The sequence below is a fragment of the Limnospira indica PCC 8005 genome, from assembly GCF_000973065.1.
GTDB classification, from domain to species: Bacteria; Cyanobacteriota; Cyanobacteriia; order Cyanobacteriales; family Microcoleaceae; genus Limnospira; species Limnospira fusiformis.
Genome location: NZ_FO818640.1, coordinates 457,537 through 918,909 on the forward strand (window position 1 = coordinate 457,537; position 461,373 = coordinate 918,909).

A 461,373-nucleotide genomic window follows, 5' to 3' on the forward strand; every position below is an offset into this window, starting at 1 on the left:
CTATCTCTCGGTTTCAACAATATCGATTATTGACGATCTGCCGTAAGATTGCCGTGACGACTATCCGCCGATACCGTGATAATCCTGAAAAAGTCTCGTGATCGGCTAGTTTGAATGATTGTGATCATTTGACCAAATTTATGTGACTGTGATCACAATGGGCTAAAAACCTGTCTGAGGGTAGATACGGAGAAATTCCCACCCAAAATGGCGAAGCAGGTTAATATTGTGGTAGATACTCACGAGGCAATCAATCTATGTCACCTTGGCCAAGCCTAATCACTGCATCTGCGCTTATCCTATACCTGGTTGTCACCATCAACGTAGGTAGAGCTAGAATGAAATATAAGGTTATGCCTCCTGACATGACAGGCGATCCCAACTTTGAAAGAGTTTTGCGGGTACAGCAAAATACCCTAGAACAGTTAATTATGTTCCTTCCAGCGTTGTGGCTGTTTTCTGAGTTTGTCAGTCCCTTAGTGGCTGCGGGTTTGGGGGCAGTATGGATAGTTGGGCGCATTCTCTATGCGTGGGGATACTATCAGGCGGCGGAAAAGCGGATGATTGGCTTTGGGGTCAGTATCTTATGCTTATTTTCCCTATTGGGGGGGTCTCTAATCGGAATTATCATCCCCTTGGTTAAACAACTGATCTAAATTCGTGGAGTCAAGGACATGGCAGAGAATCAGCCAGAAGATCCGATCATGTTTAGGATCAGCGATCGCCTCTTTCAACAATTAACCGAATTTACCGAAACCCTAGAATCCGAGGATATGAACCCGCGTCCCAATTCCGAGGGTGATCGGACAGTCAACCCGCCAACGGACTTAACCAATTCACCGCTACCCTCGGAGTCCCCCAATTCCCCATCTGAATAACTTAATTAACGAATGGCTGATCTCGAACAATTAAAATCTGCCTTGGTCAGGACTAAAAATCCTAACCAAATATCTGCCCTAATTGTTGATTTCACCCACCAAGAGATACTTAGTGTCTACCATCAACTACCGTCCCAAAAGCAGCAACGAATTTGTCAAATTTGGGCGATCGAATTTGAATCAGGGTGACAATTAGTAAGGGTAAAGTGCATCCATGTCAGAACCCAACAATCATCCTTCATCATTACAGTATCAAAATGAATCTCCCCCTCATTCCTCCGCTTTCACAGAGGAAGAAAACGAGATACCTACAGTCACCGACTCCGAATCTTTATTTAATCACACATCAGGCTTAGTTCCCTATCTGGGTTGGGTGAGTGTTTTCTCATTAATTGTCGCTATGGTCATGTTTGGAAATGACCTAGGGGCGATCGCGATTATTTATGTAATTATCACCATTTTCTGTGCGGCTTTATCCTACCGATATCCCCGCCAAGGATTATGGGGTTTACTGATTTATTTACCTTTGGCGGGGACGATCGCCTATTGGGTAGGGGATGATCGACCTATTTTTCACTTACTGAAAAATATATTATTTTACATTCCCGCACTCTTAGGAATGCTGGTTGTTCTAATTCGTGAAGGCAAAGAAATTCTGATTAATAAAAATCTCAAAATCCCCCTATTAATCTTTGTGGGGATTGCTTTAATTAACCTAATTATCGTCAATGGAGGGCAACATTTTAGTGATGACCCTAGGGGAATTCCCATAGTTATGGGGATTTTCGGATTAGCCATCTTAATCGGATATATCCCCCTAATCACCTGTGGATATTACCTGATCCGTAAAAGTAAAGATGTCTATTTCCTCAATCGTTTACAGGTAGTTTTAGCCATAGTATGTTGTCTGCTAGGTATCGCTCAATTTTGGTTAGTCATCACAGGCGTTTGTCCAGACAATAGCGGCTTAGAACCCCATCTTTTACTAACAGCCAACCTACAGCGCAAGTGTCTAGTTGGGGGTTCTTTGGGCTACCTACCAGAAGCCAATTTTATCCGACTTCCCGGAACCTTTGTCTCCCCATGGCATTGGACATGGTTTTTAATTTCCAGTGCCTTTTTTGCTTTTCTAACTGCCCTCAATGACCCGAAAATCACTTGGCAGATAACTGGCGGATTTTCCCTATTCTTAATCATGATAAATGCCGTCATCTCAGGTCAGAGAACCGCTTTTTTGGCCGTACCTGTGGTGCTGATATTATTAATGGTTGCCACCAGTCATATATCTCGTTGGAAGCGATTATTAATTAGCTTTTTAGCCATCGGACTATTTTTGTTAACTACCCTCGTCATATTTCCCAATCTAGCCGAGGGACGAATTGAAAGTTTTACCGGACGCTGGATAGCATCCCCCCCTCCCGAATTTGTCATAGATCAAACTCAGTGGACTCTCAGAAATAGCGGAGGCTTATTAGGTAATGGACTCGGACGAGGGACTAATGCCACCCGCAGTCTAGGTAGCACACGGCTACTAGAAACCTATTATTCTAAACTCATCTACGAATTAGGCATCATAGGAGCGATCGCCTTTTTAATATTGGTAACCACCCTGATGATCGAAGGTTTCAAATCTTATCATCAAGTCCGCAATTCTCATCTGAGAAATGATGGTATTGTCTTCTGGATTTTTATTATCATCATCGGTTACAACCCCTACTGGTATCCTCTCGATACCGACCCCGTTGCCGTTTATTACTGGTTGATTGCTGGGGTGATGTTGAAAATCCCCAGCCTAACCGAATAACCGTTGTTGCTTGTTTAAATCAGCTTCTCCCAGATAAATTTGGCGCTGACCTTTGGGAATAGTAATCCAACCCAAATCTTGTAGGCGGTTAGTCAGATTAGAAATACTCACCCCCAACTCATCCCTAATACTGTAGAGATGAGACCACTTACTGAGATCGCGACCCGATCGCTTTTCCTCCAAAATATGACGAGGCATCAGCAGACAACTGGCAAAATATTGAGCCTGCCATTCAATGGAAGCAATTTGAGAGGAAACCGCACCACTGCGACAGACAAATGGTTCCTGGGCTGTTGAGGATGACCAACCGTAATTTCCCAGATTCAATTCTAACTGTCGAGCTACCCCGTCCACCTCATCCTGATTAATATGAAGGACCCAGTGTCCGATTTCATGGGCGATCGTAGACTCGATAAACCCTTGGGGTTTTTCTAAAATCTCTTCGTTAATCTCAATTTGTCTAGAGGCGGGAATAATGCGGGCGGCGATCGCCCCTTGTTCGTCCGCTGGTATGTAATCCCATACTACCCCCAAATCCAAAAAGTCCGCCACCAAACTCGACTCAAAAGGCCACTGAGGAGCAAAATTAGGGGTAGCCGCCATGCGCTGAAGAATCTGATCAGCGCGACGTTCAATAGATTCTTTCGCATAAAAGCGATAGGGTTTGAGAATACTCACTTATCTTTCCCCGAAGCTGCATCAAATACCTGTTTAGCAAAATTAGGGTTTTCCTGAAGTCGTCGAAATAGCGCTGTGATCTCCCGGTTATTCTGTTTGAGGAAATTCTCGTAATGGTGGGGAATGCGTCCCGCCAAAAAGATTAACTCCTCCTCATCTATGCCCAAATTTCGCGCTAAACCCCGGATTACCTCCTCTTTGGGAGCATAATCAGCGCGATCGTTCTCTAGCTTTGATAGATAGGTAAAGTCCACACCAAGCAACCCCGCCAGTTCTCGCTGGGAGTAGCCCCTATCCTTGCGAGCCTGACGGATCAATTTACCAAAAGTTTGTGTTTCGTCCACGGCATTGTCCTCCTGGTCTCTATTATAAGACACCTTGAACAAAATTTCAACTGATAACTTGACGAAACCATCAACACTTGTTAGTATAGATGTAGTTGAACAAAGCATCAACTGCCAAGGCTCTACTGATAGCGCTCAACTGTCAATAAAACCACATCATGCCATAGATGTAGAGTCTAAGGCTTCCAGATGTTGGGTGAAATGGCGAACCGGAGGACAGATCCCATGCTCAGGACTTGGACTGATACCCATTACCAACTAAATGATCACGACTGGCTCTATATTGCCACCCATGAGGAACTAGGTTCAGCGTCCCTAGTCTGTCCGGGTTATACGCGCGACGGTACAGGATTTAGCATTCATTTTACTGCCGCTCACACGGACACTTTAGAGAAACTGATCGCCGCCTTAAAGATTTTGAAAGCACAACCCCAACCATTATCTACTTATCCCGAACCAGAAAAAACAGTTTCTGTGATTCGCTAAACGCTGATTTTGTCCACATTTTCACGAGTTGTAGAAACCATGAATAAAACTAACGAAAAACCCACAATTTCTGTATTTGGAAGTAAGCACAAAGAAGCGATGCTAGTGCCGGAAATGCCGATCGCTGTCCGTAATAATTGCCAATCGGGAAAATGGATGATTGGAGATGAAGAATATGGCTCTAAATGCTCGATGACGATTATCAAATTTAGCAAATTTTTTGGCAGTTTAGGGCAAACTAACAACACATTATGGGGACAAATTTGGTTTGTAGCTGAATCGGGAGAACTCCCCCAAGGTGTTGTATTGGTCACTTATATTAAAAGTCGCTCTCTCAGTGATTTTAACCGGTTGGTGGCTTCTGTACAAAGCCAAGGTGTAGAACCTGCTATGGGGATTTTTGTGCCGGAATTTGTCCGCCATTCTGGTCAGAAACCGGATGAAAATGGAGTGGTAAAACCGATTAATTACTATAGTTTAAAGTGGTCTTGGGTAGAACGTAGTGATTGGTCGATTTTAGAACAGGCGGCGGCGGTTTTAGCTGATCCGGCTAACCTGTCCCGTATGATTGATTTGGAAGGAACCCGACAAATGATCTGTTTGGATAATTTGTCACCCCATGAAGTGGCTTGTTTAATGGCGGCTCATTCTCCCTCAGATCGCGACAATGAGATGATGTTACCTCCGGTTAATGATCAACAAGTTCCGGTAGCAGTGTCTTAGGGATTGAATCGGATGGATAGCTTAACTCTCCTCTTACCGAGGGGAGGGTTAGCCAGTTGAAATTTAGAGGGTATCTGATGAAAAATGTAGTCCGGTTAACGCGAAAGGATTTGTGGGAACGTCAACTGCTGGAAAACTTGAGTTTAAGCGATCGCCTCCGAAATCATACCCTAGAAGATATTTCCAGTCTATCTGATGATTTGCAACATATTAGTTTTGTGGTAAAATCAATTCAGACAAACTATCAGGCTGTTCTCGAAGAAAATCAACGTTTGAAGTCTTTGCTAATCGGATTAATGGATGGTTGCTATTGCTGGGAAGGTAATCGCTGCCCCAATTTCCGCGCCATTTTAGCAACTTTAAACCCGGATAAACCCGCTAGAAGTGAGCATCAAAACAACTCAGATATAAGTATCGCTAAAATCCGGAGATTTGTCGATACCCAAGAGAGTTAAGTTAGCCATTTTTGGGGTATTTTCTGACTCTAAAATTAGCATTTGAGGTGAAATAATGAGCAAATTAGCATCTTTAGAAACCCAGTCTCAAATTATGGCGGCGTTCTCTAAAATTATTAGCGATCGCCAAAATATAGTTTCCAAGGTAGCCACGAAAGAAGAACAAGCCGAACGGGAGAAACGGAAACAGGTTCTGGAACAGGCGGCGACTTATACGGTTGATAGCCTGGTGAAAGGATTAGCAGATTTACAGCTAGATTTTAGTGGTGTAATCACGGAACTCTCGGAAAAACTGGAAACCGAATCTGCGAAATTAGATGCGATCAAACGGGGTATTAGTATTCAATCTCAGCAACTGGAGGAACTCCAGAAAATTCGGGTTGTGGCTGATGTTCTGCATCTTTTAACCCAAGAACATCAAGAAAAGATGAACTTGTTAGAGGAACAAGCCAGCCAACGCCAAGAAAGCCTGGAAAAAGAGATAGCTAGGGAACGTAAGTTATGGGAAAAAGAGGAACAGGACTTTGAAGCGGCTGTGGCTGAATATCAAGAAAATACTGCTAAACATCGTCAGCAGGAAGCGGAGGATTATAGCTATAATTTACAGCGCCAGCGACAAATTGAAACTGATCAATATGAGGAAGCGAAACGTCGCATAGAACGTGGGATTCAAGAAACCACTAAAGAGAAGCAGAAAAATTGGCAGGAAAGGGAAAAAGTGTTGAATGCGGAACAGGCTAAATTTGAGAGCGATCGCCAACGGGTGGCGACCTTTGAGGAAGAGTTAAAACAGACTTTAAATAAAGCTAAAGAAGAGGCGATTCAAGAAGCTACTCGCGAGGCGAAAGTGAAGGCGGATCTGTTGGCTAAGGAATGGGAATCTAATCAACAGGGATATGAATTGCAAGTGGCATCTTTAGAAGCAACTATTGAGCGACAAAATGAACAAATCACGAATTTGTCGGCACAGTTACAGGAAACCATGAAACAGGCTCAAGATTTGGCAATGAGAGCGTTTTCTGGGAATCGTAACAATCAATAATTTCGGAAATATTAAACTCGCAAAAATCGGAGATAAATGATCATGGCAAAAATTAGCGATCGCAACACAAAAGCCGAAATTTTAGCAGCCTATCATGAACTGCAAAAAGAACAGGAAGCTCTGAAAGCAGAGATTAGTAAATCCCCCGCCGCCGCGCCACCACCGCCGCCTACACCCCCAGCAACTACACCCGTGAAGACGGTTACACCACCCGCACAACCTCCTAAGTTTAATAAGTCAAAATTGCAATCTACCCTAGATAACTTAACTATACTTCAGTCAAGTTTTGGGGGGGTAATTAGTGAATTATCAGACCAGTTAACCTCAGAAGCTACCCGACTGCAAGAATTACGAAATGGGGTAGCAGAGGCGGAACAGCATTTGCTAGAACTGCATAATATTGAGTCAATAAGTGATGATACTTTAGATGTTTTAATTGAGCAGTATCATCAGAGTTTTAAAGAATTTGAGGAGGAATTAAGCGATCGCCAGGAGACTTTAGAACAGGAATGGCAAGGACAACAAGCCACCTGGAAGAAGGAAAAAGAAGAACATCAACAGTTAGTTAAAGAACGCAATCAGACGGAGACTAAAAACCGGGAGCGTGACCAGGAAAGTTATCAATATAACCTCCAGCTTGAGCGAGACTTAGACGAAGAACAATATCAACAAAATCAGGCGGAACTCTACCAACAGCTTGAGGAATTGCAACAGCAAAAGCAGCAAGAATGGTTAGAAAAAGAAACGGCGATCGCTCAACGAGAACAAGAACACTTAGAAGTTAAAACTAAGGTGGCAGAATTTGAGCAAAACCTGGAAGATGCCATTAAAAAAGGTAAAGACATGGGGCGGAATATCGGCAATTATCAAGCTAAAATTAAGGCAGATTTATGGGGTAAAGAAGTGGAAGGGCAAAAACAGTTCTACGAACTGCGAGTTAAATCCCTCAGCGAAACCATTAGCAATCAAGAAAATCGCATTCAAAGCATCTCCAAACAACTAGACTCCGCTCTAAAACAAGTTCAAGATTTGGCGGTGAAAGCGATCGAAGGTTCCTCTAATTCTAATTCATTCCAAGCCATGAAAGAAATCGCCTTAGAACAGGCGAAAAATCAACAAAAGGGTAAATAGTCCCATAGGGGCGGGTTAACTAACATGAATCAACCCGCCCTAATTACTGTAGGCAGATATAATTATGAATTATGAATTAATCAAGGCAGTTTGATTATCTATTGTTGAATATCAGATATAGTTTGTGTTCCCTGACTGGAAGTTACATAACCCAAAAATGCCTGGACTGGTGGACTTGCTGGATTTTTGTAAACATAAGATAATGGTCGCTGATAGGGATAGTTAGTAGCTTCTGGTGTCACCCCATCAATAGCGACCACCCGCACAGTTTGCTGATTTACCACCTGAGAGTAAGTAGCATAACCAATACCATCATTATTAAGCTGTCTTAGCATTCCAGTAGTTTCGTCACGGGGAAGAGTAGTGATATTAGATGTAGTGCCAAAATTCTGACCTTGGAGAGCAATTTCTTGGAACATTTGATGAGTTCCACTAATGGGAGGTCGGTTAATAACTCGGATAGTTGCATCAGGACCACCAACTGCTGACCAATTAGTTATTTTTCCGGTAAAAATCTGCTGAATTTGGTCTGAGGTTAACCCCAGTCGGAAAGGGTTATTAATAGACACTACTACAGCAATTTGATCTGTAGCAATGGGAACCTCAACTAACCCTTGATTTTTCTCTTCAGAAGTCAGGGGACGAGAAACCGCAGCCAGGTCAATTTGTCCGGCCATCAATGCTTGTATACCTTTCTCAGTTCCGGTAGCTTGGGTATTAACTATGCTTCCGGGAAACTGTCTTTCAAAACTTGATTTTAAGCCTTGATTAAAAGCGACCATTGCGGTAGAACCATCTATGCTGATAGTTGTACCATTAGGAACTGATGTCGGTAGGCTAAAGGTGGTATTATTAGAGGTTGGTGGAGGGGATACGGTGGAAGGTGGGGACACTGTGACTGTAGTTAAATTATCAGGTTGTGGAGAGGAGTTTTGGCTCAAATACCAATAACCTACACCCCCAATGATGATAAAAATGACAATGTAAACAACGGGAGGCGTACCAGTTCGTTTAGCCATGATTTTGGGTAATAGTTAATTATGATTAATGGTGGTTAACTGTCTAATCTTTTCCAACTTTCGGAAATAGTTGTTTCCCCAGAGTCTTGGTTGTTGCTAGTGGCTAGTTTCCCAGCCTTTGACTCTGAGGATAGTTCACTCTCGGCCGATGGTTATAGCGATCGCCATTGTACCGGACTACTGATAATCCCCCAACATAACCGCCATCCTGATTTTGTCTTAGGTTGTTTAAATCATGGTTAAAAGCAGGTTAATTTTCGCTGGTGGCTTGAGTGGCCATGGTCTGGCTGTAATTGTAGTTATTGTAATAGAGAACAGCCCGATCTTGAGCAGTTAGATAATTAGGGTCATCAAAGGAGACTTCCTGCATGAGTTGGCTGGCGAGCTGCCAATTTCGCGCTATGGTTTCCCAGTCCTGTTTTGATTGAGCAGTTTGGGTTAAATTGGCTGCTTCTATGGCTTTGCGGACGGCTTCACCAAAAGGATCTGAATTAACTAGGGGTTCTGTGGGTGGGTCTATCTCTGCTGCTGGTGCGGGTTCTGTGGGTGGGTCTATCTCTGCTTGTGGTGCGGGTTCTGTGGGTGGGTCTATCTCTACTTGTGGTGCGGGTTCCGTGGGTGGGTCTATCTCTACTTGTGGTGCGGGTTCGGAATTAATTAGGGGTTCTGTTGTTTGTTGGGTTGTGGTAGCGATTAGACTTTGGGAATTGGCGACAATATTGGTCACTATAACTTTGATGTATTCTAAGTTCCTATAACCTATGGGCAAGCTAATCATAATGATACATGAAACGGCGGCAATGGAGGCAAATTTTAAGATTTGTTGGCGAGAAATGTGCTTTCTGATTAAGAATTCCGCCTGATATAAATACAGGGTTGAAATAAAGGAAACTAACATACCTGAACTAACTACCAATTCGGCTGATTCCCAATATCTTACATGACAATAAGAGCTGTATATGGAACAGCTTTCAGGATAAAAAGGCACAACAACTATCAGAAAGATTAATGTAGCTATAAATAAGAAAATTACAGCTAGTATGCCTTCCCAAATACTCTGTGAACCGGGATATTTGGAGAATTTTCGAGGTGTTTTAAAAGCGGATGTTATGAAATGATGGCTATAGGAAAAAACGGCAATTGCTGCAATTAAGCTAATAGCTAAAATCAACAATGCTAGGTGATGATTATTTGATATATCATAGATAAAAGAACTCCAAAACCCCCCCCATCGCGCGAAAATAGTCAAGACAATAAAAGCCCATAAAAATAAGCAAGTTGCCCTTAACCAGGAACTAGGATAAGGGAACCATCGCGGCCATTGAAAGCGATATGCTGATAGCTTGGGTGGTTTATGAGTGGGGGTTTGAGTGATGTCAAGAGATTGAGTCCAGGCGGGGTTAAATTGCCCTAATTCTCGACCTTGAACGACAATGTTGGTAATATGCTGAGGCTGAATTTGACTAATAATTTGTTTAACTAAATCAACGGAATAATCCTGATGAGGAAGTTCTGGAGATTCTAGGGTGATTTCGAGATAATCATTTTTGAGCTGGGTGTAAACAGTGGTATCCTCAAGGGGGAGGATGTGTTGAATGACGGATGCGATCGCCTCCGGATCACCCAGCCTAGCTTGTTTAATGGAAGGTTGATTTTGCATAGCCCCTGATTGCCTGCTCGATCATCCAATTATAACAAGGTCAGCACCCCCGGCTGAAGCACGGGGGCTTCGTGCCCCCCTTTCAGGTAGCTGACCAGCTATAGCCTTAACTGGCTCCGTTCAGAGCAAGAGTTAAAGTTCCTACCCTGGAATGCGTGCTAGTTCCAGGCTCATGAACCGAATTGTTAAACATCTCTAAGGGGTTAAGGACGTGCGATTTGGATAGTACCGACTCTGAACATTGGCGAAGCAAACATTACCCCGCAAGGGAGTCGGAGCCAACCATAGCTCCATGGAGGGGCAACCATACCCCTCCACCCCGCAAGGGGGTGCTGGCGGCTTTAGCCGCTTGAGTCGGTTTTCCTCTCCGTGATCAATCACGGAGCTTCCAACCCTCCCAGGAGTTTTACGTGATGATGCGGGGTGATCATGGAAGTGGGAAAAAGTGGCTAGAGTAGGCTGTGCATTGTATCCCAAGTCAATCCTCGTTGAATATATTTAGGGTTGGCGGGGTCATAGGGACTGACGAGGCGATCTATCTCCAAAATTTCGGCATGGTCAGGTAAAACGGGAATATCCGGGTCAAAAGCAGTAGGTCGCATGAGAGAACTAGAAAAACCCTTAAAAATGGCAATCTCATCTAATTCGCCGTCAACTGAGACCCGCACGAGCAAAACTTCCCCAGGATGTTTTTTGGTGTAATTTTCCAAGGTATCTTGCATCAGATTAATTTCCGGTAGCAGAACGTCCCTGTCTTCCGAGACGAATGACAACAAAATAGGCAAAACATCCGACATAAATTAAGAGGCCGACAATTGCCAAAAAGCCCAAAAATGGGGGATTCCAACCGGGATGAAAAATCTCTTTATACATCCAAGGGGGGTCAAGCCAAATTCTACAGCCGGGGTCAGCCAATAAATCCTCAGCGCCTAAAAAAGCACATCGGAGGGAAGGGAGAAAAATCAAGGCCCCGATCGCATTATAAACAGTAATAGCCCATCGCCAACTGGTGAGGGTCAATTTTAAGGGGGAAGGCTGCATATCCTCGATTTCCTCATTGAGATCGACCCAAAACCATAAACTAATTGGAATGAGGATACGAGAAGCGATCGCACAAATAAAACCTATGGGGATAGCGGCGATCATCAGATAAAGGGTAATCATCAACAGACTAGCGACCCGCCAATAGATAATCAACAGGTGAGTAATAGCTTCCAGCTTTTTGACGAGAGCCCAAATCAGTAAAATTAGGGGAAGGATAATCGTAAATATAACCGCGAGTCTGTAATCCATCCAAACCCAAGTCTCCAGACTTGACGGAGTAGCAGCTATGGATATGGGGTTTAACATTATATTTTGATAGAGAGTGCTGAGACAGTGCAGGAGCGACCCAAGACAATTTCGGTCAGTTTTCCCAAAACCGAAAAAATATGACCCATTATGGGTCAAGGATGCCCCCTAGCATGGCGATTTAGCCAAGGCTAGGGGAGTTAGGTAAACCAGGGGCAGTTAATCGTCGTAAAGCCGGCACTCTGCGGCTTCTGGGTTATTGTCACAATAAACCTCAAAAGAGCTTTTCTTGGGTTTTTGCTTTTTATGAGCCGACTCCGCCTGAACTTCTTCTACAGCATCCCAAGCCGCGGCACACTCTGGGGAGGTTCCGCCTTTGATATCACAGATGATACGGGCTTCTTCCCGTTCTTTTTCGATGATTTCGTCAATGTTGTTGTTCATATAACCTCTTGTCCAATCTTACAAATTTTACCAAAAGCCTGACCCAATCAACTATCATAGCAGGCAATCATTGAGATAGTTCCCTACATCAGATCGATTTAGGCTGCCCATAGTTTGTAATAGATCACTCGAAAGCGTCAACCCAAAATCGGAAGTAATCTTTTAATATTTCTCGTAACCCACCATAAATCAAGTCAGCACCCCCGGCTGAAGCACGGGGGCTTCGTGCCCCCCTTTCAGGTAGCTGACCAGCTATAGCCTTAACTGGCTCCGTTCAGAGCAAGAGTTAAAGTTCCTACCCTGGAATGCGTGCTAGTTCCAGGCCCTAGAACCGAATCGTTAAACATCTCTAAGGGGTTAAGGACGTGCGATTTGGATAGTACCGACTCTGAACATTGGCGTTCGCGCAGCGTGCGCGTTAGCGCAAGCGCAAACATTACCCCGCAAGGGAGTCGGAGCCAACCATAGCTCCATGGAGGGGCAACCATACCCCTCCACCCCGCAAGGGGGTGCTGGCGGCGGTCAGCCGCTTGAGTCGGTTTTCCTCTCCGTGATCAATCACGGAGCTTCCAACCCTCCCAGGAGTTTTACGTGATAGCAACTTTAGGATAATGATAAATACAACAGGACCCATGGAGTGGGTCAGCGCGATTTCCACTCGTCCATCGTTAGAAGCAGCAGTGACGGAGGTAGTTAAACAATGTCAAGAATCGCTGAAATCTTCGCCAGATCTAGGTTTGGTGTTTATCTCTTCGGCGTTTAGCAGTGATTATCCCAGACTCATGCCATTATTAGCGGAACAGCTTTCGGTGCGGGTGCTAATTGGCTGTACAGGTGGCGGTATAGTTGGTATGCAGACGGAAACACAGGTAAAAGAAATCGAGGGTAAACCCGCATTATGCTTATGTTTAGCCCATCTTCCGGGGGTTGATATTTGTCCGTTTCATCTAAATACCAATGATCTACCTGATTTAGATAACCCCCCAGAGGACTGGGTAGAATTAATTGGGGTTCATCCCCAAAATGACCCTCAATTTATTTTGTTGATTGACCCGTTTTATGGGAAGATTAATGATCTACTCCAAGGGTTAGATTATGCCTATCCAGAATCGCCGAAAGTGGGAGGATTAGCTAGTTCTGGGATGATGGGTCGGGCGACGGCTGTATTTTGTAACGGCGAGATGTACTCTGCTGAAGCTGTGGGAGTGGCCTTAACGGGAAATATTGTCTTGGAAACTATTGTCGCCCAGGGATGTCGTCCCATTGGGGAGCCTTATCGGGTGAGTGAAGGGGAAAGAAATATTATCTTGACGGTGGAGAAATGTTCGGAAACTGATGGTCTGAATATTAACGATCGCCGTGAAGTTGCGCCTTTAGAAGCACTACAGGAATTGATAGCGGAATTGGGGGAAGATGACCGCAAACTGGCTCAAAATTCGTTATTTGTGGGTGTGGCGCGCGATGAGTTTAAAGCTAAATTAGAATCGGGGGATTTTTTAATTCGTAATTTGATGGGAGTTGACCCCAGAGTGGGGGCTATGGCTATAGGCGATCGCGTTAGACCAGGACAACGCATTCAGTTTCATTTGCGCGATAGTCGCACTTCTGCGGAAGACTTGAAAGGCTTGCTAAGTGGTCACCAGAAGCTGACAGAAACGACGGCACCAGTGGCCACGGAAGGGGCGCTGATATTTTCCTGTTTGGGACGGGGAGAAAATCTTTATGGTCAGCCAGATTTTGACTCGAATCTGTTTCGGGAGTATTTTAAAATACCCCTAACGGGATTTTTCTGTAATGGTGAAATCGGACCCGTGGGAAATGCTACATTTTTGCATGGGTATACTTGTGTGTTTGGCATTCTGCGTCAACGGTAATATTTGAAGATCACATCATGCAAATCCAAAAAGCGTTAGTAACAGGGGCTTCATTCGGTATTGGTGAAACCTTTGCTAGACAAATAGCAGCCCAAAAGGGCGATCTGGTTTTGGTAGCCCGATCGCAAGATAAACTGGAAAAGTTAGCCGGGGAGTTACAATCCCAATATGGGGTAAAAGTCCAGGTAATCAGCCAAGACCTCACCGAAGCCAACGCCGGACAGGTAATCTTTGACCAGGTGGCGGGGGGACCTGAGACGGTGGATCTGCTGGTGAATAATGCCGGGTTTGGGGACTATGGACCTTTGGATGAGCGATCGCTCACTAAACAATTGGCAATGGTGCAACTCAATGTTACCGTCCTGGTAGAGTTGACCTATCTATTCCTGGGGGTGATGAAAGCCCGCCGCTTTGGGGCGATCGTCAATGTATCATCGATCGCCGGATATCAAGCCCTACCCTATATGTCTGTATACTCTGCCACTAAAGCCTTTGTGGTCAACTTTAGTCAGGCTATATGGGCAGAAAATCAGGATACAGGGGTGCGGATTTTATGCCTTTGTCCTGGCCCGACAGAATCGAATTTTTTTGAAAATGCCGAATTTCCCCAGTCCATGAAAAGCTCTGGTAACAATTATGCCAGCGCCGCCGAAGTGGTGAAGGAAACCCTCTCTAGCTTAGACAAAAAAGACTCTACCCTGGTGACCGGAGGCATCTCTAATCAGATTATTGTCAACTTACCTCGGTTAATGCCCAGAGATATCATAGCCAGTTTGGTAGAAAAGCAATTCCGACCCAAAGGGTAGCTTGACCCTGTGTTTAGCCTAATTTATCAATTCAATAAGCTGTGGTAGATGTTTTCTGCCACAATGGTTTGTTAAACCGTTTGTGCTTTGTGCAAATCGGAGCAGATTTCAAAAAAACAATTTTGGTTATGAAGCGTTATCGTTCAATTTTGGCTTGTGTTTTGGCATTTGTAACCGCCTTCGTGGTGGGTTGCAGTTCTCCTGTGGCGGTGGAACCTCCCAGCTATAGCAGTATTCAGCTTGAAAAAATCCAGGAGTATAAGTCTAATATCGCGGCTATACGCGATCGCTCCACCACAGAACTGGCAGGTTATATCCAAAAGGGTGACTGGATCAATATCGATAATTTTGCTCACGGTCCCTTTGGTACTGTACTTCAGGAAATGAACTATGTAGTTCGCAACCTACTTCCCAATGAACAACCAGAAGCCCGCAAGTTGTCCCGCGAGGTGTTTGAGCATTTACAGGATATGAGTGAGGCGGCGGCTAAAGCCGATCGCCAACAGGCTGCTATCAGCTATCAGGAAGCCCTGAAAGACCTGGATTTGTTTTTGAGCAAATTTCCCCAAGTTTAGGGAATAGGTAGTTAGGGAAGGCGGTATAGTGGCTTATGACTAGGGTTGTGATTGTCGGGTGTGGCATTATCGGGGCGGCGATCGCCTATGAACTTAGTCTGGTGTCGGGGTTAACCGTCACCGTGGTAGATCGTCATCCACCCGCTACCCAGTCAACCGCCGCCGCTTTGGGGGTATTAATGGGGGTCATCAGTCACAAAACCAAGGGGCGGGCTTGGGCTTTACGGCGCGACAGTATGGCTCGCTATGAAACCCTAATTCCTGAATTGGAAGCCTGTAATGGGTATGCCATTCCTTTTAACCGCCAAGGGATTTTGATGTTAGGGTTTGAGGGGGAAAATTGGCATCGTTGGCAGGAATTAGCTACTATCCGCCGTGAACAAGGTTTTCATCTGGAGTTAATGGATCAGCCAACTGTGCGATCGCATTATCCCCAGATTGATTGTTCGCGAGTCACAGGGGCTATATATTCCCCAAGCGATCGTCAAGTTAACCCCACAACCATAACTAAGGCTTTGGTCGAAGCCGCCCAAAAAAATGGGGCTACATTTAACTTTGGTGTTAATGTCGAGGGCTGGGAAATTACCCAGTTGGGTCATGGTCAGAAACTCTGTCAGCGCCTAAATACTGACTCTGGAAGCCTTCCGGCTGACTGGGTGGTGGTGGCGGCGGGTTTGGGGACTACACCCCTACTTCAGAGCCAATCTTTGCCCTCTGGGTTAACCATTAAACCCGTCCTCGGACAAGCCCTCAAGTTCCGCTTTCGTGAACCTTTGGGGGGTAATCATCCCCAACCTGTGATTACAGGAGATGATGTGCATATTGTACCTTTGGGGGGTTCTGAATATTGGGTGGGTGCAACCGTGGAATTTCCAGACCCCAGCGGGGAAGTCCAACCGCAACTACAACAAGTTGATTTTCTTCTGGAAAGGGCGATCGCTATTTGTCCCGCCCTCGCCCAAGGGGAAATTATCCACCAATGGCATGGGCTAAGGCCCCGTCCCGAAGGTAGACCCGCCCCCGTTATCGGTCCTTTGGCGGGTTTTGGTAATGTCCTACTCGCTACGGGACACTACCGCAACGGCGTGTTATTAGCCCCAGCAACTGCTTTAGAAATACGTCAGATGATTAATGGTGGCATTTAGACCGCCAAAAACTCTTTAATTAGTTCCGCGCTGAGATCTTCGGTTAAGCCAGAGGCAACTATTCCGCCTTTTTGCATGGCATAATAGCGATCGGCTTGGCGGACAAAGTGTAAATGCTGTTCCACCAATAGCACAGAAATTCCCCTAGTTTCAATAATCCGCCGCACCGCTGCTTCAATTTCTAGGATAATTGAAGGTTGAATGCCCTCTGTGGGTTCATCTAAGACTAATAGACGTGGCTTTCCCATTAACGCCCTGGCGATCGCTAACTGTTGCTGCTGACCACCGCTAAGGTCTCCCCCCATACGAGACAGCATAGTTTTTAACACTGGGAATAAATCAAAAATATCCTCTGGTATTTCTCTTTTACCTCTCCCGACTTCCCCAGAGGCTTCTAAGCCTAACAGGAGATTTTCCTGCACCGTGACGCGGGGGATAATTTCTCGCCCTTGGGGAACATAACCAATGCCTAATTTAGCCCGTTTGTGGGTGGGAATTTGGGTAATGGGAACATCGGCAAATTTTACCTGTCCGGTGCGGGGTTTGAGTAGTCCCATGATGGTTTTTAATAAGGTAGTTTTTCCCACACCATTACGACCAATTAGACAAACCATCTCCCCGACCGGAACACTTAAATCAACATCGCGTAAAATGTGGCTTTCTCCGTAATAAACATTCACACCAGAAACCTGTAACATTAGGTTTGATGGGATAATATGGGGTTGGATATCCGCTTGAGTTGATGTCATTTTACTTACTCCTCTTTTCCTAAATAAACCTCAATCACTCTGGGGTCATTTTGCACCTGTTCCATATTTCCCTCACACAAAACCGAACCTTGATGTAATACTGTCACCTGACGCGCTATTTGTCGGACAAATTCCATATCATGTTCAATCACAATAATTGAGTGGCTTTCCGCTAAGGCTAACAATAAATTACCGACGTTTTCCGTTTCCTCATCAGTTAGTCCCGCCACCGGTTCATCAACTAATAATAAATCGGGGGACTGGGCGACTAGCATACCAATTTCTAGGCGCTGCTTTTCACCGTGGGCTAAAAATTCCGCTTTTAAATCTCCTTTGGCTGCTAAACCCACCGTTTCCAACAGTCCCGCCACCGTTCGTTTTTCCCCAGAAATAGGGCGACGAAATAGGGTGGGAAACACATTTTTATTTTGATTAACCACCAGAACCAAATTTTCGGCTACGGTCAAATTTAGATAAACTCTGGGAGTCTGAAACTTGCGACCAATTCCTAGCCGGGCGATTTTATATTCCGGGATATTTCGTAAATTCCGCCCCTTAAATTTAACTTGTCCTTCGGTGGGTTGAACTTTTCCGGTGATGGTATCTAAAAAGGTGGTTTTTCCCGCACCATTAGGACCGATAATTACCCGCAATTCCCCAGCTTTCATGCTAAAGTTAAGGTTATTGAGAGCTTTAAATCCATCAAAATTGACGGTAACATTTTCGATTTCTAAGATGTTCATTGCCAGTCCATTAATCCACTCAATATTAACTCTCAAGTTCTTCGCGTTCTAGTTGCAATTCTGGGTCTTCTTCTAGTTGAGGGTAGGTCATTATGGGCTGTCGGAAACCTAATAGCGATCGCATATATTCCCAACCATCTGTCCGTAACCATCCCACTATACCACTAGGGAGAACTGTCACCACAATTAAGAATAATGCGCCTTGAAAAAACAGCCAAACTTGGGGGAATTGTTCACTGAGGAAGGTTTGACCGAGGCGAACTAAGACAGTTCCCAAAATCGCCCCCACCAGAGTCGCCCTACCACCAACGGCGACCCAAATCACCATTTCAATAGAAAAGGCTACCTCCATAAAACTAGGGGTGATAATACCACTTTGAACAGTATATAATGCCCCAGCAATTCCGGCGATCGCCCCAGAAATAGCAAAGACCAAAACCTTAAACCCGGTGGGGTCATAGCCGGAAAATCTCACCCGATTTTCATCATCTCGAATGGCTACCAATAAACGCCCAAACCTCCCACTGGTCAGCCACCGACACAGTAAATAAATTAAAATCATCAACAGAATAGACAATTCATAAAATACCAGTTGGGCGGCGGGGGAACCCGCCTGAGTCCCAAAAATCATAGTGGTATCTGTTTTGAGTCCATTGCTTCCGTTGATATATTTTTGTTGACCGTTAAACAGATGAAAAAATACCAGCAAAGCCGCCTGGGTGAGGATGGAAAAGTAAACCCCTTTAATGCGGTTACGAAATACCAAATATCCCAATATTGCCGCCACTATACCCGGAATCAAAAAGATGGCAACTAGGGTAAACGGAAAGGAATAAAAGGGTTCCCAAAACCAGGGGAGTTGTTCAACTCCATACAGCATAAAAAAGTCAGGTATTTGACCTTCTGGAAGCTGTAACTGTAAATACATAGCCAGGGCGTATCCTCCCAGGCTAAAAAAGATGCCATGTCCTAAACTTAGCAGCCCTGTATATCCCCAGATTAAATCAATACCGAGGGCGACAATAGATAGAGATAAGAAACGCCCCAATAGCTTTAATCTAAAGGGTTGCAAAGCTAAAGGCATTATCACACCCAAAATAATAGCGATCGCTATAATTACCCCAATTTCAATGAGTCGCTGTTGTTGCTTCTGTTTTTGTTGGGCGACCCTACCGATTTCCTGATTCATATATATGACCAAATTAACCTTAATTAACCATGGATAAGATGTTGATTTTTCAAGTGTTCGCAAATTCCCATCTACAACTCAGCAGTTCTGCCTTTCGGCGGGAAAATTCCAGCAGGTTTAATTTGCAAAAAGGCAATAATTAGCGCAAAGACTAACACCTTAGACATACTGGTTGTCGCAAAGAAACTCAAGAAATCGACCACAGGCTGTAGAACATCCACAGAGGATAATAAGAACGCCAATGTTCCCGAACCAATCAAATAAATTAAGCTACCAATAACTAAAGCGGCTAACACCGTCCCCAGCAAATTTCCCACCCCACCAACTACCACCACCATAAAGGTATCAACGATATAATTTTGTCCGGTATTCGGTCCAACTGAACCCAATAAAGTAATCGCACAACCTGCTACCCCAGCCAGTCCCGAACCCATGGCAAATGTCAAAGCATCAACCTGGTCTGTAGGGATACCCAGACAAGCACTCATTTGGCGATTTTGAGTTACTGACCTAATCCTTAAACCCCAATTAGAGCGATTAAGAAATAGGTAAATCAACCCCAAACATACCAACCCCAGAATAATAATAAATACCCGCGCATAAGGAACTTGAAAATTCCCTAGGGCGAACCCTCCTCGTAACCAAGCGGGGGCGGTAACATCGACATTTCGGGCGCTAAACCAGGGTCGAGTCAAAACTTGTCCAGCCGCGTTACCAATCAGAATACTAGCGGTTGTAGAAATTCCGATAGATAAGACTAACAAAACCCCCATAGCCCAATTGCGAATTTTCTCCCAGTCCTGGCGACGCTTAACCCAGAATAACCCCCCAAAAAACAAGAGGCAAAATAAGCCCAAACCAATTACCATTTGCCAGTTGACACTACGGACAAATTGGCGTAGAATTAGACTAACCCCCCAAGTGGCTAATAAGGTTTCTAAAGGTCTGCCATATAGGTATCGAATCACGCCTCTTTCTAAGAAGAACCCGACTAAAGCGGCGACAATGAAGGCGACGGGAATAGCCAGGATTATATAGAAATTAAACAGGGGTTCTCCCAGGGGTCTAAAGATATTCTGCACAACAAATGTGGCATAAGCACCCAGCATCATTAACTCTCCGTGGGCGAGATTAATTACCCCCATTAATCCAAAGGTGATTGAGAGTCCTAAAGCCGCTAGGAGTAAGACGGAACCGATACTGATGCCATTAAAAAAAGCGATCGCAAGTTCTTGCATTTTTCAAGATTTAAACAACATAGATTCAGGCTATTTAGGAAAGGGCAACCCTTCCGAGTTGCCCTTAATTTAGGAACCTTTAAACCCCTTCCATTCGGAATCTTTCGCCACGGGCGGGGTCAGTCCAATCGCAGGCATAACCCCTGGTGCTAGGAACATACTGATTCCAGGGTAATGGTTCAACCGGACCATCGGAAGACCAGATAATATCAAATAAACCATCATCACGGATTTGACCAATTCTCACAGTCTTAGATAAGTGATGATTAGGATTAAGAGTTACTAACCCATGGGGGGCTTGTAATTGCTGACCTATTGCCGCCGCCCTAACGGCTTCTAAATCGTCCGCTGTCCCGGCTTGTTCAACTGCTTGTTTCCACAGATAAACCATAGTATAAGCAGCCTCCATGGGGTCATTAGTAACCCGGTCTTGACCATGTTTAGCCTTAAATGCCTCCACCCAAGTCTGATTTTCTGGGGTCTCTACAGTTTGAAAATAGTTCCAAGAGGCATAGTGTCCAATGAGGAACTCTCGGCCGATTTGTCGCACTTCTTCCTCAGCGATACTCACGGACATAACCGGGTATAAATCCGGTGTTAATCCTGAACCCTGTAGCTGTTTAAAGAAAGCGACATTACTATCACCATTTAGGCTATTAAAAATAACTCCACCGTTGGGCAATGCCTGCCTAATCTTGGTAATGATTCCGGTAACTTCTGTATTTCCTAAAGGTAGATAATCTTCCCCGACGGTAGTGCCACCTTTAGCCATAAGCTGTTCTTTAATAATGGTGTTGGCTGTGCGGGGGAACACATAGTCAGACCCGACCAAAAAGAACTCTCGACCTTTATTTTCTAATAGCCAATCGACCGCTGGTTCAATTTGTTGATTGGGTGCAGCCCCAGTATAAAAAATATTCCGAGAACATTCCTGACCTTCATATTGCACGGGATACCATAACATATGGTTCCGGGATTCAAACACATCTTTAACTGCTTTACGACTGGCAGAAGTCCAGCAACCAAAAACGGTAACCACTTGGTCTTGGTCAATGAGTTTTTCGGCTTTTTCGGCAAAGGTCGGCCAGTCAGAAGCGCCATCTTCAACTACTGCTTCAATCTGTTTTCCTAACACACCTCCGGCTGCATTTATTTCAGCGATCGCCATTTTTTCCGCTTCCACAACCGTGGTTTCACTAATTGCCATAGTTCCACTTAAAGAGTGGAGAATACCCACCTTAATCGTATCGCCTGTAGTTTGAGTTGTGGCATCTTCCGAGGGAGTACCACAGGCTTTTAAGAGTACACTAGCACCCAAGGTAGCCGATCCATACAATAAAAACTTGCGTCGCCCTAATCTTCTGTTTATCATATCAATTTTACCAGTTGTAACGGGAACTAATCGAAGCCGGAAATTCTCACAAGTTTGACAATTTATTTTTAATTACTAGCCAATTTCCGAGAGTTGATGCTACTTGAGTAAATTTAAGACCGATTACATACCACCAAGCTTAGTTTTACCATGGATAAATCTACTCAAGCCCATAGACTTAATTAAGCATTTACCCTTAGCTAACTTGGTGACAGAGAAATGGTCTTAACTTTTACTTAACTTTAAGGCTAGTCGTGTATCCTAGGCTAAGTCAACCGCAAAAAATGTAGCTATTAATACAGTTTTCCGGTCAAAAGTGAGCATTGGGGGCTAATCATCAGTTATGGAGGTTAACAAGTATGTGTTACCGGAATATGATACTATACAAAAGTTTTGTTTCTGGTTGTGGACATTTTCAGCTAAATAGCGATCGCATGAATGTTGAATGGTTGAGTATTGCCATGTTTATCGTGGCTTTAATAGTGTTAGCATTAGGCTATCCGGTGGCTTTTTCCCTGGGTGGTGTCGCCTTAATTTTCACCCTAATTGGCATAATTTTCGGAGTATTTGACCCCATTTTATGGTCAGCCATGCCACAGCAGATATTTGGGATTATGAACAATTTTACACTGCTGGCAATTCCCTATTTTATTTTCCTAGGTTCAATGCTAGAAAAAACAGGCATAGCGGAAAACCTGTTAGAAACCATGGGAATATTATTCGGAAGAATGCGGGGAGGATTAGCGATCGCAGTAATTATAGTAGGAGGACTCCTAGCCGCCACCACCGGAGTAGTCGCCGCCACCGTCATAGCTATGGGCTTAATTTCCCTCCCCACCATGGTACGCTACAGCTATAATCCCAGACTCGCCGCCGGAGTAATTGTAGCATCAGGAACCCTAGGGCAAATCATCCCCCCCAGTGTAGTCTTAGTAGTCCTAGGAGATCAATTAGGAATTTCCGTTGGCAACCTATTTATTGGCTCAGTAATTCCCGGATTATTAATGACCACCGCCTTTATTATTCATGTAGCGATCGCCTCCTGGTTACGCCCGGATCTCGCCCCCGCCTTACCCACAGAAGTCATCACAGCACCCGGTCTCAAACAGCGAATCATCAAAGTATTAATTCCGCCCATATTACTGATTTTGTTAATCTTGGGAAGTATATTTTTTGGCATAGCCACACCCACAGAAGCCGGAGCCGTGGGATGTGTCGGAGCAATTATCCTAGCCGCTTTTAACCGTCAACTGACCAGAGACAACCTATATCGCGCTTGTGATGCCACCCTACGAACCACCAGTATGGTAATATTTATCCTGATAGGTTCACGAGCTTTTAGTTTAGTATTTCGGGGACTAGGGGGAGACAACGTAGTTAAAGATATGTTCCTCAATCTTCCTGGGGGTCAAATCGGCTTTTTGCTCATCTCCATGTTAATCGTATTCCTGTTGGGATTCTTTATCGATTTTTTCGAGATCGTCTTTATCGTAGTTCCCCTTTTACTTCCCATTGCTCAAAGCTATAATATGGATTTAGTCTGGTTCGGGGTATTATTAGGCGCTAATTTACAAACCTCCTTCCTCACCCCTCCCTTTGGCTTTGCCCTATTTTACCTACGGGGTGTGGCTCCTGCGTCTATCAGCACCGAAGACATTTATCACGGTGTGATTCCATTCATCACCCTACAGCTTATCGTTTTAGGGTTGATAGTCGTCTTTCCCTCCCTGGTCAACTTTTTGCCAGATCTGGCTCAGAACATCGGCCGTTAGAATACATATAGTTAGCAAAATTCCTTATTTGTGCAATTAGATAATCATTATGGCGAAACCCACTCAGGAACAGTTACAACAAGAACTCGAGCAAACTAAATCCGAATTGCGTGATGTTTGGGAGGAATTAGAACGAGTCCAGTCTCAGTTTGAACAGGTATCCGGGGAACTCCAACAGGCTCAGACCCAAATTCCACAGCAGGAAACAGCCTATGATACTGACTGTCAACAGGAATTAGAAGCGGTCCGGTCTCAGTTAAATCAGGTTTTGGCGGAATTGGAGCAGGCTAAGGCTCAAATTCACCAGCAGGAAGCGGAAAAAGCACAACTGGAGTCCCTACAACAAGAGCTACAGACTACTCAAGATAGTTTGAACACCACTCGCACCCAGTTAGACCAGGTTCAGGCTCAAATTCAGCAGGGGGAAACGGACAAGGCGGAACTGGAGTCGGTCCAACAGCAGTTACAGGAAACTCAAGCCAAGCTAACTAGCACTACTGAGGAGTTAGAAAAGGCTAAGACTCAAATTCAGGAGGCGCAAGGGTCAAAAGCACAACTGGAGTCGGTCAAACAGCAGTTACAGGAAACTCAAGCCAAGCTAACTAGCACTACTGAGGAGTTAGAAAAGGTCAACTGTCAGTTTGATGAGGTATTGGGGGAACTGGAGGAAACCCATTTTAAGTTACATCAAATTCAGCAGGAAACAGCCTCGGATACGGAGAGCAAGCAAGAATTGGAACGGGTCAATTCTCAGTTAAATCAGGTTTTGGGGGAATTGGAACAGGCTAAGACTCAAATTCAGGAGGCGCAAGGGTCAAAAGCGGAACTGGAGTCGGTCAAACAGCAGTTACAGGAAACTCAAGCCAAGCTAACTAGGACTACTGAGGAGCTAGAAAAGGCTAAGACTCAAATTCAGGAGGCGCAAGGGTCAAAAGCGGAACTGGAGTCCCTACAAAAAGAGTTACAGACTATTCAAGGTCAGCTAACCAGCACTACTGAACAGTTAGACCTGGCTCAGTGTCAGTTTGATGAGGTATTGGGGGAACTGGAACAGGCTCATATTCAGGCTCAAGAGGCGCAACGGTCAAAAGCACAACTGGAGTCTGTCCAACAGGAGTTGCAGGAAACTAAAGAGAAATTTACTAGCATTCAGCAGGAGTTACAGCAGGGTCAGTTGAAGTTTGATGAGGTATTAGAGGAACTAGAACAGGCTCATATTCAGGTTCAAGAGGCGCAAGGGTCAAAAGCACAACTGGGGTCTGTCCAACAGGAGTTACAGGAAACTAAAGACAAGCTGAATAATAAGACTGAGGAGTTGAAACAGGCTCAGTTTATGCAAAAAGAAGCGGCTGAGGAAGTTGATAAGACTAAGGCTGAGTTACAGGAGGCGCGACAAAATCTGCAAACACTGCGATCGCAAAAAGAGGAGACGGAGGGACTTTTACGGAAGTGTCACGCTCAACTTCAGGAAACTATGGAGGTATTAGAGTCCTCCCACAGTCAACACAAACAGACTCAAGGGGAATTGGAACAATTGCGATCGCAAAAAGAGGAGACGGAGGGACTTTTAGAGAAGTGTCACGCTCAACTTCAGGAAACCATGCAGGTATTAGAGTCCTCCCACAGTAAACAACAACAGACTCAAGAGGAATTGGAGCAATTGCGATCGCAAAAAGAGGAGACGGAGGGACTTTTAGAGAAGTGTCACGCTCAACTTCAGGAAACCATGCAGGTATTAGAGTCCTCCCACAGTAAACAACAACAGACTCAAGAGGAATTGGAGCAATTGCGATCGCAACTACAAGAAAAGCCACAGGAATTGACAAATCATGCGGTTCAAGTCTCACCAGTTCCAGCTTCCCCCCCAGCACCTGTAGCAGTAGCAGCAATCGACTGGGAAACCTTTTAACCCATCATCTGATTGTAGCATCCGCCAGGACTATATGGAGGGTGACCAAATATCCTGGCGGCGGTTTTCCAGTTAATTTAAGTCATCAGAAATCAGTGATTTTTATTCCTGTACCCAAACAGATACAGAACCCCCGTCACAGGAAAAGTGACCCCATCCCCATTCATTGGTATAAACAGGTTCTTTGATGTGTTCTGTCAGGTCAATAAACTTAGCATTAGGTTTACCAACTTCCATCCATTTTTGACCAGGAATGTTATCACTCATAATCACAGCCATACCTTGGGGGTGTTCTTCATCACCTAAACGAGTCCAACCGATGACATTGTAGTTGTCGAAGTAATCGTATTGTTCCCCGTAGGAGTAATGATGTCGCGCATATAATAACTTATCAATTATCCAACGGTGGGAGGGTAAAACAATTTTATAACTGTTACCATCTTTGCCATAATCTTCGTATTCTGCGCCATAATAGTCAGCATAGAAAATACAGGGATAACCTTCTCGTCGCAGCAGAATAATCGCATAAGCCAACGGTTTAAACCAAGGTTCAACGGGTGCTTCTAAGGCTTGTAAAGGTTGAGAATCATGATTTTCTACAAAGGTGACCGCATTAATGGGGCGTTCCTGTATAAAAGTGCGATCGAGAATAGTTCTCATGTCGAAGTTACCCCCCGACTTACTGGCATAATAAAACTTATAGTGTAGGGGAACATCAAACACAGACATTCGACCCCCCACCGTATCTACATACCAATGTAGAGTATCAATGTCATTATACCAATATTTCCCTACCATAAACAAGTCTTTACCGACGTGATTTTCTAGGGTTTCTATCCATTCTGGGAAGAACCAAGCCGAAATATGTTTAATGGCATCAAGGCGGAAACCATTAACCCCCGTAGTATCAAGATACCATTTAGCCCAGTTAGTGATTTCGTCCCTAACTTCTCGACTTTGGAAATCGAGATCACAACCCATTAAATAGTTAAAATTCCCCTTTTCCAACGACACATAATCATCAAAAACCTTACCTTCCAAAAGATAAATATTCGAGGAATCTTTAGTAAAATCATCATAATCAACCGCATCAAAATGCCACCAATGCCATTGAAAATCAGAATGTTTGCCTTGACGACCGGGAAAAGTAAAATGAGTATAGGCTTTAATCTCTCGCATTTCCCCAATCGGATGAATCCGATTATTCATAGCAAAAGGAGTAGCTTTAACCACCTCAGTTTCATCAGCCCCCATGCGATGATTAACCACCACATCAGCGTAAACCTGAATCCCGGCACTTTGGGCGGCATGAATAGCATCTAAATACTGTTGATGATTGCCATATTTGGTTCTGACAGTTCCCTGTTGATCAAACTCCCCCAGATCATACAAATCATAAACACCATAGCCCACATCAGATTTACCTTTCTTCCCTTTATAAGCTGGGGGAAGCCAGAGGGCGGTAATACCAGCATCGACTAATTCTTGGGCGTTTTCTTTAAGTTGATTCCATAAAATCAAATCGGGATCGATGTACCAATGGAAGTATTGCATGATTACGCCATTAATCATCTAAATTTCTCCTGTCTGAGTCCCAAAAAATATATTTCAATTATAGGATGGTTTTCCGAAACCGATAAGAATACCAGACAAAGCCCCAAGTTGCCGGCTGGTGTGAGGACAGGGGAGAGAACAACCTCCAACCCGATGACTTTCCCCCTAATCATGGCTGAGGTGGGGGGCAGCTAACATAATCTCAGGCTAAACTATACAGTAATGGTTAGATTCAAAGATACAGCAACAGCAAAGGTAAATGTGAATATGAAAAGTTCCTGGATCAACAGATTGGGACAACCAGTTAAATCATCAGCCATGTCCAAAAAGCATTTGTGGCGGATTTTGGGAGGTTGGGTGATTTCCCAAAGTATCCTTTTGGGGACTCCAGCTTTGGCTAATCGTGATTCTGGGTCGATGAGTTATACAGACTTGTTGCAGAAAATCGAAGCGGGACAGGTCATCAGAATTCAAGAAGACCCATCACGACAACTTGCTAAAGTCACATTCACAGACGAAGCCAACGGACAACAGATTAGGTATGTGGCACTATTTGACCATAACCCGGAACTGATGGCCGCGCTGCGGGCAAACCCGGTAGACTATGAGGTAAGACCTTCGGCAGACAATAGCGTGGCTATGGGTTTAGTGGTCAATGTTTTGGTGATTGTGGCGGTCTTAGCATTTCTGCTGATGATTCTGCGGCGGTCTTCCCAGTCTTCGGGAAATGCGATGAATTTTGGTAAATCTAAGGCTAGGTTCCAAATGGAAGCGAAAACCGGGATTCTGTTTGATGATGTGGCTGGTATTGAAGAAGCTAAGGAAGAATTGCAAGAGGTGGTCACATTCCTAAAATCCCCGGAAAAGTTTACCGCCATTGGTGCGAAAATTCCTAGGGGGGTGCTATTGGTGGGACCTCCGGGAACTGGGAAAACCCTGTTAGCTAAGGCTGTAGCGGGGGAAGCGGGGGTTCCGTTTTTCAGCATTTCTGGTTCGGAATTTGTGGAGATGTTTGTGGGGGTCGGTGCATCCCGGGTGCGGGATCTTTTTAAAAAGGCTAAGGATAATTCCCCCTGTCTGATTTTTATTGATGAAATTGATGCTGTCGGTCGCCAACGGGGGGCGGGAATTGGCGGCGGTAATGATGAACGGGAACAGACCCTTAACCAATTACTGACGGAAATGGATGGATTTGAGGGTAATCCGGGAATTATTGTGATTGCAGCCACTAATCGCCCTGATGTGTTGGATACAGCCCTATTGCGTCCGGGACGGTTTGACCGACAGGTGATTGTTGATTTACCTGGTTACAATGGCCGTTTAGGGATTTTACAGGTTCATGCGCGCAATAAAAAGCTGGCTGATGATGTTTCCCTAGAGGCGATCGCCCGCAGAACACCAGGATTAGCAGGGGCGGATCTGGCTAATTTACTTAATGAAGCGGCGATTTTAACGGCTAGACGACGCAAGGAAGCGATTACCCTCTTAGAAATTGATGATGCTATTGACCGCATTACTATTGGTTTGGCTTTAACTCCCCTTCTCGACAGCAAGAAAAAGCGACTGATTGCTTATCATGAGGTGGGACACGCTTTGCTGATGACTCTGTTGAAAAATTCTGATCCTCTTAATAAGGTGACAATTATTCCCCGGTCTGGAGGAATTGGCGGTTTTGCTCAACAGATGTTTAATGAGGATATGGTTGATAGTGGTCTGTATACCCGCGCTTGGTTGATTGATCAAATTACTATTGCTTTGGGGGGAAGGGCTGCTGAACAGGAAGTATTTGGTGAAGCAGAGGTGACTATTGGCGCTAGTAATGATATTCAGATGGTCAGTAATTTGGCGCGGGAAATGGTGACTCGTTACGGGATGTCTGATTTGGGATTGGTGGCTTTGGAAAGTCCCGGAGAACAGGTATTCTTGGGGCGAGGCTTTCCTAGTCAATCGGAATATTCTGAGGAAGTGGCGACTAAGATTGATCATCAAATTAGAGCGATCGCCTTTCGCTGTTATGATCAAGCCTGCCGCCTTATCCGTCAACACCGAGTTTTGCTAGACCAGTTGGTAGAAGTTCTCCTAGAAAAGGAAACCATTGAGGGGGACGAGTTCCGCCGCCTAGTCTCGGAATATACTCCTCTTCCTGAAAAGCAAATGGCGATTATTCTAAACAAATAAGCTACATACAGCTTGTTCACCAGTCGCTGAATACATTGCCCTCACCCTGAATCTGGATCCCAGAGATGGAGAGGGACTTTGAGAGGTGATCAGATGATTTCTGAACAGGCTGTATCAACTACCAAACAGTTGTTAGGGGGCGGTAGGGGGGGAGTCTATCCCCTTCCCCACCAGCCCTTAATCATTTTTTGTGCTGATTCTATGCTGGTTGTGGAACACCCCGCAGAATCCGCAAAAACTGTCCGGCTTGCTGGCGACCATTACTCATCAATTTCTGAATGAAAGCATCATCCCGGTTGAGTTTAGAAGAATAATCAAGTTCTTCGGCTAGGTCATGACTCATACTGATCCAGCGAATATCAATGGGTTTAATTTCATCAGCTAATGGTGTCCCCTCAAAAATTCCCGCCCGAATCCACTTGTTAACTAACTCAATGAAATTAACTTCTTGATACAGGGACAGATTCCCGGCTAATTCATTGCGTCGGTCTAGGATATCTTGGGCGGTTTTGGGTTCAGAACCACGGGTTTTAGGGTTAATTTGAATAATCCAAATCTCGTCAGGTCTTCTGACCATATTTTCTGTCAAAAATTCGGTAACTGGGGGATTTTTAGAAAATAGACCATCCCAGTAAGCATCTTGACCAATATGAACGGCTGGGAATACATTAGGAATAGCAGCAGAAGCCATCACGGCTTCTACGATAATTTCCCCTTTGCGAGAATCAAAGGCTTTAAAATCACCAGATAGAATATTGACTGCACCTAACAATAGGGTGGGACTCGATGAATTCACTAGGGTTTTAATTTCATCAAAATCAATGTGATTTTCTAGGAGTTCTCGCAGGTTAATATACTCTTTGCGGGGAGATATCATGGTGAGAAAATCCACAATCCATTGATTAGCATAAGGATTGGGGGGATAGCTGGGAATTATGCCAGAATCCTGCAAGTGGACTGTGTTAATGACAAAGTTATTTAAACTTTTTTCCCAGACACTTTGAGTAGAGTTATCTTCCCAAATTTTGACTAACCATTTATAGGGGGGTTCTTTTGAACCGGCTGCATATTTGAGTAAACCATACCAAACTGCGGTAGCGCAGATCGCGCCGCCAGAAGTGCCGCTTAATTCGGTAATATTGTATTCTTCGTGAACTCCCTCTAGTAGTAAGTCATGGAGAACACCAGCAGTAAAAGCTGTATGACTACCGCCACCTTGACAAGCGATCGCAATATTTTTTTTGCTCATAATACACCTTACAATTAATTACAAAAAGCTGGTCGATTTTACACTACAATTTTTTCCTGTTTGTTGACTGAAAATTCAGCGGAATAACTGTAGTCAATATTTAGCCAAAACTCCCCACTTATAGAGCCTCTGGTTTCAATCTGAATAGGGCGAATAGTGGTGGTGGGGACAGGTTCAATATCTGGGTTATAGGGGTTGATATCGCCAAAATAAATCGGGGGATTTGGCTGTAATAGAATGGGGGGAATTTCGTCAGGTAAATTGGGTACAGGAGTCCGTTCATCAATGGTGACGGCGGACAAGAACACGGTCACATCCCGAAAGGTGATGTTACTGTACTTATTGGTAACAGCGATCGCCGCAGTTTCCACCTGATTTGCACCTAGGCTAGGTTGAGAACAAATCAACTCAAAAGAGGGAGCATACTTATCTATTTCTAGGTAAGATTCTGGCGTAAAACTCGCCGCTACGACCGATAATAAAGCCGACGACCAACCCTGATTATCTAGGGGATGACTAAATGATAATCCCCCCGTTTGTGTGCTGATGGCTACATCATCTCCCGAAGATTGTCGATAACTATGAACTGTCACCACGGCAGACTTAGCGGCGGCGATCGCTTTTTCCCACTGGTCTAAATTTAGTGATTCATTATCCGATGAAATCCCCAATTCTCCCAGATAAAAAATCGCCCTATTTGCGCCTAAACGCCAGTCAAAGTGATTACATACATCGGCGATCGCTCCCGCGCCATCCCGCCGCGCCGGGTCATTCCTTCCATTACTACGGGTAACCTTTAACCCAGTCAATTCGGACTCATTTACCCCACCATTAATTAAATAATTACGCAGGGTACGACTAAAGGGGGTTCCGTGCCAAATTCCCTCTATTCCCAACCAGGTAATCTGCAAATCACAGGGATAGCTTTCCCTGACATTTTCGATCACATCTTCCGCCACCTTACTGATAGTATCAGCATCATCACGCAGTGGGGAACTGGTATCGATAATTACCACCAGGTCAACTTTATTGATTGTATTTTTCTGACTCATATCGCCATCCTCTTCGAGGTATTTTACCAGGTATTTTAGGGTTAATGAGCTCCCTTATTTACCATCAACTTTAAGCGATCACGACCTCGACCACTCACCGAAACCCGACCAGAGTATTGTATTTTCACCGTTTCTATTTTAGCCGGTTCATCTTCAGCATCTAGGATAATTTCTCCCGTCAGCTTAGATGGTTCACTATCCTTAGCGGGTAGGTTTCCCAGAGAGAGAAATTCTCCCTCTTCCAAAACTTGCACACTTTCACCTGGCGAACTAATTACCTCCGCTGCAACTACCCGAAAATCCAGAACATCTGCATTCAGATAACTATTGGTTACTTCCAGGCACAATTTTGACCTATCCTCGGAAGTAGTGACGGCAAAATTTAAACCATCTAAACTGTCGGGAAGTTCCGCCAGCAATGGCTGACTGGTTACCGTCTTCTGGGAAGTTTCACCCCCCAAAGATACAGGAGTTTCTGACACAGTTGCCGATGAGACACCCGCCGCCAATTTGAACTCATAAATACGATGCTTACCCTTACCTTTAGCGGTAGTTAAAGTTATCGTATGTTCACCTTCACTCAGGCTTCCCAGTTGTAGTTCAGTTTGACGTTTCTGATTTTCTCCTGCACCCCAAATGCGGATTAATAGGATACCATCTAGGAATAACCAATCCTCTCCCAAACCATCGCGGTGGTAAGATAAAGTTAATTCCCCTTCCTGATAATCCCTATACAGGCGGAAGTGAATATTCAGGCAATCTGTTGATGCCACTCCCGGCGGTTTTTCCGCATCAGGAGCAGTTATAATTGTCGGTAAGCTAGGGTATTTAATCGGGTCAGCATCACTACCGATATAATAGTTATATTCGGGAGTCCAGACACCTTGGGGAGAAACCTTTAGCCGTTTGGAAGATGTGCCAATTTGCCATAAAATCGCTGGGTAAGATTCGGGAATATCTGAATTGATATTAACCTGACTTTCTGGGTAAAGTATATCCTCTAAATCTCTGGCATTTAACAGGGGTTCTACGAAAGAATCAGCCTGTGCAAATCCCACCGATATCAGGTGGTTAATTAAACTAGGATGCCGGTCAAATTTAGAGGCATAGTCTAATCCTTCTAAATGCGATCGCTTAATTTCTAACTGGCGAACTTGCACCGGACTAATTCCCGCTAGATCTCCATTTAAAAACCCCTTTTGTAACCAGCGATTAGTTTTTTCGATCAACTCTAAACTTTGATACAGAGAAAGATTCCCTGATAGTTGATTTCGCCGATCTAAAATCTCTGGCGTAGTCCTAGGTATACTGTCACAGGCGCGAGGGTTGACCTGTATAACCCATAATTCATCCGGCCATTGTTCCGGGGGAATAATTTGTTCATCTACTAGGGATAAAATTGGCGGATTTTCTGCAAATAAACTATCCCAATAAGCAGCATCCCCAATTTCCACAGCTTTGAATAGGGTGGGAATAGCCGCCGAGGCGAGAATGGCATCAATTTCAATTTCGTTTTGGCGAGAGTCAAAGATTTTTGATTCCCCAGATATCACATTAACCGCACCTAGAAATAATCGGGGACTGCTACTATTAATCAGCCTAGGAAGTTGCGAAAAATTGATGTGCTTTTCCAGCAGTTTCTTCAGGTCTAAATATTCTCGTCTCGGCGTGACAGATTGCCAAAATTCCTGAACTCCTCCCCAGGTATAGGGATTAGAAATGTAGCTAGGAATAATCCCCTTATCGTAAAATCTACAGGATTGAACCGTTAAATAATTTAGGTATTGTTCCCAAAGATGGTTGGCTGAGTTATCTTCCCAAAAATCAATTAATTGGTGATAGGGTTCTCTCGCCGTTTCCTGTTGATTTTTGACTAAACCATACCAAGCTAGTAGACTACATAAACCGCCGCCAGAGGTGCCGCTTAAACTCACAATTTCATAGCGATCGCATACATCACTTTGCAGAAATCTCTTTAAAACTCCCGCCGTAAATGCCGCGTGGCTTCCCCCTCCTTGACAGGCGATCGCAATTTTACCTTTTTTCCGCTTCTTCATTTTTTCGCTTCCTAGTAATGGGTGAATAATTCTTTAGTCAACCTCCAGTTTGAATTGGTTTCGGTCACATCAACTCTCTTTTCTCATCATGATGATCACTTCACCACAATACAGCCCAAAGCTAACGTTTGCGGTTGTTTGAACGCCAACGCCCGTATTTTTTGAATCCTTTGTATCGCGCTATGTAGTTGATGCTAAACGGGTAAACCTCCCAATTTTATAGGTGAATTTTTTTGGGGCTGTACCTTATTATTTTATAGAATTTCTCCAAAGGACTCAACCCCCTGACAAAACCTTTATAAAATTTTAACATTTCCCCCAAACGAATGACCCATAAAATTAATCGGTTTTGTTGTGGATAAAAAGCCCAGTTCGATTTACAATTACCAAAGAAGAAGCTAAAATCTGGGTAGCCTTTTTTGTTCTCAGTTTCATGTTTGAGGGAACGCCAGAACAGGAGAAGCCAAAATTACAGCTTCACACGAAGAGCATGATTTAATCTCAAATTAGGTTAACATTTTACGGCAATACGGTATAATAAGCGAGAAGGGTTGAGGATAAACCTATTGCCAGATATGTCAAACCCAAGGAAGCGGCCCAAATCCTTGGAGTCCATGAAAGAACACTCCGCAGATGGGACGAAAATGGCTCAATCGAGACCATCAGAACCCCCGCTGGGCAACGACGATACAACGTTGAGTGATATACTGCTGCCATATCAGGCAGTGACAAACGCAAAGTCGTTATCTATGCCAGAGTTAGTAGCCGCGCCCAGCAGTCCGACCTCAACCGACAGGTGGCCGCACTATCCACCCTCTACCCCGAAGCAGAAGTCGTCTCAGAAATCGGAGGCGGGCTCAACTTCAAGGGAAAGAAAATGCTGGCCTTACTGGGACATCATTGGTCAGGAGATGTCGGCATAGTTAAGGTCGATGGTTTGCGATTTTCCCTGAACCAGTTGCCGTTACCCCAACTGAAGCGAATGGCGTAATTGCATTAGACCCGGGTGTGCGAACTTTCATAACTGGGTTTCTGGAATTTGGCTCCGGGGATATAGGACGCATTACTAGGCTATGTCAACATTTGGATGATTTGATGAGCAGAATCGCCAAGGAACCCTGTCGTTCAAGGAGGCGACGGATGAGGCAAGTGGCTCAACGAATGAGAACCAAAATCCGCAATCTAGTTGATGAAGCCCACAAACAAATTGCTCACTACTTGACTCACAACTACAGCCTAATTTTTTTGCCCACCTTCGAGACTTCCGATATGGCCAGTCAGGTGAAGCGTCTAATCAGGTCTAAGACTGCCCGCGCCATGCTGACATGGGCGCATTATCGATTCAAACTGACCCTGAGACATCAAGGGGAAATAACTGGAACCACAGTTGTAGATGTGACGGAAGAATACACCAGCAAAACCTGTACTTACTGTGGTCATGTGCATTCCCAGCTAGGTGGCTCAAAAGTGTTCCGATGTCCTGAGTGCGGGTTCACTCTACCCAGGGACTGGAACGGTGCTTTGGGAATCTTTCTAAAAGCTTTGCGGGATACCGCCTCTGTTACCTTAACGGGTAATAGTGCTATCGTCGCATTGTCAGGCAATAGCCGGATAAATGTCGCGTAAATGTATCAGGTATAGACAATGGAAAACGAAACAAATCCGTGGAACGAAATGGCCAATCAATGGGTAAACACCTGGACTCAGACCGGAAATGACATCTGGAAAAACTGGTTTGATCTGATGAGTGGGTCAGGAGTATCTGACACCGATAAAAATGGCCAGTCCCACTCCGGGGGAATAACCGAACAAATGGCAAAAAATCAGGCCTCATTGATGCGTTTTCTACAATTTTCCTTTGAAGCCTGGAAAGATATATTACCAAAAGTTGAATCTGGTGCGAATTGGGAACAAACCCTAGAAAACTACTCCCAGCAAATTCGCCAGCAAATGGAACAATATATGAGTGTTCCCACTAAGATGACCGGAAGCGGCACGACCCTGGGGAAACTCTACATGGAACAAATGCAGAAGTTTAACCAAATGTGGATGAACTACAGCGGCGCGGCTATGGTTCCCATGGGTGAAGCCATGATGGGTAAAAGTGAAGCATTAATCGAGTTAAATAACCTCTACTGGGAACAACTGTATCAACCCAGCCTAGGAACCCTGCTACAAAGTCCGATGTTTGGTATTAGTCGCGAGTTGAATAGTACCATGATGAGTCATTTTCAGGCTTGGATAAATTTTTATCGCGCTAGTAATGATTATCAGGTAGTTTTAGCAGATATCCAAGTCCGCGCCTTTGAGAAGTTAATCGAAAAATTAGCGGCGGGAGTTAGCAAAGGCGAAAAAGTCGAAACTTGGCGGCAGTTTCAGCAGTTATGGAGTGTGGCTATAGATGATGTATTTGAGGAAACTTTCTGTTCCGAAGATAAACTCAAAATTAGGGGAAGGTTTATTAACTCCCTCAACGCCTATCGACTAGAACAACAAAAGTTGATGGAGATTTCTATGCGATCGCTCAATCTCCCCCTCCGCAGCGAAATTGACGAAATGCACAAAATCATTTACGAACTCCGCAAAGAGGTTAAATCTCTCAAAAAACAGATATCCACCATGACAGCATCTTCACCCAAACCCGAGTCAATTCAAGAAGTAAGTTGAGAGAAAGTTACTCCTAATATTTGTCTCAACAGTCTGACTCAATTCGTGATCCAATTTAATATGTCTTTGCTTGGAGGACATCAAGCTATGTTACCTTTCGCCTTACAAATGGGTTTAGAAGACTTAACCCAGGAATATGCAGACCTCACCGAAAAAATTGTTCATGGTATGGACAACCTTAGCAGTTTACGGGAGGAAGAAATTATCGTTGGGGTCACACCCAAAGAAGCAGTTTATCAGGAAGATAAAGTCACCCTTTATCGTTTTGAACCCAAAGTCAAAAAAACCCTTTCTGTACCCCTGCTAATTGTTTATGCTTTAGTCAATCGTCCCTTTATGGTAGATTTGCAAGAGGGTCGTTCCTTAGTTGCTAATTTACTCAGTTTGGGATTAGATGTCTATTTGATTGACTGGGGATATCCTACCCGTAGCGATCGCTGGTTAACCTTAGATGATTACATCAACGGTTATATTAATAACTGTGTTGATTTTCTGCGCGATCACTATGAACTCGATAAAATCAACCTCCTAGGAGTTTGTCAGGGAGGAACCTTTAGCCTCTGCTACAGTTCCCTATATCCCGAAAAAGTGCAAAACCTCATCACCATGGTTGCGCCAGTCAACTTTGATATGCCAAATACCCTGTTAAATGCGCGGGGAGGCTGTACATTGGGACCGGAAGCCATAGATGTTGACCTCATGGTTGAGGCTTTAGGTAACATTCCCGGCGACTATTTAAACATCGAGTTTCTGATGTTAAAACCCCTACAATTAGGATATCAAAAATATCTCGATTTACCCGAAATCATGGGAAGTCGCGACAAACTGCTAAACTTCCTCCGCATGGAAAAATGGATTTTTGATAGTCCCGACCAAGCCGGAGAAACCTATCGCCAATTCCTGAAAGATTTTTATCAGGAAAACAAACTAATCAAAGGCGAAGTAATGATTGGTGATTCTCGGGTAGATTTAAGCAATATTACCATGCCAGTTCTCAACCTCTACGCCGAGAAAGATCACCTAGTCCCCCCTTCCTCTTCCCTAGCCTTAGAGGAATACATCAGCAGTGAGGACTACACCGCCAAATCCTTCCCTGTAGGTCATATCGGTATGTATGTCAGTGGTAAAGTACAGCGAGACCTACCCCCAACCATTGTTGATTGGTTAAAAGTGCGAGAGTAATTTGATTAGCGGCTAATTAGGGGGGGTTGACAAAAACAATCTACCCCCTTCCGCTTTTTTGATGCCTTACTTCACACTCTCGGCAGTTTTACGCATAGTATTAAAATACTCTGTCCAGAGTTGTTTTTGAGCATCCAGCATCATTTGGGTGGTCTGCTTTTGTGTCTCCAGATAAGACTTAACCATTTCCTCCTGCAATTTCAGAGTCTGTTCAAAACCCTCTGATAAATTAGAGGGAGGCTTCCAACCCGGAAAACCCTCCATCCAAGTGTCAAACCATTTTTTCTGCAAGTCTACCATTTGCTTTTGGTAATCTTCAAAAAGCTTAGTATCCATATTGCATAAACCAGTAAATTACTTCTCGCCAATCAAATCTGACTCTGATTGACTCCATAGCGATTCCCGGCCAGTCGTTTCCTAAAGCCTGGGAAACACTACCCTAAATTATAAGATAATTTGCTCAAAATTGATGCTTTTTAGCTAATCTATAGATTTGTAACAAAATCTCATTTTTCCCATCAATTGACCCCAGGTATTCTCAAAAAGCCGCCGACCTAAGCGCTAGGGAGGATCTTAGTTTACGGAATATTAACCGAATTTTAATCTTTAGAAGCGATCGCCAACAACAATCTATCCCCAGACATAAATTGTAGTTTGAGATACCACTGCTGAGGGATTTTAGCCACATCAGTTCACCAAGAACTTTTTTATTAAGTTTTATTATGTTAAGCTGTGTTACAGTAGATTGCTAAAACACTACCATCCAGGTAAAGACCACTGCCAACTTAGGAGAGCAGCATCCCATGATACAAGCAGTTGCAACAACCAAGTTTGCGCCCACCCATACGAAACAGACCCCCCTAAGAATTATCGCTTTGGGGGACAGTCTGATTTATGGATTCGGAGATCCAGTCGGCGGAGGTTGGGTAGAACAATTGCGACGCGAGTGGATGTCTCCAGAGAAGGGCGGTCATGCGCTTTACAACCTAGGGATTCGTGGTAATACCGTCGCCCAAGTTACCCAGCGTCTCGAGCAGGAATTTCGGCAACGGGGAGAATTAAGAAACCGCCTACCAGACCTAATTATTTTATCAGTAGGACTCAATGACACCCCCCGCTTAGGAAGACCCAACGGCCGATCGCTCACAGATTTCGACGCATTTCGCATCCATGTCGCCACCCTTCTGGAAAGGGCCCAAAGCCTCTGTCCAGTCATCTTCGTAGGAATGCCTCCCGTTGACGAAAGCAAAATGCCCTTTTTAGGCTGTATGTACTACAACCACGCGGACCAATACGCCTACAAAGAAGCCACACGGCGAGGCTGCGAAGTCCGGGATATCCCCTATTTAGATATATTCGACCTGTGGCTGTCTCGTGGGGAAGATTGGGTGCGATCGCAACTGAGTTCCGACGGTTTACATCCCAATGTTCAAGGCTACCAAAGTTTACTGAAAGACGTTCAGAATTGGGAGCCCATCGCCAACCTAGGTTAAACCCAACCCCCCCAACTTCTGGTTATTTATTGGTAACCAGAGGTATCTGTTTAGCCCAATCAAAATAACTATCCCACCACTGTTTTTGAGCAGTGGCGATAGTTTCCAGGGCTTCCTGCTGTATTTTCAGAGTCCCATTGACAGTTTCTTGTTGAAAATCTAACGCCTTCGTCATAGCCTCAGAAGTATTAGATAGATCCTTGATACTGTCCCAACTATTTTTCCAGGTATCCAGCCATTGTTGCTGATAGTCTTCAAACCAATTTTTGCTCATGATTCCCTCAACGGTGAAAACAACAAAATAACCACAACTCGCAGCGGGTAAGCACCTACTGCTTATGATCAGTCTCAGCAACCACCACCCCACCAGTCGCCGTCCCAGGTAGTGGCGATCGCTACTCTCAAAATCTATAAACGTCAATTCTGTTTCGTCTGGTGAGTAATTATACCATCATTATCTGAGATTGAATACCTGATTCTACCAATTTCAGGTGTTGAAACCCGATCTTTGGCTGACATTGTGATCCAGCCTTCCCCGTCCGTCATCACAACCCCCACCATAGCTCTGGCTAAACTGTCAAGATATCATGACATTATCAATTCCCAGTAAAATTAAGTAGATATCAAAAAGTTCTATTTAATGTGCAACACTTCCCTTTCGGCAAAAAAGTTATACCATGACAGGTCTAGCCACTTCAGCATTTTACCAATCCCTGACAATCCCGGTTTATCCTCAGTAAATTTACGGAAACAGACCCCACAAACAACCCCGGAAATTTCAGTGAAAATACATATTGGCAAAATGTAGTCAAAAATGTAATCTGGAATCAGAGTATAAATTTTCCATGCTAATAACTCAGCCGAGATTCTCTAATTCATTGACACAACCGCGAAAATATGGCGCTGGTATCGGCAAATTGTCAGTGTAATTATGACTGTGGAACCCCCAGAGAGTGTTAATCCCAGGGAAAATGGCAGATTTCCCCCTTGTGGTCTAGTCCTGTGGCGGCGCACGGCTCCAATCAGAAGCTATGGGAGAAGCGGGAGATGATGTACTTCAAGCTAACTTGGCGGGTGATTGTTTGAGTGATGGCGGAAGTTATCTAAATTCTGAGAGTATTTATTAATGCTAGGAATTAGGGAACTTTAAGTATAGCGATCGCCTGTGGAGTTAGTCATTAATAACCAAGAAGATTTGGGAGTGACATCTCATGGATGAAATCGTAAGAAAATTAGCAGGTGTGGGTTTACCAGCGGTGGTTCTGTTAATTACCATGGCGACTACAGGACTGACGGGAGCCGCCGCGATCACAGCGGCTTTAGCAATGCTAGGACCTGGTGGGATGCTGGGCGGAATTGTATTATTAGGAATCATTGGACTAGCATCGGACGCATTGACTAAATATGGTTTAAAAACGCTTCTAGTGGAAGTTTATTGGCAACGGCTCCAAGATGGTGAAAGTCCGTCGAAGTTATGCCGTGAAATTGATTGGCTGCCAATTACCAAGGAATTGAAATTGGTACTTAAAGATTCCCTGGGTCAGTTGTGACGGAAAAAGCGATCGCCCTTTGTGGCTCGGGTTTCACCCAACACTTGTGGCTCGGGTTTCACCCAACACTTGTTGCTGGGGTGAAACCGGAACGCGATCGCCCTTATCAAGGGTAACACAATTTACCATGTTCGATGTAGCTTGGTAGGTTGGGTGAAACTCCGTGAAACCCAACAGGGAGAGAGATGGTGGCGTTGGGTTTCGTAGCGACCCCCAACCTACTTAACTGGGTAGCGGAGCCATCGGGTTACATCGAAGGTGGTTCCCGTCAACTTGATCGCCCGACCAGAGCGATCGAAAACCGGACCGCCTCGGGCGTTGATATGGCGAATTTCCCCATCGTTGGCTCGAATGATGCGTAAGTTCACTTCAAAGGCTTTTCTTTGCAGTGCCGGAATCCGAATCGCCTCCTCGTGGAGTGGGAGATCGTCGGGGTGAATCAGGGCCGAAACTTCTTCGGGTTTGGGAGCCGGCAGATTCGGATCGAGGCCATGGATGAGAAAAAGTTCCTCCGTCCAATAGGTTTCGCGAGTTTCGACATCGAACTCCCAACACCCGACATGAGCCATTCGTTGAGCATTTCGCAACATCATTTCCGATCGCCGCAGTCGAGCTTCAATATGTTTGCGATGCTCAATTTCTCCGTGCAGGCGGGCATTCGCCACCATCAATTCTTGCCAGATGTTGGCGGCCATGGAATCGAGCATCTCTTTCGGGGGATCGGATAATCCCTTGGCGGACTGGGTTTCAATGTTGTAAACCGGATCGAGACAGTATCCCCGACCGTAGTGGGTTTGAATCAAATTGTTAATTCCCGCCTGTTCGAGTTTACGGCGAATGCTGCGGATGTGGCTGTTGATGGTGGCATCGGTGGGCAATTCATCGTCCAATGTCCAGAGGCGATCGCCAATTTTGTCGCGAGAAAACATTTGCCGGGGATGCTTCAAAAATAGCTCCAGAATTTGATATTCCTTGCGGTTGACTTTCAAAATTTGACCGCAGCAGGTGATCTGCCCGGAGGCGGGATTGAGAGACATGGGCCCCCAGGTGAGCAGGGGACTAGCCCGACGCAGGCTCCGCCGCGCCAGAGCCCGGAGATGAGCCAGCAGTTCTGGGATGCGAATGGGTTTCACCAAACAAGTATCCGCGCCGCTATCTAAACCCTCGATACAAGTCTCCGCATCGGAAGGCTCCAACATCAGCAAAACGATCACCGGGTTGCCCACATCCCGCAACCGACTACAGAAGGCAATTCCATCCAACTTGGGTAACAGCAACTCCAGCAAAACCGCATCGTACATAAATGCCTGGATCAATTCCCAAGCCTCCTCGCCATCGGTGGCCACATCGACGACAAAGTTTTGGCGAGATAAGTCTTGATGCAGTTGGTTCTGTAGGGTTGTGTCCGGGGAGGTGAGCAGAATTCTCATGGTTTGGTGTCCGGCTCGGGTAAATCGGCGGGAGCATACCTCCCACATTACACAAACTTTTCAGATTTCGATCATATATTATTCGGGTGTAGTTAAATCGGTCAGAGTGACTCTATGGTTCCCGCCTCACATCAGGCCAATGATTTCATTCAAAAGAATGCCGTAACGAGCGGTGTAATCAACGCCATCATCAACGGCGTGATCGGCTGGCTTATGTTTCGAGGAAAAGAGACGATACCTCTGACCGTTGACACGATATCAGCCCATGAAAAAACGGTCTTCTCGACGGGGGTGATGACGGCATTCATGCTGTCGCTCATCTTAGGAACGATCGCCTTTTTTACATTCGGCAAAAAAGCCAAAGATTTCTCAGTTCCATTCCCCGAACTTTTAAACCGACCCTTTTTATTTTTTGGGGTGAGAACTATCCTATTTTATTCTCTGTTTGCCTTCGGTACGGTGACATTGTTTGCCCTCTTTTTACAAAAGTTTTTGGGAACGATTCCCGTGACACCATTAGTCGGTGCCATCATCTTGGGTATCATTGCCGGGATTGCCTCTTGGTTTATCAATGCGGCGGTCATGAAAGCCATGCTGCGGCACGAGTAGTAGAGCCGTTTCATTAGCCCTCGAAAACTAGCGAGCAGGAGAGGGATATTTGGCGGGAGAAAGGGTTAATTTTGATTATTTTTACGCCCGATTGAAGACTCTCTCCCCCATGTTTTCAGGTTGATAATTCGGATGGGATATGACGAGTATTTAATATTGTGGAGATTTTGCAAGTATGACAGTTTTGGAAACCTTCGGACTCCAGGATCAAGTCGCCATTGTCACGGGGGGCGGTGCCGGTATCGGTCGGGGCATTGCCGAATTATTTGCCCAGGCTGGGGCGGCGGTGGTCGTCAGTGATTTAAAAGAAGAAACGGCCACAGCAGTAGCCGACGGCATCAAGGAAAAAGGCGGTCGCTCTATAGCCGTGCCTTGCGATGTCACCAAGGATTCCGACTTGGAAAATTTGGTCCAGTCTACCCTCGACGCTTTTGGCAAAATTACCCTGCTAATCAACAATGCCGGGGGGGGCGGTCCTCAACCTTTCGATATGCCGATGGATACGTTTATTTGGGCTTACAAAATCAATGTATTTTCCGTGTTTCATCTGTGCCAATTGTGCGCCCCCCACATGGAAGCAGCCGGACAGGGGGCGATTTTAAATATCTCTTCGATGTCGGCGGAAAATAAGAATATCAACATGGCATCTTACAGTTCTTCCAAAGCCGCCGTCAGCCACCTGACCAGGAATATCGCCTTCGATTTGGGACCCAAGGGAATTCGGGTGAATGCGATCGCCCCCGGTGCCATCAAAACCGACGCGCTGGCGAAGGTGCTGACCCCCGAAGTCGAAAAAGTCATGCTCAAACATACCCCCTTGGCGCGGTTGGGAGAACCCAAGGATATCGCCTATGCGGCATTGTTTCTCTGTTCCCCCGCAGCCAGTTGGATCAGCGGGCAAGTGCTGACCGTCAGCGGCGGCGGCGTTCAGGAATTGGATTAATTTTTCGCCTGAGAAACTGACTGTATTTCAAAGTATTTAAACCCCAAAAGGAGACCACCATGAGCAATTTTGATTCCTTCGCCGACTTTCGGATGAATAACCATGTGGCGATCGTCACTGGCGGCGCTCAAAACATCGGGGAAGCGATCGCCAAAACCTTTTCCGGTGCCGGGGCGAAGGTGATGATTGCCGACTTGAACGGAGAAAAAGCCCAGGCTACCGCAGCCGCTATTCAAGCCGAAACTGGCAATGAAGCATTGGGCATCGGCTGCAACGTCACCGTCGAGGCAGACATCCAAGCCTGCGTCGCCAAAACCGTCGAAGCCTTCGGTGGCATTTCAACCCTGGTCAATAACGTCGGTTGGGGCAAAGCCTACGACGACCCCCTCGACGTTCCCTTGGAAGAGATGGTCGAAAGCTACAAACTCAATACCCTGTCAGCCATGCGGATGACCTCCGCCTGCCGCCCCTATCTCCTGCAAGCCGAAAATGCCACCATCACCAACTCCGGTTCCCTGGTGGGGGTCTTGCCCGCTTTTGACTTCATCGCCTACTCCGCCGCCAAAGCCGCACTCAACCACATGATGCTGGGTTTAGCCCACTATTTTGCCAAGCAGGTCCGCATCAACACGGTGCTGATCGGTACAGTCATCACCCCGGGCTACGCGGAGGCGGGTTTAGATGAACAGGCTCAGTACGCCCTGGCTCACCCCGACAACCTGACCGGGCGGGCTGGCAAACCCCAGGATATTGCCAACGCCTTCCTGTGGCTGGCTTCACCGGCGGGGTCCTGGGTGAGCGGCCAGACCTTGCAAGTCTCCGGCGGTGGCAAGCGGGTCCGCCTAAAGCCCGAATAAATCCGAGGGGGCGATTCCAGATGAAAATTTGGACCCTTTTTCACCCCCGGCAAACAACCAAAACATGGGCTGAGTCCCGCCGTTCCCACGGTTGCAGAAGTCGGGGGAGATGCCGTCCGCCCAGGGGGGTTATGTGTGGCTAGGTTATACGAACAGCACTGGAGCATGAAAACCTTGTCTCTTTAGCTCTTGGTAGGTTGGGTTTCACCCAACATTTGTAGGTTGGGTGAAACGAGGGTGAAACCCAATATAACGGAGAGATGGTGGTGTTGGGTTCCGTACCTCCACCCAACCTACTTAAATAAGCGATCGCTCTTGGTAGGTTGGGTTTCACCCAACATTTGTAGGTTGGGTGAAACGAGGGTGAAACCCAATATACAGCCTTTATCTCAATCATTAAGCACAGTAATAAAACTTGGTAAACCAGTTATTCAAACACTGTAAATCCACAAGGATTACCGCCACTTCTACCAATCTCACTAATAATTCCATTGTCTCCGTCCTGAACTTGCACACTCAACTTTTGAGCTGTGACCACATCATCTCTATCGGGTTAAACTCAGGGGAATACACCGGCAGATATTCTACCCTGGCTCCCACTGACTCTATCATTTCTTTGACTTCTTCTCGATGATGAGAATTGAAGTTATCCATTACCACTACATCTCCTTTTTTAATTTTGGCAATAAATCTAACTTGATGAATTGGAGAAAATCCTCTTTTTTCATTGACCCTTATAATGTTTGAGTCGCCACCACTCCGGAGAGCTTAATTGCACCAATTATTGTCATTTTTTGCCTCGATAGGATTTCCGCATTTCATATACTTTTTTCCCTTTCGTAGCTCTGGCTAACGGTCTCCTCATCCCTACCCATAACCCCATCAATCAACACAATCTTTTCAGTATCCACATCTCTAATTCTTTCCCAATAATCTACTCGCGCTTTCTGTACTTCTTCTGTTACTACTTTTTCGCTCCTGTATGTTTTTTTTGAGGCTTATATCGTGCTGCTTTAAAAATCTATCTATCATGCTCGTACTGACATTTATGCCCAGCTTTTCTCTGACCTTCTCACTATATTGCCATAAGGTCAGGTCGGGGTGGGCTTCTACAATATCTATCACGGCTTCCTCATGCTTAGATCAAATGCTTTTCTTTTTAGTGCCGCACTTACGAGGAGATAAGTCTCCCGTTAATCGATACTGTTTGACCAGTCGCCTTACCGTGTCTGGACTCACCAAAAAGCGTTTCGCTAATTTTCGGATATAAGTGTCCCCTTTTTCATAGGCTTCTACTATCTTTTTCCGAAAATCTAAAGAGTAACGGCTCATGGTAGTTGGTTGTGATCACTTATACAATAGCCATACATTATACTGTACTTTGTGTTTTGGGTAAAGGCTGTATTATTTGAGTTTTTGAAAAATTCGTTAGATCAGATAGTTTGTAAAAAACAGTTAGAAGATAAAAAGCAATCACCCCATCTCCCAATCAACAGAGATGATATTGATGATGATGGTTGGCGTAAGCCCTAACAGCTAACAGATAACCCCTAACTCAATAACTTAATAGCCCCCTATGGTTTCTGACTGTAGGGGGTGTCTATGTATTTTTTGAATACAAGCCCGTTACAACACGCCTGTAACGGGTTTATATGAATGCTCACCCTATCATGTCCAGATATTACCCAGAACTACTTTACCCCTAACAGATAGCTTTACCTACAACCTACGACTAAGATTTTGGGGGTGAACTGATTATGTTGGTATCGGTTTCCGCACGGGGTGATTGCCAACAAAGATTGGAGACTTGCTGAGAATTATGTGGGTATCGATTCCCATCTCGGTAATTGTCACCAGTTGAAAAGTTGTTTAGGGGTATCGGGTTGGAGCCGGTAGATGATAGCTCATAGTTTCCCCTCACCGGAGATGATGAATCAGACCCATAGATAACCGGATAGGCGATCGCTCATAGGTTTACCTATAGGTCTAGTCCACGGAAAGGCGGTCTGATATCTTTGTACATTGATTACTTAGCGGGTTCCCCCCTACGGCTACCTACGGCTATCGTGTTGGCTTTGAAACATACCCTCCCCCCATAACCGGAATAAGCACTATTGGGGAAGTGACCGATGTGATAGCGGTCAAGGGTGAGGTACGAACCGATAGGCTTGCCATTGACGGGTATCACAAGGGAACTACCCTATCAGCGTCCGGTTATGGGGGTGATATGGATATTTGACAGATTGATTAAGTTGTGCTTATTGATTAACCCGTCAATAATTAAGATTTGCTGCTAAGGGATATGCACCAATTGTCCCGTGTGCTAAGACTGAATGGAGTGCATTTTGAATGTAACGGTGCGGTGCGACTATCGGGTTAAGTGAATTCCGATAATCGCAGTCAGGATAAGAGATTGCTTCAAAAGCCGATGGCGGGATTTGAACCCGCGACCGCTCGATTACGAATCGAGTCGGTATCAATACCCATTACCCTTATCCGTAAATGATTGTGGCGGTTTCTTGTGTCTGTAGGCTAAAATTTTATAGCCAAATTATAGCCAAAATGTCCTAAAGTTTGGGAATAGAAAGCCCCCGGTTTCGGCCTGCATAGTTTTGGTAAATAACTTGGGGTGAGTTGCCGACCCAAGCCGCAACGTCTTTAGCATCAATCCCGACATCAAGACAGAGAGTGATAAAAGTGTGTCTCATTTGGTAGGGTTTCCGTTGCTTTATCCGCGTTTTTTTGAGGACTGGGTGCCAGTGTCTTTTACCAAAATTACAGTCTTGGATCGGCTTGCCCGTTTTGCTGGGGAAAACTATTTCTGAATGTTTTTGCGATCGCGCCTCTCTGAGAATAGTTTGGACTTGTTCATTGCAGGGAAAATCGCGGCGCGTTTGACTCTTGAGGCCGTCGCAGCGCTTGCGCCCCCCTTCCCCGCGAACAATCACACTACTAAAAGTGATTTGACTTAGATCGGCAGCAACGTCTGACCATCGTAGAGCGATCGCCTCCGATGGGCGACACCCAGTAAAGAAACAGAAACGGACATACAAACTATAATGGCTGTGAAGTGGATCCGAATCAAAAACCTGGATAATGCGATCGCGTTCGTTAGCCGTAAAAGGGTTAATCTCGTCAGAATCACTTGCTTTTTTTAACCGATCAGCCTTAGCGCTTAAATCTTTAAATGGTGAGGGTTCGCTCACTAGCCTTTTTTCGATCGCCCACTTAAAACAAGCATTAAGTTGCGTCATCAACCGGGATGTGGTGTCAATTGTCAGGTTCTGAATAGCCCAATCAAATACATCCTGACCAATTATCATTGATATGTCCCCATTGCAGAACGGCGACCTTTGTATGTGCCTCAACGCCACCATATAGTTATTATTCCAAGTCCCCGGTCTGACTGTTTTTTTGCGCGTATTAATATATTCATAATACAGGTATTGAAGGGTTGTGATTTTCACTTCATCCTGATTTGGTGGTGGCTGCTGTTTGTATTTTTTCAGCGTGTAATCAAAGCGCTCATAAACGATATCACTTTCAATTTCTTTGGCTTTGGCTTCGGCCAATTCTCTGTTATCGGGAGTGTCTTGCAACCCCAGGTAAATATATTTCCGTTGTCCTGGAAATAAATGCCGGGGCAGTCCAATTCTGAGTACACCATTACAGTCATGAACATTTACCTTGCCCTTGTGACGTTTAGATGATTGATTTTTCATGTTTTGATTATTTTTCTAACTGTATTAGTGGCTTAACCTTGTTTAGGTTTTAAATGCTTGATTTCATACATCCCAGGTTTGTTGCCAGCCATTACTATAACTGTATTTTTTGTATTAACCTGAGTGATTACAGCATAATAAGAGTCAAGTGGATCATCTTCTTTGTTAATCACAACTGTCTTACCTACTGAAAACCAAGCATTTCTTTGGGTTGGGGATATAGCCGAAATATACCCTTTGTCTTCCTGGAGTCGCCAATTTTCTTTTAACCTAGTTATGGTTGATTCAGCCAAAGCTGGGTTATCAAATTTTGCTATAAGCTGATTTTTGCCAATCCGACACTTGTTGTTATTGTGTAAGTCTTTGAAAATCTGCCTGATAGATTCCTCACATTCCTCTGTAGTGTCACAGTGAAAAGTGTCTGGGATTTCACCGACATCAAACCCACTACTATGGGACTGACTACCGGAATCTGGAGGGTAAGATCCGTTTTGGCTAGGGCGATCGCTATCTGTTTTTGGGTTCAGATCGTTTTTTACAAAATTTGCCTGTCTGCCTGTCCTGCCTGTCCGCTCAGTCTGAAACCCTTGCTCTGTCTGGTTTTCAGGGTGGACACCCTGCCTGTCTCCTGCCTGTCCGCTACCTGTCTGCCTGTCCACTATCTGGACAAGCTGATCTCTTTTGTACCCACTTTTCTTAGACTTGTCACGCCAACATCGTTTGGGAGAAAATCCTAGGCTTGTCATTATTTTCTTGATTTCTCGCTCAATGCGACAAAAATCAATATATTTTGTTGCTTGTTGATCTAAACTGTCAAGATATACTTTTATCTCTTCAGTTGTTACCTCATTTCTATTAGCTACAAATCTTTCTATCAAATCGTGTAGATAGCTGTGTTCTGTGAACTCTTTATTAAGTAAATTAGCTTGTTGCTGTTCCTCACGGGTCAGATAAAAAGAATGGCCTTGTTGATATAGTTCTACTACCTCACCCCAAAGCTGATCGCGTTCATCCTCTACCAAATGTATAGGGATATTTTGAGAGACTGGGATAACCATAAAACGCCGCGCCCCAGTCTCGTCATGGTTAAAATCGGTGCGGTTGGTTGAACCGACTAACACATTCGCGCGCGGGTACGCTGTTGAACGTTGTGCGTAAGGGGGGCGGATATTGTCTGTTTGAGTTGTGATAAATGCCTTGATTTTACCTGATGTACTTCTGTTGATATTGTTTTCTACTTCTGCCCATTCTGTCCAGACAGATTGGTGCATTTTTAGGCGTTCATCTTTATCCTTGAAATCCCCCATGTCGTCACAGAAAAAGTTATCACCCACCATTGTTCTAAACCAGGTTGATTTCCCTATCCCTTGCTGACCGTGTAATATTAACAGCGTGTCAAATTTACGCCCTGGTATTTTAGTCCTAGCCACAGTTCCGACCAACAAACACTCTAAATAACGTTGATGTAATGGATTATCTGTCCCAAAATAACGTTTGGCAGCCCCATAGATACGACTCTTTCTATCCCATTTTTTATGGCAATCCTCAAGATAATCATTAAATGGGTCAAAGCTATGATTTTTGGCTACATCAAGAATGATTTGATTTTTGACTCGTAAACTTCCTTTAATCTCAATCCCACCTTTTTTCGCTAAATCAATTTCGGGAGCGTCAGGATTAATAGGCTCCCCGTCAATTTCAATCGTTTTGAATCGGGTATTGTAGCGAATTCTCTTACCAAAAGCCCCTTGGATTTTTTCTATGTCTTTGAGAATTTGTAAATCATATTTAGCTACCGTGTTTTTAGCATCTTTTTCTGTCCAGTGTGTGGGTGTGTGTATGGGCTGTTTCCGGTAAGACTTAACACAGTTCATCAAATAATCATCCGACAATGTTGGTGTGGGATTACTTTTTTCTGCGGACTTCCATATTGTTTCTCTTTCCCGTGATGATATTGGCGGGTTGCAGCGATCGCAAAAATCATCAAACAAAGTCCGTGAGTTATCCCGACACACTTCCCCTAAGAAGTGTAGCCTGTTGTAGGTTCCGATTAAATTCCTAGCAAGTTTAGCCGCACTCTCGTTCCGGCTTCCTTGTGATGCTCCGGTTTCTAATAGTTGGCGATCGTCTTTGGTTAAGCAGGCTTCTAACGGTACAGGCTCCGATGATTCAACTAACGGGAGTGATTGGGATGTGTCTTTTGACATTTTGTCTATTACCCATAATGGGGCTTGGGTAATATCAATTTCCTTGGGAGAATTAAGCCATTTATACTGTCCGGTTTCTGGGTGTACTGATGGGGGTAAAACTGACTGACAACCATCCCAGCGTAACTCTAGTAACTCATCTTTACCGTCAGATGATTTGTGACCTGTTGATAATTTCTTGGTGGCAATTTTTTCCCAGTATTTTTCGGGGATTAGATACAAATATTGGGCGCGCCCTTCTTTGCCACTGGTAAAGCTAACAGTGCTTGGTAATCCCCCCAATGATTCGGCTAATTTATGTGCTTCCCGACCGTCCGCGTCAATGGCTACAATACCACCACTAATCTGCCCCGTTCTCAGACCATAGCCTTTTGCACGTCCAGACTTTATCTCGTTAAGCAATACATCCCTGGATATAGCTGATTCTTTCTGCCAACCATTTCTGTAGGGGGCTTTATTCCCGTTAACTGGCGTTAATACCCAATTACTAGGGATATCAGAAATTTCCGCAATTAGCTTGCTAATTGTGTCTTTTTGTTGTATAGTGTTCATAATTCTGAAAATGATTTTTTAGCGATTGAGCCACAGTGACTTGAGAGCTAATAATCCGTTAGGGTCTGGAAAAAGGGCATTCCAGACTCTAATTATTTTTTTGTGTAGTATAACCGCAATAGCGGACGGTCATCAGTCAGTCACTGATTGACTGAACAGCTACACCCCATAACCGTGTTTTTTTTGATGGTTGCCCTATTTAGTCTCCTGTCCTGTTAACGAATTATTAGGCTTTCTCTCCCAACTGTCATCTTCTCAATAAGAAAGTTAGACCGTCTGTTGATGGTTTTACTTTCTTGTTAAAACCGATCAGATTCCCCCTCCCAATGCCTTAACCTCATACAATCGCGCTTTCACGGCCTGCTACTCTCCCCAAAGGGGTATCAGAAAAGTGGTTTTTAGAGTAGTCGCGAAACGGGTTAGGGGTGATGAAGTATTTTACCCAAAATGGGTAAAGGGTTTAATCGGCTAACCGCCACTATTCCTTTTAAATAGACCATGATACAACCTCCTACTGGGAAAATCAAGCAAGCCATTAGGGAAAATAATCAGACAGTGGCAGTATGAAAGCGTACAAGAAAGCCAATCGGTAAGTCCTGTGTTTATTCAGGCAATTACTTGGGATTCGGTTAGATGAGGTATGCGAACATATACGGAAACCCTATAGGTTTCCGGATATGCAAGCAGTCTAGGCTAGGGCCGCGACTATCCTGGGGATGGCTTTCTGATGGGTGCGGGACATTACGGAAACTGAACTGCAATGAATTCGCTTTCCGCTACCCCGACTCACCTGGGGGGATGAACGTTAAATAAACCCGGCCATCATTGTTGTTTGGCGGACGGCAGGGGTAGATTTTGGAAACATCGGATAGCACATAGCCATCTAATTCAAATCGTTCGGCAAGTTCATTGGCAGCCTTGGCAACCAGCGTGTTAGCAGTCATGACCCGGACGCGAATCACGCTACTGGGTGGATGTGAATCCTCTGGCTCAACAAACACCCAAGACTGATCTCTACTATTCCACCAATACCCCATACCACTTAGGTGACTGTAAAGGGATTCATGATCAGAATGGGAAAACTCCGGGGCGATTTCAAGCGCTAAACTATATTTTTTCGTCATCTTAGCCATAACAACTCCTATCAAAACCAATCCCAAAAAGGAAAATAGGGGCGTAACCATTCGTGGGCTTCACACAACCAAACTATATGTTCGTTTGGGTAGAGAAACCTAATCGGTGATAACTGTATGTTGACCACATACCACCGAATACTATAGACATCAATTCTGAGGTAGAAAATATATTTAAACCTCGGATTAGTTGGAATTTTTATCACAATATGATTAGCCATCTTAAAACACTCCACGCCAAAAAGGAAAATAGGGGCGTAACCATTCGTGGGCTTCACACAACCATTTAATATGGTCTGGGTCTTCCTCAAACCGAGGTATTACAATCTCAAGGTTGATTAAGATAGTCCCATCCAGCAATTTGGTTACAGCTAAATAGTTTTTGTAGTGCGGTTTAGTCGTCATATTCTGCATCCTGTTTAATTAACTCAAGTACAGCACGCCCCTTGGAATATTTAGCACCGCCTAACCCTATTATGTCTTTGATAATCTTGGATTCTATTACTCCTTTATCCAAGGCATCTAATACGGCTTGGCGGTAGCGTTCGGCAAGTTTAGAAAGTTCGGTAAGTTCAAACTGACTAGCTAACTCAGAACTTTCTAACTTTTCTGGTAACTCGCTTAACTCCCCATATACTGCGGACTCTAGCAGTTCTGGTTGGGCATAAAGGGAGTCATGTCTTTGAAAATTTAGGAACTCGGCAATTGCCTGGTTAGTCTGCTGAGTTAAATACAGTGAACTGGCGACCGAATGCTTAAAGTCTGCCTCCTCTTGTTTATTTAATGCGGTAATTTTTGGTTTGAGTTTGGCTAATTCATTACTGGTTAAGAGTAATCCGGCACCGCCCCCCATACCATAGCCAATAGATAACCATCTTAGGGTATTTTGATGGATGAGGAAGGGCGTAAAAAACCAAACTGGTGTAGCAGTAACTGCTATTAAGACTGATATGCCGTTTAACAATCTCCAATTGCTCCGAATGGCTTGATTATTGGCGCTGGGATTAATTACGTCCACTGGATTGCACCCCCAATAATTAGAACGGCAGCCACAGCGATCGCAAAAACTAACCACTGCCACCATTCCTCAGATTTACCTTTGTGATAGTAAGCGATCGCCCCCATTGCACCCAAGATGCTGGCGGCAATTAAGGCAAGCCAGAAAGCCGGGAGGCGGAAACTTTGGTAGCTAACAGCCAACAGTGATACAGTGGAAGCACTAGCACCAAATAACAAAATCAATCCAAGAATTCTGTACAATTGAATCATTCTGCTCACTTTCCTTTAGCATTTTTGCCCCCAATGATGGGGGCATTTTTATGGGATTACAGAGTAGACATCAGGGCGTTAATTTTCTGGTCAGCCAGTTGTGCAGACTTTTCCAGACCCTGCCCTAAACGTGCATATTTAGGTCGCAATCCATGCAGGTATTTGGCAGAATCGTGTTTAGCCGATTGAATCTTGTGTTCATTTCCAGCCTGATGGCGACGGAGTTTCTCATAAGATTCGTTGACCTTACGGCTATTGTTATCTAGTCGCTTTAAGGCTCGGTATCCTTTGCGGGTACTGACAACGTGCTTATCGGATTCATCAGCCAGGTCGGTGAGGGCATCGGCTTCGGCCGGATCAAGGACACGGGGACGGTCAAGCACGGGAGCGAAACGGAAATGTTCCCAACTACCGGGGTTGTCGGGAGTGATGCCGTTCGGGCTGGTGACAAAAACCGACCCTTTGTCAAGGTTGCTATGCTGACCCTCTACGGGTGCGATCGCTCCACCTTTTACATCGTCGCCTCTGAGAAATCCAATCATGGTTTATTGTTCCTAACTAATGGTTAACAGGCTTGGTGATAACGGGCAGCCACCCTCACTCGCGTGGCAATCGCATTTTTTATCAAGTGTTAATTGCCGGATTTTTCTGAGGATTCTTGTTCCTCAATCCACTGGTCTTGGACTGCCAAGAAATCGGCGGCGGCATCAAAACAGAGTGCTGCAATATGGCGGCGCACCGACTCGGATTTAAGTGGTATCGTCTCAGGATGGGAAAGCATGAAACAATACAATTTCATGGCTAACTGTTTGATTTGCCCATATTTAGGGTTCATTTCTGTTGCTCTGTGTTGGGGTTGGCAATATCTACAGTGAGGGTAAAGGGGGGGATTCTCAGATCACCAGTCCCTAGCCAGAATCCTAGCCACAGGAGAGCGATCGCCATGGCAGTTAGGGAAGCCTTGAACCCCACCCATCCGGCATCCCTCACCCCAGGGCGAAAAAACTCAACACCAAACCAACAACTACACCAGTGGCAGGGATTGGCTCAAGTAAGCCTTCCAGAAAACCCAAAACGACTGCGGCTCCGGTAACGCAAAGGGGCGCGGCGTTCAATTCAGCAATATCGGCATCGGATACCCCGGCTTGGCGGAATTTTTCAATAATTTCGTCACGGGTATCATCGTCAGCTTCTGGGGTGTACTGAATCAGATGACTAAGCCGAAAGGTTTGGGTTTCCTCATCCCCATCGGCGATCGCGTGACAGTTCCCCCACTTGTCAAAACCAACAATGGTAAAGCGGTTTCCCCGGGGTGTAGTAAATTTAGCGCCTACTTTCATCCATGGGCTCCAACAATCAAAGCGATCGTCTTTATCCTTGAGTTCGGGCAGGATGTCGGGGTCAACCTCATCATCGTGGCGACGGTAGAATATCTGACCACTACCATCAAACTCTCGGATTATGATTTGCTGCCCAAAAGTTAACTTAACTTGATCGGCAATGTGTTTCGCCTCTTTAATGTCAGCACCAGAGCTAATAACTTCCTCAATACCATCACAGGCCCCTGTAACCAAAATTACATCTTGTTGGTAGCGGCAATGATTCTCCGATTCTTTCAATGTACATTGATTTTCTGGCTGTTGGGTGGGGTCGGATTCAACCTGATGTAAGGGGTTGACCATAGCCTGGTTTGGCAAAAATTCGGGGATAGGCTCGGCCTCTGGTACGGCTTCGGATTCGGCTTGGGCAATAGCGGCTTCCCAAGTGGATTTTGACCGCAGGTCGCCAAACTGGCGGATATCATCTTTTGACAATCCTAGGGCGATCGCATTAGCTTTAAGTTCTGCTAAAGTCATAGTTACTCCTGTAAAGGGGTTTTCAGACCCACTGGTGGCGGCCGGCAAAGCGAGCCACCAGTGGGTATTTTGTTGGAAATTGCCAACACAGGCTATATATATCACGCACAGACTAATCTAGTTGTGTATAGGCTGTGTTAGCATAAAACCATAATAGCACGTTGTGGTATAATTGCAAGGAAATTATGTTTAGCGGACTAAAAACTGTGGGCGGGCCAACCAAATTAGCCAGAATTGCTTTTTATGTTGACCCCGAAATTAAGGAGAAACTAGAAAAATTGGCTGGGATTCAACGACGCACACTGTCAAATTTGATGGCTGTGATAGCGGAAAAGGCTGTAGAGGAAGCGGAAAAGGAAGAATTAACAGACAATTCAAAGTAACAACTTATTTGTTGTTGCGTTTACTCACCCCCGATCGCACCAGGTCGGGTATTTTTTTGTCCAACAGAAGTGGACAGGCAGACAGGCAGAGGACAGGCAGAATTTTTCCTGCCTGTCCACCTTGTAACTCCCTTGCTACAGCAGTTACAGCCACAGTGGACAGGCAGGACACCCAAAAATAAAAATTTGTGATTTTTTTTCAATCCATTACTGACTGTATACAAAAATGGCCCGTTTTATGTTTTGGGCCTACTCTTGACGGGTTGATGGGGACAGGATGATTGTTGGCGATTGGTGGGTTTAGGGTTGAGGCGATCGCCTATCAGATTATCAATGTACATTGATACAGTAATCACCTAAGGCAAGGGGCTAATATATGGCCAGACTATTGGACAATAGGGCGCAAAGTGCGATCGCTTACTTGACTGCTATCAATGTACAATGATAGCATTATCAATGTACAATGATAGATGTATAGGATAATTATGGCCAACTACAATCCTGATACCAGTGGTTAAAAACAACCCAAATGGATCAACACCCCGACCCGCGCGATCCGAGTTCCTGATGTATTTGCAGATGAACTATTGGCGATCGCTCATCGTTTGGATCAGGGTGATGTGATTGAGAAACCAGCAAACAGTAATGGCAACCACCAGGCAGTCGGTGAGCTTCTGTCTGATCAGAGCCGCCAACAGATAATTGATATCCTCCTGGCTGCTACACAAATGAAAGCTGGTAATGGAGGCGCGATCAAATTGGAGATTGCCAAGGTTCTGACGCTGTTAGGAGTTGATGTCAAATTGAGGCGAAAAGGCTCCCGTTAATCTTCTCATGTATCAATGTACATTGATATTATGGCAGTTTTGGAGGCGACATGGTACAGACTGGCTGTGGCTTGTATCTAGCCCCAAAATCTAACCACTGTACAATAGCAATCCGTTTGGCTAACGCATATATAAGGAACGGATTATATTTTGTGGATGGGGGCGGGGGGGTGATTTTTTAAATTTTTGTTTTGGCTATAATCGCCTAAATTTATAGCCAAATTATAGCCAAATTATAGCCAAAAGTATTTGTTTAGGGGCTGAAACATCTGATTTGTGAAGCCGATGGCGGGATTTGAACCCGCGACCGCTCGATTACGAATCGAGTGCTCTACCACTGAGCTACATCGGCACAGTCGCCCATTATAACATATAATTGAGCGATCGCCAGCCAAAAACTTGTCAACGCTGATTATACAGGATCAGGAGTCGAGGCAGTTGCGCCCGAGTAAACCACACCCCGCTGCATATCCAAAGTAAGAATCACCCCATCACGAATCACCTGGGTAGCATTTTTCACCCCAACAATCACCGGAACCCCGAGGCGCAAACCAATAACCGCCGCATGGCTAGTCAAACTATCAGCTTCCGTCACCACACCAGCCGCCTTACGCATAACCTCCACAAAATCCGCATTAGTTTGGGAAACCACCAAAATTTCTCCAGGGTTAAAATCACCCACCTGAGAAGGCTGGTTAACCACACGAGCGCGACCAGTAAAAGTTCCCTGACCGATAGCAGTTCCCTTACCGAGGACCGCCGTCACCACTTCCACCTTAACCAAATCCGTAGAACCCGCGACCCCCTGCAAAGTCCCAGCAGTAGTCACCACCAAATCCCCATCAGCGACAAAATCATTTTCCCGCGCCACATTAACCGCCGATTGGAAAGTCTGATCCGTAGAAGGTAAATCCAAAACCAAAAGCGGTTTAACCCCCCAAACCAAACTCAACTGACGCGCCACCTCCACATGGGGAGTAATCGCCAAAATCGGAGTTTGGGGTCGAAACTTCGAGACATTGCGAGCCGTAGCGCCAGTTTTAGTCAAAGTCATAATCGCCGCCGCATCTAACTGAATCGCAATTTGACTAACAGCCTGACTAATCGCATTAGGAATAGATCGCCCCGTATCCTCCACCTTGAGAACATTACGAGTAATCCCATCTCGTTCAATCCTGTTAGCAATTCTAGCCATAGTCGCCACCGCTTCCACCGGAAACTGACCCACAGCCGTTTCATTAGACAGCATCACCGCATCAGTACCATCAAGAATAGCATTAGCCACATCAGAAATTTCCGCCCTAGTCGGACGAGGATTGCTCACCATACTATCAAGCATCTGAGTAGCAGTAATCACCGGAATTCCCATGCGGTTAGCCGTCACAATCAAGCGTTTTTGCAAAAGTGGCACATCTTCAGCAGGTAACTCCACCCCCAAATCACCCCGCGCCACCATCACACCATTACACAGAGCTAAAATCTCCTCCATTTGTTCGATCGCCTCATGTTTTTCTATTTTGGCGATCACGGGAACATCCTTACCCGCACTAGCAATCAATTCTTTAATTTCCAAGACATCCTGGGGATTGCGGACAAAACTGAGAGCCACCCAATCGACCCCCTGATCTAAGCCAAACATCAAATCGCGCCGGTCTTTGTCCGTCATAGCTTTAATGGAGAGATAGACCCCCGGAAAATTAACCCCTTTACTATTGGAGAGGACACCACCGACGACTACCCGACAGTGTAGATCTCCCTTGTCTCGGTCTACTTTTTCCACCAGCATCTCCACCTTACCATCATCCAAAAGGATCGTCGCGCCATCGGGGACCTCATCAGCGAGAGGTTCGTAGGTAACAGAGGAGATCTCATGAGTTCCAGGAAGGTGACGGCTGGTGAGGATAAAATGATCATCTCGGTTCAATCTGATCGACCCCTGCTCGAATTTTCCTAAGCGAATCTTGGGTCCTTGTAAATCCTGAAGAATACCTACAGGCTTATTCAATTCAAAGGATACCTGACGAATCAAACGAATGCTGCGCTGGTGGTCTTCATGGCTACCGTGGGAAAAATTCAAGCGCAAAGTCGTGGCTCCCGCTTCAATCAACGCCTTGAGTACATCAGGTTTTTGGGTCGCAGGTCCAATGGTGGCCACAATTTTGGTTCTATGTATTAAGTTTGGCGATCGCATAACGTTAACTCAGTCCCAGGCGTTGATAGTTGTTAGTTTGGCGCACAAAATAGGTGTGCGGCTAGAATAACTTTTAAGAAAATTTAACCATGATCGTGACATATTTATCGCAAAACCCCCCTAGAATCTGACTGCGAGAGTATATGAATCGGTCCTAGCGCCGGACAGGCTAGGTCTAGGTAGCGCCTGCTCTAGGCTCGTTATTTGCCCGCGCGAACCTCCCTTCTCCCCCTGTGGTGTCTATTGATAAAAATGACCGTTTCGCGCCTCTAGTGGTGCTTTCTGACCGGGATTCAACCCTTAACTATGGGGAACCCGTGAGTTACTGTAGGGGCCTCACCCAGAGATAAATCTTGTTTTGGGCATCTCTCCAAGTACAATTGTAGTATGTTTGTCCCTGTGAAACAGAACACCACCATCTCTGACGGAAAAAATCGGTTTCACCGTAGTTTCACCGAACGGACAAAGAAGATTAGCCCCGGAAACTTAATGATTGGTAAAATTCGAGACAATGAAGCTCAATTTAGGCATTTATGCAGTAATCTGGTTAATGAGTAGCTACGTCTTGTTAGCGACTCCGGCGCAGTCGCAGCGTCCATCACCCTGTTCTAATGATAACCAAGAACGACCCTCCCAACGTCGCCGCCAAATTATTAACCGTGAATATGGTTTGCGCTTTGATATTCCGGCTAATTATTACACGGAACTACGAAGTGAGACGGGACATAGACAACAGTTATCTATTGCGGTTCGTAACCCTACTGATGTCGAGTTTTTGGAATGTGCAAGAAGGGAAGGAATGAGAGGCTATGGACACCAAGTTTCCGACGTGAGAGTTACGATTGAACCACGTCCTAGCAATATCAGTAATGTTCGTGATATTTTACGCGATGCGGCTGGAGGCGGTTACAGCCAGATTTTAGAGTCTAATTTTGGGACTATTGCGGGACAGGATGCGGTAATTTATACAGTGCAAACGAGTTATCCTGAGCGTTATCGGTATGCGCGGCTAATCCATCCTAATGGACGATATATCATTAGTATTGCGGCGGGTGATTATGGGGAAAGAATAGATGTGATTGATTTACAGGTGATGAACCTGATCATGTCTACGATGAGGATAGATTAGCAACTATACAGTAGGTAAAACCCAACACGATGCTTTTAATGAGTAGGAGAAAATGAGAAAGGCGATCGCCCAATTTGAGTAGGTTGGGTGGAGGTACGAAACCCAACGCCAGTTTTGGGAAGTAGGTTGGGTGGAGGTACGAAACCCAACGCCAGCATCTCTCAGTGCCAAAAAATGAGGCGATCGCCCAATTTGAGTAGGTTGGGTGGAGGTACGAAACCCAACGCCAGCATCTGTAAATGATGTTGGGTTTCACTGCGTTTCACCCAACCTACATGGCTAAAATTATTAATTATTAATTATTAATTATTAATTATTATAGTAGGTTGGGTGGAGGTACGAAACCCAACGCCACCATCTCTCAGTGTGAAAAAATCAGGCGATCGCCCAATTTGAGTAGGTTGGGTGGAGGTCACGAAACCCAACGCCACCATCTCTTAGTATGGCCTTTTTCCCCAATTTGAGTAGGTTGGGTGGAGGTCACGAAACCCAACGCCACCATCTCTCAGTGTCAAAAAATCAGGCGATCGCCTTTTTCCCCAATTTAAGTAGGTTGGGTGGAGGTACGAAACCCAACGCCACCATCTCTCAGTTATGTTGGGTTTCACTACGTTTCACCCAACCTACATGGCTAAAATTATTAATTATCAATTATTAATTATTATAGGTTGGGTGGAGGTTACGAAACCCAACGCCACCATCTCTCAGTTATGTTGGGTTTCACTACGTTTCACCCAACCTACATGGCTAAAATTATTAATTATTAATTATTAATTGTTAATTATTATAGGTTGGGTGGAGGTACGAAACCCAACGCCACCATCTCTCAGTGTGAAAAAATCAGGCGATCGCCTTTTTCCCCAATTTAAGTAGGTTGGGTGGAGGTACGAAACCCAACGCCACCATCTCTCAGTTATGTTGGGTTTCACTACGTTTCACCCAACCTACATGGCTAAAATTATTAATTATCAATTATTAATTATTATAGGTTGGGTGGAGGTTACGAAACCCAACGCCACCATCTCTCAGTTATGTTGGGTTTCACTACGTTTCACCCAACCTACATGGCTAAAATTATTAATTATTAATTATTAATTGTTAATTATTATAGGTTGGGTGGAGGTACGAAACCCAACGCCAGCATCTGTAAATGATGTTGGGTTTCACTGCGTTTCACCCAACCTACATGGCTACTCCTCTGCGATTAGCCGGTAAGCCGCGATTACTGGGGGTAAAGCAGTAAGCATTGCCATCAATCTTATGAATGTTCTGACGTAAGAAGCGATCGCAATTTCCTTCAGGAACAATAATCGTTTGATAGAGTCTTCGTCCTGAGAGATTTTCATAATAGGGAATCCAGAGAACCCCTAAATTCCCAAATCCATGCTCAAAATGAAGAGCCTCACCTCTTTTTTGAGCCTCTGCCTCAGTTTGCCAAGCCGACTCCGCAATCACTCTTCGACCTTCAAAATCAGCACTGCGCCAGTTAAGACGGGGATAGGCGAAAGAAGTCTCTATTGTGGCTAAAGTGCCAAATATTAAGCATAGAAAAGACAGGGCAAGTTTCTGCATTAGAAAATAAATAAATTTAGATTTCATAGTGTAACTTACGGGGTTAAAGCCTACATTCCAAAAACCGAGAATTTTCCACAACTACACCCCCACAAAAGCCAGGTGCTCTCCCTGAGTCACAGGCTGTGTAACAATGATTTACTGAATTTCCCGAATAACAAGGTAAATGTCCTGGAGGTGCTTGCAAATCAAATATAAAGTTCTGGTAATTCCTCTTAGAAGAAGGAGTAATCAACCATCCCAAAGCTGCATATAACCGAAGAGATGCTTGAAAAACTTCACGATTTCGCTCCCCCTCCATCAACCCTTGAAGTTGAGTAGTATTGAATTGCTCTCTCCAAACTTTAAGTTGAACACTATAACCAAAGTTTCCATTTGAGTGCTTCTTCCAAACCTCATCAATTCTCCTCAAATCTGAACAAGAAATTTGAGCAATTTCTTCTGGATGGATTTGGCTTCCTAAATTGCCCCATCTATTACCAACTTGCTTTATTAATTCCCAGTTTTGCTCATCAGCCTTACGCCAGTCTCCCTCCTGTGCAAAGTTTTCTAAACGAGAATACATAGCCTCCACATCCTGTCCTCCTTGGCTCTTTAAAACAGGCAAACTAGACCTAGTTATAAGAACATGGTATTGGCTATCTATTTTTGAATTAGCAGGAAATTGAACCAAAATAAGCCATAAAACAATGATTGATAATCCCCAAAAATAAAAAAACTTTTTGTATTTTATTAACTTCGGCTTGTGCATAGTCATAAGCTGAATGAATAGTTTTCCAATAATTAAATCAAGGAAAAGTGGAAAATTGATCGATGTCAATTCTAACTTTATCTATTTCTGTACCGTCCGCAATCTGCTGAATGTTGCCAGTCCCTGCAAAAACCCAGTCAGATACCCAAAATAATATCAGAAATACACCCCAATGATTGGCCAATTTTAAAAAACTCATTATTTTCTTTACTCGAACATTCTTTCATAAACTAAGCGTGAAATAATTGGAAAAAATTCCCAATCCTCTCCATAAGCAGCCCCATCGCCAAAGACTGATATAATATAGGCTCTATTTTTAGACCTATGATGAATTAAAGCGACTTCGAGCCGAGAATCATTAGTCCACCCGACTTTTGAATAAAAATCAATCTTTTGTCGATTTTGATAAATTCCTTTTCCTAAAAAACCATCAACTGAATCATATTCCTCGGGCTTCCAAACTTGAGGATTTAAATCTATTTTAAGCAGTGACATTATTTGCATTGATGTGGTTTGAGAAACAGCTTGATAAGTAGCAATTTCATACATTAATCTAGACGCATGTCGAGCCGTCATTTGATTACGAATTGGAGGCTGATTATCACCACGCATACGCAGATCCCATCCTTGAGGATAATTCATTCCCAAATAGGGGATGGGAAAATTTTTCTGACTGATATTTATTCCTGAATATCCTGATTTTTGAAAGAAATAATTGACAGAATAGCGTTTATTTAGCCAAGTTTGGTAGTCTTCTGTATGGGAAATAGATGTGGTATCAGTGATAAAATCTACAATTCGGCTAGCTGCTTCATTATCAGATTTTTGGATGAGTTTACAAATAGTAGTAACACATCCCATTTTTGGTAAATCAATTGGTTGAGGAGGAATGTTGCGCTCTGCTTGTAAGGAATAATACGCGACTAACCAAAACAATTTCGGGATACTGGCAGGATAACGAAAAACATCAGCTTGATAAGTGCCTTCAGTTTGTTTATTTAAATCAATCAAGTGTATAGATAAAGAATTAGTTGGAAGACCTCGCATTCTGGCAGTATAAACAACTTCATTAACAATATTTTGTAAATTATCATTGGGCTTAAAGTGAGTAGGATTAGTGACATTATAAACCCAATTGGGGTTAATACCTTCTCTTGATTCCAGTCTAGAAGTTATATTTAAATCTACAGAATCTGGAGATAAATCTATACTATTAGGTGGCTCTCGAAAAATTGTATTATCTAAATAGCGATCATTATTTAATGAAGGTTTAGGAGGAAATACAAAGTACAAAATAGCTGCTCCACTTAGTCCTAAAACTAAACTCACTGACATAACAATTGTAGTCCAAGCTAACCTTGATAAATGCTTTTTATTCGGGTAATTATTAGTCGCTAAATAGGCACGTCTCAATCCTTGACGTTCACCCTGATTTTTATGATTATTTTTGAAAAAATATTTATGCACAGCCATGATGTATTTAATCAACTTTTTGATACCAGGATATTTTTAACTGATTATTTTCTTTTTTTATGGTATATCGATATCTGGATGTACTGAAATAAGCATTATTGGGATCGGGTCTGCCGTTGCGATATAATGTGCCATCTTCTGTAACTATCAGCTCTATTGTTGCATTGTTTTCATCTGATTCAAAACGCTCTACAGAATCAACGCGCTGAATTCCATACTGATAATAAGCATTATTATTTTGTAGCCAATTTATGGGGCCATCGGCTTTAACTAAATCAGTGAGTAATGCACCTGTGGTTAAATTACGGGCAGCATCTCGACTATAAGGAGGTGCAAAAATTTTGGATTTAGACTGAAGCCATTGTTTAACTAATGCAACAGCTTTTTCTTCTGTAATAGATGGTATTGCTTGTACAGCAGGCTTTGGTGGCTGAGATTCGGCTTCTGATTCCGATTGCGATGGTGTCTGGCTTGCAGAAGCTGTAGTTGTCGGCTGAACCTCAACGGCTATAGGATTGTCTATTGCATTATCAGCAACACTATTCCAAAATCTTGAGACAAAAAGTCCAACAATAATGCAACTGCCAATTATTCCACCCGTTAATACTGCTTTAGCCCATTCTGGCATTGTTGATGGATTTTGTAATGCTGTCGGACTCATAGACTGAGCTGGAGAAAGAATAGTAGCTGCTTGACTTACGGGAACAGAAGAAACAATTGTTGGAGGTTGCTGGTTGGGATTGCTAGAAATTATTGTAGCTGTAGGTTGCCCAGTCCGGGAAACAGAAGTACCTGTATGAGATGTGAAATTCAGCGCAGCTCGCATTTCGCCAGCCGTCGAAAAACGCTTGTCTGGATGAGATTGAATAGCTTGTTCAATGGCGTTAGCAAAACTTGGTGTAATTGTCGGAACTTCAGAGCGCCAAAGGAGATTTCCGCTGAGAGGATCTGTTGAAAATTCTTGCGGAACTTTTCCAGTTAGGCAGAAAATGGCAGTCAATCCTAAAGCGTATAAATCACTGCTGTATATAGGGCGACCTATAGCTTGTTCACTAGCCATGAACCCCGGTGTACCAACAACCACCGATCGCGTCGGATTTCCAGAGTGACTCAGTACAGTTCCCATCGTCTCTTTGACGGCACCGAAATCAAGCAATACAGGTTCTAAATTGCTCGATCGCAGCATAATATTGTCAGGTTTAATGTCGCGATGAACAATTTGCTTACTGTGAACATATTCCAGAACAGACAGTAAGCTGACTAGCATGGCTCGGACAGAGCTTTCACGCATTGAAGCGTGGCGATGAACGTAGTCCGTTAAGGTTTGACCTTCGATCCACTCTTGAACCAGATAAAATAAGTCATTTTCACGAAAATAGGCGTAGAGGGTTGGAATTTGTTGATGAGCCGTTCCCAGTTCCTCTAAAATAGCAGCTTCTCGTTGAAACCGATCTTGTACTAATTGATAAATATCAGGATTATCCGTAACAGGCTTTAGTTGTTTAATGACGCACCTTCGCCCGGATGGCATTTGAGTATCTTCAGCCAGAAATGTTTCTCCAAAACCGCCAGAACCTAAAGGCTGAATGATTTGATAGCGGTGGTTTAATAAAGAATGGTCAGCCATAGTAATTCCTCAACCAGTTCATTGGTAAGTACGAACTGTCTTTATTGCTTATACCTATTTATTCCAACAATAACACGCTTAACTCTGAAACTCAAGCCAAGAAATATAAATTTTCTTTTAAGTTTTAACGGATTGACCTTGAAAAAATTTAAGATAAAAAACTTAATAGCATAGTTTTCATAACCCATGAGCCATAGTCTACCTAAAACCCAGCTTGAAAAATCTTCCGATCCATATCTGGAACTGACAAACCAGACCCAAACCGTCACATTTGCACTGACAAAGGCTCAACTGATACTTGGTAGGGCTACTGATGCAGATTTAAAGATTCCCGAAGACTGGTTAGCAATTTCTCGTTACCAGGCTACTTTAACTCGCAACGGCGATGAATATGAGATTTACGACGGTATCACCAAAAATGGTACTCGCCAACCCAGTCGAAATGGACTGCTTGTTGATCAACGCCGGGTAGGGGTTGTGGAATATTATCAATTATTCGACGGGGCTGAGTTGCAAATTGGTCAAGATCCTATGACTCTCATTCGTCTGAAATACCATAATCCCCAAAACCCTAAATTCATTGTCTCTAGCACCACGAGAAATCAATCAATTAGTATCAAAAACCGTTCGATTGTGCTAGGTCGCGACCCATCTTGTAACTTGGTTCTTGATTCTCCTGTAGTTTCCAGAAAGCACGCTGTCATTGACAAGTTTGATGGTGGGTACTACCAGTTATTTGACTACAGTACAAATGGTGTTTTCGTCAACGAACAGAAAGTCAATCAATCTATGCGGCTTCCCGATGGTTGCACAATTCGCATCGGTTCATTTATTTTGGTGTTGAGTGGCGATCGCCTCACCCTTCAAGACCGGGGGGATAAATTGCGTCTTGATGCTTGGGAAGTTACCCGCATTGTTTCCAAACATTCCCGAAACAGCCAAACTTTGCTCAATTGTGTTTCAATTCCACTCGAACCCGGTCAACTGATTGCAATTGTTGGCGGAAGTGGAACGGGAAAATCAACTCTTTTGAAGACACTGCTAGGTATTCAACCTCTTTCTGGAGGATATGTTTATTTAAACGGCTCAGACCTGCAACAAAATTTTAATATCTACCGTACCCAAATTGGCTATGTACCTCAAGAAGATATCGTACATAGAAATCTGACGGTTGATCGGGTTCTCACTTTTGCTGCTCAATTACGCCTTCCCCCTGATACAAATATTGAGGCAGTTATTCAAAAAACTCTGACTGAAATTGAACTTTTAGATCGACGGCATACCCTAATTAGCCAACTAAGTGGTGGTCAATTGAAGCGAGTCAGCATTGGCGTTGAACTTTTAGCAGACCCCAAGTTATTTTTCCTCGACGAACCCACATCAGGACTCGATCCAGGATTAGACAAAAAAATGATGCAACTTCTGCGAAAGTTAGCTCACTCAGAAAATCGAACTGTAGCTCTTGTTACCCATGCTACTGCAAACATCACTTTGTGCGATCGCGTTGCCTTTATGGGAAGGGGAGGAAATCTCTGTTACTTCGGACCCCCTAGCGAAGCTCCTAGTTTTTTTAATGTAGGACGGGATGACTTTGCAGAAATTTATAATGAACTGGAAAAGTCTCCAGAAGAAAATCAAGGCTGCTCCATCGAAGATTATTGCCAACAGTGGAATACTCGATTTAAACAGCATACTGACTACCAAAAATATGTCCGAGATGCTCTGATTATTCCCGGTAAAATTAATGCCAATTCTCCTGGAATAAATCAAGCAAATCAAACGACGACAAAATTCAAAGATAAACCAAAACAGGTTAAGCCTTCTGCTCTGAGGCAAATAAGGGTACTTTTACAACGAGACATCCAATTGGTTTTAGCTGACCGATTTAACTTAGGACTATCATTGCTAACTGCTCCCATTGGAATTGCCTTGATTACTTTGGCTATCCGCGAGCAAGAACCCCTGATTCTTGGCGACGGTTCCGATCCGACCCTGGCTCCTTTAGCTCTGCGCGTTCTATTTGTATTTACCTGTGCGGCTATTTGGGTCGGGTTGTCAGGATCATTGCAAACGATTATCCGAGAATCAGCTATTTATGCCCGTGAACGTCTTGTGAACTTGGGTTTGTTTCCTTACCTGGGATCCAAAATTCTGGTTTTATGCTTTTTAGGATTAGCGCAAACATTGTTAATGGCTGCGGTTGTGATACTGGGTTTTAAATCTCCAGAACCAACATTAATACCTTGGCTTATTGGACTCAGTATAACCACCTTTCTAACCTTAGTTACGAGTGGTTGTTTGGGTTGGGCAGTTTCCTGTTTTGTTCATAATGAGACTCAAGCAAATACAGCCCTTCCTCTATTGTTACTTCCTCAAATTATTTTTTCGGGAGTGTTGTTCAAAATGGAAGGAATCGGAAAAATTATTTCTTGGTTGATGCTCAGTCGTTGGTCTGTGGGGGCTTATGGGGCTTTGCTTTAGTTGATGTGAATGCAATGGTGCCGGAACCGATGAAAACTCCCGACGGGAGCATTATTCCTCAACCTTTTGAAGTGACACCTGTTTACGATCCAACCTGGTCTAATTTGAGTTTAAACTGGTTTTTACTTGGATTGCACGCAATTGTTTATTTGACATTAGCATTGTGGAAACAAAAGCAGAAAGATATTTTTTAATCTCTCCACAGTCATTGCATGAATGCCACATCAAATGAAAGTATAGCGTTTTGAATCTATGAAACTCTACTCCCATCTGCTCTAGGAAAAAGGAGCCACGCAGATTATGAGATGCTTCCAATAGAAGTTGCAATTTGACTTAGACATATAATAATTTCACCCTGATACCGTATGGGAAAATAAATCCTCAAAAATTTTCAATTGTCTTCATAAAGCAGTAACTTCAACCGTTTCAGCAGTCCCTCAATTTCAGAACGTTTTTGAGGGGATAGCCTAGCCTTTGAACGTCGGAATTGTTTGGCTAGGTCGGAGATCTCAGTTTCCAATTGGTCTGGCAGTTCTGATACTTTCGTTTCCTTCACCAATTTCTGCACCTGTCTCAGGGTCAATTTTTGACCGATCGCCTTTTCTATAGCATTAGTCAAGGTGGTTAGGACGCAGCTTTGAGAACGGAATCCATGGCATCATGGAGAGAATCAAACTGCTCAATGCAGTGGCGAATACGGGCTTTCAGCCACGACCAACATTTCTCTATCTTGTTGAGGTCTGGCGAATAAGGTGGTAGATAGAGTAAACGGCATTGAGCTGAGCTGCCTCCACCCCACCAGTTCAGCAATCCGTCCCCCTTTATGAAACGTTGCATTGTCCAATACTAGAGTCTGACCTGGCTTCAATGTTGGAATTAAGATGAACTCCAACCACAACTCAAACACTGTCCGATTACAACAACCCTCAAAGCTAAAGGGAGCTAAGAGTTGTTGATGACACCATGCGGCTATCATACTTACCCTGCCCTGCCTCTTCCCTGATTTGAGTGCATGGAAGCGTTTTCCTTCCTCGCAGTAACCATAAGGGTAATCCGAGTCCTGACTATTCATGGCGGCTTCATCGAGGTAAGGTAGACCACTTCTTCCGGCTCCATCTGTTCAATCCAATCTGAGCCATAAACTCCTCTCGCTGTTGCTCATCACGTTCTTGGTAGCCGTAAGTTTTTTTTTCTGGTGAAGCCAATTTTCTTCAAGGCTCTGCTCTGGATATGGTGCGAGGAGAGATGTCGTCATCCCAAAGTTCAGCCATTTGAGCTGCTGTTTTGTCGCCATGCTCTTGGGCAAAAGCCTTGAATTTTTCCCAGTCGGTAATTTTGTGGTTATTGCCAGGTCGGTGATGAGGTTTAGGGAGGAAGTCTCCGGTCTGTGCTTTTCTTTGCAGCCAGAGATTAATGGTGTTCCTGCTGACATGGAAAACTTGACTGGCTTCTGTTTTGGGCATACCGTCTAGTTCAATGGCATCAATAACTTTTTGTCTGAGGTCGTAACTATAGGGGGCTGGCATTTTTGGTCTTCTTAGTCATCTCGTCCTCTCCATTATACGTCCTAAGTGTTCTGTCTTGTGCTATAGTAGCGCCAACCTTTCCTCCTCGGACTTTAACTTGGCTATTTCCTTCGCTTTGGTGTAATCAATATCGCCCTCACCCAGAGCTTTCAGAATTTCCGGTGGCAGTTTCAACAGTGGTAATTGATTGCTCACGAATCAATCCCACGACATTCGACCCAGAGAGTCAAATGTGGATTTGACAATTTCGGCTTCCGATGTACCCATAGCGCTATGGGTAGTTACTTTTTTCTTAGCGTCGTTTTTCATTCGGTGCAGTAGCGTAGCGATCGCACCTTTTCCACAGAGTCATTTAAGTTGATAGCCAACAGCCGCAAAATCGCCTCGGTTTCCTCAATCGGGTTCAAATCCTCCCGCTGGATATTCTCAGTCAGGTAGTGCCTAATATGTAATGATAGAGGTGTAGTGCGAAACGTTTAGGAGACAAAATAAGGCTGCAATGCCTGAAATAACCTCCTAGAGGGGCTTCAACCACCCCTTAACTGTTTATATGTCACAACGCTTAGGCGTTATGAATCTAAGCAAGGCAGGGGACTCAAGGTCAATCCCATTTGAAGAAATCGCAATATACCGTCCAAGTATACCTAGGAGGAGTATTAAACCCACTTGGGGCGATTATGGGAGAGTAACGGAACGGCGATAGCCACCCCCAGTTTTGGGAATCACAAACTCAGGATTGAAGCGGGGAACGGAAGGCGTGAGGGAAAACCTATCCCAATAAATCCGACCACTGCCAACCATCTATGACTAAGGAAATCTGAATGTTCCGACTTGAACCATCGTAACTACTAAGCCAGCGAAAAGGTTTGATACGCTGGGCCCAAAAGGGTACGGAGAAAAGTAGGGTACTTACACCAACACCTACACAGACCTTTAAAAGTAACCCGGTGGATAGGACAAGTCTAAAGATGGAATGCCCGTATAAACGGAACGTTTAAACCCCTCATTGGCTCTCTAATAAATAAGTGAGCAATATTACTCACAAGAGTAGTGAAAAGTGTAAGCGTATGGTGCGAGACGTTCGGGTATGAAATAGGGCTGAAATGCCCGAAATAACTACCCGGTGAGGATTCCAGCTCCGAATCTGGATATAAGGAGACCTCTCCTGACCATCCTCATAACTGGTTATATGTCCCGACGCTTAGGGAACTAAGCAAGGCAGGGAACTCAAGGTCATAAACGAACTGAGAAATCAGGGAGTAGAGAGTAACGGCGATAGCCACCCCCAGTTTTGGAAATCATAACTCCAGGATTGAAGCGGGGAACGGAAGGCGTAGGTCGGAACCCACCTCCTACTCGACCACTGCCAACCATCTATGATTAAGGAGACTGAATGTCCGGCTTGAACCATCGTAATACACTAGCAGCGAAATAGGTTGACACGCTGCGCCCAAAAGGGCAAGGGGAACAGTAGGGGGTTCGTCCGACTACCTACACAGACCTTTAAAAGTACCCCGGCGGAGAGGACAAATCTAACGATGGAATGCCCATATAATCGGAACGTTGTAACCTAACCCCTCTAATGCTCTGCTCTGCCTATAAACAAGTGAGTAATGCTATTCACAAGGCAGTAGTGAAAAATGTAAGCGCATGCTTAGAGGATGAAGGATGTGACCAGAAGCTAAAGCCCAATTGTAATGGTTGGGATATGCCCACAGGTCACGGTGGGGATATAGATACTGCGGTCAGTAAGAGTATAATGGCGAGGACGAGTGTAAAGACTACGTGGTGCATATAGCTCTGAACATCGAAGTAGAAAGCAGGTCTCTTGATTCTGCTCCTTTGACAAATAGGGTATCCACACCAGGAGCCGTGTGATGGGAAACTATCAAGCACGGTTCTGAATGGGAGTTCGGGAAGGTGACTTCACTCTCGACCCCTAACCCTTAAAGGTATACGCTTACACTTTTCACTACTCCGCAGGTACATCCTGCCACTTGAGAGCCTAAAAGGGGTTTAAACGTTCCGTTTATACGGGCATTCCATCTTTAGACTTGTCCTATCCACAGGGGTGCACTTTAAAGGTCTGTGTAGGTAGTGAGTTGAGACTCCTACTTTTCCCCTTACTCTTTTGAGCGCAGCGTGTCAACCTATTTCGCTACTTACTCATTACGGTGGTTCAAGTCGGAACATTCAGATTTCCTTAGTCATGGATGGTTGGCAGTGGTCGCATCTGGTAGTAGGTTCTACTTCACACCTTCCGTTCCCCGCTTCAATCTGACGGGTTATGATTCCTAAAACTGGGGGTGGCTACCGCCGTTACTCTCAACTTCGCGCTATAATAGGAGGCTCACAACACAACTTCCTCCGTTCTAACGTTCTGTCTTGTCTTGACCCAGAGTTCCCTGCCTTACTTAGATTTCTCCAAGCGTCGGGACATATAAACAGTTATGGGATGGTCTAGGGATAAGAATGAGAGTGCGTCTCCCTATATTTCACCAAGGGGTGAAAGTCCCACTCAGAGGTGATTTCGGGCATTGCAGCCCTATTTCACTCCTAAACGTTTCGCACGAACCCCTTGAGTATAACGTAAGGTTGAGAGTAACGGCGGTAGCCACCCCCAATTCAGCAATTCTCATTTTGGAAATTCAACTGCTATCGGGTGGGATGTCGTGCGAGACGTTCAGGCATCAAATAGGGCTGCAATGCCCGAAATAACTGCCTGGTGAGGACTCCAACCCCTTGGTTGAATATAAGGAGCGCACTCCTGACCATCCTCATAACTGTTTATATGTCCCAACGTTTAGTATAGAAATATACAAAACAAGGCAGGGAACTCAAGGTCAAAACGCAAAACTGGAAATCTTAATGATTCCTTAACAATTGCGGAGAGAGTAACGGCGATAGCCACCCCCAATTTCAGGATTCACAATTCTGGGATTGAAGCGGGGAACGGAAGGCGTGAGGGAAAACCTATTCCCAAAAATCCGACCACTGCTAACCATCCATGACTAAGGAAATCTGAATGTTCCGACTTGAACCATCGTAAACACGAAGTAGCGAAACAGGTTGATACGCTGCACTCAAAAGGGCAAGGGGAAAAGTAGGGTAATGACAACAACACCTACACAGACCTTTAAAGTACCCCGGTGGATAGGACAAGTCTAAAGATGGAATGCCCATATAAACGGAACGTTTTAACCCCTCTCAGGCTCTGATTATCTGGTCGAGGTAACCAGTAGTGATAAGTGTAAGCGCAAGCTGTCAGGGGGTGAGATGTGACCAGAAGCCAACGCCCGACTGTAATGGTAGGGATATGCTAACAGGTCACGGTTTGATTGTAAAGAATAGAGTCTAGTAGGAGTTACTATGACGAAAGCGAGTTCAAAGAAAGGATTTGAGAAATCAAAACCAATCAAGACGTGCGTTTGTATGGAAACAAATTCCCTGGGCGAAAGTTCAGAGAAAAGTTTTCAAGCTCCAAAAGAGGATATTTCAAGCAGCTAAATCGGGACAAGACGCAAAGGCACGAAGGTTGCAACGTCTACTGGTGAAGTCATATTATGCCCGACTCTTAGCAGTGCGGCGAGTAACTCAAGATAACCAAGGCAAGAAAACAGCCGGTGTTGATGGAATGAGAGCAATCTCTCCAAGGCAAAGGTTTGAAATTGTTAAGAGCATCAAAGGAAACCTCAAAGCAAAACCACTGCGACGGGTTTGGATTCCAAAACCTGGAAGGGATGAAAAACGCCCTCTGGGAATACCCACAATCCAAGACAGAGCGAGGCAAGCCTTGGTTAAATCGGCTCTCGAACCTGAATGGGAATCGAGATTTGAAAGCAACAGCTATGGGTTCCGACCCGGTCGGTCAGCCCATGATGCAATATCCAGAATCTTTCAAAGTATAAACAAAGGAAGTTATTACATACTGGATGCAGATATAGCGAAATGCTTTGACCGAATAAACCATGATTATCTACTGTCAAAAATTCATTGTCCAAGCAGCCTGAAAAGAGACCTAAAACAATGGCTCAAAGCAGGTGTGTTAGATAACGGTGTATTCGAGGATACAGAAACAGGGACACCCCAAGGAGGGGTAATAAGTCCACTCCTAGCCAACATCGCACTGGATGGAATGGTTAGGTTCATAGAAACAATGTATCCTAAAAAGAAAAACATGGTTCAAGCAACAATAATCAGATACGCCGATGATTTTTTAGTGATATCTCCATCACTTGAAATCATTGAACAGTGCAAAACTGCTATTTCCGAATGGTTAAAACCTGTAGGACTAGAAATAAAACCCGAAAAAACTCGAATCTGTCATACGCTCAAACTCATTGAGTACAACGGCAAAGTAGAGAAACCAGGGTTCGACTTTCTAGGATTTAATATCAGGCAATACCCGGTGGGAAAATATAAATCTGGGAAACATGGGGGAAGAAGAAAAGGAGGCTTCTTATTTAATAAAACCCCCCACAAAATGTTAGGATTCAAAACTCACATAAAACCCAGTAATAAAGCAGTTAAAGCCCACACTGAAGCGATTAAAGGTGTAATAAAACAACATAAAACAGCACCTCAATCAGCCCTGATTTGATTAGCAAACTAAACCCAATCATAAGGGGATGGTCAACTACTATTCTATTCAGCGGTAGTCTCATCAGAGACCTTCAAAAAGCTGGACAACAAAGTTTGGTTAATGTTACGGGCATGGACAATATCAAGATGCGGAAAGGCAAGTTACGAAAAGCTAGGAAACTATTTCAAACGTGGAACGGTTAAACTAAGCAACGGGAAAGAACGGCATGAAACCTGGTTATTCAAGACTAGGGATGGATTCCAACTATGGAAACACAACTGGACTCCGATTGTCAGACACACCCTAATACGCCCTGACGCAACACCATATGACGGAAATTGGACTTACTGGGCAACCAGGAAAGGACAAGCAATCGACACGCCAATCAGAGTAGCAAAACTACTCAAAAAGCAAAAAGGTAGATGTACTTGGTGTGGACAGTATTTCGCGCCATCGGATTTAGTTGAAGTAGACCACATTGTACCCCGAAGCCTAGGCGGAAAGGATGAATACAAAAATCTTCAGCTATTACATCGCCACTGTCACGATGATAAGACGGCACTAGATAGCGCCAATGCTGTATCCCTAACAATGGAGCAGTCAGACTAGGAGCCATGTGAAGGGAAACTTTCACGCACGGTTTTGAATGGGAGGGCGTGAAGGTGACTTCAATCTCGACCCCTACTTAACTCGAGACCCTCAAGCATAAAGGTCAGAAGGTGGTCCCAACTGTCTCAGCGTACAGTCTGGGTAAGCGCGCGCAAATCATTAAAGAAGGTTTGGCGGGTAGGTATAGCATTAGTCAAGGTGGTTAGGACGCAGCTTTGAGAACGGAATCCATGGCATCATGGAGAGAATCAAACTGCTCAATGCAGTGGCGAATACGGGCTTTCAGCCACGACCAACATTTCTCTATCTTGTTGAGGTCTGGCGAATAAGGTGGTAGATAGAGTAAACGGCATTGAGCTGCCTCCACCAGTTCAGCAATCCGTCCCCCTTTATGAAACGTTGCATTGTCCAATACTAGAGTCTGACCTGGCTTCAATGTTGGAATTAAGATGAACTCCAACCACAACTCAAACACTGTCCGATTACAACAACCCTCAAAGCTAAAGGGAGCTAAGAGTTGTTGATGACACCATGCGGCTATCATACTTACCCTGCCCTGCCTCTTCCCTGATTTGAGTGCATGGAAGCGTTTTCCTTCCTCGCAGTAACCATAAGGGTAATCCGAGTCCTGACTATTCATGCCGGCTTCATCGAGGTAGACCACTTCTTCCGGCTCCATCTGTTCAATCTGAGCCATAAACTCCTCTCGCTGTTGCTCATCACGTTCTTGGTAGCCGTAAGTTTTTTTTTCTGGTGAAGCCAATTTTCTTCAAGGCTCTGGATATGGTGCGAGGAGAGATGTCGTCATCCCAAAGTTCAGCCATTTGAGCTGCTGTTTTGTCGCCATGCTCTTGGGCAAAAGCCTTGAATTTTTCCCAGTCGGTAATTTTGTGGTTATTGCCAGGTCGGTGATGAGGTTTAGGGAGGAAGTCTCCGGTCTGTGCTTTTCTTTGCAGCCAGAGATTAATGGTGTTCCTGCTGACATGGAAAACTTGACTGGCTTCTGTTTTGGGCATACCGTCTAGTTCAATGGCATCAATAACTTTTTGTCTGAGGTCGTAACTATAGGGGGCTGGCATTTTTGGTCTTCTTAGTCATCTCGTCCTCTCCATTATACGTCCTAAGTGTTCTGTCTTGTGCTATAAGTGCGCTCGTAGCAACTGGTACTTGTTATCGAGCAACTCCAGCAGGGTGTGGAAGAGCAGCGAGAGGATGTTGAGGGTCGCCAGCAAGGAAGAAAGATGCTGCTTGCCATGGCCAAAATTGTGTTCGAGATGGTAGCCCTTGGTCTTGAGAGTGTTGTTGTTCTCATTCTCAACTTTCCAACGAGTCAGCCCGGCCCGAACCACCTCGGCTACATTCTCATCGCTGAGAGGATAATTCGTGGCAAAGGAGTTGTGATAGGTTACCTGGCCATCAGCGGTGGTGACAGTAAGTTCGCACCAGTTAACCAACAGGGCCTCATCGCTATCTTTGAGGGGGACTCCGTTGAGATAGCGGTAGGTATAGGTTTTCTCGACTTGACCAGTCCACTTCTTGGTCGTGAGGGTCGGGAGTTCGATGCCCTCTAGGTGTTCATAGAGGGTAGTATGAGACTCGGGGCGACAGACGACGATGAAGTTATAGCATTAGTCAAGGTGGTTAAAACGCAGCTTTGAGAACGGAATCCATGGCATCATGGAGAGAATCAAACTGCTCACGTGCAGTGGCGAATACGGGCTTTCAGCCACGACCAACATTTCTCTATCTTGTTGAGGTCTGGCGAATAAGGCGGAAGATAGAGTAAACGGCATTGAGCTGCCTCCACCAGTTCAGCAATCCGTCCCCCTTTATGAAACGTTGCATTGTCCAATACTAGAGTCTGACCTGGCTTCAATGTTGGAATTAAGATGAACTCCAACCACAACTCAAACACTGTCCGATGACAACAACCCTCAAAGCTAAAGGGAGCTAAGAGTTGTTGATGACACCATGCGGCTATCATACTTACCCTGCCCTGCCTCTTCCCTGATTTGAGTGCATGGAAGCGTTTTCCTTCCTCGCAGTAACCATAAGGGTAATCCGAGTCCTGACTATTCATGCCGGCTTCATCGAGGTAGACCACTTCTTGTGGCTCCATCTGTTCAATCTGAGCCATAAACTCCTCTCGCTGTTGCTCATCACGTTCTTGGTAGCCGTAAGTTTTTTTTTCTGGTGAAGCCAATTTTCTTCAAGGCTCTGGATATGGTGCGAGGAGAGATGTCGTCATCCCAAAGTTCAGCCATTTGAGCTGCTGTTTTGTCGCCATGCTCTTGGGCAAAAGCCTTGAATTTTTGCCAGTCGGTAATTTTGTGGTTATTGCCAGGTCGGTGATGAGGTTTAGGGAGGAAGTCTCCGGTCTGTGCTTTTCTTTGCAGCCAGAGATTAATGGTGTTCCGGCTGACATGGAAAACTTGACTGGCTTCTGTTTTGGGCATACCGTCTAGTTCAATGGCATCAATAACTTTTTGTCTGAGGTCGTAACTATAGGGGGCTGGCATTTTTGGTCTTCTTAGTCATCTCGTCCTCTCCATTATACGTCCTAAGTGTTCTGTCTTGTACTATATATCATGCTATATTTAAATATGTAGTGCGAGACGTTTAGGAGTCAAATAAGGCTGCAATGCCTGAAATAACCTCCTAGTGGGACTTTCACCCCTTGGTGGAATATAAGGAACTCGTATCCTGACCATCCCATAACTGTTTATATGTCCCAACGTTTGGTATAAAAAAATATACCAAACAAGGCAGGGAACTCAAGGTCAAAACGCAAAACCGGAAATCTTAATGATTCCTTAACAATTGCGTTGAGAGTAACGGCGATAGCCACCCCCAATTTTAGGATTCACAACCCTGGGATTGAAGCGGGGAACGGAAGGCATGAGGGAAACCTAGTTCCAATAATATGACCACTGCCAACCATCCATGACTAAGGAAATCTGAATGCTCCGACTTGAACCATCGTCATTAATAAGTAGCGAAATAGGTTGACACGCTGCGTTCAAAAGAATAAGGGGAAAAGTAGGGTAATTACAACAACACCTACACAGACCTTTAAAGTACCCCGGTGGACAGGACAAGTCTAAAGATGGAATGCCCATATAAACGGAACGTTTTAACCCCTTTTAGGCTAGGCTCTGAGTATCTGGTCGAGATAATCAGTAGTGAAAGTGTAAGCGCAAGCCTATTAGGGGGTGAGATGTGACCAAAAGCCAACGCCCAACTGTAATGGTAGGGATATGCTAACGGGTCACGGTTTGATTGTAAAGAATAGAGTCTAGTAGGAGTTACTATGGCGAATGCGAGTTTAAAGAAAGGTTTTGAGAAATCAAAGCTAATCAAGACTACGAATGCATGGAAACAAATTCCCTGGGCAAAAGCTCAGAGAAAAGTTTTCAAGCTCCAAAAGAGGATATATCAAGCAGCTAAATCGGGACAGAACGCAAAGGCACGAAGGTTGCAACGTCTACTGGTGAAATCATATTATGCCCGACTCTTAGCAGTGCGGCGAGTGACCCAAGATAATCAAGGCAAGAAAACAGCCGGTGTCGATGGAATGAGAGCAATCTCACCAAGGCAAAGGTTTGAAATTGTTGAGAACATCAAAGGAAATCTCAAAGCAAAACCACTGCGACGGGAGTGGATTCCAAAACCTGGAAGGGATGAAAAACGCCCTCTGGGAATACCCACCATCCAAGATAGAGCAAGGCAAGCCTTGGTTAAATCGGCTCTCGAACCTGAATGGGAATCGAGATTTGAAGACACTAGCTATGGATTCAGACCTGGAAGGTCTGCCCATGATGCAATATCCAGAATCTTTCAGAGTATCAACAAAGGAGGTTATTACGTTCTGGATGCAGATATAGCTAAATGTTTTGACCGAATAAACCATGATTACCTTCTGTCCAAAATTCATTGTCCAAGCAGTCTAAAAAGAGACCTGAAATCATGGCTCAAAGCAGGCGTGCTAGATAACGGTGTATTCGAGGATACAGAAGCAGGGACACCCCAAGGAGGGGTAATAAGTCCACTCCTAGCCAACATCGCACTGGATGGGATGGTTAGGTTCATAAAGACAATGTATCCAAATAAAGGAACAACCTTTCAGGTAAACCTCATAAGATACGCCGATGATTTTGTGGTCATATCCAAAGACCTAAGAATCATTGAACAGTGCAAAATTGCCATTTCCGAATGGCTAAAACCTGTAGGACTAGAAATAAAACCTGAAAAGACTCGAATTTGCCATACGCTCAATCCCATTGAGTATAACGGCAAAACAGAAGAACCAGGATTTGACTTTCTAGGATTCAATATCAGGCAATATCCAGTAGGAAAATATAAATCTGGAAAAAGTGGGGGAAGAAGAAAAGGAGGCTTCCTATTTAATAAAAACCCTCACAAAATGTTGGGACTCAAAACTCATATCAAACCCAACAAAAAGGCAATTAAAGCCCATACAGAAGTGATAAAAGGTGTAATTGAACAACATAAAACAGCACCTCAATCAGCCCTGATTAGCAGACTAAACCCAATCATAAGGGGATGGTCAAACTACTATTCAGGAGTCGTCTCATCTGAGACCTTCGTTAAACTAGACCACATAGTGCGAAACGTTTAGGAGTCAAATAAGGCTGCAATGCCGAAATAACCTCCTAGAGGGCAATTAGACCTTTACACGGTTACTCAGTATCGGTCTAACCACCCCTCAACTGTATATATGTCCCGACGCTTAGGGAGTTGTGAATCTAAGCAAGGCAGGGAACTCAGGGTCAATCCCATTTAAGAAATCACAGAATACACTTTTATCTTCCAAGTATACTACAAGGAGGAGTATTTCAACCCACTTGGGGTGATTTGGGAAAGAGTAAAGGCGGTAGCCACCCCCAGTTTCAGAAATCACAAATCTGGGATTGAAGCGGGGAACGGAAGGCGTGAAGTAGAACCTACTACCAGAGGCGACCACTGCCAACCATCCATGATTAGGGAAACCGAATGTCTGGCTTGAACCACCGTAACTAGTTAGCAGCGAAATAGGCTGATACGCTGCGTCCAAAAGGACAAGGGGAAAAGTAGGGTAATTATGTCATCACCTATAGCACAAGACAGAACACTTAGGACGTATAATGGCAAGGATATCTACAGAAGACCCAACATGCCAGCTCCCTACAGTTACGACCTTAGACAAAAAGTTATCAATGCAATTGAACTATACAGTATGTCCAAAACCAAAGCCAGTCAATTTTTCCATGTCAGCAGGAATACTATCCATCTCTGGCTGCAAAGAAAAGAACACACCGGCGACTTCCTCCCTAAACTTAATCGCCCACCTGGTCATAGCCACAAAATTACCGACTGGCATAAATTCAAGGCTTTTGCCCAAGAGCATGGCCACAAAACCTCCGCTCAAATGGCTGAACTTTGGGATGACGACATCTCTCCTCGCACCATATCCAGAGCCTTGAAGAAAATTGGCTTCACCAGAAAAAAAACTTACGGCTACCAAGAACGTTGGAAGCAACAGCGATAGGAGTTTATTGCTCAGATTGAACAGATGGAGCCGGAAGGGTTGGTTTACCTCGATGAAGCTGGCATGAATAGTCAAGACTCGGATTATCCTTATGGTTACTGCGAGGAAGGAAAACGCTTCCATGCCCTCAAATCAGGGAAGAGGCAGGGCAGGGTGAGCTATATGGCCCCATGGTGTCATCAACAACTCTTAGCCCCCTTTACCTTTGAGGGTTGTTGTAATCGGACAGTGTTTGAGTTGTGGTTGGAGTTCATCTTAATTCCAACATTGAAGCCAGGTCAAACTCTAGTACTGGACAATGCAACGTTTCATAAAGGGGGGCGGATTGCTGAACTGGTGGAGGCGGCTCAATGCCGTTTACTCTATCTTCCGCCTTATTCGCCAGACCTCAACAAGATAGAGAAATGTTGGTCGTGGTTGAAAGCCCGCATTCGCCATTGTATTGAGCAGTTTGATTCTCTCCATGATGCCATGGATTCTGTTCTCAAGGCTGCGTCCTAACCGTATTGACTAGTGCTATACAAAGCAGGGGGTCGTAACCCTGTTCCCATGACAAAGGGGTGTCCACATCAGGAGCCCTATGAGGTGAAAGTCTCAAGTACGGTTTGGAATGGGAGTTGGGGAGGGTGACTTCCCTTTCGACCCCTACCCTTTTGAGGGTGAAGGATGCGACCAGAAGCCAAAGCCCAATTGTCATGGTGGGGATATGCCCACAGGTCGCGGTGTGGATATAGATACTGCGATTAGTAGGAGTATTATGACGAGAGCGAGTTTAAGGACTACGTGGTTGTATACAGCTCTGAAAGTTGAAGTTACAAAGCAGGGGGTCGTAACCCTGTTCCCATGACAAGGGGTGTCCACATCAGGAGCCGTGTGAGGTGAAAGTCTCAAGTACGGTTTGGAATGGGAGTTGGGGAGGGTGACTTCCCTTTCGACCCCTACCGACAATACTTTACCACATCTGATCTAATTGAAATAGACCACATTGTACCTCGAAGCCTTGGTGGAAAGGATGAATACAAAAACCTTCAATTATTACACCGCCACTGTCATGATGATAAGACGGCGCTAGATAACGCCAACGCTGTATCCTTAACAATGGAACAATCAGATTAGGAGCCGTATGAGGTGAAAGTCTCAAGTACGGTTTTGTATGGGAGGGGGAGATGGCGACATCTCTCTCGACCCCTACTTGTCAATGTCCTTAGCAGGTAATGGCCAATTAGGACTTTGGGTTTGAGTCTTGCATACTCTCGATGTGCTATGCTATCATAAACCACTAAGTGCGAGATGTTTAGGAGACCAAATAAGGCTGAGATGCCTGAAATAAGCTCCTAGTGGGATTTCAACCCCTTGGTTGAATAAAAGAGGGCTGAAACTCTTTGAATATCCCATAACTATTTATGCGTCCCAACGTTTGGAGATGAGAATCCAAACTAGGCAGGGAACTCAGGGTCAATATACGGACTGTTTGAGGGAGTTATGACCCCAATATAGCAGAAAGTTGAGAGTAACGGCGGTAGCCACCCCCAATTTAAGGATTCACACCCTTAGGTTGAAGCGGGGAACGGAAGGCGTAATGGAAAAACCTATTTCCTACTCGACCACTGCCAACTATCTATGATTAGGAAAACCGAATGTCTGGCTTGAACCATCGTAATTATGAAGCAGCGAAATAGGTTGACACGCTGCGTCTAAAAGGACAAGGGGAAAAAGAAGAGGTTTTAACAAGCCATCTTCAAGATGTAGGATAATTTTGTGCTATACCTACACAGACCTTTAAAGTACCCCGGTGGAAAGGACGAATCTAAGGATAGAATGCCCACATAAATGGAACGTCGTAACCCCTCTTAGGCTCTCATATGGCAGGATTTACCTGCGGAGTAGTGATAAGTGTAAGCGCAAGGTGCGAGACGTTAGGGTATGAAATAGGGCTGAAATGCCATAAATCACTAGCCGGTGAAGATTCCAGCCCCGAGTTGGGATATAAGGAAACCTTTCCTGACCATCCTCATAACTGTTTATATGTCCCGACGCTTAGGGAACTAAGCAAGGCAGGGAACCCAAGGTCCTAAGCGAACTGAGAAATCACAGAGCAGAGGGTAACGGCGATAGCCACCCCTAGTTTTAGGACTCACAACCCTAGGACTAAAGCGGGGAACGGAAGGCTCCGAGGTGTAACCTAATACCGGAATCGAGACCACTGCCAACCATCCATGATTAAGGAAACTGAATGTCCGGCTTGAACCATCGTAATACACTAGCAGCGAAATAGGTGGACACGCTGCGCCCAAAAGGGCAAGGGGAAAAGTTGGGGGCTCTTACGACTACCTGCACAGACCTTTAAACTACCCCGGTTCTGAGGACAAATCTAACCATGGAATGCCCATATAAACGGAACGTTGTAACCCCTCTAATGCTCTGCCTATAAACAAGTGAGTAATGCTATTCACAAGGCAGTAGTGAAAAATGTAAGCGCATGGTTAGAGGGTGAAGGATGTGACCAGAAGCTAAAGCCCAATTGTCATGGTGGGGATATGCCCACAGGTCACGGTGTGGATATAGATACTGCGATTATTAGGAGTGTAGTGGCGAGAACGAGTTGAAAGACTACGTGCTGCATAAAGCTCTGAACATTGAAGTACGAAAGCAGGGGGTAGTAACCCTGTTCCGATGACAAAAGGGTATCCACATCAGGAGCCGTGTGATGGGAAACTATCAAGCAAGGTTTTGAATGGGAGGGGGTGAAGGTGACTTCACTCTCGACCCCTACCCCTGGAGGGTGAAGGATGCGACCAGAAGCCAATGCCCATCTGTAATGGCTGGGATATGCCCACAGGTCGCGGTGTGGATATAGATACTGCGATTAGTAGGAGTATAATGGCGAGAGCGAGTTGAAAGACTACGTGGTGCATAAAGCTCCAAAAGTTGAAGTACGAAAGCAGGGGGTAGTAACTCTGTTCCTATGAAAAAGGGTGTCCACATCAGGAGCCGTGTGATGCGAAAGTATCAAGCACGGTTTTTAATGGGAGTTCGGGAAGGTGACTTCCCGTTCGACCCCTACCGATTTGTGCGCCCTTGGCCGATTGGGGAGGCAGCGAACTCATAATTCGCCTTCAGACTGGTTCGATTCCAGTAGGGCGCATTCCTGACAATACTTTATCCTGACTACTATCGCGTGATATCGCTCAAACCGATATTCGTACCGTTACACTCAAAATGCACTCCATTCAGTCTTAGCACACGGGACAATTAGTGCATATCCCTTAGCAACAAATTTTAATTATTGACGGGTTAATCAATAAGCACAACTTAATCAATCTGTCAAATACCCATATCACCCCCCAGCAATTCTCATTTTGGCGAAAACCTGTTCAAGTCCCCGATTAGGGGTCGAGAATGGAGTCGCCTCCATCCCCTCCCATTCAGAACCGTGCGTGAAAGTTTCCCTTCACACGGCTCCTAGTTTGACTGCTCCATTGTTAAGGACACAGCGTTGGCCTTGTCAAGTGCCGTCTTATCGTCGCGGGTGTGGCGGTGTAATAGCTGAAGATTTTTGTATTCATCCTTTCCACCGAGGCTTCGAGGTACAATGTGGTCTACTTCAATTAGGTCTGATGGGGTAAAGTATTGCCCACACCAGGTACACTTGCCTTTTTGCTTTTTGAGTAGTTTTGCTACCCTAATTGGCGTGTCGATTGCTTGTCCTTTTCTGGTTGCCCAGTAAGTCCAGTTTCCGTCGTATGGTGTTGCATCAGGGCGTATTGTGGTATGTCTGACAATCGGAGTCTAATTATGTTTCCATAGTTGAAATCCATCTTTAGTCTTGAATAACCAAGATTCATGTCTTTCTTTCCCATTGCTAAGTTTAACCGTTCCTTGTTGGAAGTAGTTTCCTAGCTTCTCGTAGTTTACCTTTCTGCATCTTGATACTGTCCATGCCCGTAACATTAACCAGACTATGTTATCCAGTTTATTGAAGGTCTCAGATGAGACTACCCCTGAGTAGTAGTTTGACCATCCCTTTATACTTGGGTTTAGTTTGCTTATCAGAGCTGATTGGGGTGCTGTTTTATGTTGTTTTATTACACCCTTAATTACTTCTGTATGAGCTTTACAGCCTTTCACACAAAACACAAAGTACGGTATAATGTATGGCTATTGTATAAGTTATCACAACCAACTACCATGAGCCGTTACTCTTTAGATTTTCGGAAAAAGATAGTAGAAGCCTATGAAAAAGGAGACACTTCTATCCGAAAAGTAGCGAAACGCTTTTTGGTGAGTCCAGACACGGTAAGGCGACTGGTCAAACAGTATCGATTAACGGGAGACTTATCTCCTCGTAAGTGTGGCACTAAAAAGAAAAGCATTTGATCTCAGCATGAGGAAGCCGTGATAGATATTGTAGAAGCCCACCCCGACTTGACCTTATGGCAATATAGTGATAAGCTCAGAGACAAGCTGGGCATAAATGTCAGTACGACCATGATAGATAGATTTTTAAAGCAGCACGATATAAGTCTCAAAAAAAAACATACAGGAGCGAAAAAGTAGTAACAGAAGAAGTACAGAAAGCGCGAGTAGATTATTGGGAAAGAATTAGAGCCTACATTCCGCAGGTTGATAGGTAATTAACCGGATGCGTAGTAATAGCGCTCAACGGGTGGACCGAAGAGGTGAATAATCAATCGCCGTTCATCATTGAGATTGCTAATCTGCCTTTGCCCATCGAGATTAACCCAGTGGATTCCTTGAAACTTCTGCATAATCCAGCGAAAGGTCGGTTTAGCGGTGGGTTGTTGGCGTTGGTCGCGCACCGTTTGCTTCTGAGCATCTAGCGCCTGTCGCAGTTGGCGTTCGGCGAGGGTATACACACACCATAAGGGTTAGGGCCATGATGAGAGCTAAGGCCTCGACCCGCTGCGGCTTTTTGACAAAGACGCTACTGGCAAAGAAGAGGGGGTCTTTGAGGAAGCGAAAGCCTCTCTCGACGGTCTGTTGCCCTTTATAGCATTAGTCAAGGTGGTTAGGACGCAGCTTTGAGAACGGAATCCATGGCATCATGGAGAGAATCAAACTGCTCAATGCAGTGGCGAATACGGGCTTTCAGCCACGACCAACATTTCTCTATCTTGTTGAGGTCTGGCGAATAAGGTGGTAGATAGAGTAAACGGCATTGAGCTGCCTCCACCAGTTCAGCAATCCGCCCCCCTTTATGAAACGTTGCATTGTCCAATACTAGAGTCTGACCTGGCTTCAATGTTGGAATTAAGATGAACTCCAACCACAACTCAAACACTGTCCGATTACAACAACCCTCAAAGCTAAAGGGAGCTAAGAGTTATTGATGACACCATGCGGCTATCATACTTACCCTGCCCTGCCTCTTCCCTGATTTGAGTGCATGGAAGCGTTTTCCTTCCTCGCAGTAACCATAAGGGTAATCCGAGTCCTGACTATTCATGCCGGCTTCATCGAGGTAGACCACTTCTTCCGGCTCCATCTGTTCAATCTGAGCCATAAACTCCTCTCGCTGTTGCTTCCAACGTTCTTGGTAGCCGTAAGTTTTTTTTCTGGTGAAGCCAATTTTCTTCAAGGCTCTGGATATGGTGCGAGGAGAGATGTCGTCATCCCAAAGTTCAGCCATTTGAGCGGAGGTTTTGTGGCCATGCTCTTGGGCAAAAGCCTTGAATTTTTGCCAGTCGGTAATTTTGTGGTTATTGCCAGGTCGGTGATGAGGTTTAGGGAGGAAGTCTCCGGTCTGTGCTTTTCTTTGCAGCCAGAGATTAATGGTGTTCCTGCTGACATGGAAAACTTGACTGGCTTCTGTTTTGGGCATACCGTCTAGTTCAATGGCATCAATAACTTTTTGTCTGAGGTCGTAACTATAGGGGGCTGGCATTTTTGGTCTTCTTAGTCATCTCGTCCTCTCCATTATACGTCCTAAGTGTTCTGTCTTGTGCTATATATTCGCTCAAGCAGGTCTGAGCCGGCCAGAGGGATTGCTCCAGTTGATTGGTGGCTAGAATAAAGCGACTACGCTGACGGCTAAAGCGGTCTTCCGCCGTGGCGGTCTGCTGTAACGTGGCCTGGAGCCGATAGCCCTGAACTGGGGTGGGTTCGGCGGATTTGGCGGGACGACCGGGGGGTCGCTTGGCCCGCACCGTCTCCAGGGAGACCTGAGTGAGCTGATGCACCTCGAGTCCATCTTGAAACTGCATCAAGGCCTCGAGGGCATCGGGTTTGCAAGCAAAGACCCGCTGGGTCAGCTTTTTCAATTGGCGGTTGAGGCGGTGTTCGAGCTTCTCTAATTCGGGTTGCCAGAGGTCGGCATTGGCTTTGCGGGTTTGGCTTTCGACGAGGCGCCAGCGCTGGCGCACTCCGGCATAGGCCTGCTCAATCTCCCACATCCGGTAATCCTTGGAGTTGCAGGGGACTTCAGTCAGTCGGGTGACATCGCTGTGCACCAGCTCTTGAGCCGCTTTTAGGGTCAGCGGCACCCGTGATAGCCACCCCGTGGTCTCCATCTGCTGCAGATTGGCTGCTGTGTAAAAGGCGGCATCCATCACAACGATACCGTCGCTAGTCCATTGGTCACCAAACGCCTTGAGCACCTCTGCAAACTGCTGAGTGTCCTGTTCATTGCCACTGGCCAACTGCAACCATAGCGGCACGCCACCGTCGGCGGCACAGACTAGAGTCATCAAAAACTGTTTCAAATCTGGACGATGGTCTCGGGAATAGCCTCGACACAGCCGAATTGGGCTGGGTTCTGCTGATGTCTCACCGGGGGGAGCTGACTCAAGTCCTACCTCGGATTTCCCCTTCGAGCACCGCTGATACTTCCCTTCTACTGAGATCGAGGTGGCATCGAGATGACGCTGTTGAATATCAATTCCAAATCGTTCCACAGCCTGGAGCGCCACCTGGAGAAAAAATGATGTCGTCCCTTCTGCGTAGAGTTCATCCAACACTCCACTCGACCTAAGCGGTCGTCATTCAAGTGACGAGCCTCTACCCCTTCCCCGAGCAGATGAGACACCGCTTTACTCTCAAAAAACTCGCTGAATAAATACAACGGTGCACTGAGAAAGCCTAGGGCGTTCAAAATCATGGCTTTAACCACTTGTCCGGCACTCACATGCTCCAAGCTATGAGGTTCAATCCGCTTATCCGTCAACTCGACCAGGCCAAGTTCGTCAATCACTCCAGCCACTAAACCCAGATGGTCTAAATTTTTAATCTGCATCGCCAGAGCCTACCGCTCGAAGGAACCCTTTCTAGCCTAGACTAGCACCATATCTTTTATTCCCTGTCAACCTGCGGAATGTAGGTTAGAGATGTGGCTCCTGAAAAGCTTGTGTTTATTGATGAAAGTGGGTTATGGGTAGGGATGAGCAGACCGTTAGCCAGAGCGACGAAAGGGAAAAAAGTCTATGAACTGCGGAAATCCTATCGAGGTCAAAAAATGACAATAATTGGTGCAATTAAGCTCTCCGGAGTGGTGGCGACTCAAACATTAGAAGGGTCCATGAAAAAAGAGGATTTTCTCCAATTAATCAAGTTAGATTTATTGCCAAAATTAAAAAAAGGAGATGTAGTGGTAATGGATAACTGAAATTCTCATCATCGAGAAGAAGTCAAAGAAATGATAGAGTCAGTAGGAGCCAGGGTAGAATATCTGCCGGTGTATTCCCCTGAGTTTAACCCGATAGAGATGATGTGGTCACAGCTCAAAAGTTTAGTGTGCAATTTCAGGACGGAGACCATGGAATTATTAGTGAGATTGGTAGAAGTGGCGGTAAGCCTTGTGGATTTACAGTGTTTGAATAACTGGTTTACCAAGTGTTGTTAATGTGCTTAATGATTGAGATAAAGGCTGTATCGCCGCCAGCATTGAAGATTACGCCGAGAGGATTAATGTTCGCCTTGATGGTTTTTCGAGGGAAAAGCCAGAACATCTAGCCGAAGTGATTGGTTATCTACAACTAATCAAAGACCTAACCACTCAAGGATTAAAGGAGGCTAAAAAATTGTGACCAATGACCGCGACCATCTGGACGAACAATTGAGGCGACTGCCAGGGTTTAAGGAAGAAATCTTAGATATCAGCTACATGGTGAGGAAACTTTACTATGACATCGACCAGATTTTTAGCTACTGCTTTAGCGACAAACTCACTAAACCTTACGCCCAAAAGCAATTTCTCAACAAACTAGAGAAATTTGTTACCAACACCCAGGAAGCCGGAAAACTCATTCCCCAACTCATTGAAAAAATTGGAGGCTCTGATGATGAATAGCACAAACCAGCGAAACCCACAAACCCAATACACCAAACAGCTAAAAGAGGAAGTCTTAAAGTCCATTGAAAATATTAGCGTACAGGTTTCCTCTCTGTGGTTAAAAGCCCAAGTCCAGAATCCCAACGAACCCTTAACCAGGGAAAACATCAGCAACTACTTGGAACAGTTAGCACGGGCTGTGAAAGTAGAAGCCAACAACTACAGCGAGAATCTTACCGACAATGAGGATAAACATTCCCCTTCCTCATGGGTCCACTTAGTAGTCAATGTAAACTCGCTTATGGACTGTTTAGTTCACACTAAAGCAAAGATTGAGAACACCATTATCAATTTAACAGTTATCGATTTTGCGTCTAACACTTCCTTAATCAATGAGCCGGAGGCTTACGCAAAACACCTTGAATACTGCCATGGCCGAATTTATGTAGCTTTGGAGGATGCACTCGCTGAATTAGAAGATCTAGATTTCACCGCCTGATGAGTCCTGACCGGTAAAGGACGAAACTTCCTCCCGCCGCTGGGGGGAAGTCGCGGATAACCGGGTGATTCCCTCCGCATTGATGACTAGCCCCCCACCTGGAAACGGGAGGGAAACCTCCCCAAGTTTTTACTGGGGGCAGAAGTCAGCAATCATTTCTAGCTGGGTTCCAACCCCAGCAGTCGAAGCGAGTTTACTCCCCCGGATAGAATGGGCGAAAGCCGTAACAGCTTCTTGGGAGTGATTTTCCACCATACTTAACAGGAAAAATGAATAGTTTAATAGTAGGCCTTGACGTTAGTTCGTCGTGGTGCGATGCCGTGTGGCTGGAATCCATGCCAACCGGTGCCGTGCGGGATTTTTTCGACTCCCCAGCATTTGCTGAGTGTCACCGAAAACTGGAAGCGAACGCGAAGTCTATCCAGTTTCTGGTGTCTTTGGAGCCGTCTGTCGTGGTATTAGAGCCGACCGGAACTTATAGCAAATTCTGGATTGACTCTCTCCATCGGGAATGAATCCCAGTCTTGAAAGCGGATCAAACCATGATTAAAGACAGTCGGAAAAGCTATGGGGGAACTTCCAACAAATCTGACCCCTATGATGCCCTCATCATGGTGATTACTTACTTTCAGCACTACCAAACCAATTACGATCGCCGGTATTGGGTACGGGAGCGGCCGCCAGCGGTTGCCAAAATTGAGCAATGCCTGAGAGATATTCAGTCCTTTACCAAGCGCCGCACTCAAGTCATAAACCAAGCCAAGTCGCGGCTGGTCTATGAATTTCCCGCCAAGGCTAAAGTTAAACCACTGAAAGAAGCTGGGAGGCTAGATCCGGGCAAACTGCCAGCTTGGTGGGGTTGGGCTTGTGGCTGGACTTCCCAAGGTAGTTGGGAAATTCCCAAAGGGGTTAAAACCAAGTTTGACAATGAATATGCGAAAGCGATCGCGGCGGGTGAAGGAACTGGCATTAGTGTAGTGACTGCCCGACTAGCCCAACAGATTTGTATGTGGCATCAGTCGGAGGCGATGGTAGAGCAGGAGATGTTAGGCTACCTAAACCTTCCAGAGTTTGATTGTTACCACCGGGTGTTTGATAAGTTCGGTTTTGGTTCCCGCGAACGAGGCTGGCTGCTCACTCGGATCGTACCCTTTGATGAGATGTTTAAATGCCTTCCCAAGTCTAAAGCCATGCGACGATTCCGGCAGTTGTGCGGGTTGGGGGCTACTCAAGTGCAATCTGGGCAGGCTGACACTCGTAGCAGTTTTACCGGAAGTAAAGAGGCGTGATCGACCTGGCATCAGTTTGTTGTCCGGGCAATCGAGAGGGGGACCCATCGCGAACAGAAACCGGGTGGGGGTGCGATCGCGACAACCCCCTACGATTGCCTACCAAAATCCCCAGAGGCTCAGTCTGTTAGAGTGTACTGGGTTACTATAGCACCAGACAGGAAAGTTAGGACGTATAATGGAGAGGACGAGATGACTAAGAAGACCCAAAATGCCAGCCCCCTATAGTTACGACCTCAGACAAAAAGTTATTAATGCAATTGAACTAGACGGTATGCCCAAAACATAAGCCAGTCAACTTTTCCATGTCAGCCGGAACACCATTAATCTCTGGCTGCCAAGAAAAGCACAGACCGGAGACTTCCTCCCTCAACCTATAGCACCAGACAGGAAAGTTAGGACGTATAATGGAGAGGACGAGATGACTAAGAAGACCAAAAAGGCCAGCCCCCTATAGTTACGACCTCAGACAAAAAGTTATTGATGCAATTGAACTAGACGGTATGCCCAAAACAGAAGCCAGTCAAGTTTTCCATGTCAGCCGGAACACCATTAATCTCTGGCTGCCAAGAAAAGCACAGACCGGAGACTTCCTCCCTAAACCTCATCACCCACCTGGCAATAACCACAAAATTACCGACTGGCATAAATTCAAAGCTTTTGCCCAAGAGCATGGCGATCAAACCTCCGCTCAAATGGCTGAACTTTGGGATGACGACATCTCTCCTCGCACCATATCCAGAGCCTTGAAGAAAATTGGCTTCACCAGAAAAAAAACTTACGGCTACCAAGAACGTGATGAGCAACAGCGAGAGGAGTTTATTGCTCAGATTGAACAGATGGAGCCGGAAGGGTTGGTTTACCTCGATGAAGCTGGCATGAATAGTCAAGACTCCGATTATCCTTATGGTTACTGCCAGGAAGGACAACGCTTCCATGCCCTCAAATCAGGGAAGAGGCAGGGCAGGGTAAGTATGATAGCCGCATGGTGTCATCAACAACTCTTAGCTCCCTTTAGCTTTGAGGGTTGTTGTAATCGGACAGTGTTTGAGTTGTGGTTGGAGTTCATCTTAATTCCAACATTGAAGCCAGGTCAGACTCTAGTATTGGACAATGCAACGTTTCATAAAGGGGGGCGGATTGCTGAACTGGTGGAGGCAGCTCAATGCCGTTTACTCTATCTACCACCTTATTCGCCAGACCTCAAGAAGATAGAGAAATGTTGGTCGTGGCTGAAAGCCCGTATTCGCCACTGCATTGAGCAGTTTGATTCTCTCCATGATGCCATGGATTCCGTTCTCAAAGCTGCGTCCTAACCACCTTGACTAATGCTATAATATCACCATCACTAGAAATCATTGAACAGTGCAAAACTGCAATTTCCGAATGGCTAAAACCTGTAGGATTAGAGATTAAACCTGGAAAGACTCGAATCTGTCATACACTCAATTCCATTGAGTATAATGGCAAAACTGAAGAACCAGGGTTGGATTTTCTCGGATTCAATATCAGGCAATACCCAGCAGGAAAATATAAATCTGGAAAAATAGGTGGGACAACAAACCGATTAATCGGTCATAAAACTCACATCAAACCCAGTAACAAAGCAGTCAAAGCCCACACAGAACTGATAAAAGGTGTAATTAAACAACCTAAGTACAGGACAAAAGTTGTAGAGCCTGGTGAAACCGCCCTGAAAACAAAGGCAGATTAGAGAAAGTGCGGCGTAGAAAATCGAAGCCAGTGCGGAAAAGACTCTGGGAGCGTCGTCCGTGAGCCTTCAAAGGAATGGGTGAACCTTGGTGAATCCACAAACCCACCTTCATAGCCCAAGTAAAAGCCAGGCTAAGCAAAGCCAATAAACGGCTCAAGCGCTCAGGGTCCTTAAAGTGAGTCGATTCGAGACAGAAGCCCCGAGTCTTCAAGGCTCCGAAGAGGTTTTCAATACCCCAACGCCGAGCATAGTCGGGGAGGGCCGTTTCGGGGCAAGCGTTAGTGATGAGAATCAACAACTCCCCCGAATCAGCCAGACGAGAGCCAATGACGTAAACCTGCCGTCCCCAAACCCAACGGCGACCCGAAAGCTGGCGAAATTCTCCGGGTCGCAGAGAATCAAACATTCGTTCGCCGCTACGCCGAGTTCCTCCTAACTTAGGACTAATCAGCTCGCTGTGGCGGATGCGTAGGCGGAAAGGAACCTCGGGGTCGATGAGAAGATACGAGAGCCAATCTCGCCCCACAAATTCCCGGTCAGCGGTCAGACAAGCCACCTCCACGTCAGGAAATAGTGCCTCGAAGCGGTCGAATAAGTCCATGCGTTCGCCACTGTTGCTATTGCCCTTTTTGTCAAGCATCGTCCACAGCAGGGGAAAGGCAATCCCCTCGTGGACGACTGCCAACATCAAGATGTTGAAATGGGTTTGACCGAAAGACCAACAGGTGCGGTCGAGACTAAGAGTCCAAGGTTGGGGAATGTCAATGAGGCTAACGACGAAACGGGCAATCTCTGCCCGGTCAAATTTGAATTGCCGAAAAAAACGTTGTAATCGCTGGTAATTTGAGGAAATTTGCACAGGATTTGCGAATACAGTCGCTATTTCCATCAGATTAACCGTCTTTGTTTGGAATAGCGCCATCAGGAACAGGCAGACAAAGTTTAATCTCGCCCCGTGCCAGGGCAAGTGAGGGCGCAAAGTGTCTCGTAATCGGTTAAGCTCGTTCATGAGAGGGAAGTTTGGTTTGTGGTAATTCCGATGTAACCCTCTCACCCCAACTTGGCGCTACCCCCCACCCCTCGACTTTCACCTCAGCCCGGAGCGCCCCCTTCAGAATTTTCGGCTAGATTCCCTTTTGGCTAAGACTTTCAGCTTTTTTGTCCTGTACTGAGTTAAACAACATAAAACAGCACCTCAATCAGCCCTGATTAGTAAACTAAACCCGATTATTCGTGGATGGTCAAATTACTACTCAGGGGTCGTCTCAATGGAGACTTTCAGTAAGCTAGACAATATAATCTGGCAAATGTTGCGGGCATGGACAATCTCAAGATGCGGAAAGGCAAGCTATGAAAAGCTAGGAAACTACTTTCATAAAGGAACGGTTAAACTTAGCCATGGGAAAGAAAGACAGGAATCCTGGTTATTCAAGACTAAGGACGGACTTCAACTATGGAAACATAATTGGACACAGATTGTTAGACACACCCTAATACGCCCTGACGCAACACCATATGACGGAAATTGGACTTACTGGGCAACCAGGAAAGGACAAGCAATCGACACGCCAAATAGAGTAGCAAAGCTACTCAAAAAGCAAAAAGGCAGGTGTTCTTGGTGTGGGCAATATTTTGCACCATCGGATTTAGTTGAAGTAGACCACATTATACCTCGAAACCACGGTGGAAAGGACGAATATAAAAACCTTCAGCTATTACACCGCCACTGTCATGATGATAAAACGGCATTTGACAACGCCAACGCTGTATCCTTAACAATGGAACAATCAGACTAGGAGCCGTGTGAAGGGAAACTTTCATGCACGGTTCTGAATGGGAGGGGATGAAGGTGACTTCACTCTCGACCCCTAATCTTACAATCAAACCGTGACCTGTTAGCATTTCCCGTCCATTACAGCCGGGCGTTGGCTTCTGGTCACATCTCACATCCTCTAGGACTTGCGCTTACATTTGTCACTACTAACTACCTCGACCAGATAGTTAGAGTCCGGGAGGACTTAAAACGTTCCGTTTATACGGGCATTCCATCGTTAGATTTGTCCTTTCCACCGGGGTACTTTTAAAGGTCTGTGTAGGTAGTAATGGTAACCTCCTACTTTTTCTCCTTACTCTTTTGATCGCAGCGTGTCAACCTATTTCGCTACTCTGTATTTACGATGGTTCAAGCCGGACATTCGGTTTCCCTAATCATGGATGGTTGGCAGTGGTCTCGATTCCGGTGTTGGGTTACACCTCGGAGCCTTCCGTTCCCCGCTTCAATCCTGGGGTTATGATTCCCAAAACTGGGGGTGGCTTTCGCCGTTACTCTCTACTCCCTGATTTCTCAGTTGGTTTATGACCTTGAGTTCCCTGCCTTGCTATAATAGTTATCTACCATAGCGTCGGGACATATAAACAGTTATGAGGATGGTCAGGAGTGCGCTCCTTATATCCAACCGAGGGGTTGGAGTCCCCACCAGGCGGTTATTTTGGGTATTACAACCCTATTTCATGCCTGAACGTCTCGCACATAGTATATATAGTATCACAGGAGATCAGCTTGAATTCAACAGTAATCATGACAATTGTACTGCTGGTTATGATGTTTGGAGCGGGTATCTTCAGTTCTTCGACAGGATATAAACTCGGTCGTGATGCACTCAAGGAAATCACTCAGCCAGACGTGCGACCCAGCAACATTAGCGATCGCATTAATAACTCATCTTCCCGTCAAGAGGGAGTAAAACTCCTCAGAGAAGAAGATATTATCGCTCAAGTCAAAAAACGCATAGCAGCCGGGGGTGTTGATCCGGATACCCCACCTCCTCAACCCCAAACCCAGGAGAAACCCAAAGAAGAGGATCAGGCGCGATCGGAAACCACTAACCAAGTTACATTTCCTATTGTTAGCAGTGATGGGGGTGTCACTATGGAAATCACCTCCACCCAACGCCGCAGCAATTCTTTACAGCTAAATGTCAATCTCAAAAACGAAAGTGATCAATCAGTGCGGTTTCTTTATAGTTTCCTGAATGTAACTGATGACCAGGGACGTGCTTTAAGTGCTAGTGTAGATTCTCTACCTGGTCAACTACCACCAGGGACTCAAACTTATACTGGAACTATTGCTATCTCTACGGCTTTGCTAGATAATGTTCAGGAACTGGCTATCAGTTTAACGGACTATCCAGAACAAAATTTGCAATTACAAATGTCGGGTATTCCTGTGGCACAATAACAATGAACAATGAGCAATGAACAATGAACAATGAACAATGAACAATGAACAATGAACAATGAACAATTAATAATTAATAATGAACAATTAATAATTGTTATGCTGCCGATAAGCACATCCGATAAACACAACAATAAGCATGAAATATAGTGATAGTTTCTCCAGCATCATATCCCTAAATCCCTCACCCAGGGGGAGAGATGGACGAGTGAAAGCCTATGGCATGATTCCCCCAAAAGCTGTAATTAATAATTATTAATTGTTAATTATTAATTATTAATTGTATGGATACAAGTTCCTTGGGTGATTTATCAGGATTAACGCTGACGGCTCAGGATATTTTTGGGCGATTATTATCGGTGTTTTTGCTGATTGCTGTTAATGCCTTTTTTGTGACGGCTGAATTTTCGATGGTGTCGGTAAGGCGATCGCGAATTAGCCAGTTAGTGGATGAAGGAGATTTACCTGCTATCACGGTTCAGCAATTACAAAGACGCATAGATTTATTGCTGTCTACTACCCAATTTGGGATTACGCTGTCGAGTCTGGCTTTGGGTTGGATTGGTGAATCAACTATGGCGGTGGTGATTCGCCAGATACTTAATCAAATTCCTTTATACCAATTCCAAGGGTGGCTGGCTCATTCCCTGTCTATTTCCATTGTCACCTTTTTTATGCTGGCTTATCTGCAAATTGTGCTGGGGGAATTAGTCCCCAAATCTCTGGCGCTATTATATCCTGAACAGATAGCCAGAATGTGGGCCCCTTATTCTTTGGCGATCGCTCGAATTTTTAAGCCATTTGTCTGGTGTTTAAATCAGTCTACCCGGCTGTTATTGCGTCTGTTGGGAATTAACTACACCGGACAACCTTACACCCGCGTAACCCCAGAAGAATTGCAGCTAATTATCACTACATCTAGTGAATCCATGGGTTTAGAAGCTGAGGAAAGACAGATACTTAATAATGTGTTTGAATTTGGGGATGTACTCACTGAAGAGGTGATGATTCCTCGCACCAGTATTGTCTCGCTTCCTCATACCGCCACCTTTCAAAACCTCCTAGAAGAAATGGCAGTTTCTAACCATTCTCGTTACCCTATTACGGGGGAATCCTTAGATGATATTTTGGGGATTTTAGACTTTCGGGATTTAGCCAAACCTTTAGCGGAAAGACAGCTTGATGAGGAGACACCTATTTTAACCTGGGTTCGCGCGGCTCGGTTTGTTTCTGAGCAAATGTTACTCAGTGAATTATTACCCCTAATACAGCGATCGCAACAGGAAATGGCTATTGTGGTAGATGAGTTTGGCGGTACAGCCGGACTGGTAACCATTGACGATTTAATCTCCGAAATTATTGGGGATGGTTCGGAATTAGCCGAAGGGGAAGATGGGGATATTAAGTTTGTCGATGACCAGACTTTTTTAGTCCAGGCTCAGTTGGATGTTGAGGAAGTTAACGAACTGTTAAATTTGGATTTACCCTTAAATGAAGAGTATCAAACTTTGGGGGGTTTTCTCACCTATCAACTGCAAAAAATCCCAGCCGTTGGGGAAGTCTTGACCTACCACAACCTAGAATTTAAGGTGGTGTTAGTCGAGGGTCCCCGTTTGGAACAAATCCAAATCTCTCAGTTGCGACCTAAAACTACATCAGATGCTGAACTGACTATTGCGGAACTTTTGGAGTCGCCAGACTCTCAGGATAGGGAAGCCGATAGTTTAACGGCTATGGATGAAATCACCCCCCCACCCGATAATGATACCCCCAAAATATCGGATAATTCCCCATCAGAAAAAAGCGAGGTTGATTATACCATTGCGGAACTGTTGGAGTCGGGAGACTCTGAGGATAGGGAAGCCGATGAGGATAGGGAAGCCGATAGTTTAACGGCTATGGATGAAATCACCCCCCCACCCGATAATGATACCCCCAAAATATCCGATAATTCCCCCTTAGAAAATAGCCAGGTTGATGATGCGATCGCAGAACTTTGGGAGTCTTCGGACTCTGAGGATACAGAAGGAGAGGAGAGGGGGAGGTAACTGTTAACTCTCAGCCTTTTCTGAGGTTTCAGTGTTCTGGTCACTGGTTTGCGGAATAACGGACGGTGCGAGAATCTTTAACCCGTTGGGAATACATTGAATTTCTATGGGTGTAGTCCCGATAATTTCACCATCTAGGACAACTTTTTGAGGGGGTTCAGTTTTCACCTTAACGTTAGTGGCGCGTAACCCAATCATGTGATCGCGCTGGGTTCCGGTTTTCAGCAAAGCCGACCCAAACAATTCTACCATACCAGCGATCGCCCTAACTTTAGTAAATTTCTGATTTTCGTTTTGATTAGCAGCAAAAATCAACACCTCTAACTTCCCATCATTAGGGATAACCTCTCCCAAACCTTGAGCTAAAATTGAGGTAGCCGGAGCCGCATTAGCAATAGTGACAGCACCAGAACGAACTCGGCTGATAGTTCCATCAATCTCGATTTCCGTATCAAAAAGGACTTGCTCATCGAGTTGTTGTAATCCCGCCATTATATAAGCCAGAGCGCCCCAACGCTGCTTAGTTTCCCGATCAGCTTTATCAATGGTTTCGGCTTCATAACCAATTCCAGCCAATAGAATCATAGGGCGCGCGTTACAGGTAGCAATGTCAACTGTGCGAATTAACCCAGCGATAATATTATTACAAGCGCCGCGAATATTCCCAGGAATTCCCATAGCCATACAAAAAGCATTAGCCGTCCCGCGCGGAATGATACCCAGAGGGATATCTGTTCCCATCACCGCACCAGCGACCGCCGAGACGGTTCCATCCCCTCCAGAAGCAATAACGATATCCACCCCGGATTCAACGGCTTCCTTAGCCAACTGTTCGGCGCTAATGGTAGGAGTTGTGAAGGATACCTTGAGATATATATGGGGTTCTAACAATTGTCGAATCAAAACCAAGTCCTGTTGGGAGTTCCCCGTCCCGGAAACCGGGTTAAAAATTAAACAAGCCGACCGACTACGGGTGAGACCGCTTAACATAGCCCTAGCAGTAGCGCGGTTGGTGGCTAGGGGTACATTTTGCAGGTTACAAGCGCGAATCAATACTTGAATTTCGGGGGAGGATAAGTTAAAACCAGGATCGAGGAAGAAAATTACAGCGGCGATTTCTGTTTCCTGTAGGATGCGATAGGCTAGTTCAATATCTCCTCCGTGATGGAGAGATGATAACACCTGCACCTCTACTCCCGTTCCCTGTAGGAGATATTGGGCGGTCCTTTCTGGAGCGATTAGTTCGTAGAAGGACAAAGCCACAGTATTCTCTTCTACAAAGCTGACAAGTTCCTCTCGTTGGCTATCATGGGCGATTAGGGCGATGGTTGTAGACATGGGGGATTATAGTTGACAGTTAAAAGTAGACAGTCAACAATTATCAATTATTTGGGCATAAGTTTCACCAATTCCCGTGATGGTTTCGGGCTGTTTCTCCCCCAAAAACTCAAAATTAGCTGATATCTAGGGTATCCATATCTATGCAATTAAATCCCCAAACTACATCAGAGCAGCAGTTAACCTCGACTACCCTACCCACACAGACGATTATTTTGGATGTTGGGGGAATGAAATGCGCTGGTTGTGTGATGGCGGTAGAACGTCAACTAAACCAGCAGCAGGGGGTGATTGCTGTTCGGGTTAACTTAGCCACGGAAGTGGCGACGGTTGAATGTGAACCCGGTACAGTCGATCCACAAAAACTGGCCGATATTTTAACAGAAACGGGGTTTAATAGTCAACTGCGTTATGGGTCTGCGGCTCACCAAAAGCTGACTTTTGAGGAACGTCACCGCCAAGAAATGCGCGACCAAATTGGGCGGGTGATTATTTGTGGGGTGCTGATTTTTCTGTCGGGAATAGGTCACTTTCATCATATAGCTTGGGGAGGGCTTCCCCTAGTGAGTAGTATTTGGTTTCACTGGGGGTTAGCCACTTTGGCTTTACTATTCCCAGGCCGATCGCTTATAGTGGATGGCGTGCGTAGTCTGGCGCGAAATGCTCCTAATATGAATACCCTCGTGGGATTGGGGACTATTAGCGCCTATACTGCGAGTTTGGTGGCTCTGTTATTTCCTCGGTTGGGTTGGGAGTGTTTCTTTGATGAACCTGTGATGCTGTTGGGGTTTATTTTGCTGGGAAAAACCCTGGAACAACAAGCAAGAATTAGGGCGGCTAGGGCTTTTGAGGCTTTGTGGGGTTTGCAACCGACAACGGCTCAGGTGATTCTCTCGACACAACTACCTGAACTAACTCAGGAAAATTCGGCGATCGCCTGGTCATCTCCGACGGTGGAGGTTCCGGCGGAACAGGTGCGGGTGGGGGATTTGGTTAAGGTTTTTCCGGGTGAGAAAATCCCCGTTGATGGTAGGGTGATTATGGGGAGTAGTACGGTTGATGAGTCGATGCTCACGGGAGAGTCTTTCCCAGTGACTAAACAACGGGATTTAATGGTTTTTGCGGGAACTTTAAACCAGTCGGGAGGGCTGATAATTGCGGCAACTCGCACGGGAGAAGAAACTACTGTTGCCCAAATTATCAGTTTAGTAGAAACGGCTCAAACTCGCAAAGCACCGATTCAATTTTTGGCGGATAAGGTGGCGGGATATTTTACTTATCTGGTCATGGGTTTGGCGACGCTGACTCTCATTTTTTGGTACACAATTGGCACTAAAATTTGGCCGGAGGTGATGACCTCGGGAGGGGTGAATTTGGCGGTTGATGCACCTTTGCTATTGAGTCTCAAATTGGCGATCGCTGTTTTGGTGATTGCTTGTCCCTGTGCTTTGGGACTGGCTACCCCTACGGCTATTTTAGTGGGTTCTGCGATCGGTGCGGAACGAGGTATATTGATTAAAGGTGGTGATATCCTAGAGAGGGTTCACCAACTCCACACTGTGGTTTTTGATAAGACGGGAACTTTGACGACGGCTTCTCCCCAGGTGACTACCTGCGTTAGTTTGTCTCACGGCTTTAGTGATGACCGGATTTTGCAATTGGCGGCGGCGGTGGAACAGGGAACCCATCACCCTATCGCTACCGCCATCTGTAGAGCCTTAGAAGGGCGTAACCTGCCTATTATAGATGCCGAAGGTTTTGTGACTCAGACGGGGCTGGGTGCGGCTGCTATGGTCGATGGAGAGAGAGTTTGGGTGGGTAGTGCAGAAGGTTTGAGCGGCTGTGGGGTGATTTTGTCGGAGTCGGTGTTATCGATAATTCCACCAGGAGAAACGGTGGTATATGTGACTGTGGGTGATGAGTTGGTGGGGGTGATTGGTATTTGCGATCGCCTCAAGTCTGATGCTAAAATGACGGTGGAACGGCTCCAGAAAATGGGGTTAAATGTAGTTCTACTCACAGGCGATCGCTTTTCGGTAGCCGAGGCGATCGCTTCCGAGCTACAATTGTCTGAGGGGTCGGTGCTGGCAGAAGTGCGACCGGAAGATAAGGCTAAGGCGATCGCTGCTTACCAACAGCAAGGACACCGGGTAGCCATGGTGGGGGATGGGATTAATGATGCTCCGGCTTTAGCTCAGGCTGATGTAGCGATCGCTTTGGGAACCGGAACTGATGTGGCGATCGAAACTGCTGATATTGTACTCATGGGAGACGCACTCGGTGACGTAGTGGAGTCTATTCGGTTGAGTCAACAAACATTCAACAAAATTCGCCAAAATCTGTTCTGGGCTTTTGCTTATAATACCATCGGTTTACCCATGGCGGCGGGTGTCCTGCTACCAGGTTTTGGTATAGTTTTCAGTCCCTCCGTAGCAGCGGCATTTATGGCTTTTAGTTCCGTGAGTGTAGTCACCAATTCCCTACTATTACGTCGCCAGTTCACCCCCGCCGATTTTCCCCCATCAATAAAATCCCAGCCGGAATAGCTGGTTATATAACGGCTGAAATTATCGCCTCCACGGGAATAGTAATATCAGGAAAAGCCACGGGGGAAACCTCTCCATAAGTGAGGGTAATTTTAGAACCATATTCCCGTCCTCTCGGTTCCCGGTGAATAATCAACTCTCCCGTTTGTAAATTCACCAGCCAATATTCTGGAATACCAGCCTCAGCATAGATATGATATTTCACTGTTTTATCTTTGAGTAGGCTGCTGTCCGCATATTCAATCACCCAGAAAATATTTTCCGGGTAGGGGTGATGATTGAGATATTCCCGACCCAAAGGTGCAACAATAGCGATATCTGGTTCCGGTTCGGAGTTATTGGGGAGAGTAATGGGTTTGGCTGGACTGACTAAAGCGCGATCGGCTAAAATACGAGTAAGATAAGATCCAGCCGCGCGACTAAAAAAGGCATGAGATTCACCTTCTGGGGGCATTTCGACAATTTCTCCGGCTAGGAATTCTACGGGACGACCCACCAGCAACCCGGTTTTAATCATGTGATGATAATCGTCTAAACTCCATTTGATGGTTGACTGTAGCATATTTTTTCCCCTAACCCAAATAGGAATTTTATTGATAGGCTATATCTCAAAGCGTGACCGACCACACTCTCCCATGATAACATAATTTTACCCCTGGGGTGAAACCGGCTTAATTTACAGGTGAGGATTTCCGGGGTCGATTTCTCTTAAAGTGGCGATCGCTCTGCTACTGGGAAAAGAAACCCGGTTTCTGGGAGATACCGGGTTTCTAAAAGTCTCAACAAGCCACCGGGTTTCGGAAGTCCGGTGAAGGGTGAAAGCGGCTTGATTTACAGGTGAGGATTTCCGGGGTCGATTTCTCTTAAAGTGGCGATCGCTCTGCTACTGGGAAAAGAAACCCGGTTTCTTAGAGAAACCGGGTTTCTAAGAGTCTCAACAAGCCACCGGGTTTCGGAAGTCCGGTGAAGGGTGAAAGCGGCTTGATTTACAGATGAGGATTTCCGGTGTCGATTTTTCTTAAAGTGGCGATCGCTCTGCTACTACTGGGAAAAGAAACCCGGTTTCTTAGAGAAACCGGGTTTCTAAAAGTCTCAACAAGCCACCGGGTTTCGGAAGTCCGGTGAAGGGTGAAAGCGGCTTGATTTACAGATGAGGATTTCCGGTGTCGATTTTTCTTAAAGTGGCGATCGCTCTGCTACTGGGAAAAGAAATGGGAAAAGAAACCGGGTTTCTAAGAGTCTCAACAAGCCACCGGGTTTCGGAAGTCCGGTGAAGGGTGAAAGCGGCTTGATTTACAGGTGAGGATTTCCGGGGTCGATTTTTCTTAAAGTGGCGATCGCCTTCTTACGGGTATTTTGATTCCGAGTATTTTGAATAACTTGAACCAACGCAGCGATCGCTTCAGGATTTCCGACACCGATTTTCTCTAAACTCTCAATCGCCTGCCTACGGGTCTTTTCATCCTGAGTATTTTGAATCACTTGAACCAACCCGGCGATCGCTTCAGGATTTCCGACACCGATTTCTTCTAAACTCTCAGCCGCCCGCCTACGGGTATCTTCATCCTCAGTATTTTCAATAACTTGAACCAACCCCGCGATCGCTTCAGGATTTCCGACACCGATTTTCTCTAAACTCTCAATTGCACGCCTACGGGTATATTCATCCTGAGTATTTTCAATAACTTGAACCAACGCAGCGATCGCTTGAGGATTTCCGACACCAATTTCTCCTAAACTCTCAATCGCCTGCCTACGGGTATATTCATGCTGAGTATTTTCAATAACTTGAACCAACCCAGCAATAGCTTGTGGATTTCCGGGGTCGATTTTCGCTAAACTCTCAGCCACCTGCCTCCGGGTATTTTCATCCTTAGTATTTTGAATAACTTGAACCAACCCAGTAATAACTTGAGGATTTCCGGGGTCGATTTTTGCTAAACTCTTAGCCGCCAGCATACGGTTATATTCATCCTGAGTATTTTGAATAACTTGAACTAACCCAGAAATAGCTTCAGAATTTCCGACACTGATTTTCTCTAAACTCTCAGCCGCCTGCCAACGGGTATCTTCATTCTGAGTATTTTGAATCACTTGAACTAACCCGGCAATAACTTGAGGATTTCCAACACCGATTTTCTCTAAACTCTCAGCCGCCTGCCTCCGGGTATTTTCATGCTGAGTATTTTGAATAACTTGAACCAACCCAGAAATAGCTTGAGGATTTCCGGGGTCGATTTTTGCTAAACTCTCAGCCGCCTCCCTACGGGTAGATTCATTCTGAGTATTTTGAATAAGTTGAACCAACCCAGAAATAGCTTGAGGATTTCCGGGGTCGATTTTTGCTAAACTCTCAGCCGCCTCCCTACGGGTAGATTCATTCTGAGTATTTTGAATAAGTTGAACCAACCCAGTAATAGCTTGAGGATTTCCGGGGTCGATTTTTGCTAAACTCTCAGCCGCCTCTATACGGGTATATTCAGACTGAGTATTTTCAATAACTTGAACTAACCCAGAAATAGCTTCAGAATTTCCGACACCGATTTTCTCTAGACTCTCAGCCGCCAGCTTACGGATATTTTCATTCTGAGTATTTTCAATAAGTTGAACTAACCCAGAAATAGCTTCAGAATTTCCGACACCGATTTTCTCTAAACTCTCAGCCGCCAGCTTACGGATATTTTCATTCTGAGTATTTTCAATAAGTTGAACTAACCCAGAAATAGCTTCAGAATTTCCGACACCGATTTTTGCTAAACTCTTAGCCGCCAGCTTACGGATATTTTCATTCTGAGTATTTTCAATAAGTTGAACCAACCCAGTAATAGCTTCAGGATTTCCGGGGTCGATTTTTGCTAAACTCTTAGCCGCCAGCATACGGTTATATTCATCCTGAGTATTTTCAATAACTTGAACTAACCCAGAAATAGCTTCAGAATTTCCGACACCGATTTTCTCTAAACTCTCAGCCGCCCACCTCTGGGTATCTTTATTATGAGTATTTTGAATAACTTGAACCAACCCAACAATAGCTTCAGGATTTCCGACACCGATTTTGGCTAAACTCTTAGCCGCAAGCATACGGTTATATTCATCCTGAGTATTTTCAATAACTTGAACTAACCCAGAAATAGCTTCAGAATTTCCGACACCGATTTTCTCTAAACTCTCAGCCGCCCACCTCTGGGTATCTTTATTATGAGTATTTTGAATAACTTGAACCAACCCAACAATAGCTTCAGGATTTCCGACACCGATTTTCCCTAAACTTACGATCACCTTCCTCCGGGTATCTTCATCCTGAGTATTTTGCATAACTTGAACCAACCCAGCAATAGCTTGAGAATTTCCGACACCGATTTTCCCTAAACTCTCAATCACCCACCTACGGGTATTTTCATCCTGAGTATTTTCAATAACTCCAAGCAACTTAGCGATTTCTTCATCCTCAACCGTCTTAATAACAGGTAACAACTCGTGGGGAATGGGAATCTTAATCTTGTCACTCACAGAAACTACCCCGCCCTCATTCGGTAACTGGGCGATCCCTGCCTTTGCTTCTTCAAACTTCTTGCGTCGATAATGCCCCATTGCCCTGGCAAAAATTCGTAGGCCTTCAAACTCTTTGAGATTCGCTTGACCAATCATCTCCGTCAGCGTAGAAAGTCGCATCAAATCCCTAGGATTTTCTTGATATGCCCGCCGGAAAGCCGCCGCCAATAACTCCACTGATTTCTGAGGTTTAGCATAAGCCCAAGCCGCCCAACTTTGCGACTCGGCAAACTCCCGGTCATAACTATCTTGACTGTTTAAATCTTTCTGCACATACTGCAATAAAAAACACGCCACTTCCTTCAGGCGTTGCCCTGTAAATCGAGGATTAGCTTTCAACTGGTCTAACAATTCTTGGCGGACTGTCGCATCCATTTCATACAATTCATGCCCCACCTCATCACACAAACTCGAGAGAATTAAATCCGAAACCGCAATCCAAGGAATATCGAGCCATTTATCCTGAATATCCCGCCGAAAATTCGCCCAAATCTGATACAGCAAATCGGGAGTTATCGCCAACGGTAACGCGGCATGATAAGCAAAAAAAAGGTGAGGCTCCCCAAACCTTTTCTGAAAAGCATTAATCCGACGTTTAGCCGCTTCTAGTTCCATGATGACGATTCAATGTTAATAAATTTGTGATTCCCAAAATCTCTCAGCTATTTTTTCAATAGCTATTTCTAATTCCGGTAAATAATTTTCAACAATATCCCAGACAACATCTAAATCAACATCTAAGTATTCATGAGCTAATTTATTCCTAAAACCTACAATTTTATGCCAAGGTGTATTTGGTTCTGATGCTTTCCATTCATCGGGTAATTTTTTAATTGATTCACACATCACCTCAAGATTTCTCATCACTGCATCTTGAATTAAATTTTCTTCATAAAAACTCTCTTTCCCTTTACTGGTATAGTCTTTCACTCGCGTTAAACAATCTCGTATATGAATCAAATAAAGCCGATAATCCTTCATAATTCAATCGCCTCTGCTATAACTTTATCCCGAATAAAATAATGTAATGACTTGGTGGTAACCACATCAACTTTCCGATTTAAGAGTTGTTCTAAATCTTGAATTAGTCCCACCGGAAACCAAGACGAGATTTTGGCTAAATCATAATCAATCAAGAAATCAATATCACTATCCTCCCGTTCTTCCCCCCTCGCCACCGACCCAAATATCCGCACATTGAACGCCCCATGCTGTTGTGCAACCGCTAAAATTTCATCTCGTCTTTGTTGTAATTCATCCTTCAGTTTCATGATTGATTGCCGATAAAATTACTAATATTTTACGCTTCAAATCAGGCAGATTCTGTTCAACAACATTCCAAACTTCTTCTAAATTAATTTCCTCGTAGTCGTGAATCAGAACATCTCTCAATCCCGCCATTCTGCGCCAAGGAATATCTGAATAACTTTGCCTCAACTCCTGAGAAAGTCGCTTAACTGCTTCTCCAATCACTTCAAAACTACGAATCACCCCATCCTGAATCAAAAGAGATTGCATAAATTCTGTTTGTCCTCCCTCTGTATAAGTCTCAATCCGACAGATGCGTTCATAAATATCTTGTAAATATATTTCATCATCTGTCATAGCGGAATCGCCTGATTGATAATCCGTTCTCTAAAATAATCCCGTAAACCTTTAACCGTCGTGACATCAACTTTTCGGTTTAACAAGTCCTCTAAATCTTGGATTAAGGCAATTCTATCCAATAAACTGCAATTACTGTTCATTTCCACCAAGAAATCAATATCACTATCCTCCTGTTCTTCCCCCCTCGCCACCGACCCAAATATCCGCACATTGAACGCCCCATGCTGTTGTGCAACCGCTAAAATTTCATCTCGTCTTTGTTGTAATTCATCTTTGAGTTTCATACAATAATACCCTTGACAATTAGATGAAAAAATGCTAGGATTTATGACCAACTCACTGGATTTCCCCGTAACACCTTAACGGCATTTTGTAACCCAAGGCGATCGCATTCCAACATCGGGATTAACTTAGCGATTTCCCCAGCCGTGGACCTTGCCCACCGTTCTCTCGGCACAGGATTCACCCAAACCAGATAACGTAAGTGTTGCTGACACTGCCGCAGGAATCTCTCAGTCAATTGTAACCTATCTTCACTATATCCCCCCGTGCCGCGCCAGCATCGCTAAAAATGAGCATACAAGCGCGATTGGCAGATAATCCGCTCAACATATCCTCCACCCTCACCGCCTCAGAATATCCCGGCTTCCCATAAACATAATCCACCGGACAATTATGGAAATAATAAACCCGCGATGCACCCAACTTTCCCCCCCGCGTCGCAGTGTCTTTCAGTCTATCCCCCAAAGGATGAAAAGCCACCATTGAACCATCAATATCCAACAGCAAAACCAACTCAACCAGATTCCTGCGTCGGGGGACTAACACCGGTTCCAAGAAAAACCCATCCCGGATAATTTTTTCTATGGTTGCCGTCACATCTAATTCAACCAATGGCCCCTCGCGAATCGGAAGCCGTAAATAACGCCAAGTTTGTTTCATTTCCCTTTTGGTTAACGGCAAATAATCCGAATATAAAAAAAACTGTTCACTGGTTATGGTTTTCAGTAACTGTACCTCATCATCCATTTCTACCGCCACCTCTTGCGGCATAAATTCAGATTCATCAGGTTCTCTTATTTCCCCCTGATAAGGCTCTCTTATTTCCCCCTGATAAGGTGGCGGAATTTGCGACTTTTCTTGATTGTCTGGAATCTGTTGATTTTCTGATTTTGATTGTGAATGGTCTAAAGGTTTATTAGTCGGTTTAGTGATGATTTTTTTGATACGGTCTAACCCAGACCTCAGTAGAGACTTTAATGGGTTGAATGGGACTGGTGGCTGTGCTGTCGGAATTGGGGGCTGTTGGGCGATAGGTTTCTCGACTGTTACCAATGGATTCTCAAGGGGTTTAGACATCACCTCCTCAAAATAAGAATTGAAAATTTTTTCATCTTCAACGGACTTCACCCACAAAGTTTTACAGAGTCTTTTTAACGCGGCTTCATCCTCAATGCCAAACCCTTTCATCAAGGCTTCTAACAGCAGTTCATATTCATCAATCCCCAACACAAAACCCGCTTGACGCAGCTTGTCAAATAACTCTCGCAGGGGTAAATCATTAACTTTCATCCTTCCCCCTAGATTTGCTTAAATAAAGTCGGTGGTCATCCCAAGTTTTCAGTAAAACCCCTAAATAGGGAAGTGGACCCTGTAACTTTTTCAGCACCTCATCATGAGGATATTGACGCAGGACCTCAAACCAATCAATCAACTCACTGGTACTGATATTTTTACCCCTTTCTCCTTTTTCCTCCCGCAAAAATTCCCGCAACTCCTGGAACTTATCCACCGCTGCTTCAATCAACTCATTTTCATTTTCAGGAATCGTTGATTTATCTTGTGTCACCCCAAAAACCCGAGCCATAATAATCTCAATTAACCGTTCTTTTTTGGGAAACTCAATATAATGAAATAAACAGCGCCTTAAAAAAGCATCGGGTAAATCTCGTTCCTGATTACTGGTAATAAAGATAATCGGAGAATGTCTAGCCGTCTTTTCCTTTTTCGTTTCGGGTATAGAGAAGCGTTTTTCGTCTAACTCCAATAATAAATCATTGGGGAAATCAATATCCGCCTTGTCAATTTCATCAATCAATAAAACGGTAGGTTTATCGCTGAGAAAAGCCTCCCCAAGTTTACCCAATTCTACATAGGTTTTAGGGTCTTTAACCCGCCGTTTTTCTTGCGGGTCAGTAATTTGACCTAACCCCAGTAATTGAGAGTCCCGCAGTCTGGCTAAGTTATTATAGGTATAGAGGCCATCTTGTGCGCGACTGGTGGATTTAATCGTCCAGCAGAGATAGGGTAATTCCAACTCATAGGCGACAGCTTGGGCTAATTTAGTTTTACCACAACCGGGTTCACCTTGCAGCAGCAAAGGACGCTGTAAAGTAATGGCTAAATTAACGGCTTCCACAAGTTCATCACTGGGTAAATAGGGATAAACTCGCTGTCCATTCTCCTTATGGTCTTTAGGAGGATGCTTTTTTCCGGTATAGCGTAAGTTTTCTGTGGGTGTTGTTAATATTTCATCCATGTTGATACATAGTCCTCCCATTCAATTTGACAGAGACAGCATATTTTTTCCAAGATATATTGATGAAGTCCATTTTGACTTTCTCGGAAAACTTCATCAACTAAGCGATCGCTATATTGTAATAGGTTTCTCGCACAAATATCTAATTCTAGCCAACTCGATAATTGTCGGGGTTTGATTGGCTGTATTTCCATAAATTTAATCATGGTTTTGGGGATTAACTCTGAGGTTGGATCTTGAGTATAGGTAATATTCCAATCATTTGTATATCCATCTTCATCAAGCAAAAATAAAAGTAAACTTTTGTTTTTATCCGTGGTTCCCTTCTGACTTGCTAACTCCGCCAATGGTTGCCAAAACTCTTGCAAAAATGCCTCAAGATAAGATTCCTCTACCTCTTGAGTATTTTCAAAAATTAAAATCACTGTTTGAGATTGCCATACTTCCAAAATTTTCTCATAAATTGCGGCAACTGAACTTGTTTGAACTCTGCAAATTTTACGACTAATCTCTTGAAAAAGACGCTCTAATGAGCTAGTATTAATTCGGCGCGAAAACTTAATTTGTTTAACATAATTTGATGTATTTCCATTGGGTACGTTCCGAATTAGACGATTGAGCAGCCAACGCGGTGCGCTTTCACATGAACCGTGAACTAAACAAGCACCAATTTGATGATTCTCCACAAACTCTTTAAACAAATTCGCCTGTTTATCATAATCTAAATTCAGCAAGGCTTTAAGTAGTTTCTCCTCGGTAGTTTCCCTAGGGTGAGGTTGATTAAGGCTTTTAATATCCTGCCGTAGCTCACTAACTTCATCCTGCATAGATGCCAGAGATTCTTTGATTTCTGTAGTATTTTGTCGAATAACTGTTGTATCTTCTTTAATCTCAACCAGTGATTCTCGGATTGTTTGCAGGTTTTTGTTAATGTTGGTCTCAAGAAGTCCGAATTCGTGGCAAAGTTGCTCAAACCCGGTTTGCATCCGGTCAGAAATATCGATAAATAATTCCTGGATCTCCTGTTCGGTTCCGGTTAACTGCTGTTCTATCTGTTCGAGTTTTGCCAAGGAAATTAGGGCAATTTCACCCTGTTGGGCTACTTGTTGCCCAATTACTGTGATGAGTTGAATCATTAACCCAGCAAAGGCTTTACCATCGGCTTTAAAGTCCTGTTTTAATGCTTCTCGTAAGACTCGCGGAAATTCTTTCTGGAGTAATTCCGCAACATCTTGGCGGATATAACTTGGCAAATCAACGCCTTTGGCTGAGTCTACCGCCTTTAAATCTAATTTCGCTAAAATATTCCGCCACTCTTCAACTGTCAAAATTTTAGCTTGGGTTAACCCTTCTTCTGTGGGGGTAATAATTAAGGGGATTTCTCCCTCGGTTAACTGTTTATATTTAGATTGAGCAAATTCAAAACGCGCCAATTCTACCCAGTTTTCTGTGGCTTTGGCGGCTATCATTTTCAGATGCTTGGAATAGGGGTTATTAGAATTTTGGGCAGCCAAATGAATAATTTGCGCGATCGCCTTTCCACAAACGCGAATTAAATCCTCATTCTCTAGCCTAACGTAATCAGAACCTCTGCTTCGGTCAAAGTTATCAATTGCATTAGCCGTATTACCCGCCGTCACATCGCTAATCATTTCGCCCACTTTGGTCAAGATGTCTTGACCTTTCTCAGTCGATAAAAAAGCGACCGGGATGGCCAACTCGGGTAATAAGACGGAAGCCCCAAAACATATTCCCCCATAAATCGCTACGCGACAAAGCGATCGCCCAATGGTCATAAGTAACTACTGATTAGGAAGTATTCCGATGATACCACAATTGGGAAAAGACACTGGGAAAAGAAACCCGGTTTCTGGGAGAAACCGGGTTTCTGGGAGATACCGGGTTTCTGGAAGTCTCTTATTGATTAGCGATCGCATAATCAATTAACTGTGCAATGCGGCGGCGGAGAGTTTCCAAACCGAGGGCATTAGCAGCCGAAATAAATACAGCTTGGGGGTATTCTTCTTGGGCAAAACGGAGAGTTTCCCCATCCACAGAATCGATTTTATTAAAAGCCAATAAAGCCGGACCGGGAGTAATCGGCATTTGAGTTAAAATCTCCATCACCGATTGAATTTGTGCCTGCCACGCTGGGTGAGATAAATCTACCAAATGCAGCAGGGCATCAGCATCAGTCACCTCCTCTAAAGTAGCGCGAAAAGCATCAATTAAAGCTGGGGGTAATTCATGAATAAACCCCACCGTATCAGTAATTACAATATTTTGGGGTTCTTCCGTAATCGCATCGGGGATAGTTAGGCGGCGGCTAGTGGGGTCGAGAGTAGCAAATAATTGGTCAGCCGCGTAAATTTCCGAAGCGGTGAGAACATTAAGCAAAGTAGACTTACCCGCATTCGTATAACCCACAATAGCCAATGTAGGAACCTCCTGGCGTTGGCGACGTTGGCGGAGACGGGCGCGATGGGCCTGTAGTTGGTTAACCTCCTGCTGAAGGCGGGCGATGCGCCGCTGAATGGCCCGTCTTTCGGTTTCTAGTTTAGTTTCCCCAGGTCCACGAGTACCAATACCGCCACCTAACCGAGACATAGCCTGACCCCTTCCGGTGAGACGCGGTAGACTGTATTCTAGCTGCGCCAGTTCAACCTGTAATTTTCCCGCCCCAGACTGGGCGCGTTGGGCGAAAATATCTAGGATAACTTCGGTGCGATCGACTACTCGGACTCCAATGCGGGTTTCCAAATTACGGACTTGCGCCGGAGATAAACTGCGATCGAAAACAATTAAGGTCGCCCCCAGAGTTTGCGCCGCCAGGGCAATTTCCTGGGTTTTTCCCTCTCCGACTACCGTTTGGGGATGGGGACGCGATCGCTTTTGGCGAAGAGTTTGCAGGACAATACCCCCCGCCGTATCCACCAGGCGGGCTAATTCGGCTAACCCTTCTTCAAATCTCTGGGTGGAAATTTTGTCAGTTTGTACCCCCACCAATAGCACCCTATCTTGGTCAGAGTTGACATCAAGGGCGACAAATTCCCGCTGAAATTCGGCTTCTAGTCCATCTACCAAATCCAGGAAATCTTGGTTAGAGAGAACATCAAGACTCATGGGGGATGAAACATAATAGGGTACTGGAGCCAGAGGACTATCAAGTTGGGTCTGGTTTTCCCCTTCCCCTTGGGGTAACAAATGGGCGAGATAGGCTTCTTTCACATAACCTGTCCCACCCCCCCCACGACGTTCAAACCCGCTTCCGGTCAGGGTCAAAATCGCCAAAACATCTAACCGTTGCATAGCCATGGCGGTTAAGACTGACTCCCTAGGTACATCAGATTTTAACTGGGTGGCTATACACCGAATACCACTGAGGCGACCATTACCATAGCGGGGCAATTCTAGGGCAGGAATGCGGGTCTGACTGACCGTGCCTACTCCCACCCTAATCACCTGCCCACGACGGTTTATATAGGCGCAGACTGGCTCTTTGATGTCTGTACTTACCCCGGCGAGTCGCTGGGCAAATTCTGAAGTAGTAATGCGATCGCCTGGTAGTTTTTGATGGTACAGGCGTTGCAGTTGTTTAAGCTGACTCGGTTTGAGACCTTGCAGGTTTCCGTGTATGGTTTCGATAGGCGCTCCTTTTGGTTGCTTAACATTTCCCCAAAATATAACAAAAAAATGAGTTTTGAGAACCGATATGGGGTCGCTCAAAACTCAATCTGCTAATATCTGAATGGAACTGGGGTTAGAACTGGAATGTAGTTCTCAGGGTTCCTACGAAAATGGTGGCATTGCGATCGTTATGACCGGGATTGGTGATGAAGTATCCTCCGGGAGTAATGGAAATATACTCGCTGAAGGGGAAGTGATAGAAGGCTTCAATGTGCAGTGAAGTATCACTATTTTCTAGGCTTGGTCTGTCATGGGAGGTCACTTTAGGAGGCATTCCCACAATTAATGCGCCTGTGTCGCCTTCTCGCAGTAAATCGGGGAAACCAAGAGTTACCGCCCAGTTGAGAATGGTCGCGCTATCACTGCCATTATTCTGTTGGTTAGCCCAGGTAGCACCGAACCAACCTCCTAATTGGAAGCTGTTAGCCAGCCGCCAATTGAATTGGAAACCTAGGTTATCACTGGTGGTCGCATTATCACCAAAGGGGCGATCGGCAATCCAGCTACCAGTCCCGCCAGCTACCTCTACACCGCCGTTAGTGAAATACTTGCGGGCATATTCTACCGCAAATCCCAGTTTTTCCGTCGGTTCAAACACAAACTGAGCCGATGCTGTATTACTACCGTTGAATAAGCCATTCCCAGCAGTAGCATCCGATGCGTTACCAGCTAAATAACTCAGATTCAATCGGTAACGGTCTCGATCGCCAAAGGCGAAGTTAGCCCCTACCCCGGCTCCTTCTGGACCCCGGAAAATGGCAGGGTTGCGCTGACCAAACATGGAAATTGAGCCTGTACCTTCACTATTAAAGGGGGTCAGAATTTCCATGGTGTCATCTAAATCGAGGCTGTTAGCACCGATAAAGATTTGCGCCCTGCCATTGAAAGCTGGGAAACGATAGTATAAATCATCTAGCTCTACTCCGTTGGAAGTCCCATCAAAGGGAGTCCGAGACATCAGGCTATTGGTTAGGTCGAAGTCGCTCAGGTTGGGATTGTCGTAAACCTGTAAACGGGTTTTTAACAGATCCTGTCCGGTGAAGCTAGTATCGAAGTCTAAGCGAACTCGATAGCCAAGATAGGTTTGGGTCGGGTCACTATTGCGGCGGCTAAAGGGACCTCCTGCCACGTTATGTCTAGCGCGATCGCCAAAGCTATCACCCGGCCAAAAGATGACTTCCCCATGCAGCCTGGTAGTGGTGGAGAATTGGTTAGCTTCCAATTCCGCAGTACGAGCTTCTAACACGGTTACCCGTCCGCGAATGCTGGCTAGTTCCGCCGCGAACTCTTCCATCAGTCGCTGCATTTTCGCCAGGTCTTCCCGAGTCACTAGGTCGGCTGTGGCGGCGTTAATTAATTCGTTAACCCTTTCTAAACAGGCGTTAACCCCCGCCGCAAATTCAAAACGGGTTAAGGCACGGTTTCCTCGGAATGTCCCATCTGGATAACCTGCAATACAACCATAGCGCTCAACTAAAGACTGGAGTGCTTGGAATGCCCAATCTGTAGGCTGTACGTCGGACAACTGAGAAACGGAAGTCACCTGAGACTGTCTCCGGCTTTGTCCTTCTCTACCGTATTGATTGAGCTGATTTAGCGTATTCCCATCGGAACTGGGAGCATCTAGGTCAGCGAGGGGAATTTCTGTGCCACGGTCCGCGACTGAGTTACCTTGGGAAAATACACCGCCAGCATGGGGGTTAACCGGAACTTGAGCTAGTTGCTGGGGTAACTCGGCTGTGACATCCTCAATAGATGCGATCGTGATAGCGTTGTTTGTCGTTAATTCTGTTTCTCCTGTCTCAGTAGCCGAAATTTCCGCCACCGCAGGTAGAGAGGCTAATAGACTAGCTCCCAATACTGCTGGACTGAGCAGCCAAAGATTTAATGATCGTTTCGACACTCTCTCTCTCCTCACACGGATAACTTGGTTGATAAGGTTTCGCAACGAGGAGATCAAAACCTCCCCTCGCTATTTTATACACCCTAGATTCGCCTTCGCGAAGCCCAGGTCTATAATATAACCAATTTATTCTGACATCTTCCCGTCATCGAATCCAAGATTACGATGAGGGCTTCCTTACCTTGCGATAAGGCATTCCTGTTTCCTTGGTCTTCCCTAGCAGTTCGTTGGTACAAGTGGCCTAAGCCTCCCAACATTGTTGCCCCGTTCCGATACCTGATACATTTACGCGACATTTTTCCGGTTGTTCCCGGACAATGCGACGATAGCACTATTACCCGTTAAGGTAACAGAGGCGGTATCCCGCAAAGCTTTTAGAAAGATTCCAAAAGCACCGTTCCAGTCCCGTGGTAGAGTGAACCCGCACTCAGGACATCGGAACACTTTTGAGCCACCTAGCTGGGAATGGACATGACCACAGTGAGTACAGGTTTTGCTGGTGTATTCTTCGGTCATATCTACAACTGTTCAGTTATTTCCGCGCTTATGTCTCAGGGTTAGTTTGAATCGATAATGCGCCCATGTCAGCATGGCGCGGGCAGTCTTAGACCTGATTAGACGCTTCACCTTGGCAACCATATTGGAAGTCTCGAAGGGGGGCCAAAAAATCAGGCTGTGTTATGGGATGGCCAGGGATGCGACCCAATCAATCAAGGGGTTGAAGTCCTCACCGGGTAGTTATTTCGCCCATTTCAGCTCTATTTCATACCCGAAGGTCTCGCACCATACTTGGTATTATACCGTATTGCCGTCAAATGTTAACCTAATTTGAGATTAAATCATGCTCCACAGGCATTACCACCCAGAGTCCCTGGGCTATTCAAGCATCATAGCAGATACAAGACTTCCTTCTTACGGTTAGGTTTTTACCTCAGCACCGCAGCGGGAAATCTCTACCTAATTTCTAGCACAGAACACCATAACCTGAATTGTCAAGTGACACCTATTGTTAAGTTTGATCACGTCCCTGTCAACTTCGCAATATCTGCCACAGAGATGAGGATAAGGCACATTAAGCGATCGAAGATACTAAAGACCAGAACAGGTTCCGCGTCCCCATTGACCATCATAGGATACGGAAACTTTAGTTCCGGGTCTAGGTTGAAACTCTGCCAAATCAATTAAAGTGACACTAGCCATACCGCTGACATTGCCACGATAAACCCGTTGACCTTGATCATTTCTGCGATCGAATTGTAAACGGGAAGATTGAGCGATACCCGCACCCGTCCGAGCATTACGAAACTCTACTTCCTGTTCAAAGCCAGTATTAGGACTCCAGGGAACAGAAAAAGATAGGTTATCTGCGTCGGTCCGGAAAATAGTTCCCCGACAGACAATATCAGCCAAGGCTTTAGGAACAGCAACTCCTAAAACACTTATACCAATAATAGTTGGGGTAGCGACAATGAAATTCAACCTATTTGTCCACTGCATTGGAATTACTCCTCACCACAAATTAATTCAACCTTGTAGCATACTCTGTCGGGTTCACTCTAGCCACATTAACAAATATTAACATCAGCAATAGTTTCTCAAACCTCAATGGCAATTCACCCATATTGATCATGGTATAGAGCCGGATTTCCATCAGAACTTATGGAGCATAAATATATACAAATTTGAGACACTATGCTATAATTACCCAGTCGATAGTATAGAAACCCAATTTTCTCTAAGTTAGACTAATTAACCAAGGGTGAGTCAGAAGCACTAATTTTGATGTCCTGTAGCATAATTAACAATCATGAGCAATCCGCAACCAAAGCCCGAGATAGATCCGATCACAGTAACAGTGGTGTTAACAGCCCTGATATTAATTCCCCTAATTATTGCGGGATTCTCGCCCTAAAGGCTAATTAATCAGGTAAAATAGCGCCCCGCAAATCAGCATCACGCAAATTAGCGCGGTAGAGTACCGTGTCCAACATGACAGCCTCAATCAAATTAACGCCACTAAGATTAGACCAATTGAGTTTAGTGCGATAAAGTCGCGCGCGACTCATATTAGCCCCCCTTAAACTGGTCCAACTGACATTAGCCGCCCGTAGATTCGCCTCACTGAGGTTAGCATCAGTTAAATCAGCCCCCACCATAGTAACCCGACTCAAATCAGCTCGATGAAAATTAGCTCCCATCAGCATCGCGCCACTGAGGGTAGCATTAGATAAATTAGCACCCTCAAGGGTAGAATCGCGCATAATCACATTAGTGAGATTAGCTCCATCCAAGTTAGCACCACTCAAATTAGCTTTTAACAAATTAGTTCGGATCAAAGTGCTGTTAACTAGATGAGCGCCAATAAAATTAGCCTCTGTAAAATTAGCCTCAGCCAAATTAGCATCAGTAAGATTAGCCATATTTAGGGTGACATTTTTGGAGATAGACCCCCGCATACTAGCCCCGGTTAGATTAGCCCTAGAAAAATTAGCATCAGTTAAATTAGCGCTAATCAGGTTAGCATCAGCGAGTTGAGCATCAGTGAGATCCACGCCCATCAATTTAGACTCACGGAAATTAGAGCCACTCAGATTAGTATTAATGAAGCTAGTATTTTCGAGATTAGCCCGGATAAAGCTAACCTCCCGCAGATCCATATCACTGAGATTGACCCCAACCAGGTTAACAGACCGAAACATTCTCTCTCCGGCGGCATATTGTTTGAGTAGCTCCTCAACCTCCATGTTTAATTAACCTCATCATCAGTATTGCAGTATTAAACAACTGAGGGCTAAAATCCCTCAGAATTATGATTTCAACAAGTTTCCCTACTTTCCGCACTATATGTCCAACCGCGTAGTTATACCCTGTATGTAATAATCATCTCCTGAAAACGGCACATTGGTGGTGATAGTTCATAATTTGAGGGGTAACCCCCACATCCTGTCCCCAATTAGCGATCGCTTAGGCATCACTAACCTGGTAAATTATAGGATCGTTAGGGAAAGATACCAGAGAAAATAGGTCAACCCCCCAAGATTTACTAGAAACAGGAAACCAGGGATGTCAGATAATTTGAGAAGTAAAGCAATTACCCAGGGCAATCAGCGAACCCCTAACCGGGCTATGTTAAGGGCTGTAGGCTTTGGCGATGAGGATTTCAATAAACCCATTGTGGGCATTGCTAATGGTTATAGTACCATTACTCCCTGCAATATGGGCTTAAATGATTTAGCATTACGGGCAGAAGCGGCCCTGAGACAATCGGGAACTATGCCCCAACTGTTTGGAACCATTACTATCAGTGATGGTATCTCTATGGGTACGGAGGGGATGAAATATTCCCTAGTGTCGCGGGATGTAATTGCCGATTCCATAGAAACTGTCTGTAATGGTCAGAGTATGGATGGGGTGTTAGCTATTGGCGGATGTGATAAAAATATGCCTGGGGCGATGATTGCCATTGCTCGCATGAATATTCCGGCAATTTTCGTTTACGGGGGAACTATCAAACCGGGTCACTATAATGGCTGTGACCTCACTGTGGTTAGCGCCTTTGAAGCGGTGGGACAACATAGCGCGGGGAAAATCCCTGATGAGGAATTACTGGGGATTGAACGCAATGCTTGTCCTGGGGCGGGTTCCTGTGGTGGTATGTTTACGGCTAATACTATGTCGTCAGCTTTTGAGGCTATGGGGATGAGTTTGATGTACTCTTCGACTATGGCGGCTGAAGATGCGGAGAAAGCGGAAAGCACTGAACAATCGGCGTTTGTATTGGCTGAGGCGATTCGGAAACAGATTTTACCGAGCCAAATTCTCACCCGTGATGCTTTTGAAAATGGTATGGCGGTGATTATGGCTGTGGGGGGTTCTACTAATGCGGTGCTACATTTACTGGCGATCGCCAGTTCTATGGGGGTAGAACTAACTCTGGATGATTTTGAAACTATGCGACAACGGGTTCCGGTATTGTGCGACCTGAAACCTAGTGGTCGGTTTGTAACTACAGAATTTCACCAAGCTGGGGGAGTTCCCCAGGTGATGAAAATGTTGTTGGAACATGGCTTGTTACATGGCGATGCTTTGACGATTACTGGTAAAACTATTGCGGAACAGTTGACTGATATCCCGGCTGAACCTGACCCTAACCAGGAGGTGATTCGCCCTTGGGATAATCCTATGTATGCTCAAGGACATTTGGCTATTCTCAAGGGTAATTTGGCTTCGGAGGGGTCTGTGGCTAAAATTACTGGGGTCAAAAATCCTCAAATTACTGGACCGGCTAGGGTGTTTGAGTCGGAGGAGGAATGTCTTGAGGCAATTCTGGCGGGTTCAATTAATCCGGGAGATGTGATTATCGTCCGCTATGAAGGCCCGAAAGGGGGGCCGGGAATGCGGGAGATGCTGGCTCCTACTTCGGCGATTATTGGGGCTGGTTTAGGGGATTCTGTGGGGCTGATTACTGATGGTCGCTTCTCAGGGGGAACCTATGGTCTGGTTGTGGGTCATGTGGCTCCAGAGGCGGCGGTCGGAGGTGCGATCGCCTTAGTGAAGGAGGGCGATAGTATTACTATTGATGCTAAAGCCCGCCTATTACAAATTAATATCTCTGATGAGGAATTACAGGCGCGACGAGAGGTGTGGCAGCCTCGTCAACCTCGCTATACGAGGGGAGTCCTAGCTAAGTATGCTAAGTTGGTATCCACTAGCAGTCGCGGCGCGGTCACGGATGTAAATTTGTAACCTAGGTTCGACTTAATCATTTTCGTAGGGTGCGTCAGAAGCAGGCTATCTACATCCTCACCGAATCATTATCGGCGCTACGCACCTCAATCAATTATCCGGGCTTTGATGATAATTCTCGGTGTCCGGTGCGTCAGAAATCAATTATCGGGTGTTGATGATAATTCTCGGTGTCTGACGCACCCTACTGGACCGACACACCTTAAACGGTGGGTTACGGCGGATTGATATATGGCTTTCACAGCATGGGTTTCAGCCGCCTAACCCACCCTACGCGAAAGCACATTTTTAGCCGTGTCGGTCCACTACGGTATGATTACCTGGGAGTGTCAAAAAAAGGAGTCAACGGTTTGGTCGGCAGTAATGGTAGGGGAAAAGCCCTGCTGTGGTGTCCAATGTAGTGCGCCATCTCGCCCGGTCCAAAATAGTTGAATGTTAAGATTTTCGAGCATTTGAGATGTTTCAGGACTGAGGGTATCAGTGCTGGCGATCGCTACTTGAGGTTTGAGGGTGTCTAGTAGTTGATAATTCAAATCGTTACCCAACCACCACAGGACATCAACGGGGGATAAATCATGCTGTTGTAACAACTGTGATTGTTGTTCTTTGGGGATATTTCCCATGAGTAACCAGCGGCGATCGCTCATAATAAATTCCACCAGAGGAACCTCAGCATTAATCAGTGTAACCTGAGTTTCTCCTAAATCCAAATTTTGCTGAACTGGCAGAGTTAGATATTCTCCTTGGGCGGTAACAATTTTATTTTGAATAGCCTGGGCGCTAACTTGGTAAGCATTCTTAGAAGCGGGAGTATCATAGAATTTCTGAATTGGTAAAGTGTCTAAAATATGTGGGAAACCGATAGTCAAGCCTAGCTGAGGGTGAGTGAGAATAGCCCAATCAATCTGATTAATTCCCTGCCTTAGTAAAAAGGGCAAAACGGTAAATTTAACGGTGCGTTCATCCCCGGCATTTACTAACAAAACGCGATCGCGATCTTCCACGACCAGAATAGGTTTTTCGGCGGTAGCTAAAACGGTGACTCGAAATTGGGTAAATTGAGCATAAGCCATGGGTAAAGTGATGATGGCGATCGCCATTAATATACCAGCGATAACGGCATAAAATCGGCTATGGTTTCTGGTTTTCTTCTTCTGGTCAGTTTTACCAACTTTTTCCGGTAGGAGTATCGGCAATAAACAGAGCAATATATTAATGGTATATAAACCGATTAATTGTGCCATATATAAACTGCCTACAGCGATGGAATTGCCAGGTAAATCATTAAAAAATTCGACTATATAAATTAACCCTTCTAGGGGGTAATATAAAGCGGTGGCTAGAGCGGCAGCCGCCCAGGGCGAGATGATCGCGACCGATGCAGTTAGCATTCCTCCCAGGGTAATGACTGTAATAAAAGGCACCACCAAAATATTGACAAAAATACTGAATGGTGATACCAAATTAAACACATAAATTTGCAGGGGAAGAATCCAAACGGTGGCGGCGATAGGAACTGCTATACAACTAGCAATTACTGGGGGAAGCCATTGTAGCGATCGCATCAAAGGTGGTACAGTCACCAATAGCCCCAGAGTTGCCAAAAAGCTGAATTGAAATCCTAAGTCTTGAATCAATAGAGGATTCCATAACAATAAGAAAACGGCTACAGCTAATAACACAGCCAAGGGTCGCACCTGTCGTTTCATGACGACACCCACCAACGCAGCTAACCCCATTAAAGCCGCCCGCAGTACGGAAGCCGAACCCCCAGTTAATCCGACATATAACAATAGGATAGTTGCACCAAAAACCAATCTCAACTTAGGAGACCAGCGGGCTGTCAAAGCTAGGACTACGCCCAGAAGTAAAGAGACATGAAACCCAGAAGCGGCTAAAGTATGAGCTAAACCAACTCGCACAAAGCGATCGCTAATTTCTGGGGAGATATCCACAGCCCGCCGCCCCAAAACCATGGCTGATAATAGTGTGCCTTTGGTAACATCCAAACCCTGAACCTTAGCCCTGACAATTCGCTGTCGCACCCTAGACAGTCCCCACCTAGGGGTAGTGTTAATAGAGAGGTGGCGACCATACATTCCCGCAAACCCCCCTTGTCTGGCGAGATAGGCTTTAAAATCAAAGCTACCAGGATTTAAAGGGGATTTTGGTGCATATAAAGTTCCGGTCACAGAAACAGTTTCGTTGCCTTGTAATCCTGTGGCTTGTAGAATGGGTACGGTAACATAAAGTTTACCTGTAACTGTTTTGTTAACCTGAACCGGGCTGTTCTGATCATTACTGGTAATCTGGTTAACAAGGTTAGCCTGTAGCCAAAACTGGACATTTCCTGAACGAGTGACCCGTGGAGAACTAATCACCCTTCCCCAGACGGTGATTACCAGGTTTTCGGCATTACCACCGCTGACAATTAATCTGCTAATGTCATGAGGCCCTGGTTGTGGAGTTTGTAGTTGAAAATATAGGGTAGCGAGGAAACCTATTAATCCAGCTACTAGCCAAAGGCTTCTAGGGATAGGAGGTCGGGGGACTGTCAACCTATCTGGATCAGATGTCCTTTGTCTACGTTGCCTTTGACGGCGGTTTGTAGTAGTCGGAGAATTTGGCTTAATCAGACGGCCACGGAGTTTATATTGCCAAATGGTTGTCATAATTGCCATTCCGACTCCTAGGGCGAGGAGAGAATATCCTCCCCAGCTAAAGCTCGCCATTAGTAATCCGACAATATAGGCTAATCCTAGGGCGATCGCAGCGGTTTGGTTCATCTATCCGGGAAGTGATGGAGGACCGGTTAGGGTTGGGATTAGGAACCAACCCTGATTGTTTGCTAAATGGATAGTCCCAATTTTAGACCGAGTACGGTGTGAATGACCATCATTAATAGGGCGACACTGCCAATATAAGCATGAGCCTTGCGCCATTGGTCTTGGTTGCCGCCAAATTTGCTGAGGGAAATAGCGCCGTTAATTCCTAATAGGCCTAAAACTGCGGTACTGGTCCAAAAATGGGGACTTTCAAAAATTGGTTGTCCCTGCATAATTAAGGATAGTAGCCCGCCGCTAAACCCCAAAGCCATAAATAGGGTCATAAAAGGGGCAAGTTTTCGGTGACTAGACCGAGAAGCGATCGCCGCCTCTTGGTCTGTGGCTAAACGTCCCTGCCAGCCAGTATAACCGACAAAACTACCCATCACAAAAATTACAATTCCCATCATCAGGGGGTGTCCCCAATGAACAATAGGTTCGGGAACTCCTAAACTAGCAAAAAAATTGGCGATCGGTTCTAATAAGCCTCTGATGTCCATAACTGGCTCTGGTTCTCTTCTCTATGCGCTATCAATCCCGATATTATAAATGTTTGTTGAGCCGTTATCAATCTTTGATTAACTGAAAACCCGCCCCTACTATTCACTAATAAGAGCGGGTTCATAAGTATGGTATGAGCGAAACCTTGTCTAGAGTTAAACACTCACGTAAAACTCCTGGGAGGGTTGGAAGCTCCGTGATTGATCACGGAGAGGAAAACCGACTCAAGCGGCTGACCGCCGCCAGCACCCCCTTGCGGGGTGGAGGGGTATGGTTGCCCCTCCATGGAGCTATGGTTGGCTCCGACTCCCTTGCGGGGTAATGTTTGCGCTTGCGCTAACGCGCACGCTGCGCGAACGCCAATGTTCAGAGTCGGTACTATCCAAATCGCACGTCCTTAACCCCTTAGAGATGTTTAACGATTCGGTTCATGAGCCTGGAACTAGCACGCATTCCAGGGTAGGAACTTTAACTCTTGCTCTGAACGGAGCCAGTTAAGGCTATAGCTGGTCAGCTACCTGAAAGGGGGGCACGAAGCCCCCGTGCTTCAGCCGGGGGTGCTGACATCAAGCCAAGTTAAAAGTTATTCGACCACACCCGGCAAGATTACGGTGTCAACAGCATGAATCACCCCATTGCTGCCCAAAATGTCAGATTGAATGACACTGGCTTCATTCACCATTACAGTGCCGTCCATAACAGTAATAGTTAAGGGCATTCCGGCAACGGTTTCCACAGACCCATCAGTAATGTTAGCAGACAGAACTTGGGCGGGGACAACGTGATAGGTAAGAATTTGAACCAGTTGATCGCGATTTTCGGGTTTGAGAAGTTCTTCAACAGTGCCTTCCGGTAGGGCCGCAAATGCTTCGTCAGTGGGAGCAAAAACGGTGAAAGGTCCTTCACCAGAAAGGATTTCGGCTAATTCGGCTGCTTCTAAAGCAGCTACTAGAGTGCTGAATTGGTCGTCACCACTAGCAATACCAACAATGGTTTCTGTGGGGTCTGAGTCAACTACAGCAGTCATTTCTTCCCCGGCGGGTTCTGCTTGGGCTTCGATGGTTTCATCAGAAACGGTTTCAGTGGCTACAGGCTCACTGGTTTCGGCAATTTGTTCGGTGGGTTCGCCTTGGGTTTCGGTGGCAGTAGGTTCGCCACAAGCCGCCAAGAATGCTGTACCACCTAGGGTCACTAACAGGATCAAAAGCCGTTTAGCCATCAAAGTCATAGTTTTCCTTTAGAGAGTTTTCTACAGAACTGTTCAAATAATCTTGACTTAATTTAACTTATCTTAACACAAGTTTACTGGCCGTCAAGTCCCATGCTAATTCTTGCTTAACCATGCCCGCTATCCCCTGCCCTTTAGTATGGGGTGGTGAGGATTAACGACGGTCTTTGAGCCAGAATGTCATCATTTTGCCTCTTCCTTTTACATCAATTACACCCCTTTCCTCAAAAATAAAATTATCGTTGAGTAGCGCTTTGGTGGCGGCGGTGATCTGAATTCTTCCCACTTCGCCTTGAGACTCCATACGGGAGGCGACATTGACGGCATCCCCCCACAGGTCATAGATAAATTTACGAGTGCCAATTACCCCGGCTACCACAGGTCCGGTATTCATCCCAATGCGTAAATTGAAGGGTTCGCCGTCTTGGCGACGGAAACGGACAATTTCTCGCTGCATATCTAGAGCCATCTGAGCGATCGCTTCTGCATGGTTTTCTCTAGGGGTGGGTAAACCTCCGACTACCATATAGGAATCCCCAATAGTCTTAATTTTCTCGAGTTGGTGTTTTTGAGCGAGTTCATCAAAACAGGAAAATATATCATTGAGTAAATCCACCAATTCCGTGGGGGATATCTGTGCGGAAAACCCGGTAAAATTGACCAAATCTGCAAACATGACTGTTGCTTGCTCAAAGCGTTCCGCAATAGAATGGGGGCTCTGTTTTAAACGTTCCGCAATAGAGTGAGGCAAAATATTCAATAGCAGCCGCTCGGATTTTTGTTGTTCAACCCGCAAAGCATCTAAAACCCGGCGGCGCTCGGTAGTATTACGAGCCACCCAAATTACACTATTGTCTGGCATGGGGGAAACTGTGGCAGCAAACCACACCAGATCGGCATCAGCAGCAGAGGGTAAGATATTAACAGGGCCTTGCTGCCCGGGTTCTGGGGGTGCTAATTGCATACTGTATTCTAGGTTGATGGTTTGTCCGGTTTGAAGGACTTTCTGGATATTTTCGTAAAAAAGCTGTGCTTGGGGGGTCGGAAATATGTCAAATACTGTTTTTCCGAGTAAATCGCTACTAGGTGTATAGACTACTTCCGCGTTAGTGGTGACTATTTTCTTATAGCGTCCCTCTCCATCAAAAACCGCGATCACGTCGGTCATGGCTGCAAATAAGGCTCGCAATTCGGCTTCTGAGGCTCGTAAGGCTGCTTCTATCCTTCGTCTTTCGGCCACTTCTCTGATTAGGTGATGGTTGGCTTCTTGTAAGGCGGCGGTGCGTTCGACGACCCGCTTTTCTAGTTCCTCTTTGGCTTGTTGGAGGCCGATTTGTCCTAGTTTGCGATCGGTAATATCTTCGACAGTTCCTTCATAATAAAGAATTTCTCCCTGGGGACTACGGACGGCGGTGGCATTTTCCGAAATCCAACGAACTTGACCATCTATCCGTCGAATTTGGGACTCAAAATCTACTACGGAACCTTGGCTTTCTAAGAGATAAACAAATTCCTGGCGGCGCTTGGGGTCGATATACAGTTGGGATTGAATATCGGTTAAATTGGTCATTAATATGGTCGGGGATTCGTAGCCGTAAATCCTGGCTAAGGCGGGATTAGCGCTGATATAACGACCTTCTGGGGTAGTTTGAAATATTCCTTCTAGGGCATTTTCAAAAATGCTACGATAGTTGGATTCTGCCTGTTTTAAGGCTTCTTCTGCGCGCCGACGATCCGTAATATCAATACCTACAAAAAAGGCGGCACTACCGCTGTTGTATTTCCGGGCGGCAATTAGGTAATCTCTGGGTTCATTTTTAATATAAGATGTCACTTCTTTATAGGCTTCAAAACTACCGCTATTAAAGAAGTCTTCCACAAAGTCATTAAATTCCGGACTAGCTTTCAGAAAACCGATGTGCTGACCAATAAATGCCTCGGCGGGGAGGTCGAAGGTTTGGGCTAGATATTGATTAACCCCTAAATAACGTTGGTTAGAATCAATCCAAGATACTGTTCCTGGGACGACATTTAACACAGCTTCTAACTGGTCTTGAGTCGTTTTTAATGCGGCTTCTGCACGTTTGCGATCGCTAATATCAATTCCCACCACAAAAGCCGCTTGATTATTATTATACTTGTGGGCAGCAATCAGATAATAATATTCCTCATTTTCTAGGGAAGATGATATTTCTTGATATGCTTCTAATTCGGGACTTTCAAAGAAATATTGTATAAAATTCTGAAACTGAGAACCCCTACCCAGAAAACCAATATGTTGATTAGAAAAATCTTCTCTGGGTAAGCCATATAAATCAGCTAATTTTTGATTAACTTCGATATAGTGCAGGTCTGATGTCACCCAGGAAACCGTACCAGGAACCGCTGCTAAAACCGCTTGTAAACGCATATTAGCTTGGCGGAGTTCTTCCTCAGCTTGGCGACGTTGCGTAATATCAATTCCCACCACAAATACAGCTTGATTATTATCATATTTCTGAGCCACAATTAGATAATGGCGTTCTTGATTGTCCACATGAGTCCGCACCTCGCGATGGGCTTCTTTTTCCGGGCGATTAAATAGGTCAGTTACAAAGTCATTAAATTCGGAACTGGTTCCCAAAAAGCCAATATGTTGATTAGCAAAAGTTTCTCGTGGCAATTTAAATAAGTCTGCCAAAGATTGATTAACTTCCAAATAGCGTAAATCCCTACTAATCCAAGAAACCGTGCCAGGTACAGCTTCTAACACCGCTTGCAGTCTAGCATTAGCCATTCTTAGAGCCTCCGCAACTCTAGTGCGTTCGACAATTTCTTGCAGTAGTTGAGTGTTGGATTCTCGTAGGGCGGCGGTGCGTTCCGCGACGATATTTTCTAAGCCTTCATTAACCAATTGCAGTTGGGCTTCTACCTGTTTCCTGATTTCGATTTCTTGTTCAAGTTGCTTTCTGGTTTCTTCTAATTCGCGGGTTTTTTGTTTGAGTTTTTCGGCGCGTTCGGTACTTTGGCTAACTTCAGCAAGTAAGCCAATCACAATTTCGGAAGCATTAAAGTTATTGGCTTCAAACCCTAACCATGGCAAGGGTTTAATGCGATGGGGACTGGTGTAAATAATCTCAAACTGACCATCAGATTTAGCCCTACCAATGCGGCATAATTTCCTAATATGATGGTTGGGTTCCATGCGGATAATACCACTGGGGGCTGAGAAACTTTGACCATAGGTAGCAATTCGTACCCTTTCCGGGTCGAAAGATTCGGCTAACTCTACGGCTTGTTTCCATAGATAAACTTGACTATAGGCGGCTTCTATGGGGTCGCTAGTAACGCGATCGCTTCCATATCTCGCCTGAAAATGTTGAACAAACCGACGATTTTCGGGAGTATCTAAACTCTGAAAATAACTCCAACAACTCAGATGACCGGTCGCCGCATTCCCGATGCTTTTCAGTTCCGTTTCCGAAACAGAAATAGCCAAAATGGGGATTTGTTTCGCGTTTAAACCTGCCGCTTGAAATTGTTGGTAAAATGCTATATTGCTATCACCAGTAAGCGTATTAAACACCACATCAGGTTTCGCTCGCACAATACGCGCAATAATCGACCTAAAATCCTTAGCCCCCAAGGGTTGATATGCTTGACCCACCACATAGCCTTCATTTTGCTGAAGCTGAATTTTGATCAGTTTACTCACCGTATGGGGGAATGTATAATCAGAACCGAGCAAATAAAAGCGCTTGCCAATATTTTCCAACAACCAGGAAACGACAGGTTCAACCTGTTGATTAGCACAGGCTCCTGTGTGAAAAATGTTGGGGGAGTCTTCTAGTCCTTCGTATTGGACGGGATACCACAACCCCACCCCTAATTCTTCTAAAACGGGTTTGACAGCCTGACGACTGGCTGAAGTCCAACACCCAAAGAGGGTGACAACCTGTTTGTCCTGAATTAGATTTTTGGCTTTCTGAGCAAAGCAAGCCGGATCTGATTGACAATCTTCAATAACAGGTTCAATAAACTTTCCGAGAATTCCTCCACTTCGGTTAATTTCTCGAATGGCCATCAACTCGGCATCTCTGAGGGGCGCTTCGCTAATTGCCATTGTCCCACTCAAAGAATGCAGTATCCCGACTCGTACACCTGGCATAGCTACTGCTTAACGGTTTATAAAATTGATATCAAGGGAACCTCCGACCTGGCTGCACCCAATTTTCGGGCCGGGGTCTAGCTAGTCTCATATAACTATATTAACCAACTATGGCATAATATGCTCTAGTTCCACCCCTTGCTCCTCAAATATTGGCCAATCATGATCTTAAACAGATAGATGTAATTGTGATCCGGTAGCGGTTTTAGTGACTTCTATTTTGGCTTGAAATGCCTCTTTCAGGTGGGGAATGTGGGTGACAGCTAAAATGCAGGAAAAATCTGGGGCGATCGCATTGATCGCAGCAATTAGGCGATCGCATCCTTCCGCGTCTTGGGTACCAAACCCTTCATCAATAATCAGCATTTGTAGCGCACATCCCGCTCTTTGTGCTAATAATTTAGCTAGGGCTAATCGAATCGCAAAATTAATCCTAAACGCCTCGCCGCCAGAATAGGTTTCATAGGGTCTAGTTCCCCTGGCATCAGCAATTAATATATCCAGTGTATCAATTAACTTAGCCTTTTTCCGTTTCGCGCTGCCACTGCGTCCACTCCGTTGGGTAACAAACTGGACATGGAGTTGATTCGCCGACAGCCTCGCTAAAATTTGATTCGTTTCGGCTTCTAATTGCGGTAACACATTTTCAATCATCAGTGCTTGAATACCATTTTTCCCAAAGGCTTGGGCTAATTCCTTATAAATTAGGGCTTGGTGACGATATTCCGATAATTCCTGTTTTTGCTGGCTTTGCTGCTGGCTCAGATTTTCTAAATGGATTCGTTGTTGTTGCAGCTTTCCTAATTGACTTAAATATTGATCAAGTTGTTGTCGCTGCTGTTTTATTTTCCCTTCTAGGTTACTAATATATAACCTAGGATTTGGTGTATCTTCCAACTGTTTAGTTAAGAGTAGTATCTGTGATTTTACCCCCGATAAATCCTGCGATCGCACTTGATTTAATTGTCGTAATTCAGTCAGCCGTTGTTGAATTTGTGGATACTGACTTTCCGCCACTTTCAACTGTTCTGCTTTCCTCACCCATTGCTGTGCCTCACGCAACCGCACCCGGACTTGATTATGGTCTTCCAAATTATAACCGCTCTCATTTAACTGTTTTTTGAGCTGAATAATCCTCTGCTGTAATTCCGAGGCGGTTTGTAGATAAATTATCTGGTCTAATGCCGACTGTAATTGTGCCACCATTGGCGGTTTGTCGGCTTGTAGTTGCCCTAGTTTTTGTTGGGAATCCCGAATTTGTATTTGCTTCATTTCTGCCCATCTCCAGCGCTTTTCTTCATTCCTAGCCAGAGCGTGGCTTTGTTCATTATAATCTAGTTCTTGCAGTTGCAGATCTAGTTGTTGCAGTTGCTGATACAGCGTCGCGGAGTGACTACCATCAGATAGCGATCGCTCAATTTGACTAGCTTCATCTCTCCACTGTTGTAGCTGCAATTCATCACTACCGAAACCCTCTAAGCGTGCTTGTAGTTGACCTCGTTTTTCTCGCAATTCTTCATAATTAGAGATTTGCCTTTGTAAGGTTGTATATTCAACCCGTAACGCAGCTATTTCCTGTTCGGAACGCGCCAAATCTTCCCGAATTATCCACAGGCGATCGCGAATTTCCTGTTGTTGGTTTTGGTGTTTACCCATTACCAAATTCCAGTGATGTTCATCTAAAGGGCGATCGCATAGGGGACAAACAGGCGCAGAGTCCCCCCTATTTTCCTCACTAAAAGAACGCCCTAACATTTCCATCTTTTTGTCTAATTCCGCTAATTTCGACTCATACTCCTGCTGTTGATGAGCCAATTTTTCCAAGTGGTTATGGCGTGACTGACCCTTAGCTGTGACCCGATTTTGATAAGTGCGTTTCTTCTCAATTTCCTCAATAGTTTGATGGAGATTTTGTAACTCTTGTTCTAATTTAGGGCGGTTATTTTCCAGGCGGTTCTGCATTTTGTGCATCGACGTATATAGTTCATCAAAACGGGCGCTAAGACGCGCTTGAGCGCGGTCTATTTCCCCCTGTATACGTTGATGTTCTTGCAGGATAGGGGTAACTTCAATTTGTAGTTTATCTAACTCATTCAGGCGCAAACGAGCCTGAAACAGTTGAGCCATTCCTGCTTCGACTTCCGGCTGTTCAACCAGCACCTTTTGATATTCTTGTTCCTGTTTATGGAGAGATTCCAGGCGAGTTTCAATCGTATCTTTATCCCGTTGTAATTGGTGGATTTTATCCTGTTGTTGCTGCTGAAGTTCCCGGAGTTGCTGTTGAATTTTTTGGTGAGTTTGAAACTGTAAACTCATCGTTTCTTCTGTAGCCTGTAGGGTCTGAAATTCCACAATCCCAGCGTTTATTTCTTCCTGTTGTTGCCGAATAAAATCTAATTGTTGTAGTTGAGTTTGGGTGACGATAATTTCCTGTTGAAGGCGATCGCATTCTTGTTTAATCCCATGATATTGTTGTCGCTGTCCCTCTAATAGTTGTTCACAGGTTTGGCGATATTGTTGTTGTTCTCGGTAGGCTTGCAGTTGCTTTTGCTCAGACTCTTGTTGTTTCTGAAGTTTACCAAGGGTAGCTTCTAACTGAGTCATTTGAGCCACTATTTCCGGCAGTTTTTGTGTCTCCAACTCTCCGATAGTTAAAGTTTGTTCTAATTGCTCAATCTTGAATTTATATTCCTTCGAGATATCTTTAGCTTTCTCCACTAAAGTATCATATTCATCTAACTTGAGTAAGCTGCCTAACACTTCTTTGCGATCGCTGGGACGTTTTAACATAAACTCATCAGCTTTTCCCTGACGCAAATAGGCAGAATTAATAAAAGTATCGTAGTCTAGGCGCAGATGTTCTAAAATCTTTTGTTGTGTGCTACGGACTCCCCCTTGACTGAGGGCAGTAAACTTAATTTGCTCCGCTTTTTTGTCCGGTTCTAATGGTGCGATTTGAAAATCCAGAGTCCCCGACTGACCACGGCGACGAGTCCTAATTACCCGGTATAAGTTACCATGACTAATAAAGATAAAATCCACCCGCATTTGGGTTTCGCCAATTTGAATTAAATCATCTTCCGTCCCCGCCCGACTATGACCCCAAATCGACCAGGCGATCGCCTCTAACAGCGAAGACTTACCCGCCCCATTCGGTCCACAAATGCAGGCAGTGTGCAAGCCACTAAAATCTAGGCTGGCGTCGCGATAACTGAGAAAATTCTTCAGGGTGAGTTTCTGTGGGATCATATCGCGATATTCAGATGAAATTCCGTTTGATATCAGTTTGAGCGAAGCTCCCATAATTATAGCACCAATCAATCCTATTGGTTAACCTAGACCAATCTGCTCATATTAATTGTGTCACTAGCTTTTCTCCAACCATTGCTAAGGATGATATTAGCTCATAAAAAGTGTCGCTATGAGGTCAAACAAGCTGCTAAAATCGTAATATTGTTATTGTGGGCAGCGATTATGACAGGAGATTATCGATCGCCACAGGGAATAGTAGATCAGTTTCAAGCATTGCAACATCAACTCCGAGAGTCTTTCAGTCAAGGGGGAAACCTGGGATTTGATGATTTTGATGTATTAGTGATTCCATCCCTCACCTTAGATCAGCAGCAATTGCAGAAAATTCCCGGAGTTCATCAGTATGAGGAGAGATTTCTGTTTTCTCTGACTCGTTTACGAAATCCTAGAGTTAGATTAATTTATGTAACTTCCCAACCCCTTCACCCCAGCGTTATTGACTATTATCTGCATTTAATGCCTGGAATTCCCTTTTCTCACGCGCGCGATCGCCTACTATTATTTTCTACCTACGATTCCTCTAATCGCTCCCTCACCGAAAAAATCCTAGAACGTCCCCGGTTAGTCGAAAGAATACGCCAAGTCCTGCGACCTAACCGCACCTATATGGTCTGCTTTAACTCTACTCAATGGGAACGAAAATTATCAGTTAAATTACAAATTCCCCTCTGGGCTTCTGACCCCGATTTAGCCCATTGGGGAACCAAAAGCGGCAGTCGCCAGATTTTCGCAGAAGCCAATATTCCCCACCCAGACGGCAGTAAATTAGTCTGGAATGAAACAGCTTTAGCCGCAGAAGTTAACGCTTTATGGGAACGACAACCCCAGTTAAAACGAGCAGTAATTAAGCTAAATGAGGGCTTTTCTGGAGAAGGCAATGCTATCCTTAATCTCCAAGGAATTGGCGACATTCCCCCTCATCAAAGGGTCGCAAAAATTAGCGATCGCTTGGTGAATTTAAGTTTTCAAGCCAGCCATGAAACCTGGTCTAGTTTCCGTAGCAGAATCCCTGAATTAGGCGCAATTGTCGAAGCCTTTATCGAAGGAGACATTAAGCGATCGCCTAGTGTTCAATGTCAGATTTACCCTTCCGGGGAGGTCGAAGTTCTATCTACCCATGACCAAATTCTGGGGGGTCCAGATGGTCAAATTTTTGAGGGTTGTAGTTTCCCCGCTGACCAAGCCTATCGATTACAACTGCAAGAATTAGGCGAAAAAGTCGGTAAAATCTTAGCCCAAAAAGGAGCCCTAGAAAGATTTGGTTTAGATTGTATTGCCGTTCGTCAACCACAGCCACCAGAGGCACAATGGGAACTACAAGCCATTGAAATTAACCTGCGTCGGGGTGGCACAACTCATCCATTTATGACCCTCCAATTATTAACTAATGGCGAATATGATCGCCATACTGGCTTATTCTATAGCCAGCATAAACAACCCAAATATTATATTGCCTCAGATAATCTTCAGAGCCATCATTATCGCGGTCTTTTACCCAATGATTTAATGGATATTATCGCCCAATATCATCTGCATTTTAACAATAAAACAGAAACCGGAACCGTATTTCACTTAATCGGCTGTTTGTCTCAATTCGGGAAACTGGGTTTAACCTGTATTGGTGACTCTCCCACACAAGCACAGGAAATCTACGATCGCATTGTCGCCGTTTTAGATCGAGAAACTCAGGCGATCGAACAGTCAGAAGACACACTAGACCTATCCCCAAACCTGGGAAAAGTCTGTGAACATTTATCAGGATCTATTTATTAGTTAGCGTTATTTAGGCTGATAATGATCACAGCTAGAACAGCAACCTGTAGGATTAACAGCACATAACAAAAATGCCGAGTTAGCGTTAAATTTACAGGTCGCCTGTTTATTAACCGTCTTTGATAGCAGGTTATAACGCTGTTCGTGATGTTCTATAAATCGTTTGATTTGTTGATGGGACTGTAGCCGCATTCTTTCCATACCTAGGTTGTTCATCGCCCAGCTTTGCGTAAATGTTCATGATTATAGATTGTATCTATATCTTATCCTATCCGCTTGTGTTTTTGATCACAGAAGCGCCCAGGTATCTTAGAGTCTCAGCGAGAGGTTACGCCAAGCGGCGGGTTGAGAGATAGGTTTTTTGATTACCACCCCAACCCGCCGGATTCGAGTTAAGCTACTTTTACCAATTCTAACTCCTGTTTTTTCTTGACATATTCAGCCAGTTGTGATTCGATTTGCTGGCGCACTTCTTGGCGGTAGTCGTAGAAGTGTTCAAAGTGAGCGCACATGACTAGATACATTTCCACAACACCGGGGTTTTTGCGGATAATATCCAGTAGATAAATCCAAAAAGTCCAGCGAGTCTTACGGACTACTCCCTGTCGCCATATCAGAATTGACAAGGCTTTTATAGTTTTCCAGCTTAGGGTTCTTCCCCCAGCTTTTTTGCGACGAGGTGCGCCTAGTTTCAGATAATAGCGGTGAGTGCGATCGAGAAACACTTGCGGATCGTAGAGTTTCCAAAAACCGTCTATATATTCCTGTGCAATTTCCTCAATGGGACGAGTAGGAATAAAATTCATCAGAGTAGTCTGGTTAATATTGGCGGTTTCTGAGCCTTCCAGCAGCCTCCCTTCTTTCTTTAAACGATGCCATAATCCCGTATTAGGGAGAACCTGTAGCATACTAAACATAGCCACTGGAATAGCCGTAGTTTCTACAAATTGGATAATGCGATCGCCAGCCCCAGACTTTTCACCATCAAAGCCAATAATAAAACCAGCCATTACCCGCAGTCCAGACCTAGTAATATTATCCACAGCATCAACTAGGGAATTACGGGTATTTTGGAATTTTTTAGTCAGCGCGAGACTACCTTCGTCCGGGGTTTCAATTCCCAGGAAAACCGCATAGAAATTAGCCTCTACCATCATGTTCATTAATTCTTGGTCTTGGGCGAGATCAACTGATGCTTCTGTCATCATACGGAAGGGATAGTTATTTTTTTCCATCCATTCTTTCAACGCCGGAAGCAGCAATTTGACATTGCGTTTATTCCCAATGAAGTTATCATCAACCAAAAAGATAGTTTGAGTAAATCCTAGTTCTAGGAGGCGATCCAGTTCCGCCAGTAACTGTTCCGGTGCTTTGGTGCGAGGTTTGCGACCATATAACACAATAATATCACAGAATTCGCACTGAAACGGGCAGCCTCTGGAGAATTGCAAAGCCATCATATCATAGGCTTGTTTTTCCAACAAATCAAACCTAGGAATTGGGGTAGTAGTTACATCAGGTTTTTCGCCATTAGCGGCGCGTAATATCCCACTTGTTTCCCCTCTTTCCAGGGCTGCTACAAACATAGGGAGGGTAATTTCTCCCTCATCTAACACTAGAAAATCAGCCCCCATTTTTTCAGCTTCGTGGGGTAGTGCGGTCGGGAAAGGACCCCCAACTGCTACAATTTTGCCGCGTTTTTTGGCTTCCTGAATTTGGTCGAGGAAGTCATTTTTTTGAACAATCATGGCGGACAAAATCACTAATTCTGCCCATTCCCATTCTGCTTCCGTGACGGCTCGCACATTGCGATCGACCAGCTTAAATTCCCATTCTTGGGGGAGAATAGCCGCTACTGTGATTAAACCCAAAGGCGGTAATAGAGCCTTGCAATCGACTAAATCTAAGGTTTTTTCAAAAGACCAAAAACTTTTTGGGAAAATTGGATAAACCAGTAAGACTCTCATGGAATGCACCAGATTAAGGATAAACTAGAGATGGGAATTTCATGATATATGAGGGTTCTAAGAAACCGCCATTTGTGCAATTTCTTCGGTGAGAATTTCCACCGTTTGATAAATTTGTTCTTCCGTATGCTGACAGGTAACAAAAAAACGCAGACGGGCTGCATTTTGAGGAACGGAAGGATAGAACATAAATGGGACGTTAATACCCCGATGAAACAGATTTTGGGACAGTTGCACAGAAGCCAGGGAATCGCCCACAATAATCGGAATAATGGGCGAATCTTTGCTGGTTCCTGTGTTGAGATTATGTTGTTTAGCGAGATTCAGGAACAATTGACCACGATCGCGTAGTCTTTGCACCCGTTCTGGTTCTGATATTAACACATTAATTGAAGCCAGAACCGATGCCGCGTTAGGTGGCGAAATACCCACGCTGTAGACAAAACCGGGGGCCGTATATTTCAAGTATTCCACTAAAGCACTAGACCCCGCAATATATCCCCCACAACTGGCGAAAGATTTACTAAGGGTTCCCATCCACAAATCTACATCATTGGGGTCAACGCCAAAGTGTTCACTAAGCCCTCGGCCATGTTGACCTAATACCCCAATTGAATGGGCCTCATCCACCATCAGAAAGGCTTTATACTGTTGTTTTAACTCAATAAACCTGGGTAGATCGGGAATATCACCATCGGTGCTATAAATGCCTTCTATCAGGATTAAAGTGCGTCTATAACGGTGGCGGCGGTCTTTGAGAATTTGGTGCAGGCTTTCCCAATCATTATGGGGAAAAGCAATAGTAGTGGCTCCCGAAAGTAAACAGCCTTGTAATAGACTATTATGGCTGAGGACATCATGAAGGATCAGGTCATTTTGTCCAAACAGGTGGCCAACGGTGGTGACGTTGGTAGCATGACCGCCAACATAAACGATGCTGTCTTGGGTGCCGATAAAATTGGCGATCGCCTTTTCTAACTCCCGATGAATAGGTTTTTCCCCCGAAAGCAGGCGGCTGGCGGAAGCCGATGTACCATAGCGGTCTATAGCATCCTTCGTAGCTTGGGAAACTATCGGATCACCAGACATCCCCAAATAGTTATAGGTAGCATAGTTAATCAACTCACGACCGTCAATAATCGTGGTATTGCTGGCGATACCTTCTTGGGGGGCAAAGAAGGGGTTATTAATGCCCAAGGCTGCAATTTCCTGCTGTTGCTGTTTAATTTTCAGGTATTCTGGATACAGTTCAAACCGATAGTATTCCGGGGGAATATCTGGTAAGGTTTGGCTGGTGGCTCTTTGGCGCAACAATTCGGCAAGCAGATCCCGTTTTTGTTGTGGTGAAAGGTTAGCGGTGCGATCGGATATATTGGTCATTAATGATTTTCCTGTTCAGACAACATTGAATTCAGCAGGGACTCTACCTCGGCATCGGACATTTGATTGAGTCTTTCTAGCAGTTGTTGTGCCTGTTGTGGACTCACAGACTGACCACTGCTGTTGGTTGTCGCTTTAGGGGTGGTATCCTGGGCTAGATAATCAGCGATCGCCTTAATAGTCGGATAATCCCACAGTAACGTCGGGGGAAGTCTACGTCCAAATTGATTTTCCAGGTCTCCAGATAAATTAACCGCCTCAATAGAATTAAGGCCATAATTGGCAAAGTCTTCATCAATATCAATGTCATCTGGATTTAACCCCAATCTCTCAGCCATTTGGGTAATTAACCAGCCTTGGATCGCTTCCGCATCAGGGGATAAACCCACAGAATTTGGCGATTTAGGTTGGCTACCCAGTTGGTCAATATCTTTTCCATTCCAAGAGTGGTTCAACACTTGCACTATTCACTCCTCCATCACATTTTAGGCTGGCTATGCAAGATTCCGGGGCAGATTAGGCAGCCCGTCGGCGGTGAATCTTAAATCGCACCTAGACGGTTATTGTGCCACGAAGCCGATCTGATCAATCCTTTGCTGTTTCTGTTATTACCTCTAACGGGCAGAATAAGTTTAGTCTTCGACTACCTCCAAAGTCCCCGCTAGAAAACCAGCACGGCAAGCATGACGTTGGATCTTACCACTTGATGTTTTGGGAATGGTTCCAGGTTTGAGTAGCAGGGTACTATAAACTTGCAAATCATGATTTTGGGAAACCGCACGCCGGATTGATTGAATTAGGTCCTTAGTGCTGAAGGATTCCTCCCTGGAAACATTGGTTGAGGTTTCACGACGAGGACTAGATTGCCGTTTCCAATAGTAGCGTTCTACTTCTGCAATCACCACTAACCTTTCTTCCCCCCCCACATCTACGGAAAATCCCGCCGCACAACTAGGACGGATTAAGGGGTGACTTTGTTCAACCGTCCATTCTATGTCTTGGGGATAATGGTTGCGGCCGTTAATGATAATTACATCTTTCAGGCGACCAGTAATAAATAGTTCGCCGTTTTCGATGAAGCCTAAATCTCCAGTCCGCAAAAATGGTCCTTCTCCGGTGGTGGCTAGATATTGACTAAAGATGGACTCGGTTTCTGATGGTCGATTCCAGTAACCTTGGGCGATACTTGGTCCTGATACCCAAATTTCTCCTACCTGTCCGGGTTCACAGGGTATCCCCGTGGATGGGTCCACAATGGCGATCGCCTGATCTTCCAAACTTGAGCCACAGCCTACTACTGTGCGAGTATTCTCGGCGTGACCGTTGGTGGCGATCGCCTGATGTTGTTCTAGGGATGATGCTTGAATCGTTTTCAACGTCGGTAGTTGAGTTTTATCGCCGCCACTGACGATTAGGGTAGCCTCCGCCATACCATAGCAGGGATAGAAAGCCTGGGGATTAAATCCACAACTAGCAAACGTCCGCGCAAATTTTTCTAACACTTCATGGGATATCGGTTCCGCCCCATTAAATGCTAAATCCCAACTACTCAGGTCTAGGGTTTCTATTTGGTCTGGTGTGACTCGGCGCACGCACAAGTCATAAGCAAAGTTTGACCCGCCGCTGGTGGTCGCACCATGTCTTGATATTGCTTCTAGCCACCTGATAGGACGTTGGAGGAACATTAGCGGAGACATTAACACCACCGGAAATCCTCCATATAGGGGCTGGATAATCCCCCCAATTAACCCCATATCGTGATAGGGTGGTAGCCAGATCATCCCTATGCTGTCCTGGTTGTGACCGAATTTCTCATAAATCCAGCCCGAATTGTGCATCAGGTTCTGGTGGCTGATCATCACCCCTTTGGGGGTAGCCGTTGAACCTGATGTATATTGGAGAAACGCTAAACTTTCCGGGTTGATGCTTAGGTCCTCATAGCGATCGCTGCAACTTTCGGCTACCTTATCTGTGGCAACCCAGTTCAGTTTCTGTAGTTCCCAAACCTCCCCAAATTGCCGCTGTAGACTCGGTAGCACAGATTCTGTGGTTAGGGCTAGGTGAGAGTCCGCGTCTTCTAAGATACCCATAATCCTCGACAGCGAGCGGTTGGGGCGCGGCGGATAGGCCGGAATTGGTACTATACCTGCATACAAACAGCCAAAAAATGCCGTAATATAATCTATGCCCGGTTGATATAGTAGTAAGGCTCTCTCTCCCGGTTGGCTGAGGCTTTGGAGATGGGCGGCGATCGCTCGACATATTCTGTCTAACTTTTGGTAGGTTAAACTGATGGTTTCAGTTTCTCCATCCACTAAAAATTTATAAGCAACTTGATGGGGTTGATGGATGGCTCGACCCTTTAATATTTCCATTAACGTTGCTGCATCAAACGGATGTTGGAAAGCAGTCATTAAGTCTTAATAAGTGATTGAGTAAGCGAAAAAGTTTCCGGTCTCTTGGATAATATAACCTATTTTAATTTTTTGGCAACTTTTTTGTTGATTGGATGCTGACATCATCTTTTCCGGCTGACCCTAGGGACTATAATTACATCCCTAGAGTCTACAGGCTTATAGCCCGCTTCAAGTTTACGCCGTTTTTTGATTAATCATTATACTGGCTATAAATTACCCCGGGTTACTGTCGGGAATTTTGTGGATCTCTCTGCCATACTTGGTCTAGGCGATCGTTCCATTTTTTCTGATTCGCCGTCGCTTCCTGAATGTATGGAGAAGCCGCAATTAGTTTAATCAATAACTCATTAACTGCCGACAAAGGAAACTTTAAAGGTCGCACAATATCCAAGAATAACACTACCCTAATTCCATTCGTTTCATTCCACGCTTCATGGGGAAATGAATCGTCAAATAACATACATTTTCCCTCTTCCCAATGCCGGATTTCATCCCCCACTCGCAGACGGCACTTTTCCCGGGGTTCCGGCACTTTTAAACCTAACAAACACCGAATTACCCCCTTGTATGGTCCCCGATGTTCCGGGATATGTTTGCCCGGCAGTAATATAGAGAAAAATGCCGTTTTTAAACCTGGGATTTGTTGGATGATTTTGGTGGTTTCAGGACAGCGATCGCAACTTTCCGCAGATTTAACTCCATAGCCATATAAACAGTAGGTTTTCCATAAATTATCCGTACTCGTATTATAGGCTTGATCCGGCGAAATATCCTGAAAATTAGGCAAATTATCCCGATATTTTAACAGTTCGTCTACCTCCTGGCGGATTAAATGCCAATCCCTTTCTAACAGGTCAACCCATTGGAAATGTTCCGGGTATTTGGCAGCGTCAAAAAATGCCGTATCTCCAATTTTGGAATATTTACCAATCGATGTTTCTAAGCCTCTTAATATCGGTTCGCCAATGCCATAAATTAAGAAATTTCGCAGTTTATCTTTAAAATTGCTCTGTAACCCTACCTCAGTCATAAATAGCACTTTTCCTTATTTGATTAATCACCCATATAGTAATACAGGTATATTTAATTATACAAGACCAGGGGCAACCAAAGAGATCCGGTTGCGATGCCCTGGCCAAAGCTGCTTGATGTTTGTTGATTAACTGTTAACTTGTTCCCGGCGCACCAGGTCAGAAATATTGCTTTGTTGCAACTCCTGACATTGCCATTGTCCGACCACCTCCAGAGTTCCCGCGAGAAACTGACGGCCACAGACTTGGCGTTGGACCTTACCGCTGGTAGTTTTCGGGAGAGTTCCAGTTTTCAGTAATACTACCGCAAAAACATCCGCTAGATGCTGATCAGCGATCGCATGACGGATAGCGCCAATAACCTCCTCGACATTCAGCTTTCGCAGAAATTGCCGTTGTACCTCGTAGGCGATGACCAGACGTTCTTCCCCCTCCACTTCAATCGAAAAAGCCGCCCCACAGCCCGGACGTAACTGATCATGACAGGTTTCTAAAGTTTGTTCAATATGTTGGGGATAATGGTTGCGACCCCAGAGAATCATCATCTCCTTAATCCTACCCGTAATAAATAATTCCCCATTCTCCAAAAACCCCAGATCACCCGTCCTCAGAAACCCACCCTGATTACCTAATTTAGCCTTAAACGTGCGATCGCTTTCCTCTGGGTTATTCCAATAACCCAAACCAATACCCGCGCCGCGCAGCCAAATTTCCCCTACTTCTCCCTCAGCACAACGGGTTAGGGTTTCCGGGTTAGCAATGACAATTTCATCCCCTAGCCAACCATGACCACAGCCAACCACAGCTTTCGCCGACCGATGATCACTCTCCACAGCTACCACCTTATTTTCCTCCAAAGCCGTGCGATCGACATAGCGAATCACCGGAAGATCTGCTTTTCGACCCCCAGAAATAAATAAAGTCGTCTCCGCCATACCATAACAGGGATAAAAAGCCGATCGTCGAAAACCACACTCCGCGAACGTTTTGGCAAAATTCTCTAAAGTTTCGGCGCGGACAGGTTCAGCCCCAGAAAATGCCACCTCCCAGCTACTTAAATCCAATTTTTTGATCTCACTAGGGGTCGCCTGTCGCCACAGTAAATCATAGGCAAAATTCGGCCCGCCGCTGGTCGTCGCTTGGTACCGAGATATGGCTTTTAACCAGTTCATGGGTTTCTGTACTAGCGCCACCGGAGACATTAACGTTACCGGAAAACCACCATATAGCGGTTGAATGACTCCCCCAATAAGTCCCATATCGTGGAATAGGGGTAGCCAGATCAAGCCTTGACTTTCCCCCCTGTGTTCAAAGGCTTGATAAATCATTTCCGAGTTGTGTAGGACGTTTTGGTGAGTCACCATTACTCCTTTTGGTGTTCCCGTAGAACCCGAAGTATATTGCAGAAATGCTAGGGTTTCCGGGTTGATGTCTGGGGGAGACCAGGACTCTCCTAGCTTCGGGTTTAGACTGTCTGTAGTTATCCAGGGGAGTTGCTCGAATTTGGGCGCTAATTCCGGCACTTTTTTTAATAGTCCTTGTATATGGGATAACAAGGGTTTACTGGTTAGGGCTATTGTAGCGTTTGATAATTCGATGCGTTCTTGCAGTTTTCCTAATCCTTGGCTAGACCGGGGTGGGTTATCCGTTACCGCTACTACCCCCGCATACAGACACCCAAAAAAAGCCGCGATAAATTCTAGTCCGGTGGTGTAGGGATACACTACTAATACATGGGTTCCGGGGGGGACGTGGCGACGAATTTCTGTGGCGATCGCTTTCGCTTGTTCGTCTAGTTCCCTATAGGTTAAGCGCCCCGACTCCGTTTCTCCGTCCGCTAAAAATGTATAGGCGTTTTGGTCTCTTAATTTTTCGGCGCGATCGCGCAGTAGGTCTACTAACGTTTGATACTCAGTCATTTGGCTTGCATATCCCATCTTTTTGATCAAACCACATTTTGCCACTTCCTACCCCCCCTTTAACTTCCCTCACATTTTTACCCAAATTCTCCATTTTCTATTGACAAATATTAGGGCTTGACTTATTATATAAGCATGGGAATCTGTGGCCGCATATATATAGAAATTTGGCCGATATCTTCATATCCCAAGAATTAAAGACCCGAATTTTCATGGGTCTTTGCTAGTTTTTAACCCCCCCCTACAGAACTTGATGGCGATCGCTTAATGATCGCTACCGATAACGCTGGGGTTGGACGCGCCCCGCATTTAATTAACCTTTAAACAGTTGACAAACCTCGGCACTTGACATACAATTTTATTGTGGGAATCTGTGCCGACATATATATGGCTTTTGAGAGCCGGGACCCCTTCGATATCATTTAGAAATCGGAAAAATTGCCATAAAAGCCTCACCAGAACTTAATCTTATCGCCCTTATCCCAACACCATAGTTCATCTCAGGTCAGTATTAGCTTTTTTATTCCTGAATAGTCCCCAAAGTTACCGAAAAAGCCGACAATAGGGAAATCGTTGTCAATAAATGCGAGGCAATGAGAAACCCACTTGATTGACAGGGACTAAGGGAAGCTATTACTATTTGCTGGCTGACTTTGTGTTTCCCGCATCTGCCCATTTTTCGATAAATCAATAGACTATGCAAATCTTCTTGCGAATCTGGTTAGGACAAATTATCTCCGTAGTCGGCACATACATCACAGACTTCGCTTTAGGGGTGTGGGCTTATCAGACCACAGGTTCCCTAACCCTGTTTGCTCTGATCATGGTGTTAGCCTATCTACCCAATCTGCTAATTTCCCCTATAGCAGGGGTGCTAGTAGATCGGTGGAACCGACGTTGGGTGATGCTAATAGCTGATTCTACCACAGGTGTGACAGCAATAGGGATGATGATCCTGTTACAGTCCGGCAGCCTGGAAATTTGGCACATCTACATAGCCGTTAGCATCAGTTCCGTCGCTAACGCCTTCCATATTCCAGCTTACATGGCAGCGATCGCCCAAATTGTTCCCAAACAGCATTTAGGTCGAGCTAACGGCATGGTACAGATATCGCGGGCGCTGGCTAGAATTTTGGGTCCGACCATTGCCGGATTTTTAGTAGAAGCTGTCCAGTTGCAGGGGGTATTAGTCTTTGATTTTGCCACCTATGTACTAGCCACCATTGCTCTGCTGAGTGTGAGGCTTCCCGATCCGAAACCAGTCGCATCAAGCGATCGCAAAACCGTTAACTTTGAACGGATCTGGGGAGAAATTAGCTCCGGGTGGGATTATGTAGCCGCGCGTCCGGGACTGTTAGGGTTAATGCTATTTTTTGCAGTCATTTATCTAACAGAAGGAATGATCCAGGTTCTTTTCTGGCCGATTATTCTCAGTTTTGCATCTAGTTCCCAATTGGGGATAGTGTTATCTATTAGTGGTTGCGGGATGTTATTCGGTAGCCTAGTAGTCAGCGCCTGGGGAGGATTAAAACGCCAAGTTAATGGAATTCTGTTGTTTGTCGCCCTACAGGGACTCTGTTTATGTTTAGGAGGATTTCAACCTACCCTATTTTTAGCAGCTATTGGCGGATTTGGTTATCTATTCTCCCAGCCCATTGTCATCAGCAGCAACCAAACTATCTGGCAATGCAAAGTTCCCCAATATCTGCAAGGACGAGTTTTCGCTTTACAAGGGTTATTTGAAAAATCCTTGTTAGTCGTAACACAACTCAGCGTCGGACCTTTGGTTGATGGCATTTTTGAACCCATGATGCAGCCTGGGGGAATATTGGCAGATCGAGTCGGACATATTATCGGTATGGGACCCGGACGGGGAAGTGCTTTGCTTTTGTGTGGGGTCGGTATAATTAATATTGCTGCCGTCATTATTGCCTATCGCAGTCCTCGTCTCCGTCGTTTGGAAGCTGAGGTTCCTGATGCGATCGCTCATTCTGCTAATGTAGTTTCTAGTTAACCTTAAACTAGACCCCGTAATGCTGCCAACTCTTCCATAATTGAAGGGGGTTCATATCCTAAATCAAACGCTTGGGAACTGTCTAGGGATGTATCGGGAGAACGGGGTGCGATCGATTTAACATCCTGTTGCTTTCCTGGCGTAATTCTATCCGCTGGTAAATCTAGCACCTGCGCCATTAGCAAGCCAAACTCATAGCGAGATATCCTCTGTTTTCCCCCTAGGTGTAATATCCCATTAACCTTTTTTTCAATCGCTAACAGTAACCCCCTAGCCGCAGTCTTGCCACTAACTGGCGTGCGAAATTCATCCTCAAACAGGTTGAGGCAATTTCCCGATTTTAGCGTTTTGATAAATCCCTGGATAAAACTACCCCCATGAGGCGAGGCTATCCCATACATTAAAGGCATTCGACAGATAGCAGCTTTCGGATATCTGGCTAATATTTCCCCTTCCGCTTTCACTTTCTGTTCCCCATAAGTGTTAATCGGACAAACTAGATCAGTTTCTCGATACGGAGGGTTTAAACCATCAAATACTAGGTCAGTCGAAGTAAACACATAAGGAATTCCCGCCGCGCCGCACAAACTCGCAATATCCCCAGCCGCCACCACGTTAATTTTATGAGATATATCCGGGTTCTCTTCGCAAAAATTCGGTTTTGAAGCCGCCGCTGCATGAATGACCGCATCAGGTTTTATTTCTTCCCATACCTGCTTTAAGTCTCCTAATACCGTCAAATCAGTTTTGATAAATTTGACACCACTCTCTATCACCGGACTGGAATTATACGTTCCGTAAACCTCCCATTCAGATTTGGCTACCTGGCATATATTCCAACCCAAGAAACCGCTCGCACCTGTCACTAACAGTTTTTGAATCATCGCTTTTTATTGTATGGCTTTTGCTTCTGTTATCTTCCCGCCTAGTGGTCGATACTTTTGGGGATAATCCTATATATATGTCGCCACAGATTCCCATGCTTCTATAATAGGTCAAGTTCCAGGGTTTGTCAATACTAAATCATCATTTATTTTCCATTCATTGATATGGGGAAAATTACTTAGTTTTTTATGCCCCTAACCGCCAGATGAGCCATAACGCACAAAATGGCGTTTTTGTCAATAGCCAGATTTTGAGCCGTCCATTTTAGCCCCAAAACTCGTGCATCGTGATTTTAAGTTTTAGCCAGAGAATATTGATAATCCGCGATATAATAAGGGTTGTAGCCTCTTTTTTGGCGTAAAAACACAAGAAGCCCTTGGATGCGATTATTTATAGCATACCAAAACCCCTATAAATTCGTCAAGTGTTTGAGAGATATTCTCAATAAAATTTTAACAATTCTTAACATACTTTTAAAATTCAAAACCTTGGAAATTTATCTATCAGCAAAACTTAACTATGCTCGATGATATAAGGGGATAGGTGAGGGGGGCGGGTTTGTTAATATCGCAGTAAGTTTCATTAACTGTGGAACCCGCCATTAAAGTAGAATTGAGAATTGATAACTAAACCCTAGCCCTAACTACTTGTTGTAATACAGCTTCAAACATTTTAATGCCATCAGTATTACCCAACATAGGGTCAGCAGCTCTTTCGGGGTGAGGCATCATACCGACCACAGTACCGGATTGGTTACAAATTCCGGCAATATTATTGAGAGAACCGTTAGGGTTATCGCCTTCATAGCGGAACACGACCTGGTTATTATCTTCTAATTGTGCCAGAGTTTTTTCGTCGGCATAGTAACAACCCTCACCGTGAGCAATAGGAAGAGTAATCACCTCATTAGGTTGATATTTTCTAGTCCAGGGAGTTTTATTATTGACAACTCTGATGGGAACGCGATCGCAAATAAAATGCAGATCCCGATTGCGAACCAAAGCCCCAGGTAAAAGTCCGGCTTCGGTTAAAACTTGGAAACCATTACAGATACCGATCGCGAATTTACCAGCATTTACATGGTCAATAGTAGCGCGAATAATGGGAGAAAAACGGGCGATCGCACCACAGCGCAGATAATCACCATAACTAAACCCGCCGGGAATGACTACCACATCAATATCAGAAAGGTCTGTATCTTGGTGCCACACCATGCGGGTGGGTTTGTTTAAAAGTCCCTGTGTCACCCAGGCGACATCGCGATCGCAGTTAGAACCAGGGAAAACTAGGATACCAAATTTCATATCTAATGGGCTGTAGTGGTTGCAGTTTCCGATAGGGGGGTTAAATCAAAACGATAGGTTTCGATGACCGGGTTGGCTAAAATGCGATCGCAAATTTGATCAATTTGCTGGACTGCTTCCGCTTCGTCCGCCGCCTGGAGTGTCACCTCTATATATTTACCAATTCGGATTTGTTCGACATTTTGATATCCCATCTGCTGAACGCCGGAACGAACCGCCGTCCCGGCTGGGTCTAACACTGAAGGACGAAGGGTGACGTAAACTTTAGCTTGAAATGTTTGTGCCACAAAACTACCCATACTGCTTAACTAACAAATCTTATTATCCACCAAACCCGGATCACAAGAAACATCTACGAATTATCAACTGCAACAAGACTCTAGTTGGCTTCTGGCAGGTGTCACAAAATCTTCATACACATGACACAGGGCTGTAACAAGGCCTGACTATTCTTAACACTGTAAGCAAGCAAGTTTAGTAACTCGCTCCTCACACCATCATCCTTTGTAGTTCCACCGCCACCGCGTCGGTGGATTTTTTTTGGCTTTATGGTTGATTTTTTGTTCAATTTTTAAAAAAATGTACAGCCAGGGTGGCTGGGGGGGGTTGACAGGCGACGGGAACTCATGCTATATTATTGACATATTTTTATATAATTGGATATTTGCAAAAATAAAAAAATTGAATATATTTCCATTTTCTAAAATAATACCATAAGTCAACCCAAAAAGCAAGGTAACCCCCAAAACAGAAATTTTTTGTAACATTTATTAATTTTTTGTTACAAAACTTAACATAATTCGGTTCCCACTGGTAAGGGGATATACTATTGTGTGAGCGCATAAATGGAGGAAAAACAACGGTTTACACACGCCCCTTAGCCCGTCTAATCGAACAGTTCCAGAGGCTGCCCGGTATTGGCCCCAAAACTGCCCAAAGACTTGCCCTTCATATTATCAAACGGCCAGAGGAAGAAGTACAGGCTTTAGCGAGGGCGTTGTTGGAAGCGAAAAAACAGGTAGGTTTGTGTCAGGTATGTTTTCACCTGTCAGCGGAACCTGTTTGCGAAATTTGCCGTAATCCGCAACGCGATCGCGAAACGATATGTGTAGTTAGCGACTCACGGGATGTAATTGCGTTAGAGAAGACTCGTGAATATAGAGGATTGTATCATGTTTTGGGGGGAGTAATTTCCCCGATGGATGGAATTGGACCAGAACAACTAACAGTTCAACCCCTAGTGAGGCGGGTTAGTCAACAACAGGTTAAGGAAGTGATTATCGCGGTTAACCCAAGCGTGGAAGGGGAAACGACGACATTATATTTAGGCCAATTACTGAAGCCTTTTACGAGGGTAACTCGTATTGCTTTTGGTTTACCTGTGGGTGGAGATTTAGAATATGCTGATGAAGTGACCTTAGCGCGGGCGTTAGAAGGGAGACGGGAGTTAGATTAATTAAGGGTTTGAGATTTCTAGTGTTTAAAGATAAGTTGTGATTAGAGCAGCTATAAGTGAAACCTATTGGATGTAACTGTGACAGTTATCACCAGCTATAAGTGTTTTAACTCACCAAATTACATCTGTATAATCACTGATGGTGGGAGAGCAGATCACGGATCTAATCTGAGAAATGGAGGATGATAAAAGTGTCGAGTTCAAAACGCACTTATGTCTCCAGTCAAACTACTTCCCGGCGCACTCTCCGAAATCACTGCATCGGTAACTGAAACCAGAGCGCTGACTAAAGCCGATCGCTATGGTCTAATGGCAGCGGTACTAGATGAATCCTTAGAAAAAGAAGAACTACGATCCATAGATCGCCTATTGTACTCAATTCGGCGGGGACGGGTCCGGCTAGTAGACGAAATATAAGTAACGGTATGAATAAATCGAGTCGATCAACAGAATGAACTCGACAGCCTTCTGTTTATCCCAGGAGAGTCCGCATAGCGCGGACTCTTTTTGTTCTGCGAAATCAGTAGCGGGGTACGGTATCATCAACGATTACAGAGTAAGCATCAATGCCCCCGGTAATATTTTTAACATTAGTAAAACCCTGTTGAATGAGCCACTGACCCATTTGGGCTGAACGTCTGCCATGATGACACATTACCCAAGTTTCCTTATGGAGGTCAAGTTCAGAGAAAATGGACTCTGACCACTGCTGATGTTCACTCAAGGGGTAATTGACAAAACCATCAATACTAGCGATCGCCAATTCTTGAGGTTCTCGAACATCAATAAGCTGCACCTCTTGGGTAGGCTTTTGTAGGTAATCAGCAACGGTCTTGACATCAATTTCAGGTAAGTAAAAAAATTGAACCGACATATAACTAAGGTATTTTTAGTTCCTGTATCAATTTCAATAATTATGGCAGATTCTGGAGAAGGTTGCCGAAAAGTTGTAGAGGCGGGCCCTGTAGGGGCGGGTGCGCGATCAGCCACAGCACACAGGATAGGACTGCTACACCCGCCCCGGTGCTAAAGCCAGCCACAGCACACAGGATAGGACTACACCCGCCCCGGTGCTAAAGCCAGCCACAGCACACAGGATAAGACTGCTACACCCGCCCCGGTGCTAAAGCCAGCCACAGCACACAGGATAAGACTGCTGCACCCGCCCCAAGCCACCACAGCACACAGGATAGGACTGCTACACCCGCCCCGGTGCTAAAGCCAGCCACAGCACACAGGATAAGACTGCTACACCCGCCCCGGTGCTAAAGCCAGCCACAGCACACAGGATAAGACTGCTACACCCGCCCCGGTGCTAAAGCCAGCCACAGCACACAGGATAAGACTGCTGCACCCGCGTAGGGTGCTTCGCATCGGACAAGCTACGGGAAAAACTAGGATAGGGGCGGGTTATGAAGATTCTGGTGAAATAGAGGATGGATGGGAGAACCCGCCCCTACGGATGGTGATGGACGCGGAAAGATAACAGATTGCTAAAAAATAATAGTAATAGTATCAGGGTGATTGGGTAACTTTATAGGGGCGGGTTATGAAGACTCTGGTGAAATAGAGGATGGATGGGAGAACCCGCCCCTAGGGATGTGATGCACGCCCAAAGATAACAAATTGCTAAAAAACAATAGTATCAGGGTGATTGGGTAACTTTAGTTGAACCAATGGGGGACTCTGACGATAGATAATCGCGCCACTACAGCCAGTAACAGGACCTTGAAACAAAAGACGCTGACCATCATCCGCTTCGACAAACATATTGCCAATACAGACCCTACCGCCGCGACTATCAACCTCGATTTGTAGCAAATTGAGAGTATGCAGATCGGTAATTGTCGCCTTGAGGAGGTGATCGCGTTTAACGACCCGCACTTCAATGGAATCAATACGGAAACTATAAGCATGACCATCGGAAGAGGAAAGATTTAGCTGCACTCCAGGGGGCAACCCTTGGACAAGATTGATAGCGGCTTGCTGGGATTTATGGACTGTCAAACGGTCTATGGGTGGCAGATCGGTAGGTAAAGCGTCTAAATCAATCCTCCAATCAGAGGCTTTGCGGTTAATCTCCTCCTGAATAGCGACAGCCCGCCTAGTGTCAACGTTGGCCGCATAATTTTGCTGTTTAATTTTATTAACAATCCAACGTTGTCGAGCAAACACCTTTAAATGCAGGTTTTCGGCTTGAACAAACTGCTCATAAAATCGTAAAGTCCGCACCAAATCGCCAATTCTTTCGAGGACTATGCCGACTTCGGGAACTGCTAGATAGGTTTTCCAATCGGAATTAGATAATACTTGGTCTATGAGGGTCATATAGCGAGAGCGAGCAATGCGGACCTGTTGTGGGGTCAAATTAGAGCGAGCCAGTTGTCGGATTAACTCAAACTGTAAGCTCTTGATTTCGGATGGAGAACACTCTTCTAAGGCGGCGATCGCATCAGACCATTGTCGGGAGCGCATCAAATATTCTACCCAGTCACGGTAGCGATTTTGTGCAAGTAAAGCGCGTCTAACACATTCGCCATATTTTAACCACTGGGCGGTGACGGGACGACCGGCGCGTTCCCATTCAGCAATAATGCGATCGCTATTTCCGGCTCGTTCCAAATAAGCCAAACCTTCTGGGAAGCCTAATACATCAGCTAAAGCAATATTATATTCCCGTCGGTCAGTAGACCCACAACGCTGCCAACAGCGGACCGCCCGCCGCAAGTTTTTGGCTCGATAGAAGCATTCCCCAGCAATATCTAGGAGGCCATCATATTTGGCTTCATCTAAGGCTTCCAATACATCACCAAATCTTTGCCATTGGGGGAGAGATAATCGCTTTTCGGCCATCAAACGTTTGATTCTGCTGGCATATTCAGAAATGGCAGCTTTCCAGGGTTTGCGGTTGTGGTCCGGCGTGCGAGAACCGAGGTGGGGGCGCCCAGAACTATACTGGGTACTGGCATTTGATCCTACATAATTGGATAAACTGACTTTTCCCGGGTCGGTAGTAGATTTTTGGGCTAGGACTTCTTCTAAAAACAGGGTAAATGCAAAGACCACAGCTAAGGTTTTGGTGGGGGTTGCCATGAATTCTACTAGGGGACGTTCTGCTGGTCTTGATTCAGGGAATTGGTGATACCAGTTGAGTAGGGCTTGCCAACATAGACCATGCCAGAAACATTCCCAGGCTGCGTCATTTTCACCACGGCGATAGAACAATAGCCCGGCTTCTCGAAATCGGCGATCGAATCTCAGAGCCCAGGCTTCACATAGTAGGGCTTCTTGTTCCTTTCCGAGTTCGAGATAGAACTGTTTAGCCCGTCGCAGGGAAACTGGATCTTTCTGCATTCGGCCGTTTTCTTCAAATTCTTGGGCTTGTAATTCCCGGTGATCGAGATCGAGATTTTCGAGACTATCGCCCCAATTTAAACCGCCTATATAGCCGTACCAAATTTGGCGATCGTCTGATGCAGCTAAACATTGTTCTAGTTGGTATGCAGATTGGTGCAACGAGTCTGTGGTTGCATATTGCCAGAGGAGGCGGTCTCCAGCTTCTGTGTCAATGACTATTAGGTTAGTGATTCCTCGACTGGCTGCTACATATAATTTATTGAAAAAATACTCTAATTCTAAGGGATGTTCTTGGTCTAAATTGATATAATCCCAAAGCGATCGCCCAAATTCCTTGGCAAACTGTTCGCCAAATTTATATAAAATTACTAGGGGGAATTCTAAGCCTTTGGCTTGAATGGCACTTAACACATTTTTCGGGGGATTGGTTTCGCTGGCTCCCGGATATAACGAAGATAAAAAATCATCATTTCTGATATATGTTAATTCGCCGTTTGCTTCACATGGTACAATAAAAATGGGGGATTTTTCGATGTGGCTTTTGAGGTCATTTACGGAAAAATTACGCTGACCAAAGATGAATTTTTGGGGATGACGAGCATTGGCTATTGGTTGCCATGCTTCCTGGGGTTTGAGTTTGGGAATTTTAAAAACTAGATGCCGCCATAGGTGAATTAAATTGGTCATTTTGACTATGGCTGGGCTGGATCTGTAATTAGATTCTAGTTCATAAAATGACATTCCTAGATTGAGTTTTTGGTCAGGATCTAGGTGAGAAATTACCTGATCAAAAAATGTGGCTTTGACGCTTTGCCAACGAAATCCGGTGGGGTTAAGGGTCTGAAATGGGTCCCCCGCAAAGGCAAAGGGTAAACTGGGAATGGGGGGATACATAACTGAGTCGGAAAATAGAGAGAGTTTGACGATTAGCAATAGTTCTAACTTGGTGAAATCCTGGGCTTCATCACAAAAAATGGCTGTATATTTGGGGAGGTTATCACCTTGGACTTGCAGGACTCGCCGGATTAAGTCTTGGTCATCCCAATAGCCACCATCATGGGTTAGTTTATAGTACCATGGCCATACCTGTTTATAAATGGCATCAAAGACTTCTGAGGAAATGGTTTTTTCTCGGCGAGGAACATCATCATAATCCTCTGGGGTCATGTATTCATCGTTTTGAGTGACGAGGCTATAGCCTTTGATAAATGTGCGGATAATATGCCAGCATAATTCGGGAGAGTAGCGTTTTTGGCGATGGGTACAGTGTTGGCGGAAGTCGTAAAAGGAGATATAGCGATCGCGATCAAATTTGTCGCTTTCTTCTGGAGGAAGTAAATTAATTAGAAAATCTTGGAAGGATTGAAAGCAAGGTTCTAAGGGGGGTTTTTTCTTCAAATTACTGCTGTTGAGCATGAACTTATAGTTAGTTATTAGCAGCTTTTCTACCCCTTGTTTCGCGCGAGTTAGCAGACGTTCATTATAAGTCAAAAATAGTGGTTTAATGACTTTTTCTGGGAGTTTTTGAGCATAAATTTTCCGGTAGCGATCGCAGTATTCAGCAAACAAATAAACCAACATGGTTGATTTGCCACTCCCCGCGCGACCATTAATAAATAACGGTAGAGAATTTTCAGAATCCGGGCTAGAAAGTTCATGTAAAATTCTTTCTTCTTCCACAGAAAGGGCTAAATTAATACCATTATCTGCTTCAATTTCTAGCCAAATTTCCCGATCTAGGACTAAATAGTCTGGATAAGCGCGACGGGTATAACGCGAGAGAATATCAAATGTAATGGGTGTGGAAAAAATACCCTGGGGAAAGTCGAGAGTTAACAGACGGGTCTGTTGTAGCACCGCCTCAATATCGCCGGGCTGGGGTGGACTATCAAAACTGGCTACTAAGAACACTACCCGACGAGGTAAGCCGTCGGCTGTCTCTAAATGGCTATAGAGGACATAATTACTACTGTCTGGTTTACGGGTTAAGTATAAATTTGGCCAGGAAGTGTCCTGTTTTGCCTCCTGTCCTTCGACAATGGCTAGGACAATTTCACCATAACTCTGCCATTGGTCGCGAGTTTCCTGCTGCTGAAATTGTTTGACCCAGACCTCACCTTCACAAATAATACGATCGTCTGTGTTGCGAGTCCAGGTAGGTCGTTGTAGCCAACCGTGATAGATTTCTGGTAAAAATTTTGGACGTAAAGGCCCTTTTTGTCTTTCTTTTTGGCCTTTGATACTATTTTCCAGGTCAGTATAATAAACTAGAGGGTCTAAATGCTTTTTCCCGTAGTCTTCGGGGTTTTGCAGAAAAGACTCATATTCATTACCCCCCCTAGTCAAAACATCCAGTAAACACAATACTCGCTCATTCTTAAAAGGAAAGATTTTCCCTAGCAGTCTCAGATTACGGACAGGCCGCTTCAGATAGGGATAATTCCAGTTAAAATAGGCATGGACAGCAGAACTGCCCTGGGTCTGAATGGCTACCACTAATTCTGCAATCTGACCCTGAATACCAAATTGTTTGGCTTGTTGATCAAACCTGGGGGTAGTGTAAATATACATAGGTCTTGCGGATTTCCAATTAACCCAGGGAGTGCAAACGAATTACAGCAAATCTAACTAATTATACTTACAGATACCCACTAATTGTGTGATAATAACCGTATAAGTATCCGAAACATTCCGGCTCAGGTCTAAGGTGATAGGCTGAAACCTAAGCAGGGGTATGGTTTCAGAAACTGCTGTCGCTTGTCTCCCTTTAACATAAATTGGGCTGTGGCGGGTTCACTGAAATAATTGGGCCGACGCTTCCTGGCTGATGCACATAGTTGTTCAGGGGGACTTACAATATTCATAACTTGCTTTTTTGGGAACGGCTGTTTTAATTAGGTTTGAGAATGCAATCAACTTACAACCAAAATTCTTTGCGGGAACAACAACACCCGTTAATTCGTAGATTGGCGAACAGTATTGAACGCCTGTGGGGTCAGTATTTGGATCTGCAACCCTATCATCTGCCTGATGATTTAGGATATATTGAGGGGCGATTAGAAGGGGAAAGGTTGACTATTGAAAATCGCTGCTATCAAACTCCACAGTTTCGTAAGATGCACTTGGAATTGGCTAAGGTGGGTAGTGGTTTGGATATTCTCCATTGTGTGATGTTTCCCCGCAGTTCCTATGCTCTGCCTATGTTTGGTACGGATTTGGTGGGGGGACGTGGTAGAATTGGGGCGGCGATTGTGGATTTGTCGCCCATGAATGGCGATCGCACTTTACCCGAAAATTATCACCGAGTCCTGCAAGAATTACCCCAAAATCATTTTTCTCAACCCCGTGATATTCCCGCCTGGGGGGATATTTTTTCCGAGTTTTGTCTGTTTGTGCGTCCGGCAAATGAGCAAGAGGAAAACCTGTTTCTGAGTCGGGTTGAGACTTATATGGAACTACACTGTCAAAGTGCGATCGCTCAAACTCCAGTTTCCCCAGAGCAACAAATTCACATGATCAACGCTCAACGCCACTACTGTCAACAACAACAGCAAAACGATAAGACCAGGCGCGTCCTCGAAAAAGCCTTTGGCGAGGAATGGGCAGAACGCTATATGACCACAGTTTTATTTGATACTCCTGAAGACTGAGACCAGCCACAGTTAAGGGGTAAAATGAGTGTTACCACTCGAAGTAGTTTTACGGCGTTTAGACTTGTTGCGACCTGATGCTGGTAAGGGAGTTTTACCCTGACTTTCCGGGAGTTTCCTATTAGTACGGAACGTAACATTCATGCCTTCGTTAGATTGTTCTAACACTAATAGGGGAGTAGGTTTGGCTTTTTGGTCCCATTCAATATGGGCAATTCTCCCCTGAATTGTCGGTTGCCAATTATCATGGTCATCCGAGGGACTCAAATAGGTTTCCAAGCAGTCAATAATCTGATTAATAGTCGTTGAAGTTGCTTGCGTGGGTAATTTCATCAACCTAATTTGTATCCGAAATAATACCCGTTTTTTGCTATGTTCAGGGTCTCCTGTGTCGTATTCAACATCAAAAATTGAATCAACTTGGCGACCTTGACCAGCATTACTTTTTTCTCCCACAGCCGCCTGTGTAGGTCGCAGAGCCACAGCTATTTGCTGCTTGACCTTCATCTTAATTTGAACAATGATGGCATAATGGAAAACATCCTCAGACATTCTCATCCTGAGATAATCAAGGTTAAATTCCCTGGAGTGAATTAAGTCTGGGTTTTTCTCCATTTTAGAAATAGTCGCCAAGGCTAATTTATATTTTTTATGGAGTTCTTTATTTCTAAAGGTCTCCATTTTCAACTGCTTGGCAAGACCTTTGTTTTTAGAGTTATAAATGACTGAGACTACAATCAGTATTATTAGCATCAAACCTGTAGCCCCCATCCACAACATTTCTGAGGTGACTTTATTACTCAGATTAGTGGTAGGATTTTCGGAAGGAGTTTGTGCTAATATAGATTCAACGAAATTTGTACTATTATCCATCAGCAATCATCAATAAGGTTGACATACTTCCCCAGGGGAATTTTACATTTAAATATTGACTATTTAAGCCGGGGGACAGGGATTCCTCGAAGGTATTTCGGATCTAGCAGTTTCCTGGACTTGAGCGAATAAGTGACCAAACGCACCCCTTATATCTACTCGTGATAGGTGATTAGTTCTGTTGGTCAAGTGTATTTCTCTAATTATACAAGCAGAAAAGCCACTCGTGGTGGTGAGAAACGGGGCCATCAATATACAAGCCCACCTAGCCACAAGTGTCCAAAAAGATGAAGTTAAATTAATTTTTAGATATATAGCGCTGATTGCTATTGGCATATATACACCCGATCGCAATTGTAGCGAAATTGAGCGGGTGAACTAAACACGCCACACCGCCAAGGCGGTTGGCGTTTCCACTATGATCACAGCAGTCCTGTATTAGTTCCCGGCTTCCCAGTGGCTAATTCAACTTTGACAATTTTTCCACCCATTTTCATAATCCGTTGCTGTTCCCGGAACCAGTTGTCATAGGGAACCAGCTTAGTGAAATAGGTATTTTGTAACTCACGCTGAGTGCGAATCCGTGTTTGGCTGGGAACGCAAGCTGTTACTTTGAAAGATCTCATGATTATCTTGCTCCTGAGTTAAGTCAGCAATTTTGACAGTATTTGACAGTAATATTTATCAAATGACTAAAGGCCGGGAGTCATAAGCCAATACTAGCTCGCTAAAACTTATCAATGATACAGACAAGCCTTTGGCGGTCTAGCACTCACTTCAGACTTCCCTGGCCCTAAGTTTATAGGAATTGAAGAACCAAGACTGTAGTATTTCCAAAGGGGATGACTACATTCTAGCTTCCTCTGTGAGCAGTCTTAGCTCAAGCCAGAGCAGATGTAATCAAAGTAAATGCCCATTTCCTTACCAGCATCAGCACCAACTAAGCCAGCAGTAACTTCTTTCATAGCTTGGATAGCTTGAACGGTAGCGCCAATGGGTACACCCAAAGAGTTATAAGTTTCTTTCAGGCCATTGAGTACACGCTCATCCAGGATGGAAGGATCGCCAGCCAGCATAGCATAGGTAGCATAGCGGAGGTAGTAGTCCAGGTCACGGATGCAAGCAGCATAGCGACGAGTGGTGTACATATTACCACCGGGACGGGTGATATCGGAGTACAGCAGAGACTTAGCAACTGCTTCCTTAACGATGTTAGCTGCATTAGCGCTGATGGTGGTTGCTGCACGAACGCGCAGTTCACCAGTAGCGAAATAGGCTTTCAGTTTTTGGATAGCGCTAGCATCCAGGTATTTACCTTGAACGTCAGAGGAGTTGATTACGGAAGTGATTGCGTCTTGCATGATGGTTTCGTTTGCTAATGGTCGCTTGATCTAGGAATTGTTTAGATGAATCTTGGTCGATTAATAAGAGATAATCGCCAGTGCTTATGACATTGCACCAATTAGGTAGTCGAAGTAAGCACCTGCTTCGGCTGCGTCTTCTCCAGACAGCAGGGAAGTGGCTACACTCTTCATAGCCCGTACACCTTCAGCTACTGCTTCGATGGGAGTACCAAGAGATTTGTACATTTCGCGAACACCTACAACCCCGATTTCTTCAATGGGGGTAACATCGCCAGCAACAATTCCGTAGGTGATCAGACGCAGGTAGTAGTCTAGATCCCGCAGGCAGGTGGCAGTCATTTCCTCACCGTAGGCATTTCCACCGGGAGAGACTACATCAGGACGTTTTTGGAAAAGTTGGTTTCCTGCTTCCTTGATGATGCGCTCACGAGCACCTGTCATGGTTTCAGCAATCCGAACCCGGCGTTCGCCAGAGGTAACAAAGGATTTGATCCGATCTAATTCACCAGGGCTCAGATAACGCGCTTCAGCGTCTGCATTGACGATGGATTTGGTAACGATACTCATTTTCTACCACAGGGTTTAGCTAATGTGTTCATGATGAAGCCTACGACTTTCGGTCAGCCCGGTGTCGTGGCTCCTCAGCTTTGGGAAGTACCATTTAACCTGCCACAGGTGGCGGTTAGCAGGCAACTTCTCCTGAGCAGGCAACTTTTGGCTATTACCAAGATTGCCGAGTCATTTATCGATCGCGATCGGGCGTATTTGATTATACGCCGCCACGAGTTTCGGGTGTCCCTATTTGGTCCCCCAAATGAAACCTCATGACATGACTACCTCGAAATGTATTTTGAGGCATTATGTTCACATTATTAGTATATTTGTAATAGTTTTTAACATTTCATGGGGAAAAACTTAATAATTAGGGACGAGGGACTGAGGTAAATGGCCAAATCCGGCGGTGATTTTCCCGATACTGGCTGAATATTCGGGTCATAATCTTGGCGATCGCTGTTGTAAAATGTCGTTAAAAGATTGTAACAATTCCGAAAGCTAGGACTCTCAATTAACTGATGACAGTGCTGAACTCCAACCCAATAACATTCAACCTCCGACTCATACCCAGGGGCTTACTAATCATGGCCTTAGCTGCCTTGCTAACATTTCCCCTGGGAACTGGTCCAGCTTTAGCAAATATTGACGATGATAAGTTTGATGGCAACATTTTTGCTCTTTATGGCGGTAATGGGTCTCTGGTGCCGCCACGAGTTGAACTGTCCCAGTCTTTGAGACTCCATAAACCAGCATTGCTAGTTTTTTTCCTGGACGACAGCCGCGACTGCAAAGTATTTTCGACAACAGTATCGCAACTACAAGAGTATTACGGAAGGGCTGCGGACTTTATCCCAGTTAATATTGATTCAATCCCCATGGACTCGTCCCTACCTCCCACGGAACCGGGTCATTACTATCGAGGATATGTTCCCCAAACAGTGATAATTGACCAATCAGGAGATGTCGTGTTAGATGAGGTGGGGCTAGTCGCCTATGAAAAGGTAGATGATGTATTCCGGGAAGTATTCGACTTATTACCCCGTGAGAAATCTGTAGAACTGCGACGCAAACCCGTTAATGAGATTAATAGTGAAGCGTTCACCTTTGTCTTGGAATTGTAGAAGTCCAGATTGGTGTCAAGGGACTTAATGCGATCGCTTTTTTGTCCTAACTGGGAATTTGTACTTGTTTTGTCCATTTTCCCAGTAGGCTACCTTCCATTGGGTCAGTCTGATAACTTACTCCTTGCTTTCTCCCCTGGGACGGTTAATCCGGCTAGTGCGATCGCTTAATCCTGTTGGGTACTGCCTATATTGATTTAGGATTGTGTAAATCAGCTTCATTAATTCGTTGTCTCTGGAGTTAACCTCTGATATCAGTTTCTGGTTTTGCTTCATTAATTGCCAGACTAAAAAAACCGTAATGCCATCAGTCCCCAGCTTGACTATACAGCCTTTATCTCAATCATTAAGCACAGTAACAACACTTGGTAAACCAGTTATTCAAACACTGTAAATCCACAAGGCTTACCGCCACTTCTACCAATCTCACTAATAATTCCATGGTCTCCGTCCTGAACTTGCACACTAAACTTTTGAGCTGTGACCACATCATCTCTATCGGGTTAAACTCAGGGGAATACACCGGCAGATATTCTACCCTGGCTCCTACTGACTCTATCATTTCTTTGACTTCTTCTCGATGATGAGAATTTCAGTTATCCATTACCACTACATCTCCTTTTTTTAATTTTGGCAATAAATCTAACTTGATGAATTGGAGAAAATCCTCTTTTTTCATGGACCCTTCTAATGTTTGAGTCGCTACCACTCCGGAGAGCTTAATTGCACCAATTATTGTCATTTTTTGACCTCGATAGGATTTCCGCAGTTCATAGACTTTTTTCCCTTTCGTCGCTCTGGCTAACGGTCTGCTCATCCCTACCCATAACCCACTTTCATCAATAAACACAAGCTTTTCAGGAGCCACATCTCTAATTCTTTACCAATAATCTACTCGCGCTTTCTGTACTTCTTCAGTTACTACTTTTTCGCTCCTGTATGTTTTTTTTTGAGACTTATATCGTGCTGCTTTAAAAATCTATCTATCATGGTCGTACTGACATTTATGCCCAGCTTGTCTCTGAGCTTCTCACTATATTGCCATAAGGTCAGGTCGGGGTGGGCTTCCACAATATCTATCACGGCTTCCTCATGCTTAGATAAAATGCTTTTCTTTTTAGTGCCACACTTACGAGGAGATAAGTCTCCCGTTAATCGATACTGTTTGACCAGTCGCCTTACCGTGTCTGGACTCACCAAAAAGCGTTTCGCTACTTTTCGGATAGAAGTGTCTCCTTTTTCATAGGCTTCTACTATCTTTTTCCGAAAATCTAAAGAGTAACGGCTCATGGTAGTTGGTTGTGATAACTGATACAATAGCCATACATTATACTGTACTTTGTGTTTTGTGTAAAGGCTGTATCATCGGGTATAGCATTAGTCAAGCTGCGTCCTAACCACCTTGACTAATGCTATATCATCAAGATATACTTTTTTATAATTGTAATTTGTGTTAAATTATTAAAATTTCCAATATCTGAATTATTTAGCAGTATACCATAACTCCCCGCAAAAAGCAACCACTCCCCCCAAAAAAAAATTTTTGCAGCATTTGTTAATTTTTCGTTACAAAACTTAACATAACTTCCGTAACAAAAAAGTAGAGACAAGGTACGCTTTGTCTCTACTCTTGTTTATTGCCTAATTAGGCACGGTGTTAGAAATCGTCGTCATCAAGGATGTCATCAGTGATGATAGCAGACGAGAAAGGTTCTTCATCGTCGTCATCAATTAAAGGGAAATTATCAGAATCATCATTGATAGCAAACTCATTATCCTCATCATCCTCATTATCTACGAGGTCATCAGAGAACATAGCCTGGTCACTGTAGGCGCGAGCCGAGTGGTCATCAAGAATTACATCTTCCCGCAAATCATCATTATTAACATCATCTTCGAGGTAGCTGTAAGGTTCCTCATCCATAACCGACTCTTCCGCCAAAACCGGGTCTTCATAAGCATTAAAACCGCTACCAGCAGGAATTAGTCGTCCGATGATGACATTTTCCTTGAGACCTCGCAACCAGTCCGACTTACCCTCAATAGCAGCTTCAGTTAAGACGCGAGTAGTCTCTTGGAAACTAGCGGCGGAGATAAAGCTGTCAGTATTGAGAGAAGCCTTAGTAATCCCCAACAGAACAGGAGTATAGCGAGCGGGAGCGCCGCCAGTAATAAACATAGCCTCATTGACCTGTTCAACCTGACGAAGTTCCGTCAACTCTCCCGGAAGAGTAGTAGTATCACCGCCATCATCAATGCGAACCTTAGAGGTCATCTGACGGACAATCACCTCGATATGCTTGTCGGAAATATCAATACCCTGAGATTGATAAACCGATTGAACCTCATTAACCAGGAAAATCTGACACTTTTGGAAGCTCTTGAGAGCCGCCTCATAAACCATCCCATCCTGTTCCAGATAGTAGTTAAAGAACACCTCCAGAATTTCATGAGGATTAGCCGGACCATCAGTGAGAGGCTGTCCGACATCAACGGTTTGTCCATCAGAGACAATAACTGTCTGACCAGGAGTAAGGGGATACTCAGTCGCAGCGCCGCCAGACTCAATCACGCGCAACTGGACCAAATCATCAAAAACCTCCAGCTGAGCCGTACCGGGTTGTTTAGCCAAAATACAAGCCTCTTTAGGTTTACGAGCCTCCAGAAGTTCCTCAATACGAGGTAGACCCTGAATAATATCCCCAGTTTTGGGTCGCTCAAAAACCAAAAGCACCAAATTATCACCCCGTTGGACCAAATCGCCATCGCTCAAATGCAGAACCGCGCCGGAGGAAACGCGATAGGGTCTTCCAATACGGAGAACTATTGATGTTTCCGAGTCATCCTGGTTAATAGCCACAACTTGGCCAGACTGGGACAATTTAACTCCAGGTGCAATTTCGGAATCTTCTACTACCAGTTGACCGACTTTAACAGTAGGAGTGACACCATCGGGTAGTTGAATGGTCATCATATCGGTGTCACGAACAATGAGACAGCGGCGGAGAATTTCAGCACCGGAGCGAATACCGCCAACGACACCGCCATCTTTACCGAGAATTTCGGTGCGAGTGACGACTGCGCCTGGTTCAATTTCCTGACCATCATGGACTAGTAAGCGAGTCCGGGTGCTACCTTGGGTGGAATCAGCGATAATATCGCGCCGAATCACCAAAGACTCTAAAATCACCAATTGGAGGCGCATAATCTCAGGATTATCTTCATCGGGAATCAACTCGATATCAGCCGCCAACTGAGGCGCTTCGGTACCGATGTTAATTACCAACTGAGTACGCAACAGTTCGACTCCTTCGACAGACCGAACCCGCTCGCCGTCTTTATAAGATAGACGTTGTACTGCTTGGAGAGAGATAGACTGATTGAGGGATTCCTGGGAGGGAACTGGGGGAGTTTCTGGAACATGAAATTCCACGACGGGACGCAATAGCAAGGCGGGACCTTCGGGAGATTCCACATACTCAACATAATTAAGTTCTGTGGCTGTAACTCCTGGTATAACTTCTTCTCCGGCGTTTTTAATTTGACCATCGATCGCCATTACCATTTCGGGGTCATCGACCAGATGCAATTCCCCTGGTTTGACGACAATTTCGCGAAGGATATCGTTCTTTTGGGTAACTTCAATGACCCCTTTACTCTGACAGAAGATATCTTTAACTACCTCTGTTCCGGCTTCGACATATTGACCATCTTCAACGATTAACAGAGAGATGTCCTTATTCACTTCGTGACACTCTTCAGGAATCCATAATAAGGTTCCCCCAGAAGTCACCTCATAGCCTTGTTTACCTTTGGAGCGTTTAGCAACTTCCACGCCAGCGTATTTAATAATCCCGCCAGTAGTGGTGCGGTAGCTATCATCCATCAATTCCGCGATCACTTCATGATTTTCGACCTTGCTACCGGGTGTAACTTTGAGGGAGAAACGGTGATTGCTGTTAGTTTCAATCACATATTGTTCCCGTCCCAACTCTGATTGGAGACGTACCAAAGCCTGGTCTAAAAGTACAGAGGCGGTGATAATTTCAATTTCCCGTGGTAGAGCATTTTCCTCACCGGAGGAGGTGGTGATCATACCATCAGCGAGTGTTTCTGTGGCTACAGTGGCGGGGTCTATGTCATTATCATCGGTAATGCGGACAATACCGCCATGTTCGGTTTGCAGTTTAGTTTGAGCCAGGACGCTACCTGGTTCCACACGATCGCCATTTTTGACCACTGGTTCTGCGCCGGGGGGTAAGTTATAAACTTCTCCGGCTAAGACCCACAGCAAGCCACCCCGTTGAGCGATGCGGGTCATATTTCCTTGGCGATCGAGTTTTTCTTCTGGTACAACGTCAGCAAACTTAACCTCTCCGGCTAAATCTGTTGCTACGTCCTTAGTGGCTTTTTCAGTAGTTTTGCGAGCGGTTCGTCCCCCAGCCATAATTTCCACCAGGACTTGGTCGGCGTTAACCGCTTGTCCATCGTGAACCACCACCGTAGAGCCTTGGCTGATGTTAATGCGCTTGTTCCCGTCTTTCCCTTCCACCGTGAGATAACCGTTGCTTTCAGCCAGGAAGGAGTCATCCCCGTGTCGGGTACGGAAAGCACGCAGACGGAGAGTTTTCGGAAATTTAACAGTCCCATCAAAGGGAGCGCGGAGAAACCCAGCCGCTTCAGCGGTAAATACGCCTCCGGTGTGGAAGGTCCGCATAGTCAACTGAGTTCCCGGTTCCCCGATAGACTGAGCCGCGATAATACCGATCGCTTCTCCTAAGTCTACCATTTCCGCATGAGCCAAACTCCAGCCATAGCAGTGGCGACATACGGATCTGTTCGCCTCACAGGTTAGAGGCGATCGCACAAAAACTTTTTTCACCCCAGCATTACAGATAGCGGAGGCTAGGTCATCACAAACGACTTGATTGCGAACAGCGCGGATTTCTCCAAAGCTAATAATTTCCCCGGTCTCTGGGTTTTTTACGTCCTCACCCAAGACGCGACCCATAAGGCGGTCTTTGAGGGGAATCAAAATGCGATCGCCGTCCGTCATATCTCCCAGAGTGATTCCCCGTTCCGTACCGCAGTCAATTTCCCGCAGAATCACATCCTGAGACACATCCACCAACCGTCTGGTCAAGTATCCCGAATCTGCCGTCCGCAGCGCCGTATCTACCAATCCTTTCCGCGCCCCGTAAGACGAGATAATATATTCTGTTACCGTCAATCCTTCCCGGAAATTAGTTTTAATCGGCTGGTCAATAATTTCCCCTTGAGGGTCAGCCATCAAACCCCGCATTCCCACCAATTGACGGACTTGGGAGATATTACCCCGCGCACCAGAGAACGCCATCATATAGACCGAGTTCAGGGGATTTGTCGAGCGGAAATTCCGCACTACTTCATCCTTCAGAGCCTCCGACGTACCGTTCCAGGTATCAATTACTTTTTGAAAACGTTCTACTTCCGTGATTTCTCCCTTCGTGTATCGCCGTTCTGTGCGCCGAATTTCCTCTTCTGCCTCCTCTAATAAATCCTTTTTTGACTGCGGAATTTGCAGGTCATCAACACTAATTGAAACCCCCGCTCTCGTAGCATATTTAAATCCCAAATCCTTCAACTCATCAGCTACTTGAGCCGTGACCGCGCTCCCATGATTCATAAAAGCCCAGGTCATCAATTTTTTCAGTTGACCTTTATCGATAACTCGGTTGCGGAAGATTTTTTTATTGTCAGACATAGCAGTTCACATTCAAAGTGCAAAATTTTTAAAGCCGTAGTCCTGATTTTTTCCCCAGGAATTTCCCCTCGCGAGGCGTTTTTTGGGGAGAGGCGGGTTCACGGCATTAACCTTGGCTATGGCTCCGCGTAGTCCCCCGCCCTTACCCCTCTAGGCAGACATCATATCTGCCTTTAATCATTGTTAAACCAGAGCATCTAGCACGGTTTTATTGAAGATAATTCGACCAGCCGTTGTCCGCACATATTGGGAAATCATGTTACCGTCCTTATCTTCTCGAACTCTCCTGGTCAAATTGCCACTTTTTTGACCCCTGTATAATTTCGTCAGATTGCTTCCATCAGCCGACTTTTCCTCTCCGTCAATTTCTTCAGGTTCATCTAGGTCAACCTCCCCATCAAAACGCACCCAAATCTCAGCGTGTAAATCCAGCAAACCGTGAGTATAAGCCACGCAAGCATCTTCCAGGTTACTGAAATAGCGATCTTTTCCTCGCACCGCCTTCGGATTTTTGGCAGTCAGATAATAGCAACCCAAAACCATATCCTGAGAAGGAGTAACAATAGGTCTTCCCGTAGCCGGAGACAGAATATTATTACTAGCCAACATCAACAAACGCGCTTCCGCCTGAGCCTCAATAGACAAAGGAACGTGAACAGCCATTTGGTCACCGTCAAAGTCAGCGTTAAAAGCCGGACAGACCAGGGGATGCAATTTAATCGCCCTTCCTTCCACCAGCATAGGTTCAAAAGCCTGAATTCCCAGGCGGTGGAGAGTTGGCGCACGGTTAAGCATAACTGGGTGTCCAGAAATCACCTCTTCTAACACATCCCAAACACTCGGATCGCCGCGTTGAATCAACTTTTTCGCCGCCTTAATGTTATTAACCAAATTCTGACGAATCAGGCGATGAATCACAAAAGGCTGGAAAAGTTCGATCGCCATTTCCCGAGGTAGTCCGCACTGGTGCATTTTCAAATTCGGACCCACCACAATCACAGAACGCCCCGAATAATCAACCCGTTTTCCCAGCAAGTTTTGACGGAAGCGGCCTTGTTTACCCTCAATAATATCCGAGAGAGATTTCAAAGGTCGGTTATTAGCACCCACCACAGTCCGACCGCGGCGACCATTATCAATTAAGGCATCCACCGCTTCTTGTAGCATTCGCTTTTCATTGCGGATAATAATTTCCGGCGCTAAAATCTCCTGCAACCTAGCCAGGCGATTATTACGGTTAATCACCCGTCGATAGAGGTCGTTTAGGTCAGAAGTAGCAAAGCGACCCCCATCTAACTGAACCATCGGTCGCAAATCCGGGGGAATTACCGGAATCACATTTAAAACCATCCATTCCGTTTTAGAACTGGTGGCGATAAAGTTATCAATGATCCGCAGTCGCTTAATCAGCTTGGCGCGTTTTTGACCTTTAGCGTTAGCAATATCCGTTCGCAATTTTTCCGCTTCTTCTTCTAGGGGGATATCTTCCAATAAACGGGCGATCGCCTCAGCGCCAATACCCACTTCCACCCCAACCAGTTCGCCTTCTTCTGCGTAAATCTGCTCCTCAATTTCCAGCCATTGTTCTTCCAGCAGCAGTTGTTTATAGGATAGATTATCAGCATTCCCCGGATTCAATACCACATAGGCATTAAAATAAACCACCTGTTCCACATCTCGCAGAGGCATATCCAGCAAAATCGCCATATAGCTAGGAATACCCTTGAGATACCAAACATGAGTCACCGGAGCCGCCAGTTTAATAAAGCCCATGCGATGTCGTCGCACCCGCGATTCTGTAACTTCTACCCCGCAACGTTCGCAAACAATCCCCCGATGTCGAACTCGTTTATATTTACCACAGTGACATTCCCAGTCCTTAGCCGGTCCAAAAATACGCTCACAGAACAACCCATCCATTTCCGGCTTGAGGGTACGGTAGTTAATAGTTTCGGGCTTGGTAACTTCCCCTACCACTTGACCGTTGGGTAAAGTACGTTCTCCCCATTGTCGGATGCGTTCTGGAGACGCTAACCCAATTTTAACGTAATCAAAACGTTGCTCTATCTTAGGCATAATTCTTGTACATTGAATGCTAACACAAAAAACCGTTCCATCGTCGCGGGTGCGCGGAGAGGGGCAGGTGCTTGTAGGTGATGCTTTCCGAATCAGCCATCAAGTCCACCTACCCAATTTCTGAACCCGCCCCAGCAGATGAATTGACCTACAACCGGTTACCCTGATCGTCGTCATCAATGACGCTCAAATCGTATGTAGGCTTAGAAGGTGTTCTGACCCGGTGAGGCTCATCAGCCATCAGGTCTACCTCCAAATCTTTACTAGCACCATCCTTTTTGTTAGTTTCCACCTTATGAGCTGCAATATCCAAACACAAAGATTGCAACTCCCGCATCAGCACTTTAAACGATTCTGGCGTACCTGGTCGAGGGATAGCTTTGCCTTTAACGATCGCATTTAGAGCTTCATTACGGCCTGCCATATCATCAGACTTAACCGTTAGCAACTCTTGCAAAGTATAAGCTGCCCCAAACGCTTCCAATGCCCACACCTCCATTTCTCCGAACCGCTGACCGCCTTGTTGTGCCTTTCCACCCAACGGCTGTTGAGTCACCAAAGAATAAGGACCAGTAGACCGGGCGTGAATCTTATCATCCACCAAGTGAACCAACTTGAGGATATAAGCGATACCCACCGTTACCGGTTGGTCAAAGGCTTCTCCCGTGCGGCCGTCATAAACAATAGTTTTGCCTGGGTATTCCTCACTAAATAACCAATCCTTTTTGAGTTTTTCGCGGGCTTCTTTAAGTTTACTGTGGACTGTCTCACGGGACATTTCTTGACCAAACATTTCATCAAACGGGATCACCTTAAACCGCCGTTTCAGGTTTTCTCCCGCCCATCCCATCAAACACTCAAAGATTTGACCTACATTCATACGACTAGGCACACCCAGGGGATTCAGGACGATATCCATTGGCCGACCATCAGGGAGATAGGGCATATCTTCAATGGGAAGAATACGCGAGACAATCCCCTTATTACCGTGGCGGCCCGCCATTTTGTCTCCCACCTGAATTTTACGTTTTTGTGCCACATAGACCCGCACCACCATATTAGCTCCTGGGGGCAGTTCATCGCCTTGTTCTCGGGTAAACACCCGCACATCGACCACCCGCCCTTTTTCACCATTAGGAACCCGCAGCGAGTTATCCCGCACATCCCTGGCTTTTTCTCCAAAGATAGCCCGCAGCAGTTTTTCTTCTGGGGGTTGGTCCGACTCTCCTTTCGGGGTAACTTTTCCTACCAGAATATCTCCCGACTCTACCCAAGCGCCAATGCGAATAATCCCGGAAGCGTCCAGTTGTCGCAGGGAGTCTTCCCCGACGTTGGGTATTTCGCGGGTAATTTCTTCGGGTCCTAGTTTGGTTTGTCGCGCCTCAATCTCAAATTTTTCGATATGGATTGACGTATAAACATCGTCATAAACCAGACGTTCACTAATTAGGATTGCGTCTTCATAGTTGTAGCCTTCCCAGGGCATATAGGCCACTAAAACGTTATGACCCAGAGCCAATTCTGCCCCTTCCGTCGAGGAACCATCAGCTAACACCTGACCTGCCACTACTTGGTCGCCTTCATAGACTAAGGGGCGCTGGTTTAAGCAGGTATCTTGGTTAGACCGTTGGTATTTTTGCAGTTCATATTCGATTTCCCAACCTTCCGGGTCAATCACCCGAATTTTCGCGCCATCCACATAACTGACTTCTCCATCAGTACGAGATACAATCACCATACCTGAGTCCCGCGCCGCCTGGGCTTCTAGTCCCGTTCCTACAAACGGACGTTCAGGACGCAGCAGCGGAACTGCTTGGCGCTGCATATTGGAACCCATCAGCGCACGGTTAGCGTCATCGTGTTCTAGGAAGGGAATTAGGGAGGTAGCTACCGAGACAATTTGCACCGGGGAAACCGCTACATAGTCCACTTGGTCGGGGCTGGTTTTGGTGAAGTCCTGACGATAACGCACCGGAACTAGGTCGCCGAGGATATATCCCTCGGAGTCATAGCTAATGTCTCCTGGTGCTACCCGTAAATCGTCTTCCTCGTCAGCCGTCATATACACCGGAGACAAATCTCGGCGCACTCGTCCATTTTCTACGGGATAGTAAGGGGTTTCGATGAAGCCGTAGGGGTTAACCCGGGCGTGGGTAGCCAGGGAGCCAATTAGACCCGCGTTCGGTCCTTCTGGGGTTTCGATGGGACAGATACGACCATAGTGGCTTGGGTGAATATCACGCACAGCAAAGCCAGCCCGTTCTCGTGTTAAGCCACCGGGACCTAGGGCAGATAAACGCCGTTTATGGGTTAATTCCGCTAGGGGGTTGGTTTGGTCCATAAATTGGGACAGTTGGCTAGACCCGAAAAATTCTTTGATGGCTGCTACCAAAGGTTTCGGGTTCACTAGGGAGGCGGGGGTTAGGGTTTCGGCATCGCCAACGGTCATCCGTTCCCGAATAATTCTTTCTAAACGGTTTAAACCTACTCGGATTTGGTTTTGCAATAGTTCCCCTACTGAACGCACCCGACGATTACCCAGGTGGTCAATGTCATCGGTTTCGCCGATGTCGTATTCTAGGTTAATCAGGTAGTCGATCGCCGATAGAATATCAGTGGGAGTTAGGACTCTGGTGCTATCTGGCACACTTAGCCTTAGTTTCCGGTTCAGTTTATGCCGTCCTACCCGACCCAAATCATAGCGTTTCGGGTCAAAGAAGCGATTCTGCAAAAGTTGTTCTCCCCCGGTGATGGTGGGAGGTTCCCCTGGTCGCAGTTTTCGATACAACTCCATCAGGGCATCTTCTTCGCTAAATTCCCCTTCTTTTTCGATGGTTTTTTGGAAGTAGTCTGGGTGCCGCAATGCGTCAAATATTTCGTTATTCGTCAATCCTAGGGCTTTCAGAAGTATCTGAGCCGACAGTTTGCGAGTTTTGTCAATTCTTACCCAAACTAGATCATTTTTATCGGTTTCAAATTTCAACCAAGCGCCTCGGTTCGGGATGAGGGAGGCGCTATAGGTACGTCGTTGATTTTTATCGATTTCCGATTTGTAGTATACCCCCGGACTCCGCACAATTTGGTTAACAATAACTCGCTCGGCTCCGTTAATAATAAACGTGCCACGTTCGGTCATTAAGGGCAGGTCTCCGATAAAAACTTCCTGCTCCTTAATCTCCCCGGTTTCTTTGTTAATTAGTCGGGTAGGGACGTACATCTGCACGGAGTATGTACTATCCCGCCGTTTGGCATCGTCTACGTCATATTTGGGCTGTTTCAGCTTGTAATCTCTGGCTAAGAAATGCAGTTCTAGTTTCCCTGTATAATCACTGATGGGCGAGAAACTTTCTAATTCTTCAATTAGCCCGGTTTCTAAAAACCAACGAAAACTCGATCGCTGAATTTCAATTAAATCAGGAAGTCCAAATGCCGATTCGGATTGGGTTGTGTTTGTCATGGTTTGTACAGGTCTGCTGGGATGTTCAAGGTCTGCTGGTATGTTAGGGTTAGGCGAAATCAGGGTTCCCCCTACCACATCATCGCCCCCATTGAGTATCGATATATCCCCACCTCTGGGCAATTGCTCAATGGCTCGTCGGGCTATTGGGGAAATTTGGGAGTTGATTTGTTTGATTAGGGGGTTAGTTTACTAGGAATGACGGACAAGCCAAATAATTCCGAGGCATTTTTAGTAGTCTGCTGACTCAGAGTTTCTAGGGATACACCCCGGAGTTCGGATACTTTTTCGGCAACGTATTTCACGAAGGCGGGTTCGTTCCGTTTACCTCGTCGAGGAACCGGAGCTAGAAAGGGGCAGTCAGTTTCAATCAATAGCCGATCGCTACTAACCCGACGAGCAGATTCCTGAATTTGGGTAGCATTTTTAAAGGTTACCGTTCCGCTGAAACTAATGTAAAACCCCAAGTCTAAAAACCATTGCATTTCTTCAGGACTTCCACCCCAACAGTGCATAACACCTCGCACGGGACCATGATCTTTATCATCGAAGAAATCCCGCAACAGTTCCACCATCGAGGCGGCTGCATCTCGACAGTGGATAATTACGGGTTTATTTAGTTGGCGAGCTATTTCCAGTTGGGCTTGGCAAATTTCCTTTTGACGGGCTTCATCCTTAGCCTTATAAAAGTCTAACCCCGTTTCCCCGATCGCTACTACCCTCGGATCAGATTCAGCTAGAGTCCTAATTTCACTGGCTGTGGTTTCTGTCCATTTCTCTGTATCCAGAGGGTGCAACCCTACGGCAAAGGATAGTTCTTCTACTTGGTCGGCGATCGCCCTGATTTCGGCAAATTCCCCTGGATGAACACAGGAGTGTACCAAAGACACCACTCCAGCAGACCGCCATCGCTGCCGGATACCTCCGAGGTCTGTAGCCAGACTCTTGAAGTTAATGTGAACGTGAGTATCAATTAGCTGCATCTGGTGCTATCTGTCCTTCAGCATAGTTCCCAGCCTTTCGGCTAATATTTTAGCCAACACTGTTGGATTTTTGGTGATCACCGTTTTCTGGGATATCCCATTTAGCATAGCCATCCACTGAAGTTATAGGTTTTTCAACCCCTCACTTCAGTGCGACTTGCTGACATACTCGCGGACGGCACGAGGTTTCCCCCTAGGAGGCTGTCGCTTCCTGGGCGCTAGAATTAGGCTGGTGTCGTTTCAAGAACCGAGCTAATCTCGATTTTTTCCGTGCCGCATTGTTCCGGTGCAGAACACCTACCTTAACGGCTTTATCGATTTTACTGGTGGTTGCTGACATCCGCTGCTGGACTTCCTGCAACGCTTCATCGCTGGGATTAGCCGCATATTGCTCAACAGCGGCAAAATATTTTCTCATGAGAGTCCTGACGGCTGAATTATAGGTTCTATTCCTCAGCCGATTGCGTTCAGCAATTTGGACTCGTTTAATGGCAGATTTGATGTTGGCCATGGCTTCCGGTGTAGGACTACGCGGATCTTTGATAATCAAGATTTCCAGAAATACCAATATAGCACGTCAATAGGGGAATTTGTGCATTAAATTTTTATTTTGCCAATACGGGGGCGCAAAAGTCCAGATGAGGGCTGAAGATCTCGGAGTCAGGCAGAGTCTGTGAATCCGCGTTACACTATATAACAAACGCGGGTTATACTGAAAGTTAGGCTGACCTGGTTCGGCTTAATTAGGTATAAAAGAAATTTAGCCCCATCCGGGTTGCTCAATTCCCTTGCGTTTTGGCTAGTAACTTCTACGGTTTGCACTCCTAATCACCATGCTGCGAATTATTACTCAGTGGGTTGAAGCACAATCAGAACTGCGACGCATCGCCAGTCGTACCCATGATGATACTGTTATCCATAAAGAAGCTACGGTGCGAGAAGTTCTGCAAACCGTGAAGCGACAAGGGGATAAAGCACTGCTGCACTACACCCAAGAATTTGACCACAAAACTCTGACCCTGGAACAGTTGCGGGTCAGTGCTTCGGAGTTGGATGTCGCTTATCAACAGGTTAATTGCGAACTTCTCGATGCAATTCGGTTAGCAAAAAAACAGATTGAGGCATTTCACCGCCAGCGTGTTCCTAAGTCTTGGGTTCAGTTTGGCGATGATAATGTGGTTTTAGGTAAACGATACACCCCTGTTGACCGGGCGGGTTTATATGTGCCGGGAGGCCAAGCGTGCTATCTCAGTACGGTTTTAATGAATGCTATTCCGGCTAATGTGGCTAAAGTGCCTCGCATTGTGATGGTAACTCCCCCAGGCATTGATAATAAGATTAGTCCGGCGATTTTGGTGGCGGCTCAGGAAGCTGGAGTCCAGGAAATTTATCGGGTAGGTGGCGCTCAGGCGATCGCTGCTTTGGCTTATGGTACGGAAACTGTGCCGAAAGTTGATGTGATCACAGGTCCGGGTAATATATATGTAACGCTGGCGAAAAAATTGGTTTATGGTACTGTCGGTATTGACTCGCTGGCGGGACCGTCTGAGGTGCTAATTATTGCCAATAGTATCGCCTCCCCTGTTCATGTGGCCGCGGATATGCTGGCTCAGGCAGAACATGATACAATGGCGGCGGCGATTTTGTTGACGACAGACTCGGCTTTGGCTCGTCAGGTGGTGGCTGAGGTGGAACGACAGCTTGAGCATCACCCGCGCCGAACTATGACGGAAAAGGCGATCGCTCACTATGGCTTAGTGGTGGTGGTGGACTCCCTAGAAGCAGCGGCTCAGTTATCTAATGAATTTGCTCCCGAACACCTAGAGCTAGAAGTTGAGGAGCCGTGGGAACTATTAGAACACATTCGCCATGCGGGGGCAATTTTCCTAGGTTGTTCGACCCCGGAAGCCGTGGGAGATTATTTAGCAGGTCCTAACCACACCCTACCCACTTCAGGTGCGGCTAGGTATGCTTCGGCTTTAGGGGTGGAAGTATTTATGAAACACTCCAGTTTGATTGAATATTCTCCGCAGGCGCTGCAAAAAGTCGCAAATGCTGTTAATATTTTGGCTACTGCAGAAGGGCTACCATCCCATGCAGATTCTGTTCGTCTGCGGACGAAAAATCAGGGAGATGGGGATTTTTAGCGGGTGTTGCTGATTTCTATGTCAGCTTAATGTGAGGAGAAGTTGCCAATGCTGAGGACAATTTTGGTTGCTATTGATGATTCCCCTTCTATGGAGATAATGATGAATGCCTTAAAGCAACTACAATTGGAACCCACAACCCATGTGATATTCTCCCATGTGGTTTCAACTACAGGGCCTGATGTAGATCCAATTGCCGATCGCCCCCATCCTAGCTCATCAGAAGAGTTAGCCTATTGGGATATCGAGAATTATCTACGCAGCTATCAGAAACAGTTAGCTGTTCCCAGTGATGTGGAAATTGTCCAGGGAGATCCAGCGGAAGAAATTATCCGGCTTTCTAATATCTATAAAACTGATTTGATTATTATTGGTAGTCGCGGATTAACTGGACTTAGCCGAGTATTACAAGGGTCCGTTAGTTCCCAAGTGGTAGCCGATGCTAATTGTTCAGTTTTGGTAGTGAAAGAAAAGGTGTAATAACCATGGTGTGAAATGCCGGACTAGCGGAGACTTTTTTGACTAGCTAACCGGTTTTTTTTGCCCATAAAAACAGGTCGAAAATATTTAGGGGATAGCGATTGACTGGATCGGTTGATGAGCGCGAAAGCTGCATACTTGAGGGCGGAACTAGAAAGCTATCATGATCATGATCGACAAATTCCGAACTTCGGGGTTATGCTGGGTTTAAACATCCCTAGATCCTTGCGCTGATGGTTGATTACAATCAGAGTCCGACGGAAACCACCATAGACCCCAAAACCGCGATCGCCCTTAATGTGTTAACTATTTCCCCCGAAGCGACAGTGGAAGAGGCGATCGCCTTGATGAGTAATCCCAGTCGTGAATCAGACAGCAGTTCAATTATAGTCGTCACAGAAAGCGATCGCATTGTCGGTATTGTCACCGAGCGGGATATTGTGCGTCTGGCAGCCCAACAGCAACCCCTGCAAAGTTTGTTGGTAGGCGAGGTAATGAGCCAACCGGTTATCACCCTACAGCAGTCGGAACTAACTGATATTTTTGCGATCATTGACTTTCTGCAAAAGCGTGGCTTGCGCCATTTACCCATTGTCGATGACCACGATCGCCTGCTCGGTTTGATTAGCCACGAAAGCCTACAAAGGCTGACCCGTCCGGTGGACTTGATGCGGTTGCGGTCAGTGGGGGAAGTAATGGCTCAGGACGTGGTGACATCACCCCCCGATCGCACCCTGCTAGATATTGCTCAGTTATTGACCCAAAACCGAGTCAGTTGCGTGATTATCACCGAGTTCGATCCGGCCGACAACCCACCCATAGAGCGTCCTGTGGGAATCATCACCGAGCGGGATATTGTGCAATTCCAGGCTGTCGGTGGTGCGATCAGGGAAACCAGCGCCCAAGAGGTGATGAGTTCTCCCCTGTTTACAGTGCGACCGGATGAGTTTCTGTGGGCAGCCCAGCAACAGATGGAGGAACGGCGGATTCGGCGGGTGGTGGTCACTGGAGAACGGGGGAACCTAGTGGGAATCGTCACCCAAACCACCCTTCTACGGGCGTTTAACCCCATTGAAATCTATAATTTGGCAGAAAACCTCAAACAAAAAGTCAACCGCCTAGAAGCCGAAAAACTGGCGTTGTGGGAACGTCGCAACCAGGAACTACAAGAGGAGGTGGCCGCACAAACTCAGCGGATTCAAACTCAGGCCCAGCGCGATCGCCTGCTGCTGAATATTTCCACAACCATTCGCAATTCCCTGGACTTAGCCACCATTCTCCAGACGGCGGTGGATGAAGTGCGGCAGGTGTTGAGCTGCGATCGCGTGATTATCTACAAGTTTGAAGACGATTTGAGCGGTTCCGTCATTGCCGAATCGATTATGGCCGGTGGTCGTTCGGTGCTGCACAGTCAAGCCAATGACCCCTGTGTGACTCGAGAGTGGCTCGAACCCTATCGCCAAGGTCGCGTGCGGGTGGTGCGAGACATTTATGATGACTCCATGACCCTGTGCCATCAGGAGCTATTATTGAGCTTTGATATCCGAGCCAAGCTGATGGTGCCGCTTGTGGTAGACGATCGCCTCTGGGGGTTGATGATCGCCAGTCACCGAGATCAGCCGCGAGATTGGCAAACCGGGGAAATCCAACTCTTGCAGGCGCTCTCGATTCAATTGGCGATCGCCCTCAAACAAGCCACCCAACATGAACAACTCCAGAACGAGATTAGGCAGCGCCAAAAGGCTCAACTCGCCCTAGCATCTTTAAATAGCGAACTTGAAAGCCGAGTCGAGCAACGCACCGCCGAGTTACAGGCTCGGGAAGCCCGCTATCGTGGCCTCATGGAAGGAGCCAGTGATGCCATTCTCCTAGCCACCCCTGAAGGCTACCTGATCGAAGCCAACCGCGCCGCCGAGGACTTATTCGGCTACTCCCGCGACGATTTCAGCGGACTGAGCCTAGAGCGATCGCCCCTACATATCAGCCAACTCCATCCCCTCGAGGAATTAGACCGCATTGTTAGCAGTTTGGAGCGGATTATTGAGGAAAAACAGCTTTGGGTGTTGGATACCCGGATTCTGAAGGCGGATGGCTCAGAAATTCCCGTTGATATCTCAGGAAGCCTAATTAAAGTGGGCCAGACCCATATAGTGCAAGGGATATTCCGGGATATTAGCGATCGCGCCGCCTTTGAGGAAAAACTACGCAGCAGTGAAACCGAGTTACGCAGCGTCTTTGAAGCCATGGGGGATTTGGTTTTAATCATTGCCCCCGATGCGCGCAAGGTGAATGTGATGCCCACCCGCCACCAAATACTCGAGCCCCAAGCCACCGAGATTCTCGATCAAACCCTCGATTGTCTATTTCAAGACGAGGCCGAATCCCGCACTCGACTGCCGATTCTGGAAGCCTTAACCACCGGAAAAACCGTGTCGTTTGAGTATCAAATCGACCTGGAGGATCGCCGCATATATTTTGAAGCGAGTATTTCTCCCATGAGCGATCGCCGGGTGATTTGGGTCGCCCGGGATATGACCAAACGCAAACAAGCCGAGGCGGAAATTTTCCAACTCTCCCAACGGCTCAAAATTGCCTTATCTTCGGGAAACATCGGCTTTTGGGATTGGGATCTTCGCCAAAATCAAATTACTTGGGATGAGCAGATGTATGCCCTCTATGGGGTTGATAATTCGTCATACTTTTCGTCGCCAGAATCTGTGGTAGCTTACGAGGTTTGGTCTCATGGCGTTCATCCCGACGATCGCCAAGCCGCCGCAGACCTCCTCCAGAAAGCCATTTTAGGAGAAGCTGACTATAACACCGAATTTCGCGTCCTGCATCCCGATGGCAGCCTCCACTATATTAAAGCCTCTGGGTTAGTTGTCCGGGATGAAGCGGGTCAGCCCATCAGCATGATTGGGGTGAATTTAGATATCACCGACATCCGCCAAGCTGAAGCCGCCTTACAAGCCAGTGAAACTCGTTTTCGGCGGGTGTTTGACTCCAACGTAGTGGGGATGATGTTTACCAATTTTGCCGGAGACATCATCGAGGCTAATGATCGCTTTTTAGAGATGTTGGGCTATAGCCGCGCCCAACGGCCTATGGGTTTAATCAACTGGGCAGAAATCACACCCCCTGAATATCGAGAGTTGGATTTGCAGGCGATCGAACATCTACGCCAATCTGGATTTATTCACCCCTTTGAAAAGGCTTATCGGCATCAAGATGGACATTTGGTGTTTGTGTTAATTGGGGTGGCGATGTTATCTCAAACTGATGAGAGTTCTGTTTGTGTAGTGGTGGATATTAGCGCCCAGAAAGCGGCACTTCAGGAACGCACCAAAGCAGAACAGGCTCTGCAAGAAAGTAAACTGCGCTTAGAACTGGGTCTGGCTTCGGCGAATACAGGACTCTGGGATTGGAAGATGCAGACGGGGGAACTTTGGTTCAATAAACAATGGAAATCCATGCTGGGTTATCAGGAGCATGAGATTGAGAACCGGTTGACGGAGTGGCAAAGTCGGGTTCATCCTGACGACTTAGCCCAAGTTTACCAGGACGTGGAGCGACATATTCAAGGAAAAACGGAGTTGTATCGCAATGAACATCGTCTGCGCTGTAAAGATGGCTCCTATCGCTGGATTTTAGCCCAAGGGCGCATGGTGGAACGGGATGCTGAGGGACGACCACTGCGGTTTATCGGCACTCATACGGATATTAGCGATCGCAAAAAAGCCGAACAAACCATTGAGCAGCAAGCGCAACGAGAACGGCTCTTGCGGGAGACGAATCAACGCATCAGTCAATCCCTGGATTTACCCACCATTTTTGACACCGCCTCTCGAGAGATTTGCAACTGTCTGCAAGGGAGCCGAGTGGGTATTTTCAAATTTTACCCCGACTCTGGCTATGACGACGGTGAGTTTGTGGCGGAGTCAGTGGTTAATGACTTCCCCTCGGTGCTGGCTATCCCCGTCCATGACCATTGTTTTGGGGAAAACTATGCCAGTCTCTACGCTCAAGGACGTTATTATGTGGCGGATGATATCCACCACGACGGTTTAGAAAACTGCCATGTAGATATTTTATCTCAGTTTCAGGTGCGGGCTAACTTAGTGATACCGATTATCTGTCAAGATGTCTTATGGGGACTGTTGTGCATTCATCAATGTGACGGCCCCCGCCATTGGGAACAGTCGGATATTGATTTGGCGCAGCAATTCTCGTTCCAGTTGGCGATCGCTATTCAACAGTCTAATCTGTTTGAGCAGTTGCAACAGGAACTCAGAGAACGTCAACAGACGCAACAACAGCTTACTCAACGCAATCAGGAACTAATCCGCGCTACCCGTCTCAAGGATGAGTTTCTGGCTAATATGAGCCATGAACTCCGCACCCCCCTCAATGCCATTTTAGGCATGACGGAAGGGCTACATGAGGAGGTGTTCGGTCCCGTGAATGACAGACAACTGAAAGCCCTGCAAACCGTGGAACGGAGCGCCTCTCACCTGCTGGCTTTGATTAATGATATCTTAGATGTGGCGAAGATAGAATCGGGTCAGGTAGAGTTAGAATGTTCCCCCACGGCGATCGCGCCTCTGTGTAAATCCAGTATCGCCTTCATCAAACAGCAAGCCCTGAAAAAACGGATTCAACTCTCGGTTAATCTGCCCTTAAATTTGCCTGATATTATACTCGATGAACGGCGCATCCGTCAAGTATTAATTAATCTGCTCAATAATGCGGTTAAATTTACCCCAGAAGGGGGAAGCATCACCTTAGAAGTGATATTGCCCCCACCAAGAGAAGCGGAGGGAGAAAGCCCATATCTCCGGTTTTCGGTGAGAGATACTGGCATTGGTATCAGCCCAGAAAATATCAAGAAGCTGTTTCAACCGTTTATGCAAATTGACAGCGCCTTGAATCGCCAATATCAAGGAACTGGCTTGGGTTTGGCCTTGACAAAACAAATTGTAGAATTGCATGGCGGTCGGGTGGGTTTAACCAGTGAAGTGGGGGTGGGTAGTTGTTTTAGTATCGATTTACCCTATCAGGCTTCTGTGATGATTCCCCAACGGATGGACTCGGAGGCGGATTTAAACCCTAATGATGTGGAAACGCCATCAACCCCAAATGCAGCGCCTTTGCTGCTTTTAGCGGAAGATAATGAAGCGAATATCAGCACGATTTCCAGCTATTTAACCGCGAAAGGCTACCGGATTGAGTTGGCGAAAAATGGTCAGGAGGCAATTAATCAGGCTGTGGCTTTATCTCCTGATTTGATATTGATGGATATTCAAATGCCGGGAATGGATGGACTAGAGGCGATGAAACGGATTCGGGAGATTCCAGAGTTAGCGACAACGCCCATCATTGCCTTAACGGCTTTGGCCATGGAAAGCGATCGGAAGGCCTGTTTACTAGCGGGGGCTAATGAATACTTGAGTAAACCAGTGAGATTAAAACAGTTAACCATGACGATTCAAGATCTCCTAAATTCTTCTGAAGATGCCCTGCATCAGAAAACTGATGCCGTCTAAGCATTATCATCAGGATCAGGGCCACCCTACTGGGTGGAAGTAGTTGTCCGGAAAATCTGTAGATCTATGTCGTCTCACAAAGCGAGCGGAAGACCCTGATGTTGGCTATTCCCCACGTCCAACGTCTAACCTAGGATTTACTATTAGGTAGGTGAACTTGACCACCCTAGGGCTGAAAAGCGATCGGCGAATTTCTCAGGAAAATCTTTAGTTAGCTACCATCTAAAGGTTATAATTATGGTAACAGTGCGAGACGTTCAGGCATCAAATAGGGCTGCAATGCCCGAAATAACTGCCTGGAGTGGATTTAAACCCCTTGTTTGAATATAAGGAGCGCACTCCTGACCATCCCTATAACTGTTTATATGTCCCAAAGCGAAAGCAAGGCAGGGAACTCAAGGTTAATTCCACAAAGAAAATCGCAATACTCAACTATATAACACGGAGGATTAAAACCACTTGGGCGATTGTGGGAAAGAGTAACGGCGATAGCCACCCCCAGTTTCAGGAATCACACCCCGTCAGATTGAAGCGGGGAACGGAAGGCGTGAAGTAGAACCTACTACCAGATGCGACCACTGCCAACCATCCATGATTAGGGAGACCGAATGTCCGGCTTGAACCATCAGAACTAATTAAGTAGCGAAATAGGTTGATACGCTGCGCTTAAAAGAGTAAGGGGAAAAGTAGGAGTCTTGTTGCACTACCTACATAGACCTTTAAAAGTACCCCGGTTCTGAGGACAAATCTAAAGATGGAATGCCCATATAAGAAGTGATTAAAGGTGTAATAAAACAACTTAAAACAGCACCTCAATCAGCCCTGATAAGCAAACTAAACCCAATTATTCGGGGATGGTCAAATTACTATTCAGGGGTCGTCTCATCAGAGACCTTCGTTAAGCTAGACCATATAACCTGGCTAATGTTACGGGCATGGACAGTATCAAGATGCGGAAAGGCAAACCACGAAAAGCTAACAAACTATTTCAGACATGGAACGGTTAGACTTAGTAATGGGAAAGAAAGGCATGAATCTTGGTTATTCCAAACTAAAGATGGATTCCAACTATGGAAACATAACTGGACTCCATTGGTCAGACACACCCCAATACGCCCCGATGCAACACCCTACGACGGAAACTGGACTTACTGGGCAACCAGAAAAGGACAAGCAATCGACACGCCTAACAGGGTAGCAAAACTACTCAAAAAGCAAAAAGGCAAGTGTAAATGGTGTGGATTGTATTTCGCACCAACAGATATAGTTGAAGTAGACCACATTGTACCTCGAAGCCAAGGCGGAAAGGATGAATACAAAAACCTTCAACTACTACACCGCCACACCCGCGATGATCAAACGGCACTTGACAATGCCAGAGCTGTTCCTTAACAATGGAGCAGTCAGACTAGGAGCCGTATGAGGTGAAAGTCTCATGTACGGTTCTGAATGGGAGGGAATGGAGGCGACTCCATTCTCGACCCCTAATGGTTTGCCAGGATATAGTCGGGGATTCCTGGGGGGTGATTAAGCGATCGTGAAACCAGACTCTTGCATAAAATCCGGTAATTTCTGGCTCCTGCCGGAAATTACTCCTCACAGAGTCTGCAAGATGCAGGTCCAGGATTAGACCTACGTTAAGGGGGTTATGACACCCACAGGTGAGCGCCAGCCTGTGGCTCTGTCGTCTATCTTTAAGGAACGAGATGAGTGGATTTGTAAGCTCGAGTGAGCTAGACGTAAAAAGCCCCTTTAACATGACCGAGGCAAACATTACCCCATCTGGAAGATAGCTTAAATGCCAAATTACCAAAATTACGTTTTTGTGGTTGACACACTGGGGCAACCGTTAAGTCCCACTCATCCGGCCAGAGCCAGAAAGCTTTTGAAGCAGGGTTTAGCCGCAGTGTTTAGGACTTATCCATTTACAATTATCCTCAAGAAAACCGTTGAGAACCCGGTCAATGAACCTAGTCGGATCAAGTTAGATCCAGGGGCATCAGTGACGGGTATTGCCTTAGTTAATCAGAGTCGGGACACAGTTATCTGGGGGGCTGAATTGGCTCATAGAGGAGATAGAATCCGAGCCAAGTTAACTGCACGTCGCGTGGTTCGTCGCCACCGTCGTTACCGAAAAACTCGCTACCGTCAAGCCAGATTCAATAACAGAAAGCGCGCAGATGGATGGTTGGCTCCCAGCCTCAAACATCGAGTTGAAACCACCTTGACCTCGGTCAATCGACTGATTTCCTCATGCCCGATAACGGACATATCAATGGAGTTAGTACGATTTGACACCCAAAAACTGCTCAACCCGGAAATATCTGGAGTTGAATACCAGCAAGGGGTTTTGTTTGGATACGAGTTGAGAGAATATCTCTTGACGAAATGGCAACACCAGTGTGCCTACTGTGGTGGCCAAAATATCCCTTTAGAAATCGAACACATTCAGCCAAAAAGCCAGGGTGGTTCCGACCGAGTTAGCAATCTGGCTATTGCTTGCCATAAATGCCATCAGAAAAAAGGTTCTCAGGCAGTCGAGCAGTTTCTGGAAAAAAAACCCGAAATCTTGAAGCGGTTGCTAGTTCAGGCCAAGGCCCCCCTGAAAAATGCGGCGGCCGTCAACTCTACCCGATGGGCATTGTTTAACAGCCTGAAGCTAACTGGATTACCCATTGAAATTGGCACTGGAGGTTTAACAAAATATAATCGGACGGTTCAAGGACTACCGAAAACCCATTGGCTAGATGACGCTGATTGTGTGGGAAAAAGCACCCCGACCCGGTTGAAAATCAAAACTCATCAGCCACTACTAATGACTTGTTTTGGGCGTGGTGGCCGTCAAAAAGCGGCTCCTAACAAGAGGCTTCCGATTCGCCATAACCCATTAAAACCAATTAAGGGATGGCTTACCGGGGATATAGCCAAGCATAAGACATAAGGAATTGGTAGAATAACCCCGTCGAGTCGCGGCAGTTTTGTTTTAACCAAACCTGACCAAACTCAGTTTTCAGTCAAGCCAATAGATTTGAAACCTGTTTTTAGGAGAGATGGCTATTTGTATAAATTTTCCAGAGTTTTCCGGTAATTACCAGGTTATAGATATACTGCCGGGTAGAGTAACTGATGAGTAAATGAGTATTGAGCAATATTTATAAACTCATGACTAAATGAACTAAGAAAAGTCATCAAATTTGGGATTTTAGACTTGCTAAGGACTATCGACAAATGTTATCTATTTTAGTTATTGATGATGAACCTGACAACTTTGATGTGATTGAAACCTTTTTGAGTAATCAAGACTATCAGCTACATTATGCTGCTAGTGGACAGGAGGGAATTTCCGCACTCAAATTAATCCAGCCAGATTTGATTTTGCTGGATGTGATGATGCCAGCTATTGATGGGATTGAAGTTTGTCGCCGCATTAAAGCTATGCCACTATGGCAATCTACACCTATTATTATGGTGACGGCATTATCTTCTAAAGAAAGTTTAGCTAAATGTATCGCAGCGGGAGCGGATGACTTTATCGGGAAACCCGTTAATGCTTTAGAATTACGGTCTCGTGTCCATTCAATGCTGAGAATTAAGCAACAATATGACCAAATTTCTCATTTGTCTAATGTGCAGAAGAATACAATTCAAGTACTCGAAAAAACTCTGGTCAGACTGCGGGGTAATTTAGCCTCTAGTCTCTCCCACGAACTAAATACCCCTCTAAATGGTGTTTTAGGAATGCTCGCCCTGGTGATGGAGGATCTGAAGGATATAGAAGATGTGGAGATGTCGGAAACAGTGGAGATGTTAAGGTTGGCGTATCAATCAGCCTGTCGCCTGGAAAATTTAGTCAAAAGATTCCTAATTTATTTGGAATTGGAACTGATAAGTAGCGAGGAAAAAGAAGTTCCGCCCGGGTCTACAATGTTATCTTTGTATTTTGTGGAACCTATCTGCAAAAAATATGCACCGGATAGCCAACGCTATGATGATTTTAAGTTGGATATAGAACCGGCTACCGTGGCGATATCAGAGCGGTATTTGTCGATTATTTTAAATGAGTTGATTGACAACGCTTTGAAATTCTCCAAGCCGGGGAAACCCATCTCGATTCGCTCTCAGATTATCACTGAAGGGGAAAAACTAGGGCTATGGATTCATGATTTGGGGCGTGGGATGACGGAAGAGCAAATCAATCAAATCGGTGCTTTTATGCAGTTTGAACGCAAAAGCTATGAGCAACAAGGCCTGGGTGTTGGTTTAAAAATCGTGGATAAAATTGTTGAATTGGTGGGAGGAACCATACAAATTAATAGCATATACAATCAAGAAACGATGATATATATTACTTTACCGATTGTTCATTAGCTATTAAATAATACAAATAACCCTATTGTCACGTTACAACGTATCATATTTATATTAAGATAGTGAAACTAGATGCCGTGGAACCATAGATAGTTGTTGAATTGCTAAGGAAAATCTACCGATGTTCTCAATTTTAATTGTGGATGATGATCCAGATAATTTTGATGTAGTTGAAACTTGTTTGATTGATGAAAACTATCATTTACACTATGCTTATAGTGGACAAGATGCACTTTCAGTAATTAATGTAATCAAACCGGATCTAATTTTACTGGATGTAATGATGCCAGTTATGGACGGTATTGAGGTTTGTCGCCGTATTAAAGCTATGGGTGAATGGAAAGGAACACCGATTATTATGGTGACGGCATTATCTTCTACAGAGAGTCTAGCTGAATGTCTGGGGGCGGGAGCAGATGACTTTATTGCGAAACCTGTTAATGGCTTAGAATTGCTGGCACGGATTCGCTCTATGCTCAGAATTAAGCAACAATATCAACTTTTAGCCGATTTTAACACGAAATTGGAACTGATGGTTGAAGAACGCACGGCTCAGTTACAAAGGCTAATAGATGAAGATACGCTAACGCAGCTACCAAGTCGAGCGCAGTTATTACACAAACTATCGGATAGCTACGTTGACAGCAGCGGGGAAAATTATGCGATCGCCTATCTCGACTGTGACCAATTCAAACTAGTTAATGGTGCTTTTGGTTACCAGGTGGGAAATCAACTACTGAGAGCGATCGCAGAACGTCTTAAAAAACATCTGCGCCCCGGAGATCTACTATGTAGAGTGGGAGAGTACGAGTTTTGCTTTGGGCTGAAAAACATTTCCGCAACCGGAGAATTAACAGATTGGATTAATGGAGTAATGGGGTCATTTATCCAGGCTTTTTAGGTAGAAAATTGCGATATTTTTATGTCTGTTTGTATGGGAATTCCCCTAGATACGGAAGTAAACTCTAATGCTGAAGCCCTATTACAAGCAGCGGATACGGCAATGTACAAAGCCAAACGACGGGGAAAAGGTTGCCATCAAATCTTTAACCGAGAAATGACGGCGGCTACACTTAAACGGCTGACTCTGGAAACGGATTTACAAAGGGCGATCGCACAACAAGAGTTGATCACTTATTACCAACCTATTGTGAGGCTGGCTACAGAGAAGGTGGTGGGTTTTGAAGCATTAGTGCGTTGGCAACACCCCCAGCGAGGTTTAGTGTCACCGGGAGAGTTTATCCCCTGTATGGAGGAAACGGGTTTAGTGGTGCAGGTGGGTTTATTGGTGCTACAACAAGCCTGTGAACAACTAAACAAGTGGCATCAACAGGGTTATCCATTCTTTGCATGATGAGTGTTAATATGTCGGTGCGTCAGTTTGCCAGTTCTACGCTGTTGGTAGATATAGATCGGGTTCTGGCTAATACGGGAGTGAACCCACAGGCCATCAAGTTGGAGATTACCGAAAGTGCATTAATGGATAATCCGGAAATGGCGATCGCCCTAACATCAAAATTGCGATACGTGCTACGCACACGCTACGCGAACGCGAAAAATTGGGATCAGTTTGGATGATTTTGGTACAGGTTACTCTTCTTTAGGCTACTTGCACCGTTTCCCCATTGACACTTTAAAGATAGATAGATCTTTTGTGAACCAAATGCAGCCAGGAAGTCGGAATCATCAGGTAGTGCAAACGATTGTAGCATTGAGTAATCAATTGGGTAATGGTGCGATCGCCGAAGGTATCGAAACAAGGGAGGTGTTAGAGTATCTTCAGGAGCTAGTAGCTCCTTTGGTCAGGGCTATCTATTTTCTAGGCCCCTACCTGCATCAGATATTGAGGCGAATATTTTAAAATTGTCCCAGGCGCGCTAATTAATGCTAAATGAATCTTGTATAAATACTGAAACCCCCACTGCGGCTTATGTACATATTCCCTTTTGTCGTCGCCGCTGTTACTACTGCGATTTTGCCGTGTCTGTGGTAGGCGATCGCCGCCATGGGGAAAATTCTGGGATGATGGAGGAGTATGTAGATTTTCTGCGATCGGAAATTCTCAATCAAAGGCATTTCGGACCGCCACTGAAAACGGTGTTTTTTGGCGGGGGGACTCCCTCTCTGTTATCGGTTCAGCAGTTCGATCGCCTCATCAAAACCATTAGCGATAACTTGGGAATTGCGAGTGATGCTGAGATCTCCGTGGAAATGGACCCTGGGACTTTTGATTTAGGGAAATTACAGGGATTTGTGGCGGCGGGGGCCAATCGGGTGAGTGTGGGTGTACAAGCGTTTCAGGATGATTTATTAAGGCTTTGTGGTCGATCGCATACTGTGGCGGATATTTGGAGGGCGATCGATTTAATTAATCAAGTGGGTGTTGTCAACTTCAGTATTGATCTGATTTCTGGTTTACCCCATCAAACCCCAGAAATGATGCAAGAGTCCCTAGATCAGGTTTTGAGCATTAATCCTGCTCATGTTTCCCATTATGATCTGATTGTGGAACCTCAAACGGCTTTTGGTCGCTACTATAAGCCGGGAGAGTTTCCCCTTCCTGATGATCAAACTACAGCCAACCTCTACCGACAGGCGCAAAAATGCCTGACTTCCCGGTTTAAACATTATGAGATTTCCAATTATGCGCGACCTGGGTTTGAATGTCGCCATAATTTGGTTTATTGGCACAATCAACCTTACTATGGCTTTGGTATGGGGGCGGCGAGTTATGTGGGGGGCTATCGACTGACCCGACCGAGAACCCGCGATCGCTATTATCAGTGGCTACAGTCCTCCGGGGGGGCAGGTGTAGAAAGTTTGCGGGTTTTTCATAGTGCTGATCTTGCACCCGCCCCTACAGAGGCGATCGCGATTATTTTAGGATCGGATATTCTCTTAGAAACCCTGATGCTGGGACTGCGGTTAGCTAGTGGTGTGGATCTGGTGAGGCTGCAACAGCAATTTGGCCAAGAGACGGTAAGTCAAATTACTGATATTCTCAAACCATTAGGCGATCGGGGTTGGGTGGAAGTAGTCTCTACTCAGGAAGAACCCGACCAGCCAGCGACCCCTCACCTACGACTGACAGACCCGGAGGGGTTTTTATTCTCCAATACCATTTTAGCCGAGCTTTTTGGCCACTTGCAGCTTTCCGAGACTTCCACGGCGATCGGGACAAGTGCAGTCTGAGTGGTCTGGGGATATGACAAAAATAAAAACATATCGGGAACCAATGGGATGTGATAATAAACATGATCAGTCAGTGATAGCGATCGCGACACTTATTTACCCAGATCCATCATACTTAAAAGTAAGCCATTAGATAGACTAGCTAACTCTGGCCTTGTTGTTATTCTTTAGAAATAATTAAAATGGAGACTCTGATTTGATGCAATCTTTTAAGATGATGGACACACACAACGGCTAAGGTCCGAACCGAGAGCTAAACCTCCGTGGGTTAACTCGCCCCAAATCGGCGAAGATCCCGGAAATAGCGATCGGGGTTGGTTTCCCGTAGATCTAACATAGATGGAAGGGAGAATTAGCCTAGGTCATTCTCATCAGGGGAGAAGCATTATCAGTTTCATGGTCCACGGATTTTTAGCAATTTGGCTTAATCTGAGAATTTGGTCCCTCATCAAGTTGGGGTCAGGGATCAAGTTTAACAAAGTCAGTATCGACAAACTTTTTTTAGTTCCCAGAGGATTTAACCATGATGTCAAACTTATATCAATTGAATAACCATCAGACGAGTAAACAACTTTGTTGCTACTATAACGATAGCCCAAAAGTCGAGATTGCTCGGATTTCTAATATTGATAACTGGTATTTAGAGCATATTGTTTTCCCCGGAGAAAGATTTTTATTTGAATCGCCATCAGATGCGGAATTGGAAATTTATCATGCGGGTAAAGGCAAGCCTATTTTGATGCAAAAACTTTTATGTTTGCATTTGATTGTAGACGAAGGCGAAGACCTTAAATTTGCCAGCTAGAAGTTGATGAAAACTGCCAATAATCAGCCAGAACCTGGAGGAGTTTCGCTGCCTATAACTAGGGTTGCCAACTCTCCAGGTTTGGTATTTTTAGCCAGGAAAAATATGCAGGCGATCGCTATTCTAAATGCTGAATATTTCTAGCTTGTTTAGCCTGTTCAACATCTACGAAATATAGACCGACTAAACCAACTATAAAAAACACAATTAATGCCAGAATAGAATTGCGTGCTGTTCCCGTCACCTGGAGGATTACAGCAAATAGTAAAGGTCCGAAAATCGCCGAACCTTTGTTAAAAACTGAGTAAAACCCATAAAATTCAGCCGCCGCCCAAGGTGGAATGATCGACCCATAGAAGGAACGACTGAGGGACTGGGACCCGCCCAAAACCAATCCGACAATTCCCCCCAAGATAAAATACTCAGTGGGGCTGTCCATAAAATAAGCATAGATAACTACAATAGACCATCCCACCAACGAAATCATTAACGCTGTTTTCGAGGTAGTGAATTCGGCGAGTTTACTAAAGCCCAAAGCCCCGAAAAAGCTGACAAACTGGATTACCAATAGGGTAATCATGAGAACATTTGGGGAAAAACCCAACTCCTCCGCCCCGTAGATAGTAGCCATAGTAATCACAGTCTGGATGCCATTGTTATAAATCATGTAAGCAATCAGAAACCTTAGCAAATGCTTAAATAAACGCACCTTCCTAAGTGTGACAATGGTTCGGACAATTCCGACTTTGATATAAGCGCGCCAGGGTGGTAAATGTTGATATTCCGGGGGAATTTCCTCAAAGGTTTGGGCTTCTTTCAGGTTAAAAAATGTGATCAACGAAAAACCACCCCACCAAACTGCTGCCATTAAAATGGCGAGTCTGGCTGCTAATTCGGCGGAAATACCAATCGTCTCATGTCCAGCAATCAAAGCTAAAGATAAGGCTAATTGCAAGCCACCGCCTATATATCCCCAAGCAAAACCTTGACCAGAAACCCAGTCCATTTTGTCTTCTGATGCAATATGGGGGAGGAAGGCATCATAGAAGATATTGCCCCCAACAAAGCCAATCTGGGCTATAATAAAGAGAATGAGCGTTAGCCAGACGTCTCCTTTGCCAGAAAAAAACAATAGACTAGCGGCTAGGCAGCCTGTGTAAGCACAAATTATTAAAAATTTCTTTTTGGATGCGGAAAAGTCGGAAATTGCCCCCATAATAGGGGCTACCATAAACACTAAGAAGGCAGCCAAACTGCTGACAAATCCCCATAAGGCGGTCGCGCTATAGTTAATTCCGGCTATGGTGACTCCGCCGGGGGGGACGACGACGGCCGCAAAGTAAGCAGGGAGAACGGCTACCACAACGGTGGTGACATAGGCAGAATTAGCCCAGTCATACATGATCCAACCGAAAATCTGGCGGCGATCGTTGAGTTCTGGGGTATCATTCATAGGATTTAAAGTGCCAAGGAGGAATTGAGTTTTTATACCTTACTGACGGAAAGGTAATATATTGCTGTAATTGATGCAACTTAAATATAGGTTAAAGTTATCCCATCTGGGAGGGTTTACGGTGGAAATATCTATTGTCCAAATGATTGGCAGTGATGTAGCTGATCGTGAATAGGAGTGGTACAGGTGGATATTAAGGAGTTATTAAGTCGCTATAAGGTGGGCGATCGCGACTTTAGGAAGGCTAATCTAATTGGTGCGAAATTATTTCGCTGTAATCTTCAAGGAATTAACCTAGGGGGGGCTTCCCTAGCTGGGGCGGATTTGAGTAGGGCGTTTTTAGAAGATGCTAATTTGTTTAATGCGTTCCTATATAGGAGTAATTTAACTTTTGCTCATTTGGGACGGGCTATATTGACCAATGCTGATTTGACTAAGGCTGACCTGGGGGGTGCGTTTTTGGTGCATTCTGACCTCAGTGGGGTGAAGTTGAGTGGTGCGATTTTGCAAGGGGTTAATCTTAGGTCGGCTAATTTGACCGGGGTTAATCTATGTGGGGCGAATTTGAGCGGGGTTAATCTTAGGTCGGCTAATTTGACTGAGGCGAATTTGAGTTGGGCTAATCTCAGTCATGGGAGGTTAAGCTGTTCGGTTTTAACTAAGGCTCGTCTCACCAGTGCTAATCTGAGTTATTGTCATTTGGTAGATGTGGATTTAGGGGGGATGGACCTGAATGGGGTAGATCTGTCTGAGGCTAATCTGCGGGGGGTTAACTTACAAAAGGCTGATTTGACTGCTGTTAATCTGAGGTCGGCGAATTTGACGGGGGCTAATCTGGAGGGTGCTATTCTCCACGGCACAAATTTAACTGACGTGATTCTGTGGGGGAGTAATCTGGCTGATGCTGTGCTGATGCGGGCTAATCTGGAAGGTGGTAATTTGGTACGGAGTAATTTGACGGGGGCTAATCTTAACCTGGCTCGTCTTGGCGGGGCTGATCTTAGCTATGCTAATCTGCGGAATGCTTATCTGTGGAAAGCGGACTTAACTGGGGCTAATTTATCTGGGGCGAATCTGCGGGGTGCCAATTTTCGGGGGGCGATTCTTGACGGTGTGAGTTGGACTGATGCTATATTGATGGGGGCGGTGATGCCAGATGGCTGTATTCACGAGTGAACTTGACATAAGGCAAAAATTTAATAGATCTATCTCTCATTATAGCAGAAAACGGGGGTTAAAACAATTCTTTCTTTTGAAGCCATAACAAGGCAAGCTATAAGAGTGTATCAAGTTATGGAGAACCTGCGATGATGCTAAAAGCTAAAGATATTATGACGACCGATGTAGTGACGATTCGGGGGTCGGCTACGGTAGCAGAAGCGGTGAAACAAATGAATGATCTGTGTTTGCGGGCGCTGATTGTTCAACGTCGCCACGAACAGGATGCTTATGGCATTGTGACGGAGACGGATGTGATTTACAAGGTGACGGCTTACGGTAAAGATCCGAAAAAGATGCGGGTTTATGAGATTATGACTAAGCCCTGTATCTCTATTAACCCTGATTTGGGGGTGGAATATGTGGCGCGGTTATTTGCTCAGACTGGTATTCGCCGCGCTCCGGTGATTCAAGAAGAACTGTTGGGGATTGTTTCTATAACTGATATCCTGAGTAAGGGTGACTTTGTAGAGAAGCCTAAGAGTATTGTCCTGGCCGATCGCATAGAACAGGCGATCGAAGACGCTAGGGCTACCTGTGCGGAAAAAGGTGCTACTTCCCGTGAATGTGCGGCGGCTTGGGATATTGTTGAGGAACTTCAGGCTGAAGCGGCACATCAAAGATCAGAACGGATTGAAAAAACTGCTTTTGAGGTTTACTGCGAGGAAAATCCAGAAGCTGTTGAAGCTAGGGTCTACGACAACTAAAGGACTATTAAAGTTGACATTGGGGGGGGTAGATGTTCTATAAACTCCCCCCATGTCAGCGCCTGACTGAGTTTATGTAATTAGGTATGACTGGACTGATGAACAAAACTAGACTGTTAGGGATTTCGGTTCTGTTAATGTCTGCTTGGAGTGCTAAACCATTGATGGCTCAGTTTAACACTACGGATCCGAATGCGTTTTTGAGGGGCGAGTATTCTTCTTGTCAGGGTTGCAACCTAGGAGGCGCTGATATGAGTAATCAGTCTCGCCGCAACGCGCAATTACGACAGGCTAATCTGACTAATGCTAATATGAGTGATGGGGACTTCACGGGTGCTTTTTTCACCTGTAGCAATTTGAGTAATTCTAATTTATCGGGGGGAAACTTTAATTTTGCTAATTTTGTTGATGCTAACCTGAGTGGGGTTGATTTGAGTAATGCTGATTTAAGTCGGGCTGACCTAAGTGGGGCTATCATCGACAGCAGAACTAATCTGGATGGGGCTAATTTAGATGGTGCGAGACTTTGGGATGCTGCAACTATCTATAGCCCAGGAATGAATGTGAGAACTATTGAACGTAGCACCCATACAGAAAGTCAGCGAGTCCAATGCAATAATCGATGAGCCATTAATGTTGATGAACTGCGATCGCTGTTATGCGTGGTTTCCGGTCAAATATCAACTTGGGTTTGAGTAAGACCCTCAACAATAACCATAGCGATCGCAATTCTCCGGGAGTTGACAAATTCTGCCATTGTCCTGGACGACAGAACAGCATTTCTACCAGTTGTCGATGTTGCGATACTGTCAAGGCTTCAAACTCAACCCGAATAGTGGGAAATTCACCGACCCATTGAGTATCAGTAATTTCTCCCTGTAGGCTCAATTGTACATCAATAATTTCCATTTGTAAAGGCAACAATCCGAATTTTTCGCCTTTTTTTTGATGAAGGATAGAGGCGGCGGCGGGTTCTGTTACCACAATTTCTGCGCCTACTTCGGAAATATGACGAGTTATCCCCCATAGCACTTGGTCAGAAATCTGGAGTTTGACAGACCGACGCAATTGGAACCAGTCATAGATATCTGGTAGTGGTGCATCTATGACAATTAGGAGAGAAACACTTAAAACTACTAAGTTATAAATACTCCAGATGATACCCAAATTAAATCCGGGGTAATTATCAACATTTGATGCTAAGAGTGGATAATTCCAGAATAGGCTGACCATTGTGGCTATTAATAGCAATATAATAGGTGATGCCAATTTCCAGGAACAGGTAAATTTTTGCTGTTTTTTACCTTTGGGAGTCACTTTAAAGCCACCTTTAAAAGGGTTAATCATTACTTGAATTACAGTTAATGCCATGGGGAAAGATTGGAAAATGGCATAAATTTCTGATAGGAAGGCTGACCGAGATTTTTGGTTTAACCAAGCAAAAGCCAGGAGAGACACCAGATAATAAGGCATTAAAAAGTAAATAAAATCCCCGATACTAGCTTTAATAGGAATCACACCTAAAAAACGATAAGCCAAAGGCATTAACAGGATAAAAATCCGGGAAATGCTAGTAAACCAATGTAGCAACCCTTCTAAATGTGCTAATCTTTGTCTGAGGGTTAAACCGGGTATGGTTAAAGGATTAGAGTTTATAAAAAAGGCTTGTAATGTACCGCGCGCCCAACGCATTCTTTGATTAAGGTGGTCGGTGATACTTTGTGCGGCTAAACCTGCGCTTAATTTCTCATTTAAATAAATGAGTTTGTATCCCTTGCTGGCTAGGGTAATTCCGGTAAAATAGTCTTCACTAATTGACTCGGTAACAAACCCGCCAATGGCTTGTAATGCTGTGCGTCTAACTACAAATGATGTCCCCGCACAAACTACACTACCCGCACCATCTTTTAGGGGTTGTATATGTCTATAAAATACTTCTTCTTCGGGGGTAATGATATTTTCTAATCCTAAATTGCGGGATACTGGGTCGGGGTTATAAAAGCTTTGGGGGGTTTGGACTAAGGCGGTGTTAGGGTTCTGAAAAAATCCTACTGTTCTAGTTAAGAAATTTTTGGTGGGAATAAAATCGGCATCGAATACTGTAATTAATTCGCCACTTGTGAATTTCAAAGCATGGTTAAGGTTTCCAGCTTTGGCGTGAAGGTTATTAGGTCTAGTGAGATAATGACAGCCTAATTCTTGGGCTAATTGTTTGACTTGGTGGCGGTTTGTGTCATCTAAAAGGTAGACTTTTTTTTGGTGATAGTCTAAGGCTTGACAGCCGATAATTGTGCGCCTCAGAATAAATAAGGGTTCGTCGTAGGTGGGGATTAAAATATCAACGGTTGGGGTAAATTTTCGTTGAATAACTGACTGTTGGAGTTGGTCGGCTTGGCTGCTTCTATCGGTGCTATTTACAATTAAGTAAACTTGAATTATGTTGGCACCAATAATGTAAATTTCGAGACCCATTAGAGTGAGGCTAAATAAACCATTGAGGGGGTCGCTGAGGTTGAGGGTAGAGAGCGATCGCCATAGTAGATAACGGATAGTTAATGCTAAAATTATGGCGACAATTATCGCCCTTGATCTGGCTGTAGGTTTAGGGTAAATTTTGGTAATAATGAAGGCGATCGCACTTAATAAAATGGTGGGCAACCATAAATAACTACTCGGAATATACGGCAATTGCAACCATATCGGTGGGTTTTTTTGCTGGAAATATAGTAGCTGAAAAAAATCCCTGATTAGCGGCTGGTCAGACACCCAACCCCAAGCGATCGCACTGAAACAGCCCATCACACCAAACGCCCACAAAGTAGGCGTATTGGGGCGTTTAATAACTCGGAAATAGCGTTTAATAGACTGATAAATAAACCCTGATGTCATGGAAAATGCTCCGGCTCTGGTTAAATATTTAAAGATTTTCAGGAGAGTGCAAAAAATCAGAATAGGTGAGCATTGGTTTATATGTTAACATTATTTAACAATTTTGTGTCAACTAGCAAATCCCACCTAGGACTATGGAGAAGATGCAATTATCCTGAATCGGGTAATTAAGTCGATAGGTTCAGTAAAGCTGCTATTTCTGAGTTTTCGGGAACAGTTATCTGAAATTTGGCTCAGAATTGGATAATGAATGATTAATGGTATGTTCCCATCTATAAAATAAGGCAGACAAGTGTTGTCTGCCCTCTCACCAGAGACATATTTTAGCTTGGGGGATTAACGGATCAATTCTGTGTCTGGTTTCGATTTGGTGTTCTGGCTCGCCATTGAGCGATCGCCTGTTGAGCCGCCGTATATGGTGGGGTTCCCTCTGGAATTAAAACGGCTGCCAAAATAGCAGACTCAAATTGATTATTTTGAGCGCGGGACTGAGCGAGTTTCCAAATTTCACCACTCCAGCGAGCGATCGCTTCGGTGGCTTGGTCATAACCCAATTCTTCCGGACCAATGGTAGAGACAGCAGCGATCGCATTACTATAGGTCGAAGCCTGTCCCGGCCGAATTTGAGAGCGAGCCGCCTCAATTTTAGCTTGATTCTCGCGCAGTTGTGTGAGAGGCTGTTGCCAATTTTGAATTTGCAATTGCGCCTGTTCATAAATAGGGCGTTTAGTTTCGGGGACTAAAGATGCTGCGGCGATCGCTTCCGACCAATTCCCCATAGCCGCCCGTCCTTCTGCGATATCGAGAATCATTTGACTCCAGCGTTCAATAGCTAATTGTGCTTCAGGATAAAGTGGGTCATTATTCGGAATTTGATTAGCTTGGACGATCGCCTGACTCAAACGAGAAGCGGAGGTATTTTGAACTATCATTCTAGCCTGCTGTAAAAGCTGTTCACCGTTAGCAGGAGTCGGCGCAGGGGTTTCAGGAACATCATCCCCAACTACAGCTTCTGGCGGCGTTAGCGCTTCGGTTTCTGTGGGGTCGGTAGTTTCCGGGGTGGGTGGTTGGGATAACTCCATAGGAGGTAAAGAGGGAGTGGTAGAGGGTTGCGAACCTACGAATAGGGATCGGTTAGTATAGAAAACTCCCAATAACAGTAGTACAGCGATCGCACCACTCCAGATAATAAGCTGTTGAAAGAATGATCTGTCTGACATAATTTCTTCCTGGGGCTGTTCATTGGTCTTTTGGCTGGGGTCTGCTGCTTCTGGGGAAGATTCAGAGGCCGGATCGTGATTTAATGGTTCTGTGGGGTTTTCACTGGGGTCTGGTTGGCTTCCCGGGGCGGTTTTGAACGGTGAAGACAACTTCAGATTAGGTAAAGCTGACGGGTGGCTGCCATTTTGCTTGGGCGCAAAAGTGCTATTGACCGCAGAATTGCTCTGATGGTTTCCCGCCGCCGCCATGGCTTTGGCTGGTTCCGGTTTGAGTCGCAATTGGGTCTGTTCTGCGGTGGCGATCGCAAATACTGGGTTTTGTAAGGGTCGTAAATGTTGATCGGTCAATTCGGGAAGGCGATCGCCTAAAAATGATTTCAAATCAGCCAGAGTCTGACACTTTCCTGATTTCAAACCTTCTAATAGGGCGGCGGTGAAAAAGCCATGTCGTAAGGAGGAGGTTTCCCGAGATACTTCGTCAGGACGACAAGATAAGATCGTGGGAATCCTAAATTTTTCCGATAAGGCGATCGTCTCCCCTCCAATCTGATCGCCTACCTGTACTCCCTGAGTCCGGTTAATATCCAACAGCAGTAATATATTATCCGTAGGTGCATTGTTTAAATGCTTAAACAGTAGGCTGATCGGGATAGCCGTTTCCTCCAGGTTCTCTGGGCTGCCATCAATAGGTATTAGATAATCTTGCCCTTTATGATGAATGCCATAGCCACTAAAAAAGCAAAATAGGGTATCTTCCGCCTGTAGTTGTTCTCGACAGATACTTTCCATCCAGTCTAACAGGTTTCCCCGGCTTGGATAAGTCGGCATATCCCACGTTTCCGGGGATGTATCCGTGATCAACACACAGCGATCGCTCGCAAAACCAGCATCTTCAGCCCAGAACTGATTGAGAGCTTCTGCATCCCTTTGGGCGTAACTTAGGGGTTGCAGGAATTGATACTGGTTAATCCCAATCGTCACACAAACATAATGTTTCATCTAACTTACCTCAATTTGATAGCTTTAACTTGCTGCTTAGACGCTACAGACGGCACTTAAAGACTTTTGATGGCTCAATACCTGATTCCAAAACCCCATAACCACCAATAATAACTACTGTTGTTCTACCTTGACTGGATCATACGACAATATCCGTCGATCATCCCCCACTCAAAAGTCTATTGTACAAAACTAAATAGTTAAATTTTACTAATATCTTTCGCCAAAGAGTTTTTGATTTTCAATCGACGTTAAGAATTGTTAAATTTTTATTGAGAATCTCTCTCAAATTGTTGACGAGTTTATAGGGGTTGTGCTACTCTAAAAATAATCGCATCCAAGGGCTTACTGTGTCTATTTGTAAAAATAATCGCTGAAACCCCCACTGCGTCGCTGGTATGATTATTTTGTCGCCACAATTTAAAATTCACGATGCACGAGTTTTAGGCGATCGCCAGAGGGCCAAAAAATCACCGCTTGACAAAATCGACATTTTGTGCATATACCTATAAATTGTCATAGAAAACTCTCAAAAATCAATTATAAAGCACTTATGACCACAACTTCAGAAACCAGCCAACTACCTCCGATAGTCGAACTTCCCCCCAGTTACGTCATTCCCGTGGTGTTGGTACTTAGTTCAATCCCCTTATTTCTGATTCTGAAATGGGTAGCCCTTCCCGTGTCTTTGTTTGGACTATTCCTAGCCATTCAGACAGCCACCATACGCCTACAGTTTACCCCCACAGATTTAGATATATATCGTTCAGGTAAGATGATTCGGCGTTTTCCCTATCGAGAATGGACAAACTGGGAGATTTTCTGGTCGCCTATACCGATTTTATTCTATTTTCGGGAAGTTAATAGTATCCATTTTCTACCCATGCTATTTAACGCCGGAATGCTGCGTTCTTGCTTAGAAGAAAAAATCACGATTAATCGGTAGTTGATTTAGGGGGGGGTGTAGCAACCCTCCCCGTGGGAGGGAGATAGGGCTGCTGACAAGAACTAACTAACCTTCGAGTTTTTGAGAGATTAACTTGTTGGTTAACTGCGGGTCGGCGCGTCCTTGGGTTTTCTTCATCACCTGTCCCACAAAGAAACCTTTTAGCTTAGTTTTACCAGCCTTAAACTTTTCAACTTCCTGGGGATGACTAGCTATAACTTCATCGATAATCGCTTCTAATTCCCCTGTATCGGAAATCTGAATTAAGCCTTTTTTCTCCACCATTTGTTTGGGGGAACCACCCTTAGCCAAAAGTTCCGGCAGAATATCTTTAGCGATTTTACCACTAATGGTATTTTCGCCAATCAGATTAATTAGTTCCGCTAGTTCTGCGGGTTTAAGGGGAATGTCAGTAATTGCCAGTTTTTCATTTTTCAGATATGCCGTAATATCCCCCATTAACCAGTTAGCCGCTTGTTTAGTATCTGCACCTGCTGCGACTGTAGCCTCGAAATATTGCGCCACAGTGCGATCGTCCGTTAAGACACGGGTATCATAGGGAGATAATCCCAAGTCCGTCTCGTAACGGTGTCGTTTTTGGGCGGGAAGTTCTGGTAATTCCGACTCCCATTGTTTCAATTGTTCCGCTGATACTTGAATAGGAGGAAGGTCAGGTTCTGGAAAATAGCGGTAATCACTCGAACCCTCTTTACTTCTCATGCTGATAGTGCGTTGGCTGCCTTCTTCCCAGAGACGGGTTTCTTGAATAAGAGATTGTCCGGCTTCTAGGGCGGCAATTTGGCGTTCTATTTCGTAGTCGATCGCTTTTTGAATGGCACTAAAGGAGTTCATGTTTTTAATTTCAACTTTAGTACCAAATTCTTTTTGACCGACGGGACGCACAGAAATATTGACATCACAACGTAGGGAACCTTCCTGCATATTCCCATCACTAACGCCTAAATAGCGGACAATGCGGCGCAATTCTTGGGCGTACTCAGCCGCCTCTAAACCCGAACGGATATCAGGTTCCGAAACGATTTCGACTAGGGGAATACCTGCCCGGTTAAAGTCTACCATAGAATAGGTAGAACCAGCCAGGCGATCGCTACCTCCATGGACAAGTTTTCCCGCATCTTCTTCCATGTGGAGGCGGGTAATACCTATGCGTTTACGGATAGGATTATTGTTCTCATCAACAATTTCAATTTCCAGCCAGCCATTAGTAGCAATAGGTAGATCGAATTGGGAAATCTGATAATTTTTAGGCAGATCTGGATAAAAATATTGTTTGCGATCGAACTTACTATAGGGCGCAATTTCACAATTGAGGGCGCGCGCCGCCTTGACCGCATACTCTAATACCTTTTGATTTAAAACCGGAAGCACTCCCGGCAGCCCTAGACATATAGGATCAATATTGGTGTTAGGATCAGCACCAAATTCGGTAGAGGAGTTAGAGAAGATTTTAGTTTGGGTACTAAGCTGACAGTGAGTTTCTAAGCCAATGACAGCCTCGTACTCTGTTTTTACTGGTGCTAGAGTAGACATAGGCGCTTTGTGTAGCAATTGAGCAACAATAATTTGATTCTACATTTTATCTGATCTTACAGCTTGTTCACCAATCGCTTAATACATTGCCCTCACCCTAAATCTGGATCCCAGAGAGGGAGAGGGACTTTGAGAGGTGATCAGATGATTTCTGAACAGGCTGTAACTGATACCAGCAATGATATTATCGAAAACGCGATCGCATTTGAGAAAATGCACAACCCACCATAGACAATGAACCAGACCTTGCTCGCACAAGCTAAAAACCGGGCTGCTGTTTTCGAGAAGTTCCTCCAGATAGAACTAGACCAGGAGGCGAATGCCAGCCAATTAGCCTTTTTGGATAGAGGGATTGAGAATTCCCCATATCAAGCCGAACTTTCCAACTATCCAATTTACTTGGAACAGAAACCCATGGATTTTAGCCCCTATCCTAATCGAGGAAAAGTTCCCCAAATCAACACCACCCACCTGAACTTCTTGGACCCCGATATTCTACAGGCCTGCGTTTGTGTAGGTCGGTTTGTTGATGACCAATTGCAAACTATGTGGATGGGAAAAAATGCCCTGGAGAAAGTCCAGTTTGGGAGTACCACCAAAATTATAGCAGGTTTAAATATATGATCCCAGGTAAATACTAAATTTCCCGATGCTCAGATTAAGAACTGGGTATTTCGAGATCCTCAAGGTAAAAAGCCGGATTTTTCCTTTATTGATGCTATGGCTGATGTGGTCAGCTACAGAAGACAAATTGGGACTTATAACGCCTTTTCAGGGATGTTAAAGCGATTTGAGTCCCGTTTTGGTTTAGAACGTTGGCTAATAGAAATCACAGGTAATCAAAACCTAGAATTTCGCGGGGACTACGGGGAGGATGCGTTTATTCAAAATCCGCGATTGGTGGATGCCAAAACCAAAAAGGTGCTATTATCTGCCGTGGATGATACTCCGCGAGGTGATAATCTGTTATCTGCCTATGATCTAACTCGGATAATTTCTATGGTAAGATGGCATTATCATCTTACCCCATCGGCTCGACTGCCGGGGGTGACTTGGGAAACCCTTAAATATGTGATTCCAGCTTTGGGTCAGGATACGGCTAGATTTGTAGATGTTGCCTTAGATGCTTTAGGATTGACCGACATGATTTATGCTCCGGTAATCCTATCGAAGTTGGGACATGGCCCTAGTCAACTTCGCAACAGCATTGAAACCACATTAGTGGCTTTTGTGCAGTTTATAGATCGGCTTCCTAGCCAGACTGGAGAGCATGATTTAATCTCAAATTAGGTTAATATTTTAGGGCAATATGGTATAAGAAGCGAGAAGAGTTGAGGATAAACCTATTGCCAGATATGTCAAACCCAAGGAAGCGGCCCAAATCCTTGGAGTCCATGAAAGAACACTCCGCAGATGGGACGAAAATGGCTCAATCGAGACCATCAGAACCCCCGCTGGGCAACGACGATACAACGTTGAGTGATATACTGCTGCCAAATCAGGCAGTGACAAACGCAAAGTCGTTATCTATGCCAGAGTTAGTAGCCACGCCCAGCAGTCAGACCTCAACCGACAGGTGGCCGCACTGTCCAACCTCTACCCCGAAGCAGAAGTCGTCTCAGAAATCCGAGGCGGGCTCAACTTCAAGGGAAAGAAAATGCTGGCCTGACTGGGACATCATTTGTCAGGAGATGTCCGCATGGTTGTCATTGCCCATAAAGACTGATTGGCAATATGGGGATTTGACTTGTTTCGATGGCTCTGTGAGTAAAACAGGTGCTCACTCATGGTTCTCAACCAGACAAGTCTCAGTCCAGAACCAGAAATGGTTGAGGACATCCTCGCCCTCCTCCACTGCTTTAGCTCCAGATTATACGGACGGAGTAAATACAAAACTCAGGTCAAAGAAGATCCGGATTTACCCCAGCCCCGAGCTAAATCAAGTCTGGCGTAAATGGCTGGCCGCTTGTCGGTATTGCTACAACCAAGCAATTGCATTATCCCGGAGTGGTAAACGACTAAGCAAGTTAAAGTTACGCTGCGGAAGTGATGCAGAGTGACTTACCCGAATGGGTCAAAGAAACACCCTGCCACATTCGGCAAAATGCCATCTTTGATGCCTATCTCGCCTTTTCAGCCAGTCCTGGCGCAAGGTTTAGGAGCTGTCGGGATAGTTCTCAAGCCATCAAGTTTAACGATACTAATTTCTCTTCAGGGAGTTGGTATCCAAGACTAACGAAAGGATTAACTTTCATGGTTTCCGAAGCTATCCCTAAAACTTGCGGGCAAGGGACTCAGTTGGTGTTTACCAAAGGTCGATGGTTGGCGATTTTCCCTGAACCAGTTGCCGTTACCCCAACTGACGCTACTGGCGTGATTGCATTAGACCCGGGTGTGCGAACTTTCATAACTGGGTTTGATGGCTCTCGGTTTCTGGAATTGGGCTCCGGGGATATTGGAGGCATTACTAGGCTATGTCAACATTTGGATGATTTGATGAGCCGAATCGCCAAGGAACCCTGTCGTTCAAGAAGGCGACGGATGAGGCAAGCGGCTCAACGAATGAGAACCAAAATCCGCAATCTAGTGGATGAGGCCCACAAACAAATTGCTCACTACTTGACTCATAACTACAGTATAATTTTTCTGCCGACCTTCGAGACTTCCAACATGGTTGCCAAGGTGAAGCGTCTAATCAAATCCAAGACTGCCCGCGCCATGCTGACATGGGCGCATTATCGATTCAAACTAACCCTGAGACATCAAGGGGAAATAACTGGAACCACAGTTGTAGATGTGACGGAAGAATACACCAGCAAAACCTGTACTCACTGTGGTCATGTGCATTCCCAGCTAGGTGGCTCAAAAGTGTTCCGATGTCCTGAGTGCGGGTTCACTCTACCCAGGGACTGGAACGGTGCTTTTGGAATCTTTCTAAAAGCTTTGCGGGATACCGCCTCTGTTACCTTAACGGGTAATAGTGCTATCGTCGCATTGTCAGGCAATAGCCGGATAAATGTCGCGTAAATGTATCAGGCTAGAGAACCTTCTCGATTACGAAGCATCTCGATGACTTTGCGAGGATCTATTCCCATCGCTAATTTTCAAGATTATAATCAGGAATCAGTCCGGCTAGATGCTCGTATGGCTGCAGAAGTAACTGAGATCCTGCGACGGTTGGTAAGTGAGGAGTTTAATGCGATCGCTTAGGGGAAACTAGGCTAAGATGGTTTTGGCGCTTTTCCCCGGCTAAATAGCTTGATGTGCGATCGCGCCATGCAGAACCTGTGCCAGGTTGACCAAGCAATCATGGAATTTGAAAATGTACGATGGGGAAAAGGCTAACCAAGACGCGATCAGAACCCTAATCCGCAGTATTACTCGCCTCCAGGGTGATTTTTCGCTGATTCTTGCCTGTTGCAATTATCGTTCCGTTCGGGAAACTATTGTGCAACAGTTGCGGGTAGATTGTCCTGTTCCCATTCAAGAATTAGTTTTGGACCCCAAGGCTAAAACTCTCTATACGACCATTTTTGATACCCTACAGGGGGAAATGCCATCAGCTTTGATGGTGTTTGGCTTGGAGTCGGTGAATAATTTGCAGGGGGTACTCAAGGCGACTAATCAAATGCGGGAGGAATTCCGCAATTTTGAGTTTCCGTTGATTTTGTGGGTAAGCGATCAATTGGTGTCGATGATGATTCGCTTAGTCCCAGATTTTCATAGTTTTGCAACTACAATTCACTTCGAGGTTGAAACTGATCATCTCATTGACTTCCTGAAACAGACCAGTAATCAGATTTTAGAACAGTTACTCGATAGTGGCGCAACTATTTTTTTAGATGAGGCTACCCTGGAGTTAGAAAGCGGTTCTCCCCTACGCAATGAACTAGAATCCGCACAACAGGACCTCCAACGACGGGGAGTAACTCTTGATCAGGATTTAGAAGCTAGTTTAGAGTTGATACTGGGTCGAATTGCTGATCATACTACTCAGGAAGCATTGCAGCATTACCAACGGAGTTTAACATTGTGGCAGCAGACTAACAACCGCTTAGGCTGTGGTCATGTTCTGTTTTATTTGGGTTTCTGGTGGCGTTACTATGGGATGATGAACCGGGGGGAAAAGTGGGAAGCCTGCGCCAAAGCCAAGGATTATTATCGGCAATCTTTACAGGAATTTGAATCGGCTGATCGACCGGATTTGGTGGCAAAGTTTATTAATGCTTTGGGGGAAATATTACACTATTTGGAAAATTGGTCAGAGTTGGATGAAGTGGCTAATTGGGCCTTGGACTTGCATCAAAATCAGTCCCATTCCTTTAGGACAGCGCGCGCCTACCACTTTTTGGCGGAAGTACAATTAGCTAATGGTAACTTTAAAACCGCTAAGTATATTATACAGAAATCTCTGGAAATTATCAACAGTAATTTATCGCAAAATTCCCAGGTTAAGGAGGGGAAGGAGATCCGGAACTATGAATATTTACGAAAGTTGGATTGGGAACGTTCTTATCATTGGGGATGGTATTTGCTGTGTTTCGGGAGATCTCAACAGGGTTTGGGAGAACATGAAGAGGCGATCGCTACTTTTAAACAAGCCAAGAATTTGACCAAACCTTGTTATGATCCAGAACTATATATTAAAATTTTTAAACAGTTACATTACAGCTATTTTAGACAGGGTGAATATCTCGCCGCCTATCAAGTGAAACAGCAACAGCGGGAAATCGAACAACAGTTTAGTTTTCGGCCTTTTATTGGTGCGGGTGCATTACAGCAAAGCCAGTTAATTACTAATCCCAGTTATCCCCAATCTGAAGATAGGACTTTAATTAATTCGGAAATGACCGCCTCGGGAAGATTGCAAGATATTGACCAATTAATGAAGCGGCTGGGGGAAGACAGATATAAATTAACCATAATTTATGGACAGTCAGGAGTCGGGAAAAGTTCTCTATTGCAAGCGGGACTCATTCCCCAACTGAGACATAAAAATACATTGATTCAAGCCAGGCGAGTTCTCCCGATTTATCAAAAAACTTATACTAATTGGGTGGGGGGACTCAGTAATGCGATCGCCAGAGCTTTATCTCAATTAGATAACTCTGAATTAGACTCAGGATTTTTAACTAACCCGACCGAAATTTTAGACCAACTACAGGTTCTGAATTATCGGAATTTAGTGATGATTATTATTTTCGATAAATTTGAAGAGTTTTTCGTAGCCACCAAGGAACCCCAAAAGCGAGAAGAATTTTATCAATTTTTACGGGAATGTTTGAATATTCCCTATATCAAGACTATTTTTGCACTGCGTCAGGACTATTTACACCACCTACTAGAAGGAAATCGTTTAAAATACTTTGATGCGGTTAACGACAATATTTTAGATAAAAATATTCTCTATTATTTGGGTAATTTCATCCCGGAAGATGCCGCCTCAGTTATCAAAAATTTAACCGCCAAAACTCAATTTATCTTGGAACCGGAATTAATTAAACAACTGGTGCAAGAATTAGCAGGAGAGTCGGGAGAAGTCCGACCCATTGAACTACAAATTGTCGGTTCTCAACTTTACACCAATCAAATCACCACCTTGGAAGAATATCGCCTCCAAGGACCGAAAAGGCGGTTAGTAGAGAGTTATTTAGAGGAAGTAGTGGCAGACTGTGGCGAGGAAAATAAAGACATCGCCGAATTAGTCTTATATTTACTCACAGATGAATATAACAACCGACCCTTAAAAACTCGGTATGCTTTGAATAGAGATTTACAAAGTTTGGCGGATAACCTAAAAATCACGGATCAACTAGATACAGTCTTAAAAATATTCGTGTTATCCGGGTTGGTCTGTTTACTCCCAGAAATTCCAGAGGAACGTTATCAGCTTGTCCATGATTATCTAGTATCTTTTATTCGGGAACAACGGAGTAGTGAATTAGTTTATAAGCTGCAAAATGAGAAACAAAAAAGACAGGAAGCTGAAGCCGAAATCACCGAAATCAATCAAGTTTTGAGGAAAAGGCTGGTTAATACGATTGGATTATGTATAGGGTTGAGTTTATTATCAATAGCCGTATTAATGCTGTGGCACAATACTAAAACCCAGGAAAAACAACTAAAATTAGCCAGGTTTAATTATGAATATTTGGCTTTGTTAAAAGGGGAAACGGATCAACTGAAAGCCTCCCTAACTGCTATGGAAGCAGGTAGAATTCTGCAACGCCAACCCGTTACGGAAATTGAACGCCGCACCGCTAGTTCTCTGTGGGAAGTCAATAATATCTTTAGAGAACGCGATCGCCTATCTGAATCTTTTGGCGGTATTCTCAGCCTCAGTTTTAACCCTACTGGTGATCAAATAGTATCAGGCGATCAAGATGGTACAATCAGGATCTGGAACCAAAATCGGGAATTAATAGGAAGTTGGTTAGCCAATAAACGCAAAATTCGCCGCGTGGTTTTTAGTCCCAATTCCTCCGGTCAAGAATTGATTATAGCTTCAGCGGGGGAAGATGAAAATATCAAACTCTGGCGACCTGATGGAACTTTAATTAATACCCTAATAGGACATACCAGAGATATACAATGGCTGAGTTTTAGTCCAGATGGTCAGCAGTTAGCCTCCGCTAGTGAAGATGGAACTATTCGTCTGTGGAGTCGTGACGGTGACACCATAGCCATATTAACCGGACACGAAGCGGAGGTTTTGTCGGTCAGTTTTAGTCCAGATGAACAGTTGATTGTTTCCTCTGATGAAATGGGGGTAATTAAATTATGGAATCGTCAGGGGGAGTTAATCACCAGTTTTCAGGGTCATGACCAAGCCATTTGGAGTGTTAAATTTAGTCCAGATTCTCAAATTTTGGCTTCTGCTAGTAATGATAATACGGTGAAACTGTGGAACCTCGATGGGACATTATCTCAAACTTTAACAGGTCATGAAAAATCAGTAAATAGCGTTAATTTTAGTCCAAATGGTCGCCTGATTGTGACAGCCAGCACCGATACAACTATCAAACTTTGGAACTATGAGGGAATTTTGGTTTCTACTCTCCGGGGTCATAGAAATACTGTCAATCATGCGGTTTTTGCTCCCGACAGTCAAACGCTAATTTCCGCCAGTGCTGATGGTTCTATCCGTTTTTGGGGACTACAAAACCTCCCCAGAGTCTGGCAATCTCCTAGGGATATTTATAACGCTGTTTTTAGTCCGAATAGTGAGTTAATAGCTTCAGTCTCCAGCAATAATATGGCGATAGTATGGGAGACTAATTCCCTAAATATTAGGCTAATGTTTGATGAACATACGGATACTGTTAATAATATCAGCTTTAGTCCTGATAGTCAACTGATTGCTTCTGCTAGTAATGATAAAACGGTGAAAATTTGGAATACAGAAGGTGATGTTTTAAGGACTATCAACCATGATTTCCCAGTGTGGACGGTGAGTTTTAGTCCTGATGGTCAAAAAATTGCTTCGGTTAGTGATGACCAAATCATTCGGTTATGGGATATCAATGGAGTATTACAAACTACTCTGATTGGACATACGGATAGAATTAATGATATTAGTTTTAATCAACAAGCTCAAATCATGGCTTCTGTGGGTGATAATACTATTAAAATTTGGGATATTAACGGTTCTTTAATTCGCGACCTTTCCCAGGGTAGTCACTTCTCTAAGGTGGCTTTTAGTCCTAATGGAACTCTGCTGGCTGTGGGGACGGGGGATGGGTCGGTGAAATTGTGGGAAACCTCGGACTGGAAACCAATTACAACTACTACCATAGGACGACATAACCGGGTGGTGTTTGATTTGAGTTTTAATTCAACTGGGGAGATACTGGCTTCCGCGAGTCAGGATGGGACGGTGAAACTCTGGGATCGTTCTGGTCAGTTAATCACGACTCTGGAAGTGGGAATTAAACCGGTTTTATCGGTGCATTTTAGTGCTGATGACCAAATGTTGGTGGCTACTGATGCTGACAACCGCATGGTATTTTGGGAGTTGGATTATAGCAATTTTAACCAGGTTGATTATTTACTGGATCAGGCTTGCGATCGCCTTCAAAATTATTTAAATCGTCATAATAATAACCCGGCGATTAATCCTAATATTTGTAATTGATTAGCCTCTGGGGGGTCTGGTTTGCTGAACGCGATCGGCTTCCGCTTCCTCTCTGGAGGCGGCTTCGGCTATCTCTTCTGATAGGTGATCCTCTGTAAATTCGCTGGCTAATACCATGGGAGTCATGGCCAAAATACCTGCGATCGCATAAATAGATAGGATGATAGTTTTAGCTAACATAGTTTAGTACAGGGGTTTACGTTTCCCTATACATCAGCTTTTATCCCTATCAGGATAGCCATAAGTTTATGAGAATTTTCTTAGAATTAATCCGGTTGATCAGACCATTGTTAATTAACTAGGGACAGGCTAGGTCAGTTTTCCCAAACTACATTAAAAAGTCAACTCGGAAAACTTAACCATGCGTAGTTGTTCTAACTCTTTCATCCGTTTTTGTTCCGCGTAGAGTTGCTGCTGATAGTATTCCGCTAATTCTAAATTAAGTTTAATATCAGTTTTTTTCCACTTGTCTAAATATTGAAGATAGCGTTTTTCACATAGCACCCATTCTAGGGAAGCTGTAGCGGCGCGAATCCCAATACTAGGACGTTGAATATCATTAATAGTTTTTTCGTTTAAGTAGAATAAATGAGAGACTTCCGAGATTTCCGATGAATGTTCCCGGTCGAAGTTTTGTAGTTGAGAAATCAAATCAATATCTTCTCTGGGTTTCTGTTCCTGTAAACTTAACTCGATTTCCGAAATTTTTATCCACAAAAAACGATGATTGGTTAAACTAAATTCTAAATTTTCTGCCTCCAAAGCCTTAATTATTTCCTGTCGATACTCTGGACAGTGTAGATAAATTCGCAGTAACAAACCTTCGGCTTTTTCTAACAGAGTCCGGTCACGTTGAGCCGAAATAATAAGATCTGATTTCCTGGAATCAGAGGCTTTATTCTGCTGATTTTGTACTAGGGGTTTATTAATCTGTTTTCGCAGACTATCGGCTAACATGGGAATTAACCGTGATTGACCCTGGCTGAGAATTTCCGCGCATGATTGAATGTAAGCAGTCCGTTGGTTTAAATCTTGGACTTTGCGGAGTAATTCCACCATGGCTGTGGCTATTCTCTGTGATTCGGCGACATTTTCGATGCTTTTACCGCCGACAATTTGATGGATTTGCCATTCTAAAAAATAGGGTGATTTTTCCAGTAAATCCTGATAATCATGGCGGGTGTGAATATATAGATATTCATCGGCATCTTTGCCATTGGGAAGGTTTAAAATTCTCAGGTTTACTTCCCCGCGATAGGCGAGAGTTTCAATTTCTCCTATGGCTCTCTCGGTGGCTTTAGTTCCGGCTGCATCTGCATCAAAATTGAGGATAATTTGCTTGGATTCTGTATAGCGTAGCAGCAGACGAATTTGATTAATACTAAGTGCAGTTCCTAGGGATGCTACCACATAATTAATCCCGGCTGCATGGAGAGCGATCGCATCAAAATAACCCTCGACAACTACAGCCATATCTTGTTGGGATATAGCCTTTTTGGCTCGGTCTAAACAAAACAAAGTTCTGCCTTTATCAAATAATTCGGTTTCGGGAGAATTTAGATATTTAGGCTGTTCATCTCCTAAACTTCGACCCCCAAAACCAATCACTCTTCCCTGGATATCATAAATGGGAATAATTAGGCGATCGCGGAAACGATCATAATAACCATTCCCGGCTTTTCGGGGAACAATTAACCCGGCTTTTTCGACTAATTCTACCGGAAAATGTTTTTGTTCTACTAAGTAACCATAAATGGTTTCCCACCCCGCTGGTGCATAACCTAGCTGAAATTCCTGGATAGTTTCCTCTCCCAGACGACGGGAAAATTTCAGATATTCTAAAGCTGCTTCTCCCTGGGGTTGGCGGAGTGCGTGTTGATAAAAACTGGTGGCGATCGCTAAAATTTCGTAGAGTTTTTCCCGCAAGGAAAGGGTCTTTTGGAACTCCTGATGCTGTTCAGGCGATTCCGTTTTGACCGGAACATTATACCGTCGCGCGAGGTCTAAAACTACATCAGCAAAGGAGGATTTATCCAACTCCATTAAAAACTTAATGCTATTTCCCGCCGCACCACAACCAAAACAGTAGTACATCTGTCGGCTAGGACTCACCGTAAAACTTGGGCTTTTTTCTTCATGGAATGGACACAGACCCACAAAGTCTTTACCACGGCGTTTAAGCACCACTTTTTCCGAGATGATATCATAAATATCTGCTCTTTCTTTAACCTCCTCAATTGTGTCGGAATGAATACGGGGACTTGACATATATTCTGGATATTTTATAATCTAATTAATGTCGGTTTTTCCGATATATTATAGCATATTCGGTGTAATTTAGCAAGAGGCAACCCCCGAACCCGCCATAATTCATAGGTTCAGGAATGCACCGAAAAATCAGCAATTGTCAATGATTACATGAAATCATGCCCAAAAATGTGGATAAGTTGTATAATCAAAATTTAAATGGCAGAAATGGCAGCAAGGAGAAATTATCTGTGTATCGATTATCTGAATATCCGCCGCAGAAAGGAAGATGGGTATATTGGTGGCGGTGGTTAAGGTTAGGATATCTGCGGTTAATCAGTCTGCGAGGACAACCAGAATATTTGGCGAGGGGTCTGGCGGCGGGTGTGTTTGCTGGTTTTTTTCCATTTTTTGGGTTTCAAGCAATTATCGGGGTGGCTGTTGCGGTTATTTTACGAGGTCATAAACTCCTAGCGGTGGCGGGAACTTGGGTGAGTAATCCCTTCACCTATGTTCCCCTATTCTTTTTTAACTTGAAATTCGGGATGTGGCTGCTAGGAATTCATCAATTTTCGCTAATGACTGATCATGTCAATCTACAATCAGTTAAAGATTTTAGTGAACTTGTAGAAACTGGGGCAGAATTGGCGGCGGTTTTATTGTTAGGATCGACTGTGATGGGATTGATAGCAGCGATCGCCATTTATACTGTGAGTGTGCCTTTATTCCGATATTGGCAACAAAAGCGATCGCAGCGTCGCTAAAATCCCAGGTCATCTAAAGCGGTCGCGGCGGCTTCAAAAACTACCTCGTCCGGCATTTCTTCCCAAGCTATATCCCCAATTTCGCGGTAAAATGTCTCATCGTATGGTCTAGTGCGAATTACCACAGGCATAGGGACGGCATGACCTAAAACTAAAGCCTGTTGTTTAGAGTCTAGTTTTGCCAAAACCGATCGCAAATTTTGACCACCAGAAACCCCAGTAAAAATCGCATCAATATCTTTATCATCGTTTAATAAAGCGGTGATACGAGTCCCTATTTGAGACATCACCTCCGAGTCAATTCCTGACGGACGTTGATCGACAATTAATAGGGTGACAAAATACTTTCTCATTTCCCTAGCAATAGTGCCAAAAATAGTAGACCTAACTACGGCTGGATCGAGAAATCTATGAGCTTCTTCGATGGTAATAACCAGAGGTTGAGGGCGATCGCTAGGATTTTTAGAAGCCAAAAATGTTTCAGCTTTTCGGACATAGGACTGGTGAATGCGGCGGGTCATCATATTAGTTACCAGCATATAGGATAACATATCCGACTGGGAACCAAACTCAACAATAACGTGCTTTCCAGCCGACAGAGACTGAAGAATGCGATCGATATAATTAAACGGACAACTAGCCCGCATATACTTCAAATTTTCCAGACGCATCAACTTCCGTTGTAGGGACATAATCGACCCTTTATGACCCCGGCGTTCATCGCAAAATATTTGGATTTCTTCATTAGTCATCCCCAACAGTTGGGAAATCCAATCCTGACCAAACTCACTACAGAGAATATTAGCGTTATCTAAAGCAGCTTCCGAGAGATTTAATTCCCGTTGAACTAAGTTTAAATCTTCTACCTCTATCTGATTGTAACTCAAATACAACTCTTGAGCGTCTCGAATTCCTCGGCGGCGGGTAGACTCTGGGTCAAGAGTATAGACTTCTACTTGATTCGGAAAAAGTTGTCGTAATCCCTTAACCGTATTAAATTGTTTACCTTCCGATACAGCCTCCCAACCATATTCAGAGTGCATATCAAAAATCAAGTTAACCGCCGCTTGTTTACGAATAATTCCCGATAATAATAACCGGGTTAAAAAAGATTTTCCGGTTCCCGATTTCCCAAAAACACCGTTACTGCGTTCCACAAATCGATCGAGGTCAAGACAGACGGGAACTGGCATATCAATAGGTTCCCCGATCGCAAAATTACGTCGTTGGGGGTCATCTTCCCAGCCAAAAATCACCCGAAAATCTCGTTCCTTAGCTTCGTAGACCTGAGAGAAGTGGGTGGGGATAGTTTTAACGGGGAGTAGTTCAAACTCTTCGGTGTTGGTGTTAGGTTGAAAAGAGGCGGCACCGTTACCATTTCCGTTAACCTTGAGTTGAATATCATAGCGATCGCAGACATCCCGATTCAGCATTAACATGGGACTAAGTTCAATAGTTCCATAGGTGCTATTTCCGGCTAACACAGCTTGGAGAAAATCATTTTCCGGTAGAGGAGGATTGCTAAGAATACGGGGGCTAGAGGTTCCTAGACAGACATCAGTTAGTAAACAAAAGAAATGCGATCGCATTCCATAGACTACCAAAAACTTACCAACTCTCATGTCCTCGACGGAAACATCGGCGTGTAGTCGCACTTCCAGTCCCTTTGTCAAAGAACCTTGAATCACAGAACCAAGGGGTTGATCAGTAGTCATTAGATACTCATTCCCCGGAGGGGTATAGTTGTTTTTGTCTGTTGATTAATGATACAATCTAATCAGGAGTTATAGCAAATCTTGTGTTCTCAAATAGTTGAGCAACTTTAGCCATATCCTTGTCTCCAGGCGATCGCTCTACTCCACTAGACAAATCTATACCGTCAGGGTGTAGGCAACTGAGAGCATTAATAATGTTATCAGGATTAAGTCCCCCCGCCAAAAACCAGGGTATGGCGGGGCGGAACTCACCCAAAGATTGCCAATCTATGGTGAGACCAGTCCCCCCCAACTGCTGACCATGATAGGCATCTAGCAGCAAAGCATCTACATGGGGAATAAAGCTGTCAGCTAGGCTGAGAGATTGTGGGTTTTTAACCCGGATAGCTTTAATTAACTCGCCATGGGGAAGTTCTTGTCGTAGGCGATCGCAAAATAAGGGGGATTCATCGCCATGAAGTTGTACCCCGGTTAATTTAGCCTGATGGAAAGTTTCCCAAATTTGCTCAAAAGTGGCATTAGCAAAAACCCCAATCCGGTCTACCCTGTCTGGTAGGTGAGAGGTAATCGCCCGAATTTGGTCGGGGCTAATATAGCGAGGGGAAGCCGGAACGCAAATAAACCCCAAAGCAGTCGCCCCCAAAGAGGCGATCGCCTGTCCTTGGTCTAGTCGGGTTATGCCACAAATTTTAATCCGCATGAAATCAACCCACCATTAATCCTGAACCCGAATATCAACCACACTGGCATTAAAATTGTAGGTATTGCCCTCTAGTTCTACCGTATTACCAATGCGAATTTTGACATTACCCAAAACCGGACCCGTATTAGTAACTTGACCCTGGCCCTCCAAAGTGAGCAAAATATTGTTACTGAAAATAAAATCAGCCGTTGGGTCAGGTAATGCCCTCAAACTCCCATCAGGTTGGGTAACTGGGATAGTCCGAGGTAGGAACTCAACCGCTTTAATGTCTACCTGTCCATAGGGTTGGTTACGGATAATCAGATTAGTCTTTTCTCCCGCCTTGAGAAAATCCTGGGGATTACGTCCGCGCATCCCCAAAGCAATCACATCAACTTCCACGGGTTTAGTCGTGACCCCAATTTGAGCCACCGACCCAGAAGTTCCCGGGAAAAAGAAAATTCCGACAATCACCAACAAAATGACAGTCGCAGCGCCGAGGTCGAGAATGCTCACCTTTCCGAATAAGCGACCTTTAGAATCCAAAATAGCCATATAAGCAGATAGTGGGCAGTGTATAACCTTGAGTTTAAGTTATTCCCCAGCATACCATTGACCATCAACGATCCCAACTAGGGATTATTTGGGAATACTGGGCGGTTAAGTTGACAATAGTAGTAGGGGGGAAATCTCTAAGGGAGATGTAGCCTGATCAGTAAGCTGAAATTTATGACCCTCAGATTCCCTGAAAGTAGCCCTAATCCTTATTTTATATAGATTTTGGCCGATGCAAGGGAAAATAGATCAGACATTTACCCCAAATACAATTTATCCTGGAGATAGTAAAGGGGGTTTTACCCCCCCCCAACCACTAAGCCCCCTTGTCATTTTGAGTCAATGATGTTCCATCACTCCCGATCTCACCTTCTCCAATCCCAATCACCAGAAGCTGTCCCATGTTTATTCCCTCCATTTTTCAAGCAATCAACCGCAAACCCCTGACGACCAAGCCAGATACTCTTGTCGAAGATGTCATTTTGCTGATGAGTAGCAACAGGTCAAGCTATGTATTGATTGTAGAAAAACCGGAAAAAGTTGTTAGTTGTGAGAACACCACTCTTCAGGAAGTATATTCTGTATTGGTGGGGATTTTTACAGTCCAGGATATCGTGGAACTTTGCTCAATTAACGATCGCCTCTGTGGGTTTCCCATCTCTCGGATTATGATTCGGTCTGTGATTAGCGCCAAAGAGTCGGACCTGACCGATATCTTTACCCTGTTTGCTTACTTGGAGCAAAACCAGATCCACCATTTACCCATTGTCAATGATCAGGGGGAAGTCACCGGGATGATCTGTCCGGAAAATTTCCTCTGTCTATCTCGGAGCAATAAAAGCCAGAAAAAGCCTCAGTCATTATCCTATTCTACCAATGGTCGTAGTCCCTCGTCCGTCGCTCCTCAGTCCCAACAGACCTTTGTACCAGAAGACGTAATCCAACTGAGTCAAATTGCCAGCAATCAGACATCTAGGCTAGTTCACGCCCCCTCCTCCTCCTCGATTTTCCATATAACTAAGTTAATGTCCAGGTACAGAGTGCCATCTGTAGTTGTCACCGAAACCGTCCCCCCCCCAGAGAACACATCAGCACCCAATTCCGATAAACAGGCGATTAAATTAGTGGGAGTTGTCACCAGCCAAGATATTCTCACCCTGGTAGCTTTAGGGGTGGATTTTTACACAACCCCAGCCCATAGCATCTGTAATAACCCAGCCGTAATTGTGCGATCGCGCATTACCCTAGGAGCCGCCCTAAGAGTTCTGGGGAAATACTATCACCAACTACCCCTAGTAGTGATGGATGAGCGCAACTATCCCATCAGCGTTATGTCCCCTAGCACCATCCTTATGGGTGCATTGCGTCCCCAATCGATGCACGCCGCCCTAGCTAAACTCGCCCAGCAAGTTCAGTCCCGGCCAGAAGTTAAAAATCCGCCGAGGGTTCCGGTCCCGTCTGTCCCCCCACAATGCACCTGGCCCAACGAATTGCAAGAAAGATCCGAGGCGATGACTCAGCTTTATGAAGCAACTATTGGTTCTAACGCCGATTTTGATACCCGTATCACCCGTCTTTTACAAATGGGATGCGATCGCTTTGGTGTGGAAATAGGACTGCTAGGGCGCGTCTGGGGGGGGCGCTATGAAGTGATCGCCACCCGTATTCCTGAAAATTTGACCTTCGGATTTGCCAAAGGCGATACCCTCGCCCTCCATCAAACCTTAGAAGGAGAATCCGCCGGGTCTGATGAGGTAGTAGGTATCGAATCACTCCAGAATTCCCCCTGGAAAGACCACCCAGCCTACGCTGTGCGCCGTTTTGAAGCCTATCTAGGCGTAAAAGTCACCGTCAGTGGTAGAGACTATGGAACCCTCAGTTTCCTGAGTTATCAGCCCCGCTCAAAATTTCGAGCCATTGAAAAGGAAATCCTGAAACTCATGGCTACCTATATTGGTAGTGAAATTGCTCGCGAACAGGCGGCGCAAGCACTTCAGCAACAAAATCAGCATCTAGTATTACTTAAAGAAATTACCCATAAAGTTCGCTCTAAACTGGAAACCCAAGAAGTATTTCAAACTACCGCCAGCCAAATTGGTCGGGTATTTGCTGTTAACCGCTGTTCTATTTATACCTATATTCCCGAACCTTACCCACACCTAACCTGTGTGGCAGAATACCTAGAAACTGGCTATGAGTCTACCCTCAAGCTGGAAATTTCTGTATCTTATAATCCCTATATTGAAGCACTCCTCACCTCTGATAGAGCGATCGCATCTACCGATGTTTTTTCCGAACCTTTACTGGAATCTTCCATTCCCCTCTGTCGTCGCATGGCCTTAAAATCCATGTTAGCCGTTCGCACTTCCTATCAAGACGAACCCAATGGCATTATTATGTTGCATCAATGCCAACAAATGCGCGAGTGGAACCGAGACGAAATCGAATTTCTCGAAGATGTCGCCTCCCAAGTAGGAATTACCATCGCCCAAGCCAAATTACTAGAAGTCGAAGTCAAAAGCCATCGCGCCCTCGAAGCCAAAAATCAAGCCTTAGAAGAAGCCAAACTCGCCGCCGAAATTGCTAGTCGTGCTAAAAGTGAATTTCTGGCAACCATGAGCCACGAAATCCGCACTCCTATGAATGCAGTAATTGGCATGACCGGGTTACTATTAGATATGGAATTAACCCCCGAACAGCGAGATTTTGTCGAAACTATCCGCACCAGTGGCGATGCCCTTTTAACCATTATTAATGATATCCTAGATTTCTCCAAAATTGAATCTGGTAAACTCGAACTAGAAAAGCAACCTTTTAAACTCCGTAACTGTCTCGAAGAGTGTCTAGAATTGCTGTCTGGGCGCGCCGCCGAAAAGGGTTTAGAGTTAGCTTATATCATAGATCCTTCCACTCCTAAAACTATCCTGGGTGATGTCACTCGCCTGCGTCAAGTGTTGGTTAATTTGGTCAGTAATGCTATTAAGTTTACCTCCGAAGGCGAGGTAATTTTAGCAGTGAAAGCTACCCATCCCGATGCTAAAAAAGATGTCAAAAAATCTGATGATTCTGATTTTACTGAAAGTCATTACGTCCTGCAATTTGAAGTCCGAGATACCGGAATTGGCATTCCTCCCGACCGGATAGATCGCCTATTTAAAGCCTTTTCTCAAGTTGACGCTTCCACCACCAGGGAATATGGAGGCACTGGTTTAGGTTTGGCAATTTCTCAGCGGTTGAGTCAATTAATGAATGGGAAAATGTGGGTGGCTAGTTGGGTCAATTTGCTCGATGAATATCACGATGAAACCTCATCTTTGATATCTAGTGTCGCCGGAAATCCTCCCCCCGACTTTGTGCGCCCACAGGTGTTCAGACCTGGCTCTATCTTCTATTTTACCATAGTTTGTAGCGGATTTAATACCCCCGATTTGGGAGAATTTAGTGATGATTTCCTTCATGGTAAGAAAGTGTTAATTGTTGAACATCACGACATTAATCAAAAACTGCTTATCCGTCAGGTTAAATCTTGGGGTATGGTTCCCGTGCGCGTCAAAACTGGCGCTGATGCCTTAAAGGTTTTGCATGATAACCCCGGATTGGATTTAATTATTTTGGGCATCAATTTGCCAGATATGGATGAGGCAACCCTGGCGAGTCGAATTCGCCAATTAGAAAAACAGATGATTGCTGGTAAATACCGCCAAAAACCCTTTAATTTAGTCATGTTTAATTATGCCAGCAATACCGAGGTACTGCGACGACTAGAAGCCCAGGGTGTTAATGTAGCGGGATTGGTTAACAAGCCTCTCAAACAATCTCAGTTTTACAATACCCTGATGCAGATTTTTGCTGATAGCCAGACTATTGAAAAACACTATCATATTAAGAATGCTGAGTCTGGCTATGACCCGGCAATTCCTCAACCTCATGCCAATTTGCGGATTTTATTGGCTGAAGATAATGTCACTAACCAAAAAGTCGCGATTAAACTATTACAACGTTTAGGGTATCGCGCTGATATTGCTGGTAATGGCTTGGAGGTTTTGGATGCCTTAAATCGACAACAGTATGATGTAATTTTGATGGATGTACAAATGCCGGAAATGGATGGCTTGGAGGCTTCTAAACATATCTGTGCGGCTTACTCAGATGGTAGCGATATGGGTCCACGGAAACCTAGAATTATTGCGATGACTGCTAATGCTATGCAAGGCGATCGCGAAATGTGTTTGAATGCAGGCATGGATGATTATATTACTAAACCTGTCCGCCGAGAGGCTTTAGCCGAAGCCTTAGCTAAATGTCATCCGATTTCTCCGACGGTAACTGAAGTTCATGAGATCTCTGCTCAAAATGGATATCGGGTTAAATCTACAACCGTCCCTCAACAAAGTACAAATGGGGGTAGTCCCAATGGACAGGTTATGGTTGTTGATGTTACTGAAACTAATGGACATAAAATGCTCAATAATCATACTGTCGAGGAAGAATTAATGACTGATAATAGCCCCATAGATCATCAAGTTTTGGAAAATCTCAGGGAATATGATGATGAAGATGATCCTTTTGTGGATTTGCTAATTGCTACCTATTTACAGGAAGCACCCCAACATATTGATGGTATGCGTAAAGCTATTGATGCCCAAAATGCTAAAGGCTTAAAAGAGTCCGCCCATACGTTAAAATCTAGTAGCGCACAATTGGGAGCCCTGAGATTTTCTGAGTTTTGCAAGGAACTTGAATATATGGGACGTGCGGGGATGGAAAGTGACAGCCCAGAAGTAGAATGTTTTGTTACTGGTAGTGCGGTTGAACGCTTTGCTGAAACTATGGCTGAATGGCAACGGGTGGAAACAGCCCTCCGCAAAGAAATTAACAATTAACAATTAACAATTATAGTAGGGTTTCTCCCGCAGAGGTTAAGAAACCCGGTTTCCCCCGCAGAGGTTAAGAAACCCGGTTTCTCAAAGAAACCGGGTTTCTCGAAGACAGGTTTCCCCCACAGAGGTTAAGAAACCCGGTTTCCCCCGCAGAGGTTAAGAAACCCGGTTTCTCAAAGAAACCGGGTTTCTCGAAGACAGATTTCTCCCGCAGAGGTCAGGACACCCGGTTTCCCCCGCAGAGGTTAAGAAACCCGGTTTCTCAAAGAAACCGGGTTTCTCGAAGACAGATTTCTCCCGCAGAGGTCAGGACACCCGGTTTCCCCCGCAGAGGTTAAGAAACCCGGTTTCTCAAAGAAACCGGGTTTCTCGAAGACAGATTTCCCCCACAGAGGTTAAGAAACCCGGTTTCCCCCGCAGAGGTTAAGAAACCCGGTTTCTCAAAGAAACCGGGTTTCTCGAAGACAGATTTCCCCCACAGAGGTTAAGAAACCCGGTTTCCCCCGCAGAGGTTAAGAAACCCGGTTTCTCAAAGAAACCGGGTTTCTCGAAGACAGGTTTCCCCCACAGAGGTTAAGAAACCCGGTTTCCCCCGCAGAGGTTAAGAAACCCGGTTTCTCAAAGAAACCGGGTTTCTCGAAGACAGGTTTCTCTCGCAGAGGTTAAGAAACCCGGTTTCTCTCACGGAGGTTAAGAAACCCGGTTTCTCAAAGAAACCTGGTTTCTCGAAGAAAGGTTTCTCCCACAGAGGTCAGGAAACCGGGTTTCTCAGCCGAAACGGTTTGATATCTGACGCACCACCCTAGGAATGATTGGTATTGAACTTTAGGATGATGCAATTGATGATTAATGTACGACTACAGGTAGAAGACTCGATAGAGATGAACCGATAGTATGGGGTTAATGCTGATTTGTGAGGAAAATATCTGTTTATGGATATTAATTTAGTTCTAGGTGAAGTGGCAACAAATGCGCCTCATTTTCCAGTGGCTGCTACTTTATCCTTGGTAGTAGGGTTTATTGCAGCAGCTTCTATTGGTTCTATTGCTTGGTATAACTCTAAGCGTCCTGTCGGTTGGGAGGATAAAGAACGCCCCGACATAGTTCCCAACATTAATAAATAGGGTGATTCATTGACCCAGTAACACAAGATAACTAAGCAATTGTAGCACAAAATTGGAGAAAATTAAATTATGGCAACTCAAAAAAATAATCAAGCCACAGTAGGTGATAACTACGATCGCAACATCATGTCAGCGGAAACAGCCGCCCGCATGGAAAGGGAGGGGGACAACTTTAAAAAGACTCCTGACGCAGCAGAGGGAACCACAGATACTACGGGTGGTTATCGTATGAGTCGAGAAGGGCTATTAGATAATTTTGCGGTTGAACCAGAAATGTACATTGAGGAACCTGGTGATTTACGGGAACAAGAACAAGCTGATAAAGCGAAACGACTCGAAACCCTTAAACAAGTTAATGAAACTGACGAAGAAGGTAAATTAACTATGTCTGAAGATAGCCGAGGTAAGGGAACCGGAATTATATAATTATCCACTACTAGGATAATCAATGATTGATTAGGTATTTACGGGGTGCGTCATCACCAGGACGCACCCTCAAAAACTGGTCTATTTGGGGCTGTTGACGCGCCCGACAAAAGGTTTGGTAATGGCGGGTTGGGAAGTGACAACAATTATGCGATCGGGGTGGATAAGTTCCTTGGCGACTTGGTTAACTAATGAGGGAGTCACCGCGTCAATTTTTTGGTAAAATTGATTAAGTTCTGTGGGGGTAAATTGGAAGATTTCATTCCACATAATTACACCAGCGAGAAACTCAGGATCTCCTAAAGCTACACGATCGCTCGAAATTATACTATGTTTAGCGGTTTCTACTTCGGAGGGGGTAACTCCCTGTTGCTGAACTTGTTTGAGTAGGGCGAGGGTTTTCTCAATTGCTAATGCTGCGTTTTCCGGTGCGGTTTGCATTTCGATAGTGAAACAACCCCAACGCCACCCAGAATTAAACCAACTATACACCCCATAGGTGAGTCCGTGGCGATCGCGCAATTCCAGTCCTAGGCGACTTGACAAAGTGCCACCCCCTAGGATGTGATTAAGAACTAGGGCTGCATAATAGCGGGAATCGTGGCGGTCTATGCTAGGATATCCCATGGCGGTGACTGACTCCACTATACCGGGTATCTCTTCCTGTAGCCAGACAAATTTGGTGGGTAGGGAAACGGGCGGCCAAGGATTTTCCGGGGCGGTGGTTTGGTTTTTCCAGGAGCCAAATTCGGTTTCGATTTGCGATCGCATCAACCCTAAATCAAAATCTCCGACTACTACCAAAACTGTCCGCTCAGGGCAATAATAAGTCCTCTGGAAATTCTTAATCTCATCACGAGAGATGGCTCTGAGGCTGTTCTGGGTGGGGTAACTATGCAGCGGGTGGTTTTTGGGATAAAGCTGCTTTTGTAGGGCGCGGTGGCTCACATAGGCGGGATTCTGTTCAGATTCTAGTAACTCAGATATCTGTTGTTGGCGGATCAGTTCTAACCATTTTTGGGGAAAGGTGGGATTTTGCAATACATCAGCCAGCGTTTCCAAAACCAGAAGCCAATCACCACTGAGAGCGGAAGCCGAAATATCTACCCCTTCCGTGGCGGCAGTAAATTCGAGATTTGCGCCTCGATTTTCCAGACGACGGGCTAATGATTGCCCATTATAACTGACTGTTCCACTCATTAGGTTTTCCGCAGTTAGTAGGGCTAACCCTTCCCGACCTTGGGGGTCAAATTCTTCCCCGGCTTTCACAAATCCCCGAATTGATATCGATGGGGTACTATTGTCCGCTAGTAATAACACTCGCATCCCATTATCTAGGGTGAAAGACTCCGGCGGCGTGATGGTGTGAACTTTCGCGGGGGGAATTTCTGGCAGATATTGGCTGATGGCTGCTGGGTCTGGGGGTTCACTAATGCGATGATGACCGTTCGTTTGGATATTAACTTTAGTGGCGGCGGAATTAAGAGCATTTGGGTCTGTTGTTGACTCGGTTTGGGTCTGGGTGGGTTCAAATCTTCCCAGGGTGCGATATTCTGGTTTGAGATAGGTTTGGGCGACTTTTTGCACGTCTGCTGCTGTGACTTTGGCGATCGCTTTTAGATAATCTTCTGTATAGCGATAATTCCCCGTTGTTGTCCAGTCTAAACCTAATTGCATGGCTTGACTGGTCAGATCACGATTTTCCAGGATGGAACTAGCAATAATTTGGGTTTTGGCGCGATCAAGTTCTTCCGTAGTCACCAATTTTTGTTGTAGTTTGACAATCATTTTTTGCCAGGCTTTATCGAGGCGGTTCAGAGATTTGATGTTAGTGGTAGTTCCCCACATTTCTAACCAACCTCCCGCACTTAAATTAACTACTGTACTGCCAGCATCCGTCGCAATTCCACTATCGATTAATTCTTGATAAATCCGAGAACTACGACCACCATTATCTAAAATATAATCCAGGATATTCAGGGCGGGAATATCATCATGATTAATGGCGGGGATTGGATAAATTGCTAGGCTGAAGGGGACGGCTCCCGGTTCCTGTAGAATAATCGGTTGATTTGATGGTAAAATCTGGGGGGGAAAGGTACTGGGAATTTGTCCGCGCTGTACACGGGTGGGAGGTTCATCCGGGTTAGGAATGCCGCCAAAGATTTCCTGAATTGTGGTGAGGATTGATGCGGGGTCAAAGTCACCAACCACAATTAAAACCGCGTTATCAGGGCGATAATTGAGATGGTAATAAGAACGCACATGATCGACCGTGAAAGTTTCGACATCTGCTTTAGTTCCACCAATCATTAAACCATAGGGATGATGGCGAAAGGCGGCTTCCATTACGGCGCGACTGAGGCGATATTGGGCGCTATTTTCATATCCCTGTAACTCGGAGATAACTACTCCTTTTTCTTTGTCAAGTTGCTCTGGAGAAATCAGGGCATTTTTGAGGCGATCGCCTTCCAAAATGAGAACGCTTTTTAAGGCATTAGATTCCACAGTATTATGATATGCTGTCTGGTCATAACCTGTAAAAGCATTAAAATCTCCCCCCAAGGTTTCTAATAAACTACCATATTGAATAGGGCGGGTAGTAGTACCTTGAAACATCATGTGTTCCAGTTGATGCGCGATACCATTATCCCCCGGTTGTTCGTCTAGTGAGCCGATTTTATACCATACCTGGACTGTCACAACTGGGGCGGTATGGACGGGTTTGGTTAAAACGGTCAGACCATTTTCTAGGATGGTTTGAGTCACGTTTTGGCTGGGGTGAATGGTGGTGGCTTCTGTGGTTAAATTGGGTGGAAAGGATGGATTTAAAATCACTTGGTTTAAAGGGTTAGTTACCATTAAAAATTGGTTGAATCTCGCGCCATACAGGATTAACTAATTATGGCTAATGATACTGGTAATCATGGCTATCTCAAGATTCATATATACTCGGAGATTTGGGGTTATTTAATGACCGCCAGAGGGATAGTTATTAACTGTTCTCTCTAGCGGTGTTCAGGTGAAATGATTAAGGATTTACCAGCCCATTGTCCCCGCCCCACCTTTAAAAGGTCCGACAATATCTTGAGTAATCCAACCGCCGTAAAAATCTCCGGGTTGAGATTGCACTAACTCATCATTAACATAACATTCATCCATGAGACTAGCATAGAAGCTGTAACAGTCTTGGATATCGACAAAACTGGGAGTTGGCTGCACATAACGCCAAGCGGCATTAGATACTCGTTTATTTCCGACAATGACATCATAATAAACACAAACTCCCTTCCATTCGCACATAGTGCGGCGGGAAGTTTCCACAAGATATTCAAGTTGAATATCATCGCCGGGAATGTAGTATGTTGGCGGGTGGCTAGTTTCTAAAACCCGTTTAGCTTGGCGGGAGTCAGCCAGAGTAATGCCATTAAAAATAATCCGCAGGTGTTTATTGGTATCCTCCAATTTGGCGGGACGGGGATAGTCCCAAACTGATTCTTGTCCGGGACCAGGGGTAATCGGTGATGGTCTAAAAAAACTCATGTTTTGTGGTTTCAGGGTTTAATTAATAAGAATCCGAGGAAGGCGATGTTTAAATCCACAGAGGATTTCCCAGGAAATCGTGCCTAACTGTTCCGCCCAATCATCGGCGGAAATGCTATGATGGCGATCGCTTCCCAAAAGGGTGACCACTTCTCCGACCTGTAAATCAGGAATAGCAGTTACATCTAACATTAACTGATCCATTGTGATTGCGCCAATTTGGGGGACGAATTGACCGCGAATTAGGACTTTCATCTGGTTAGACAGGTGGCGGGGTACTCCGTCAGCATAGCCAATACCCACAACTGCAATGGGAGTCTTTTGTTTGGCGATAAATTTATATCCGTAACTAACGCCGCACCCAGCTTCAATGGTTTTGATTTGGGTAACACGGGCGCGAATACTCATGGCGGGCTGAAGATTGACGACCGATCGCAAATGAGGGGCGGGATATAATCCATAAAGGGATAAGCCGACCCTGACCATATCATAATGTAAAGCTGGGTCGGTTAAGGTGGCGGCGGAGTTGGCTAGATGTAAACAGGGTTTGACGGTAGGGATAGAGAAGAGGGTTGTATGTTCCTGAATTTGGGCTAAGACCTGTTGAAAGCGCCAATGTTGCTGATCCATAATGGTGCGATCGCGAATATCAGCGGTGGCGAAGTGGGAATATATGCCAGAAATCTCCAAATTAGGTAATCCCCGCACCAGTTGCACAAATTCTAGGGCTTGTTCCCACCAAGTCCCCAGCCGTGACATTCCGGTATCTATATTAAGTTGAACGGGTAGCGATCGCTTAATTGATTGGAGAGTTTCCGAGAAAAGTAGGGCTTGAGTCGGGGTGCATAAAGTGGGTTGTAGTCCCCAATGGGCGATCGCCTTGATCTCATCAGAAGTATGAACAGCCCCCAGCACTAAAATAGGCTGTTGAATACCTAAGCGCCGCAATTCAATACCTTCGGGAATGGTAGCCACCGCGAAATCGTCAACCCCAATTTCAGACACAATTTTAGCCACACTCACCGCCCCATGACCATAGGCATCTGCTTTAATTACAGCCATCAACCTAGTTTCCGGGGATAGTAGGTGGCGGATCTGTTTGACGTTATTGGCGATCGCCCAGCGGTCTACTTCTACCCAAGCACGATGTTCACATTCACCCTCATAGGTATAGGTGCGATCGTCCTGGGCTAGTGGCTCAGATTTCCTGCTAACCATTATCATTCCTTAGCGCGAAAGTTAAAATACACAGATACCAATTAGATACCAATATCGTCTGGGGATTTCCCGACCCAGGCCAAAAATTTAAATATATGATAATATCGGGTCAAAATCATTACATCGCAGCAATTTATTAGTATGGGCAATGTTCTGGTGTTGAATGCCTCCTATGAACCGCTCAATATCACGACTTGGCGGCGGGCGGTGGTCTTATTGTTGAAGGAAAAGGCGGAACAAGTTGAGCATAATGGTAAGTATCTGCTACCAGATTTTCCCCTCCCAACTGTGATCCGATTACGTCATTATGTCCGAGTCCCCTATAAAGAAATTCCATTAACCCGAAGGAATATCTTGCAGCGCGATTGCCACTCTTGTCAATACTGTGGCTATAAGGGGGATGAATTGACTGTTGATCATGTGATTCCGCGATCGCGCCAAGGGGGTGATACTTGGGAAAATCTGGTAACCGCTTGTATGCGCTGTAATGTCAAAAAGGGCTGTCGCACCCCGAAGGAAGCCGGAATGCCTTTGAGACATCCCCCCCGAAAGCCTTACAGCAGCCTTTATTTTGAGGTGACTCGACACCTCAAAAGTGGCATGAACCAAGAATGGCAAAAATATATGATTGGCTTGTGAAGCCCCTGGATACAATGATACCCAGGGGTTTTTGTATAGGGGAGGTCTTGTGACCGACAGTTGGGAAAATGGCCAGCCAGATCTTCCCACGGCGGCTAAATACTCCAGCTACCCCAATAATACCAATAATAAATGTAGGGGCGGGTTCTACTGTTAATTACAGAAGGGGGCGACAAGATTAATTAACCCGCCCTCTGATACCCCCCGTTAATTACAGAAGGGGGCGACAAGATTAATTAACCCGCCCTCTGATACCCCCCGTTAATTACAGAAGGGGGCGACAAGATTAATTAACCCGCCCTCTGATACAGCTTGTTCACCAGTCGCTTAATACATTGCCCTCACCCTAAATCTGGATCCCAGAGAGGGAGAGGGACTTTGAGAAGTGATCAGATGATTTCTGAACAGGCTGTACCCCCCGTTAATTACAGAAGGAAGAGGGGGCGACAAGATTAATTAACCCGCCCTCTGATACCCCCCGTTAATTACAGAAGGAAGAGGGGGCGACAAGATTAATTAACCCGCCCTCTGGAAGATTGTCGCATACCCGGAAATTTTGGGCCATAGCCAGATTTTTCCACGTTCAATGTATCTTTAGCAATCAATTCGGGAATTTTGAGATGAGTAACTTATATTTAATTCGTCATGGAATCGCCGCCGATCGCGGTACTTACCAAAAGGACGAACAACGTCCCCTCACCCCAGAAGGCGATCGCAAAACCCGTCAAGTAGCCCTTACACTGAAACAGCTCAAAATTCAGTTTCATTGTATACTTTCCAGTCCTCTTGTGCGCGCCAGACAAACCGCCGAAATTCTCCAATCAACCGGACTGAGTTCCCGGTTAGAAATCTTGCCAGCCCTAGCCCCTGATGGTGACATTCAACAATGGTTAGATTGGTACGGAAACCATGACAAAACTAGGGATAAGGATTGGGCGCTAGTCGGACACCAACCGGATTTAGGCAATTGGGCAGAATATCTAATCTGGCAAAAATCTGCAGATGTTTTAATCGTGAAAAAAGCTGGTATAATTGGAATCAAAATTCCCAAACAGGGTATGATACAAGGGAATTCCCGTCTGTTTTGGTTGACAGCTCCTAAATTTTTGTTGGGACTAAATGAACGTTAACTTTTATTAACAGCCATTTGTTAATTAATTATTTTAAAATGGCGTTTGTTTCAATGTGTCTGGTAATGTAATACCTGTACATTCTACACATATAGAAAAGCTCCTATGACTACAACGAGTGAGTTTAAGCCCGGTTTAGAGGGCGTTCCCGCTACGCTGTCAAGCATCAGCTACGTTGATGGACAAAAAGGACTCCTGGAATACCGAGGGATCAGCATCGAGCAGTTGGCTGAACAAAGCACATTTTTGGAAACTGCCTATTTGTTGATCTGGGGAAAACTGCCAACGAAAGACGAACTCGCAGATTTTGAGCATGAAATCCGCTATCACCGTCGGATTAAATATCGGATTCGGGACATGATGAAATGCTTTCCCGAAACCGGTCACCCCATGGATGCTCTGCAAACCTCAGCGGCTGCTTTAGGGCTGTTCTACTCCCGTCGCGCCTTAGATAATCCCGAGTACATTCGCCAAGCGGTAGTGCGACTGCTGGCGAAAATTCCGACGATGGTAGCAGCTTTTAAACTGATGCGGAAAGGGAATGATCCGGTACAACCCAGGGACGATTTGGACTACTCCGCCAACTTCCTATATATGCTGAGTGAAATGGAACCGGACCCGTTAGCAGCTCGTGTTTTTGATGTGTGCTTAACTCTCCATGCAGAACACACCATCAACGCTTCGACATTTTCGGCAATGGTGACAGCTTCGACGTTAACTGACCCCTATGCGGTGATCGCGTCGGCGGTGGGAACTTTAGCAGGTCCACTGCACGGGGGTGCTAACGAGGAAGTTCTGGAAATGCTCGAAGAAATTGGTTCTGTGGAAAATGTCCGGCCCTACCTAGATAGCTTGATGGAGAAAAAAGCCAAAATTATGGGCTTTGGTCATCGGGTGTATAAAGTCAAAGACCCGAGGGCAACTATTCTTCAGAATTTGGCAGAGCAACTGTTTGAGAAGTTTGGTTCCGACCAATACTATGAAGTGGCGGTGGAATTAGAAAAGGTGGTTCAGGAACGGTTGGGACATAAGGGTATTTATGCCAATGTGGACTTCTATTCTGGTTTGGTGTACCGGAAATTGGGTATTCCCTCGGACTTGTTTACTCCGATTTTTGCGATCGCTCGGGTAGCGGGATGGTTAGCGCACTGGAAAGAACAATTGGTCAAGAACCGCATTTATCGACCCACCCAGATCTACACGGGAAATCATGCGGAAACCTATATCCCCATTCATGACCGCAACTGTGCGATCGACCTGCAAGGTCCAGTGATTAAATAGGTATTGAACCACTACAGATTTGGATTGGGGGAAAGGGCAATAGCCCCCCCCCATTTCCTTTTTTTGGGGGCAGAAATTCCCCCGGCGGTGAAAATTTCCCCCGCTCGTGAAGATTTGAGTCCCTCCAGCGGTTATACTGATCAGGGGAATTGCAGCCGTTTTGAATGCGAATAATATATGAATCCAGGAATTGATATACAAGGAAGTTTCATTCAAGTCCTCCTAGATTTGGGTATACCAACAGGGGTGGCTAAAATTCTGTGGATGCCATTTCCCATGGGATTAATGCTAGTTGGTGCTACCGTAGGAGTATTAGGATCGGTTTGGTTGGAACGAAAAATATCCGCCGCCGCTCAACAACGTATCGGACCCGAATATATTGGCCCGATGGGGAGTTTGGCTCCCCTGGCAGATGGCCTGAAACTTTTGCTAAAGGAAGATATTGTCCCGTTTAAGGCAGATCCGCTATTATTTACTCTCGGCCCGATTATTGTGTCGATTCCGGTGTTTTTGTCTTACCTGATTGTGCCGTTTGGACAAAATTTGGCGATCGCTAATCTGGGGACAGCAATATTTTTGTGGATCGCCCTATCGAGTATTCAGCCTATTGGTCTACTGATGTCCGGCTACGCTTCCAATAATAAATACTCCCTACTGGGAGGGCTACGGGCCGCCGCTCAGTCCATCAGTTACGAAATTCCCCTCGCCCTAGCCGTGTTGGCGGTGGTGATGATGTCTAATAGCCTCAGTACCCTTGATATTGTGCAACAACAGTCCGGCTATGGCATCCTGGGTTGGAACGTCTGGCGACAACCTGTGGGTTTTGCGATTTTCTGTATTGCCGCTTTGGCTGAGTGTGAAAGATTACCTTTTGATTTACCAGAAGCTGAGGAAGAGTTGATCGCTGGATATCAGACGGAATATTCCGGGATGAAATTTGCTCTGTATTACCTGGCTTCCTATGTCAACCTGGTACTATCTGCCCTGTTGGTATCAGTTTTGTACCTTGGGGGTTGGAATTTTCCGATTCCCGTCGTGGCGATCGCAGGACTTTTGGGTGTGAGTGAAACCACCCCTTGGTTACAGGTGCTAACCGCCAGTCTCGGCATTACCATGACTATCCTGAAAGCCTATCTACTGGTATTTACTGCTATTCTGATCCGGTGGACCGTCCCTAGGGTTCGTATTGACCAACTGCTTAACCTGGGTTGGAAATTCTTACTCCCCGTGGCTTTGGTAAATCTTTTGCTAACAGCCGCCTTAAAACTAGCATTTCCCATAGCTTTTGGGGGATAAATATTAAAGGGGGCTAATCCCTAAACTTAAGTTAACCCAAGCTAAGACACTCCGAAAACACTATGCTCAAGTTTCTTAACCAAGTTGGCGACTACGCCAAGGAAACCATTCAAGCCGCTAAATATATCGGTCAGGGTCTATCTGTCACCTTTGACCACATGAAGCGGCGACCCATTACTGTTCAATACCCCTATGAAAAACTGATTCCTTCCGAAAGGTTCCGGGGTCGCATTCACTTTGAGTTTGATAAGTGCATCTCCTGCGAGGTCTGCGTCAGGGTATGCCCCATTAACCTCCCCGTCGTAGACTGGGAATTTAACCGGGAAACTAAGAAAAAGAAACTCAAACACTACAGCATCGATTTTGGCGTTTGCATCTTCTGCGGTAATTGTGTCGAATATTGTCCGACTAATTGTCTGTCAATGACCGAAGAATACGAACTGGCAGCTTACGATCGCCATGAGTTGAACTATGATAGTGTGGCACTGGGACGGTTACCCTACAAGGTGACTGATGATCCGATGGTGACTCCCCTGCGGGAACTTGCCTATTTACCCAAGGGAGTTATGGACCCCCACGATCTTCCCCCAAATTCCCGTCGTTCTGGTTTGCGTCCAGAGGAAATTCTCGATAAGATGGAACAACAACGGGATGGGGAATCCCAAGCTAAGGCAGAAAAAGCCTGATTTTAATAACTTTGGCAGGGGTAATGTCTCCATTACCCAAACTTTGATAACTCTAGGATATGCCCGTGAATTTAGCAGAAGGGGTTCAGGTCGTTTCCTTTGGCCTGCTAACCATCATGATGATTGGCTCCGCTTTGGGTGTGGTTTTGCTCAAAAATATCGTTTACTCGGCATTTTTGCTGGGAGGCGTGTTTATGAGCATGGCTGGATTATATCTCCTACTCAATGCGGATTTTGTGGCTGCGGCTCAAGTTTTGATTTATGTCGGTTCTGTTAATGTCTTGATCCTGTTTGGGATCATGTTGGTTAACAAACAACAGGATTTTCGGGTTTTACCTAATGCTGGGCTGCGCCAAATTGCTACGGCTGTGGTCTGTGTGGGCTTATTTGCTCTGTTGTCTACTATGGTGTTATCAACGCCATGGTCGGTTACGACTACAGTGGTGACCATTGAAAGTTCGGCGATCGCTATTGGTGAACATTTCTTTACTGACTTTTTGCTACCCTTTGAGTTAGCTTCTGTGTTCTTGCTAATGGCTATGGTGGGAGCTATTGTTCTCGCTCGTCGGGATTTTCTCCCCGATGCTTCTAACGCGCCAACTACAACTACACCTCTTTTAATGCTCACCGAGCGCCCCCGGGAACTGGTCTCCGTTTCTGGTAGCTCTGAGGAGTCCTCCGAATAATGGCTAGAGTAGCGATCGGTTAATCTACAGCGAGGCTATTTAACCCTGGGTTAGGCCTTCGCTGTGGTGATCCCGATGGCATTACACAGACACTTGGAAATCTTAAAAATTGTTTATGGAATTGCAACTTCAATATTTTCTATTGGTCGCGGCGGCTTTGTTTTGTATTGGTATCTATGGATTGATTACTAGCCGTAATGCGGTCCGGGTTCTCATGTCTATTGAGTTACTGCTTAATGCTGTTAACCTCAATTTGATGGGGTTTTCTAACTATTTGGACTCTGGGAGTATTAAGGGTCAAGTTTTTGCGGTGTTTGTCATTACCGTGGCGGCGGCGGAGGCGGCGGTCGGTTTGGCGATCGTCTTGACAATTTATCGTAACCGTGATACGGTCGATATGGAAGAGTTTAACTTGTTAAAGTGGTAGTCTTCCTAACTCAAACTAATCATTGAAAGCCTGGTTTCTAAGGAAATTAGGCTTTTTTGGTGGTGGACTCTAAGATGAGAGGGGCGATCGCAGAAGTAAGATCTTATTTTCATTGTGCTAGAATGTTGTAGTGCAGGAATCCCTTGAGCTATCAGGGTATTCCCAGGGTCTAGCACAATTGCCAATTGGGGTCAACGGGTTCCCGATAACTGAATATGGTAAACCCTTTCAGTGAGGGGGAGTTGTTGAACTCGGAAAACCCTGGCTTTGATGGCTAGTGGGTTCAGTTTCACTTAGCACTCTTATCATCAGAGAAAATTATTATAGATACTTCACCTATTATTGTTGGACCGGAGACTAAAATAATTGATGCGATCGCTCTAATGAAGGAGTTGGACGCACAAGTTGTTTTGGTTGTCAATGACAGTACCCCGATTGGTTCATTCAGCGCCAAGGAGGTAGTCGATGTCGTGTCGAAAAAAATAGATCTAAATGAGACTAAAGTGGCAGAAGTAATGAAGGAATTACCACTGGTCTTCAAAAAGTCACATTTGCCGAATATCTCTAGCCTAATTTCATTATTTAACAATGCTAAAACTGATTTTTGTGTCGTAGTTAATGACGAAAATCATTTATTGGGATTAATTTCGAGTTACCGACTTTTACAAATTCTGAACAATCCCATATTATATCAATCAGTTTATCAACTCCAAGAACAGCTTGATATTCTGCAAAGTGACAATGATGATTGGCGGGATGAGACCCAAGCACAAATAGACCAAATACAGGCAGAATTTCAAGACCTAAAAACTCGTTTAATTACGACAATTTCCCATGAGTTAAGGACTCCCTTAACTACTATTTCTTTCTCGGCTGGATTATTAGAAAGTTATAGTCAGAGAATTTCCGATGACAAAAAACGCACCCATTTTCAGAGAATCAGGGTAGGAATCCAGCAAATGACAGAACTTTTAAATGATATTCTCATCATTGAAAAAGCGGAATCTGGCAAGTTAATCCCCCATCCCGTGGTGGTGAATCTGAAAGAGTTTTGCGCTAACTTAATTGCGGAAATTCAACTAACCACGGATAAACACAATTTAATTTTTACCTGTCCTAGCAGTTTCCCGGATACCAGACTTGATGAGTATTTAATCTCACAAATACTAACTAACCTGATTTCTAACGCGATTAAGTATTCCCAGGCGGGGGGGGATATTAAAATAGACTTGACTTGTGAGGATGATCGGGTTATCTTGATGATTAAGGACTCAGGTATTGGCATTCCTAAGTTGGATCTCAAACACCTATTTGAGCCGTTTCACCGTGGTAGCAATGTGGGGAATATATCAGGAACAGGACTGGGGTTGCCTTTGGTGAAAAAAGCGGTAGATTTACAGCTTGGTGAAATTCGGGTGGAAAGTGAAGAAGGAATAGGAACAACTTGTACAGTTATCTTGCCATCTAAATTAGAGGAATGAAAAAAATTCTGATTATTGAAGATGAAAGATTGGTCAGAGAGAACTTGGTGGAACTGCTAACATTTGAGAATTTCCAAGTGTTGGAAGCTACCGATGGTCTGCGGGGTGTTAAACTGGCTGAACAGGAGCAACCTGATCTGATTTTGTGTGATGTGATGATGCCGATACTTGATGGTTATGGGGTTCTCGCACAGCTTCGACAGAACCCGAAAACGGCAATTATTCCGTTTATTTTTATGACGGCTTTAGCCGATCGCATGAATACCCGCAAGGCTATGGAGTTGGGTGCTGATGATTATATTACTAAACCCTGTTCAGCAGCGGAGCTAATGCGATCAATTACCGTGCGTTTAGAAAAATATTCCAATATGCAACGGTATTATCAAAATAATCAGAGTCAAATTGTATCTACAGAATCACCACTGAATCAACTGTTGGACTGGGACGGAATCACTAATTTACCGAATCGTTTGGCTTTGCGCGATCGCTTTGAACAAATTTTAGAGAATTTACCAAGTTACGATTCGGGATTAATTCCCATTGTCTGTTTGAGTGTAGATAGATTTAAGCGGATTAATGACATCCTTGGTTATGAGTCGGCGGAAGCACTACTTAAAGCGGTGGGAGAAAGACTGGTTAAAGCTATGGATAATCAGGGGACTGTAGCTTATTTGACCAGTGGAGAGTTTGCGATTATTGGTGAGTTCACTGGCTCGGAAAATCAAGTCCATGAGCAAGCCCAACTACTCAGGGATGCTGTGGCTGAACCCTTATTAATTAGGGGTCATGAAATTGTGATTATGTCTAGTATGGGAATTGCTCTGTATCCTCTTCATGGTCAGGAGATTGATTCGCTGTTAAAAAATAGTCAAATTGCTTTAAATTCGAGTCGCAGTTATGGAGGAAACCGCTGTACAGTATATCGAGATAGTTTACAGGTGATCTCAGCGGATAGTCTGGCTTTAGAAGCGGATTTGCAAAAAGCGATCGCCAGGAATGAGTTACAACTTTATTATCAGCCAAAAGTCTGCTTAAAAACTGGTAAAATTGTGGGTGCTGAGGCTTTGCTGAGGTGGAATAGGCGCAATAATGGTCTAGTCCCACCGGCGTTATTTATTCCTTTGGCTGAAGAAACAGGTTTAATTCAAGCTCTTGGAGAATGGGTAGTTAAAACGGCTTGTAATCAAATCAAAAATTGGGCAAATTTAGGCCTGTTAATTCCGGTAGCGATTAATGTTTCAGCTGATCAGTTTAATCATCCTGATTTTTGCCACCATTTAAGGGAAATTTTACAAAGTGAAGGGGTAGATCCGGCTTATTTGGAACTAGAGTTAACCGAAAGTATCTTGGTGAAAAATGAGGAGTTATCTATCCGGAAGTTAAAGGAATTAAATTCTCTGGGTTTAAAAATTGCCATTGATGATTTTGGGACGGGTTACTCTTCTCTTAACTATTTAAATAAGTTTCGTTTTGATACTTTGAAACTAGACCGTTGCTTTGTGAAGGATGTTGATAAAAATCCGAAAACTCAAGCTATTGTGAAGGCGGTTACTATGATGACCAAACAACTTAACTTAAAGGTGGTGGCGGAAGGGGTACAAACGGAAGAAGAACTGGCGTTTATTTATGACAATTTATGTGATGAAATTCAGGGTTATATTTTCAGTCCCCCCCTGACGGCTGCTCAGTTTGAAGGTTTATTAAAAAGCGATCCTGATTTTAACCTACCCAATTATTGAAATAAAGCGATCGCCTCTTTTAAATCCACATTACCGCCACTAATAATCACCCCAACACGACGATTAGCAGCGGGGACAATTCCCGAAAGTAAAGCGGCTGTGGCTAATGCTCCGGTGGGTTCTACCACCAATTTTAACCTTTCCCATAAAAACCGCATCGCCTCAATAATTTGAGTTTCGGAAACGGTTACCATATCATCAACGGTCTCTAGGATAATCGGAAAGGTGAGACTTCCCAAATAAGGTGTTCTCGCGCCATCAGCAATAGTTTGGGGGTTGTGAATAGTCTGGAGAGTTTTAGTCTTAAATGACCGGGTAGCATCGTCTGCTAAAGCGGGTTCAACGCCGATAATTTGACAAGCGGGAGAAAGTTGGCGAGTAGCGATCGCGCAACCGGAAAGCAAGCCACCGCCGCCACAACAAACTAACAATAAATCCAATTCTCCTACATCCTCAATTAATTCTAATGCTGTAGTTCCCTGTCCGGCGATAATATCGGGATGATTATAGGGGGGAATAATGGTAGCATTTCTTTCCTCCGCTAGTTGTTGACAATATTTTTCTCGCACTACTTCCGAGGGATTATACAGGACAATTTCCGCGCCATAATTGGCTGTAGCCGATCGCTTGACAGCGGGGGCATTGTCTGGCATAATGATAGTGGTGTTGATTCCTAGAATTGACCCGGCTTGTGCGATCGCTTGGGCGTGATTGCCGGAGGAATAGGTAAACACGCCGCCCTGTTGCCGTTTCGGATCTAGCAAAGATAGGGCATTGAAAGCACCACGAAACTTAAATGATCCGGTACGTTGGAAATTCTCGCACTTAAAAAAAACCGTCCCCCCAGTTAGTCGATTCACGGTGGTAGATGTAACCACTGGGGTAGGCTTAATGTAGCCCTGGAGACGTGCGGAGGCGGCAGCAACTGCGTTAAAGTTAACTGGTAACTGGCTATCCATGGTTAGTGCTGAATTTTGCCATCTTCGAGATGTAGAATGCGATCGGCCACATCAATGATGCGGGGGTCGTGAGTCACCATTAACACGGTCGCGCCGTCTTCCTTAGCCAACTTCCGCAAGACATCAATAACCGCGTGACCGCTGGTAGAGTCTAAGGCTGCTGTAGGTTCATCAGCCATAATCAGTTTAGGACTTCCCGCCAACGCGCGAGCGATCGCTACCCGCTGTTTTTGCCCCCCAGAAAGGTCACGGGGTCGCAAATGCTTCTTATCAGCCAAACCCACTTGATCGAGGCGTATTTGGGCTTCCTGGCGCGCTCTCCGTCCACGAATGCCTTTGATATTTAGGGCAACTTCCACATTTTCCGCGGCCGTGAGTGCTGGAAACAAGTTAAACCCCTGAAAAATAAAGCCAATATTCCTGAGTCGGAACTGTGCCAACTGTTGGCGAGACATAACGGTTATATTTTGGTCTAACAACATGACTCGCCCGGCTGTGGGGGTGAGAAGTCCGGCTAAAATTGAGAGTAATGTGGTTTTACCAGACCCACTTGGTCCCATCAAAAGTTGTATGTCCCCAGAGCGAACTTGCAGGTCAATGCCTTTGAGGACTTTAAAACTTTGCCGTCCAGATTGATAAATCATTTCAATCCCACAGGCCCAAATCGCGATCGCTTTGGGATCATGGTTGCGTTCAGCCATTAGGCTTTTGCTTTTGGCTAAGTTCGTCCAATTTAAGTTAGAAGTGATCATTGATGACCCTCGATCTGAAGATTAGCGACAGCTTACTGGCACGGTCTTTAAAACTTTACTGGTAGTTGTGACATGATCGGCAAAAAAATCTGGTTTCCATTTAATTATGACCTATTGGATAGTGGCAGTTTGGTATCAATATGACATTTGGCTAACTGTCACGTAAAACTCCTGGGAGGGTTGGAAGCTCCGTGATTGATCACGGAGAGGAAAACCGACTCAAGCGGCTGACCGCCGCCAGCACCCCTTTGCGGGGTGGAGGGGTATGGTTGCCCCTCCATGGAGCTATGGTTGGCTCCGACTCCCTTGCGGGGTAATGTTTGCGCTTGCGCTAACGCGCACGCTGCGCGAACGCCAATGTTCAGAGTCGGTACTATCCAAATCGCACGTCCTTAACCCCTTAGAGATGTTTAACGATTCGGTTCATGAGCCTGGAACTAGCACGCATTCCAGGGTAGGAACTTTAACTCTTGCTCTGAACGGAGCCAGTTAAGGCTATAGCTGGTCAGCTACCTGAAAGGGGGGCACGAAGCCCCCGTGCTTCAGCCGGGGGTGCTGACTGTCGGGGTCAATCTTTCCCCTGGGTTCAGGGGGGAGTCCAATTTTGGCTGGCACTTGATTCCCAGAATTCTATATATATAATAACCTGAAACCCGGTGGGTCTGTCTAGTGGTAGCCTTGCCCAAATCGCGATCGCTGATTCTGATCTGGCTGGCACTACTAACATAGCCGGGGTCACTCTACCTAGCATGAAAAGCTTATGGAATGGTTATATACGGCTGAGGCTGGACTCAAACTGCTAGTTGATTTGGCGAAGTTTTTATTAGAGACCATTTCGGTTTTTTGTGTGTTATTTGGCGTGGCGAAAACCGGACAACTGGCGATTCGATTTTCTCAATTTAAATATGATGAGTTTCTGTTTATTGAGTTACGGATTAGGTTTGGGGTGTGGTTGGCATTAGCCCTAGAATTTCAACTGGGGGCTGATATTCTGGCGACTACGGTAGCGCCGACGGAGGAAACTCTAATTAAATTGGGGGTGATTGCTGTGATTAGGACGTTTTTAAACTATTTCCTGAATAAGGAACTTGAGAAGGAGTTTGACTTTAAAAAAAATCATGGAAACAAATAAAGGAGTTTTCTGGGTGGGTGAATTAGTAGAATTGAGCAAGGAGTGAGCCGATGAATGATGCGGTTATATTATCTCTGGCTGATGCGATCGCCACCCAAGCTGTGGGGGTGAAATTGGGGCGATCGCTTGGTGCTAATAGTTTAATTCTGCTAGAGGGTAATCTAGGGACAGGTAAAACTACTTTAGTGCAAGGTATCGCTAAAGGTTTGGGGATTTCCGAATCAGTGGATAGTCCGACTTTTACTTTGATTAATGAGTATACAAGCGGACGGCTTCCTCTGTATCATTTGGATTTATATCGCCTGAATGAGTCGGAAATTGAGGGGTTGAATATTTCATTGTATTGGGAGGGGGTGGAGGTGGAACCGGGTATGGTGGCGGTGGAGTGGTCCGAACGTCTCCCCTATCGTCCGGCTGATTATTTGCAGATTATTTTGAGTCATACTCCCCAAGGCGATCGCCAAATTAAATTGATTCCCATGGGGGAGTTGGTGATAGAATTGGATGGGTTAATTGACCCGGTTTAACCAAGCTGGGTAAAGTGGCTCATAAATTGCCGATCAATATGGTCTTTCCATTGCCAAATTAGGGGATGGGGACCCAGACGAAAACAGCCGCGTGAGGCGATCGCCTGTTGGTCCCCTGTACTAATTAGGATTAAAAATTCTTTCTGCGGTCGATAGGCTTGTAGGGGTTGTTGGTTGGCTTTGCGTCGCAGGTTTTCCGCCAGGGGTTTTCCTTGACGGACCGCGAAAACTCCGGCTTTGGGTCGGGGATGGTTTAACATGGTGGCGATATCTCCAGTCGCGAAAATATCAGGGTGAGAGATAGACTGAAGGTAATCGTTAACTAGGATAAATCCTTGTTCGTCCGTCGCTAGTCCTGCGTCTTTTAACCAGGTGGCGGCGCTGGCTTGTGTCACCCAAAACAGGCGATCGCATTTTAGGGTTAATCCTGATTGACAATGAATAGTATGGGGGGATTTTCCTTCGATTTCCGTCACGGTTTCCCCTAGGTGTAGTTTGATACCTCTCTCGCTGAAAAGTTTTTGCAAACGCCGACTAACCTCCCGGTGGTGTTGGGGAATTAGGCGATCGCCTTTTTGAAATAGATGTAACTCTAGGTGATTTTCTGGTAGTGTGCTGTCGAGACCAGAAATCTGTTGGAGACGGGAAAATATGGCTAGGCTTAATTCCACTCCCCCCGCGCCGCCGCCAACCACTGCTAATCGCATTTTCTGCGTCCGGTTTTCCCTCACCGTTTCCACAATTTTATCCCAGTGGTTCAGAAATTTAGCAATAGGTTTCACCGGAATGGCCTGTTGTTGGACACCGGGGACCGTGATAGTGTTGGGGGTACTACCTATATCTATGGATAGGATATCGAAGGGGACGGGGGGACGGTTGGCGCACAGGACTTGATTCGTTTGTAGGTCTAAACCAATGGCGCGATCTATCAATAGTCTGGCTTTCGCCAAATTGGCTAAGGCTTGCACATCTATATGACAATCGTTAAACTTATATAGTCCGGCTATATATCCCGGTAGCATCCCCGAATAGGGAGTATGGTACACATCAGAAATTAGGGTGAGGCGTAGTCTGGGAATAGGATTGATGGCTAATTCTTTGAGAGCGATCGCATGGCTGTGACCCCCTCCAATTAGTACCAGGTCCTTAACAGGGGTAACAGAAAACATCGCTTAACTAAGGGAAACTCCGTTGATTTTCATGTTTTATTGATATTAATCCCCAGCAAAACTAGGTTAAATATCAGCGAGTTGGCTGCCCAAATCCATGATTCCGACACCCATAATATTTTACCATAACTCGATAAAAAAAACTTGATTAAATTTTTCTAAAGATAGCGATCGCTATGTGGTTGGGGGAATGTTGGCTAGGTAGACAGTTAAGCACTGATTTTCTACTGTAACCCCCAGGCCATAGCCTCCCAGAGTCATGCGGGGATCAGGGATTTTAACCTGTTGATAGGATAGATTTAGTTTTTCCTTAACTTAATTCCAGGCAATTTGTGTATAATGTTATAACAGTGAGCGATCGCGAATGTACCAGAAATTTTTGGGAATAGGGAAATTGATAGATTGGTGTAATTGAATACAAATCTTGTTAGCATATTTTGAAATCAATTAGCAATTGCGATCGGTAATATGGCGCATCAGAAAATGTAGATAATACTTCACAACTTATTCACAAAGGCTACCTAGACTGGGTAAACAGAGCTTAATAAATCCGCGTTAACCATCAACTTTGATCAACTTGGAGTTTTAAATTATGAGTACCTGTCCTTGCTGTGGTTCACCTATGTTAAGGCATATCAACCATAACCGAATTTATTGGTACTGCCAACACTGCCACGAAGAAATGCCTAACCTGTCTTTTATAGTAAGTCTCCAACGATCTGCAAGTCGGATATCTAGCCCCCTTGTGGCTCTGAGTTTTGAGGAAACTAACCTAGAAATGCCAGTGCTGGCTTAGTTTTTCCGACTAAAAGGCAGTAAAATGCCTAACTTGTATATTTGTATATACGATACCTTTTGGCTAAATCCGGTTTCTATCTACACAAAGGCTGCAATATACCCTCGCAGGGTCATGACCATATCACTCCATGAGCAAAATCATCAACTCCAACTAATCACGAGGGTATTGGCAAATTTTCCAGAAAATTGATTAAGTGGCGATCGCTAAGGTAAATTGAGCGATAGCTACTATGCAGCAGCCTTGATGGAAACTCCAATATGTCCACGGAACGATCGCAGTCTTCTGAACCCAAGCGACCATTACCCTATTCACCACCGCCTAGGTCTCAACGTCACCCTTGGCGGGATTTGGCGATCGCATTATTACGGAAAATCATTAAAATTTTGGAAGGCACCATTGACCAATTGGAAGCCGACCCTCAAATTCCCCGTCGTCGCCGTGGTTATGTTTGGTGGTGGGGTGCAATTTTATTAGTCATATTTGGTGTAGGACTGCTGCTGTTCTCGAAGTCTGGACCGGAAACCGCTACCAATTATCAGAGAGTTGAGGATATCCCACCAGTGACCACAACGGAGACACCACCACAGGTCCCCGTCACTGCGGAAACTATTTCCGAACCACCAGCCGAACCAGAAACCCCAGAAGTTCCTGAAGGCGAACCCCCTAACCCGGAAACCGAAATAGAGCCGGGTCGTTTACCTCCAGAACTAATTACCCCGAAGGCGGCGGAACCTGTGGGTTTGATTGCTTCTACTTTGACTGTGGAACCTTCTTTAACCAACTCAATTCGCGATCGCCTTGCTAAACTAACTAAAGCCTATGGCGAGGATTTGATTGGGTCAGTTAAAGCGAATTTTGCCGGGAGTTTATTAGAAGTGGAGATTAGCGATCGATGGTATCAGCTAGAATCTAAATATCAAAGTCGTTTGGCTAATCAATTATTTAAGCAAGTGCGATCGCTCGATTTTACTCGTCTGGAAATCCGAGATCGCGATCGTCAGCTTGTAGCTCGTAATGCCGTCATTGGATCTGATATGATTATATTTACTCCCTTGAAAGCAGGCGTTATGGAACTTTCCGACCCTCAATAACCGGGAAAAAATCATGCCAATGACATCTTGTAGCCATAATTTGGGGTTCATCGAATCATCGAGGGTGGCCACCTCAAAACTAACTGGGATGATGAGTAATCAATCAGAGCTGATCTAACATCCTGTGATTTCACCCCTTTGTAATCTGAACCTATGTTAATCAAATTATTAAAGCAGAGAACCTCTAACCTATTTGAGCAAGTCCCTCTCAAACAGATAATTATTGTTCCTTTTGTGCTTCAGCTATTCGCCACAGTGGGAGTCACAGGATATCTATCTTGGCGCAACGGTCAGCAGGCGGTTATGGATATAGCTAACCAACTGAGTCATCAAGCAACTAATCGCGTCAAAAGTAATCTAGCCAAATTGTTACAACGTCCCCATCTTTTATCTGAAATTCTGATTAAAGATACTATTCAAGGAGATATTAGCTTTGATGATATTGAAAGATCCGAAAACTTCTTATGGAGAATTATACAACTTTTTGAGAATGTCTATGCTGTCTATATTGGCAATGAACAAGGGCAATTTATTTATGTGAGTCGGGAATCTGATGGTTCTTTTCGAGCCAAAAGTGTCGAAGAATCACCGAATCGCTTATATTATCTGATCACACCAGAAGGCGCGCGAGGTGATTTTTATAATCAAACTATCTATGACCCGCGAATCCGACCTTGGTACACTAAAACTCTCGCCTTAAATGCACCAAATTGGAGTCCAATTTATGCCTTTCCCAATGGTAAATTAGGGATTACTGCATCCCATCCACTTTCTGACAGTCAAGGTCAATTGATCGGCGTGATTGGGGTGGATTTTGTGCTAACTTTAATTAATGATTTTTTGGGAGGTTTGGAAGTTAGCCCAAATGGGGAAGTTTTTATTGTGGAATCCTCCGGTTTATTAGTGGCTTCCTCCACTAATTTTCCCCCCTATACAATGGATGATCAAAATGTAGCCCAACGCCTGCATATTTCCCAGGTTAATCACCCCATAATTAGCGGCACAGCAGCATATTTTAGCCAAAATTTTGAACATTTAAGCCAGATTAAAACCAGCCATCAAAGTAGCTTTTATATCAACGGAGAAAAGCAGTTTCTTGATGTCGTGCGTTATCAGGATAAATGGGGGTTAAATTGGCTGATTGTCGTCGTCATGCCAGAGTCAGATTTTATGGGCAGAATTAATCATAATGCCAAAATCACTTTTATGCTATCTCTTGTGGCTTTAGCTATTACGATTTGTATCGGTATATTCATGGCTAGTCGGGTAACTAGACCGATAGTTAACTTAAATAAAGCAGCCCGGAAATTTGCCCAAGGTGATTGGGAACATACCGTCCATATTTCCCGTTGTCAAGAAGTCGGAGAATTAGCTGAATCTTTTAATCAAATGGCCGCACAAATTCGGCAATCTTTTAGTGAATTAGAAGCCCAAAACAGCCTCAGTGAAGCATTAAATCGCCAGCTTTCTGACCGAGAATATTGGCTTAAACAATTCCTAGAAGCCTTGCCAGTTGGCGTTTTAGTTTATGATAAACATGGCAAGATATACTATGCCAATCAAAAGTTAAAAAAATTATTCAGGGCTGAACATATCCCAGAGGTTTCTTTAGAAGAATTTGCCGAGATAAATCATTTATATTTAAGTAGCACAGACCAGCTTTATCCCACCAAAGCATTGCCGTTAGTTAGGGCATTAAAAGGCAAAACTGTTCCCATTGAAAATATCGAAATTCGTCACCCAGATCAAACTATTTGCTGTTCCCTGATGGCTACACCAATTTTTGATAGTGAAGAAGATATTGTTTATGGAATTGGAGTTTTTGAAGATATTACTCAGCGCCGACAAGCCGAGATTGAACGCCAAAACTTTACCAAGCAATTGAAAGAGAAAAACGATGCTCTCAAGCGTATGGATGAACTCAAAGATGAGTTTCTCGCTAATACATCCCATGAACTGCGTACTCCTCTTAATGGTATGATTGGCTTGTCGGAATCAATGCTGGATGGTGTCGCGGGACCTTTAACAGAACTTCAGCGCCAAAACTTGTCTATGATTGCTAAAAGTGGACATCGTTTATCTACTCTAGTTAATGATATTCTTGACTTCTCCAAATTGCGCCATCAAACCTTAGAACTACAACTGCAACCTTTAGGTCTGCGGGAAATTGTCGAAGTTGTTGTAGTGCTAAGTAAACCTCTGATTGGCAATAAAGATATTGAGTTAATTAATGAAATACCTGATGATTTTCCGGCGGTTAATGCTGATGAAAATCGCCTCCAACAGATTCTGTATAATTTAATTGGTAATGCCATTAAGTTTACCGATTCGGGAACTGTGAAAATTACCGCCTCGGTGTTAGATACAGACGCGAATAACTCCATGGCTGTGATTAATATTTCTGATACTGGTATTGGTATTCTCCCAGAAAAACATCATCGTATTTTTGAATCCTTTGAACAGGGTGATGGTTCAACGGCGCGACAATATGGCGGCACGGGTTTGGGTTTAGCCATCACTAAACAGTTGGTGGAATTACACCAGGGTAAAATATGGTTAGATTCGGTGGTGGGGTCGGGTTCTACTTTTTCCTTTACTCTTCCTATCAGTGAGGAAATACCAGAAACTACTGCTAAGGCGGACTCACTACTGGTTAATGAGGCGGCGCTGGTGAATGCTGATGTATTGTGGGATGCTGCTATACCAGAAACTGAAAATAATCAATCTATGGCGGGGTCTAAGTTGGCTCCAGATAACAATCAGTTTAAAATTATGATTGTTGATGATGACCCGATTAATTTACAGGTTTTGGCGAATTATCTTTATTTGGAAAATTATGCTGTTACTCAGGCTACTAATGGTATGGAAGCCCTGAAAATTTTAGAGTCCGGTTTTATTCCCGATCTGATTTTATTGGATGTGATGATGCCTCGCATGACTGGTTATGAAGTGACGGAAAAAATTAGGGAAGATTGGCCACCTCATCAACTGCCAATTATGATGTTAACGGCGAAAAATCGGATTTCTGATTTAGTGGTGGGACTGGAATTAGGCGCGAATGATTATTTATCTAAACCGCTGAATAAAGAGGAGTTGCTGGCGCGGATTAAAACCCACATTCGCATTAAAAAACTCCGCACCGAAAAGGCTCATATCCGCAAGACTTTTGGGCGCTATGTAACTGATGAAGTGGTGGCGAATTTGCTAGAAAGTCATGAGCATTTGGAGTTGGGGGGAGAACGACGGACTATCACGATTTTAACTTCGGATTTGCGGGGATTTACGGCAACTTCTGAACGTTTAAATCCTGAAGAAGTGGTCAAAATTCTGAATTTTTATCTGTCAACTATGGCGGATATTATTACTCATTATAATGGGACAATTGATGAGTTTATGGGTGATGGGATTTTGGTGCTATTTGGTGCGCCTAATGTCCGGGAAGATGACCCGCAGCGAGCGATCGCCTGTGCGGTGGCTATGCAGTTGGCTATGGAGTCAATTAACCAAACTATGAAGGCTTGGGGTTATGCTAATTTAGAGATGGGAATTGGGGTGCATACGGGAGAGGTGGTAGTTGGTAATATTGGTTCAGAAAAACGAACTAAATATGGGGTGGTGGGTAAGAATGTTAATTTAACTTATCGGATTGAATCTTACACCACGGGGGGACAAATTCTGATTTCTGAATCTACCCTAGAAGCGGTAGGGAGAATGGCGAGAATTACCGGAGAAAAACAGGTGCAACCCAAGGGGGTACAAAAACCGATTACCATTTATGAATTGGGAGGAGTGGGTGTACCTTATAACTTGTATTTAAAAAGGGAAAAAGAGTTATTTGTGGTCCTACCAGAACCCATCTCTTTACAATATACGGTTTTGGAAGGAAAGCACGTCGGGGAAAATGTCTTTTCTGGTACTATTGTGGAATTGTCGGCGCGGGAAGCTAAGGTTCAAGCTGAGTCAGAGGATGAGGCTTATTTACCTTTACCTATGACTAACATTAAGCTGAATTTTAGTAGTGATATGTGCGGTTCTGGTGCGGAAGATGTCTATGCTAAGGTGTTAGAATATCCAGCAGAACCAGGTCATTTTTACATTCATTTCACGGCAAAATCGCCGGAACTAGAAGCTAAGTTAACTGCCATATATCAAGGATTAAGTTGATAGTTGATAGCCCATCATCAATGGGTAGTCTTTTCATGATTGCTGTCTCCTCCATATAGCAACGGTTCCGTTTTGACTGCCTCCTATTAAGGTGTCATCATTAAGGAAAAATACGGAGTTAATGACGGCGGGAATATCTGTTAAGGTATTCAGTAGCTCTCCGGTGGCTCGGTTCCAAATTCTGACAGTGCGATCGCCACTACTACTGGCAATTTGAGAGGCATCGGGACTGACGGCTACGGAGAGAATTTCCCCTTGATGACCTGTGAGGGTTATGGTTTCTTGTCCGGTTTGTAAGTCCCAAATTTTTATGGTATTATCACTACTACCACTGATGATATTTTGACCATCAGGAGTAATAGCCACGGCTCGGACTTCTCCGTTATGTCCTTGTAAACGGTGGCGTAACTCACCCATTTCTAAATCAATAACATGAACAGTGCGATCGCCTGAACCCGTCACCAGCCAGCGACCATTAGGACTAAAAGCCAGCGCATAAACTGTTTCTGAGTGTTGAGTATGGTTATACAAAACTTGTCCGGTACGGCGATCCCAAACTCGCACAGTATTATCAGCACTGCCAGAAGCAATATTTCTATTATTAGGGCTAATTTGTACTGTCAAAATTGAGGCTGAGTGTTCCAATGGTAAATACAATTCTCGGGTTTGTAAATTCCATTCCAGAATCCGCCAAAATTCCGTCCCTGATGCTAATTCAATGCCATCACTACTAAAGTTGACGGACAGAATAGCCGATCCATCTCCGGTGAGTGTGGAGATATTTTCCCCGGTTTGTGTATTCCAGAGTTTGATAGTATTATCCCGACTGCCACTAGCAATTATTTCTCCATCATTACTAGCTGCTACTGACATTACAGGGGCTGTATGACCTGCCAAAGTCGTTAGGTCTGCCTGTTTCCAATTAACCACACTTTGGCATTGTTCAAGCACTGTCTGTGCTTGGGGATGATAGCTAGAAGATTCGGGAATTTGTTGGGCTTGGGTAATACAACCTTGGTAGTTTCCCGCTTGTACCAAATCGGCGACTGTCTCAAACTGTTGGCTATAAAGTTGTTGTTGATTGGCTCTGGTTAGTTGTAACTGTTGCCATCTTTGATATTGATACAACAGGAAAAGTAACATAGCGATCGCCAAAGAAATACCCCCAATCACCAACCAAAAAGACGGGCGCGGACGAAAAGCGACGGATGATTTAGGCTGTTTATTAGCCACTTCAGTACGGGGATTATCTCCAAAGATATCTAAGATTTTACTCCACCCAGATTTGGGTAAGACATGAGATTTAATCACCTCGATATCTTCATCATAAATACCTAACAATTCCTGGAGTCGATCTAGTTCCCTTTGCGTTTCAGCACTAAAAGGATATTGCTGTTTAACTGCTGCTATTAATGCCTGTTCGTAACGTTCTCCCTTCTCACGATACTTACGATAGGGATTAAGTATTTCATCTTCTAAGGCTTCTGCTTCTTCCTTGGATATTTCTAAAGTGACTCGCAGTTCCTCCAAAATTTGCCTACCAACTACGGAAATATCACCTTTATGACTAGCGCAGCGTTGTATTTCTTCTCGGTAAGTTTGGAGTTTACTAAAATCGGTGGGACTGCGATCGCCCATGGTTCGCAAAGCAGTTAAAACCTCTTCCGCCGATTGATACCTTTCCCGATAGTCCAACTGCACCATGCGATCTATAATGTCGGCAAATTCGGAACTAACAATAGTTAAATGCCTCCAGAACAACTGTCCTGGGTTAGTATGATAATTTTCTCGCAGTTGTGATAATTCATAACTAGGAAGTCCGGTTAAGGCTTGAATAGCGACCATACCCACGGCATAAATATCGCTATTGAGGCGGGGGTTACACTCGAACTGCTCAATAGGCATATATTCTATGGTTCCAATCGGACCTGTGGGGGGGTTATGATTTTGGCTCAAACTAATTTCTTTAACCGCCCCAAAATCCAATAGCATTAACTTTCCGTCCGAGTCTCGCCTGAGTAAATTACTAGGTTTAATATCTCGGTGAATTACTCCGAATCTATGGACAAAAGTCAGGATTTCTAGGACATCGTAAATTATCTGAATTACCAGGTTTTCTGATAGGGGATGACCGGGCCAAAATTCATCAGAGAGGAGATGACCAGGAGTGTAAGACTCCACTAGATAAAATTCTTCGTTTTCCTCAAAATAAGCTAAAAGTTGCGGAATTTGATCATGTCTAGATAATTTTTCCAGAATCTTGGCTTCCTGGCGAAACCGACGACGGGCAATATTCAGCAGCTTGATATCTTCTACCAAAAGTCGCAAATGTTTGATAAAGCAGAGGCATTCCCCTGGGCGACGAGTGTCTCTTGCTAAAAACGTACTACCTAGATCCCCAGACTCAATAACTTCTAGGATTTGATACCGTCTGTCTAAAAGTTGGTCAATCATGATCCATATAAATACTGATGTAGATTCAACCGGTAGAAAGTAACACTATAATTGTTACAACCGTTTTCCGATAGTTTATCCGGGTCTAGTAGACTCAGATAGATATGTAGTAAGTAGACGCCCTGATGTTCTGATTATCTCAAATATACTAGTTCTGTTACTACAATATCATATTGATGAGAAAATTTACATCTAAAATTGTGGCAAATTTTTGAGAGACTTATACCAAAAAGTTTGGCAGCCTACAATCCTCTTCAATGCTTGGGTTTCCGGCAACAATTCAGATGGTATAGGGGACTGGATACCCCTACGGGTAATGGTCTGTCGTTGCCACCCCCCCCCAGGGCTAAAATCCTGATGGTGAACCCCCCCATAACGCCAGATTATCGCTGCCAGACTACAACTGTTCCATCCTGAGTGCCTCCGATTAAGGTGGCGGAGTTAATACCAAAAACTAGAGAATTAACTACGGCTTGAGGGTTAGTTAAAGTATTAAGTAATTCCCCAGTTTTTAAGTTCCAAATTTTGACGGTTCTATCCCGACTACTACTAGCAATTTGTGTCCCATCTGGACTGACAGCTACGGAAAGAACTGCGCCTCTATGACCTGTTAAAGTTATCACTTCTTCTGCTGTTCTTAGGTTCCAAATTTTGATATTGTTATCTGTACCACCACTGATAATTTGCAGAGCATCAGGAGTAATCGCAAGCGATCGCACTTCTCCGGTATGTGCTGGGAATCTATGGCGTAACTGATCTATCTGCCAATCAATAATATGAATATTGCCATCCCCTGAACCCGTAACCAACCAACGACCATTGGGGGTGAAGGCGACGGAATACACAATAGTCGAATGCTGATTGTTGTTATATAAAATTAACCCAGTTCTCCGATTCCACACTCGCACATTACCATCGGCACTTCCGGTGGCGATCGCTCTATTATCAGGGCTAATTTGTATAGCTTCAATGGGAGAGCCTCCGACTAATGGGGGATACCATTCAATGGTTTCCAGATTCCATTCTATCACCTGAGATAGTTGAGTTCCGGCTGCTAATGATAAGCCATCGTTACTAAAATCTACGGAGAGAATAGCTGATGAATTGCCTACAAAATTTTGCAGCACTTCCCCGGTTTCTATATGCCAAAGTCTGGTGGTGTTATCTCGGCTGCCACTAGCAATTATCCTGCCATCAGGACTGACAGCAACTGACTGGACGGCGGCTGTATGAATGGGGAATGTGTTAACTTTTGCTTGTTTCCAGCTAATCACATCTTGACATTGGCTGAGTAACTCCTGGGCGACAGCATACTGAGGTGAAGACTCTGGAAAAGTTTGGGCAGCGGTAATACAATCTTGATAGTTATTGGCGGCTAATAATGACTGAATATAGTCAATTTTTTCGGTATCAAGTTGTTCTTTAATATCGGCTTGTGCTCGGGATTGTATCCAGTTATTATATTGATATAATCCCCAACCTAAACCGATAATAGCTATGATAATTCCACTAATGACAAATCCCCAACGCCAGGACAGAAGACGATCGCGATCGGGATTTAATTTGCTTAAAATCTGATTTAACCAAGATTCCGGTAAAATTTGAGCCTCTATCAAAGCTACATGATCATCGGAAAGACCTAATAACTGCTGAAGTCGCCTTAATTCTTCTCTGGTTTCTCTGGTTAACGGGTATTGTAAAATATTGGCTTCAATGATAGCCATATCCTGATCAGAAATTCCCAACATTTTTTGCAGTCGGTCTAATTCTGCTCTGGTTTTCTTGGCTAATGGATATTGCTGTATAATGGCTTCGGTCAGGGCTTGTTGATAGCGATCGCCTTTCTGGTGATCTCGACGGTAAGGATTAAGAATCTCGTCTTCCATGGCTTTGGCTTGGGGTTCGGAGATTTGTAAACTCACTCGTAGCTCTTCTAAAATTTGGCGACCTACTACTGATATTTCCCCTTCATAATTGCCGATGCGCTTAACTTCTTCTCGGTATCTTTCGAGTTTATTGGCATCAGTTTGAGAAGGATTACTGAGATTATTAATATCTGCCAAAACTACCTCGCTTGACTGATATCTTTCTCGGTAGTCTGGTTTAACCATGCGATCGATAATCTCGGCAAACTCAGGACTAACAATGGCTAAATCTCGCCAGAATAATTCCCCAGCATTGGTCGGATGATTTTCTCGAATTTTTCGTAATTCATAAGCTGCCATTCCAGTTAATGCTTGAATAGCAATCATTCCCAGGGCATAAATATCGCTATTCAAGCGAGGATTACACTCGAATTGCTCGATGGGCATATATTCTAAAGTGCCAATTCTCGCCGTAGGAGGATTATTATTTTGGTGAAAACCAATTTCTTTAACCGCCCCAAAATCTAATAACATAATTTTTTGATCTGCATCCCGCCTCAGCAGATTACTAGGTTTAATATCCCGGTGAATTACTCCTTGATCATGAACAAAATTCAGGATTTCTAGAACTTCTGAGACGATGGCAATTACCGAATTTTCTGATAAAGGTTGACCGGGTAAAATTTCCTGGGCTAGGGACTGTCCATTTATATAGGATTCGACCAGATAAAATTCCTGGTTTTGTTCAAAATAAGCCAGCAGTTGGGGGATTTGGTCGTGGTGGGATAACTTTTCTAGAACCTCGGCTTCCTGTTGAAAGCGACGGTAAGTATTCTTAAATAATTGGGGATCTTCTACCAAAAATCGTAGATGCTTGACAAAGCATATAGGTTCCCCAGGGCGACGGGTATCTTTGGCTAGATAGGTACTCCCAAATTCCCCCGACCTGATTATCTCTAGGATCTGATACCGTCCATCTAAAAGTTGGTCAATCATCTGATGTCCTACCAGTGCTAAATTGTATATCATACCGCAAATTTTATCATTTGAGGTTGATGCAGTATAAAATAGATTGACAGATAGTGGTCAATAAATGGATCTGATGATTAGGGGTTCTGTCCCTAATGGCGATCGCTTGTTGGGTAAGTTTTGCAGAAAAAAATAACCATGAATATTCACCGATTTTGGCTAATTATGCTAGGAATTTTGGTAGGGGTATCCCCTGGGTCTTTAACCGTGATGCCAACACCTATGGCGCGCGCCCAAACTACCCGCCGAGAATTGCAACTTAGTCAAACTGGTAGTGGGATTTATTCCGTTAATAGTCGCTTTCAAGAATCTATTACCGCCGCCTCTATTAATGTTGATAGCAGTGGTAATGCTGAACTAACCTTTTGGGATAGTCGGGAAAATCCGGTCAAGTTAACGGGTAATATAGCCCGCGAAACGGCTTCTGGTTTGGAGATGACAATTACTGGGGCGACAATTCCCGGAGTTATCGGAACTGCCAATATTCGCTATAATTCCCACAATGAGATTAGTTCTATTTTTGTGGCTGGAACTATCGAAGGACAGCGATTTTCTATTAATTTTAGTCAGTAGAATTGGCTGGAAATATTAATATCTTAATAGCTGGCTATCGGGGTAATTTGCCGTCAATTTTTATGGGTATACTGACCATGAATTTGATGTTAAAATAAAGTTCTAATTGGTTTTAAACAAAATGATAAAATCCCAAAACCAGACGGATTCCTGGTTAAAATGGCACGCAATCACTTTAATTTCTGGCTGGATTTTAACAGCGATCGCCTATGGAAACATCATCAACTCTTTTTTCTTATCGGATGATTTTAACTGGATTTATCAAATCAAAACCAGAGGTGTATTTGGTGTCTGGACAACCCCACCAGATGTGTTTTTTCGTCCCCTAATTTCCCTAACTCTATTTGCTGATTATCAACTGTGGGAACTGAACCCCCTTGGTTATCACCTCACCAACTTATTTTTCCATGGCTTAAATGCTTTTCTGGTTTATGCAATGTCTCGGCTGTTGTTTAGGGGTGCAGATCTAGCCGGAAAATTAATTAATATTTTCTCCCTAGTCTCCGGCTTTATTTTCATTATTCTTCATAGTCATGTTGAAGCTGTTACCTGGATATCAGCCAGATCCGATCTCGTCGCTACTTGCTTTGGCTTGGCGGCATTTTGTGGTTATCTTAAATATAAAGAAACCGACAATAACCGATTATTTTTTATATCATATATCCTATTTTTTCTGGGTTTACTATCCAAAGAATCAGTCATTATTTACCCAGGATTAGTATTGTTATATGAATTATATAATTACCTGAATAAAAACAATTATATTAATTTATTAAAAATACTATATTTGCCGCTAATGTATGCCTCGGTTTTGCCAATTTATTTGGGGCTAAGATACTTGGGAATTAGACAATTTTTAGGAGGCTACGGAAGCGGGGTTCACACCAACTTTAATCTTGACATTATCCAGCGAGGTTTGGCTTCTAGCCTCAGAATTATCATTCCCCCACTTCCTAATATTCCAGAAGAAAACTGGGTGATATTTTTTGCCATATTCATGACCATTATTTGTACTTTTGTGGTCGTCTGTTTGTGCCGACAAGGGGTTTATATATTAATTGCAAAATTAGCAATTCTTTTGTTAGGATTATTTGGCACTTCTTTATTACCTGTGATTAATATTCGCATTTCCTTGTCCAATACAGAAGGGGAAAGACTCCTATATTTACCATCGGCATTTTTGGTGATTTTATTGGTATTAGTTATTGGTGTTTCTCTGGCTAGATTTCGTGTACTTTTAGCTATTCAATTCATGATTATATCAATCATTTTATCTTATTATTTGTATAGCTTTAATCAAAACTGGAATTTAGCCGGGAACATAGCTAAACAAGTAATTGAAAGCATTGATCAGGAAATCCAAGGACGCAGAATGTTTTTAATTAATATACCAGACAACTTAAATGGAGTCTATATTTATCGCAATGGCTTATATGCTGCTGGCCAACTTTTTGCAGAGTCAGAAATTGAATTACTCAACAATGCCACATTTAACAATTTGATTAATCCCTCGAATGCTTTAAATATTAACCGCATTGGCGATCGAGAATACTGGGTTAAACTATTATCACCCGGTACTTATTTTATGAATGTGCATATTCCCTTTGACCAAAGATTAGAAACCCAAAACTTTATAATTTCTGATGTGGATTTTCAGACTATGCAATCTTTTCGCATTCAAATAAAAGACAGGATTCAACCTGGGGAAGTAGGTTATTACTCTGGCGGCAGAGTCATTAACACTAAATGGCTAGAATAAATTAGGTTAAATGGTATCCTATGAATTTTTATTTAAGTGGTTGGGGATTTTTGATTTTGGCAGCAATTAATAACTGTGTCGGTAGTCTGCTGTTAAAAAAATCGCGACTGGTAGCTACCGATCCAAGTTTGTTAACTCTGTTGCTTTCTCCCTGGTTTATCGGTGGCATTATGGTCTATGGAGTTAATGTGATTTTATTTGCGAAAGCATTAGATCAGCTTCCGGTTTCGACTGCTTATCCAATTTTTGCCGGAATTAGCTTTACTTTAATTGCGATCGCCGGAAATTTACTATTTGGTGAAAGATTTGATTTGAATCAGTGGATCGGACTTTCCCTAATTTTTACTGGTATCATTATTATGTCTCGCTGAAGAATGTCTATGGTTGAGATTATGGTTAAAGAATTAATTGAACCTGTAAATTCGCTAATTCGTGTTTTAAAATTCATGGTGATCTTTACAATTCACTAACCAAATTTTACCAATAGCTGATATTCAGAAACAAGTTAATTTTTATCTTGGGGTTAAGCCTAAGCAAAACCCCACTCTTTTTTTTAAGTTAACATACCAGCCAAATTTTACAAAACCTCTCGCCCCAAATAAGGCTGTAAAACCTCCGGAACCTTAACGCTTCCATCCGGCTGCTGATAGTTTTCTAAAACGGCAGCCATAGTTCGTCCAACCGCCAATCCCGAACCATTTAAAGCATGAACAAACTCCGTTTTCTTTTTCTTTTTCTTGGGGTCGCCTTTGGCTTCCCGGAACCGAATATTGGCACGTCTGGCTTGAAAATCTTTAACATTAGAACAACTCGAAATTTCTCGGTAAGTTCCTGCTGAAGGTAGCCATACTTCTAAATCATAACATTTAGCTGCTGCAAATCCCAAATCTCCCGTACACAATTCTATCACACGATAGGGTAATTTTAAAGCCTGTAAAATACCTTCAGCATCCGCCACTAATTTTTCATGTTCTAACTCCGAAGTCTCTGGGTGTACTAATTTCACCAATTCCACTTTATTAAACTGATGCAGTCTAATTAGACCTCTGGTATCCTTTCCATAGCTTCCCGCCTCCCGCCGAAAACAGGGAGTAAATGAACAGTGATAAATGGGGAGTTGTTCACTTTCTAAAATTTCATCACGATATAGGTTAACTACCGGAACTTCTGAAGTAGGAATTAACCATAAATCGTCATCAGCACATTTAAAACTTTCTTCCGCAAATTTAGGTAATTGACCTGTAGCAGTTAAAGATATACTATTCACTAGCAGGGGTGGTATAACTTCTAAATAGCCATTAGCTGTGTGGGTATCCAGCATAAATTGAACTAATGCGCGTTCTAATGCCGCGCCAGCCCCCACTAAGCTAACAAAACGACTTTGGGCAATCTTTACCCCTCGTTCAAAGTTAAGAATTCCTAGCTTTTCTCCGATTTCCCAATGGGGTAAAATCTCGGCATTTTGGAGTTTATATTCATCTCCCCAGCGGCGTACTTCCACATTTTCGGCTTCACTTTTTCCCTCTGGGGTGGTGTCACTAGGAAGGTTTGGTAAAGGAAGTAATAGGCTAGTAATTTGCGATTCTAGGTCTTTTTCTTGGGGTTCTAAGTCACTTAACTGGGACTTGATTTGCTGTCCTTCTTCCCTCAATGCTTGAATTTCTGGCCCTTTGGGGTCGGTTCCAGATTTGATTTTTTCTCCTACAAGTTTACCGATCTCGTTGCTGCGGGTTTCTAGTTGAATGCGTTGCTGTTCAAGTTCCCGCCGTTTTTCATCTAATTCTAAGATGGCTTCTAGGTCATAGTTTCCTCGACGGTTGAGGCGTTGTTGAATCTCTTGTGAATTTTCCCGAATCAGTTTAATGTCTAACACTGGTCTTTCCTAAATTATCAAGGTCTGATTAATTAATCTTCAGAAGATTTTACTAGCCTCGTGTCTATAAGTCAATCTAATTTTTATTCTAGTGGTTGGGTCAGCGATCGCCAGATGATAATTAATGGCTAAAAATATTTTTTAATTAGGTGATATTATCTTACCTTAAAGATTAATAGCATCAATCAATCTGATGTGTGTCAGATTATACAGAAATTTTCCGATGGCCACCCCCTAAATATTAAGTAATCTAAAGTTGCCTTGCCATAATCCTCAAAAATTTGTATAATCATAACCCAAGTGAACTCTAACCTGCATTTGATACCAGGGTAAATCAGGTCTATCTCCAGATATAGGGATTGTTTCCGGTTGTCAATTGCAAAAATTTAGTAATGTTACAGAAACACAGAATTAATCGTCAAATCAATAGCCGCTTACTTCATCTAAAATATTCGAGATTTTGGCGAAATTTGGGATTAGCGATCGCCAGTTTATTAGCGGTATTGTGCGTTATTATTCCCGCCTTTAGCCAACAACCCGTAACCGTGAGGGTGTTAGTCCAAGCCTTGGAAGCAGCCCAATGGCAACCCCTGGTTAAAGACTTTAATGAAAACCACGAAAATATCCGCCTAGAAGTCATCAGCGGCCCCAATAACACCAATTTAGTCGAAGACCTATATACCTCGGCTTTTTTACTCGGAGATTCTCCCTACGATCTCGCTTATATGGATATCGTTTGGGTACAAAAGTTTGCAGCAGCCGGGTGGTTATCTGATTTATCGAATCGGGTGACTCCAGGACAGTTACAGGCGTATTTAGAAGGGGATATTGACGGGGGACGCTATCAAGATAAACTTTACCGAATGCCTTTCCGTACAGACGGAGGAATGCTGTATTATCGGACTGATTTATTAGAAAAAATTGGCGCAGAACCTCCGGACACTTTCGATGAATTAATAGAGATATCCCAAAGGCTACAAGAAGAAGATTTAGCCCAATGGGGTTATTTGTGGCAAGGTAGACAATATGAAGGTTTATCGGCTATGTTTACCGAAATTTTAGAAGGTTCTGGAGGATTTTGGATCGACCCAGATACCCAAGAAGTCGGGTTAGATAAACCGGAAGCGATCGCCGCTGTGCAATTTCTCCGAGATACCATTACCAAAAACATTTCTCCCCCTGGAGTTACCACCTACGCCGAAGAAGAAACCCGCCGCCTATTTGAAAGTGGTAATACTGCCTTTTTAAGAAACTGGCCTTATGTTTATTCCCTCGCCTCCAACTCAGACATAGCCGGAAATTTTGCCATTAAACCAATGGTACACGCCCCCGGTAAAAATAGTGGTGCTTGTTTAGGAGGTTGGGGATTTGGCATTGCCTCTACTTCTCGCCATAAAGATGAAGCCTGGGCGGTTATCAACTTCTTTAATAAACCAGAAGTTCAGCGCAAATACTTTTTAGAAACTGGTTATGTTCCCTCCAGAATATCCCTATTTAATGACCCGCCATTAGTCGAGAAGTTTCCCTATCTTCCCAACTTATTGGAAGTAGTGCAGAACCCAGTTTTAAGGCCTCCGATCGCTCAATATGCCCAGGCTTCTGATATTTTGCAACGGTATCTCAGCGCCGCCCTAACCGGAAGCAGAACCCCAGAACAAGCCATGCAAGCTGCCTCCAATGAAACCCGCGCCTTGTTGAATCGATAACTAATTAATCATGAATGAAAGAATTAACAATCAGATGGAACGCCAAGAGAAACTCACCGGATGGATCTTAATAGCACCAGCTTTGATAATTCTTGGCTTTGTGTTTATTTATCCGATAGGTAGGGCATTTTGGTTGAGTTTATTTACCAATAATTTAGGCACTCAATTACAACCAATTTTTGCGGGATTATCCAACTATCAGCGCCTAATTGGAGATGGTCGATTTTGGCAAACCATGTGGAATACTAGCGTTTTTACCATCATCTCTATTTTCTTAGAATTGGTGATTGGTATGGGCATCGCATTAGTGCTAAATCAAGCCTTTTTTGGGCGAGGTTTTGTCCGCACATCTTCCCTAATTCCTTGGGCGTTACCTACAGCCGTGATGGGGTTAGCTTGGGCGTGGATTTTTAATGATCAGTATGGGGTAGTTAATGATATTCTGACCCGCTTAGGATTCATTGATAGCCCCATTACTTGGCTAGGCGATCCTACCCGCGCCATGTTAGCTATGATTATCGCTGATGTGTGGAAAACCACCCCTTTTATTGCCATTATTCTCCTAGCTGGTTTGCAGTCGATTTCTAGTGATTTATACGAAGCCCATGCTATTGATGGCGCTAACCAGTGGCAGAGTTTTTGGCAAATTACCATCCCCTTAGTTATGCCTCAAATTATCATTGCTTTACTGTTTCGGTTTGCCCAAGCATTTGGTATTTTTGACTTGGTGCAAGTCATGACTGGCGGGGGACCCGGTGGGGCTACAGAAACCGTGTCTATTTATATTTATGCTACGGTGCGCCGATATCTGGATTTTGGCTATGGTGCTGCCTTAGTTGTAGTCACCTTTTTACTGCTGATTTTAGCTGTGGCGATCGCTGCCTTTTTCCTATCAAGAACTCGCTTAAATGTTATGGGAGGTAAATAATCAATGACCGTTGCTAATCAATCCTCAGAAACTGATAGCAAAAGCCAAATCAACTGGGGTCGGATTTTTCTGTGGATAGGTGTGATTCTCACCATCATATTTTGTCTAGCGCCCGTGTTATGGCAGTTGCTAACTTCTTTAAAAACCAATGAATCTATTTCCACCATTCCCAATGTTTATTTTCCCAGTCTGGATCAACTCACCTTTCAACACTATCAAAGTTTAGGCTGGCACTTTCTGCGCTATGTGTTTAATAGTGCTTTAGTTTCGCTCATTTCAACCTTTCTATGTTTAGGAGTTGGGGCCCCCGCCGCCTACACCCTAACTAGATTAAAAATACCCGGAGAAAATGTGATCCTCGGCTTTGTCCTAATTATCAGTTTGTTTCCCTATGTTCTCCTATTTTTAGGGTTGCTGGAAATTGTCAAATTTATGGGATTAGGTAACAACTACATCGCCCTAATTATCCCCTACACTGCCATTAATTTACCCCTGACAATTTTGGTCTTGAGAAGTTTTTTCCAACAACTACCAAAAGACCTAGAAGACTCCGCCAAAATTGACGGATATGGAACCGTTGGGATGCTGTTACAGATAGTTCTACCCATGACCATACCTGCTTTAGTAACCACCGGAATTCTCACCTTTATTTTCGCCTGGAATGAGTTTATTTTTGCTCTCACCTTTATCAGCCGCGAAGAAATGTATACCATTCCGGTAGCCGTTGCACAAATTGGAGGTGCATCTATTTTTGAAATCCCCTATGGTCCTATTGCTGCTGCTACCGTAACTGGAACTATTCCCCTGGTTATTTTAGTGTTAATGTTCCAACGTCGTATTGTTCAAGGAATCACAGCCGGCGCTGTCAAAGGCTAAAATCACCTCAATCACTGTTCTGTAATTATCGAAATCATGGCTAAATTAGAACTCAAAAACCTGCGTAAACAATTCGCTCATAATGTCATCCCCGTTAAAGATGTAAGTGTTAATGTTAATGATGGGGAGTTTCTCACTCTTCTGGGTCCCTCTGGTTGTGGGAAATCAACCCTATTAAGGATGATTGCTGGGTTAGATGAACCCACCCAGGGTCAGGTAATTTTAGGGGGAGAAGATTTAACCAATATTCCCCCTGGTAAACGCAATATGGCGATGGTATTTCAGAGTTATGCGTTATATCCTCACATGACGGTTTATGAAAACATTTCAACCTCTTTGAAATTGCGGAAAGTTGATAGCATAGAAATTGAAAAACGGGTTAATGATGTATCGAACCGTTTGGGAATTCAACATCTATTAGAGCGTAAACCCGGACAACTTTCGGGGGGTCAGCGTCAGCGGGTGGCTTTAGCCCGATCGCTAGTGCGTAACCCTGATGTTTTCCTGTTAGATGAACCTCTGAGTAATTTGGATGCGCTGTTGCGGGAACAAGTCCGCGCCGACCTCAAACAGTTATTTGAATCTCAACAAAAACCTGTGGTTTATGTCACCCATGACCAAACGGAAGCCATGACTCTTTCTAGTAAAATTGCGGTACTTTATGATGGGTATTTGCAGCAGTTAGCCTCTCCTACTGAGATTTATATGCAGCCGGCTAATCGGTTTGTAGCCGGATTTGTGGGGAGTCCTCAAATGAATTTATTAACCTTAGACTGTCACGACAATCAGGCAATTTTAGGAGAGTTTGGTTTAACTTTACCTTATTTACAAACTTCCCAAAAAGCTGTGGTTTTTGGGATTCGTCCAGAGGATGTATCTTTAGGAGAAGAAGCCGATGCCGATCTAGTTGAAGGACAGGTCTATTTAATTGAAGACTTGGGGAAAGAAAAACTTTTGAGTGTCCGCATTAACGGCTCTGAACAAACTCTGCGGGCGGTGATTCCGGCTGACCTACTTTGGGAAAGTGAACAGGTAAAATTAAGCCTATCTCGAAAACAGATGCACTGGTTTGATCTCGAATCAGGCGATCGCCTAAATTAACCCAATTTTTGACGACATCCCTAGGGGCAACTAGCAACAGTTGCCCAGTTAATTAATTATAATGGTATACTGATGTCACTCCCTAGCCATTTAATTAGATTAACCTATGCAAGACTTTTTTCAGAATGTATCCCGCTATCCCCGCTACCTGATCACCTTTACTCTGGGGATTTTTTATTTCCTGTTTGAACGTCTCAAACCTCTTTTAAACCGTCCCGTGACAGCGATCGCCCTGTTAGGTTTACTGATAAGTGTCTTCTTATTTACCTACTTTACCCTCAAAGGAATGTTAGGCTTGAATGCAGTTTAGGCTAAAACCTGATAGTTTATAGATAGGGAAGTTGGGACTAAAATTAGCTCTCAACTTCCCCTATTATATCATATAATCACTCACCTAGCTATGATGCGTATCCCCAAAATGTGGTCTATCCGTCGTCGCTTAATTACCGGGATATCCTCTAAAATATCGCTGCGGGGACTGTTAGTTATCCCTTTTGTAGTCCAAATTTTTGCCACTGTTGGTGTCGTGGGATATCTGTCTTTCAAAAACGGACAGAAAGCCGTTGATGATTTAGCCCATCGGTTGATTGTCGAAATTGTAAATCGCATTGAAGAAAATATAACTCACTACTTAGAAATTCCTTTTATAGTAGGTCAGGATATCCAAGATGCGGTAGCTTTGGGATTATTAGATATTGAAGATTTATCAGGATGGGAATTGTATTTCTGGAGAAAAGCCAAGTTTTTTGAATCAATTGATATTATTTCTATTGGTAATGAACAGGGAGAATATCGCTCAACTTCCCGCACTAAAGATGGTCAATTACAAGTAGGAATTGCTGGGGCATCTACCAACTTTGATTTATATCGCTACAATAGCTTAGAGGCAATTAATAGGCAACCACCAGATTATATTGATCCCGATTATGATCCTCGTCTACGACCCTGGTATCGGGTGGCGATCGGCACTGATAAACCTGTTTGGAGCCCAATTTATACCCGGTTTGAACCCCCCCCAATTCTGCAAATTAGTGCTAGTCAAATTATTTCTTCTTCCCCTGATTCCACGGAAGCTGATGGAGTCATGAGTATTGTCATCAGTCTGTCTTATATTGGTCAAGTTTTGAATAGTTTAGATATGGGAGAAATGGGAAAGGCATTTATTATTGATCATGAAGGTTTATTAGTAGCAAGTTCTACCTCAGAACCCCTGTTTACACAGGAAGACGATCGCATAATTAGAAAGGCTGCTTTAGTTAGTGCAAACCCTTTAATTCAAGAAATCAGTAAATATTTAAAAGATGAATTTGATAGATTTGATCGCATCGATAATTCTTATTTTAGAAAAATCCCATTTAATGGTGAAACTCAATATATAAAACTGCTACCTTTTCGGGATGAACGAGGTTTAACATGGTTGATTGTGGTGGTGATTCCCGAAGCCGATTTTATGCAAAATATCCAAAATAATACCCGCCTTACCATGGGATTATCGGTGATTGCTTTAGCAGTAGCGATCGCCATAGGATGGATGACCGGAGAGTGGATTACTCGCCCCATTATCGATTTAGCGAAAGCGGCTAACGCCCTATCTAGGGGTAACTGGAATCAGAAAGTTGGAAATAGTTGCACTCAAGAACTCCGCACCCTGGCTAGGTCTTTTAAACAAATGCGGGGACAATTAAAACTTTCCTATAGTCAACTTCAGGAATACTCCTATAGATTAGAACAAAAAGTTGCCGAACGTACTCAACAACTCGAGCAAAAAGTTAAAATTGCCGAAGCCGCAGTCCGAGAACGTAAAGCTGCAGAAGCTGCACTTAGGGAGTCAGAACAAAAATTTTCGACAGCCTTTCATGCAGCCCCTCACCCCATTACAATTAGTCGTCTTGATGATGGTATTCACCTAGAAGTTAATGAAAGTTTTTGCCTAGTCACCGGATACAATGCGGAAGAAATTATCAATCGCACCCTGGACGAACTCAACCTATGGGTATATTCTGAGCAACGGTCAGAGATGTTAGATCTTATAGCCCAAAATCGTCAAGTCCGCAACTTTGAACTAGAATTTAGAACTAAAAATGGCGAGATTAGAAGCGGATTAGTTTCGGCAGATATCATTAATTTAAACAGCCAAGAATGTCTACTTTCTAGCAGTAATGATATCACAGATCGCCGTCGAGCGGAAGAAGCTCTCCGCCGCCAATTTGAGAGGGAAAGACTGCTGCGACAAATCACGGAGGAACTCAGATCTAGCCTAGATCCCCAGCAAATTTTTCAAACTGCAGCCAACCGTATTGGTCAAACTTTCGGAGTCGATCGCTGTACGATTTACACTTATTTATCTAGCCCCACACCCCAAATTAAAGCCGTTGCCGAATATTTAAAATGCGAGTATCCCCCGATTTTAAATCAGGAATATCCCCTCGAAGATTATCCCTATATTGATAGGATTCTTAGTCAGGATATCGCCATCACTCACGAAAATATTAACACAGATAAAAACCTACAAGGAGCCTTAGAGTTTTGCCAGCAATTTGAGATCCAATCTCTTTTAGCTATTCGCACATCCTATCGCAGTCAACCCAACGGCGCAATTTATCTAAGTCAATGTAGCAACAGTCGCACCTGGACAGATGAAGAAATCGACCTTTTAGAATCAGTAGCTGCTAAAATGGGAATAGCCCTCGCCCAAGCCAATTTATTAGAACGAGAAAAACAACAAAGACTGAAACTAGCTACCCAAAATATTGCCCTAGAAGAAGCCAGACGCGCCGCCGATGCTGCGAACCGTGCCAAAAGTACATTTTTAGCGAATATGAGCCATGAATTAAGAACCCCCCTTAATGCGATTCTGGGGTTTAGTCAATTGATGTCTGATAACCCCATATTTGCTGAAGGTTCCCAGGAATTAGCAATTATTAATCGCAGTGGTGAACACCTCCTAGAACTCATTAATGATATTCTGGATTTATCCAAAATTGAAGCGGGAAAAATCACTTTAGAAATGAATCATTTTGACCTGCATAGGCTTCTGGAAACCCTGGAGGAAATGTTTAAGTTAAAAGCTGCCCATAAAGATATTGTATTAAATATTAATCGCCCCTTAGATTTGCCTCGGTATCTGTTAGGTGATGAGAAAAAGCTGCGACAAGTTTTAATCAATTTACTCGCCAATGCTATTAAATTTACGACCGCCGGGGAAGTGACATTATACACTAAGACTCTACCGACACCTAAAGAAGCTCATACAGATTCTAATACTGTACTGATGCAGTTTATAGTTGAAGATACAGGCCCAGGAATTTCCCCCCAGGAAATCGATGCTTTATTTGATGCTTTTGTGCAAACAGAAACGGGTAAATATTCTCAGGAAGGAACCGGGTTAGGATTGCCAATTAGTCGAAAATTTGTGCAGTTGATGGGAGGAGATATTACAGTTGATAGCACTATGGGTGTGGGGAGTAAATTTATTTTTGAGATTCCCTTAGATTTAGCTACAGTCCAGCCGTTGATTATTACTCCTATGTGTAGCCGGAAAATTGCCATTGAATCTGATGGTCAAAATTACAGGATTTTGGTAGTGGATGAAGTGCCAGAAAATCGACTATTGGTAGCTAGAATTATAGAAACTTTAGGATTTGAGGTTTTGGAAGCAGAAAATGGTCGGGAGGCGATCGCCACTTGGGAAAGTCATAAACCCCAACTAATTTGGATGGATATGCGGATGCCAATTATGGATGGCTATGAGGCGACCCGCCAAATTCGATCGCGCCCCTTTGGTGATACAGTTAAAATAATTGCTCTCACCGCCAGCGCCCTAAGTGAACAGGAGGTAGATATTATCAATGCTGGCTGTGATGATATCCTACGCAAACCTTTTCAGAATCCTGATTTACTGGAAAAAATGGCAATTCATTTAGGTCTGCGCTACCGTTATCTGATGGAACCTAACCCCCTTAGCGTCTCTTCTCAATCACTGCGCGCGCTGACACCGCAGGCTTTAATGGTTATGTCTTTTGATTGGCTAAAACGGCTTCATAAGGCGGCAATTTCTGGGGATGATGCGGAGGTATTCCAATTAATTACTGAAATTCCCGAATCGGAAACGGAATTAGTGGCCACTCTCACGGAGTTGGTAAATAATTTTCGATTAGATACAATAAATGATGTTACGAAAACTTTGATTTGATCGGAAAGCAGATCCGATGCTGCCCTAGGGTCATAGTAATAGTTTTATTATAGGGATTGCGAATATGAGTCGTGATATTAGTTCCGAGTTTCAACCGGATATTTTGATTGTTGATGATATTCCCGAGAACCTCCGCCTCCTCTCCCAAATGTTGCTAGAACAGGGCTATAAAGTCCGTAAGGCTATCAATGGTCAGCGGGCGCTACAGGCTGTAGAAGCGGAAACACCTGATTTAATTTTACTGGATATTATGATGCCAGAATTAGACGGTTATCAGGTAGCTAAATATTTAAAAGATGACCCGACAACTCGGGAGATTCCTATTATTTTTCTGAGTGCGTTGAGTGATACTATGGATAAGGTATTAGCTTTTGATGTGGGAGGGGTAGATTATATTACTAAACCCTTTCATGTTCAGGAAGTATTGGCTAGGGTGAGAACTCAATTAACCATTAGTCAACAAAAACAGCAATTAATCACCCAAAATCAGCAATTAGAGCGAGAAATTAGGGAGCGCCAAAAGATAGAATCTGCCCTGCGAATTTATATTCATGCGATGTCCCATGATTTACGAAATCCGGTTACTGGAATGTTAATGGTGCTGCAAAATCTCCTCAAAAAAATACCAGAAAATTATGATGAATTACCTGTAGCCCCATCAATTTTAAAGCGTATGGCTAACAGTTGCACTCGCCAATTGGCTTTGATTAATTCCCTAGTGCAAACCAGCAATATAGAATTAAAGGGGATTCATTTAAATTGTCAATCCTTAAATTTGCGTCACTTTACTAACAGATTATCCCTGGAATTAGAGCTAATCTTACAAAAAGAACAGGCGGCAATTAATAATCAAATATCGGAAAATTTACCCTCGGTTAACGCTGACCCTAATCAGCTATGGAGGGTTTTTGATAATCTGTTATCTAATGCGATTAAATATAATCCTCCTGGTATTATCATCACTCTGTCAGCGGAGTTGATTACAGAAGTTATCTCCCCTAAAAATACCCGGGTTAAGTTAGTCCGATGCACTGTTCAAGACAATGGTAATGGTATGAGTGAACAGGAATTAGAGGGGATTTTTGATTTATATAAACGGGGGCGAACTGTGGGGAATATTCAAGGGTTAGGTTTGGGTTTATATTTGTGTCGGCAAATTATCAACGCCCACGGTGGTAAAATCGGGGCGATCGCCACTCCGAAGGAAGGGGCAACATTCTGGTTTACTTTACCTATATTTGATGATAAACTATACAGATAAACAATTCTCTCAGCGGGGGGATTATTGCTGATGTCTATTTCCATCCTATCAGGCGTAAAATCGGGATAATTGTATAGTGAATTACTGCCAAAGATAAAGCTATAGTGCAGCCCAATAAACCCACAAAAGTAATAGCATACCTGAACTGTACCCACTCGGCTATCAGACTGACTTGGGGAAATTGTAATAGATAAATGGGCAGGATATTCAAGTTAGCTAAACCCCAAAAAATAGCGCTGGTGGCGCTGGCGGAAACGATCGCATAAACCGAGCGATGGCTTTTCCAATCCAATCCCCAGGTTAAAATCACGGTAGTCATTCCTATACAAAACCATCTCGCCATAGCCAAATTGCCAAACCCTGGCACTAGGGAGATGGTACTGATAATGCGCCACAGTAACCCCCCGGTTAAATATCCGAATACACCCATCACGCCCGCCCATTTATAGTGACGGCGTTGCTGAAAACCTGCGCCATCGGTCAAGCCTAAACCTGTGCCTAATCCGGCTAAACTTAACACTATAATTTCCGCGCCCAAATTGTTAGATAGATGACTAAACAACAGGGGTAAAGAAGGCTTGAGTAAATCCCCTAATATTTGACCGAGGGGAGATTGATAGGCTAAAATTAACCCTAACCCCGCCCCCAGCATTCCTCCTGAACTAGCCAACCCGATTTGCCAAAGGGTTTCGGTGATAGCCTGAGATATAGCCAGGAGGCTGCGCCCAACCAATTTCAATCCCCCCCAGATAATGCGATCGACTTCAATTAATGCAGTTTTGATGACATCAAGAAACAGTTGAGGAAAGGACATCATCCGGCGGGGATGCCTTTTCATCCTGGCGATGCGGAATAGATAGGTTTGAATATCATCAGCATTTTGGGGGCGCTCATTCACATCATTTTCGACCATACAATCAAGTAATTCGGCAAAGCCGGGAGTCACGGCCACTCGATGTTGCCATTGCAATTTTCCGGTCATGGGGTCTTCAAGTTCGGCGGGAAACAGACCCGTTAACAGGTGGATACAGGTTCGCCCCAAAGCATAAAAATCGGTGGCCGGAGTTATGGCGGCCCCAACTATTTGCTCCGGGGGACTATAACCGGGAGAAACTAGGCGGGTGTGGCTTCTGGGGGTAGTTTCTCGATCGCTATGGACTAAAGCCCCAATTTGTTTCGCGCCGCCAAAGTCAATCATCACCAAGGGACTATCCGCAAGCTGGCTGTAGTCGAGGGTTTGCGGGTGGGGTAAACGCAACATCAGGTTAGACGGTTTCAGGTCTCGGTGTACAATTCCCCGTTTGTGTAACTCCCGCAAAATATCCAAAGCCTGATGCAGCCACAGCATGACCAACTCTTCAGGACAGCCTTGGGGATATTCGGCGAGAATTTCCTCGAGAGTAAGGCCGTTAATTTTTTCCATGATTAAGCAGGGAAGTTGTAAGGGGTTACGGTTGCGTCTTCGTAGGAAAAAATAGCCGTCTGGGACTACCCGTGGGACTCCCGAATGCTGTAGGGATGCCAAAACTCTGGCTTCTTGTTCAAATAATTCTAGGGCTTTGGGGTCGGGTTGCACGAGGACTTTCAGGACTTTTTCGGATTGGGTTTTCAAGTCCCAAATGGTGTACAGCCTGGAAAAGCCGCCACTTCCTAGACTGTTTAAGGGAATATAGCGATCGTTGAGTTGCAATGGCGCACCGCAACTTTGACAAAACCTATTACCCCAAGGCTGGCCATGGGGTTTAGGGCATTTGGGGTTAATACAGTGAACAGTAGATGAAACGGGATGTTCCACGATAGCGACCTTAGTGGTCCAACTCAACAGTTAATTGTGCTATCGTCCATGATAACGTTTCTGGGCGAGATGTTCCTAATTAGTCACGCGCCGTAATTGTTCAAAGGTTTGATACATTTGAATGGCTAACTGTTTAGGATTCCACAAGGGGGCGAGAGTTTCTGGTTGTTTAACTCTGGCTAAATGGTTACTAATTTGCTGTCTTAATGTGGCATTTTGACCAAATTCAATCCCTAGTTGGGTGTATTCTTCCCAACTCCAAGCTACACCTATATCAAGGTTAACTGATTTTAGGAAAGCATAACCCATCCGCGATAAATACTGTCTACCTGACCTGGTGACTACGGGTAATTCTGACCATAATGCCTCTAGGTTATGGGTTCCTCCATTGTAGGGGTAGGAATCTAACATGACATCCGCAACTTTATAAATCGCCCGGTGTTCTTCTTCGGTTTTGGTGAGTCCTAAAAAGATTAAACGATTGATGTCAACTCCTAGGTCTTCGCAGGCTTGGTTATACATTTCTCGCAGTAGTTGGGCATCCCCTTGACCTTTGCGAATTAATACACTATTGGGAACCGATCGCAGAATATTAACCTGGGCTTTGATCATCTCCCCATTGGTTTTTCGCCCCGGCGCAACGCATAGATAAGCTACGGCATTTGGGGGGATATTTAACTGTTGTCTCACCATGTTTCTATCTACGGGACGGGTGGGAAGTCCGGCTATGGCTACGGCGGTATCTGGTAGCCTAACTAGGCGTTCGAGATAATGTTTTTCTATTCCGGGTGGGTGAGTATGTTGGTCACAAATTAGATAATGGTTACTGGTGAGATAGGGGGCATCAAATCCTAACCAAGTTACACAAACTGGGGCGGGGGATTTATGCAAAACTTGCACGTTTACAGGAATGGTTACTGAGTCGAGATCAACTAATACATCAATGCGATCGCTTCGGATTTCTTGACTTAATTCTTCTGCGGAGGCAAAACCATTGGGATAGGATTTCGGCCAATAGCATTTAGCGACGGTTTGTTCATATCTGGCTGTTACCTCATCGGGGTGCAGTATGCCACTAATATATAAATTAATATGGGGGGTAATTGCGGACATTTCTTTGATGACTCCTTCGGCACACCAACCCACGGAATGGCGGCGAAAATGTTTGGAAAGAAAACCGATTTTTAAAGGGGAACGCGGTTCGGCATAAATAGACGGGGGAGTGGCTATGGGTTCTTGGTAATAAGATTGACAAATTATCTGATAAAATCGGGCGTTTCCTTCTAAGTTATCCCGGAGGTGGGGAACTGTAAATAAAATGATTTCATAAATTAGCCTGATTTCGATTTCTGTGAGGGTTTCCATGCTGTTATTGCAGATGGTTTCTAAGTGTTCGAGTTTGGCTAATGCCTGTTCACAAGCGCCTGATTGAGTATAGGAAAAAATATAGGCGATCGCGCATAGGACGGGTAGAGTTTTACCGCAGTTTTCCCAGTAGCGATCGGCTACTTTTCTGGCTTTTCCTAAATTGGTGGAATGGCTGAGAAGATCACAGAGTTGTTGATAGGCTTCGGCAAAATCTGGTTTAAGTTCCAGCGCTTTTTCTAGGTTGGCTACGGCTTCTTTGGGTTCCTTTTGTTTTTGAATATGGGCGAGACGACAGTAAACTTCTGCCCATTCTGGTTTTAATTGTAGGGTTTTTTGATAGTTAGCGATCGCCTCTGGTAGTTGTCCAATGGTTGCCTGCATATTCGCTAAATTAGCATAGGCATCGGGAAAATTGGGTTTGAGTTCAATTACTTTTTGATAGTGATTAATGGCATCTTGGTGGCGGCGGAGTTTGGTAAAAATGCGGGCGGTGTGTAGATACAGTTCCGGCATTTGGGGGTTGAGAGAAATGGCTTTTTGTAACTGGTCTAAAGCCTCTTGTAAGCGGTCTTGCTGCACCCGTAAACAGCCGATATTAGCATAGGGTTCCGCCCAATTGGGTTTCCGGGAAATTGCCCGTTGATAACTGGCGATCGCTGGTTCATATTCACCCCGTCGCGCCAGAATATTGCCCAACTCAAAGTGAAAGTCGGCTTCTACTAAATCGGGTTTTAATTCTAAGGCGATTTTCCAGGAATTAATGGCGGCTTCTGTATTTCCTAATTGTTGATAAACTCTCCCTAAATTCCAATGTACCGCCGCCAAGTCCGGTTTAATCTCAATGGACTTTTGATAAGCGGCGATCGCTTCATTTACCTGCCCATTTTGCAGATACATGGTCGCTAGATTAGCATGAACTTCCGCAAAATCGGGATGAATTTCTAAGGCTTGATTGTAGGCGCGAATGGCTGAGGATATTTTGCCTTGAAAATGTAAGGCATTACCCAGGACTACATAGACAAATAAAAAATTAGGATCGAGTTTTAAGATTTGCTGACAGGTGGCAACAGTTTCCTCTAATTTGCCCTGAGATAAATATAATTCTGCTTGTTTTTGTAAGGATAATACCCTGGGATTTATCGGCTTTTGTGCCCAAAATTTTGCATCTGCTTGAATTAATAACTGTTCAGTGGGAGGGGTAACTAAATCCTCTGATTCCTGGGTTTCTTCCTGATAGTGTAATTCCCCTTCTAAGACTTGACCCGAAAAATCTACCCCCTGTTCATCAAAACTATCGGTAGCATCTTCTATAAAATTCATCGATTCACTGATAGACCCGGAAACCGGAGTTTCTAGCCGGGATTTTAATTCGGCAATTTTCCCGATAATATCACTATTATTAGCATCAAGTTTGAGGGCGGTTTTATAAGTAGCGATCGCCTCATTAATCTGACCATTTTTCTCTAGCGCTTCCGCCAGTTTGCGATAAAAATCCGGTCTGTCTTGTAGGTTAATCGCCCGCTGATAACAGGTAATAGCGCCCGCCATATCCCCTGATTTAATCAAAGCATTTCCTAGCATCCAATGAACAATCGCCAAATCAGGATCAATTCCCAGGCATTTCTGATAACAATTAATCGCCTCATGCCATCTCTGTTGCTGATAATAAACACCACCCAAATTACTATAAGCTATGCTATAATTTGGCTCAATTTCCAACCCTTGAGTATAAGCCCAAATAGCCAAATCCAGACAATTACACATTTGCAGAGCATTGCCAACTCGCATATAAGCCCCAGCCAAATCAGGCTGTAATTTTAAAGCCTTTTCTAAAGCCGAAATAGCTGCATCAATTTCCTGATTATAAATATATGATTCTGCCAACATGATATAAACATCGGCATTTTTAATATCCAGTTCTAAAGCCTTCATATAAGCCTCAATACTAGCTGGATAATCACCCCGACTAAAAAAAACCTGGCCCTGACAACAATAAACCTTAATCTGCTCTGAATTCACTAACTTTCCTCAAATGCGTGTTGATACAACTAATAATAATCTGTCAGCGTATTAGGTAGAATTGGCAACCGTCCAACAGTTACCCCAAATTATCACTTATTCAAACCACCGCTCTGCTATGATATAATACAACACCAGGGCGACTTATCCAACCCCAGATAATTTTGGTGTTGACTCAAATATGATGTTTGCCAAGGTACAAAACGCGATAAAGTAAAAATTGTTGATCAAACTACAGTTATCCAAAACTGTCCTTTAGGAGTATTTAGCATGAGTCCAGAACAAGACCCCGTTAAGTTAATGAAGCAACAGGTTGGCAAAGCGGCAGCAGACCGGGTTAAGTCCGGTTCCATTGTCGGACTGGGAACGGGGTCAACCACAGCATACACAATTCAATTTTTAGGAGAACGCCTCAAAAGTGGGGAAATCAAAGATATTAAAGGCGTTCCCACCTCATTCCAAGCCTCTGTACTTGCCAAGGAATATGGCATTCCCCTCACCACTTTAGATGAAATTGACCATATTGATATCGCCATTGATGGTGCTGATGAGGTTGATCCTCACAAAAATTTAATCAAAGGTGGTGGTGCCGCTCACACTCGCGAAAAAATTGTAGACTGTTTAGCAGATCAGTTTATTGTAGTTGTAGATGGTTCTAAAATCGTAGATCGTCTGGGTTCTACATTTTTATTACCCGTGGAAGTTATGCCAATGGCGATGACTCCGGTAATGGCAGCCATTACCAAACTTGGGGGTAAACCTACCCTGAGAATGGGAGTCAAAAAAGCTGGACCTGTGATTACAGACCAGGGAAATATGGTGATTGATGTCAAATTTGATGCGATCGATAATCCCGCCGAATTAGAAAAAACCCTCAACAATATTCCTGGGGTTTTAGAAAATGGTTTGTTTGTGGGTGTGGCTGATGTTATCCTAGTGGGAGAAATCAAAGACGGTCAACCTGTTGTCCGCGAGATTTCCTAATCCTCAAAAAAAACTGGGGGATAGAAACCCAAACGCTGGTTTCTGTTTCCCCTAATTGTTGCCATATAAATAGCTGATGATGCACTATAGAAGGTTTGGACGAACTGAACTGCCGATGCCTGTATTATCCTGTGGTGGAATGCGGTATCAATATCAGTGGCAAGATGCCTCTCCTGAAAAAATACCCCCCGAAAGTCAGCGGAATTTAGAAGCGGTAATTCGCCGTTCCCTAGAGTCGGGAATTAACCATATTGAAACCGCTAGGGGTTATGGTACATCGGAGATGCAACTGGGTTGGATTTTACCAAAACTACCCCGCGAAAGGCTAATTATTCAAACCAAAGTTTCCCCGAAACCAGACCCGGCTGAGTTTCGCCGTGACTTTGACAAATCTCTGAAATATTTACAGTTAGACTATGTGGATTTATTGGGTCTACATGGGATTAATACCCCGGAACTGTTAGAATATTCGATTCGACCCGGTGGCTGTTTAGAAGTCGCTCAAGAATTGCAAAAAGAAGGAAAAGTCAGATTTATTGGGTTTTCCACCCACGGGCCAACGGATGTTATTGTTAATGCGATCGCTACTGATAAATTCGACTATGTTAACCTACACTGGTATTATATCAATCAACTAAATTGGCGCGCCATTGAAGCCGCCAACCGTCATGATATGGGAGTGTTTATCATCAGTCCTTCTGATAAAGGGGGGAAATTATATGATCCGCCTCAAAAGTTAGTAGACCTATGTTCTCCCATTAGTCCCATTGTATTTAACAACTTATTTTGTTTATCTTATCCCCAAGTTCATACCCTCAGTTTAGGCGCATCGAAACCTACAGATTTTGATGAACATTTACAGGCTATGGACCTCCTAGACCGTTGGGATGAAATCTTACCCCCCATTTTAGAAAAGTTAGAGAAAACCGCCATAGAAGCCCTAGGGGAAGATTGGTTCAAGACATGGAATCAGGGTTTACCTAACCCAGAAGATACACCCAATAATATTAATATTCCCATCATTCTCTGGTTAAGAAATTTAGCGATCGCATACGATATGACCGAATATGGTAAAATGCGCTATAACTTACTGGGAAATGGTGGTCATTGGTTCCCCGGACAAAACGCCGCCACTATTGACCAAGTAGATTTAAGTGACTGTTTAAAAAATAGTCCCCACGCCGATAAAATCCCCCAATTATTGCGAGAAACCCATCAACTGCTAGGCGGTCAATCAGTCCCCAGATTATCTCAAAGTTAAGTTAATCATAATCCCGTAATAATTACCCCACTATCCTATTAGCAATAAAGCGCGGAGTAAAACTTGAGGTCTCAGAAGAGTCTTAATAGTTAATCGTGGCGGTTGAGGAATCTCAGTAGATTGACGACTAAAGTGATATTCTTGCCATCGCAAAACCACAATACAAGCCAGATAAATCATATAACCTGGTTCCTCCATCTGAGTAAAAATCAACCCAAAAGACAAGGGACATAAAACCAGAAACTTAGAAATATCATCAAAACAGAGTCTACGCCAAACCACAAACCAAATATACAAAAATGATGCCAGTCCCAAAAATCCGACATCTCCCCAAATTCCCGCCCAACCAAACAGGGGAGAAAACATACTCGATTGATCTCCTAACCAACTAGCTCCTACCGCTTGCCAAATGGTATTAGTAGCGGGGTGGGAAGTAGCCCCAAGGGGTCTTAAAATAAACGCATATTCCCGTAGCATCCAGCCTCCTAGTCTTCCTACAGTGTGACCAGGACCTAAGCCTAGCAAAGGATGAAGGGGAGACTCATAGAAAGCCGGAACAATGCGAAAAGTAGCAGATTTCAGTAAAGTAGCTTCTCCTTCCGGCCCATAAATTTCCGGCCGCATCCAAGTTTGAAAAGCACTCATCTCAGGTACATTATGAATCGCCCACCAAAACACATAAGATAATATCCCAAAAATAATTACAAATTTAATAGCATCAGCCATATTTTTAAATTTAGTTAATAGCAGAAATCCCCCAGCAATACCAAACACTAAAATTACCTGTTTAGCATCAGAAATAACCATGTGCCAAAAAGTTGCTAATACCACGGCAGCCCGCAACCATATAGGCAGATTTTTAGCTGCCAAAAAATAGTAAATCCCAAAGGTTAATGATACAGAAGCACCGATGACATGACCCGCACCTTGGGCAATAAAAACACCTTTGATATTGTCTTCTAATCCCTGGCGTAGATGGAGATGCAGAACATACTGTTGCACATAGGCAAATGCTAGATTAGTGAAGGATGCAAAAACAATATAGCCACGCAATTGGTTTAACTTGTCCAAAGTAATCGGGACAGTCAGAATAATAACAATAAATAAAAAATGTTCACATAACAACAAGAAATTAACGGCAATATTAATTAAACCAGCGGCATTTAATAAGGCACTGGCTACGGAAATAATCAGAAAAATAAATAGAGCCACTACCATTTCTTTAATGATGGTAATTTGTTGTCGGTCTTTGATCTTGGTTTTCCACAGAGCAAAAGCAAACAGCCAGGGAACTATTGCCAGATGCACTAAGTTAACAATCGAGGGAAATTTTAAAAGCTGAAGTACGCGGGAAAAAAATGCGCAAATGAAGGCAAATAGAGTCAGTGTCGAGAGTTTAATATATCCCTTTTTAGGTTTAATTAATCTTGATTGATTGGGGTATGTTTCCATTAATCATGTAATCTACTAGGGTTTACTCAAAACTAACTGGTAAATTGATTTCAGTTGCTCATAATTTTGTTGTGCTGTATATTTGGCTTCAAATTCTGCCCTGGCTTCTCGGCGCATTTGAGGGAGTTTTTCAGGATGGGAAATTAGGGATTCAACTTGTTCGGCAAGACTGATGGGATCGCTGGGTTTAAATCGCAGTCCCGTGCGACCATCTTCTACTAATTCGGCGATCGCACCTAAGTTAGAAGCAATTACAGGAGTACCCTTAGCAAAGGCTTCTACAGCGACTCTACCAAAGGTTTCATACCATTTAGAAGGGAAAATTAAAACCATGGCTTCTCCCATCAATTTATACACTTCTGGGAGGGGTCTACGTCCTAACCATTGAATGTGAGGTAATTTCTCAGCAGCGGCTTGGACACGGGGGACTAAAGGACCATCCCCCACAATTTTTAAGGGTACTGGTTGACGGAGATTTTGCCAAGCATCAATCAGCACATCTAAGCCTTTTTCTACAGATAATCTACCTACAAATAGCGCATATCCCCCTTCCCCGCTGCCGACTCCTGGATCGGGATAGACAAAGTTAGGTTTAACTATTATTCGGTCTTCTGACCACCCGGCTTCAATAAATTTCTGGCGAGCAAATTGGCTGAGGGTAATAAATATATCTACCTGATTTACCCAAGTGCGAGCCATACGGTGTAGGGTTAACATGGTTGCAGTTATGGCACTGGCGGCTCGATTTTCTCGATAACAGGCGTGAATAACTCCGGGATAGGGTACAAATTTACCTAGACAGTCTTCACAAATGCGATCGGAGCGAAAAAACAATCCATTAGGGCAAATTAATCGGTAATTTCGGAGGGTTTGAACTACTGGGACTCCCTCAGATTTAGCCGCATAATATACTGATGGAGAGATTAAGGGGAAAAAGTTTTGAACATGAACAATATCTGTGGGGTGGGTTCGCAACTTTTGTTTAACTATTTGGTAGGCTTCTGTAGACCAAATGGTTGTAGAAGCTAAATGTACTTGATTAAGGCTGGCAACTCGCTCATTGCTATCTTGATAAATATCAACTTGATTACCATTTGCTTTGAGCAAATTAGCTTCGGCTTGGGTTGATTCGTCTTCCCCGCCTCGAATTTGATAATTGTTATGAATAGACAAAATACGCATTGAGATTGAGTTAGTACCTCAGTAAATTGTTATAGTCATTATACCGTAAACTTTCTCATTATGCTGGCTATGTTCCTTTCCCTAATTCAGGCGGCGCTAAAACGGTTGTATAAATTTCTTCTAATCTTCGCGTTTGGCGATCGCGATTAAAATTGGACTGCATATATTTTCGTCCTTGTTGACTAAATTTTTGCCACATTTCCAAATTAGTTAATAATTGCTGTATTGAGTTAGCTAAACCATCTATATCTCTTTCTGGACAAAGAAAGCCAGTTTCTCCATCAATCACCGCTTCTGGGATACCTGCGTGGTAGGTGCTGACCACAGGGAGACCCATCGCCTGTGCTTCTAAAACCACATTCGGTAAACCCTCTGAGTCTCCCTGGGTTCCGGTGATGCTGGGAGTCGCCATAATTTGGGCGCGGTTCATCCAATTTTTGACTATTTCTGGAGATTGTACACCCAAAAATTGATAATTTTTGAGGGTATTGGCGGCGGAGGTTTCGAGGGCGGTTCGTAGGGGGCCATCACCGATGATCACTAATTTGAGAGCAGGTTGTTGGGATTGTATTTTAGCCATAGCTTTAATTAAATATTCACAGCCTTTTTTTTCGGTTAGCCGACCTACAAATAAAACAATTGGCTCTCGTTTAATAGCCAAATCAGGCGTAAATTGATGAACATCAACACCATGATAATGGGTCTGAATTTTATCGGGTGGAAATCCCTGTTCTAGCAGTTTTTTTTCAATAAACTTAGAAACAGTTAAAAATAATGTGGTCTGTTGTTTCAAGGTTGCTAGGCGCTGAAAATAAACCCAATGGTTGAGGGAGCTATAGCGAGATGATTGTTCCTTTACCGTGGCATCAGCGCCCCTATAATGGACAATAAGCGGAATTTTTAGCCGCACCACCCAAGGCAACATTAGCGCCCCACTCAAGCCAAATTGAGCATGAATCAGCAGGGGATTTAATTGGTGGACTTTCCCATAAATTTCCGGCGCAAATCCAGTGATTTTAAAAAGCTGTTCTGCTACTTTATCTATAGGCTTTCCTTGATTAATAACTAAAGTACGTTTTTCAGGTAAATCTAACCCCTTAACCCGCCGACAACCTACATAATAAGGGGTAAATTTCTCAAGTTTTTCGGCGGGATCTCGGATAAAGGTTTGGGAGGGAGGAAGCAGTAGACTATTAAAAATAATGATATTCACTGTAATTATACCGAATTATGAGAATTGTGGATTGTTTCATATAAGTTAGCTAGTTCTGGCCCTTTGTTTTGCCAACTATACAAGTTTTTAACTCTGGCGCGAGAGCGATCGCTTTTTTGTTTCCACAGATGCTTATCATTAGCTACAATAGTCATGGCATTAGCTAAATCATTGATAACTTGATCGGGGTTATTTGGCTCAACTTTAAAGCCTGCATCCTCAGAAACAATTAATGCTGGTCCCCCTAAATTTAAACAAATAACCGGGCGACCTGCCGCCATTGCTTCTACACAAACTAAGCCCCCAGACTCGTGTAAGCTGGGATGAACTAACCCCAAGCATTCTGATAGTTTTTTGAGGGTTTCCGGTCTGGATAACTGATTCCAGAATTTAACTTGGTTGGCAATTCCCAAATTTTGAACTAGGGTTTCAAGTCGGCGACGTTCTGGCCCATCTCCGACGATCCAATATTCGGCATCTGGAGGCAATTTGGCTTCGGCGAAGGCTTTGAGTCCGAGATGAAACCCTTTCCAGTGTAACAGACGGCCGATACTGATAAATTTAACCCCTTGAGGTTGAGAGTCAGCCAACTGGCTGAGTTGAGTGATTTCTAAATCAGATAATCCTAACTGAGATAAAACCTCTACATTTTTCGCCCCTAATTTTCTGAGTCTCTGGGTGGTTTCTGCTGTGGTTCCCCAGACTAAAACACTGCGTTGCGCGGTGAGTTTAACGAAGGGGTCTAATTCTCCTAAATTTCGGGCTATATCTCGCATTATTTCATACATAATTCCCCGCCAACCGAAGTCTAGCCAGAAGGCTTTGGGGGCCGATTCTCCACCGCCTACAGGTCCCCATAAAAAAGGTATAGGAAGAAGTGCTAAAAAACTGGGGGTTGAGTGGCGCTCATAGGTGACATGATGCACTACATCAAAAGTGATGGTTTCCTGGAGTTGTTTGGCAACAAAATAAGCTGCTATTTGCCATAAATAATAGTGCAGGTAAACTACCCTTTGTTTGAGATTTGCTGGCCGCACCCAGGAGGGAGGTTCGCAGTAAATTACCTGTAGTTTAATTATGGGGTTTTGCTTGAGTTCGGCTTCAATGGTTGGGCGGTTATTTTGTCGGGTGAGAACCCAAACATTATGATATTTTGCTACTTCCTGAATGGGATTCCAACCCAAGCCTGGTTCTGAACCTTCTCCTGGACGACAGGCGTAGGCTGAAATTAGAATATTTAAAGGTTCCACGCTTCCTCCTTTGGTCTAGTAATTCGGAAATATAAAAGATGTAACCTGATTGAGAAAATTAGCTGCGGCTTCTGGGGTGTAATTATCCATTAGTTTTTGCGATCGCATTCCCATTAACTTAGCTAATTCGGGATTTTGAATAAACCTGGCCATCAATTCTGCTAAATATTTCGGCTGTTGGGGATGAAAACAATAACCGTTTTCTCCATCAGTAATTAATTCAGATGCTCCCGCCAATTCAGAACACAAAACAGGTCGCCCCAAAACCATTGCCTCTAATACTACCATTCCCCAAGTATCCTCCAAAGTTGGTAAGACAAAAACATCAGCTTGGGTGAAATAAGTGGCTAATTGATGGTATTCTACCCGACCGAACCAACGCACATAATTGGTGAGTTGATTTTGTTGACAAAAAGTTTCTAACTCCGGTCGTTGATGGCCATCACCCACCACCCATAACTGATAATTGGTTTCTCCCTGTTGTTGTAGTATAGCACAGGCTTCTAAAAGATAGCTCAGGCCTTTGCGAGGAATAATTCCCCCCACAAATAAAAAGGTTAGCTGTTGAGAAGATGTGGATTTCAAATGCGGATCAGGAGTACCCAGGGACTGCACCCAAGGCACTTCATAGGGATGAACAAAAACTTGATTTTCTTGGGCATTTAGAACCTCTATTAGATAGTTTTTGCCACCGTGAGAGTTGGTAATACAAGCATCAGCCGCTTTCACCATAACTCGTCTAATAGCTAGACGTAGGGGGGAGTTACGATAGTCTACACCGGGAGAACTTCCTTCGTAGGCGATGACAACTCGCCAACGTCCTATAGGTTTAAATAAAATTGCTAAAATTGTCCACACGCCAAAGGAGTTAGAAAAAATTAAATCTGGTTTAAACTTGAGTAATCGCTTAACAATATTTAGGGGAAGATAGGTAAAATTATCCCCATAGCTATTGGTAGATTTTTTGATGGAAATAATTTGGCGATCGCCTAAAATTTCCACTCGAAAACTATCCTCTAGTCCCGGTGCGAAACCATGCCAGCGACTGGTGAAAACCGTAGTATCCGGGAATTGTTTACTATAGCAACTTAGGGAAGGTTGCCAGTAGTAAAAAGCCGAAGTAAGTAACCAAGCCACACGGAGATTTTTCATGATTTTTAGATTTTCTATATATCAGATTGTTTCAGATTTCTGACTGTAGTTAAATATTGGCTTAAAAATGGCAAGCCTCCTACAGCCGGGAGAAAGTAGCGAGCAGTGCATAATAACCCTAACCCTGCTGCCACTGTAGCATTAAAATAAGGTTCATAAAAAATCACTAAGGCTGCATCCCTCGTACCCACCCCCGCAAAAGTTAAAGGCATTAATCCAGCTAAAATAGCTAAGGGAGAGAGAGCAAGATTCGTAATAAAAGGAACCCAGGCATTAAGTGCAAGGATAAAAAACCAAATTTGTAGTAAATGCAAAAACCAAATAAAAATTGAAGTAGCACTAATTTTGAGAAGCTGGCGCTTATCACTCCAAAAATGTTCGTGCATTGCTGTCCAAGATTCCTGCAACTTTGCGATTTTTTTTCCGATAGTTTTCGGAGTAATTTTCTCTAAAATGAAAAACAAAAAATCTGCAAAATTCCGAGAACTCAAAATCAAAATTCCGATAATTAAACCCGTGGTTACACCCAAAGTCATTGTCAGAAAAATCACATCTTTTCGAGGGTATAAAAATAGACCGAATACACACCATAACAATAAAGATAGTAAATCACAAGATTTCTCAAAGACTACCAAGGACAGGGAAAGAGAACCGCTTAAATGTCCCCTTTCCCGCATGAAGTAGGCTTTAGCAATATCTCCCATTTTTGAGGGTAAAACCATATTTAAAACACTAGCAGCTAGAATCAGGCGATTAGCTTCCCAAAATCCGAGATAGGTGCTTTTGGGCATAAGTTGTTGTAGTCGCCAAGCGGTAAATAAAGTAATAGGAATTACCATAGCTAAACTTACAGGCATCCAAAAACGATGGGAATTGATAAAGATATCTGCTAATGCTTGCAGGTCAATTTTAGAATAAATAATTGACAGGATAATCATGCTAACTGTAATGGAAATAAATCGCTTCATAGATAAGAATCCTCTGGCTAAAATTTAGTTGTCTTTGTGATGGTCATATTCCATCCTACGCAGGCGCAGTTGAATGTCTTCTAGCATTTTTCGATTGACTGCCATTAAATCAGCAATTAAACCGAACATCCACAACTGAAAACCAATTAAAATTAGGATAGCTGCTAAAATTAAACTAGGAGCGCGAGCGCGGGTAGGTTCTCCCACAAATAGCACTAACCAACGGATACATAATATCAGTCCTAAACTCAGGGGAAAACTTCCTAGAAAAGTGAATAATCGCAGCGGTCTATAGGTCATGAAAATTCTAAAAATGGTAAAAATTGACCGCTGGATATAGGAAGGAATACTTTTAACTAATCGGGAAGGTCGTAAATAGGAATTAGTACGGATAGGTACGGATGTAATAGCGATACCTTTTTGACCTGCTTGAATAATGGTTTCTAAGGTATAAGTATATTCATTAAAAACATTAAGCTGCATGGCTGCTTGGCGACTAAAAGCTCTAAAACCACTGGGAGCATCGGCGATCTTAGTGCTACTGGCAAGTCGCACAACACGACTACCGAGTTTTTGCAGGAACTTTTTAGTAGGAGAAAAGTGTTGAATATTCTGAATTGGTCTGGCTCCGATGACTACTTCGGCATAACCTAATAAAATTGGTTCGATGAGTTTCGGTATATCTTGGGCGCAGTATTGGTTATCGGCATCGGTGTTAACAATAATATCGGCTCCGGCTTTTAATGATGCTTCAATTCCTGCCATAAATGCTTTAGCCAAACCTTGATTATGGTCAAAATTTACCACATAATCAACACCACAGGCTTTAGCAACTTCTACAGTATTATCAACACTACCATCATTAATAATTAGCCATTCTACACAATCGATACCCGGTATTTGGCGGGGAAGTTCTGATAGGGTAAGTCCGATGGTTGTTGCTTCGTTAAAACATGGTATCTGAATAATTAGCTTGGTCATAGTTTGAGCTTAATTTTATTTTTCTATGCCTCAAATTAAATATAAATGACAGTAAAATAACCATACCATATATTGATTTAACCTGACTGATAAAGCCGAGCCATCTTAACTATACTTGTTCAAAAATAATTCGGGAAAACTCGGATGCTGAGTTTTGTTTAACCCAATTTTGCATTGGCAGCGGATCGCAAAGTTCCAGGGGATTAGAAATTTCTAAAAACTTAATTAATCCCTTAGCAATTTCTTGGGGTTGGCTAGAATCAACAGTTAATCCCAGATGATACCGTCGCACCATTTCTCCCATTAATCCATAATTAGAACATAGTACAGGTTTGTTAGCTGCCGCCGCCAATAAGAGAATACCACTCATCCCCACATGGCGCTGATACGGTGCTAAAACTACATCGGCAATTTGAAAATAAGCCATAACTTCTGACTCCGGCACAAATTGATAATATCTAATAATTTGAATTGGCTTAGTTTGACAAATTTCGGTAATTTGGCTGTCTAGGGAATTAGCAATGCTAGACTCTCCAACCAGGAGAATACACAGTTTTTGACACAAATCTGCTGGTAAACTAGCAATGCTATCCAGTAGCTGATAGATGCCTTTACGTGCTGTTAAAGCACCAAATAATAAAAATACTCGCCGCTGAGAATCAATTTGGAGACTCTTGCGCCAATCATCTATTATAATTGGTTGGAAATTATCCAATTTGACCGGATCAGGAAGGTAGACAGCTTTAGGTTGACTCGGAAACTTAGGAAACTGATTAAGTTGGGGGACGGCGAAAGGATCAAGGCAAAAAACTGTTTGGAGTTGAGGATTAGACAAAATGCGTTTTAGGGCTATTTTTTCGCGTAACTTTTGCAGGTAATTTTTCCAAGTGCGATCGTAATGATCTAATTGGTGATAGTGAAAGGTCGGCCGAAAATAAATCCCCGAAAATTTGCAGGGTGATTTTGCCCCAAAGGCTAGGGGAATTTGACAGGTATCAAAATACATAATCAGACAATGATCTGGTCTCAAGTTGGTGGCATACTTGCAGAAAATTTCCCACTCTTGAAAATTGCGACTTAGTCTTTTTAACTTAGATTTTCGGGAGTTAAGATGTTCTTCTTCGGCTTGGGTAATTGGCACAAAACGGATGTCTTGATGATGATCACCTTGACTCAATTCAACTACATCCTGATGTTCATCCAGAAATCGGCAAGACACCACAATTTCCAGATTTTTGGGGATTTTATGGATTTGCCAATATTCAATTAAATGGCGAATATAACTGGGATGATGACCTCGAATCGAAAGGTCAAACAGCATCAATTTTTGTGGGTAATTTTTCACGGTTATTTTATCCCCCTAAATTTATCGATATCCGATGATAGTCATACCTCTAAATAACAGGGGGGTGTTGGCTAATTTTTGTCTAAATTTATAAGGAAAAATGTTTAATAAATATTCTACCAACTTCATCACATTAATTGATATACTATTGATGGGAATTTCCAAGTAAATTTTGCCGTTAGACTTCACCCAAATTATCTGAGAAAAACCTACTTTCTTAAAAATATCATACATTTCACTGAGTTTATATTCTTTTAAATGAAAGCCAGTAGCTTGCTGATCAAAGTGGCGAGAAACATCATGGGGACCTGAATACCAATTAGGTGTGATACAAATATACTTACCATTTGCAGCTAAAGTATTGTAGATATTTTCAAGCTGTTCTAGGGCATCATCAGGATGTAAATGCTCCATTAATTGATGACTATAGGCTAAATTAACTGTATTTTCAGGTACGGGAATACTACAACCATCGGAAATAAAAATTTCCATATTATCGGGAATATTCGGTAGTTTAGTAATTTCAGTTGATACATCAACTGCGTAAACTCGTTTTACCCGTTTAGCGACTTCTAGGGATAAACTACAATCACCAGGACCGATTTCTAAATAGGTGATTTCGGAGTTAAGAAAACGGGCTAATAATTGCAGACGCTGGTTAACAATCCAAGTTTGAATTTCGGGGCTAGATTTGCGGGTAAGTTGAGGATGATGCGAGACTTTTTGGAAGAGTTGATTATATACATGAGTGTATAAATGTTGATTAATGCGTTCCTCTCTGGTAGAGTTCATTAACTGGCGGGCGAGTTCTTGTTCAATTTCATAATGTTCTCGAATTTGCTCCCAGGTTCTGCTATCTCTGGCATCAGTTTTGGCAGTAGAAACCTGAGTTGTATCGCTGTTAATTTTAGTCATAATTAATAGGTAAAATTGAGGTGGTACGAATTGGTGCAATTCAACCAAATTCCATAAATTTAGGTGTTTATATTGGTCTGGGTAAGACTCAAAAAACGGATAAATTATACAGAAAGGCTGAATTATAGTAGGCGCGGTTATCACAAAATTTGATGTTTATTATGGCACTGTTTTCATGGGAAGTCAGCTATCAAAAGTTATCAATGGTTAATATATAGTTGTGTTTTTTATAATTAAAACTTATGTTGGGTATATTTAACAATCAAATCAATATTAATTATTATAGAATAATCAAAGCATTGTTGGGAATTATTAACTATGGCTGTAGTTCAGCCCGATGTGGCACTTTTCCTTGGTTATATAGGCGGAGGTGGTGCGGAGAGGGTCATGCTAAATCTGGGTCGTGGTTTGATTGCAGAAGGCTTGAAAGTAGATTTAGTTCTAGGGAAAGCCTGGGGGCCTCACCTGGAAAAAGTACCACCAGAAATAAGGATAGTTGATTTGGGGGCTTCTGGGGTTTGGGCTACTATTTTGGCGCTGAGAAATTATTTGCAGGAATCACAGCCTAAGTCCCTACTTTCTGCCCTCCATTATGCTAATGAAATTGCGGTTTGGGCAAAACGTCTAGGGGGAGTTTCCACCCGGGTCGTTGTGTCTGAACATAATACTTTTTCGGAGGCAATACAACATACTACTAAACTTAGAAAAATTTTGCTGCCGTTGTTTGTTCGCTATTTCTACCCGTGGGCGGATGGAATTGTAGCTGTTTCTCAAGGGGCGGCTGAGAACTTAGCTAAAAGTACGGGTTTAAATAGCGATCGCATTCAATATATTTATAACCCAGTTATCACGCCGGAACTATTACAAAAATCCCGAGAAACTTTAGATCATCCTTGGTTTCAACCGGGGGAACCTCCGGTAATTTTAGGAGTCGGAAAGCTGGAAGCACAAAAGGATTTTCCCACCTTAATTAAAGCCTTTGCTAAAGTGCGACAAGTGCGACAAGTGCGCCTAGGAATTTTAGGTTGGGGACCTGATGGCGATCGCCTGAAAAATCTCATTCAAGATCATGGTTTAGGAGATGATGCCGCCCTATTAGGATATGCTGATAATCCCTATCCTTATATGGCAAATGCTGCAGTATTTGTGTTATCTTCTCGCTGGGAAGGTTTACCAACAGTTTTAATTGAAGCTATGGCGGTTGGCACTCCGGTAATTTCCACCAATTGTAAAAGTGGGGCCGCAGAAATTTTAGCAGAGGGTCGATATGGTTCCCTAGTTCCGGTGGGCGATGCTACAGCAATGGCAGAGGCGATTTTAGCCACCATTGAAGGTAACACCCCGACTGTAAACACCTCATGGCTAGAACAGTTTAGCCAGAAAATGGCAACCCAAGAATATCTGAAAATTTTAGGACTTGATCAACATTTAATTAATCACCAATAGGAGAAATATGTCACCAGGAGTTGTCTATATTGCATCGGGCCAAAAATACATCGCAGAAGCCTCTCAGTCTGCGGCAACTTTGCATGAAAAAATGCCCCATATTCCGATTACTTTGATTGCTAGTGAGAACACCAGTAATCAACATTTTGAGCAAGTAATTATCATGGAAAATTCGCAATATAGTTTATTGGATAAAGTTCAATACATGATTAAATCTCCCTACGATTATACCTTATTTTTAGATACGGATACATATATTTGTGAACCGTTTTATGAACTTTTTGAACTGCTAGAAAAATTTGATATTGCTACTTCCCATGAACAAACCCGGATTAGTTATCAGGTTGATGGAGTTCCTGATAGTTTTCCGGAAATGAACACAGGAGTTATTCTCTTTAAAAAATCTCCTCAATTAGAAAAAGTTTTTCAAGACTGGCTCAATTTTTACCAGCGAGATCTACAAAAAACCCGAAAACCTAAACATGATCAGCCGGCTTTTAGAGAAGCACTTTACCAAAATTCAGAATACCTGAAAATTGCCACTCTCCCACCTGAGTATAACTGTAGAACCGAAAAAGCTGTGTTTATTCAGGGAACTGTTAAAATCATCCATATGCACCCAAAACCGGAACGCATGGAACTAGGAAAGCTGGCAAAATACATCAATACAAACAAGGAGATACGCGTTTTTATTCCTGGCTTAGGATTAATCAATACCAGACGTTGGCAGTTGCGTTTTTATACGCGATATTTTACTCTTATATTACCCATGTATTTTCCCAGGCTTTTAGGTTGGTTAAGTTATCGATTTAAGAAAGCTAAGTTAAAATCTGATTAAAAAGTGATAAATATTGCTGGGCTTGTCTTCCTAGGGGAAATACTTGTATGGCTTTTTCTCTGGCTTTTTCTTTGAGTTTTTGCAGGCGATCGCTATCATTTAATACCCATTTAATCCCCTCGCTTAAATCATCAATTTCATAGGGTTTGACCAGATAACCATTAACTTGGTGATCAACAATATCCTTGAGTCCAGTAGCATTAAAAGCCACCACCGGAGTACCACAGGCTAAGGCTTCAGAGGCCGTTTGTCCGAAGGATTCTTGCAAGGATGGAACAATCATCACATCGGCGGCAGAATAGACCAAAGCCAAAGCAATATCATCAGAGAAACTGCCTAGATAATTAGCTGGAAAACCTAAATCTACTGGGTTTTCCGGTTCCGCAGATCCAAAAACTACTAATTCAAGCTGATTTTGCCACCCTGACTGACTCAGCTTTTGCAGCGCCGGAAGTAGCAAATTAAAACCCTTTCTGGGGTCAGCAGTCGCAGCGATCGCCCCAAATAAAACCAGTTGTTTGTCCTGGGGTAAATTCAGTAAATGTCGGGCGATTTTCGTTTCTATAGGTCGATAAATTTGGGTATCCAGACAGAAGGGAATCACCTCTACTCGCCGCTGTCCAAATAAGGAACTTGAACGCACACAATCCGCCATCCAACTACTAGGAGTTACAATAGTTAAGTTGAGATTTTTCCAGGCTTTAAATTTCCGTTTCCAAACCTGTCGAGATAAATCCCGATCGCGACCACTTTTCAGTTGCGGACATTGACCGCAGGAATTTTGGTAGCGATCGCATCCCTCGCTGTAATGACAACCCCCAGTTAAAGGCCACATATCTTGAAGAGTCCACACTAAGGGTTTGTTCAATTTAGCCAAAGTTTCAATCTGGATAAAGCCATTACAAACCCAGTGTAAATTTACCACATCTGGGTTAATTTTAGTTACTCTACTAGCTATGACATCGGGGAACCATTGAGGAGAAAAAAGCAGGCGATCGCGTTTTGGGTAGCGTCTCAGGGGGATACTATTAGCACCAGGACCTAGTTTAGTGATGATACTTTTTTCGGCTATAACAGTGCGATCGCCACTAAATTTTCCCCGCACCAACATTCGAGATTCAACCCCCATAGAAATTAAACCTCGATGTACTCTATACGCGGCTCTAGCCGCACCGCCTTCGACATCAGTTGAACTGAGAATTACTGGTTTCATCTGTGTATTTCCATGGGTTATGATTGAATATTTCCTAGGACAATTTCGTTATAAGTCCCCGACCTAACAATGCGGCCTTTTTCCATGACATAAAGGCGATCGCAATGTTGTATAGTCGTCAAACGATGAGCAATCATAATCATAGTTTTAATTCCACTCAGAGATTTAATAGACTCAGTGACCAAACTTTCCGTCTCATTATCTAACGCCGAAGTCGCCTCATCTAACACCAGAATATCCCGTTCATGGTAAAGAGCGCGAGCAATACCAATCCGTTGGCGTTGACCCCCAGAAAGGCGCACTCCTCTTTCCCCGACCATGGTATTTATTCCATCGGGAAGTTCTTTGACCAAATCCATAAGTTGAGCCATTTCTAAAGCCTGTTGTAGACGTTTATGATCAATTAAATCATCAGCCACCCCGAAAGCAATATTTCTCTCTATTGTATCTGCCATTAAAAAAATAGACTGGGGAATATAGCCAATCATATTTTGCCACGATCGCAAATTATTATAAATAGAAATATCATCAATTTTAATATCACCACCTTGGGGTATTAATAACCCCAGCATGATATCAACTAACGTAGTCTTTCCGGCTCCAGACTGACCAATAAAAGCAATCGATTCTCCCTTCCTAATCGACAAAAAAACGTCGGAAATGGCTGGCGATTCAGAACCAGGATATTGATAAGTTACACCGTCAAAAATAATCTGACCAAAATCTTTATTCTTGAATTTATGGTCAGCTAATTGACTGATTTTTGTAACTACGGTGCGATTTGAAACTTCGCTGTTTTTGAGAGTTTCAATTTCTCGTAAATCATGACTTAATCTTTCTAATACATAGGTCATACTCCGCAATTTACTCACATCTTTACTCAAATTAGAAATAGCTGGTAGTAAACGAATTGATGACAAAGCGAATATACTTAATGCCGGAATAAATCCATCAATATCTTGTCCCAGTAGAATCATAGTTGATGTGATTCCCACTAAAAATAAAATGAGAATTGCCTCAACTAATATTCTGGGGACAACTTGAAAAGAAAGTAAGAAAGTTCCCGCCTCTATATATTCCCGTGATTGCTCACTCAGTTGTTCTTCAAAAAAGCCAGAACAGCCAATTACCTTAGTTTCTTTAATCCCCCCTAAACTATGATTAACAATACGAATTATCGATTCATCAGCATAACTAACACGCTTACCCCAGTATTTAATTTTATCTTTAAAAGCATTCAGGATTAAAATTAAAGGTAAAAACAGAAATATTAAAACAATTACCACCAATTGACTGGTCATCAATAGCAATCCACTCAAAGCTATAATAATCATTAAATTGGCAGCCGAATTGAGTATAGGCATAAGAATATCTAGTGCAAAAGCCTGGGTATAAATAATTATACATTGAATGACCGCAGCACTATCCTTCGACAAATGGAAAGTATAAGGAACAGACAGATATTCTTGGATTAATTTTTCACACAATTTCCCACGAACTTTCAGACAAAACCCAAATACATAGGTTTTAATCTGCCAGTTTAAGAAAGATTTAATAGCAAATAAAGCAATAATAAACAATCCCAATAATGCTATACCGTGGGATGCTTCTGTTAAATTTAAGCCAGCATATATAGAGGCTACAAATTCACTTTCATTGACTAAATTGGGATGACTAGCTAAATTCAAAAAAGGTCCTATCATGCCAATCCCAAATGCTTCCAGCACTGACATGACTACAAATAAAATTACTAAAATTACTAACTGTTTTGGGGAAGCCGGAAGAATGAAAAAAAACCGATTTATAAAATTCTGCATTGTCGCTATATTTGACTCCCAGTGCCTTGGATATTTTTAATGACCAAAATAGACCAGTACCATGATACCCCAGATGATAGCCACCCATTATATGGACTTTACCCTAACTATAGCAATAATAAATGTTATGTAAAGTCTCCTCAACTCTACTTATACCAGTACGGTGGTCGCTCAGACTGTCTGACTAACTACTGATGTATCATACTAGGCTACAGTAACCTCTTGGCTAACTTACTCTCCGGGGTCAAGCCAGAAGGTCTGGTTACATTTCACCCTAGCTTTACAATCAGCACCCTTATTTAAACTTTTAAGTAAAGATTCTGTAAACTACTCCGTATTTTCACGGATATATGACAAAATCTAAGAAATTAAGCCCATCAGTCAGTTGAGACTGGGACTTGAGTTATTGTTCAGGCAGCTTGCCATCAGCTTTTTAGGTTCCTAGCAACTCACCCATGATTAACCCCACAGCCACCGATATTAACTCAAAGTCTTTCCCCTTGGAATGGCTATTCTCGGCGTTCAGAGTATCCGAAACGCTTAAAACTGGTCAACAGGTAGTAATAATTGACTCCGGGGTTAAAGATTATCGGGAGTTGATTAGTGGCCTTCGCGCGGTGGCAGATGTCATAATTTTGTCCCCCAACAGAGATGGTGTCCTACAGATAGCGGAGACTTTACACCAATATAATACGATCGCACAAATTCATATAATCTGCCATGGCTCACCAGGTTGTCTGAAATTGGGGAATGTGGAACTAACCTCAGAAACCCTCCCCCACTACAGCCAACACCTAGGAACCTTAAACGATAAACTGCACGATAGCTCTATTATCCTCTATGGTTGCCAAGTCGCCGCCGGACCTAAGGGGGAAACCTTCCTTAAACAACTGCATCAACTTACAAGAGCCAATATTACCGCCTCAACTACCCCCACAGGTAATCACCAATTGGGGGGAGACTGGGATTTTCAGATCAACATAGGAAACCCTATCGATACCAATTCCATATTTTCCCCAGTCACAATGGCAACCTACAGCCACACCTTAGCCTTTGAGTCGGACGACTTCAACACCAACAGCCTCAACGCCTGGTGGAATTTTATCACTCCCAACAATAACAGTTCCTACCTACTCACCGGAACAGGTACACCAGATGCTTATGTAGAACTATCAGTCCCCGGTGCTACTGATATGTGGAATGCCAACCGTAGCGCCACCAGACTCATGCAGCCGGCTCAAAATGAAGATTTTGAGTTAGAAATCAAATTTGCCGCCGACCCCGCCTTAAATAAGCAAATGCAGGGGATTTTGGTAGAGCAAGATAATAATAACTGGCTCAGGTTTGATGTCTTTAAAATTAATTCAGATTTAGCCTTATTTGCGGGTTCAACCCGTAACGGTGGTTCCCGGTCGATGATTCGTATGGGGGTACAACCCGGACAAGCGCGACACCTGAAGGTTAACCGCACTGGGGATGTCTGGACTCTCAACTATTCCGCTGATGGTGTGAGTTGGACTACGGCTGGGAGTTTTACGCAAGCCTTACAAGTCCAACAGGTGGGGTTATTTGCGGCTAATGCTGACAGTTCATCATCTCCTCAGTTTACCTCCCAGGTCGATTACTTTTTTAATACAGCCTCTCCTATTATTCCAGAAGATGGTCAGGTTGTTACTCCAGAACCAATTGAAAATCAGCCACCGATAGCCAATGATGATAACGCTACCGTCCGCACCGGAAACACTGTTACCATTAACGTCCTCAATAATGATAGCGACCCGGATGGTGTTTTAATCCCGGATACCGTCGCGGTAGTTGACTCTCCAGATTACGGTACTATCACGGTTAACCCTAACGGAACTATAACCTATAGCCATGACGGTTCATCTACCGGTACGGATAGCTTTACTTATACCGTAGAGGATGATGATGGCGCTACCTCTAACGAAGCCACCGTTTTCCTGACTATCGAGGAAAATCAGCCACCCATAGCCAATGATGATAACGCGACGGTCAGAACCGGAAACACTGTTACCATTAACGTCCTCAATAATGATAGCGACCCGGATGGTGTTTTAATCCCGGATACCGTCGCGGTAGTTGATTTACCAGATTACGGTACTATCACGGTTAACCCTAACGGAACTATCACCTATAGCCATGACGGTTCATCTACCAATAGCGATCGCTTTACTTATACGGTAGAGGATGATGATGGCGCTACCTCTAACGAAGCCACCGTTTTCCTGACTATCGAGGAAAATCAGCCACCCATAGCCAATGATGATAACGCTACCGTCCGCACCGGAAACACTGTTACCATTAACGTCCTTAGTAATGATAGCGACCCGGATGGTGTTTTAGTCCCGGATACGGTGACGGTGGTTGATTTACCAGATTACGGTAATATCACCGTTAACCCTAACGGAACTATCACCTATAGCCATGACGGTTCATCTACCGGTACGGATAGCTTTACTTATACCGTAGAGGATGATGATGGCGCTATCTCCAACCCAGCGAATGTTAGCATCACCATTCAAGAACCATCAGCAGACCCAAATCCCACCGTTCTTGATATCTGGTATGGTTCAGAACAGAGTTTTGGTCATATTGGTAAGCCTCTAGTTTGGGTCAATATCCTTGGTTACGCTTTCGACCCAGACGGTATATCTTCTCTAAGCTACTCACTCAATGGAGGACCAGAAATTCCTCTTCGTCTTAATGTTCATGGTCAACCCAGGAATCCTCGTTTATCAAGAAATGGCGACTTTAACGTTGAAATTGCTTACACAGATCTCAACCCCGCATCTGATCAGGATGATATAGTTGTTATTACAGCAGTTGATACACTGGGTCATATTGCTACCGAATCTGTCACTATTAAACATGAATTAGGAAATGCTTGGCCGAAAACTTATTCCATTGACTGGAGTGAAGTTGATCAAATTAACGATGTAGCACAAGTAGTAGATGGTCTGTGGACTTTAACAGATGATGGAGTCCGCACGGCTGAAACAGGTTATGACCGCTTAATTGCTATTGGTGACATTGGATGGGATGACTACGAAGCCACTGTTCCCATTACGATTCATGAAACTAATACTAATGGGATAATCGGTCTGTTAATGCGATGGAAAGGACATCAACCTGATGGTGGGACTCAGCCTTATGTTCAGTGGCGCACCCATGGGGAAATTGGTTTTTATCACATGAGCAGTGGCTTGTCTTTAGAAGGAACAACGTTCTTTAATAGTGGCAGAAATATCACGCTGGAAGCGGGGAATACCTACAATTTCAAGATGCGATCGCAAACTGTGGATGATGGTAGTATTTATAGCTTTAAAGTTTGGGAGGAAAGCGAACCGGAACCCACAGAATGGGATCGTAAATCCTTTAAATCATCATCAGACATCAGAGCCTTGTCTCATGGTTCGTTGCTGCTAGTTGCTCACTATTATGATGCCACTTTTGGTGATGTTACAGTTGTTCCCTATGGAGAAGAGCGACCTAACCTTGCACCGATCGCCAATAATGATCACACTAGAGTTAGCCAAGGAAATAGTGTTAATATTAGAGTTCTCAGTAATGATGAAGATATTGACGGTAGCTTGATGCCGAATACTGTAACTATCGTTACTGAACCAAATCACGGCACTGTTAGTATTCAAAATGGGGTAGTTACTTACAATCATAATGGTTCCTATACCAGTGGCGATCGCTTTACTTATACCGTCGAAGATAATCATGGCGCTACCTCCAATGAAGCCACTGTATTTCTGGGTATTTCGGAATTAGATTTAGCCTTCAACTCCGATGATTTTAATAGCAGCACCCTCAAGCCAGAATGGAATTTTATTAAACCCCTAGCCAATTCCTCCTATGCTTTAACTGGAACCGGAACAAGTGATGCTTATTTAGAACTTTCTGTTCCCGCTCAAACTGATCTATGGAATCAAAATCGGACCACGGCGCGACTCATGCAACCCGCCGCCAACGAAGATTTTGAATTAGAAATTAAATTCGCTTCCGACCCCACTGTATCCAAGCAAATGCAGGGAATTTTGGTAGAGCAAGATGAGCGGAACTGGTTAAGGTTTAATGTATCTCAAACCGGGTCAGGTTTATCAGTATTCGCTGCTTCTACGACTAATGGTAGTTCCCGTGTGATGGTTTCTGGTTCCGTGGCTGCTGGACAAGCTCGATATTTGAATGTAAATCGACAAGGAAACTTATGGACTCTCAAATCTTCTGGAGATGGTATCAATTGGAACACAGTTGGCAGTTTTATCCGTGATTTACAAGTCCAAGAAGTGGGGTTGTTTGCGGGTCATGCTGGAAATTCACCAGCAATGTTTACCACCCAGGTCGATTACTTTTTCAATATGGCGGCTCCCATTGTCCCGGAAGATGTCTCCCTAGGAAATCAGCCACCCATAGCCAATGATGATAATGCCAGAGTAGAACCCAGCCAGTCCGTTATCATTGATGTATTGAGCAATGATAGAGATAATGACGGTACTTTGATGGTAGAGACTCTAACAGTGGTTAATCAACCTAGCCACGGTACTGTCACCATCAATGAAAATGGAACTATTACCTACACCCACGACGGTTCATCTACCAGTATAGATAGCTTTACTTATACCGTAGAGGATGATGATGGCGCTATCTCTAACCCAGCCACCGTCTTCCTGACTATCCAAGAAAATCAACCCCCCACCGCTAACGATGATAACGCTACCGTCCGCACTGGAAACACCGTTACCATTGATGTCCTCAATAACGATAGCGACCCGGATGGTGTTTTAATCCCAGATACCGTCACCGTAGTTGACTCTCCAGACTACGGTAATATCACCGTTAACCCTAACGGAACTATCACCTATAGCCATGACGGTTCATCTACCGGTACAGATAGCTTTACTTATACCGTAGAGGATGATGATGGCGCTATCTCCAACTCAGCCACCGTCTTCCTGACTATCGAGGAAAATCAACCCCCCACCGCTAACGATGATAACGCCACCGTCCTCATAGGTAACACTGTTACCATTAACGTCCTCAATAACGATAGCGACCCCGATGGTGTTTTAATCCCAGATACCGTCACCGTAGTTGATTTACCAGATTACGGTAATATCACCGTTAACCCTAACGGAACTATCACCTATAGCCATGACGGTTCATCTACCAGTATGGATAGCTTCACCTATACCGTAGAGGATGATGATGGCGCTATCTCTAACCCAGCCACCGTCTCCCTGGCTATCCAAGAAAATCAACCCCCCACCGCTAACGATGATAACGCCACCGTCCTCATAGGTAACACCGTTACCATTAACGTCCTCAATAACGATAGCGACCCCGATGGTGTTTTAGTCCCAGATACCGTCACCGTAGTTGACTCTCCCAACTACGGTAATATCACCGTTAACCCTAACGGAACCATCACCTATAGCCATGACGGTTCATCTACCAATACGGATAGCTTTACTTATACCGTAGAGGATAATGATGGCGCTATCTCTAACCCAGCCACCGTCTTCCTAACCGTTTCCGAGTTAGACTTAGCCTTTGAGTCCGACGACTTCAACAGCAATAGCCTAGACCCCCGCTGGAATTTTATCAGTCCCAACAATAACAGTTCCTACCTACTCACCGGAACAGGTACACCAGATGCTTATGTAGAACTATCAGTTCCTGGTGCTACTGATATGTGGAATCGCAACCGTAGCGCCGCCAGACTCATGCAGCCGGCCGCCAATGAAGATTTTGAGTTAGAAATCAAATTTGCCGCCGACCCCGCCTTAGATAAGCAAATACAGGGGATTTTGGTAGAGCAAGATGATAATAACTGGGTCAGGTTTGATGTCTTTAAGACTAATTCAGGTTTAGCCTTATTTGCAGCTTCAACCCGTAACGGTGGTTCCCGGTCAATGATTCGTATGGGGGTAGAACCCGGACAAGCGCGACACCTGAAAGTTAACCGCACTGGGGATGTCTGGACTCTCAACTATTCCCCAGATGGTTCAACTTGGACGACCGCCGGGAGTTTTACCCAAGCCTTACAAGTGCAACAGGTAGGGTTATTTGCGGGAAATGCCGGAAGTTCATCATCTCCTACGTTTACCAGCCAGGTCGATTACTTCTTCAATACGGCCGCTCCTATTATTCCAGAAGATGGTCAGGTTGTGATTCCCGAAGATGAACCGCCTGTTATTCCAGAAGATGAACAACTGGAAAATCAACCCCCCACCGCTAACGATGATAACGCCACCGTCAAAACCGGAAACACCGTTACCATTGATGTCCTCAATAACGATAGCGACCCCGATGGTGTTTTAATCCCAGATACCGTCACCGTAGTTGATTTACCAGATTACGGTAATATCACCGTTAACCCTAACGGAACCATCACCTATAGCCATGACGGTTCATCTACCAATAGCGATCGCTTTACTTATACCGTAGAGGATAATGATGGCGCTATCTCCAACTCAGCTACCGTCTTCCTGACTATCGAGGAAAATCAACCCCCCACCGCTAACGATGATAACGCTACCGTCCTCATAGGTAACACCGTTACCATTAACGTCCTCAATAACGATAGCGACCCCGATGGTGTTTTAGTCCCAGATACCGTCACCGTAGTTGACTCTCCCAACTACGGTAATATCACCGTTAACCCTAACGGAACCATCACCTATAGCCATGACGGTTCATCTACCAGTACGGATAGCTTTACTTATACCGTAGAGGATAATGATGGCGCTATCTCTAACCCAGCTACCGTCTCCCTAACCGTTTCCGAGTTAGACTTAGCCTTTGAGTCCGACGACTTCAACAGCAATAGCCTAGACCCCCGCTGGAATTTTATCAGTCCCAACAATAACAGTTCCTACCTACTCACCGGAACAGGTACACCAGATGCTTATGTAGAACTATCAGTCCCTGGTGGTACTGATATGTGGAATAGCAACCGTAGCGCCGCCAGACTCATGCAGCCGGCTCAAAATGAAGATTTTGAGTTAGAAATCAAATTTGCCGCCGACCCCGCCTTAGATAAGCAAATACAGGGGATTTTGGTAGAGCAAGATGATAATAACTGGGTCAGGTTTGATGTCTTTAAGACTAATTCAGGTTTAGCCTTATTTGCAGCTTCAACCCGTAACGGTGGTTCCCGGTCAATGATTCGTATGGGGGTAGAACCCGGACAAGCGCGACACCTGAAAGTTAACCGCACTGGGGATGTCTGGACTCTCAACTATTCCCCAGATGGTTCAACTTGGACGACCGCCGGGAGTTTTACCCAAGCCTTACAAGTGCAACAGGTGGGGTTATTTGCGGGAAATGCCGGAAGTTCATCATCTCCTACCTTTACCAGCCAGGTCGATTACTTCTTCAATACAGCCGCTCCTATTATCCCAGAAGATACCCCAGACCTGTCACCCCCAACGGCGGCTTTACTGGCTCCTGATTTGACTCCTATCTTGGGTAGTGATACCGGATATGCTTTCACGGTTAGCTACTCTGATGACTGGGAAATTCAAGAATCTACTTTAGATGATGCCGATATCCGGGTTATAGGACCATTAGGGGTTCAGCAACTGGCTAGTTTGGTGCGTGTCTACGGTGAGGAAAATGGAAACACCCGGAATGCTACCTATCAAATTACACCTTCTGGCGGCGTTTGGGATGTCTCCGACGGCGGAACTTATACCGTCATCATGGAACCCAATGCTGTTAGTGATATGGCAGGTAATTTTATCCCAACTGCCACTTTGGGTAGTTTTACCGTTGATTTTAGCGCTAATACACCGACTCAAAATATTGTTTTCCCGGCTGATGCAGGTGTGGTTGATGTTAGGGATTATGGAGCGATTCCTAATGATGGTATAGATGATACTGCTGCTATTCAGCAAGCTATTAATGAGAATGCTGGTCAAAATCGGATGATTTACTTCCCTAATGGGGTTTATGATGTTAGTGGAAGGATTGCATACCCTGGCAGTGAAAAGCGCAATATTCTTCAGGGGGAAAGCCGTGATGGCACTATTATTAGACTTCAAGATAATTTGGGTTTTGATACTGCGGTTATTGATACCGGAAATCCACCCGCTCAAAGGTTCCGCAATAGTATCAGGGATTTGACTGTTGATGTGGGTCAGGGAAACCCAGATGCGATCGCTATTAATTTTATAGCAAACAACCAGGGAACTCTCAATAATGTTCGCATAGTTTCCCGTGATGGACAAGGTGCGATCGGTCTTGATCTCGCTACCGATGAAAATGGACCTCTACTGGTTAAGGATGTCGAAGTCGTCGGATTTGATGTCGGTATTCGGACTTGGAATCCTACCGCTACTCAAACACTCGAAGGCGTTAAACTTGTTAATCAAAATGTTTATGGTTGGCAGAATTTTAATCAAACTCTGTTTGTGCGAGACTTAGAAAGCACTAATGCCGTTCCCGTCATTTGGAATATGCCTGATGGTTCCAGTGATTTTACGATTATGGATGCTAACTTAACTGGGGTCGGTGCAGCCGCCACTCAACCTGCTATTCATAATCAAAAAGGGATGTATGTTAATAATCTCAATACCTCTGGTTATGAACTGGCTATTCTACAGGATGATAATGGACGAGGTAACTTGTCTCAACCTGATGGTTATGTGGCTGAGTGGATGGCGCGTGGTGGCTTTAATACCCTATTTGATGCTCCCACTCAGGCTTTTGAACTGGAAGTTTTGCCAACTCCCGTAGTCCCTTGGGATGATTTGTCTGATTGGGTCAGTCCTTTGGCTTTTGGTGGTTTGCCTAATGATGGCATTGATGATACCCTGGCAATTCAGGCGGCGATCGATTCTGGTGCTAGTACCGTTTACCTACCTAATGGGGTATGGAATATTGGTGGTAATCTTCAGTTAAGAAATAATCTACAGCGCTTTATTGGCACAGAAGCTACTATTCTAGGTAGTGGCACAATTACTGTCGCTGATGGCACTACCGATGTCGTCTCTGTGGAGCGTTTGGAAGCTCCAAATATTACCTTTGTTCAAGACAGCGATCGGACTATGGTTATGTCCAATATGATTATTAATCAGTATTTTAACACCAGTCAAGGAACTGGGGATTTATATATTGAAGATATCAGTGGCGGTCCTTGGTCTTTCACTAATCAAAATGTTTGGGCTCGTCAAATTAATCCCGAGACTATTCACACTCCCCGAATTAAGAATGATGGCGGTAATTTGTGGATTCTTGGCTACAAAACTGAGGATGAGGGGACATTAGTTGAGACTGTTAATGGTGGAAAAACTGAAGTTTTGGGCGCTTATATACTCCATGGAGAATTTGGAGATATCCCCGTTTTTATTAATAATGAATCCTCTCTAAGCTATGTCGCAGCCAGTTTCCGATCTTTCAAGGGTGAGCCTTTACCCGCTGTCGGAGTAGAGGAAATTCAGAACCTGGAAACCAGACGAACTGTGGGACTTCCTGGCTACTATAGTTCTACCTCTTTAAATCGGGTTCCCGTTAATACCATAGTTGGTACTCAAGGCGATGATTGGCTGAATGGAACAGACCCCAATTCCTCTAATCCTGGACGCGGACAAATAGATATATTGACAGGAAATGGCGGTTTTGATACATTTGTCTTAGGTGACAGTAATTCTGTGTACTATGATGATGGCATTGATGACCAACCCGGTTGGCAAGATTATGCTCTGATTACTGATTTTGATAATGATGTGATTCAGCTTCACGGTAGCTCAGAAGATTATCGCCTCGCAGATAGTCCCCAAGGCTTACCTAATGGGTTGGCTATCTTCTATAAAGGCGATGTTACTGATGAACTTATTGGTATTGTGCAAGGAATGAACAATATCAGTTTAAATAGTTCCTCTTTTGTTTATGTGTAATCCTGAAAAGGAGGATTGATGGTTGATTGACGGTTGAGTTGAGATCTGCTTATTCAACTTTTATTCACATGAGAGGCTACAGGTAAAATATGGTACAAACTTATCCTCCTCATCCCCGCGTTAGCATTGGTATGCCTGTCTACAATGGGGAAAATTTTATACAGGAAACTTTAGATTGTCTATTGTCTCAGACTTTTGATGATTTTGAACTGATTATTTGTGATAATGCTTCCACGGACAGGACTGAGGAAATTTGCCGAGATTATGCGGCTAGGGATAAACGTATCCGTTACTATCGCCATCCAGAAAATTTGGGTGCCGCTAAAAATTATAATCGAACTTTTGAATTGTCTACCGCTGAATATTTTAAGTGGGCAGCACACGATGATTTATATGCTCCCGAGTTTTTAGAACGCTGTGTAGAAGCCTTGGATAGTCACCCGTCTGCTGTTTTGTGTTACCCTCAAGAATACTGGATTGATGAACAAGGAAATCCGCTCAAATCTCATGCTGATATTTTAAATCTATCTTCTCCCAAAGTTATAGAAAGATTTAAAAAGTATCATGATATTTGGTATGAGCGCGGATATATGTCAGCTATGGTATTTGGCTTGATTCGTTCTGATGTGCTGAAAAAAACCAAGTTGATTGAGGATTATATTTGGGCGGATTTACCTTTGGCGGCTGAGTTGGCACTGCGGGGAGAATTTTATGAAATTCCTGAATATCTATTCTTTTACAGGTATCATTCCCAAACTTCACGAGCCATCCGCAAAGATGCTGGTAATTTGGCTCTTTTGAATTGGTATAACTCTCAGACAACTAGAAAGTTTTCACTCACCAATTGGACGCTTTTATTTCAATATATCAAAGTGATTAATCGGGTTCCTATCACATTTTCCGAAAAGCTATATTGCTATGGTCAAATGGGTAGGTGGGTCTCGTGGAAGTGGAAAAGGCTGGGTTGGGAGTTGATGCAAGCTGCTGTCCAAGCGCCTAGTGTATTTTTCCCAAAAACCCAAAATACTTAATTTATTTGAGCAAGCCATCAAAGACTTTACACCTTTAATGACCATAACCTATTAATTACATTTCCGGTTCCATAAACTCCAAAAATAAGTCCACGGTCTCCGGTTTAACCCATCCCTTACTAATTGCCATTTCTCCAAACCTCAGTCCGGTTTTATGTTGCTTTTCTAAAATTATCTGAATTTGATGTTCATTTAATAAAGCCGCTGATTTTAAATAGTACCCTAAAGGATGCTGTTCTCTGTGAATAGCTAATTCAGGTAACTGCTCTGTGAAAAACTCTATGGTTTCCGGTTTCAGTAAACCTTGGGAAGTTAAAATGTCTCCAAAACGCAGGTTTTTTCCGGCTCGCTGAGTTTGTAAAACCATCTGTACTTGATCTGGAGAAAGTAAACCCGCCCTTTGTAAGACACGCCCCACAGGTCGATAGACTAAACCCCTGGGCGCTTCAATTAATACATTACTAGGAATTTCCGAGTATTGTTTTTTAACCCGGTCTAACCAATGATACTCAGTTAATAGTTGTTTAGTTGCTAATAAAATAAACGGCGGAATAGTCTTAGCATAGCGACCAAACAAACGATTAGGTTCTTGAACTAATCGGTAAAACCATTCTAAGCCGGACTCTCGCACCCACTCTGGGGCGCGATTATGAAAACCTGCATAAACGGGAAACACCGCCCCAATTCCAATCATCACAGCCCGAATTTTGCCTCGATGCTGATGAATAAATTTTTCTTGTTTAGGACATCCCAGAGAAACAAATATTAACCCCGCCCCACTATTGTTAATTTCTTTAATTAATGCGTCATCTTCGGCTTGAGTCAGGGGGCGAAATGGCAAAGATTTAAACCCCGCGACCTTTAAATGGGGAAATTCATTGAGGACTTTGGTTTGCATTTTTTCCAGAACCTCTGGTTTAGAACCTAAGAAAAAAACGCTGACATTATATAAGGGTGCTAAGTTACACAAACTCAGGAGCATATCCATTCCTGCCACTCGGTCTTGAGGAATACCTACTTGCCGAATCATCCAGACTAGAGGCATTCCGTCAGGAGTTACCATATCAGCATTTTCTAATATCCGAGCAAATACAGGATTCCAATAGGCTTCCATGAGCATATGAACATTTGCCACACAAACGACCCGGCTTTGTCGCCGAGAACCCCACTCCAAAATAGTTTCAATTTGGTCTCTGAACTGGAGAGCGGTAATATAAGATCCTACAACTTTCACTTGGCGAATAGGTAAGCTCATAGTTTTTATATAACTTTAATATAAATAAGTTGTTCAACAAAAAATAGAGCAATATGTTTACTACAAGTATACTCGACTCTATAGCAGTTTGGCAAGTCAAGTTTGATTAACTTACATTGTGATTTGTATCTTGGGGAAACGTTACTAGGCAAATCACCAGGACAATGATATGTTAGTAGGTAAATATTAGCACCTATAACTATGTTAGAAACACCTATCTGTCCGGTATGCGGTTCGGAACATCGCCAGGTATTTTGGGAAATGTTGGATATTCCGGTTTTTTGTAATATCCTATGGTCGGATCGTGATGGGGCTATTAATTGTAATCGTGGGGACTTGAAACTGGCTTTCTGTGAAGATTGCGGTTTTATTGATAATATAGCTTTTGACCCACAACGTTTAGAATATACGCAAGTCTATGAAAATGCTCTGGATTTTTCCCCTCGGTTTCAGCAGTATGCTCAGAATTTAGCTGAAAGGTTAATCAATACCTACAATTTACAGGAAAAGACTATTATTGAGATCGGATGCGGTAAAGGGGAATTTCTGACGCTGTTGTGTGAATTGGGGAACAATCGCGGCATCGGTTTTGACCCTACTTATGTGCCTTTACCTGACCATGAAAAATTGGGCGATCGCCTCCAGTTTATTCGGGATTTATATTCGGAAAAATATGCTGATTACCAAGGAGATTTTATCTGCTGTCGCCACACATTAGAACACATACCCACCCCCACAAACCTGCTAAAATCCCTAGCACAAATAGTGGAAAATAAACCAGAAACCGGGATTTTCTTTGAGGTTCCTAATGCCTTAGATATTTTTGATAATCTGGCAGTTTGGGATATTATTTATGAACATTGCTGTTATTTTGCGCCCGTCAGTTTAGCCTATGCTTTCTCATCCTGTAGTTTTGAGGTTAAACAAATAACCGAAGAATTCCGAGGGCAATTTTTATGTCTGGAAGCGCAGCCTAGTCTTGATACCCATGGTCAAAGTAAACCGGAAACCGAACAGGTTAATCAGTTAGCTAACAGCATTGCTGAATTTTCACAAAAGTTTGAGGATAAGTTATCAGAGTGGGAACAAAAACTAGGTGATCTGGTTAACCAAGGCCAGCGGGTGGTCATTTGGGGCAGTGGTTCCAAAGGTGTGACATTCTTAAACTTTATGAAAGCAGCCAAGACAGCAATTGAATATGTTGTTGATATTAACCCTCGCAAACAGGGAATGTATGTAGCGGGAACTGGTCAAAAAATTGTCCCCCCTGCATTTTTAGTAGACTATAAACCAGATGTGGTGATTATCATGAACCCTATTTATGAACAGGAAATCACCCAGATGCTAGAGGCTCTGGGTTTAACATCCTGTCAAGTGCGCTGTGATGTTTGAGGTTAAATCATTCTAATCTTGGAAGGGTCATTAATCCCCAAGTTTCCGGGTCCCAAATTCATGCTGATATCTAACCAGGGGGAACGGGTAATAGTAGCGCTAGTGGAGATATAATCAACACCAATTTCGGCAACTTGGCGAATAGTTTGTAGGGTAATATTTCCTGATGCCTCAATTTTAATGCGGCTATTATACTGGCGAATCATCTCGATCGCCTCTTGCATCATAGCTACGGACATATTATCTAACATGATAATATCCGCCCCCGCATTTACCGCCGTTTTCACCTGTTCAATAGTTTCGGTTTCCACCTCAATGGTCAGAGGATAAGGCATAGTTTCGCGAATTAGGGCGATCGCTTTTTCAATACCCCCAGCCGCCAAAATATGATTATCTTTAATCAAAACCGCATCATCAAGTCCCATGCGATGATTTTTCGCCCCCCCGACTTGGACGGCATATTTTTCTAACAGTCGCAGTCCTGGGGTAGTTTTGCGGGTATCCACCAGTTGAGTCGGTAAATCAGCGATCGCATCCACATATTCACGGGTGGAAGTGGCTACCCCACTCAGTCGCATCGCCAAATTTAGGGCTACCCTTTCCCCCATCAACAAAGCATCTAGGGGTCCTTCTAATTGTAGGATTACTTGTCCACGATCGCACCGATCGCCATCTTTCACCGTTGGTGTCACCTCAAGGCGATCGCTTAACAGTTGAAAAACCCGCGCCGCCACTGCTAACCCCGCCATAATTCCTGGCGCTTTCGCGGACCAATGCGCTGTTCCCCATAAACTTTCCCCCCTCAACAAACCATCAGTAGTGCGATCGCCCCTACCAATATCTTCAGTTAACCACTGTTTTAGCTGAGGGTCTAGGACGATCCAGGGCGGTAAGATTGCTGATTTGGGTTTAATCATGCTATTGTTCCTTAAAAACTAAAGCCCCCCTCCGTTTATCACTGGAAGGAAGCTATAGTTTATATTAATCCTGGCATCTTGCTATTTTCCCAGGCAGCTACCCGCCAAGTATCTTCGCCGTTTCAGCGTTTCACATCCGAGTTCGGGATGGATCGGTGTGGTTCCACTGAGCCATAGACACCAGGAAAGACTTAAAATCTTTCGAGGTTGCTGGAAAGTCGCTCTCGCTTGTTTCCCTCGCACAATTAATAATAGTAGTAGGTTATCGGATATATGTCAACCCCTTTCACCAAATTTTTGGCAAATTTGTTGCCAAACCTCTCTGTGTGGGATTTTCCAGGTATCTGGGAATAGTTTATATTTAGGCAATGTTGCTGAAACTAGGCCCCTGGGAGGGTAAATTATAAAAATTAGCTAGGCTCCCCGGCCACGGCAATTTTTTGGTAAAATGTTGAACTGCTACGCTCAGATTGAAACTATGTTGCCCAAATGGTTAATACTACACTGGCGTTTATTATTGGTGTTATCAGTTATTGGCGGACTGCTTACGCCATTTGTGCTGAACTTATATATTAACTTGATCACCCAAACTCGCCGCTACACTGAGATCGCCGATGTTCCTGACAAACCGGTGGCGATCGTGTTTGGGGCGGGACTTTGGGCGGATGGAACCCCTACACCGATGTTAGCCGATCGCATTCAGGGGGCGATCGACCTGTACAAACTGGGACGGGTTGAAAAGATTTTAATGACCGGAGACAATGGCACTCCCGAATATAATGAGGTAGTGGCCATGCAGCTATATGCGATCGACCAAGGAGTTCCCGCAAACGACATTCGCCTGGACTATGCGGGATTTAGTACCTACGAAAGCTGTTATCGCGCCAGGGAAATTTTTGGCATCGAGACGGCGGTACTAATCACCCAACAATATCACCTACCCCGTGCGGTGTATATATGCAATCGTTTAGGGATTGATGCGATCGGTTTTGGGACACCGGACTGGGGCAAATTTCGGGATGATTCCATGCGATTCTATACCCGGCGAGAACTTCTAGCCGTTGTCAAAGCTGTTGTCCAAGTCCATATTCTTCGCCCTAAACCCACCTTCCTAGGACCCTTTGAGGGAATGTATTAATGACGAAGTCAGCACCCCCGGCTGAAGCACGGGGGCTTCGTGCCCCCCGCTTTCAGGTAGCTGACCAGCTTAAGCCTTAACTGGCTACGTTCAGAGCAAGAGTTAAAGTTCCTACCCTGGAATGCGTGCTAGTTCCAGGCCCTAGAACCAAATCGTTAAACAGTTCTAAGGGGTTAAGACAGTGCGATTTGGAAAGTACCGACTCTGAACCTTGGCGAAGCAAACGTTACGAGCAATCAGAACAGACGCAACAATGTCTAACCATATTTTCGTTTTAGATACCAACCGCAAGCCCCTGACACCGTGCAAGCCAGGGGTGGCACGATCACTGCTCAAAGCCGGGAAAGCATCGGTATTTCGACGCTACCCATTCACCATTATTCTAAACAAGGAGGTTGACGCTAATCCTGAACCCCTCGAACTCAAATTAGACCCAGGCTCTAAAGTCACTGGAATTGCCTTAAAGCAAGGGAATCATATTATCTTTGCTGCCGAGTTGCAGCACCGAGGACAGCAGATTAAAGAAGCATTGCTCTCTCGTCGTCAACTCCGACGTTCTCGACGAAACCGCAAGACCCGATATCGACCAGCTCGGTTCTTGAATCGGACTCGGAGCAAGGGTTGGTTAGCTCCCAGCTTGCAGCATCGAGTAGATACTCTAATGACCTGGGTTCACCGATTTCGTAGACTTGCCCCAGTTGGCCGCATTACCCAAGAGCTAGTACGGTTCGACCTGCAATTGATGGAAAACCCTGAGATATCAGGTGTTGAGTATCAGCAGGGAGAATTACAAGGCTATGAAGTCAGGGAATACCTGTTGGAAAAGTGGGGCAGAACCTGTGCTTACTGTGGGGCTCAAAATGTACCACTTGAAGTTGAGCATATCCAGCCTCGGTCTAAGGGTGGCTCTGACCGGGTTTCTAACCTGACGATGGCTTGCCACTCATGCAATCAAGCCAAAGGCAATGGGGACATTCGGGATTTTTTATCGGGCCAGCCTGATGTCCTGAGTCGTCTTCTCAGGCAGGCCAAATCACCCCTTAAAGATGCGGCTGCCGTTAACTCGACCCGATGGGCCTTGTTCAAGGCTCTCAAAGCAACAGGACTCCCAGTTACCACAGGAACGGGCGGACAAACGAAGTTCAATCGACTGAGGCTCAACCTACCTAAAGCTCACTGGCTTGATGCTGCCTGTGTTGGACCAGTCGAATCACTCGAAGTTCTGACTTCAAAACCGTTGCTGATTTTAGCAAAGGGGCATGGAACCCGTCAGATGTGCGGGACGAATAAGTACGGATTCCCGAATCGTCACCGCTCCAGGAGGCAAATTCATAAAGGCTTTCAGACTGGCGACATGGTGACGGCTACGGTCACAGCGGGGAAGAAAATTGGCTCATATCTAGGACGGGTTCTCTGCCGTGCGTCTGGTAGTTTTGATATTACCACCGCTTCGGTACGGGTGGCAGGCATCAGCCACAAATACTGCCAACCCATTCACAGGAAGGATGGTTACGCCTATGCTTGAAAGATTGACGGGGACTAAAGTCCCCCTGTCGCGTTTCCTCCCCGGTCTAAAGACACGGGGCTTCCACGCTCCCAAGAGGTTTACGTGAATCACCCATTAACCTTCCCCAATTGTCGAAAGTTGCGTTAGACTATCGCCAAAGTATAGCAGTCAGATCAGATCTGGCTGTTTTTTGCAGCCTTTACTACCTTTGATGATTGCTTTATTTTCTGCTGTTATCCCCGTTGGGTGCATTGTTCTGATTGGTTTTATTGCCGGGAAAACCCTGATCATAGATCGCCAAACCATCTCCCGTTTGCTGCTGTATGTTCTGTTTCCCATACTGATTATTGACACACTATATAGAACCACTCTGACCCCCCAAAATATGGCGGGAATGGGGATAGGGTTTATTTTGACTTATATATTATTGTGTTTGGTAGCTTGGGCGATCGCACGTTATTTAAACCTGTCTCGGTCAACGGAAAAAAGTTTAATTGCCACCACCTCCCTATCAAATGTTGGCAATATGGGGTTATCTGTCACCCTCTTAGCTTTAGGAGAAGCCGGACTAGAAAGGGCGATTGTTTATTTAATCGCCTGGAATTTAGTGGTTTTAATCACAGCGCCAGCTATCATCAAAGGGGGAGGTTGGCAATCGTCCTTAAAATTTACCCTCAAATTACCGCTATTTTGGTCAATTATCGCGGCTTTGGTACTTTACGCACTTCAGATAAAATTACCTTTTAATATTGATGATGGATTGAATTTGGTGGCGGAATCGGCTATTCCCCTCGGCTTGTTATTGTTGGGCTTAGAAATTGCCGAAAGTCAGTGGAAAATTAGCCTTTATGAAGTGGGAGCCAGTTTTCTCAGATTAATCGGTGGTGCGATTATTGCCTATAGTGTCGGTTCATTATTAAGACTGAGTGATTTAGATTTACAGGTGTTAATTTTACAGAGTGCTATGCCAACAGCTATCACGGCTTTTCTGATGGTTAATGAATTTGGCGGCGACCAAGTACGCACCGCTCGCGTGGTGGTAGTTTCTACTATATTATCATTCCTAACTCTGCCTTTGGTGTTATGGGGAATTAAGGCGATCGCCTAAAATCTGCTCCTCGATTTCATGGCAGAAATTCCCATAATCCCAATGGGTTATTCAGAGCTGAGTCACAGTTGATCTAAAATATAGACTGAAAGCGATCGCTAAAAATTACCATGTGGAATCAAATTTGCGAACACATAACCACTGCTACCTCCCAAACCTTTAAAGCCAACAACCCTACTTCTGTAGGTGGCGGCTGCATTAACCAGGGATATCGCCTTACTCATGGCGATCGCAGCTATTTTGTGAAACTCAATAGCGCCTCTCAAGTTGCCATGTTTGAAGCGGAAGCCTTGGGAGTTAAACAAATGTGGGAAACCCAAACTATTCGCGTCCCTAAACCCATTTGTTGGGGTACTGCTGGCAATTCTGCTTATATCGTCCTAGAATGGTTAGAGCTAGGGGGTCGTAGCAATTCTCAGGCTATGGAGAAAATGGGGCGACAATTGGCGCGACTACACCAGTGGACTCCCCCGCGAGACTATCCCGGATCTCAGCAATTTGGTTGGGATATCAACAACACTATCGGATCAACTCCCCAAATTAATACCTGGACGACTGACTGGGGAGAATTTTGGCGAGATCATCGCATTGGTTATCAACTGAAACTCGCTAGACGGCGGGGAGGATCGTTTGAAAATAGCGATCGCCTACTTGACAAAATACCAGAATTGTTGTCCGGTCATCACCCTAAACCTGCTTTAGTTCATGGGGATTTATGGGGGGGTAATGCCTCTGTTACCAATGATGGAGAACCAGTCATTTTTGACCCGGCTGCCTATTTTGGCGATCGAGAAGTTGATATCGCCATGACCGAAGTATTTGGCGGATTTTCCCCCGCATTTTATCAGGGTTATAATCAAGTTTACCCTTTAGACTCCGGTTATTCTCGCCGCAAAATTCTTTACAATCTCTACCATATTTTGAATCATTTTAACCTATTTGGTGGCGGTTATGGTTCCCAAGCCAATCAGATGATTCAGCAAATTTTACGTTAAAGAATTTAGTCGCTGATCTTGTCAATTTACCCAATGCGCCAAATGCCAGCAGCTATGGCAGCTAATCGCTTTTGCCGAGACTCAATTTTATGTTCATCCCAGGTATCATAATGTTCAGCGATCGCTTTAGTAATTTGAAAATCACTCTCCGCATAAACATCCCGCTTAGTCCCATAATCCTGATTCCCAACTTCACGGTTTTTAGTCGCTTCGAGGGGGGTCATATTACCGAGGCGGTAGATTAAGCGTTCCTGTTTACTTTCCTCGATATAAGCCCAGGCATCCGAGGGATTTTCCGGGAGAATATGCTCTAAATTATAGGTGGAACTCTCAAAATCAAACGCTTTCCCGGAGCGCTGTTTCTCAATTTCAAAGAGAATATAGCGGACAATTTTCTTATGGCGGGTGTCGGTAGTGCGGAGTTCTTTTTCAGTAAAAGCTCCCTTAAACTGATTATCATCTGGATACACAACACCCAGCGCCGCCAAAACTTCCTCAGCAGTCTTATAGTGACCATGGGAAACCTTCACAGCAATCTCATTATACAAACGTTCTTGTTCATAGGTCTGCAAGTTGCAAATAACATTATAGCGAAATGAAATCACAGCGATCGCTTTCAGGATGCGGGTAAAGGCATCTCTATCGTTGTCAAAAAATTGATGATAACAAGCTAAAAGTATTGCCAAAGGCTGACGCACACGAAACATTAACAGTTGCTTTAATGCTTGTTTTTCCTCGGGTTTCCAACTGGCATAATATGGGTCTCCAAGACTCGCATAAACTCCAGCATCATGCTCCAAACTGCGGACTAAGCCAAAGGCATCTTTACGGCTTTTCACCTGTCGTCGAATGGTTTTGAACAGATCATATTTACGGACAAGTCTATGGCGACTATTCCAAAAAATACGCAGAAATTCCGGGAAACTCTCACTACCCAATAAACCAACAATCCTCTCCCATTTATCTTCTAGGCTACGCATTTCTAGCTCATGAGTATCTGCGTTATTAATTAGTGAGAAGACATAGTTTTTGAGTAGATCAGTGGCGGAAAGACGCACCCCTCTGGCGTTGAGAGTTTCAAAAACCTTAAAAGCGTTCAATTCATCTGTAACGGTGATCACAGTAAAAAAGAGTTTGTCTACTAGGGAATCAATAAAAGCCGCAAAATTTTGTCCACTATCAGATTGATTTCCCAGTCGGACTCTGATTTTGTCTTTAAACCAAATAAAGGCTTGGCGTAGTTGATGTTCGGAGGCTTTTAGACCTCGTTGGGGGAGGGGTTCTAGGGGAACCAAGTAGGTTTGATAAAAACGATCATTATGGCGATTTAGTCTGAGTTTTGATTGGGGAATGAGGGTGACGGGATCGACATAACCAATGTAGCTATTTTGCAGTTGGTATTGGCGGCGACTGTTGTTGAGTGCATCCAAGTCCGCCTTAACTAAATCTTGTAAATAAGACAAACCAGCCAGGATCATAATACTGATGGTAGTCATTCGTTGTTGACCATCAATAATATCGAAGTGTTTGCTATCAGATGATTGTAGCACGAGGTAGCCCATATAATGAGCGGGTTCGCTATCTTCTTCAAATAAAGCAGTCAGATCTTGCCACAGGTCGTCCCATTCGTCATTTCCCCAGGAATAGTCACGCTGAAAGGGAGGTACATGATAGATTAAGCCATTACCCAGAAGTTGGCGGAAGGTGGTGTTGGTGGTGTGGAAATTTAGGGTTGCCATGATTAATTATCACCTCTGGCTGATGATTAAATTCGGGTCAATTGGCGCAGAATAAATGGGATTAGCTTTTATGGGAAAATCTCTGTTTTAATTCGATCGCACATTCGGCTAGTGCTTCCTGTCCTTGACTGATAAATCCGGCTAAATTAATGAAAGCATGAATGGTTCCTGGATAGCAAGATATTTTCACGGGAACTCCGGCTTTTTGGAGGCGATCGCCATAAGCCTGTCCCTCATCGCGTAGGGGGTCTAATTCCGCCGTGATAATCAAAGCGGGAGGCAAATTTGATAAATCTTCCGCTAACAGGGGGGAAGAATATGGATTATTTTTATCGGCAGGGTTGGTGATATAAAAACTGCACAAATGCTTAATATCATCCGTTCTCAGAAAGTAATTTTCCGCAAATAGGCGGCGAGATTCGCTATCAATTTCTATCTGAGTTATGGGATAAATTAACAATTGATAAACTAGGGGGGCTAGTTTTTGATCTCGCCGTTTTAAGGCTACCACCGCCGCTAAATTTCCCCCCGCACTTTCTCCCCCCACCGCAATGCGATCGCTATCCCAGTTGCAAGTTTTAGCCTGATTAAAAACCCACTCAGTCGCGGTCAAACCATCCTCAATGGCGGCTGGAAATGGATGTTCTGGTGCTAGGCGATAGTCTACTGATATAACCACACATTCTGCGCCATTGGCGAGGCTGCGACAAATACTATCTACCATGTCTAAATTACCGATTACATAACCGCCACCGTGAAAATAAACTAGAACCGGAAAAGGTTGATTTCCCTTGGGGGTGTAAATGCGGATTGGTAATTCTCCAGCGGGACCCGCAATGGTGCGATTTTCGACTTTGGCGATCGCTTCCGGTGGGTGACTGGCTTTAACAAACATCTTATTAAGGTTTCTCAATTCGGCGGGTTCCATGGCACTAATTGGGGGGTGATTAGCTGCCAATACATGATTGAGAAATGATTGGGTTTCGGGATTAACTGAATGGTTCATCTATTTATTAAAAAACATCTTTCCGATATTCAATACATAATTGCTGGGCATCAGGACGGTTTTCGGCGACAAATTTATGGCGATTGATTTCGGTCAAGCCGCAGGTTTTAAATGCCGATAATTCTGCCTCTGACAAAGGCCATGGGGGGCCTTCCGGTGCGGCTTCGGTGTCACGAAATCGGGTAATTAACAATAAAATACCATGGGGGGCTACCAGATTGGCGATCGCCTTAATTGCTTGGGATCTGACTTCCAAAGGCATGGATTGAGTAATCCGAGATTCGAGTACAAAATCGAACTTTTCTAGCCAGTTAGGATCGGGGTCTAATAAATCCGCGACTGTATAATTTACCTGAGAATTAGGAAACCTTTGGCGACACCAAGCGATCGCTGTTGGAGAAATATCAAAAGCCGTCACCTGAAAGCCAAAATCTGCTAAGGCTTCTGCATCATCTCCTAACCCGCAACCTAACACTAAAGCGGTTTGATTATTATCCTCAATTGCCTGATTTTCTAGCCATTTTTCTAGTTGGGGATGAGTCGCTAAGGTAGCCCAAGGAATCAAGGATGGGTCGCCTTGGGATTCAGCATAAAGGGTTTCAAACCATGCGGTAGGATGGGATTGAGAATTTTCGACCATTTCTCGAATTTTTTGTCTGATATCATTAGGAGGAACTAGGGACATGATGTGACCTAAGACTAGAATTTAACATTGATTAGGGGTGGATATTTACCATTATAGCCTATTAGTGTGATTCGGCGGGTATCAGGTTATGATATTTACCTCGATTTCAGGGTATTTCTGTCAAGACAATGGTAAAATCCTAGGGTAATGCTATACTATACAGGTATTTTGCGAGTATTTTGCGAGGCTAGTTATGACCATAAAACTTACGGTTTCTTCAATGGTTTGTGATGCTTGTGCTAACAGTGTAACCAAGGCTATTCATAGTGTTGATAGTGATGCTACTGTCAATATTGACTTAAATACAAAGGTGGTGACTGTGGAAGCAACGGCTTCTGAGGCGGCGCTAAAGGCGGCGATCGCTAAAGCTGGTCACACTACAGAATCCTAGGGTTATGGAGGGTTTTGGGAATCCCATAGATGACAGGAAACAAAATGTCCGGGATTAATTTCTCGCAATTGGGGTTCCTCGACCCGACAGCGATCGCCAACTAAATGCGCGGAAGGACAGCGGCTATAAAATCGACATCCACAGGAGGGTAATAAAGGGCTGGGAACATCTCCTTTCAGGATAATTCTTTCCCGTTTGGCTTCGATTTCTGGGTCAGGAATAGGGACAGCAGAAAGTAAGGCTTTAGTATAGGGATGAAGGGGATAATCATAGACAGAATTGCACTCCCCTATTTCGACGATTTTACCTAAATACATGACTGCTACCCGACTGGAAATGTAGCGGACTACACTTAAATCATGGGCGATAAATAGATAGGTTAAATTTAGGCGTTTTTGTAGCGATCGCATTAAATTCACTACCTGTGCTTGAATAGAAACATCCAAAGAGGCGATCGGTTCATCACAGACCAAAAAATCCGGGTCAACCGCTAAAGCCCTAGCTATAGCTATTCGCTGTCTTTGACCACCCGAAAACTCGTGGGGATAACGATTAATAAATTGCCGATTTAGTCCCACTAATTCTAATAACTCTTCCACTCGATGAATCAGGGATTCACCCTTAGCTAATCCATGAATTAATAGGGGTTCCCCAATGATTTTTTTAATGGTCATACGCGGATTTAGGGAGGCGTAGGGGTCTTGGAAAATTATCTGCATTTGGCGGCGCATAACTCGCAACTTTTCGGGTTCTAATTTAGTCAGTTCAATATCATTAAAATAAACCCGGCCACCTGTGGGAGGTTGAAGCTGTAAAATCGCTTTACCTGTGGTGCTTTTCCCGCAGCCAGACTCCCCAACTAAACTAAGAGTTTCACCCCGTTTTATGGCAAATGTTAACCCATCTACTGCCCTAATTATCCCTACCTGTTTCTGTCGAAATATCCCCCCAGTGACCGGAAAGTGTACCTGCAAATTATCAACCCTTAATAGGGTATCGGTTTCTGGGTTACTGGGCTGTGTTTTGGCAACCATCAGGTCTCAAACATTCCAAGAAAATAGATAGATTTTAACTAGCATAAAATCATCCTTTTGTCAAGTCATGGTTTAACCCAACAGGCGACTTGATGATGGGTGGCAACTAATTCTAAAACCGGATCTTCCTGAAAACAACGGTCGATCGCATATTGACATCGAGGCGCAAACGGGCAACCTTGAGGATAGTTAATCAAATCTGGGGGAGTCCCTGGGATAGCCGCGAGAGTCTCTCCCATGTCGCAGTCAGGACGGGGGAGGCTTTTTAACAATCCCATTGTGTAGGGGTGACGAGGATGCTTATAGAGTTGATTAACGGGCGCTTCTTCCACAATTTGACCTGCATACATGACTAAAATGCGATCGGCAAATCTCGCCAAAAGTGCTAAATCATGGGTAATCCAAATTACCGCCATTCCCATTTCATTTTGCAACTGTTGAATCATCTCAATAACTTGGGCTTGGACAGTGACATCTAAAGCCGTTGTCGGTTCATCAGCAATTAATAATTTGGGATGACAGGCTAAAGCGATCGCCATCATAACTCGCTGTCGCATTCCCCCAGATAATTGATGGGGATAGCTACCAAGTCGGCGTTTTGCTGGTGATATACCCACCTTTTCTAAAAGTGCGATCGCCTGTTTTTCTGCCTCTAATTTAGTCGCGCCGCAATGTAATTGTATAGCCTCCGTAATTTGTTTACCAATAGTTAAAACCGGATTTAAGCACGTCATCGGGTCTTGAAAAATCATGGAAATATGGTTACCCCGAATTTTTCTTAATGCCGATTTATTTAATTTAAGTAAATCCTGATTTTCAAACCAAATCTCCCCCCCGGTAATCCCGCCAGAATTGTCAGAAATTAGCCGCAAAATTGATAACACCCCGGCACTTTTCCCCGAACCAGATTCCCCGACAATGCCAAGAGTTTCCCCAGGATTAATATGATAGGAAATGCCATTAACAGCCTTAACTACCCCATCATTAGTAATAAAACGAGTTTCTAAATTGTTAACTTGTAGCAGTGGTGAGGTCATCATCAAAAATTGATTTTACATATCTTTTTTTTACCTAGGCTTAGGCTTCTTAGGCTTAGGCTTAGGCTTGGTTTCTGGTTGCGGTTGCGGTTGCGGTTTAGATACGGGTGACAATTCATATTCTTGGATATGTTTACTAATCCTAAAAACCTGTTCATCTGTCAGATATTCGGGAGATTTCCAGATCATGGATATCAAATCTGTCATACTGGTTAAAACTGGCACAGAACAATTTTTAGCCCCCACCCATTTAGCTATAGGAAAAACCACAGGCGCAGTGATACAATCAGTAGGTAAGCCAGGGATTTCTGAAAAAATCCACCGCTGAAACATCTGTTGATGATAGAGACTTTGGGAAGTAGGACTGTTAGATACAGGAACCCACTGGGAACCCTCGCGCCGTTTCCAGTTATCTTGATTTCCCGCCAAGGAACCCTTCCAGGTTTTCACTTCAATTAAAAAAATACCTCGGTTCCCAATCAATAGCAAATCAATTTCTGTTAAACTGCCAGCAGTAGCAGGAATCAGAGCATTTTTAAATAATACCCAATTGTCAGGAAATGTCATCAGCAACAGAGCAATTAAATTTTCCCCTAAACTACCCTTAACTTGATTTCGGATTTGTTTAAATTCAAATACTCCTGCGCCTATCATCCCCAAGAAACCACCACCCCAAGCCTGACTAGCTTCCTCCCGTTGGCTGGATACTTTGCGATTAATATTTTGTTTAAATTTGGCTTTCAGAGATGGGGACTGTTCTAGAACTTTCATATAATGATCACCCTGATTAAACTTGATCAAATAGGGAGCTAAGTTAGCCCCCCAAATGATGCTTAATTAAGCATTCAGCTTAATGACACGACTGTAATCATTTCTGACCCGGTTTTCGTAAGCATTGCGTCTTTCGGCATCTTCATCACCATAGAAGAAAGAAAGCAAGGCAAAACGTCGCCCTGATGTCACATCAGTAGCCTCGTGCATGGTAGAACATGAAAATATGATAGCATCTCCTGTGGCAGGTTTATACAAATGGGGTGCGTGTTCAGGAAATCTTAAACAACCCCCTTCGTATTCTTCAGTATTAAGGTTAATAGTCATCGCAAATCGCCGATGCAATGTTCCCCCAGTGGTGTTGTCTCGATGGGGTCGGAAAAAGCCCCCTGATTCACTATCATAGCAGCCTATTTTGTAGCATTCACGGCGAGTTAGTTGGAATTGAAAGGCTTGCAGAATTTCTGGAAATACCCGCCGCTGCATAATAGAATCGATGTAATTTTTAACAGGTCCGTCCTGTATAAAGTGATCGCGCCGTCGCTTGAAACTGGGGTCAACGTAGCCGACGGTTTTTTCTCCCTCTCTTTTCATGAACCCGGATTCATCATTACCTTGAGTTTCCCAAATCTTGATCAGTTCCCGACAGAAACGTAAATCCAAAACTTTAGGAATTAGCAAGACAGGAGCCTGCATTTCAATGAGTCGAGGAGGTTCTTGGGCGACTAAATCTTGAATTTCTCCTAGGAATTTTTGGGTAAATTCTTCGAGGGGATGTAATGGGTAAATTTTGAGAATGCGAAGACTGCGATCAAGCAGGAAAGCGACACGGTTATAAACGATGGTGTTGCTATTTTTTCCGTCGCAAATATAGGCTCCGTATCTGGTGCTAACTTCTCCTTTTAAATCGGAGAGTAAGGAATAGGTAAGGTGATGATTTTCGGCGAAGGTTTTGCGAGTTGAGGGGGGGTTGAGACTGATGCTAAAAATCTGAAGATCAAAGCGATCGCACATTGACATAATATCCTGCAATCGACAAGCGATTTTTTCGCATTCTGAGATTTGATCCCCTGCATAAAATACTAACAGAATTGGTTTCCCAGCATGGGAACGGAGAACAATATTTTTGCCGTTGGAGTCGGGCAAACTGAACCAGGGGGCAGGATCGCCTACGGTGAGAATAGAAGCAGAATGAACCATGACATCAAAATACTAAACTCCTAGATATTTGTGACCTAAATCAAATAGGTAGTCAAAAAATTAACCTATCCACTGACGTAAAGATTAAGGGATTGGTTCCCGAAAAGGTATTTACCAATGGGGATGAGATGTAAAGAATTGTGTAGCATGGTCAGCAGATATAGGTCTTTGGAAATAGTAACCTTGAGCATATTCACAACCGAGCGATCGCAATTGTTCCAATTGTTCAAAGGTTTCTACTCCTTCGGCGATCGCATCTAAATTTAAGGCTTGTGCCAACATCAAAATAGTTCTGACAATTGCCAAATTTTCCACCTCGGTGGCTTCCCCAATATGAGCAATAAATGAGCGGTCAATTTTCAGGACATCCACGGGAAAACGAGGTAAATAACCTAGGGAGGAAAACCCGGTGCCAAAATCATCAATACTTAACTTGATTTGCAAATTCTTCAACTGATGAAGTAGGCGAATAGTAGCTTCGACATCATCCATAATCACGCTTTCTGTAATCTCCAATCGCAAGCCACTGGGGTCAATACCTGAATCTTGAATAATTCCCTTAATTTCGTCAACTAAATCAGGGTGAATAAACTGTCTGCCTGATAAATTAACGCCCACAATAATCTGACAATTTGATTTTAGGGACTGCTGCCAAATTGCCAATTGATGACAAGCCTCTTGCATAGCCCAGCGACCAATAGGAATAATTAATCCGGTTTCTTTAGCGACTTTTAAAAACCGTTCTGGTGTCACCAAACCTTGACGAGGATGCTGCCAACGCACTAAGGCTTCAAAGCCGACAATTTCCCCAGTTTTTAAGGAAATGACAGGTTGATAATACATGACAAATTCCCCACGGGTTACGGCTAAACGCAGATCAGTTTCTAATTGCAGGCGATCCAAACCACCGACCTGCATAGTGCGTTCAAATACTTGATATCGAATATTTTTGAGAGACTTCGCCCGCAGCATGGCGGTATTACCATTACGGAGTAAATCTTCGGCGCGAGTTTCGGCTGTATCGGCTAAAGCAATGCCAATACTCACGGTTTTAAATACCTCATGACCATTGAGAATAAAGGGAGAAAGTAAGGCTGTTTGGATACGTTCAGCCACGATTGTGGCATTATTTACTGATTTTATATTCCGCAGCAAAATGGCAAATTCATCAGCGCCTAAACGTGCTATAGTATCCCCTAATAGAACGGAGTTTTTGAGTCTTTCTACCAATTGGATGAGCAGTTGATCTCCGGCTAAATCTCCTAAGCTGTCATTAATTAGGCGGAAATTATCGACATTAATAAATAATACGCCACAGATAGATTTATTCCGTTGAGACTTGGCGATCGCTTGTTGAGTGCGATCGAGAAATAGGGAACGATTAGGCAATCCGGTTAAGGAATCATGCAGGAAGTTATGAATTTGTTTATAAGCAATCACCCCAGTAGCGGCTAAAGTCAGGGCTAAAACCGGAGAGGCTAGGGGAATCCAAGCATTGAATAAAAACAGGACGTAGGTAGTGCCAAAAATTGCGAATATCCCCAGGAAAAAGTACAATCCTTGCATTCCTGGATGGTGGATACGCCAAGCCAGAAAACCGCCGCCAATTCCCCAAAGAGTCAACCAGATAATTTCTACCCACTGAGGCAAAAACCAGAACAAATTATCAGCCTGATAATTGCCATGATCTGCCCCTAAAATCTGACTAACTATATTGGCATGAATAAAAACCCCTGGCATTTTCGGTGCGGTTGATTCACTGACACTATAGGGGGTAAAAAATTCGTCTTTAATACTGGGGGCGGTGGCTCCGATTAAGACAATTTTATCAGTGATTAAATCTGGGGAAACTGTAGCCGCCACAACTTCGCTCAAGGTGACGACGGGTGCGGGTTGAACTCCCCGATAGTTGAGCAGGATTTGATAACCGCGATCGTCAATATTGGAGTAGCCCCCATGATGATACCTTAACGGCACAAATACCCGATTATTTAACTCCATATATTCGGGGTTTTGCTGATAATTTTGGGGTTCGATACCGTCAAATTTTAGGTAATGTAGTGCTAATCGTAAACCCAGGGAAAAAAAAGTGTTTCCCTCAGATTCAGCAAATAAGAGTTGGCGGCGCACTACTCCGTCTGGGTCGAGAATTAGGTCATTAAAGCCAATTTGCTTGGGTGGTAGTTGAGGAGGGGGGGGAATAGTGGGATTGTCGGGGTTGCCAATTTTGGTAATCCCAAATATATTAGGAGCCTGGAACTGTTGACTTAGTTCGGCGCTACCGGGTGGGTGAGGTAGATCCCGATATATATCTAAACCGATCGCTCTGGGTTGATGCTGTTGTAGGTTAGCTAAAACTTGGGCTAATACGGCATCAGACATGGGCCATTGTTCTTGGGCGGCAATATCTGATTCAGTAATAGCGACAATCAAAATCCGGTCATCAGGTTCCAATTCGGGTCGGAGGCGAACTAACCCGTCAAACAACCTCAATTCTACGGGTTGCAAATCTCCCCTGAGTTTAATACCAGTTAATAATAAGGTGCTGGTGAGGCTGATAATCAACCACAATGGTGGAGTCATCCGTAAGACTAGCAATCGCCATTTAGATAGCGGTGACCATTGGGAACCAGAGTTGTGACGCAGCATTAATCAGCAGAAATGGAGAACCTGATTCTATCATACCAATTTAGATGGGGCAGTTCTCTAGCCTGGATAGACACAAAATGGTTTGATAATCTAATAAAGGATATTTCTGGTTTAAAGTCATGGTAGGTCAATTTCCAATTCCAGTGGTGGTCAATGGTGCTGGCGGTAAAATGGGTCGAGAAGTGGTCAAAGCGGTGGCTGCTGCACAGGATATGATGCTGTTGGGGGCCATTGATAAAAATCCGGCTTATCTGAATGAAGATGCTGGAAGTCTCGCGGGGATTGAACCTTTAGAGATCCCGATTACAAACGATCGCGAAGGAATGCTGGTTATGGCGGCTCAGGAAAAGCAGCCAGCCGTGATGGTGGACTTTACCCACCCAGACTCAGTATATGACAATATTCGGGCGGCGATCGCCTATGGTGTCCGTCCGGTGGTGGGGACTACTGGGTTAAGTGAAGCCAAAATTCAGGATTTGGCCGAATTTGCTGATAAAGCCAGCATGGGATGTTTATTGGTCCCTAATTTTTGCATCGGCATTGTACTTTTACAACAGGCGGCGATCGCTGCTTCTCAATATTTTGACCATGTAGAGATTATTGAGTTACACCATAATCAAAAGGCTGATGCACCTAGCGGCACGGCGGTTAAAACCGCGCAAATGCTGGCAGAGTTCGGGAAAACCTATAACCAAAGCCAAGTTAAAGAAACCGAACAATTACCCGGTGCTAGAGGTGCGATCGCTGATGAACAAATCCGCATTCATAGTGTCCGTTTACCCGGTTTGATTGCTCACCAAGAGGTAATTTTTGGGGCGGCTGGTCAAATTTATACCCTCCGCCATGATACCACCGATCGCGGTTGCTATATGCCCGGTGTCTTGCTGGCAATTCGTCAAGTCTTATCACTGAAAAGTCTGGTTTATGGATTAGAGAAAATTCTCTGATCATGGATAATCGATAATTAATCATGGATAATGGATAATGGATGATTAATTACTACCCGCCCTGGCTTCGATTAGGCTATGCTCATTTATGGTGCTAATTATATGCTAATTCCACTCACCCGTCAAACTTTCCATGAACTGGTTCCGGCTGTGGCTACTAGCGAACAGTATCAACACTGTTGGGGGAAGCCATCACAATTCATCAGAAGATTGTTAGTCTCCGCTGTGGGGACGTTAATTCTCGCCTTAGTGGAGTTATCAGTACAATTTGAAGGCAGGCAAATTTTGTTAATTCCTTTGGTGATGTTTGCTTTGTACTGGCTGTGGGGTCCCATTTGGGATGCTAGTATACGAAATCGCCAGTTTCGCAAATATCCCTATTGTGGATTTTGGCAGGGCAAAGTTTTGGATTATTATATTTCGGAAGCGGTGACTAATGAGCAAGAATCGGTTAACTCTAAAGGTGATTTAATTATCATTGAAAACTTAGAGCGGCGGATTAATGTAGAAGTGGGGGATAAAACCGGGTTTGTGGTGAAAATTGAAGCCCCCCTTAACCGCAACCATAAACGACTGAGTCGGGGTCAGGTGGCGGTGATGTTGGTAACTTCCTACCTGGATGACCTCAGCAGTATTAATGAGGTGTCTGATGTGTATATTCCTAGCCAAAATATTTGGGTGGGGTCATATCCCTATTTGCGGCGGGATATGTTTATGGAAATTACCCGGGAGATGCGATCGCGTTATGGTCGTCCCCAATCGCGATCGCCTCGTCGGAGTCCTTCTCCCCGTCAGCAGGCCTATGATTAACTCCCCCCTGACTCATTTCTCCCGTAGGCTTGCCAAGCTAGGTCTACCAAGCCATTAACTATGGCTACAGCGACCACTGAACTACCCTTGCGGCCGTCTATACGGATATGAGATACCATAGAATCATTTAAGCGCGATTTGGCTACATCCGCCCCCACAAACCCCGATGGCGTAGCAATCACTAAGGCGGGTTTAATTTCCTCAGCCTCAATTAAATCTACTAAGGCTGATAGGGCCGTTTGTTCCTGACCAATCACAAAAATTCCCTCTGGATAACGTTTCGCTAGGGTTTGAATACCCCAAGCCGTGCGACTTTTTTCCCGTTGGGGTCGAGTCACTGTGTCCAGGGAACAGTACACTGGATTAGCAAAGGTTGACAAAATTTGGGGAGTGATACCCACCTGCACCATGGGTACATCTACTATAATTGTAGTACGGGCAGCTAGGGCCGCTGCTCCGGCTTGCAGGGCTTGGTCTGAAAAGCGCACAAGGCTTTTATATTCAAAATCGGCTGTGGTGTAAATCACCCGCCGGACAATTTCGTACTCTGCGGGTGAAAACACATGAGTACCGATTTCGCGATCGATGATACCCAAACTTTGGGCATCGGTGATATGCCATTCCATCCTGACTCGCCGCTGTTGGGTGTCCTATAATTGGTTCCGGTGTTAGCCAGAACCACAGTTGCGCTGGTTGCGCCTGTTTATTATCGGTTATGGGGGTATCTTATCAAAGATTTGGGATTTAGGGCAGTTCCAGGCTAACTTGACTCAGGAAATATCTGGCCCTGGTCAAGTATGGCAGAAATTAGGTTGACTAGACTAGGGGACAAATACTTATGTTTAAGGTGGGTGAAGTATCTGAGATTTTGGGAATTAATCCACAAACGATTTATTTTTATGAACGGATAGGATTAATTCCTTCTCCCCAACGGACTGAGGCGGGTTATCGTCTCTTTAGTCAAGATGATTTGGAGAGAATTAGCTTTATTATTCGCGGCAAGTCTTTGGGCTTAACTTTGGCGGAAATTCAGGATATTTTAGAACTGAAACATCAGCGATCGCTTACTTGTCAGGCTGTTTATGAACGTTTGAATGGTAAACTTACTCAAATTCGCGATAAAATTGACAAATTACAGGCTTTACATGATGAATTATTGCCCATAGTACAGGAATGTCAGACTCATCTCGATCGCACTAATTCCGAACAACAATGTGTCATCCTGGATAATTATAGCCACAAACACCCGCCAACCCCTTGACATTATACCTAAGTATAAGCTCTACAATAGTCAGCATCAGTTATAGTTCAGGAGAACTCAAATCATGACTGCTGTCAAAATTGAAGTGCTAGGGACTGGCTGCCAAAAGTGTCAGCAACTAGAAGCCAACGCTAAAGAGGCGATCGCCTCCCTCAATATCGAGGCGGAGGTTTTACATATTACCGAACCCCTGAAAATAGCCGAACGAGGAGTTATGAAAACTCCCGCCTTGGTGATTAATGATGTGGTTGTCAGTCAGGGGAAAGTAGCCACCCCGGAACAGATCCAAACTCATCTCAAACCTTAAATATCGGTCGCTGAGATTAAGTCTATACCCTAGAAACCTGGTGGGTTGGGATTATCTAATTTGATTAGACCATACCTTGCCGAAAATCGCAGCAAATTTGACCCCTACCACCAGGTTATTTTAGACATCTAAACTGCGAAAATAGCCGGGAGTAAACATCATGAGAATTTCCACTTTTTGGCGGGAACAGTGGCAACCTCTCGCCTTAATTGTAGCTTTATTTTTACTGTGCTTTTATCTGCCTGTAGAAGCCATAAGACAGTCAGAAAGGCTACAAAATGCCTTCTGGGAGTCTCTTTATCTAGTCCGTTGGTATGCCCAAGAGCACGTTTTATTGTGCCTAATTCCGGCGTTTTTTATTGCGGGTGCGATCGCTGTTTTTATTAGCCAAGACTCAGTAATGAAATACCTGGGAGTCAAGGCTAACCCTTGGCTGGCTTATGGTGTCGCTTCTGTATCCGGTACTATTTTAGCAGTTTGTTCCTGCACTGTACTACCTTTATTTGCCGGAATTTACCGCATGGGCGCGGGTTTGGGTCCGGCGATGGCTTTTTTGTACTCAGGACCCGCCATTAACGTTCTAGCCATTATTCTCACGGCTAGAGTTTTAGGATGGCAATTAGGTCTAGCTAGGGCAATTTGTGCCATGATCTTTAGCATGATTATCGGCTTGTCAATGCAGTGGCTTTTCCGCCGCGAAGAAACCGAAAAAGTCAAAGCAGCTTCTCTGTTGTCTGAGGCGGAAGAGACTCGTCCCCTCTGGCAAAATGCCGTATTTTTTGCCGTCCTGGTCGGTATCCTAGTTTTTGCTAATTGGAGTGCGCCAGATGTTAATACTGGTTTGTGGTATGTTATCTATTCCTTAAAATGGTGGATTACTGGCTTTTTTGGTGTCGCCTTGGCTGCTATTTTAGTGGCTTGGTTAAATCTCAGTCTGGGGAAAGTTTTGTTGATTAGTGCCGTCACTGTGGTATTATCATTACAGTTCCATCAATACCCTTTGATTGCCTTTAGCTTTGCCGTGGTCGGTTTATCTTGGTTGACCAGTAACGATAAAAATGAGGCGGGAGAATGGTTTGAGTCTTCCTGGGATTATGCTAAACAAATTTTCCCTTTGTTATTGTTTGGGGTATTAATTGCGGGCGCTTTATTAGGTCGTCCCGGTGAGGAAGCCTTAATTCCTTCTGAATGGGTGGCTATGGCGGTGGGTGGTAATTCCATTTTGGCGAATTTCTTCGCGGCGATCGCTGGTGCATTTATGTATTTTGCTACCTTAACAGAAGTGCCGATTTTGCAGGGATTAATTGGTAATGGTATGGGAGACGGACCCGCCTTGGCTTTATTATTAGCTGGTCCGGCTTTATCCCTTCCTAATATGCTGGTCATTCGTACCATTATAGGAACCAAAAAAACTGTGGTCTTTGTGGCGCTGGTCGTCGCTATGGCTACGATTAGTGGTATCATCTATGGGGGGATTATGGCCATGTTTTAAAACTTGATTCCCACCTGACGGGCTGCTACAATATATCTGAAAATATATTCGGCTAATTCTACATGATTTTCGGCTTCGGCGGCGGAATTAGCCCAGACTGTCACTCCATGATTACGAATTAACAAAGCCGGGACTTGGGGGGTCTCTCGGTGAAAGCGATCGCTTATTTCCTGAGCGATTTTGGGAACCTGTAAATGGTTGTGAAAAACTGGCATAAACACCTGGGGATTTTCCTCCCACACCCCCAAACCTTTTAACATCTCAATCGGAGGTAAAGGCAATTTTTCCCCTTCCACAAAATTAGTCACTAATTTCGCTTCCACGGAATGGACATGATAGCAGGCTCTAGCATCAGCAAAACAGGAATAAATCGCCTGATGGATACTGGTTTCGGCTGAGGGTTTATTCTCAGGATTGGGCGTTTCCAACAATTCCCCCGTGAGACTCACTCGCACAAAATCATCAGCTACCAATTTCCCCTTTTGTTTACCACTAGCAGTAATCCAAAAACTGCCATCTTCAACCCTAGCGGACAAATTGCCAGCGGTCCCAGCCATCCATCCTAGCTGATAAAATTGGCGAGATGCTTCCATTAAAGATTCACGGGGGTCTGTATTCATTGTCAATTATTAATTATCAATTATTAACTATTAATTCTGTAAAGGTTTTCACACCAGCGGCGGGACCGTCTGGATGATCCATGATACCAGTTCCGGCATTGAGAATAACATCATTGCCATAGTCAGCTAATACCTGGGGAATAATCCCCGCATGGATACCAGCAGAAGGGACTGGGAAAACATTACGCGATCGCAAAGTATCCCGAATTTTGGCTTCTTCGGTGGGGTCAAAAGGTAAACTACCATAATGGGCGGGATATAAAACCGCATCCGCCCCCGCATGGGCCATGAGAGTCCCCAAAACCACAGAATAAGCCAAACCGTGATCCGGTGATGCACAGAGGCTACCAGCAAACGCAGGATGCACAAAAATCGGAACATTGATTTCCGGGTCAGTGGCGAGCGCCTCCAATACCGAAAATCCGTAGGTTAAAACATTTAATAATAGGGCATTTGCGCCCGCCTTAACTAGGGTCCTGGCTTTTTCGATCAGGGCGATCGCAGAACCGGTGATATTTACCGCATAGAGGACGTTGCGACCCGTTTCGCTTCTCACCCTATCTAACACGGTCCGACAGGCCTTTAAGCGTTCGAGAGTGGGCGCTGTGGGCAAGTCTGGGAGGATTTCATCATCTTTAATTAGGTCTAATCCGGCAAAGGCCACCTGTTCCAAAATATCGGCGTGGTCGGCGGCGGACAACCCCAAGGCGGGTTTGAAAATCGCCATAATTAGGGGTCGGTTGGGGACTGCTAGGCGATCGCGAATTCCTGTAATTCCTAGTTTGGGGCGTTTCCCGTAATTTTCCCCCAGCCGGACAGCAATTACCTTTCCACTACCCGCCATGGAATATTTGCCAAAAATCATGGTTAGTAGGCTGGGGATATCGTTTTCTACGTTAGCCTCTGGAAAAGCAACGGTAACAATGCTATATTTTTGATCATCTGTTTGGATATTGATCACCTCTCCTAAATGCGATCGCATCACCTCTTCCCGGTGCTGAAAACGTGCATCCCAAGTTCCCGCTGTTTGTCCAATGGCGATTACTTTCCCTTGACGTTCTGGATCTATTCCCGGGGGAAATCGATAGTCTACCTCAATACTTCTAACCATAGATAAGTTCCTAGCGCTAAAATTATCACTTCTCTGATTATTGATTATCCTACCTTAACCTAATGGCTAAACCTGCGAAATTTTCCGATCTCCAATCTACCATATCCCCGGCTAGTCTGAACACTATTAGAATTATCGGGGCGAGACAGCATAACCTGAAAAATCTCAATCTGGAACTTCCCCGCGATCGCCTGATTGTATTTACTGGCGTTTCAGGTTCTGGGAAATCTAGCCTAGCTTTTGATACCATTTTTGCTGAAGGACAACGGCGTTATGTCGAGTCCCTTAGTGCCTATGCGAGACAATTTTTAGGACAATTAGATAAGCCCGATGTTGATGCGATCGAGGGGTTGAGTCCCGCTATTTCTATTGACCAAAAATCCACCTCCCATAACCCTCGGTCTACCGTGGGAACAGTTACCGAAATTTATGATTATTTACGTTTATTATTTGGTCGGGCGGGTTCCCCTCATTGTCCTATATGCGATCGCCATATTGCCCCCCAAACTATTGACCAAATGTGCGATCAAGTTATGGCACTTCCTGAAGGCACTAAATTCCTTATTCTTGCGCCTGTTGTCCGAGGGAAAAAAGGCACTCATCGCAAACTCTTATCTAGTTTAGCATCTTCAGGTTTTGTCCGGGTCAAAATTGATGGGGAAATTCTCGAATTGTCTGACCATATAGACTTAGACAAAAATCATGTCCATGATATTGAAATTGTCATTGATAGACTTATTGTGAAACCGGGGTTACAGGAACGTTTAGTTGATTCCCTAACTACCTGTTTACGCCATGGGGAAGGTGTTGCTATTATTCAGATTTTGGATAACCTCAGTATATCACCAGAAGAACAATTCCCCAAACCGCAACAATTGGTATTTTCCGAAAACTTTGCTTGTCCTGAACATGGGGCGGTTATGGAAGAACTTTCACCCCGCCTATTTTCTTTTAATTCTCCCTATGGCGCTTGTCCCGCTTGTCATGGTTTGGGACACTGGCGGACTTTTTCCCCAGAATTGATTATTCCTGACCCTTCACAACCTGTTTATAATGCGATCGCCCCTTGGTCAGACAAGGACAATTCCTTTTATTTATCCCTACTTCATAGTGTCGCCCAAGCCTTCGATTTTGAGATTTCTACCCCCTGGAAAAAACTGACACCCGAACAACAGCATATTATTCTTTATGGGAGTGATGAACCCATTTTAATAGAAACTGATTCCCGCTACCGAGAAAATCGCAGTTATTACCGCCCCTATCTCGGTGCAATTCCCATGTTACTCCGACAATATGAGGAGACAGGTTCCGAAGCACAAAAGCAGAAATTAGCCCCTTATTTGGTTGACCAACCCTGCGAAGTCTGTCACGGTAAACGATTGAAGCCAGAGGCGCTATCTGTCTATTTGGGACAGTATAATATAGCAGATTTAACCGAGGTTTCCATTCGGGATTGTTTGGATAAAATTAATCAGCTACAATTGAGCGATCGCCAAGCCCAAATCGGGGATTTAGTCTTACGCGAAATTAAGGCAAGATTACAGTTTTTGATAGATGTCGGTTTGGATTATTTAGCCCTCGCTAGATCCGCTTCTACCTTGTCCGGCGGGGAAGCCCAAAGGATTCGATTGGCTACTCAAATTGGCGCGGGTTTAACCGGTGTTTTATATGTCTTAGATGAACCTAGTATTGGCTTACATCAACGGGATAATGGCAGACTATTAAAGACCTTGATCAAGTTGCGAGATTTAGGCAATACCTTAATTGTAGTTGAACATGACGAGGAAACTATCCGCGCCGCTGATTGGTTGGTTGATATCGGTCCTGGGGCGGGAGTTAATGGCGGAGAAATTGTCGCCCAAGGGGATTTAAAAACTTTATTAACTACTCAAAAATCCCTCACGGGTGCTTATCTTTCTGGACGCAAAAAAATTGAAACTCCCCCCAGCCGCCGTCCCGGAAATGGGCGATCGCTATTTCTCAAAAACGCCCATTGTAATAATCTGCAAAATATCGATGTCGAATTACCCCTCGGTAAATTAGTCTGTATTACTGGGGTATCAGGTTCCGGTAAATCTACCTTAATTAATGAGTTATTATATCCCGCCCTCCAACATCATTTTTACGGGAAAATTGCCTTTCCTAAAAAATTAGATAAAATTCAGGGATTAGATGCTTTGGATAAGGTCATTGTCATTGATCAATCTCCCATAGGACGCACTCCGCGATCTAACCCCGCTACCTATACGGGAGTATTTGATATTATCCGAGGACTGTTTGCAGAAACCATTGAGGCGAAAGCTAGGGGATATAAGCCAGGACAGTTTTCTTTTAATGTTAAAGGCGGACGCTGTGAAGCCTGCGGCGGACAGGGGGTAAATGTGATTGAAATGAATTTTCTTCCTGATGTTTATGTGCAATGTGAGGTATGTAAAGGCGCACGATATAACCGGGAAACTCTCCAGGTTAAATATAAGGGCTATTCTATCGCTGATGTCTTGAATATGACCGCTGACGAGGCTTTAAAGGTTTTTGAAAATATCCCCCGCGCTACCACTCGGCTGCAAACTTTGGTTGATGTCGGTTTGGGTTATATTCAGTTAGGACAACCTGCGCCTACCCTTTCCGGGGGAGAAGCACAACGGGTTAAATTGGCTTCCGAATTGTCAAAACGCGCTACTGGTAAAACTCTGTATTTAATTGATGAACCAACTACCGGTTTATCTTTTTATGATGTTCATCAGTTATTGAATGTTTTACAAAGGTTGGTTGATAAGGGTAATTCTATTATGGTCATTGAACATAATTTAGATGTGATTCGTTGTGCTGATTGGGTGGTGGACTTGGGACCAGAAGGAGGCGATCGCGGTGGTCAAATTGTCGCCACCGGAACACCCGAAGATATTGCTAATAACCCCCATTCCTACACCGGATTTTATTTAAAACAACTGTTAACAACTTCCTAAAAAAACCGAGTTACAGAAACCCGGTTTCTTTCCTATACACAGAGAAACCCGGTTTCTTCAGAGAAACCGGGTTTCTTTGATTCTGGGGTTTCTTTCCTATATACATAGAGACCCGGTTTCTTTCCTATACACATAGAAACCCGGTTTCTTCAGAGAAACCGGGTTTCTTTGATTTTAGGGTTGATTTCCTATATACAGAGAAACCGGGTTTCTTTGATTCTGGGGTTTCTTTTATGATAATTTTTGTTGTATTAACTGCCAATGTTGTAAGGCGTTTTGATGAATATCTAGCCAGGGGATTTGATGCTGTTGGGCGAGGGTAGCGCAGTCCTCATATTCAGGATGCACATTAATAACGCGATCGCCTGAAAAAGCCACCTTAATTCTGACTAAACCATATTCAGTGTCAACCGTCTGTAATTCGCGGTCAAGAATAGTGCGACATTGCCAACTTTGACGAATCCCTAAAGTAGTAGTTTCGGCAAAGAGAATATTCCGGCAAGTATCCACAGCTTCCGGGTGACAAATCACAGTTAATAATATTCCGAGGCGAGACTTTTTCATGGTCACAGGTTGCACAAAAACATCCACCGCCCCCGCCGATAATAAAGCCTGAGAAGCATAGGCGATCGCTTGGGGGCTAAGGTCATCAATTTGAGTTTCTAATACTGCCACCATTTCCTCATCATGATCATGGAAAGTCCCCGCCAAACCATGACTTTCCGCCTTGGGTTTATCTGTATCCTCAGTTTCCCCTAACCAGAGGCGGAGAATATTAGGGATGGGAAAATTTGACGAACCCGCCCCCAGTCCCACCCGTTTCAGAATCATCGGCGGTGGCGGTCCGAATTCTGTAGCCAAAGTTACAGCGATCGCCGCCCCCGTTGGGGTAACTAATTCTCGTTCAATGCCATTGCTATAAACTGGAACACTACGCATTTCCCAGAGTTTCAGAACAGCAGGGGCAGGTACTGGTAAAATTCCATGGGCTGCCCGGAATGTGCCACCACCTACCGGAAAAGCAGAACAATAGAGGCGATCGATTTTTAGCCAGTCCAACCCCAAACAGGTTCCGACAATATCCACGATCGCATCTGTCGCCCCCACTTCGTGAAAATGTACTTTTTCCGGGTCAATACCATGAACCGCCCCTTCCGCCTCCGCCAGCTTGCGGAATACCGCTAAACTCATGTTTTCTGCCCTTGGGGGAAGTTTTGCCGCCTTGATAATGGCTTCAATGTCTGGTAGGTGGCGAGTGTGATGATCGTGGCTGGTCAGGTCTACATGAACCTTCGTGGCTTGTTGACCGTGGCGAGTTACCTTTTCAGCCCATAGCCGATATTCTTCAGCCATTCCCAGCCTTTCTAGCTGTGTCGTGAGATACTCCAGGGGAACCCCGGCATGAACTAACGCTGCGAGGCACATATCCCCAGCTATTCCAGTGGGACATTGAAGGTAGGCTATATTGATCATTTTCCGCCGTCTGGTTTGAGTGATATCGATTTGAGTTTAAAGTTATTTTACTCAAAAATTGGGCATGATCGGATCGTCATTCTGACTTTAAACTTTTAATGGTTCGATCATTATTCTAGTTCATGGACTTTATTATATGGCTACTCTGTACGAAATTCATCCCCACAATCCCCAAAAACGCACCATTGAACAAATTAAGGATGCCCTCAAGCGTGGGGCAGTCATGCTTTACCCTACCGATACCGTTTATGCGATCGGTTGCGACCTCACCGTTAAATCTGCCGTGCAAAAGGTGCGACAAATTAAGCAGATTTCCAATGATAAACCTCTCACCTTTCTCTGTTCATCCTTATCTAATATTGCCGATTATGCCATAGTTACTGATGCCGCCTATCGCACCATCAAAAGATTGATTCCGGGGAGTTATACTTTTGTACTTCCCGCCACTAAACTGGTGCCGAAATTGGTGATGTCACCTAAGCGCAAAACTACCGGAATTAGGGTTCCTGATCATCCCGTGTGTTTAGCTATTTTGGAATCTCTGGGAAACCCAGTAATTTCCACTTCTGCACATATTAAAGAAGAAGATGAACCCTCCGCCTTAATTAAAAAAATTCCCCAAGAGTATGATAAGGTTCAGCTTTTTGATGCTTTGGAGAATTTGGTTGATATTATTGTTGATGATGGCGCTGATTTGGATTATCAAGTTTCCACAATTATTGATTTAAGTGCTGATGATCCTGTGTTGGTGCGGCGCGGAAAAGGATGGGAGGCGATCGCTGATTGGGATCTGCCAGAAGAATAGCTAAATAGCCCCAATTTTAGGGGCTAGGTTAAACTTTCATCAAACTTTAATTAATGCGATCGCACAAATTTCTTTCCTCATCCTTTAATTCCGGGTAATAATCCAGGTAATCTTGGATGACATAACAAGCATAACTCAACTCATCTAAATTCATAATCTCAGCCAAATTCCAGATAATGACTTGATTATCATCTCCCCCAGAAATCATCCATTTTCCATCATCACTAAAACCCACAGTCCGCACCGACCCTTGATGTCGGATCAAAGTTCTTATTTTCACCCCTTCATTAGTCCAAAGTTGAATAGTGCCATCCCAACTAGCCGAAGCAATCATCTGACCATCTGGTGAAAAAGCCACCTTATCAACAGTCCCCTGATGATGCAAAACTATCGGTTCTCTACCATCTAAAAACCATAATCTGAGCGTGTTATCTGTACTAGCAGAAGCAATCATATCACCCTGGGGACTAAAAGCCACCCCCCAAACACTACCCTGATGATTACCAATTAACCGCGTCCCAGACCCGTCTATATATACAACTCTGACTTCCGTATCCTCGCTACCTGTAACCACCATTTTACCATCAGGACTAAAGGCAATTCCCGTAATGGATTCCGAATATTCCCACTCCCGTAGAAACTCCCCCACTCGACTCCACAACTTCACCTTATTATCATTTCCCACCGAGGCTATAACCTCACCATTTGGCGAAAAAGCTAGTTGATTTCCCCCCATAGAATGAGCATTATTAATAACCTTTAATAACTCTCCCTCCATATTCCAGAGGCGAATACTTTCATCCCAGCTACTCGTCGCCAAAATTTCACCATCAGGAGAAACCGCCAGACCAATTACACCCTGATCATGACCTTCTAGGCTTCCCAGTAAATTACCCTGCATATCCCACCGATAAACCTCTCCACCCCAACTACTAGAGAAAACTTGCTGATGGTCTGGAGTGAAAACTGTCGCCCGCACATTGTCTTGATGTGCTGATAGCATAGTAAAAAACCGATTCTTAACTTTCCAGAGTTTAACCTCCCCATGGAAGTCAGCAGAAGCCAGAGTTTCACCATCAGGACTAAAGGAAAGTTGGGTCATAGGCGCAGTATGGGAAGCGAAAGTTTGCAGGTGTCTACCGTCAGGACTCCATAAACGAATACTTCTATCCCAACTCCCAGAGGCAATTATATTACCATCAGGAGAAAAAGCCACAGTTCTAATACTATTCTGATGTTCTCCGAGTACAATGGCAGACCTTTCATTAATAGACCATAATTTCAGTTGTCTATCCTGACCTCCCGCCGCTATATACTGACCATCAGGAGAAAAAGCTAAAGCCTCCACAGCTTGTTGAGAATGTTCAAAACTAGCTACTAACTCCCCTCCTATTTCCCACAGTTTTACTCTGCCATCATTACTCGCAGAAGCTAGGCGGTTACCGTCTGGAGAAAAGGCTATCTTTGTCAGCGATTTAGTATGACCCACAAATTCATTGAGTAAAGTCCCATCCCTGCGCCAAAGTTTTATAGAACCCTTAGTGCTGGTAGTGGCTATGGTGTCTTGACCCCAAATTATCAGATCCAATATTTCTTCCTCATGGGCGGAAAACGTGAACACCAACTTACCTTGATTTGACCAAATTCTGACTTCCCCATTGCTGTCTCCTGTGGCTATATAGCCGTCTGGGAAAAAAGAAAGGGTTCGTAATTCATAGGTAAAGTTATCGATAATATTAAGTAGTTTACCCCGTCGATTAAAAATTAAAACTTGATTATTTTTGTCGATGTCCTCCCTTCCGTCAGTATGGGGATAATTGGCGCGGGAAATAATTCCTATCTGTTCCCCATCTTCCGTCCAATTTAAAGCCCAAACTCGGTCTTGGTGACGACCAAAACTATTATATTCATTCATCCCATAAACAGATTGACTCAGAACGGCATTGACTTTTTTTAGGAGATGATCTTCTACGTTTTGGACATCCTTTAGCCTGATTTTTGCCCGCACAGCATTAACTAAAGCATTCAGGTTATTGTTTGATAAAAACTGACCCTCTGTGGCGGAAATTAGGGCTTCAATTTCTCGGACTTTGGTGATTTCGTAGCTGGCGATCGCTCGACGATATTGGGAGTAAGCTAAACCAGCTAATCCTAGGGAGAAGAATAACGATAAAACCACCGTCGTTAACAGTCGTCGCTGTAGTCTTGAGTTTTTATATTCTTCTAAAAGTCTCGCTTCTACCGCGATTAATTTTTCCGCTTCTAAAGCCTGTTGCATAGCGGCGCGATCGCATTTTTCCGAGGCTGCTAAAAATTTATAATCACCATCACTTAAACTTTTACCTAACGCCCAAGTCCGCGCTTCTAATAACGCTTGACCTCGTAAAAGCCGAGAGTCATCAGTTTGATGAGAAGCTATCCAAGCCTCAAAGTTTTGGGAATAGGGACGTAGTAAATTTAGCTGTGTTTGAGTCCATTCTAAATTAAAAATATGCTCATAAATCGGATTTTTTACTTTTAACATATTCCCGGATTTTTCAATTAATCCAGATAGCAAAACCTCCGTTTCTTCCCGACTACCATCAAAGGGTATTTCTGTCTCTAGGAGTATTTTCTGATAAATCCCTAATAATCTTGACGAGATTTGAGAATTGCTAATTATTCTATTTCTAATGGTTCGTAAATGTTCCGGTTCATCCTGTTTCTCCCAATTGGTGATTATCTGGTCAATTACCAAGTCTTTGATCAACTGTTTTTCCGATAATATATCAGCAAGATTTGGGGAAGTTACACCGTAATAATGTTGGGAATAAATCAGATAACATAACTTCTGAGTTAAAAATGGCTGTCCTCCCGTCCAGTTTAAAATTTCTTCCAGCAAAATTTGGTCATTAAAACCGGGAACATTTAATCCCTGTTGTAGGGGTTTCGCTTCCTCTAGGGTAAACCCCGAAAGTGCGATCGCTGTGCCAATATTAAAAGGGGTTCGGGTGCGATCTCTAATTAAGTCCGAGGGATTAGCTACCCCAAAAATTGCAAAATTTAGCCGCTGATATGCTGGTTCAGTTGCCCGTTGATTATAACAAAATCGAATAAAGGCAAACCAATCATCTACCGGAAATGGCAAACTTAAAATAGTGTCTATTTCATCAACAAAAATGCAAAATTTATCCTGGTTAAATGTAGGCAGTAAAACTTCCACTATAAACTGATTTAATTTTTGTACCAATGAAAGTTCGCCTTGTTCTTGCCACCAGATTTTAAATGGCATAGATTTTAATAACCCAAACCCGCGCCAAAGTTCTACAAAAATTCCCTTATACCACTGCATTGGGGTGACATCTTCACTACCAATAACCGTCATGTCTAACGTCGCACAACGTATTCCTTCTGCTTGTAAACGGTGGCGGGTTTGCACTAACAGAGACGATTTTCCCATCTGACGTGAGTTGAGAACATAAGCAAACTCTCCCCGTTTTAAGGCTTCATATAAGTCTGTGTCTGCCTGTCGCTTAACATAGCTAGGACAGTCTGTATGCAGACTACCCCCGACTTGATAAATTGACCGATATTCAGTTATCATAGTTAAAAATCTATAGCCAATTATGATAATTATCTGACTCTTACAATTACTCTTACAATGGCTCAAATCATCAACAGCTCTATCTTAAATTTTGGTAAAGAAAACATCCGATTCACCAAACGCCTATTTTGTCAAGATGCTAATTTTTTGCCCTAGCCAAATCCTCAAAAACTCGTGCATCGCAATTTAAAAATTTCACCAAAAAATATTAATATTTCACGATATATATAGGGTTTCCAGCTTTTTTTTTGCGTGTAGTCACAAGAATGCCTTTATTGCAATTTATATGAGTATAGCAAAACCCCCATGCTGTCGTCAAGTATTTCAGAGGAGTTATCAATTAAATTGTATTAAATCTTAACATGAGTTGGAAAATCAAAACTATCTTGATGAAGTTATTAGTAAAAGTTATTTTTTGGGGGTGTTTAAAGGCTGTGGGTGAGAGTCCCAAAGAATCTATTTAATTTTGGCAAATTTGGCGATCGCCATTTGGAGTATCGGGATTAATTGGTAAGTAATCGCGCACCCATTCACAAGCATAATTTTTCACCGATTGATAATTAATAGAATTATCGAGATTCCATAGAATAGCCACCCCATCAGTATCAGTAGAAATTAACTTTTTACCATCATTGCTAAAACTCACCGACAAAACCCTAGTTTGACGGGTGCGATGACCATTAAAAACCGCCAATTTTTCACCGCTAACAGTCCATAGTTTCGCACTTCCATCTGTTCCCACCGTCGCCAGTATTTTACTATCTGGGGAAAAATTAACATCAGATACAATATCATTATGATAAGTTTTAAAACTGTTAATTAAATTGCTATTAACATCCCAAATTTTCACCATATCATCCTCAGCTACCGAAGCCAAAAAGCGACCATCAGGAGAAAAATCTAAGCCTAATATAGTTCCGGTGTGGTATTGACTTAGTTCCCGTTTAAGACTACCATCAACTCCCCAAATTTGCACCGTTTCACCACTACCACCATAAGCAATTAACTGACTATCTCGGCTAATAGCAACTGTGCGGATAGTCTGTCCTTGTGAAGACCAACTGTTTTGCAAAACTCCATCTTTATTCCAAAGTTTGATAGTGCCATCACCACCACCACTCACCAGAAATTCACCATTAGGACTAAAAGCCACCGACCAAACAGGTCCAGTATGTTCAGTTAAAGTGTTGAGTAAAGTTATGTTGGTTCCATCAGGTGAAATTTGCCACAGTTGAACAATATTGTCATAGCTACCAGTAGCTAAAATCTGATTGTGATAATCAAAACTGACCGACAAAACTCCCCCATCGCTAGTAGGAATAGTCTGTAATAACTCCCCATTAGGTCGCCAAATTTTGAGAGTTTTATCATCACTACCAGTTACCACAAAACTGTCATCCTCAGAAAATACCGCATCTAAAATACCTCGATTATGTCCCCTCAAAATCGTCAGGCTAGGGTGGTCAAAACTCCAGAGTCGAAGACTGTTATCATTGCTTACCGAAGCCAGAGTTTTACCATCAGGACTAAAGCTAACATTCCAGACCTGTTGTTCATGACCTTCTAGGGTATATAACAAATTACCATCTATATCCCACAGCTTAATATTATTAGCTAAATCAGCGGTAGCAAAAGCGATACCTAAACGGCGGATAATGCTATCGGGAGGACTAATAGCCACAGACCAAACCCAACCTTCCTGGGAGGGTAAAGTAGTAATCAGACTGCCATCAAGTCCCCACACTTTGGCTGTACCGTCATTGCTACCGGAAACGATAGTTTTCCCATCAGGGGAGAATACCACATCCCAGACGGGGTTTTGGTGTCCCCTAAAGGTATTAACTAGACTGCCATCTATTCCCCATAGTTTCACGGTGTGGTCTTTGCTGCTGGTGGCGATATTTTGACCATCTGGAGAAAAAGCGATCGCCTCTACAGCATCATCATGACCTGTTAAAGTCAGGTAAAGATAAGCATCAGTCCATCCCTGGTCACCCCGTCGCCACAGTTGTGCTGTTTTGTCTTGACTGGCTGTTCCTATGGTTTGACCATCTGGAGAAAAAGCGATCGCTCTGACACCATTTTCATGGAGATTTAGGGTAGTAACTAAATTACCATCAAGAGTCCAGACTTTAGCCGTTTTGTCTAAACTAGCTGAGGCTAAAAATTGACCATCTGGCGAAAAAGCCACATCAAAAATGTCCCCTGCATGACCCTCAAAAACCCGTAATAAATTACCGCTTATATCCCAGAGTCTAATAGTTCTATCATTACTGCTAGTAGCGATATATTGACCGTCAGGAGAGAACGTAACTCGCCAAATCAAATTTTGATGGGCTACAATACGATTAAACTCATCAGCGCGGAAAAATGCCCGGCTAACCGTCTCTTTAACTTTCGCAATAATTTCGGGATTAGCTAATTGGATAGTTTCAATTTTTCGGTGTGCTGCTAAAGCCGACAATAAAGCATCCAGGTGATAATTTTGGCTGAATAAAGTGTTGGCAGAATTGATAATAGCCACAATCTTGTTAATTCTAGCTTGTTTTTCATTAATTGAAGCCCGGCGATATAAATTAAATGTCTCCAATGCTAACAGGGAAGTTATCGCCAAACTAACGGTTAAAACCCCGATAAATATTTGTTGTTGTTTGGCGGTTTTGTGTTCCTGTAATAATCTTTTTTGCTGTTCTTGTAATTGGTTAGCAATAGCTTGCGATCGCTCAATTTCTAGTTGCTGTCTAACTTGGAGTTGTTCCAATTCAGCCGAAGCATTTAAAAACTGATAATCTACCGGACTTAAAGCCTTACCCACCATCCATTTTTGAGCATCTTCTAAAGCCTGTCCTCGCAGCAGTCGAGACTCATCAGTTTTACCAGAAAGTACCCAGGCTTCAAAAGTTTGAGAATAGGGTCGTAAATTACTTAACTTTTTATCCACCCATTCTTGATTAAAAATCCTTTGATAAATTTTGTTTTTTATACTTAAATAATTATGGTAGTTAATCACCAATCCAGACATGATTAATTCCGTTTGTTCTGAACTACCGTCAGCCTCAATTATTATACCTATTAAAATCTGCTGATAAAGACTTAGCAAATTCGCCAGACTTTTTTGATTGTGCAATAATCGATTAGAGATAGTCCTTAAATGTTCCGGTTCGTCGTGATATTCCCAATTGTCAATAATGTAATCTTGAACAATTTTATAGATAATCTTTTGCTCTGTTTTGGACTCCCAGAACTTATTTTTCTCTTTTTTAAATATATCTAAATATAAAATATTACAAATTTTCTGAGTTAAAAAAGGCTGTCCTCTCGTCCAATTTAAGATACTTTTCAGCAGACGACGAGAATTTTTACCCGGAATCATTAAACCTGTCATTAAGGGTTCAGCTTCCTTTAAAGTAAATCCTGATAACTGTATAGCTTTACCAATATTAAACGGCGTGCGATTTTTATCTTTAATTAAATCCGAAGGTGTAGCCACTCCAAAAATCGCAAAAGTAATCCGATTATATTCGGGATTAATAGCCCTTTCATTATAACAATAACGGATGAAAGCAAAAAAATCATCCACCGGAAATGGTAAACTTAAAATACTGTCTATTTCATCCACAAATATAAACAGATTTTGGTCGGGTAAATGTTTTAATAACTCTTCAATAAATTGACTTAAACGCTGCAATAAAGATAGGTCTTCTCGTTCATTCCACCAACTTTTCAGCGGAAATTTACTGGTTAGCTTAAAACCTGTCCATAAACAAGTTAAAATCCCTTTATACCACTGTAAAGGTGTCACATTTTCACTACCAATACAAGCCATATCTAAGCTGATACACTTCAGCGACTCCTGTTGTAGTCTATGGGAAGTCCGCACCAACAGGGACGATTTACCCATTTGGCGACTATTGAGAACATAGCAAAATTCCCCAGATTTCAAGGCTTGATAGAGTTCCCTATCCGCCGCCCTCTCTACATAGGTCGGTGAGTCTCTATGAAGGCTACCACCTACTTGATAAATTGATTCGGACCCAAGTATCATAACATTGCATCCATGATGGATTATAGTTAATTATTCGCCTATCAAATGCTCATTGCATAAAATGTCGATTTTGTCAACAGCCAAATCCTCAAACACTCGTGCATCGCTATTTTAAATTTTAGCCACAAAATATTAAGATTTCACGATATATATAGGGTTTACGGTTTTTTTTGGCGTGTAGTTACAATAAGCCCCTGGAAGCGATTTCTCTGAGTATAGCACAACCTCCATTCTGTCGTCAAGTATTTGAGGTTACTGGTATTGAGGCGATCGCATCTCAAATTATGCTTTTTCTAAGAACACTCGGAAATAAATTTCTTGCTGATACTTAACCGATAAATAGTGCTTCGGTATTTCTTTTATATTGTCATCGTCTATTGTTATAGGATAGAGCGATCGCTTTAATTTGTGCTGATTCATCAATTAACTCTGACAGAATTCGATAATCTACCTCCCACACTAAAACCCTTCTCCCCAGACGATCGCTTCTTGAATTTTATTCATGGCTTCAATGGCAGTGTCAAAGCTGGAAATTTCCATACCGAAATCCGGTGTAATTGTCGCTACGGTTAACGTTTGACAGCGACTCCGCCTCGATTTACCCGGTAATTGAACAAGGGCTTCTTCAGCGATATAAACTTTAACACGACTAGCATCGAGAATTTCATCTGGTTGATAGCCTGCTTGTTGGGCAATTTCCTGAATGTGGGGTTTATCGGAATTGAGCATAATCAGGGTGTTCAATTCCTTAACAATATAATCACTGTGGGTCGTGATCAATACCTTGATGCCACTGTTGATCAACCGAGCAATTAAACGAGCAATTCGACGTTGGTTTTCCGGGTGCAAGTTTAGTTCAGGTTCATCAATAATTAGTAATTCACCCCTTTGGGCAATATGTTTTAAATAAAAGCCAATATCCAGTAAAGAACGAACGGCGCTAGAACTTTCATCCATGGTTAACTGAGCTTTTTTATTACCCGTAGGAATATAGTAGAGTTCATCATTTTTGGTAACAACATAACGACCGCCAATAATATCATCAAAATCATCTAAAATGCCGGATTTTATTTCACTTAACTGACTGTTGCGTTTAGATATTGCCTCTAAATTACGCAGAAACTCAACATTAGTCCGAATGGGTAACGCATAATCTTCATAGCCCCTGGAAAAGAGCAGTTTAAACCTATCTTTTTCCCCTTCAACTTGGCTCAGTTCATCCAGGAGGCGATTACGGGCAAAATTGAGTTCTTTGCGAAAAATAGCCGTACCGGTTCTTTCTGAACTGGCAATAAAGGGGCGCGGAAAAAATCGAGAAAACAGGATATTTTTAATCGAATCACTAATGATTTTCTTGATGATTTGCCGAGGAAAATCAATATTTTCTTTTGCTGCTAGGAGTGTAACTGTCAGTTCTGGGCTATTTACAGGTTTGATCAATGAAAAAATTTGCTGATCAGAACCGCTGGCTCCGATATGGGTTTCATAGCTATGATTAACAAAATCTCTATTTAAATCTAAAAAAACTTCAAAGGTTGTCTGAGCAAACCTGGCTCGGTTTGTCCCAAAGATTTCCCCCAGACTGTCTGCGTAGGCTTCGGAGGCTTGGGATAGGATTTTTTCTGGGGAATCAATATCAGTTAGGAGGTTGATCGTCGCCAATCCTTGATTTAAAATCTGGTCAATAATATCATTGGCAATTTCCACTTCAAAGCCATCTCTCCATGTAGCTAAAAATCCAAACAAAGCATAGGTAACATAGGTTTTGCCAGAGTTATTTTCCCCACAAATAATCGTGAGATCTCCTAACTCGAGTTCGGCTTGTTTGATAACACCTAAATTTTGAACCTTGATTTTCATGAATAATTTAAGTGTGAGAGTTTTAGATTTTTATGACTCTGCTATGGTAGGGGTATTGGGAGGATATGGCTCGGAGATTGCATCTGTTAACAATATTTGGAACTCCCAAATACTTTTTGAGTACATAGATGATGGTCAGTGGGGAAAATTCCCCACAGTTAGGAAAACCCTAGAAACCACTCAAACGGCTTTGGAGAATTTCTGCTTGTTTCTCAGCTTCTGCTAAAGCATCTCGCGCCCCCTGTACAACCTGCGGGTCGGCTTTATCGACAAAATTAGGATTACTTAAACGCTTGGTATAGCTGTCAATTTCTTTCTGAATTTTTGCCAATTTCTTCTCGGTTCGTTGCTTCAAGGCTGGTAAATCAACTACCCCAGCCAAAGGAATTAAGGCTTGAATAGTCCCGACTACCCCGGCGATAGTTTGACCTTCATTTCCGGTTAGGGCTTCTGTAATCACCAAGTTATCCACCCCAGCAATTTTATTAATATAGACCTCTCCCCGCTGCAAAATCTCCCTTTCTTTGGCATTTTCACTTTGCAGAATCGCGGTAACTTTCACCTTGGGTTTAATATCAGCGTCGGCGCGCAAATTTCGGAGAGTGCGAATTGTGCCGATAATTAAATCAAAATCGGTTTCTAAGTCGGAACTGATCATCTGTTCTTGCAATACTGGATAAGTCTGCACCGCCAAACAATCTTGTTCCCCGGTTTGGGTTAAGGTGTGCCAAATTTCCTCGGTAATGTGTGGCATAAAAGGATGTAATAGCTTTAAAATGCCTTCTAAAATGTAGGCGAGTACCTGCTGGGCTACTTTCTGAGAAACGCTACCATCTCCCTGTAAACGATACTTGGCTAATTCAATATACCAGTCGCAAAAATCACCCCAAATAAACTCATATAAGCCCTTGGCGGCTTCCCCTAAACTGTAAGCATTCATATAATCACAAGTTTGCTTGACAGTTTGGTTAAACCGAGACAAAATCCAGCGATCGCTTAATTCCAACTCCTCGAAATTCGGTGTTCCCAATTGTGCGGGAGTTTGTCCTTTCAGGTTCATCAACACAAACCGGGCGGCATTCCAGAGTTTATTAGTAAAATTCCGGGAAGCCTCCACGGACGGCGACTCATCCTTGCTGCGGTCATACTCTAAACGGATATCCTGTCCTGCGCCGATCACTTCCCGCATTAAAGTATAACGCAGCGCATCAGTCCCATATTTATCAATCAACAATAAGGGGTCGATACCATTTCCCGCTGATTTCGACATCTTTTTGCCATTTTCATCCAGGATTAAACCATGGATATAAACGGTTTGAAAAGGCATTTGGTCGGTAAAATATCCCCCCATCATCGTCATTCTAGCCACCCAGAAAAAGATGATATCAAACCCAGTAGACAGAGTATTCGTCGGGTAATAGGTTTGCAAATCGGGGGTTTTTTCCGGCCATCCCAAAGTCGAAAACGGCCACAAACCAGAGGAAAACCAGGTATCGAGAACATCGGGATCTTGCTGAAGTTTTACCCCTTCTCCAAAGGAGGCGATCGCTTTTTCCTGTGCTTCTGCTGCTGTCCGCGCCACCAGAAAAGGAGTATGATCAGTAATTTCTCCCCCAGTTTCACTCACCGCATACCAAGCCGGAATTTGATGTCCCCACCACAGTTGACGAGAAATGCACCAATCTTCTAATTTCACCAACCAGTCACGATAGACTTTTTGCCATCTTTGGGGGACAAAATTCGGGCTATGTTGATTATCCAAAGATACCAAAGCGCGATCAGCCAACGGTCTAATCTTGACAAACCACTGAGTAGATAATAGCGGTTCAACCGGAACTTTTCCGCGATCGCTATAAGGTACAGAATGGCTATAGTCTTCTATTTTCACCAAAAACCCTTCGCTTTCCAAGCGTTTCACCACATTTCGCCGCGCCACAAACCTATCTTGTCCGACAAACGGTCCGCTATTTTCATTCAAAGAACCGTTTTTATTCATAATATTAATCATCGGCAAATTATGCCTTTTTCCCATCTCGAAATCATTGGGGTCATGGGCGGGAGTAACCTTAACGCAACCCGTCCCAAATTCTGGATCAACTAACTCGTCCCCAATGATAGGAATTTCCCGATTCATAATTGGTAAAGTCAGAGTTTTACCAATCAAATTTTGATAGCGTTTATCATTAGGATTAACCGCCACAGCCGTATCACCTAACATAGTTTCCGGGCGAGTAGTCGCCACTTCCACAAACCCACTACCATCACTCAGAGGGTAGCGAAAATGCCATAAATTGCCATTAACTTCCTTATTTTCAACTTCCAGATCCGACACCGCCGACTCACTAGCGGGACACCAATTCACCAAATATTCACCCCGATAAATTAAGCCATCTTCATACAAACGCACAAAGGCTTCAATTACCGCTTTTGATAATCCTTCATCCAGCGTAAACCGTTCACGAGTCCAGTCACAGGACACCCCCAAACGTCGCAATTGATTAACAATTGTACCACCGGACTCTTGTTTCCACTGCCAAGCCCGGTCTAAAAACTTATCCCTGCCCAAATCATAGCGAGTTTTACCTTCTTCTCGCAATTGTCGCTCTAAAATAGTCTGTACTGCTATACTAGCGTGATCAGTTCCCGGTAAATATAGCGTATTATAACCGCGCATCCGATGATAGCGAATTAACGCATCAATCAGGGAATTATTGAAAGCGTGACCCATGTGGAGACTTCCCGTCACGTTGGGGGGGGGAATCATGATACAGTAGGGTTCACCTGGATGGTTAGGGTCTGCTTTAAAGACCTGCTTCTGTTCCCAGTATTGCTGCCATTTGGCTTCGGTGGAGAAAGGGTCGTATTGGGGCGCTAGTGTGGGAATAGTTGCAGTCATAGCAGATTAATCGACAGTTTAAGCTGATTACTCGTTCCTAAATATTTTGCCACATCAAGGCATAAATTACAGTAGTTGATTAGATTATTAGTTATTCTCGCCCCTGGCGGTCATCGTAACCGCTACTATTCAAGGCTGTAGAGCCTGTTTTTCCTGTGGTGTGACCAGCCCAGACCCACCCCAAACCCCTTTTATGGAGGACGGGGGGGACTGAATCCGTTGATAGTCTAACTGTATTGTTGACCAGATATAGCTTCTGGGTCAAGGTTAAAGAGAGTTTGCAGGGTTTGCATAGCCCGGCGGCGGGCTTCAATATCCTGCTGCGATCGCAATTGTACCATAGGATCATGGAGAATTTTATTGACAATACCCCTAGTCAGGGCTTCAATAACCTCCTGATGCTTTTCGGCAAATTCCGATCCCAAACGAGATAGGGCTTTTTCCAGTTCCTGTTCTCTAATGCCTTCAATCTTATCGCGCAGACAGTTAATGGTCGGAACCGTTTCCAAACTCCGCCACCAGACATCAAAGGCTTCCACCTCTTCTTCAAGAAGAACCTCCGCCTCCTGCGCCATTTGGCGGCGGCTTTCGTAGTTTTGGGCTACCACCGCCTTTAAGTCATCCACATTAAACGCCTGAATTCCTGGTAACTCCGTGACATCAGCCGCCACATTCCGAGGAACAGAAATATCCACCAACATTAGAGACTGGTTAGGCGCTAAAGTAGTCTCTAATTTAGCCCGATCTAAAATCGGTTCCGTCGCACCTGTGCTAGTAAAGACGATATCGGAATTAGCCACAACAGCCATCATTTCCGACAGAGGACACAAGTTCAAATCCGCTTCTCTAAATTGACCCGCCAACTCTTGCGATCGCTTTAACGAACGATTTATAATAGAGATGTGGTTAGCCCCCTTAGAGAGCAGATGTTGTACCAATAGGCGAGACATTTTACCCGCCCCAACAATAGCCACTCGGTAATCAGACATATCCTGAACTTTCATCTGCACCAATTCCACAGCCGCAGAACTAATAGAAACCGCCCCGGTACCAATGCTAGTTTCTGTCCGCACCCGTTTCCCAGCCGTCAACGCTTGTTTAAATAAACGATTGAGAATGCGCCCTATTCCCTTGTATTGCTGACCCAACTTGTGAGTTTGCTTAACTTGGGCGAGGATCTGTCCTTCTCCCAGAACCAAACTATCCAATCCCGCCGCCACTCGCATTAGGTGCATAATTGCATCATCATGGAGAAGCGTAAATAGATGGGGACGCAGTTCAGCCAGGGGTAGTTGACTCGACTCCGACAGAAACTGAGTCACTTCCCTAATTCCCGGTTGAGCCTCAACTGTGACCAAATAGATTTCCAAGCGATTACAGGTACTAAGAATCGCCACCTCTTCCAAATGAGGATAGCTCAACAAATGCGCGATCGCCCCTTCTATCTGAGGTTCTGGAATACTGAGTTGTTCACGGACGTTAACTGGAGCCGTTTTGTGACTAAGACCTACGACTGCAATATTCATAAAACGGTTTAGTGTTTCGGTTTTTTTATTAGTGCATGGGATCAGGTTTCAGCCATCTCCGGTGTTTCTGCTTTCAGCCCACAGAAATTCACAAAATCTGTGCAATTTCCCTGATCCCGTTTCCCGACTGGAAACTAGCGAAGCTGAATATTTTTCGGCTTCTCAAACATATGGATAGTATCTACAAAGCGAGCCGTTTTCGACTGAGAGGAAATTACCAAGCTCTGAGTCCGAGCGCCGCCACCGAAGAAGCGAACCCCCTCCATCAGAGTACCAGAAGTAATACCACAGGCCGCAAATAGAACAGTTCTGCCGTTAGCCAGTTCTTCTGCATTATAGACCTTATCAGGATTTTCAATCCCCATATCTTTCAAGCGAGCGATGTTGCTTTCCTTGCTTTCACCGATCAGACCAGTCTTGACGACTTCTGGGTCGTAGATCAATTGTCCTTGGAAGTGACCCCCCAGACAGCGCATAGCAGCAGCAGAAATCACCCCTTCAGGAGCCGCACCAATACCCATCAGAGCATGAATGTTAGTTCCAGAGAAAGCACAGGAGATAGCTGCGGACACATCCCCATCACTAATCAGACGAACCCTAGCACCAGCTTCCCGAATTTCCTTAATCAGTTCCTTGTGGCGGGGGCGATCCATAACCACAACCACTAATTCCTCAACCGCGCGACCCATGCAGTCCGAGATAATCTGGAGGTTTTCTGTAGCTGATTTGTTAAGATCAACATGACCACGAGCTACCGGAGGGGCTGCTAGTTTCTTCATGTAGAAATCAGGAGCCGCAAAAAGTCCCCCCTTCTCAGAAATAGCCAGCACAGCCATCGAGCCATTTTGACCGTAGGCTACCAGGTTAGTTCCTTCGCAGGGGTCAACGGCGATGTCAATTTCTACCAATTCTTCTGGGTTACAAAAGGTCGCCGAATTTTCCTGGGTGCAGATACCTACCTCTTCACCAATGTAGAGCATAGGAGCCTCATCGCGCTCCCCTTCACCGATGACGATACGACCGCGCATATGAATTTGATTCATCCGTTGGCGCATGGCTTCCACAGCCACATGGTCGGCGGTATTTTTTTCGCCTTTACCCATCCATCGAGCCGAAGCGATCGCCGCTTGCTCGACTACCTCAATAATCTCTAAACCAATAGCGTTATCCACGAGTTTTATCCTCCCAACATCTGAGACTGCCTGATGGTAGGGGCTGGTTCAGTAAACAGCCTCTATTTGCAACCGGTTATTTGTGAACCCGCCCCTAAGCACTCCCAGTGTTCAAGTCTATCAGGTTATTGAGAGCCTATATGCAGGGAATTGAAATCCTCTTAATAATCTTAACAAATCTTGACACTCTCCTGCCTAAAGGCGAGGGGATTCTTCATTCATAGACCCAACTTGCTTTGACAGGATTGCTCCAGCCATAGTATAGGTCGAATCTCCTGAAGCGTTCGGGTATAAGACCCTTCGCGCTTGCCCTAGCGTACACAAGGCTGACTTTGCTGCGCAACGCTGCGCGAACAGGATGTTGAGCGCAGCATTCCCATCCCGAGCCAAGTTTAACCCACATTGACAAACATGAGTTCGAGTGGATAGGGCTTTTTTGACCACTGCACCACAGTTAGAGCATTCTTGGGAAGTATAAGCCGGGTTAACCGCAACCGTCACCTTGCCAAACTTCACCCCAAAATACTCTAGCTTCCTGAACTGATACCAACTTGCATCATTAATCGACGGGAATGGTGATTTGATTACGAGTTTCTGATAACTTCCAACCACAAGTTGTGTATTCAACTGAACGGCTGTTCTTTTTGAACTTGGGAAAACCTTTCTTTCCTCGAATGGCTTTCCGGCAGTTCTCGTAGAACCTCCTTATTGCCGAATATGCTCTTTCAATGGACGCTTGACAGGCGCTGGAGTTTAAGTTTTTAGCAAAAGGAAATTCATCTCGAGCGTGTTTTGCCCTAGACCATACAAATTATTCTGCCCAATTCCTGAATTATCCATCCAGAAACCGATCGCTTTATTGCCGATGGACTGAGCAGTTCGGATCGCCTCATCAATGGCAATGCACGTGATTTGACTTCCCTTTGGCTTTAAACTCCAGTACAATCATTTATATGGGACAACCCGCCTGTTATGGTCGAAAGGGAAGTCACCTTCCCCAACTCCAATTCCAAACCGTGCTTGATACTTTCACATCACACGGCTCCTAATGTGAATACCCTATTGTCAGTAGGAACGGGACTACAACCCCCCGCTTTATGACTTCAACTTTCAGAGCTATATGACATACGTAGTCTTTAAAGTGCGAAACGTTCAGGCATGAAATAGGGTTGCAATACCCGAAATAACCGCCTGGTGGGGATTTTAACCCCTCGGTTGAATATATGGAGCGTACTCCTGACCATCCCCATAACATAACTGTTTATATGTCCCAACGCTTTGTATAGAAATATACAAAACAAAGGCAGGGAACTCAAGGTCAAAATGCAAAAATCGGAAATCTTAAAATTCCTTAACAATTGCGTTGAGAGTAACGGCGATAGCCACCCCCAGTTTTAGGATACACAACCCTGGGACTGAAGCGGGGAACGGAAGGCGTGAAGTAGAACCTACTACCAAAGGCGACCACTGCCAACCATCCATGACTAAGGAAATCTGAATGTTCCGACTTGAACCATCGTCACTAGTAAGCAGCGAAATAGGTTGATACGCTGCGCTCAAAAGAGTAAGGGGAAAAGTAGGGATTTATTAAACCTACCTTACCTACACAGACCTTTAAAAGTACCCCGGTGGAGAGGACAAGTCTAAAGATGGAATGCCCATATAAACGGAACGTTGTAACCCCTTCCAGGCTCTGATTATCTGGTCGAGGTAATCAAAAGTGATGAGTGTAAGCGCAAGCCTGTTAGGGGATGAGATGTGACCAGAAGCCAATGCCCGACCGTAATGGTAGGGATATGCAGACGGGTCACGGTTTGATTGCCAAGAATAGAGCCAAGTAGGAGCATATATGGCGCAAGCGAGTTTAAAGAAAGGATTTGGTCAACCCAAACCAATCAAGACTACGAAAAACGCATGGAAAGCAATTCCGTGGGCGAAAGTTCAGCGAAAAGTTTTCAAACTCCAAAAGAGGATATTTCAAGCAGCTAAATCGGGACAGGACGCGAAGGCACGAAGGTTCCAACGTCTATTGGTGAAATCATACTATGCTCGGCTTTTAGCAGTGCGGCTGTAGGGGCGGGTTCCACGGTCAGCCATGCTTCCCAACAGTCAGCTTAATAAACCCGCCCTCCAAGATAATCAAGGCAAGAAAACGGCTGGAGTTGATGGAGTAAGAGCAATCTCTCCAAAACAAAGGTTTGAACTCGTCGAGAACATTAAGGGAAACATCAAAGCAAAAGCACTTAGGAGAGTATGGATTCCAAAACCTGGAAGGGATGAAAAACGCCCACTAGGTATTCCTACAATCCAAGATAGAGCAAGGCAAGCTTTGGTCAAGTCGGCACTTGAACCCGAATGGGAGTCAAGATTTGAAGGCACTAGCTACGGGTTCCGTCCTGGACGATCCGCCCATGATGCAATAGCACGAATTTACTCAAGTATCAACAAGGGTAAATACTTCGTGTTAGACGCAGACATAGCGAAATGTTTTGACCGAATAAACCATGATTACCTAATGTCCAAAATTCATTGTTCAAGCAGCCTAAAACGAGATATTAAACAATGGCTCAAAGCAGGCGTTTTGGATAACGGTGTATTTGAGGATACAGAAGCAGGGACACCCCAAGGAGGGGTAATAAGCCCACTCCTAGACAACATCGCACTGTTGGGAATGGTTAGGCTAATTGAAACAATGTATCCTAAGAAAGAAGGTAAGGCTGTCAAAGCCTGCCTAATAAGATATGCCGATGATTTCATAGTAATATCACCATCACTAGAAATCATTGAACAGTGCAAAACTGCAATTTCCGAATAGCTAAAACCTGTAGGATTAGAGATTAAACCTGGAAAGACTCGAATCTGTCATACACTCAATTCCATTGAGTATAATGGCAAAACTGAAGAACCAGGGTTGGATTTTCTCGGATTCAATATCAGGCAATACCCAGCAGGAAAATATAAATCTGGAAAAATAGGTGGGACAACAAACCGATTAATCGGTCATAAAACTCACATCAAACCCAGTAACAAAGCAGTCAAAGCCCACACAGAAATGATAAAAGGTGTAATTAAACAACATAAAACAGCACCTCAATCAGCCCTGATTAGTAAACTAAACCCGATTATTCGTGGATGGTCAAATTACTACTCAGGGGTCGTCTCAATGGAGACTTTCAGTAAGCTAGACAATATAATCTGGCAAATGTTGCGGGCATGGACAATCTCAAGATGCGGAAAGGCAAGCTATGAAAAGCTAGGAAACTACTTCCATAAAGGAACGGTTAAACTTAGCCATGGGAAAGAAAGACAGGAATCCTGGTTATTCAAGACTAAGGACGGACTTCAACTATGGAAACATAATTGGACACAGATTGTTAGACACACCCTAATACGCCCTGACGCAACACTATATGACGGAAATTGGACTTACTGGGCAACCAGGAAAGGACAAGCAATCGACACGCCAAATAGAGTAGCAAAGCTACTCAAAAAGCAAAAAGGCAGGTGTTCTTGGTGTGGGCAATATTTTGCACCATCGGATTTAGTTGAAGTAGACCACATTATACCTCGAAACCACGGTGGAAAGGACGAATATAAAAACCTTCAGCTATTACACCGCCACTGTCATGATGATAAAACGGCATTTGACAACGCCAACGCTGTATCCTTAACAATGGAACAATCAGACTAGGAGCCGTGTGAAGGGAAACTTTCATGCACGGTTCTGAATGGGAGGGGATGAAGGTGACTTCACTCTCGACCCCTAATCTCGCTTTCGCCGTAGGACTCCTACTTACCGCAGTCTCTATATCCACACCGTGACTAGTGGGCATATCCTAACCATTACAGTTAAGTTAGGCATTAGCTTTCAGTCACATCCTTTCCCCTTAAAGGTATACGCTTACACTTTTGACTACTCAATAGACACAACACTACTGAGAGCCTAAAAGGGGTTTAAACGTTCCGTTTATACGGGCATTCCATCTTTAGACTTGTCCTATCCACCGGGTTACTTAAAAAGGTCTGGTCTGTGTAGGTAGCGTGCTCAGACTCCTACTTTTCTCCTTACTCTTTTGAGTGCAGCGTATCAACTTATTTCGCTACTTACTATTGACGATGGTTCAAGTCGGAACATTCAGATTTCCTTAGTCATGGATGGTTGGCAGTGGTCGAGTGAGAGGTAGGTTCCCCTATTACGCCTTCCGTTCCCCGCTTCAACCCTAGGAGTGTGAATCCTCAAATTGGGGGTGGCTATCGCCGTTACTCTATCCCATAATCGCCCCAAGTGGGTTTAATACTCCTCCTAGGTATACTTGGACGGTATATTGCGATTTCTTAAAATGGGATTGACCTTGAGTTCCCTGCCTTGCTTAGATTTCTCCAAGCGTTGCGTTGGGACATATAAACAGTTATGGGATGGTCAGGGTACGAGTCCCTTATATTTCACCAAGGGGTGAAAGTCCCACTAGGAAGTTATTTCAGGCATTGCAGCCCTATTTCACTCCTAAACGTTTCGCACAGACAAAATAGTATAACATAAAAAGCCGTCCTACAAGGCTTGTTGAGCAAAACCGAAGCGACCGGGCTAGTGACCCAGGATCTTTGGTAAATCACCCTCCGCCGACTCTCCCACCCTTCTGTCCCCCTCAAAAGTTAAATTTTGTTGCATTTTGGCGATCGCACCCCCATTCAGGACTGCCCTCGTCACAATTTTGCACTATGGTAATCTAATTAGTGATCAGGAAGTGGTACTAGCCGAGCAGATTTAATGAGTAGCAACGTCATTGTCATTCAAGATTCCCAATTTGAAACCGAAGTCCTGGGTAATACTGGACAGCCGACTTTAGCCTACTTCTGGGCTGGGCTCCCTGGTGTGGTCCTTGTCGTCTGGTTTCCCCCTCCGTCCAAGCCGTAGCAAATACTTACAGCGATCGCCTAAAAGTAGTTAAACTAGAAGTTGACCTCAACCCCCAAGCAGTTAAACTCTGTCAAGTGGAAGGGGTCCCAGCCTTGAGGCTATTTATGGGCGGAGAAATTATCGCCTCCCTAGAGGGAGCAATTACCAAAAACAAGCTAATTGAGTGGATTGACCCTCACCTGTAGAATCTGTAAATCTCTTATTGAGTCCCGTTTGCGTCGGAGTTGAATGCTATGCAATTTTCTAAGCGACTAGAACCTCTACGGTCTAATGTATTTGCTGATATGGATCGAGCCAAAGCCAAAGCATTGGCCGCCGGACAAGATCTCATTGACTTGTCTTTGGGTTCTTCCGATGTACCTGTGGCTAATCACATTATCGATCGCATTCGGGACTCCCTCGACGATACTACAACCCACGGTTACGCCTTATTCCGCAATACTAAGGATTTTCGAGATACCGCCGCTCACTGGTACACTCAAAAGTATGGCGTACCCGTTGACCCGGAAACCGAAGTTCTGCAACTCATAGGCTGTCAGGAAGGGACAGGACATCTACCCTTAGCTATTCTGGACCCCGGAGATTTTGCCCTCTTGCAAGATCCAGGCTATCCTTCCCACGCTGGGGGAGTATATATAGCCGGGGGGCAAATTTATCCGATGACTATGTTAGCCGAAAATGGCTTTCTGCCCAAGTTTGAGGAAATTCCCGAAGCCGTATTGGCTCAAGCCAAAATGATGGTCTTGAGTTATCCCCATAACCCCACAACGGCGATCGCTCCCTTATCATTTTTTCAGGAAGCCGTAGCCTTTTGTCAAAAAAATGATCTCGTCCTGGTTCATGATTTCCCCTACGGGGATTTTGTCTTCCCAGAAGGCAATGCCCTCAATAATGATGCCATTGCCCCCTCTATCTTGCAAGCCGACCCCCAGAAAACCGTCTCCATAGAGTTTTTTACCTTTTCCAAGTCCTATAATATGGGAGGCTTCCGTATCGGTTTCGCCGTCGGAAATCCTCAGTTGATTCTGGCTCTGCGACAGGTCAAGGCGGCGATCGACTTTAATCAGTATCGTGGTATTCTTAATGGAGCGATCGCTGCCTTAACCGGCCCCCAGGAATTAATTAGCCACACCGTTGATACCTTCCGAGAAAGGCGCGATGTCTTTGTTAAAGCCCTCCATGACATCGGTTGGGATGTACCTACCCCCATAGCTACCCTCTACATTTGGGCAAAACTCCCCGAACCCTGGAGTCAAGATTCTATCCGCTTCTGCGCCCAATTAGTCCAACAAACCGGAGTCGCCGTATCTCCCGGCGTTGGCTTTGGTAAATCCGGCGAAGGATATGTCCGCTTTGCTCTCGTCCATCCCCCAGAAGTCTTAAAAGTCGCCGTAGACAGGATTGCCCAATTCTTGCAGTCCCACCAGCCCTAAAGCCAGCTAATACCTAACTTGCCACAACTCATTATAGGAGCCGGTTCTCGACAATTCCCAGCACTGGTCTGGGTTTCATCGAGTCCGGCTCCCTTAAATATACGGATCAATCTCTTAAACATCACCCCCAAAACCCTCTCATTTGCAGTATAAATACGGAGTATTTTTCCCTCTCATCATACCCATCTTAGACCACATCAAATTTGGCAATAACTTTATATAAAATCACCATAACTTTACAGAACCTTTATAGATTTTTCCCAGACCGTCAACTATAATAAACACAGAGTCAAAAAACAGCAGACCTTAAATTTATGTCTATATTAAAGACTCTGCGCCCTAACTTAAAAGCGCACAACCGATGAAAAAAAGCGGTGTCATCTACGAAAAACTAATCATAATTAAAGACAATCCCTTTTCCGGTAAAGCATTACAGCTTCCCCAAAAGGACTAACTCAACCCTCAACCATTCACTTTAGGAGACTTCAATCATGGCTGGACTTATCAACAAATTCTTAGTTAGTGCCTCCCTTGCCGCAGGTATGACCGCAATGGTCGCCGCTCCTGTCTTAGCCCAAAACTTCAGAATCGAAGGTGACGACTATATCCTCTACGATGCCCGAGACACTACTGGTGACGGTGTAGTTGACCAAACCTATGCCAACCCTTCTGCAAACATCGACGACATTTTGCGGAGGCTAGACGGAACCCCCGGCGGTAACATTGAATTGTTCTCCAGCAGTCACATTAATGATCAAAGTATGAACGGGTGGAGGTATAACTCATCTTTCTATGGTGGTGCAAGGACCAGCCTGATTGGTGAAGTTAACGGCCAAACCCTGACTATCAGTAGCCTCAACGCCTTCGATTGGTTCACAACTGCTGATGGTGGCTTCACGAACCAATATGGCTCTGACAACTTAGCTAACCGCTGGTTTGGTGAGTTATTGGACAACTACCAACCTGATTTAGGAAGAATCGGTAGAAGAAATGCCTTTAATGCGTTTTTCGGTATGTATGGCTTTGAACGCGCCAGCGACCCCAACATCTCCTACATTGAAAGCGATCGAAACGGCATTGAAATCGGTTTAGCCGGACATATGGACTTAGGTAATGTCTACGGAGACTGGTTTGCAGGTTGGCAGGCTAGTGAAGTTCTCAGGTATGAATATGACGGAGTAGTTGATTATCTGTGGAGTTTCAGTGCTACTGCTACTGGACTAACTGAGTACACTGATGGAACTTCCCACAACGGTCTTTACAAAGTCTTCATTCCTACAGGTGACGTGCCTTCTGTTCCTGAACCTTCCACTATGTTAGGTCTGATGGCTGTTGGCGGTTTGTTTGCAGCCTCTTCCCGCAAGTCTCGGAAAAATAGCTAATTAGCTTCCTGTTAGCTACAACTAGCATCCATATCATTTTAAACACTAGCCCGGTGGTAGAGAGCTTAATTTAATCGCAGATTAGTTGAACCAATTAGGGCGATGCGCTACAAGACCAAGTATGGGTGCGAGACGTTTAGGAGTGAAATAGGGATGCAATGCCCGAAATAGCCTCCTAGTGGGACTTCCACCCCTTTGTGGAATATAAGGGATTCACATCCCTGACCATCCCATAACTGTTTATATGTCCCGACGCTTGGAGAAATCTGAGCAAGGCAGGGGACTCAAGGTCATAAACAAACTGAGAAATCAGGGAGTAGAGAGTAAAGGCGATAGCCACCCCCAGTTTCAGGATACACAACCTTGGGATTGAAGCGGGGAACGGAAGGCGTGAAGTAGAACCTACTACCAAATGCGACCACTGCCAACCATCCATGACTAGGGAAACCGAATGTCTGGCTTGAACCATCGTCATTATTGAGTAGCGTAATAGGTTGCCACGCTGCGCTCAAAAGAGCAAGGGGAAAAGTAGGGTTTTCCATACAACACCTACACAGACCTTTTTAAGTACCCCGGTGGAAAGGACAAGTCTAAAGATGGAATGCCCATATAAACGGAACGTTTAAACCCCTTTTTTTAGGCTCTCGGCAGGTACATCTTGTTGAGTAGTGAAAGTGTAATCGTATGCCTTTAAGGGGAAGGGATGTGACTGAAAGCCAATGCCTAATTGTAATGGTTAGGATATGCCCACTAGTCACGGTGTAGATATAGTTACTGCAATCAACAGGAGTTTAACGGCGAAAGCGAGTTTAAACACTACGATGTTGTATTTAGCTCCAAAAGTTGAAGTACAAAAGCAGGGGTTGGTAACCCTGTTCCCGTTGCCAAGGGGTATCTACATCAGGAGCCGTGTGATGCGAAAGTATCAAGCACGGTTTTGAATGGGAGTGGGGGAAGGCGACTTCCCTCTCGACCCCTACCTGCGAGACCTTCGGGTATGAAATAGAGCTGAAATGGGCGTGGGGACTACCCGGTGAGGACTTCAACCCCTTGGTTGATTGGGTCGCATCCCTGACCATCCCATAACACAGCCGGATTTTTGGGCCCACCTTCGAGACTTCCAATATGGTTGCCAAGGTGAAGCGTCTAATCAGGTCTAAGACTGCCCGCGCCATGCTGACATGGGCGCATTATCGATTCAAACTAACCCTGAGACATCAAGGGGAAATAACTGGAACCACAGTTGTAGATGTGACGGAAGAATACACCAGCAAAACCTGTACTCACTGTGGTCATGTCCATTCCCAGCTAGGTGGCTCAAAAGTGTTCCGATGTCCTGAGTGTGGGTTCACTCTACCCAGGGACTGGAACGGTGCTTTTGGAATCTTTCTAAAAGCTTTGCGGGATACCGCCTCTGTTACCTTAACGGGTAATAGTGCTATCGTCGCATTGTCAGGCAATAGCCGGATAAATGTCGCGTAAATGTATCAGTTGACTTGAATCAGAGTCTTTTTCTCTACCACTTGGGCTTTTAACTTGTCCGTATCCTGGGGAGTGCCATCTTCTGGGCCTGTTGCCACCTCTATATATAAGTCACCCGTCCCATAATATGGCCCCTTATCATGTGGTCCTTACATTCGAGACTATCAGACAACCTAGCCCCACGTCCCCGCGTCCTTAGTTATCCGCTCCGTCACCTTCAACTCTCCCAGATTTCCAAAAAACTTTTTTAGGTAAAACCCTTGTGCAGTGGGGGTTTTGGGGTGTCACTGAAAAAAAGTCAAAATTTTTTTGAAAAAAGGGTTGACAAACCTAGTTAGGTAATATACATTGGTAAATGCGCTCGAAGGGGAGGCAACGAACCGGAACGCGCCCGAACCTAGAAAAACTAATAGTTTGAAAGCTTAATGACCACCCCAGGTCAATGAATTTATCGGCTACTACTCAGGTTTACCTGAGAGTTAGCCACAGTATAAGCCAAGCCAGGAGTTCAGAAAAAGCAAGCTGAACTCGTGAAATCCAAAAAATCGGTCTTAGTGCCGACAACACGGAGAGTTTGATCCTGGCTCAGGATGAACGCTGGCGGTCTGCTTAACACATGCAAGTCGAACGGGCTCTTCGGAGCTAGTGGCGGACGGGTGAGTAACACGTGAGAATCTGGCTCCCGGTCGGGGACAACAGAGGGAAACTTCTGCTAATCCCGGATGAGCCGAAAGGTAAAAGATTTATCGCCGGGAGATGAGCTCGCGTCTGATTAGCTAGTTGGTGAGGTAAAGGCTCACCAAGGCGACGATCAGTAGCTGGTCTGAGAGGATGATCAGCCACACTGGGACTGAGACACGGCCCAGACTCCTACGGGAGGCAGCAGTGGGGAATTTTCCGCAATGGGCGCAAGCCTGACGGAGCAAGACCGCGTGGGGGAGGAAGGCTCTTGGGTTGTAAACCCCTTTTCTCAAGGAAGAACACAATGACGGTACTTGAGGAATAAGCCTCGGCTAACTCCGTGCCAGCAGCCGCGGTAATACGGAGGAGGCAAGCGTTATCCGGAATGATTGGGCGTAAAGCGTCCGTAGGTGGCTGTTCAAGTCTGCTGTCAAAGACAGTGGCTTAACTACTGAAAGGCAGTGGAAACTGAACAGCTAGAGTACGGTAGGGGCAGAGGGAATTCCCGGTGTAGCGGTGAAATGCGTAGATATCGGGAAGAACACCGGTGGCGAAAGCGCTCTGCTGGGCCGTAACTGACACTGAGGGACGAAAGCTAGGGGAGCGAATGGGATTAGATACCCCAGTAGTCCTAGCCGTAAACGATGGAAACTAGGTGTAGCCTGTATCGACCCGGGCTGTGCCGAAGCTAACGCGTTAAGTTTCCCGCCTGGGGAGTACGCACGCAAGTGTGAAACTCAAAGGAATTGACGGGGGCCCGCACAAGCGGTGGAGTATGTGGTTTAATTCGATGCAACGCGAAGAACCTTACCAGGGCTTGACATGTCCGGAATCTTGGTGAAAGCCGAGAGTGCCTTCGGGAGCCGGAACACAGGTGGTGCATGGCTGTCGTCAGCTCGTGTCGTGAGATGTTGGGTTAAGTCCCGCAACGAGCGCAACCCTCGTCCTTAGTTGCCATCATTCAGTTGGGCACTTTAGGGAGACTGCCGGTGACAAACCGGAGGAAGGTGGGGATGACGTCAAGTCATCATGCCCCTTACGTCCTGGGCTACACACGTACTACAATGGGGGGGACAAAGGGTAGCCAAGACGCGAGTCTGAGCCAATCCCGTAAACCTCTCCTCAGTTCAGATTGCAGGCTGCAACTCGCCTGCATGAAGGAGGAATCGCTAGTAATCGCAGGTCAGCATACTGCGGTGAATCCGTTCCCGGGCCTTGTACACACCGCCCGTCACACCATGGAAGTTAGCCACGCCCGAAGTCGTTACTCTAACCGTTCGCGGAGGAGGATGCCGAAGGCAGGGCTGATGACTGGGGTGAAGTCGTAACAAGGTAGCCGTACCGGAAGGTGTGGCTGGATCACCTCCTTTTTAGGGAGACCTACTTCAGGACATCGTGCGATGATAATAATAGCCGAGTCTTGAGGTCATCCTTAGGTCGGATGGGGCGGTCAGAGAGCTTTCAAACTTTAGGGTTCGTGTTATGGGCTATTAGCTCAGGTGGTTAGAGCGCACCCCTGATAAGGGTGAGGTCCCTGGTTCAAGTCCAGGATGGCCCACATCCACCCCAAACTGGGGGTATAGCTCAGTTGGTAGAGCGCTGCCTTTGCACGGCAGAAGTCAGCGGTTCGAGTCCGCTTACCTCCACTCTCCTTTAATTAGGTGCTAGTTGGGGTGAGGTAGTCTTGAATTGAGAAATTGAGAGTTGGTGACTGTACAGCTCCTAAGTCTGTAGATGTTAATCTAGGACTAGATAGCTGGACATAAGTTCCAGTCAGAACCTTGAAAACTGCATAGAGAAAAGCATAATGGTGTAGGAAAACGTCGTAAAGACAATTCCAATGTAGGTCAAGCTACAAAGGGCTAACGGTGGATTCCTAGGCACACAGAGGCGATGAAGGACGTGGCGACCCACGAAAGGCTTCGGGGAGCTGGAAGCAAGCTTTGAGCCGAAGATGTCCGAATGGGGCAACCCAGAAACAGCTCGCTGAATCCATAGGCGAGTATGAGCGAACCCGGTGAACTGAAACATCTTAGTAGCCGGAGGAAGAGAAAGCAATAGCGATTTCCCAAGTAGTGGTGAGCGAACGGGAAACAGCCTAAACCAATGGGATTTCCCGTTGGGGTTGTGGGACAGTCATCAGAGACCGCCGAGGCTAGACGAAGCAGTTGAATACTGCACCAGAGAAGGTGAAAGTCCTGTAGTCGAAAGCCAAAACGGCTCGACTGTATCCCGAGTAGCACGGAGCCCGTGAAATTCCGTGTGAATCTGCCTCGACCACGAGGTAAGGCTAAATACTCCTGTGTGACCGATAGAGAACCAGTACCGTGAGGGAAAGGTGAAAAGAACCCCGGGAGGGGAGTGAAATAGAACCTGAAACCGTTAGCCTACAAGCAGTGGGAGGACGATTTAACGTCTGACCGCGTGCCTGTTGAAGCATGAGCCGGCGAGTTACAAGTTATGGCAGGTTAAGACCGAATAGGTTGCAGCCCAAGCGAAAGCGAGTCTGAATAGGGCGTTACGTCATAATTTGTAGACCCGAACCCGGGTGATCTAACCATGTCCAGGATGAAGCTTGGGTAAAACCAAGTGGAGGTCCGAACCGACCGATGTTGAAAAATCGGCGGATGAGGTGTGGTTAGGGGTGAAATGCCAATCGAACCCGGAGCTAGCTGGTTCTCCCCGAAATGCGTTGAGGCGCAGCGGTTGAGGTTTAAACCTGGGGGTAAAGCACTGTTTCGGTGCGGGCTGCGAGAGCGGTACCAAATCGAGACAAACTCTGAATACCAGGGGAACACTCAACCAGTGAGACGGTGGGGGATAAGCTTCATCGTCAAGAGGGAAACAGCCCAGACCACCAGCTAAGGTCCCCAAATCACTACTAAGTGATAAAGGAGGTGGGAGTGCCCAGACAACCAGGAGGTTTGCCTAGAAGCAGCCATCCTTAAAAGAGTGCGTAATAGCTCACTGGTCAAGCGCTCCTGCGCCGAAAATGAACGGGGCTAAGTAGTGTACCGAAGCTGTGGAATAGGCAACTATTGGTAGGGGAGCGTTCTGTAGTAGTGTGAAGCACTAGCGGCAAGCAGGTGTGGACGAATCAGAAGTGAGAATGTCGGCTTAAGTAGCGAAAATGTGGGTGAGAATCCCACACCCCGAAACCCTAAGGGTTCCTCCGGACGGCTCGTCCGCGGAGGGTTAGTCAGGACCTAAGGCGAGGCTGAAAAGCGTAGTCGATGGACAACGGGTTAACATTCCCGTACCGTTTGCAGTTGATGAAGGGGGACGAAGTAGGTGTTCGTCATCCGGATGTTGGTTACCGGTGCAAGTGTTCGAGGTGTTGAGGTCTGGTGAAAACAGACTGAGCTGAGGCACGAGTCCGACCCGCTACGGCGGGGAAGTGATAGTCATCAGGCTTCCTAGAAAAGCCCTATACATCTTAAACTGTAAATGCCTGTACCCGAAACCGACACAGGTGGGGTGGTTGAGAATACTAAGGGGCGCGAGGTAACTCTCTCTAAGGAACTCGGCAAAATGGCTCCGTAACTTCGGGAGAAGGAGTGCCTGCCGAAAGGTAGGTGGCACTGAAGAGGCCCAGGCGACTGTTTACCAAAAACACAGGTCTCCGCTAAGTCGCAAGACGATGTATGGGGGCTGACGCCTGCCCAGTGCCGGAAGGTTAAGGAAGTCGGTTAGGAGTAATCTGAAGCTGATGACCGAAGCCCCGGTGAACGGCGGCCGTAACTATAACGGTCCTAAGGTAGCGAAATTCCTTGTCGGGTAAGTTCCGACCCGCACGAAAGGCGTAACGATCTGGGCGCTGTCTCGGAGAGAGACTCGGCGAAATAGAATTGTCTGTGAAGATACGGACTACCTGCACCCGGACAGAAAGACCCTATGAAGCTTTACTGTAGCCTGGAATTGGGTTCGGGCTTCGCTTGCGCAGGATAGGTGGGAGGCTGTGAAGAATTCCTTGTGGGGGATTCTGAGCCATCGGTGAGATACCACTCTGGCGAAGCTAGAATTCTAACCTTTTCCCGTTATCCGGGAAAGAGACAGTTTCAGGGGGGCAGTTTGACTGGGGCGGTCGCCTCCTAAATGGTAACGGAGGCGCGCAAGGGTTCCCTCAGGCTGGTTGGAAATCAGCCGTAGAGTGCAAAGGCATAAGGGAGCTTGACTGCAAGACCTACAAGTCGAGCAGGGACGAAAGTCGGCCTTAGTGATCCGACGGTGCTGCGTGGAAAGGCCGTCGCTCAACGGATAAAAGTTACTCTAGGGATAACAGGCTGATCTCCCCCAAGAGTTCACATCGACGGGGAGGTTTGGCACCCTCGATGTCGGCTCATCGCAACCTGGGGCGGTAGTACGTCCCAAGGGTTGGGCTGTTCGCCCATTAAAGCGGTACGTGAGCTGGGTTCAGAACGTCGTGAGACAGTTCGGTCCATATCCGGTGCAGGCGTAAGAGCATTGAGAGGAGCCTTCCCTAGTACGAGAGGACCGGGAAGGACGCACCGCTGGTGTACCTGTTATCGTGCCAACGGTATACGCAGGGTAGCCATGTGCGGAGCGGATAACCGCTGAAAGCATCTAAGTGGGAAGCCCACCTCAAGATGAGTGCTCTCACTGGGTTAGCCAGGTAAGGTCACGGGAAGATTACCCGTTAATAGATGTCAGGTGGAAGTCCAGTAATGGATGTAGCCGAGGCACACTAACAGACCGAGGGCTTGACCTCTTTTACACTCGCTTTTTCTCTATGCAGCCTTTAGGGTTTGGTTTCTACACTACAATTTAATATGATGACTCTGCCTCTTTCTTGATTTGATTGAGGCTTTGTCTTTTGATAATCTGGTATTCACCATGAGTTCTGAAAGGTCTGAGTTATCTTATCTGAGTTAGTAGCCCCTGCTTTTCCAAGGGTTCCAACTTGGTGTCGGGCGATCGCATTAGGGATTGACGCATTTCTAGTGTTGTTGATTACTGGTTTATTAGGGCTTAGTGGCTTAGTCGGATTTTTGGTATTTATGCTGCTTTGGATAGCCTCACGGGTGTTTGTCGTTTATCGAAACTACGGACAGAGCTTGGGGCGCTGGGCTTTGAATATGAGGGTAATTGATACACGATTCCACCGAACACCGCAATTGCTAGAATTATCTAAGCGCGAGGGGGTCCTAGGGTTTTTTGTATTCTTGGCCCTAAATGGATTAGGCAGTCTGGCTTCAGGCCATGCCGGAGTTGTGTTATTATTAGTTCCCCTGATCGCTGATGGTGGAACTGTGCTTTTTGATATGGCTCAATACCCGCAAACTTTTCACGATCGCCTGGGCGAAACCATCGTTATTGGTGTTCAGCGAGGCTATTCTCTGGATATTAGAGTCAAAAATTGGATTGACAAAATGCAGCAATACCTGAAATAATAGATGATTGTGCTTTATTAAGAAATCTTTTAGGATTATGGCTAAAGGTGTTCGCATTGTAATCACGCTGGAATGCACTGAGTGTCGCACCAATACCGATAAGCGTTCTAAGGGTGTGTCACGGTATACAACGACCAAAAACCGTCGGAATACAACTGGCAGAATGGAACTCAAGAAATTCTGCACCCACTGTAACAAACATACGGTTCACAAAGAAATCAAATAGTGCTTTCAGATGACTGGTGGGAGAGTAGTCATCCCCATCGACATAGAATCATCCATTAAACTAACAGGAGTCAAAGCCCATGAGCTATTTCCGTCGCCAAGTTTCGCCCATTGATCCCAAAACCCCCATTGATTATAAAAACATCGAGTTGTTGAAAAAGTTTATGACCGAACGGGGCAAAATTCTACCCCGCCGCATTACCGGTTTAACCTGTAAACAACAACGAGACCTGACAAAAGCGATCAAACGGGCTAGAATTTTAGCCATGCTATGCTGCCCTTTGTCAATAAAGAAGGCTGATTGAATTGGTGGAAAAGGGAACCTTAGTTGAATTCCGTCATCATGGGGAGCGCCGTCTCGCTGTGGTAGATCGCCCTGAAGGAAAAAAGCACTGGATCTTAGTTGATGACCAGGGAAATTCCCATACCGTTCATCCCAGACAAATTACCTATGAGGTAGGGGGAACGACTTATCGTCCTGCTGATATTCCCTCTTTTTATGAAGAAATACAACCCTATCTAGATCCAGCTAGTTTAGAGATAGCCTGGGAGATTTTGATTGAAGAGGGGGAAACAGTAGACCCCAAAGGAATGGCATTGTTGCTATTTTCGGAGGAAACTCCAGCCCAGTGTTATGCCAGCCACCTGTTGCTATGCAATGATAAACTCTACTTTAAACAGAAGGGCGATCGCTATGAACCTCGCCCTCCCAACCAGGTAGCAGAAATCAAACATCAACAGGAAGTTGAACAGCAACGGGAACAGGAAACCCAACTGTTTTGGCAGCGAGTTGAACAATGTCTAGCGGGAGAGGTGGTAGAATGGCGGGGGAGCGATCGCACTCGCCTTGATGCTTTAGAACGTTTTGCTCTTTATGGGGAGGAAGCATCCCATACCGGACCCGCCTTAGAAACCCTAAGCAGTCTTAATCGCCCTCAAACTCCCAGTGCCTCTTTTCAATTGTTGGTAGACTTGGGGATATGGAGTCTGCATGAGAATCTTTCCCTATGGCGCAGTCAGATCCCAACCCAGTTTCCCGCAAAGGTGCTAGACGTGGCTCAATATTATTTGCAATCTCCCCAACCTGACCCGGATCAAGGTCATCGGTTCGATTTAACTCATCTGAAGGTCTACACCATTGACGACGAAAGCACCCGCGAAATTGATGATGGAGTTAGCCTAGAATTCCTGGAAGACGGAACCCAAAAAATTTGGATTCACATTGCTGACCCTACTCGTCTAATTACACCGGGAGATGAACTAGACCTAGAAGCGCGGCGCAGGACGACCAGCGTTTACCTACCGACGGGGATGATTCCCATGTTCCCCCCAGAACTAGCCACGGGGCCGATGAGTTTGGTACAGGGTAAAATTTGCTGTGCCTTGAGCTTCGGGGTAGTGCTGAATGAGGATGGCAGCCTGAAGGATTATAGCATTCATACGAGCATCATCAAACCTACCTACCGCCTCACCTATGATGACGTGGATGAGATGCTGCACTTGGGTATTAAGGCTGAACCAGAAATCGAGATTTTAGGACAGTTAGCCAAACGTCGCCAACAATGGCGTTCCTCCCAAGGGGCTATTAGTATTTATATGCCAGAATCGATGATCAAGGTGGAGGGGGATGAGGTAATTGTTAAACTCCTTGATGATTCTCTGTCTCGCCAAATGGTGGCAGAAATGATGATTTTGACTGGGGAGGTAGCGGCTCGCTATGGTCAGGAGCATAATTTAGCATTACCCTATCGCAGCCAGCCTCAACCGGAACTACCCCCAGAAGAGGAGCTGCTGCAACTACCAGCCGGAGCGGTCAGAGCCTGTGCATTGCGTCGTTATATGCCTCGCAGTGAGGTTAGCTTAACTCCGGCTCGCCATGCAAGTTTAGCCTTGGAAACTTATACGCAGGTGACTTCCCCCATTAGGCGTTATAGCGATCTCTTGGCTCACTTCCAGATTAAGGCTCATTTGCGGGGAGATGATCCACCTTTTTCGGTGGAACAAATGCAGGAAATGGTGATGAGTCTCGGTCCGGCGGTGAAAGAAGCCTCGAAGGTGGAACGGGAGACTAACCGCTATTGGAGTTTGGAATATTTGCGTCGTCAAACTGATGAGGTCTGGGAAGCTATTTTGCTGCGGTGGTTGCGCGAGGATAGTAATTTAGGTTTGGTGATGCTGGAGGAATTAGGGTTAGAGTTACCAATGCGGTTTAACCGTGATATAGAACTTGGCGATCGCTTTGAGGTCAAAGTGACCCATTCTGACCCACGCCAAGACGTGATTCAATTCCAGGAAATTATTAGCCCAGCCACGGAACCAGCGGTTTAGGAGAATAGCGACCAGCAGCAGGCGGAGACGGGTTAGAAACCTGCCCCTACCTGCCCTAATAAATTAGTTGTCGCCGAGGGCTTCTACGATCGCCCTAGTATTGGCTTGCATCATCCTAACATAACTATCCCCTTCGGAACCAGGTGCGCCAATAGAATCTGAATATAATTCTTGGGGGGCTAATTCCACCCCGGCTTCTTCCGCAACCGCCCTAATTAATTGGGGATTAAGTGTAGTTTCTGCAAAAATAGCAGGGATTCCTAGGCGGCGGATTTCCTCTGCTAAATTCCGCACAGTTTGGGCGCTAGGTTGTTCTTCGGTGCTGATACCTATTAAGGTTCCGGGTACAGTTAAACCATAGGCGGCGGCGTAATATTGAAAAGCATCATGGGTGGTGACCAGATAACGGCGATCGCTAGGAATTGTGGCAATTTGTTCACCAATCCAAATATGGAGTTTTTCCAACTCCTCAATAAGCTGTTCCGCATTATCCATAAATATCTGCCGATCATCTGGGGATAGTGCTATTAATTCATCCCGAATTACCTCAACCATGACGATCGCATTTTCCACATTTCCCCACACATGGGGATCCGGTTCTACCTCTCCATTTTCTTCAATAGTTAAGGGAGTGATAAACTCAGCAACTGCCACTCTTATGGCCCTTTCTCCCACCGCTTCAATTAACCTAATTAAACCTGGTTCCAAATTATGACCATTATACAGAATTAGGTCAGCGTTTTCTAAGGCTATACTATCCTGGGGGACAGGTTCATAAATATGAGGATCTACCCCCGGCTGTAAAAGACTGGTATGTTGAATTTGGTCAGAGGCGATCGCTTCAGTTAAATCGGCAATAATAGTGGTAGTAGATACCACTTTCGGCATTTCATCCCCAGTAGAAACCACCGACGGCGACTGACAACCCCCCAGCAACAACCCACACAATAACCCAACTACACCTAACCCCTTAGCCATTGGTCTAGCCATTTGTACTTAGTCCTTTTCATTTTGTTTTCATAAATTATTTCATATTTCTTTCATTTTTGTGCTATTCTTGACATAACTTGAAATAAAGCGATCGCAAATCATAGTTATGGATACTCTCAAAATTGCCCACAACTCCTTTATTAAGCAGGTTTCAGCCGATATGAGTATTATCATCAGTAACCTGGGGGTACAGTACCGAGGGATTGAAGCACTGCGGGACATTAATCTACAGGTGAACCCAGGACGGCTAACCGGAATTATTGGACCCAATGGTGCGGGTAAGAGTACCTTGTTAAAAGCTATTTTGGGGCTGATTCCTGCCACAGGAAGCCCTGCCATTTTCGGTGAACGTCCCCTGAGTCAACAACGCCACCGCGTCGCCTACGTCCCCCAGCGATCGCAGATAGACTGGACCTATCCCGCCACAGTTTGGGATGTAGTAATGATGGGAAGAGTCCGCCAAACTGGTTGGTTTAGAGGCTTTTCGGGAGTCAGTCGTCGCTTGGCTACCCAAGCCTTACAGCGGGTAGGAATGGAAAGCTATAGTGCGCGTCCTATTGGTCAACTTTCAGGAGGTCAACAGCAACGGGTTTTCTTAGCTAGATCTTTAGCGCAACAGGCGGAAGTTTTCTGCTTTGATGAACCCTTTGCGGGTATTGATCAAAAAACTGAAAATGTGATTTTTAGTATTTTCAGGGAGTTAGCAGCTTCCGGCAAAATTGTGTTAGTAGTTAATCACGACTTAGGTAAATCCATTACCAATTTTGATGACTTAATTCTGCTAAACAAAGAACTAATCGCCGCCGGAACTAGGGAAGCTGTCTTAACTCAGGAAAATCTTGATCATGCTTATGGTGGTAGGGTCATGTTTTTCTCAGACAATGCAGCTTAATGGCGTTGGAGAATTATCTATTGAGGATAAACCCGGTTTTTTGCCCTGTATATCCATCCACAAAAATCCAGGTTCTGAAGATATAAGAGACAGTATCAACATGATAGTTTGGGAAATATTAATAGAACCTTTGCAATATGGTTTCATGCAGCGATCGCTCACTATTGCTATATTGGTGGGGTTAATTTGTGCCGTGGTTGGTAGTTATTTAATGGTGCAGCGGCTGGCTTTATTAGGGGATGCCATCAGCCATTCCGTTTTACCTGGATTAGCGATCGCCTTTATTTTAGGGTTTAATATTTTTGTAGGTGCGTTTATCGCTGGGGTATTCAGTACAGTATTAATCGAAATAATCCGCACCCACTCCAAAATCAAAGAAGACGCAGCCATGGGGATTGTTTTTTCCGGCTTTTTTGCTTTGGGGATTACTCTAATTACCATCATTCAAAAAGACAATAAAATCGACTTAAATCATTTTCTCTTTGGCAATATCTTGGGAGTTACAGCCTCCGATGTCCGGGATACAATGATTATTGCTGCTATTGTCTTATTGGTCGTCTTCCTCATTTATAAAGAATTATTGTTCTATACCTTTGACCCCCAGGGCGCGGAGGCGGCTGGCTTACCTGTGAACCTGTTAAATTTAGGGTTAATGATGTTAATTTCCTTAACTATTGTCGCCAGTCTCAAAGCTGTAGGAGTCATCTTAGTTTTATCCTTATTAATTACACCATCAGCCACGGCTTATTTATTGGTTAATCGTTTGCATAATGTGATGATTTTAGGGGTGTTAATTGGCGTGGGTTCTAGCATGAGTGGAATGTATCTGAGTTATTTCTATAACTTGCCTTCCGGTCCAGCCATTGTCTTGGTGGCTTCTGGTTTATTCCTAATGGCGTTTTTATTTAGCCCCAGTGAAGGACTGCTAACCCACCCGGTTAAGATATCCAAAGAACCGCCACTTTTAAAGGAAATCAAAAATTTAATTAATCGTTAGGTAATTTCACTAAAATTAAACGGCTATCCTGGATTAATTCATTTTTAAAATTATAATACTCAACACTTTGGCTAATTGGTATCATTTTAAACCCCAACTTTTGATAAAACTCAGGTAAATAAGCATATTCAGGGTTGGCTGTAGTTCTCAAGATATAACCAATGTGATCTGATAAATGACCAAATAAGGTTTTAAACAGTCCTGTGGCGATACCTTGCTGACGGTAATTAATGGCTACACCTAAATCAGCGACATAGTATAATTTATCAATGCTGAGTCCGGTTTGCTGAGTGAATAAATCAGAATTTAGATGAACTTTTTGGTTATTCATATATCCCCAAGTCTCAAAAAATTCTAACTCTCCTATATTGGCGGTTTCAGCTAAGGGGAGTGCCGCAATAAATCCCATGGGGTTTGAGTCAGAATAAGCCAAGTATAAAACCCCGGATTCAATATATTTTTGAAAGTAAAAATTGACTTTTTCTGGGGTTACTTTTTCGTTAAAAGGGGGAGCAGAAAAACACTCATGGACAGTAGTATAAAGACCTTTAGCCATGGCTGATTTAAGTTCATTCCCAGAGTTAATTTGTGTAAAATTAATGCTCATTCAACTTGTCCATTGATGAATTTTGCCGGATTAATTATACCATAGTTGAATAATGGCGCTTAAAAATACTTAACCTAAATACGGATGACAAATCATCAATTTGTCCTTACACTGAAGATAGAGGATTCAGTTTACAGATCCATGCGATCGCGGCTGTAGCAGCCAGAAACTGATGTCCACCGCTTAACCAGATTGAGCAGTTTGATTGACTAACAATTTCAATTGATTAAACACTGTATGACCGACAAGCAAACACTTACAGGATAGGATCATGTTGTATGATGCAATCATTATCGGTGGTGGTGTAACCGGATGCACCATTGCGCGAGAATTGATGCGGTATGCGATTCGAGTTGCGCTAATTGAATCAGAAGCAGAAGTGGGTTTCGGAACCAGCAAAGCCAACAGCGGTATTATTCACGGTGGACATCACAGTTCCCCTAATACGCTGAAAGGTAGGCTAGAATGGGAAGGAAACCAAATGTGGGATACCATCTGCGAAGAATTAGGGTTTGGTTTTAAACGCATTGGAGAACTTACTGTCGCTTTCGCAGAAGACCAAATACCCACACTAGAAAAATTGCAAAAACAGGGGGAAGCTAAAGGAGTTCCTGGCTTAGAAATTTGGCAACGGGAACGCCTGCGAAAAGAAGAACCTCACCTAACATCAGAGGCGATCGCTGCTTTATATGCGCCGACAACTGGGGTGGTTAATCCCTACGAGGCTTGTTTTGCTCTAATTGAAAATGCCTGTATAAACGGCTTAAATCTCTTTACCAATTGTAAAGTTACAGCCATTAATCAAACCCCTGATCATCACTGGGTAATCCATACCCCCAGAGGGGAATTTAATACTCGTTTTGTGATTAATGCGGCTGGACTATATGCAGATGCGATCGCTGAATTTGCGGGAGTGCGTACCTTTACCATCAAACCCCGTAAAGGAGAGGAATATCTCCTCGATAAGCGATTAATTGGACTGGTCAAACGAGTAATTTTTCCCTGTCCTACTCCCGTTTCTAAAGGTATCTTAGTCATCCCCACCTATGACGGGACTTTAATGGTGGGTCCTACCGCCGAAATGGTGGACGATAAGACCGATTTAACCACCTCCCACGAAGGGGGAAAAAAAGTTTTTGATGCAGTTACCCAAACCGTCCCAGGAATTAGTCCTAGGGACTGTATAGCTGAATTTGCGGGACTCCGCGCGGTAGTAGACGGAGAAGATTTTATCATCGGGACTACGGCGAAACCTGGCTTTATTAACGTGGCGGGAATTCAATCACCAGGACTAACCGCAGCACCAGCGATCGCCACTATGGTTAGGGATATTTTACACGAAGAAGGCTTATCCTTAGCCCCCAAAGATAGCTTTATTCCCTCAATTACTAAACCCATTCATTTCGCCTCTCTTTCTACAGAAGCACAAATTGCACTGGTCAACCAAAACCCTAGCTATGGTCGAATTATCTGTCGGTGTGAGTTAATTTCCGAGGGTGAAATTCTGGATGCGATCAGCCGAGGCGCAAAAACATTAGATGGCATTAAATTCCGCACCCGCGCGGGAATGGGTCGCTGTCAGGGGGGATTTTGTACAGGACGCTGTATGCAACTTTTATCCCAGGAATATAACATTCCCATGACCGAAATTACCAAACGTGGCGGCGATACCTGGGTAGTGCGTGAACAGCATTCATAAATACCCACTAATTAACACTGATTACAACCCATAGCTTATTGTGCCTAAAAATGGCGGGTTAATGTCGGTTACTTACTACCGACAAAAATTGACTATATAACCCGCCCCAAATTTAGTCTGTGTTTGTTGTTAGCCATTGAAAAATTATCATGATTACCGAGAGTATTAAGCACCTAAATAGCAACTATGATGTAGTAGTTGTTGGCGGCGGACCCGCTGGGATAGCGGCGGCGTTAGGCGCGAAAGAGTCTGGCGCTGAACGAATTTTAATTGTCGATCGCGAAAAGGAAGCGGGAGGCATTTTATTGCAATGTATTCACCCCGGTTTTGGACTCCAACACTTTAAAGAAGAATTGACCGGACCTGAATATGCTCAACGTTTTTTAGAACAAGCGATCGCCCAGGATATAGACATTATAGCAGATGCCTATATCTTAGATATAGATGGCGATCGGCGAGTTAAATTAATGTCTGGAAGCCACGGAATGCACGTCATTTCCGCCAAAGCCACTGTCTTAGCCATGGGTGCGAGAGAAAGGACTCGTGGCGCTATTCGCACCCCCGGAACCCGCTGTTCAGGAGTCTTAACCGCCGGGTTGGCCCAAAGATTTGTAAATTTACTAGGATTTTTACCTGGAAATAAAGCCGTAATTCTGGGTTCTGGGGATATCGGATTAATTATGGCGAGACGGCTAACCTTGGAAGGGGTAGAAGTGGCGGGAGTATTTGAAATAATGCCCCACGCCAACGGATTAAACCGGAACATTGTGCAATGTTTACAGGACTTTAATATCCCCCTATATCTATCTACCACAGTAGTAGAAATTCATGGACGCGATCGCATTGAAGGAGTCACCGTCGCGCCAGTTAATGAACATCTACAACCCCTCGCCGACCAAAGCTGGTATGTTCCCTGCGACACCCTGTTATTATCGATTGGATTAATTCCCGAAAACGAACTATCTCGTCAATTACAACTGCGAATTGATCCGGTTACCAGTGGTCCAGTGGTTAGCAGCACCATGGAAACTTCTATGAATGGAGTTTTTGCTTGTGGTAATGTCGTCCACATTCATGATCTAGTTGATTTTGTCAGCCAAGAAGCCATTTTAGCTGGTCGAAATGCGGGATTATATGTAACGAAAAATCGCCCACCTACCGATAATATCCGTTTAATTCCTGGTGAAAATGTCGCCTATTGTGTACCTCAAACCATTTCGAGCGATCGGGATCATACCGTTTATATGCGAGTGCGTCGTCCTCTCAAGGAAAGCATTTTAAAACTTGGGGATATTTATGAGAAAAAACTCCGGTATGTATTCCCCGCCGAAATGGTCAACCTGAAAGTCAAACCCCGGTTTTTGCAGAACTTCCACGGAGAGGCTTTAACAATTGATATCCTCCCCCTTGAGTAAATCCCGCCAATTTTGAGGAGAAATAAGCCATGACTAAAACCACAGAAACCACCACAGAAACTACCATTTCTCATTATCTATGTATTGGTTGTCCTTTGGGATGTCGCCTAGAAGTTGAGGAAGAGAATAACCACATTGTCGAAGTGCGAGGCTTCACCTGTAAGCGAGGCGAGGAATATGCGAAACAGGAACACACCGAACCCCGTCGCATGGTGACAACTACAGTGCGAGTTAATAATGGTATTTGGGCAAAATTACCCGTAAAAACTACCGCAGCCATACCGAAAGAAAAAGTGATAGAATTATGTCAGCAATTGCGGCAAGTCAATGTCACCGCCCCGATTCATATCGGCGATACCATCTTATCTAATGTTCTTGATTTAGGTGTCGATGTGGTGGCATCACGAGATATGCCTACTGCCCCCAATTGATGGTCAAAATCGACTAAAATTGATTTATACAAGGTGTTTCGGCACCTTGTATAAGTTCTCGTATCATCTATTTTAGCAGATCACCTAGTAGTTAACTAGATTGTTAAAATTTGTACAAAAATTTTATAAAACCCATAGTTTCCTGTTACTATATATGTTGTAGGAGACTAAATATAGATCCTGTTTATACTCCACCGTAATCAACCGCAGGGCTTGGGAGACTTGGCAATGGCTAAAATTTTAATCGTTGATGATTCTAGTCTCTCCCGTAGGATTATGCGTGGTATCTTAGAAACAGATAAACACGAAGTCATTGAAGCTACAGGGGGACTAGCTGCGCTGGAACGCTACTTTATCGATAAACCAGACCTGGTTTTAATTGATCTGGCTATGCCAGATATGCAGGGGACAGAAGTTTTAGAAAAACTCATGGCAATGGATAACACAGCTAGGGTTATTATTGCCAGTGCTGATGCTCAGGAAATGACTCGCGCTGCAGTTCAAGCCGCTGGGGCTGTGGGCTACATTACCAAGCCTTTTATGGCTCAAAGTGTTCTCGACCAGGTAAATCAAGCTCTCATTACTATATCACAGTCCTAGGGAGGTGCTGCGATGATCCTGACCGAAAAGCAAAAAGATGCTCTAACTGAGTTAATTAATATTGGTTTTGCTCGCACTGCCAATTCTTTATCACAGCTAACGGGTCATCGCATTTTGCTTGATGTTCCTCAAGTTTCTATTCATCCTATTGAAGAATTAGCGGCTAAACTGGCGAGTTTTGTTAATGGTGAAATTGCCACAGTACAGCAGATTTTCACCGGGCCAGTGTCGGGAAATGCTCTATTATTATTAAACTATGAAGGGGCGGTAATGTTGTCCCGTTTAGTGTCCCCAGAGGGTAGCCCATCAAGCGATCGCCTTGACGTTCCCGCCGGAGAAGTGCTAACAGAAATTGGCAATATCCTACTTAACTCCTGTTTAAGTGTATTCGGAAATTTACTAGAAATTCAGATTTCCTTTTCGGTACCGCGCCTTTACCTAGAAGCCCTAGATGGACTGATTCATTCTCTGATTATTGGCAAGGAAGAAGTCCGCTATGCCATGGTAATGTATACCTCCTTTAAAATGCGTGAAGACTCCGTAAACGGCTATCTAGTGCTGGTATTGGGTGTAGTTTCCTTAGAGAAATTATTGGAGTTGATAGACAGTTGGGCAGATGAGGCTGTAGCGCCATCTCTGACTCGGTAATCCACCAATTACTATTAAATATGGGATTTACCTAATTATGTTAGATCATAATATCCATCTTTCCCATAGTCACGCCTTGTTAAAATGGCTCAATAACTTTGCAGAACAGGGCATTTTTACTACTAATAATAAATTAGAATTTCTCAGTTGGAATCATTGGCTAGAAATCCACAGTGGTAGGTCAGCCCAAGATTTAATTGGGTGTCATTTATTCAGCCTTTATCCTGACATGAAAGAACGAGGAATCCATCGATTTTATGAACAAGCTCTCCAAGGTCAAGTAGCTTTCCTGTCTCAGCGCCTCCATTCCTATCTCATTAATATTCCGGCAAATATTGGCAGTCATTCTTTATCCCCAATGCAACAAAGCGTCCGTATTGCTCCCTTAATTGAAGCGGGAGAAATTTGCGGAACTATTACTGTAATTGCTGATGTTACCGAACGGGTAATTCGAGAAACAGAACTACAACAAAAAATCACTAAACTTGAGCAAACCGAAGCGAGATTAAGTTCTATTCAGATTCAACTTGAACATTTATTAGCATCGAGTCCGGCGATTATTTATACTTGTTATCCCACCGATGACTATCCCCCTAAATTTATCAGTGATAATCTCATAACTCAACTAGGATATCAACCTAGTGAATGGATTAATACCCCCAATTTTTGGAGCGATCGCATTCACCCTGATGACCGCCCCAAAATCCATCATCGTTGCTCACAAATTCTCAAATTAAATCACCTAACCACCGAATATCGTTTCCGCCATAAAAATGGCAGTTATCGTTGGTTACGAGACGAAATGAAGCTGGTGTGTGATGCCTCTGGTCACATTGAAGAAATAGTCGGTGTTCTCTCAGATATTACCGAAACCAAGAGACTAGAAATCCAACTACTGAGAGCGCAAAGACTAGAAAGCATTGGCACCCTAGCCAGTGGCATAGCCCATGACCTCAATAATATTTTGACACCGATTCTCGCCTCCGTGCAAATGTTTCAATTAGGACTTGACCAAGAAAAACAAAATAAAATGCTCAAGTTAATTGAAAATAACACCAAACGGGGAGCCCATTTAATTAAGCAAGTTCTTTCCTTCGCCAAAGGCTTTGAAGGGAAACTAGAGATTTTTCAAGTCAGACACTTAATTAGTGAAGTAGCAGATATTGCCAGGGAGACATTCCCCAAATCTATCAATGTTAGCACCAATGTTTCTAAGGAACTCTGGACAGTTTATGGCGACCCCACCCAACTACATCAAATCTTAATGAATCTCTGTGTCAACGCACGAGATGCCATGCCAGGCGGGGGGAATTTATCACTATCAGCTAGTAATGTTATTTTAAACCAAAAAGAAGCTCGTTTAAACCTTGATGCGAGGGAAGGTTGTTATGTAATGATTACCGTCTCTGATACGGGAACTGGCATTACCCAAGAAGTCTTAGACCGGATATTTGAACCGTTTTTTACTACCAAAGAATTTGCTAAAGGTAGTGGCTTAGGACTATCCACAGTCCTAGGTATAGTTAAGGGTCATAATGGCTTTATTGACGTTGATACTCAAATGGGTTGCGGAACTACTTTTAGAGTTTATATACCCGCCTCAGAGGACACAGAAACTACGGTTTATGAGCATTTAGAATTAATTACAGGTCAGGGTCAACTAATTTTAGTGGTTGATGATGAAGAACCTATCCGAGAAATTACTAAAGCGAGTTTAGAGAGTTTTCAATATCAAGTTTTGGTAGCAAGTAATGGAGTTGAGGCGATTAAAATATACCGTCAATATTTAGAGCAAATTGACTGTGTGGTTATCGATATTATGATGCCTGTTATGGCTGGCAAAACTACTATTAGGGAGCTAAAATCCCTGAATCCTCAAATTAAAATTGTCGGAATTAGCGGTTACTTTTCAGTAGATATAGCCAAAGATATAGCTGAGTTAGGAGTTGATATATTTTTAGCAAAACCTTTCACCACACAGGAGTTATTAGAAGTGCTGCAAAAATGCCTTAATTCTAGTCCCCCAAAACCCTAGGCACTTGATTCATAAAAATAAAGGGGTTTGTTCTGCGATGCTCCCTAGAACCGACCCCTAAGTTTGACGAGGTTTGACCCTGACTCAGGAAAAAATCATGCCTTCCCTAAACTAGGAAACTCGATTACAGTCTGAGTTCCTGGCTGAAAAGTTGGCAGATCTAAATTGCCGGGACGGCGACTCTTTTGAGCCAGACGATAGGTAACACTTTGTAGTTCTGCGTGCAGTTGCCGATTTTCCCGTTGCAGTTTTTCCACCCTTTCCATGACCTCTTCGAGGCGTTCTGAAAACTTCTGGCGGTAGACTCCAGGTAATTCTTGAACTACCTGTTCCAGCATTCGAGAGCGATCGGTTAACTCCTGGACAGACTGTCTAAGTTGGTAAACTTCCAGATCCCGCTCATTGATCTGGTCTTGATAAAACTTAACCTGTTCCTCTACTTGCTGGAGTTGTTCCCGCAAGGACTTCATCTGAGCCTGGTGTCGCTCGGCCATTTCTGGATCTGGCGCTAAATTAGCATTTCCCTTCACCAGACGGAATAATTCTTGAGATAACTGCTGCACCAGTTGATCTCGCATTTTTAACTCTTCACTCAGCCGCGCGACTTCTGCTGTGAGTTCCTGGGAGTTGGGATTATTTTTCTGGCTCATGATAACCAATGGCTCCTATAAACTTCCAATATGCCCCCTAAAATACTCCCAATTCCACCCAATCGGCAAGAGAGAGACAAAAGGAGTATCCCCGGGTCGCGAATTGGCACGGCTAACCGTCACCAACTCCTGACCTGACTTGAGCTTTACACCTCTTGGGGTTCGGCTTCTGGTTCGGCTTCGACTTGGACAGCAGATGGGGTGACATCTTGTTTAATCGTCAGATAACGAATTACATCCCCACCTATACGCATGGCTCTTTCCATGACTTTAATCTGGTCGCTGTCGCCACCTTCATAGTTCATCTGGATGTAAATGCCTTCGCGATACTTGTCGATATCATAAGCTAAACGACGCTTACCCAAATTTTGCACCTCAAGATTTTGTGCGCCATGTTCCCGCAGGATGTCTTGATATTTGGCTCGCGCCGCCTCTAGCTGCTCCTCATTTAAGTCAGAGCGCAGGATATACATGGTTTCGTAAATAAAAGGCTTCATTCTAATGATACTCCTTATGGACAATTCAGGCTTCTACCCAGAAGCAAGGATCTATACATTCTACATTAGTTCCCTGCACAATACAATCAACAGCAAAGTTGATTTTTTATTCAATTTTTTTAAAATTGTTCAGCCAAATCACGGTCGGGGGTTGACAAGCGCCGGGAACTAATGGTATGATTTGGGTATACTGTAAAATAATGGAATTATAACCCCAAATAAAATTTTTTAAAATGTTTCCATTATTTAAGACAATAGCATAAGTCAACCGTAAAAGCAACCCCCCGGCTGGGAGGGCTGGGGGGACTTTTTGACAAGTTTTACAAAACTTAACATAATTTCCGAGGACGAGATAGGGTCTAGGGGTATTGGAGACTACTCATGACCCATTTTAATAAGTTTTGCCACTCAGGAGATGTAGATAAATGATCGACATCGAAAATAGCATCGACACTTTCTGAATACTGAGTAAAACTTTCGACCCAATTAATGACGGTTTCAATAGGTAGAAAAGGACTATAAGACCATGAGCGCTGTAAATATTCGACCATCTCAGTATTGAACCCAGTATGGTATAAATACCAGGAACTCCAGACCAAGGTACTATAGCGAACCCAGTCCTCAATTACTTGAATTTCCAAGGGTATATCTGGCAAATTAAAAAATTTATCGAGGACATAATTAATAGACTTGGCTTGAGAGATACCATCTCGCATAGTATTGCGATCGTGCTGACGATAGCACACAGTCGATCGCTTCAGCCAAGCGCTGCGATACCCGCTGGAGGCCAAACGCAAAATCAAATCGACATCCTCCGCATGAGCCAACCCAGGTTCAAACCCTCCGACGGTATCCAAAGCCTGGCGGCGGAACATCAAAGTTCCCATAGTCCCCAAAGGCTTCCAGCGCAACCAATTCTCTAAATTCAACTCAGCGACCATTTCCCAAGGCTGAACATCGATCAGCATTTCGCCAGTTTGGTTAACCCTGCGCCAACCACTATGGACGATCGCCAATTCGGGGTCAGCATCAAATACAGCGAGTTGGCTTTGGAGGGTATCGGGAAAAAAGTAATCATCGGCATCGAGAAAAGTGATAAACTCACCCCTAGCCAAACTCAGACCATGATTTCGCGCCACGGAAACCCCTTGATTATCCTGATAAACATAGCGAACTTGGCTGTCATAGTTGGCTACTACTGAGCGAGTCTGGTCTTGAGAACCATCATCAACAACTATGATTTCATAATCAGTCTCAGTTTGAGCCAGTACACTATCAATGGCTTCGGCAATATACTGTTCACAGTTGTAAGCTGGGATCACAACACTGATACGGGGATAAGATTCAGACATGAGATTATCAATAAAATCAATTCGTCAATTACTGAAATTTTAACTAGAGTGAGTTGTTGTCAACAGAACCGATTGAGTCTATGACTATGAAAAAACCGAGAGCGATTAATAAAAACCACCCGGTCGGTCTGTGGATCGAACGAGGTCTGTCAATGATAGCGGTTGTCAACTATGCCCTAGTTTTATTTAATATTAGTTATATACCCTGGCGCGACTTTTATTTCCGTTATTTTCGAGAGTTAACGGAACTGTATGATCCGATTATGGGGATTGAACCCCACCGGGACACGGTCAGATATATAGAAACTGTAGAAGCTCTTAATAACCAGGTGGTGGAGACGGGACTACAATCACCGGAAGTAGAGGTGATTCTGACGAGTCTGCGACAGCAAAGTATAGAAATGGTTGATACTAACCCTTTTGCGATCGCCAATCAAAGTGGTGCTTTAGAGACTATTAAAAATCGAATGCGCGATCGCGCTCCCAACCCGGACGATTCTTCTAAGCAAGCATTCTCTACTTTTTGGACTGTTGAATATTTAGCCGATCATGGATTTCCACAGGAGATAGGCTGGTTTAAGAGTGAGATCAAGCCGTTCATGGAGGCTAATTATTTTCGAAGTTTATCAGAAACCGGTAACTTTGTCAACGATTTCTGGAGAATTGATTTTCCGTTTGTGATCTTCTTTTTAGTGGAATTTCTGATTCGGACTAGGGTAGTCAGCAGTAAATTTAACACGGTGACTTGGCTAGATGCGATGCTCTGGCGTTGGTACGATATCTTAATGTTTGTTCCGCTGCCAACGGCAAGATTATTAAGGATTATTCCGGTAACTATTCGTTTAGACCAAACGGGATTAATTAAGTTGGAGAAACTCAGAGCATTTGCCAGCCGAGGTTTAGTGTCATCGGTATCGCAGGAATTAACGGAAGCGGTGATTATCCAATTTATTAATCAAGTGCAAGACCAACTGAGAGAAGGTAATATTGGTAAGGCGATCGCTCAATCACAACAGCAGCGGTATATGAATATTAATAACCTGAATGAAATCGAATTTATTTCTAATCAATTAATTCAGGTAGTGGTTGATAAGGTTATCCCACAACTAGATTCAGATATAGAGGCACTAATTCGTTATAATGTGGAGAGTGTAGTCAAAAATTCCCCGGTGGTAGAAAGGTTTAAAAAAGTACCAGGATTTGAGAATCTGGCGAAAGAATTAAGCGATCGCCTGATCGGGGAACTATCCCAATTAGCCACGGAGGGTCCAAATAGTGCCTATGAAGCGATCCGTAAAGCGATGTCGGACCGGAAGGGAAGCCAACTAACAGAGCAACTGGTGCGGGACTTTGGCAAAGTATTATGGCAGGAAATTGAAGGGGAACAAATGCAGCAGTTTGAATATTTACTGGTAGATCTATTAGAAGAAATTAAACTGAATTATATACATCGAGTGGACGAAGAAAACTTCGAGCAAGTTCTAGCCTCAATCCAGGAAAGGCGCAAATTAGAGGGATTGATTGTTTACGAGTCCGACTGAGGCGATCAGACCCCTCCCCCACTCCTAGATAGCCTAGCCACAGGGAATTATGGAGTGGTGATCATCCAATAGTTCAATTGTGAGCTAGAGTAATAGATAAGGAAGTTAAGCTGCGGGTCAGCCCTCAGCTTCTTGTGGGAGATACAGTTTCATCTACAAGTGGGTGACACCCACTTTTTTTAGTGGCAGCATTTCCATAGCCCTACTACCAGGTGAGGTTTATGGTAAAGGATGATCTCCAGGTTTCCGTAACCCTAGGCTGAGGTACAAACCCCAATAGAGCCTAATTGTAGCGTTTTAACATCAAATCTGACTATGGTTCACCCCCTAATTCCCAAAATCATCGACCTAGCCACTCCAGTCGCCAAGCCTCTGGGGTTAGAAGTCGTGGGGGCAATGTTTTACACTAACCAGAAGCCTCCTGTACTGCGGGTTGATATCCGTAATTTGGAGCAAGACACCAGTTTAGAAGATTGTGAGCGGATGAGTCGAGCCCTCGAAGAACAACTCGATGCGGTAGATGTAATTCCCGATGCTTATATTCTGGAAGTATCGAGTCCCGGTGTATCGAGGTCCCTAAGTTGCGATCGCGATTTTATCTCCTTCAAAGGATTTCCGGTAACAGTCACCACCTCCGAACCCTACAAAGGACACAAACAGCAAAGTGGAAAATTGGTGGGGCGCGACGAGATGGCAGTCCATATCAATCAGAAAGGGCGACAAATCTCTATCCCCAATTCCTTAATCACGGAAGTCCTGCTAGAGGAGGGGGAATAAAGCCGACTCTCAGGAAACAAGCTAATCTCAATTTGTGTATTTAACTAATTACGAGGACAAATCATTATGTCAATGGTAAGTTTACCCGGGCTCAAAGATATGATTGAGAGCATTTCCACGGAGCGCAACCTACCGAAACAGGCGGTAGAAGAGGCTCTGCGGGAAGCCTTACTGAAAGGGTATGAACGCTATAGGCGCACGGTTCAGATTGACACCCAATTTAGTGAGGACTACTTCGATAATTTTGATGTAGAACTCGATGTTGAGGAAGAGGGATTTAGGGTTTTAGCCAAAAACCTAACTATTGTGGAACAAGCCAGTAACCAAGACCATCAAATTTCCCTGAAGGATGTGCAGGAAGTCGCCCCAGAAGCTCAATTGGGAGATACAGTAACTTTAGATGTTACCCCAGAGCAGAATGAGTTTGGGCGCATGGCTGCCATTCAAACCAAACAGGTTTTGGCTCAGAAGTTACGGGACAAACAGCGGAAGATGATTCAGGATGAGTTCGCCGAACATGAAGGAACCGTCCTACAGGCTCGGGTACTGAGATTTGAGCGCCAGTCGGTGATTATGGCTGTAAGTAGTGTTTATGGACAGCCAGAAGTTGAGGCAGAATTACCCAAACGAGAACAATTACCCAAGGATAACTATCGGGCTAATGCCACTTTTCGGGTATATCTGAAGCGCGTTTCCCAGGGTTCCCAGCGTGGTCCTCAATTGATTGTGTCTAGGTCTGATGCGGGGTTAGTGGTGTACCTGTTTGCGAATGAGGTGCCAGAAATTGAGGACGAAGTGGTGAGAATTGTGGCTGTGGCTAGAGAAGCCAACCCACCCTCGAATCATGTGGGTCCACGAACTAAGATTGCGGTTGATACTTTGGACAGAGATGTTGATCCGGTGGGAGCTTGTATTGGCGCGCGGGGATCTCGAATTCAGGTGGTAGTTAATGAACTGCGGGGAGAGAAAATAGATGTGATCCGCTGGTCTCCTGACCCGTCAATTTATATTGCTAATGCTCTGAGTCCGGCTCGTGTGGATGAAGTGCGGCTGGTGAACCCAGAGGAACGTCGAGCCCATGTGCTGGTAGCGGAAGACCAATTGAGTCTGGCTATTGGTAAGGAAGGGCAGAATGTCCGATTGGCTGCACGTTTGACGGGTTGGAAAATTGATATTAAAGATGCTGCTAAGTATGATGCGGCGGCGGAAGATGAAATGGAGGCTAGAAGGTTTCAGGGACAACTAACTGCGGAAGTATCGGAAGCGGAAAGTTTGGATATGGAAGCTACAGAAACATCTGAAATTCAGGTATAGGGGGTTTTGGGGATGTTACAAATAGGAGCATGATTTAATCTCAAATTAGGTTAATATTTTAGGGCAATACGGTATAATAAGCGAGAAGGGTTGAGGATAAACCTATTGCCAGATATGTCAAACCCAAGGAAGCCGCCCAAATCCTTCGAGTCCATGAAAGAACACTCCGCAGATGGGACGAAAATGGCTCAATCGAGACTATCAGAACCCCCGCTGGGCAACGACGATACAACGTTGAGTCATATACTGCTGCCAAATCAGGCAGTGACAAACGCAAAGTCGTTATCTATGCCAGAGTTAGTAGCCGCGCCCAGCAGTCCGACCTCAACCGACAGGTGGCCGCACTGTCCAACCTCTACCCCGAAGCAGAAGTCGTCTCAGAAATCCGAGGCGGGCTCAACTTCAAGGGAAAGAAAATGCTGGCCTTACTGGGACATCATTTGTCAGGAGATGTCGGCATGGTTGTCGTTGCCCACCCAGACCGATTGGCAATATGGGGATTTGACTTGTTTCGATGGCTCTGTGAGCAAAACAGGTGCTCACTCATGGTTCTCAACGAGACAAGTCTCAGTCCAGAACCAGAAATGGTTGAGGACATCCTCGCCATCCTCCACTGCTTCAGTTCCCGATTATACGGAGTGCGTAAATACAAAACTCAGGTCAAAGAAGATCCGGATTTACCCCAGCCCGGAGCTAAATCAAGTCTGGCGTAAATGGTTGGCCGCTTGTCGGTATTGCTACAACCAAGCAATTGCATTATCTAGGAGTGGTAAACGACTAAGCAAACTGAAATTACGCAACGAAGTGATGCAGAGCGACTTGCCTGCATGGGTCAAAGAAGCACCCTGCCATATTCGGCAGAATGCTATCTTTGATGCCTATCTCGCCTTTTCAGCCAGTCCTGGCGCAAGGTTTAGGAGCTGTCGGGATAGTTCTCAAGCCATCAAGTTTAACGATGCTAATTTCTCTTCAGGGAGTTGGTATCCAAGACTCACGAAAGGATTAACTTTCATGGTTTCCTCAGCTATCCCTAAAACTTGTGTTCAAGGGACTCAATTAGTCTTGGCCAAGGGGCGGTGGTTTGCGGTGTTTCCTGAACCTGTGGCCATCACTCCGACTGACGCTACTGGCGTGATTGCATTAGCTCCGGGCGTCCGAACTTTTATGACCGGGTTTGATGGTTCACGATTTCTGGAATTGGGCTCCGGAGATATGGGACGCATTACTCGGTTATGTCAACATTTGGATGATTTAATGAGCAGAATCGCCAAGGAACTTAATCGTTCACGGCGACGCCGGATGAGGCAAGCGGCTCAACGAATGAGAACTAAAATCCGGAATTTAGTGGATGAGGTCCACAAGCAAATTGCTCATTACTTGACTAATGACTACAGCATAATTTTTCTGCCCACCTTCGAGACTTCCAACATGGTTGCCAAAGCCAAGCGAAAAATCAAATCCAAGACTGCCCGCGCCATGCTGACATGGGCGCATTATCGATTCAAACTAACCCTGAGACATCAAGCCGAGATAACTGGAACCACAGTTGTAGATGTGACCGAAGAATACACCAGCAAAACCTGTACTCACTGTGGTCAGATGCATTCCCAGCTAGGTGGCTCAAAAGTGTTCCGATGTCCGGAGTGTGGGTTCACTCTACCCAGGGACTGGAACGGTGCTTTTGGAATCTTTCTAAAAGCTTTGCGGGATACCGCCTCTGTTACCTTAACGGGTAATAGTGCTATCGTCGCATTGTCAGGCAATAGCCGGATAAATGTCGCGTAAATGTATCAGGATGCTAAATTATGGTAGATCATCTTAGGCGGTGTGTTACCTGTCGCCGCCTGGCTGCTAAACAGGAGTTCTGGCGATTGGTCAGAGTCTATCCATCTCATCAGGTAGAATTAGATCAAGGCATGGGTCGTTCAGCTTATGTTTGTCAAACGGCTGAATGTCTGATGGTTGCTCAGAAGAAAAATCGACTCGGACGAGCATTAAGGGCTCCGGTGCCGGAAAAAGTATTTCAAATCCTGTGGCAGCGTTTAGCTACGGACTCGCAGCCGGGTGGCTAGTGTAGCATAGGAACTGGAATTATTGTACAGCCATCAACCCACAATCTGGAATTAGTAAGGAGCATGATTTAATCTCAAATTAGGTTAATATTTTAGGGCAATACGGTATAATAAGATAATAAGGTGCGAGACGTTCAGGCATGAAATAAGGTTGCAATACCCGAAATCACCGCATGGTGGGACTTCCACCCCTTGGTGGAATATAGGGAGTCGCATCTCTGACCATCCCATAACTGTTTATATGTCCCGACGCTTGGAGAAATCTAAGCAAGGCAGGAGACCCAAGGTCAAGACAGAACGTTTGAACGGTGGAAGTAGTGACCCACCTAGTATAGCAGGAAGTTGAGAGTAACGGCGATAGCCACCCCCAGTTTTAGGAATCACAACCCGTCAGACTGAAGCGGGGAACGGAAGGCGTGAGGGAAAACCTATTCCCAAAATCCGACCACTGCCAACCATCCATGACTAAGGAAATCTGAATGTTCCGACTTGAACCATCGTAATAGTTTGGTAGCGAAATAGGTTGATACGCTGCGTCCAAATGGGCAAGGGGAAAAGTAGGATAATCTTATCAATACCTACACAGACCTTTAAAAGTACCCCGGTGGAGAGGACAAGTCTAAAGATGGAATGCCCGTATAAACGGAACGTTTAAACCCCTTTTAGGCTCTCAAGTGGCAGGATGTACCTGCGGAGTAGTGAAAGTGTAAGCGTATACCTTTAAGGGGAAAGGATGTGACTGAAAGCCAATGCCTAACTGTAATGGTTAGGATATGCCCACTAGTCACGGTGTGGATATAGAGACCGCGACAAGTAAGAGTTTGATGACGAAAGCGAGTTTAAAGACTACGTGTTGTATTTAGCTCCCAAAGTTGAGGTCACAAAGCGGGGGGTAGTAGCCCTGTTCCTATTGACAATTAGGGTATCTACATCAGGAGCCGTGTGCTGGGAAACTCGCAAGCACGGTTTTGAAGTGGAGTTGGGGAAGGTGACTTCTCTTTCGACCATAACCGAGAATAGTTGAGGATAAACCTATTGCCAGATATGTCCAACCCAAGGAAGCGGCCAAAATCCTTGGAGTCCATGAAAGAACACTCCGCAGATGGGACGAAAATGGCTCAATCGAGACCATCAGAACCCCCGCTGGGCAACGACGATACAACGTTGAGTGATATACTGCTGCCAAATCAGGCAGTGACAAACGCAAAGTCGTTATCTATGCCAGAGTTAGTAGCCACGCCCAGCAGTCCGACCTCAACCGACAGGTGGCCGCACTGTCCAACCTCTACCCCGAAGCAGAAGTCGTCTCAGAAATCGGAGGCGGGCTCAACTTCAAGGGAAAGAAAATGCTGGCCTGACTGGGACATCATTTGTCAGGAGATGTCCGCATGGTTGTCATTGCCCATAAAGACCGACTGGCAAGGTTTGGATTTGACTTGTTTCGATGGCTCTGTGAGCAAAACAGGTGCTCACTCATGGTTCTCAACGAGACAAGTCTCAGTCCAGAACGAGAAATGGTTGAGGACATCCTCGCCATCCTCCACTGCTTCAGTTCCCGATTATACGGAGTGCGTAAATACAAAACTCAGGTCAAAGAAGATCCGGATTTACCCCAGCCCCGAGCTAAATCAAGTCTGGCGCAAATGGTTGGCCGCTTGTCGGTATTGCTACAACCAAGCAATTGCATTATCTAGGAGTGGTAAACGACTAAGCAAACTGAAATTACGCAACGAAGTGATGCAGAGCGACTTGCCTGCATGGGTCAAAGAAACACCCGGCCATATTCGGCAGAATGCTATCTTTGATGCCTATCTCGCCTTTTCAGCCAGTCCTGGCGCAAGGTTTAGGAGCTGTCGGGATAGTTCTCAAGCCATCAAGTTTAACAATGCTAATTTCTCTTCAGGGAGTTGGTATCCAAGACTCACGAAAGGATTAACTTTCATGGTTTCCTCAGCTATCCCTAAAACTTGCGGGCAAGGGACTCAGTTGGTGTTTACCAAAGGTCGATGGTTGGCGATTTTCCCTGAACCAGTTGCCGTTACCCCAACTGAAGCTACTGGCGTAATTGCATTAGACCCGGGTGTCCGAACTTTCATAACTGGGTTTGATGGCTCTCGGTTTCTGGAATTGGGCTCCGGGGAGATTGGAGGCATTACTAGGCTATGTCAACATTTGGATGATTTGATGAGCCGAATCGCCAAGGAACCCTGTCGTTCAAGGAGGCGACGGATGAGGCAAGCGGCTCAACGAATGAGAACCAAAATCCGCAATCTAGTTGATGAAGCCCACAAACAAATTGCTCACTACTTGACTCACAACTACAGCATAATTTTTCTGCCGACCTTCGAGACTTCCAACATGGTTGCCAAAGCCAAGCGGAAAATCAAATCCAAGACTGCCCGCGCCATGCTGACATGGGCGCATTATCGATTCAAACTAACCCTGAGACATCAAGCCGAGATAACTGGAACCACAGTTGTAGATGTGACGGAAGAATACACCAGCAAAACCTGTACTCACTGTGGTCATGTCCATTCCCAGCTAGGTGGCTCAAAAGTGTTCCGATGTCCTGAGTGTGGGTTCACTCTACCGAGGGACTGGAACGGTGCTTTTGGAATCTTTCTAAAAGCTTTGCGGGATACCGCCTCTGTTACCTTAACGGGTAATAGTGCTATCGTCGCATTGTCAGGCAATAGCCGGATAAATGTCGCGTAAATGTATCAGGTGATCACAGCATAAGTCAATAACAAGAGTTTCCCAGGTGGCAAATAGGGGTATGAGGGCGGGCCTAATTAGGATTATGTTCTGTTCAAGGCTTAAACTGTTTCTGTCGTAAACAAGGGTGAGTTGATCTAGTGCCGATCGCGATCGCGATCAAAAGTGGTACAGTGTAACCCAGTGGAGGCGATCGCAGTTGGTAACACCCCTAAAATAATGTCAATATAATTAAAAACGGGTTGGTACGAAGAGGCAAGAGTGGATGAACAACGTCAAAGTCAGAATTTACGAACTATCACGAGAGTTAAATTTGGAGAACAAAGACATCTTAGCCGTCTGTGAACGGCTGAATATCTCTGTCAAAAGCCATAGCAGTACGATTACGGAATCAGATGCTGAACGGATCCAGAAATACGTTGCCAGTCATCCCATTTCCGCATGGTCTGATGAAAATCCTGATGCAGCCCATCAGTCCCATGCTGGTGGTGCTGTGGACAAGAAAAAACAACAGATTTTAGAAATTCGCAGGCCAAACCTCATCAGACCAGAAAATCAACCATCACCGGCAGACTCACCCCAGCCTGAGCCTCCTGCTGCATCCGTTGCCACTCCCCCCAAACCCCCTAACTTGTCCGAATCATCTGTCAGTTCCGAAACCAATATATCCGAATTGCCAAAACCCAATAATTCCCCCCAACCCCCCCGCCAACTCCCTGTGGAAGTTACCTCTTCTGGAATTAACACAGCCTTTGATGATGTCAGCGGGGCTAATAGACCCGAAAAAGCGATCGCCAAGATGCCTAAATCGACTACTTCGACCAGCTCAGTTACAACTGAGGAAGAATCGCCCACTTTAGTAGGGCCACCCGCCAGACCTGTACCGACGGCTAGTAAATTCTCCGCAACCGTCTCGTAAGCCCGTTTTAAAACAGAATAAGCCCACTCCCAAACCCAGTCAGTCCGGGAGCGGTCCCGTGGAGAAAAGCGCTGATAAAGCTGATAAAGCTGATAAACCAGTAGCTTCCAAACATAAAAAACGGCCAGTTACCTCTGATAACCAAGAGGTTAGAGAGGTGAAAAAGCGGGTTTCTACGGTGAAACCTGCCAGGTCGATGCCGGAACTGCAACCACCACCTTCGAGACAACCAAGCGTAGCCATTAAAACCGAACCGACTGAAATCATCGAGGATGATAGCGATATCGGGGCTATACCTGAAGATGATGGTCTATTGGATTCTAAGCGCCCCAAACGCGGTTTAACGCTGAAGCGGCCTCAACCCATGACTTCACCTAAGCGTGCGAGTTCTGTGGATGATGATGATGATGATATTGATGAAAAGGGTGGTAAGGCAGGTAAAGCCAAGGTCAAGCGCCCCCGGATTAAGCCTCTGATTGACGATGAGGACGATGATGATTTTGATAGCCTGACCACTGATAGCTCCGAGTCCGAGGCTCTGAGTATATCCTTGGCTCGACCTCCCAAGGCTAAAACTGCTTCGGGAAGCGGAAAATTGGCTGCAGTCTCTAATCAGGGACGAAAGAAATCAGCACCATCTCGCCATTCCGGTGGTAGTGGTGGTAGTGGTAGCGGGGCGGCTGCTTCTCGGCGCGCGCCTACACCAGCATTACCAGAAAAGGTGGAGCGTTTAGTGGTTCAAGGACCGATGACGGTTCAGGAACTCGCCCATGCTCTGTCAATTGCGGAAACCGAAATTATCAAGCGTCTGTTCTCCCGTGGTATTGCGGTTAATATCACAGAAACCCTAGATTTCAAAACTATTTCGATGGTTTGTGAAGAATTAGAGGTTACGGTGGTAACCGAGGAGCAGAAATCAGCGGCTCAAAAACCTGATAATATCCTCAATGCGGAAGATTTGGATAATCTCCAACGCCGTCCGCCAGTGGTAACGATTATGGGTCACGTTGACCACGGAAAAACTACCCTACTCGATTCTATTCGCAAAACTAAGGTAGCCCAGGGAGAAGCGGGAGGCATTACCCAGCATATTGGTGCTTATCATGTTGATGTGCAAAATGAGTCCGGCGAGACTCAACAGGTAGTTTTCTTAGATACTCCTGGTCACGAAGCCTTTACAGCTATGCGAGCCAGGGGAGCGAGAGTTACTGATATTGCTATTCTGGTGGTAGCTGCTGATGATGGGGTGCGACCTCAGACGGTGGAGGCTATTAGCCATGCTAAGGCGGCGGGTGTGCCAATGGTAATTGCCATTAACAAAATGGATAAGGAGTCGGCTCAACCGGACAGAGTTAAGCAGGAACTGACGGAATATGGTTTAGTTCCTGAAGAGTGGGGCGGTGATACGATTATGGTTCCAGTTAGTGCTATTAATGGCGGAAATCTCGACACTCTCCTAGAGATGTTGCTGTTAGTGGCGGAAGTTGAGGACCTCTATGCTAATCCTAACCGTATGGCTAAGGGTACGGTGATTGAGGCTAACCTAGATAAAGCGCGCGGCCCGGTGGCTACTCTGTTAGTACAGAATGGGACTCTGCGGGTAGGAGATGTGATCTTAGCAGGTTCGGCTCTGGGTAAGGTTCGGGCTATGATTGATGATCATGGTCAACGGGTGGAGAATGCCAGCCCTTCCTTTGCTGTTGAGATTTTGGGTTTGCGGGATGTTCCGGCGGCCGGAGATGAGTTTGAGGTGTTTGAGAGCGAAAAAGAGGCGGCGGCTTTGGCTTCGGAACGCGCGAATACAGCTCGACAGTCTCGCTTACTCCAGGGTCGAGTTAGCCTCAGTGCTTTGTCGGCTAGGGTTCAGGAGGGAGAACTTAAAGACCTCAATATTATTCTGAAAGCTGATGTTCAGGGGTCTGTAGAGGCTATAGTTAATGCCCTGAAGAAATTACCCCAGAAGGAGGTACAACTGCGACTGCTGTTAGCAGCGCCGGGTGAGGTGACAGAAACTGATATTGACCTAGCAGCCGCTAGTGATGCGGTCCTGATTGGTTTTAATACTACTACGGCTAGTGGCGCACGCCAAGCGGCTGACCGCGCGGGTGTAGATATTCGTGAGTACAACATTATCTATAACCTCCTCGATGATATTGAAGCAGCGATGGAGGGTATGCTAGAACCGGAATTGGTGGAAGAACCTCTTGGTCAAGCGGAAGTGCGGGCTATTTTCCCTGTGGGTCGTTCCCGTGTGGCTGGGTGTTATGTTCAGTCTGGTAAGCTGATTCGTAACTGCAAAATCCGAGTTCATCGTGGTGGACAGACAGTCCATGATGGCTTCCTTGACTCCCTCAAGCGGATTAAAGATGATGTGAAGGAAGTTAATGCCGGATATGAATGTGGTATTGCGGCTGAAAATTTCAATGACTGGAATGAGGGCGACTCTATTGAAGCCTATCGAATGGTCACTAAGCGTCGGACTCTCTCCCGCTAGGGACTTTGTTGGTTAGCTAGAGATTATTGGTGCGCCAGTAATGAGGGTCTGGCGCAGGCTACCCCGGTTTATTTAATAAGCCGGGGTTTCTGCTGTGAACTAATTTCAGAGGGCTTTAAACTTGTCTGTGATGCGTTCCATGGCGGCTTCTACGTTTTGACGACTGTTAAAGGCTGAAATGCGGAAATATCCCTCCCCGGCTGCACCAAAACCGGAACCTGGTGTTCCTACTACATTACAGGTTTGCAGTAATTTATCAAAAAAGTCCCAACTTGATAGACCGCTGGGGGTTTTGACCCATACATAGGGGGCGTTGACACCACCATAAACTGTGAGTCCGGCTGCGGTCAATTTTTCGCGAATGATTTGGGCGTTTTCTAGGTAGAAATCTACGAGTTGTTGGATTTGGGATTGTCCGGCTGGGGAATACACTGCCTCGGCTCCCCGTTGTATAATGTAGGAGACTCCGTTAAATTTGGTGGACTGGCGGCGGTTCCACAGCTTCCACAGCTCGACATCAGACCCGGAGGATGTTTTTGCCATTAATGTTTTGGGAACGACTGTGAAGGCGCAACGAGTGCCGGTAAAACCAGCATTTTTGGAGAAGGAACGGAATTCGATCGCACATTCACGAGCGCCTTCAATTTCATAGATGGAGTGAGGTAAGCTGGGGTCGGTAATAAAGGCTTCGTAGGCGGCATCAAATAGGATAATTGAACGGTTGGCGCGGGCGTAATCAACCCATTTTTTCAGGTGTTCTTTGGTGGCTGTAGCGCCTGTGGGGTTATTGGGAAAACACAGATAAATTAAATCGACGCGATCGCTGGGAATTTCGGCGGTAAAATTATTCTCGGCGGTAATGGGAAGGTATAGCAACCCCTCATATTCCCCACGCTCATTCACGGGTCCGGTATTTCCTGCCATGACGTTGGTATCTACATAGACGGGATATACTGGATCTGTGACGGCAATGGTGTTATCTTTGCCAAAAATATCCAGAATGTTCCCAGTGTCGCATTTGGAACCGTCAGAGATAAAGATTTCCTCCGCGTCAATATCGCCGCCTCTGGCTTGAAAGTCATGTTGGGCAATTTTTTCGCGCAACCAGCTATAACCCTGTTCTGGTCCATAGCCCTTGAATGTAGAGCGATCGCCCATTTCCTCGACCGCTTTAATCATAGCAGTTCGGCAGGCTTCTGGTAAAGGTTCCGTGACATCACCAATTCCCAGTTTAATTATTTGTGCGTCGGGGTTGGCTTCCGCAAAGGTATTAACCCGCCGGGCGATTTCTGGAAATAGGTAGCCAGCTTTGAGTTTCAGGTAATTATCGTTAATAGTTGTCATCGTTACTGTGCAAACACTCTCCAACAGCTTACCGCCTAGGGGGGACGTGCGATCGCTTATTTTTCAACACAGTCTTTCTAGGGTCCTTCCAACCGACAAGATATCCAGGTCAAGACACCTCCGAATAATTCACGGTTATTTTAGGCTAATTTAACCCCCAAATAATTACCTGTAGGGTGCGTCAAACCTGGCAGATATGGAGGTCAAGACACCTCCCCATAATTGACGCACCATCTTAACTGTATCGCCTGCTGTTAACTACGGAGATTCATAGAGACTTAAACTGAGGCATATTGTTTACTAATTTCTCGCAAAAATTTAGTCAAAATACGCCGATCTGATTCCTGGGGTAACATTTCCAATAAATCTCCCCAGGATTTTTCTAAATCTTGGTACTTAACATAGTGATGGTTCCAGAGAATTCTGTCATCAGTAAAGGCAATTCCTTGGGTAGACATAAAGCCACTGGTATCTATCAGGGCAATAACTTTTTCGTTATCCTTGAGATATAGCCATTTTTCTAAAGCCTTTGATAGCCTATCCAAGGGAATATTAGGAGCAGAAAAACCATTAGTAAATTTATACTGAGACTGTACCTGATTTTGCACAAATTCTCCGATACGACTGGGGATTTCTTCTTCAGTATAGATGTAGGATAGAGTTTCTAGCTGCTCAAGCACTGATTGATCCCGTTTCTTGCCCTTTTTCATGGATGACCAAACCCAAAATGCTGTACCGAACGCAACCGCTGCCGCACCGCCAGTCATCACACTAACTCCACCCAGAGCCGCCATAATTGCAGTAGTTGCGGCTGCACCGGATAAACTTCCGGCTACTCCCAAAGCAGTGGCTGCAGTCCAAGCGCCCAAAATAGTTGTAGCGCCAGCAATTGTGCCTGTTCCGATCGCAATTCCCAGATTTTTTTTGTCTTCACCATCCATTTTTGAGACTAATGCGATCGAGACAACTCCCGCCGCTCCGATCAGGGCTGCTCCTCCCGTAGCTACGGCTAACCCGCCAAGCATTCCCAAACCTCCAGCAGCCACAGAACCACCACCCAAAGCAGCTAACGCCGCATTAGTAGCAGCCCCTCCAGATAACGTGCTAATCAGAGTCCCCGTACCTGCTGACACTCCACTTGCGCTCAAGGCATTTACAGATACCGGGACGATCGCCGATCCTATTTTGGCAGCGTTTTTTGCTGGTTTAACCAGTGAAAGCACATCATAATTGTTCTGGCTCACAATGTTTTCTAAATCCTGCTGGCGGGCAGCCTGGTAAACCATTTTAGCATTATCTGGAATATTCGCTTGAGCGATAAAGGAGTCTAAGGCTTTTAAGGTTCTTGTATCTTCCAGCTTATTGCCGTCACGTACCTCCTGATAAATTGACAGGTAATTTTCTTTTGTTTCTGAGGATAGTTGGGGACTTTGCCAAATCTCGTTGACTAAAATCAGATCAACGGTTAAAGCCCTTGATTTGGCACTTGCTAAAGAGTAAGTTACCTGAATTTCTGGTGGCAAATCTGAACCCACCACAATTGCATCTAAAGCCGTGAGAGCGTTAAAGTCAGGACATGGTTCATTAGCACGCACATAAGCAAAAGTTCCTTTAATTATTTTCTGCTCTTCTGGACTGAGTGTAGACTCGTTTAAAGTAGAGTCAATGGCTTGCTGAAGTCCCACTAAACGGGAATTGGTACTAGCAAGTTGATAGCGAGCCTGAATGGTGCTGTCCAGCTTAGAAGAAGCGATCGCATAATCCAACAAATTTAAAGCGCTCAGATCCTTAACGTACTCACCATCCTCAATTTGCTCATATACTGACTTACATTTTGATCGGCTTGAGCCGGGCCGAATAAATTTGATATTTTGGCCAATTTCTTGATAAATTTTATCGTCTATTCGAGTTTTTTTGTCATACAAAGTATGCAACACAAGCGTAATATCTTTACCCTCAAAACCGCCCCCCTTGATAGTCATCTCTTGGTTATCTTCAATCTGGGCGGGAATTTTCACCGACAAGTCATTTCCCGATCGCAGAGTAACTATCTGCTTTCCCCCATTTCGAGCGATGGTATAAGGAACAAAAATATGATAAGTTTCTAAGGAAATGTTGCCTTTGCCTAATCCTTGGCTATCCGCTTGAACACTCAGTGGATTAATTAAATCTTTAGTCAGCAAACCCAAAGTTACTAAAGCGATCGAACCCAGAAAATGGCGACGATTCAGAGGATAACTGTTTGGTGTCAGCATAACAACTAATACCTGAAAATATGACGGTTAATGGATAATTGACAATTGTCGGGGCGGGTTCTGCTGTCAACTCTCAATTCCCCACGACCAGATGAATAAACCCGCCCCACCCGGTCATTAATTATTAATTATTAATTATTAATTATTAATTATTAATTGTGGGTGTCATGTAAACTGAAATTAGATGGCTTCTAAGGTAGGATTACCTTGTTCATCTACCCAAGCTATTTGGGTAATTCCCCGGCGACGGGCGGACTCTCGGAGGGCGAGTAAATCATCGGAAATACTCAATTCCATTTGTACCTGTGCATCGGGGGACTGACGCAAATCTTGTGCATAAGCAAAGGCGGCGGCTTCAGCTTGGGGGGTTTTGGGAACCACCAAACAATCACCGGAGGGAATATCAGAGGGAAGCTCTCCCATGTCTAATAATACCTGATGCAGTTCCTCAATGGTGAGGGAAAAGCCAATACTGGGTTTAGTTTCTCCCTGGGGATGATAAAGTCCTAAAAGCTGGTCATAACGTCCGCCGCGACCTAATACCCGTGAACCCGAATGACTATCACTGACTACAATAAAGACAATGCCTGTGTAGTAGTCAAAAGTCTGAATCAGACTGAGATCTAGGGTGATAGACATAGGAGATAGAGTATCTGGTCGCAATTTCTGATATTGATTGAGACCATCAATTAAGGATTTTAGGTTGTTGAGGGCAGATCTTTGGCTGTGGTCTAGGTCTAGTTGGGAAACCTTGGCTAAAACGTCTTCAGGACGACCGCGCAAGTCAAAGAGGAATAAAGCCCGTTGTCGCAATTCTGGCGACATGGAAAGGGTTTCCAGAGTAATTCTATCGAGATTAGCGATCGCTTGTCGAACCTGATCGCGTAAGGGTGGCGGAAAGGGAGATAAAAGCGATCGCGTTAATCCAGCTTCCCCTAGGATAAACTGTGGGTTTTGTAAGTTTAGCGATCGCAAACAGTCCCATAGCAGTAGTAAAACTTCCGAGTCAGCGCGGACCCCATCAGCCCCAAGTAATTCTACTCCCGCCTGATAAAATTCTAACTGTGTACCATGTCCCGTCTCTCCACCCTTGCGGAAGATATTAGCATTGTAGTACAGACGTTGCGGCCAGTGGTCATTCCCCGCCATGCGAGAAACCGCCGCCCTAGCAATAGAAGCGGTTAATTCCGGGCGCAGTCCCAAACCTTCATTTTCTGCATCTTGTAATTGTATGACTGTTGAACGTTGTACCGCCCCCCCAGCCATAAGGGTATCAAGCCTTTCCAGGGTAGAGGTGATAATGCGATGATAGCCCCAGCCGTGGAATACTTGCTGTAGTCGGCGTTCAATCCAAATTTTTTGGGCTACATCGAGAGGAAGTAGATCTCGCGCACCCGGTGGCGGTTGATGAATCATGGGATTAAAAAAAGTAGTACAAAATTAGGGGACGGCTTACAGATTATTACAGCTTACCTCCAATTGAGTCGATTTGTTCACCATGGTGGCATTTATTTTTTCTTACTCCCGCCAAATAGTCGCCCTAATAAACCGCCGCTTCCTGAACCTGACTTTTTGCTTTTACCTTTGACACTAGAGGTGGTAGCGGTTTTCTGAATTAGTTGTTGGGCTTCGATCGCTTCCGGCTGATTGGGATCAATACTTAGGGCTTTTTTAATATGGGGTGTACCTAATTTAGGCTGATTTTGTTTCACATAAATCAACCCTAATAGACCATGACAACGGGGGTGTGATGGTTCCCGTTTTACCGCGTCTTTTAGTTCCAGAATAGCTTTAGCATAGTTGCTAGTTTGCATTAACTGGACCGCGCGATCGCAAGCCTTATCCACAAAAGATGTTTTCGCTGGTCGGGGTGGCGGCGCTTCCTCTGAATTAGTGGTGGCTGCGATCGGAGGTGGCGGCGTAGGTGTAGCGGCTGCATTACCTGGGCGCGATCGCATTAAATACACTAAATTCAGTTCGCTAATTTCCCCAATTCTAGCCAGGGCTTGTTTCGGCGATTCATACTGTTTTTCGACCAATTCTTGTAAACTGGTTTCATATGCTTGATTAAAATCACCTATGGTCTGTAGTTCTTTAGCTGATTCTGTGGAGATTTGAATACTGTTGGGGTCTTGTTTAATGCGATCGGCGATCGTTTTGATTAACAACTCATATTCTCGTTTCTCATCATCCTTAGAAAACTTGTTATAAGCCGGACTCACCAATTTCGCCAATAATTCCTTACCAATTTCTTGTTCTTCCGCTTCCTGAAAAGCAGAAGTATCTGGATGCAAACGACGCGCAATCCTCATATATTGTTTACGAATAGCATTAAAATCAGAGTCGATTTTAACACCTAAAATAGCATAATTATCCGTAATTCCAAGCTGGAATAATCCTTGATTTATTTGAAATGACATAGTATTCGCCTTTTGGTATCTCAGAAATGCCAAGTTAAATTCTGATTTTCAGTGATATTCATGGGATTATAACTAGATGCAACCATATCGAGGATATTCCAATAACCTCCAACCCCAAAGCATAACAGTTAAGCCTGGCACAATTACGGATGATTAGCTAGTTAAGCCCACAGAGATAACCGGATCGCGGTATCTGTGTGTACGTCTGACCGCAATTTACTCAAGCTCAACTGCTACTCAATCTTATTTTGACATATTTTCTGACTGATTGGTGATTCTGCTGTGGGAGTCAGAGGCTACCAGGAAGATAAGGGGGGTGTTTCTAACAGGGCTTTACTAAGGCTAGAATGTAGGAAACCATTGGTAGCTAAAATTCGCCCAGATTTAATTTCAAAAGGACTCTCATCATAGGCTGTCACCTTTCCCCCAGCTTCTTGGACTAAGACCACCCCCGCCGCCAAGTCCCAGGGAGATAGTCCTCTCTCCCAATAACCATCTAAACGTCCGCAGGCGACATAGGCTAAATCTACAGAAGCCGACCCACCACGCCTGACTCCCTGAGTGAGGTGAGTCAGATAACAAAATTCCGCATAATTATTATCGGGGGTTTCGCGACGGTCATAAGCAAACCCTGTCACCAATAGACTTTGATCTAGTGAATTGGTTTGAGAGACCTTGATCGGTGTACCGTTACAGGTAGCACCATGACCAGTCGCACCCTGGAATAATTCATCATGAAAGGGATTATATACCGCACCGACCTGGGGGACTCCATCAATCAAAAGAGCGATCGAGGTAGCAAATGCTGGATACTGATGAGCATAGTTAGTGGTACCATCGAGGGGGTCGATCGCCCACAAATAGCGACTGCTAGTATCCCCTAAACTACCAGACTCTTCCGTAAGGATACCATGACCGGGAACATGGCGCTTGAGAACCTCCAAAATTGCCGCTTCTGAGGCTTTATCGGCTTCTGTGACTAAATCTCCTGAGCGTCCTTTCTCTTGAATATCTTGTAAATTACCCCAGTAATACTTTAAGACTGTACCCCCCGCAGTTGCTGCTAGGGTAGCCACATCCAAAAATGTTTGTAATGGTTCTTGAGTCATTTTGGCAAAAATTCCATCAGTTTCAGCTCACAGATAACACCATAACCCGATTAATCAATCATAATTCCCATAGTAGGGAAAGCCTGTGTCTGGGGACAAGTTTTGATTATACGAACAGCACTGGATCATGAAAACCTTGTCTCAAGAGAGCAAGGATGAAAGGCGACACGGGTACTTTAGTGCCCGTCAGCCCAAGACCTGATCAACTCTCGAACAACATCGCTGTTTGACTTTACACGCTTACTAGATAAATGCTACACCGATTGAGCGTGGATAAAGGTAACCAACCACTTAAAAAACCTTGTGGCCGAAAGGCGTACACTGAACCTTGACCATTGAATCTATGGGGTTTGGCTGCATTGTTCTAGCTTCCTCCTTCGAGCAGGTAAAAGATTCACAGGAACTAGACAAATCAGTTTTTGAGGTATATTTGCTTCAATCTAAACAGGATTGGCAGAAATGCAACTACGGTAGGGCATACCGAAAGTAACGCTTGGGGAGAGTCCCACCTCTGGGCTAGACGACGCAAGGAATCTAGTTTAAGTGGTCTCGGTGAGCCAAGAATCCCCGTCTCTTCAGAGCGGGGAGTGTCAAATGGGGAATCTGAAATTGATTAATTTCCGCCTACCCCCAGACTGTCGGCTGCCCTTTTTCAGTCAGGACTGTTGTTGACGAAACTCAGCGGGGGTAAATCTCATGGGTTCTTCTGGGTTCCAGATACCTAACCCCATGATTCTAGCCCACCGTTGGGCATTGTCAAGGCGTTGGCTGTATTTGTTGTTGTAAATTCCAGCTTGGGCGAGGGCGTAACCTTGTTTAACCAATTCCTCATTAATCAGAATTTGATCGCGCCATATATATGCTAATAGGCGATCATAGCGATCGCTTTCCATTTGGTCAAATTCTAATAGCACCTGCTGTCCCTGACAAAGCTGCTCTAGCCTTCGTTTAGCTTCCATTCCCCAGGGGTCTTGTCTTAGGTCTGGCGCATTAATGCCAATCAGTCTTACCCGCTGTAACTTGGGAATATCATCCGTAGGACTGACAATTTCTATAGTCTGACCACTAACCACCCGTTCTACTCTGACAGTCATACCTGTGGGCATTTCCGGCGGTTCAGAACACCCAACCCCCACGATACAACACAACAGGAGTAACAGTCCGGTAAGCATCAATCTCAATGGCATTAGACTAATCTTCATCTAAGGGGAGCCCCGTTCGCACCTTACCTTTACCAAAGTAGCGACCAAACTGGAGTTCGTAGACTTCATCCTCGTCCTGGGTTTCCACTTCCAGGTCTGAACGGGGATAGCTCACACAGAGCAAAGCATATCCTTCTTTTTGGAGTTCTGGAGATAATCCCATCGCCTCCGGCTGATACAACTCCCCTGAGATCACCCGCACCGCGCAAGTTGTACAGGCACCATTGCGACAGGAATAGGGTAAATCTGAACCCTGATTTTCTGCACATGGGAGGATATAGCGATCCTCTGGAACTTGCACACAGTAGGACTTATCCCTTTGGCGATCGTGAATACGAATTGTATGATAGGCGGACATAATATCAGTTCTTGGATTTTTTTCACAACCCCTCCTATCATAGGATATTTTAGCCACCAACAACCAACAGGCAACAGACAACCGCCCACTCACTAACTAAGCGTGGAACCCGCCCGGACAATTAATAATTAATAATTAATAATTAATAATTAATCCATTAATTTACGGGTATTCTGGGGGGTTTATTAAGATGGTCGGTGGGTAATCTAATTAACCGTGGAACCCGCCCCGACAATTAATAATTAATAATTAATAATGAATAATTAATCCATTATCCATTAATTTGCGGATCTTCTGGGAGGTTGATTAATGTGGTCGGTGGGCAATCTAACTAACCGTGGAACCCGCCCCGACAATTAATCCATTATCCATTAATTTGCGGATCTTCTGGGGGGGTGATTAATGTGGTCGGTGGGTAATCTAATTAACCGTGGAACCCGCCCCGACAACATTATCCATTGTTGGGGATAGATAGGGCGGGTTTATTAAGATGATCGGTGATGACTATAACTAACCGTGGAACCCGCCCCGACAACATTAACAATTATTAATTGTTAATTATTAATTGTTAATTATCTTATGGATAGAGTCCCCTATCTTTCATGGCTTGTGAGACCCGACCGACACCGAGAGTATAGGCAGCAAGCCGCAAAGAGACAGACCGTTGTTGGGAATGTTGGCTAACGCGGTGGTAGGCATTACGGAGTAGTTTTTCCATTTCCCGATTCACCCGTTTTTCATCCCAGAAAAGGAAAGATTGACCTTGCACCCATTCCAGATAGCTAACCACGACACCACCCGCATTAGCGAGGATATCTGGTAAGACAGTAATCCCCCGCGTTTCGAGTATTTGGTCGGCGATGAGGGTAATGGGAGCATTAGCAGCCTCTGCCACTAATTTCGCCTGAATGCGATCGGCATTATCTTCAGTAATTTGGTCTTCTAAAGCAGCAGGAATCAAGACATCACAGGGAAGGGTGAGTAATTCAGCATTACTAATGCTATCGCTACCAGGAAAACCGACAACAGTTTTCTGGTTATTCACATGAGATTGCAAAGCCGGAATATCCAAGCCATTAGCATCAAAAACGCCGCCAAAGGCATCAGAAACAGCAATAATTTTAGCCCCGGCTTCGTGAAGGAGTTGTGCCGCTGCGCCGCCGACTTTTCCAAATCCCTGAATAGCAATTGTCACACCTTCTAGGGTTTGTCCTTTCTCTAATAAGGCTTCTCTGACAGTAATCATCACCCCGCGTCCGGTCGCCATATCTCGACCTTTTGAACCGCCAATAGATAGGGGTTTTCCGGTGACGACACCTAGGACAGCATGACCCATATTCATAGAATAGGTATCCATCATCCAAGCCATTTCTCGTGAGGATGTGCCGATATCTGGTGCGGGGATATCGATCGCCGGACCAATATCTTTAATCAATTCGCTAGTGTAGCGACGGGTGAGGCGTTCCAGTTCCCCTACGCTATATTGCGCGGGGTCAATAGCAATCCCACCTTTAGCGCCACCGTAGGGAATCCCTAATAGGGCACATTTCCAGGTCATCAACATGGCTAAGGCTGACAATTCTCCCAGATTAACAGTGGGATGATATCGGGTTCCGCCTTTATAGGGACCGAGGACATCACAGTGCTGCACCCGGTGTCCGGCGAGGATTTGTACTTTTCCATTGTCTAATTTAACCGGAATGGAAACGGTGACGACTTTCCGGGGATGTTCTAAAATCACCAAGATATTTGGGTCCATACCTAGTTCCGCAGCCGCTTGGTTTAAATAGCTACAGGTGCGATCGAATGGACAAATATAAGCCGGAGTTGGGGATGTAGTCGCTACCTGGGATGATACAACCATAATTTATTAAACCTCTTTATTAATTAATTGTTCAGGCTGAAGCCAGAAGCTAGACAGTACAGCGATCTGTTCTGACCAACTTCTTGATCCCCAGCTATATTCCCTCATATCTGTACCATAACTTAAAAAAATCGATAAATACAAAATTATGTAAAAATTGTTACAGTTTTAAATTAGGTGATATGAAAAATCAGCAAAAACTGACTCAGTGAACCCGTTGGGTTTAAAATTAGATGAAATACTCAAGCCTACTGGCCTAATTTCTCTCACCGAAAGTAAGCAAAAATTATGAAACGTCGAAATATCCTCGGTTATGCTGCCACTGGAGTGGCCACCGCCGCCGCCTTGGCTGCCTGTAATCCCCAAAATACAAGTCCGGCTGTTCAAAGTGACTCTTTACCACGGGTACGCTGGAAAATGGCTACAAGTTGGCCAACTTCCCTAGATACGCTATATGGCGCTGCTGAACTAATCGCGGAATTGGTCAGTAAACTAACAGACGGACGATTTACTATCCAAACTTTTGCGGCGGGGGAAATTGTGCCGGGGTTACAGGTGTTGGATGCTATTCAACAGGGAACTGTCGAATGTGGTCACACGGCGAGTTATTACTACATCGGTAAAAACCCGGCTTTGACTTTTGGCACCTGTGTTCCCTTCGGACTTAATACGCAGCAACAGATGGCTTGGCTATATCATGGCGGCGGTATTGAGGCGATGAATAAGCTATATGCCGATTTTAATACTATTGCTTTTCCGGCCGGAAATTCTGGGGCTCAGATGGGGGGATGGTTTAAAAGAGAAGTAAATAATATCGCTGATTTAAATGGGTTAAAAATGCGGATTCCTGGCTTGGGTGGCGAGGTTCTCTCCCGCTTGGGGGTGAATGTTCAGGTTTTACCGGGAGGAGAAATTTTCCTGGCTTTGGAAAGGGGGGCTATTGATGCGGCGGAGTTTGTTGGTCCCTATGATGATGAAAAGTTAGGCTTAAATAATGCGGCGAGGTTATACTATTATCCGGGTTGGTGGGAACCGGGATCTAGTTTTGATTTGCAGATTAATTTGACGGCTTGGAATAGGTTGCCGACTGAGTATCAGGAAATTCTGAAAACAGCAGCGTCGGCGGCTAATATTCAAACTTTAGCTAAGTATGATGTCCAGAACCCTCAAGCGTTGAAAAGGTTGATTGATGGGGGGACTCAGTTAAAGGCTTTTAGCCCAGAAATTTTACAGGCTTCTCTGGCTGCAACTACGGATTTACTGGAGGATATGGCTATTCGTAATTCCTCTTTCCGAGATATTTATGAACCCTGGAAACAGTTTCGAGATAGCATCCGACAGTGGCACGCTGTGGGTGAGTTTGCTTTCAGTAATTTTGTGTCAACACCTATTTTAGAAGGGTTGTAGCAAGGTTAAAGAGGTGCTTTGATGATACGATCGCCTACTGGGGGGTTAATCAGGGGGCGCGCGCTTATATAATCAGCCACAACATCTGACAGTAAAAAACCAGTATCTACCTGATTATTAGACTGTTTGAAAATTTCGTAACCATCGCCGCCTGTCATTAAAAAAGTGTTGGTAACTACCCGATAACTAACATCATCTTCTAGGGGTTTCATGCTACCATCAGGACTGATGACATTAACTGACATAATCCGCGAACCTATGGGCGCTTCTGGATTCCACATCAATTGAATTCCAGACACTTGCGGAAAACTTCCCTCTCCCTTTTCTACTCCACTAACACCATGTTCTAACAGTTTTTTTATCTGATTTCCGGTTAAGTCACAACGAGCGATCGTATTTCCGAAGGGGAGAACTTCCATAACTTGACCAAGGGTGATATTCCCCGCCGGAATACTGGCTCGAATTCCTCCCCCATTAACAATCGCTATTTCGGCACCGTCTGGCTGCATTTTTGCCAGAATTGCATCAGCAATTAGATTTCCTAAGTTGGTCTCAATAGAGCGAATATTTCGGCGATCGCCATCTAGTACAGTATCAGTTTGACCAATAACTTTATTTCGTAATTCTTCCAGGGGGGCTTGGAAAACTTGCAATTGCGCTTCAAAATCCGGGTCAGGAATAATACTTTCATCCACAGCATGAGGAGAACCAGACCAATATATTAGATGACCTCTACCATCAAAAACAACTTGTAAATCCCCCAAATATTTCCCCCATTCCCAATCAGTCACCACTAACACATTATCCCCATTAGGGGAAGTTTCTACCAAAGGATAAGGTTGAGTCGCACCTGGTATATTTCCTAGGGGAGTGTGGGAATGTCCCCCCACAATTAGATCAATTCCATCCACTTGTTGGGCTAATTTAATATCCTCAGAAATGCCTAAATGAGTCAGGGCGATGATTTTATTTACACCACGACCTCTGAGAATTTTAACTGTTTTTTTGGCAGCGGCGATCGGATCAAGAAACTTAATACCTTCCCCAGGACTAGACAAAACCTCCGTGTCTGGTGTCGTTAACCCCAAAATACCTATTTGTTCACGATTGACATGAACAATAATCCAAGATTTGATTAAATCAGACAGCGGTGAGTTGACATCAATTTCCAGATTAGAGGAAATCATCGGAAACGCCGAACTTCTAATAAACTCCGCCAAGGTTTCCTGTCCTCGGTCAAATTCATGATTTCCGATCGCCACAGCCGCATAATTCATTTGATTATAAAAGGGAACATCTGCTTGACCTAAATACTTATTAAAATACAGCGTTCCCTGGAAAATATCCCCCGCATCTAGCAATAGGGTTGTCGTTTCATTCTCAGCCAGGAGTGTATCAATTAGGGTTTTTCGTCGCGCAATACCACCTAACAAGTTATCCCCAACTTCCACCGATTCTAGGCGAGCATGATGGTCGTTTGTATGTAATAATCTTAGGCTAAAATCCTGTGAGTTTACCAAAGCATCATGAAAGGCAATTCCTACAAAAATTGCTCCCACAAATAAAATCCCATACAAGCGTACAGCCCACTTCATGATTATGACTAGATTATCAGTGCAGTTTTATTATACCTTTAATTCTGGCGAATCTGGCTGAGATTGGGGCGCTACAGAAGCATCTAAAACCGCTTGGGGTACTTCGTATTTAGTCCCGCCAAAGAGAGTGCCTAAATTACTTTCATCAGAGGTTTCTCCCATCACCATAAATTGTTCCGGGTTAAGAATCAGGTTTTCATACTCACCCCCCATAGTTAAGTCTACCGAATAACTTTCTTGGGGATTTTCATAACATTCTACAACTGTTCCGACAGTTCCCTTGGGGATAATTTGGCGACCAAAATGGGCTTTTATTTCTATTACCGTTTCAATTCTATCATAGAGTTTAGCTTTCATTGATTTTTGCCTCAATTTTAGGAATCATCAGCCATAAAACAACCCTTCCCCAAGGACTAGGGAAGGGTTTAAGTTAGTCTGGAACCTTGTCCAAACAATCAGGTTTAAACTGGGCTTTCCAATACATTTGGGAAGCGTGATCAACAATCAAAGTTATTTGTATAACTGTTGTTATCACCAACCTAATCACCTACTCAGCCTTAGAATCTTGTTCTGAAGATGTTTGCTCACCCTCAGACGGGCGATCGTTGCGGTTGAAGCGCTTATTACGAGCTGAGTGGGGGTTGAATCTCTTACGATACTGGCGTGCATTGGCCAGGTTGCGTTCAGCCTTTTCTTTTTTTAAATTACGACGCTTGGCCATCACGATTACCTCATAAAGACATAGTTGTGCTTGAACTTCCCCAATACTAAAAGTATGGGGATTCCTGCCTACCCTCAAACGGGGGACAGCGGGACATTCAAGTATCCCTCTAAGCCCTCCAGCCTTGGCAGCTATTGGGCTTACTTTGGTTTTTTTGGTTTCCGAGTCGATCGCCTAGCCATATAGCTACGCTCTGCATCTTCCCATTACTTGTCAGTTGTTTAGGCAGGCGGCGAGCATGGCAGTAGTGACTTACTGTGCCGGGATGGCTCCGAGACTAGAATACTTCCTTGGGTAGATGGTTCTCCGTACTTAATTTGGCTACGCTAGTTCGCCGTGTTTAGGACTGCGAACCGCCTACATCCCCATCGCTGCCGTCACGGACAGGCGATCGCTTTTCGGGTCAAAGGACTTTCTAATATCGTGGTTTGCGGCCCCCTCTATCAGACGGTTTCTTATCTTCCCGAGGACGAGCTAGGTTAACTCGGATTTCTCGTCCCATCCACTCAGCACCATCAAGTTCTTCGATCGCATGAATTTCTTCTTCTTCGGTATTCATTTCCACAAACGCAAAACCACGAAACTTTCCAGTTTCGCGATCGGTGGGAAGATGAACCCGTTTCACCGTGCCATATTCTGCGAAGACTTCTTTTAGATCTTCGTCAGTGACATCATAGGATAAGTTCCCTACATAGATTGACATTTGTTTCCTCCAAAATCATTGATAAACGAGGGGACGACAGACCCGGGAGGAACGTCTGCTAATACCTTACGGAAATAACCAGCTAAGATCAACAACAAACTTTACCACCGAATCAACTGTTCTTAGATCATATCTTAGCACCACCAGGGTTCAGCTAAGGAACTCACCTTGATTTATCCCGATCGCATGAGTTAGCGAACGGAGAGGGAGGGATTCGAACCCTCGTTAGAGTCACCCCTAAACAGCATTTCCAGTGCTGCGCCTTCAACCACTCGGCCACCTCTCCAAAACCGTCGCATTTTTTAGTTTTACTCACAAGATATGTATCTTAGCAGAAGCCTATATGATTTGACAATACCCTTTGCCAAATTTGTTGAGATACACGCTAGACCTTCATTTGAGCCCAACCCAGTTGAGTGGGTTGTTCATAAATACGTCGCAGCGTATTCACATCACGGGGCGAGATCGGGGGAGGTTCCCGAACCTGGGAGTAATACATCACATCAGTTGCCGTGGGACTATGGCCCCAAATCCCCAGGGCGTGTCCAAATTCGTGGCGAGTGGCGGCGGTAATATACTTGCCGCTTTGGGTAGGACTCAGCCAAATAGTAAAGCGATGGACTAAAATATAAGAGTCATTCCCAGTAATCCGTTTAAAAAGCTGATATCTGGCTTCCGCAGAACTAGCCCGCAGCCTTCCTGGTTGTAGGGGAGGGCGACGGCGAAAAATCTGGACCTGGGCGCGATCGCTATCCTCAATAATTTCTATCGGTAAATAGGGGTTCCAGTCCATCACTGCATCTAAGACCAGATCCCGCCAATTTTCAGCCCCTGGATCTTCTGGGGATTCAATATAGACACGAACCGGAAAACTAGACCAGACCAGATGACCAAATGTAGGTGGCGCTATCTGGTCGAAATAATCACCACTGTCCGTAGGATCTTGCCATTGTTCCAGAGATGGGGGGAGGGGATGGGAATCAAACGGGATTGACAGATCAACAGCAGGCGATCGCCAACCGTAAACTACGATCAGGAAAATCGTAAATAGACTCAATCCTATTAGCCGAACCCTCACCAACCCCAAAATCCCTATCCAAGCCAACCAGCGCTTAAAATCGTGGTTAACCCCATAAACACAATTGCTAGTATCCAGGTAATGCGATTTAGGGTAACTTCCGCTGTTTTCGCGCTAGTAAACAGTTGCGCCTGTCCACCAATTCCCCCAATACCATCACCCTTGGGACTGTGCAGGAGTACCAAAATCACCAACCCTAGGGCCGAGAGTGACCAGATTGCCTGTAATATATCAGTAAGAGCCATAGTTCGTCATCAATTCCGTGCGTTTCGATTAGGGGTCGAGAGTGAAGTCGCCTTCACCCCCTCCCATTCAGAACCGTACATGAGACTTTCACCTCATACGGCTCCTAGTCTGACTGCCTCTCTGTTAAGAGTACAACAACCTCTCTTCATCAAGAGCTGTTTTATCATCGTGACAGTGGCGATGTAGTAGCTGAAGGTTCTTGTATTCATCCTTTCCGCCTTGGCTTCGAGGTACAATGTGGTCTACTTCAACTATATCTGATGGGGTAAAGTATTGCCCACACCAGGTACACTTGCCTTTTTGCTTTTTAAGTAGTTTTGCTACCCTATTTGGCGTGTCGATTGCTTGTCCTTTCCTGGTTGCCCAGTAAGTCCAGTTTCCGTCGTATGGTGTTGCTTCCGGGCGTATTAGGGTATGTCTGACAATTGGAGTCCAATTATGTTTCCATAATGTGAATCCATCTTTAGTCTGGAATAACCAAGATTCATGCCTTTCTTTCCCATTACTAAGTTTAACCGTTCCATGTCTGAAATAGTTTCCTAGCTTATCGTAACTTGCCTTTCTGCATCTTGATTCTGTCCATGCCCGCAACATTTGCCAAACTATGTGGTCTAGCTTTGTGAAGGTCTCTGTTGAGACTACCCCTGAATAGTAGTTTGACCATCCCCTTATGATTGGGTTTAGTCTGCTAATCAGGGCTGACTGGGGTGCAGTTTTATGTTGTTTAATTACACCCTTAATCACTTCAGTGTGGGCTTTAACTGCTTTCTTGCTGGGTTTGATGTGGGTTTTGTGACCGATTAATCGGCTTGCCATTCCCCCTGTTTTCCCAGATTTATATTTTCCTACCGGATATTGCCTGATATTGAATCCTAGAAAATCAAACCCGGGTTCTTCAGGCTTGCCATTATACTCAATGGGATTGAGCGTGTGGCAAATTCGAGTCTTTTCAGGTTTAATCTCTAATCCTACAGGTTTTAACCATTCAGAAATTGCAGTCTTGCACTGTTCAATGATTTCAAGGTCTTTTGATATAACTACAAAATCATCGGCGTATCTTATAAGGTTCACCTGAATGGCTGTTCCTTTATTTGGATACATTTCCTTAACTAGCCTCTCCATTCCCAACAGTGCGATGTTGGCGAGTATTGGACTTATTACCCCTCCTTGGGGTGTCCCTGATTCTGTATCCTCGAATACACCGTTATCTAGCACCCCTGCTTTAAGCCATTGTTTCAGGTCTCTTTTCAAGCTGCTTGGACAATGAATTTTGGACAGTAGATAATCATGGTTTATTCGGTCAAAGCATTTTGTTATATCAGCGTCTAACACAAAATAACTGCTGTGTTTGATACACAGATAGATTCGTGCTATCGCATCCTGGGCGGACCGTCCAGGACGGAATCCGTAACTTGTGCCTTCAAACTTCGATTCCCATTCAGGTTCGAGAGCCGACTTAACCAAGGCTTGCCTTGCTCTATCTTGGATGGTGGGTATTCCCAGAGGGCGTTTTTCATCCCTTCCAGGTTTTGGAATCCACACCCTACGCAGCGGTTTTGCTTTGAGATTTCCTTTAATATTCTCAGCAAGTTCAAGCCTTTGCCTTGGGGAGATTACTCTCATTCCATCGACACCGGCTGTCTTTTTGCCTTGATTATCTTGAGTCACTCGTCGCACTGCTAGAAGCTGGGCATAATATGACTTCACCAATAGACGTTGCAACTTTCTAGCCTTTGCATCCTGTCCCGATTTAGCTGCTTGAAATATCCTCTTTTGGAGCTTAAAGACGTATCGCTGAACCTTGGCCCAGTTAATACTTCTCCATACATTCGTAGTCTTTGTAAGTTTTGGTTTCCCAAATCCCTTACTTTCTCTCGATTTCGTCATTTTGACTCCTACTAGACTCTATTCTTACAATCAAACCGTGACCCGTTAGCATATCCCTGTCATTACAACCGGGCGTTTGGCTTTTGGTCACATCTCACATCCTCTAGGACTTGCGGTTACACTTATCCCTACTGAGGTATCGACCATACTCTCAGAGTCCAGGAGGACTTAAAACGTTCCGTTTATATGGGCATTCCATCTTTAGATTTGTCCTCTCCACCGGGGTACTTTAAAGGTCTGTGTAGGTAGTGAAAGGATTCTCCTACTTTTCCCCTTACTCTTTTGAGCGCAGCGTATCAACCTATTTCGCTACAATCTACTTACGATGGTTCAGGCCAGACATTCGGTTTCCCTAATCATGGATGGTTGGCAGTGGTCGCGTCTGGTAGTTGGTTCTACTTCACGCCTTCCGTTCCCCGCTTCAATCCCAGGGGTGTGAGTCCTGAAACTGGGGGTGGCTATCGCCGTTACCCTCATCTCTGTGTCGTCCCATTTCGTTATGTTAAGAGTTGTTACGAGTTGTTACAGAGTGTATTGACCTTGGGTTCCCTGCCTTGATTTTTTATCGTATGATACTAATCATTGGGACATATAAACAGTTATAGGGATGGTCAGGAGTGCGCTCCTTATATTCAACCAAGGGGCTGAATTCCCTACCAGGCGGTTATTTCGGGCATTGCAGCCCTATTTCATGCCTGAACGTCTGGCACGCTTTCAGTATCTTAACATTAAACAGATCAACTCCATGGATGACTGGGAAACAAGAAACGGCTTAGACCTAAGCACACCCGTAGATTACACAGACTACAATTCAAGTTCAACAGGTAACTCCTACAGTTCGTCAGAGACTGCTGGTAAAAAGCCTAGTGCGCCGACACCGCCCAACTCAGACCCCCCTCCCCCTGAGCCAGAGGAACGGGGATTTTTACCAGTTTTGAGAAATCGCAATTTTCTCGCCTTGTGGAGTGGACAGGTTTTCTCTCAACTAGCCGATAAAGTCTACCTAGTCCTAATGATTGCTGTCATCTCCACTGAGTTTCAACAGGCTAACCAGAGTATTAGCGGTTGGGTCTCGGCGGTAATGATTGCCTTTACCATTCCTGCTGTATTATTTGGGGCAGGAGCCGGGGTCTATGTAGACCGCTGGCCGAAAAAAATGGTGTTAGTGTTAACAAATTTGCTGCGGGGTGGGTTGGTTCTTATCCTCCCGATTCTTCTGTGGCTATCTGAGGGAATGAAATTTACCAAATTCCCCTTGGGGTTCTGTTTGCTATTACTGATTACCTTTTTAGTCTCGACTCTCACTCAATTTTTTGCCCCCGCAGAACAGGCGGCTATCCCTTTAATTGTTGAACGGAAACATTTACTATCTGCTAATTCCCTATATACAACTACAATGATGGCTTCTGTGATTGTCGGTTTTGCGGTGGGGGAACCGCTGTTAGCTTTAGCCGATACCTTGCTAGAAAGGCTGGGGAGTCAATTACCTGTGGGTAAAGAGTTGATTGTCGGTAGTGGATATGCGATCGCCGGTTTACTATTACTATTGATGAAAACTGGCGAACAACAAAATGTTAGCTCACAAGAACAACCCCACATCCTCGAAGATTTACGCGAGGGGATGCGCTATCTACGAGATCATCATGGAGTCCGTAATGCTTTACTGCAATTAGTCATTTTATTTTCCATCTTTGCCGCCTTGGCTGTTTTAGCCGTTCGGGTGGCGGAGTTGATTCCTAACCTCAAATCATCACAATTTGGCTTTTTGCTGGCTGCGGCGGGCTTGGGAATGGCAATTGGTGCAGCTATTTTAGGTCATATCGGACACCAATTTTCCCACTTTAGAATCGCACTATTGGGCTCAATTGGCATGGCTATTTGTTTGGTGGGTTTAGCATTTTTTAGTCAGCAACTAGCACCCGCTTTAGGGTTAATTTCGCTGCTAGGCGTATTTGGTGCAATGGTAGGAATTCCCATGCAAACAACCATCCAAGCCGAAACCCCAGAAGAAATGCGTGGTAAGGTGTTTGGCTTACAAAACAACGCCATTAATATTGCCCTATCACTACCCCTCGCTTTGGCGGGTATTACCGAAACCTTATTCGGTCTGTCTTCTGTATTCTTGGCTTTAGCTATACTATCTGTACTCGCAGGTAATTTAACGTGGTATATTTCCAAAAATGAGCGGTGAGTATGGGTAATCAATGGTTAATTATTGATGATTGATTCATCAGAACCATAGGCTATTTTCAGACTCCACCAGAAAATAGCAGTAGAAATAACCATAATTAAGGCAGCCCAAAACCATTGAGGTAGAAACAAGTATTGGGCAATTATAGCAGTATCAGAGACCAAATTTTGACCATTGATGTTAACCCAACTACTGCCAAATAAATAATGTTTTTGGTGGTAGGTACTAACAATGGCTTGCATTCCCATGAATTGTACAGTAAAAGCCTGGATTTTTTGGGGTGTTTGAAAGGCAATGGATAAAATTAATAACCCCCATAATAATATAGCAAAAACTCCGAACAAAGTCCTAATCCATAATAAAACCGATAGCAACATAATCGAACCTAAAGCCATTAAACACCAGTGGGCTGTTTGATAACGACGACTAGATAATATTAAGATTCCACCTGCTACAGCGGGACCCAAAGGACCACCCATTGCTATTAATGCTCTGGCTAAAGAACCAAAGTTACCGGAATTATATGCGAGACCAGAACCATTAGGAAAAAGTAAGAGTTTATGAAAATTTCCTCCCAGTAAAATAGCAGTTAATCCATGACCCATTTCATGAAACCATGTAGCCAAAATGGAGAAAGGATATAAGACATAATTTCCCCAGTAAAATTGCCATAAGATAATGGTAGCAATAGCAGCAACAACTAACCCAAGCACCCCAATTTTAGATGATGATGAGTATTGAAAATCAGACATAAATTATCCCTCTTTTGTAGACCGGGGGCTAAACCAGATCTTAGCCGTGATTATATTTTAGCCTGAAATCCAGTCAAGTCGCCCCAGGGTCAAAAAAGAGGGTCATTGAGCTAAGGTCGGATGAAATGCGCCCAGACATTGCCATCTGGTCCACAAACTCGATTAAGATAGCTATAAGAATAGGGAAGGCGGCGACCCTCGGTGTTGGAATAGCCAGTGTAAGCATCTCCCCAGGGGTCATGAACGATATAGCCATATCGGTTGTAACCAATAACGGTGACAATATGACCGGAAGGAGTAAAATCTCCGGCTAATACGACCGGACGACTATTAATCAACTCGTTGCGAACTTCAGACCAGCGGCGAGTTGTGCTAAAACTGCCTTGAAAACCATAGGCGCGAATTAAGGCTGATAAAACACTATGGTTAGTTTGAGAACCTTGTCCAGCATAATCAAAACACCACTGTAAGAGTTCATCTTCTAACTGTCCACCCCATTTAGAACGCACACCATAGTAGTGCATGACCATGGCGATACAGGTAACATTACAAGTAGACCAATAAAATCGGGGATTATCTCGCTGGGAAAAATAGGGAACATTGATTAGCACTTGTGGGGGAGTCGGATCAAAAACTTTTCCCCCCCGTTGAAACTTGACAAACTTGGGAAATATATAACCGGTATTACCAAAATTCGGCAATTCTTCAGTTAAGGCGACTCGGACATGGCTTTGATCTGTACTGTAGCTACTAACACCATAAACCCGACCCAGAGGAAGGGTAACTTTTTCTGATTCTGCTAGTTGTCCTGAGTCTACGGGGCGTTTTTTGAGGACGGTTGTTTCCCTCATGGTCATGGTAATAGCATCGGGGTTATATGCGATCGCTTTTCCATCTCGCAATAAACTGACGTGCTGCCAATAAACATAACCCACATTACCAAAACCGGGGATAGATTGGTCTAGTGTGACCCGGAAATGACCTTGAAAGGAAGCATATCCGCGAATAGCAAAGTTTTGTCCTAACAGTAACTCAGCAAATTGATCAGGTGCTAAATTGGCAGAATCAATCGGTTGCGCCTTAATTCGGGTAGTGGTGGTCACTAGCATTTGAGCGCTAATATTAGTGTCGGGAACTTCCTCCATGTCAAAGGCTAAGGTGGTGCTTCCTTTCCGTAGCCGAACATGACCCCGGAAAAAATAGCCAAAGGAACCAATGGGAGGAATCCCATTTTCTAACAATAGTTTTAAGTGACCATCTACTAGACCATATTTGCTCACTTTAAATGTTTGACCAGCGGGGACGGTGACTTGTTGTTCAGAACCGAGTAAATTAGAATCGATAGGTGATACTTTAAATAGGGTATCTTCTATAACATCAAGTTGTAGAGATTCCCCTACGGTCATGGCGTTTTCACTGACGGTAATATTGATAATTTGACTGGCTACCAGTTGACCTTGATCATCTGTGGTTTTAAGGCGCAGCCATCGATATCCGGGTTCACTAAATCCGGCTTCTAAATTAACTGTCCAGGTTCCGGCTTGTCGATTTATAACTACTTCTAAAGGATAACGATCTTCGGCTACTAAAGAAACAGCGATCGCTTGTTGACCATCAAATTGACCCTTCAGAACCACAGGTGTATTTATTAACACTTCTGGGGGGCCTTCATAGGTAAGGCTAGGAGTCGGAGAATAGGAAGCTGTAGCCCGGTTTAATTGCACAAAATTAGGAAAGAAATAACCGGTATTACCAAAACCCGGGAAATTTTCAGTTAAGGCTACTTTTAGATGTCCGTCTTCAGTGGTATAACTTTGTACCCCATAAATCATTCCGGCGGGAAGGGTAACTTGTTCTTCTGGAGATAAATAAGCTGAGTCAATGGGGCGTTTTTTAAACAGGGTGGTATTGATAATGGTTAGGGTAATGGCATTATGATCAAAGGTGATTTCACGGTCTCCCTGAAACATTTGCAAATGGTAGCGATACAGGTAGCCTACATGACCATAACCGGGAAGTGACTCGGTGAGTGTTACCCGAAAATGATCAGCTACACAGGCGTAACCTAGGGCTAGATAACTACTCCCTTGGCTGAGGGGATAGATGGCATTTTCCGGCAGTTGGGATCTATCATCAGGACTACGTTTAAGCACTGTATCATGAGTGACCCATATTAGTTTGGTTCCCGGAGGGTTTGGGGGTATATCATCTCGATTAAACCATAAAATTTGAGCCCCTTGTATCAGCAAAATATGTGACCGATATAAATAACCAGAACGCCCTAAATCACCCAGGGGATTAGTTAATTCAATATAAAAGTGATCATTTTGCAGTTCGTAGCTATCAACTGCTAAAATTTCGCCAATTTCTAAATCATATTTCTGCTCTGAGGTTAGTCTATCAGAGGCGATCGCTTGATGTTTCAATGATGTATTTTGTAAGACGATTAACTGAGTAGATAAACCGACATTAAGCCCAGTATGACCTACAGTAAACTCAGCCCAAGTGTCAGCGACAACCTTACCAGATTGGTCTTTGCCTTGAACTCTTAACCAGCGTTTTCCAGCGGTATTAAAGCCTTTAGGCATGGGAATAAACCAAATCCCTAATCGAGGACTTAGTTGGGTAGGTAAAGGATATTGATCCTCAGCCATAACCGAAATCGTATCAATGTATTGACTAGCGTAGTTACCAATCAAAACGACAGGTTGATCGATGATAATATCGTTGGGACCAAGATAGCTCAGGATAGTTTCACTCATCTTCCTAAAAACCGTAGGGGTAATAACCGTAGGGTGTCTAAGGGTGCATTTGACATTACACATCCCACAATGGTTAGCATAACTCAGTGGCGCACCAATAAAGCCACCCCTAGAAAACTCTACAGGTGGCTCATCGTTAAAAACGGATATTTTTTGAATTAGCGATCGCACTAATTGACTTTAGCAAGAATATCCTGAGCGTGGGTAGAGGTGTTCACCTTGTCATCAACATAGTCAATGACACCCTCGCCATTGATAATATAGGTAACACGCTTGGCATAACCGCCGCCATCTACATCATAGGCTTTGGTAATAGCGCCATCGGTATCCGCCAAAAGTTGGAAAGGTAAGCCATATTTTTCGGTAAACAGCTTGTGGGAGGCTTCGTCATCAGTGCTTACACCCAGAACCACCATATCCCGGCTTTGATAGTTTTCGTAGTTATCCCGGAAACTTTGGGCTTCCTTAGTGCAACCAGGGGTGTCATCCTTGGGGTAGAAGTAGAGAACAACAGTTTTCCCAGCAAAGTCAGAGAGGGAAACCGTATTCCCGTTGGTATCTTTAGCGGTAAATGCGGGGGCCTTAGTACCAGCAGATAAAGCCATGTTATGGTTGTCCTCCTGAAAACGAGTTTGATATGCTTTGTCTATTTGTGAAGTTATTTTAAGATATTTTGCAATCAATTACACAATCCGATCAAAATTTGGGTCTACTGGTGGAGGATAATATACTCAAAACCAGCCATGAGGAAAGCCCATCAACCCATGAGTGCCCCTAATTCGGTTTCCAAGTCGATAGAATATTCTAGCGGGACGATCGCCCGAGCCCAGCGAGCCATCCGCTGTTCTCCATTTCAAATCAAACTTTTAACCGATTCCATTGACCAAAGCGTTAAACTGAGTGCCATTAGCGGAAATCGGGGTGTAGAGTTAGGATATACGCGATCGCCTCTACCGGAATTGAGAGCCGAAAACGCCCTTTTATGGCTAATCCAAGTCGGAGTATTGAGGCGAGAAGTAGACGGTCAGGGAATCACCGATAGTTTTCGACTGACTCCCCTGGGGCGAAAAGTAGCAGAACGACTAGCCGATGATATAAATAACAGCAAACCCCCATCATGGAGCGATCGCCTCAGTAATGCCCTGAGGCGTTGGTTACGCCTTCCCCTATAAATTAGCATCTCTGGTCAAAATCCCGAAATGAAAGCAATCATGGTGGTTGGAACCACATCCCATGCCGGAAAATCCATGCTCGTCACCGCCCTATGTCGGATTCTACGTCGTCAAAATCTGCGGGTAGTTCCCTTCAAAGGGCAAAATATGGCTTTAAACTCCTACGTCACCCCCACCGGCGCAGAAATGGGTTATGCACAAGCCGTACAATCCTGGGCGGCGGGTTTAGTGCCAAATGTAGCCATGAACCCAATTTTGTTAAAACCCCAGGGAAATATGACCTCTCAGGTAATTCTGAAAGGGAAACCACTCGCCACCCTCAAAGCTACCGAATATTATGAGAAATTCTTTGATACCGGGTGGGATACCATCACTAAATGTCTGGATTATCTGAAAAAGGAATTTGATGTAATTGTCTGTGAGGGCGCGGGAAGTCCGGCGGAAATCAATCTCAAGCACCGAGATTTAACCAATATGCGAGTCGCGCAATACCTGCAAGCATTCACCATATTGATAGTTGATATTGACCGTGGGGGGGCTTTTGCTCATGTAGTGGGAACTCTAGAATTGCTAGACCCAGAGGAACGAGCCTTAATCAAGGGCATTGTGATTAACAAATTTCGCGGTATGCGATCGCTGCTCGATTCTGGTATTGAGTGGTTAGAGAAATACACCGGAATCCCCGTCCTCGGAGTAATTCCCTGGGTAGATATCGCCATGCCAGCAGAAGATTCTCTAAGTTTACTCGAACGCCGTTCTCGTTCCGACAATATTGATATAACCATCGCCATAGTGAAGATTCCTCGGATTTCTAACTTTACCGATTTTGACCCCTTAGATGCCGAATCCACCGTTAAAGTCCAATATGTCGAACTCAATCAACCCCTAGGACATCCCGATGCCGTAATTATCCCCGGTTCTAAAACCACCATTGCTGATCTACTAGCCCTGCAAAAAAGTGGCATGGCTTCTCAAATTCAGGATTATGTAGAAGCAGGCGGTCAGGTCATGGGTATCTGTGGGGGGTATCAGATGCTAGGACAACAGGTATCTGATCCCCGTGGCTTAGAGGGTAAAATCGGAGACTTTCCCGGCTTAGGTTTACTTCCCATCAAAACCATACTTTTATCAGACAAAGTCTCCCGCCAGCGGTTGGTAACATCGAATTATCCAGAAATCGGATTTCCCGTAGAAGGCTATGAGATCCACCAAGGGCGGACTCAAATTTTGGACAAACGGGAGACAGTACCCCTATTTGACGATCACGATTTAGGAGTAGTCAGCAGCAATAGATCCGTCTGGGGTCACTATTTGCATGGCATATTTGATAATAGTCCCTGGCGCAGGTCTTGGTTAAATCATCTCCGAAAACCAAGGGGATTAGGAACCTTACCCACCGGGATTCCTAACTATCGCGAACAACGAGATCTGATGCTGGATACCTTAGCTGATGTGGTCGAAGAATATTTAGACCTGAGTACCATTCTCGGTTGACATGGTGGGGGGCGACCCGGAATCGGGTTTCTCGGGGGAATTTGTCTTCCCCCCCTTGTCACTTGTCCCAAGGCGATTAAAATTGAGATTGCTTTGGTTTATGGAAAACAGATAATTTTTTCGTCAATCTTGGCTAATGGGAGATCTGAAGGACAATAGGTTATATGGATATTCAACAAATCTTGGAGAGAGGCGGCCCAGCCATGTGGCCCCTAATGGTATTATCAATTTTATCCATTAGTACCATTATTGAAAGACTGTGGTTTTGGGGAAATACCCTCACCCGTGAACGCCGAATTGTCAACCGGGTTTTGGATGTCGCCCGGAGGGGACAGTGGGGAATGGCTTATCAGATTGCCAAACAAAGCAATAATCGCCCCATGGGAAGGTTTTTTTATGCCCCCCTTAAACTCGCTACCCCAGACCCTGAATTATTTAGTCTCGCCCTGGAAGCCGCCGCTGAGGAGGAATTTGTTTCTATGCGACGGGGCGATAAAATCCTAGAGGCGGTAATTGCCCTCGCCCCTATGTTAGGTTTGTTGGGAACAGTTTTGGGTCTGATTAATTCTTTGGGTTCTATCCGCCTGGGAGATATTGGTACTTCTTCGGCTGCTGATGTCACCCTGGGAATTGGAGAAGCCCTGATTAGTACAGCTACAGGCCTGATTGTGGCTATTATCAGTCTGGCTTTCTATCGCCTGTTTCAAGGCTTTTCCTTTAGCCAAGTTAAGGTCTTCCGAAAAGCCGGAAATGAATTAGAATTACTCTATCGCCAGGATTGGCCAGAGGTTAAAGCTCAGATGCTGCTTCCGGGAGAGGCTAATGATGCCTCTTTGATGGCGGAAGAACCCCAGGAGGATTTTCCCCGAAAAGGTAGTTTAATTAAGCTACCCGATGAGGAGGGGTCGGAGGATGAGGAAACTCCTTTAATCAAATTACCTTCAGAATCTGAGGATGAGGAAACTCCCTCTCAATCAGAATTCCCTGGGTCGGTAGCTGAACAAAATACTTTAATTCAACCTGTGATTAAGGGTAATTCTCGCTTGGCTGATGATGATGATAAACATCAAAAAGGAGAGGTTGAATAATATCAACAACACGCCCAGATCCAATTAAACCTTTGTCATTGATACCAAGATACTAACAAACACCCTTTTTGGTGGGACTATCCACGGAGGCAGATTGATGAAAGTTAACATAGATTATCAGGTTGATGAGGGGCGCATTGAACTGCTACCCCTGATTGATGTGGTTTTTTGTATTTTGACGTTTTTTATTTTGGCAGCCCTACAGCTTACCCGACAACAGGCGATCAATGTGGATTTGCCACGGGCGGGGACTGGTGAAACTCAGATGCAAAAAATGTTGGTGGTTGGGGTGGATATTCGAGGGGATACTTATATTGACCAGCAACGGGTTAATTCTCAACAAATGCAGCGGGCTTTGGAACGTTTTTTAAGGTGGAATCCTAGTGGTTTGGTGGTGCTGTATGCCCCTAAAGATGCCCGTTATAATGATGTTGTACAGGTTTTAGATAAAATGCGGGCTGTGGGAGGCGATCGCGTTGCTTTGGCTACTTTACCGAGTTCTGAGGAAATGCCCTCTCCGGTTGATTCTGAGGGTTTATTAGCCCCTGATGTACTGACACCTAATAATGGGGTGGAACCTCCTATTAATCCTTTCCTCCCCTCTCAGCCGCTTAATGAAATGCAGCCAGGGAGTCCTTTATTGTCGCCTCCGGGTTCCCCCACTTCTCCCACTTCTCCCACTTCTCCCACTTCCCCTCTACTTCCTGACAATTGAAAAATCGATCATTGTTCCGGTCAGCAGCCACGGCTATTACAGTAGATACATTGGGGGGTTAAAAAATAAAATTTAGTTGTAAATGCCAGTGGTGGCGATCGCGAATAATTTGGATTTTTTGCAGAAACTCCCGCAGATAAAATCGCCTCTCCGTTTCTGATAAATCTAGCCAAAATTGGCGGATAGAAACCGCTTGAGCCGTGGCTTGTAAATTCACTGGGGGAAGTTGGGATAATTGATTCTCTAGTTGGGCGATTTCTTGGCGCAATTTATATTCCCTAATGGTGGCAGTTTCCCTGTCTAAGATTCCTGTGTTTTGCAGAGTTGGCAGTTGATTGATGATGTCTTTTTTGTGGGCTATTTCATCATAAATCTGCTGCTTAAATAGGTCTAAATCTGGAATCTGTAATTGGGCAACTGCTGGGGGTAGGTCGGTACAAATTCGGTCAATGGTAGCCGATAAAATATCATGATAATTAAGGGATTTACACTTAGTTAAACGCGGACATTTTAGAGGTCTTAAATATAGATATTCTCGCTTTTTGTTATGTGTAGTTACCCGGCTAATGGTCATCCCTGAACCACATTCACTACACATTACTAAACCAGCTAAAGAACGGGGGGCGCTGGCTGTGCGAGGTGGGAGGCGCTGGTTGCGTCGTAATAACCTGTCGATTTGGGCGGCTTCTTCACGGGAAATAATCGGAAGATGAGTATTAGAAATAATCTCGCCATTTTGATACGCTAAATCCCCTCTATAAACGGGGTTAATTAACCAACGCTTCCCGGTAGTTACCGAGATTTTTTTATGATATCGCTTGTGTAAATACCGAACTGCGCCGCGTAGGGAACCGTACAGTAAAAAATGCTCAAAAAAGTCTTTAACTACAGGTGCGGTGCTGCGATCAATGGTGTAGCGCTCCTTTCCTCTACGGTAGCCATAGGGTGCTTTTCCGGGGGGAGGAATGGCTTTTAAACGGTTGCGCGCGTGTCCTTGGCGGATACAACGGCTGTGGTAACTTTGTTGAATTTCCGAGATAAATTTGATTAAATCTACACGGGAAATATCGGAGGATTTTAGGTCGGATTCAATGGCGATAACTTGGATGTTTAACTGTTGGAGTTGGCGGAGGCGATCGCTAACTTCTAGGACAGAGTTACCCAATTCTTCATAGCGTTGGATTAATAAATAGTTGGGGGGTGGTAGTTGTTGACAATCTTCTAGCATTTGCTCTAGTTGTTGGCGATCGCCAAAATCTTGATAAATCCCATCAATATCCCATCCCCAAATCGTCGGATCTGGCGGCGGTTCTAACAGCGGTTCCGTATAAGAATAGGCGAGAATTTTCATATTTGACTCAATTCGATAATATTACCATCAGGGTCAGCCACAAAAAGGGCTGAACGACCGGAAGCGCTCATTTGAAACGGGTAATTATGGCGGGTGAGTTGTGCTTTGGCGATCGCCAAATCAGCCACAGCGAAAGCTAGATGTCGGTTGCGTCCCCATTTGGCTTCATTGACTCGATCGCCAATTACTTGTTCAGATTCAATTAGATGAATTTGCCAATCACCAATCTGATACCATATTCCTGGGAAATTCAAAGGGCGATCGACAGCAGTTAACTGTAAGATCTGGCTATAAAATTGCTGAGATTTTGCCAAGTCCGAGACTAAAATGGCTGCGTGTAGAGGTTTGGTGATGTTCATAGTTGGGAGCAATTATCGATAATTGTTGTGTTTGACCTGTGGTTGGTAGTATGCGATCGGGCGATCGCATAAACTCAAGTAGTATCAACCAAATTATCACCAAATCCCCGTAACTCTGCTATAACCCCATTAAGATAGATAGGGAAAAGACCACACGGCTAAAGATCCAATGACTTCTATCCTACTTGAATCAAATATCACCCGCTCACTAAACGCTCCCACCATCTACAAATTATCAAATGGTCTCACCATTGTGGCAGAACAGTTACCCGTTGAAGCCGTGAACTTGAATGTTTGGATTGATGTTGGATCCGCTGTCGAACCCGACCCGATCAACGGGATGGCTCACTTTTTAGAACACATGGTGTTCAAAGGGACTCCCAACCTCAAAGCTGGGGAATTTGAAAGACTCATCGAACAACGAGGCGCTTTAACCAATGCAGCCACCAGCCAGGACTACACCCACTATTATGTTACCAGCGCTCCCGCCGACTTTGCTACCCTAGCCCCCCTACAGCTTGAAGTAGTATTTAACCCAATTATTCCCGATGATGCTTTTGAGCGAGAGAGGCTAGTAGTATTAGAAGAAATCCGGCGATCTGAAGACAACCCCGCGCGTCGTTCATTTCAGCGGACCATGGAAACAGCCTTTAAGCGTCTCCCCTATCGTCGGTCTGTACTAGGACCAGCAGCCGCTATTGAACAGTTAACTCCTCAGCAAATGCGAGATTTTCATCGCAGCCATTACTGTCCCCAAAAAACCACGATCGCAGTTGTGGGAAATTTACCTGTAGAGACTTTAATTGGAACAGTAGCCGAGTCTATCCCATTACAGACACCTCCAGAACTTCCCCCAGAAGTAGATCTGCATCATCTGATCCCAGAGTCAGGATTTAGTGAAATTGTCCGCCACGAAATCATAGATGATAGCTTACAGCAAGCTCGATTAATGATGGTGTGGCGGGTTCCCGGACTCAATCAACTCTCAGAAACCTATGCTTTGGATGTTTTGGCTACAATTTTAGGTCAAGGTCGTACCTCCCGCCTAGTGCAGGATTTACGAGAAAATCGGGGTTTAGTGTCTGGGATTAGTTGCAGCAATATGACCCAGAGGCTACAGGGAGTATTTTATATTTCCGCTCGGTTGCGGGTCGAACACTTAGCCGAAGCCGAAGCGGCGATCGCAGAACATATTAACCGACTCCACAGGGAATTAATCACCCCCACCGAAATGACCAGGGTACGGACTCAAGTAGCCAATCGGTTTATTTTTGGTAGTGAAACACCAAGCGATCGCGCTAATTTGTATGGTTACTATCAGGCGATCGTCGGAAATGTGAACCTAGCTTTAGAATATCCCAGCCAAATTCAATCCCTCAATGCCGAACAATTACAACAAGCCATCCGCCAATATTTATTACCCCAAGCCTATGGGGTAGTTATCCTGAAACCTCATACCCCCTAACGAAACTGAAACCGGGAGTTGATATCCCCTTCTAAATCTCGACCCCCTCTGATATTTTGTATCAAATAATGAATTATTTGTAGGGGGGGTCAACAAACCATGTACAATTGCAGTGATTTTGTGACCTAGCACCCAAAATGAGACTACAAGATTTCCTAGGAACCAATACTCGATATGATATACAACAGATTGATGATGACGAAGCTCTGAGTCGTCAAATCCAAACTCGTCTGATTGATTTAGGACTCCTAGATCCCCCAGTCGATGGTATTTTTGGCCCCTTATCAACCGCCGCATTCAAACGCTTTCAGGAGTTAATGAACATCAGTGAATCTGGTATTCTGGCCACTGAAACTGCCCAAAAACTCCTAGACACTACCACTATGCGGCCCCCGAACATGAGGCTTGAGGATTTTCTGGGAACTAATATTCGATATGAAATCAAAGCCATTTATGATAATGAACGTCTGAGCCGTCAAATTCAGACTCGACTGATTGATTTAGGACTCCTAGCGCCGCCAGTTGATGGCATATTCGGCCCCAATTCAACCGCCGCATTCAAACGCTTTCAGGAGTTAATGAACATCAGTGAATCTGGTATTTTAGGCTCTGAAACCGCCAAAAAACTGATAGAAACCACCACTATTCGACGGGAAAATATGAGACTACAGGACTTTGTAGGGACTAATATTCGATATGACTTCCAAGCCATTTATGATAATGAGGCTCTGAGTCGTCAAATTCAGATTAGGCTGATTGATTTAGGACTCCTAGCGCCCCCAGTTGATGGCATATTCGGCCCCTTATCAAGGGCGGCTTTTCGGAATTTTCAGGAGTTAATGAACTGTAGCGAACCCAGTGGCATTCTCGGCACAGATACCGCCAAAAAACTGATAGAAACCAAAACTGTTAGTCGTCCGGGAAATATGCGGCTACAGGACTTCCTGGGAACCAATCTCCGATATGATGTTAAGGCGATTAATGCTGATGCAGGTTTGAGTCGTCAAATTCAAATCCGGCTCATTGATTTAGGGCTGCTAGACCCGCCCGCCGATGGAATCTTCGGTCCCAAGTCAACCGCCGCGCTGCACCGTTTTCAGCAGTTAATGGAATGCTCTGAACCCGGATTTATTGGTTCTGAGACTGCCAAAAAACTCATTGAAACTAAGGTTTCTGACCTCCCCGTAACTACTCCCATTTTAAAAGTCATCAGAAATACAGTTTTCAAGGTGAGACCGATCGCCTCTTCTCAACTGAACAACTCCGAGAAATTTTCCATTCCAGCCGGACGGGAATTTTCAGTTTTGGCTTATGATCCGATCCGGGCGCATTTAAGGGTAGCTTTGCGTAATGAGTCCTTTGGTGGTTATTCCATCTTGTATATTTGGGCTGGCCATGTGGAAGTTTACGAGGGAGGGACCAGAACCCATCCCCGACCCCTACCAACTAGCCGTCGTCTGAATGTCCCCTTCAAGTCACAATTAGATAATTTCTACAACCCCACAGGCGCTTGTAATGTCACTTCCATCGCCATGTGTTTGGCATATTTTAATATTCCGCGTCGCAATTTGAGATATCGTCAATTTGAGGATGAACTATATCGCTATGCCCTGGATATGGGTTATAGTCGCCATAATCCCTACGATTTAGCTCGCATTGTCCGAGACTATGGTGCTAGGGATCATTTTACCGAAAATGCCGTGATTGAGGATGTACAGGACTGGATCGCAGCCGGTTATCCTGCCGTTATCCATGGATACTTTACCTCCTTTGGGCATATTATTGTCGTGGTAGGCTATGACCAAAATGGGTTTATCGTCCATGACCCTTATGGGGAGTGGTTTTCAACCGGATATCGAACCGATCTAAGTGGTGCTTACTTACACTACTCCTATCGACTCATTCGGCGGGTATGTATTCCTGATGGTAATTTTTGGGTGCATTTCATCTCCAGGTGAGATAATTTAAACCCGACTTTACCAACTCCTAATAAATTGCATAACTCCACAGGAGTTATGCAGTACATAGCCAGCCAAAAAACTTGTACAAAACACCAAAATTATAACTATAGACATGAGACTACAGGACTTTGTGGGGACTAATACTCAATATGATATCAAAGCCATTTATGATAATGAAGCTCTGAGTCGTCAAATTCAAACTCGACTGATTGATTTAGGACTCCTAGCGCCGCCAGTTGATGGCATATTCGGCCCCAATTCAACGGCGGCTTTTCGGAGTTTTCAGGAGTTAATGAACTGTAGCGAACCCAGTGGCATTCTCGGCACAGATACCGCCAAAAAACTGATAGAAACAAAAAGTGTGAATCGCCAGGGAAATATGAGGCTACAGAACTTCCTGGGTACAGATATCCGATATGATGTGAAGGAAATTAATGCTGATGCAGGTTTGAGCCGTCAAATTCAAATCCGGCTGATTGATTTAGGGCTGCTAGACCCGCCAGCAGATGGGATATTTGGTCCGAAGTCAACCGCGGCGCTGCATCGTTTTCAGCAGTTAATGGAATGCTCTGAACCGGGATTTATTGGTTCAGATACTGCCAAAAAATTAATTGAAGCTAAGGTTTCTGACCTCCCGGTAACTACTCCCATGTTAAAAGTCATCAGAGATACAGTTTTGAAGGTCAAACCGATCGCCTCTTCTCAACTGAACAACTCCGAGAAATTTTCCATTTCAGCGGGACGGGAATTTTCAGTTTTGGCTTATGATCCGATCCGGGCGCATTTAAGGATAGCTTTGCGTAATGAGTCCTTTGGCGGTTATTCTGTGTTGTATATTTGGGGTGGTCATGCGGAAGTTTACGAGGGAGGAACCCAAACCTACCCCAGACCCCTACCGAGAAGCCATCGTCTGAATGTCCCCTTCAAGTCACAATTAGATAATTTCTACAACCCCACAGGCGCTTGTAATGTCACTTCCCTAGCCATGTGTTTGGAATATTTTAATATTCCCCGCCGTGATACGAGATATCGTCAATTTGAGGATGAACTGTATCGCTATGCTATCAATAAGGGCTATAGTCGCCATAGTCCCTACGATTTAGCCCGCATTGTGCGAGACTATGGTGCTAGGGATTATTTTACCGAAAATGCGGTAATTGAGGATGTACAGGACTGGATAGCTGCGGGTTATCCTGCCGTTATCCACGGATACTTTACCTCCTTTGGGCATATTATTGTCGTGGTAGGCTATGACCAAAATGGGTTTATCGTCCATGACCCTTATGGGGAGTGGTTCTCCAGTGGATATCGAACGGATCTAAGTGGTGCTTATTTACACTACTCCTATCAACTCATTCGGCGGGTGTGTATCCCTGATGGCAGTTTTTGGGTGCATTTTATCTCGAAGTAAAATTGTCTAAACTCTGCTATACCAACGTAGGAGGACTTGGGCGAGTCGTTTGGAGTTGTGGCGGACATAGCCAGTGTCGCTATCAACTTCAATGATATTGGTTAATACCATTCTTCGCCCTAATTCCTTGACGGCTTCCCGGTCAATAAAAACTGGGTGAGAGTCTTCTTGAGCATAGCGGATTAATGCTTGAGCCGGGGGGACTTTTCCTTGCACTAGGACAGCATCAAATAGTTGATGGCCACAAGCGTCATCGATCGCCCGAATGTGGTCGGCGACGCTGTAGTTATCAGTTTCTCCCGGTTGGGTCATGACATTACAAACATAGATGCGGGGGACTTGGCGTTGAGCGATCGCTTCCGTAATTTCTGGGACCAATAAATTGGGGATAACGCTAGTGTAGAGGCTACCAGGTCCGATAATAATCAAATCTGCTTCTTGAATGGCATTAATAGCTTTAGGAAGGGCTGGGGGGTTGGCAGGTGTGCAACCAATTTTGACAATTTTACCCCTAGCTTCTGTAATACTGGACTCTCCATGAATACGACGACCATCTTCTAATTTAGCCCACAGGTGAACATCGCTGAGGGTAGCGGGTAGGACTTGACCGCGAATAGCCAAGACCTTAGAACTAGCTGCGATCGCCCTTTCCAGGTCTCCGGTCACCTCTCCCATAGCCGTGAGAAATAAATTACCAAAACTGTGACCTGTCAAACCATCCCCAGCCCGAAATCGGTATTGGAATAATTCGGTCAATAGCTTTTCCTCATCAGCTAAAGCCGCTAAACAGTTGCGAATATCTCCTGGGGGTAATACTCCAATTTCGCGACGCAAGCGCCCAGAGGAGCCACCATCGTCCGCTACGGTAACAATAGCCGTGATATTAGCGCTGTAATCTTTTAAACCCCGCAGCAGGGTTGATAGACCCGTGCCGCCGCCAATAACTACGATTTTCGGACCTCGGTTGAGGCGGCGCAATGCTAGGAGGCGATCGACCAATTCCTGATCACCTTCCGGGGTGAATACCTGGGTAATAGAGTTAAAGCTGCGACTCTGACCCCAAAAAACGAATAGTAAACCCGCCAAAATTAGCAACGGTCCAGAAACCGAGTTAGGGATAATTTGGGTAATCCATTCCAGAAATCCCCTGAGCAGTTGCAAAATATAGAAAATTGGGGTCATTCCTGTCCAGATAGCTAACCCCAAACTGGTCAACAATACCCCTCCGGCGCTAATAAGTAACCACCGTTTGACTAGCAAACCGGGGGCTAACCATTTGAACCACTGTCCTATTCGTGAGGAGGAACGGTAGCCTGAGCGACTCCAATTTAGTCGGAGTTTGAACAGGCGACGCAGTTTCAATCTAAGGGAAATAATCGACATTGATAATAGACCTCAATAAAAATCTGTGGTGGTTAAATTTTGGCAAACCTAATTCGAGATGATAGCCTGTATCTCGCCATTTCTAGTTATATGGATATGGTGCATAGGGAAGAGTCTATGGCAAATTGGGAATGGCAGTATATCTTGTATATGTGCCATAGCTTGTGTATTACAGGCGGGTTGATTGATAACTATGTCCGGGAACCGAATCCAAATCTAATATGTCTGAGCCACTAATTGAACTGCGAGCAATTTCTAAAGCCTTTGGTTCCAATGTGATTTTAGATGGGGTAGATCTAAAAATCTATCCTGGTCAAGCGTTGGGAATTATCGGTCCTTCTGGGACGGGAAAATCAACGATTTTGCGGATTATAGCGGGGTTATTACCTCCTGATGCTGGAGAAGTATATGTCAAGGGACAACTGCGACGGGGTTGGGTGGATGATCTTAGTGATCCGATTGGTATTGGGATGGTGTTTCAGAATGCGGCTTTGTTTGACTCTCTTAATGTTCAACAAAATGTGGGATTTCGCTTGTATGAACACAGCAGACTTTCCCCGGCTACTATTCGTCAATTAGTTGAGGAAAGGCTAGAAATGGTGGGTCTGCCTAATATTTGCGATCGCTATCCAGCAGAATTATCTGGAGGAATGCGAAAACGGGTGAGTTTCGCCAGAGCCATTATGCCCAACCCAGAAACCCCAAGTGATAATCCCGAAGTTATACTGTATGACGAACCAACCGCCGGTTTAGATCCGATCGCTTCAACGGTGATTGAAGATTTGATTCGCAGCCTACAAAAGCGGGACGGGGGTGGCAGCACCTATGTGATGGTGACACACCAAGATAGTACAATCCGCAGAACCACAGACCAGGTAATTTTTTTGTATAAAGGTCAAATTCAATGGCAAGGGTCAATTGAGGCGGCTTACAAGTCCACCAATCCGGCGCTGAGACAGTTTTTTACGGGCAGTGTAAGCGGACCCATTCAGGTGGTCAATTAGCTGATGGGATCCTGAAATTTGTTAAGTTAGCCTAACATTATGAAGATGGGACAGACAGATGAGAGGATGATTTATGCGATCGCGAAGTGTCCGTGAAGGATCAGTCGGTTTGTTGATTATATTGGGAGTGGGGCTATTTGGGGCCACAGCTTTTTGGCTGCGGGGGATCAGTCTTGGTCAGCAGAGTTACCAAATTCGGGCAGAATTTCCTAGTGCTACTGGTCTTCAAATTGGCGTACCTGTACGATATCGGGGGGTAAGAGTCGGGCGGGTTACCAGAATTCAACCCCAGTCTAATGGGGTGGAGGTGGTGCTAAATATTGAATCTACCGATTTAGTAATGCCACGAAATTCCCAAGTTTTGGTCAATCAGACGGGTTTTCTGAATGAAACATATATTGATATCATCCCCAATATAGTCTTAACTCCTGAGCTGGTGGCTGCTAACCCCATTGCTGCTGACTGTCCCTCGTCAGATATTTTGTGCCATGAGAGTTCCGTTCAAGGTTTACCGGGTATTAGCCCCGATCGCCTCATGGAGACTATGCTTGATTTAGGGGAACTCTATGGCAACCCGGAATTATTTGCTAATCTAAATGCTGCCGTGGAAAATACCGCCCTCGCCGCCGCCGAAGCCACCCAACTGACCACCAAAATGGGGCAATTAGTTGATATAGCTAAATTGGAGTTGGGTAATTTCAGTGCATCGGTGGATCAAAACATGAACTTATTTTCCTCGGAAATGACTCAACTTTCCGAGCAGCTAGAGCGCTCCATGCAGGAAGTCAGCGGAGCAGCACTGCAGTCGGCTAATTCCTTAGACCAGGTTACTGGTGATATAAGTGCCTTAACTCAAGAGGTAAATGCCCTGGTTGCTACCAATCGCTCCACTTTGCTGACGACCTTAAATAATATTAATGAAACCAGCCAGGAATTGAGTGTAGCGATCGCTACACTAACCCCAGTTATAGCCCGATTTGAACAGGGGGAACTATTAACCAATCTGGAAACCTTATCAGCCAATGCCGTGATCGCCTCGGAGAACTTGCGAGATGTTTCTCAGAGTGTCAACAACCCGGATAATATAATCTTACTGCAACAAACCCTAGACTCGGCCCGTTCCACCCTGCAAAATATGCAGAAAGTGACCGCAGATATTGAAGATTTGACAGGAGATCCGAGATTGCGCGATAGTTTACGGAGGATCATCAACGGCTTGGGTAATATTCTCGCCTCCACCCAGGAGTTAGAACGCCAAACCGCTGTTGCCGAAACCCTAGCCCCCCTCAGTCAAGCGGCGGACGCGGGGGATGAAAAAACCATGAAACTGCTATTCTCAGAAATCGATTCAGATATATCCGATTTATGGGCTTTGGTCAGTTCACCAGACACCGCCGCTAATTCTCCCCGGTGGACTATTGACAGCACTTCCTCAGTAGAGATTTATGGGGAATAGTTAACTATGAGCTGGGTATGTTTGGGTTATGCTTATGCCAAGGGGTGGCTTGTTCATAAGCATGGGCGACTTCAAACAGACGACTTTCGCCGAGAACTTTGCCAATTAACTGCATTCCAATGGGGAGACCCTGACTGTCAAATCCACAGGGAACGCTGATCGCGGGTAAACCGGCTAAATTGACGGGAATTGTCATCAGGTCGGAAAGATACATACTCAGGGGGTCAGAGGTTTTTTCTCCGGCTTTAAAAGCGGTGGTGGGAGAGGTAGGACAAACTAGGACCTCTACTTGAGTAAAAGCGCGATCGAAATCTTGTTTAATCAGGGTGCGGACTTTTTGGGCTTTCAGATAATAGGCATCATAGTAACCAGCAGACAAAGTATAGGTTCCTACCATGATCCGACGTTTGACTTCCGCCCCAAAGCCTTCGGCGCGGGTTTTGGCGTACATCTCAATCAGGTTATCAGCATCAGGAGTGCGGAAACCATATTTAACCCCGTCATAGCGGGCGAGATTAGCGGAAGCCTCGCTGGGGGCGATAATATAGTAGGTGGGTAGACCATAGCGGAACCGAGGACAGGAGATGACCTGAATTTCTGCGCCTAGGCTTTGCAGGACATCGATCGCTTTAGTAACGGCTTGTTCTACTACGGGATCTAAGCCTTCCCCGAAGGTTTCTTTAATTACCCCAATTTTGATTTTGCTTCTGGGTTTGAGGGAGGGCTTTAAAAAATCGCTATAGTTGGGGATCTCTACGTTAAGACTGGTGGAGTCTTTGGGGTCGTAACCAGCGATCGCATTTAGCAAAATCGCCGCATCTTCGACCGTGCGACCAAAGGGGCCAATCTGATCCAACGAAGAAGCATAAGCTACCAACCCATAGCGGGATACTAGCCCATAGGTGGGTTTCATGCCTACAACTCCACAGAATGAGGCTGGTTGACGAATGGAACCCCCTGTATCCGAACCAAGGGCAACTACTGCCTGGTTGGCTGCTACGGCTGCTGCTGACCCGCCAGAGGACCCTCCGGGAACTCTGGTTATATCCCAAGGGTTAGCGGTGATTTGAAAGGCTGAGTTTTCGGTGGAACTTCCCATCGCAAACTCATCTAGGTTGGTTTTTCCGAGTATAACTGCTCCGGCTTCTATGAGTTTGGTGGTCACAGTGGACTCATAGGGAGGCACGAAGTTCGCGAGAATTTTCGAGCCACAGGTGGTGGTAATCCCTTCCGTACACATATTGTCTTTGACGGCTATGGGAATGCCTGCTAATAATCCGATTTCGTCTCCGGCTGCAATTTTAGCATCGACCTGTCGGGCTTGTTCTAAGGCTCGATCTGCGGTAATACACAGAAAACTTTTAAGTGTGGGTTCTAGTTTATTAATGCGATCGAGCGCTTCGGTGGTGATTTCCACAGCAGAGCGTTCTTTATTTACCAGTTGTTGGTGCAACTCGCAGATCGATGCCATGCGGTCTCCTCTGTTTTAGTTCCAATATTTGAGTTTAGCGAAAAATTGGTAACACTTTACTACCTGATCAGTGGCGATCGCTAAATTTTTGTTTGATCCGGAAATTTTGCCAAACTGACGATAGATCAAGCAGTGTTGTGGATGATCAGATGAGGAGGTATGCCACCAAAGGCTCATATTGAACCCCATTTATCGGTTGATGATCTCAAAAACCGTTACCGACAAGCTAGAGATACTACTGAGTCGCGTCGGTGGCATCTTCTTCATTTGGTTGGCAGCGGTTGGACGATCAAACAGGCGGCAGAGGTTGTGGGGTTAAATTACGACTACGCCAAAGAGATTATCCGACGTTATAACCACGAGGGCCCACCTTCGGTGAGAAACCGTAGTCGCGATCGCCAGCCCCCTGTGGCGCGATCGCTTTTGACTAAATCACAGCAAAAGGAACTCAAGCAGGCTTTGCAAGGTCCGGCTCCTGATGGGGGACCCTGGTCTGGCCCCAAGGTAGCCCAGTGGATTGCTGAACGCACTGGCCGCCAGCACGTTTGGCCCCAGCGGGGGTGGGACTATCTCAAACGATTAGGGGTCAATTGGAAGCAACGGAACAATTCTGGTTCGGAATTTTGATCTATTCAGTTATCTGGTTCTAAGGACAATGAAACCAAAATATCTCTTTAATTTAGCCACGGGAGGAGCGATGGCGATCGCTTCTTTCTTTGTTGGTAATGGCACAGCCGCTGAAGAAACCGAAATCACACAGTTTCCGCGCCATCGACATCAGCTATATCAGCCACATCAGCGATATAATACAGTAGTGGAACAAGAGTTTTTTTGTGGACGTAGTGATGATGATGTCCCTACTACTTTTGTCCGCAACTCGCGGGGGACTTTTCCCGTAATTCGTTGGGTTTCTTTGGTTTTTAATCAGGCTGGTTATGTGCCACAAACTCGCTGTCGCCAAGTTTCGGCTAAATTTCAGGAGTTCTATGAGCGCGGATTACTTAATTATGTGACTACAGGAACTGTTAATCGACAGCCAGTTATCTGTGTTTCTGATGCTAAGGATGGTCCCTGTTTGGGGGTTCTATTTACTCTCAAACCTAATCAAGATGCTCGCCGCACTATCCGACAGCTTTTTGCTCTACAAGCTAATGCTAATGCTGGTCCTTTGTCGGAAACTGATTCCCGTCTATATTTGGATTTCCAAGAATACCTAGATCAGCAAATTACTTTTAATTCTGATTAAATGCTGATCCTTCTGCCTCCTTAGTTGAGGGGTCCTGGGCGTGAGGAGGGGGCAGGAATAATTAATCATGGCAGTTTTTGATGAGGATTTATATGCTATTACTGCCTTTTTTAATTGCTAATTTTTCGGGAATTTGGCAGCATCATTTAGATTATTTTTTTCTACCTAATAAGTTACCCGCCATTACTTGCTCTACTAATCCGGTATGTGGCGAGGGTGAATGCCGACCTTGTAGCCCTCAAGAGTTGAAGGCGATCGCTGAATCAATTACAGTCAAAATTATTTCTGGGTCAGCTTGGGGGTCGGGAATTATCATTAAAAGAGAAGGTGATTTATATACGGTTTTGACTAATGATCATGTCATCAATACCGAGGAATCTCCCTATTTAATCCAAACTCCTGATGGTCAGATTTATCAAGCCGATTTACTCAAGAATTATTCCTTACAAGGACAAGATTTAGCCCTGATTCAGTTTCAGGGTAAACCTCAAAATTATGCGATCGCTTCTTTCCATCCTTCCGCTACTCTCTCACCCGGTGATAAAGTATTTGGGGCGGGTTTTCCATTTCCGATAGATGCCGATAATATTCAACCCATTAACTTTCACAATAATCATGGCAAACTGATAGACAAAAAACCATCATTAGATCATCTATTTAATCCCAAATCATCCCTCGCCAAATTCCCGGATAAAAAATACCCTCCCACCAGAAATAAAGGATTGAATTTAACCAGAGGGAGAGTCTCTTTAATTCCCGAAAAACCCTTTAAAAACGGTTATCAAATTGGCTATACTAATCCGATCCAAAAAGGCATGAGTGGCGGCCCCCTGTTAGACCGTTGGGGAAAGGTAGTCGGTATTAATGGAATGCACGCTTATCCCCTGTGGGGAGACCCCTATATTTATGATGATGGTGAACAGCCACCCCCAGATTTACGGGAACAAATGAGACATCTAGCTTTTGCCATTCCTAGCGATCGCTTGACTGAATTAGCACCGGAATTTTCCCCAATTACCGATTTATATATTCCTGAAAGTAATGCCATATTATGGCAATTTAACTATCCTGATTTTCCGTGGTTTTTACTGCCAGAAATCACCCAATAACTGGAGAAAATTACCCACATATCTTGTGGTAGCGTCAGACTCCGTAAAGAGTAAGGGCAAGCCGATTAGGGATTTGCTATAATTACTAACGACACATATAAGACATATCCAACATCTGACAAATGCTCAAACACCTGCGATATCTATGCTTATTTATGTTGGGGTTAGGACTATCACTGCTGATAGGTTGTGTTCCTCCGTCAATCAGTTTCAGCCTTAATTCCGAACCGGATACAGTGGCGATCGCCACAGATAGCGTGAGTTTGTCTCCACCGCTGAAATGTGAATTAAATAAAGATTGTTTAGTGATTTTATACACCGATCGCGATCCGAGTCCCCAAGCCGTAGATTTTGGCTGTGGTCGTCAAACCTATGATGGTCATAAAGGAACAGATTTTGCCATTCCCGATGAAAGAATGATGGCCAAAGGAGTCCCCGTATTTGCATCAGCCTCTGGTCAGGTATTAAGAGTCCGTGATGGAGTCGAAGATCGGCGAATTAGACATCCTGCGGAAAGGTCAAGGGTAGAGGGTCAAGAATGCGGTAATGGGGTAGTTATTGACCACGGAAAAGGTTGGGAAACTCAATATTGTCACCTGCGGCGGGGTAGTGTGGCGGTTAAATCAGGCGATCGCGTCAATACTGACACAGTGTTAGGAATGGTGGGAACATCCGGTTTAACCTCCTTTCCCCATGTTCACATCACCGTTACCCACCAAGGACAGGTAGTTGATCCTTTTGTCGGTCCGACCTCCTCACCCGGTTGTCAGATTAGCTTAGATCCGATTTGGAATCAACCTTCTGGGTATAATCCCACAGGTCTAATTAGGGCGGGATTTTCCACAGACCCCCCCGACATGGACCAAATTTGGGATGGGAAGCATTCAGAAACCGTCTTGTCCGCACAAATTCCCGCCCTATTATTCTGGGTGCAAGCCTATGGTATTTTAGCGGGGGATGAGGTGAAATATCGGATGATTGACCCCAGAGGTAATGTGGTAGTTGACCATAATGACCGCATTCAATCTCCCAGTCTCACCTGGGTGGGCTATGTGGGACAAAGAAATTCTGGCGCTAGTCTACTTCCAGGAGTCTGGAAAGCTGAATACAGCCTTACCCGTGGCGATCGAGTTTTAATAAATGTGCAACGACAGGTTGAGTTAAATTTGACCTAACCAGAGTTAAACAGCCGATTAATGGGACAATGGTTATACTGTCGATCGCTGTCAGAGTCGCTCAAGACTCGATCAAGCATCGATTTTGCAGTAATGGAAATGTGTTTCAATGTTCAAACGAATTGCATCAATTATCCTAGTTGTTGTTAGTCTCACCCTGGGGGGATGTGTAGCCACCGGGGGAGGTCTAAAAAGTTTTGTGGACACAGCAGATGGCTATGAGTTTCTTTACCCTAACGGTTGGGTGGAGGTGAGGGTCTCTAATGGACCGGATGTGGTTTTTCACGATATGATCGACTCCACCGAAAATGTTAGTGTGGTGATTAGTTCTGTGACTAGGGGTGATAGTTTAGAGGAAATTGGCACTCCCACAGAGGTGGGATATACCCTCAGTAAAAATGCGATCGCCCCAGAAGGTTCGGGTCGGACAGCCGAGTTGGTGAATGCTGGGAAAAGAGAATCCACCAATAATACTTACTATTTACTGGAATATGCTGTGACTCTTCCTAATCAGCAAAAACGGCATGATTTCGCTAGTATTGCTATCAGTCGGGGTAAGTTGTTTACCTTGAATATATCCACCAGTGAACAGCGTTGGCAAAAAAGCAAAACTCTGTTAGAACAAGTGGTGCGATCGTTTACTGTTTATTAACGGAGATTCTGATATGGTGGACTCAGCTATCACTTTCGTCCTGGCTTCTGCTTCCCCAGCCAGACATAGACTATTAAAAACTGTGGGAATTGAGCCAGTAGTAATTAAGAGTGATTTTGATGAGTCTAGCATTCAGATTGATGATCCGACTGCATTGGTAGAACAACTCGCTAAAGCCAAAGCGGAAGCTGTGGGGAGACGGTTAAAAGACCATCCCCATAGCTATTTGGCAAACGGCAAAAATGCGCTAATTTTGGGCTGTGATTCGGTGTTGGTAATGGGGGGTGAAATTTACGGTAAACCTGCTGATAAACTAGAAGCGATCGCCCGTTGGCAAAATCTTAGTGGTAATGTCGGACAGCTTTATACTGGTCATGCTTTACTGGATTTGAATAAACCCAAACTTTTGGTTTTATCTCGCATAACTCATGTGCATTTTGCGACTGTTGATCAGGAGGAAATCCGGTCTTATGTGGAGACCGGAGAACCTTTGAACTGTGCGGGATGTTTTGCGATTGAAGGGAAAGGGGGGGCTTTTGTTGATAGGTTAGATGGCTGTCATACTAATGTGATTGGTCTGAGTTTACCTCTGCTGCGGTCAATGCTGCGCGAGTTGGGGTATGGCATCACTAATTTTTGGAATTAACCTAATAAACAGGCGATGGGGAATAGTATATATTCCAGAAAAAACAGTTTCCATAAGAGTTGGTAAAAATTGGCGATCGCTTGTTTTTCCCCTAGGTCTACACTGGTGCTTTGCCACCACATAAAACTCAGTAATATCAGATTAGTCATCACTAAAAATACTGGGTTTAAACTTTCATAAACTAGGAAAGCCGCCGCCATCATCCCTAAATAACAGATGGTGATTACTCCCCTAGCTAGATTAAATACGGCTACGGTTCCGAGGCGGATGGTAAAGGTGGTAATATGATATTGGCGATCGCCTTCAATATCGGGGATATCCTTAAAAATGGCAATAGCAAACGTAAACACCAAAATAAATAGGGTTAACACCCAAACCGTCGGGGGTATTACCGGAATTTGCCATAATTGGGGGGTTGATAACTGCTGGCTAAAATGACAAAACAGCCCCAGGTTGACAATCACCCCCCGGACTGTAAATATACATAATGCCGCCCAAACTGGAAATCTTTTTAAGCGTATGGGAGGGAGGGAATAGGCGGTGCCGAGAATTAAACTAATCCCAACAGTAGCTGCCAAAAAAGGCCCCCCAACCACGGCTAAAATAACCGCCAATATCCCTGTAGTGGCTACGATAATTTGACCCTGGCGGCGAGAATATACCCCAGACGCTAAAGGTAAATCGGGTTTATTAATTACGTCTATTTCGATATCTTCTAATTGATTAAGACCGACAATATAGATATTCCCACACAGACAGGCTATCCAACTAATCAGCAGGATGATTAAATTGGTGGGGACAAAAAGGGGATTTTCCCATGTAGTAGGATTAAGTTGAGCACTAAATGCGATCGTAAACAACCCCAACACACTGAGACTGGTTCCGATAATGGTATGTGGTCGGGAAAACTTCCAGAAAGCATACAGCCAAGGCGCATTTTTCTGAACCGAGTTTCCAGTAACTTTTGGTAATGTAGTCGAGGAAGTCTGATTCATAATTGAGTTAAACTGATGGTCAATTAATCGTTAATATGCAATAGAGTTAATTGGTGAGATTTTCCATGGTATCCCACCCACAAAATCAGGGAATTGTGATAGTGTTTAGCAGCATCTTAATCACCTAGATGGATAGTATAGCATACCACCATAATTTTGAGGAGATTATTAATATTAATTAATTGGGCAGTGTGAACAGGCTGGGTTGAATAATAATTTCATCAATTCTATTTTGAGCCATTTTTTGATAGGTCTTGACCAGTTCGCAGCCAATAAACTTTCTGTCATGCTTAATAGCAACAACTCCGGTAGTACCTGAACCAGTAAATGGGTCTAAAACCAGATCTCCTTGACGAGTTGATGCCAGTAGACATATTTTAACTAAATCTTCTGGATAAACCGCAAAATGTGCATCCCTGAACTTACCGAGGGGTATTTCCCAAACAGTTCTCTTGTTTCTTCCTTTGGGGTGAAATGCTTGGTCCCATCGACCATCATGCAAATTCTGATTACCGGAGTTTTTGCCATTTTCTGGGGTGCTATTTCGTTTCCCAAAATGATTCCTACCGCCTCTCATTTTTGATTGTTCGGTAAATGTGATATGAGGTTCCCTAATGGCATCAGCATCATAATAATAATCAGTGTTTTTAGAAAACATGAAAATATATTCATGGTCAGTAGTTGGTCTATTTTTCACAGAGGATGGCATAGCATTTGGCTTTTTCCAAATAATATCACTGCGGAGAATCCAACCCCTATCTTTGAGAGCAAATGCCACCCGCCAAGGAACACCCTCAAGTTGTTTATTCCGATAAGTATCACCTAAATTCAGCCACAGCAAACCATTATTTTTTAGTTTGGGTTTTACCACTTCAAAGCAGGTGACCAGATTATTAATATAATCGGTTACATTTGCTTCTCTACCTATCTCGTTGGCACAGCCATCTTTTCCGGTGTAATTTCGATGCCCAAAATAGGGAGGGCTAGTAATTATGGCTTGGATAGAATTATCAGGAATAATTACAGATACAGTGCGGATATCCCCCAACAGAACTTTATTAATAATATGGATGAGATTATCCATTATCTAAAACACCTTGTATATACTTATTTAACTTAATTTGACTGGCTTCATCAAAACCACAAAAGAGGATTCAAATTAAAATGAAAAACCATGTCCATTTGATTGGTAATGGTTGTTATTTCTGATATTGACCAGTTATTGGCGATGATAACCACTATAATATAGCATGGACTTCCCGATGATTTTAAGTCCTGTACAGCCCCCATAATATCCCGAGTAAATAAATGTGCATGACCTCCTTTTTCCATCGACTTATTAGGGGTGCTAACCTCTGCTGAGGTGCATCTCTAATCATCCAGGCAAAAAAGTAAAAGCAGGCTTTTGGGTGGGGGTAAACTCTGCCAATACCATCAAAGAGTAAAGGACGCTTTTCTTCCGGTTCTGCGTAGCAAGCATAAATAATAGATGCCATTTCATCTCGGGTGGCTGACATCATAATCTCGTTGAGTTCTTTATGAGAACCTGTTATCTTTTTGGCGTTTTTTTCTACCCATTGGTAGAAAGGCTTGGCTTGATCAGCAAGTTGGCAGAGTTCTACTAATCGGTAGTGTGTAATATCTACTTGGTGAACTATAATCTCCTTCATCTGATCAGTTTTAGATTCATTGTTTAAGCATTATTACCGAGTTAATGCTAGTAGTTAACTCTAGTCAAATGTCAAAAATTATCTCCAATTTTCCCAAGAACGGTTAAAAATGGAAGTGCGGGGAAATGCGATAGGATTACCATTTTCTTGGATGAACCATTGTAACTCATCTAGTAAAGGCGATCGCCTTGGTAAATCCGCCACTAATTGATAGGGAAAAACATCATTATCAAAAGCAAAAACCGCCGTCATTCCCGCCGCCGCACCCGAAGACCATTCAAAGGAATGCACCCGGTAAGCCGCCGCCGCAATATGGCTAGTAGCAATACTTTTACCCACCACTAATAAATTATCAATTTCCTGGGGAATCATAGCCCGGAGAGGAATTTGGAAGGGGTAAGCCTGTCCTTGTCCGAGACGTTCTCCCTCTCTTTCAGTATTTCCGGGAGTTTCGTGGGGGCTTAAAGTCATACATGGGTGAAAATCGATCGCATAATGTCCAATACCCACCGTATCAGGATAAATGGTAGATCTTCCTCTGCGGGAAGTCTGTTCAACCGTTTGATTTCTAGCGACTAAAGCTGGTAATTCCAACCCAGCCAAAGCCATCCATAACTCCCTAAATTCTGATTCCGAGAGATTTTCCCGGTAAAAATCCCCGGCAAAATCATTACGAGAAATATCAGTTTCCCAAATCATAAACCCTTGAGGTTGACCGAAGGAAGGGCGACCAATAATCCGTCGCGCCTCTCGCATATAGGGAAACTTAGAGAGTCCGTGGGCGGTTCCCATGGGCTGATCAAATCCTCTCAAAAATCGATGTAATGGGTACTTATTTTTCACACCATCGCCCAATTGAGAATCAGTAGTCCCCTTGACTAACCAATAAAAGAAACCTTTGGCATTTTCTTCGCCATATTGCAAGGACTGCACCCGTAGTCCGCCCATCCAATTTCCGGGTTCTAGCTGCCCGCTGGCGGCTAGTTGTCGGGGAGTTAGGATTAAATTGTCCTGAGAGGTTCCCGGACGGTAATCATTGCCCCAAGTCCAGTTTTGCATGGAGATATCCCCTGGATAAATAGTCCACCTGCGTGGGTCGGGGTGAAAAGGTCCTTCTGGGTTTTCGCTGTGAATGCGACGGTAAGTAAACACTAGGGTAAAATTAGCTAATCGCTGCAATTCATAGCTGTAGTAGGGCGCATAGCGTTCGTAAAATGGTGGTTTTTCGATGGGTTCTGGCTCGGCGAGGGCTTTCATGGCGAAGGTATAGGTGAAACCCTGGGTGCAATAGGGGTCTCCGGTGACGCTGGAGGAGGTGGGTTCTAGGGGGTTGCGTGGGTCTATACCCAAGTTGTGGGGAATATTGGTCATTCCGATAATTTCCCCGGTTTCTGTGGCTTCTACCACGTACCAGTTAGCGGTTTGTTTATCTGTATTGGCGGGGAGAAATTCGATAATGGTTTTCGTGAGGCGGGGTGAGTCTTCCCAACTGTAAGCATCTTCAATAATTTGGGATAGGGGTTCGCTATTTAGGGGGGGTGTACCGGGGGCGGCTTGATGTTGAATGGCGATCGCACTGAGAATTTGTCTATCTGCTATTTCTACATATTTGGGAACAGTATTAGGAAACCATTTTAAAGTACCTTTACCCTGTTTTGCCGCATCTTGTAGCATTGATAATAAAATGGCGTGACCGTCATAAGGTCGGAAACAAGACTCGCTTACCCAACAAGCACCAGGGTTCAAAATCCCATATTTTTCTTTGATGCGATCGCGCAATTCTAGGTATCCTCGCGGGAAAAATAATAGCGATCGTTGTGTGGCGCGTTCATCCAAAGCCGAGGTTCCCTGGGAGGAAATTTGACCCCCTACCCAGTCAGTAATATCCGTTAAGCAAACTGTCCGACCTGCTAATAATGCCTCATAGGCTGTGGCTGCGCCTGCTAGTCCGCCACCAAACACTAAAATATCACAAGTTTCTTGAGTATCTGTAGTCCTGGGTAAACTCGCCTCCGCTACTTGCTGACTGAACACCGAAGCCACTAGACCCAAGGCAATTTTTACATAAAACGCAGTTTTAATAATCTTCATAATATGTTACCATATAAAACCTGATCATTGCGCGTGAGTGCGTCAATTGGTAGGATACCTCAGACGGATAAATTGACAATTTCAACCATTATATATTCCCTTGACCAAAATTGGTAAGATGCGTCAGAGAGAGCCATGATAACTTTCACCTGAGATGTTCAGGTCTGACGCACTTATGGTTGGGGTTTAGGGTTGGTGGGGTAGCCAGTCGCCTATGCTATCTTTCATGGCAGCTACCACTAATTGAGAAATATAGGGTAAAATCTCCGGGTTTTTACTTTGGGATTTACCCTCGGTAAAAACTACTAATAAATACGGTAGTAAATCGGGAATTTCAATATAAGCTGCATCATGTCTAACTTGAGAAGTCCAGCCCGCCTTTGACCATAACTTAGCATTCTCAGGTAGTCCCTCCCCTAAAAATTCCTTAACCTGATTTTCGGGGTCTTCTGCTAAGGCTGCTGGCTCAAGATTTCTGTGCATCAATTGCATCATTGTTTGAGAGGCTTCCGAAGATGCTGCTACACCTCCGACAATGCTATGTATTAGCCTGGCTGTGGCATTAGTTGTCAGCATATTACGGTTTTCCATCAGTTCCCCTAAAAAGGCTCTTTCCCTACCATAGGCACCATCACACCAGGTTTTTTGATTGACATTAATTGATTCAAGTTCCGGCCAATTCAGGGATTGAAAATAGCGATTAATGATATTTCGTTGATATTTCCAAGTCTCGAAGGGACCGGGTGATAATTCGGGACCGCTGGTGGTTCCAGTTAATACATCCACTACTAAACTGGTAGCATCATTGCTAGAATGTGCAATCATATCTTTAATGGCACGTTCTAACTCGGGAGAGATTTGCAACATACCCTTTTCCACCCACTCGTAAACAGCCACCAAGTAGAATAGTTTAACTACACTGGCTGGATAAATGCGTTCAATTCCCCGATATGCAAACCCCCTAACAGGATATTTCCAAAATTCTTCGGGAGTAAGTGCGCCTCCGGTATTCACAGAAACTGGCGGGTCATAAATTACCCAGGTCATGGCTATTTGATTGGCGCTTAGTCCTGGAAATTTACTCCGGGTTGCCTCTATAATGCTTGTGCCAAGAGTTTGTATCTTTGGGTCTGGATGGAAAAATGCCATAACAGGAAATTAGTTTTCAATATTGGTGACAAATATGGTCGTTGATGGATTATCGGATATTTTGGGGAAGGTGGCGACAGTTGTTGGCACTGATGCTACAGTGTCACTAAAGCTACTCCCAGTTGAGTATAAATGCAAAGGTGATCTGAATATTTATGATTCTCCTGAGTGTAGCACTCTGGCAACTCAGGCGGCTACTGGACGACACCTGCGCCTGTTTGAGGTTAACACGGCTGAGAATATTTCAGCTATACCTGTGCAATTGTGGGAGGATGATTACCCGGGTTGGTTGGCTGCGGGGGATGTTGAACATTTGCTAAAGCCTCCATCACCATTACCCCGTACAATTATATCATCCGAAACGATTAATCAGGCAATAAATAAGGCGATCGCATTTTGTCACCAAGCTGCAAAAATTGGTAATACTTACCTATGGGGAGGGACGGTCGGACCTAATTATGATTGTTCCGGTTTGATACAAGCTGCTTTTTCTCAACAGGGTATTTGGCTACCCAGAGACGCTTATCAACAACAGGCGTTTGTTCAACCTATACCACCAGTTATCTGGGAAATGCAGCCAGGGGATTTAGTTTTTTTTGGTACAACATCTAAAACTACTCATGTCGGTCTTTATTTGGGTGATGGTCAATATATACATAGTTCCGGCCCGGAACATGGTAACAATGGCATTGGTTATGATGAGTTGTGGCACCACGCAAATAATCCGGTTAGTCAATATTATGCGGAACATTTTATCGGCGCTGGTCGGGTAGTTTCTAGCTATCCTTTTGATGCTTTTGGTAGGTTTCATAGACAGAGGGTTAAGTTTTGAAATCCTATATATCTCGGTGTAAACCTTGGTTACGCTGGCTGGTTTTGGGCATGACTTTATTTTTCCTGGCTACGGCTATTAAAAACCACTGGCGAGAGGTGGCATCACTGCAAATTACTGGCAAAAGTTGGGGATGTTTAGCCATGGCTTTGGCAGTCACTTTTCTGGCTCATTTATGGTCTGCCTGGGTCTGGTTATTGATTTTAAGGGAGTTTCAATCTGTGGGTGATGCGGGGATTAATTATCGCCGGGGACTACAGATTTATTTGAAAACTAATATTGCTAAGTATATTCCTGGTAATATTTGGCATTTTTATGGGCGTATTATAGCTGTTAAAAATACGGATATAGCTTTAGGTATAGCAACTTTAAGTGTTTTACTAGAGCCGTTATTGATGGCGGCAGCGGCTTTATTGATAGCTTTGATAACTATCAATACTGCTCATTTATGGTTGCAAATTTTATGTCTAATTGTGGTTTTAGGTGCTGTTCATCCGGGGATTTTAAATCCGGTTTTGGGGTGGTTAGGAAGAGTTAAATTAAGGTCGAATAATTTGGCGAATACAGAGGAAAAACCATCTACACCTATACAACTACAACGCTATCCGATTAAGCCTTTGTTAGGAGAGTTGGGATTTGTGGGTTTACGGGGCATTGGGTTTATGATAACTCTGGTGGCTATGGGGTATTTTAATTGGCTGGAAGTGCCGAGGGTTTTTGGTGCTTTTAGTTTAGCCTGGTTATTAGGGTTGGTGGTTCCGGGCGCTCCGGGAGGTTTGGGAGTGTTTGAAGCTACAGCTTTGGGATTATTAGAAAGCTCGATCGCACCCGGTATTTTATTGGGGACGATCGCTTTTTATCGGGTAGTTAGTATTACGGCAGAAACGGCGGCTGCGGCTTGGGCGGCTGGAGATGAAAAAAGTAGAAACTCAAGGTAAATTGCTCTGGTTGTGGGTTAATTATCAATGCTGATGGTAATCTAACCATAAATATTATATAATCTGGTCAGCTCAACTTTAGTCTAGTTTGTGTCTTGATTAGATCAAAACATATTCCCCAGTGAAATTTTCTTGAGATCAGCTATGCAACCAGAAGTCAAATCAGCGATAATTCGAGATCCTTTGGTAGTATCAGGTGATTTAACCGTCATGGAAGCGATCGCCTGTATGAGTGGTGTCCGCCTTCAGTGTCAGATGACTGATAATATATCAATATCCGAGTCAGAACCGGACCTATACAGCCACTTAACTTGTGTAATAGTGTTGCAAGACCTAATGGTGGTTGGCATCCTGACACAGCGCGATATTGTGGGTCTAGCCGCCCAACAGCAAAATCTGGAAGAGTTGCTAATTCAGGAAGTAATGACTCCCTCTGTAATTACTGTACGGGAATCAGAACTTACTGACTCACTGACTACAATTAACTTACTACAAAAGCACCGCATTCGACATTTACCTATAGTTGATGATAGCGATCGCTTAGTGGGACTGGTGACCCATGAGAGTCTGCGAAAATTGATGCGCCCCATTGACTTATTACGGTTGCGGTTAGTCTCGGAAGTGATGACCCGCAATGTTGTATCTGCTAACTGTGATCAGACCATGTTAGAAATAGCCCGGTTAATGTCGGAAAGACGGGTGAGTTGTGTGGTAATTGTGGAAACTCAGGGTCATGGTGATCATGCTATGCCAATTCCCGTAGGAATTTTGACCGAGAGAGATTTAGTGCAGTTTCAATCCTTGAGTTTAAACTGGGAAAATATCCGGGCTGAAAATATGATGAGTTCCCCGTTATTTACCATTAAACCACAGGAGAATTTATGGGAAGTTCAGCAACTAATGGAACAGCGCCGCCTGGGGCGGGTGATAGTCACGGGGTCAAGGGGTGAACTATTAGGAATAGTCACCCAAAGCAGTTTGCTGCAATGTTTGAATCCGTTGGAACTCTACAAATTGGCGGAGTTGCTCGAGGAAAAGGTATCGCGGCTAGAATCGGAAAAATTCCAACTGCTAGAAAATCGCGCTGCTGAATTAGAAAAACAAGTTAAACAGCGGACTAATGAATTAGTGAAGCGGGCTGAAGGGGAAAAATTAATATCAGAATTAGCCACAAAAATTCGCTCATCCCTAGATTTACAGACGATTTTGGATACGACTGTTGACCAAGTGCGACAGGTGCTAAAATGCGATCGCGTTAATATTTGGCAGTTTGGCGATAATTGGGAAACGGTAGTTGTCGCAGAGTCTACTAATTCGCCTTTTTCTTTGATGGGAGAACGCATCGCAGATACCTGTTTTCAGCAAAACCAAGCCGAGATTTATCGCCTAGGAAAGACTAGGGTAGTGTCGGATATTTATACCACAGAAATGACGGACTGCCATAGAGAGATGCTGATCCGCCTTCATACCCGCGCTAAAATTTTACTACCTCTGCTGTGTGGTGATCAACTTTGGGGTCTGCTTAATGTTACTGAAAGTGAACATCCACGCCAATGGAAAACGGAAGAAGTGGAACTACTACAAGCGTTAGCTGTACAATTAGCGATCGCCCTTAAACAAGCCACTATCCATCAAAAATTACAGGTAGAATTACAGGAAAAAACTAGGGTAGAAGCGGAACTCAGAAAAACGGAAAATCAACTGCGGAAAGCTCAAAAAATTGCCGGACTTGGAACTTGGAATCTCAATCATAAAACCCAGACATTATCATGGTCTGAGGAGGTGTTTGCTTTCTTTGAAATTGAACCGGAAAACTTTAGCTATACCCACGAGCAATTGATCAGCCTTATACATCCCGAAGATCGCGATTTAGTCAATGATATGTATAACCAACATCTATGCGATCGCCAGTCTTATAGTGTGAGTTACCGGATTTTACTCAATGATGGTAGGATTAAGTATGCACAAGAATATTGCCAGACTATTTATGATGATAATAATCAGCCCATTATATCTGATGGAACTATCCAAGACATCACCCTACAAAAAGAATTAGAACAGGAACATATCCGCGCGGAAGCTATGCGACAACAGGCTGAATCTATTAGCCGGGAAGTGAAACTATTAGATAATATTTTAGATATCATCCTAGCGGGATATTGGGATTGGGATATTCCTGGTAATAAAGAATACATGAGTCCCGGCTTTAAGCGTATGTTTGGCTATGAGGATCACGAACTCCCCAACGTACCGGAAAGTTGGCAAAAACTGATTTTTCCCGAAGATTTACCGGGAGTATTCGATATGTTTGAAAAACATATAAAAAGTCGTGGTAAAATCCCCTACTACAACGAAGTTCGATATCGCCACAAGAATGGTTCCACGGTTTGGGTGGTGTGTTCTGGAAAGGTGATTGAGTGGGACGACGATGGTAATCCGAAGAGGATGGTAGGCTGTCATATTGATATTAGCGATCGCAAAAACTCCGAAATTGCACTTGCAGAAAGCGAGGCGCGTTATCGCAGCATTATTGAAACTACCCTAGAGGGGGTGTGGATAATTGATGGGGACGCTAAAACTACCTTTGTGAATCAGCGAATGGCAGATATGCTGGGTTATACTCCATCGGAAATGCTAGGTATGGGGTTAATGGACTTCTTGAACTCTGAAGACCAACTTGAAGCGGTAAACTACCTGGAAAGGAGAAAGCAAGGTATTCAGGAACAGCATACCTGTCAATTTCAACGCCGAGATGGGACGGCTTTGTGGGCGATCGTTTCTACTACGCATCAGTTAGATAACCAGGGTAACTTTGTGGGGGCTATTAGCTTATTAACTGATATTAGTCAACTGGTGAGTATTCAAGAAGCCTTAAAAACTTCGGAAATGCAGCTTAGTGGGATTCTGAATAGTTCCGAATATGGGATTATGGCGTTTCGTTCGGTTCGGAATGAACAGGGTAAGATTATTGATTTTGAATGGTTATTGGTGAATCCTAGCGCTGGTAAAGTAGTCGGTAAATCAGCAGATGAGTTAATTGGGAAAAGGTTACTGGAGGAATTGCCAGAGTATCAAGAAAGTGGCTTATTTGAACACTATGTGGAAGTGGTAGAATCGGAAAAATCCGTGAAAAAAGAGTTTTATTATAACCAGTATGGCATTGACTTTTGGTTTGAAAATATTTCGGTCAAATTAGGGGATGGTTTCGCGGTTACTTTCCGTGATATCACCGGAATTAAACAATCGGAAAAAGCCCTAAGTCTAGCAAACGAACAATTGAATAATCGGATCAATGAACTAGATCAACGCCATGCAGAAATGTTGCTTTTGAGTGAAATTAGCGACTTTATGCAGGCGGCTTTGACTGTACAAGAAGCCTGTGAAGCGATTAGCTATTTGCTAGAACCCCTTTTCCCAGAATGTGCTGGCGGAATTTTTTTGATGGCGGCTTCCCGGGACTCGCTGGAAATGATTTCTTCTTGGGGAAAAGAATGCACCTCAGTCTCGGTTTTTGTGCCGAAAGATTGTTGGGCTTTGCGCCGGGGAAGGGTACATTTATGTAATCATGAAAAAGGGGGTATTTCTTGCCGACATATTCAGGTAAGTTCTACCCTATCTTGCACATTGTGTGTTCCGATGATGGCTCAGGGAGAGACTTTGGGTTTGTTTTATCTAAGTACAGATTCGGCGACGGCTTTATCTGAGGGTAAACAGCAGCTTGCTCATACGGTGGCGGAACAGATAGGGATGGCGATCGCCAATTTAAACCTCCGCGCCACTCTGGAACATCAGAGCATCCGTGACCCTCTCACCGGACTTTTTAATCGTCGCTATTTAGAGGAATATTTGAGTCAGGAAATAGCCCGCGCCCAACGGCAAAAGCACCCCATTGGGGTCATCATGATGGATATAGACAATTTTAAGCATTTTAATGATACATTCGGTCATGATGCGGGGGATTATGTATTACAAAAAGTGGGAGAACTGCTGAAACAGAAGGTGCGAGAATATGATGTTGCTTGTCGCTATGGGGGTGAAGAAATGACCCTAATTTTGCCGGGGTCTTCCCTAGAAAATACTTCCATGAGGGCTGAACAAATTAGAGAGGCGATCGCCTCCCTTGTAGTAGCCAGTGGTGGTCAACATTTAGGCAGTATCACCGCCTCCTTCGGTGTGGCAGCCTTTCCCAAGCATGGTAGTATAGGTATAGACCTAATCCAGGCGGCTGATGCTGCTCTCTACCGCGCCAAAGCAGACGGACGCAACCGGGTTGTGATTATTCCATAATCATGAGAAACTTACGGCAACCCGCCCCTAAATTATGCTTTAGCGATCGCCGGTTTCCCACAAAGTACGCGCGTAACATTCGCCCCGCGGCTTCCAGTTCATCGTACAGGCGCAGGCTTAGTAAAATAGCCTCTCGCGCCTAATTGATAAGCCATCTGGCGGTGTCTGTCAGCCCCCCCCTAGAAGTTAACATAGCAATAGGTAGACCTTCGAGTTGTGGGTCTTTCTGCATTCCGGAGAGAAGTTCCAAGCCGTCCATACGAGGCATTTCAATATCACAGAAAAAGTTGGCTGGTTTTTTGCGCGGCGTATCTCAGCACCCGCCCCTACAGGGTGGGCGGTTTGTTGTTGGGTTGTTGTTTCCCCTGTTTGAGAACAGTCAGCCAATCTTTGGATTAAGCGATGGCTTTCCCTTCATGGGGTGGAAAGGTAAGGCTATACGTCTTGCTGCCTCGTATCGGACGATTCGGGTATGAAATAAGGCTGAGATGCCTGAAATAACCACCCTGTGGGGAATCCAGCCCCGAGTCTGGATATAAGAGGCTCGTCTCTGACCATCCCCATAACTGTTTATATGTCCCGACGTTTGGAACTCAACCTCTCCAAACAAGGCAGGGAACTCAAGGTCATAAAACAAACTGTTTTGATTGGGAAGTTATGACCCCATGATAACAATGAGTAGAGAGTGCGAAATGTTTAGGAGACCAAATAAGGCTGTTATGCCTGAAATCACCTCCTAGTGGGGAAGCCAGCCCCGAGTCTGGATAAGAGGTCGGAGCCTCGAACCATTCTCCATAACTGTTTATACGTCCCAACGTTTGGATTGAACCCCCAAACAAGGCAGGGAACTCAAGGTCATATAGCATTAGTCAAGGTGGTTAGGACGCAGCTTGGAGAACGGAATCCATGGCATCATCGAGAGAATCAAACTGCTCAATACAATGGCGAATGCGGGCTTTCAACCACGACCAACATTTCTCTATCTTGTTGAGGTCTGGCGAATAAGGTGGTAGATAGAGCCAACGGCATTGAGCCGCCTCCACTAGCTCAGGAATCCGTCCCCCTTTATGAAACGTTGCATTGTCTAGCACTAGAGTCTGACCTGGCTTCAGTGCTGGAATTAAGATGAACTCCAACCACAACTCAAACACTGTCCGATTACAACAACCCTCAAAGCTAAAGGGGGCTAAGAGTTGTTGATGACACCATGCGGCAATCATGCTCACCCTGCCCTACCTCTTCCCTGATTTGAGGGCATGGAAGCGTTTTCCTTCCTCGCAGTAACCATAAGGGTAATCCGAGTCCTGACTATTCATGCCGGCTTCATCGAGGTAGACCACTTCTTGTGGCTCCATCTGTTCAATCTGAGCCATAAACTCCTCTCGCTGTTGCTCATCACGTTCTTGGTAGCCGTAAGTTTTTTTTCTGGTGAAGCCAATTTTCTTCAAGGCTCTGGATATGGTGCGAGGAGAGATGTCGTCATCCCAAAGTTCAGCCATTTGAGCTGCTGTTTTGTCGCCATGCTCTTGGGCAAAAGCCTTGAATTTTTCCCAGTCAGTAATTTTGTGGTTATTGCCAGGTCGGTGATGAGGTTTAGGGAGGAAGTCTCCGGTCTGTGCTTTTCTTTGCAGCCAGAGATTAATGGTGTTCCGGCTGACATGGAAAACTTGACTGGCTTCTGTTTTGGGCATACCGTCTAGTTCAATTGCATCAATAACTTTTTGTCTGAGGTCGTAACTGTAGGGGGCTGGCATTTTGGGTCTTCTTAGTCATCTCGTCCTCTCCATTATACGTCCTAACTTTCCTGTCTGGTGCTATATCAAGCACGGTTTTGAATGGGAGTTGGGGAAGGCGACTTCCCTTTCGACCCCTAACCTTAGAGGGTGAAGGATGTGACCAGAAGCTAAAGCCCAATTGTCATGGTGGGGATATGCCCACAGGTCACGGTGTGGATATAGATACTGCGATTATTAGGAGTGTAGTGGCGAGAACGAGTTGAAAGACTACGTGCTGCATAAAGCTCTGAACATTAAAGTACGAAAGCAGGGGGTAGTAACCCTGTTCATCAGACAAAAAGGGTGTCCACATCAGGAGCCGTGTGATGGGAAGCTATCAAGCACGGTTTTGAATGGGAGTTCGGGAAGGTGACTTCACTCTCGACCCCTACCCTTAGAGGGTGAAGGATGTGACCAGAAGCCAATGCCCAACTGTAATGGTTGGGATATGCCCAGAGGTCACGGTGTGGATATATAGCACTAGTCAATACGGTTAGGACGCAGTCTTGAGAACAGAATCCATGGCATCATGGAGAGAATCAAACTGCTCAATACAATGGCGAATGCGGGCTTTCAACCACGACCAACATTTCTCTATCTTGTTGAGGTCTGGCGAATAAGGCGGAAGATAGAGTAAACGGCATTGAGCTGCCTCCACCAGTTCAGCAATCCGCCCCCCTTTATGAAACGTTGCATTGTCCAATACTAGAGTCTGACCTGGCTTCAATGTTGGAATTAAGATGAACTCCAACCACAACTCAAACACTGTCCGATTACAACAACCCTCAAAGGTAAAGGGGGCTAAGAGTTGTTGATGACACCATGCCGCAATCATGCTCACCCTGCCCTGCCTCTTCCCGGATTTGAGGGCATGGAAGCGTTGTCCTTCCTCGCAGTAACCATAAGGATAATCCGAGTCTTGACTATTCATGCCAGCTTCATCGAGGTAAACCAACCCTTCCGGCTCCATCTGTTCAATCTGAGCAATAAACTCCTCTCGCTGTTGCTCATCACGTTCTTGGTAGCCGTAAGTTTTTTTTCTGGTGAAGCCAATTTTCTTCAAGGCTCTGGATATGGTGCGAGGAGAGATGTCGTCATCCCAAAGTTCAGCCATTTGAGCGGAGGTTTTGTGGCCATGCTCTTAGGCAAAAGCCTTGAATTTGTGCCAGTCGGTAATTTGGTGGCTATGACCAGGTGGGCGATTAAGTTTAGGGAGGAAGTCGCCGGTGTGTTCTTTTCTTTGCAGCCAGAGATTGATGGTGTTCCTGCTGACATGGAAAACTTGACTGGCTTCGGTTTTGGGTATACCGTCTAGTTCAATTGCATTAATAACTTTTTGTCTAAGGTCGTAACTGTAGGGGGCTGGCCTTTTGGGTCTTCTGTAGATATCCTTGCCATTATACGTCCTAACTTCTCTGTCTTGTGCTATAGATACTGCGATTATTAGGAGTATAATGGCGAGAGCGAGTTGAAAGACTACGTGTTGCATATAGCTCTGAACAAAGAAGGACAAAGCAGGGGGTAGTAACTCTGTGCCAATGACAAATAGGGTATCCACATCAGGAGCCGTGTGATGGGAAACTATCAAGCACGGTTTTGAATGGGAGTTGGGGAAGGCGACTTCACTCTCGACCCCTACCCCTAGAGGGATAGAGATGTTGCAAGAAGCAAATGCCTTATGTAATAGTAAGGATAAGCAGACGTGCCACGGTGTAGATGTAAATCCTGTAATAAGTAGGAGTATTACGGCGAGAGCGAGTTGAAAGACTACGTGCTGCATATAGCTCTGAACAAAGAAGGACAAAGCAGGGGGTAGTAACTCTGTGCCAATGACAAATAGGGTATCCACATCAGGAGCCGTGTGATGGGAAACTATCAAGCACGGTTTTGAATGGGAGTTGGGGAAGGCGACTTCACTCTCGACCCCTACCCCTAGAGGGATAGAGATGTTGCAAGAAGCAAATGCCTTATGTAATAGTAAGGATAAGCAGACGTGCCACGGTGTAGATGTAAATCCTGTAATAAGTAGGAGTATTACGGCGAGAGCGAGTTGAAAGACTACGTGTTGCATATAGCTCTGAACAAAGAAGGACAAAGCAGGGGGTAGTAACTCTGTTCCTTTGACAAATAGGGTATCCACATCAGGAGCCGTGTGATGGGAAACTATCAAGCACGGTTTTGAATGGGAGTTGGGGAAGGCGACTTCCCTTTCGACCCCTACCCCTAGAGGGATAGAGATGTTGCAAGAAGCAAATGCCTTATGTAATAATAAGGATAAGCAGACGTGCCACGGTGTAGATGTAAATCCTGTAATAAGTAGGAGTATTACGGCGAGAGCGAGTTGAAAGACTACGTGCTGCATATAGCTCTGAACAAAGAAGGACAAAGCAGGGGGTAGTAACTCTGTGCCAATGACAATGGGCATCTACATCAGGAGCCGTGTGCTGGGAAACTCGCAAGCACGGTTTTGAATGGGAGGCGATGGAGGCGACTCCGTTCTCGACCCCTGCTTGGGTTAAAGGTAAGGCGATACGTGCTACGCACACGCTACGCGATCGCATTTCCGATAGTCACTGGAATCTAAGCTGAACCAATGTGTCTAGCAGAAACTGAGAGATTTTTAGATAATTTAAAAATTCTTAATATGCACTATGCGGGAATTGTGTTCAACCGTATCATTAGACAGGGAGATATCAGTCAAGACTGCTATAATGTATTTTATTAATTGACTTTTGAGGGACTTTATGAGTGATTTATTCAAGGGATTTGAGCAGTTGCTAGAGTTAGTAAAAGCTCTAGAGGAAAAAGTTGAAAATGGAGAAATTAAAACTGAATATCAGTTTAACTCACGCTCATTAAGCAGTATTCCCAGAACCGGTAACATTCCCCGTCCTAATAATACAACTAGTAATGTTGGTACTAGTTCCATTCGTACACCTTCTTCCCCCCCTCGTAATACAGGTGCATCTGACCCCAATGTACAACCTGAACCTAATTTAGGTATAACTCTCAAAGATATTGGGGGATTAAACCAAGAACTCAAAGAACTCAAAGAACTGATTGCTATTCCTTTAAAACGCCCTGACCTGCTAGTTAAGTTAGGACTTGAACCTACACATGGGGTATTATTAGTTGGTCCCCCCGGTACTGGCAAAACACTCACAGCTCGTGCGTTAGCTGAAGAACTGGGGGTTAACTACATTGCCCTTGTTGGCCCTGAAGTCATCACCAAATATTATGGTGAAGCAGAGCAAAAACTGCGGGCAATTTTTGAAAAAGCTGCCAAAAATGCTCCCTGTATTATCTTTATTGACGAGATCGATAGCTTGGCCCCAAACCGTAGTGCAGTAGAAGGGGAAGTAGAAAAGCGTTTAGTTGCTCAACTATTGAGCCTCATGGATGGTTTCTCCCAGAACAAAGGCGTGATTTTACTGGGGGCTACTAATCGCCCTGATCATCTTGACCCAGCTCTACGCCGTCCTGGACGATTCGACAGAGAAATTCAGTTTCGAGTTCCAGATATCAATGGGCGCAAAGAAATCCTGGAAGTTCTGACTCGTGCTATGCCCTTAGATGATTCAGTTGATCTGGAGTTTATTGCCGATCACACCGTGGGATTTGTGGGGGCTGACTTAAAAGCTGTCTGTCAAAAAGCCGCATACACAGCTTTACGCCGTCAGGTTCCTTCCATTGATATGCAAATTCCAGAAGATATCGCGGTAGAGCAATCCGATTTCTTGCAGGCTCTCAAGGAAATCAAACCAGCAGTACTTCGTAGCATGGAAGTTGAAGTTCCTCATGTGGAATGGGAAGATATTGGCGGCTTGGAAACCATAAAACAGACCTTGCGGGAATCTGTGGAAGGGGCTTTGTTGTACCCAGAACTCTACAAAGAAACAAAAGCCAGAGCGCCCAAAGGAATACTGTTGTGGGGTCCTCCCGGTACTGGTAAAACATTATTAGCCAAGGCTGTGGCTTCTCAAGCCCGAGCTAACTTTATTGGTATTAATGGACCAGATTTACTCAGCCGTTGGGTGGGAGCCAGTGAACAGGCGGTAAGAGAATTATTTGCTAAAGCCCGACAAGCAGATCCCTGTGTAATATTTATCGATGAACTGGATACATTAGCTCCAGCACGGGGAACTTACACTGGTGATTCTGGGGTAAGTAACAGGGTAGTGGGGCAATTACTGACGGAGTTAGATGGTTTAGAATCGGGGTCTAACATTTTGGTAATTGGGGCTACCAATCGTCCTGATGCCATAGACCCTGCTTTGTTACGTGCAGGACGGTTAGATTTACAATTGAAGGTAGATTTACCAAATTTAGATAGTCGGTTCAAGATTTTACAAGTTTACAATCAGGGCAGACCTCTGTTAAATGTGGACTTGGAACATTGGGCTAAGATAACAGAAGGTTGGAATGGTGCAGATTTAGTATTACTCTGCAATCAAGCCGCTGTAGGAGCAATTCGCCGTTTTAGGTCTCAAGGTGAAACAGATACTGCTGCGATCAAGATTACTGTTGATGATTTCCAAGCTTCTTATGAAGCTTTAAGCCAGCAACGTACAGTTTAGTTCAACCTACGCTTTGGGGCAATTTATAAATTGCCCTAATCCTCTGCTTAAAGAACTGCACAAGCGGCGGGTCGCCCGTACGCCAGAACTCGCTAAGCGCTAAATTGGACGCAATGAGGACAGACCACTAAAACCTGGTACGCAGTAATGTTTCCGTCCCCTGACTGGGAATTGGTAGGGTTGGACTCTATAGGTTTGAATATTTTATCGAAAATTTTGGGTTTAAAACCCCGTCGTTCTACGACGGCTTTTCTTGGTTTTTAATGTAAGACTTCAGAACCTCTAATGGTGCGCCACCGATTGAAGATACAAAATAACTAGGCGACCATAAAGATTCTTTTCCGTAGGGTTTAGGGAATCTGGCTTGCCCATATCTACGACTGTCAACTCCTTTTAAAGCATTTACTATGACAGAAATAGAGAGTTGAGGAGGGTATTCAACTAAGGTATGAATATGGTCTGACTCCCCATTAAATTCCAGCACTTGAAAATTCATTTTTTCAGCCACTTCTCGAAAAGACTTCAGGATTAACATCCGGCTCTCCACTGTCAAGATTTGGCGACGATACTTAGTCACACAGACCAAATGAATCTTTAAATCCGAAACAGACGCTCTTTTCGTCAAAGGGTTGACATCTACCAGACTCCTCGCTATAGTTAATACAGACCAATACAATTTGACAGTATGAAGCTAAGATATCGATATCGAATTTACCCAACAGACCAACAAAAGAGATTGATGTCTCAATTGTTCGGATGCTGTCGGGTAATATTTAACGATGCCTTAGCATATTGTCAATAACAATACCGTGCGGGTCACAAAAAGCCTAAGTTCAAGGAACTTTATCAAAGACTTACAGAACTCAAAAAAACCGAGGAGAAAATCTGGTTGGGAGAAGTTTCTTCTATTCCCTTACAACAGTATTTAAGAGATTTAGAGCAGGCTTACTCTAACTTTTTCAAATCCTGTAAAGGACAAAGAAAAGGTAAGAAAGTTAAACCTCCCAAGTTTAAAAAGCGTAAATCTAAGCAATCCGCTAGGTTTATGGATAATGGTTTTAAACACCTTAATTCCGATTACATTTACATCGCTAAAATTGGTGATATTAAAGTAGTCTGGAGTAGAGAGTTACCCACAAAACCTTCTAGTGCTACCTTAATCAAAAACAGTGCTGATAGGTATTTTGTCAGTTTTGTTGTTGAGTTTAATCCTCAACCCTTACCGGAAAACCAAAATTCTGTAGGAATTGATTTAGGAATCACTGATTTTGCCACATTAAGCAATGGTGATAAACTTAAATGTCCTAAGCCTTTAAAGAAACAACTAAAGCGTTTAAGAAGATGACAACGTAATTGGTCGAGGAAACAGAAAGGCAGTCAAAGAAGGGAAGTTGCTAGAAAGAAATTAGCTAAACTTCACGCCAAGATTTCTGATACCAGAAACGATTTTCTTCAGAAATTTTCAACTCGGATTATTCGTGAAAACCAAACGATAGTCTTGGAAGATTTAAAGGTTTCAGGGATGATGAAAAACCGAAAACTATCCCGTGCTATTTCGGATTTGGGTTGGCGCAGTTTGAGAACAATGCTAGAAGTTAAATCTGTTATGTACGGGCGTGATTTTCGTGTCATTGATAGATGGATTCCCACTTCTCAAACCGGTTCTGGCTGCGGTTTTCGCGGTGGCAAAAAAGAATTAAATATGAGATAGTGGACTTGTTTAAATTGTGGCACATCTCATGATAGAGATGTTAACGCTGCGATTAATATTAAGGTCGCCGGAGGGCATTTGGAGACTTTAAACGGATGTGGAGAGAGGGTCAGACTTTCTGTAAAGAAAGCACATCTCAATGAAGCGTCAACCCGTCCAGCATTTCAACAATTGTCAATCTTTGATTTGTTGAAATAGATGGAATCCCCGTTAGCGCACGCCGGGACGGATAGGCGGATGTCAATACAGTCCTCTGTTTCCTAAAGTGCAACTATTTGCAGTTGGGAAGGAAGGCGACAGGCTCACACAGAGGAAACAGCATATGCAGGGCTGACGATCGCTTTAGTGGTGGTAGGTGTCGCGTTTGAGCGAGTCGTAGTTTGGGGTGGGTTGGCTGTGGGAAACGCAGTTGTCTGGTTTTTGGATACTTAGGCGATCGCATCCCCGTTTAGTTAGTCGTCTTTTAGAGGCTATTGCCCGGTGGGAAGTGCGGTTGTCTGGTTTTCTAATCTTCGAGAACCCCAAGGCAAGCTTAGTAGGGGCGGGTGCGCGATCAGCCACGGGAAAAACCAGCCAACTATATACACCCGCCCGCGGGTGCGCGATCAGCCATCGGAAACACCAGCACCACTCGCACACAGACCATGCCTTGGCAGCGAAACGCCCAGAGACCCAGCGAACAGAGGAAAAACCAGCCAACCCCCTCAGTACAGGACAAAAAAGCTGAAAGTCTTAGCCAAAAGGGAATCTAGCCGAAAATTCTGAAGGGGGCGCTCCGGGCTGAGGTGAAAGTCGAGGGGTGGGGGGGTAGCGCCAAGTTGGGGTGAGAGGGTTACATCGGAATTACCACAAACCAAACTTCCCTCTCATGAACGAGCTTAACCGATTACGAGACACTTTGCGCCCTCACTTGCCCTGGCACGGGGCGAGATTAAACTTTGTCTGCCTGTTCCTGATGGCGCTATTCCAAACAAAGACGGTTAATCTGATGGAAATAGCGACTGTATTCGCAAATCCTGTGCAAATTTCCTCAAATTACCAGCGATTACAACGTTTTTTCGGCAATTCAAATTTGACCGGGCAGAGATTGCCCGTTTCGTCGTTAGCCTCATTGACATTCCCCAACCTTGGACTCTTAGTCTCGACCGCACCTGTTGGTCTTTCGGTCAAACCCATTTCAACATCTTGATGTTGGCAGTCGTCCACGAGGGGATTGCCTTTCCCCTGCTGTGGAAGATGCTTGACAAAAAGGGCAATAGCAACAGTGGCGAACGCATGGACTTATTCGACCGCTTCGAGGCACTATTTCCTGACGTGGAGGTGGCTTGTCTGACCGCTGACCGGGAATTTGTGGGGCGAGATTGGCTCTCGTATCTTCTCATCGACCCCGAGGTTCCTTTCCGCCTACGCATCCGCCACAGCGAGCTGATTAGTCCTAAGTTAGGAGGAACTCGGCGTAGCGGCGAACGAATGTTTGATTCTCTGCGACCCGGAGAATTTCGCCAGCTTTCGGGTCGCCGTTGGGTTTGGGGACGGCAGGTTTACGTCATTGGCTCTCGTCTGGCTGATTCGGGGGAGTTGTTGATTCTCATCACTAACGCTTGCCCCGAAACGGCCCTCCCCGACTATGCTCGGCGTTGGGGTATTGAAAACCTCTTCGGAGCCTTGAAGACTCGGGGCTTCTGTCTCGAATCGACTCACTTTAAGGACCCTGAGCGCTTGAGCCGTTTATTGGCTTTGCTTAGCCTGGCTTTTATAGCACAAGACAGAACACTTAGGACGTATAATGGAGAGGACGAGATGACTAAGAAGACCCAAAATGCCAGCCCCCTATAGTTACGACCTCAGACAAAAAGTTATTGATGCCATTGAACTAGACGGTATGCCCAAAACAGAAGCCAGTCAAGTTTTCCATGTCAGCCGGAACACCATTAATCTCTGGCTGCAAAGAAAAGCACAGACCGGAGACTTCCTCCCTAAACCTCATCACCGACCTGGCAATAACCACAAAATTACCGACTGGCAAAAATTCAAGGCTTTTGCCCAAGAGCATGGCGACAAAACAGCAGCTCAAATGGCTGAACTTTGGGATGACGACATCTCTCCTCGCACCATATCCAGAGCCTTGAAGAAAATTGGCTTCACCAGAAAAAAAACTTACGGCTACCAAGAACGTGATGAGCAACAGCGAGAGGAGTTTATGGCTCAGATTGAACAGATGGAGCCGGAAGAAGTGGTCTACCTCGATGAAGCCGGCATGAATAGTCAGGACTCGGATTACCCTTATGGTTACTGCGAGGAAGGAAAACGCTTCCATGCACTCAAATCAGGGAAGAGGCAGGGCAGGGTAAGTATGATAGCCGCATGGTGTCATCAACAACTCTTAGCTCCCTTTAGCTTTGAGGGTTGTTGTCATCGGACAGTGTTTGAGTTGTGGTTGGAGTTCATCTTAATTCCAACATTGAAGCCAGGTCAGACTCTAGTATTGGACAATGCAACGTTTCATAAAGGGGGACGGATTGCTGAACTGGTGGAGGCAGCTCAATGCCGTTTACTCTATCTTCCGCCTTATTCGCCAGACCTCAACAAGATAGAGAAATGTTGGTCGTGGCTGAAAGCCCGTATTCGCCACTGCACGTGAGCAGTTTGATTCTCTCCATGATGCCATGGATTCCGTTCTCAAAGCTGCGTCCTAACCACCTTGACTAATGCTATACTTGGGCTATGAAGGTGGGTTTGTGGATTCACCAAGGTTCACCCATTCCTTTGAAGGCTCACGGACGACGCTCCCAGAGTCTTTTCCGCACTGGCTTCGATTTTCTACGCCGCACTTTCTCTAATCTGCCTTTGTTTTCAGGGCGGTTTCACCAGGCTCTACAACTTTTGTCCTGTACTTAGGCCAACCCCATACACCAATTATTAATTATTAATTATTAATTATTAATTATTAATTCCAGCCAACTATATACACTCGCCCCCAGGGTGCGCGATCAGCCATCGGAAACACCAGCACCACTCGCACACAGACCATGCCTTGGCAGCGAAACGCCCAGAGACCCAGCGAACAGAGGAAAAACCAGCCAACCCCATACACCAATTACAGCCTTTACACAAAACACAAAGTACGGTATAATGTATGGCTATTGTATAAGTTATCACAACCAACTACCATGAGCCGTTACTCTTTAGATTTTCGGAAAAAGATAGTAGAAGCCTATGAAAAAGGAGACACTTCTATCCGAAAAGTAGCGAAGCGCTTTTTGGTGAGTCCAGACACGGTAAGGCGACTGGTCAAACAGTATCGATTAACGGGAGACTTATCTCCTCGTAAGTGTGGCACTAAAAAGAAAAGCATTTGATCTCAGCATGAGGAAGCCGTGATAGATATTGTAGAAGCCCACCCCGACCTGACCTTATGGCAATATAGTGATAAGCTCAGAGACAAGCTGGGCATAAATGTCAGTACGACCATGATAGATAGATTTTTAAAGCAGCACGATATAAGTCTCAAAAAAAACATACAGGAGCGAAAAAGTAGTAACAGAAGAAGTACAGAAAGCGCGAGTAGATTATTGGTAAAGAATTAGAGATGTAGCTCCTGAAAAGCTTGTGTTTATTGATGACAGTGGGTTATGGGTAGGGATGAGCAGACCGTTAGCCAGAGCGACGAAAGGGAAAAAAGTCTATGAACTGCGGAAATCCTATCGAGGTCAAAAAATGACAATAATTTGTGCAATTAAGCTCTCCGGAGTGGTAGCGACTCAAACATTAGAAGGGTCCATGAAAAAAGAGGATTTTCTCCAATTCATCAAGTTAGATTTATTGCCAAAATTAAAAAAAGGAGATGTAGTGGTAATGGATAACTGAAATTCTCATCATCGAGAAGAAGTCAAAGAAATGATAGAGTCAGTAGGAGCCAGGGTAGAATATCTGCCGGTGTATTCCCCTGAGTTTAACCCGATAGAGATGATGTGGTCACAGCTCAAAAGTTTAGTGTGCAAGTTCAGGACGGAGACCATGGAATTATTAGTGAGATTGGTAGAAGTGGCGGTAAGCCTTGTGGATTTACAGTGTTTGAATAACTGGTTTACCAAGTGTTGTTGCTGTCCTTAATGATTGAGATAAAGCCTGTATTAATAATTAATAATTAATAATTAATAATTAATTATTAATTATTAATTATTAATTCCAGCCAACTATATACACTCGCCCCCAGGGTGCGCGATCAGCCATCGGAAACACCAGCACCACTCGCACACAGACCATGCCTTGGCAGCGAAACGCCCAGAGACCCAGCGAACAGAGGAAAAACCAGCCAACCCCATACACCAATTATTAATTATTAATTATTAATTATTAATTATTAATTCCAGCCAACTATATACACCCGCCCGCGGGTGCGCGATCAGCCATCGGAAACACCAGCACCACTCGCACACAGACCATGCCTTGGCAGCGAAACGCCCAGAGACCCAGCGAACAGAGGAAAAACCAGCCAACCCCATACACCAATTATTAATTATTAATTATTAATTATTAATTCCAGCCAACTATATACACCCGCCCCATAGGACCCAAACACCAGCACCACTCGCACACAGCTCTGCCCTTTGCACGGTACGGCTACAAGACTGGTAGAAGAGGGGCGGGTGGTAGTAGGGGCGGGTTCCGCAGTCAGCCATAATTCCCGCAGGTAGGCTTTGAAAACCCGCCCTTGCGGGTTCCGCAGTCAGCCATAATTCCCGCAGGTAGGCTTTGAAAACCCGCCCTTGCGGGTTCCGCAGTCAGCCATAATTCCCGCAGGTAGGCTTTGAAAACCCGCCCTTGCGGGTTCCGCAGTCAGCCATAATTCCCGCAGGTAGGCTTTGAAAACCCGCCCTTGCGGGTTCCGCAGTCAGCCATAATTCCCGCAGGTAGGCTTTGAAAACCCGCCCTTGCGGGTTCCGCAGTCAGCCATAATTCCCGCAGGTAGGCTTTGAAAACCCGCCCTTGCGGGTTCCGCAGTCAGCCATAATTCCCGCAGGTAGGCTTTGAAAACCCGCCCTTGCGGGTTCCGCAGTCAGCCATAATTCCCGCAGGTAGGCTTTGAAAACCCGCCCTTGCGGGTTCCGCAGTCAGCCATAATTCCCGCAGGTAGGCTTTGAAAACCCGCCCTTGCGGGTTCCGCAGTCAGCCATAATTCCCGCAGGTAGGCTTTGAAAACCCGCCCTTGCGGGTTCCGCAGTCAGCCATAATTCCCGCAGGTAGGCTTTGAAAACCCGCCCTTGCGGGTTCCGCAGTCAGCCATAATTCCCGCAGGTAGGCTTTGAAAACCCGCCCTTGCGGGTTCCGCAGTCAGCCATAATTCCCGCAGGTAGGCTTTGAAAACCCGCCCTTGCGGGTTCCGCAGTCAGCCATAATTCCCGCAGGTAGGCTTTGAAAACCCGCCCTTGCGGGTTCCGCAGTCAGCCATAATTCCCGCAGGTAGGCTTTGAAAACCCGCCCTTGCGGGTTCCGCAGTCAGCCATAATTCCCGCAGGTAGGCTTTGAAAACCCGCCCTTGCGGGTTCCGCAGTCAGCCATAATTCCCGCAGGTAGGCTTTGAAAACCCGCCCTTGCGGGTTCCGCGATCAGCCATAATTCCCACAAATCAACTTTAAAAACCCCACCGACGACGATGCGCCTAAGACCATGCACCCCACAAACAGCACAGAACACGCGCCACCACGCGGCAGGTGCAAGTCCGCCTATCGGAAACACCAGCACCACTCGCACACAGACCATAGGACCCAAACACCAGCACGACTAGCACACAGCTCGAGTCTGATCGCCCGCCCCCAGCTTCACTTTAGCGCCTGCTGGTTTCCCGACAATTTCACCGCGTAACATTCGCCCCGCCGCTTCGAGTAATTGTTCTTCTAGGTAAGGCTTAGTAAAATAGCCTCTCGCGCCTAATTGATAAGCCATCTGGCGGTGTCTGTCAGCGCCCCTAGAAGTTAACATAGCAATAGGTAGACCTTCGAGTTGTGGGTCTTTCTGCATTCGCGAGAGAAGTTCCAAGCCGTCCATACGGGGCATTTCAATATCGCAGAAGACGATATCACAGGGTAAGCCAGATTTAAGTTTTTCCCAGGCTTCCTTACCGTCGCGGGCTTCTTCAACCCGATAGCCGGATTTTTCAAAGGTCATAGACAACAACGATCGCACTGTAATCGAATCATCAACAATCAGCACAGTCGGCTCAGTTTTAGAGGCGGGAGCATCTATGGGTTCACTGGGGAGATTATCATCCCATCTCATGGTTTCTACAGTTCGGCGTACCCGATCAGTAGCCAGGTCAATTAATTCTAAAACATCGGCGATCGCCACAATTTGACCATCCCCCAAAACAGTCGCCCCGGCGATACCAATAGGTTTAGGTACCGGACCTTCAAGCTGTTTAATTACGATTTCCTGTTCTACCAAAACCTGATCAACTTGAACAGCCAGATAATTAAGCGCCGCCCGTAGTACAATCACAGAAATCATATCCTCTTCGATATTCGCACCATAAACACCGCCGCGACCCAAATGGCGCTTATAGGTAAGTAATTCTCGCAGGTGGCGGAAAGGCAGCACCGAACCCCGCCATTCTAGGGTCTGTTTACCGTCTGGTCCTGTTTTAATTTGCTCACGAGGCACATCGATCATATCCTCCACCCCATCCATAGGGAAAGCAATCCGAGCCCGATCGCTAATACAACAAAGCGCCCGGGAGATACTCATATTGAGTGGGAGGCGGATCGTAAAGGTAGTTCCCTCTCCCAATACCGAATCGGTAGTAATATTGCCTCGAATTTCCGCCAAATTCGTCCGCACCACATCCATACCAACCCCTCTACCTGCAATATCACCCGCCTGATCCTGGGTAGTAAAACCCGGCAGGAAAAGCAAATTGTATGTATCATGGTCTGGCAGATTTGAAGCGGATTCCAGGGTCAATAAACCCTTCTGTATAGCTTTTTCCTTAACCCGATTCACATTAATTCCCGCCCCATCATCAGAAACCGATAACACCGTTTGGTTGCCTTGGTGGAAAACCTTAATGGTAATCTGACCCGTGGGCGACTTACCCGCCGCCTTACGGACTTCTGGGGATTCGATACCGTGAGCGATCGCATTATTTACCAAGTGAGTGAGAGGGTCGCGCAGTTTACCCAAAAGCATTTTATCTATGAGGGTATCTCGACCTTCCACCACCAATTCCGCCTGTTTACCACACTTAATCGACAGATCCCGCACCGGACGTTTCAGGCCATCGGTTGCCCCGGCGAACTGTTCCATTCTCGCTTTATTCAAGCCTTCCTGTAACTGATTAGTTACTTGGCGCAGTTGGCGACTCACCTGATCTGCTTCTTCCACCAAGAATTCAATATCAGCGGCCGACTCTCGCACCCGCACCACCAACTCAATAATTTCTTGAGAGAGTGTGTGGAAGGGGGTAAAGCGATCGAGTTCTGTGGAGTCAAAAGTGTTAGGATCTGATCTAGTCGGGTGTTCATCACCACCGCCATGATAACTTCCGTGGAAAGAAGCTGATTTTTGCCGATTAGACAATAGGGAAATTTCCAGCAGCGATCGCTCATAGAAATCCTGCATCCGCTGACCCACATCACTTAGCAGCGACACCTGATCCAGCAGGTTATCTAAAAACTGTCGCATCCTTTCTTGGTCTTGTTCCAGGCTATTGCGGTTAACCACCAGTTCCCCAATCAGGTTACTGAGATTATCCAATTCTTTCACCGGAACTTTAGCGATCGGATCAAACTTAGTAGTTTGAGATTTTTGATAAGACGGGCTATATTGGGCGGCTATGGGTTCTTCCAGCAGTTCAGCCAACTCCTTGAACTCATCATCCTCACAGGATCGAGCCCTCTGTTCTTCCCAGGTACTCGATTGCGCCCCTGGCGGTGCTGTTTCACCCAAAAGGCGATCGAGATCAGATAGCACCCCATCATCAGCATTATCATCATCAGTCGTATTTTGATCATCCGTAGACCCTAGCAAATCATCCAGGAGACTCAAATCATCTTCCCAATCACTATCTAACCCCACATCTGGAGTCGTGGTTATGTTGTCAGTTGTCTGCGACGAGGCTGGTAATGGTGTGCTTTCAGTTTTCGGTGCGTTACCCAGTTGGTCGGTTTTCCCAGTGTTTTTTTTGCTACCCAAGCTAACGCACTCTACGGTTTCCTCCGTGTCGCTACTACCAAACAAATCATCAAAATCAAACAAATCTGCAGTTCTATCATCCCACTTCGACTCAGGTGGCGTTTGAACCTGTTTGTCCTCAGCAATAGTGTCTACACTAGAGGTTAATTTGCCATTGTTGTTATCCTCACGGGCTAACACCTCAAACCAATCAAGATCCCCATCAGTCCCCCCATCTTGATTATCACTCTCCCAAGGATCCGGGGTATCTAATGATTGACCAATCCCTGTTGAACTTTCAGGCGCGACAGTTGTTTCCTGTTCCTCATCATCAAGTTCCAACAACTGTTGGATAAAATTATCCGGGTCATCATTACTACTTTTCTTGACAGGTTTAGAATCGGCTGGAGAATTTTCTGGGGTCGGTCGATCGCTTGATTCTAGTTCTTCTAACAGGAGGCTAGTTAAATCGTCATCATCATCAGAAACCGGCTTAAAGTTGCTTTCATTAGACGGCGGTTCATTGCTAAAAAAGCTGTCAAAATCTTCTGTATCACTGTTCAAGTCGGAAAGTTTATCAGCTTCTTCGAGCAGCCTTTCCTCTTCCCAAGCATCTTCAATACCGCCCCCATGACGATCAACCACCTCAAACAGATCCGCCAAACTTTTCAACTCTTCCGGTTGCATTTGCGGCCCTGGCGGGTGGCCGCTGTGTTCTTTTTCCATCTCCACATAATCAACCAATGGGAAATCATCTAGTATTGATTCTGATGTCTTCTCCGGTTCCAAATCAATCTCATCAGTTTCTTCTACTTCCGAGTTCGTAGTTAAATCTAATTCCGACCAAAATTCATCATCAGCCGTTAAAATTCCCTTACCATTCCCATTCCCATTATCTACAGGAGGCAGTAATTTTGACAACTCCGAATCTACCACTATTTCACTTTCTCTATTACTTAGCGCTAAATACTGAGCCTGTTTCATGCCAGTAATCACCACCGGAGCCAGAGTTTTATAGCTATTTGCCCCATAAGCGATCGCCTTTTCTACAGTGTCTAAAAATTGCACCCAGTGCATTTTATCAAAAGTTTCTCCACCCCTAGCCAATTCCCGACAAATTTCAATTAAGCGGTTTCTATTGGCGGTATTATCCGACTTTTTAAACAAATCCAGCATTTCCCGCAACCGTGAAGTTACATCACCACAAAAGAAAAGTTCTTCCGCACTATTGATCGCCTTAACTGTCACTTTCGGAGCAACCTTCACCGCCACTGGAGCCTGAGCCGGGGCTGTTTTCGGGACGCTAGTAGCACCTTCCGCCACTACACCATTTAGTTCCGATAGGTTTTTTAAATTATAGTTTAGTGCTTCAAAAACCGGCTCAACTTCCGTTAACAGGCTTTGGGAAGTTTCCTCTGTCAGTCCATAGGGACCCGACAGATTATCTATTAAAGCTTGCAGGGTATCAAATACTCGTAAAAATAGCGATTCTAGTTGTTGATCAACCTCAATATGAGATTGTTCCGTTATTTTTTCCAACGCTTTAAAGTTATCTTCCAGGCGATGGGCACTTTTTTGGATACTATGAAGACCGAGCATAGCTGCTCCCCCTTTCACCGAGTGAGCCGCCCGATACACCTCATATAATAGTTCTCGGTCTTCAATGGTACTTTGCAGATTCAGCAAGCCCTGTTCTATGGTATTGAGGTGGTCTCTCGCCTCCTCAATAAAGTAACCCATTATCCGTTGTTGTTGTTCTGGTTCCATGGCTTTTTAATAGTATAAATAAATGGACAATATTATTTTTTTAAAACTCAGACACTTACTCAGAAAATCACATTTTACGAGGGTTCATTAATCTTTGACTAGGAACTTTGGCTATTAATGTTCCGAAGGATCTACTCGGAACCTTTCCACCGAAGTTAGCAGATCTCGTGCTACTCCTACCAGGTTACTGAGGGCGCTGGCGACCCTTTGGGCTTCTTGGGATGTATCTTGGGCGCTTAGTTCTACCGCCTGCATTACTTCAGCCACCGCCCTAGCTGTTTCGTTTTGCTCCACCGTATCAGCCGTAATTGATCGCACCAAAACATCAATACGATTGGTTACTTGGATGATATCATCAAGCGATCGCTTCGCTTGTTCCGCCAGACGGGTCCCCTCAATTACTTGCTGGTTTCCTTCCTCCATTGCCATCATTACAGAACTGGTTTGGCTTTGGATCTGCATTACAATTTGTTCAATTTCCTTGAGGGACTTAGCCGACTTATCCGCCAGTTGTCGCACCTCATCAGCCACAATAGCAAAACCACGGCCTGCTTCTCCCGCCCTAGCCGCCTCAATACTAGCATTCAAAGCCAGTAAGTTAGTCCGCGAAGCAATATTAGAAATGATTGCGACAATTTTCGAGATTTCCTGAGAAGATTCAGCCAAACGCTTAACATCTCGCGTCGTTTCTGCCACTGTTTCCCTAATTTTCAAGATACCAGCCACAGTCATTTCTACCGCTTCACCACCCTTAGTTGCTACAGCCGCCGCCGTCCTGGCTACTTCCTCAGCTTCCTTGGCGCTATCTGCTACCCGTTGAATAGCATCAGTCAGCAGTTGCACCGAATTAAGAGTCGCGGCCAATTCCTCCGCTTGTCGCAAAGCATCCCCAGCCACATCTTTGGCAAAACTCGCACTATCCGTCGCTCCACGACTCACCTGACGAGCCGCTTGTTTCACCTGAACCACAATTTCCCGCAGGTTCTGAATTGTCAGGTTAAACGAGTCTGCTACCGCCCCCAGCACGTCTGCAGTCACCTCAGCGCTCACAGTCAAATCTCCTCGCGCCGCCCCTTCCACATCATCTAGGAGTCTAATCACTTGACGCTGGAGGTTTTCCTTAGCCTCCTCCTGTTCTTCCGCCTTCCGTTGAGCTTCCCTGGTGGTGCTTTCAATGAACTGAGCCATGTAGTTAAATTTAGCGCACATTTGCCCCAGTTCATCTTCCGCGTAGACATTCACACGGGCATTAAGGTTTCCTCGTGCGATCGCATCAAACTGTTTTTGCAGGTCGCCAGTCGCCTTCTCTAGCTGTTGGCTGGTAATACGGCCCATAGCAAAAGCCGTCCCAAAACTACTAGCCCCAGCCACAATAGTCATCAACCAACCTGAGCGGCGTAGATAGTTAACCACTTCCCCTTGATAACTACTAGCAGCAACCTTAGTAGCAATATTAGTAGCCACAGCCACAGCAATCAAAGTTACTAACCCACTCCCCAATGCTATATAAAAAGACTTAGATCTGAGCGGCTTATTTTCCAGGAAGGCAAATGAGCCCTGTTCTACCGAAATATTAGTATCAACCGAGTCTTCTGATAGGTTAGAAAATGCCGTGATCGCCTCCCTTTCTGTGGGAGTATTGAACACATCATCCTCGTAGATCGCCGAGCTATCGTTATCTGGGATACTGCTAGACCTTCCCA

Annotated in this window: 327 protein-coding genes, 6 tRNA genes, 3 rRNA genes and 41 pseudogenes (1 of these 377 only partly in view); 191 read left to right on the plus strand and 186 right to left on the minus strand. The window is 44.6% G+C overall.

Going from position 1 to position 461,373, the window contains the following annotated elements; genetic code table 11:
• The first annotated feature begins 257 nt into the window (after positions 1-257).
• From XZ46_RS02055 to XZ46_RS02065, 4 genes are read left to right on the plus strand one after another with little or no spacing between them, the layout of a single operon-like run.
• Positions 258-656 (plus strand): MAPEG family protein, encoded by a 399-nt coding sequence (locus tag XZ46_RS02055; protein ID WP_006668838.1) that lies wholly within the window; start codon positions 258-260, stop codon positions 654-656.
• A gap of 18 nt (positions 657-674) precedes the next feature.
• Complete coding sequence (locus XZ46_RS02060; protein ID WP_006621835.1) at positions 675-878, plus strand: hypothetical protein; 204 nt, start codon at positions 675-677, stop codon at positions 876-878.
• A gap of 12 nt (positions 879-890) precedes the next feature.
• Positions 891-1,067, plus strand: coding sequence for a hypothetical protein (locus XZ46_RS35130; protein WP_006621834.1), 177 nt, complete (start codon positions 891-893; stop codon positions 1,065-1,067).
• A 25-nt stretch (positions 1,068-1,092) separates the two neighbouring features.
• On the plus strand, positions 1,093-2,682 hold the full coding sequence (locus tag XZ46_RS02065) for a hypothetical protein (RefSeq protein ID WP_008056758.1): 1,590 nt from the start codon (positions 1,093-1,095) through the stop codon (positions 2,680-2,682).
• On the opposite strand, the gene XZ46_RS02070 is transcribed toward XZ46_RS02065, so the two are convergent.
• Both XZ46_RS02070 and XZ46_RS02075 read right to left on the minus strand, forming a co-directional pair.
• Positions 2,671-3,360, minus strand: coding sequence for a M78 family metallopeptidase domain-containing protein (locus XZ46_RS02070; protein ID WP_008056756.1), 690 nt, complete (start codon positions 3,358-3,360; stop codon positions 2,671-2,673). The genes XZ46_RS02065 and XZ46_RS02070 overlap by 12 nt on opposite strands.
• Complete coding sequence (locus XZ46_RS02075) at positions 3,357-3,704, minus strand: helix-turn-helix domain-containing protein (RefSeq protein WP_006621831.1); 348 nt, start codon at positions 3,702-3,704, stop codon at positions 3,357-3,359. Before XZ46_RS02075 ends, XZ46_RS02070 begins: the two co-directional genes overlap by 4 nt.
• A gap of 225 nt (positions 3,705-3,929) precedes the next feature.
• On the opposite strand from XZ46_RS02075, the gene XZ46_RS02080 reads away from it, so the two are divergent.
• From XZ46_RS02080 to XZ46_RS02100, 5 genes are all read left to right on the plus strand, one after another.
• The gene (locus XZ46_RS02080; protein WP_048894893.1) at positions 3,930-4,190 is read left to right on the plus strand and encodes a hypothetical protein; all 261 of its coding nucleotides are present in this window, start codon (positions 3,930-3,932) and stop codon (positions 4,188-4,190) included.
• A gap of 39 nt (positions 4,191-4,229) precedes the next feature.
• Positions 4,230-4,913, plus strand: coding sequence for a hypothetical protein (locus XZ46_RS02085; RefSeq protein WP_006621829.1), 684 nt, complete (start codon positions 4,230-4,232; stop codon positions 4,911-4,913).
• Between the two features lie 77 nt (positions 4,914-4,990).
• Positions 4,991-5,368: a hypothetical protein gene (locus tag XZ46_RS02090; protein WP_008056750.1), complete on the plus strand. Its 378-nt coding sequence runs from the start codon at positions 4,991-4,993 to the stop codon at positions 5,366-5,368.
• A 55-nt stretch (positions 5,369-5,423) separates the two neighbouring features.
• Positions 5,424-6,410 carry a coiled-coil domain-containing protein gene (locus XZ46_RS02095; RefSeq protein WP_008056749.1) on the plus strand — a complete coding sequence of 329 codons (987 nt, stop codon included), beginning with the start codon at positions 5,424-5,426 and terminating at the stop codon, positions 6,408-6,410.
• Positions 6,411-6,452: 42 nt separating this feature from the next.
• The gene (locus tag XZ46_RS02100; RefSeq protein ID WP_008056748.1) at positions 6,453-7,541 is read left to right on the plus strand and encodes a coiled-coil domain-containing protein; all 1,089 of its coding nucleotides are present in this window, start codon (positions 6,453-6,455) and stop codon (positions 7,539-7,541) included.
• A gap of 98 nt (positions 7,542-7,639) precedes the next feature.
• Here the strand turns inward: XZ46_RS02100 and XZ46_RS02105 are convergent, their stop codons facing one another.
• Positions 7,640-8,560, minus strand: coding sequence for a phosphate ABC transporter substrate-binding protein (locus tag XZ46_RS02105; RefSeq protein WP_008056746.1), 921 nt, complete (start codon positions 8,558-8,560; stop codon positions 7,640-7,642).
• Positions 8,561-8,659: 99 nt separating this feature from the next.
• On the opposite strand from XZ46_RS02105, the gene XZ46_RS33725 reads away from it, so the two are divergent.
• Complete coding sequence (locus XZ46_RS33725; RefSeq protein ID WP_157234580.1) at positions 8,660-8,803, plus strand: hypothetical protein; 144 nt, start codon at positions 8,660-8,662, stop codon at positions 8,801-8,803.
• Positions 8,804-8,810: 7 nt separating this feature from the next.
• On the opposite strand, the gene XZ46_RS02110 is transcribed toward XZ46_RS33725, so the two are convergent.
• The 5 genes from XZ46_RS02110 to XZ46_RS36210 all read right to left on the minus strand — a co-directional run bounded on the left by XZ46_RS02110 (position 8,811) and on the right by XZ46_RS36210 (position 12,588).
• The gene (locus tag XZ46_RS02110) at positions 8,811-10,220 is read right to left on the minus strand and encodes a hypothetical protein (RefSeq protein WP_008056744.1); all 1,410 of its coding nucleotides are present in this window, start codon (positions 10,218-10,220) and stop codon (positions 8,811-8,813) included.
• A 449-nt stretch (positions 10,221-10,669) separates the two neighbouring features.
• A complete protein-coding gene (locus XZ46_RS02115) occupies positions 10,670-10,942 on the minus strand; it encodes a DUF7734 family protein (protein ID WP_008056743.1) in 273 nt (90 codons plus the stop codon).
• Between the two features lie 4 nt (positions 10,943-10,946).
• Positions 10,947-11,513: a DUF3177 family protein gene (locus tag XZ46_RS02120; protein ID WP_006621821.1), complete on the minus strand. Its 567-nt coding sequence runs from the start codon at positions 11,511-11,513 to the stop codon at positions 10,947-10,949.
• Between the two features lie 216 nt (positions 11,514-11,729).
• A complete protein-coding gene (locus XZ46_RS02125; RefSeq protein WP_006668828.1) occupies positions 11,730-11,954 on the minus strand; it encodes a Calvin cycle protein CP12 in 225 nt (74 codons plus the stop codon).
• 436 nt (positions 11,955-12,390) lie between these two features.
• A complete protein-coding gene (locus tag XZ46_RS36210; RefSeq protein ID WP_035758802.1) occupies positions 12,391-12,588 on the minus strand; it encodes a hypothetical protein in 198 nt (65 codons plus the stop codon).
• Here XZ46_RS36210 and XZ46_RS02135 point away from each other — a divergent pair.
• From XZ46_RS02135 to XZ46_RS02150, 4 genes are all read left to right on the plus strand, one after another.
• Entirely contained in the window at positions 12,587-13,828 is a 1,242-nt protein-coding gene (locus tag XZ46_RS02135; protein WP_008056737.1) for an FIST signal transduction protein, read from the plus strand. The two genes, XZ46_RS36210 and XZ46_RS02135, sit on opposite strands and share 2 nt — an antisense overlap.
• Before the next feature lie 17 nt (positions 13,829-13,845).
• Positions 13,846-14,634, plus strand: coding sequence for an SDR family NAD(P)-dependent oxidoreductase (locus XZ46_RS02140; RefSeq protein WP_006621817.1), 789 nt, complete (start codon positions 13,846-13,848; stop codon positions 14,632-14,634).
• Between the two features lie 128 nt (positions 14,635-14,762).
• Positions 14,763-15,209 carry a photosystem II protein PsbQ gene (psbQ, locus tag XZ46_RS02145; protein ID WP_006668826.1) on the plus strand — a complete coding sequence of 149 codons (447 nt, stop codon included), beginning with the start codon at positions 14,763-14,765 and terminating at the stop codon, positions 15,207-15,209.
• A gap of 35 nt (positions 15,210-15,244) precedes the next feature.
• On the plus strand, positions 15,245-16,354 hold the full coding sequence (locus tag XZ46_RS02150) for an NAD(P)/FAD-dependent oxidoreductase (RefSeq protein WP_006621815.1): 1,110 nt from the start codon (positions 15,245-15,247) through the stop codon (positions 16,352-16,354).
• Here XZ46_RS02150 and urtE read toward each other — a convergent pair.
• The 5 genes from urtE to urtA form a co-directional block, all read right to left on the minus strand.
• Positions 16,351-17,103 (minus strand): urea ABC transporter ATP-binding subunit UrtE, encoded by a 753-nt coding sequence (gene urtE / locus XZ46_RS02155; RefSeq protein WP_006621814.1) that lies wholly within the window; start codon positions 17,101-17,103, stop codon positions 16,351-16,353. The two genes, XZ46_RS02150 and urtE, sit on opposite strands and share 4 nt — an antisense overlap.
• Before the next feature lie 5 nt (positions 17,104-17,108).
• Positions 17,109-17,846 (minus strand): urea ABC transporter ATP-binding protein UrtD, encoded by a 738-nt coding sequence (urtD, locus tag XZ46_RS02160; protein WP_008056733.1) that lies wholly within the window; start codon positions 17,844-17,846, stop codon positions 17,109-17,111.
• A gap of 25 nt (positions 17,847-17,871) precedes the next feature.
• The gene (urtC, locus tag XZ46_RS02165; RefSeq protein ID WP_008056731.1) at positions 17,872-19,035 is read right to left on the minus strand and encodes an urea ABC transporter permease subunit UrtC; all 1,164 of its coding nucleotides are present in this window, start codon (positions 19,033-19,035) and stop codon (positions 17,872-17,874) included.
• Between the two features lie 71 nt (positions 19,036-19,106).
• Positions 19,107-20,273 (minus strand): ABC transporter permease subunit, encoded by a 1,167-nt coding sequence (locus tag XZ46_RS02170; RefSeq protein ID WP_006621810.1) that lies wholly within the window; start codon positions 20,271-20,273, stop codon positions 19,107-19,109.
• Between the two features lie 79 nt (positions 20,274-20,352).
• Positions 20,353-21,645: an urea ABC transporter substrate-binding protein gene (gene urtA / locus XZ46_RS02175; RefSeq protein WP_008056729.1), complete on the minus strand. Its 1,293-nt coding sequence runs from the start codon at positions 21,643-21,645 to the stop codon at positions 20,353-20,355.
• A gap of 434 nt (positions 21,646-22,079) precedes the next feature.
• Between urtA and XZ46_RS02180 the strand changes: the two genes are divergently transcribed.
• Both XZ46_RS02180 and XZ46_RS02185 read left to right on the plus strand, forming a co-directional pair.
• A complete protein-coding gene (locus tag XZ46_RS02180; protein ID WP_008056725.1) occupies positions 22,080-23,417 on the plus strand; it encodes a TRAP transporter large permease in 1,338 nt (445 codons plus the stop codon).
• Positions 23,418-23,466: 49 nt separating this feature from the next.
• Positions 23,467-25,326: a hypothetical protein gene (locus XZ46_RS02185; RefSeq protein ID WP_008056723.1), complete on the plus strand. Its 1,860-nt coding sequence runs from the start codon at positions 23,467-23,469 to the stop codon at positions 25,324-25,326.
• A gap of 102 nt (positions 25,327-25,428) precedes the next feature.
• Here XZ46_RS02185 and XZ46_RS02190 read toward each other — a convergent pair whose 3' ends face one another.
• Entirely contained in the window at positions 25,429-26,898 is a 1,470-nt protein-coding gene (locus tag XZ46_RS02190; RefSeq protein ID WP_006621806.1) for an alpha-amylase, read from the minus strand.
• Between the two features lie 249 nt (positions 26,899-27,147).
• Between XZ46_RS02190 and ftsH the strand changes: the two genes are divergently transcribed.
• Positions 27,148-29,058: an ATP-dependent zinc metalloprotease FtsH gene (gene ftsH, locus XZ46_RS02195; RefSeq protein ID WP_196797698.1), complete on the plus strand. Its 1,911-nt coding sequence runs from the start codon at positions 27,148-27,150 to the stop codon at positions 29,056-29,058.
• Between the two features lie 199 nt (positions 29,059-29,257).
• On the opposite strand, the gene XZ46_RS02200 is transcribed toward ftsH, so the two are convergent.
• Genes XZ46_RS02200 through XZ46_RS02210 form a run of 3 tightly spaced genes read right to left on the minus strand, consistent with a single transcriptional unit; the run spans position 29,258 to position 33,416 of the window.
• Positions 29,258-30,307, minus strand: coding sequence for a patatin-like phospholipase family protein (locus tag XZ46_RS02200; RefSeq protein ID WP_006621803.1), 1,050 nt, complete (start codon positions 30,305-30,307; stop codon positions 29,258-29,260).
• A gap of 38 nt (positions 30,308-30,345) precedes the next feature.
• Complete coding sequence (locus XZ46_RS02205; protein ID WP_008056721.1) at positions 30,346-31,359, minus strand: hypothetical protein; 1,014 nt, start codon at positions 31,357-31,359, stop codon at positions 30,346-30,348.
• A gap of 41 nt (positions 31,360-31,400) precedes the next feature.
• Positions 31,401-33,416, minus strand: a complete 2,016-nt coding sequence (locus XZ46_RS02210) for a patatin-like phospholipase family protein (protein WP_008056720.1) — start codon at positions 33,414-33,416, stop codon at positions 31,401-31,403.
• A 565-nt stretch (positions 33,417-33,981) separates the two neighbouring features.
• Here XZ46_RS02210 and XZ46_RS31435 point away from each other — a divergent pair.
• The 4 genes and pseudogenes from XZ46_RS31435 to XZ46_RS02230 all read left to right on the plus strand — a co-directional run.
• A pseudogene (locus XZ46_RS31435) lies at positions 33,982-34,347 on the plus strand (MerR family DNA-binding transcriptional regulator); the annotation flags it as partial.
• A pseudogene (locus XZ46_RS02220) lies at positions 34,344-35,042 on the plus strand (RNA-guided endonuclease InsQ/TnpB family protein); the annotation flags it as partial. The pseudogenes XZ46_RS31435 and XZ46_RS02220, both read left to right, overlap by 4 nt.
• 18 nt (positions 35,043-35,060) lie before the next feature.
• A complete protein-coding gene (gene phaE, locus XZ46_RS02225) occupies positions 35,061-36,083 on the plus strand; it encodes a class III poly(R)-hydroxyalkanoic acid synthase subunit PhaE (RefSeq protein ID WP_006621798.1) in 1,023 nt (340 codons plus the stop codon).
• Between the two features lie 60 nt (positions 36,084-36,143).
• Positions 36,144-37,265 (plus strand): class III poly(R)-hydroxyalkanoic acid synthase subunit PhaC, encoded by a 1,122-nt coding sequence (locus XZ46_RS02230; protein ID WP_008056716.1) that lies wholly within the window; start codon positions 36,144-36,146, stop codon positions 37,263-37,265.
• Positions 37,266-37,331: 66 nt separating this feature from the next.
• On the opposite strand, the gene XZ46_RS02235 is transcribed toward XZ46_RS02230, so the two are convergent.
• On the minus strand, positions 37,332-37,601 hold the full coding sequence (locus XZ46_RS02235) for a hypothetical protein (RefSeq protein WP_006621796.1): 270 nt from the start codon (positions 37,599-37,601) through the stop codon (positions 37,332-37,334).
• A 467-nt stretch (positions 37,602-38,068) separates the two neighbouring features.
• Between XZ46_RS02235 and XZ46_RS02240 the strand changes: the two genes are divergently transcribed.
• Entirely contained in the window at positions 38,069-38,758 is a 690-nt protein-coding gene (locus tag XZ46_RS02240) for a GDSL-type esterase/lipase family protein (protein ID WP_006621795.1), read from the plus strand.
• Between the two features lie 22 nt (positions 38,759-38,780).
• Here the strand turns inward: XZ46_RS02240 and XZ46_RS36215 are convergent, their stop codons facing one another.
• The gene (locus tag XZ46_RS36215; RefSeq protein WP_006621794.1) at positions 38,781-39,179 is read right to left on the minus strand and encodes a hypothetical protein; all 399 of its coding nucleotides are present in this window, start codon (positions 39,177-39,179) and stop codon (positions 38,781-38,783) included.
• A 790-nt stretch (positions 39,180-39,969) separates the two neighbouring features.
• Here XZ46_RS36215 and XZ46_RS02250 point away from each other — a divergent pair.
• A complete protein-coding gene (locus XZ46_RS02250; protein WP_006621793.1) occupies positions 39,970-40,308 on the plus strand; it encodes a hypothetical protein in 339 nt (112 codons plus the stop codon).
• A 218-nt stretch (positions 40,309-40,526) separates the two neighbouring features.
• Here XZ46_RS02250 and XZ46_RS02255 read toward each other — a convergent pair whose 3' ends face one another.
• Positions 40,527-41,738 (minus strand): winged helix-turn-helix domain-containing protein, encoded by a 1,212-nt coding sequence (locus XZ46_RS02255; protein ID WP_228116459.1) that lies wholly within the window; start codon positions 41,736-41,738, stop codon positions 40,527-40,529.
• 114 nt (positions 41,739-41,852) lie between these two features.
• Here XZ46_RS02255 and XZ46_RS02260 point away from each other — a divergent pair, with 114 nt between their 5' ends.
• The 3 genes from XZ46_RS02260 to XZ46_RS02270 all read left to right on the plus strand — a co-directional run bounded on the left by XZ46_RS02260 (position 41,853) and on the right by XZ46_RS02270 (position 44,147).
• Positions 41,853-42,347, plus strand: coding sequence for a hypothetical protein (locus XZ46_RS02260; RefSeq protein WP_006621790.1), 495 nt, complete (start codon positions 41,853-41,855; stop codon positions 42,345-42,347).
• 175 nt (positions 42,348-42,522) lie between these two features.
• Positions 42,523-43,290: a 7-alpha-hydroxysteroid dehydrogenase gene (hdhA, locus tag XZ46_RS02265; RefSeq protein ID WP_006668008.1), complete on the plus strand. Its 768-nt coding sequence runs from the start codon at positions 42,523-42,525 to the stop codon at positions 43,288-43,290.
• A gap of 59 nt (positions 43,291-43,349) precedes the next feature.
• Positions 43,350-44,147, plus strand: coding sequence for an SDR family oxidoreductase (locus XZ46_RS02270; protein ID WP_008056706.1), 798 nt, complete (start codon positions 43,350-43,352; stop codon positions 44,145-44,147).
• A gap of 396 nt (positions 44,148-44,543) precedes the next feature.
• Here XZ46_RS02270 and XZ46_RS31440 read toward each other — a convergent pair.
• From XZ46_RS31440 to XZ46_RS02335, 12 genes and pseudogenes are all read right to left on the minus strand, one after another.
• A pseudogene (locus tag XZ46_RS31440) lies at positions 44,544-45,479 on the minus strand (IS630 family transposase).
• Positions 45,480-46,573: 1,094 nt separating this feature from the next.
• A tRNA-Thr gene (locus XZ46_RS02285) sits at positions 46,574-46,647 on the minus strand.
• 67 nt (positions 46,648-46,714) lie between these two features.
• Positions 46,715-47,869: a site-specific integrase gene (locus XZ46_RS02290; protein WP_008056697.1), complete on the minus strand. Its 1,155-nt coding sequence runs from the start codon at positions 47,867-47,869 to the stop codon at positions 46,715-46,717.
• A gap of 32 nt (positions 47,870-47,901) precedes the next feature.
• A complete protein-coding gene (locus tag XZ46_RS02295) occupies positions 47,902-50,628 on the minus strand; it encodes a VapE domain-containing protein (protein WP_008056696.1) in 2,727 nt (908 codons plus the stop codon).
• A 776-nt stretch (positions 50,629-51,404) separates the two neighbouring features.
• Entirely contained in the window at positions 51,405-51,761 is a 357-nt protein-coding gene (locus XZ46_RS02300; protein ID WP_228116460.1) for a hypothetical protein, read from the minus strand.
• A 222-nt stretch (positions 51,762-51,983) separates the two neighbouring features.
• A complete protein-coding gene (locus XZ46_RS02310; protein ID WP_157234579.1) occupies positions 51,984-52,166 on the minus strand; it encodes a hypothetical protein in 183 nt (60 codons plus the stop codon).
• Positions 52,156-52,779 (minus strand): hypothetical protein, encoded by a 624-nt coding sequence (locus XZ46_RS02315; protein WP_008056689.1) that lies wholly within the window; start codon positions 52,777-52,779, stop codon positions 52,156-52,158. The genes XZ46_RS02310 and XZ46_RS02315 overlap by 11 nt, the downstream gene beginning before the upstream one ends.
• Complete coding sequence (locus XZ46_RS02320; protein ID WP_006669821.1) at positions 52,770-53,030, minus strand: hypothetical protein; 261 nt, start codon at positions 53,028-53,030, stop codon at positions 52,770-52,772. Before XZ46_RS02320 ends, XZ46_RS02315 begins: the two co-directional genes overlap by 10 nt.
• Before the next feature lie 56 nt (positions 53,031-53,086).
• Positions 53,087-53,572, minus strand: coding sequence for a hypothetical protein (locus tag XZ46_RS02325; RefSeq protein ID WP_006623842.1), 486 nt, complete (start codon positions 53,570-53,572; stop codon positions 53,087-53,089).
• Between the two features lie 89 nt (positions 53,573-53,661).
• Positions 53,662-53,865: a hypothetical protein gene (locus XZ46_RS02330; RefSeq protein WP_006669822.1), complete on the minus strand. Its 204-nt coding sequence runs from the start codon at positions 53,863-53,865 to the stop codon at positions 53,662-53,664.
• Positions 53,862-54,020 carry a hypothetical protein gene (locus XZ46_RS35135; RefSeq protein ID WP_006623840.1) on the minus strand — a complete coding sequence of 53 codons (159 nt, stop codon included), beginning with the start codon at positions 54,018-54,020 and terminating at the stop codon, positions 53,862-53,864. Before XZ46_RS35135 ends, XZ46_RS02330 begins: the two co-directional genes overlap by 4 nt.
• A complete protein-coding gene (locus XZ46_RS02335) occupies positions 54,017-54,886 on the minus strand; it encodes a hypothetical protein (RefSeq protein ID WP_008056687.1) in 870 nt (289 codons plus the stop codon). Before XZ46_RS02335 ends, XZ46_RS35135 begins: the two co-directional genes overlap by 4 nt.
• 185 nt (positions 54,887-55,071) lie before the next feature.
• On the opposite strand from XZ46_RS02335, the gene XZ46_RS02340 reads away from it, so the two are divergent.
• A complete protein-coding gene (locus tag XZ46_RS02340; RefSeq protein WP_008055335.1) occupies positions 55,072-55,269 on the plus strand; it encodes a ribbon-helix-helix domain-containing protein in 198 nt (65 codons plus the stop codon).
• Between the two features lie 587 nt (positions 55,270-55,856).
• Entirely contained in the window at positions 55,857-56,096 is a 240-nt protein-coding gene (locus XZ46_RS02345; protein WP_008055337.1) for a hypothetical protein, read from the plus strand.
• Positions 56,097-56,376: 280 nt separating this feature from the next.
• Here the strand turns inward: XZ46_RS02345 and XZ46_RS02350 are convergent.
• Positions 56,377-56,448, minus strand: a tRNA-Thr gene (locus XZ46_RS02350).
• Positions 56,449-56,508: 60 nt separating this feature from the next.
• Complete coding sequence (pyk, locus tag XZ46_RS02355) at positions 56,509-58,287, minus strand: pyruvate kinase (RefSeq protein WP_006668003.1); 1,779 nt, start codon at positions 58,285-58,287, stop codon at positions 56,509-56,511.
• 511 nt (positions 58,288-58,798) lie between these two features.
• Between pyk and XZ46_RS02360 the strand changes: the two genes are divergently transcribed.
• Positions 58,799-59,416, plus strand: coding sequence for a hypothetical protein (locus XZ46_RS02360; RefSeq protein WP_006621783.1), 618 nt, complete (start codon positions 58,799-58,801; stop codon positions 59,414-59,416).
• A gap of 1,182 nt (positions 59,417-60,598) precedes the next feature.
• On the opposite strand, the gene XZ46_RS02375 is transcribed toward XZ46_RS02360, so the two are convergent.
• From XZ46_RS02375 to XZ46_RS02390, 4 genes are all read right to left on the minus strand, one after another.
• A complete protein-coding gene (locus tag XZ46_RS02375) occupies positions 60,599-61,015 on the minus strand; it encodes a hypothetical protein (RefSeq protein WP_006667993.1) in 417 nt (138 codons plus the stop codon).
• A 16-nt stretch (positions 61,016-61,031) separates the two neighbouring features.
• A complete protein-coding gene (locus tag XZ46_RS02380) occupies positions 61,032-61,808 on the minus strand; it encodes a GUN4 domain-containing protein (RefSeq protein WP_174447132.1) in 777 nt (258 codons plus the stop codon).
• A gap of 138 nt (positions 61,809-61,946) precedes the next feature.
• Positions 61,947-63,212 carry a serine hydrolase gene (locus XZ46_RS02385; protein ID WP_006621760.1) on the minus strand — a complete coding sequence of 422 codons (1,266 nt, stop codon included), beginning with the start codon at positions 63,210-63,212 and terminating at the stop codon, positions 61,947-61,949.
• A gap of 7 nt (positions 63,213-63,219) precedes the next feature.
• The gene (locus XZ46_RS02390; protein WP_006621759.1) at positions 63,220-64,839 is read right to left on the minus strand and encodes a protein kinase domain-containing protein; all 1,620 of its coding nucleotides are present in this window, start codon (positions 64,837-64,839) and stop codon (positions 63,220-63,222) included.
• A gap of 186 nt (positions 64,840-65,025) precedes the next feature.
• Between XZ46_RS02390 and XZ46_RS02395 the strand changes: the two are divergent.
• Positions 65,026-67,514, plus strand: a pseudogene (locus XZ46_RS02395) (FHA domain-containing protein).
• A 197-nt stretch (positions 67,515-67,711) separates the two neighbouring features.
• On the opposite strand, the gene XZ46_RS02400 reads toward XZ46_RS02395, so the two are convergent.
• The 3 genes and pseudogenes from XZ46_RS02400 to XZ46_RS37435 all read right to left on the minus strand — a co-directional run bounded on the left by XZ46_RS02400 (position 67,712) and on the right by XZ46_RS37435 (position 69,041).
• Positions 67,712-67,939 (minus strand): hypothetical protein, encoded by a 228-nt coding sequence (locus XZ46_RS02400; protein WP_008056676.1) that lies wholly within the window; start codon positions 67,937-67,939, stop codon positions 67,712-67,714.
• 5 nt (positions 67,940-67,944) lie between these two features.
• Positions 67,945-68,846 (minus strand): annotated as a pseudogene (locus XZ46_RS31445) (IS630 family transposase).
• Positions 68,847-68,906: 60 nt separating this feature from the next.
• A complete protein-coding gene (locus XZ46_RS37435; protein WP_008053518.1) occupies positions 68,907-69,041 on the minus strand; it encodes a ParB-like helix-turn-helix domain-containing protein in 135 nt (44 codons plus the stop codon).
• 3,174 nt (positions 69,042-72,215) lie between these two features.
• On the opposite strand from XZ46_RS37435, the pseudogene ltrA (XZ46_RS02420) reads away from it, so the two are divergent.
• Positions 72,216-74,037, plus strand: a pseudogene (ltrA, locus tag XZ46_RS02420) (group II intron reverse transcriptase/maturase).
• Between the two features lie 202 nt (positions 74,038-74,239).
• On the opposite strand, the gene XZ46_RS31460 reads toward ltrA (XZ46_RS02420), so the two are convergent.
• From XZ46_RS31460 to XZ46_RS31465, 3 genes and pseudogenes are all read right to left on the minus strand, one after another.
• Positions 74,240-75,116 (minus strand): IS630-like element ISAtsp1 family transposase gene (locus XZ46_RS31460; protein ID WP_048895136.1). Its coding sequence is split into 2 segments (ribosomal slippage): positions 74,240-74,785 and positions 74,787-75,116, totalling 876 coding nucleotides; the frame shifts between segments, so codons are not numbered across the junction.
• Positions 75,117-75,176: 60 nt separating this feature from the next.
• Positions 75,177-75,659 (minus strand): annotated as a pseudogene (locus XZ46_RS27985) (ISNCY-like element ISAtsp9 family transposase); the annotation flags it as partial.
• A gap of 19 nt (positions 75,660-75,678) precedes the next feature.
• Positions 75,679-76,556: pseudogene (locus XZ46_RS31465) on the minus strand (IS630-like element ISAtsp1 family transposase).
• Positions 76,557-77,347: 791 nt separating this feature from the next.
• On the opposite strand from XZ46_RS31465, the pseudogene ltrA (XZ46_RS02450) reads away from it, so the two are divergent.
• The 4 genes and pseudogenes from ltrA (XZ46_RS02450) to XZ46_RS02475 form a co-directional block, all read left to right on the plus strand.
• Positions 77,348-78,664: pseudogene (gene ltrA, locus XZ46_RS02450) on the plus strand (group II intron reverse transcriptase/maturase); the annotation flags it as partial.
• Between the two features lie 546 nt (positions 78,665-79,210).
• Positions 79,211-80,086: pseudogene (locus tag XZ46_RS31475) on the plus strand (IS630 family transposase).
• A gap of 444 nt (positions 80,087-80,530) precedes the next feature.
• A pseudogene (locus XZ46_RS02470) lies at positions 80,531-80,701 on the plus strand (HNH endonuclease); the annotation flags it as partial.
• 1,956 nt (positions 80,702-82,657) lie between these two features.
• Positions 82,658-82,730, plus strand: a tRNA-Met gene (locus XZ46_RS02475).
• Between the two features lie 317 nt (positions 82,731-83,047).
• Here the strand turns inward: XZ46_RS02475 and XZ46_RS37725 are convergent.
• Positions 83,048-83,710 (minus strand): annotated as a pseudogene (locus XZ46_RS37725) (group II intron maturase-specific domain-containing protein); the annotation flags it as partial.
• A 63-nt stretch (positions 83,711-83,773) separates the two neighbouring features.
• On the opposite strand from XZ46_RS37725, the pseudogene XZ46_RS31480 reads away from it, so the two are divergent.
• Positions 83,774-84,192: pseudogene (locus tag XZ46_RS31480) on the plus strand (helix-turn-helix domain-containing protein); the annotation flags it as partial.
• A gap of 27 nt (positions 84,193-84,219) precedes the next feature.
• On the opposite strand, the pseudogene XZ46_RS33765 reads toward XZ46_RS31480, so the two are convergent.
• From XZ46_RS33765 to XZ46_RS02500, 3 pseudogenes are all read right to left on the minus strand, one after another.
• A pseudogene (locus XZ46_RS33765) lies at positions 84,220-84,598 on the minus strand (IS1634-like element ISAtsp2 family transposase); the annotation flags it as partial.
• Positions 84,599-84,614: 16 nt separating this feature from the next.
• Positions 84,615-85,490 (minus strand): annotated as a pseudogene (locus XZ46_RS28020) (IS630 family transposase).
• 34 nt (positions 85,491-85,524) lie between these two features.
• Positions 85,525-86,837 (minus strand): annotated as a pseudogene (locus XZ46_RS02500) (IS1634 family transposase); the annotation flags it as partial.
• Positions 86,838-86,921: 84 nt separating this feature from the next.
• Between XZ46_RS02500 and XZ46_RS31485 the strand changes: the two are divergent.
• The 8 genes and pseudogenes from XZ46_RS31485 to XZ46_RS31490 all read left to right on the plus strand — a co-directional run.
• Positions 86,922-87,443: pseudogene (locus XZ46_RS31485) on the plus strand (IS630 family transposase); the annotation flags it as partial.
• A gap of 180 nt (positions 87,444-87,623) precedes the next feature.
• Entirely contained in the window at positions 87,624-87,890 is a 267-nt protein-coding gene (locus tag XZ46_RS02510; RefSeq protein ID WP_006667976.1) for a hypothetical protein, read from the plus strand.
• Positions 87,880-88,371: a hypothetical protein gene (locus XZ46_RS02515; protein WP_228116462.1), complete on the plus strand. Its 492-nt coding sequence runs from the start codon at positions 87,880-87,882 to the stop codon at positions 88,369-88,371. Before XZ46_RS02510 ends, XZ46_RS02515 begins: the two co-directional genes overlap by 11 nt.
• Positions 88,372-88,706: 335 nt before the next feature.
• On the plus strand, positions 88,707-88,886 hold the full coding sequence (locus XZ46_RS02520; RefSeq protein WP_228116463.1) for a hypothetical protein: 180 nt from the start codon (positions 88,707-88,709) through the stop codon (positions 88,884-88,886).
• Positions 88,887-88,913: 27 nt separating this feature from the next.
• Complete coding sequence (locus XZ46_RS02525) at positions 88,914-89,660, plus strand: hypothetical protein (RefSeq protein ID WP_006667972.1); 747 nt, start codon at positions 88,914-88,916, stop codon at positions 89,658-89,660.
• Positions 89,661-89,871: 211 nt separating this feature from the next.
• A pseudogene (locus tag XZ46_RS33770) lies at positions 89,872-90,036 on the plus strand (IS630 transposase-related protein); the annotation flags it as partial.
• A gap of 67 nt (positions 90,037-90,103) precedes the next feature.
• Positions 90,104-90,976, plus strand: a pseudogene (locus XZ46_RS02530) (IS630 family transposase); the annotation flags it as partial.
• A gap of 17 nt (positions 90,977-90,993) precedes the next feature.
• Positions 90,994-91,317: pseudogene (locus XZ46_RS31490) on the plus strand (group II intron reverse transcriptase/maturase); the annotation flags it as partial.
• Here the strand turns inward: XZ46_RS31490 and XZ46_RS02535 are convergent.
• Positions 91,313-92,383: an IS4-like element ISAtsp3 family transposase gene (locus XZ46_RS02535; RefSeq protein ID WP_006669216.1), complete on the minus strand. Its 1,071-nt coding sequence runs from the start codon at positions 92,381-92,383 to the stop codon at positions 91,313-91,315. The pseudogene XZ46_RS31490 and the gene XZ46_RS02535 overlap by 5 nt on opposite strands.
• A gap of 163 nt (positions 92,384-92,546) precedes the next feature.
• Between XZ46_RS02535 and XZ46_RS37730 the strand changes: the two are divergent.
• The 3 genes and pseudogenes from XZ46_RS37730 to XZ46_RS02550 all read left to right on the plus strand — a co-directional run.
• Positions 92,547-93,170, plus strand: a pseudogene (locus XZ46_RS37730) (group II intron maturase-specific domain-containing protein); the annotation flags it as partial.
• Positions 93,171-93,952: 782 nt separating this feature from the next.
• Complete coding sequence (locus XZ46_RS02545) at positions 93,953-94,612, plus strand: hypothetical protein (protein WP_006667966.1); 660 nt, start codon at positions 93,953-93,955, stop codon at positions 94,610-94,612.
• 284 nt (positions 94,613-94,896) lie between these two features.
• Entirely contained in the window at positions 94,897-96,660 is a 1,764-nt protein-coding gene (locus tag XZ46_RS02550; protein WP_008056854.1) for a hemolysin family protein, read from the plus strand.
• Positions 96,661-96,663: 3 nt separating this feature from the next.
• On the opposite strand, the gene XZ46_RS02555 is transcribed toward XZ46_RS02550, so the two are convergent.
• Complete coding sequence (locus XZ46_RS02555) at positions 96,664-97,998, minus strand: methylglyoxal synthase (RefSeq protein ID WP_006621753.1); 1,335 nt, start codon at positions 97,996-97,998, stop codon at positions 96,664-96,666.
• Between the two features lie 143 nt (positions 97,999-98,141).
• Here XZ46_RS02555 and XZ46_RS02560 point away from each other — a divergent pair, with 143 nt between their 5' ends.
• The gene (locus tag XZ46_RS02560) at positions 98,142-100,544 is read left to right on the plus strand and encodes a heavy metal translocating P-type ATPase (RefSeq protein WP_008056852.1); all 2,403 of its coding nucleotides are present in this window, start codon (positions 98,142-98,144) and stop codon (positions 100,542-100,544) included.
• 4 nt (positions 100,545-100,548) lie between these two features.
• On the opposite strand, the gene XZ46_RS02565 is transcribed toward XZ46_RS02560, so the two are convergent.
• The 14 genes and pseudogenes from XZ46_RS02565 to XZ46_RS02625 all read right to left on the minus strand — a co-directional run bounded on the left by XZ46_RS02565 (position 100,549) and on the right by XZ46_RS02625 (position 116,577).
• Positions 100,549-101,106 carry a Uma2 family endonuclease gene (locus XZ46_RS02565; RefSeq protein ID WP_008056850.1) on the minus strand — a complete coding sequence of 186 codons (558 nt, stop codon included), beginning with the start codon at positions 101,104-101,106 and terminating at the stop codon, positions 100,549-100,551.
• A gap of 731 nt (positions 101,107-101,837) precedes the next feature.
• On the minus strand, positions 101,838-104,711 hold the full coding sequence (locus XZ46_RS02570; protein WP_008056842.1) for a HEAT repeat domain-containing protein: 2,874 nt from the start codon (positions 104,709-104,711) through the stop codon (positions 101,838-101,840).
• Between the two features lie 15 nt (positions 104,712-104,726).
• Positions 104,727-105,077 carry a HepT-like ribonuclease domain-containing protein gene (locus tag XZ46_RS02575; protein WP_008054502.1) on the minus strand — a complete coding sequence of 117 codons (351 nt, stop codon included), beginning with the start codon at positions 105,075-105,077 and terminating at the stop codon, positions 104,727-104,729.
• Positions 105,074-105,367 carry a nucleotidyltransferase family protein gene (locus tag XZ46_RS02580; protein ID WP_008054503.1) on the minus strand — a complete coding sequence of 98 codons (294 nt, stop codon included), beginning with the start codon at positions 105,365-105,367 and terminating at the stop codon, positions 105,074-105,076. The genes XZ46_RS02575 and XZ46_RS02580 overlap by 4 nt, the downstream gene beginning before the upstream one ends.
• Positions 105,351-105,701 carry a HepT-like ribonuclease domain-containing protein gene (locus XZ46_RS02585; RefSeq protein WP_006667960.1) on the minus strand — a complete coding sequence of 117 codons (351 nt, stop codon included), beginning with the start codon at positions 105,699-105,701 and terminating at the stop codon, positions 105,351-105,353. The genes XZ46_RS02580 and XZ46_RS02585 overlap by 17 nt, the downstream gene beginning before the upstream one ends.
• On the minus strand, positions 105,698-105,988 hold the full coding sequence (locus XZ46_RS02590; RefSeq protein ID WP_006667959.1) for a nucleotidyltransferase family protein: 291 nt from the start codon (positions 105,986-105,988) through the stop codon (positions 105,698-105,700). The genes XZ46_RS02585 and XZ46_RS02590 overlap by 4 nt, the downstream gene beginning before the upstream one ends.
• 232 nt (positions 105,989-106,220) lie before the next feature.
• Positions 106,221-107,276 (minus strand): hypothetical protein, encoded by a 1,056-nt coding sequence (locus tag XZ46_RS02595; RefSeq protein WP_008056840.1) that lies wholly within the window; start codon positions 107,274-107,276, stop codon positions 106,221-106,223.
• Positions 107,266-108,243: an AAA family ATPase gene (locus XZ46_RS02600; protein WP_008056839.1), complete on the minus strand. Its 978-nt coding sequence runs from the start codon at positions 108,241-108,243 to the stop codon at positions 107,266-107,268. Before XZ46_RS02600 ends, XZ46_RS02595 begins: the two co-directional genes overlap by 11 nt.
• The gene (locus XZ46_RS02605) at positions 108,228-110,039 is read right to left on the minus strand and encodes a hypothetical protein (protein WP_008056838.1); all 1,812 of its coding nucleotides are present in this window, start codon (positions 110,037-110,039) and stop codon (positions 108,228-108,230) included. Before XZ46_RS02605 ends, XZ46_RS02600 begins: the two co-directional genes overlap by 16 nt.
• A gap of 121 nt (positions 110,040-110,160) precedes the next feature.
• Positions 110,161-111,969, minus strand: a complete 1,809-nt coding sequence (gene hflX, locus XZ46_RS02610) for a GTPase HflX (protein ID WP_008056837.1) — start codon at positions 111,967-111,969, stop codon at positions 110,161-110,163.
• 34 nt (positions 111,970-112,003) lie between these two features.
• Positions 112,004-113,833 (minus strand): iron uptake porin, encoded by a 1,830-nt coding sequence (locus XZ46_RS02615; RefSeq protein WP_008056836.1) that lies wholly within the window; start codon positions 113,831-113,833, stop codon positions 112,004-112,006.
• Between the two features lie 285 nt (positions 113,834-114,118).
• A pseudogene (locus XZ46_RS28040) lies at positions 114,119-114,511 on the minus strand (zinc ribbon domain-containing protein); the annotation flags it as partial.
• Positions 114,512-114,922: 411 nt separating this feature from the next.
• A complete protein-coding gene (locus XZ46_RS02620) occupies positions 114,923-115,330 on the minus strand; it encodes a hypothetical protein (RefSeq protein WP_008056835.1) in 408 nt (135 codons plus the stop codon).
• Between the two features lie 422 nt (positions 115,331-115,752).
• On the minus strand, positions 115,753-116,577 hold the full coding sequence (locus tag XZ46_RS02625) for a pentapeptide repeat-containing protein (protein WP_006621737.1): 825 nt from the start codon (positions 116,575-116,577) through the stop codon (positions 115,753-115,755).
• Positions 116,578-116,896: 319 nt separating this feature from the next.
• Between XZ46_RS02625 and ilvD the strand changes: the two genes are divergently transcribed.
• The gene (ilvD, locus tag XZ46_RS02630) at positions 116,897-118,579 is read left to right on the plus strand and encodes a dihydroxy-acid dehydratase (protein ID WP_008056832.1); all 1,683 of its coding nucleotides are present in this window, start codon (positions 116,897-116,899) and stop codon (positions 118,577-118,579) included.
• Between the two features lie 329 nt (positions 118,580-118,908).
• Here the strand turns inward: ilvD and XZ46_RS02635 are convergent, their stop codons facing one another.
• Complete coding sequence (locus tag XZ46_RS02635; RefSeq protein ID WP_048894900.1) at positions 118,909-121,365, minus strand: ComEC/Rec2 family competence protein; 2,457 nt, start codon at positions 121,363-121,365, stop codon at positions 118,909-118,911.
• Between the two features lie 62 nt (positions 121,366-121,427).
• On the minus strand, positions 121,428-121,904 hold the full coding sequence (locus XZ46_RS02640) for a DUF4079 domain-containing protein (RefSeq protein WP_006621734.1): 477 nt from the start codon (positions 121,902-121,904) through the stop codon (positions 121,428-121,430).
• 134 nt (positions 121,905-122,038) lie between these two features.
• On the opposite strand from XZ46_RS02640, the gene XZ46_RS36230 reads away from it, so the two are divergent.
• Positions 122,039-122,227: a hypothetical protein gene (locus tag XZ46_RS36230; RefSeq protein ID WP_006667947.1), complete on the plus strand. Its 189-nt coding sequence runs from the start codon at positions 122,039-122,041 to the stop codon at positions 122,225-122,227.
• Positions 122,228-122,488: 261 nt separating this feature from the next.
• Here the strand turns inward: XZ46_RS36230 and XZ46_RS02645 are convergent, their stop codons facing one another.
• The 3 genes from XZ46_RS02645 to XZ46_RS02655 form a co-directional block, all read right to left on the minus strand.
• Positions 122,489-123,124, minus strand: coding sequence for a fasciclin domain-containing protein (locus XZ46_RS02645; protein ID WP_228116464.1), 636 nt, complete (start codon positions 123,122-123,124; stop codon positions 122,489-122,491).
• Between the two features lie 163 nt (positions 123,125-123,287).
• Positions 123,288-127,280: a transporter substrate-binding protein gene (locus tag XZ46_RS02650; RefSeq protein ID WP_008056990.1), complete on the minus strand. Its 3,993-nt coding sequence runs from the start codon at positions 127,278-127,280 to the stop codon at positions 123,288-123,290.
• A gap of 168 nt (positions 127,281-127,448) precedes the next feature.
• The gene (locus tag XZ46_RS02655; RefSeq protein ID WP_048895359.1) at positions 127,449-130,529 is read right to left on the minus strand and encodes an SbcC/MukB-like Walker B domain-containing protein; all 3,081 of its coding nucleotides are present in this window, start codon (positions 130,527-130,529) and stop codon (positions 127,449-127,451) included.
• Between the two features lie 225 nt (positions 130,530-130,754).
• On the opposite strand from XZ46_RS02655, the gene XZ46_RS02660 reads away from it, so the two are divergent.
• Positions 130,755-132,365 carry a peptide ligase PGM1-related protein gene (locus XZ46_RS02660; protein WP_048895360.1) on the plus strand — a complete coding sequence of 537 codons (1,611 nt, stop codon included), beginning with the start codon at positions 130,755-130,757 and terminating at the stop codon, positions 132,363-132,365.
• Between the two features lie 6 nt (positions 132,366-132,371).
• On the opposite strand, the gene XZ46_RS28050 is transcribed toward XZ46_RS02660, so the two are convergent.
• The 7 genes from XZ46_RS28050 to XZ46_RS02690 all read right to left on the minus strand — a co-directional run bounded on the left by XZ46_RS28050 (position 132,372) and on the right by XZ46_RS02690 (position 141,079).
• The gene (locus XZ46_RS28050; RefSeq protein WP_008056984.1) at positions 132,372-132,581 is read right to left on the minus strand and encodes a DUF6464 family protein; all 210 of its coding nucleotides are present in this window, start codon (positions 132,579-132,581) and stop codon (positions 132,372-132,374) included.
• 176 nt (positions 132,582-132,757) lie between these two features.
• A complete protein-coding gene (locus XZ46_RS02665) occupies positions 132,758-134,332 on the minus strand; it encodes a B12-binding domain-containing radical SAM protein (RefSeq protein WP_008056982.1) in 1,575 nt (524 codons plus the stop codon).
• 57 nt (positions 134,333-134,389) lie between these two features.
• On the minus strand, positions 134,390-135,712 hold the full coding sequence (locus XZ46_RS02670) for an aminotransferase class I/II-fold pyridoxal phosphate-dependent enzyme (RefSeq protein ID WP_006621726.1): 1,323 nt from the start codon (positions 135,710-135,712) through the stop codon (positions 134,390-134,392).
• Positions 135,712-136,176 (minus strand): acyl carrier protein, encoded by a 465-nt coding sequence (locus tag XZ46_RS02675; RefSeq protein WP_008056980.1) that lies wholly within the window; start codon positions 136,174-136,176, stop codon positions 135,712-135,714. Before XZ46_RS02675 ends, XZ46_RS02670 begins: the two co-directional genes overlap by 1 nt.
• Positions 136,177-136,344: 168 nt before the next feature.
• The gene (locus tag XZ46_RS02680; protein ID WP_006621724.1) at positions 136,345-138,126 is read right to left on the minus strand and encodes a fatty acyl-AMP ligase; all 1,782 of its coding nucleotides are present in this window, start codon (positions 138,124-138,126) and stop codon (positions 136,345-136,347) included.
• Positions 138,127-138,352: 226 nt separating this feature from the next.
• Positions 138,353-139,159 (minus strand): aspartyl/asparaginyl beta-hydroxylase domain-containing protein, encoded by an 807-nt coding sequence (locus tag XZ46_RS02685; RefSeq protein ID WP_048894901.1) that lies wholly within the window; start codon positions 139,157-139,159, stop codon positions 138,353-138,355.
• Positions 139,160-139,288: 129 nt separating this feature from the next.
• Positions 139,289-141,079: a fatty acyl-AMP ligase gene (locus XZ46_RS02690; protein WP_008056975.1), complete on the minus strand. Its 1,791-nt coding sequence runs from the start codon at positions 141,077-141,079 to the stop codon at positions 139,289-139,291.
• A gap of 697 nt (positions 141,080-141,776) precedes the next feature.
• On the opposite strand from XZ46_RS02690, the gene XZ46_RS02695 reads away from it, so the two are divergent.
• Positions 141,777-143,093, plus strand: coding sequence for an MFS transporter (locus XZ46_RS02695; RefSeq protein ID WP_006621720.1), 1,317 nt, complete (start codon positions 141,777-141,779; stop codon positions 143,091-143,093).
• 2 nt (positions 143,094-143,095) lie between these two features.
• On the opposite strand, the gene XZ46_RS02700 is transcribed toward XZ46_RS02695, so the two are convergent.
• The 3 genes from XZ46_RS02700 to purS all read right to left on the minus strand — a co-directional run bounded on the left by XZ46_RS02700 (position 143,096) and on the right by purS (position 145,581).
• On the minus strand, positions 143,096-143,977 hold the full coding sequence (locus XZ46_RS02700) for an SDR family oxidoreductase (RefSeq protein ID WP_008056972.1): 882 nt from the start codon (positions 143,975-143,977) through the stop codon (positions 143,096-143,098).
• Positions 143,978-144,604: 627 nt separating this feature from the next.
• Positions 144,605-145,282: a phosphoribosylformylglycinamidine synthase subunit PurQ gene (gene purQ, locus XZ46_RS02705; RefSeq protein WP_006621717.1), complete on the minus strand. Its 678-nt coding sequence runs from the start codon at positions 145,280-145,282 to the stop codon at positions 144,605-144,607.
• A gap of 2 nt (positions 145,283-145,284) precedes the next feature.
• Positions 145,285-145,581, minus strand: a complete 297-nt coding sequence (gene purS / locus XZ46_RS02710) for a phosphoribosylformylglycinamidine synthase subunit PurS (protein WP_006621716.1) — start codon at positions 145,579-145,581, stop codon at positions 145,285-145,287.
• Between the two features lie 530 nt (positions 145,582-146,111).
• On the opposite strand from purS, the gene recR reads away from it, so the two are divergent.
• Entirely contained in the window at positions 146,112-146,738 is a 627-nt protein-coding gene (recR, locus tag XZ46_RS02715) for a recombination mediator RecR (RefSeq protein ID WP_006667941.1), read from the plus strand.
• Positions 146,739-146,951: 213 nt separating this feature from the next.
• Positions 146,952-147,155, plus strand: a complete 204-nt coding sequence (locus XZ46_RS02720) for a hypothetical protein (protein WP_006621713.1) — start codon at positions 146,952-146,954, stop codon at positions 147,153-147,155.
• Positions 147,156-147,258: 103 nt separating this feature from the next.
• Here XZ46_RS02720 and XZ46_RS02725 read toward each other — a convergent pair whose 3' ends face one another.
• From XZ46_RS02725 to XZ46_RS02730, 3 genes are all read right to left on the minus strand, one after another.
• A complete protein-coding gene (locus XZ46_RS02725; RefSeq protein WP_006621712.1) occupies positions 147,259-147,612 on the minus strand; it encodes a rhodanese-like domain-containing protein in 354 nt (117 codons plus the stop codon).
• Between the two features lie 232 nt (positions 147,613-147,844).
• The gene (locus XZ46_RS37450; RefSeq protein WP_008056966.1) at positions 147,845-147,967 is read right to left on the minus strand and encodes a hypothetical protein; all 123 of its coding nucleotides are present in this window, start codon (positions 147,965-147,967) and stop codon (positions 147,845-147,847) included.
• A 400-nt stretch (positions 147,968-148,367) separates the two neighbouring features.
• Positions 148,368-152,666 carry a DEAD/DEAH box helicase gene (locus tag XZ46_RS02730; RefSeq protein WP_008056965.1) on the minus strand — a complete coding sequence of 1,433 codons (4,299 nt, stop codon included), beginning with the start codon at positions 152,664-152,666 and terminating at the stop codon, positions 148,368-148,370.
• A 335-nt stretch (positions 152,667-153,001) separates the two neighbouring features.
• Here XZ46_RS02730 and XZ46_RS02735 point away from each other — a divergent pair, with 335 nt between their 5' ends.
• A complete protein-coding gene (locus tag XZ46_RS02735; RefSeq protein WP_006621708.1) occupies positions 153,002-153,745 on the plus strand; it encodes a phycocyanobilin:ferredoxin oxidoreductase in 744 nt (247 codons plus the stop codon).
• Between the two features lie 12 nt (positions 153,746-153,757).
• Here XZ46_RS02735 and XZ46_RS02740 read toward each other — a convergent pair whose 3' ends face one another.
• From XZ46_RS02740 to apcA, 4 genes are all read right to left on the minus strand, one after another.
• Complete coding sequence (locus XZ46_RS02740) at positions 153,758-154,618, minus strand: hypothetical protein (protein WP_008056960.1); 861 nt, start codon at positions 154,616-154,618, stop codon at positions 153,758-153,760.
• A gap of 422 nt (positions 154,619-155,040) precedes the next feature.
• Complete coding sequence (locus XZ46_RS02750; protein ID WP_006617274.1) at positions 155,041-155,244, minus strand: phycobilisome linker polypeptide; 204 nt, start codon at positions 155,242-155,244, stop codon at positions 155,041-155,043.
• 249 nt (positions 155,245-155,493) lie between these two features.
• Positions 155,494-155,979: an allophycocyanin subunit beta gene (gene apcB, locus XZ46_RS02755; RefSeq protein ID WP_006617275.1), complete on the minus strand. Its 486-nt coding sequence runs from the start codon at positions 155,977-155,979 to the stop codon at positions 155,494-155,496.
• Positions 155,980-156,063: 84 nt separating this feature from the next.
• Positions 156,064-156,549, minus strand: coding sequence for an allophycocyanin subunit alpha (apcA, locus tag XZ46_RS02760; RefSeq protein ID WP_006617276.1), 486 nt, complete (start codon positions 156,547-156,549; stop codon positions 156,064-156,066).
• Positions 156,550-156,579: 30 nt separating this feature from the next.
• Here apcA and XZ46_RS02765 point away from each other — a divergent pair, with 30 nt between their 5' ends.
• The 3 genes from XZ46_RS02765 (at position 156,580) to XZ46_RS33775 (ending at position 157,829) form a co-directional block, all read left to right on the plus strand.
• Positions 156,580-156,810 carry a hypothetical protein gene (locus XZ46_RS02765; protein WP_006667936.1) on the plus strand — a complete coding sequence of 77 codons (231 nt, stop codon included), beginning with the start codon at positions 156,580-156,582 and terminating at the stop codon, positions 156,808-156,810.
• A gap of 311 nt (positions 156,811-157,121) precedes the next feature.
• On the plus strand, positions 157,122-157,658 hold the full coding sequence (locus XZ46_RS02770; protein ID WP_006621704.1) for a thylakoid membrane photosystem I accumulation factor: 537 nt from the start codon (positions 157,122-157,124) through the stop codon (positions 157,656-157,658).
• Positions 157,659-157,670: 12 nt separating this feature from the next.
• On the plus strand, positions 157,671-157,829 hold the full coding sequence (locus XZ46_RS33775; protein ID WP_155839091.1) for a hypothetical protein: 159 nt from the start codon (positions 157,671-157,673) through the stop codon (positions 157,827-157,829).
• Here the strand turns inward: XZ46_RS33775 and XZ46_RS37735 are convergent.
• From XZ46_RS37735 to rpsT, 7 genes and pseudogenes are all read right to left on the minus strand, one after another.
• Entirely contained in the window at positions 157,776-157,985 is a 210-nt protein-coding gene (locus tag XZ46_RS37735; protein WP_071533530.1) for a hypothetical protein, read from the minus strand. The genes XZ46_RS33775 and XZ46_RS37735 overlap by 54 nt on opposite strands.
• Positions 157,986-158,004: 19 nt before the next feature.
• A pseudogene (locus XZ46_RS31510) lies at positions 158,005-158,948 on the minus strand (IS630-like element ISAtsp7 family transposase).
• 367 nt (positions 158,949-159,315) lie between these two features.
• A complete protein-coding gene (locus XZ46_RS02785) occupies positions 159,316-163,401 on the minus strand; it encodes a DNA-directed RNA polymerase subunit beta' (protein ID WP_006621700.1) in 4,086 nt (1,361 codons plus the stop codon).
• 183 nt (positions 163,402-163,584) lie between these two features.
• Positions 163,585-165,477 carry a DNA-directed RNA polymerase subunit gamma gene (locus tag XZ46_RS02790; protein WP_006621698.1) on the minus strand — a complete coding sequence of 631 codons (1,893 nt, stop codon included), beginning with the start codon at positions 165,475-165,477 and terminating at the stop codon, positions 163,585-163,587.
• 148 nt (positions 165,478-165,625) lie between these two features.
• The gene (gene rpoB, locus XZ46_RS02795; RefSeq protein WP_008056953.1) at positions 165,626-168,934 is read right to left on the minus strand and encodes a DNA-directed RNA polymerase subunit beta; all 3,309 of its coding nucleotides are present in this window, start codon (positions 168,932-168,934) and stop codon (positions 165,626-165,628) included.
• 176 nt (positions 168,935-169,110) lie between these two features.
• Positions 169,111-169,917 carry a TatD family hydrolase gene (locus XZ46_RS02800; RefSeq protein ID WP_006621695.1) on the minus strand — a complete coding sequence of 269 codons (807 nt, stop codon included), beginning with the start codon at positions 169,915-169,917 and terminating at the stop codon, positions 169,111-169,113.
• Positions 169,918-170,110: 193 nt separating this feature from the next.
• Complete coding sequence (rpsT, locus tag XZ46_RS02805) at positions 170,111-170,428, minus strand: 30S ribosomal protein S20 (RefSeq protein WP_035759876.1); 318 nt, start codon at positions 170,426-170,428, stop codon at positions 170,111-170,113.
• Positions 170,429-170,750: 322 nt separating this feature from the next.
• On the opposite strand from rpsT, the gene hisD reads away from it, so the two are divergent.
• The 13 genes and pseudogenes from hisD to XZ46_RS35155 all read left to right on the plus strand — a co-directional run bounded on the left by hisD (position 170,751) and on the right by XZ46_RS35155 (position 186,596).
• Complete coding sequence (gene hisD / locus XZ46_RS02810; protein ID WP_008056952.1) at positions 170,751-172,064, plus strand: histidinol dehydrogenase; 1,314 nt, start codon at positions 170,751-170,753, stop codon at positions 172,062-172,064.
• Positions 172,065-172,112: 48 nt separating this feature from the next.
• The gene (locus XZ46_RS02815) at positions 172,113-172,544 is read left to right on the plus strand and encodes a universal stress protein (RefSeq protein ID WP_006667929.1); all 432 of its coding nucleotides are present in this window, start codon (positions 172,113-172,115) and stop codon (positions 172,542-172,544) included.
• Between the two features lie 233 nt (positions 172,545-172,777).
• Positions 172,778-178,087: a PAS domain S-box protein gene (locus tag XZ46_RS02820; protein WP_008056951.1), complete on the plus strand. Its 5,310-nt coding sequence runs from the start codon at positions 172,778-172,780 to the stop codon at positions 178,085-178,087.
• A gap of 771 nt (positions 178,088-178,858) precedes the next feature.
• Positions 178,859-179,499 (plus strand): annotated as a pseudogene (locus XZ46_RS02825) (group II intron maturase-specific domain-containing protein); the annotation flags it as partial.
• Between the two features lie 386 nt (positions 179,500-179,885).
• Positions 179,886-181,175: pseudogene (gene iscB, locus XZ46_RS02830) on the plus strand (RNA-guided endonuclease IscB).
• A 140-nt stretch (positions 181,176-181,315) separates the two neighbouring features.
• Positions 181,316-182,455 (plus strand): hybrid sensor histidine kinase/response regulator, encoded by a 1,140-nt coding sequence (locus tag XZ46_RS02835; protein WP_006621687.1) that lies wholly within the window; start codon positions 181,316-181,318, stop codon positions 182,453-182,455.
• Positions 182,456-182,576: 121 nt separating this feature from the next.
• Positions 182,577-183,356: a response regulator gene (locus XZ46_RS38190; RefSeq protein ID WP_006621686.1), complete on the plus strand. Its 780-nt coding sequence runs from the start codon at positions 182,577-182,579 to the stop codon at positions 183,354-183,356.
• A 21-nt stretch (positions 183,357-183,377) separates the two neighbouring features.
• Positions 183,378-183,809, plus strand: coding sequence for an EAL domain-containing protein (locus XZ46_RS02845; protein WP_048894902.1), 432 nt, complete (start codon positions 183,378-183,380; stop codon positions 183,807-183,809).
• 11 nt (positions 183,810-183,820) lie between these two features.
• The gene (locus XZ46_RS36235) at positions 183,821-184,033 is read left to right on the plus strand and encodes a hypothetical protein (RefSeq protein WP_008056938.1); all 213 of its coding nucleotides are present in this window, start codon (positions 183,821-183,823) and stop codon (positions 184,031-184,033) included.
• The gene (locus XZ46_RS36240; RefSeq protein WP_006667924.1) at positions 184,026-184,316 is read left to right on the plus strand and encodes an EAL domain-containing protein; all 291 of its coding nucleotides are present in this window, start codon (positions 184,026-184,028) and stop codon (positions 184,314-184,316) included. The genes XZ46_RS36235 and XZ46_RS36240 overlap by 8 nt, the downstream gene beginning before the upstream one ends.
• A gap of 23 nt (positions 184,317-184,339) precedes the next feature.
• Positions 184,340-185,647, plus strand: a complete 1,308-nt coding sequence (hemW, locus tag XZ46_RS02860) for a radical SAM family heme chaperone HemW (protein ID WP_008056934.1) — start codon at positions 184,340-184,342, stop codon at positions 185,645-185,647.
• Between the two features lie 523 nt (positions 185,648-186,170).
• Positions 186,171-186,452 (plus strand): DUF1830 domain-containing protein, encoded by a 282-nt coding sequence (locus XZ46_RS02865; RefSeq protein ID WP_006667923.1) that lies wholly within the window; start codon positions 186,171-186,173, stop codon positions 186,450-186,452.
• A 6-nt stretch (positions 186,453-186,458) separates the two neighbouring features.
• Complete coding sequence (locus tag XZ46_RS35155; protein WP_006621679.1) at positions 186,459-186,596, plus strand: hypothetical protein; 138 nt, start codon at positions 186,459-186,461, stop codon at positions 186,594-186,596.
• On the opposite strand, the gene XZ46_RS02870 is transcribed toward XZ46_RS35155, so the two are convergent.
• Positions 186,571-187,905 carry an MFS transporter gene (locus XZ46_RS02870; protein WP_008056931.1) on the minus strand — a complete coding sequence of 445 codons (1,335 nt, stop codon included), beginning with the start codon at positions 187,903-187,905 and terminating at the stop codon, positions 186,571-186,573. The genes XZ46_RS35155 and XZ46_RS02870 overlap by 26 nt on opposite strands.
• Positions 187,906-188,091: 186 nt before the next feature.
• On the opposite strand from XZ46_RS02870, the gene XZ46_RS02875 reads away from it, so the two are divergent.
• The 3 genes from XZ46_RS02875 (at position 188,092) to XZ46_RS02885 (ending at position 190,456) form a co-directional block, all read left to right on the plus strand.
• Entirely contained in the window at positions 188,092-189,081 is a 990-nt protein-coding gene (locus XZ46_RS02875) for a pentapeptide repeat-containing protein (protein ID WP_006667921.1), read from the plus strand.
• A gap of 131 nt (positions 189,082-189,212) precedes the next feature.
• A complete protein-coding gene (locus XZ46_RS02880) occupies positions 189,213-189,830 on the plus strand; it encodes a CP12 domain-containing protein (protein WP_006621675.1) in 618 nt (205 codons plus the stop codon).
• A gap of 164 nt (positions 189,831-189,994) precedes the next feature.
• Positions 189,995-190,456, plus strand: coding sequence for a pentapeptide repeat-containing protein (locus XZ46_RS02885; protein WP_369076476.1), 462 nt, complete (start codon positions 189,995-189,997; stop codon positions 190,454-190,456).
• A gap of 4 nt (positions 190,457-190,460) precedes the next feature.
• Here the strand turns inward: XZ46_RS02885 and XZ46_RS02890 are convergent, their stop codons facing one another.
• Together XZ46_RS02890 and XZ46_RS02895 are read right to left on the minus strand one after the other, a co-directional pair.
• A complete protein-coding gene (locus tag XZ46_RS02890) occupies positions 190,461-192,719 on the minus strand; it encodes a glycosyltransferase family 2 protein (protein WP_008056925.1) in 2,259 nt (752 codons plus the stop codon).
• 344 nt (positions 192,720-193,063) lie between these two features.
• The gene (locus tag XZ46_RS02895) at positions 193,064-194,938 is read right to left on the minus strand and encodes a caspase family protein (protein ID WP_008056923.1); all 1,875 of its coding nucleotides are present in this window, start codon (positions 194,936-194,938) and stop codon (positions 193,064-193,066) included.
• A 553-nt stretch (positions 194,939-195,491) separates the two neighbouring features.
• Between XZ46_RS02895 and XZ46_RS02900 the strand changes: the two genes are divergently transcribed.
• The gene (locus XZ46_RS02900) at positions 195,492-195,884 is read left to right on the plus strand and encodes a DUF3119 family protein (RefSeq protein WP_006621671.1); all 393 of its coding nucleotides are present in this window, start codon (positions 195,492-195,494) and stop codon (positions 195,882-195,884) included.
• Between the two features lie 66 nt (positions 195,885-195,950).
• Here the strand turns inward: XZ46_RS02900 and gatB are convergent, their stop codons facing one another.
• Entirely contained in the window at positions 195,951-197,435 is a 1,485-nt protein-coding gene (gene gatB, locus XZ46_RS02905; protein ID WP_006621670.1) for an Asp-tRNA(Asn)/Glu-tRNA(Gln) amidotransferase subunit GatB, read from the minus strand.
• A 234-nt stretch (positions 197,436-197,669) separates the two neighbouring features.
• On the opposite strand from gatB, the gene XZ46_RS02910 reads away from it, so the two are divergent.
• From XZ46_RS02910 to XZ46_RS02935, 7 genes and pseudogenes are all read left to right on the plus strand, one after another.
• Positions 197,670-198,059, plus strand: a complete 390-nt coding sequence (locus XZ46_RS02910; protein WP_006667919.1) for a hypothetical protein — start codon at positions 197,670-197,672, stop codon at positions 198,057-198,059.
• Positions 198,060-198,155: 96 nt separating this feature from the next.
• Positions 198,156-198,725, plus strand: a complete 570-nt coding sequence (locus tag XZ46_RS02915) for a hypothetical protein (RefSeq protein WP_006621667.1) — start codon at positions 198,156-198,158, stop codon at positions 198,723-198,725.
• 55 nt (positions 198,726-198,780) lie between these two features.
• Positions 198,781-199,389 (plus strand): annotated as a pseudogene (locus XZ46_RS02920) (IS607 family transposase).
• Complete coding sequence (locus XZ46_RS36245) at positions 199,352-199,495, plus strand: helix-turn-helix domain-containing protein (RefSeq protein WP_230428137.1); 144 nt, start codon at positions 199,352-199,354, stop codon at positions 199,493-199,495. Before XZ46_RS02920 ends, XZ46_RS36245 begins: the two are co-directional and overlap by 38 nt.
• Complete coding sequence (locus XZ46_RS02925) at positions 199,485-200,462, plus strand: RNA-guided endonuclease InsQ/TnpB family protein (protein WP_006621665.1); 978 nt, start codon at positions 199,485-199,487, stop codon at positions 200,460-200,462. The genes XZ46_RS36245 and XZ46_RS02925 overlap by 11 nt, the downstream gene beginning before the upstream one ends.
• On the plus strand, positions 200,463-200,645 hold the full coding sequence (locus XZ46_RS02930; RefSeq protein ID WP_006667916.1) for a hypothetical protein: 183 nt from the start codon (positions 200,463-200,465) through the stop codon (positions 200,643-200,645).
• Positions 200,646-200,757: 112 nt separating this feature from the next.
• Complete coding sequence (locus XZ46_RS02935) at positions 200,758-205,569, plus strand: WD40 domain-containing protein (protein ID WP_008056920.1); 4,812 nt, start codon at positions 200,758-200,760, stop codon at positions 205,567-205,569.
• Here the strand turns inward: XZ46_RS02935 and XZ46_RS02940 are convergent, their stop codons facing one another.
• Both XZ46_RS02940 and dnaG read right to left on the minus strand, forming a co-directional pair.
• The gene (locus XZ46_RS02940; protein ID WP_006621661.1) at positions 205,570-205,749 is read right to left on the minus strand and encodes a hypothetical protein; all 180 of its coding nucleotides are present in this window, start codon (positions 205,747-205,749) and stop codon (positions 205,570-205,572) included. It lies immediately after the preceding gene.
• A gap of 153 nt (positions 205,750-205,902) precedes the next feature.
• Positions 205,903-207,837 (minus strand): DNA primase, encoded by a 1,935-nt coding sequence (gene dnaG, locus XZ46_RS02945; protein ID WP_008056919.1) that lies wholly within the window; start codon positions 207,835-207,837, stop codon positions 205,903-205,905.
• Between the two features lie 158 nt (positions 207,838-207,995).
• Here dnaG and XZ46_RS02950 point away from each other — a divergent pair, with 158 nt between their 5' ends.
• Positions 207,996-208,580 carry a DUF2062 domain-containing protein gene (locus XZ46_RS02950; protein ID WP_006621659.1) on the plus strand — a complete coding sequence of 195 codons (585 nt, stop codon included), beginning with the start codon at positions 207,996-207,998 and terminating at the stop codon, positions 208,578-208,580.
• Here XZ46_RS02950 and XZ46_RS02955 read toward each other — a convergent pair.
• Genes XZ46_RS02955 through XZ46_RS02965 form a run of 3 tightly spaced genes read right to left on the minus strand, consistent with a single transcriptional unit; the run spans position 208,577 to position 211,532 of the window.
• Positions 208,577-210,295, minus strand: a complete 1,719-nt coding sequence (locus tag XZ46_RS02955) for a helicase HerA domain-containing protein (protein WP_006621658.1) — start codon at positions 210,293-210,295, stop codon at positions 208,577-208,579. The two genes, XZ46_RS02950 and XZ46_RS02955, sit on opposite strands and share 4 nt — an antisense overlap.
• 58 nt (positions 210,296-210,353) lie before the next feature.
• Entirely contained in the window at positions 210,354-210,995 is a 642-nt protein-coding gene (locus tag XZ46_RS02960) for a phosphoribosylanthranilate isomerase (RefSeq protein WP_006621657.1), read from the minus strand.
• A gap of 15 nt (positions 210,996-211,010) precedes the next feature.
• Complete coding sequence (locus tag XZ46_RS02965) at positions 211,011-211,532, minus strand: DUF4330 domain-containing protein (RefSeq protein ID WP_006621656.1); 522 nt, start codon at positions 211,530-211,532, stop codon at positions 211,011-211,013.
• A 401-nt stretch (positions 211,533-211,933) separates the two neighbouring features.
• On the opposite strand from XZ46_RS02965, the gene XZ46_RS02970 reads away from it, so the two are divergent.
• The 3 genes from XZ46_RS02970 to XZ46_RS02980 all read left to right on the plus strand — a co-directional run bounded on the left by XZ46_RS02970 (position 211,934) and on the right by XZ46_RS02980 (position 217,962).
• Complete coding sequence (locus tag XZ46_RS02970; protein WP_008056917.1) at positions 211,934-216,415, plus strand: response regulator; 4,482 nt, start codon at positions 211,934-211,936, stop codon at positions 216,413-216,415.
• A gap of 929 nt (positions 216,416-217,344) precedes the next feature.
• A complete protein-coding gene (psb35, locus tag XZ46_RS02975) occupies positions 217,345-217,536 on the plus strand; it encodes a photosystem II assembly protein Psb35 (protein ID WP_006621654.1) in 192 nt (63 codons plus the stop codon).
• 69 nt (positions 217,537-217,605) lie between these two features.
• Entirely contained in the window at positions 217,606-217,962 is a 357-nt protein-coding gene (locus XZ46_RS02980; RefSeq protein WP_006621653.1) for a hypothetical protein, read from the plus strand.
• An 81-nt stretch (positions 217,963-218,043) separates the two neighbouring features.
• Here the strand turns inward: XZ46_RS02980 and XZ46_RS02985 are convergent, their stop codons facing one another.
• The 3 genes from XZ46_RS02985 to alr all read right to left on the minus strand — a co-directional run bounded on the left by XZ46_RS02985 (position 218,044) and on the right by alr (position 222,723).
• The gene (locus tag XZ46_RS02985) at positions 218,044-220,824 is read right to left on the minus strand and encodes a M16 family metallopeptidase (protein WP_008056910.1); all 2,781 of its coding nucleotides are present in this window, start codon (positions 220,822-220,824) and stop codon (positions 218,044-218,046) included.
• Between the two features lie 177 nt (positions 220,825-221,001).
• A complete protein-coding gene (locus XZ46_RS02990) occupies positions 221,002-221,505 on the minus strand; it encodes a DUF427 domain-containing protein (protein ID WP_006621650.1) in 504 nt (167 codons plus the stop codon).
• Between the two features lie 18 nt (positions 221,506-221,523).
• Entirely contained in the window at positions 221,524-222,723 is a 1,200-nt protein-coding gene (alr, locus tag XZ46_RS02995) for an alanine racemase (protein WP_006621649.1), read from the minus strand.
• Between the two features lie 141 nt (positions 222,724-222,864).
• Here alr and XZ46_RS03000 point away from each other — a divergent pair, with 141 nt between their 5' ends.
• The 9 genes from XZ46_RS03000 to XZ46_RS03040 all read left to right on the plus strand — a co-directional run bounded on the left by XZ46_RS03000 (position 222,865) and on the right by XZ46_RS03040 (position 232,088).
• Entirely contained in the window at positions 222,865-223,362 is a 498-nt protein-coding gene (locus XZ46_RS03000) for an HNH endonuclease (protein ID WP_006621648.1), read from the plus strand.
• A 620-nt stretch (positions 223,363-223,982) separates the two neighbouring features.
• A complete protein-coding gene (gene sixA, locus XZ46_RS03005; protein ID WP_006621647.1) occupies positions 223,983-224,492 on the plus strand; it encodes a phosphohistidine phosphatase SixA in 510 nt (169 codons plus the stop codon).
• Positions 224,493-224,597: 105 nt separating this feature from the next.
• Positions 224,598-225,773 carry a citrate synthase gene (locus XZ46_RS03010; protein WP_006667909.1) on the plus strand — a complete coding sequence of 392 codons (1,176 nt, stop codon included), beginning with the start codon at positions 224,598-224,600 and terminating at the stop codon, positions 225,771-225,773.
• A gap of 177 nt (positions 225,774-225,950) precedes the next feature.
• On the plus strand, positions 225,951-227,069 hold the full coding sequence (nuoH, locus tag XZ46_RS03015) for an NADH-quinone oxidoreductase subunit NuoH (protein WP_006621644.1): 1,119 nt from the start codon (positions 225,951-225,953) through the stop codon (positions 227,067-227,069).
• Between the two features lie 62 nt (positions 227,070-227,131).
• Entirely contained in the window at positions 227,132-227,755 is a 624-nt protein-coding gene (gene ndhI / locus XZ46_RS03020) for an NAD(P)H-quinone oxidoreductase subunit I (protein ID WP_006621643.1), read from the plus strand.
• Between the two features lie 65 nt (positions 227,756-227,820).
• Positions 227,821-228,441 (plus strand): NADH-quinone oxidoreductase subunit J, encoded by a 621-nt coding sequence (locus XZ46_RS03025; protein WP_048895361.1) that lies wholly within the window; start codon positions 227,821-227,823, stop codon positions 228,439-228,441.
• Positions 228,442-228,562: 121 nt separating this feature from the next.
• Positions 228,563-228,868 carry an NADH-quinone oxidoreductase subunit NuoK gene (gene nuoK / locus XZ46_RS03030; protein WP_174447153.1) on the plus strand — a complete coding sequence of 102 codons (306 nt, stop codon included), beginning with the start codon at positions 228,563-228,565 and terminating at the stop codon, positions 228,866-228,868.
• 383 nt (positions 228,869-229,251) lie between these two features.
• Positions 229,252-230,349, plus strand: a complete 1,098-nt coding sequence (locus tag XZ46_RS03035) for an ATP-binding protein (protein ID WP_006667905.1) — start codon at positions 229,252-229,254, stop codon at positions 230,347-230,349.
• Positions 230,346-232,088, plus strand: a complete 1,743-nt coding sequence (locus XZ46_RS03040) for an EAL domain-containing response regulator (RefSeq protein ID WP_006621638.1) — start codon at positions 230,346-230,348, stop codon at positions 232,086-232,088. The genes XZ46_RS03035 and XZ46_RS03040 overlap by 4 nt, the downstream gene beginning before the upstream one ends.
• Here the strand turns inward: XZ46_RS03040 and XZ46_RS03045 are convergent.
• A complete protein-coding gene (locus XZ46_RS03045; protein WP_008056902.1) occupies positions 232,082-233,047 on the minus strand; it encodes a threo-3-hydroxy-L-aspartate ammonia-lyase in 966 nt (321 codons plus the stop codon). The two genes, XZ46_RS03040 and XZ46_RS03045, sit on opposite strands and share 7 nt — an antisense overlap.
• A gap of 2 nt (positions 233,048-233,049) precedes the next feature.
• Positions 233,050-233,799, minus strand: a complete 750-nt coding sequence (locus XZ46_RS03050; RefSeq protein WP_008056900.1) for an ABC transporter ATP-binding protein — start codon at positions 233,797-233,799, stop codon at positions 233,050-233,052.
• A 760-nt stretch (positions 233,800-234,559) separates the two neighbouring features.
• Here XZ46_RS03050 and XZ46_RS03055 point away from each other — a divergent pair.
• Both XZ46_RS03055 and XZ46_RS03060 read left to right on the plus strand, forming a co-directional pair.
• Positions 234,560-234,931, plus strand: coding sequence for a DUF1622 domain-containing protein (locus XZ46_RS03055; RefSeq protein WP_006621634.1), 372 nt, complete (start codon positions 234,560-234,562; stop codon positions 234,929-234,931).
• Between the two features lie 50 nt (positions 234,932-234,981).
• Positions 234,982-235,458 carry a bifunctional alanine racemase/tRNA (adenosine(37)-N6)-threonylcarbamoyltransferase complex ATPase subunit type 1 TsaE gene (locus XZ46_RS03060; RefSeq protein WP_006667904.1) on the plus strand — a complete coding sequence of 159 codons (477 nt, stop codon included), beginning with the start codon at positions 234,982-234,984 and terminating at the stop codon, positions 235,456-235,458.
• On the opposite strand, the gene XZ46_RS03065 is transcribed toward XZ46_RS03060, so the two are convergent.
• On the minus strand, positions 235,455-236,627 hold the full coding sequence (locus tag XZ46_RS03065) for an FAD-dependent oxidoreductase (protein ID WP_008056898.1): 1,173 nt from the start codon (positions 236,625-236,627) through the stop codon (positions 235,455-235,457). The two genes, XZ46_RS03060 and XZ46_RS03065, sit on opposite strands and share 4 nt — an antisense overlap.
• 1,056 nt (positions 236,628-237,683) lie before the next feature.
• Between XZ46_RS03065 and XZ46_RS03070 the strand changes: the two genes are divergently transcribed.
• Positions 237,684-238,517, plus strand: coding sequence for a hypothetical protein (locus XZ46_RS03070; RefSeq protein ID WP_008056896.1), 834 nt, complete (start codon positions 237,684-237,686; stop codon positions 238,515-238,517).
• Between the two features lie 153 nt (positions 238,518-238,670).
• The gene (locus XZ46_RS03075; protein ID WP_008056895.1) at positions 238,671-242,681 is read left to right on the plus strand and encodes an ATP-binding protein; all 4,011 of its coding nucleotides are present in this window, start codon (positions 238,671-238,673) and stop codon (positions 242,679-242,681) included.
• Between the two features lie 33 nt (positions 242,682-242,714).
• Here XZ46_RS03075 and XZ46_RS03080 read toward each other — a convergent pair whose 3' ends face one another.
• Positions 242,715-245,135, minus strand: a complete 2,421-nt coding sequence (locus XZ46_RS03080; protein ID WP_008056894.1) for a serine/threonine-protein kinase — start codon at positions 245,133-245,135, stop codon at positions 242,715-242,717.
• 383 nt (positions 245,136-245,518) lie between these two features.
• Positions 245,519-247,996: a serine/threonine-protein kinase gene (locus tag XZ46_RS03085; RefSeq protein ID WP_006667897.1), complete on the minus strand. Its 2,478-nt coding sequence runs from the start codon at positions 247,994-247,996 to the stop codon at positions 245,519-245,521.
• Positions 247,997-248,167: 171 nt separating this feature from the next.
• Between XZ46_RS03085 and XZ46_RS03090 the strand changes: the two genes are divergently transcribed.
• From XZ46_RS03090 to XZ46_RS03100, 3 genes are all read left to right on the plus strand, one after another.
• Positions 248,168-248,602 (plus strand): hypothetical protein, encoded by a 435-nt coding sequence (locus XZ46_RS03090; RefSeq protein ID WP_006621624.1) that lies wholly within the window; start codon positions 248,168-248,170, stop codon positions 248,600-248,602.
• Positions 248,603-248,780: 178 nt separating this feature from the next.
• The gene (locus XZ46_RS36250) at positions 248,781-250,361 is read left to right on the plus strand and encodes a glycosyltransferase family protein (RefSeq protein ID WP_369076477.1); all 1,581 of its coding nucleotides are present in this window, start codon (positions 248,781-248,783) and stop codon (positions 250,359-250,361) included.
• A gap of 20 nt (positions 250,362-250,381) precedes the next feature.
• Entirely contained in the window at positions 250,382-250,732 is a 351-nt protein-coding gene (locus tag XZ46_RS03100; protein WP_006621622.1) for a DMT family transporter, read from the plus strand.
• Between the two features lie 206 nt (positions 250,733-250,938).
• Here the strand turns inward: XZ46_RS03100 and serS are convergent, their stop codons facing one another.
• Positions 250,939-252,234: a serine--tRNA ligase gene (gene serS / locus XZ46_RS03105; RefSeq protein WP_006667894.1), complete on the minus strand. Its 1,296-nt coding sequence runs from the start codon at positions 252,232-252,234 to the stop codon at positions 250,939-250,941.
• Positions 252,235-252,626: 392 nt separating this feature from the next.
• Here serS and XZ46_RS03110 point away from each other — a divergent pair, with 392 nt between their 5' ends.
• The 7 genes from XZ46_RS03110 to XZ46_RS03140 all read left to right on the plus strand — a co-directional run bounded on the left by XZ46_RS03110 (position 252,627) and on the right by XZ46_RS03140 (position 262,298).
• The gene (locus XZ46_RS03110) at positions 252,627-253,940 is read left to right on the plus strand and encodes an ABC transporter substrate-binding protein (RefSeq protein ID WP_006621620.1); all 1,314 of its coding nucleotides are present in this window, start codon (positions 252,627-252,629) and stop codon (positions 253,938-253,940) included.
• 10 nt (positions 253,941-253,950) lie between these two features.
• Positions 253,951-254,868: a carbohydrate ABC transporter permease gene (locus tag XZ46_RS03115; RefSeq protein ID WP_006621619.1), complete on the plus strand. Its 918-nt coding sequence runs from the start codon at positions 253,951-253,953 to the stop codon at positions 254,866-254,868.
• 3 nt (positions 254,869-254,871) lie between these two features.
• A complete protein-coding gene (locus tag XZ46_RS03120; protein ID WP_006621618.1) occupies positions 254,872-255,744 on the plus strand; it encodes a carbohydrate ABC transporter permease in 873 nt (290 codons plus the stop codon).
• 36 nt (positions 255,745-255,780) lie between these two features.
• Complete coding sequence (locus XZ46_RS03125; protein WP_008056886.1) at positions 255,781-256,845, plus strand: ABC transporter ATP-binding protein; 1,065 nt, start codon at positions 255,781-255,783, stop codon at positions 256,843-256,845.
• Between the two features lie 106 nt (positions 256,846-256,951).
• Positions 256,952-257,155 carry a DUF751 family protein gene (locus XZ46_RS03130; protein ID WP_006621616.1) on the plus strand — a complete coding sequence of 68 codons (204 nt, stop codon included), beginning with the start codon at positions 256,952-256,954 and terminating at the stop codon, positions 257,153-257,155.
• Between the two features lie 90 nt (positions 257,156-257,245).
• Positions 257,246-261,037, plus strand: coding sequence for an ATP-binding protein (locus tag XZ46_RS03135; RefSeq protein WP_008056884.1), 3,792 nt, complete (start codon positions 257,246-257,248; stop codon positions 261,035-261,037).
• Between the two features lie 64 nt (positions 261,038-261,101).
• On the plus strand, positions 261,102-262,298 hold the full coding sequence (locus tag XZ46_RS03140; RefSeq protein WP_006621614.1) for a hybrid sensor histidine kinase/response regulator: 1,197 nt from the start codon (positions 261,102-261,104) through the stop codon (positions 262,296-262,298).
• A gap of 34 nt (positions 262,299-262,332) precedes the next feature.
• On the opposite strand, the gene XZ46_RS03145 is transcribed toward XZ46_RS03140, so the two are convergent.
• Positions 262,333-264,093: a serine/threonine protein kinase gene (locus XZ46_RS03145; protein ID WP_048894904.1), complete on the minus strand. Its 1,761-nt coding sequence runs from the start codon at positions 264,091-264,093 to the stop codon at positions 262,333-262,335.
• A 75-nt stretch (positions 264,094-264,168) separates the two neighbouring features.
• The gene (locus XZ46_RS03150) at positions 264,169-267,480 is read right to left on the minus strand and encodes a tetratricopeptide repeat protein (protein ID WP_008056880.1); all 3,312 of its coding nucleotides are present in this window, start codon (positions 267,478-267,480) and stop codon (positions 264,169-264,171) included.
• A gap of 270 nt (positions 267,481-267,750) precedes the next feature.
• Here XZ46_RS03150 and rpiA point away from each other — a divergent pair, with 270 nt between their 5' ends.
• Complete coding sequence (gene rpiA / locus XZ46_RS03155; protein ID WP_006621611.1) at positions 267,751-268,464, plus strand: ribose-5-phosphate isomerase RpiA; 714 nt, start codon at positions 267,751-267,753, stop codon at positions 268,462-268,464.
• Between the two features lie 79 nt (positions 268,465-268,543).
• On the plus strand, positions 268,544-269,725 hold the full coding sequence (locus XZ46_RS03160) for an aldo/keto reductase (RefSeq protein ID WP_035758774.1): 1,182 nt from the start codon (positions 268,544-268,546) through the stop codon (positions 269,723-269,725).
• Between the two features lie 30 nt (positions 269,726-269,755).
• Here the strand turns inward: XZ46_RS03160 and XZ46_RS03165 are convergent, their stop codons facing one another.
• The 9 genes from XZ46_RS03165 to XZ46_RS03205 all read right to left on the minus strand — a co-directional run bounded on the left by XZ46_RS03165 (position 269,756) and on the right by XZ46_RS03205 (position 280,183).
• The gene (locus XZ46_RS03165; RefSeq protein WP_006621608.1) at positions 269,756-271,177 is read right to left on the minus strand and encodes a hypothetical protein; all 1,422 of its coding nucleotides are present in this window, start codon (positions 271,175-271,177) and stop codon (positions 269,756-269,758) included.
• A 15-nt stretch (positions 271,178-271,192) separates the two neighbouring features.
• Complete coding sequence (locus XZ46_RS03170; RefSeq protein ID WP_008056878.1) at positions 271,193-272,359, minus strand: glycosyltransferase family 4 protein; 1,167 nt, start codon at positions 272,357-272,359, stop codon at positions 271,193-271,195.
• A 67-nt stretch (positions 272,360-272,426) separates the two neighbouring features.
• Positions 272,427-273,572 carry a glycosyltransferase gene (locus XZ46_RS03175; protein WP_006667889.1) on the minus strand — a complete coding sequence of 382 codons (1,146 nt, stop codon included), beginning with the start codon at positions 273,570-273,572 and terminating at the stop codon, positions 272,427-272,429.
• A 5-nt stretch (positions 273,573-273,577) separates the two neighbouring features.
• The gene (locus XZ46_RS03180; protein WP_008056877.1) at positions 273,578-274,822 is read right to left on the minus strand and encodes a glycosyltransferase family 4 protein; all 1,245 of its coding nucleotides are present in this window, start codon (positions 274,820-274,822) and stop codon (positions 273,578-273,580) included.
• A gap of 15 nt (positions 274,823-274,837) precedes the next feature.
• The gene (locus tag XZ46_RS03185) at positions 274,838-275,974 is read right to left on the minus strand and encodes a glycosyltransferase family 4 protein (protein ID WP_006621602.1); all 1,137 of its coding nucleotides are present in this window, start codon (positions 275,972-275,974) and stop codon (positions 274,838-274,840) included.
• A 14-nt stretch (positions 275,975-275,988) separates the two neighbouring features.
• Positions 275,989-276,942: a lysylphosphatidylglycerol synthase transmembrane domain-containing protein gene (locus XZ46_RS03190; RefSeq protein WP_008056876.1), complete on the minus strand. Its 954-nt coding sequence runs from the start codon at positions 276,940-276,942 to the stop codon at positions 275,989-275,991.
• A gap of 24 nt (positions 276,943-276,966) precedes the next feature.
• Entirely contained in the window at positions 276,967-277,923 is a 957-nt protein-coding gene (locus tag XZ46_RS03195; protein ID WP_008056875.1) for a glycosyltransferase family 2 protein, read from the minus strand.
• A gap of 109 nt (positions 277,924-278,032) precedes the next feature.
• The gene (locus tag XZ46_RS03200) at positions 278,033-279,268 is read right to left on the minus strand and encodes a glycosyltransferase family 4 protein (RefSeq protein ID WP_228116467.1); all 1,236 of its coding nucleotides are present in this window, start codon (positions 279,266-279,268) and stop codon (positions 278,033-278,035) included.
• A gap of 21 nt (positions 279,269-279,289) precedes the next feature.
• Positions 279,290-280,183, minus strand: coding sequence for a class I SAM-dependent methyltransferase (locus tag XZ46_RS03205; RefSeq protein WP_008056873.1), 894 nt, complete (start codon positions 280,181-280,183; stop codon positions 279,290-279,292).
• 318 nt (positions 280,184-280,501) lie between these two features.
• Between XZ46_RS03205 and XZ46_RS03210 the strand changes: the two genes are divergently transcribed.
• Both XZ46_RS03210 and XZ46_RS03215 read left to right on the plus strand, forming a co-directional pair.
• A complete protein-coding gene (locus XZ46_RS03210; protein ID WP_048894905.1) occupies positions 280,502-281,629 on the plus strand; it encodes a glycosyltransferase in 1,128 nt (375 codons plus the stop codon).
• Between the two features lie 7 nt (positions 281,630-281,636).
• The gene (locus XZ46_RS03215; RefSeq protein ID WP_008056869.1) at positions 281,637-282,467 is read left to right on the plus strand and encodes a putative nucleotide-diphospho-sugar transferase; all 831 of its coding nucleotides are present in this window, start codon (positions 281,637-281,639) and stop codon (positions 282,465-282,467) included.
• Here XZ46_RS03215 and XZ46_RS03220 read toward each other — a convergent pair.
• Together XZ46_RS03220 and XZ46_RS03225 are read right to left on the minus strand one after the other, a co-directional pair.
• Positions 282,448-283,680, minus strand: a complete 1,233-nt coding sequence (locus XZ46_RS03220; protein WP_008056868.1) for a glycosyltransferase family 4 protein — start codon at positions 283,678-283,680, stop codon at positions 282,448-282,450. The two genes, XZ46_RS03215 and XZ46_RS03220, sit on opposite strands and share 20 nt — an antisense overlap.
• A gap of 17 nt (positions 283,681-283,697) precedes the next feature.
• Complete coding sequence (locus XZ46_RS03225; RefSeq protein WP_046320254.1) at positions 283,698-285,497, minus strand: ABC transporter ATP-binding protein; 1,800 nt, start codon at positions 285,495-285,497, stop codon at positions 283,698-283,700.
• A gap of 455 nt (positions 285,498-285,952) precedes the next feature.
• On the opposite strand from XZ46_RS03225, the gene XZ46_RS03230 reads away from it, so the two are divergent.
• Complete coding sequence (locus XZ46_RS03230; RefSeq protein WP_048894906.1) at positions 285,953-295,423, plus strand: cadherin-like domain-containing protein; 9,471 nt, start codon at positions 285,953-285,955, stop codon at positions 295,421-295,423.
• 89 nt (positions 295,424-295,512) lie between these two features.
• Positions 295,513-296,454, plus strand: coding sequence for a glycosyltransferase family 2 protein (locus tag XZ46_RS03235; RefSeq protein WP_008057053.1), 942 nt, complete (start codon positions 295,513-295,515; stop codon positions 296,452-296,454).
• Between the two features lie 55 nt (positions 296,455-296,509).
• Here the strand turns inward: XZ46_RS03235 and XZ46_RS03240 are convergent, their stop codons facing one another.
• Entirely contained in the window at positions 296,510-297,709 is a 1,200-nt protein-coding gene (locus XZ46_RS03240) for a WecB/TagA/CpsF family glycosyltransferase (protein WP_008057052.1), read from the minus strand.
• Positions 297,710-297,910: 201 nt separating this feature from the next.
• Between XZ46_RS03240 and XZ46_RS03245 the strand changes: the two genes are divergently transcribed.
• Entirely contained in the window at positions 297,911-299,101 is a 1,191-nt protein-coding gene (locus XZ46_RS03245; RefSeq protein ID WP_008057051.1) for a class I SAM-dependent methyltransferase, read from the plus strand.
• Positions 299,102-299,103: 2 nt separating this feature from the next.
• Here the strand turns inward: XZ46_RS03245 and nadC are convergent, their stop codons facing one another.
• Positions 299,104-300,018: a carboxylating nicotinate-nucleotide diphosphorylase gene (gene nadC, locus XZ46_RS03250; RefSeq protein WP_006621589.1), complete on the minus strand. Its 915-nt coding sequence runs from the start codon at positions 300,016-300,018 to the stop codon at positions 299,104-299,106.
• A gap of 68 nt (positions 300,019-300,086) precedes the next feature.
• A 5S ribosomal RNA gene (rrf, locus tag XZ46_RS03255) occupies positions 300,087-300,203 on the minus strand.
• A 263-nt stretch (positions 300,204-300,466) separates the two neighbouring features.
• On the opposite strand from rrf, the gene XZ46_RS03260 reads away from it, so the two are divergent.
• From XZ46_RS03260 to XZ46_RS03275, 4 genes are all read left to right on the plus strand, one after another.
• Positions 300,467-301,156 carry a SanA/YdcF family protein gene (locus XZ46_RS03260; protein ID WP_006667881.1) on the plus strand — a complete coding sequence of 230 codons (690 nt, stop codon included), beginning with the start codon at positions 300,467-300,469 and terminating at the stop codon, positions 301,154-301,156.
• Between the two features lie 253 nt (positions 301,157-301,409).
• The gene (gene iscB, locus XZ46_RS03265; RefSeq protein WP_008057050.1) at positions 301,410-302,681 is read left to right on the plus strand and encodes an RNA-guided endonuclease IscB; all 1,272 of its coding nucleotides are present in this window, start codon (positions 301,410-301,412) and stop codon (positions 302,679-302,681) included.
• Positions 302,682-302,874: 193 nt separating this feature from the next.
• A complete protein-coding gene (locus XZ46_RS03270) occupies positions 302,875-303,771 on the plus strand; it encodes an AEC family transporter (RefSeq protein ID WP_008054651.1) in 897 nt (298 codons plus the stop codon).
• A 110-nt stretch (positions 303,772-303,881) separates the two neighbouring features.
• Complete coding sequence (locus XZ46_RS03275) at positions 303,882-304,766, plus strand: fructosamine kinase family protein (protein WP_006621585.1); 885 nt, start codon at positions 303,882-303,884, stop codon at positions 304,764-304,766.
• A 26-nt stretch (positions 304,767-304,792) separates the two neighbouring features.
• On the opposite strand, the gene XZ46_RS03280 is transcribed toward XZ46_RS03275, so the two are convergent.
• The 3 genes from XZ46_RS03280 to XZ46_RS03290 form a co-directional block, all read right to left on the minus strand.
• Complete coding sequence (locus XZ46_RS03280; RefSeq protein WP_006621584.1) at positions 304,793-306,505, minus strand: DUF262 domain-containing protein; 1,713 nt, start codon at positions 306,503-306,505, stop codon at positions 304,793-304,795.
• Between the two features lie 61 nt (positions 306,506-306,566).
• Positions 306,567-307,511 carry a LipP1 family hormone-sensitive lipase gene (gene lipP1 / locus XZ46_RS03285; protein WP_006621583.1) on the minus strand — a complete coding sequence of 315 codons (945 nt, stop codon included), beginning with the start codon at positions 307,509-307,511 and terminating at the stop codon, positions 306,567-306,569.
• A gap of 7 nt (positions 307,512-307,518) precedes the next feature.
• Positions 307,519-308,196, minus strand: coding sequence for a class I SAM-dependent methyltransferase (locus XZ46_RS03290; RefSeq protein WP_006667877.1), 678 nt, complete (start codon positions 308,194-308,196; stop codon positions 307,519-307,521).
• Positions 308,197-308,389: 193 nt separating this feature from the next.
• On the opposite strand from XZ46_RS03290, the gene XZ46_RS03295 reads away from it, so the two are divergent.
• Positions 308,390-308,587 carry a heavy-metal-associated domain-containing protein gene (locus XZ46_RS03295; RefSeq protein ID WP_006667876.1) on the plus strand — a complete coding sequence of 66 codons (198 nt, stop codon included), beginning with the start codon at positions 308,390-308,392 and terminating at the stop codon, positions 308,585-308,587.
• A 2-nt stretch (positions 308,588-308,589) separates the two neighbouring features.
• Here XZ46_RS03295 and XZ46_RS03300 read toward each other — a convergent pair whose 3' ends face one another.
• The 5 genes from XZ46_RS03300 to XZ46_RS03320 form a co-directional block, all read right to left on the minus strand.
• Positions 308,590-309,621, minus strand: a complete 1,032-nt coding sequence (locus XZ46_RS03300) for an ABC transporter ATP-binding protein (RefSeq protein WP_006621580.1) — start codon at positions 309,619-309,621, stop codon at positions 308,590-308,592.
• A 65-nt stretch (positions 309,622-309,686) separates the two neighbouring features.
• Positions 309,687-310,661: an ABC transporter ATP-binding protein gene (locus XZ46_RS03305; protein ID WP_008052722.1), complete on the minus strand. Its 975-nt coding sequence runs from the start codon at positions 310,659-310,661 to the stop codon at positions 309,687-309,689.
• A 27-nt stretch (positions 310,662-310,688) separates the two neighbouring features.
• Positions 310,689-311,429 carry a nuclease-related domain-containing protein gene (locus XZ46_RS03310; protein ID WP_008052724.1) on the minus strand — a complete coding sequence of 247 codons (741 nt, stop codon included), beginning with the start codon at positions 311,427-311,429 and terminating at the stop codon, positions 310,689-310,691.
• A gap of 66 nt (positions 311,430-311,495) precedes the next feature.
• The gene (locus XZ46_RS03315) at positions 311,496-312,629 is read right to left on the minus strand and encodes a redoxin domain-containing protein (RefSeq protein ID WP_008057042.1); all 1,134 of its coding nucleotides are present in this window, start codon (positions 312,627-312,629) and stop codon (positions 311,496-311,498) included.
• A gap of 111 nt (positions 312,630-312,740) precedes the next feature.
• Positions 312,741-315,212 (minus strand): EAL domain-containing protein, encoded by a 2,472-nt coding sequence (locus tag XZ46_RS03320; RefSeq protein ID WP_228116469.1) that lies wholly within the window; start codon positions 315,210-315,212, stop codon positions 312,741-312,743.
• A gap of 185 nt (positions 315,213-315,397) precedes the next feature.
• On the opposite strand from XZ46_RS03320, the gene dapB reads away from it, so the two are divergent.
• A complete protein-coding gene (gene dapB, locus XZ46_RS03325) occupies positions 315,398-316,225 on the plus strand; it encodes a 4-hydroxy-tetrahydrodipicolinate reductase (protein ID WP_008057040.1) in 828 nt (275 codons plus the stop codon).
• 102 nt (positions 316,226-316,327) lie between these two features.
• Complete coding sequence (locus XZ46_RS03330; RefSeq protein ID WP_035759875.1) at positions 316,328-317,035, plus strand: DUF8619 family protein; 708 nt, start codon at positions 316,328-316,330, stop codon at positions 317,033-317,035.
• Here the strand turns inward: XZ46_RS03330 and XZ46_RS03335 are convergent.
• Complete coding sequence (locus XZ46_RS03335) at positions 317,032-317,661, minus strand: precorrin-8X methylmutase (protein ID WP_006667872.1); 630 nt, start codon at positions 317,659-317,661, stop codon at positions 317,032-317,034. The genes XZ46_RS03330 and XZ46_RS03335 overlap by 4 nt on opposite strands.
• Before the next feature lie 212 nt (positions 317,662-317,873).
• Here XZ46_RS03335 and XZ46_RS03340 point away from each other — a divergent pair, with 212 nt between their 5' ends.
• The 3 genes from XZ46_RS03340 (at position 317,874) to XZ46_RS03350 (ending at position 320,095) form a co-directional block, all read left to right on the plus strand.
• A complete protein-coding gene (locus tag XZ46_RS03340; RefSeq protein WP_008057029.1) occupies positions 317,874-318,296 on the plus strand; it encodes a heavy metal-responsive transcriptional regulator in 423 nt (140 codons plus the stop codon).
• Positions 318,297-318,360: 64 nt separating this feature from the next.
• Entirely contained in the window at positions 318,361-318,603 is a 243-nt protein-coding gene (locus tag XZ46_RS03345; RefSeq protein WP_008057027.1) for a thioredoxin family protein, read from the plus strand.
• A 160-nt stretch (positions 318,604-318,763) separates the two neighbouring features.
• Complete coding sequence (locus XZ46_RS03350; protein ID WP_008057025.1) at positions 318,764-320,095, plus strand: permease; 1,332 nt, start codon at positions 318,764-318,766, stop codon at positions 320,093-320,095.
• On the opposite strand, the gene mtnB is transcribed toward XZ46_RS03350, so the two are convergent.
• A complete protein-coding gene (gene mtnB, locus XZ46_RS03355; RefSeq protein WP_008057024.1) occupies positions 320,092-320,715 on the minus strand; it encodes a methylthioribulose 1-phosphate dehydratase in 624 nt (207 codons plus the stop codon). The genes XZ46_RS03350 and mtnB overlap by 4 nt on opposite strands.
• 16 nt (positions 320,716-320,731) lie before the next feature.
• Complete coding sequence (locus XZ46_RS03360; protein WP_008057022.1) at positions 320,732-321,826, minus strand: RuBisCO large subunit C-terminal-like domain-containing protein; 1,095 nt, start codon at positions 321,824-321,826, stop codon at positions 320,732-320,734.
• A gap of 62 nt (positions 321,827-321,888) precedes the next feature.
• Here XZ46_RS03360 and uvrA point away from each other — a divergent pair, with 62 nt between their 5' ends.
• Complete coding sequence (uvrA, locus tag XZ46_RS03365; protein ID WP_006621568.1) at positions 321,889-324,792, plus strand: excinuclease ABC subunit UvrA; 2,904 nt, start codon at positions 321,889-321,891, stop codon at positions 324,790-324,792.
• A 231-nt stretch (positions 324,793-325,023) separates the two neighbouring features.
• Here the strand turns inward: uvrA and larC are convergent, their stop codons facing one another.
• Positions 325,024-326,265, minus strand: coding sequence for a nickel pincer cofactor biosynthesis protein LarC (larC, locus tag XZ46_RS03370; RefSeq protein ID WP_008057020.1), 1,242 nt, complete (start codon positions 326,263-326,265; stop codon positions 325,024-325,026).
• A gap of 136 nt (positions 326,266-326,401) precedes the next feature.
• On the opposite strand from larC, the gene XZ46_RS03375 reads away from it, so the two are divergent.
• A complete protein-coding gene (locus tag XZ46_RS03375; RefSeq protein ID WP_008057018.1) occupies positions 326,402-327,070 on the plus strand; it encodes an L-threonylcarbamoyladenylate synthase in 669 nt (222 codons plus the stop codon).
• A gap of 46 nt (positions 327,071-327,116) precedes the next feature.
• Here the strand turns inward: XZ46_RS03375 and XZ46_RS03380 are convergent, their stop codons facing one another.
• Positions 327,117-330,653, minus strand: a complete 3,537-nt coding sequence (locus tag XZ46_RS03380; protein WP_008057016.1) for a WD40 domain-containing protein — start codon at positions 330,651-330,653, stop codon at positions 327,117-327,119.
• 460 nt (positions 330,654-331,113) lie between these two features.
• Positions 331,114-334,698, minus strand: coding sequence for an AAA-like domain-containing protein (locus tag XZ46_RS03385; protein ID WP_008057015.1), 3,585 nt, complete (start codon positions 334,696-334,698; stop codon positions 331,114-331,116).
• A gap of 170 nt (positions 334,699-334,868) precedes the next feature.
• On the opposite strand from XZ46_RS03385, the gene XZ46_RS35160 reads away from it, so the two are divergent.
• Positions 334,869-335,030 carry a hypothetical protein gene (locus XZ46_RS35160; RefSeq protein ID WP_008057013.1) on the plus strand — a complete coding sequence of 54 codons (162 nt, stop codon included), beginning with the start codon at positions 334,869-334,871 and terminating at the stop codon, positions 335,028-335,030.
• 127 nt (positions 335,031-335,157) lie between these two features.
• On the opposite strand, the gene XZ46_RS03390 is transcribed toward XZ46_RS35160, so the two are convergent.
• From XZ46_RS03390 to XZ46_RS35780, 5 genes and pseudogenes are all read right to left on the minus strand, one after another.
• Positions 335,158-336,558, minus strand: coding sequence for an AAA family ATPase (locus tag XZ46_RS03390; RefSeq protein WP_008057011.1), 1,401 nt, complete (start codon positions 336,556-336,558; stop codon positions 335,158-335,160).
• A 169-nt stretch (positions 336,559-336,727) separates the two neighbouring features.
• Positions 336,728-339,454, minus strand: a complete 2,727-nt coding sequence (locus XZ46_RS03395; protein ID WP_008057009.1) for a valine--tRNA ligase — start codon at positions 339,452-339,454, stop codon at positions 336,728-336,730.
• A 227-nt stretch (positions 339,455-339,681) separates the two neighbouring features.
• The gene (locus XZ46_RS03400; RefSeq protein ID WP_006621557.1) at positions 339,682-340,980 is read right to left on the minus strand and encodes a glutamyl-tRNA reductase; all 1,299 of its coding nucleotides are present in this window, start codon (positions 340,978-340,980) and stop codon (positions 339,682-339,684) included.
• Positions 340,981-341,114: 134 nt separating this feature from the next.
• A complete protein-coding gene (glpX, locus tag XZ46_RS03405) occupies positions 341,115-342,152 on the minus strand; it encodes a class II fructose-bisphosphatase (protein ID WP_006621556.1) in 1,038 nt (345 codons plus the stop codon).
• A 195-nt stretch (positions 342,153-342,347) separates the two neighbouring features.
• A pseudogene (locus XZ46_RS35780) lies at positions 342,348-343,101 on the minus strand (zinc ribbon domain-containing protein).
• A 900-nt stretch (positions 343,102-344,001) separates the two neighbouring features.
• Here XZ46_RS35780 and XZ46_RS37915 point away from each other — a divergent pair.
• The 15 genes and pseudogenes from XZ46_RS37915 (at position 344,002) to XZ46_RS03480 (ending at position 360,012) form a co-directional block, all read left to right on the plus strand.
• Positions 344,002-344,226 (plus strand): reverse transcriptase N-terminal domain-containing protein, encoded by a 225-nt coding sequence (locus XZ46_RS37915; protein WP_006667866.1) that lies wholly within the window; start codon positions 344,002-344,004, stop codon positions 344,224-344,226.
• 21 nt (positions 344,227-344,247) lie between these two features.
• Positions 344,248-344,967 (plus strand): reverse transcriptase domain-containing protein, encoded by a 720-nt coding sequence (locus XZ46_RS37920; protein WP_006621555.1) that lies wholly within the window; start codon positions 344,248-344,250, stop codon positions 344,965-344,967.
• Between the two features lie 96 nt (positions 344,968-345,063).
• Entirely contained in the window at positions 345,064-345,843 is a 780-nt protein-coding gene (locus tag XZ46_RS37925; protein WP_006621554.1) for a group II intron reverse transcriptase, read from the plus strand.
• Between the two features lie 1,077 nt (positions 345,844-346,920).
• Positions 346,921-347,255 (plus strand): annotated as a pseudogene (locus XZ46_RS28090) (thioredoxin family protein).
• A 48-nt stretch (positions 347,256-347,303) separates the two neighbouring features.
• Positions 347,304-348,503, plus strand: a complete 1,200-nt coding sequence (locus XZ46_RS03435; protein WP_006621551.1) for an LL-diaminopimelate aminotransferase — start codon at positions 347,304-347,306, stop codon at positions 348,501-348,503.
• Positions 348,504-348,994: 491 nt separating this feature from the next.
• Positions 348,995-349,885, plus strand: a complete 891-nt coding sequence (locus XZ46_RS03440) for an NF038130 family PEP-CTERM protein (RefSeq protein ID WP_006667863.1) — start codon at positions 348,995-348,997, stop codon at positions 349,883-349,885.
• 1,086 nt (positions 349,886-350,971) lie between these two features.
• A pseudogene (locus XZ46_RS03445) lies at positions 350,972-351,367 on the plus strand (zinc ribbon domain-containing protein); the annotation flags it as partial.
• Between the two features lie 562 nt (positions 351,368-351,929).
• A 16S ribosomal RNA gene (locus XZ46_RS03450) occupies positions 351,930-353,418 on the plus strand.
• Positions 353,419-353,532: 114 nt separating this feature from the next.
• Positions 353,533-353,606 (plus strand) — tRNA-Ile (locus tag XZ46_RS03455).
• A gap of 15 nt (positions 353,607-353,621) precedes the next feature.
• Positions 353,622-353,694 (plus strand) — tRNA-Ala (locus XZ46_RS03460).
• A gap of 199 nt (positions 353,695-353,893) precedes the next feature.
• Positions 353,894-356,777: ribosomal RNA gene (locus tag XZ46_RS03465) — 23S ribosomal RNA — on the plus strand.
• 232 nt (positions 356,778-357,009) lie between these two features.
• On the plus strand, positions 357,010-357,459 hold the full coding sequence (locus XZ46_RS03470; RefSeq protein ID WP_230428077.1) for an RDD family protein: 450 nt from the start codon (positions 357,010-357,012) through the stop codon (positions 357,457-357,459).
• Between the two features lie 37 nt (positions 357,460-357,496).
• Positions 357,497-357,685, plus strand: coding sequence for a 50S ribosomal protein L33 (gene rpmG / locus XZ46_RS28100; protein WP_006616669.1), 189 nt, complete (start codon positions 357,497-357,499; stop codon positions 357,683-357,685).
• Positions 357,686-357,764: 79 nt separating this feature from the next.
• Positions 357,765-357,985, plus strand: a pseudogene (rpsR, locus tag XZ46_RS03475) (30S ribosomal protein S18).
• Between the two features lie 8 nt (positions 357,986-357,993).
• A complete protein-coding gene (locus tag XZ46_RS03480; protein WP_006621546.1) occupies positions 357,994-360,012 on the plus strand; it encodes a ribonuclease catalytic domain-containing protein in 2,019 nt (672 codons plus the stop codon).
• Positions 360,013-360,075: 63 nt separating this feature from the next.
• On the opposite strand, the gene XZ46_RS03485 is transcribed toward XZ46_RS03480, so the two are convergent.
• On the minus strand, positions 360,076-361,002 hold the full coding sequence (locus tag XZ46_RS03485) for a metal ABC transporter solute-binding protein, Zn/Mn family (RefSeq protein WP_006670824.1): 927 nt from the start codon (positions 361,000-361,002) through the stop codon (positions 360,076-360,078).
• A gap of 106 nt (positions 361,003-361,108) precedes the next feature.
• Here XZ46_RS03485 and XZ46_RS03490 point away from each other — a divergent pair, with 106 nt between their 5' ends.
• Together XZ46_RS03490 and XZ46_RS03495 are read left to right on the plus strand one after the other, a co-directional pair.
• Positions 361,109-361,894: a metal ABC transporter ATP-binding protein gene (locus XZ46_RS03490; RefSeq protein WP_006621544.1), complete on the plus strand. Its 786-nt coding sequence runs from the start codon at positions 361,109-361,111 to the stop codon at positions 361,892-361,894.
• 100 nt (positions 361,895-361,994) lie between these two features.
• The gene (locus XZ46_RS03495; protein ID WP_006621543.1) at positions 361,995-362,891 is read left to right on the plus strand and encodes a metal ABC transporter permease; all 897 of its coding nucleotides are present in this window, start codon (positions 361,995-361,997) and stop codon (positions 362,889-362,891) included.
• On the opposite strand, the gene XZ46_RS03500 is transcribed toward XZ46_RS03495, so the two are convergent.
• Positions 362,881-363,498, minus strand: a complete 618-nt coding sequence (locus XZ46_RS03500) for a GNAT family N-acetyltransferase (RefSeq protein ID WP_008057103.1) — start codon at positions 363,496-363,498, stop codon at positions 362,881-362,883. The genes XZ46_RS03495 and XZ46_RS03500 overlap by 11 nt on opposite strands.
• A gap of 271 nt (positions 363,499-363,769) precedes the next feature.
• On the opposite strand from XZ46_RS03500, the gene XZ46_RS03505 reads away from it, so the two are divergent.
• The 6 genes from XZ46_RS03505 to XZ46_RS03530 all read left to right on the plus strand — a co-directional run bounded on the left by XZ46_RS03505 (position 363,770) and on the right by XZ46_RS03530 (position 370,326).
• Positions 363,770-365,197: an NAD(P)/FAD-dependent oxidoreductase gene (locus XZ46_RS03505; RefSeq protein WP_006621541.1), complete on the plus strand. Its 1,428-nt coding sequence runs from the start codon at positions 363,770-363,772 to the stop codon at positions 365,195-365,197.
• A gap of 149 nt (positions 365,198-365,346) precedes the next feature.
• Positions 365,347-366,612, plus strand: a complete 1,266-nt coding sequence (locus tag XZ46_RS03510) for an NAD(P)/FAD-dependent oxidoreductase (RefSeq protein ID WP_008057102.1) — start codon at positions 365,347-365,349, stop codon at positions 366,610-366,612.
• A 29-nt stretch (positions 366,613-366,641) separates the two neighbouring features.
• Positions 366,642-367,043 (plus strand): DUF1667 domain-containing protein, encoded by a 402-nt coding sequence (locus tag XZ46_RS03515; RefSeq protein WP_008057100.1) that lies wholly within the window; start codon positions 366,642-366,644, stop codon positions 367,041-367,043.
• Between the two features lie 228 nt (positions 367,044-367,271).
• The gene (locus XZ46_RS03520) at positions 367,272-367,643 is read left to right on the plus strand and encodes a response regulator (protein WP_006670822.1); all 372 of its coding nucleotides are present in this window, start codon (positions 367,272-367,274) and stop codon (positions 367,641-367,643) included.
• 12 nt (positions 367,644-367,655) lie between these two features.
• Complete coding sequence (locus tag XZ46_RS03525) at positions 367,656-368,291, plus strand: chemotaxis protein CheC (protein WP_006621537.1); 636 nt, start codon at positions 367,656-367,658, stop codon at positions 368,289-368,291.
• Between the two features lie 37 nt (positions 368,292-368,328).
• On the plus strand, positions 368,329-370,326 hold the full coding sequence (locus XZ46_RS03530; RefSeq protein WP_008057097.1) for a PAS domain-containing hybrid sensor histidine kinase/response regulator: 1,998 nt from the start codon (positions 368,329-368,331) through the stop codon (positions 370,324-370,326).
• Positions 370,327-370,421: 95 nt separating this feature from the next.
• Here the strand turns inward: XZ46_RS03530 and XZ46_RS03535 are convergent, their stop codons facing one another.
• The 3 genes from XZ46_RS03535 to XZ46_RS03545 form a co-directional block, all read right to left on the minus strand.
• Entirely contained in the window at positions 370,422-370,976 is a 555-nt protein-coding gene (locus XZ46_RS03535) for an Npun_F5560 family protein (protein ID WP_006621535.1), read from the minus strand.
• A gap of 146 nt (positions 370,977-371,122) precedes the next feature.
• Complete coding sequence (gene rpsF, locus XZ46_RS03540) at positions 371,123-371,473, minus strand: 30S ribosomal protein S6 (protein WP_006670624.1); 351 nt, start codon at positions 371,471-371,473, stop codon at positions 371,123-371,125.
• Between the two features lie 359 nt (positions 371,474-371,832).
• A complete protein-coding gene (locus XZ46_RS03545; protein ID WP_006621530.1) occupies positions 371,833-372,825 on the minus strand; it encodes a glycosyltransferase family 2 protein in 993 nt (330 codons plus the stop codon).
• An 86-nt stretch (positions 372,826-372,911) separates the two neighbouring features.
• On the opposite strand from XZ46_RS03545, the gene XZ46_RS03550 reads away from it, so the two are divergent.
• From XZ46_RS03550 to infB, 9 genes and pseudogenes are all read left to right on the plus strand, one after another.
• Positions 372,912-374,366: a hypothetical protein gene (locus tag XZ46_RS03550; RefSeq protein WP_048895362.1), complete on the plus strand. Its 1,455-nt coding sequence runs from the start codon at positions 372,912-372,914 to the stop codon at positions 374,364-374,366.
• Positions 374,367-374,681: 315 nt separating this feature from the next.
• Positions 374,682-375,143 (plus strand): ribosome maturation factor RimP, encoded by a 462-nt coding sequence (gene rimP, locus XZ46_RS03555; protein ID WP_006621528.1) that lies wholly within the window; start codon positions 374,682-374,684, stop codon positions 375,141-375,143.
• A 66-nt stretch (positions 375,144-375,209) separates the two neighbouring features.
• Entirely contained in the window at positions 375,210-376,457 is a 1,248-nt protein-coding gene (gene nusA, locus XZ46_RS03560; protein WP_006621527.1) for a transcription termination factor NusA, read from the plus strand.
• 104 nt (positions 376,458-376,561) lie between these two features.
• Complete coding sequence (locus XZ46_RS28105) at positions 376,562-377,170, plus strand: IS607 family transposase (protein WP_071829301.1); 609 nt, start codon at positions 376,562-376,564, stop codon at positions 377,168-377,170.
• Complete coding sequence (locus tag XZ46_RS03570) at positions 377,133-378,242, plus strand: RNA-guided endonuclease InsQ/TnpB family protein (protein ID WP_230428084.1); 1,110 nt, start codon at positions 377,133-377,135, stop codon at positions 378,240-378,242. Before XZ46_RS28105 ends, XZ46_RS03570 begins: the two co-directional genes overlap by 38 nt.
• Before the next feature lie 20 nt (positions 378,243-378,262).
• Positions 378,263-378,529 carry a YlxR family protein gene (locus XZ46_RS03575; RefSeq protein ID WP_006621525.1) on the plus strand — a complete coding sequence of 89 codons (267 nt, stop codon included), beginning with the start codon at positions 378,263-378,265 and terminating at the stop codon, positions 378,527-378,529.
• Between the two features lie 1,034 nt (positions 378,530-379,563).
• A pseudogene (locus tag XZ46_RS31565) lies at positions 379,564-380,223 on the plus strand (IS607 family transposase).
• Positions 380,135-381,244 (plus strand): RNA-guided endonuclease InsQ/TnpB family protein, encoded by a 1,110-nt coding sequence (locus XZ46_RS31570; RefSeq protein WP_230428085.1) that lies wholly within the window; start codon positions 380,135-380,137, stop codon positions 381,242-381,244. The pseudogene XZ46_RS31565 and the gene XZ46_RS31570 overlap by 89 nt, the downstream one beginning before the upstream one ends.
• Before the next feature lie 265 nt (positions 381,245-381,509).
• Positions 381,510-384,657 (plus strand): annotated as a pseudogene (infB, locus tag XZ46_RS03590) (translation initiation factor IF-2).
• 105 nt (positions 384,658-384,762) lie between these two features.
• On the opposite strand, the gene XZ46_RS03595 reads toward infB, so the two are convergent.
• The 8 genes from XZ46_RS03595 to XZ46_RS03630 all read right to left on the minus strand — a co-directional run bounded on the left by XZ46_RS03595 (position 384,763) and on the right by XZ46_RS03630 (position 395,209).
• Entirely contained in the window at positions 384,763-386,001 is a 1,239-nt protein-coding gene (locus XZ46_RS03595) for an LL-diaminopimelate aminotransferase (RefSeq protein ID WP_008057195.1), read from the minus strand.
• Between the two features lie 278 nt (positions 386,002-386,279).
• On the minus strand, positions 386,280-388,256 hold the full coding sequence (locus XZ46_RS03600; protein WP_008057193.1) for a hypothetical protein: 1,977 nt from the start codon (positions 388,254-388,256) through the stop codon (positions 386,280-386,282).
• Between the two features lie 180 nt (positions 388,257-388,436).
• Positions 388,437-389,672 carry an ATP phosphoribosyltransferase regulatory subunit gene (locus XZ46_RS03605; protein ID WP_008057191.1) on the minus strand — a complete coding sequence of 412 codons (1,236 nt, stop codon included), beginning with the start codon at positions 389,670-389,672 and terminating at the stop codon, positions 388,437-388,439.
• 92 nt (positions 389,673-389,764) lie between these two features.
• Positions 389,765-390,676 carry a J domain-containing protein gene (locus tag XZ46_RS03610; protein ID WP_008057190.1) on the minus strand — a complete coding sequence of 304 codons (912 nt, stop codon included), beginning with the start codon at positions 390,674-390,676 and terminating at the stop codon, positions 389,765-389,767.
• A 296-nt stretch (positions 390,677-390,972) separates the two neighbouring features.
• Positions 390,973-391,785 (minus strand): inositol monophosphatase family protein, encoded by an 813-nt coding sequence (locus tag XZ46_RS03615; RefSeq protein WP_008057189.1) that lies wholly within the window; start codon positions 391,783-391,785, stop codon positions 390,973-390,975.
• A 656-nt stretch (positions 391,786-392,441) separates the two neighbouring features.
• Positions 392,442-392,972 carry a thermonuclease family protein gene (locus tag XZ46_RS03620; RefSeq protein ID WP_008057187.1) on the minus strand — a complete coding sequence of 177 codons (531 nt, stop codon included), beginning with the start codon at positions 392,970-392,972 and terminating at the stop codon, positions 392,442-392,444.
• Positions 392,973-392,976: 4 nt separating this feature from the next.
• On the minus strand, positions 392,977-393,345 hold the full coding sequence (locus XZ46_RS03625) for a 2Fe-2S iron-sulfur cluster-binding protein (protein WP_008057185.1): 369 nt from the start codon (positions 393,343-393,345) through the stop codon (positions 392,977-392,979).
• A 577-nt stretch (positions 393,346-393,922) separates the two neighbouring features.
• Positions 393,923-395,209 carry a Glu/Leu/Phe/Val family dehydrogenase gene (locus tag XZ46_RS03630; protein WP_006621512.1) on the minus strand — a complete coding sequence of 429 codons (1,287 nt, stop codon included), beginning with the start codon at positions 395,207-395,209 and terminating at the stop codon, positions 393,923-393,925.
• Positions 395,210-395,497: 288 nt separating this feature from the next.
• On the opposite strand from XZ46_RS03630, the gene XZ46_RS03635 reads away from it, so the two are divergent.
• Positions 395,498-396,616: a TRAP transporter substrate-binding protein gene (locus tag XZ46_RS03635; RefSeq protein ID WP_006621511.1), complete on the plus strand. Its 1,119-nt coding sequence runs from the start codon at positions 395,498-395,500 to the stop codon at positions 396,614-396,616.
• A 5-nt stretch (positions 396,617-396,621) separates the two neighbouring features.
• Here the strand turns inward: XZ46_RS03635 and XZ46_RS03640 are convergent, their stop codons facing one another.
• The 8 genes from XZ46_RS03640 to ltrA (XZ46_RS03670) all read right to left on the minus strand — a co-directional run bounded on the left by XZ46_RS03640 (position 396,622) and on the right by ltrA (XZ46_RS03670) (position 402,846).
• Complete coding sequence (locus XZ46_RS03640; RefSeq protein WP_008057181.1) at positions 396,622-398,211, minus strand: bifunctional metallophosphatase/5'-nucleotidase; 1,590 nt, start codon at positions 398,209-398,211, stop codon at positions 396,622-396,624.
• Between the two features lie 30 nt (positions 398,212-398,241).
• Positions 398,242-398,568 (minus strand): DUF4926 domain-containing protein, encoded by a 327-nt coding sequence (locus XZ46_RS03645; RefSeq protein WP_006621509.1) that lies wholly within the window; start codon positions 398,566-398,568, stop codon positions 398,242-398,244.
• Between the two features lie 190 nt (positions 398,569-398,758).
• Entirely contained in the window at positions 398,759-398,932 is a 174-nt protein-coding gene (locus tag XZ46_RS35165; RefSeq protein ID WP_006621508.1) for an Asl3888 family RNA-binding protein, read from the minus strand.
• A 415-nt stretch (positions 398,933-399,347) separates the two neighbouring features.
• The gene (rbp, locus tag XZ46_RS03650) at positions 399,348-399,635 is read right to left on the minus strand and encodes an RNA-binding regulator (protein WP_006670612.1); all 288 of its coding nucleotides are present in this window, start codon (positions 399,633-399,635) and stop codon (positions 399,348-399,350) included.
• Between the two features lie 199 nt (positions 399,636-399,834).
• Positions 399,835-399,921 (minus strand) — tRNA-Ser (locus XZ46_RS03655).
• Positions 399,922-400,020: 99 nt separating this feature from the next.
• On the minus strand, positions 400,021-400,740 hold the full coding sequence (locus XZ46_RS03660; protein ID WP_006621506.1) for a hypothetical protein: 720 nt from the start codon (positions 400,738-400,740) through the stop codon (positions 400,021-400,023).
• Positions 400,728-400,958, minus strand: coding sequence for a preprotein translocase subunit SecG (secG, locus tag XZ46_RS03665; protein ID WP_006618748.1), 231 nt, complete (start codon positions 400,956-400,958; stop codon positions 400,728-400,730). The genes XZ46_RS03660 and secG overlap by 13 nt, the downstream gene beginning before the upstream one ends.
• Positions 400,959-401,082: 124 nt before the next feature.
• The gene (gene ltrA, locus XZ46_RS03670) at positions 401,083-402,846 is read right to left on the minus strand and encodes a group II intron reverse transcriptase/maturase (protein WP_006621504.1); all 1,764 of its coding nucleotides are present in this window, start codon (positions 402,844-402,846) and stop codon (positions 401,083-401,085) included.
• 691 nt (positions 402,847-403,537) lie between these two features.
• On the opposite strand from ltrA (XZ46_RS03670), the gene XZ46_RS03675 reads away from it, so the two are divergent.
• Positions 403,538-405,037, plus strand: coding sequence for an MFS transporter (locus XZ46_RS03675; protein ID WP_035758743.1), 1,500 nt, complete (start codon positions 403,538-403,540; stop codon positions 405,035-405,037).
• A 17-nt stretch (positions 405,038-405,054) separates the two neighbouring features.
• Here XZ46_RS03675 and XZ46_RS03680 read toward each other — a convergent pair whose 3' ends face one another.
• The 3 genes from XZ46_RS03680 to XZ46_RS03690 form a co-directional block, all read right to left on the minus strand.
• Positions 405,055-405,789, minus strand: a complete 735-nt coding sequence (locus XZ46_RS03680) for a M50 family metallopeptidase (protein ID WP_006621501.1) — start codon at positions 405,787-405,789, stop codon at positions 405,055-405,057.
• Positions 405,790-405,899: 110 nt separating this feature from the next.
• Positions 405,900-408,551 (minus strand): C39 family peptidase, encoded by a 2,652-nt coding sequence (locus XZ46_RS03685; RefSeq protein ID WP_008057162.1) that lies wholly within the window; start codon positions 408,549-408,551, stop codon positions 405,900-405,902.
• A 170-nt stretch (positions 408,552-408,721) separates the two neighbouring features.
• On the minus strand, positions 408,722-409,156 hold the full coding sequence (locus tag XZ46_RS03690; RefSeq protein WP_006669135.1) for a peroxiredoxin: 435 nt from the start codon (positions 409,154-409,156) through the stop codon (positions 408,722-408,724).
• 159 nt (positions 409,157-409,315) lie between these two features.
• Between XZ46_RS03690 and XZ46_RS03695 the strand changes: the two genes are divergently transcribed.
• From XZ46_RS03695 to XZ46_RS03710, 4 genes are all read left to right on the plus strand, one after another.
• On the plus strand, positions 409,316-409,723 hold the full coding sequence (locus tag XZ46_RS03695) for an Npun_F0494 family protein (RefSeq protein ID WP_228116471.1): 408 nt from the start codon (positions 409,316-409,318) through the stop codon (positions 409,721-409,723).
• 27 nt (positions 409,724-409,750) lie between these two features.
• Complete coding sequence (cobQ, locus tag XZ46_RS03700; protein WP_008057159.1) at positions 409,751-411,217, plus strand: cobyric acid synthase CobQ; 1,467 nt, start codon at positions 409,751-409,753, stop codon at positions 411,215-411,217.
• Positions 411,218-411,381: 164 nt separating this feature from the next.
• Positions 411,382-412,305, plus strand: a complete 924-nt coding sequence (locus tag XZ46_RS03705) for a MotA/TolQ/ExbB proton channel family protein (RefSeq protein WP_008057157.1) — start codon at positions 411,382-411,384, stop codon at positions 412,303-412,305.
• 97 nt (positions 412,306-412,402) lie between these two features.
• On the plus strand, positions 412,403-413,020 hold the full coding sequence (locus XZ46_RS03710; RefSeq protein ID WP_008057155.1) for an ExbD/TolR family protein: 618 nt from the start codon (positions 412,403-412,405) through the stop codon (positions 413,018-413,020).
• A 58-nt stretch (positions 413,021-413,078) separates the two neighbouring features.
• On the opposite strand, the gene XZ46_RS03715 is transcribed toward XZ46_RS03710, so the two are convergent.
• Both XZ46_RS03715 and XZ46_RS03720 read right to left on the minus strand, forming a co-directional pair.
• Positions 413,079-414,371 carry a recombinase family protein gene (locus XZ46_RS03715; RefSeq protein ID WP_008057154.1) on the minus strand — a complete coding sequence of 431 codons (1,293 nt, stop codon included), beginning with the start codon at positions 414,369-414,371 and terminating at the stop codon, positions 413,079-413,081.
• A complete protein-coding gene (locus XZ46_RS03720; protein WP_006669132.1) occupies positions 414,368-414,730 on the minus strand; it encodes a VOC family protein in 363 nt (120 codons plus the stop codon). The genes XZ46_RS03715 and XZ46_RS03720 overlap by 4 nt, the downstream gene beginning before the upstream one ends.
• Before the next feature lie 169 nt (positions 414,731-414,899).
• On the opposite strand from XZ46_RS03720, the gene XZ46_RS03725 reads away from it, so the two are divergent.
• The 5 genes and pseudogenes from XZ46_RS03725 (at position 414,900) to XZ46_RS03735 (ending at position 419,567) form a co-directional block, all read left to right on the plus strand.
• Entirely contained in the window at positions 414,900-416,195 is a 1,296-nt protein-coding gene (locus XZ46_RS03725; RefSeq protein ID WP_008057153.1) for a M16 family metallopeptidase, read from the plus strand.
• 137 nt (positions 416,196-416,332) lie between these two features.
• Positions 416,333-417,076: pseudogene (locus XZ46_RS36260) on the plus strand (peptidoglycan-binding domain-containing protein); the annotation flags it as partial.
• A gap of 45 nt (positions 417,077-417,121) precedes the next feature.
• On the plus strand, positions 417,122-418,153 hold the full coding sequence (locus XZ46_RS36265) for a C39 family peptidase (RefSeq protein ID WP_035759853.1): 1,032 nt from the start codon (positions 417,122-417,124) through the stop codon (positions 418,151-418,153).
• A 115-nt stretch (positions 418,154-418,268) separates the two neighbouring features.
• A pseudogene (locus XZ46_RS38195) lies at positions 418,269-418,490 on the plus strand (peptidoglycan-binding domain-containing protein); the annotation flags it as partial.
• 45 nt (positions 418,491-418,535) lie between these two features.
• Complete coding sequence (locus tag XZ46_RS03735; RefSeq protein WP_048895364.1) at positions 418,536-419,567, plus strand: C39 family peptidase; 1,032 nt, start codon at positions 418,536-418,538, stop codon at positions 419,565-419,567.
• Positions 419,568-419,573: 6 nt separating this feature from the next.
• Here the strand turns inward: XZ46_RS03735 and XZ46_RS03740 are convergent, their stop codons facing one another.
• The gene (locus XZ46_RS03740) at positions 419,574-420,950 is read right to left on the minus strand and encodes a gluconeogenesis factor YvcK family protein (protein WP_006621486.1); all 1,377 of its coding nucleotides are present in this window, start codon (positions 420,948-420,950) and stop codon (positions 419,574-419,576) included.
• 221 nt (positions 420,951-421,171) lie between these two features.
• Between XZ46_RS03740 and XZ46_RS03745 the strand changes: the two genes are divergently transcribed.
• Together XZ46_RS03745 and XZ46_RS03750 are read left to right on the plus strand one after the other, a co-directional pair.
• Positions 421,172-421,954, plus strand: coding sequence for an ABC transporter ATP-binding protein (locus XZ46_RS03745; protein WP_008057149.1), 783 nt, complete (start codon positions 421,172-421,174; stop codon positions 421,952-421,954).
• 73 nt (positions 421,955-422,027) lie between these two features.
• Positions 422,028-423,410: an MlaD family protein gene (locus XZ46_RS03750; protein WP_006621484.1), complete on the plus strand. Its 1,383-nt coding sequence runs from the start codon at positions 422,028-422,030 to the stop codon at positions 423,408-423,410.
• Between the two features lie 4 nt (positions 423,411-423,414).
• Here the strand turns inward: XZ46_RS03750 and gatA are convergent, their stop codons facing one another.
• On the minus strand, positions 423,415-424,881 hold the full coding sequence (gatA, locus tag XZ46_RS03755) for an Asp-tRNA(Asn)/Glu-tRNA(Gln) amidotransferase subunit GatA (RefSeq protein WP_006621483.1): 1,467 nt from the start codon (positions 424,879-424,881) through the stop codon (positions 423,415-423,417).
• 159 nt (positions 424,882-425,040) lie between these two features.
• Here gatA and XZ46_RS03760 point away from each other — a divergent pair, with 159 nt between their 5' ends.
• The 6 genes from XZ46_RS03760 to XZ46_RS03785 all read left to right on the plus strand — a co-directional run bounded on the left by XZ46_RS03760 (position 425,041) and on the right by XZ46_RS03785 (position 429,709).
• Positions 425,041-425,508 (plus strand): helix-turn-helix domain-containing protein, encoded by a 468-nt coding sequence (locus XZ46_RS03760; RefSeq protein WP_008057148.1) that lies wholly within the window; start codon positions 425,041-425,043, stop codon positions 425,506-425,508.
• Between the two features lie 28 nt (positions 425,509-425,536).
• Positions 425,537-426,127 (plus strand): COP23 domain-containing protein, encoded by a 591-nt coding sequence (locus XZ46_RS03765; protein ID WP_008057147.1) that lies wholly within the window; start codon positions 425,537-425,539, stop codon positions 426,125-426,127.
• A 92-nt stretch (positions 426,128-426,219) separates the two neighbouring features.
• On the plus strand, positions 426,220-427,236 hold the full coding sequence (locus XZ46_RS03770; RefSeq protein ID WP_008057146.1) for a S1 family peptidase: 1,017 nt from the start codon (positions 426,220-426,222) through the stop codon (positions 427,234-427,236).
• A 122-nt stretch (positions 427,237-427,358) separates the two neighbouring features.
• Entirely contained in the window at positions 427,359-428,411 is a 1,053-nt protein-coding gene (locus tag XZ46_RS03775) for a M23 family metallopeptidase (RefSeq protein WP_008057145.1), read from the plus strand.
• Positions 428,412-428,520: 109 nt separating this feature from the next.
• Entirely contained in the window at positions 428,521-429,063 is a 543-nt protein-coding gene (gene psbP / locus XZ46_RS03780; protein WP_006621477.1) for a photosystem II reaction center PsbP, read from the plus strand.
• Positions 429,064-429,076: 13 nt separating this feature from the next.
• Positions 429,077-429,709, plus strand: a complete 633-nt coding sequence (locus tag XZ46_RS03785; RefSeq protein ID WP_006621476.1) for a Maf family protein — start codon at positions 429,077-429,079, stop codon at positions 429,707-429,709.
• On the opposite strand, the gene XZ46_RS03790 is transcribed toward XZ46_RS03785, so the two are convergent.
• The 5 genes from XZ46_RS03790 to XZ46_RS03810 form a co-directional block, all read right to left on the minus strand.
• Positions 429,706-430,704: a homogentisate phytyltransferase gene (locus XZ46_RS03790; RefSeq protein ID WP_008057135.1), complete on the minus strand. Its 999-nt coding sequence runs from the start codon at positions 430,702-430,704 to the stop codon at positions 429,706-429,708. The genes XZ46_RS03785 and XZ46_RS03790 overlap by 4 nt on opposite strands.
• A gap of 178 nt (positions 430,705-430,882) precedes the next feature.
• A complete protein-coding gene (locus tag XZ46_RS03795) occupies positions 430,883-431,788 on the minus strand; it encodes a DNA-methyltransferase (RefSeq protein WP_006621474.1) in 906 nt (301 codons plus the stop codon).
• Positions 431,789-431,972: 184 nt separating this feature from the next.
• The gene (locus XZ46_RS03800; RefSeq protein WP_008057127.1) at positions 431,973-432,374 is read right to left on the minus strand and encodes a hypothetical protein; all 402 of its coding nucleotides are present in this window, start codon (positions 432,372-432,374) and stop codon (positions 431,973-431,975) included.
• Between the two features lie 78 nt (positions 432,375-432,452).
• Positions 432,453-434,465 carry an FAD-dependent oxidoreductase gene (locus XZ46_RS03805; RefSeq protein ID WP_006669125.1) on the minus strand — a complete coding sequence of 671 codons (2,013 nt, stop codon included), beginning with the start codon at positions 434,463-434,465 and terminating at the stop codon, positions 432,453-432,455.
• A 186-nt stretch (positions 434,466-434,651) separates the two neighbouring features.
• Complete coding sequence (locus XZ46_RS03810; protein ID WP_006621471.1) at positions 434,652-435,614, minus strand: serine hydrolase; 963 nt, start codon at positions 435,612-435,614, stop codon at positions 434,652-434,654.
• Between the two features lie 34 nt (positions 435,615-435,648).
• On the opposite strand from XZ46_RS03810, the gene XZ46_RS03815 reads away from it, so the two are divergent.
• From XZ46_RS03815 to XZ46_RS03825, 3 genes are all read left to right on the plus strand, one after another.
• Positions 435,649-436,446 (plus strand): C40 family peptidase, encoded by a 798-nt coding sequence (locus XZ46_RS03815; protein WP_008057126.1) that lies wholly within the window; start codon positions 435,649-435,651, stop codon positions 436,444-436,446.
• 50 nt (positions 436,447-436,496) lie between these two features.
• Entirely contained in the window at positions 436,497-437,384 is an 888-nt protein-coding gene (locus XZ46_RS03820) for a putative bifunctional lysylphosphatidylglycerol flippase/synthetase (protein WP_048895365.1), read from the plus strand.
• A 144-nt stretch (positions 437,385-437,528) separates the two neighbouring features.
• Positions 437,529-441,671, plus strand: coding sequence for a diguanylate cyclase (locus XZ46_RS03825; protein WP_008057124.1), 4,143 nt, complete (start codon positions 437,529-437,531; stop codon positions 441,669-441,671).
• On the opposite strand, the pseudogene XZ46_RS38200 reads toward XZ46_RS03825, so the two are convergent.
• The 3 pseudogenes from XZ46_RS38200 to XZ46_RS03835 all read right to left on the minus strand — a co-directional run.
• Positions 441,661-441,954 (minus strand): annotated as a pseudogene (locus tag XZ46_RS38200) (response regulator); the annotation flags it as partial. The gene XZ46_RS03825 and the pseudogene XZ46_RS38200 overlap by 11 nt on opposite strands.
• 595 nt (positions 441,955-442,549) lie before the next feature.
• Positions 442,550-443,425, minus strand: a pseudogene (locus tag XZ46_RS03830) (IS630 family transposase).
• Positions 443,426-443,939: 514 nt separating this feature from the next.
• A pseudogene (locus tag XZ46_RS03835) lies at positions 443,940-444,833 on the minus strand (IS630 family transposase).
• 1,206 nt (positions 444,834-446,039) lie between these two features.
• Between XZ46_RS03835 and XZ46_RS03845 the strand changes: the two are divergent.
• A complete protein-coding gene (locus tag XZ46_RS03845) occupies positions 446,040-446,171 on the plus strand; it encodes a hypothetical protein (RefSeq protein ID WP_006669118.1) in 132 nt (43 codons plus the stop codon).
• Positions 446,172-446,190: 19 nt separating this feature from the next.
• Positions 446,191-448,023, plus strand: a complete 1,833-nt coding sequence (locus tag XZ46_RS03850; protein WP_006621467.1) for an AAA family ATPase — start codon at positions 446,191-446,193, stop codon at positions 448,021-448,023.
• A 238-nt stretch (positions 448,024-448,261) separates the two neighbouring features.
• Here XZ46_RS03850 and tnpA read toward each other — a convergent pair whose 3' ends face one another.
• Positions 448,262-448,648, minus strand: a complete 387-nt coding sequence (gene tnpA / locus XZ46_RS03855; protein WP_172973471.1) for an IS200/IS605 family transposase — start codon at positions 448,646-448,648, stop codon at positions 448,262-448,264.
• A 114-nt stretch (positions 448,649-448,762) separates the two neighbouring features.
• Here tnpA and XZ46_RS37750 point away from each other — a divergent pair, with 114 nt between their 5' ends.
• Together XZ46_RS37750 and XZ46_RS33815 are read left to right on the plus strand one after the other, a co-directional pair.
• Entirely contained in the window at positions 448,763-448,825 is a 63-nt protein-coding gene (locus tag XZ46_RS37750; protein WP_230428086.1) for a helix-turn-helix domain-containing protein, read from the plus strand.
• 63 nt (positions 448,826-448,888) lie between these two features.
• Positions 448,889-449,734 (plus strand): annotated as a pseudogene (locus tag XZ46_RS33815) (RNA-guided endonuclease InsQ/TnpB family protein); the annotation flags it as partial.
• A 342-nt stretch (positions 449,735-450,076) separates the two neighbouring features.
• Here the strand turns inward: XZ46_RS33815 and XZ46_RS33820 are convergent.
• Positions 450,077-450,295, minus strand: coding sequence for a hypothetical protein (locus tag XZ46_RS33820; protein ID WP_146743385.1), 219 nt, complete (start codon positions 450,293-450,295; stop codon positions 450,077-450,079).
• Between the two features lie 307 nt (positions 450,296-450,602).
• Here XZ46_RS33820 and XZ46_RS03870 point away from each other — a divergent pair.
• The 4 genes and pseudogenes from XZ46_RS03870 to XZ46_RS31595 all read left to right on the plus strand — a co-directional run.
• Positions 450,603-451,489: pseudogene (locus XZ46_RS03870) on the plus strand (IS4-like element ISAtsp3 family transposase); the annotation flags it as partial.
• Positions 451,490-451,553: 64 nt separating this feature from the next.
• A protein-coding gene (locus XZ46_RS03875) for an IS630-like element ISAtsp1 family transposase (protein WP_249432974.1) occupies positions 451,554-452,430 on the plus strand; the annotation gives its coding sequence in 2 pieces (ribosomal slippage) (positions 451,554-452,366 and positions 452,368-452,430; 876 coding nt in all).
• 16 nt (positions 452,431-452,446) lie between these two features.
• A pseudogene (locus XZ46_RS33825) lies at positions 452,447-452,632 on the plus strand (IS4 family transposase); the annotation flags it as partial.
• A 272-nt stretch (positions 452,633-452,904) separates the two neighbouring features.
• Positions 452,905-453,847, plus strand: a pseudogene (locus XZ46_RS31595) (IS630 family transposase).
• A 1,671-nt stretch (positions 453,848-455,518) separates the two neighbouring features.
• On the opposite strand, the gene XZ46_RS03895 reads toward XZ46_RS31595, so the two are convergent.
• Positions 455,519-459,670: a hybrid sensor histidine kinase/response regulator gene (locus XZ46_RS03895; protein ID WP_006621464.1), complete on the minus strand. Its 4,152-nt coding sequence runs from the start codon at positions 459,668-459,670 to the stop codon at positions 455,519-455,521.
• A 114-nt stretch (positions 459,671-459,784) separates the two neighbouring features.
• A protein-coding gene (locus XZ46_RS03900) for a methyl-accepting chemotaxis protein (protein ID WP_008057213.1) crosses the window boundary here: on the minus strand, positions 459,785-461,373 show its final stretch. Its footprint extends 1,786 nt past the window's final position; 1,589 of the gene's 3,375 nt are visible here — the last part of the coding sequence; its start codon lies beyond the right edge, outside the window; its stop codon occupies positions 459,785-459,787.

Coding starts and splice junctions, on each gene's coding strand:
- XZ46_RS02055 (WP_006668838.1), top strand. CDS start 258: ATGTCACCTTGGCCAAGCCTAATCACTGCATCTGCGCTTATCCTATAC.
- XZ46_RS02060 (WP_006621835.1), top strand. CDS start 675: ATGGCAGAGAATCAGCCAGAAGATCCGATCATGTTTAGGATCAGCGAT.
- XZ46_RS35130 (WP_006621834.1), top strand. CDS start 891: ATGGCTGATCTCGAACAATTAAAATCTGCCTTGGTCAGGACTAAAAAT.
- XZ46_RS02065 (WP_008056758.1), top strand. CDS start 1,093: ATGTCAGAACCCAACAATCATCCTTCATCATTACAGTATCAAAATGAA.
- XZ46_RS02080 (WP_048894893.1), top strand. CDS start 3,930: ATGCTCAGGACTTGGACTGATACCCATTACCAACTAAATGATCACGAC.
- XZ46_RS02085 (WP_006621829.1), top strand. CDS start 4,230: ATGAATAAAACTAACGAAAAACCCACAATTTCTGTATTTGGAAGTAAG.
- XZ46_RS02090 (WP_008056750.1), top strand. CDS start 4,991: ATGAAAAATGTAGTCCGGTTAACGCGAAAGGATTTGTGGGAACGTCAA.
- XZ46_RS02095 (WP_008056749.1), top strand. CDS start 5,424: ATGAGCAAATTAGCATCTTTAGAAACCCAGTCTCAAATTATGGCGGCG.
- XZ46_RS02100 (WP_008056748.1), top strand. CDS start 6,453: ATGGCAAAAATTAGCGATCGCAACACAAAAGCCGAAATTTTAGCAGCC.
- XZ46_RS02105 (WP_008056746.1), bottom strand. CDS start 8,560: ATGGCTAAACGAACTGGTACGCCTCCCGTTGTTTACATTGTCATTTTT.
- XZ46_RS02110 (WP_008056744.1), bottom strand. CDS start 10,220: ATGCAAAATCAACCTTCCATTAAACAAGCTAGGCTGGGTGATCCGGAG.
- XZ46_RS02115 (WP_008056743.1), bottom strand. CDS start 10,942: ATGCAAGATACCTTGGAAAATTACACCAAAAAACATCCTGGGGAAGTT.
- XZ46_RS02120 (WP_006621821.1), bottom strand. CDS start 11,513: ATGGATTACAGACTCGCGGTTATATTTACGATTATCCTTCCCCTAATT.
- XZ46_RS02125 (WP_006668828.1), bottom strand. CDS start 11,954: ATGAACAACAACATTGACGAAATCATCGAAAAAGAACGGGAAGAAGCC.
- XZ46_RS02135 (WP_008056737.1), top strand. CDS start 12,587: ATGGAGTGGGTCAGCGCGATTTCCACTCGTCCATCGTTAGAAGCAGCA.
- XZ46_RS36210 (WP_035758802.1), bottom strand. CDS start 12,588: ATGGGTCCTGTTGTATTTATCATTATCCTAAAGTTGCTATCACGTAAA.
- XZ46_RS02140 (WP_006621817.1), top strand. CDS start 13,846: ATGCAAATCCAAAAAGCGTTAGTAACAGGGGCTTCATTCGGTATTGGT.
- psbQ (WP_006668826.1), top strand. CDS start 14,763: ATGAAGCGTTATCGTTCAATTTTGGCTTGTGTTTTGGCATTTGTAACC.
- XZ46_RS02150 (WP_006621815.1), top strand. CDS start 15,245: ATGACTAGGGTTGTGATTGTCGGGTGTGGCATTATCGGGGCGGCGATC.
- urtE (WP_006621814.1), bottom strand. CDS start 17,103: ATGACATCAACTCAAGCGGATATCCAACCCCATATTATCCCATCAAAC.
- urtD (WP_008056733.1), bottom strand. CDS start 17,846: ATGAACATCTTAGAAATCGAAAATGTTACCGTCAATTTTGATGGATTT.
- urtC (WP_008056731.1), bottom strand. CDS start 19,035: ATGAATCAGGAAATCGGTAGGGTCGCCCAACAAAAACAGAAGCAACAA.
- XZ46_RS02170 (WP_006621810.1), bottom strand. CDS start 20,273: ATGCAAGAACTTGCGATCGCTTTTTTTAATGGCATCAGTATCGGTTCC.
- urtA (WP_008056729.1), bottom strand. CDS start 21,645: ATGATAAACAGAAGATTAGGGCGACGCAAGTTTTTATTGTATGGATCG.
- XZ46_RS02180 (WP_008056725.1), top strand. CDS start 22,080: ATGAATGTTGAATGGTTGAGTATTGCCATGTTTATCGTGGCTTTAATA.
- XZ46_RS02185 (WP_008056723.1), top strand. CDS start 23,467: ATGGCGAAACCCACTCAGGAACAGTTACAACAAGAACTCGAGCAAACT.
- XZ46_RS02190 (WP_006621806.1), bottom strand. CDS start 26,898: ATGATTAATGGCGTAATCATGCAATACTTCCATTGGTACATCGATCCC.
- ftsH (WP_196797698.1), top strand. CDS start 27,148: ATGAAAAGTTCCTGGATCAACAGATTGGGACAACCAGTTAAATCATCA.
- XZ46_RS02200 (WP_006621803.1), bottom strand. CDS start 30,307: ATGAGCAAAAAAAATATTGCGATCGCTTGTCAAGGTGGCGGTAGTCAT.
- XZ46_RS02205 (WP_008056721.1), bottom strand. CDS start 31,359: ATGAGTCAGAAAAATACAATCAATAAAGTTGACCTGGTGGTAATTATC.
- XZ46_RS02210 (WP_008056720.1), bottom strand. CDS start 33,416: ATGAAGAAGCGGAAAAAAGGTAAAATTGCGATCGCCTGTCAAGGAGGG.
- phaE (WP_006621798.1), top strand. CDS start 35,061: ATGGAAAACGAAACAAATCCGTGGAACGAAATGGCCAATCAATGGGTA.
- XZ46_RS02230 (WP_008056716.1), top strand. CDS start 36,144: ATGTCTTTGCTTGGAGGACATCAAGCTATGTTACCTTTCGCCTTACAA.
- XZ46_RS02235 (WP_006621796.1), bottom strand. CDS start 37,601: ATGGATACTAAGCTTTTTGAAGATTACCAAAAGCAAATGGTAGACTTG.
- XZ46_RS02240 (WP_006621795.1), top strand. CDS start 38,069: ATGATACAAGCAGTTGCAACAACCAAGTTTGCGCCCACCCATACGAAA.
- XZ46_RS02250 (WP_006621793.1), top strand. CDS start 39,970: ATGGATGAAATCGTAAGAAAATTAGCAGGTGTGGGTTTACCAGCGGTG.
- XZ46_RS02255 (WP_228116459.1), bottom strand. CDS start 41,738: ATGAGAATTCTGCTCACCTCCCCGGACACAACCCTACAGAACCAACTG.
- XZ46_RS02260 (WP_006621790.1), top strand. CDS start 41,853: ATGGTTCCCGCCTCACATCAGGCCAATGATTTCATTCAAAAGAATGCC.
- hdhA (WP_006668008.1), top strand. CDS start 42,523: ATGACAGTTTTGGAAACCTTCGGACTCCAGGATCAAGTCGCCATTGTC.
- XZ46_RS02270 (WP_008056706.1), top strand. CDS start 43,350: ATGAGCAATTTTGATTCCTTCGCCGACTTTCGGATGAATAACCATGTG.
- XZ46_RS02290 (WP_008056697.1), bottom strand. CDS start 47,869: ATGAAAAATCAATCATCTAAACGTCACAAGGGCAAGGTAAATGTTCAT.
- XZ46_RS02295 (WP_008056696.1), bottom strand. CDS start 50,628: ATGAACACTATACAACAAAAAGACACAATTAGCAAGCTAATTGCGGAA.
- XZ46_RS02300 (WP_228116460.1), bottom strand. CDS start 51,761: ATGGCTAAGATGACGAAAAAATATAGTTTAGCGCTTGAAATCGCCCCG.
- XZ46_RS02310 (WP_157234579.1), bottom strand. CDS start 52,166: ATGACGACTAAACCGCACTACAAAAACTATTTAGCTGTAACCAAATTG.
- XZ46_RS02320 (WP_006669821.1), bottom strand. CDS start 53,030: ATGATTCAATTGTACAGAATTCTTGGATTGATTTTGTTATTTGGTGCT.
- XZ46_RS02325 (WP_006623842.1), bottom strand. CDS start 53,572: ATGATTGGATTTCTCAGAGGCGACGATGTAAAAGGTGGAGCGATCGCA.
- XZ46_RS02330 (WP_006669822.1), bottom strand. CDS start 53,865: ATGAACCCTAAATATGGGCAAATCAAACAGTTAGCCATGAAATTGTAT.
- XZ46_RS02335 (WP_008056687.1), bottom strand. CDS start 54,886: ATGACTTTAGCAGAACTTAAAGCTAATGCGATCGCCCTAGGATTGTCA.
- XZ46_RS02340 (WP_008055335.1), top strand. CDS start 55,072: ATGTTTAGCGGACTAAAAACTGTGGGCGGGCCAACCAAATTAGCCAGA.
- pyk (WP_006668003.1), bottom strand. CDS start 58,287: ATGCGATCGCCAAACTTAATACATAGAACCAAAATTGTGGCCACCATT.
- XZ46_RS02360 (WP_006621783.1), top strand. CDS start 58,799: ATGAAGCTCAATTTAGGCATTTATGCAGTAATCTGGTTAATGAGTAGC.
- XZ46_RS02375 (WP_006667993.1), bottom strand. CDS start 61,015: ATGAAATCTAAATTTATTTATTTTCTAATGCAGAAACTTGCCCTGTCT.
- XZ46_RS02385 (WP_006621760.1), bottom strand. CDS start 63,212: ATGGCTGTGCATAAATATTTTTTCAAAAATAATCATAAAAATCAGGGT.
- XZ46_RS02390 (WP_006621759.1), bottom strand. CDS start 64,839: ATGGCTGACCATTCTTTATTAAACCACCGCTATCAAATCATTCAGCCT.
- XZ46_RS02515 (WP_228116462.1), top strand. CDS start 87,880: ATGATGAATAGCACAAACCAGCGAAACCCACAAACCCAATACACCAAA.
- XZ46_RS02520 (WP_228116463.1), top strand. CDS start 88,707: ATGCCAACCGGTGCCGTGCGGGATTTTTTCGACTCCCCAGCATTTGCT.
- XZ46_RS02525 (WP_006667972.1), top strand. CDS start 88,914: ATGATTAAAGACAGTCGGAAAAGCTATGGGGGAACTTCCAACAAATCT.
- XZ46_RS02535 (WP_006669216.1), bottom strand. CDS start 92,383: ATGAACGAGCTTAACCGATTACGAGACACTTTGCGCCCTCACTTGCCC.
- XZ46_RS02545 (WP_006667966.1), top strand. CDS start 93,953: ATGACAATTGTACTGCTGGTTATGATGTTTGGAGCGGGTATCTTCAGT.
- XZ46_RS02550 (WP_008056854.1), top strand. CDS start 94,897: ATGGATACAAGTTCCTTGGGTGATTTATCAGGATTAACGCTGACGGCT.
- XZ46_RS02555 (WP_006621753.1), bottom strand. CDS start 97,998: ATGTCTACAACCATCGCCCTAATCGCCCATGATAGCCAACGAGAGGAA.
- XZ46_RS02560 (WP_008056852.1), top strand. CDS start 98,142: ATGCAATTAAATCCCCAAACTACATCAGAGCAGCAGTTAACCTCGACT.
- XZ46_RS02565 (WP_008056850.1), bottom strand. CDS start 101,106: ATGCTACAGTCAACCATCAAATGGAGTTTAGACGATTATCATCACATG.
- XZ46_RS02570 (WP_008056842.1), bottom strand. CDS start 104,711: ATGGAACTAGAAGCGGCTAAACGTCGGATTAATGCTTTTCAGAAAAGG.
- XZ46_RS02575 (WP_008054502.1), bottom strand. CDS start 105,077: ATGAAGGATTATCGGCTTTATTTGATTCATATACGAGATTGTTTAACG.
- XZ46_RS02580 (WP_008054503.1), bottom strand. CDS start 105,367: ATGAAACTGAAGGATGAATTACAACAAAGACGAGATGAAATTTTAGCG.
- XZ46_RS02585 (WP_006667960.1), bottom strand. CDS start 105,701: ATGACAGATGATGAAATATATTTACAAGATATTTATGAACGCATCTGT.
- XZ46_RS02590 (WP_006667959.1), bottom strand. CDS start 105,988: ATGAAACTCAAAGATGAATTACAACAAAGACGAGATGAAATTTTAGCG.
- XZ46_RS02595 (WP_008056840.1), bottom strand. CDS start 107,276: ATGAAAGTTAATGATTTACCCCTGCGAGAGTTATTTGACAAGCTGCGT.
- XZ46_RS02600 (WP_008056839.1), bottom strand. CDS start 108,243: ATGGATGAAATATTAACAACACCCACAGAAAACTTACGCTATACCGGA.
- XZ46_RS02605 (WP_008056838.1), bottom strand. CDS start 110,039: ATGACCATTGGGCGATCGCTTTGTCGCGTAGCGATTTATGGGGGAATA.
- XZ46_RS02620 (WP_008056835.1), bottom strand. CDS start 115,330: ATGCAGTGGACAAATAGGTTGAATTTCATTGTCGCTACCCCAACTATT.
- XZ46_RS02625 (WP_006621737.1), bottom strand. CDS start 116,577: ATGGAGGTTGAGGAGCTACTCAAACAATATGCCGCCGGAGAGAGAATG.
- ilvD (WP_008056832.1), top strand. CDS start 116,897: ATGTCAGATAATTTGAGAAGTAAAGCAATTACCCAGGGCAATCAGCGA.
- XZ46_RS02635 (WP_048894900.1), bottom strand. CDS start 121,365: ATGAACCAAACCGCTGCGATCGCCCTAGGATTAGCCTATATTGTCGGA.
- XZ46_RS02640 (WP_006621734.1), bottom strand. CDS start 121,904: ATGGACATCAGAGGCTTATTAGAACCGATCGCCAATTTTTTTGCTAGT.
- XZ46_RS36230 (WP_006667947.1), top strand. CDS start 122,039: ATGAGCGAAACCTTGTCTAGAGTTAAACACTCACGTAAAACTCCTGGG.
- XZ46_RS02645 (WP_228116464.1), bottom strand. CDS start 123,124: ATGGCTAAACGGCTTTTGATCCTGTTAGTGACCCTAGGTGGTACAGCA.
- XZ46_RS02650 (WP_008056990.1), bottom strand. CDS start 127,280: ATGCCAGGTGTACGAGTCGGGATACTGCATTCTTTGAGTGGGACAATG.
- XZ46_RS02655 (WP_048895359.1), bottom strand. CDS start 130,529: ATGATCCCACAGAAACTCACCCTGAAGAATTTTCTCAGTTATCGCGAC.
- XZ46_RS02660 (WP_048895360.1), top strand. CDS start 130,755: ATGACAGGAGATTATCGATCGCCACAGGGAATAGTAGATCAGTTTCAA.
- XZ46_RS28050 (WP_008056984.1), bottom strand. CDS start 132,581: ATGAACAACCTAGGTATGGAAAGAATGCGGCTACAGTCCCATCAACAA.
- XZ46_RS02665 (WP_008056982.1), bottom strand. CDS start 134,332: ATGAGAGTCTTACTGGTTTATCCAATTTTCCCAAAAAGTTTTTGGTCT.
- XZ46_RS02670 (WP_006621726.1), bottom strand. CDS start 135,712: ATGACCAATATATCCGATCGCACCGCTAACCTTTCACCACAACAAAAA.
- XZ46_RS02680 (WP_006621724.1), bottom strand. CDS start 138,126: ATGACTGCTTTCCAACATCCGTTTGATGCAGCAACGTTAATGGAAATA.
- XZ46_RS02685 (WP_048894901.1), bottom strand. CDS start 139,159: ATGACTGAGGTAGGGTTACAGAGCAATTTTAAAGATAAACTGCGAAAT.
- XZ46_RS02690 (WP_008056975.1), bottom strand. CDS start 141,079: ATGACTGAGTATCAAACGTTAGTAGACCTACTGCGCGATCGCGCCGAA.
- XZ46_RS02695 (WP_006621720.1), top strand. CDS start 141,777: ATGCAAATCTTCTTGCGAATCTGGTTAGGACAAATTATCTCCGTAGTC.
- XZ46_RS02700 (WP_008056972.1), bottom strand. CDS start 143,977: ATGATTCAAAAACTGTTAGTGACAGGTGCGAGCGGTTTCTTGGGTTGG.
- purQ (WP_006621717.1), bottom strand. CDS start 145,282: ATGAAATTTGGTATCCTAGTTTTCCCTGGTTCTAACTGCGATCGCGAT.
- purS (WP_006621716.1), bottom strand. CDS start 145,581: ATGGGTAGTTTTGTGGCACAAACATTTCAAGCTAAAGTTTACGTCACC.
- XZ46_RS02720 (WP_006621713.1), top strand. CDS start 146,952: ATGTCTCCAGTCAAACTACTTCCCGGCGCACTCTCCGAAATCACTGCA.
- XZ46_RS02725 (WP_006621712.1), bottom strand. CDS start 147,612: ATGTCGGTTCAATTTTTTTACTTACCTGAAATTGATGTCAAGACCGTT.
- XZ46_RS02730 (WP_008056965.1), bottom strand. CDS start 152,666: ATGTATATTTACACTACCCCCAGGTTTGATCAACAAGCCAAACAATTT.
- XZ46_RS02735 (WP_006621708.1), top strand. CDS start 153,002: ATGCAATCAACTTACAACCAAAATTCTTTGCGGGAACAACAACACCCG.
- XZ46_RS02740 (WP_008056960.1), bottom strand. CDS start 154,618: ATGGATAATAGTACAAATTTCGTTGAATCTATATTAGCACAAACTCCT.
- XZ46_RS02750 (WP_006617274.1), bottom strand. CDS start 155,244: ATGAGATCTTTCAAAGTAACAGCTTGCGTTCCCAGCCAAACACGGATT.
- apcB (WP_006617275.1), bottom strand. CDS start 155,979: ATGCAAGACGCAATCACTTCCGTAATCAACTCCTCTGACGTTCAAGGT.
- apcA (WP_006617276.1), bottom strand. CDS start 156,549: ATGAGTATCGTTACCAAATCCATCGTCAATGCAGACGCTGAAGCGCGT.
- XZ46_RS02765 (WP_006667936.1), top strand. CDS start 156,580: ATGATGAAGCCTACGACTTTCGGTCAGCCCGGTGTCGTGGCTCCTCAG.
- XZ46_RS02770 (WP_006621704.1), top strand. CDS start 157,122: ATGGCCTTAGCTGCCTTGCTAACATTTCCCCTGGGAACTGGTCCAGCT.
- XZ46_RS02785 (WP_006621700.1), bottom strand. CDS start 163,401: ATGTCTGACAATAAAAAAATCTTCCGCAACCGAGTTATCGATAAAGGT.
- XZ46_RS02790 (WP_006621698.1), bottom strand. CDS start 165,477: ATGCCTAAGATAGAGCAACGTTTTGATTACGTTAAAATTGGGTTAGCG.
- rpoB (WP_008056953.1), bottom strand. CDS start 168,934: ATGACAAACACAACCCAATCCGAATCGGCATTTGGACTTCCTGATTTA.
- XZ46_RS02800 (WP_006621695.1), bottom strand. CDS start 169,917: ATGCAGCTAATTGATACTCACGTTCACATTAACTTCAAGAGTCTGGCT.
- rpsT (WP_035759876.1), bottom strand. CDS start 170,428: ATGGCCAACATCAAATCTGCCATTAAACGAGTCCAAATTGCTGAACGC.
- hisD (WP_008056952.1), top strand. CDS start 170,751: ATGCTGCGAATTATTACTCAGTGGGTTGAAGCACAATCAGAACTGCGA.
- XZ46_RS02815 (WP_006667929.1), top strand. CDS start 172,113: ATGCTGAGGACAATTTTGGTTGCTATTGATGATTCCCCTTCTATGGAG.
- XZ46_RS02820 (WP_008056951.1), top strand. CDS start 172,778: ATGGTTGATTACAATCAGAGTCCGACGGAAACCACCATAGACCCCAAA.
- XZ46_RS02835 (WP_006621687.1), top strand. CDS start 181,316: ATGTTATCTATTTTAGTTATTGATGATGAACCTGACAACTTTGATGTG.
- XZ46_RS38190 (WP_006621686.1), top strand. CDS start 182,577: ATGTTCTCAATTTTAATTGTGGATGATGATCCAGATAATTTTGATGTA.
- XZ46_RS02845 (WP_048894902.1), top strand. CDS start 183,378: ATGTCTGTTTGTATGGGAATTCCCCTAGATACGGAAGTAAACTCTAAT.
- XZ46_RS36235 (WP_008056938.1), top strand. CDS start 183,821: ATGTCGGTGCGTCAGTTTGCCAGTTCTACGCTGTTGGTAGATATAGAT.
- hemW (WP_008056934.1), top strand. CDS start 184,340: ATGCTAAATGAATCTTGTATAAATACTGAAACCCCCACTGCGGCTTAT.
- XZ46_RS02865 (WP_006667923.1), top strand. CDS start 186,171: ATGATGTCAAACTTATATCAATTGAATAACCATCAGACGAGTAAACAA.
- XZ46_RS35155 (WP_006621679.1), top strand. CDS start 186,459: ATGAAAACTGCCAATAATCAGCCAGAACCTGGAGGAGTTTCGCTGCCT.
- XZ46_RS02870 (WP_008056931.1), bottom strand. CDS start 187,905: ATGAATGATACCCCAGAACTCAACGATCGCCGCCAGATTTTCGGTTGG.
- XZ46_RS02880 (WP_006621675.1), top strand. CDS start 189,213: ATGATGCTAAAAGCTAAAGATATTATGACGACCGATGTAGTGACGATT.
- XZ46_RS02885 (WP_369076476.1), top strand. CDS start 189,995: ATGGCTCAGTTTAACACTACGGATCCGAATGCGTTTTTGAGGGGCGAG.
- XZ46_RS02890 (WP_008056925.1), bottom strand. CDS start 192,719: ATGACATCAGGGTTTATTTATCAGTCTATTAAACGCTATTTCCGAGTT.
- XZ46_RS02895 (WP_008056923.1), bottom strand. CDS start 194,938: ATGAAACATTATGTTTGTGTGACGATTGGGATTAACCAGTATCAATTC.
- XZ46_RS02900 (WP_006621671.1), top strand. CDS start 195,492: ATGACCACAACTTCAGAAACCAGCCAACTACCTCCGATAGTCGAACTT.
- gatB (WP_006621670.1), bottom strand. CDS start 197,435: ATGTCTACTCTAGCACCAGTAAAAACAGAGTACGAGGCTGTCATTGGC.
- XZ46_RS02910 (WP_006667919.1), top strand. CDS start 197,670: ATGAACCAGACCTTGCTCGCACAAGCTAAAAACCGGGCTGCTGTTTTC.
- XZ46_RS02915 (WP_006621667.1), top strand. CDS start 198,156: ATGGCTGATGTGGTCAGCTACAGAAGACAAATTGGGACTTATAACGCC.
- XZ46_RS02925 (WP_006621665.1), top strand. CDS start 199,485: ATGCAGAGTGACTTACCCGAATGGGTCAAAGAAACACCCTGCCACATT.
- XZ46_RS02930 (WP_006667916.1), top strand. CDS start 200,463: ATGTATCAGGCTAGAGAACCTTCTCGATTACGAAGCATCTCGATGACT.
- XZ46_RS02935 (WP_008056920.1), top strand. CDS start 200,758: ATGTACGATGGGGAAAAGGCTAACCAAGACGCGATCAGAACCCTAATC.
- XZ46_RS02940 (WP_006621661.1), bottom strand. CDS start 205,749: ATGTTAGCTAAAACTATCATCCTATCTATTTATGCGATCGCAGGTATT.
- dnaG (WP_008056919.1), bottom strand. CDS start 207,837: ATGTCAAGTCCCCGTATTCATTCCGACACAATTGAGGAGGTTAAAGAA.
- XZ46_RS02950 (WP_006621659.1), top strand. CDS start 207,996: ATGCCCAAAAATGTGGATAAGTTGTATAATCAAAATTTAAATGGCAGA.
- XZ46_RS02955 (WP_006621658.1), bottom strand. CDS start 210,295: ATGACTACTGATCAACCCCTTGGTTCTGTGATTCAAGGTTCTTTGACA.
- XZ46_RS02960 (WP_006621657.1), bottom strand. CDS start 210,995: ATGCGGATTAAAATTTGTGGCATAACCCGACTAGACCAAGGACAGGCG.
- XZ46_RS02965 (WP_006621656.1), bottom strand. CDS start 211,532: ATGGCTATTTTGGATTCTAAAGGTCGCTTATTCGGAAAGGTGAGCATT.
- XZ46_RS02970 (WP_008056917.1), top strand. CDS start 211,934: ATGTTTATTCCCTCCATTTTTCAAGCAATCAACCGCAAACCCCTGACG.
- psb35 (WP_006621654.1), top strand. CDS start 217,345: ATGGATATTAATTTAGTTCTAGGTGAAGTGGCAACAAATGCGCCTCAT.
- XZ46_RS02980 (WP_006621653.1), top strand. CDS start 217,606: ATGGCAACTCAAAAAAATAATCAAGCCACAGTAGGTGATAACTACGAT.
- XZ46_RS02985 (WP_008056910.1), bottom strand. CDS start 220,824: ATGGTAACTAACCCTTTAAACCAAGTGATTTTAAATCCATCCTTTCCA.
- XZ46_RS02990 (WP_006621650.1), bottom strand. CDS start 221,505: ATGAGTTTTTTTAGACCATCACCGATTACCCCTGGTCCCGGACAAGAA.
- alr (WP_006621649.1), bottom strand. CDS start 222,723: ATGGTTAGCAGGAAATCTGAGCCACTAGCCCAGGACGATCGCACCTAT.
- XZ46_RS03000 (WP_006621648.1), top strand. CDS start 222,865: ATGGGCAATGTTCTGGTGTTGAATGCCTCCTATGAACCGCTCAATATC.
- sixA (WP_006621647.1), top strand. CDS start 223,983: ATGAGTAACTTATATTTAATTCGTCATGGAATCGCCGCCGATCGCGGT.
- XZ46_RS03010 (WP_006667909.1), top strand. CDS start 224,598: ATGACTACAACGAGTGAGTTTAAGCCCGGTTTAGAGGGCGTTCCCGCT.
- nuoH (WP_006621644.1), top strand. CDS start 225,951: ATGAATCCAGGAATTGATATACAAGGAAGTTTCATTCAAGTCCTCCTA.
- ndhI (WP_006621643.1), top strand. CDS start 227,132: ATGCTCAAGTTTCTTAACCAAGTTGGCGACTACGCCAAGGAAACCATT.
- XZ46_RS03035 (WP_006667905.1), top strand. CDS start 229,252: ATGAAGGAGTTGGACGCACAAGTTGTTTTGGTTGTCAATGACAGTACC.
- XZ46_RS03040 (WP_006621638.1), top strand. CDS start 230,346: ATGAAAAAAATTCTGATTATTGAAGATGAAAGATTGGTCAGAGAGAAC.
- XZ46_RS03045 (WP_008056902.1), bottom strand. CDS start 233,047: ATGGATAGCCAGTTACCAGTTAACTTTAACGCAGTTGCTGCCGCCTCC.
- XZ46_RS03050 (WP_008056900.1), bottom strand. CDS start 233,799: ATGATCACTTCTAACTTAAATTGGACGAACTTAGCCAAAAGCAAAAGC.
- XZ46_RS03055 (WP_006621634.1), top strand. CDS start 234,560: ATGGAATGGTTATATACGGCTGAGGCTGGACTCAAACTGCTAGTTGAT.
- XZ46_RS03060 (WP_006667904.1), top strand. CDS start 234,982: ATGAATGATGCGGTTATATTATCTCTGGCTGATGCGATCGCCACCCAA.
- XZ46_RS03065 (WP_008056898.1), bottom strand. CDS start 236,627: ATGTTTTCTGTTACCCCTGTTAAGGACCTGGTACTAATTGGAGGGGGT.
- XZ46_RS03070 (WP_008056896.1), top strand. CDS start 237,684: ATGTCCACGGAACGATCGCAGTCTTCTGAACCCAAGCGACCATTACCC.
- XZ46_RS03075 (WP_008056895.1), top strand. CDS start 238,671: ATGTTAATCAAATTATTAAAGCAGAGAACCTCTAACCTATTTGAGCAA.
- XZ46_RS03080 (WP_008056894.1), bottom strand. CDS start 245,135: ATGATTGACCAACTTTTAGACAGACGGTATCAAATCCTAGAAGTTATT.
- XZ46_RS03085 (WP_006667897.1), bottom strand. CDS start 247,996: ATGATTGACCAACTTTTAGATGGACGGTATCAGATCCTAGAGATAATC.
- XZ46_RS03090 (WP_006621624.1), top strand. CDS start 248,168: ATGAATATTCACCGATTTTGGCTAATTATGCTAGGAATTTTGGTAGGG.
- XZ46_RS03100 (WP_006621622.1), top strand. CDS start 250,382: ATGAATTTTTATTTAAGTGGTTGGGGATTTTTGATTTTGGCAGCAATT.
- XZ46_RS03110 (WP_006621620.1), top strand. CDS start 252,627: ATGTTACAGAAACACAGAATTAATCGTCAAATCAATAGCCGCTTACTT.
- XZ46_RS03115 (WP_006621619.1), top strand. CDS start 253,951: ATGAATGAAAGAATTAACAATCAGATGGAACGCCAAGAGAAACTCACC.
- XZ46_RS03120 (WP_006621618.1), top strand. CDS start 254,872: ATGACCGTTGCTAATCAATCCTCAGAAACTGATAGCAAAAGCCAAATC.
- XZ46_RS03125 (WP_008056886.1), top strand. CDS start 255,781: ATGGCTAAATTAGAACTCAAAAACCTGCGTAAACAATTCGCTCATAAT.
- XZ46_RS03130 (WP_006621616.1), top strand. CDS start 256,952: ATGCAAGACTTTTTTCAGAATGTATCCCGCTATCCCCGCTACCTGATC.
- XZ46_RS03135 (WP_008056884.1), top strand. CDS start 257,246: ATGATGCGTATCCCCAAAATGTGGTCTATCCGTCGTCGCTTAATTACC.
- XZ46_RS03140 (WP_006621614.1), top strand. CDS start 261,102: ATGAGTCGTGATATTAGTTCCGAGTTTCAACCGGATATTTTGATTGTT.
- rpiA (WP_006621611.1), top strand. CDS start 267,751: ATGAGTCCAGAACAAGACCCCGTTAAGTTAATGAAGCAACAGGTTGGC.
- XZ46_RS03160 (WP_035758774.1), top strand. CDS start 268,544: ATGCACTATAGAAGGTTTGGACGAACTGAACTGCCGATGCCTGTATTA.
- XZ46_RS03165 (WP_006621608.1), bottom strand. CDS start 271,177: ATGGAAACATACCCCAATCAATCAAGATTAATTAAACCTAAAAAGGGA.
- XZ46_RS03170 (WP_008056878.1), bottom strand. CDS start 272,359: ATGCGTATTTTGTCTATTCATAACAATTATCAAATTCGAGGCGGGGAA.
- XZ46_RS03185 (WP_006621602.1), bottom strand. CDS start 275,974: ATGAAAAATCTCCGTGTGGCTTGGTTACTTACTTCGGCTTTTTACTAC.
- XZ46_RS03190 (WP_008056876.1), bottom strand. CDS start 276,942: ATGAAGCGATTTATTTCCATTACAGTTAGCATGATTATCCTGTCAATT.
- XZ46_RS03195 (WP_008056875.1), bottom strand. CDS start 277,923: ATGACCAAGCTAATTATTCAGATACCATGTTTTAACGAAGCAACAACC.
- XZ46_RS03205 (WP_008056873.1), bottom strand. CDS start 280,183: ATGACTAAAATTAACAGCGATACAACTCAGGTTTCTACTGCCAAAACT.
- XZ46_RS03210 (WP_048894905.1), top strand. CDS start 280,502: ATGGCTGTAGTTCAGCCCGATGTGGCACTTTTCCTTGGTTATATAGGC.
- XZ46_RS03215 (WP_008056869.1), top strand. CDS start 281,637: ATGTCACCAGGAGTTGTCTATATTGCATCGGGCCAAAAATACATCGCA.
- XZ46_RS03220 (WP_008056868.1), bottom strand. CDS start 283,680: ATGAAACCAGTAATTCTCAGTTCAACTGATGTCGAAGGCGGTGCGGCT.
- XZ46_RS03225 (WP_046320254.1), bottom strand. CDS start 285,497: ATGCAGAATTTTATAAATCGGTTTTTTTTCATTCTTCCGGCTTCCCCA.
- XZ46_RS03230 (WP_048894906.1), top strand. CDS start 285,953: ATGATTAACCCCACAGCCACCGATATTAACTCAAAGTCTTTCCCCTTG.
- XZ46_RS03235 (WP_008057053.1), top strand. CDS start 295,513: ATGGTACAAACTTATCCTCCTCATCCCCGCGTTAGCATTGGTATGCCT.
- XZ46_RS03240 (WP_008057052.1), bottom strand. CDS start 297,709: ATGAGCTTACCTATTCGCCAAGTGAAAGTTGTAGGATCTTATATTACC.
- XZ46_RS03245 (WP_008057051.1), top strand. CDS start 297,911: ATGTTAGAAACACCTATCTGTCCGGTATGCGGTTCGGAACATCGCCAG.
- nadC (WP_006621589.1), bottom strand. CDS start 300,018: ATGATTAAACCCAAATCAGCAATCTTACCGCCCTGGATCGTCCTAGAC.
- XZ46_RS03260 (WP_006667881.1), top strand. CDS start 300,467: ATGTTGAACTGCTACGCTCAGATTGAAACTATGTTGCCCAAATGGTTA.
- iscB (WP_008057050.1), top strand. CDS start 301,410: ATGTCTAACCATATTTTCGTTTTAGATACCAACCGCAAGCCCCTGACA.
- XZ46_RS03270 (WP_008054651.1), top strand. CDS start 302,875: ATGATTGCTTTATTTTCTGCTGTTATCCCCGTTGGGTGCATTGTTCTG.
- XZ46_RS03275 (WP_006621585.1), top strand. CDS start 303,882: ATGTGGAATCAAATTTGCGAACACATAACCACTGCTACCTCCCAAACC.
- XZ46_RS03280 (WP_006621584.1), bottom strand. CDS start 306,505: ATGGCAACCCTAAATTTCCACACCACCAACACCACCTTCCGCCAACTT.
- lipP1 (WP_006621583.1), bottom strand. CDS start 307,511: ATGAACCATTCAGTTAATCCCGAAACCCAATCATTTCTCAATCATGTA.
- XZ46_RS03290 (WP_006667877.1), bottom strand. CDS start 308,196: ATGTCCCTAGTTCCTCCTAATGATATCAGACAAAAAATTCGAGAAATG.
- XZ46_RS03295 (WP_006667876.1), top strand. CDS start 308,390: ATGACCATAAAACTTACGGTTTCTTCAATGGTTTGTGATGCTTGTGCT.
- XZ46_RS03300 (WP_006621580.1), bottom strand. CDS start 309,621: ATGGTTGCCAAAACACAGCCCAGTAACCCAGAAACCGATACCCTATTA.
- XZ46_RS03305 (WP_008052722.1), bottom strand. CDS start 310,661: ATGATGACCTCACCACTGCTACAAGTTAACAATTTAGAAACTCGTTTT.
- XZ46_RS03310 (WP_008052724.1), bottom strand. CDS start 311,429: ATGAAAGTTCTAGAACAGTCCCCATCTCTGAAAGCCAAATTTAAACAA.
- XZ46_RS03315 (WP_008057042.1), bottom strand. CDS start 312,629: ATGGTTCATTCTGCTTCTATTCTCACCGTAGGCGATCCTGCCCCCTGG.
- XZ46_RS03320 (WP_228116469.1), bottom strand. CDS start 315,212: ATGACTCCACCATTGTGGTTGATTATCAGCCTCACCAGCACCTTATTA.
- dapB (WP_008057040.1), top strand. CDS start 315,398: ATGGTAGGTCAATTTCCAATTCCAGTGGTGGTCAATGGTGCTGGCGGT.
- XZ46_RS03330 (WP_035759875.1), top strand. CDS start 316,328: ATGCTAATTCCACTCACCCGTCAAACTTTCCATGAACTGGTTCCGGCT.
- XZ46_RS03335 (WP_006667872.1), bottom strand. CDS start 317,661: ATGGAATGGCATATCACCGATGCCCAAAGTTTGGGTATCATCGATCGC.
- XZ46_RS03340 (WP_008057029.1), top strand. CDS start 317,874: ATGTTTAAGGTGGGTGAAGTATCTGAGATTTTGGGAATTAATCCACAA.
- XZ46_RS03345 (WP_008057027.1), top strand. CDS start 318,361: ATGACTGCTGTCAAAATTGAAGTGCTAGGGACTGGCTGCCAAAAGTGT.
- XZ46_RS03350 (WP_008057025.1), top strand. CDS start 318,764: ATGAGAATTTCCACTTTTTGGCGGGAACAGTGGCAACCTCTCGCCTTA.
- mtnB (WP_008057024.1), bottom strand. CDS start 320,715: ATGAATACAGACCCCCGTGAATCTTTAATGGAAGCATCTCGCCAATTT.
- XZ46_RS03360 (WP_008057022.1), bottom strand. CDS start 321,826: ATGGTTAGAAGTATTGAGGTAGACTATCGATTTCCCCCGGGAATAGAT.
- uvrA (WP_006621568.1), top strand. CDS start 321,889: ATGGCTAAACCTGCGAAATTTTCCGATCTCCAATCTACCATATCCCCG.
- larC (WP_008057020.1), bottom strand. CDS start 326,265: ATGATCAATATAGCCTACCTTCAATGTCCCACTGGAATAGCTGGGGAT.
- XZ46_RS03375 (WP_008057018.1), top strand. CDS start 326,402: ATGGCTACTCTGTACGAAATTCATCCCCACAATCCCCAAAAACGCACC.
- XZ46_RS03380 (WP_008057016.1), bottom strand. CDS start 330,653: ATGATAACTGAATATCGGTCAATTTATCAAGTCGGGGGTAGTCTGCAT.
- XZ46_RS03385 (WP_008057015.1), bottom strand. CDS start 334,698: ATGATACTTGGGTCCGAATCAATTTATCAAGTAGGTGGTAGCCTTCAT.
- XZ46_RS03390 (WP_008057011.1), bottom strand. CDS start 336,558: ATGAAAATCAAGGTTCAAAATTTAGGTGTTATCAAACAAGCCGAACTC.
- XZ46_RS03395 (WP_008057009.1), bottom strand. CDS start 339,454: ATGACTGCAACTATTCCCACACTAGCGCCCCAATACGACCCTTTCTCC.
- XZ46_RS03400 (WP_006621557.1), bottom strand. CDS start 340,980: ATGAATATTGCAGTCGTAGGTCTTAGTCACAAAACGGCTCCAGTTAAC.
- XZ46_RS37915 (WP_006667866.1), top strand. CDS start 344,002: ATGGCGCAAGCGAGTTTAAAGAAAGGATTTGGTCAACCCAAACCAATC.
- XZ46_RS37920 (WP_006621555.1), top strand. CDS start 344,248: ATGCTTCCCAACAGTCAGCTTAATAAACCCGCCCTCCAAGATAATCAA.
- XZ46_RS03435 (WP_006621551.1), top strand. CDS start 347,304: ATGCAATTTTCTAAGCGACTAGAACCTCTACGGTCTAATGTATTTGCT.
- XZ46_RS03440 (WP_006667863.1), top strand. CDS start 348,995: ATGGCTGGACTTATCAACAAATTCTTAGTTAGTGCCTCCCTTGCCGCA.
- rpmG (WP_006616669.1), top strand. CDS start 357,497: ATGGCTAAAGGTGTTCGCATTGTAATCACGCTGGAATGCACTGAGTGT.
- XZ46_RS03485 (WP_006670824.1), bottom strand. CDS start 361,002: ATGGCTAGACCAATGGCTAAGGGGTTAGGTGTAGTTGGGTTATTGTGT.
- XZ46_RS03490 (WP_006621544.1), top strand. CDS start 361,109: ATGGATACTCTCAAAATTGCCCACAACTCCTTTATTAAGCAGGTTTCA.
- XZ46_RS03495 (WP_006621543.1), top strand. CDS start 361,995: ATGATAGTTTGGGAAATATTAATAGAACCTTTGCAATATGGTTTCATG.
- XZ46_RS03500 (WP_008057103.1), bottom strand. CDS start 363,498: ATGAGCATTAATTTTACACAAATTAACTCTGGGAATGAACTTAAATCA.
- XZ46_RS03505 (WP_006621541.1), top strand. CDS start 363,770: ATGTTGTATGATGCAATCATTATCGGTGGTGGTGTAACCGGATGCACC.
- XZ46_RS03510 (WP_008057102.1), top strand. CDS start 365,347: ATGATTACCGAGAGTATTAAGCACCTAAATAGCAACTATGATGTAGTA.
- XZ46_RS03515 (WP_008057100.1), top strand. CDS start 366,642: ATGACTAAAACCACAGAAACCACCACAGAAACTACCATTTCTCATTAT.
- XZ46_RS03520 (WP_006670822.1), top strand. CDS start 367,272: ATGGCTAAAATTTTAATCGTTGATGATTCTAGTCTCTCCCGTAGGATT.
- XZ46_RS03525 (WP_006621537.1), top strand. CDS start 367,656: ATGATCCTGACCGAAAAGCAAAAAGATGCTCTAACTGAGTTAATTAAT.
- XZ46_RS03530 (WP_008057097.1), top strand. CDS start 368,329: ATGTTAGATCATAATATCCATCTTTCCCATAGTCACGCCTTGTTAAAA.
- XZ46_RS03535 (WP_006621535.1), bottom strand. CDS start 370,976: ATGAGCCAGAAAAATAATCCCAACTCCCAGGAACTCACAGCAGAAGTC.
- rpsF (WP_006670624.1), bottom strand. CDS start 371,473: ATGAAGCCTTTTATTTACGAAACCATGTATATCCTGCGCTCTGACTTA.
- XZ46_RS03545 (WP_006621530.1), bottom strand. CDS start 372,825: ATGTCTGAATCTTATCCCCGTATCAGTGTTGTGATCCCAGCTTACAAC.
- XZ46_RS03550 (WP_048895362.1), top strand. CDS start 372,912: ATGAAAAAACCGAGAGCGATTAATAAAAACCACCCGGTCGGTCTGTGG.
- rimP (WP_006621528.1), top strand. CDS start 374,682: ATGGTTCACCCCCTAATTCCCAAAATCATCGACCTAGCCACTCCAGTC.
- nusA (WP_006621527.1), top strand. CDS start 375,210: ATGTCAATGGTAAGTTTACCCGGGCTCAAAGATATGATTGAGAGCATT.
- XZ46_RS03575 (WP_006621525.1), top strand. CDS start 378,263: ATGGTAGATCATCTTAGGCGGTGTGTTACCTGTCGCCGCCTGGCTGCT.
- XZ46_RS03595 (WP_008057195.1), bottom strand. CDS start 386,001: ATGACAACTATTAACGATAATTACCTGAAACTCAAAGCTGGCTACCTA.
- XZ46_RS03600 (WP_008057193.1), bottom strand. CDS start 388,256: ATGCTGACACCAAACAGTTATCCTCTGAATCGTCGCCATTTTCTGGGT.
- XZ46_RS03605 (WP_008057191.1), bottom strand. CDS start 389,672: ATGATTCATCAACCGCCACCGGGTGCGCGAGATCTACTTCCTCTCGAT.
- XZ46_RS03610 (WP_008057190.1), bottom strand. CDS start 390,676: ATGTCATTTCAAATAAATCAAGGATTATTCCAGCTTGGAATTACGGAT.
- XZ46_RS03615 (WP_008057189.1), bottom strand. CDS start 391,785: ATGACTCAAGAACCATTACAAACATTTTTGGATGTGGCTACCCTAGCA.
- XZ46_RS03620 (WP_008057187.1), bottom strand. CDS start 392,972: ATGCCATTGAGATTGATGCTTACCGGACTGTTACTCCTGTTGTGTTGT.
- XZ46_RS03625 (WP_008057185.1), bottom strand. CDS start 393,345: ATGTCCGCCTATCATACAATTCGTATTCACGATCGCCAAAGGGATAAG.
- XZ46_RS03630 (WP_006621512.1), bottom strand. CDS start 395,209: ATGGTTGTATCATCCCAGGTAGCGACTACATCCCCAACTCCGGCTTAT.
- XZ46_RS03635 (WP_006621511.1), top strand. CDS start 395,498: ATGAAACGTCGAAATATCCTCGGTTATGCTGCCACTGGAGTGGCCACC.
- XZ46_RS03640 (WP_008057181.1), bottom strand. CDS start 398,211: ATGAAGTGGGCTGTACGCTTGTATGGGATTTTATTTGTGGGAGCAATT.
- XZ46_RS03645 (WP_006621509.1), bottom strand. CDS start 398,568: ATGAAAGCTAAACTCTATGATAGAATTGAAACGGTAATAGAAATAAAA.
- XZ46_RS35165 (WP_006621508.1), bottom strand. CDS start 398,932: ATGGCCAAGCGTCGTAATTTAAAAAAAGAAAAGGCTGAACGCAACCTG.
- rbp (WP_006670612.1), bottom strand. CDS start 399,635: ATGTCAATCTATGTAGGGAACTTATCCTATGATGTCACTGACGAAGAT.
- secG (WP_006618748.1), bottom strand. CDS start 400,958: ATGGCTCTTACTGATATATTACAGGCAATCTGGTCACTCTCGGCCCTA.
- ltrA (WP_006621504.1), bottom strand. CDS start 402,846: ATGACGAAATCGAGAGAAAGTAAGGGATTTGGGAAACCAAAACTTACA.
- XZ46_RS03675 (WP_035758743.1), top strand. CDS start 403,538: ATGCCTGAACGTCTGGCACGCTTTCAGTATCTTAACATTAAACAGATC.
- XZ46_RS03680 (WP_006621501.1), bottom strand. CDS start 405,789: ATGTCTGATTTTCAATACTCATCATCATCTAAAATTGGGGTGCTTGGG.
- XZ46_RS03685 (WP_008057162.1), bottom strand. CDS start 408,551: ATGAGTGAAACTATCCTGAGCTATCTTGGTCCCAACGATATTATCATC.
- XZ46_RS03690 (WP_006669135.1), bottom strand. CDS start 409,156: ATGGCTTTATCTGCTGGTACTAAGGCCCCCGCATTTACCGCTAAAGAT.
- XZ46_RS03695 (WP_228116471.1), top strand. CDS start 409,316: ATGAGTGCCCCTAATTCGGTTTCCAAGTCGATAGAATATTCTAGCGGG.
- cobQ (WP_008057159.1), top strand. CDS start 409,751: ATGAAAGCAATCATGGTGGTTGGAACCACATCCCATGCCGGAAAATCC.
- XZ46_RS03705 (WP_008057157.1), top strand. CDS start 411,382: ATGGATATTCAACAAATCTTGGAGAGAGGCGGCCCAGCCATGTGGCCC.
- XZ46_RS03710 (WP_008057155.1), top strand. CDS start 412,403: ATGAAAGTTAACATAGATTATCAGGTTGATGAGGGGCGCATTGAACTG.
- XZ46_RS03715 (WP_008057154.1), bottom strand. CDS start 414,371: ATGAAAATTCTCGCCTATTCTTATACGGAACCGCTGTTAGAACCGCCG.
- XZ46_RS03720 (WP_006669132.1), bottom strand. CDS start 414,730: ATGAACATCACCAAACCTCTACACGCAGCCATTTTAGTCTCGGACTTG.
- XZ46_RS03725 (WP_008057153.1), top strand. CDS start 414,900: ATGACTTCTATCCTACTTGAATCAAATATCACCCGCTCACTAAACGCT.
- XZ46_RS36265 (WP_035759853.1), top strand. CDS start 417,122: ATGCGGCTACAGGACTTCCTGGGAACCAATCTCCGATATGATGTTAAG.
- XZ46_RS03735 (WP_048895364.1), top strand. CDS start 418,536: ATGAGGCTACAGAACTTCCTGGGTACAGATATCCGATATGATGTGAAG.
- XZ46_RS03740 (WP_006621486.1), bottom strand. CDS start 420,950: ATGTCGATTATTTCCCTTAGATTGAAACTGCGTCGCCTGTTCAAACTC.
- XZ46_RS03745 (WP_008057149.1), top strand. CDS start 421,172: ATGTCTGAGCCACTAATTGAACTGCGAGCAATTTCTAAAGCCTTTGGT.
- XZ46_RS03750 (WP_006621484.1), top strand. CDS start 422,028: ATGCGATCGCGAAGTGTCCGTGAAGGATCAGTCGGTTTGTTGATTATA.
- gatA (WP_006621483.1), bottom strand. CDS start 424,881: ATGGCATCGATCTGCGAGTTGCACCAACAACTGGTAAATAAAGAACGC.
- XZ46_RS03760 (WP_008057148.1), top strand. CDS start 425,041: ATGCCACCAAAGGCTCATATTGAACCCCATTTATCGGTTGATGATCTC.
- XZ46_RS03765 (WP_008057147.1), top strand. CDS start 425,537: ATGAAACCAAAATATCTCTTTAATTTAGCCACGGGAGGAGCGATGGCG.
- XZ46_RS03770 (WP_008057146.1), top strand. CDS start 426,220: ATGCTATTACTGCCTTTTTTAATTGCTAATTTTTCGGGAATTTGGCAG.
- XZ46_RS03775 (WP_008057145.1), top strand. CDS start 427,359: ATGCTCAAACACCTGCGATATCTATGCTTATTTATGTTGGGGTTAGGA.
- psbP (WP_006621477.1), top strand. CDS start 428,521: ATGTTCAAACGAATTGCATCAATTATCCTAGTTGTTGTTAGTCTCACC.
- XZ46_RS03785 (WP_006621476.1), top strand. CDS start 429,077: ATGGTGGACTCAGCTATCACTTTCGTCCTGGCTTCTGCTTCCCCAGCC.
- XZ46_RS03790 (WP_008057135.1), bottom strand. CDS start 430,704: ATGAATCAGACTTCCTCGACTACATTACCAAAAGTTACTGGAAACTCG.
- XZ46_RS03795 (WP_006621474.1), bottom strand. CDS start 431,788: ATGGATAATCTCATCCATATTATTAATAAAGTTCTGTTGGGGGATATC.
- XZ46_RS03800 (WP_008057127.1), bottom strand. CDS start 432,374: ATGAAGGAGATTATAGTTCACCAAGTAGATATTACACACTACCGATTA.
- XZ46_RS03805 (WP_006669125.1), bottom strand. CDS start 434,465: ATGAAGATTATTAAAACTGCGTTTTATGTAAAAATTGCCTTGGGTCTA.
- XZ46_RS03810 (WP_006621471.1), bottom strand. CDS start 435,614: ATGGCATTTTTCCATCCAGACCCAAAGATACAAACTCTTGGCACAAGC.
- XZ46_RS03815 (WP_008057126.1), top strand. CDS start 435,649: ATGGTCGTTGATGGATTATCGGATATTTTGGGGAAGGTGGCGACAGTT.
- XZ46_RS03820 (WP_048895365.1), top strand. CDS start 436,497: ATGACTTTATTTTTCCTGGCTACGGCTATTAAAAACCACTGGCGAGAG.
- XZ46_RS03825 (WP_008057124.1), top strand. CDS start 437,529: ATGCAACCAGAAGTCAAATCAGCGATAATTCGAGATCCTTTGGTAGTA.
- XZ46_RS03845 (WP_006669118.1), top strand. CDS start 446,040: ATGTGTCTAGCAGAAACTGAGAGATTTTTAGATAATTTAAAAATTCTT.
- XZ46_RS03850 (WP_006621467.1), top strand. CDS start 446,191: ATGAGTGATTTATTCAAGGGATTTGAGCAGTTGCTAGAGTTAGTAAAA.
- XZ46_RS03895 (WP_006621464.1), bottom strand. CDS start 459,670: ATGGAACCAGAACAACAACAACGGATAATGGGTTACTTTATTGAGGAG.